We start from the raw sequence: 459,276 nt of genomic DNA on the forward strand, positions 1-459,276 counted from the left end.
TGTCTAGTCCTGAAATAGGTTTACACCTGTTTCAGTCTCAAACCGCCCGATGCACCGCATCGGGCGTTTTGTATTTCAGGGACAGGTGTGGCCGTTCCCCGTTGTAGATCAGCACCGACTCATCCACCATTTTCACTGCGTCCGCCAGATTTTTAGGGCGATACAGCAGGAACTCGGTCTTCAAAATGCCGTTTATCCTCTCCGCCAGAGCATTCTGGTAGCAGTCATAGCCGTCGGTCATTGAGCATCTGATGCCATGACTAGCGTGCAAACGTTGATAACGTTCAGAGCAGTATTGGGCTCCGCGGTCTGAGTGATGGATCAGTGGCAGCGTGCTTCGGCGTTCGCCAACTGCCTTTTCCATCGCCTTGATCACCGACTCGGTATGCAAGCTCTCATGCACATGATGGCCTACGATCTTGCGCGAGTAGGCGTCTGTCACCAGACTCACATAAACCACGCTTTCCTGTGTCGGCAGATAGGTTATGTCTGCAACCCAGACCTGCTCTGGCCTATTGGCCACAATCTGCTCCTGACCCGCTTTGAGCAGGTTAGGATGGCGGCGAAAGCGGTGATGGCTGTCTGTCGTTTTGTGGTAAGCCCGTTTGCGCACAACCAGTTCTCGAGCGTTGCGCAGGATGCTAAACAGGCGGTCTCTGCCGACCCGCACTGATGCGCCGACTTCGACGCTCATCAGGTAATGCAGCTTGCGCGTGCCTATCCGCGGCTGGCGGCGGCGCTTTTCAAGAACAAAGTCCATGACTTCTTGATCTTGACGAGCCCTCTCGTCGAAAGCCCGATTGCGTTGGTAATACGCTTGGCGCGAAATGCCCATGAACAGGCAAGCCCTGGTGACGCTCAGGCCTTGGATTTGCCCTTGCGAGAGGACTTGCCGGGTCGCTTTTTTACGATGGAAACACCGTAGTCATTCTTCAGAACATTCACGACGGCTTCGAAGAATTGCGCTTTCTGATTGCTTAGCGCCAGCTGTTCTTCGAGCTCTTTGATCCGCTGCTCGGGGGTCAGCGGGAGGGTTGGCTCGGTCATGGACCTGCTCCTCGGTTCTCGAATTGAGGCGCCTTGGCTCCAGTCCTGCCGGCCATGCTTGCGTAGCCAGACCAGTACCGTGGACCGGCCCTGAATGCCGTAGCGCCGTTGAGCCTCTTTATAACTCAACTCGCCCTTTTCGATCTGGTCTACGACCGATAATTTAAAGCCTAGCGTGTAGTCACGCTGGCTCCGCCTTTTGCCCGAATCCATTGACTCCTCCTGAAGATAGGTCAGAAGGCGTAAACCTTATTCAGGACGGGACAAGGCGAGAAAAAAGGCCCACTATTTTCATAGTGGGCCTTCAGGACCAGGACAGNAGCCTAGCGTGTAGTCACGCTGGCTCCGCCTTTTGCCCGAATCCATTGACTCCTCCTGAAGATAGGTCAGAAGGCGTAAACCTTATTCAGGACGGGACAAGGCGAAAAAAAAGGCCCACTATTTTCATAGTGGGCCTTTTGTTTTGTAGCGTTCAATCGTCCATATCTCGACCGCTTAACAAGCGACTGATCATGTCCATGGAAAACCCACGATAACTCAGAAAACGACCTTGCTTCGCACGCTCCCTGGCATCTATCGGAAGGTGACCGGCAAACTTGCGACGCCAAGTGTCTTCCAGCTGCGCCTGCCAACTGATACCGCATTCACGTAGCGCGAGGTCGATATCGGCACGTTGCAGGCCACGCTGGCTCAGCTCTTCGCGAATTCGCGCTGGGCCATAACCAGAGCGCGCGCGGTAAGACACAAAGCTTTCAAGGTAACGGGCTTCCGACAACAGCCCCTCTTCCGTCAACCGGTCAAGGGCTGTTTCGATCATCTCAGGCTCTGCGCCGCGCTGACGCAATTTACGCGTCAGCTCGACTCGACCATGCTCGCGGCGAGCGAGCAGGTCCATCGCAGTGCGCCGAACGGCGACGAGTGTATCCAGTACCACAGTCATCGTTTGCTTCAGATGTCAGTGTCGGCTTCTTCCATTTCGTCAACCGGCTCGCGGTTGGCGGCAGCTTTCACATCCGGCGCTGGGGTCAGCAGCTTGTCGCGAATCTGCTTCTCAAGCGTGGCGGCGATATCCGGGTTGTCTGCCAGGAACTTGGCCGAGTTGGCCTTGCCCTGACCGATCTTGCTTCCGTTGTAGGCATACCAGGCACCGGATTTCTCAACGAAACCGTGCAGCACGCCCAGGTCGATCATCTCGCCGTTCAGGTAGATACCCTTGCCGTAGAGGATCTGGAACTCCGCCTGACGGAACGGAGGAGCCACCTTGTTCTTCACAACCTTGACGCGGGTTTCGCTACCGACAACCTCATCACCTTCCTTCACCGCGCCAGTACGGCGGATATCCAGACGGACCGAAGCGTAGAACTTCAGCGCGTTACCACCGGTGGTAGTTTCCGGGCTGCCGAACATCACGCCGATCTTCATACGGATCTGGTTGATGAAGATCACCAGGCAGTTGGCGTTCTTGATGTTACCGGTGATTTTACGCAGCGCCTGGGACATCAGGCGGGCTTGCAGGCCCACGTGCATGTCGCCCATTTCGCCTTCGATTTCAGCCTTGGGTACCAATGCGGCCACGGAGTCGACCACGATCACGTCGATGGCGTTGGAGCGCACCAGCATGTCGGTGATTTCCAGGGCCTGTTCGCCGGTGTCCGGCTGGGAAACCAGCAGGTCGTCGACGTTGACGCCCAGCTTGCCGGCGTACTCAGGGTCCAGGGCGTGCTCGGCGTCGACGAATGCGCAGGTGGCGCCCATCTTTTGCGCCTGGGCGATCACCGACAGAGTCAGGGTGGTTTTACCGGAAGATTCAGGACCGTAGATCTCAACGATACGGCCTTTTGGCAGACCGCCAATGCCGAGCGCGATGTCCAGACCCAGAGAGCCAGTGGAAATAGCCGGGATCGCCTGACGGTCGTGATCGCCCATACGCATTACGGCACCCTTGCCGAATTGACGTTCGATCTGACCCAGGGCCGCAGCCAAGGCTTTCTTCTTGTTGTCGTCCATTAAAGTCCTCACGTAATCAATAAGGCCTGACGGCCAACACCTGTATAAGTAGACAGTATTGTTCCACAAAGATCCGGGATCGCCTACCCCTGTTTTTCTATTTCTGCTGCAGCTCGTCGCAACAAGCCCTCCAGCGCGGCCTTTACCGTTTGTCGGCGGACGTCATCGCGGTTGCCGGGAAAGTGCGCAAGCTCGGCCGTGACCTCGTCACCCACTGCAAAGGCCAGCCAGACAGTACCGACCGGCTTGTCCGGCGAACCGCCATCCGGGCCGGCAATACCGCTAACCGCCACGGCAAATCGCGCCAGGCTTTTTTCCTGCGCGCCACGGGCCATTGCCTCCACCACTTCCTGGCTGACGGCGCCTACTTTGGAGAAAAGTTTTTCCGGCACGTTCAACTGCCGCGTCTTCTGCCGGTTGGAATAGGTGACATAGCCCGCCTCGAACCAGGCCGAACTGCCCGGTATCCGCGTAATGGCCTCGGCAATCCCGCCGCCGGTGCAGGACTCGGCAGTGGTGACGTGAGCGTTGAGCACCTGCAAACGACGACCAAGGTCGGCAGCCAGTTGAGTGATTTCCTTCACGGTCTTCTCCAGGAATGAGCGAGGGGTTCGCCTACCCTACAGGAGCTTATCGACCATGCAAGATACGGAGTGCATCAAGAGACTAACGCGCGACGGCCTGCACATACGCCTGGCAAGCACGCAAGGCGATCAGGGCGCTGTCGCCGTCGTCGGTGATGCGGATAATTCGCTGAGCATGCGCCGGGTCAAGTCGGGCTCGCGGGACTGCATGAACCAGGCTGCCGGGGGCGGTGGTGGCTGGCACTGTACAGCCACTGGCGGAATCAGCGGCGTCGAGAAGGACTGACAACCGCACATCAGCAGTGGCCAGACGGTCACGCAGAGCAGCTTGGTTGCGTTGGGCATCGTTCAACTCCTGGGTGTGTTGGCGGTCGTTGGCGTTGAGTTGTTGCTCAAGGGCCTGGCGTTGGTTTTGTGCTGCCAGCCTTTGCTGGTTCAGCGCTTGAGCATGGGTGCTTGATTGCAGCTCAAGCTGCGCACCATATCGCCAAGCCTGGACCTGCCAAACAAACGCCATGAGCAGACACACGCCGATCAAACGCAACGCACTTAGGAGATGCATAACACCGCCTTGGCCCGCGCCCACAAGCGCAAACGCTCATCCAGGCCATTGAGACCGCCGTTGATACGCCGAGTGATAGCGGTGAATTGGTCCCTGTCGGCCAGTTCATTCAAACCGTTGCTCTGCCAAAACCAGGCTGCCGATTCGCAAGCCCATTGCGGTTGCTCCAGCAATTGCGGTTGCAGCAGCAGGCGATCATCGCCGAACAGCGCTCGGCTGCAGGCCAGGTAGTTGCGACGCCCCGTGATCTGGATAAGCCCCCTGCCCCGATACTTCTGGCCATCGCCATCCGCCTCGGGCGTGTTGCCCAGCCGGGCGGCCAGGGTACCGGTGTCGTATTTGCTCAGGTAGTGATCGCTACCCAGTTCTCGCACATAGAGCAACTGAGCAGATTCGTGGCCGATTTGGGCGAGGAATGCCGCAGTGCGTTCAGGTGTGGTGATTTGGTGATGGGACATCGCCGTGTTTAACGCCGAAATGAAAACTCCCGCTTTAAGGCGGGAGTTTGGTAGTACTTTAACCAGCTGTTGCTCAGATAGAACCATGCATCCCTCCTTCTTGAGCTCGAGCTTTCAGTGATACACGAACTCAAGCTCCCTCTTCTGCCCGCGCCTAAGACGCCAATCCACTGGCCATGATCGAACTGCGATACCCCGTCGCCGGGTCGCCAACGTGGGTCACTTGAGTAATCGACCAGCGCCCCTGCATGTACGAAGGCCAGGTCTCATCCAGCACCAGCAAGCCTTCGGCAGCGAGCAACGGGTTACCTGGGCAATCGATCTGCAGCTTCAAACCTTCACGGCCCACCCGCCGCAGTTCGCCTTCGGCCACGGCGCGGGCTTCGGCTTCGTTCTGGCAGCGCTGGCGCAAGGTCTTGAACGGGGCAATCCCGACCTGGACCACGCGCTGTTTGCCGGCGGCGGCGTCCCACCAGCTGACGCGGCTGCCCATGTATTTTGAGCGAGCTTTCTCGTCGAGCTTGGCGGTAATGAAGGCGTGCTCACCGGGCCGGTTGTCCCCGGTCACCGATAATTTCACTGGCGGCAGTAGCTGGCCGGAGAGTGACTTGGCCTGCCCCGCTTCGGCCAGTACATAGAGTTCATTGAACGGCTTGGTGACCGCGTTGTAGCGCTTGGCCAGGCGAGTGATGAAGGCCATGTCGCTTTCATTGGACTGGTCGATGTGCGCAATCGCAATGCCGTCCAGCGTCGGTGCCACTCGCGGTGAAAAACCATGGCGGCTGACCAGTTGCCGAAACAATGCCCCCAATGTCGTCGGCCCATGGCTGGCGGAGCGGCGCTGGCGATATCCGCTCTTATCCACCTCACTGAAGGGCGCTGCCGTGGCCACGATCATCAGGCGCATCGGAAACAGCACCGGGGTGCGTTGGGTGACGACAAACTCGCCTTTTTCCACCAAGCCGGTTTCCTGGTAACCGACGCGCAGGCCGATCTTGCCACTCAGGCTGGGCAACCCCTCCAGCCCTTCGATATTGAGGGTCAATTCCAGGCGGTCAGTCTGGATACCGCCAGCGTCGGTGTGGCTCCAATGCATCAGGCGTTGATTGAGCAGCGCCGCGTTGGCGCCGTAGAACTCTACGATCGGGGTAAATCCCTGTGCCATGCAGCCTCCTTAATCCCACGCCAGCACGGGACGCACGGCCGCCGGCCTGGCTTGCATCTCAGGCACGATCACCCATACGCCGGCCGGCAATAGCGGACCGTATTCAGCCAGTTCGGGATTCAAGCGCCAGAGGGTTTCTTCCGCCGCGTCGTCGCAACGCCCCAGCTCGCGATAGAGCAACAGGTTGACCGAATCACCGGCGATACTTCGCACTCTACGCATTGACGAATTCCTCCAGTTCCAGGGTCCAGCTCATCACCATGGCGGTGCCGTCATCGATCACGTTGCTTTGGGTTTCCACCACCGAATTGATCCGCCACAGGCCCCAATTACGGCCGATGCCATCGACCAACGGCAAAGGCGCCCGCGCATTTTGCAGCGCGCGCAGTTCGTCCAGGCGCTGCATACCGGTGGCGTACATGGCTGTACCGTTGAACGTGAGCTTTTCCAGCTTCTGGCCGTTCTGCCGCGACTGGGGCTTGCTGGCAATAATCGCCAGGTCACTCCAGCCGCCGTCGCTGTTGCGGATCAACGACGAATAGGCAAAGCCGCGGGACAAGCCAAAGATAAAGTCGCCGAGTATCATTTGTTGTCGCATCAATCACCTCCTGAAGGATCGGCCAGTGCCGCGTTGCGCCGGATACCCAGGGAGTCGGTGACCATAGGTATGCATTGAAACTGCAGGGCCTGGATCACCTGGTTGACGACCTGCTGGGCATCGGCAGGGTTGACACCGGTGATCTGGATACTCGGTGCAATCGTGACCTGGACGTTGTCGGTGCGGGCCCTGTTGAGCTCCTTGCTCAGTGCATTGGGTGCGGGCAGGCGATCATTTGAGCTGAACAGTTTGTCACCCAGCCAACTGCCTGCTTCGCTGCCCAGCAAGCCACCGATGGCGCCGCCGACTGCGGTGCCGATACCTGGGAAAACCAGGGTGCCGAGCGCGGCGCCGGCGGATGCTCCCGCCCAGGCGCCACCGGCGGTGCTGAGACCGGTACCGACAGCCTTGGCGTCGCCAGTGCGTACGCCCTGGATCACATCCGCGGCGGTGTCGACATACTTCAGCGGGCCAAGGCGACGGGCGCCGGCAGACTCCAGCTTACTCATCATACCCAACAGCCCGGAAGCCGGTATTTTTGGCGCGGGAGTCACCACAGGCACGGCTGAACGCTCATGGCTGAAGGCCTGTGCGTGAGGCTGGGTCGTTGCGCGGGCTTCGGAAGGCAGGGGCAGTCCCCTGCGTTCCAAGGCTTCAATCAGCCCCGGGGTTCTACTTGGGGTCGAATGACGCACATCAGTGTGAGTCGTTCGGTTATTGACCTGGGCACCACGCGGCTGCAAACCTTGCACGGGTGCTCCGGCATGGAAACCATTGGACTGCGCCGGGAATAAGGGTTTGATGAAGCGCTCAGACAGACTGCGCAGCGTCGACATCACCCCAGCATTTTTCACAGGTGCCCGCTTTGTAAACGCCGGCCTCGCCACAGACGCCTGTTTCTTCTGCGCTTGCTGTTTCTTCTGCGCGTTCCGCGCCTTCTGGTTTTTCTGCGACTTGGGCCTATTGCTTCCCTTTTTCCTGGCAGAAGAGCCTCTGCGACTGGAGCGGCGACTGCTCAGTGAGGCTTGGGTTGCAGTGGCGCAGCAGCATGGCTGATCCTTTTTAAAGCCGTCGCTCTTGAACAGTTTGCCAACCACTCCAGGCAGTTTGCCCAGCGTCACGTCGACCACATTGCTCGTCACCCGACTTTTGATCGTGTCTCCCAAACCCGAGAAAAAGCCGGTAACCACCGGTGAAAATACCGGCAGAATCACCGCCTCAGCGGTTTTCACAGTGGTGGCGGCTGCCGGCGATGTGCTGGCCCAGGCGTTGGCTCCATCCATCACTTCGGTCTTTTTCTGAAGCCACACGTCTTCCCAGAGTACCGGTGCCGGCTTGAGCGTCGTAGAGAGCCGCTCCTCACTCTTTGAGGACGCCTCGCGCAGCTGCGCTATGGTTTTTTCCTTGATGGCTGGCGCAGCAAACGATTGTTGAAAGGCCGCGACCGGATCGAGGCTCTTTACCTCGCGCAGCGTCATGGCTTCACGGATCAGCCGCAGTTCTTGCGATGTGCTCGACGTAACTTCGGTGGTTGTCGCCTGATCGCTGCGTTTTTCGGTTTTGGACGGTTCAACGCCCATCGCCTTAAGCTGCGGCAAGGAGGCTTGCAGCGCGTCCACACTATCGCGCAGTAACCCCAGGGACAGCGAAAGACCCTGAAGTTGCAAGCCGGCATTGGTCAGCTCCAGGCCCATCGAGGACAATGGCGCCGCCTCTGCATGACTTTCAAATGCCAACGGGCCCGGGTTAACACTATCGGCACCCTTCGCGCCGCCTGCGTTGCTGAATACACCCTGGCCGTCCTTGACCATGGCATATGCGAGCGAATACTTGTCCTGCATCCCGCTTACTCCTGTTTAACGCCAAGGCGAGTGATCGCAATGTCGTAGCGGCGCAATGCTTTTCCGGCGTCCCAGTCGAGGATCTCCGCCTCATTGACCGAGTAGATCAGCGGCACCACATCGAGGATTACGTCGATGTCGCGCTGCGAAAGAAGTCCGCCGGTTGATTTAAAAAATCGTCGATGCGCTCCTGCAGTTCCGTCCAGTCGGGCACGGTCAAACCGGCCAGGTCGGGAATCATCAGGCCAGTGCAATGGGCGGTGATGAACTCGGCGCGCTCTTTATTGGTGGCGAGCTTTTTCATCACTTTGGTGGCGCGTAGGGCGGGCATTTCCAGGGGTAGTTCGGTCAGGGTTCGGCCGGCTGCGTCCAAGGGCAATAGCAACTGGACGGGTTGGTCGTGGGGTGTCGCGTCCTGTGCGTCCATGAAGAACGACGCAGGGCGCGTCGACATTTCATGTACGTACTGGGCAATGCTCACGTAATCCGGGCGCTTGAGCTGGTCGAGCTCTTTTTCCGACAGGCCGGTGGCGAGTTTCGCCAGTTCGAAAAACTGATCGTCCTCGTCATCTCCGGCCCGGGCCAGCGCGTCTTTTTGCGCGGCGTAAAACAACGGTTTGAGCTGAACCTGCTGGATCGTCGCGCCGGTGTCGGCGGTGATCGGAGCCAGCAGGATATGCAACGGTGGCATCCAGGCCATGGGGCAATTCCTTGTTGAAAGGTATTGAAAAGTACCGAAAATCCAGATCTGAACGCGGTCCCTGTGGGAGCAGGCTTGCCTGCGATAGCGTCAACTCGGTGCTCCAGACACACCGAGTCGCCTGCATCGCGGGCAAGCCCGGCTCCCACATTGACCGTGCCTGCCTTAGATTGCAGTCATTTTTTAAGGCATCAGTACGGCGCGGCGCGCATCGCCAAGAATGTCGACGCCGTTGAGCACGAACTTCTGGGTGCGCACGTCGATGTCGATCACCGAAATGCCATTTTCCAGACGGTTGTAGGTACGGCAAGACAGTTCCAGTGTGGTGGTGGCCTTGTCGCCCATCTTCAGCTTCGCCTCCTCCAGGGATTTGAGCTTGCCGCCGACGGTGTGGTAGGTGAAGTAGGTCTTGCCGTCCTGGTCCTGGCCGGCTTCACGCACGTTCAGCAAAATGTCGTCGCCCGTGCGCACGCCCAGGGCCAGCATGATTTCCGGGCCGGCACCTTGCAGCACCAGTTTGGCATTGAGCACTTTGCCGCTCTTGGCCATTTCTTCGGCGATGAAACGCCCGCCGGACATGGCTTCCATGTCGAACTCGATCTTCGGCGGGGTGAACTCTTCCACGGTTGCGGACAACGGCAGGCCTTGAAGGGTGGCCGCAATGGCCTGTCTGACTCGGTTGGTAAACATTAGAGAACGTCCTCCAGGAACTGCTCGATGATTTCATCGCGTGCGTTGAGTTGATAAACCATGTGTTCGTTCGGCGCGTAGCGGCCATAGTCGATAACGATGAACCAGGTGCCGTTCTTGTACTTCTCGACGCTGTTCAGTTCCGGGTGCAGGTATACGCTGCCGCCGGGGATGGTTTCGTCGGCCACCAGGGTTTGCAGCCAATCGTTGATGCGCTTGACCTCCTGGTCCATGAAGGACTTGGTGAGGTTCTTGGCCATGGCTTTCTGGCCGGCCTTGACCAGCTTGCGGCTGATGGCATCTTCCAGGCCGACGTAGCTGATGAACTTGCCGGTGATGGAGCGGTTACCCAGCAGCGAGAAACCGCCGAGGATGGTGCGCGCGTAGTAGCTCACGCCGTGGCGGTTGAGCAAGTCGCCCTCGGTGGAGGTGTCGAGGATGTTGTACTCGACCACGCGGGAAACATCCTCGGAGAAGGTCACCTGGTTGCCCGGGCTTTCCCACTGCTTGACCTTGGCCAATGCGGCGATGGCCAACGAGGATGGCGACAGGAACACGTTTTTCTTCGCGGCCTTGGAGTACACCGACGGCATGTTGTGCACCAGCAGGCAACGGTCGAAGCCAAGGTCGGCACCGCCCAGCTCGCCGCTGTAGGCAACTTGGTCTGCAACGGAAGCGTCCTTGCCATCCAGCACCACACGCGCCTTGATGCGCTTGCCGAAGGAGGCGAATTCACCGGCGACGGCCTTGGTGCCGGTAAAGCCTGGGGCGCCAATGATGGTCAGGTCTTCCTGGACGCTGCTCAGGGCCGCCAGGCCCAGCTTGCGACCGGTGACCGGGTCGTTGCCGCCGATCACATTGTTGACGGTATCAGCCGGGGTGGCGCCTTCTTCGACGATGACCACATAGACCGGCACCTTGACCACTTTGAGGATCTGGTACACAGCCTGGAACAAGGTGCCCGACTCGGTGCCGGTAGGGTCCAGCAACGCCTGGGTGGTGAAGCTGTTGATACGGAACGGCGCGTTTTTCGGGATCGATGCGTGGGCATTCGGCGCAGTGCCGACCAGGCCGATCACGTTATCACCCAGGCCACCCATGGCCTCGGGGGATTCAGTGGCATTCACAGTGATGCCGTTGTGCTCGAAGTTCAGGACTTCTGCCATGGTTATTCAGCCTTCTTGGGGGTGGAATTGAGGACGCTGGTCAGTTCAAGGCGGCCAGCGGTGCGTAGGGCGGATGCTTCGACGTCGAGCAGTTCCAGTTCCTCGCCGGCGGTGGACCAATGGCCGTTGCCGATGGGGAATGGGATGAGGACGGTGTAGGTTTGACGGGTGGGCATGGGTGGAAATCTCCGGGTGGAAAATGCCAAAGCCCCTGCGGGGAGGGGCTTTAGGGAGGCGAAAAAAAACCGCTTTCGCGGTGGGGATCAGTTGCGATCAGGCAAGGGGTAGAGCGCCTTGATTTCGGCGACTTTGTCACGCCAGGCCTTTTCTTTTTCTGGAGTGTCGTCGTATTGCCATTCCAGAAACAAAGGATCAGCTTCAGTTACGTACAACGTACGACGCGCAGAGATAACACTTTCCAACTTGGCACTGTTTTCCGCCTGCATGACGAGTTCATCTGCGCGAACCTCGTCAAACCCCAATGCCATCAACGTTGGGCGGTCCGCAGGAACATTGATCAGCGTCTCACCCGAGGGCAGCAGTAGTTTTTTGATATATCCAACCATCTTCACACCCCTTTTGCTGTGTAGCGCAGGTCGTTATCCAACGTGTAAGCCAATCGGCTTTCCGGATAAGTTTCTCCAAGTTCGGTGGCGGTTATCGCAAACGGTTTCACCTTCCAGGAAATTTCATATTCAGGGGTCACTGCTTGACTCAATTCCACTTCAGCATCTGAGCGACTGTACTTCACAGGTTCCTCAAAGCTCTTGGTGACGATATACGTCAGCCCACCACGCAAATAGCAGCCAGATTCCTGCGGGGACGAGACCAATGTGCCTGGTGTCTGGTTTAGCCAAATGGGCTTCAAGCCAGTGACCGGACGGACGTACGACCACATCCCGAATTGAGCACGACGGACGGTTTCTCGGTAGGTTTGAGAGATGCGCTTGATAGTCAAAAAATTAGCATCCCCATTCCATGGGATCCCACAGCCCTCCATTTGCAGATTTAGACCGGCGACATGTGGCTCGAAATTGTTGTTGAATGGATTGAGGCCTGCGTCCAAGCCATAGTTTCTGGAAATTATGATTTCCGACATACCTCTCTCGTTACCTGGCATACGCCACCAGACCGGATAAAAAATATTGGTAGACAGTCCTGTAAGATCAATTGTTTGCGTATAAGAAGCACGACCATTAATATCCTTAGCCTGCACACTATTACGCCAAGCAGTAAACTGACTCGAAGCGGCCTCTACCCGCGCATCAATCTTCCCAATTTGATTGGTAACCGTCTCCGTAAGCTTATTACATGCATCCACAACTTTCGTGATAGTCGTTTCAAGTCCCATCATCAACTCCCTGTCAATTAATCTTTCCAGCACTTTTGTCAGTGCAATTACTTCGCTTCGATATGCATGACTCGAAACATCAGGTCAAGGTGGCGTGACATATTGCCAACCGAAGCCGCCGCCATAATCGCGATCTCTTCAGCCAACAATACGTTCAGGTTTTCACTCCCCACCACAATCGTCACGCTATCCGCCGGCAACGGCGAAACATCCAGCGTAAACTTCTGCAGCACCCGCGCCGCCGCCGCTTTATACGTCAGCAACTTCCCCGCTACGGAATACACCGCCAGCAAGGTCCCACTGGCGAGGTAAAAACCGAACTCGCCAATCTCATACTCACCGTCGCCATCAAACAGCGCGGCCATCCTGAGTTGGCGCTCGCCCAGGTCTTCGTAATCGACGATGGCCACCCGTTGGCGCTCGTCACGCAAGGCCACTTCTGTGCCGTCGGGGGTATAGCGGCCAGTGCCGGCGCCGATATGGGTGATTTCGCCTTTGAGGCCTTGGTTCTTTGCCTGCAGCACTTCATCCAAACCTTTGGAAGTGAAGCGCACCAGGCGCGTGATTTCATCTGTCATGGCTGCGCCCTGAGGTCGTAGTCGTTAATGGTGTAGTGCTGGGCAACCCCGGCACTGTTTAACCGGGCAATCAGCGCCAATTCCGGCAACGCACCGTTTAGATAGAACTCGCCGTCGCTTAAAGGGGCGTCGAGTACTTGCGTGAGCGCAAGCTGACCTTCGGTCTCATGCACGATGGTAATCGTCGCCTGGTCGCGCTCACTCTTGGCCGCATTGATACGCCGGATCAGCCGGTTGTGATCACCGCTGGACCAACTGCGCCCGATGATCGCCTGCACGTCGAAGGTGTAAGGCACACCCAAGGGGCGCTGCTGATACCAGGCGCTGATGTTGGGGGTAAAACCCAATGACTCCACCGCATGACTCAGCGCCTTGGGCGTACCGGCCTGGCGCTGGATCTGCCAGGACAACGCCACGGTCAGGCGCTTTTCCGCCTCGCTGGCCTCGGCATCCCATTCGCTGACGCCGCGGTCGGCGGCCAGGTAAGGGAGGAATTCGCTTGGGGTTTGAAGTGGATTCATCAGCGCTGGAAACGGCGGTGTGACTCGCTCAAGCAACGTGCCGAAGCCCAAGTCCAACGCCTTTTCCAGCGGTGAACTGTTGGCCGGCAACAAACTCGCTTTAGGCTCACTCATAGCGTGCGCACCTCCACCTCGACACCTGTGCAATACGGCGCCTGGAACGCGGTGCTGACAATCGGCGCCAACGGTTCAAGGATTTGCAGTTGCGCAGCGCCGGCACTGTGGATGGCGTAGTCGATCCAGCTGGGGTCAACCCGCCCCTCCAGGCGATGGCAGGACTCTGCGTAGTCTTGCAGCAGTTTCTGCGCCGCTACCTGGGTCAGCCCCGAGTCCGGGCCGGCGTTGATCTTGGCCACCACGCGAATCTTGTAAGGTTGAATCTGAGCGCCCTGGACGGTGACAAGATCGGTTTCCGGCCTTACATCCGGCCGTGCGAAATGTCGACGCACACCGTCAAGCAAGTCGGCAGATGGTGTGCCGTCGCCCTCCCTGGAAAGTACGGTAACCATGACTTCGCCCGGTGCGGTGCGTCGAGCGTTGCCGTCCTTGACCTGGGCCGCATAACCATCCGGATCGAAGGTGTAGGTGACAGTCACCACTCCCGGCGTCGCACTCTGCACTTTCACCGCCGGACGCTCGCCAAGGGTGAACACTTCGCGGCGATACTGCATCCGCGAGCCGGCCGCCGGAGCATGGGGCGCCAGGTAGTAACGCAGGCGAGCGTCGTCGTCGCTTTCCAGGGTGGGCGGTACCGGCGGGAAAGCAGCCGGGTCGCCAGGGTCGAGCACTTGGCGTTCCAGACCCATATCGGCCAGGCGCGCATCCAGGTTGCTGCCGGTGGCCCACCACGCGAGCATCTGCTTGATACGCGCGTTGTATTTGCGCTCGTGGGTTTGCAGGCGCACGCAAAACGCTTCCAGGGCCAGGGTCAGCAGTTCGCTTTCATTGTCGAGACTGACTTTGAGTTTGGCCGCGCTTTGCGGAGCTCGGCTGGCAACGTAGTCGATGACAAACGCCTTGAACTCGGCGAGCAACGGTTCGAACTCATCCACCTTGATGATGGCCGGTTCCGCCAGCTGGTTCTGGCCGGGGATCAACATGCTCATGTCACGACCTCGAAGGTTTGTTGGCGGTTTTTCCAGTTGCCGGCAAACCGCAGCAGCAGGCCGGCGCCTTGACGGGTGGCGACGATGACCTGGGGTTCAAAATCGTCGATGCCATTGTGGGTGTTGTAGAACGCCTGGGCGGCGTGGCTTTGGGCGAGGATCAGCAGGTCATCACCGAGGTTCTGGCCGAGCAGTTGTGGGATCAGCGAGCCGTAAAACGGACGCTTTTGCCGAGTGCCCACGGGGGTGGTCAGCGCTCGGGTGGCGCGCTGCACAAATTGCAGCCAGTCATCGACGGCTGCGCCGGTGTTCCTCTCGATTCCGAGCATGGGATGTCCTTATCGGGGGCTGATGAGTCGTCCTTGATGGTCCACCACCGGGCCGCTGAAGTGCGCGCCGCCGGCATCGAGCAACAGGCTGGTGCCACCGATTTGCAGAATGATGCCCTGGGCGTTGAGGGTCAGGCTGGTGGCGCCGACCTTGACGTCGACTTGTTCGCGGGAGCCGCTGAAGGTGGTGGGGCCATTGACCCAATTGAAGGTATGACTGGCATCGTCATAGTCGCTTTGGGTGCCATCTTGATGGCGACGCCGGGTCAGCGTCGCAACACTGGAGACCGGTGGAAAACGATCACTGTTGAGACCAAACAGGGCCACGGACTGCGCACCGCCTTCCCCGCCCCCGTAGTTGAGCAACAGACATTGTTCGCCCACTGTTGGAATGCGCGTTTCGGTTTGCGCACCGGCGCTGGGATTGAAAAAGCGGATCGATGGGGTGAGCAAGTCACCGTGGCTGACCTGGCAGGTATTGCTGGCAGCATCGACCTGCTGGCAAACGCCAATCCGGCAGAAGCTTTCGGCGCGTCGATACAGGTCTTCGAGTTGGGTCTCCATTTCCGCCAAGCGTTCGATGATCGGTCCCAATTGCATGCGTAACAGCGCGTCGAACATGGGCTACTCCGCCAGTGGCTTGTATTGGGCCGGGTCGTCGATGTTGGAGACGTCCCAAGTGCAGGCAAACAGCGGCTGGCCTGTAGGATCTTCAAGTAACGGCGGTCCCAGATAGACGGTTTGGGTGAAGGAAACCGTCCAGGTGTCGTAGTCCGCATCAAGGGTGCTGCGCACAGCTGGAGCGGCGACGATATTGGCGGGCAAATCGCACTGTGCCTGGGGCAGGTTCCAACGGTTATCCAGCACCAGGTCCATCAGTTGGCTGGCCAGGTCGCAGGCATCGAACGGCAATGCACCGGGGGCGACTATGGCCCTGAGTGAGATGCTCAGCACGTGGGCCTTGCGCCCTTCGCGAGAACGAATGCCCGGGCCATTGCCTTCGACGGTGACCTGCACACCGGTTTTTTCAGTGTCGCCCTGGAAGTCCTGATGACTGCCGACCTTGAGGTCCGGGAAGGCTGCATGCAGCGCAGCGCCCACGGCCTGGGGCAGTTGGGATGGCTTTTCGATAAGCGTCATTTTGAGTAGCGTCCTTGCAACAATTACTGCGGGTCCTGGCCGGAGCCTTGGTTGATCCCGATGCGCTTGGCCGCCCACCGTTCATAAAGGCCGATAGCCACATCGGCACCGGCCATAGCGGTGAGGCAACCAATGGCGCCGGCGGTCCAGATCGACATGCCGGCGGCGTAGCACAGCATCAGCGCCGAAACCCCGCAGACCATGCAGGCCCCGGAGCGCAGCGCCAGACGGCGGATCAACGACCAACCGCGGGCACCTTCCTTGTCGGCGCGCCACATTTCTCCAGACACTCCGCCGATCACGGCCAATACGATGACCAGCCAGATAGGCATTTCCGCTAACGCTTGCTGTTCATTTGTCATGTCACGCCTCCTGGCTGAGCAATTAATAATCCATATTTCATTTACACATGCTTCGATAGGTAGGCATTCCAAAAAGCCCGGTTGCCCGGGCTTTTCAGTAATGCTGTCCTCGGACTTTCGGCGCTACTGGCGCGGTACGGTCCTTTCCTCAATGTTTTTCCGACCACGATCCCTGTCTGCCGGATAACTGCTTCTGGTGCTTTACGCTGCACACCCGGGTCAGTTGCCAACCCTCTGAACCGTCAAGGCCGGTTCATCGCTGCCTGTTTTTGAAGCGTTGAAACTAAAGAGCGTCGGCATCCTTGCCGGTGTTGCCTGGCATCCCTGCCATCGCTTCGATGGCGTCCTTGCCGATGTTGCGTGCCTTCCTTGTCTTCCTTGGCAGCATCCTTGCCGCCTCCACCAGGCCTTGTTGGCTGGCTTGAGGTGAAGAATATGCATGTATGCATATACAGTCAATGCACAAATGCATTTATTTTTGCTATGGAAATGCACGGATGCATTTGAAGCCTTGCGGGCTTGGGGTTTGGCGGTTTTCTGCGGGCGAAAAAAAACCCGCTCATGGGCGGGTTTCGTCTTACGCGAGGAGGTTAGCGGGCGTACATGCCCCACCAGAAAACATGCCCGAGAATGCTGATCTGCTCATCCTGGATATCCTGGAAGCTGTAGTCCTCATCCGGATGCTCATCACGATTGAAGCTGCGCAGGCGGATTCCCGAAGGCAGGCGGTAGAGCTGTTTGACCCGCAGTTGGCCGTTGTGGTTGATGGCATACAGATCACCATCGACGATATCGCCAATGCCGCTCTTGCCGGCGTTCACGCCAACCGTGGCGCCATCACGCAGTACCGGCAACATACTGTTGCCGCGCACCGTCACGCACTTGGCCTGGTCGAACTGCACGCCGTTATGCCGCAGGCTACGCTTGCCGAACCGCAGGCTGGCCTTCTCGCTTTCCTCGATGACGAATCTTCCTGATCCAGCAGCCAATTCAACCTCGCGCAGAAAGGGGATCGACACCTCGTCATCATTGACGGGAGTGTCGTCGTCCCACAGGCTTATGTCCTTGAGTTCCGAATGCATCGGGTCGCGCCCGTCATCGCGCAACCCACCCACCGCAGCGCGCCCGCGCAGTTGGTCGGTGCTCACGCGAAAATACTCGGCGATGCGCGAGATGTGTTTATCCGACGGATCAACGATCTTGCCGCTGAGGATCCGGGACAGTGTGGATTGAGGCACGCCGGTGCGCCGGTGAAGCTCCGTGGGGGAGATTCGGTCGCGATCCAGCAGCTCTCTTAAGACGATAGAAACGTTGCGTTTTTGCATAACGCGGATAGTGACGTGAGTTTTCGGAGTTGGCAAATGCTAATTTGCATATTTATGCATTAAACAGCCAATTCTGTTTACCATGAAACAAAATACTGTATATGCAAACAGTTGATTACCCACTACTCTTGCGGGCGGCCTGATTGAGACGCCACGGATGTCAACGTCCCTTGCTTATCGACAATTCAGGGGCTATGTATAAAACTCCTTAATCACCTAGCCAGCAACGACGGAGGTGCTCATGGCTTATTCAGCGCTAGCTGTTGCTAACGCCTTCATTGAACGCGCGAAGGAAGGCAAGGTTTCGGGCCTGACCCCGATGAAGCTGCAGAAACTGCTGTTCTATACACAGTCCTGGCATTTGCGCGAACGGGACCAGCCCCTGATGGATGACCACTTCGCCCGCTGGCAATATGGCCCGGTCATCCCGTCGCTTTACCATGAGTTGAAATCCTACGGTAATCGCCCGGTGACCGCACTGCTCAGCAACCTGAAGCCCGACGCCGAAGACATTGTCTTCGTAACACCGAGGGTTCCTGAGAGCGATACCTACACCCATCGTTTGATTGACCGGATCATTAACAAATACGGCAAATGGTCCGGCACCCAACTGTCCAACCTTTCCCACGAGGACGGCACAGCCTGGGCCCTCAAGGGCGCCGACGGTTCGGCTATTGACTGGGAAGACATGGCAGCACTCATTCACCCAAAGAGCCGCATCCGTGAGTGAAGAACTCGACAACCTGGAACTCACCCTGCCCCCCGTGGCAGGGCCTGACCAGGACACCCAAGCCGGTGGCGAGCAAGCCATAGGCACCGACGATGAAAGAAGCCAGAACCTCAAAGACCAGAAGGCTGAAAGGCAACTGCGCAAGAAATATGCGGGGCGTGCGTTTTGGTTCGCTGCGTGCGGGGTGATCTTCTGGGGGGTCCTGCTGGTGTGGAATGGCTGGTCGACGTATTACTCGGGTAAAGCGCCGTTCTCGGACAATGTGTTGATTGCCATCACTACGGCGACTTCAATCAACTTGTTTGCGGCGTTTCTTGGGGTGATCAGAGGGTTGTTTCCGGCCAGTGGGCGTAAATCCAAATAGTCTGGTCGTACTCATGCCCTGACTTCTCTCTATCCGGCATTGAGATGTGAGCACGCAAAAGTCAGCTCATCATTTTCAAGGCACTGATCGGATTTTTAGTTTTTGCCCACCTTATCCAGCAGCGACCGGCTGCAAAAATCGCACCGAGGCGGAGTTTCATCTTGCGGCCAACACTCCAGATTTCCGCCACGTCCGTATTGCGCAAGACCCAGTCCCGCTTAATCGGGTCGGTGATATTGGCCACCCCGGCCAGCATCAATTGAAGCCGCACCCGCGGCGGCTTCTGTCGTCGGCCAGTCAGCGGCGCGGAGTCTGCAAAGCGTGGTAGCCGTAATCGGCGCGAGCTTTGCGTAAAGGAACGCCCGCCTCGATAGCCGCACGAATATGTTCTTCGGCCTGGTGGATTTCTTCGGCCACCTCCAGCACTTCGCTCAGTGAGCCGGCCGGAATCACCACCAGGCCGTCACCGTCGCCGCGCAACCAATCATCGGGTTGTACCCGCACGCCACCCAGCGTAACGGGCGCCTGGATCGCTTCGACACGCACGCGATCCTTGCCGGTGCGCATCCAGTTCCCCCGGGAAAAGATCGGGTAGTTAAGCTCCAACGCACGGTCGACATCGCGGCAGATACCGTCGATCACCGTCCCGGCCAACTGCTTACGGGCGGCGGTAGAGGTCAGCAAATCGCCCCACACGGTGGTGTCGAGCCGCGCCTGGTTGTCGATCACTACCACCTGGCCGGCCTCAAGGTCGTCGATGTAGTCACCCACCGAGCCGCCGTCCAGGCCAATAGGGCCGTAGCGCAGGGTCCAGGCTTTGCCTGTAAGGTTGAACGACCGGTCCAGAGGCATGATGTCGGTGCACTGGCAAACGATTTTCAGGCGGTCCATCGCATCGCTGAGGTCGGTGCAACTCAGGGCGTCGAGGCGGGTAACAATAGAGGTTTGCATAATGTGGCCTTCCTTGTGTCCTGTGGGTTAACGCGCGGTGGCGTCGGCACTGAATGCGTGGATCTTGTCGACGATCTGGCGTGACGCCGTCCGGATTGCCGTAGTGGTATTGCCAGCGATGTGCGGCGTCAATTGCGCATTGGCAATAGCGGTCAATGGCGAGTCGAAGCGGTCTTTTTCAAGGGCAAAGGTATCGATGGCGACGGCTTTGATATGCCTGGGAAACTGGCGCATGAAGGCGGCCAACTGGTGTTCGTCGACGATCCCGCCGCGCGCGGTATTGATGAGGATTGATCCCTGGCGCATCTGCTGGAACTCGGCAGTGCCGAACAAGCCTCGGGTCTGCGGGGTGAGCGGTACGTGGATCGAGACGATGTTCGCCTCGGCCAGTAACTGTTCAAGACCTGCCCGCCGTTCAAGCCCAAGGCTGTGCGCCACCGGTTCGGTAAAACGTTCGGACCCGGTGGCGATCACCTTGATGCCCAGCGCCGCAGCCTTGCGCGCCACCTGCCGGGCAATGCTGCCGGTGCCCACCAGCCCAAGCGTCAGTTCGGCATATTCGCAGGCAGGTGCCAAGGAGCCTTTTGCCCAATGGCCGTTGTGCGTTTCCGCGTTGTAGTCATCCAGGTCGCGCGACAGAAACAGCGCCTGGGCCACGACGTATTCGGCAACAGCGGCCGCGTTGGAGCCCGGTGTATTGAGGATCGCCACACCACACTGCTCGCACGCCAGCCGATCAATATGATTGACCCCTGTGCCAGCCTGGGCAATGGCGCGCAGTGGCGTGGCCAACGCCGGCGAGGTGGTAGCGCGGATCAGGCCAGCGCCCAACGGGATGTTCAGGCGCGTCTTGAACACGCTGTAGCCCCCGGCCTGACTCACGGCGGCAATAAAGCCAGGCTCGTCATGGCAGTTGATCTCGGCATAGTGAATGCGCGTGCCGTAGTGCTGGCGAATGCGCTCTTTGTCCGCGAAGTAATGCAGGTTGAGGGTGACGCCCAGGCCCAGCTCAAGAAAGCGATCGACTTCCTCAAACAGTAACGGCGGCCCGGGGGCATCCAGTATCAGGGTGGTAACTGCCATACAGTTGATCCTCTTGGAGGGTAGCGCCTGCCGATACCCAGGTTGCCCTGGGCATCGGGGTTAATCACCAGGTGAAATGGTGGGCGCTTGCGGGATCGACCAAGCCTGCATCGGTACTCACGGCCGCGAGGAACCCGCTGTAGAAATCATTCAGCGATGACGACTGGATGAACGCGGGATTGCTTTTGGCGTAGATCAGAAACAAGCGATAGATTCGCAAGTTCTTTTCCTTGAGGTAGACCTCGGCCCTGAGGCTGGGCCATAGGTTGAGCAAGCTGCCTTCCTTGATTTTCCATGGATCCGCCGGCTCGGTGCCGTTGGTGGCTTTGTACACGAAGCGCTTACCTTCAATCACTTCCAGGTGCAGGCTGGCCAGCAGCTGTTCGGCGGTGCCGACGGCTTCGGTCTTCAAGGCTTGCGCCAGCATCTGGATGTGGGCCTTTTCCGGGATGCTGCCGGTCAGGGTCAGCCAGGCGCATTTGAGGTCGGTTCGCGCAATGGCGTAGGCCATGCCTTTGACGTAGGTGTGAAAGCTCTCATCCTCGTTGAAGGCCTTGGACAAGTAAGTTGCCGGCTCTTGCGCAAACTGCCCGACGCCGATCAGTTCGCTGTGCAATCCACCGGCCAGCAAAGCGCGGGTCCAGGGAATCGCACGAATGGCATCGGGACGCGACTCGAACACCTTGATGTTGAAGATACGAGAAGGCGGCCGGGTGCCTTTGGCGGTGGCCCTGACCACATCGAATCGCGCCAGGTCCCGCAGCAGGGAAGGCAGCGCCGGATGCTCGAAGAACGTCGCCTGGTAGCGGCGCACCACGTCCCCCCAACGTTGAACCCTGCCGGCAATGACCTCCTCGGACGGCTGCGGCTTGGGCTCGGCGTGCATACGGTACAACTGGCTGAGAAAGTTGACGGACTGGTTGCGGGTCAGCAGGTGAGCGCGCATCTCCGCACAGCCGGCCAGCATGAAGCGGGTTTCCGGGCCCTCCAGCGCGCCGAACTCCTGCAAGGTTTCGGCGATCACCCCATTACACCGTGCGTGTTCCCCGCCCATGATGACGTGGACGACCACCTCGATGCCGTAGCGGGCCGCGATCAACTTGTGCTGATTGGCAATAGCCATGTTCAGCTTATGCATGGCCTTGCCGCCTTGCTTGCCCGTGTCGCTGGGGCCAAACGTGATGTATTGGCGGTTGACGCGCGTTGCCAGGTGCTGGCGGTACACCGGGTTTTCGTACACCTCATGCACCGTGGCCAGCGTGCGCTCGGCGCCTGCCAGGTCTTCAGGTTGCAAAGCGATGTCAATCCCGTCCCGTACCTGGGCCGCTTTCATCAGGAACAGCACCTCCAGCGCGCTGATGGCCGAGGTGTACTCGGCGATCCCGTGGATTTTCATCCGGTCGCGATAACGGTCGATCATTTCAAACCGTTCCACCGCATTGCGCGCATCGTGCATGCGGATATAGCTCGGATCCTGCTCCATCAGCGCAATGTAATCCTGGCCGGCATATTGCTCGGCTTTCCGGGTGTAAATCGGCGTGGTGCGTTGCAAATACTCCTGCCACAGGGCAGCGGGCGTCCGGGCAGCCCCGCCCTCCAGCGCGACCTCAAGGGCGGCCTGACGCGCACGCTCATCCAGCTCGTGATAGTGCCGGCCCTGGCCCAGGCCGATGGTTTCCAGCCACTGGCTGGAAAGAATCTCATCGACCACGCTGCTGAACATCTCGGCGTTTTCACGAAACTCGATATCCAGATAGTGAAAGCCAAACGCATGCACCCGCAGCAGCAGACGGTCGATGGCGGCGGGCTGGGTAAAACGGATGCTGCTCAGTGCGTCGATCAGTTCGGCGGGACGCTTGAAATGCTCGGGATGATCCTTGCCCACGCGAGCACGAATCTCTTCAAGGCGATGCCGTGCGCCGCCGTCCTTGATCAGACTGTCGATATCAGCGATGTAGCGATTGCGCAGCGCCGTTTCCAGCGCCACCACCAGGGTTTCGGTGTGCTGGTTGGTGTCATAGGGGCGGCCATCCTTGTCGCCGTATAACCAGGTGAACAAGGTCAGCCATTTTTCCTGCGGCGCCAGGCCCAGGGCGTGATGCACGTCGGGCAACGCGTCATACACACTGTCGGCGTAAAAAATCTGTGACTCGATATCGGAGCCATTACTGCCCGACCACACGGCGTTGTACAACTCCAGCAGGAGCTGCGCAGTGACTTGAGGCTTTTTCAGGCCACGATCCTCGACGTGCTGTGCCAGTTTCTGCAAGACCAGCACAACGGAATGCTTGAGCTGGTCGGTCTCTTTGCACAGCACTCCCAGGCTGATATTTACTCCCGCAGGCGCTGCAATCAACTGCGGATCGAGCGTGAGCAACTGACGAGGCAGACTGGCTTGCGAAGCAATCTGGGTCGCCACACTCCTGACCGACAATTCGAACAGCAGTTGCTTGATCAGTAACAACTTCCAGAACGCCTCGACGTCTTTGCTGGAGCGCGATTCGAAGAACGCCTTGCCCAGAGCTGCGGCCAATTTCGAATCACCCTTGTCCAGATACGACAGCGTATCGATTTCAGCATAGATCCTGAGACAGGCACGGGCATGCGGAGTGTGGGAAGCATCATCCGTGTTGGCCTTGAGTGCGTGCTCCAGGGCTCGCCATAGGACGTCATGCAGTAGCGCGGGGTTGGTATGACCGAGTGAGGGGCGAGTTGATGCATTTTCCAGTATGGAGTTGATCACATGATTCATGGGTTCAAGCCTCGATAATTGTCAAATCCCTTGTTTGCAGTGCGCCGAACAGACACACGCAAAATCATCAATGTCCCAGGCTTAACCCACTGCGTCGTAACGAACGGAAATCACCTGTTCGCCGACAGAAAGCCCCCTTGTCGGTACCGAAAAACGGCAAAAAAATGAAACAATTTGTTACATCCGTGAGCAATAAAACATGCTCCGAATTTTTCAACAAAAGACCTTTTTGGAATAGACACTCAGGAAAAAATGATAGGAAGCTAATAAAAATTACATCAATGATTCTGTTTTAGTGCGGATGTTTTTTCTAAAACCCTGATTATTCGAAATTAAATTCACCCGCTCAAAAACGCTCGCCCCAGGAAGAATCTCGCGAAGGCACGACCTACGAGCGCAACTTAAACAATTCTTCATAAACACGACTTTATTAAAAGCCAGAGCAGGTTCACGCGTTAACAGCGGTGTTTCCTTGCAAAACGCTTTGCACCACACCTCCAATCTCCTCCACGTCGCCAAGCTGCTCGCAGAAGATGCGGCGATGACCAAGGAGACGGACCGTTACGCCTGGGCTTCGCATTACTTGCAGGAAATGGTCAAGACGGTGGTTGATGATGTGGTGAAGGTGTTGGATTCGCCGGTTAATACTCAGTAAGCCGCGAAACAGAAAAGGCTGGTAACCGCTAACCTGTGGCGGCGCCGCTCCTTTAGTGGTGGATGTCGGGGCCGCACCGCTTTTGCTTTTTACCTATCCGTTTGCGACCTGCGAACCCCCGACCTCGCGTGTTAACCTTGCCGCCATCGCAAAAAATGCTGGGCCAAGCGCCCCCTTTGCCCCATCACTTTCAACGAATTTGCCTACTACCCAATGAGTAAAAACACTTCAGACCTGTCCTCCCACACCCCGATTGTGTAGGGGTATGTGGGGGACTTTGAGGGATAGGCCCGTGGTTGCGGGCTTTGACGCTCGTACACAGCAAGTTGCATAAACGCATGATGGGCATTGAATGGCATAGATTGGCGTACGGTTTGCCCCATTTTTGCCCCACATATGCCTAAACTCGCTTTGTTTCCTGCGGGACCCCCAACGACGCTCTAACTGTACATGCGACGTCTCTTAGATCAGCGAGCCTTCGAAGCTCTTAACGAGACCCTAATTCCCTTTACGCACGCCAATATCTTCAAGGCTGTCAGCTGAGTTTAGCTTTAAGTACTAACATCTGGGGACCTCCTGGGATCGTTTGAAGCAAGCCATCACTATCAGTCGCAATGCCCAACCAATACTTTGTAAATGCCCCCCCGAAATCCATGAGTAGGATGTATGGCTTTCGTAGAGTGTGCCTACACTGGAGGCAGATCGAATCGTCGCCTTACACCTAAACCGCCATGTGAGATTTTCGTACGTGTCCGACATTGCCTCCGTAATCGCAGAGTTCTCCCCTCTCGTATCCCCCTTATGGGAGAACATCAAAGGTTTTGCTAATTCTTCCTTCACGACTTCACTGGCGGGCGCTTTCGCAGGTGCGATAGCTGCGCAGCGCATCGCTGAAAAAGGCAAATTCAGAGATGAATTAGTAAAGGAATTTCAAGCTACGAACGCGGTGATATCGCTCGCAATAGGTATGGCCGCCCAAGCTATGGCACTAAAAAAACAGCACGTTAGAGCCCTGAAGAGCGATTACCTTAACGATCTGAAGAGTTTTGAGGCGCATAAAGAAAAAATCTATGAACGCAAAATTGCAGCAAATACTCCTTTCGAAGTAAAACCTAACTTTCTGTTTTTTCCGGAAATTTCTCCTCCAATCGCTAAACTCCAAGATATCGTCCTGAACCGCCTTTCTGCCGTGGGACGGACAATTGCAGTTGTGACCGCACTTGCTGATTCTGTGGGAAATCTGAATGGAGCTTTATCCAAGCGAAACGAGCTTCTGAACGCTTTCAAAAACAATGACTTTCCTGAAGGAGCCTCTTTCCACCATATGTACCTAGGCGTGTCGTATGGTGAAACCCACACAAACCAAGAGTACGGTAATTCGGTAGAAGCCATTTCTCTCTATACGGATGACATGATTTTTTTCAGCATTAAGTTATGTGAGGATTTGCGGGATCATGGTGAGACACTCAAAAAACGCTACAAATCGCGACTGAGGGGAAACCCACCAAGGATCTCAACTACAGACTTTGAAAAGCCGCGTCAGGATGGCTTGGTCCCGAAAGACGAAGATTACGTTGATTGGCTATCAGGCTTCGTCACCGTCCAAAAGGCAAGCTCGAAATGGTGGCAGCGTAAATAAAACCCTGTCCGCGGGAGGGCGACAGTTGGTTCTTCGCCTAGTTTTTTCTTGCAGTGGTGGCTTCCTAGACTGCCGACCAGCTCTTCGTCGGATTAGGTAAGCCATGACTGAGCCCTCAATATACTGTTTACATATACAGAGTCCTGTCAGAGCAACGATTATGCACATTTTCTATCCTCTGCCGATTCAGCACCTAGCCCGGATCGCAAGCATCCACAAGGGTTGACAAGGTGATTGGCTGTGCTCAATATATGTGCACAGCCGTTGAACGGTTGACCAAAGTGTCGGTTAAGTCCGATGCAATATACTGCGCATGCAGACCACAGCCACCTTTAAGGTGGCTGTTCTATTTCTGAGGGTTGTGAATGCATATCTGCTATATCGACGAGTCCGGCGATTCACAACCTGTCCAAAGCAACGTTGACGATAAGCAGCCTATGTTGATCGTTGCAGGGCTTTTTGTGGATGCGCAACGCATCAGCAGAATCACCGATGAGTTCATCAGCCTTAAACGCCGGTTCTATCCCAAGCTCTTCAAGGATGAGAAGCACGCCCTTAACGTGCTACTCAAGGAAATTAAAGGGTCGGACTTGAGGAGCGATGTAAGACGACACCCCGTGACCAATCCACGGATCGAGCATCACTTCAAATTTATCGATGGCGTTCTGAGCATATGCAAAGCTCACGGCATCAAGCTAGTAGCGCGAGTTTGGGTCAAGAAGTACGGTCAAGCTCTTGATGACCGTTCTGTATACACCATCACCGCTCAAAACATCGCGAAGCGGTTCCAGCATTTTCTAATTGACCAAGAATCCCGAGGCATGATCATCGCGGATTTTCGCGACCCTGCGCGCAACCGGTATGTGGCTCACTCAATCTTTACTCAAAAGCACAAACTGGGCAAAGGCGGAGATGCCTATCCATCTATTGAGGAAGCCGCAGTCTTCGGTATCAGCGACAACCACGCCTGCCTGCAAATTGCGGACCTGATCTGTTCAACCATCCTTTACCCTATCGCTGGCCGCATTGTTTGTGATGGTACTTTCAACAACGTTCACACCCATCCAAATTACGACTCGATCGTTCAGCGATATTCCAAACGCATCAAGGCTATGCAATATCACTGCGCAGAGAACGGCCAACGGAGGTGGGGAATTACCGTGGACGACCCGCATGGTCGACGGACCTCAATTTTCCCCCAACCACAACCTCTAGTACCTTCACAAGTGGCCGCGCCACTACAAGCCAGCTCCAATGATGGGGCTGTGTAGATCACGCGATTCACAAAATCCTAGATCAGGGATTTTCGAAAACTGAAACTAATCGCAGGCAACCGACCAAAGCTGATCAAGCCGCGTTGTATAGCTTTGGCTCATCATCTCTCGCCGCATACCCCATTCAGGGTTGACGGGCACACTGGCTGATCGCAGTGTCCCCCTACCCCACCGTTCGTTGATCTGATCCAGAACTGTCATCACCCTAGTTGACTCTGCCGGCTGTGATTTAGCGAACAGGTCATCGGTGTACTCGCCTGGCTGGCATAGGTCGATCAGCATCACCTCGGCCTTGCTATATTTGAAGCCTGATCGAAATATACGATCAAGCGCCCCTACCGCCGCCTGGGTGAGCAGGCGAACGTCGTCAGTGGGGTAAGGCATATCTACCACCACACCGTTGGCGTATTTCGCCTCTTCCGGATTGAACATGCCGGTACGGATGCTCACGCGCACCTTCTTACACAGCGAATTCTGGGCGCGGAGCTTCTCAGAGGCTCGCATCATGTACGTGGCCACCGCTTCTTTTATAGGAGGCAGCTCCGTCAACCGCTTGCCGAACATACGACTGCAGCAGATCTCCTGCTTTGGCGGATCGGGTTCGTCCAGCTCCAGACAAGGCGTACCGGCCAGCTCCCTTGCCGTCTTCTCGATCACTACGCTGAACTTTTTACGAAGCGTCCACGGGTCTGCCTTAGCCAGGTCCATGGCCGACATGATGCCCAGGGCACCGAGATGGAGTTTCATCTTTCGGCCGACGCCCCACACTTCTGCCACATCCGTATTGCGTAGCACCCAGTCACGCTTAACCGGATCGGTGATGTTCACCACGCCACCGGTTTGGGACTGCAGGCGCTTCGCGGTGTGATTTGCCAGCTTCGCCAGCGTCTTGGTGTGAGCGATACCTACTCCGACAGGGATGCCCGTACAGCGAAGCACCTGGGCCCGAATCTGCCGGCCTAAAGCATCCAGCCCGCTTATACCGGTAAGATCGGCGAATGCCTCATCAATGCTGTACACCTCAACTGCCGGCACCAACGCCTCGATCAGGCTCATCACCCGCTCGCTCATGTCGCCGTACAGCGCATAGTTGGAGGAAAACGGCACAATGCCGTGCTGCTTGAGCTTGTGCTTGATCTGGAAATACGGCTCGCCCATCTTGATGAAGGGCTTCGCGTCGTAGCTGCGTGCGATGACACATCCATCGTTATTGCTCAGCACCACGATGGGCACCTTCACCAGATCCGGCCGGAACACCCGCTCGCAGCTGGCATAGAAGCTGTTGCAGTCGATTAGCGCAAAGGTCGGTTCTTGCTTAGACATGGCTGCGCACTGTGCTGGTGATTACACCCCAGATTGACAGCTCATCCCCTTCAAGAACGTAACGCGCCGGAAATTTAGGGTTCTCTGATAGGAGGATCACCTCCCGGCCGCGCTTACATAGGCGCTTGCAGACGGGCTCATTGTTCAGCAGCGCCACCACCACATGCCCATGAGCAGGCTCAATGGCACGATCCACCACCGCGAGGTCACCTTCGAAGATACCAATCCCTTGCATGCTTTCCCCGGTGATTGCTACCAGGTACACATGCGGTGCGCGGATATTCAGAACCTCATCCAATGAGATGTGCTGCTCAATATGATCCGCTGCCGGCGATGGAAAACCGGCTGGGACCTGGAACGAACACATAGGCAGCTTCGCGCCTGCCTCAGCGATAGGACCTAGAATGGTGAAGCTCATGATGCGGCCTTTTACATATACTGTACGAATGTACAGTTAACTTTGTAGGATGCTTGCGGTCAATTTTTCTGTAGGGGATTTCGACAGGCGGAGAGGTGCGTATGTGCGGTCGATTCGTGCAGTACGAAGGGATGGCGATCTTCATTGAAGAACTGAGCCCCCAGATAGAGCTGTTCAGCGGTTACGACGCTCAGCCTATTGATTGCTACAACGTCGCACCGACAACACGGGTTCAGTTACTGCATGCTGCAGAGGATGGGCTGCATATCGATGCAGTCAAATGGGGATGGGCGCCGTCCTGGGCCAAGGGCAAGCGCCCCGATCCAATCAACGCCCGTGTGGAGACGGTCACCACCGGGAAGTTCTTCAAGCAACTTTGGCCGAATGGCCGAGCCCTGGTGCCGAGTGAGGGGTGGTACGAATGGGTCAAAGACCCTGACGATCCGAAGAGAAAGCAGCCCTACTTCATTCGCCTGAAGAGTCAGAAGCCCATGTTCTTTGGCGCGCTCGCCCAAGTTCATCCTGGCCTAGATCCCCACGACGGCGATGGGTTTGTAATCATCACCGCCGCCAGTGATCAGGGCATGGTGGACATCCACGACCGCAAGCCGTTGGTGCTGACACCTGAGCGCGCCAGGGAATGGATCGATCCCTACCTTACTCCAGCCCGGGCCGAGGAGATAGCAAAGGAATGTTGCCAGCCTGTGGAGGACTTTGAGTGGTATGCCGTTGGCAAAGCAGTGGGGAGTGTGAAAAACCAGGGGGCTGACTTACTGCTGCCTGTACCACCCAGGGATGTTTGACGCTATCAGAACAGTCCTCCCAATGCGGCTGGCTCCCAGTTCATGATCACCAATTCACCGCTAACCTCACTCTTTCCTTGCCGTTGGTTGGATGTGGTGTATCGAATGTCTACCATCTCGAAGTGAAGCCCCTCAAATACTCGCCGGATATCAGGGTGATCGTTGATGCTGACCATCACCTTGCCTTTGCAGCGCCGCATAAAATCGGCCATGCGCTCGTAATTCTCAAAAGGAAAGTCCACGCCGTAGCCGGCGGTCTGCCAGTAAGGTGGATCCATGTAGTGGAAGGTATGGGCACGGTCATACCGCTCGGCACATTCAAGCCAGCCCAGGTTTTCAACATAAGTGCCGGACAACCGCTGCCACGCTGCAGACAAGTTCTCCTCAATCCGCAGCAGGTTGATGGCTGGGCCGGTCGTTGCAGTTCCGAACGTCTGCCCCGTCACTTTGCCGGCGAAGGCATGGTGCTGCAGGTAAAAGAATCGGGCGGCGCGCTGGATGTCGGTGAGGGTTTCTGGGCGGGTCATCTTCTGCCACTCGAACACCTGCCGGGAACTGAGCGCCCACTTGAACTGGCGGACGAATTCTTCTAGGTGATTCTGCACTACGCGGTAGAGCGTCACCAGGTCGCCGTTGATGTCATTGAGGACCTCGACCGGCGCTGCCTGGGGACGCATGAAATAGAGCGCGGCGCCACCGGCAAAGACTTCAACGTAGCACTCGTGAGGTGGGAATAGCGGGATAAGACGGTCGGCCAGACGGCGTTTACCGCCCATCCAAGGGACGATGGGTGTGGACATGGGTGCAAGACCTTTACTGTATGGATGAACAGGTGCTAGGCTCGCCGTGCTTTGTGCACAAGGCAGGAGCCATGGCCGGGCTTGCAGGGTTGGTCTGCGGGTTTGGCGAGCCGGTATGAATGTTGACGCATCCATCCGGCTCGTTCCTTTTTACAAAATCATTTCATCGCGCACCCTCGGGGATCTCGCCAATGAACAAAAAACCTAGCAATTTCAAAAGGGATACGATTGCTTTAATAAGTAAATTTCCAAGCGAATTTATCTTAGCCTCTCTATTGGGAACTCTACCGACTGTATTCTTTAGCTCTACCGAAAAAGATGTTAATGAAATCGTACAAGGTATCCTTGCAATCGGCCCACTAATTCAGTACTCGGCATATCTTATTGCTCCTTACGCCCTAGTATTTATCATTAAGTATGGTATACGGTTCAGCTCTGACAAAAGCATAGACACCTTTAATTTTATCCATAAAAACATCGCAGAAGTAGGAGCAGGATTTCTTACTATCACCAGAACTGGCTTAGGTGCAACACTTGGAGTTTTAGTATTAGGGCTGACCACTGATATTATTACGATCAACAGCCAGCAAATCATGACATTAATCGTGATGATACTTTCACTCACCCTTACTAATTGCGCGCTCGCCCTTGGGAAAGATACGTTAATAGAGCAAACCACCAGACCATATATAAAAAACCCTATTAAGTTTAGCCCTAGCTTAAAGTAATCATTCATGGTGCCGGAGGGATATCGTCGTAACGTAAGCTTGGCAAGCTTTAAGCGCAATCAATCCTTGGTCGCCGGCATCGGTGATTCCGATAATTCGTTGAGCATGCGCTGGGTCAAGTTGGGCTCTTGTGGTGCCATGAACCACGCGGCCGGAGGCGGGGGTGGTTGGCATTGCACAGTTGCCGGTGGTTTCGGTGGCTGCGAGTACGGCTGACAGCCGCAGATCAGCAGTAGCCAGGCGATCACGCAGGCGAGCCTGCTTGGTTTGCTCATCGGTCAGTTCCTTGTGGTGGGTTTCGTCTTTGTTCTGCAGGCGTAGTTCCAGGGCCAGGCGTTTTTCCTGCTCGATGCGCTGCAGGTCAGCAGACGCTTTGGATATCTCGTTGAGGGTGTCCGCCTGCAGCCGGGCCTGGCGCTCCAACACACGGCCATAACGCCAGTCCTGCGCAGTCCAGGCCAACGCCGCGGATCCGGCGGCGACCATCAGCAACAAGCCGCCGACGACAGCGATTCGAAACTGCGCAGGAATCAGGTCGAAGAGACGCATAACACTGCCCTCGCCCTGCCCCAGAGCAGCAGCCGATCCTCCAGGCCGTTGAGGCCGCCATTGATCCGGCGGGTGATGGTGTTGAACTGCTCCTGATCCGCTAGGGCATTCAGCCCGTTCACCGACCAGAACCATGCCGCCGACTCTGCCGCCCATTGCGGCTGCTCGAGCAGTTCCGGTGTGCGCAACAATCGCTCATCGCCGAACAGCGCCAGGCTGCAGCGCAGGTAGTTGTCATGACCGGTGACCTGGATCAGCCCACGGCCCCGGTAGCGCTGACCATCCCCGTCAGCTTCCGGAGTATTACCGAGCTTGGCCGCCAGAGAGCCAGTGTCGTATTTACTGAGGTACTGATCGCTGCCCAGTTCGCGTACGTACTGCAGCTGACCCGACTCGTGTCCGACCTGGGCGAGGAATGCGGCCTGGCGTTTGGGTGTATCGATCTTCCTGTTGGTCATCGCTGCGTTTAAGGCAGATACAAAAACGCCCGCTTGGCGGCGGGCGTTGGGCATGATGCGTTGAAGTTGTTGCTCGGTGATGGGCATGACGCCTCCTGAGTTTATCGTTGCGGATCGGGCAAGTGCGTTAAGCGATCACGGCACCGTCAGCACGGTGAGCGGCTTTTTCTCTTTCTTCCCTTTGGCCTTGGCTTTGCCTTTCTTGCCGGCATTGCACTCGACCGTGGTGGACCAGCCGGCCTGGGTGAACACCTGTTCCACCGAGTCCACGAGAAAGGCCCCATCTAATCCGTCCTTGAAGCCTTGAGCGTTGATATGGCGCTCGGCAAACAAGTCGGTGCGCCCCACCATCTCCAGCCGAACTGCCGCAGAAGAACGGTTGAACGCATTCAGCCGTGCCTTGGCGGCCTGTTCCGCTGCAGATTTGTTGGGATGGATATGTCGGTCTGTATGTACCGGCGGCATGCCTTCCGGGGCGTCATCGTTGCCCAGCTCCAGGGTCACCAGCTCGCCGTTCTTTTTGTCCTGGTAGCGTGTCTTGACCGCCTTTTGCGTGGTGCGATCAGCGAAACGAAACTGCCAACGGCTGACATCGCTTTTCTTGATGGTGACCACGCCGAGGGTTTTGCCGCTCGCGCTCTGGCCCGCTTGACGCTGCATCACCAACAGCTTGCCGTCGGCGACCTTGGCGGTGCAGTCGTATTGCTTGGATAAGCGAGTGATGAAGTTGAAGTCGGATTCGCCGATCTGGTCGACCCGAGGCACCACCGTGGTAATGGAACAGACCGGTTGCCAGCCGTTGCGAGCGGCCACGTCGGCGACGATCTGCGCGAGAGTGACGTTTTCCCAGCTACCGGTGCGGGTGGTTTTGCCAGATCCGCGCATGTCGCTAGCTTTACCGCGAATCACGATGGTATCCGGCGGGCCGGATGCTTCGACCTCATCCACGATATATCGGCCCAGGCGCGTCAGGCTGTTGCCGGCGTAGCCCAGGTAGATCTCAATGCCGGCACCGCGCTTGGGCAGTGACACCGCACCATCGCGGTCGTCGATACGCAGCTCGAAGTCATCCGACTCCATGCCGGGTTTGTCGACGGTGCGCAGGGACAGCAGGCGGTCGTTGATCAGGGCCGTGATGTCGGTCCCGTCAGCGACGATTCTAAACGTTGGTTTCATCTCGCTACCCTAGAAACGACAAAGCCCCGCAGTGCGAGGCTTTGTCAGAAATAGATGCTCAGCAGATGCAAAGCACCTTTATCAATCCCACAACTGCACGGTTTCGTCCGTGACCGGCGGAAGGTCCGGGAAGACAATCAGCAACCCAGCCTTGAGCGGTTGCGGCTGGTCGGCCAGGCCTTGGTTGTGGGCCAGCACCGCCTCCACGGTGCCGTTGAGATGCCCGTAAAACTGGTTACAGAGTGTATCCAGCACATCGCCGTCAGACGTTCTGCAGGTCATCGCCATAACGAACGAACTCCAGAGTGAATACTTGTTTACGCGGAATCCCACCTTGCAGCAGCGCGCTCTGTTCTTCGTCGAGGTTCTTCAGGCACCAGGTGCCCAGCACTTCGCCGTAACCGGTGGTAAGGGTCAATGGCAGCAATTGGGCGCCAATGCTGCGCAAGGTGTCCAGTTGCTTGAGCCCTCCCTTGAAGCCAGGAAAGATCTGGCCTTTGAGGGTCATTTTCTCCTCGCCCATTCCGATTGCCTGTTGCGCCGGCCGACGGCTGAGACGTTCTTGCGACGCCCAGCGAAACTCCGTCTGCCGGCGCAACTCGTCGAAGGCCGCCGTATCCAGGTTGAAGTAGTAAGGCTGGGTGTTGGGCTTGAGCGGCTGGATGATCAGCAGGTGCGGGAACGGCTTCACGGCCTCAGCGAGTGGCGTCTGTGATAGCCCCAGCGCTTCGGTCGGGAAGATGTTTGCAAGCGATGGACTGACCTTGCCCGCCACCTGATTGATCGCGGCGCCGGCCTTGGCAGCTTGCTCCCTCAGAACACCCAAGCGTTCATCAATCTGCGACGCCGCCCGTGAAGCCCGGCTGTAGGTTTCGACCACGGCGCCGACCTTGGCCTGAGCCGCACCGACGCCACGCATGACCCGTTGCAGCTTTTCCCCGACACCGTCGGGGATGAATGGCACGTTTTCGAGTTCAGCGGCGGCACCAGTGATCTCGCTGATCGCGCCATTCACCGGCCCTAGCATCCCGTCCAGGCTACGCCGGCCCGCCTCCCCCGCGCTGACCAGGTATTTGAAGCCGGACTGCATCTGCTCCAGATATTCCATGGTCCCTCCTTATGTGTGGGCTTCGTCGTAAAGATTGCGCCGGGCTTCCTGCTGTGCGGCATCACTCAATGCTCGCTGCATCAGGGGTAAAAGCTGCTGAACAAACTGCTGCGGATCCTTGGCATCTCCCTCGACCGTGACCGGCATGCTCAGCGAATAGCTGAACTTCTGGTCCACCCGCGCAGGCTCTGGCTTAGACGCCGCAGGCGCCTGAATAACCAGACTGGCGGGTTTGGGAGCGACAGGCGCCGCCAGTGAGCGAGTGACATCGCCCAACGCCGGCCCCATTGGCATCATCATCGGTGCTGCTGGTCTCGGCGTTACTGCTGCAACCTGAGTCTGTCGCCGCACGGGAGATTCGACGACACCTTTTACCGGCACCGGTACCGCCTGAATCAATGGTTGTGCAACGGGTGTAACGGGAGCGACAGCAGTGCCGATATCCTGCACCGCAGGTGCTGCCTGGGTCGATACAACAGCAGGTTGCCGAGCGGCGAAGCTATTCGCCATAGTCGCAAGGCTGGGCACCGCTGGCCCAGGTCGCGGCGCCAACAACATAGGCGTAATCGGTGCGGAGGGCTCTTTGGCTTTGTCACTGCCAAACATCGACAATCCAGCCCAGCCCCCCAGTTGCTGTCCTCCCATGCTGCCAAGGTATGCCCCCACCATGCCACCGATGGCTGTACCAATGATGGGTACCACCGAACCAATGGCAGCACCCGCAGCTGCACCCGCCATAGTGCCGGCAAGTGTTCCGGCGGCCTCCCCATAGCCCTCCGCTTTTTCGTCCTGGGTTTCAGCGGTCAGGTAAGTGTTGAGCACCATGCCACCGGCATCTACCAAGGATGCGCCCGGCACTGCTTTGGCCGCTTTACCGAGCTTACCGACACCCCCAGCGACCGAGGTCAGCATTTTAGTTCCCGCCCCTGGCAAAACAGGAGGACGTGGCACCGGAACCGGCGGACGCGCTGCAGACGCAGCCGTACGCGACGGACCAACCGGACGCGGTGACCGTGGCGGTGCCAAAGGTCGGCGCCGCGAAGACCGAGGAGCAGACGGTTTTTTATTTCGACGTCGTGCCGACCGCGAATTGCCCATGCCGCCCATGGACGCCATATTCACGACGAATACGCGCTTCACTCCGCTATCGCCACTGTCGGCTGCATCCCTTCCAGCGCCTGCTCCTACTGCGTCCTGAATCATCGAAACGACATCCAAGCCCGTAGCGACAGGATCGAACCCACCCGCCTTCGAATCAGCGCCTGGATCCAGCTCACCCTTGCCTCTAAAAGCAGCAACGGCTTTCAGTCCCTTTTCCACAACCGATAGGGCGGCCCCGGCTTTCCCTTTCGTGGCTATCCCACCGCCACTCACCGCATCGCTGTTGGTGACAAAGACCTTCTGCACCTCTCCAGACTTACCCGGCAAGCCCCCCTTCGCAATGTTAAGGAGCCCTTTCGCAACCTTGAAGCCGTAAAACGCGGTGGCCGCAGCACCTACTGCTGCGACAACTGCAGTAGTTCCACTGATGACTTTTGGATACTTGTCAGTCAAGGCTGAAAGGCCGTTACCAACCTTGGTCAACCCATCAGCCACCAGATCCGTAAGCGGCCTCAACGCATCGCCCAGGCTCGTCATAGTCGCTTCCATGCTCGATGTTGCCGCGCTCCATTTGGCGTTGGACGTCTGGCGAGCCTTCGCCGCGTCGGCCTCGATCTTGGCCTTACCATCGGTTTCCTTGATGGTGGTCATGTTGTCCTTGATCGTGTTGCCGTACTTGATCTGGGCGAGCAAGCCGTCACTGGCGCTCTGGTCACTGACGATATTCGCCAAACCCGCTGCCTGGATCAGCGCGACCATCGCCTGCTCTTCCTCGGCGCTGCCATCCTTGGACGCCTTGATCTTGGCCTTGAGCGCCGCAACCTTCTTGGCCGTGGCCGGATCCTGTTTTTGGATCAACTGCTCGCTGAGCATGATGAAGGCTTCGACCGGGTTGGATGCCTTGCCGCTTTTGGTGGCTGCCAGGATCGAGCCCGCCAGGTCATAACCCTGCTTGGCGAACCGCTCTTGGCTGGTACTGCTGATCACCGCGTTGAGTAAGTTGTTCATGTTGGTAGCAGCGGCCGCCGCATCCTGGGTTTGCGAGAACTGCGACTGCAGGCTCGCACCGAGGAAACGCACTGCTTCCGGCCCTTCCATGCCCAGGCGCTTGATCGTACCGAGCAGTGCCGGCATGTACTTGGCCATGTCCTTTGGACCGAACGCGCCAATGTCACCCGCAGCGGCCACCTGGCCCAGCATGGCGCCCATGTCCTCCTTCTTGACGCCGGCTTCCTTGAAGGCACTGAACAAGGTGGCGATGGTTTCCGCTTCCATGCCCTGGCCGTCGACCAGATCAGCAATCAGCGGCGCGTAGTCCACCGACTCCTCCCAGTCGATACCTTTTTCGATCAAGCTACCGACAGCTCGGGCGAGAGCCTGCTGGCCCATGCCCTTCTTGGCGGCGACTTCAGTGATCTTGTCGGCCATCTGCTGCTCGGCATCCGTGCCGGCGGTATGTGCCCACAGTGCCATCTGCCGGATTTGCGTCTGGTAGTTGGCAGAAACCTTAGTGGGAATGGCAATCAGCGCCGTGGCAGCTGCTGCCTTGCCCAACATGCCACCCAATCCATCCTTGCCTTGCTTGACTTGTGAGTACCCCGTGGCTTTCAGGTCGGCCTTTCGAGCGACTTGCTCCATGCTCTGGTAGGCCTTGGCGAGATTGCGCACCTCGACACTCTGCTTTTTCAGGGTATTGAGGTTGGATTCCAGTTTGCGCAGCAACGTACTGGCACCAGCTGCACCACTGTCATTGGCCTTTTTCCATTCCTCCCGCAAGCGGATGGTGTCGCCAATCGTGCGCTGCAGCACCCGAGCCTTGGCACCTTGGGCTTCGAGCTGCTTGATTCGCCCCTGGACATCCTTGAACGCGGTCCCGACCGTAGAGCTGACGGCGCCGCCAATCACCAGGCCGAGCGCGAGTTTGTTTGCCATGTCGTGGCTCCCTGTAGCGAGTGATTACGGCAGGTGGCTCAATCCGAGAGCCACCAGACCATCTCGGCAAACGGCATGGCCTGGATCTCGGCGGCGGAAAATCCGGTTTCCGCCGCCAAGCGCTTGGCCGCCAGTTTCAGCAGCGCGGGGTTAAACCCCGTCGTCCTGCACCAGGCGAAAATAACCGGCCTGCAGTCGGTGGTAGTCCACCAGTTTCAGGCCCTCCAGATCCTGCTGGCCGGCTTCACAGAGGCCGGCAAACAGCATCAGTTCGCGCTGCTCTTCGTCGTCACCCGAGGCGCGATCAGCCGCTCGCACTTCGCGCACCGTGGGTGAGCGAATAGTCAGGGTATCGACCGTCACACCATTGACCTCAGAGGGACGGGACAAAGTGATGGTGGCGTTTTCGGCGGTCAGTTTCAGCCAGGTCGGCAGTTTTTTCAGTTCAGGGGTAGCCATTTGATAAATTCCTTAGAGGCCCAAGTCGCTGCGCATGGAGGCCAGTTGATCCACACCGTCGATCACGCGGATCGCGGCAACCATGTCGATTTCGTAAATAAGGCGACCGGCGATTTCCAGCTTGTAGTAGCTGACGGCAATCGAGTACTTGAACTCGGCCTTGTCGCCCGCCTTCCAGTCGCCTGGGTCCAGCTCCTTGAGCATGCCGCGCAAGGTCGCCACTACCGCGGTGGTCTGCCCCTTTTGCCCCTTGAACGAACCGCGATAAACGCCATTGAAGGCCGTTTGATCTGCCAGTCCGAAAAATTTCATGGCCTCGCGGCGCACGCCATTGGTGGTGAAACTGGCCTCCATCTTTTCCAGGCCCATGTCCATCTCAATGGGGCCTGCCATGCCGCCGCCGCGATACTCATCCGTTTTAACTACCAGCTTCGGCAAGCTCAGGCTAGGCACGTCGCCGGTGAAGTTGATGCCGTCGACGAACAGGTTGGTGTTGTAGAGCACTTGAGGAATCATTGAGCAGCCTCCTTAGGCAGCGGTTTCCAGGACTTCGGTGAGCCACTGATTGGTGACCTCGACCCGGAAAATCGGGTTCTCGGCAGGCGGCACGTCGGTGAAGCGAATGTTCCAGTACACCTTGCCCTGCTCCAGCTGGCTGACGGTGTTCAGCTCGGTGTCGGCGAACACCTCGAAGTTGATCACCGCGCCTTGGTTTTTCAGGTCTTGCATGAATGCCTGCAGGCCGTCGGTGACGTCCTTGATGTAGGTCTTGGTGATGCCACGGTCGACCGCCCACTTATGCCCGGCCAGGATCGCGTCCATGACGATATCGACCGTGCGCACACGGGTGACAAACGCCCACTTAGGGTCCGCCGACAGTGTGCGGTTGCCCCACAAGCGATACCCGCCGTCACGGATGATGGTGGTGATATTGGCGTTGTTGAGCAGGTTGGCCCGGCAGGTTTCGTCGCCATCGAGAAACTCGACCGGCCGCGAGGTGCCGGTGATGCCGACAAACTCTTTGTTCGACGGCGACGACCAGAAGCCGTACTCAGCATCCGTCCAGGCAAACAGGCCAGCAGCAAAGGCCGAGGCCGGTGCGTTGACGGTTTTGCTCTGCAACGTGTCCCACAGCTGCACGCCCGGATCGACCAGGAAGCAACGTTTGCTGCCGAACTCTTGGGCATAGGTCATAACGGCTTCGTCAGTGGTGTTCGGCCCGTCGAGAATCGCCAAGGCCCGCAACTTGCCGGCCAACGCATCCAGCGCAGTTGCGACCGCCTGAGTCGCGGTATGACCTGGCGCAATCAGCAGCCGCGGCTGTGCGTTAAACCGGCTCTTGCCGTCCAGCAGTGCCTGCATGCCGGTGCGCTGCCCGGACGCCAGAACACCGCCGATAATGGCGGAGGTCTGCTGAGCCGGGTCTTCAACTTTGGCGACGCCGCAGCCGATGACCACGGCTTTAGCACGCACGAAAATCGCCTTGCACGCGCGCGTGATCGCCGAGTCTTCGCCCCAAGCGGCAATCGCTTCGCGCTCACTGGTGATCAACGTCAGTTCGTTGGGTTTGGCAGATGCCGCTGGCACAACAGTAAAGGTGTCGCACAACCCAATAATGGACGACGACGGCAGCGTAATGGTACGTGCCCCGGTATCCACCAGGGTGACGGTAACGCCGTGAAAACGACCGGAAGAGGCCATAGTGCGAGTTCTCCAGAAATGACAAAGCCCCGCATAAGCGAGGCCTTGAAGGGTGAAGCGACGGATACGAAAACGCCCCGACTATGCAGGGCGTTAAAGAGTTTGCTGGTCGATCCAGCCCGGCTTTTTCGGCCGGTATTTCAGAGTCGGAAACTTCGTTGACTGGGGCCAGTCGCGCAAAGCCTGCATGTAAGCCAAAAGCTCGCTGAACTGATCTGCAGTCAGCGACGTTGAGCCACCTAATTCAACTTCGTCACGATGGCGCTCGCGCAACCACTTGACTGATTCCAGCTCAGCATCGCGCCAACGTCTCTCGGCGTCTGCCTTTTCCTCAGCGTTGAACTGCGGCAGTGTTTCTCCACCATCGTCCACCCAGCTAACATAATTCAACCAGTCTTTATTGCCGATGTCCTGGGGGATGAAAATACCATCTGGCAATCGCTGCACCCCCGCAGGACTCAGCTTGTATTGAACATTATCCATGAGATTCGCCCTTAAATTTCAGCATCTGCTGTCCATTCGACTTGCAAGGTGTAACCGGGAACTGAACCGCTCGGCGGTATGCAGGACAACGAAAAACCCGTGGCCCACAAACTTTGGATATTGGTGCCCGTGCAGGGTTTAACTGCAGACTGCGCCCAGATCTGCGAGCTTTCCTCCCCTGGGCAAAAGAGCGTCAGAGAAGGAACTACGCGTTTGATCTCCCGAAAGTCCATCCGCAAGCCTGACTGCGAGCTACCGCCCGCCCCCGATTGCGTGAAGGTTGCAATGCACGTCTGCGGCCCGTTGTTCGACTTAGTGGGATGGTCCATCAGAAACGATTTTTCGAAGTACCGCATGCAAGCGCGATGCTCTTCATGGAGCGTCCGATACTCGTAGGGAGTAGCTACGCTGCCGGCTTCTATTTGGACATTCGTGATGTCCGTGACGTGGGAACCCGTCCCCCAACTCGCGAAGATAAGCTCAAGAAAATCATTGGCAGTGCCCTTGCTCTTGTTTGCGACGGAGCCCAGATCAAGGGTGACAGCGTATTTTTTGTAAGCCGTGGTCAGCTCCACCGACGTCCCCACGTCCACGTTCGGATCCGTAGAACCTACGCCGAAGTTCTGCCGAAGTATCACGGCGCAGGTGTGCGGCACACTGGTTCTCATATGAAACGAAACAGTGACTTTGCCACCTGCCAGCGTTTCCACATTCTCTATACGCTGACTAAGGTTCCACCCCTGCCCTTCACCCTGGCGCGAAAGACGCAAAGAATACTTTGCTTCGTTGATGGTGGTGTCCCGCTCTAACGCCAGTTGACTCCAATTGCAAACAGCGTTTTTAGGGCTGTAAATCATCCAGCGATCAGGGCCGAATACGCTTTCAGGCCCGCCATTGGCTTTTCCAACTACGCCAGATTTGCCACGTTGCCAGATGTGAAAGGCGCCATTGATCAGCCGGTTTTTTCTGTAGACGTGTACAGGAAACTCCTGCTTGGGGCTTTCAATCTGAGCCCTTACCGATTCAGTGTTGGCACTACGTTTAGAGCGGTCATCAATGGCAGGCGTGGGTACGTTTTGCCCGGCGGTCCATTGAAAGACCAATGGCGTGGTGCCCAGAACAATCGGCCCGTCAGTGATCAGTTGCCACACAGTGTCAGCGTTGGCAGAACCGCGCTCGACCGTGACCAGCAACCCCGGCGTCACTTTATCGCTACTGTCGGCATCAACCGTGCGTACCCAACTTTCAGCGCCCACCAGGTACAGTCCGTTGTCCTTTGCCTGGACTTGATCCTTGACCAGTACGCGAGAGCCGGCAGGCACAGCCAATCCATCGATTTCTTGAACACCGGCCAATACCATTGGCGCAGTGGTTGCCACTAGCACCGACTGCTTGGCATCCAGCCGGTTTATCGCGCTGGCGACAGAATCATCGACATACTTGCGTGTCGCCAGGACCACTGCCGGGTCAATGTTCAGCACGATGTTATTTGAACTGCTGACCACAAAGTTCATGCGCAGTGTTTGCGTACGCCCGGATCCCTGTGAAAGCTTGGGCTTAAAACTCGGCGCACAGTTGGCAACTGCCACCAGGTCACCGTCTGAGTCAAACAGCCCCAGCTCTCGCACCCAGAAGCCGCCTTCATCAGCAGGAATAACCTGCTCGGCAACCAAGATGGCCGAGTTAGCAGGATCTGGTGCCAACGAGTTCAAGGGCGCTCGGCGTCGCTCGTTGATCAACACTTTCTGCAAGCGGTCTGGCAGTGGATCAGTGCCGTTGGCATCGCCAACCGCCATGTGGGTTATTTTCCAAGTCAGCAAACCGGCATCGGCCTTGACCTGTTTCGCCTCCCCGACCGCAGTCAGGATGGCGTAAAACTTTGAATTGGCATCAATCATGGTATACGTCCAAAAAGTCTATGGAATGTTCGCGGCCCGACACACCGATCACACAGTCAACCGAGATAACGCCAACTGAAGACGGGTAGATGTCCAGCGCATCAATGGAATGCTCGCGCCCACCGCCGCCGATAACGCCAGTGACTTCAATGTCCTGCAGCACGGGCGGGTAAACGTCTATCTCGTCGCCGTCATACGCACTGGCGAAGATGTTGATGACCCCACTGGTTTCCAGGCTGATCGCCAACCCCGTCATATGGCGGCTAACCGGCTTGGCGTCATCTATCAGCGAAGTCAGCTCCTGATACATCTCCTCGGTGATCCCGGTTTCGAGTACGCCCACCTTCAACGCGAAGGTGCCCGGCACGCCCTTAGGCGTCGTCTCCCACCACTCCTGCACTTCGATCAGATAACCGAGCGGCTCAACCACACGGCGTAACGCGCCGATGGTGCCCTTGTGGGCATGCACGTAGAACGCCGAACGGATGGCCGAGCGCTTGACCGCCTCCGACCACTTATTGTCCCAACGGTCCACTGACCAGGCCCACGCCAGTTGGTGAAGTAAGTGCGCCGGGCAGGTGTCCGGGTTGTACAAAGTGCGCAACGGCACATCGGTGACTTCGTCGGTGGCCGCTTCAATGGCCCGTTCCAACTGGGTACTGTTAATAGGCAGTAGGCTCTTCACGGCGCCCCTCCCTGCTTCACGGTAAAGCCCACGCAATAAGCGGCCTGATACTTGGTCGGCTTGATGTCCTGCCAATTGGGCAGATCCACCCGACCGACGCCGCTGATGTGCAGCTGCGCATCAATAGCCGAGCGTGGCACCTCTACACCAAGCCGGCGCCGAGGATTGACCCAGGCCGCCAAACGCTGCTCAGCCGCCGCAAGGATCGCCTCGTTCTCCGAGCCGGTACCGGCCATGTGCAGCACCGCATCGATGCGGTATTCAATGACCTCCGCGCTTCGCACGGTGAGGCGATCCCCGACAGGCCGGATGTCGTCATCACTGAGGTATTTCATCACCACGTCCAGCAGCGGCTGTTCGGCGACACCATTGCCCTGCAGGTGCAACACGGTGACCACCACCTCGGCAGGAGACGGGCTTTCAGCCGTGGCATCCGCTACCAGGGCCGACGCGTTGCGGGCATGCAGGATGTAGCTGTTTCGGGGGCCGGCGGTGGTCAGCCCTTCGTACACCAGCTGCACCCGTTCGCGTAGGGCGTCGTTGGACTCCATCACCCGAGGAGTCGGCGGAACCGTGTTGAGGTTTTCTTCTTGGATCACCAGGCGTTTAAGGCGAACATTGCCGGCCAGTTGATCAAGGTCGCCATCAATGGCGTAAGCCAACAGCAGTGCCTTAGCCCCATCGTTTACCCGCGCCCGGTTCTGAATGCGCCGGTAAACGCCCAACTCCAACAGCTTTACCACTGGATCGCTTTCCAGCTCGGCAGTCCAGTTGTCCCCCATGTACAAACGAAACGCTGCCAGATCCTCGGCGTAGGCCTGCTCAAAGTCGAGATCCTCCAGCACGGGCGGCGCCGGCAGCGCTGATAAATCCACAGTGCTCATGCGGCGACCCTCACTAGCGCGTTTTCGCCCTTGAACAGGCCCTTGAGTTCAAACTCGATTCGGCCATCTAAAACAGCCACTACGCGCACCTGGCTGATATTTATACGAGGCTCCCAACGTCCCAGCGCCCGAGCTACTTCCGCCTGGACTGCGCTTTTCCAACCTTCGGTAACCGGTAGGTCGACGAAGCGGCGCAGTTGGCTACCGTATTCAGGCCGTTGCCGACGGCTGCCCACTGGCGTTGTCAGGATGTCTTCAATGCACTGGCGCAGATGCTCGATGCCGGAGATGGGCTGCCCAGTGTGGCGATCCATTCCGATCATCTGGGTTACTCCGGTGCGGGTTCGAGGTCAGGGTGGCTTTGGAGGAACTGGTACTGATCAGGGGAAGTGGCGACCACCAGCCCCCTGGCAACCGTGAGGCTCTGGCCTTGCGGCGTAATCAAGGTTCGCGAGGTAAACACCTTGTCGCGAAAGGTCTGTGGCAGGCCAGGGAGTTTCGGTGGCGGCTCTATTTTCGCCGCCAATGGCTGTACCACGGACGACTGCTCATCCGGTTTGGGCTTGTTCATAAGGGCACTCCTGGAATAAAAATGCCCGCACGCGACGGGCCTAAATAAGCGATTAATCAGTGTTTGTGGTTCGCGCTGTTGCCAAGTGCATCAATGATCTTGCCGGCGCCGTTGATATCCCCCGACACGGTCAGCGGCCCGTTGATCGTCACATTGCCGGTGAGTTGGATGTCCCCGGAAACCACTGTGAGAGTGCTATCGGTGACGGTGGCTACGGTGCCGCCGACCTTGATGGTGACCGTCCCGGAAGGCAGCGTGATGCTGTAGCTGCTGGCGTGCCAGTCGTAGACAAGCGACCCGCCATCATCAAACCGCCAGACCTCAACGTGATCCCGGTTGTCCGGTGGCGGGCCTGCATCCCCGTACAGACCAGGAATGAATGTGCCCATTGCCGGGTTGCCACTGGGGCTGAACAACTTGCCCTGCTCGCCCAGGCTGGGCACCCGCCAGTGCCGGGCCTTGCCTGCGGCCACGCTATGCCACCGCACCCAAGCGCTGGTCCACTCCCCTGCCCTGACACGAACAACCGGTGGCGATGAAGTGGTATCCACAGCAGCCACCACGCAATCCATCAGCATGGCGGCGATCATGCGGTCGCTTTCCCCGCTGGCGTAGCTCATGCCAGCAACTCCGGCGCGACATACTGATCGCGGTTGCCTGGGCCAATTTCCGGGCTGACACCAATCAACAGCGTGCCAGGTGGCTCATCCGGCCAAGGCCACTCCTCGGTGCCGAGATAGATCGTTTGATTCCACTCCACCAGCCAGACGGTGTAGCCGTCCAGCTCTGGCCGAGTCCAGTCTTGCACCGCCTGGATAAACTCGGCGCATTCGATCTCCAGCCCCCAGTTCTGCGCCCGTAACAACACAATCAGTTGTGTCGCCAACTGCACGACCTGGCGGTGATGATCAGGCCGTATCGGGTCCACAATGATCCGCGCTTCGAACTTGCAGAGCATGGTGGTTTCACCGGTACCGATATCAGCACCTGGCTCGATCTCCGACATCTCCAAAAACACCGCCGGCAAAGGAATGTGATCCTCGATATTCGGCCAGGCGGCAACGGTTTGAACACCCGGCAGATGCGTCTGCAGGTGCTGCTCGATAGCTTGATAAAGCTGGTCGAGGCTCAACGTTTCGTCAGACACGCGGCGTTCCCTTTAAATACTTCTGCAGTTCAAAGTTGAGTTCCTGCGTGAGGATCTCCAGCAGGCGCTCGTCGGCACGCTTCACCCAGGCATCGAAGTGCGGCCGAACTTGCTCAAGCGACACCTTGGCTTTCGCCAGGGGGAAGCGGTTGTCGTTTTCTTCAACAAAGCCGGAGCGTCTGCCACCCTGAGCAGCATCCGGATAGTCGGTGGTGTTGAAGTGTTTGCTCGACGTGCGGATCCAGATATCGGCGTTGCTGCCGTAGACCTTCTTGAAGAAAGCCCCCTTGTAACGCCGACCGGCAACCGAAACACCGGCGCCGGTTTGCCGTGCCCGGCCAGTGCGACGGGCTTCAATGGCATTGATGCCGAACCACAACTTGCCGCGCATATCGCCGCCGGTCACCGGATACGCCCGAAGACGTTGCCGGACAGCGCCGATGGCGATCCGCTCCTGCTTGCCGACAGCCCGTGCAATGTGGGTGCGCAGCCAACGGATTGTCTTGTTGATTGCACGCCGCTGGGCCGCCGCCGCTGCCTTGGGCACCAGCTCGCCGAACTCTTTCAGAGCCTGAGCATGAACCGCCGACGGTTGGATGGTGATCATCCCACCGTCGCGCTTCTGCTGGGGATAGCTGCCGATGCTCATGGCCGCTTCCTCAAAATCAAGGCCACCAGGCCATTACCGTTAGGCTCGAGCTGCAGCAGGTCATAGTCGCCGCCGCCATCCAACGCCGGCAGATCAACACTGACACGTAAGCCCTTCACCAACCCGTCCGAATCCTTGATGCGGATCTCGAAGCGCGGCTCCCGCAGGCCGGTGTTGAGCTTGCCGAACTGGGGTTGTTTCCAGGGTGCCGAGAACATGCCCAGCACCGGCTCGGCGAGACCCTCGATCACCGCACTGTCGCCCAGGGTTTCAAAGACCACGTCGTCGATGTCGTCGATCAGATCGCGGAAGGCCACGGTTACATCTCCAACAGGATCTGCGCCCGAGGTCGTGTGCACAGGTGCAGCGGGTTGGACTGGGCTTCACCGGCCACGCCCTTGCCAAACTGCATGGGCTCGATCTTGCTGTAGTACGGGATGCCCTGGGTGTTGACCGTTTCCATGTAGTCGGCCGGCGCGAAGGACGAGATATACAGATCCGGCACACCCTCTGGGATCAGCAGGGCCTTGTCGTCGTGAACGAACGCAACACCGGCCACCTTGCCGCGATAACGCTCCCAGACGATCCCGCCGAACTCGAAGGCTTCACGGGCATCGCCACGCAGGGACGCGGCCTGCATGGTGTTGAGGTAGGTTTCCTTTACCGACTTATGCACGATGAGCTTGTTCCAGAAGTTCTTGCCACACATCGCGCGGGAGCCGCTACTGGTGACGCTGCCAAGGGCTTCCTCCTGCATGTCCAACGCTTCGCCGCATTTGACCCGCAGCTCGGTGTCTGGACTGTTCAAGCCCATCTGAAGCTTCTGACGATTCACGCCAAAGGATTTATAAATGTCCAACAGGACCGTCTTGCCATCGGCGTCCAGCACCTGGCCGTTCAACGCGCCCATGCGCTGGAATTCGTGGGTGGCATCCAGCTGTCGTCGGGCCTTCGCCAGCCGCTTGTTGACCACATCCTGCACGGCCTGCAATTCGCTGCGGGTACCGAAGGCGCGAATGCCCTGGATCTCGTCAGCCTTGATGGTGAAGCGCTCTGGCAGGTGCACCGTGTTGAATGGGATCAACGTGCGCTTGGTCCCGCCAACCACAAGGCCCGAGGTGCCGCGTTCGCCCGATGGCACCAGGGCTAGGGTGTCGCCGTCTTTCTCGATCTGCACGGTCAACGTGCTGATGCCCTCTTCGCGGAAAAGGCCAAGGCTGCTGATGCGGCCCGGCAAGTATTCCTGTTCATTGATTGCAGCGGTCAGCGAGGAGACGCTAAACGCATCGTCTTCAAAAATGGCGATATCGGCCATGGGGCACTCTCCAGAAACGAAAAATCCCGCACTCGGCGGGATGGATATATGAGGTGAACGCCTTAGCGGACGATCACGAAATGGGCGGCCAGGGCCTTTTCGGCGGCGGGGTCGAGTCCGGTCAAGTGCGCTTCGCTGACCTCGGCCAGCCGTACGATGGCGCGACCACGCCGGGGCACATCGGATTCACCCAGCGGCCCATAGAGGATCGCGATGGCGTTCTCGGTGCCGTCCTCGGCGTTTGGGTGGTACGGGGCAAACTCGCCAGTGAGGGTGACCAAGCCGAGGATCTGGCCTGGCTCCAGGGCTGCACCTGCCACGACGTTGATCGCTTCGCGGGAAATATTGCCGGCGCCTTCGGACAGCAGGAACTCACCTGCATGCATCGATTCAGTTTTCATGTTCTTGCTCCTTTCGAGTTGCCGTTCTGCGCTGCCTGACGGGAAGCCCAGATTGATTGGGTGTCGACCTGTTTGGCCTTGATAGTGGGTGCTGGGTCGTTTTCCAGCGGCAGGCTGTTGTCGATCTCAAAGCCGCCACCATTGCCCACCAGCTTGTCAAACAGGCGAGCCCTTACAGCGGCTTCGTCCAAGCCCGCAGAGATGAACTCACCGGTCAGTTCCGGCAGTCGTGCCGCGACACAAAGACCGTGAAGCGCTTTCGCCCTGGTCAGCGCGGCCTGGACCACCGCCTCGCTTTCCAACTTGGTAGTGGCGAGCAGCGGATCCACCAGGTTGCTAATGCCCGCCGCCGCACACCCCTGAGTGACCATCAGCGCCAGCATGGCCGCATCCAGCACGGGTGCCGGTTCCGGTGGATCGTCGGGCTCTGGCGGATCCACCTCGGGTTCTTCATCCATCTGCGCGAGTAGCTCGGCCGGCGCATGCTGGAACCGCTGCAGCACACTGCCCTGGCCGAGACAGGCTTTGACCTTGAGACCATCACCCACCTCATCCGCCAGGCCCAATGCCACCGCCTCATTGGCTGTGAGCCAAGTCTCAGCGTTGACCATACGCCGCAGCTCGGCCTCGTCGATATCCGGCGCCTTGGACTTGTAAGCCGCGATAATCGCCTCCAGGGTCTGGTCCAGCACATCAGCGACCCGACGGAAATCTTCGGCATCACCACCCGCATAGGTGTAGGGGTTGTGGATCATCAACATGGCGTTGGCCGCGATCACCACCCGGTGAGCGCCGCAGACTGCAACACTGGCCGCGCTGGCTGCCAGGGCGTCAATACGACCGGTACAGCGCTCGCCCAAGCGCGATAGAGCGTTGTGGATCGCCAGCCCGTCGAACAGGTCACCGCCGATACTGTTGAACGCTACGATTACAGGTGAAACGCCGTTATCCATGGCGCGCAGGTCCTGTACGAACTGATTGGCGGTAACGCCCCAGGTACCGATCTCGCCGTATACGAACACTTCGATAGTGTGTTGCTCGGCTTCGCCGCTAGCCCTGAGGGTGTACCAACTTTTATCCGCGACTTGTACCTGCTTGCCAGCCTTGTCATAGATGCGCGGTAGCGCTTTTTTACTCATGGTTGTTCCTTGTCATCGATCACTTCGATGGCTTCGAGAGTCGTGTAGTTGAGGCCGAGGTCTGTAGCCCTGGCGAGATCGGCGGCGTTTTCCGCGTCGACCGTTTCCGCGTCATAGCCGGTGCGCAACACCATCTCGCTGCGAGAGGCGAAACCCGCCTGCACTTCCATCCGCCGCGCCTGAACGTCCTGCACCGGCTGAATGTAGGCCCAGCCCTGCGGTACCCAACGCGTGCGCAGGTATTCGCGACGCCGTTGCGCGTAGTCCTCCAGCACAAGGGCGCCAGACAACACCGCCATGTCCATCCATGCTGCCCGCACCGGGCGACAGAGCTGATGCACATAAACGCCAAATTGCAGCTGCTCCAGGCGCCGCCGGAACTCGTTGAGTACAACCCGTAGCGCCCTATCATTAACCTCCCGCATGTCGCCGGTGAGGATCTCGTAGGGCGTGCCCGAACCTGCCGCCGCTGCCATAAGTTGCTGCCGCATAAAATCCGGGTAGTTGTTGCCGGCGTCCGGTGGCTTGGAGAACTCGACCTCCTCACCAGGTGCCAGCTCCTGCATGGTGCCGGGTTCCAGCGCGACCATCGGTGTGAAGCCGTCGCGGTCGGTGACCAGTAATTGCCCGGTGACAGGATCACGGGGTGTTTGCCCTGCATCGGGCGGCGGCCTGCTAATGAAACCTGCGAACAGGTTGGCAACCTCTTGGCGGAACAACACGGCATCATCGTAGTTGTCCAAACTGCGAAGACGCTTCAGCACCGGCGCCAAGCGCGGAACACCTCGCAACTGGCCAGGTTCCACCGGTTCAAAGATGTGCAACACCTGCGAAGCTGGCACTCGCACCAATTGGTTGTAACCGCTGTTCAACGATGAAGAATCGCGAGGGTGCGAGCGATACATCCAATAAGCCACGCGCTTGCCGGCCGGGTTGAACTCAATCCCGGCGCGGACGATGTTGCCGTTTTTGGTGGTCTCGAACTTATCGTGTGGGACGAATTCCGGAGCCAGGGTCTGCAACTGCAACGGTACCGCCAACCCTTCACCCAGGCTGCGAGGACGTAACCGAACAAAGCACTCGCCGGCGGTTTCAACGGTGCGAGCGACCAGCGCTTGCATGCCGTAGAAGTCAGTTAGCTCGTCAGCGTCCGCTTCGTCCACCCAGTCATCCCACAGCTGTTGCTTCACCTTCCGCAACGCTGCGTCATCGGTTGTCGGCCGGGGTGTAATGCCGGTGCCGATCAGATTGCTGACACGCTTGTCGATGACATTGAAGGCGTATGGATCATTGCGCACCGCCGCCCGCGAACGGGCGCGCAGGTTTCGCAGCGCCGGAGTGTTGATGCTGTTAATGCCGTTGTCGCTGGCTTCCCAGCTCGCCGAACGGCGGCCCTCTCCGGCGCCTTCGTAACTGGCCTTGATGTTCGACGGAAGCAAGAATCCACTACGCGAGAGCGTCGGAAATTGTCGGGCCATCAGATCCCTTTGCCTCCGTGGGTAAGCCGAACCACGCGAGAGCGGGGCCCAGCGGCCTGGATCAGCGACGTGCGAATCTCGTCGCGGGCCTTGAGCAGTTCGTCGATGGAGCGGTATTCCACCGTGCGGTCGCTGTAGCGCACGGTCTTTTCACCGCGTGCGATGGCGCGCTCGATGACTTCGAGGTGCTTCGGGGTAAACGACATATCAATTTCTCTTCAGATAGCCGCTGGTGGAACGACGGCGTTGCGGGGGTGCGGCAGGTCGCGATTGGGCGACAGGTGCAACCGGTGCGGGTGATGGAAGCGACTGACGCGCCGCAACTGGTGCCGGTGCCGGTGTTTCGTCAGCGTCGACGCGCTCGCCCTGCACGGGCTTGACGCCCACCACATCGTCGAACAAACCGGACTGAGCCAGCGCTTGGCGTACTCGCTCCCAGTCGTGCTCCTGGTAGCGGTTGATGCCCAGGTAATGCGCCATCGCCAGGCAGTACACCATCAGGTCGAGCGCTTCGTTGCGCTCGGCCTTGCCCTTGACCCACTCGATACGCTTGTAGCCTTTGACGTACCGGGCGACCTTGCGCTCGGCTACGCACTGGGCGAAGAACTCGTCCGGCAAGTCGTTGGCAAAGTGCAGCGAACCGGGGCCGTCCTCGAAGGCGTAGCGGTTGTAGATCCAGTCCTTCGCGGTGTCGGTACCGACAAACCACAGCTCGGCGCCGCCACGTTCGGTCTGGCCCTTCCAGGTCACATCGACCATAGACGGCCGCTGAGCAATCACCGGTTTGCCGGGCTTGCTCGCGCCCTTAATGGCGAAGATGTTGCGCCAGCGCCGCACACGGCAGAACTGGTACACCTCGTCGGTGTGGTGACCGCCGGAGTCGACGCCCGTCGCCAGGATCGCCAACGCGACACCGCACGGATGCCGATATCGAACCTTGAGCTTTTCGTCCAGCACCGCCCAGGTGCGTTCATCGGCAGGGTCGCCCCAGATCACCTGGTGGTCGACCACCCAGCGTTCCATGCCGACACCGAAGCCCATCACCATCAGTTCCAGACGGTTGGCTTGGACGTCGACAGCGCCGGTCAACATCAGCACGCCCACCGGCATGCTGCCGAGGGTGTAGGTCTCCAGCCGTGCCCTAGCAACCAGCACTTCGGCCTTAGTCTGCTCTTGCGCGCTGTCCCAGACCTTGGCGAGGCGGGTGTTGTAGAACACCTGCATCAGGCCCATGTCACCCTTGGCCTGGGCTTTCTTGGCGTCTTCGAACTCCTCGGCAAGTGAGGCCCAATCCTTCCAACCAATCGGCGAGTACAGCGCGTTGAGGTGGAAGCCCACCGTCTTGCCATCGCCGCCGCCATGGGCGCGCCACTCGCCACGGGCGAGCATGTCGGTCTTGTGGTGTTCCTCGATCAGCACATCACATTCAGGCGCGGCGCACTGGTAGTGAACCGTCTTATAATCCTTGCTGTAGAGCAGCCGCTCCCACTCCAGCACCTGCATATGCCCGCAGGTGGGGCATGGCACGTAGTAGTAACGCTGGTCGCTGGACTCGAACAGGTCCGAGATCCGCGAAGCGCCCTTGTACGTAGGCGAGCTGGAGAAGTAGATCTTGGCGTTGCGCCCGAAGTTTGTAGCCCGTGTTTCGGCCAGTACGACGGGGTCGCCTTCCTGGCCGACATCGTTTTCCCATCGGTCGACCTCATCACCGTAGATGTAGCGTGCCGACAGCTCCGACAAGTTGGCCGCAGAACCCGCCGTGGTGACGTACAGAGCGCCACCCTCAAACTCTTTGGTGTCCATGGTGTTGCGGGCATCCCGTGAGCGGCTGGCCGCTACACGCTTCGCCAGTTCCGGAGTGGCCTTGATCGTCTTGCTGATCCGCCCGGAAACACGCTTTGACAGGCTCAAACTAGGCAACAGCGCCAGGATATTGGACGGTGCCATGTGAATCAGGCCGCCCATCCAGTTCAAGGCGATCTGCGTTTTCATCAGCTGCGAAGCCACCATGGTGACCACTCGCCGACACGGATGCGCCGGTGACAGGCACCGCATCGGCTCTCGGGCATAGGGCGTCCGGTCGGTGCGGTACTGGCCCGGTTCAGGCGCGCCAGTATCTCGCGGGATGCGCATGTACTCGTCGGCCCACTCGTCGATCCAGAGGTCTGGGTCGGGTCGTAGCCCACGGAAATACGCCTCACGGTACGCACGGTCACCGTCAGGAAATTCCGTGGTCATAGGTCAGCTCGTCGTCATCGCTCGTTCAAGGTCGGACGAGGACATGCGTTCAGCCTCTTCCAGTGATTTACGGAGTGTTGCCGTCAGGTGTTTTTCGATGTCCCAGGGGTCGGTCATGGCTGCCAGCTTGTGGGACAGCTGGGGCAGCAGGCCGAACAACTGGTCACGCAGATGGCGCCCCGCGTTGTAGGCGCCAAGCTCTACGGCGTCCCTGGCGACCAGCGAGCCCTGAGCCTTGTGCAACTCGATCTCGGCCAGTTGCGCCAGGTTGTGTTCGCGCATGGCGCGAGCTTTCTGGAAGTCGTGGCCCTTCGCACCGCCGGAGATAGGCTGCTGCGGCGCAGCCGTGTTAGTCGGCTCGACCAAGGGGGACAGTTGACTGTAAACGTCACGCTGGATCCGGTCCTGCTGGTGTCGAGCCGCGACGGCAGCCTTGCTGGGGTCGGCGGTTTCGAGGATCAGCGCTTCAGTCGCCAGCACGTCCACCTTCTTGCCATCCGGCGAAAGCACCAGGCGGTTGTTGTCTTTCAGCCAAGTGATGTAGCTCGGCGTCCTGCCGATGCGAACCGCGAAAGCGCTTTTAGACAGGAACAGTGGATCCGTCATAAGCCCTCCTTTTCAACGGCTTTTCAATGGAAACCTTTCAATTTCAATGGATTGAATTTCAGTAAGCTGGCGGGCCTGCCGCTAACGCTTTCCCGCGGGTTTCATGCCCCGTGTCCCTCGAATGCTGCCAGGGTCCCCGGCGACTTTTCGGCGCACCATTTTGATGCAAGCCTCTACAGGCCACGTGTTTCGGGGCCTCCAGAGCATCAAGCCTGCCCGCTGCCCGAGGGCGGCACATCGCACACGCCCAACCGCTTGGCGGCCCAGCGTTCGTACAGGCCAATGGCGACATCGGCGCCGGCCATCGCGGTGAGGCAGCCAATGCTCCCCGCCGCCAGGACGGACATGCCCGATGCGTGCAACAACATCATGGTGGAGAGCCCGCAGACCACACAGGCCCCGGATCGAAGCAGCAAGCGGCGAACCAATGACCAGCCGCTTACCCCCGCTTTGTCGGCCCGCCATGCCTCTCCGGAAATACCGCCGATCAGGGATAGCAGGATCACCATCCAGATCGGCATCTCAATAAGCGCTTGCTGCTCGTTTGTCATCGCCCTACCCCATAAACGCAAAAACCCGGCGCAATGGCCGGGTCTAGTGTGGTGGTGTGTCCCGCTGCTCGCGGTCGCACCTATCGAAGATGACTACTTTTTACAGGTGGATTCTCATGGCAGCAACCCCGTTTTAATGCCACCCGGCGAATGTCTGGGCTACGGCTAGGCAATGTCGGTGAATATCTTTATTTCGGCTTCCAGCGCCTCCGGCGCTGTCCTACCTGCCCCACTATTCTAAATGGAGGTCGGACAGCTTGAGCCCGCTGAATTCGGGGCCTTGCCCTACTGCCCTACCTCTTTTAACTTTTTCTCGTGTAAAGAGAGAAAACTAAAAACACGCATGCGCGCCCAGGGCGCGTGATGCATCGCGCTACGCTCACATGTGCGGAGTGCAATAAGAGGTAGGGTAGTAGGACAGGCCACGGACTGCGCGGCCTGCGGCTCTCCTACCTTGCAGATTAAAGGTAGGACAAGGCCGGACAGTAGGACACATATTGGCAGAGTAATGCCCAGGCTCATGCGGCTTTGCCCATGAGGAAGCCATCAATGCTCACATGGGCATCGTGCAATCGACGGTAATACGTTGGCGCGCTGCACCCACAATGCAACATTTTCTGGGAGAGGAAGCTTTCCTGATTGCAGTAGTGCTCCCAAACCACCAACGCCAGCTCAGGCGCCAAGTGTTTATTAACGATCAGCTCAATATCGGCCGACTCATCCAACAAGATCCGACTACCGCGAGTACCACGTATCAGCTCGCCTTTGCACTCCATCAGCATGGCAATCATGTTGCCGCCACTCGGCCCGCCAGAGCCTTCCGGAACCGGCGAATGCAGATCCTGCGCCCAGAGCTTGAGCATTTCATCGATTCGCTTAATCAAAGCAAGGCTCCTCGTCCCGTTCGCTATCAACCTGCAGCGCTGATGCATTGCCCCAATCATCTGGCTTCTTGTAGGCATATGGCCGAATACCACTTTTCGGCAACGCCGGCAGTCGCACCTTTCGCCATCCGAGGCGATGCATGATTGCCCCCACGCGCATTTGCTCGGGCTTACCCCAATGGCCGTAATCGAGTTTCAGCGCGCCAGCTAAAATATCCTCTCCGCTCGCTGTCGCGCCGATCTGAGATTCTTCCAACCACTTGACGACCGGCCCTTCCCACTCATCCACGACAAAGCGCGATTCCTGCGCTTCGGCGAATAGTAGCGCCTCATCCCGATTGACCCACCAAATGTCACCGGACTGATAACAGAACATCGCTTCAGCCCAGAGCTGGTCGCGGACTTCGCGCAACTGGTCCAAATCGACCTTGGTACACGCGACAGGCCAGTAACGCCGGTTACCCGTGGCGTCTTTGAGATATTCGTCTTGGTTCGTCGTACCCACAAAAACACACTGGCGTGGCACGTCCATCGTTCTTCGGCCGTAGCTCTCGCGATAGGTGTCAGTCGACGCAGAGAAGAACTGCTTCGCTTTGGTCGACTCAGCTTTGTTGAAACTGTCCAGCTCCCCCAGCTCAATGATCCACTTACCACGGATCGCCTGGAAGCCATCCTTATCGCCCAGGGCGAAAGGTGTATCCATAAACCAGGCACCGCCAAGCACAGACATTGCTGTTGATTTACCGGCGCCCTGTGCCCCTTCGAGGATCATCACCGAGTCAGCCTTACAACCTGGCTGCATCACGCGCCCTACCGCTGAGACCATCCAGCGCTTACCAACCTTCGAACTGTAGTCAGTTGCTTCAACGCCCATGATGTCAGTCAACCAGGTAGCCAGCCGTGGAACACGGTCCCATTCCAGACCGTGGAGGTAATTGCGTACAGGATGGAAGGCATGATCATGAGCAACCACACTAACCGCTTCGATCACGCTGCTGGCCTTGACCCGAAGGTTGTACTGTTGTGCGAGCCACTTCATTACAAGCATGTCGTCGATATCTGCCCAGTCGCCGACACCACCACCGTATGGGGCAGCACGTAACTTAACGATTTTTGAGCTGAAGGCGCTGAAGCCGATCACTCCAGCCCAACGCTCATCGTTGCCGAGGATTAATTCGACGTTCTGCATGTGCGCTATCAGGGAGCCGTTTTCAGTTCGGGCCAATTGATCTTTCCAACCACCAGCTGCAGGAGGCTTAACCACCGCCAACACCTGGCGGCGGACAGCCTCCAATCCCTCGGCAACATGCAGGTCGTTGAAGTCGGTCCACTTGATCTCGCGCTCGCCGGAGAACACAGGGCCGACTACCTGACCACCAACGACCAGCGCGGCGTTGTTGGCTTTCTCTTCGCCTGGGTTCCAAGGGTCACCGTTGGGACGCTTAGTTTTCCAGTCGTCGTCCCGGCAGATGATCAGCGGACAGCCAGGAAAGCGCTCGCGCATCGCTTTGGAGACCGGAAGCAGGTTGCCCGCGTCGAAGGCGATGGCGACAGGGAGCGAAGTCGCCATGTGCAGACTTGCGCCCGTGGCGTAGCCCTCACACACCAGCACCGGCTCGCCGGGTTCAGGGTGCGGGCCGATTAAATGGAAAGCGCCCTCTTTAGACATACCGGGCGGCCAGTACTGCTTATCTCGGCCAGTGTCTTCTTGCTTGACGGGGAAGATCACCTGCAGGCCGACAGTTTGGTCGCGCACATTGCACATGGGGACTAGAAGTGCGCCGGTACGTGGCGCATAGCGAACCCTGAAGCCGACGATCTGCTTTCGATCCAGATAGGCGCTTTTACCCTTTTCGGGCATGCGCCTGAACAGGCTGGCAGCACGGTTGGCCGCTCGGCGTGATGCGTTGGCCGCGATCTCGGCTGCCTTGCGCTTGGCATCTTCTTGGCGAGCGCGCATGACTTCGCGCTCTTCAGGGCTCATCCGCCCGGCCTTGACCTTGATCTTTTGGGTGTCGCCGGAGCGCCAGTCACCGAAGCTGCCAAAGATCAGCATCTCGTTTTTCTCGGTCCGGTGTTCATGGACCACGTACCAGCCGTTTTTTTCCTTGCCCTTATCCTGGGTAGTTTTGCAGCGAGTGAGCTTGCCGAAAACCAACGGCTGATCAGGCTCAAGGCCATAATCCGCGAACTGATTGATTACCTCATCGAGCATAACGGGAGGCCCTTAGATCGTCTGCGGATTGGCAATCAACACAGTGGGTGCAACCGGGCTGTGCCAACCGACGAGCTTCTGGGATTGGCTCATCGCATTCATCACAGAACATCAACGAATGCAGGCTCGTGCCAGAAAGCTGGGCTGCGCGAGCAGCTAAAGCCTGATCAAGTCGTTCCTGCACCAGGTCATTTGCAAAATCAGCAATATCAGCCACGTTCCACCCCACGAGTAGTCTGGTTGACGTAACGGGCGCGGTTGTACATACCCAACAAACCCTGGATGCCGCGAAACACCAACTGGCGTATCTCAGCCAACTCACCGTCGTCGACTTTGCCGTCGCCAATATGCTTGGCCCAAGTTTCGGACAGGTCCGCTACCTGCCGGAAGAACTGCGCAATCCCGGTGGTAAGGGTTTCGGGCATGTCATTGGTGTACGACTCGGCCAGCTCCTGCCAGATCGTGTCGCCAACAAGGCCGTGCACAGCGTCGAGAATTCGACGGTCCTTGGTCAGTTCGAGAATCTCGCCGAACTCTTGGACGTTTACGGTGTGCGAAGGGTGGGTGGGAGACAGCTTGTGTTGCAAAGTAGTGGCATTACGGCCGGTAGTGGCTGCAATTGCAGCGGCGCCGCCTGGATAATCCCGTGCGGCGTGGTACAGCGCTAATTCGAGCGTCAGGACTTCCCGTTGTGCTCGATCAACGCAACTCAGAGCAATTCGGCTCATGGCATTAATCCTTATAAGTTGCCAGTGCCGCGCGGCGTGCAGTGGTGTTACATTTGCCGCGTGGCTTGAAAGGGCCCAAACGCCGGCAAGATCCTCAAGATCGAAACCGGCACCGTGCCGAGGTGAGTGATCCGTCTCTCACCTCTGGCGCAACAGCTGCCCAATCTGTGGTGGAAAAGGCAGCAACCCAAGACATCCGTGTCTTGGCAGCGCGATAAAGGGAGGTGGTTTGCATGTGGTGTGCCCTCCTACCTTCGTCGCGACCCGACAGCACTGTGGTGGTGTGTGCCGGGAGGAACTGGGCGGCCCTAAGGTCGCCTTTTTTCTTAGCGCTCTATGCCGCCTGTGCCGAAACACCTTGAACCGGCACTGGAAAAATATCTGGCAAATCAGGTCTCAATTCATGAGGCAAAAGTCCCCATGCCAAAGCTTTCGCAAGGGGACGAACCTGAGCAACAGGAACCCCTCTATGTCGCCAATTGAAAAAGCGCTGAGGGCTTACATCGCATTCTCTTGCGAGTTGCGAGGGGCTTTTACCGGCCCGCTCAGCGACCAGCACTATCAAATCGAACACCTGGTCAGGCGTAGTCATGACATCACCTTATGCAAACAAAACGAATGACATAACCAAACAATACGTTTGTTATCATTTTTGTGCAAGGGCTGTAACATTCTGTTTATGAACAAACAACCACAACGCCTAAAAGGCCAGCGCTTTCGTCAAGCCCTGGAAGACTCCGGACTCTCTGGCGCGGAACTCGCCCGGCTGCTTGATCTGGAAAACGATCAGAACGTCACCAACTGGAAGGCGAGAGGTGTCCCTGCCTATATGGCGGGCCAAGTCGCTATGACTTTGGTAGTTGAACGCGATTGGCTTGAGGGGAAAGATGTCCCTATGCGGACCTCGAATACTGCACGAGGGAAAGCACCACAAGCGGCTAATGACTCCCCCCTGTATGTCCTTGAACCCATGGCCCCTTGGGATTCAAACACCCCACTTGAAGAGGATGAGGTTGAGTTGAGGCTATACAAGGAAGTCGAACTCTCGTCGGGACCAGGAAAGGTTGCGCGCACTGAGGTTCAAGAGATTACTGGACCAAAACTGCGATTTTCTAGGGCAACCATGAGAAGTTGTGGCGTTGATCCTTCGAACGCAGTGTTTGCCACAAATAGCGGCAACAGCAATCACCCACTGATTCTTTCTGGTGCCACTGTCGGTATCGATAAGGGAATGACCAGAATAATTGATGGAGAAATATACGCGATAGATCACGATGGGCACTTCCGCATCAAATTTCTTCAGCGCACCCCTAATGGGGTAAAAATGAGGAGCTTCAATTCCGACGAGTACGCTGACGAAGACTACGATTTTGATCAAATAATGGCTCAACGCGTTGTGATTTTGGGGCGGATTTTCTGGTGGTCATCGATACGCCCATTGAAAGGCCCCTCTCTCATCTAAAACCAAACAAAATGTTTTGACCAGGAACCAAACATGCTGTTTACTTGCCTCACTCTTCCACCACAGAGCGAGGCAATACCATGCACACCACTGCCACCCTGCACGTCCACCCGGCCGCTGCTAACCCCTCCCGCATCTTCGAAATCCGCCGCTTGGCACAACACTGCGGCTGCGCTTTCATCGCTTCCAAACCCAAGCTGAAACAGCGCTCCGCGACTGTGCCATTCGATCCAAATGGCGGAGGGCACGCGGCATGAAGAAGTACAAACTCGACAACCGCACCCTGACACTGCTCAAGGCTCAGGTCTGTCTGACCGAAACCTTCAACCACCATCTGCGCGCCGAAACGCAACGCGACGTCATGGCCTTCCGACTGCAGGTCGAACGCCGAAAAGTAGACACGCATTTCACCGTTGAGCTGGGCAGCGAACGCCACACACTGACCTTGACCAACAGCAAGAAGATGCACCTCAAGCTTGCTGACTTCATTGAGGAGATCGTCAACGGGCCAACCACTTCCGTCGATCCTTCGTCTCCGCCGCACGCTGATCGCCGTTATGGCCTGTTCCAGACCGAACACAAGCAGCAGGTATTCGAGCTGATCCGCACCGGCGGCGCACTCAGTCTCGATATGGGTTTTGAGTTGCCGATCAACTTGGCAATCCACCGAAACAAGACCCGCGCAGGAATCACCACAATCATGAGCATCGGCGTGAAGAAGCCGCGCACCAAGTGTTTCACCGTATGCGGAAGTGACGTGGATATCTATTCCATGGTGGCAGAATCCATCACTCACCTGGCTACCGTGGCGACCCCTGCCGCGCATGCAGCTTAGGAGGCCGTGATGGAACGTGACCTCCAAAAAACCGCCAAGTACTTCGGCCTGACCCGTCCCAAGCTGATCGCGCTCATGCGTGACAAGGGCTTGCTCAACGACCGCAACCTGCCGGCTCTCCCCGTGCGTGACCGGGAGTACCTGCGGATCAAAGACAGCAACTGGTACCACGAGAAAGCGGGCATGCAGTACAGCCAGTCGACCAAGGTTCGGCAAGCCGGTATTCGCTGGCTGGCCGAACAGCTCGGCCTCGAACTACCAGCCATCCAGGCTGATAACCGTGACGTGGCCTAGGGAGTACGCCCGCCAGATCGTCGCCATGCGCACACGCGAGGAGCGCAACGCCGCGCTCCTCGAAGTGCCGGAGCATCTGCGGGAGCTGACTAAACGCCATTGCCTGAATGCCTGGAATCATCCTCAACGGAAGAAACCCAATGACTGCACACGCTGAACAACAGCCACTAAGACTGCTGCCCGCACCCGATCCGGTGACAGTCGAACTTCTGTACCGGACCTTTGGTGACGTTCTGATCCCGGTGGAAAAGTTGCGCGAACGGTACTTCCGGAACCTCAACGAAGGATCTTTTGCCGACGCAATTACCACAGGCCGAATTCAATTGCCCGTGACCACACTGGTCAACAGCCGCAAGGCACCGAAGTACGCCCACATCAAGCATGTGGCCTCGCTAATCGACATTCGCGCCTATAGGGCGGATGAAGATATGCCGCGACCAGAAACCGACTCAACCGAGCAAGGCTAGTAATCCCCAACGGCTGCCACCACCAGCCAACAACACCAGGAGCACACCACATGACTGCAATTCAAATATACGCACTGATCAGCATCGTTATCGCGCTTGGGATCCTCTACTGGGTCGGCTACAAGGGCGGCTTAACGGATGGTCGAGCCGAGGGCTATGAGGATGGCCACGCTCAGGGTTTTATGGAAGGGATAGACCAGGGCGAGTCAGCAAGCGCTACCGAACTTGAGCAAGTCACCGAGCGATGCCGGCGCCTGCAACTTATCTTGGATCTTAAACCACAAGATCGACTCACCCTGTTAGCCATCGCCGAAAAGCTGAAGCTTGCGGCTGACACCTTCAGAGCAGTGAGATCCGAGAGCCAGGCAACGCAAGCACTTGCCTTACGTGACAAGGCTCTGGGCATGGCTGCCCTGCTGGATCCATTCACTCTGGAGGATGCAGCATGAACTTCATCCTCACGTTCACCGGTAAGCACTTCAACCTGTACGAGCCAGACGCCGACATGATCGACCCACGGGACATATCGCACTCGTTGGCCCAATTGTGTCGATTCAATGGCCACACTCGCGAGTTTTACAGCGTGGCACAACACAGCTGCATCGTCGCCGAGCTGGTGCCGGAAGAGCACAAGTTAGCGGCCCTGCTCCACGATGCGACCGAGGCGTACCTGGGCGATATGACCCGGCCACTGAAACAGTGGATGCCCGACTACCGAGGATTTGAGGACGTCGTTTGGGGGCGCATCTGTGAGCGCTTCGACCTGGCCTTAGATCTACCCGCATGCATACACCAGGCTGACCTGATTGCGCTGGCCACCGAGCGCCGCGACCTCATGCCAACCGATCCGGCTATCTGGGATTGTTTGGTCGGCATCGAGCCCATGGTTGAAATCATCCGTCCATGGCCTGCCGCAGAGGCACGCAACACCTACCACCAGCGCCTGATGGACCAACTCGCTATTGAACACCGGAGGAAAGCGGCATGAAGAACCACCAGGACAACGCCAATGCCCAGCCCGCTTTGCTCCGCACTGCAGGTAGCGTCAACACCCTAGAAACAAACAGTCTCTGCTGCGTAGCAGCAGGCATTATTGCTCCTCCCAGCGCCACTGCCGAGGCACTTATACCCCACGAAAAGCTGCGCGGGGCAGCGCTCAGTGATGCAACGCTAACCGCTTCAGTACGCCCGCTCGCGCAGCCTGCCTTGGGGTATACGCACGCCTCGAACGCTGCCGAGCAGGGTTGCCCAACCTGCAGCGATTGGCCTATGGAGTTCTGCGATCAATGTATTGCCACCGGGAGGACTTGGTGATGCTTAAACGCACCCTCACCCACTTCCACCTCTGCTGTGGCCTGGGCAGCGGCGCCGCTGGCTTCAACGACTCCAAGCCAGTCCTCGGCACCGTGCAGGCAGAATGGCGCTGCCTAGGCGGGGTCGACGTCGACCCCGCCGGATTGCGCGACTTCCAAATGATGACAGGTGTTCCTGGCACGCTGATGGACCTGTTCACAAGAGATCAGTACACAGCGTTCCACGGCCAGCAGCCGCCAGCCGGTTGGATCGAAGCCACCGCCGAGGATCTGCGCCGCGCCGCCGGCAACGAAGACCCGGACGCGGTGTTCATCAGCAGCCCCTGCAAGGGCGCATCGGGCCTGCTTTCCGAGACAATGAGCCAGACTCCCAAATACCGGGCGCTCAACGAGCTGACGTTGCGGTGTGTGTGGCTGATGTGCGAAGCCTGGAAACACAAACCGGTGAAGTTGATCGTGTTCGAAAACGTGCCGCGCCTAGCAACCCGTGGCCGCTACCTGCTGGATCAGATCACCAAGCTGCTCCGCCATTACGGCTACGCGGTGGCGGAAACCACCCACGACTGTGGCGAAATTGGCGAGCTGGCACAGAGCCGCAAGCGTTTCTTGCTGGTGGCCAGGCACGTCGAGCAGGTCCCGGCGTTCTTATATGAACCTGAAAAGCGGAGCCTGCGCGCTGTCGGTGATGTGCTGAGCCGCATGCCGCTGGCCGGCGATATCGAGCAGGCGGGGCCGATGCACCGGGTGCCGGCATTGCAGTGGAAAACTTGGGTACGCCTGGCTCTTGTTGAGGCAGGCAAGGATTGGCGCAGCCTGAGTCGGTTTGCGATTGAGGACGGTCATCTTCGTGACTTCGTGATCGTGCCGGAATACCACAACGGCGTGCTCGGGGTTGTCGATTGGGATGATACAGCCGGCGTGGTTGCAGGTGCGAGCCGGCCCATGAACGGCAAGTTTTCGGTGGCAGATCCGCGCCCGACCAGCAAATTTGAATACACCCAGTACGGCGTGCTGCCCTACAACCGCCACTGTGGTGTGGTAACCGGTCAGCGCAGCCCAGGCCAAGGGACGTTTAGCGTTGCAGACCCGCGCATGAGCGGCGAGCGTCACAACAACGTATTCCGGGTCGTTCGCAACGACCAAGCCGCCGGAACTGTCACCGCAGGGCACGGCCCCAGCTCCGGCGGGCAGGCGGTTGCAGATCCTCGGCAACCGTCCAAGGGCTTCGGCAAGTACCTGGTCACCGACTACAGCAAGCCGGCCGGCACCGTCATCGCCGGCAGCACCACCGGGCAAGGCGCTTTCGCCGTGGCAGATCCTGCTTACAAAAATTGGCACCCGAACGCCAGCACCCAAAAGCTGCGGATCACGCCCTGGTGCGAGAGCGCCAAGACCGTAACCGGCTCACAACAGGTTGCCAGCGGAGCTCTATTGATCGCAGATCCGCGCCCAGGCATGTCGCGCTCCAAGGGCGATGCTTATCTGACCGGCGGGCACTATGGAGTGGTCGACTACAACACGCCGGCCGGCGCAGTGTCCGCCAGCGCCTGTCACGACAACGGCCGGTGGTCGGTTGCCGATCAGCGAATGCCAGCGCCCAATGACCGGCTGACCTGCATGATCACCAGCCTCGACGGCACCTGGCACCGCCCGTTCACCACCCTGGAGCTTGCCGCGCTTCAATCGCTTTTTGATCCAGATGAGTACTGGTCAACCGATCCTCAGACGGCCCATGAAATCGAGCGGATGCAGCGAGTTCGCAAGATTGAACAGGCAGGTGTATTCCGGCTGGACGGTATCAATGACGGCAGCCACCGGGAGCGGATTGGCAACGCAGTACCGCGCGCTGCAGCCCGAGCGATGGCCGATGTGTTCGGCATGACCCTGCTGCTTTCTGAGGCTGGGGAGACGTTCATGCTTAGCAACGTGTCGATTTGGGTCAAGCCCGTGGCAATTGCCCTGAGCATGGCACAGCAAGGAGAAAGACAATGAAACCATCATGCTCAGACAATCAAGATCTCTGGACAACTGATTCATTCGAAGACTCTGTGGCTGCGGCTCTGATCACATGTTTTGAAACAAGAATCAAAAAAAACAAAGGCGCCGGCCCCAACACACTCAACCTGGAGCGGATGAATTTAATTAGAGGAATCGGCCCTTACGTTCCGAGCAAAGATAGATTCATCATAGCGCCCAGCTCAACTAATGCTGGGGATTGGGAATTTGACATTATCAATGACCCTTTACCCACCGTCGGATGTGTAGGTTTTACAAAAACGGTACAAGTGCCCAGCGACGAGTACGGAGGTTTTTTTCAAACGGCATACGTTCGACAAGCCAACACCTTACCAAAGACTTGGCACAGACGTTCGGGCGGACAACTGTACGAAATAATAATTGCCGCATCTGAAAACCACTTTATTGAAGGTGAACGCTCGTTTTTTTGTGTAACTAAAGAAGGCAAAGTAGTTGCATGCGAACAACGCTTCGACGTAGCTGGCCGGTACAAAACCAGCGAATATCTAACGACGCCGGAAAAAGAACTGAAAGGGCGGGAAGCTATGGCTTCAATCGCCTTGCAATTCATAGCTGATAGTCGCTACTGCTGGACAATTGAAGCACGCGAGTCCAATTGCTTAGCTCGATTGGGATCTATGCCTGAGCAAATTAAGTCCCTGCTTTACGCAAGATCTATACCGCTTACAGCTACCGGCAGGAAGCGCCCTATTCTACATCTGGTCGCCGCGCATCAGCGCCGTTTAAAAAACGGCATTGACATAGATATAACTGGATTCCTAAGAGGCATTCAAACGGTTGAAATAGAGGGAACTTGTTTTACAGTCAAGCCTGCCAGAGTGCTACTGCCGGAGTTATCAACGAACAGCAAGACCAAATACGCAATGAGCGGTGAATGAAATGAATAACGAACTTTCAGCCTTGCTCTTAACCTCCATGAGCTCACTGCAATCCAGCAACTCAGTCGGCGCACTATTTAAAATGCTGGAGGATTTAGCATGAGCTTCCCTAGATGGGTAATGATCAACCGCGCCTCGGAGCTTACTGGCTACAGTGAAGACGCTATTCGCCACAAAGTAAAAAACGGCACTTGGGCCCAAGGCCGTATTTGGCGAAAGACCCCAGACGGCCGTATAGCAATCAATATGACGGAGTACGACAAGTGGGCCGAGAGCGCACCTCAGGAAGCGGCTTAGAAACCGAGCTGGCAAAGCACAAGGGGATTGAGATACACGGCGGCAACCTGCGAGTCGTGTTCATGTGGCGGCGTATACGCTGCCGCGAATCCCTCGGCCTTCCGATCACCAAAGCCAACATCAAACACGCCGCCCTGTTAAGGGCGGCGATTCTTCACGAGATAAAAACCGGCCATTTCGACTATGGCCGGCACTTTCCCAACTCGAAGCACGCGACCAACTACAGCAGTGCCAAAGACGAAAGGCTCGGCGCGCTGCTGGAGCGATACAAGCCGCTGAAGGCGGTGGACATCACGCCGATGACGGAGGAGAAGTACGGTTACGCCTTGGACATCTGCACTGCTCTGGTGGGCATTGATCGTCTTGCCGGCGTTTTGTTACCTGAAGACATCCAGCTGCTGCGGACCTTGCTGATCGCTGATCGAGCGCCATCGACCGTAAACCATTACCTGGCGACGTTCGCTGGTTTTTTGAGCTGGTGCGAGACCAATGGATATTGCCGCAAGGGATTATCAGAAGCGTGCAATCGGTTCGCAATGCAGGGCCAAGAGCCGGATCCGCTTACTCGTGACGAGTTCCAGCTGCTTGTTGATAAAGGATGCCTCCACCCCCAGGACGCTGCAGCGATTACCTTGGCCGTGTATACCGGGCTTCGACCAGGTGAGCTATGCGCGCTAGCTGTAGAGGACGTCGACCTGGACGCGGGGCAGATCAACATCACCCGCGCCATAACCGCCAACGGCACGTTCAAGGTTCCCAAAACAGGCAAACCGCGCTCAGTACTATTAATGCCGCCAGCGATCGAAGCCTGCAGGGTATTGATGTCGCTCGTTGCAGATCATCCTGCACGCTCCATTGAGGTGTTCCAAAATAGGCATGAAATCCGGAAAGATAGCGTCACCCCATTACTTTCCCCGTCCACTCAGGCGCGCAAGAAGATCATAAACCCTTGGTTTGTTCCCACTGCTTGGAATACCAAGTGGACGGCGATCCAGAAGCGTTCCGGCATCCGTCCGCGCCGACCATATCAGACTCGCCACACCTACGCATGCTGGTGCCTAACAGCTCGTGGCAACCTTGCATTTATTGCGAAGCAGATGGGACATAAAGATTTCACTATGCTTGTGGAGGTATATGCCAAATGGATGGACGACGAATCCCCTTCCGAGCTCCAAAGCATCTGGGCGGCATTACAATCGCAAAATAGCTCTAACCCTCTTTCACTACCCCGTCATCGACAGTTCTAACGGCGTCCGCCGTTGCTATGGATACAAGCTCGCGGCGGACCAACTCAAGATCGCTTTCCAATCGATTTAGCTTTTGGGACAAATGACGTATTGTTTCAACACACCGCCTAAAGCCATCGTCATCTCGATCAACGTTCATCGCAATAAAACTAGCATGAAGGCCAGTCAGCATATTTAACTCAGTTTTAATCTCTTGTAAGGCGTGCAAGATTTCCTCTTCACGATCCCTAAGCCTGCTGGCACCATCCTTAACCCAAACTTGCGAAACTCTATCGAAGCGCCACTTACCGGGAGATTTAGGCCAAGTAACATTGAGCGCCAAATCTAACAACATATTATCCCGATCATCGACTCGAATATCACGAATCTCTTTAACAGCCTCTTCAGAATCATTTTTATTGAGATATTCACTGGCTCTCTCTAAAAAACGATCGGGGGAGTACATATAAAACGACGAACCAACCACCGAAAGGAATTCTTCGATCAGCTTTGGCTGAGGCCCAAGAGTTTTCCCTTGAAATCCAGACCACCAATCCTCTTTTGAATCACCCGTCACAAAGACCACTGGCGTACGTTCAAGCTTAGCTTTGTCGAGAATTTGCAACCAAACTATGTAATCCCCATAAGGCCGACACCTCTCCTCAAAAATAACGGAATCAGACATTTTTTTAACGTCACAAAATCCTGGAGGAATTCTCTGCTCGTACCTGATTTGGCCTTCCTTCAAAATGTCCTCCAAGCTCTCACGATCAAAAGCCCGCCCGACTCTCCCTTCAAACAACTCTCCTAGTTGCTCTTTTATTTCATCTGAATTGATTCTTTTGTCATGCACACGTTTATTATCGGTTAGCTCTGTCACTAATCGCGCAAACACCGCCAAACTTTCATTGAGCGTTTCCTCACTTACGAACGGATGCTGATTATGGCTTTCTAAACTTTTCTTCAGAACCTCTACCTTCTTCACAGCATCATCATATATTTTCCCCTGCTCACCTATGACGGTTAGTCGATTATTCAAATACTCGAACGCTACTTGATGAGGAATCCAGAGCCGCTCACCTAATGCCTCAAATACCTCAAGTAGCTTTTCACGAGTAAGATCTGAATATCTATAAAGATCGAGAAGCACATTGGCATCTAGAACAAAAATGCAGTCGTCCCACATTTTGTCGATATCATTCATCTCACTTGGAAAAAAACCTGGGAATTCGCTTTTCATTTTGCTTTAGCCTTGGGTGATAGCTAGGTGATGGCGTCCACCTCAACATAGCCTCGACTGGCGATCTCTACCAGCCCCTATGTTAACCTCACTCAACTCAACAGAAATCTGGTCGATACCTGTTTGGATTTCGCCCCATTTCTGCCCCACCCTTTTATCAGAACCACTCTAAACCATTGATGAACAAAGCAATTTCAGACCTGTCCTCCCACACCCCAATGATGCAGCAGTACTGGCGCCTGAAAAACCAGCACCCTGATCAGTTGATGTTCTATCGCATGGGCGACTTCTACGAGATCTTCTATGAAGACGCGAAGAAGGCCGCCAAGCTGCTGGACATTACCCTGACCGCGCGCGGGCAGTCGGCGGGGCAGTCGATTCCGATGTGTGGGATTCCTTATCACTCGTTGGAAGGCTACCTGGTCAAGCTGGTGAAACTGGGCGAGTCGGTGGTGATCTGTGAGCAGATCGGTGACCCGGCCACCAGCAAAGGGCCGGTGGAACGCCAGGTGGTGCGCATCATCACCCCAGGTACGGTGAGTGATGAGGCGCTGCTGGATGAGCGTCGCGACAACCTGATCGCTGCGGTATTGGGGGATGAGCGTCTGTTCGGCCTGTCGGTGCTGGATATCACCAGTGGCAATTTCAGTGTGCTGGAGATCAAGGGCTGGGAGAACCTGCTGGCGGAGCTTGAGCGTATCAATCCGGTGGAGTTGTTGATCCCGGATGACTGGCCCAAGGATTTGCCCGCCGAGAAGCGTCGTGGGACCAAGCGTCGTGCGCCGTGGGATTTCGAGCGTGATTCGGCGCTGAAAAGCCTGTGCCAGCAGTTTTCGGTGCAGGACCTTAAAGGCTTCGGCTGCGAAACCCTGACCCTGGCCATCGGCGCCGCGGGTTGCTTGCTCAGCTATGCCAAGGAAACCCAGCGCACCGCCCTGCCGCATTTGCGCAGCCTGCGTCATGAACGCCTGGACGATACCGTGGTGCTCGACGGCGCAAGCCGTCGCAACCTGGAGCTGGACACTAACCTGGCCGGTGGGCGCGATAACACCCTGCAATCGGTGGTCGACCGTTGCCAGACCGCCATGGGCAGCCGCTTGTTGACCCGTTGGCTGAACCGTCCGCTGCGGGACTTGACCGTGCTGCAAGCGCGTCAGACGTCTATTACCTGCCTGCTGGACGGCTATCGCTTTGAAAAGCTGCAGCCGCAACTGAAAGAAATCGGCGATATCGAACGTATCCTGGCACGGATCGGTTTGCGCAATGCACGGCCCCGTGACCTGGCGCGCCTGCGTGATGCCTTGAGCGCCCTGCCGCAGTTGCAAGTGGCGATGACCGAGCTGGACACGCCGCACCTGCAACAGCTGGCGGTGACTGCCGGCACGTACCCGGACCTCGCGGCACTGCTGGAAAAAGCCATCATCGACAACCCGCCCGCGATCATCCGTGATGGCGGCGTGTTGAAAACCGGCTATGACAGCGAGCTTGATGAGCTGCAGTCCCTGAGCGAAAACGCCGGGCAGTTCCTGATTGACCTGGAAGCCCGCGAAAAAGCCCGCACCGGCTTGGCGAACCTTAAGGTCGGCTACAACCGGGTTCACGGCTACTTCATCGAGCTGCCGAGCAAGCAAGCCGAGTCGGCGCCTATCGACTATCAACGTCGCCAGACCCTCAAGGGCGCCGAGCGTTTTATCACCCCGGAGCTCAAGGAGTTCGAAGACAAGGCGCTGTCGGCCAAAAGCCGCGCCCTGGCCCGGGAAAAGATGCTGTACGAAGCCTTGCTCGAGGACCTGATCAGCCGCCTGGCGCCGTTGCAAGACACCGCCGCCGCCCTGGCGGAGCTGGATGTACTAAGCAACCTCGCAGAACGAGCGCTGAATCTTGATTTGAACTGCCCACGGTTTGTCAGCGAGCCCTGCATGCGCATTGTGCAAGGTCGCCACCCAGTGGTGGAACAAGTGTTGACCACGCCGTTCGTCGCCAACGATCTGTCGCTGGACGACGATACCCGCATGCTGGTGATCACCGGTCCGAACATGGGCGGTAAATCCACCTACATGCGCCAGACCGCGTTGATCGTGTTGTTGGCGCATATCGGCAGCTTTGTGCCGGCAGCCAGTTGCGAGCTGTCCCTGGTGGACCGCATCTTCACGCGGATCGGTTCCAGTGATGACCTGGCCGGTGGGCGTTCGACCTTCATGGTGGAAATGAGCGAAACCGCCAACATCCTGCACAACGCCACCGAGCGTAGCCTGGTGCTGATGGATGAAGTGGGACGTGGTACCAGCACCTTCGACGGCCTATCCCTGGCCTGGGCGGCGGCCGAACGCCTGGCGCATCTGCGTGCCTACACGCTGTTCGCCACCCACTACTTCGAACTGACGGTGTTGCCGGAAAGCGAACCGCTGGTGGCCAACGTGCACCTCAATGCCACTGAGCACAATGAGCGCATCGTGTTCCTGCACCATGTGCTGCCAGGGCCAGCCAGCCAGAGTTACGGCCTGGCCGTGGCGCAGCTGGCCGGTGTGCCGAACGACGTGATCACCCGCGCCCGCGAGCACCTCAGCCGCCTGGAAACCACCGCCCTGCCCCATGAAACAGTGGTCGCCAGCCCCGCCAAGGCCAGCAAGAAACCGGCCGCGCCGCACCAGAGCGATCTGTTCGCCAGCCTGCCCCATCCGGTACTGGATGAGTTGTCCAAGCTTGACCTGGATGACTTGACACCACGTAAAGCGCTCGAAATGTTATATGCACTGAAGACTCGGATATAACGCAGACGCTTGCAAGCTGGTAGACTCTCGCGCGGTTTGGGATGCTGTGGGCTTTTAGCCTGGCCTGCAGACTATCGCTCCCAAACCTCGCGAGCCCCGCCGGAAGGGGTTTCGCTGCCGCCGCCTGAGGAGAAAATTAGAAATGACCTTCGTCGTCACCGACAACTGCATCAAGTGCAAGTACACCGACTGCGTAGAAGTGTGTCCGGTGGACTGCTTCTACGAAGGCCCGAACTTCCTGGTTATCCACCCGGATGAGTGCATTGACTGCGCCCTGTGTGAGCCGGAATGCCCGGCCGTCGCGATTTTCTCCGAGGACGAAGTCCCGGCGGAGATGCAGGAGTTTATTCAGTTGAACGTCGAGCTGGCGGAGATCTGGCCGAATATCACTGAGAAGAAAGATCCGCTGCCCGATGCCGCGGAGTGGGATGGCAAGAAAGGTAAGATTGCAGACCTCGAACGCTGATAGCGTCGTCGCCCCCTAAAAGGCCCCTTGCGGGCCTTTTTGCGTTTATGAAGGACGCTTTTACTTTTCTGCAGGCGAAAAAAGGGGCGGTATGACCCGCCCACATTTTTTCCCTAGTCCCTGTATTCCTTTTCATCATCCTGATGAATCGCATCCTGCGACATTCCTTCAAACCATCGTTCCTTGATGGCTGTGTCAATCCGTGGACACAGGACTGATCTTAGAGGGTTCAATGAGAAGTTCAACGGGATCCAACGTGCGAACTGACACGCGCCCACACCAAAATTAAGATAAATAATTGTTATATTTCAAATGGATAGAAAAAACTCGCACGCATTTGAGACGTACACACCCAGCAAAAAAACCAAACGCTTACGAGAAAGTAAGCGAATGCTTACACGCCCAATTGGGTAATGCGCGAAGTCGCATGCTTGACCTGTAAGCGAGCCAAAAAAAGCCCCGACCACGTCGAGGCGTTTTGTCCCTCGACTGGATCAGTCGTCACTGACCGTAATGGTCGGCATCGCCGGGGCAGCCGCTTCCTGCAACACGATGCGCGCGCCCACATGACGGGCCAGTTCCTGATAGATCATCGCGACCTGCCCATCGGGTTCGGCCGCAACAGTGGGTTTACCGCCATCGGCCTGTTCGCGGATATCCATCGACAGCGGCAACGAGGCGAGCAGTTCGACGCCGTATTGTGTCGCGAGCTTCTCACCCCCGCCCTCACCAAACAGATGCTCGGCATGACCACAGTTGGAACAGATGTGCACCGCCATGTTCTCAACAACGCCCAGCACTGGAATATTGACCTTGCGGAACATCTCTACGCCTTTCCTGGCGTCCAGCAGTGCCAGGTCCTGGGGCGTGGTAACGATCACCGCACCCGCCACCGGGACTTTCTGCGCGAGGGTCAGCTGGATGTCGCCAGTGCCTGGCGGCATATCGATCACCAGGTAGTCGAGGTCGCCCCAGGCCGTCTGGGTGACCAGTTGCAGCAACGCACCGGAGACCATCGGCCCCCGCCAGACCATCGGTGTGTTGTCATCGGTAAGAAAGGCCATGGACATCACTTCCACGCCCAGCGACCCGATGGGCACGAACCATTTCTGGTCCTTGACCTTTGGCCGTGTGCCTTCGGCGATACCGAACATCACGCCCTGGCTCGGCCCGTAGATATCGGCGTCGAGAATACCCACCCGTGCACCTTCCCGGGCCAGGGCAAGGGCCAGGTTGGCCGCGGTGGTGGATTTACCCACGCCACCCTTGCCGGAGGCCACCGCCACCACGTTCTTGACGTTGGCCAGGCCCGGGATCTGTGCCTGAGCCTTGTGCGGCGCGATCACACACTGGATGTTGACCTTGGCCGAAGCCACGCCGTCCAGGCCCTCGATGCCCATTTGCAACATCTGCGCCCAACCGCTCTTGAACAGGCCGGCGGCATAGCCCAGCTCCAGTTGTACCGAAACCTGGTCACCCTGGACCTCGATGGCACGTACGCAACCGGCACTGACCGGGTCCTGGTTCAAATAAGGGTCGGTGTATTGGCGAAGAACGGCTTCCACCGCTGCGCGATTGACGGCGCTCATGGGCTACTCCCGAAAAAAGACTGACTGAAACAGGCGGCTATCCTAACCGTTCCGGCCGGCGAACGGCATGCTTTCTGAGGCGCCGAAAATTCTGAAACAGCCTCACGGGGTGAAATAAATTTCCCGGCGCTTTATAGTGGCCGACCTCCGTTTCATCAAGTAGCCGAGCCCCATGTCCGAGCCACGCAAGATCCTCGTCACCAGCGCCCTGCCCTATGCCAATGGTTCCATCCATCTTGGCCATATGCTTGAGTACATCCAGACCGATATGTGGGTGCGCTTCCAGAAGCATCGCGGCAATCAATGCATTTATGTCTGCGCGGACGACGCCCACGGTTCGGCCATCATGTTGCGCGCCGAAAAGGAAGGCATCACCCCGGAACAACTGATCGCCAACGTGCAGGCTGAACACAGCGCCGACTTTGCCGAGTTCCTGGTGGACTTCGACAACTTCCACTCGACCCACTCCGAAGAAAACCGCGAGCTGTCGAGCCAGATCTACAAGCGCCTGCGTGACGCCGGGCACATTGCCACGCGCTCGATCACCCAGTATTTCGACCCGGACAAGAAAATGTTCCTGGCCGACCGCTTCATCAAGGGCACCTGCCCGAAATGCGGCACCGAAGACCAGTACGGCGACAACTGCGAAAAGTGCGGTGCCACCTACGCGCCGACTGACCTGAAGAATCCGAAATCGGCCATTTCAGGTGCCACCCCGGTGCTCAAGGATTCCCAGCACTTCTTCTTCAAGCTCCCGGATTTCCAGCAGATGCTGCAAACCTGGACCCGCAGCGGCACCCTGCAGGACGCGGTGGCCAACAAGATCGCCGAGTGGCTGGATGCTGGCCTGCAACAGTGGGACATCTCCCGCGATGCGCCTTACTTCGGTTTCGAGATCCCGGACGAGCCGGGCAAATACTTCTATGTGTGGCTGGATGCGCCGATCGGCTACATGGCCAGCTTCAAGAATCTGTGCGACCGCACGCCGGAGTTGGACTTCGACGCGTTCTGGGCCAAGGACTCCACCGCCGAGCTGTACCACTTCATCGGCAAGGACATCGTCAACTTCCACGCGCTGTTCTGGCCAGCGATGCTTGAAGGCTCGGGCTACCGCAAGCCAACCGGCATCGCTGTGCACGGCTATCTGACGGTCAACGGCCAGAAGATGTCCAAGTCTCGCGGCACCTTCATCAAGGCACGCACCTACCTGGATCACCTGTCGCCGGAATACCTGCGCTATTACTACGCCTCCAAGCTGGGCCGTGGCGTCGACGACCTGGACCTGAACCTGGAAGATTTCGTACAGAAGGTCAACTCGGACCTGGTCGGCAAAGTCGTCAACATCGCCAGCCGTTGCGCCGGGTTTATCCACAAGGGCAACGCCGGTGTAATGGTGGCGGAAAACGCCGCGCCGGAACTGACTGAAGCCTTCCTGGCGGCCGCGCCAAGCATTGCCGACGCCTATGAAGCCCGCGACTTTGCCCGCGCCATGCGCGAGATCATGGGCCTGGCCGACCGTGCCAACGCCTGGATCGCCGACAAAGCACCCTGGTCGCTGAACAAGCAGGAAGGCAAAGAAGCTGAAGTCCAGGCGATCTGCGCCACCGGTATCAACCTGTTCCGCCAGTTGGTGATCTTCCTCAAGCCGGTCCTGCCACTGCTGGCCGCCGACGCCGAGGCGTTCCTCAATGTGGCTCCCTTGACCTGGGCCGACCACGCCATGTGGCTCAGCAACCATCAGTTGAACGCGTTCAAGCCGCTGATGACCCGTATCGACCCGGTGAAAGTCCAGGCCATGACCGACGCTTCGAAAGAAGACCTGATTGCCAGCCAGACCGATACCGGGCAATCCACACCTGCGGGCAATGGCGAACTGGCCAAGGACCCGATTTCCCCGGAAATCGATTTCGACGCCTTTGCCGCCGTTGACCTGCGCGTGGCGCTGATTATCAAGGCCGAAGCCGTGGAAGGTGCCGACAAGCTGCTGCGCCTGACGCTGGACATCGGTGACGAACAGCGCAACGTGTTCTCCGGGATCAAGAGCGCTTATCCGGACCCGTCCAAGCTCGATGGTCGCCTGACCATGATGATTGCCAACCTCAAGCCACGGAAAATGAAGTTTGGCATTTCCGAAGGCATGGTGATGGCAGCTGGCCCCGGAGGCGAGGAAATCTACTTGCTGAGCCCGGACAGCGGCGCCAAGCCGGGTCAACGTATCAAGTAAGTCCTGCAAAATGCCCCGTTTCAACGACGGGGCTTTTCAGCTTGCCCACCTCACAGGGCCGGGCGTCAACGCTATGATCAAAGCATGAACCTCATTCAACGTATCGACGCGCTGCTACCGCAGACTCAATGCGGCAAGTGCGGGCACCCGGGCTGCAAGCCTTACGCCGAGGGCATCGCTAAAGGCGAGGCAATCAACAAGTGCCCGCCGGGTGGGCAAGAAACCATCACTGGGCTTGCGTACTTGCTACGCGTACCGGTGCTGGACCTGGATACCAGCCGCGGCGAAGCCCCGGCGCAGATTGCCTATATCCGCGAAGCCGAATGCATCGGTTGCACCAAATGCATCCAGGCTTGCCCAGTGGATGCCATCGTCGGCGCCGCCAAATTGATGCATACGGTGATAATCGACGAGTGCACCGGTTGCGACCTGTGCGTCGCCCCCTGCCCTGTCGACTGCATTGAGCTGCGCCCACTGGTCAGTGTCGTCCCCATAGTGGGTGGCCTGGCGACCAACGATCTCGAGCGCCATGAACGTAGCCTCAAGCGTGATCGGGCACGCAGGCGTTATGAACAACGCAATGCGCGCCTGCAACGGGAAGAAGAACACAAGCTCGCTGAACGCCTGGCACGTTCCAAGCGCCCGGCGCCGACGGACGCAATACCTGTAGATAACCATCAGGTTGTTCAGGAAGCTGCGATCAAGAAAGCCAAGATCACCGTCGCGATGAGCCGCGCCCAGTTGTACAAATCCTTGAAAGCGTTTGGCCATCCACCGACTTTTGACCAGCAGTCGCAACTGATCGTCCTGCAACGGCAGTTCGAAGCTGCGGAGCAGGTGCTGGCCATGCTTGAGGTGGACAGCCCGCCAGCGACAGCAATTCCCAAGGACCCAGCACTCAAGCGGGCCAAGATCCAACTGGCCATGCGTCGCGCGGAATTGAAAAAGGCGCAGGAGCAGCGTGCTGACAACCAGCAACTGGCCACATTGAGTGCCGCGTTGACTGCCGCCGAGTACAACCTGCATGAAGCTGAAGCAGCCTCCGAGCAGCCGCGACCGGCTTTGCAGCGTGTGGAAAAACGCCCTATCGACAGCCAGCTGCGCCAGTTGAAAACCGCGTTGGCCTACGCTCGCGCTGATGTCAGCAAATTACAACGCCAACCGGCCCCACCTGTAGATGAATTGAACGCCGCCCAGCGAAGGCTGGACGAGGCAGAGCGTCAGCTGCAAGCCCATAGACCGAGCCCAGAATGAGTCAGGGGGGCCTTGCTACACGACATGGCCGCCACCACGTTGATACCTGCCAGGTTTAGACCTGGGCTTTTTTCAAATGACGTAGACCACCCGCAAGGAATCGCTCTGCCCATGAACGCCGCAAAACGCCTGGAAATTTTCCGCAGGTTTCACGAAGACAATCCGGAACCCAAAACCGAACTGGCCTACTCCTCGCCGTTCGAATTATTGATTGCGGTGATCCTGTCGGCTCAGTCCACCGACGTGGGCGTCAACAAGGCGACGGCCAAGTTGTACCCGGTAGCGAATACCCCCGCAGCGATTTATGCCCTCGGCGTGGAAGGCTTGTCCGAATACATCAAGACCATTGGCCTGTACAACAGCAAAGCCAAGAACGTGATCGAGACATGCCGCCTGCTAATGGAACTGCACGCAGGCGAGGTACCGCAAACGCGTGAAGCCCTTGAGGCCTTACCGGGCGTAGGGCGTAAGACCGCTAACGTCGTACTCAATACGGCATTCCGGCAACTGACCATGGCGGTGGACACGCACATTTTCCGCGTCAGCAATCGAACCGGTATTGCACGCGGGAAGAATGTGGTCGAGGTGGAGAAACAACTGATGAAGTTCGTGCCCAAGCCGTATCTGCTTGACTCCCACCACTGGCTGATCCTGCACGGGCGCTACGTTTGCCAGGCGCGTAAGCCACGCTGCGGCAGCTGTCGCATCGAGGACCTGTGTGAATACAAGGACAAAACGTCTGACGATTGAGCGACCATTAGGTTTCTTGATCAGTCGATTGAAAAAATCTTTTTTACCCACTCGCGGTTTATCGCTATAAGGAGCCCCAATGGCAGTCTTAGCCTGGAGTTAACCTTATGAGCACTGGCAAAGAACAACTGGAAGTGGACGACGACCTCGTTGAGTCGGACGACGATGGGGTAGAGGCACCTGTTGCAGAGGTGGCCAAGACCAATTTGAGCAAACGCCGCACTATCGACAATCTTCTGGAAGAGCGACGCTTGCAAAAACAGCTGGCCGATTACGACTTCGATTTCTGATCGATGCGCCAACGACCGGAAGCCTCCCTGACGGAGGCTTTTTTCTGCCGGTTACACGGGTGTACGAGCGTTGCAATGCCCGCCTAGACCAGGCCGTTGCGCTGGGCCAGTTCGATCAGGTCCACGAGGGAGCGGGCATTGAGCTTGAGTAGCAGGCGAGTCTTGTAGGTACTGACGGTTTTGTTGCTGAGAAACATGCCGTCGGCAATCTCCTTGTTGGTTTTACCACGAGCCAATTGTTGCAGCACCATCATCTCTCGTCCTGACAGGCGTTCGACCATATCGGCTTCACTGGCGTTGCCCATGGTTGAGCGCACCGAGTTCAGCGCCTGGTTCGGGAAGTAGCTGTAGCCGGAAAGCACCGCCTTGATGGCACTCAACAGTTCTGTCAGATCCTGCTGCTTGCACACATAGCCGGCCGCCCCTGCCTGCATGCAGCGCATGGAAAAATGGCCAGGAGCTTGTGACGTCAGCACCAGCACCTTGAACGATACAGCCTGCTTGGTCGAAGCCAGCCGACAAATAACTTCCAGGCCATCGAGCTTGGGAATTCCTATATCCAGTATGACAATGTCCGGCATATGTTCCCGTGCAAGTTGCAATGCATCGACACCGTTATCAGTCTCGGCAACGACCTCATAACCATGACGCTCCATTAGCATGCGCACAGCAAGACGAATGACGGGATGATCATCCACGATCAGCACTTTATTCATGAGAAAGTCCAATTTCGCTGTTCGAATTATTTAGAGCAAGCACAATAGCCTAGTCGATTGCTAGTTGGCATAGCATTCACCCCCGAGCAACAGCAGGCAGAGACCCACCCCACAAGAAGATAGGAATTAACCTACAAAAAATCGCCAACTTAGAGGTGTGTGGCTTTATGCTTCCTTTCAGACCTTTCTCGACACATACATATTTTGAGTGAAATATCCCTGGCATAAGCCGCAAAAGGTAAACGTGCCGCACATGTCTTTCAGGAAATGCCCCTTGTTTCTCGCGATGATGCACGCAAAGTGGCGAGCACATTCCATTTACGTTAGTTCCATTTAACATATTTACACACACTCAAAATTCCTACAGAAAATTCAACATGTCGCATACCTCCACCACTTACATGAGTGAATTTTCTGTCAGAAATAGTTCCTCAGCAGATGTAAAAAATCATTCATCCTAAAAAATAAAAGACAACAACCTAAATCACCCTTACAAGTTGCGCAAAGACTTACACAGGGTAAACGTAAATAAACATCAACACCTATTTAACGCTTGCCTACCAATACCGAGGCAAAAAAAATGGCCCCTTGAACAAGGGGCCATTTTCACAATGCGCCTGACAGTCAGAACAACGAGCGGCCCTTGTTGGCAGCAATACGCATGCGCAGTGCGTTCAACTTGATAAACCCGGCCGCATCCGCCTGATTGTAGGCCCCGCCGTCTTCTTCGAACGTGGCAATGTTGGAATCGAACAGCGACTCATCGGACTTGCGGCCTGTGACAATCACATTGCCCTTGTACAGCTTCAGGCGCACGACGCCATTCACGTGAGCCTGGGAAGCGTCGATCATCTGTTGCAGCATCAGGCGCTCAGGGCTCCACCAGTAGCCGGTGTAGATCAGGCTGGCGTACTTAGGCATCAGTTCGTCTTTGAGGTGGGCCACTTCACGGTCCAGGGTGATGGACTCGATGGCGCGGTGGGCGCGCAGCATGATGGTGCCGCCAGGGGTTTCGTAGCAGCCACGGGACTTCATGCCTACGTAGCGGTTCTCAACGATGTCCAGGCGCCCGATACCGTGCTGGCCGCCGATCCGGTTCAAGGTCGCCAGTACGGTGGCCGGGGTCATTTCAACTCCGTCCAGCGCAACGATATCGCCGTTACGGTAGGTCAGTTCCAGGTACTGCGGCTTGTCAGGAGCGTTCTCCGGGGAGACGGTCCATTTCCACATGTCCTCTTCGTGCTCGGTCCAGGTGTCTTCCAGCACACCGCCTTCATAAGAGATGTGCAGCAGGTTGGCATCCATCGAGTACGGCGACTTCTTCTTGCCATGGCGTTCGATCGGAATGCCGTGCTTTTCAGCGTAGTCCATCAGCTTTTCACGGGACAACAGGTCCCATTCGCGCCAAGGGGCAATCACTTTTACCCCTGGCTTGAGGGCGTAGGCACCCAGTTCGAAACGTACCTGGTCGTTGCCCTTGCCGGTGGCGCCATGGGAAATGGCGTCGGCGCCGGTTTCGTTGGCGATTTCGATCAGGCGCTTGGCGATCAGCGGACGTGCGATGGAGGTACCCAGCAGGTACTCGCCTTCGTAGACAGTGTTGGCGCGAAACATCGGGAAGACGAAATCGCGGACGAACTCTTCGCGCAGGTCGTCAATGTAGATCTCTTTCACGCCCATGGCTTGCGCCTTGGTACGTGCAGGTTCGACCTCTTCGCCCTGACCCAGGTCAGCGGTGAAGGTCACCACTTCACAGTTATAAGTATCCTGCAGCCACTTGAGGATCACCGAAGTGTCCAGGCCGCCGGAATACGCGAGAACGACCTTGTTTACGTCGGCCATGCCATCACTCCACGGGGTTGTACGGAAAGGCGTCGATTCTACCGATCAAAACCGTGAAATTACAGGGGCGCGACAGCAAATGAAGATAAAGCGACAGATTATGTCGAGCGGGCGACCGATGGTCGCCCCTTATGATGTGGCTGCAGGATTGCTCGGCGCAGTGGCCTGGGGTGCCGGTTTCTCGGGGGCCGCTACCCGCTCCAGCTGGATATTCACACGCCGGTTACGGGCGCGGTTGGCCGCATTGGTGTTGGGCGCCAAAGGATAGCTTTCCCCATGAAACCGCAGGGTAATATGCGATTCCGCGATGCCGTTGGCCTTGAAATAGTCCATCACCGCCAGGGCGCGCCGGCGCGAGACATCGCGATTGGTCAGTCGGTTGCCACTGTTATCCGAATGGCCGTTCAACTCGACGTGATTGACCGTGGGGTCGGCTTTCATGAATGCAAGAATCACCGACAGCTTCTTCTTGGCAGCCGCGTCCAGTTCGATGCCGCCACCGGGGAAGCCGACTTCAGTCTGTTTGACCTGGTCATAATTCATTGGCAGCAGCTTGGTGGTGCACAACTGATAGTCGCTGTAGGCCTTGTTGAACTTCACCGGCAGCAGGCGAATTTCCGAATAACCACCCTCACGTCCGTAATGCCGCACGGTCGGGCTACGCCCCTCGAGCAAGCCGGTGAACAGACGCCCGGCCTGGGCTTGGGAGCTGTTGAACAATACGTCACCACTGCCGACCCGTACGGCGCCGAGGTTGATATCGCCTCGGCCCGGCTGCCAGGGCGCAGCAGCAGCCAACAAAGTCGCCGAACCTGCGCCGAACGAGCCGTTATAGGCCTTCAAGCGAAACGTCGCCTGCTCACCGGCGCGGCGCACGAATTCGCCGGAGCCGAAATCGGTGATCGGCTGGATCAGGCGGCACTCGAACTGGTCACCTTCTACCTTCCACTCAATATTCTCCAGGCGGGTCTGGAACGTGAGGGCCATCGCAGGCAGGCTGGCGAACACACTGAGCAGGGCTAGATAATGCTGGCGCACGGGAAGGCTCCACTGGTTTCTACAACACTTCAAAGCGTCATACATCGTTAAGGCATACCCGGGAATATCGGTCGCATCCGGCAAAACTTGATAGCGAGTGCCTGCAAGAGTCTTTTCCGGTAGCATTCCCACCAGATTGACCCGCCTGGAATCCCCAATGTCCGACCGCCTGACCCTGCTGCGTCCCGACGACTGGCATATTCATCTTCGCGATGGTGCTGCGTTACCCCAAACCGTGGCTGATGTGGCGCGCACGTTTGGCCGTGCCATCATCATGCCTAACCTGGTACCTCCGGTGCGCAATGCCGCAGAAGCCGATGCCTATCGCCAGCGCATCCTCGCTGCACGACCGGCCGGCAGCTGCTTCGAACCGTTGATGGTGCTCTACCTGACCGACCGCACCCAGCCTGACGAAATTCGTGAAGCCAAGGCCCGCGGCTTCGTGCACGCCGCCAAGCTGTATCCGGCCGGCGCGACTACCAACTCCGATTCCGGCGTGACCAGCATCGACAAGATCCTGCCAGCCATCGAAGCCATGGCCGAGGTCGGCATGCCGCTGCTGATCCATGGGGAAGTCACCCGTGGCGACGTGGACGTGTTTGATCGCGAGAAGGTGTTCATCGACGAGCACATGCGTCGCGTGGTCGAGCTGTTCCCGACCCTGAAGGTGGTGTTCGAACACATCACCACGGCCGATGCCGTGCAGTTCGTCACCGAGGCTTCGGCCAATGTGGGCGCGACCATCACCGCCCATCATCTGCTCTACAACCGCAACCACATGCTGGTGGGCGGGATTCGGCCGCACTTCTACTGCCTGCCGATCCTCAAGCGCAACACCCACCAGGTGGCGTTGCTGGACGCCGCCACCAGCGGCAACCCGAAATTTTTCCTCGGCACCGACTCCGCGCCCCATTCCCAGCACGCCAAGGAAGCCGCGTGCGGTTGCGCCGGTTGCTACACGGCGTTCGCCGCTATAGAGCTGTATGCCGAAGCGTTTGAACAGCGCAATGCCCTGGACAAACTCGAGGGCTTCGCCAGCCTCAATGGCCCGCGTTTCTACGGCCTGCCGGCAAATACCGACCGCATCACCCTGGTTCGTGAAGACTGGACCGCCCCTGCCAGCCTGCCATTCGGCGAGCTGACTGTTATCCCGCTGCGCGCCGGTGAAACACTGCGCTGGCGCCTGCTGGAGGAAAGCAAGTGAGTGAAGACCATTACGACGACGAACAAGAGCACAGTGGTGGCGGTTCCCGTCACCCGATGGCCGAGCGGTTTCGCGGCTATCTGCCGGTTGTCATCGACGTAGAAACCGGTGGTTTCAATTGCGCCACCGACGCCTTGCTGGAAATCGCCGCTACCACTATCGGCATGGATGAACACGGTTTTGTGTTCCCGGAACATACCCACTTCTTCCGCGTCGAGCCATTCGAAGGCGCCAATATCGAAGCGGCAGCCCTGGAGTTCACCGGCATCAAGCTCGACCACCCGCTGCGCATGGCGGTGAGCGAAGAAGCGGCGCTGACCGATATCTTCCGCGGTGTGCGCAAGGCGCTGAAGGCCAATGGCTGCAAACGCGCAATCCTGGTGGGCCACAACAGCAGTTTCGACCTGGGCTTCCTGAATGCCGCCGTGGCGCGGCTGGACATGAAACGCAATCCGTTTCACCCGTTCTCCAGCTTCGACACCGCCACCCTTGCCGGTCTGGCGTATGGCCAGACCGTGTTGGCCAAAGCCTGTCAGGCGGCCGGTATCGACTTCGACGGCCGTGAGGCTCATTCGGCCCGCTACGATACCGAAAAGACTGCCGAGCTGTTCTGCGGCATCGTCAATCGCTGGAAGCAGATGGGCGGCTGGGAAGACTTCAGCGATTGAAGTTGAACCCCGCACATAAAAAAACCGGCCCTCTCAGGCCGGTTTTTTTTTACCGTGAAACGGGCGCTTACAGCTTGCCAGCGTTCTCGGTCAGGTAAGCAGCAACACCTTCTGGCGAAGCGTTCATGCCCTTGTCGCCTTTTTTCCAGTTGGCAGGGCAGACTTCACCGTGCTCTTCGTGGAATTGCAGGGCGTCGACCAGGCGAATCAGCTCTTCCATGTTACGACCCAGCGGCAGGTCGTTGATGATCTGCGAGCGAACGACGCCCTTGTCGTCGATCAGGAACGCGCCACGGAAGGCCACGCCGCCTTCGGATTCAACGTCGTAGGCCTTGGCGATGTCATGCTTCATGTCGGCAGCCATGGTGTATTTGACTTTGCCGATGCCGCCATCATTGATGGCAGTGTTGCGCCAGGCGTTGTGGGTGAAGTGGGAGTCGATGGAAACAGCCACTACTTCTACGTTGCGCGCCTTGAAGTCGTCCATGCGGTGGTCCAGGGCGATCAGCTCCGAAGGGCAGACGAAGGTGAAGTCCAGCGGGTAGAAGAAGACCAGGCCGTATTTGCCTTTGATGGCTTCGGACAGTTTGAAGCTATCAACGATTTCGCCATTGCCGAGGACGGCTGGGACGTCGAAATCCGGGGCTTGTTTACCGACGAGTACGCTCATTGGATATCTCCTGATATGGGATGACGATTGAAGCAAAAGGACCGGTCGAGTCTGCCTGTAGAATCCGACAGAAACATGACGCAATCACGCTTCATGAAGACCAACCATCATACACTGAAAAAACCGTTCGTCAGCGCATGGGCAATACGCGGCTGATCGTTGACGAAACTACTTTGACAATCATTCTCGTTAACATTAAGATCCATCGCACTTAAGCCTTAAACCCGCGACGGTTCTCCCTTATGTATGTCTGCCTCTGCACTGGCGTCACCGACGGACAAATCCGCGAAGCGATCTACGAAGGTTGCTGCAGCTACAAAGAAGTGCGTGAAACCACCGGCGTTGCCAGTCAGTGTGGTAAATGTGCGTGCCTCGCCAAGCAAGTGGTACGGGAAACCCTGACGCAGCTGCAAACAGCCCAGGCCGCGCTCCCCTACTCGACAGAATTTACACACGCCTGAAAAGGCTGTTTTAAAGAACCGGACCCAGTGTCCGGTTTTTTTATGCCTGTAATTCAATTAGTTAGCGCCAAGACGCGGAACACAAACATTCTTATTCCGATTAATTTTCATTTATTATTCAATAACTTAGGTTTGACACTAGGAATTTCACCGCTCAGACTCTGCCCTATACACAGCTATTACAGGGCAGGACCCCAGTCATGAAAGGCGACATCTCAGTCATCCAGCAACTCAACAAAATCCTTGCCAATGAACTGGTCGCGATCAATCAGTACTTTCTGCATGCGCGCATGTACGACGATTGGGGCCTGGAAAAGCTTGGCAAGCGCGAATATAAAGAATCGATCAAGGCTATGAAGGATGCCGACGCGCTGATCAAACGCATCCTGTTCCTGGAAGGCCTGCCGAACGTGCAGGACCTGGGCAAGCTGAACATCGGCGAGCATACCCAGGAAATGCTCAGCAGCGACCTGGGCTTTGAGCGCAAGAGCCATAGCGACCTCAAGGCCGCCATCGCCCATTGCGAAACCAAGGGCGACTTCGGCAGCCGTGAACTGCTGGAAGACATCCTGGAAGACCAGGAAGAGCATATCGACTGGCTTGAAACCCAGCTGGGCCTGATCGACAAGGTCAGCCTGGAGAACTACCTGCAATCGCAGATGGGTGAATAACTCCTAGCGTACAAAAAAGCCCCGCTCTCGTATTGAGAAGCGGGGCTTTTTATTGCCGGTCAATCAAGCTTCAGTCTTGGCTGCCGCTTTTTCCGCTGCGTCTTTGATCAGCGCTTGCAGCGAACCATCGGCTGCCATTTCAGTGATGATGTCGCTGCCGCCAACCAGTTCACCGGCTACCCACAGTTGCGGGAAAGTCGGCCAGTTGGCGTATTTAGGCAGGTTGGCGCGAATTTCCGGATTCTGCAGGATATCCACGTAGGCGAACTTCTCGCCACACGCCATGATGGCATGGGAGGCTTTTGCGGAAAAACCGCACTGAGGAGCGTTAGGCGCGCCCTTCATGTAGAGCAGAATGGTGTTGTTGGCAATCTGGTCTTTGATCGTTTCGATGATATCCATGGAACACCTCGGCTGGAACTTTGCGACTCACAGGTCGGCACGGTGGCGCATTGTAACGCAAAATCCCAGCGCGGTGCTCGGGCACCTCACGCCGCTGCCACTTGCACCGGCACGCCATTAAGCGCGGCGTTACCCGACAACTCGTCCAACTGCCGCTCGTCAGTCAAGTCATTGGCACTCGCCCCGGGCTGAGCACTGGCGATGCTCATTTGTACGCCCGGGCGGCCATGCCCCCAGCCATGAGGCAGGCTGACCACGCCCGGCATCATGTCCAGGCTGGCCAACACGTCCACTTCGATCATGCCGATGCGCGAACTTACCCGCACCCGTTGACCGTCATTGAGCTGTCGCCTGGCGAGGTCGTCAGGATGCATCAGCAATTGATGGCGTGGCTTGCCCTTCACCAGCCGATGGTAGTTATGCATCCAGGAATTGTTACTGCGCACATGACGACGGCCGATCAGCAGCAGCTCGTCGGCCACCGGCACCGGCTGCGCCTCGAAGCGCGCCAGGTCAGCGAGGATCACAGCCGGTGCCGCCTGGACCTTGCCATCGGCAGTCTTCAAACGCACTGCGAGATTGGCCTTGAGCGGCCCCAGGTCCACGCCATGGGGATGATCGGCCAACATCGCCACCGATAGCTTATGACTGGATGCATCACCGTAGGCGCCTGCGCGCAGCCCGAAATCGATCATCTGTGCCGGAGGCAGGGTTGGCTTGAGCGCTACGCCGGTCTGCGCCGCGAATGCCTTGGCCAAGCCGACAAAGATCTCCCAGTCATGCAGCGCACCCTCGGGCTTGGGCAGGATCGCTCGGTTGAAGCGGGTGACATTGCGTACCGCGAACATATTGAAGGTGGTGTCGTAGTGATCGTTTTCCAATGCAGAGGTGGACGGCAGGATCAGGTCGGCATAACGCGTGGTCTCGTTGATATAGAGGTCGACGCTGACCATGAACTCCAATCCATCCAGCGCCTGCTCCAACTGGCGACCGTTGGGCGTCGACAGCACCGGATTGCCGGCCACTGTCACCAGCGCGCGGATCTGTCCTTCGCCTTCGGTGAGCATTTCCTCGGCCAGAGCCGACACCGGCAACTCTCCGCCGTATTCCGGGCGCCCGGACACACGGCTCTGCCAGCGATTGAAATGGCCGCCACCAGTCGAGGCTACCAGGTCGACCGCCGGGCTGGTGCACAGCGCACCGCCCACGCGGTCGAGATTGCCAGTTACCAGGTTGATCAACTGCACCAACCAGTGACACAGGGTGCCGAACGCCTGGGTCGAGACTCCCATTCGGCCGTAGCAAACGGCTTTGTCAGCGCCAGCGAAGTCGCGGGCCAACTGCCGAATCTGCTCGGCAGGCACTGCACACTGGCGACTCATTGCCTCGGCGCTGAATCCCACAATTGCTCGGCGCACGTCCTCCAGCCCTTCAACTGGCAAATGGCTGTCGCGGGTCAGCCCCTCAGCGAACAAGGTGTTGAGCAGCCCGAACAACAGCGCCGCGTCGCCTCCGGGGCGTACGAACAAGTGCTGGTCGGCGATGGCGGCTGTCTCGCTGCGCCGAGGGTCGACCACCACTACTTTGCCGCCACGCGCCTGAATGGCCTTGAGGCGTTTTTCTACGTCCGGCACGGTCATTATGCTGCCGTTGGAGGCCAGCGGGTTGCCGCCGAGAATCAACATGAAGTCGGTATGGTCGATGTCCGGAATGGGCAGCAACAGGCCATGGCCGTACATAAGGTGACTGGTGAGGTGATGGGGTAGTTGATCGACCGAGGTCGCGGAAAAGCGATTGCGCGTTTTCAATAGCCCGAGAAAGTAGTTGCTGTGGGTCATCAACCCATAGTTGTGCACGCTGGGGTTGCCCTGATACACCGCCACCGCGTTCTGCCCGTGCCGGGCCTGGATGCTTGCCAGCCGTTCGGCCACCATGGCAAACGCTTCATCCCACGCGATCGGCTGCCATTCGCTGCCGACCCGTAGCATCGGCTGGTGCAGGCGGTCCGGGTCATTCTGGATATCCTGCAGGGCCACGGCCTTGGGGCAGATGTGCCCGCGACTGAAACTGTCCAGGGGGTCGCCCTTGATCGAGGTGATCGCCAGGCTGCCATCGTCAGCCTGGGTGGTTTCCAGGGTCAGGCCGCAGATGGCTTCGCACAGGTGGCAGGCACGGTGATGGAGAGTCTTGGTCATGGCCAGTCTCTTTTATAGGGGCTTTGGCTTAACTATGGGCGGCGAGCTGCCAGCGCGCCAGCAACCTTCGTGCTGTGAATCGGTGGGCATAGGCCAGGGCATGGCTAAGCATGAGTAAATGTTTCAGAAACCGTCCATCCAGCGGCTTAAACCGACGCTACCTGGCTTGGGCCCGCCTCGGCGCATTGCAAAAGGCCTCGGCGCCAGTGTACAAATGACCCGCTGCTGTCAGGAAATCGTCTTCAAACGCGCGTCAGCGCCCTGCTTGAACACCCCTAAAAACCGTAGCCCTATTGGTAAGACGCGACATTTAATGTCAATATCGCGCCTTCCCCTATTTCGTCGCCCCGTGCGGCTTCCGCCGCAGGTCTCGCCCGTTGTCACAATAAACAAGGCTTTGAGTATCTGCGGTCTGTTGCAAAAAGGTAGTTAATGATGAGCGCAAGGCACTTTCTCTCCCTGATGGATTGCACGCCCGAAGAGCTGGTCAGCGTGATCCGTCGAGGCATTGAGCTTAAAGACCTGCGTAACCGCGGCGTACTGTTTGAGCCTTTGAAAAACCGTGTACTCGGGATGATTTTCGAGAAATCCTCGACGCGTACCCGCCTGTCGTTCGAAGCCGGCATGATCCAGCTAGGTGGCCAGGCGATTTTCCTGTCACCGCGTGACACCCAACTGGGCCGTGGGGAACCGATCAGCGATTGCGCCAGGGTCATGTCACGCATGCTCGACGCGGTGATGATCCGTACCTTCGCCCACAGCACCCTGACCGAGTTTGCCGCCAACTCTCGCGTGCCAGTGATCAATGGCCTGTCCGATGACCTGCACCCCTGCCAGTTGCTGGCCGACATGCAAACCTTCCTTGAACACCGTGGCTCGATCCAAGGCAAGACCGTGGCCTGGATCGGCGACGGCAACAACATGTGCAACAGCTATATAGAGGCGGCGATCCAATTCGACTTCCACCTGCGTATCGCCTGCCCTGAAGGCTACGAGCCGAGCGCCGAGTTCATGGCCAAGGCCGATGGCCGTGTGCAATTGCTACGCGACCCCAAGGATGCCGTAGTCGGCGCTCACCTGGTCAGCACCGACGTCTGGACCTCAATGGGCCAGGAAGACGAAACGGCCAAACGCCTGGCCCTGTTCGCACCATTCCAGGTGACCCGCGCCCTGCTCGATACGGCCGCGCCGGACGTGCTGTTCATGCACTGCCTGCCTGCCCACCGCGGCGAAGAAATCAGCCTCGACCTGCTTGACGACCCGCGTTCGGTGGCCTGGGACCAGGCCGAGAACCGCCTGCATGCGCAAAAAGCCCTGCTGGAATTTCTCGTCGAACCGTCGTACCACCACGCATGAGCCAGCCACTTCTGCTGAACCTGCGCAACCTGGCATGCGGCTATCAAGATCAACGAGTGGTGCAGAACCTCAACCTGCACCTCAATGCCGGCGACATCGGTTGCCTGCTCGGTTCCTCGGGGTGCGGCAAGACCACCACCTTGCGCGCCATTGCTGGCTTTGAGCCGATACATGAAGGCGAAATCAGCCTGGCCGGCGAAGTCATCTCCAGCGCAGGGTTCACCCTGGCACCCGAGAAACGTCGTATCGGCATGGTGTTCCAGGACTACGCTCTGTTCCCGCACCTGAGCGTGGCCGATAACATCGGCTTCGGTATTCGCAAACATCTGCAAAAGGATCGTGTAGTCGCCGAGTTGCTGGAACTGGTCAACCTGAAGGATCTGGGCAAGCGTTTCCCACACGAGCTTTCCGGTGGCCAGCAGCAACGTGTCGCCCTCGCCCGCGCCTTGGCGCCGGAGCCACAACTGTTGCTGCTGGACGAACCGTTTTCCAATCTCGATGGCGAACTACGCCGCAAGCTCAGCCATGAAGTGCGCGATATCCTCAAGGCGCGGGGCACCAGTGCGATCCTCGTTACCCATGACCAGGAAGAAGCGTTCGCCGTCAGTGACCATGTCGGCGTGTTCAAGGAGGGCCGTCTTGAGCAGTGGGACACGCCCTACAACCTTTATCACGAACCGCAGACGCCCTATGTCGCCAGTTTTATCGGCCAGGGCTATTTCATCCGGGGTCAATTGAACTCGCCCGAGTCAGTGAGCACCGAGCTGGGTGACCTGCGTGGTAATCGCGCCTATACCTGGGCCATCGGCGGCGCGGTGGATGTTTTGCTGCGCCCGGATGATATCGTCTACGCGCCGGACAGCGCATTGAAAGCTCGGATCGTCGGCAAGACGTTCCAGGGAGCCTCGACCTTGTACCGGTTGCAACTGCCAACGGGTGCACAGCTGGAATCGATTTTCCCCAGCCATGTTGATCAACAGATGGGGACGGATGTAGGGATTCGAGTGGCTGCCGAGCATCTGGTGCTGTTCCAGGCGTAAGCAGCTTTCTGAGGAAACCGGGTTAAACATGTGGGAGGGGGCTTGCCGCCTCCCACATTTGAATCGTAACAGGGCTGAAAGTCAGGCCCGGCCAATCGGCGCGAACTTGGCCTGGGTATGTTCGGCCAGCACAGCTGCGGATAACTCCACCTCCAGCCCCCGCCGCCCCGCACTCACAAAAATCGTTGCAAAGGGTTGCGCCGTTTCGTCGATAAACGTACGCAAGCGCTTCTTTTGTCCCAGCGGGCTGATGCCGCCCAACAGGTAACCGGTGGAACGCTGAGCCGCTGCCGGATCGGCCATTTCGACTTTTTTCACGCCTGCCGCAAGAGCCAGCGCTTTCAAATCCAGACTTCCGACGACCGGCACCACCGCTACCAACAATTCGCCTTTCTCGCTGCTGGCCAACAGCGTCTTGAACACCTGCGCAGGGTCAAGACCCAATTTTTCCGCGGCCTCCAGGCCATACGAAGCCGCCTTCGGGTCGTGTTCATAGCTATGGATGCGATGTTCGGCGCGAACTTTTTTCAACAAATCCAATGCGGGCGTCATGGAGTCTCCGGGCAGGGAAAACAGGCACCCAATTCTAGGCCAAGCGCAGGCAAAACGCTCTAGTCCAAGCGCTGCTGGCGCACAGGCCAAACCTAACCCGCATGATCATTCATCAGACCAATAGTTAGAAAGTGACTGGCGGTTCACTTTCGACCTTTGACAGCGGTCATTCTTGTCTATATTTTTTCGTTTCCGAATACTGTAGGAATACTCCTCAGTACTCCAGCAGTAAGCCGCGACCCAGGATGGGGATCCTTGTCACGGTGAAAATCGCGCAACCGCCCGCTGAGGCAGTGCGCCAGACAAGAACAACAATCGAGGTTTGCCATGACAACTGCTCTTCAACAGCCTTCACTTTCGAGCCAATGCATGGCCGAATTCCTGGGGACCGCACTGCTGATCTTCTTCGGTACAGGATGTGTCGCCGCGCTCAAGGTCGCGGGTGCGAGCTTTGGCCTCTGGGAAATCAGTATTATCTGGGGGATCGGTGTGAGCATGGCGATCTACCTGAGCGCCGGTATTTCCGGGGCTCACCTCAACCCGGCGGTCAGTATCGCCCTGTGCATTTTTGCCGATTTTGAAAAGCGCAAACTGCCCTTCTATATTCTCGCCCAGGTCGCCGGCGCCTTCTGCTCTGCAGCCTTGGTATATACGCTCTACAGCAACCTGTTTTTCGATTACGAACAAACCCACCATATGGTCCGCGGCTCCCAGGCCAGCCTGGAACTGGCATCCGTGTTCTCCACCTACCCCCATGCACTGCTGGGCACGGCCCAGGCCTTCCTGGTGGAAATGGTCATTACCGCGATCCTGATGGGTGTGATCATGGCCCTCACCGATGACAACAACGGCCTGCCACGCGGCCCGCTGGCTCCGCTGCTGATCGGCTTGCTGATCGCCGTGATTGGCAGCGCCATGGGCCCGCTGACCGGCTTTGCGATGAATCCGGCACGGGATTTCGGGCCCAAGCTGATGACCTTTTTCGCCGGCTGGGGTGAAATGGCCTTTACTGGTGGCCGCGACATTCCTTACTTCCTGGTGCCGATTTTCGCCCCGATTGTCGGCGCATGCCTCGGCGCGGCAGCCTATCGCGGGCTGATTGCCCGTCACCTGCCGAGCGCCGCACCTGCTATAGCTGAAACACCTGACACGGCTGTCAACGGCAAGACCCGTATTTCCTGAAAGCGCCAGCCTGGCCCCCTGCCCTTCGCGGCCCAGGCTGATTTCTGACTTCCTTATTTCGTAAGGCACCTGACATGACCGACATTCAGAATAAGAACTACATCATTGCCCTCGACCAGGGCACTACCAGTTCCCGGGCGATCATCTTCGATCGTGACGCCAACGTGGTGTGCACCGCCCAGCGTGAATTCACCCAGCATTACCCGCAAGCCGGCTGGGTCGAACATGACCCGATGGAAATCTTTGCCACCCAGAGCGCGGTTATGGTCGAAGCGCTGGCGCAAGCCGGCCTGCACCATGACCAGGTCGCCGCCATTGGCATTACCAACCAGCGCGAGACCACCGTAGTCTGGGACAAGATCACCGGCCGCCCGATCTACAACGCGATTGTCTGGCAGTGCCGCCGCAGCACCGAAATCTGCCAGCAGCTCAAGCGCGACGGCCACGAGCAGTACATCAACGACACCACCGGGCTGGTCACCGACCCCTACTTTTCCGGCACCAAACTCAAGTGGATCCTCGATAACGCCGAAGGCAGCCGCGAGCGAGCACGCAATGGCGAACTGCTGTTCGGCACCATCGATAGCTGGCTGATCTGGAAGTTTACCGGCGGCAAGACCCACGTCACCGACTACACCAACGCCTCGCGCACCATGCTCTTCAACATCCACACCCTGGAGTGGGATGCGAAGATGCTGGAGATTCTGGATGTGCCGCGGGAAATGCTGCCGCAAGTGAAGTCTTCCTCCGAAATCTATGGTCGCACTAAGAGCGGCATCGCCATCGGCGGCATTGCCGGTGACCAACAAGCCGCGCTGTTCGGCCAAATGTGCGTGGAAGCCGGCCAGGCCAAGAACACCTACGGCACCGGCTGCTTCCTGCTGATGAACACCGGCGACAAGGCAGTGAAATCCAAGCACGGCATGCTCACCACCATCGCCTGCGGCCCACGCGGTGAAGTGGCCTACGCCCTTGAAGGCGCGGTCTTCAACGGCGGTTCCACCGTGCAATGGCTGCGTGACGAGCTGAAAATCATCAATGACGCCCACGACACCGAATACTTTGCCGGCAAAGTCAAGGACAGCAACGGCGTGTACCTGGTCCCGGCTTTCACCGGGCTGGGCGCGCCCTATTGGGACCCGTATGCCCGTGGTGCGCTGTTCGGCCTGACCCGCGGCGTACGCGTAGACCACATTATTCGTGCAGCCCTGGAGTCGATTGCCTTCCAGACCCGCGATGTACTCGACGCCATGCAACAAGACTCTGGCGAACGCCTCAAGGCCCTGCGTGTGGACGGCGGTGCGGTTGCCAACAACTTCCTGATGCAATTCCAGGCCGACATCCTCGGCACCCAGGTCGAGCGCCCGCAAATGCGCGAAACCACTGCCCTCGGCGCCGCCTACCTGGCCGGCCTGGCGTGTGGCTTCTGGGGCAGCCTGGACGAACTGCGTGGCAAGGCGGTGATCGAGCGCGAATTCGAACCCCAACTGGACGAAGCCGCCAAAGAAAAACTCTACGCCGGCTGGCAAAAAGCGGTGAGCCGCACCCGCGACTGGGAACCGCACGAAGGCGCTGAATAAGCCAAGCACCGGTTCCATATCGGGTTGTAACTGGCAGGGAGCCGATTCCTGCGTCATCATGGGCCACTTTTGTATGGCAGCCCAAAGGACGCCCCATGAATCTGCCTCCCCGCCAGCAACAAATCCTCGAACTGGTCCGCGAACGCGGGTATGTCAGTATCGAGGAAATGGCGCAGCTATTCGTCGTTACCCCGCAAACCATCCGCCGCGATATCAACCAGCTGGCGGACGCCAATCTGTTGCGCCGCTACCACGGCGGCGCGGCCTATGACTCCAGTGTCGAGAACACCGCATATGCCATGCGTGCAGACCAGATGCGCGACGAGAAACAGCGCATCGGTGAAGCCATCGCCGCGCAAATTCCCGACCACGCCTCGCTGTTCATCAATATCGGCACCACCACAGAATCCATCGCCCGCGCACTGCTCAATCACAACCATCTGAAAATCATCACCAACAACCTCAACGTCGCCACGATGCTCAGTGCCAAGGACGACTTCGATGTGTTGCTCACCGGCGGCAACGTACGCCGCGATGGCGGTGTGGTCGGCCAGGCCAGTGTGGATTTCATCAACCAGTTCAAGGTCGACTTTGCCCTGGTGGGCATCAGCGGTATCGACGAGGACGGCAGCCTGCTCGACTTCGATTACCAGGAAGTGCGGGTTTCCCAGGCAATCATTGCCAATGCACGCCAGGTGATCCTGGCAGCGGACTCCAGCAAGTTCGGGCGCAATGCCATGATTCGCCTGGGGCCGATCAGCCTGGTGGACTGCCTGGTGACTGATCAGCAGCCAGTGCCGGCGTTAGTGCAGTTGTTGAATGAGCATAAGGTTCGGCTGGAAGTCGTGTAGCGCCTGCACTGCCGCCATCGGGAGCAAGCCCCCTCCCACATTTTGAGCTGTGAACACATACCAATGTGGGAGGGGGCTTGCTCCCGATGGCGATCTATCCAGCACTCAACCTTTTGAGCCTTCCCCAGGCTCATGTTCATAAATCTTCCTTTTCCCACCCTTCGATGAGTTTTTTTAATCGAAGTTGGGTGGCTGTGTTCGCATTTATCAGCTACCATTTTCGCAAATGAACATTAATGTTCGAATTCCAAGACGAAAAGATCGCGAGGCTAGCCGATGAACCCTTCCACCTTGCCTGCTCCACCGCTTGCCGAAGTCTATGACGTTGCCGTAATCGGTGGCGGGATCAATGGCGTCGGCATTGCAGCAGACGCAGCCGGTCGCGGTTTGTCGGTATTCCTTTGCGAAAAGGATGACCTGGCCAGCCACACCTCATCGGCCAGCAGCAAGCTGATCCACGGCGGCTTGCGCTACCTGGAACATTACGAATTCCGCCTGGTGCGTGAAGCCCTGGCCGAACGTGAAGTGCTGCTGGCCAAGGCACCGCATATCGTCAAGCAGATGCGCTTCGTACTGCCCCACCGTCCGCACTTGCGTCCGGCCTGGATGATTCGTGCCGGCTTGTTCCTTTATGACCACTTGGGCAAGCGGGAGAAACTGGCGGGTTCCAAAAGCCTCAAATTCGGCGCCGACAGCCCGCTGAAAAGCGAAATCACCAAGGGCTTCGAATACTCCGACTGCTGGGTGGATGACGCCCGCCTGGTGGTACTCAACGCCATGGCTGCCCGTGAAAAAGGCGCACACATCCATACACAGACCCGTTGCATCAGCGCCCATCGCAGCAACGGCATGTGGGAAATGAACATGGAACGTGCCGATGGCAGCCTGTTCTCGATCCGCGCCCGCGCACTGGTGAATGCTGCCGGCCCGTGGGTCGCCAAGTTCATCAGGGACGACCTCAAGCTGGATTCGCCCTACGGCATCCGCCTGATCCAGGGCAGCCACCTGATCGTGCCAAGACTGTACGAAGGCGCCCACGCGCACATCCTGCAGAACGAAGACCAACGCATCGTCTTCACTATTCCGTACCTGAACCACCTGACCATCATTGGCACCACTGATCGCGAATACACCGGCGACCCGGCGAAAGTAGCGATTACCGAAGGTGAAACCGACTACATGCTTAAGGTGGTCAACGCGCACTTCAAGAAACAGCTGAGCCGTGACGATATCGTCCACACCTACTCCGGCGTGCGCCCACTGTGCAACGACGAGTCGGACAACCCGTCGGCCATCACCCGCGACTACACTCTGGCGCTGTCCGGCAGCAACGGCGAAGCGCCGATCCTGTCGGTGTTCGGCGGCAAGCTCACCACCTATCGCAAGCTGGCAGAATCGGCCATGGCCCAGCTGGCGCCGTACTTCACCCAGATGCGCCCAAGCTGGACCGCCACGGCCAGCCTGCCCGGCGGTGAAAACATGACCACGCCCGAAGCCCTGGCCGATGCGATCCGCGCCAAGTTCGACTGGATCCCGAGCGAAATCGCCCGCCGCTGGTCCACCACCTACGGCAGCCGCACCTGGCGCCTGCTGGAGGGCGTGCAATCGCTGGCCGACCTCGGTGACCACCTGGGTGGCGGCCTGTACACCCGTGAAGTTGATTACCTGTGCGCCGAAGAATGGGTGACGCAACCGCAGGACGTACTGTGGCGCCGTACCAAGCTTGGCCTGTTCACCACGCCGCAGGAGCAGGACAACGTGCAACGCTACCTGGCGAAGGTCGAACAAAGCCGTAGCAAGATCGAAGCGGCCTGATAGCCATCCCCAAACTGTAGGAGCGAGCTTGCTCGCGAGAAACCTGAGAGCGCCGCGTTTATTCAGAATAAACGCGGCGCTTTTGCGTTTTCGCGAGCAAGCTCGCTCCCGCAGATGACCTGGGCGGCATTCGGTTTTCCGAACGCAAGCTCCCGCCCTATTCGGTTTGCCGGACCCGGCGTCGAAAACCGCGTCGTAACATAAAGTTAATCCCGATATAAATCATATAGTTAACCTTTTATTTTCGGTATGGCACGACTCATGCTCTACACTCTTTGACGATTACCTGAGGCGCCTTAGGAGCCGTCTCGGGCATTCGCTGTACAAAAGAGCCGTTTAGCTGGCTTCATAAAAAAAACAAATGTCGAGGAAGTATTGATGCGCATCGTTCCCCATATCCTGGGCGCAGCTATTGCTGCTGCTCTGATCAGCACTCCAGTTTTCGCCGCCGAACTCACCGGCACACTGAAGAAAATCAACGACTCCGGCACCATCACTCTCGCTCACCGCGACAGCTCCATTCCGTTTTCCTACATCGCGGACGGTTCGGGCAAACCCGTGGGCTACTCCCACGACATTCAGTTGGCCGTCGTTGAACAGCTGAAAAAAGACCTGAACAAACCCGACCTCAAAGCCAAGTACAACCTGGTGACCTCGCAAACACGTATCCCGCTGATCCAGAACGGCACCGCGGACCTCGAGTGCGGCTCCACCACCAACAACGCCGAACGCGCCCAGCAAGTCGACTTCACCGTCAACATCTTCGAAATCGGCACTCGCCTGCTGGTCAAGAAAGACAAGGATGGCAAGCCGTCCTACGCTGACTTTGCCGACCTCAAAGGCAAGAACGTCGTGACCACCGCCGGCACCACGTCCGAGCGCATCATCAAGGCGATGAACGCCGACAAGCAGATGGGCATGAACGTCATCTCCGCCAAAGACCACGGCGAGTCCTTCCAGATGCTCGAAAGCGGCCGTGCCGTTGCGTTCATGATGGACGACGCGCTGCTCGCCGGTGAAGAAGCCAAGGCCAAGAAGCCGGACGACTGGGTCATCACCGGTACTCCGCAGTCCTTTGAAGCCTACGCATGTATGGTTCGCAAAGGCGACCCTGACTTCAAGAAGGCTGTGGATGGCGCCATCGTCGCCCTGTACAAATCCGGCGAGATCAACAAGATCTACAGCAAGTGGTTTGAAAGCCCGATTCCACCAAAAGGCCTGAACCTCAACTTCCCGATGAGTGACAAGGTTAAGGAGCTGATCGCTAACCCAAGCGACAAACCAGCGCCTGACGTAAAAATCTGATACCTGACTAAGCTTATTCCTGAGGGAGCCAACCTCCCTCAGGCATCTGTTACTACCTGCTGGCTTTAATTTGGAACACTCGACCTGGCGGTTTCCGAGCCGATCGTGTGTGCCTGGCATTCATTGCCAGGTGGGAAAGGATCTTCCCCAAGCGGGTGCTTGTACATTGATCGATCTCGAGGGGAGACCCTAATGAATTACAACTGGGACTGGGGCGTGTTCTTCAAGTCCACTGGCGTTGGCAGCGAGACGTATCTCGACTGGTACATCGCCGGCCTGGGCTGGACCATCGCCATCGCTGTCGTGGCATGGATCATCGCCTTGCTGCTGGGCTCCATTCTGGGGGTCATGCGCACCGTGCCAAACCGCATCGTATCGGGCATTGCGACCTGCTACGTCGAACTGTTTCGTAACGTGCCGCTGCTGGTTCAGCTGTTCATCTGGTACTTCCTGGTGCCCGACCTGCTGCCGCAGAACCTGCAGGACTGGTACAAGCAAGACCTCAACCCGACTACCTCGGCCTACCTGAGCGTTGTCGTGTGCCTGGGCCTGTTCACCGCCGCCCGTGTGTGTGAACAAGTGCGTACCGGCATCCAGGCGCTGCCCCGTGGCCAGGAGTCCGCTGCACGCGCCATGGGCTTCAAGCTGCCGCAGATCTACTGGAACGTGCTGCTGCCCCAGGCGTATCGCATCATCATTCCGCCGCTTACCTCGGAATTCCTCAACGTGTTCAAGAACTCCTCCGTGGCGTCTTTGATCGGCTTGATGGAACTGCTGGCGCAAACCAAGCAGACCGCCGAGTTCTCGGCCAACCTGTTCGAAGCCTTCACCTTGGCCACGCTGATCTATTTCACCCTGAACATGAGCCTGATGCTGCTGATGCGCGTGGTGGAGAAGAAAGTCGCGGTGCCCGGCCTGATCTCCGTGGGGGGTAAATAATGGACTTTGATTTCAGCGGCATCATCCCCGCCATCCCGGGCCTGTGGAACGGCATGGTCATGACCCTGCAGTTGATGGTCATGGGCGTGGTCGGCGGCATCATCCTGGGTACGATCCTTGCGTTGATGCGCCTGTCGTCCAGCAAACTGCTGTCGCGTGTGGCCGGCGCCTATGTGAACTACTTCCGCTCGATCCCGCTGCTGCTGGTGATTACCTGGTTCTACCTGGCGGTGCCGTTCGTGCTGCGCTGGATCACCGGCGAAGACACTCCCATCGGTGCGTTCACCTCCTGCGTCGTGGCGTTCATGATGTTCGAGGCCGCGTATTTCTGCGAAATCGTGCGAGCCGGCGTGCAGTCGATTCCCAAGGGCCAGATGGCCGCGGCACAAGCCATGGGCATGACCTACGGGCAGACCATGCGCCTGATCATCCTGCCCCAGGCGTTTCGCAAGATGACGCCACTGTTGCTGCAACAATCGATCATCCTGTTCCAGGACACTTCGCTGGTCTACACCGTGGGCCTGGTGGACTTCCTCAACTCCGCCCGCTCCAACGGCGACATCATCGGCCGCTCCAATGAGTTCCTGATCTTTGCCGGTGTCGTCTACTTCATCATCAGCTTTTCCGCCTCGCTGCTGGTCAAGCGTCTGCAAAAAAGGTTTGCCGTATGATCTCTATCAAGAACATCAACAAGTGGTATGGCGACTTCCAGGTGCTGACCGATTGCAGCACCGAGGTTAAAAAAGGCGAAGTGATCGTGGTGTGCGGGCCGTCCGGCTCGGGCAAATCCACCCTGATCAAGTGCGTCAACGCTTTGGAACCGTTCCAGAAAGGCGACGTAGTGGTCGATGGCACCTCCATCGCCGACCCGAAGACCAACCTGCCGAAACTGCGTTCGCGGGTGGGCATGGTGTTCCAGCACTTCGAGCTGTTCCCGCACCTGACCATTACCGAAAACCTGACCATCGCGCAGATCAAGGTGCTGGGCCGCAGCAAGGAAGAAGCCACCAAGAAAGGCCTGCAGCTGCTTGACCGCGTGGGCTTGTCGGCACACGCCCACAAGCATCCTGGCCAGCTCTCCGGGGGCCAGCAGCAACGTGTGGCAATTGCCCGCGCACTGGCCATGGACCCGATCGTCATGCTGTTCGATGAACCGACCTCGGCGCTGGACCCGGAAATGGTCAACGAAGTACTCGACGTGATGGTGCAACTGGCCCAGGAAGGCATGACCATGATGTGCGTGACCCACGAAATGGGCTTTGCGCGCAAAGTAGCCGACCGCGTGATCTTCATGGATGCCGGCAAGATCATCGAGGACTGCCCGAAGGAAGAGTTCTTCGGCGACATCAGCGCTCGCTCCGAACGTGCGCAGCACTTCCTTGAGAAAATCCTGCAGCACTAAGTACTACTTAGCTAAGTACACAGCTCCTACTGTAGAAACCGGGCCAATGTGGGAGGGGGGGCAAGCCCCCTCCCACACTGGACCACACAGGCTGGCAGCTCTGGTTGACCCAAGGCATCTGTGATGAAATGCGACCCCAATCAATATCGCGCCGCGCCGCCATCACTTGCCGTGAAGCCTCGTCTGATACGCCAACTGTTCCTGCCGCCGTTGATCATCGCCCTGATGGTCGGCTTGGGTTATATCGGCTTCTGGGTCAGTGAGTACTATGGCATCCGCACCCTCAGCGACAACGGCGAACGCCAGTTGGAGCTGCACGCCCGCACCGTCGAAAGCGAACTGAGCAAATACACCTACCTGCCCAGCCTGCTGGAGCTGGAGTCGAGCGTTTCGCGGTTGCTGGCCGACCCGAACCAGGAAACCCGCACCACGGTCAATGCTTACCTCGAGGGCCTGAACCGCCGCAGTCGCAGCCGGGCCATCTACGTGATGGACACCACCGGCCGCGTGCTGGCCACCAGTAACTGGCGCGATGCCGACAGTTACCAGGGTGAAGACCTGTCCTTCCGCGCCTATTTCCAGAATGCCGTACGCGGCCAGCCCGGCCGTTTCTATGGCATCGGCAGCACCAACGGCGAACCCGGCTATTACCTGGCCCATGGCCTGGAAGAGCATGGCAAGATCATCGGCGTCGCGGTGGTCAAGGTCCGCCTCGAAGCCCTGGAAGAACGCTGGCAACGCGCCCGCCTCGAAGCCTTCGTAAGCGACGAGAACGGCATCATCATCCTCTCCAGCGACCCGGCCCGCCGCCTCAAGGCCGTACGCCCACTGAGCGAAGACACCAAGGAACGCCTGGCCCACAGCCTGCAATATTACTGGGCGACGCTCAACGAACTGCAGCCCCTGGCCCGTGAGCGCCTGAACGAGGGCACCGAGAAACTGACCTTCCCGGCCAACAGCGAAGTGGTCAACGACGAGCACGCCGTCAGCTACCTGGCGCAAACCCGTCCGCTCAACGACACACCGTGGCAATTCACCTTGCTCACCCCGCTCAACGACCTGCGCCGTGCCGCGATCAACCAGGGCATCCTGGTAGCCGTTGCCTTTGGCCTGGTGGCCTTCTTGCTGATTGCCTGGAATGAACGGCGCAAGGTCATTGCCACCCGCCTCGCCGCCCGAGAAGCCCTGCAGGAGGCCAATAGCCAGCTGGAACGACGGATTGCCGAACGCACCGCCGACCTACGCGCCAGCAACGAACGGCTCAAGGGCCAGATCCGCGAACGGCGCCAAGCCGAAGAAACCCTGCGCCACGCCCAGGACGAACTAGTGCAGGCCGGTAAACTCGCGGCCATCGGCCAGATGTCCACCAGCATCGCCCACGAATTGAACCAACCGCTGGCGGCCCTGCGCACGCTGTCGGGAAACACGGTGCGTTTCCTCGAGCGCGGCGCCCTGGACACCGCCAGTACCAACCTCAAGGCCATCAACGAATTGATCGACCGCATGGGCCGCATCACCGCCAGCCTGCGCTCCTTTGCCCGACGCGGTGACGACCAGGGCGAAGCCAACCTCGGCAAAGCCGTGGACGCCGCGTTCCAGGTGCTGGGCGCACGCCTGGACGGCCTGCCGTTGACTTTGCACCGTGACTTCAGCAACGCCCAATTGCAGATCGACCAGACGCGCCTGGAGCAGATACTGGTCAACCTGATCGGCAATGCCCTTGATGCGATGCAAGCGCAACCGGCACCGCAGCTATGGCTGGAAGGCCAGGTCGTCGATGGCAAATATCGCCTGCGGGTGCGTGACAACGGCCATGGCATCGACCCCGAGACGCGCAAGCATTTGTTCGAACCGTTCTTCACCACCAAGCCTGGCGAGCAGGGCCTGGGCCTGGGCCTGACGCTATCGGCCAGCCTCGCGGCGGCCACCGGCGGCAATCTCGCCGTGGAGCACCCTGCCGGTGGTGGTACTGCCTTTGTCCTGAGCCTGCCGCTGGTGGGCACTCAACAAACCGAGTCGACATGAATACAGACACTACAACTGCGACCGACGACCTCACCGTGCTGATCGTCGAGGACGATCCCCATGTGTTGCTCGGCTGCCAGCAAGCCCTGGCGCTGGAAGACATTCCCAGCATCGGCGTGGGCAGTGCCGAAGAGGCGCTGCATCGCGTCGGCGAAAACTTCGCCGGCATCGTCATCAGTGATATCCGCCTGCCGGGCATCGACGGCCTGGAACTGCTGACCCGACTCAAGGCCCTGGATAAAAGCCTGCCGGTGGTACTGATCACCGGGCACGGCGACATCTCCATGGCGGTTGGTGCCATGCGCAACGGCGCCTACGACTTCATGGAAAAACCCTTCTCCCCCGAACGCTTGGTGGAAGTCGCCCGCCGCGCCCTGGAGCAGCGCGGGCTGGCGCGGGAAGTCTGGTCGTTGCGTCGCCAACTGGCCGAGCGCGACTCGTTGGAAGGCCGCATTATCGGTCGCTCGCCGGCGATGCAAAACCTGCGCGAACTGATCGCCAACGTCGCCGACACCTCGGCCAACGTGCTGATCGAAGGCGAGACCGGCACCGGCAAGGAGTTGGTCGCGCGCTGCCTGCATGATTTCAGCCGGCGCCATTCCCACCAGTTCGTCGCTTTGAACTGCGGGGGCTTGCCGGAGAACCTGTTCGAAAGCGAAATTTTCGGCCATGAAGCCAACGCCTTTACCGGCGCCGGCAAGCGCCGCATTGGCAAGATCGAGCACGCCCACCAAGGCACACTATTCCTCGATGAAGTGGAAAGCATGCCGATCAACCTGCAGATCAAACTGCTGCGGGTCTTGCAGGAGCGCACCCTGGAACGCCTGGGTTCGAACCAGAGCGTGGCGGTGGATTGCCGGGTTATCGCCGCCACCAAGTCCGACCTCGACGAACTGAGCCGCGCCAGCCAGTTCCGCAGCGACCTGTACTACCGCCTCAATGTGGTGACCCTGGAACTGCCGCCCCTGCGCGAGCGGCGCGAAGACATCCTGCAGCTGTTCGAACACTTCTTGCAGCAATCGTCACTGCGCTTCGACCGCAGCGTTCCGGACCTCGACAACCAGACCTTGTCCAGCCTGATGAGCCACGACTGGCCGGGCAACGTGCGGGAGCTACGCAACGTCGCCGAACGCTTCGCCCTCGGCCTGCCCGCCTTCAAGAAAAGCGGCGCCGGCAGCGGTAACCAGGGCCTGGCCTTTACCGAGGCAGTGGAAGCTTTTGAGCGCAACCTGCTCAGCGACGCGTTGCAACGCAGCGGCGGCAACCTGACCCAGGCCAGCCAGGAACTGGGCATGGCCAAGACCACGTTGTTCGACAAGGTCAAGAAATACGGGTTGAGCCACTGATGGATCTTGTTCTGAAGGCCGCCCTTGGCGCGGCGGTGGTGTTGATCCTGGCGGCGTTGGCCAAGACCAAAAATTATTACATCGCGGGGCTGGTGCCGCTGTTTCCGACCTTTGCGCTGATCGCCCATTACATCGTCGGCAAGGGCCGTTCGGTGGAGGACTTGAAGACCACCATCGTGTTCGGGATGTGGTCGATCATTCCTTACTTTGTGTATTTGGCGACCTTGTATGTGATGGTGGATCGGATGCGGCTGGAAGCGTCACTCGCTGTGGCGGCCGTAGCGTGGTTGATGGCCGCGACGGTGCTGGTCAGCGTGTGGGTACGCCTCCATACCTGACTCAACTCGGTCAAACATGTGGGAGGGGGCTTGCCGCCAATATCGGTGTGTCAGCGGACTATTTTGTCTACTTGAATTCCTAGCTTCTTCAGGCGATACCAGAAGCTGCGCTCGGAAATCCCGATGCGCTGTGCCGCCGCGGCCTGAACGCCATTGCTCTCCTGCAACGCCGCGAGGATGTAGGCCTTCTCCACCTCCGCCAACGCCGCATCCAGGTCCCGCGGCACGCCCGGCCCGTCGCTGAGGACCGCCGTCACCCCGCCCTCACTTGGCTTGGAAGCAAACAGATACCCCGGCAAATCAATATCCTCGATCACCGGCGACGCCGCCACGATGGTCGCGCGTTCCACGCAGTTCTGCAGCTCGCGGATATTGCCCGGCCAGTGATACGCCGCCATGGCCTGCAACGCCTCGGGGCTGAAACCGGTGATGCGTTTGCCGGCGGTGGCGCTCAAGGTCTGGGCGAAGTGCCGGGCCAGGGGCGCTATATCTTCCACGCGCTCGCGCAGGGCCGGCAGCGGAATCGGGAAGACGTTGAGGCGATAATACAGGTCTTCGCGAAACTCTTTGTTGGCCACCGCGTCCAGCAGGTTCTTGTTGGTGGCGGCGATCACTCGCACGTCGACCTTGCGCTCCCGAGGGTCGCCCACCGGCTCGATCACCCGCTCTTGCAAGGCACGCAAAATCTTGGCCTGCAACGCCAGGGGCATGTCCCCCACTTCATCGAGGAACAGCGTGCCCTTGTCGGCCTGCATGAAGCGCCCTACCCGGTCGGCCACGGCGCCGGTGAAAGCGCCTTTGCGATGCCCGAACATCTCGCTTTCCAGCAAGCCTTCGGGAATCGCCGCGCAGTTCACTGCCACAAAGGGTTTGTCGGCGCGGCTGCCGTGCTTGTGGATGGCGCGGGCGACCATTTCCTTGCCGGTGCCGCTTTCGCCGGTCAGCAGGATGGTCGTGCTGCTGTCACGTACCGAATCCACCGCCTGCAATACCTTGCGGAACGCCGGGCTGTCGCCGACCAGGCTGTCAAACTGTGCGTGCTCGTCCAGTTCGGCGCGCATGCGTGCGTTATCGCGCATGATGTCGCGAAATTGCAGGGCCTTGGCCACGGTGATGTCCAGCTCGTCGATATCGAACGGCTTGGCGATGTAGTCATAGGCGCCGTTGCGCATCGATTGCACAGCATTTTTCACCGTGCTGTAGGCGGTCATCACGATCACCGGCACTTGGGGGTAGCGCAGCTTGATCTCGGCCAGCAGCGCCGGGCCATCCATGCCCGGCATGCGCCAGTCGCTGATGACCAGGTCAATGTCCTCATCCCCCAGCACCTTGAGGGCATGCAGGCCATTGCCCGCGCTGAATACCTGGATGCCATTCTGGCTCAGGGCGGACGACAACAGGTCACACAGTTTGGGCTCGTCATCCACCACTAATACGTTATGCGTCATGCCTGTCCTCATCTTCGCCGTCGTCTTCACCGTTAGCCGGAATGTACAGGCTGAACGTGGCTCCGGCATCTTTCTCGCTGGCGCATTCGATGCTGCCGTCATGACTTTCCATGATCGAATAAACTTTGGCCAGGCCCAGCCCGGTGCCCGACGCCTTGGTGGTGACGAACGGCGTGAAGATGCGCTCGACCATATCCGCGGCAATGCCCTGGCCGGTATCGCCGATGCTGATCACCGTGTTATCGCCGACGCTGCGGATCCCGAGGGTCAGGCGCCCGCCTTCGGGCATCGCATCGATAGCATTAAGAATCAGGTTGAGGCAGGCCTGCTTGAGCTGCTTGGCGTCCGCATAGATCGTGGCGTCAGGCGCCTGGTCGTCTATCTGTGCATCGATGTTGTGGCTGCTCAGCTCCGGGCTGCAGAAACCGAGGATCTCTTCCACCAAGGCGCGGGCCGGCTGCAACACGCGGATCGGTGGGTTGGGCTTGGCAAAGTCGAGGAACTCGGTGATCAGGTCGTTGATGCGGCTGACCTCGCTGATCACATATTCCAGGTGGCGCTTGTCGGCGTCCGCGAGGTCGGCGCGCCGGTGCAACAGTTGGGTGGCGGTCTTGATGATGCCCAGCGGGTTGCGGATTTCGTGGGCCAGGCCCATGGCGACTTCACCCAGCGCATGCAGGCGATCACGCCGGCGCAACTGGGCTTCGAGGTGATGCAACTCGCCCAGGCGCTCGGTCATGTGATTGAAGGTGCTGCTCAGCTGCGCCAGCTCGTCACCACCGCTGACCACCACACGGTGGGCGTAACTGCCCGAGATCACGGCGTCCACGCCCTGGGACAGGTCCCGCAGCGGCTTGGTCAGGCGCCGCGACACCAGCAACCCGGCCGCCAGCGAAAGGGCCGAGCTAAGCAGGAAAATCAGCACGAACAGGTTGCTCTGGTTCACCAGCCCCACCAGGCTGGTATGACGTAGCAGTCCGCTGAAAATCACCCCTTGCAGCTCGCCAGCATCGTTGAAGATCGGCCAATACAACCCGCTGTACTGGTTGGTGAACTGCTCGCTGGGTTGTTTGGTACTGCGCAGTGCAGCCTCGACGTTTTTCGGGATGCGCGAGGGGTGATTCTCGAAGCGCTGGGTGGAAAATATTTCGGAAAAGCCTGCGGGGTTGGCCAGGTAAAGACGCAGGTCGAGGGAGTGCACATCGGCCACGCTGGTCAGGAAACTGCTATCCAGGTAGGTAGCCACCAGCAGCAGGTAATCAACGCCGTCACGGCTGGTTTCGAAGGTCGACACCACCAGGCCGGTACTCACCCCGGCGACTTGCACGGTCTGCAGCACCGCATTGCTGGTCAGGCTGATCTGCCTGACGATGTCATCGGCGGCCGTGCTGAACACCACCTTATGGTCACTGGTGCGAATCAGCGCCACCACGTCGATATCGGTGGCGTCGGCGATATCGGCGGTGAGCCGGTCATGCTTGGCGGCTTGTTTGGACGACGGCGGGCTGGTGTAACGCAAAAACAGCTTGGCCATGCGCGCGTTGTCATGAAGGATGTCGCCGATCTCGTCCTTGACGATCTTGGTCGACTCTTGCAGCCAGATGCGTACGTTGCTGTCGAAAATCTGCGATAGCGTGGTGGCGGCCAGCTCGGCCGCGATCATGGTCGGAATAACGCTGACCAGCCAGAACGCCAGCACCAGCTTGCGCTGGACGCTCCAACGCGAAATGGCAAAGGGGCGGGCTTTCTGGCGGGTCTTGGTGATCATCAGGTTTCGCTTATCGCAGCAGCCATGGCAGGGTCGGAACGATCCGGTCGAATAAACAGTTTTACAAGCTTGAGCAAGCCGTTGACCAGCCGGTTGCGGTGGCGAAAGAACAGGCTGTTGCCCTGGAACTCGCACCCCAGGCGCAGTTTACTGGCATACCCGGCCTGGCCGCACTCGTACAGCGGGATTTTGTGTTGAATACAATAGTCGACATTGGTCAGCCAACTGCGAAAGTACAGGTTGTATTCGCGGCTGAACTGGATGTCGTGACCAAAGAACTTGTCCACCAGCCGATGCTCGTCCAGCAGGATCAGGTTGAACGCCACCAGGTGTTCGCCCACCCAGTAAAGAACACAGACCGCCCGCTCGTTCAGTTGTTCGAGTACTTGGGTGAAGTAACCGGCGGGCAGGCGCTCGAACTGCAGGTCCGCGCGCGTCAGCGTCGCTTCATACAGGCGCATGACCTCGGGCAGCACATCATCGATATTGCGGCGCCACTCGACCCGCGGCCCCGGTGCGCGCAGTTTGCGGCGCAGGTCCTTGCGAGTGGATTTGCCCAGCGAACCCAAGTAAGCGTCTACTGAACCGTAGGGCAGCGGTAACACACCAGTAGGCAAGCTCGGCATATTTTGAAAACCTGCTGCCCTGCAGCTTTCAGCCCAATGCGGGTCGTTGGTCGGCGCGTCCTTGACCGCCACCAGCCCGATACCGAGTTGATCGGCGTCGGCACGCGCAGCCGTCAGCAACTGTTGCAGCAACAACGGGCGCCGTGCCTTGGACACATGGCTGGCGACCCCGGCATCACAGCGCTCAGCCACCGGCGAACCGATGGCGTACAACGCCAGTTGCAAAGCACCCGGCCACAGCCGGTCCAGGCGCTCGGTCAAGCGCTTGCCGGCCCCCGACACGGTGGTGTCGAGGCGATAATGGGTGATGAACGCGGCAGCCACAGCCACTAGCGTTTGATCGTCAAAGACCGCCAGGTAACGCCACTGAAAGTCATCGATCGCGGCGTTTTCCACGGCCAGGTAATAGTCCCAATCCTCCAGGGCACCGGGAAAACAGTCGTTCCAGGCATCGCGCTGAATGGCGCGGATGGTCGGGAAGGCTTGGGTGGTTAGCACAGTTTTTCCTTATCAACACCGCCCCACTGTGGGAGCGAGCTTGCTCGCGAAAATCGCACAGATACCGCGTTCAGCCTGGCAGTACGCGCTATCGTTGACGCCCTTCGCGAGCCAGTTCGCTCCTACAGGTAAGCGGATCAGGCCACACGATTGAGTTGCACCGCGTGCTGCCCGATAAACTCGGCACTCAACTCGATAACCCGTCGGTATTGCAGGTCGACGGTAATCATGTGATAGCAGTTATCCAGCAGGATCTTGGTCACCGGACCGCCGAGGTGGCGCTCCACGTAGTCGGCGTTCCAGCGGCTGGTGATGTCATCCTCGATGGAGTGCAACACCAGCGCCGGTACCTTGACCTGGGGCATGCGTTTCTTGACCACGGCGTTCATACGGTGCAACTCGCGCACCGTGATGCCTTCCATGGTCAGCAACCCCGCCTCGCTGCTTTCCCCTTCCTTCATCTGCCGCTCGACGATGGCCCGCAGGCGCTCGTTCTTGATGCCGTAGGGCGGCTTCTCTTCGAAGCGGCAAATGTGCACACCGAACGGAATCTTCATCAGCAACGGCGTGAGAAACGCCAGCTTGTTAATGCTCCAACCGTCGTACTTCAAGGTGGTGGAATACATCAGCAGCCCGGCGACTTGGCCTGGGTGTTCAGATGCGACATACATCGACATCACCGCCCCCATGGACAAGCCACCGACGAACACCTGCTCGTGGCGTTGCCTGACCTGTACGAAGGTCTTGCGCACCCCTTCGTACCAGTCCAGCCAACCGGTGGCTTGCAGGTCGCTGTTGTCGCCGCAGTGCCCGGCCAACGTCGGCACATACACTGTGCAGTTACCCGCCTTGGCCAGGCCCTTGGCGACCTGGCGCAACTCCGTCGGGGTGCCGGTCAGGCCGTGGATCAACAGGATCCCGACCGGACCTTCACCGAGTACGAAACCGGCATCGCCTTCACCGAGGTCAATACCGTGCGCACTCACCGCTGGGTCGCTCGCACCAGTAGTTGCTCGAGCAGCTTGAGGCCCAGGTCGATTTCCGGGTAGCTGATTTCCAGGGACGGGGCCAGGGTGATTACGTTTTTGTAGTAACCGCCTACATCGAGGATCAACCCGAGTTTCTGGCCGTCCACCACCATGTCGCCTTTCATGCCTTCTTCGACCATGTAGTCCAGGGTCGCCTTGTCCGGAGTGAAGCCGTCCGGCCCGCAGATTTCGCAACGCAGCGCCAGGCCCAGGCCATCGACGTCGCCGATGATCGGGAAGCGTTTCTGCAGGTCTTGCAAGCCTTCCAGGAAGTATTTGCCCTTGGCCATGACCATCGCGCCGTAGTCGACTTCGCTGGTCATCTTGAACATCTCCAGGCCCACCGCCGTACCCAACGGGTTCGAGGCGAAGGTGGAGTGGGTCGAACCTGGCGGGAAGATCTTCGGGTTGATCAACTCTTCACGGGCCCAGATGCCGCCCAGTGGGTTGAGGCCATTGGTCAGCGCCTTGCCGAACACGATCACGTCCGGTTGTACGTCGAAGTGTTCGATCGACCACAGCTTGCCGGTGCGATAGAAGCCCATCTGGATTTCGTCGGACACCATCAGGATGCCGTGCTGGTCCAGCACATGCTTGAGTTCGCGGTAGAAGTTCATCGGCGGGATCACGTAGCCACCGGTGCCCTGGATCGGCTCGACGTAGAACGCAGCGTATTCGCTCTGGCCGACTTTCGGGTCCCACACGCCGTTGTATTCGGTCTCGAACAGGCGGGCGAATTGCTGCACGCAGTGGCTGCCGTACTCTTCCTTGGTCATGCCTTTCGGGCCACGGAAGTGGTATGGAAACGGGATAAATTGCGCACGCTCGCCGAAGTGGCCGTAGCGACGACGGTAGCGGTAGCTGGAGGTGATCGACGAGGCGCCGAGGGTGCGCCCGTGGTAGCCGCCTTCGAAGGCGAACATCAGGCTCTTGCCGTTGGTGGCATTACGTACCACTTTCAGGGAATCTTCGATGGACTGCGAACCGCCGACGTTGAAGTGCACGCGACCGTCGAGGCCGAACTTGTTCTTGGCGTCGACCGCGATCATTTCCGACAGCTCGATCTTGCCTTTGTGCAGGTACTGGCTGGCGATTTGCGGCAGGGTGTCGATTTGCTTTTTCAGCGCGTTGTTCAGGCGCGGGTTGGCATAGCCGAAGTTGACCGCCGAGTACCACATTTGCAGGTCGAGGTAAGCCTGGTCTTCGGTGTCCCACACATAGGAGCCTTCGCAGCGGCTGAAAATGCGCGGCGGTTCGATGTAGTGAACGGTGTCGCCGTAGGAGCAGTACTTGGCTTCCTTATCCAGCAGAACCTGGTCTTCGGCGGTAGCGATACGGATATCAGACATGATGGAAGAGTTCCTGATTGTCAGCAGAGGTATTGAAGGTGGTGGCGTTGGCGGCGATGCCATGTGGCAGCTTGGCCAGCAATGCAGGCACTTCGGCAAAGGTTTCGAAGCGCGCGTGAGGGATCTGGTTGGCGACGCAGTATTCGGCGAGGCTGCCTTTGGCGAACACGAAGTCGGCGGTGGAGGCCACGCACATGTCCGACTTGCCGTCGCCGATCACCAGCACGCGTTTGTTGCGCGGGGTGGATTTGCACTTGCAGTTGCCGGACGCGGCGCGGCAGGCATCGCTGGCATAGGGGAAGTCGATGCGCCAGCTGTTGTGGTCGACCTGGCGCAGGCGGTTGGCGAGGATCGGTAGCAGGGTCACGTAGTGGCGCGACAGGATGCGGGCGATGCCTTGTTCGATGCCGTCGCTGACCACTTCGATGGTCGCGCCCAGGTCCATGACGTGGTCGACGAAATCCGGGAAGTCCGGGTCGATCTCGACGCTGTCGAAATACGCCAGCAGTTCACTTGGGGTCGCCTTGATCAGCGCCAGTTGGCGGCTCAGGCATTCGCGTGAACCGATGTGCCCATCCAGCCATTGCTGTTCGATGGTTTCCCACTCGGGGCCGGCGAAGCGTTGGAGGACGTTGTCGATGACATCCGTGGGGGTAATGGTCCCATCGAAGTCACACACGATATGCCAGTGGATCATCTGCCTTTACCTAAGAGAGCGCGCTGTCTGCGCTTGCACCTGGGATAGAGCAGGGACTGTGCCAACTGGGCAAAACCCAGTGAGGCCGGGGGGTTTGCAGGATTTGCAGAGGACAATGTGTCTTGGGAGCTACAATTTTTGTAGCTTGCTACAAACAAGATGAGTGCTTGCGCAGAAGCGAGGGTTTGCGCGTTCATGCGCGCCTGTCCACCTTAGGAAAACGCACCATGTCCAAGCTCACATCTGCTGTATTCACCGGTCTACTTGGGCTGTGCAGCGCTTCCAGTGCCGCGTGGGCGGACGGCATCAGCGGCGACGTGGGCGCGGGCCTGAGCTATCAGCCCCATGACCCCAGCGGCAGCCGCTACGAAACCCGGCCCGTGCCATACTTGGACCTGGACTGGGGAGACGTCAGCCTGAGCACCGATGACGGCCTGACCTGGAGCGCGCTGAACAGCCACGGCATCACCGCCGGCCCCTATATCAATTACCTGGCGGGGCGTACTTCCAACGGCGAGTTGCAGGGTTTGCGCAACGTGTCGGACATGGCCGAGGTCGGCGGTTTTATCCAGTACGCCCCGGCCAATTTCTGGCGCGTCTACGCGCAACTGGGCCAGGCCGTGGGCGGCGGGCATTCCCAGAGCGGCGCCCTGGGTAAAATTGGCGGTGAACTGGGCTACCCGCTGGGTGGCGGGATCATCGGCAGCAGCGGCTTGGTCGCGCATTTTGCCGATGCGCGCCAGGCCAACACCTACTTCGGCGTCGACAGCAACGAAGCCGCCGCCACCGGCTTTCGGCCCTACAACGCCAGCGGCGGTTTCCAGAACGTGACGCTGAGCCAAAGCTTCGCCTTCCCCCTGGCGCCCCACTGGTCCCTGCTGACCAGTGCCAGCTGGGTGCACCTGGTGGGCTCGGCGGCCAAGAGCAGCATCGTCAAGCAGGCTGGCGATGTGAATCAGGGCCAAGTGCAGACGGCGATCAGCTACACCTTCGATTAAAAGCCGACGCAGTTCTGCCTTAAGTCAGCAGATCCAAATGTGGGAGGGGGCTTGCCCCCGATGACAGGGTGTCAGTCAACTGATTAATTGACTGACTCACCGCCATCGGGGGCAAGCCCCCTCCCACATTTGGCCTGTGTTGCGCAGCAGAATTTTCAGTGCTCTTCGCCCTCAGCCAAAAGCGCGATACCACCGACAATCACCACCACGCCCACCCAATGCAACAGGCTGATGTGCTCCCCCAGCCCCAACCACGACCCGAGCAACACTGCCACGAACACCAGCGAACTCAAGGGAAATGCCAAGGACAAACTGCTGCGCCGCAGGATCAGCATCCACACGAAAAACGCGCCGAGATAACTGGCAATCGCCGCCAGGATCCCCGGGTTGCGCGCCACGTCAGCCAGCCATTGCCAGGTGAAGTCCATCTGCCCCAACTGATCACCGGCCACCTTGGTAAACAACTGCCCGGCGCTTTCGGTCGCGATCAGCAGCGCCCACAGCATCAGGGTGCCAAGACGCCCATGTAACCAACCGCTATCGCCTGTTTGCGTCGTCATGCCTGGCTCCCCGCAATCGCTACCAACATCACGCCCAAGGTAATCACCAGCGTGCCCACCCAACGCTTGGGGCTGACGGTTTCCTTGAGCACTACCCTGCCCGCCAGTACCACCAGGCAATACGCCAATGCCGCCAGCGGAAACAACAGACTCAACGGCGCACGGGACAAGGCCTCGAGCCAGACAAAAAACTCGATGACATAGGCCCCGACGCCAGCCCAGAGCAGCGGCGCATTGAATACCTGGCCCCAGAATGCGCGCAGTCGAAAGCCACCATCAAGCTGGGGCAAACGGTCTACGCCCAACTTGAAACACAACTGGCCGATCACATCGAGGACGATGGAAAAGGCCAGCAACAACACCACGGTCAGGGTCATGGGAACAGCTCCTCAAACAGGTCGATCAAGGCTTCATTGGTCGCGGCATTGCGCTGCAGATCCTGCGCACTCCAGCGCTCCGGTGACGGCTGGTCGGACTTGGCTTCCCAGCGCTTGAACGCGTTGCTGAACGCCGGCACAGCGAACTCACCGCACACATCGATACCAATGATGCGTTTATGCGCCGCCAACGCCCGCAGGGCCTGGAGCAAGTGGGTCAGGCGCATGCCGCCCTGGTCCCAGTTGGTGGCGGCGTCTTCGCTGGCCAGCACATCTTTGTCGATGGTGATCCAGATCGCTTCGGTGGGCAGGCTGGCGATCATCTGGTCGAGGAACGCTGCCCAGTCCAGGTCCGCCAGGTTGCGCCAGTGCAGGTGGTTTTCCTGTTGCTGGTGGCCGGCACCGTCGCCTACCCGGCCCCAGACTTTCGACGGCGGATGCTGCCAGGGAAACAACTGCAAGTGCCCGCGCTTGAGGGCGCCGAGATTGCCGCCGCGCAGTTGCGGGTTGTGCAGGTCATCACTGCACGGGCCGAGGGTAACGATGCGTTTGATCGCCGGCATCTTCAGCGCACGGTTGACCCACGAACCACAGTGGCGCTTGGGCGCAAAGCGCACCCAGTCGGGGTGGTTGTCGAAGTGGATCAGGCTGATGGGTTCTTTCAGGTCGGCCAAAAAGGCCGGCGTGAGATGGTGATAGTCACCGGAGCCAACAAACAGGATCTCCGGGCGCGCATCCCTGGGCCGTGGCCGTTGCGCCAGGCGCGCAACAAAGCGCTTCCAGGTTTTCTCGGTGGCCCACAAACGCAGTTTCGGGCCCAGGTCCAGCAGATCAAGGCGCGTGGCCCGGCCGCTGGCCAACCGCCGGGCAATGGGTGCCTGGCCGGTGAGGCTGTGGTCGAGGTCAAGAATGTTCAAGGTAATGTTTCACCCCTAATGGCAGCGCCCAACCGCAGGCCGGCTGGGCTTCAGGGGGGTGATGCAAGGGGCGGGCCAGGGCTATGAGCGGTGCCCCGGCTTTGGCTTTAGTTTTTGGCTTCTTCGATGATCTGGCGAATCGCACCAATAAAGGCTTCGGCTGGCTGCCCGCCGCTCACCGCATATTGGTCATTGAACACGATGGTCGGCACCGAAGTCACGCCACGAGAGGTCCACAGTTGCTCCTGTTCGCGAACTTCGGTGGCATATTCATCAGAGGCTAGAATCTGGGCGGCGCGCTTGAGGTCCAGGCCGACGCTTTCGGCGATGATCGCCAGGGTCGCGTGGTCTGAAGGGTCGCGACCATCGGTGAAATAAGCCTTGAACAGCGCTTCCTTGAGGTTGTACTGCAAGCCTTCCAACCCCGCCCAATGCAGCAGGCGATGGGCATCGAAGGTGTTGTAGATGCGGCTCTGGCCATCGGTACGGAAAGCAAAGCCCAACGCCGCGCCCATGTCGCGGATACGCTCGCGGTTGGCCTGGGATTGTTCAGGCGTGGAGCCGTACTTCTCAGTGATGTGCTCGACGATATTCTGACCGATGGCGGGCATGTCCGGGTTCAGTTCGAAGGGCTGGAAATGAATCTCGGCCTGCACCTCGGTGCCCAATTGGTCCAGGGCTTCGGTCAGGCCACGCAGGCCGATGATGCACCAGGGGCAGGACACGTCGCTAACGAAATCGATTTTCAGGGGAGTACTCATGCAGGCAACCTCGCTGGCATTAAATGTGCGCCATAAAGGTTGCACGATACACCAACTTCACAACAGCTTCGCAGGCTCGCCAAGGTCAATCTGCGCCCAGTGCGCGGCATCTTCACGATGGGCTTGCAGGTACGGCAATACAGCCGCCAGCAACGGCGCCTTGAATGCCTCCTGAAAACGGTGGGCCAGGCCTGGAATCAATTTCAACTGGCTGCCTTGAATATGTGCGGCCAGGTGTACGCCATGCATCACCGGCAACAACGGGTCGGCAGTGCCATGCACCACCAGGGTCGGCACTCTCAGTTGGTTGAGCAACGGCACACGGCTGGGCTCGGCGAGGATCGCCATGATCTGGCGCTTGACGCCCTCAGGGTTGAAGGCGCGGTCGTAGGACAGCGCCGCCTGGTGCAACAGCGCCTGGCGGTCATCCTGCACATCCGGGCTACCCAGGGCGGCGAGTAAATCCGCCTGTTGCTCCAGCGCCACCTCACGATTGGGCGCACTGCGCCGTGACAGTAATTGCACCAGCGCCGCGTTCGGCGCTGGCAGGCCCTCGGCACCGGAACTGGTCATGATCAGCGTGAGGCTTTCCACCCGCTGCGGGGCCATTGCTGCCAGATGCTGGGCGATCATGCCGCCCATGCTCGCGCCCAGTACGTGGAATTGCCGAACCTGCAACGCATCCATCAAGCCCAGGGCATCATCGGCCATGTCCGTCAGGGTGTAAGGTGCAGCCACCGGCAGGCCGAGCTTGTAGCGCAGCACTTCGAACGTCAGGTTGGCGCTGGCGGGGGCCTGGCGCCAAGTGGACAGGCCCACGTCACGATTGTCATAACGGATGACCCTAAAACCTTGTTCACACAAGGCCACCACCACTTCATCGGGCCAGTGGATCAACTGCCCGCCCAAGCCCATCACCAGCAGCAGGGCCGGGTCGGAGGCACGACCGATGCTCTGGTAGGCGATGCTCACCTGTTCCAGGTCGACCGTTTGGGTCGGAACATTGACATCACATCGAGACGCCGCAAAAGACGGCAGGCCGAACAAGAGAGCGGCCAGTAAAAGCAACACACGCATGAAAAACACCAAAACGCAGAACCCCAGTAGAGCGCGAGTCTGATGAAGTTTGTTCAAGCGCGCTGCCACAGTTGCATGACAGTTTAATGAAGATCGCTCAACGGTCGTGTCGATAGCTATATGCCGCCGGCCGCCGCACCATTGCCCTGCCCGGCGCCTGGGTGCTGACCGTGGATAACGAGGAACCGGTCAATCAACTTTTGTACCTGCCGACCCTCGCACCGGCCTGGCATACCTTCACCCGACGCACGGACATGGAACGCTGGTTGCTCGTCCGGCAACAAGCGTTGTTCTCCAACAGCGCAAGCGATCCGCTGGCAACCACGACCGCCAGGCCCCGGACACGCCGGCATGGTATGCGCACTCGCACTACACGCTGGCCGACTCGGCGCTCGACAGTTTCGTCGCGGGGCATTTGAAAATACCGCGCCAACGTTACCTGGGCCTGCATTGGCAAATGGCCGCCGAAGGACGCGGCGTAACCTTCGCCGACCTGAAAATCTGGCGTGGCAACATCGGTAAGCCGTTCGCCAATAAACATTTCAGCGCGGTCCAATAGCCCTCTATTACAGGGGCCAGGTAAACATGAGCAGAACTCAATGGGTTACCATTGATCACAAATTCTGCTCATGGAGGCCATCGTGCTGGAAATCCGCCACCTCAAGACCTTGCACGCCTTGCGCGAAGCCGACAGCCTGGTGGAGGCTGCCGAGCGCTTGCATCTCACCCAGTCGGCACTCTCCCACCAATTCAAGGAACTGGAAGAGCGCCTGGGCATGCCGCTATTCGTGCGCAAGACCAAGCCGCTGCGCTTTACCAGCGCCGGCTTGCGCCTGCTGCAACTGGCCGACGCCACCCTGCCGCTGCTACGTGGCGCCGAGCGCGATATTGCCCGCTTGGCCGGCGGTACCGCCGGGCGCCTGCACATGGCCATCGAATGCCACAGTTGTTTCCAATGGCTGATGCCGACCATCGACCAGTTCCGCGATGCCTGGCCGGAGGTCGAATTGGACCTGGCTTCAGGTTTCGCCTTCGCGCCACTGCCGGCCCTGGCCCGCGGCGACCTGGACCTGGTGGTGACCTCCGATCCGCTGGAACTGGCCGGTATCACCTACGTGCCGTTGTTCACCTATGAAGCCATGCTGGCCGTGGCCAACCAGCACCCGCTGGCAAACAAACCCTATATCGTGCCCGAAGACCTGCTCACCGAAACCCTGATCACCTACCCGGTGGAGCGTGACCGCCTGGATATCTTCACGCGCTTCCTGGAACCCGCCGACGTCGAGCCGGCCCAGGTGCGCACCTCGGAACTCACGGTGATGATGATGCAACTGGTGGCCAGCGGTCGCGGCGTGTGCGGCATGCCCCATTGGGCCTTGCATGAATACAGTTCACGCGGCTACGTGAAGGCCAAGCGCCTGGGCGAGAAAGGCTTGTTTGCAACGCTGTATGCCGGGATTCGGGCGGACATGCTGGACGCGCCGTATATGCGCGACTTCCTGCTGACGGCCAAGGACACGTCGTTTTCCACGTTGGATGGGGTCAGCGCGGTGCGTTAAGCAGGTGCTTGCCCCCACCACTCGGCACCTCGCCCAGGCTCGGTGTGCCCGTAATCCGCCAGCGTGGTTTAACGGGGCGCCTAAGATCAAAAGCAGATCAAGATCAAGAGCGGCTCGCTGCGCATCGTGGTTACCGTCGGATGCTACTCAGTTGTGTAGATACCCATGCTCATCGCAGGCAAGCCAGCTCCCACATTTACACAGTGGTGCATCAACTGGATCCTCGCCACCTGCAGCCCCGCCCCCGCATCGACCCAATTGCGCGCCTCAGGCCGGCGCGGTCAGTGAAGCGCGGTAAAACGGCAGGATATGGTCACGGGTCAACGGCGCCAACTGCAAGCCGCCGTCGCCGGCCGGGTCGATCCAGCGCACTTCTTCGATCTCCGCGGCGGGGGTCACTGCCACGTCGATCCGTAACTGGAACATCTGGGCTTCGACGACAAACCCTGGCTCGTTGGCGGCCGGTCCCGAGAATGTGCCGATGTACGTGGCTTTACTTGGGTCGATATGCAGGTCCAGTTCTTCGCGCAGCTCACGGGCCAGGGCTTGCACCGGCTGCTCGCCTGCATCGATCTTGCCGCCAGGTTGCATGAAGGCTTGGGTGCCGCGCTTACGCACCAGCAGGGTCTGGCCGTCGCTGCCGATCAGGATGGCAGCGGCAATGCGGATAGTCTTGGACATGGAGCACCCCCAGGTTCTGAAAGTCGCCAAGGATCCCATGGGCTTGCAGCCCACACAACCTAGCCGACATACATGCACCGCCGTCCCCACCATCGGCAACCCTAGACTCGCACACTCCTATTGCCCTCGGCGCGCCGCATCGATGGAGCGCCGTGCCCCTTTTTGACGAGTTTGCCCATGCCTATTTCATCGCCCCCAACCCCGGAACCCACTGCTGACGAACCTCAGGCCGACGACGCGACCGCACAGCCAGTAACGCTGCCCGTCATGCCGCCGGCTTCGCTGTCCACTGACGAGCAGTCGGCCCACCTCATCCGAGCCCTCGACACGCTCAATACCCAGACCCAGCAACTGCTACAGCAACAACCGAGTGCGGGCGGTGTGTACCAGCAACATTTGGCCGAGATGTTCCCCGAACTGCATCGGCCCATCGATGCTAACCAGATCTTTTACAGTCGCTACCGCGAAGATCAGAACGGACAAAAACAACTGCTGTCCTGCGAGCCCCTGGGCATGTTGCTCAAGAGGTTGCGTGAGCCTGGCGCAGAAGCCTACCTGAGCGCGCAAAGCGGCGCTTTCTACCGCGAACGCGACACGCTGGACGCCGACAAACGCCTGGCCTCCACAGCCGGAATTATCACCCTGCCCAGCCGGCTGGAAGTCGCCATTACCTTGAGCCTGAATACATTCTGGACCAGCGACCAGCCGCCCCAGGCCAACCCGCAAGCACAACTGGTCGACTTGCGCCGTAAGGTGCTGGCCCATCAACTGGCCTTGCGCGTGCTTGACGGCACATTGTCGGCCAGCGCACAGGCACTGGCGGAAACAGTACTCAAGTACCCCAGTGACGCGGCGCGGGAACTGGCGCTACCCGCCAGCAGCAGACCCGCGGCCTACCGCCTGGCGCTGGCCGATGGCAGTGAGTTCGCCGGGGCATTTATCCTCAGCCCCACCCAGGACACACCGCCCACTGGCAAGGTGCTGTTGTACAGCGCGAGCGAGGAATACGAGGAATTTGACAACCTGCAGCGCTTGAATGAAACCATCGCGGCGCGAATCCAGGCCGACGGGCCGGCCGCAAAGCTGCTGGTTGCCAGCCTGTCCGCAGCCGCACGCAGCAGCCTGACCGGCCTGCCGGTGCTGTCGACGCAACCGGTGCGAATCAGCGCCGACGTGATTGCCCACAGCGTCCACTCATTGCGCGTGCGCCAATATTATGCGGCCTGTCATGCCGTGCGCAGTGAAGTCGTGCCCCAGGCCGGTGAGCTCGACCTGGCGATTGACCTGGCCCCGCAACTGGATGTAGCTGTCGCTTTCGTTGCACGCAACCTACGCCTGATAGACGCCGAACCCGCCTGGTTGAAAACCGCCAGCGTGCAGGATCAAGCCCGCTACCGGCAATTGGACAAGGCACTGCTCGACAGCAACCTGGTGCTTTTGCCGCTGCTGGAAACCATCTCGAGCCTGCAAACGTTCGCCGAAGCGCAGACCGACAAGGTGCTGAAACAACAAAAACCCGTTTATGCCGACGTGGAGATCGACCCGTACAGAAGCCTGGTACATCTGCGTGTGTCCGCCGAACAGGGGTCGAGGTCGGCTGAGGTGCGCGGTTATCGTGATGAGGCCAGCGGCATTGTCTACGTCAGCGAAGACCCGAAGATCGACATCCCGCAGTTCCTGCAAGGTAAACAGGTGACATGGGGCACCTGGCGCACCTCGATCCTTGTCGACCTGCGCACACTGGCCAGCTATGCCCGACGCAATGTCGAGTCGTTTTCCGTAGGCGCCCTACTCACTCGGGTCAGCGCCAGCGCGAATATCTTCGACACCGCCGGCGTGCATCGAGGCAAGCTCGGCACTGAAGATCTGCGTGCGCTCGCCCAAGAGGCCGACATTGGCCAGGGCTACGCCAACTACCTGCGCAACGCGTTCGCATCAGATGGCGCGGGAAGCACCTTTGCCATTGCCTGGCAGGCAGCCTGTGCGGCACAACTGAACAAGGACGCTCTGGAGAGCCGACTCAACCCTGATGCTGACGCGCTGTTTACTTTCCGTACCCCCGGCAGCGGCCGCGACTGGATCAAGGCGGTTACCGAATACCCCGACTCAACGAACCGCCCCCGGGTCAGCGATCACGAGATAGAGGTCAACCTGCTGGTCATGGGCGGCGCGCAGGCCAGGGGCCAAGGTGGGCAGGTGATCAATCGCGTGCTGGTGATTCAGCGCAAGGGCACCAAGCCCGACGGCGTCAGCCTGCTGTATACGCCGGACGCCCCGGATGGCATACCCGTGCGTGAACTCACCAAGGGCCTGGCGCAGCTCGACACGCTCAAGGCCAGGGTCGAATGGCAGGCGTATTTCAGGCCGCGCATGGCGATCCAGGATGCCGAAGAAATCAAGCGCATCTTCAACGATACCCGCGGTGTGCACCGGTATGCCTTGACGCCCATCAGCGGGAATATCCACGCGTACCTGTATTCGGCGCAGCTGGGGTTTCAACTGGCCCACGCCGACTTCCGCTCACGCAGCAATGCCGAGGTCTCACGTGAGTCGGCGGTGAACGCCTTCATGTTGGGCGTGGAGGCTACCGATACCCTGCTTGGCCTGGTTCCCGGCAAAGCCACCCTGTCGCTGCTGCGCCGCGGTGTCCAACGCGGGCTGGGCCTGGCCAGGCAGCTAGGGCAGCGAGTACCGGGGCTGGCGAAGAAAATCGGCGCTGCCCAGAAAACCCGCGTAACGCTGGCCGCGACCTCCGTGCGCCCGCTGGAACCCGCCTGGGTGGATGTGACGCCTTATCGGTTACCCGAGCAGATCGGGCCGTTTTTCAATGTTGCGGGGTTTGCCCAGGCCAACCGCTACAAGCTGTCGCGCCAAACCGGCAGCGCGCCGTATTTTTTTGATAAGCACAATAACCAACGCATTGCGATGCGCGATCAGGCAGGCCGCTATTACTTGTACCCGTCCTATGTAGAGGACGGCGCACGCTATGTACGCGACCCGGCGGGGAACCACGTGGACTTTATGGTCGTGCCCGCAGATGCCAAGGGCTGGAAGCCGCGGTTCGAACGCAACGCCAGGGGCGGCGGCCCGGTTCTCGGGGCCTTGCGCCCTCTCACCCCTGAACAGCAAGTGGATGCGGACCTGATCCTGGCTATGCAGGTCTATGCCACAGAAGCAGAGATGCGGGTGTTAGAAGAGGTCATCAGACAAACCAGCGCCTCGCAAAAACTCAACTTCATCACTCGCGCACGCCAGCAGCTGGGCACGAATGTGGATGAGGCTGAGTTTCGCCTCTGGCTGTCCAGACCCTACAGCTTGAGCACAGCCAATCAACAAAAATTACGCACGTCCGTGCTGACCCTGCGCTTCGACCTGGCCGCGTACGAACACATCCACAAGTCGACCCGCAGCCTGAGGCCACCGCTGTCCGCCGCGGACAAGGATGAGCTGTTCAAGCAGGTCAAACGACTGATTGGCAAGAACGACAATTTCGCCAAGGAGATCCGCACCTCGATATCCATTATCGACCCCGACACCGAGGCGCAATTCGTCGGCTACGCCATCACGCAAAAACACCAGAATGCGATGGAGCGGTTTGCGCAGAAATATGAGCTCTACACCTGGCAACAGGCGGCGCTGAATGAGTTCGCCAACGAACCGGCACGTCGCGCGCAGATCTTCAAACTGGCCGCCGACATCAACATCCCCCTCGAACAGGCGGCGCATCAGTTTCTATTGCGGCCCGATGTGAAGAAAACCCTGGATGACTTCATGAAGGATACCTTCAAGGCAAAACTCGCCAGGCTTCAGGTCACCTCTTATTCAGAAGACTTCAAGAAGTCCGGCATTCCCTACATTGCCATGTCACGGGGCAAGCACGACGCTGACGCTGGCGTCACCATGGTCGACAGCCGCACCGTCACGCAATTCGAACGGGAACTGCCGAAATTTTCCACGCCCCTGGAGTTTGAAATACCGCGCGTTCAAACCCACAGGACCCAACGCCCGAGGCCGGCCACGCCGTCGGTCACGCAAGCCATCCCGGCCCGTGACCCGGACATCAATATCGTGAAGCTGGATGAGTTGGCACAGACCCAGAAAAGACTCCTGCCCGATAGCGCCATGACCAAGCTCGAGCAGATCACCCAGGATATCCAGGCCGGGCGCCTGAGCCGCAAGCGGATCAACAACTACACCTATGTTGATCTACCCCAGGTGCAGGCCGGCTCGGGGCGTGGACTGTGGCGTGTGGCGATAGAACAAAACGGCAAGGAAGGCGGCAAGGATGTCTACATCATCCGTGGCATCTTTGACTATCACGGCAGCAAGCACGTGGCCTGGGGCGTGTAGCCCCGCAGCCACTACGGCAACGGCGGCGCTTCCTCCGGCACCCGGATAAACACACTGTACTTGGCGCCCTCCATGGCTTCGAACGCGATCAGTTTGTCCACCAGCGGCAAGTTCAGCACCTTGCCGGCATTAAGCAGCAACATGCCATTGTCGGCATTGAGGTTGCGCGCCAGCACCATGCCTTCGGCCAGTTCGCGGGTGCCCATGACCTTGACGTTGGGGTCGCCCAGGGTCACGTCGCTGAGGAAAGTGGCGCAGGCCAGCACAAAGGCCTCGACCAGTTGCGGGTCGTAAAGGCGCCCGGCGTACTTGCGGATATACAGCAGCGCTTCGTCGCTGTTCAAATGCCGCTCGAGGATCAGGCCTTTTTGCAGCTCGATGAAGTCCACCGCCAGTTTCAGCAGGCGCGAACCGGCGGGGATCGCCTCGCCCTTGAGGTGATCGGGAAAGCCGCTGCCGTCCCAGCGCTCCTGGTGATGACGAATGATACGCGCGGCATCCTTCATCGGTTCCAGGGTCATCAGCAACGATTCGCTCTGCGTCGGGTACTCGCGGTACAGCCCGCGGTCGGTACTGTGCAGCCGGTCCGATGGCGCGATCATCATGCTGTCGGTCCAGCTCAATTTGCCGATATTGTATAACGCTGCGGCCATGGTCAGGTCGCGGGTACTGGCTTCGTCCATGGCCTGGCTGGCGCAGTACACGCGGATCAGCTCGATCAAGGCGCGGTTGGTCTGTTTGTCCTTGGGTAAGCGCAGGTTGGCCAGCAACGAGAACACTTCGGTGCCGGTCACGTAGCTGCGCTTGAGCTCGTCGTAGGCCAGGTCGAGCATGTCGGCGGTCTGCTGCAATTCAGCAGTACGCGCCACCACGCGTTTTTCCAGCGTAGCGTTGAGTACCTTGAGCTGCTCGTTCTGCCCGTGGGCCAGGCGTTGCAGGCGCTGATGCTCGAGGACCTGCTGCAACACCAGCGGCAGCTCCTCGTCATTCCAGGGTTTGCTGATGTAGCGGTGGATCTGCCCGTCGTTGATTGCCTTGATGATGGTGGTCAGGTCAGCGTAGCCGGTCAGCAGGATACGACCGGTGGTGGGATACAGACGATGCACCTCGGCCAACAGCGTTGCCCCGTCCATGCCGGGCATGCGTGCATCGCTCATTACCAGGTCAATGGGCCGACCGGCCATGATCTCGAGGGCCTGGGCGCCGCTGGTCGCCAACACCACGTCGTAGGGCTGGCTACGCAGCAGGCGGCGCAGGCTGTTGAGAATCGACTCTTCATCGTCCACAAGCAGCACAGCCGGCTTGGTAGCGAGTGGTTCATCCATGGTAACTCTGCCTTAATAAAACCAAGTTGGGCTACATTGAGCCGTTGTATCGTGCCGTGCTCCGTCGCTGACGGGCCTCATACAGCAATCGCTGTTGATTTGACGCCAACTGGCCGTCGATATCAAGGGAGCTCGACTATGCTGTCATAGTCAGTTCGCGCCCCGCTCGAGCGAGGACCAGGGAAGGAAGCGTTATGCTATCAAGCCGTTTACCATTACCGAGCGCATCATGAACGCCAAGGCTGTGCGGGCCAACCGCCGCATTCTGATCGTGGATGACACCGCCTCGATCCACCAGGACTTTCGCAAGATCCTGTGTGCCGATGAACAGGGTGAGCAAACCCTCGACAGCCTGGAGTCCACCCTCTTTGGCACGACTGCGCCGGTGCGCCACGGCTTCGAGCTTGACTCCGCCTACCAGGGCGAGGAAGCACTGGCGCTGGTCAACACAGCCCTGGCCGCCAATGCCCCCTACGCCATGGTGTTTATCGATATGCGCATGCCGCCTGGCTGGGATGGCCTGCAAACCATCGAGCAGCTGTGGACGGCCGATCCCAACCTGCAAATCGCCCTGTGCACCGCCTATTCGGACTACTCCTTCGAAGCCATCGAAGCGCGGCTGAAATACGACGACCAGTTGCTGATTCTGAAAAAGCCCTTCGACCCCCTGGAAATCCGCCAGATGGCCAGCGCCCTGACCTGGAAATGGCAACTGGCCCAGGATGTAGCCCTCAAGGTGATCGGCCTGGAACGCACCATTGAGGAACGTGTGCAAGAGCTGCTCAAGGTCTCGCATTTGTTGCAATACGACGCGCTCACGGCTTTGCCCAACAGCACCTTGCTGGGCGACCGGCTGACCCAGGCGATCGCCTTGGGCCGGCGGCACGACACGCAACTGGCGGTGATGTTCCTCGGGCTCGACCGCTTCAAGCGCATCAACAACGCCCTGGGTTACCCGGTGGGCGACGAGCTGCTGCAGCAGGTCAGCCAAAGCCTGGCGACGACGGTGCGGGCCTCGGACTCGGTGTTTCGTTATGGCTCCGATGAGTTCGTGATCCTGCTCAACGACATCCAGCATCCCCAGCAAACCCAGCATATTGCGCAGAAGGTGCTCAAGGCGGTCAGCGTGACTCGCCACGTGGCGGGGCATGACCTGAGCATCACCGCCAGCCTGGGGATCAGTATCTGCCCCAATGACAGCGCCCACGCGGTGGCGTTGATCAAGCATGCGGAAACTGCCATGCACACCAGCAAGGAGCGTGGCCCGAACGACTTCAGCTTCTATACCGAAGACATGAACCGGCGCGCCCAGCACCAGCAACACCTGGAAAGCGCGCTGCGCCAGGCCCTGGAGCGGGATGAACTCACTCTGCACTACCAACCCAAGCTGGCGCTGAAAACCGGGCGCATCGTCGGTGCCGAAGCGCTGGCCCGCTGGTTCCAGCCGCGTGCAGGCTGGATCAGCCCGGCGGACTTCATTCCGGTTGCCGAAGACAGTGGGCTGATCGTGCGCCTGACCCAATGGGTGTTGCGCCAGGCTTGCGAACAAGCCCAGGCATGGCGGGCCATGGGCCTGCCGCCCTTGCCGATCTCGGTGAATATCTCGGCCATCGACTTCCGCCAGCGCGACTTTGTTGACAACCTGGCCGTCATCCTCCAACACACCGGCCTGCCACCTACCCTGCTGGAACTGGAGATCACCGAAAGCGTACTGATGCAGAACGTCGATGCCACTGTAGAGAGGCTGCACCGGATCAAGGCCATGGGCGTGCGCCTGGCCCTGGATGATTTCGGCACTGGCTACTCCAGCCTCAGCTACCTGCGGCGCTTTCCCATCGACGTGCTGAAAATCGACCAATCCTTCGTGCGCGGCCTGAGTGTAAATAACCAGGACGCACAACTGATCAGCGCTATCATCGGCATGGGCAAGAGCCTGGAGCTGAACATCATCGCCGAAGGCGTGGAAACCGTTGAACAGTTGAAATTCCTGCAAGCCCAGCAGTGCGAGGAAGGCCAGGGTTTTCTCTTCAGCAAGGCCTTGCCGGCCGAGGATTTCGCCCAGTTGCTGCAAGCGGGTGGCGCAACACTGATGCCCGATCAATAACCCATTGCTTGCAAGGAGTGCTCGCTTGAGCGATGTCTCGATTTGCCGCCTCGGCCTGATATGGCTGCTGGGGTCGGGCCTGGCGGTGCCCTTGATGGCCGCACCGTTGGACGAAGCGCTCAAGCCCCTGCCGGCCATTGCGACACTTGACCCGGCAAAGGTCGAACTGGGCCACCAGCTGTTCAATGAACCACGGCTGTCGGTCAACAACACGCTGTCCTGCGCCAGCTGCCACCATCTGCAAACCAATGGTGCCGATGACAAAGCCTTCTCCCTGGGCTTTGACGGCAAGCCGGTGCCCCTCAATACGCCCACCGTGTTCAACGCCAGCCTGAACTTCAAGCAGTTCTGGGATGGCCGGGTCGATACCCTGCAAGCGCAGGTCGAACACGTGGTGATCAGCCCGCTGGAAATGGGCAGTGACTGGAAAACCGTGGTGCAGAACCTGTCCGCCCTGCCCGTCTACCAGAACGCGTTCAAGCAGGCATACCCCGACGGCGTCACCGCCGCCAATGTGCAAGACGCCCTGGCCACCTATGAGCGTACGCTGCTGACCCCCAACTCGCGGTTTGACCAGTACCTGCTGGGTAATACCGAGATCCTGACGATCCAGGAAAAGTACGGCTACCAGCGCTTCAAGGACTACGGCTGCATCGCCTGCCACCAGGGGGTGAATATCGGCGGCAACATGTTCCAGAAGTTCGGCGTGATGGGCGACTATTTCAAGGCCCGCGGCAACCCGCTGGAATCGGACCTTGGCCGCTACCTGGTGACCCAGGATGAAGAAGACCGGCATGTGTTCAAGGTACCCAGCCTGCGAAATGTGGCGGTCACCGCGCCGTACTTCCACGACGCCTCGGCCAAGACCCTGGAAGAAGCCGTCGACGTGATGTTCAAATACCAGCTGGGACGCACGCCGAGCCAGGAAGACAAGGACCTGATTATCCAGTTTCTCAAGACCTTGACCGGCGAATGGGCGGGCAAGCCACTATGAAATTGCGCTCGCCGCTGTCCCGCCGTCGCACCAGCCAACTGCTACTGGGCCTGATAACCCTGCTGCTGGCCTCGACGCTGGTGTTTTTGTACCTGAAGTCCTCCCGCGACCAGACGGCCAGCTACACACAATCCAGGGACCTGATCCGCCAGCTCCAGCAACTCAATGCCCAGTGGGACAGCGAAGTGCTCAAGGCCCGCATCGCGATCACCCACAACTACGATCCCCTGGTCACGCCGCTGGCGGAAATGACGCGGCTATGGGCTGACCTGCAGAACCGCGACACCTATCACAACCCGGTTGACCTGCCGCGTTGGCGCAGCAGCCAGGAAGCCTATCAGGCCGCCATTCAGGAAAAGGCGCGATTGGTGGACCAGTTCAAATCCCACAACGCGGTATTGCGCAACTCCCTGGCCTTTCTGCCGACGGCCGAAGACGATATCCAGGCCCAATTCAATGAAATTGACGATGAAGGCCGGCTGCGCCTGCAAGGCGTGGCCACCGACACCTACGACCTGCTGCTCAGCAGCCTGGAGTTTGCCCAGGTTACCAGCGACGAGCGCGCTGCCGATATCCTGGTAGGCCTGGGCAAGCTGGCGATCAACAAAGAGAGCCTGCCCAGCGACTTCCAGGCGCCGGTGGAGATCCTCAGCAATCACATCTCGCTGATCCTGCGCGAGCAGCCACTGGTCAACAGCCTGCTTGAGCAGATCGCAGCCGTCCCGGTGGGCGAGCGCCTGGATGAGCTGACCACCCATCTCAACCAGGACCAGCAGACCGCCGACCTCATCGATCACCAATACCATCGCTACCTGTTGATCTTCTCGACCTTGCTGGTGGTGTTGCTGCTCTACCTGGCGATGCGGCTGTTGCGCAGTTTCTCCGAGATCAACCGGGTCAATCGCGCCTTGCAGGCGGCCAACGAAACCCTGGAGCAACGGGTGGAACGCCGCACCCAACAGCTCAAGGATGCCCAGAGCGAGCTGATGGACAGCGCCCGCCAGGCCGGCATGGCCGAGATCGCCACCAACGTGCTGCACAATGTCGGCAACGTGCTCAACAGCGTGAATATCTCCGCCGACCTGGTCACGCGCACATTGCGCAATAGCAAGGCAAGGGGCCTGGGCAAGGCTATGCAATTGCTCAACGAGCACCCCGGCGACCTGGGTACCTTCCTTACCGAGGATGCCAAAGGCAAATTGCTGCCGGGCTACTTGAACCAACTGGTGGACGCGATTGCGCTTGAACAGCAAGGCATGGCCGATGAGCTGACGCAATTGAGCAAGAGCGTCGACCACATCAAGGACATCGTCTCGACCCAACAGTCCTACGCCGGGGCCTCATCACTGCTCGAACCCGTCGACATCGGCGCCCTGATGGACGACGCCCTGCGCATGAACGCCGGCGCCCTGAGCCGTCATCACGTCACCGTGGTCAAGGAGTACGCGCAGGTGCCGCAGATTCTCGGCGACAAGCACCGGCTGCTGCTGATCATGGTCAACCTGATCAGCAACGCCAAGTACGCCATGACCGGCCTCAGCGACCGGCCACGCCAGATGACCCTGACGGTGCTGCCGGGGGCTGATGACACCTTGAAGATCAGCGTGAAGGATGACGGCGAAGGGATACCGCCCGAAAACATGATCCGGATCTTCACCCACGGCTTTACCACGCGCAAGGAAGGCCATGGCTTCGGCCTGCACAGCTGCGCCCTGGCGGCAGTGGAAATGAATGGCCAGCTCAGCGCCCACAGCGACGGGCCGGGCCGTGGTGCTGTGTTTACCTTGACCATCCCTCTCACCCACGCCGGAACAACCCCATGAACCAACCGCCCAACCGGCGCGTCCTGCTGATTGATGACACGCCATCCATTCATGATGATTTTCGCAAGATCCTGATGCCTGCGATGGAATCCAACCAGGCGTTGGACGCGATGGAATCAGCCCTGTTTGGTGAAACCGCCAAACCCCAGGCCCAGGCGTTCGAGCTGCACTCGGCCTATGGCGGCGAAGAAGGCCTGGGCTTGCTGACCACGGCCATGGCCGAAAAACGCCCCTATGCCTTGGCCTTTGTCGACATGCGCATGCCTCAGGGCTGGGACGGTGCCCGCACGATCGAAGAATTGTGGAAAGTTGCCCCCGACCTGCAAGTGGTGGTGTGTACCGCGTACTCCGATTACTCCTGGGAAGACCTGCTGTTTCGCCTGCATGCCCACGAGCGCTTGCTGATCCTGAAAAAACCCTTCGACAACATTGAAGTCCAGCAAATGGCCAACACCCTGGCCAACAAATGGGACATGGCCCGCCGCGCCTCCCTGCAAACCGAGAAGCTGGAGCAACTGGTGGCACAGCGCACCCAGGCGCTGCAACTGGAAATCGACGAGCGCAAGCTGTTGGAAAGCCAACTGGTGCAATCGGAGAAACTCGCCTCACTGGGGCAACTCGCAGCCGGAGTCGCCCATGAGATCAACAACCCGGTAGGCTTCATTTCCTCCAACCTCAGTACCCTCGACAGTTACTTCAATCGACTGCAGCAGATGCTCGAGGCCTACCAGCACAGCGAAGCGTTCATTACGGCGCAGGACCAACGCGATCAACTCCAGGCACTGCGCACGACGCTGGAGTTGGACTTTCTCAGGGAGGACATTCCGATCCTGATACGCGAATCCAAGGAGGGCATTGGCCGCGTGGTACAGATCGTCAAGGACCTGAAGAATTTCTCACGAGTGGATAACGACCAGACCTGGCAGTTCGCCAACTTGCAGCACGGCATCGATTCAACATTGAATATTGTCGCCAGCGAACTCAAGTACAAGGCAGACGTGATCAAGCACTATGCGCCCTTGCCAGACATCGAATGCCTGGCCTCGCAGCTCAACCAGGTAGTGATGAACCTGGTGATCAACGCAGCCCAAGCCATGGGCCCAGAGCGCGGCACCATCACCATCAGCAATGGCGTGGAAGGCGAGAACATCTGGCTGGAAGTGGCCGACAACGGTTGTGGGATTGCCCCGCAGACCATGCAGAAGATCTTCGACCCGTTTTTTACCACCAAGCCGGTGGGTGAAGGTACGGGGCTGGGATTGTCACTGTCCTACGGCATCGTCAAGAAACACCACGGCGACATATCAGTCAGCAGCGAACCGGGCAAGGGCACCACATTTCGGGTGGTCCTGCCGATTCGGCAGACGGCGGCGTAGGGCACGCCGCCGGCTCATACTCATTGCTCGGCTTTTTTCGGGCTTGAGCCAAACGACGCGAAACGCTTGTTGAACCCGGCGATGCGGCCTTCGGCCTGGGTCTTGCGCTGCTGGCCGGTGTAGATCGGGTGCGATGCGCTGGACACGTCCAATGGAATGTAGGGATAGGTATTGCCATCGGTGTGCTTGTAGGTGCGATCACTGTCGGCGGTGGAGCCGATCAGGAAGAACACATCGGCGGCAGTGTCGTGAAACAGCACGGTGCGATAGTCGGGATGGATACCAGCTTTCATAAGGCCTCCGGGGAGTCTGGATGTATTTAGTGTTATACAGTAACACACAAAATCGCTTCCAAACGAGAACCAATTGCGATATTGGTAAAGCGCAAAGGTCTATGGGGGCTCCCAGAAGCTGTGACCCACGAAACGCCCGCTCGCCGGGTTTGCCCGGAAAACGCGGTGAATCAAGCCCACCTCATAGGAGCCCCAGCCGCTTTAACCCAACGGCCTTAACTGCGCACAGCATCCAATGCTGACTTGACCACCTCCGGCGTGGACTCGTTATTGCGCACCGTATCGGCATAGGCTTCGGCGATACCCTTGTAGTCGCCACTCGTAGCACTGGCAAGGGCCTTATCCAAACCATCAGCCCGGGTTTTGTCAAAACCGGCCTTGGCTCCCTCGATGGCCCCGCCTATCCCCGGTTCCGAATTGCTGATCCCATTGGCCATATTGCTGAGCCCGGGAAACATCCAAGTATATTCTCCGACCTTACCAGCGAACCACTGGAAATCGTTTTTGATCGTACCGTCCTCCCTGACATAGCTGTCGTTGGTGGGATCGAGGCGATGATCGTCTCGCAGGGCGGTATAACCCTGCTCAGTAAAGTCCTTCCACATGCCTGCCGGCGTACCACGCCTGGCATCGCCGCTGCTGGTAATGCCTTCAAGCACGCCATTGTCATGGGATTTGCCACGGTCTTTGCCCGTCGCCGATAACGACGTATCGATATAGTTGAGTACCCTCGCTGCGTTGAATGCTGCGTCGGCTCGTGCGTCCGGGTCCGGGTTATTAATGGTCCAATCACCCAGACGTTTATAAGCCAATGAACGATTGATATCTTTCTCATCACCAAGGTTCTTGAGGATCGGGTTGTCCTCAATGATTTGTTCAGCGGAGCGGGTATCACCCGGCGGGCGGCCCGTGGAGAAATCCGGCTTTAGCCGCACGTCCTGCTCGGGCTTCTCGATACCTTCCATCCGTTTGTGCGCTTGGGCGATATGCGCAGCAACCTTTTCCTCATGATCATCGGCTAAGTAATCTGAAGCGTTAAAGATACGTCCACTATCACCAACATCGCTCAATATAGTCATACAAAAATCACTTGTTCTAGTCGTTATAAACTCCGTCTCGAAAAATGCGTCCTTGGCCTACCAGCGCGATCTGGTCACACCCAGATGCCGAAGGTGCCTAAAGAGTGGTAACGCTGCAGTCATTGATTCCTCTATGACGTTGATAGATATTTTTTACTGTACAAAGATTCGCACGCACAAATACGCGACCGGAAGATCAATCCTTGTCCGTGCTTTATCGACAGGCGCAGAATGGGTAATCGACCTTCAGAGTTGAAACCAAGGAAAACCGTATGAGCCTGTCTTTGTTAAGCCGTTACGCCTTCTTTGCCGTGTGCGTCATTTTCACCCTCGCCAGCCTCCCCTTTATCCAACATGAATGGCTGTGTCCCTTCACACTGGTCACCGGCATCCTCAGCCTGATTGGTATTTTCGACCTGCTGCAAAGCCCCCACGCGGTGCGCCGCAACTATCCGATCCTGGGCAATATCCGTTACCTGGTGGAAGGTATCCGCCCGGAAATCCGCCAGTACCTGCTGGAGTCCGACAGCGACGCGTTGCCCTTCTCCCGGGCCCAGCGTTCACTGGTGTACTCGCGCGCCAAGAATGAAACGGCAGACAAACCCTTCGGCACCTTGATTGACGTGTACCAGTCGGGCTTCGAATTTATCGGCCACTCCATGCGCCCGGCACCGTTGAGTGACCCCAGTGCCTTTCGCGTGATGGTCGGCGGCCCACAGTGCACGCAGCCGTACTCGGCGTCGGTGTTCAATATCTCGGCGATGAGCTTTGGCTCGTTGAGTGCCAACGCGATCCGCGCCCTCAACCAGGGCGCCAAGCTCGGCAATTTTGCCCATGACACCGGCGAAGGCAGCATCAGCCCCTACCATCGTGAAAATGGCGGCGACCTGACCTGGGAACTGGGCAGCGGCTACTTCGGCTGCCGCACCAGCGACGGCCGTTTTGACCCGGAACGCTTCGCCGCGCAGGCGCAGAACCTGCAAGTGCGCATGATTGAAATCAAGATGAGCCAGGGCGCCAAGCCCGGCCATGGCGGGATTCTGCCCAAGCACAAGGTCACCCAGGAAATCGCCGAAACCCGCGGCATCATGATGGGCGAAGACTGCATCTCGCCGTCGCGGCACAGTGCGTTTTCCACGCCGATCGAGCTGATGCAGTTCATTGCCCAGTTGCGTGAACTGTCCGGCGGTAAGCCCGTAGGCTTCAAGTTTTGCCTGGGCCACCCCTGGGAATTCATGGGCATCGCCAAGGCCATGCTCGAAACCGGCATCCTCCCGGACTTTATCGTGGTCGATGGCAAGGAAGGCGGCACCGGCGCAGCTCCGGTGGAGTTCACCGACCATATCGGCGTGCCATTGCGTGAGGGCCTGCTGTTTGTGCACAACACCCTGGTGGGCCTGAACCTGCGCGACAAGATCAAGCTGGGTGCCAGCGGCAAGATCGTCAGCGCCTTCGATATCGCCAGCGTCCTGGCCATCGGCGCCGACTGGGCCAACTCGGCGCGCGGCTTTATGTTCGCCATCGGCTGCATTCAGTCGCAGTCGTGCCACACCAACAAATGCCCGACTGGCGTCGCTACTCAAGACCCACTGCGCCAACGCGCACTGGTGGTGCCGGACAAAGCCCAGCGCGTGTTCAACTTCCACCGCAACACCCTGCACGCCTTGGCGGAAATGCTCGCCGCTGCCGGCCTGGATCATCCCTCGCAGTTGTCGGCCAAACACTTGGTGCGACGCATGTCGGCGACAGAGATCAAGCTGTTCTCGCAGCTGCATGTGTTCTTGAAGCCAGGCGAATTGCTCACAGGTGAAGTGAACGGCGAGTTCTATTCGCGTATGTGGCAGATGGCGCGGGCGGATAGTTTTGAGCCCCATGAAGTAGCCGCTGCCTGAGGACGCCCGCCATGTTGAAAGTCATCGCCGAAGATTTCATCCGGCCTGAACACTTGGAGACCGTGCGGCCGTGGTACGCCGAACTGGTGGAGAAAACCCGTCAGGAACCGCTGTGCATCGCCTACGATCTGTTCGTTGACCAGAAAGACCTGGGACACTTTATTTTTATCGAACAGTGGCCCGATCAGGCGGCGCTGGATGCGCACTGCCAGACCGAGCATTTCACGCGGTTGGTGCCGCAGATCAACGCCTACCAGGCCGAGCCGTGCAGGTTCTTGTTGATGGACGCTTTCTGAAAGTAACCTTTGCCCGTTGAACCGGATCACCGACGGCATCGTTGAAAACAAGGAGATTCTCATGCCGTTATTCGACTTCGCCGCCATTGCAGAGCAATTACCCCAGAGCTGGAAATCCACCGGCCTGGGTCAGGTCGGCTCGGCGCGGATCAAGGTGTTACGCATGGATGAGCAGGCGTATGAAGAAGAAACCCATGGTTACAACGAAGGGCTGCTGGTAGTCAGCGGCCTGCTGCGCTTGAGCATCGCCGACAAGGAGATCCGAGTGGGTGCCGGCCAGATGTACCTTGTCGAAGCGGGTACTGCTCATGCAGTGCTGCCTGGTAGCGAAGGCACGCTGGTCATCATTGATGTCTAGAGACATCCAGTAATATCCATCCTTTGCATTTGCTTACAAATACCGCCAACCTGCGCCCGCCCGATGTGCGGCGTACGACAAGCCGCGCACTCACCTATCGTCATTCAACAACTTGTTCAAGAGCCCGCTGCCATGCTGAACGGACGCGACCCGCGCATCGATTTTTTTCGGGGCCTGGCGTTGATCTTCATTTTCTGGGATCACGTGCCCCACAACCCCTTCGGCCTGATCACCTTGCGTAACTTCGGCTTCAGCGACGCGGCGGAAGTCTTCGTATTTCTCGCCGGCTTCGCCTCAGTACTGGCCTACGGCAAAGTCCTGCAGCGCGAGGGCTACTGGATGGCCTGCTTGAAGATCCTGCGGCGCACCTGGGTGCTGTACGTGGTGCATATCTTCCTGCTGGCACTGTTGATGGGCATTGTGTTCTTCGCCAATAGCCATGTGGAAACCCGTGACCTCGTGGCGGAGATGGGCCTGACGCACTTCGTCACCCACCCGCAACAGGCGCTGACCGATGAGCTGCTGCTGCGCTTCAAGCCCAACCTGATGGACCCGTTGCCGCTGTATATCGTCTTGCTTGCCGGTTTGTCCGTGGTGCTGCCACTGATGGTGCGCGCTACCTGGGCGGTGGTGGGCGTTTCGCTGGTGGTGTACCTGCTGGCACCGTGGATGGGCTGGAACCTGCGGGCGATCGCCGATGGCGTGTGGTATTTCAACCCGGTCACCTGGCAATTGCTGTTTGTGCTGGGAGGCGCCGCGGCGATCCACAGCCAGCGCCCCCGAGAGCCAGAGAAGCGCCCCTTGAAGCGTCAGCCGTTGTTTGTCGCAGCGGCGCTGTACGTGCTGGTGGCTGGCGTAATCACGCTGTCGTGGCTCTGGCCTGAGGTTCATGACGCAGTGATGCCGACCGCGCTCAGCAACCTGCTGTACCCCATCAGCAAGACCGACCTGTCGCCGGTGCGCCTGGTGCATTTCCTTGCCCTGGCCTATGTCACCGCCAAGCTGCTGCCCGAACGGGGCTGGACGCAAAACCCGCTGGCCGAGCGCGTCTGCCAGATGGGCCGCTATTCACTCGAGGTGTTTTGCCTGGGTGTGGTGCTGGCGCCGCTGGCAGATATGCTCAATGCCCTGGCGGGTGACGCCATGGCCATGCAGTTGCTCACCGCCCTGGTCGGTGTGGTGCTGATGTCGGCTCTCGCAGCCTGGCTGGAGTTCAACAAACGCCTCAATCAGGCGCCGCGCGAAACGACGCTAAATAGGTAACCGCCGCCGGCAGCCACCAAGTGCTCAACGGACTGTCGGGTAACCTGCAGTCCCCGAATTCACTCGGCGCGATGTCATTGAGGATTGCGCATCAGCGGGAGTCGCTGGTTGGACTTATAGGCATGGCTTTTCGACGTCCCAAGAGTGTAATCAAGTAGGCGACGGAGTCGGCGTTGTTGAGCACTATAGTGATGCGTTTCAACGGATCATTGCGGAAAGCTTGCCGAGCATCGCTGAGGGTTTGCGTGCCCGTGGCGGCGAGCAGCCGGTTGAGAACAGGCGCCGTTGACGTGCCCTGGGCCGGGTCTGCTTTGAGACCGGTGGCGATGTCCACAACCTGGAACAATTCATGGGCCGGTGTGCTGAGCGACAGTCGCGAAAGCTGGCGGTTTTCGAGCACCCGTTTAGTGCTGATGCCGTCATGGGTCTGAGGGTCGATCAAGTCATGGAAGGGGTGGGTGGAATGCACGTAGGCCAAGTCCAACGTCTCACATTCATGATGAGAGATTTCGTGAATGAGCGTCGTCGCACGCGCATGAACGTTGACGTAAAAAGGTTTGATTAACAGACGATTGTATTTCAAGCCTGGGTTAAAAAAAGCCTCGGTCAAGTACAGCAATTGAAGAGGGTCAGGGACGATCGTGAACGCCATCACTTTATAGGTGCCCGTGAGCGCCGGCATTCGTGAGCGGCCGATGACAAATCGCGTTGAGTTCGGCGAGCTCAATGAGGGCTCCAGCAACGCGTTGCAGACCTTGTCGACCACCTCCTGGATTTTTTCAAGATGCTGGACCTCGAGAACCTGCAAGCCAAAAAACAGTTTGATCTGTTTGACCAGTTCAGGCTCGGCATGAGGCGTTTGCAGGAGCAGCCGCACGTTCTCCTGGGCGTTCTTTGCATAGAACGTCGCCATTGCCAGTGCCTCGGTGATCATCAATGATTCTTGCGCGTAAAGCGCGCGGATATCGCGCATGCCAATGGCCAATATATTCATATTGGGCCGTGCAAAGGGCTCCGAGTAGAAGCGATTGGTCAATCGTGCAACCGCTCTGCGGCCGGTCAGCAATGGGTCACTGCTACTGAGCATCCACTGTTGTTGCGTGTTGCTTTGCACCAAAGGGCCAATTTCTGCATCGCCGGTAATGTGCCAACCCAGGCCGAGCTTGATAACCCGGAAGACTTTGCCTGCCACGGCTGCGTAGTAGTGATTGGAAGCGGACCGGTAAAGGTTGAGGGCGGTGTCTTTAACCAGGCTGGCCAAGGTTGGCTCAAGGACTTCGAACCGTTGTAGCCGGGTGCGTTGCGCCGCGGTTATATCCAATGCGGGCCACGACACCACAGCCGTTGCAGAGTCAGGAGACGCCGGGGGGCTGCCGCTTTCTGGCACGGCGGGCCTGGAGCGGCGCAGGCTGGCCATCAGGGCAACGCCTGCGATGAAATGCCCAAGTGCCTCATGCCAGTTTTGGCTTTGCAGGTCATCGGCACTGTCTTTGAACAGCTTGAAGCTCTGCCAGACGATCAAGGGATAAGCCAGCTTGCCGGGAATGAACACGCTGGCAGCCTGTACGCCTGCCGAAAACACGGCCTTGACCATCTCCCAGGAGGCCTGCGCATTGGCTTTTTTCTGGCAGCCCAGCAGGCACGTCAGCAGCTCGGTATTATCGATGCACAACTGTTTGAACAGCGGTACGTTGATGGCGTCGTAAGCCAGTTTCACCCCTGTGCCTTTGAGGGCGTCTGTCAGCGTGGCCTGGTCGACTGCCGGGGTCACCTGCAACAGCCAACTCTTCAAGGCGCCTGGCGATGTCAGTCCAGCAACGAGCCCGGCCTCATCCGGATATTCCTTGAGGGCATGGCCAGGGCTATAAGGCGCATAGAGAACTAGAGGCGTCTTGTCAGCACCGGCACGGCTGATCAAGTACACCCCAGGCACCTTGAGGATGTTCTTCCCGGCATCGATCAGCACTTGCAGCGCACAGATGCTGGCATCGGCATCCACTACAGTCGCCCGGGCAGTCGCATCCGGCATATCCATGATCTGCTGGATAAGTCCGAAGGCCGTCGGTGACAGCTGGCCTTGCAATGTCAGGCTATGAGCGTATTGCATCAGTTGCCAAGGCAATTGCTTGGCGAACCGAGTAGAGCGTTGCACGAAGTCCGCACTGGCGGCGCCCAGGCGTAATTCGATGTAAGTCTTATAGGCCTCGTTGATCTTCAGCGCCTGGATACCATTGTTCAGTGTCTGCGAGTCCAGGGTGGCAGGCAGCATCGTTGTGCCGGTACCGGCAAAGAAAGGCACCTCATCCTTCCAATACGATTGATGACTCAGTGCATACGCCAGCAGCGGCTGATTGCGGGCAGGCTTGTCGCCCTGGGCCGGCAGGCCTACTTCGATTTCATCAGGACTGATGCTGATGCGCTCGTCCAGCGTCGTCAGCAAAGCACTGAGCTTTTTGCGCGTGAACTGAGCCAGCGAGTCGATCCCGTGCAGGTAATCCTGGTTGTCATTCACATTGTTTCGATACTGCTCCAGCAGTTCGGCATAGAGCTGTTGATCGACGGCACTGGACTGGCCCAACCACTGCAGACCATGTTGCACGATCATGGACTGGGCCATGTCCATGGCTCGCTGCACATTGGTGGGCGCCAGGCTTTGCGTGACTCGAACCTGCCATAGCTTGTGCAACTGCTGGGCAGACAGCTGCATCGACAGGATGTGTGCCAGCTCAAGGTCTTTTTGTTGGGCATGGGTTCGTTGAACGTGCTCAACAAGGTTGTCTTCGATCAGTTCAAGGCTACTGAGTGCATAGGTCGGGTAGGCCTGCCAGTCCGGTCGAGCCAGGTTCTCCAGGAAAACCTGGCGTTCGGCCGGATCTGCCAGGCGTTGATCCACGCAGGCTTTGAACTGACTTAATGAACGAAAACCTTCCAGCCCCAACGCAGGCGTCCATAGCAGAATGCGTCCTGAGTATTGCGGGTCCAGCCCACCGCGCTCGGTCAACACGAAGCAGTTCTTGAGGGCGTACGAGGTCACTTGCCCAATGATCGCCACCTTCAAGTAAAACGCATCAGGGCGGAACCCGTTGACACTCAGGCGCAGGTCCCTGGCATAAATACCCAGCACGCTCGACAGCACCTCGTAGTCGATCGGTAACACAGCGTTGTTCCAGAGCCTGAGCTGCATTTCCGCGATCAGGCCCATCTCCATGGCTTTTCTCAGCACCGGCTCCATGTTGGGGTACAGGCTGTGGGTCCGACGCAAATACTGGGTAAAACCACCCATGGCCGTTTCGATCAGATGATTGAAGGTCTTGACCTCCAAGCCGGAGATTTTGCTGGCGGCGTTGTCAGGTGCGGTTGAATAGAGCTGGGTGTCCGGCGAGTCGGTAAGTGGGCCTGCTTCACCACATAAGCGCGCCAGAAAATGCTCGACCATGCTGCTCGATGACAATATCTGAGGTTGTCCGGTGGCACTCGAGGGGCGGCTGTAATGGCGCACCGACAAGCACGCAGCCTGCAGGTGCGCGAGCTTGAGGCTGTGCAGTTTGGTATTCAGATAAGTAATGGCCGAGCGTTCCAGCGAGGGTCGCGACGATCGTTGCTGCTCGATTTCGGCAGCGACGTTTTCGAGCAAATGCACCGTGGTGCGCATCGCCAGGAGCGTTGGTGGAATCCTCGGTTGCAGCGCACTCGCCGTCCAGGCGGCCGCCAACTGCGTACTCCAGCGCCCCATGGGTTCGAGGGTCAATAGTGCTGGATCAACCATGCCGCGCACATCCAGCACATGGTCGACCAGCGCGTCGAGGTCCAGGGTGCCCTGGCTCAGGCGATACTGGTCCAGCGCATATCCAAGGTTGCGTCCTTGCTTTTGAATGATGCCTTCCAGGAGGCTTTGGAAAATACCCCCGGTGATGGGCGCGGGGGCGATGTCGCTGGTTTGCAGGTCGACTTCGCTGCAGCGTTCCGGTCTGGACAGATAGTTTCTCCAGGCAGTGGGATGCTGCTGGGGGTTCAGGTGACCGAGAAGGTAGGCTTTGAGTGAGTCCAACTCGGTAAACGGTTGTAAGCCCAGATGAGGGCTATAGAGCAGCCAGAGCGATGCCTCGCCGCTTTTGTCATGGCGGATAATCAAAGTGCTGGCCAACTCGGTCGAGGGCTGTCGCGGCCCCTCCAGAAGGGCTTTATCGACCGCCAGGGCGGGCGCGATGGTGATCGCGCCAGGGTCGGCCTTGAGCGGCAGCGCCTGCAGTTGCAGACGCTGCTCAGGCGAAATGATGCCTTGCTGTTGTTGGTCCAGCAGGGCGACGAGAAACCCATGGAACATCGCTTGGATAAACAACTGCTGTCGCGTCATTCCGGTCGAAGCCGGTTGCTGCCAAAACAACTTGGGCTGTTGCAGCATGTATGCGCTGAGCCCCTGGGCCAGCCCTTGGACTGAGGTTTCCCAGCGCAACTGATCATCGGCGCCCTGAGTCAATCGCTGGGGGTTGGAGTAATGCCGGGTTTCTCCCCTAGGCCAGCCATTGGCGACGAAATACATCAGCACGGTTTCATGCAGGAAGCGCATGGTGGTGTGTCGGGACGCTGGCGTATCGGTGTCACCGCAGGAGCTGGAAGTATCGACGAGTGTGCTCTGCACTTGAGTCTGGCGCTGGTCGATACCTGCGAAGGACTGGGCCATTTGTGCGGCGATGTATTCATCCAGCAGAGACATGAAACTGGGTAGATTGAGCAGTTCCTCGCGCATCAGGCGGGCATTTTCAAGCCGGTTGTTGGCGAGGGTCGCTTGCTGTGCTTCGAAGACAGCGCCAGCCACGGTTTGGGTGGAAATACTCAGGCTCGTCACCGACGCCAGCTGCGCTTGCTGGGCAATGGACAGGTAATCAAGCAACGGCTGGCGCTGCAGCGGATCCTTCAGCCAGGTTGCCAATTGGGTATTGAGAGCCCCACGGCTTTCCAGCTTTTCCAGGCCTCGAGCAGGTGTGTAGAGAAATACCCCTGTGCCTGGGGCGGGACTCATGACAAACGCGCCCGCCAGTTCAATCGGCTGTTCATCGGGTACGCTCAGGTGCAGAGTTTGCACATGCATCGGCGCTTTTTGTGCCTGGCGCAAGGCATCAGTGGCCAGATAGACAGTGTCGAGCCAGTCGAGGTCCTGGAGCGTGAAGTGGCGCGCGCTTTGGCGCTCGGTCAGTTGTGTACGGTCGGTTTGGGTTTCGCAAAAAAAATACGGAAGGTTATCGCTAGCCATCAAGTGCGCTCCATGCAGGCCTGGCTGCTGGATAAACAGCCATGAGTGATCCGGGAGGGTCACTCTGGCAGTTCAGGCTTGCGCCGATGCGCTATATATACAACGAAGCGTCATGCCTTGGAGTGCTCGGCGCAGGAGTCGCCTTCACCCCGAAAAAGCGCCAGTGACTTTAACAATGTGCCGGTGTCCCCTTGAGTGATGAACGCTTCACGAAAGGCTCTCCCGGTCTCCGGGTTGAACAGCCCGTCACGCTCGAACCGTTCAAATGCCTGCCTGGCCAGGACACCCGACCACCTGTAGGAGTAGGCGTTGGCACCGTAGTCGATAAGCTGTTCAAAGCTATTGAGTGGACGAGCGCCAGCCGGCCATTGCAAATGCCCGACTTGCGCGTTGCATTGGCTGAAAACCTCATGGGGCGTACGCCCGTCGCCAAAGGTACGGTGCAATTCGAAGTCGACGAGGCTTGTGAGCAAAACCCTGGCGGTTTCCTGGCTGGTCTGGGTGTGAATCAACCGGCTGATTTTGGTGGCCATGTCGTCAGGCAAAGGTTCGCCCGTCTGGAAATGGCTTGAGAGCCAGATCAGGAACGAGGGTGTAAAGCAGAACTGCTCCAAGACCTGACTGACGAACTCCGACGCGTCACGGCTCAGTTGATCAATACTGGAGAGCGTCCGATAAGGCGCCGAGGTCAACAGGTGCTGCAGACAGTGGCCGAACTCGTGTAGCAAGACCCGCAGCTGTAAATGATCCAGCAAGCAAGGATGGGTCGTGGTCGGGGCCGGTATCTGGGTACGCAGCATCGCCATGGGCAGTTTTGGTCGTCCTTCAGCTGTCATTCGGTGGCTTCGTAGACTGGACGTAAAGCCAAACCCCGCCCCTTCACTGCGGCGATAAGGGTCAATGAACAAATACCCGATCGGCTCTGAGTACTCTCTGAGCTCAAATACCCGCACATCCGGGTGCCAGGTATCGACCGTGGCCTGTTCGATCAAATCGACGCCGAACAGAGTCTTGGCGAACATGCACAGCCTTTGCAGTACCCACTCAAACGGGAAATAGTTACCCACGGTTTGCTGGGAGATGCCCGCCAGATCCTGACGGATTTTTTCCGCGAAATAATCGTGGTCCCAGGGCTCCAGCACATCGATACCCCGTTGCGCGGCATAGTTTTGCAGTTGCTGTGCCTCGTGGGTAAACGTTGTGCGTGCCAGGTCGATCTGTTGGTGAATAAATGCGCTGACCTGCTCCGTTGTGCTTGCCATCTGCTCTACCAGTGCCAGTTGGGCGAAATTGGCGTAACCCAGCAACTGCGCTTTCTGATGACGACTATAGAGCAACGTTGTCAGGACCTGTTCATTGTCATTGGCAATCGCATCCGGGCCGCTGTCCACTGCACGGCTGTAGTAAGCGAGCATGATTTCCTTACGCAAGCCTCGATGATCGGCGTATGTCATCACCTCGCGAAAGGACTGCTCCGACAGAGTCAATAACCAGCCTTGCAGACCGGCCGCCGTAGCCGCGGCCGCCATGCGCGCCTGAGCTGAATCAGGCAATCCGCTCAACAATGACACGTCCAGGATGTGCTTGCGCCATGCATCGTTTGCGTTTTTCACGCGGTCCAGGAATGCTTGGCTGAAGACCTCGATGTCTTGGTTCAACGCATTGAGCTGTAGCTGCTTGTCCGGTGACAGCTCAAGGCCGGCCACGCGGTACTTGCGCAGTTTTTTTTGCAGTGCGCCTTGGCGTTGCTCACTAAACAGCGCGGCGATCGGGCTGGCGGCAAGTTGTCGGTGAAGCCGATACAGGTCGCCATTGCCTGCCAGCTCGGCTTTGTACTGTGTTGCCATCGCTTGACTACGCGTTGATGCCTGCTGCCAGGCCAACCCTTGGGGGACGGAGTCAAGCAGCGTAAGGACATGCACAAAACCATCCAGGCGCGCTTCCAGTTCATCCACGGCCAACACCAGGTCATCCCAAGTGGGAAAGGCTGCCTGACTGGCAATAATCGAAGCGGTGGCACTGCGGCACTCGGTGATGATCTGCTGAATGGCGGGCACCAGGTGGTGCGCCTGGATCGTTGAAAACGGCGGCCGATCATAGGGCAGCAGCAGGGGATTACTGTCGGGCATGGGGTTACTCTTTAAAAAATGGCAGTCGAAGCAGCCAGCCTAAAGAGTGAATAACCGCAGGGAGGAATAGATAGGTAGGGGCACCGGCACGCAAATATGGCGCCCCTCTAGGCGCCACGTTTGCGTGCACAGGCACGCTCAGTGGCTCATGGCTGCTTGAGCGCCGCTCCCTCACCAGCGTTGGTCGGCTGCAACCTGAACACGTAGAACAGCACCGTCAGCAGCACCAGGAACACCGGGCCGACGTACAGCGCAATGCGGGTGTCCGGGAAGTACGCCATCAGGCCCACCACCAACACCAGGAATGCCAGGGCCAGGTAGGAACTGACCGGGTAAAGCCACATGCGGTATTTCAGGGCTTTCTGTTCGGCCGGGCTCAGGCCCTTGCGGAACTTGAGCTGGGCCAGCAGGATCATCACCCAGGTCCAGATCGCGCCGAAGGTGGCGATTGAGGTCACCCAGACAAAGACTTTTTCCGGCACCAGGTAGTTGAGCAGTACGCCCAGCAGCAGGGCGAAGATCGACAGCAGCAACGCCTTGCGCGGTACGCCGTTGCTGGAGGTGGTGCCGAAGGTCGCCGGCGCCTGGCCGTTCTGCGCCAGGCTGTAGAGCATGCGACCGGTGCTGAAGATGCCGCCGTTGCAGGAGGACAGCGCGGCGGTGATCACCACGAAGTTGATGATGCCGGCGGCGGTCTTGATACCCAGGCGCTCGAAGGTCATCACAAAGGGGCTGCCCTGGGTGCCGATTTCGTTCCACGGGTAGATCGACAGGATCACGAACAAGGCGCCCACATAGAACAGCAGGATGCGCCAGAACACCGAGCCGATGGCATTCGGGATGGTCTTCTGCGGGTTCTTCGCTTCACCGGCGGTGAGGCCGATCATCTCCACGCCCAGGTAGGCGAACATCACCATTTGCAGGGACATCAGCACGCCCTGCACGCCATTGGGCAGGAAACCGCCGTGGGCCCACAGGTTGGAGATCCCCAGTGCCACGCCGTCATTGCCGAAACCGAAGGCGATGATGCCGACGCCGCCGATCACCATGGCAATGATGGTGACGATCTTGATCAACGCGAACCAGAATTCGAACTCACCGAACGCCTTGACCGCGATCAGGTTGATGGTGCCCATGCTGATCAGTGCTGCCAGGGCCCAGATCCAGCGCGGCGTATCGGGGAACCAGACGCCCATGTACACGGCAACGGCAGTGATTTCAGCGACACAGGTCACCAGCCACAGGAACCAGTAGTTCCAACCGGTGAGAAAGCCCGCCAACGGGCCGAGGTAGTCCTGGGCATAACGGCTGAACGAACCGGCGACGGGGTTGTGCACCGCCATTTCGCCGAGGGCGCGCATGATCACCAGGATCGCCAGGCCGCCAATGATGTAGGAGAGCATGATCGCCGGGCCGGCCATTTCGATGGCCTTGGCCGAGCCGAGGAACAGGCCGACACCGATACAGGCGCCAAGGGCCATCAGGCGAATATGCCGTTCACCGAGTTCACGTTTGAGCGGGCCGCCTTGAGCGGTCTCGCCATGGGGCAGTGGGTTGCCGACTGGCATAAGGGTACAACCTCATCTTGTTATTGGATTAGCCACCGAGCCTCAGGTGTATCAGCGGATGGCCTGATACACCGGCTGGGACCGGGCCTGCCTCGTGGGCAAACCCGCCTGACCGTAAAAACCGGGCAGGTCAGCGGGGCGTGCAGTATAAAAAGCTACGGACAGGGCTTTTCACTCAATAAACAGCAAAATTTGGCGATAAGCCCCGTAAAAACCGCTTTCGACGGCTGCAGTTGCAAGCGTCTAAATCGGCCTTCACGGCGCAAAACGGCGGGAATTATTACATAACTTGTCTGCATCCGGGCCCCTGTGTCCGCGCCGTTGACGAGCGAGCTGCCACCAGGCGCCAGGGCTAATCCACGCTGAAAAACAAGCGCCTGGCCAGCAAGGCATGGCCCGGCAATCACAAATACTCAATACGCGCATCACCGGAAAAACAATTGGCGTATCACTGATCAGCATTTGAAATGCCAGGTACGAAAAATTCCTTGGGCGAGGTCGCCGAGCCAGTGCCCAGTCCGTCTAATGCGCCCGTCTGAACCGCCAATCTACGTCTACGCTTGAGACAGGTCCGATCAATCTGCATGGATCAATCGACTATGGGCGCTCTGTGGCAAACCGATCCGAGCAAGGCTGAAGTCAATAACGACAGCCCGTCCCCCGCGCCTTTGTCGAAAAGCAAACCGCCGCCCCGTCTCTGGCGGCGGCTGGGCTGGCTGATTGTGTTAATGGCCGTGCTCGCCGCTGGTTATGCCGCACTACGGGAAATGCGCAGCGCCCACTTGCAAGCCCGCTTATTCAGCCAGTGGGCAAGCGAACTGACCTACAGTGTCGGCCCCGGCGCCAGCGATGCCATGGTGTATCCCGGCGCCGGGCCCTTTGACCAGCGCCTGGGCTACAGCGCCCTGGGTGAGTTCCTGCCGCGCCTGCTCAAGCGCAACTACGTGGTCGCATCCCAGGCACGCTTCTCCGAGGCGCTGATGAATTACAGTCGCCATGGGTTATTCATTCCCTACGCCGAGAAACTCCAGGCCGGGTTGTCGATCACCGATTGCCGCGCCACGCCGCTGTATCAGTTCAGCTACCCGCCCCAGCTGTATGCACGCTTCACCGACGTGCCACCGCTGCTGGTGCACAGCCTGTTGTTCATCGAAAACCGCGAACTGCTGGACCCCGACCCGGCCCAGGCCAACCCGGCCGTGGACTGGCCGCGATTTGCCAAGGCGGCCTGGTCGCAAGTCGCCCGCCAGTTGCACTTGCCCGGGCAAACGGCCGGCGGCAGCACCTTGGCGACCCAACTGGAAAAGTACCGCCACTCACCCGACGGCCTGACCCTGTCAGGCAGTGAAAAAATCCGCCAGATGCTGTCCGCCAGCGTGCGCGCCTACCAGCATGGCCCCGACACCCTGGCCGCCCGGCAAAACGTGGTGCGCGACTACCTCAACAGCGTTCCGCTGTCGGCAGTGCCCGGTCATGGCGAGGTGCACGGCATGGCCGAAGGGCTGCGGGTGTGGTACGGCGCCGATTTTGCCCAGGTCAACCGGGCGCTGGCGGACACTGGCCGAGCCCCGACCAGCCTCGCCGCACGTGGCCTGGCCTTGCGCCAGGTACTGTCGTTGATGATTGCCCAGCGCCGTCCTTCCCATTACCTGATCAAGGGCCGCGACGAGTTGACCGAACTGACCGACAGCCACCTGCGCTTGTTAGCCCATCATCAGATCATTGATGCCGACCTGACCAAGGCGGCGCTGGCTGCCCAGGTCAGTTTCCGTGATTGGCAACAGCAACCGACGTTGCAACGGGTCGACAGCAATAAAGGCATCAGCGTGGCGCGCAGCCAATTGGCCGGCCTGCTCAACCGCCCGCTGTACGACCTTGATCGCCTCGACCTGGCCGCCACCAGTACCTTGCAAGGCTCCTTGCAGAACCAACTCACCGACTACCTCAAGCAGCTCGCCGAACCAACGTATGCCGCCAAGCTCGGCCTGCTCGGTGAACGCTTGCTCAGCCCCGCCAGCACCGCACAGGTGCGCTACAGTTTTACCCTGTTCGAGCGCACCGCCGACGGTGCGCGGGTGCGGGTGCAAACCGACAATACCGACCAACCTTTCGACATCAACGAAGGCAGCAAGCTCGAACTGGGCTCCACCGCCAAGCTGCGGGTGCTCACCACCTACCTGCAGATCATCGCCGAGCTGCACGAGAAGTACGCCGTACTGGCCCCGGCCGCCCTGAAGAAACTCGACATCGCCGAGCAGGATCGTATCAGCCGCTGGGCCGTCGACTACCTGATCCAGGCTGCGGATAAATCCCTGGCAAACATGCTCGATGCTGCCCTCGACCGCACCTACTCGGCCAGCCCCTACGAAGGTTTTTTCACCGGTGGCGGCCTGCATCACTTCCATAATTTTCGCAATGAAGACAACCACCGCAACCCGACCTTGCGTGACGCCCTGCGCGAGTCGATCAACCTGCCCTTCATTCGCCTGATGCGTGACCTGGTGCGCTTCACCACCTACTCTGGCGCCAACAACAGCGCGGCACTGCTCAAGGACGACAGCGACCCGCGTCGCCAGGAATACCTCGCCGGTTTCGCCGACCGTGAAGGTACGACCTACCTGCGCAAGTTCTGGAAGAAGTACCAGAAGAAAGACACCCAGGCACGTCTCGATACTTTTCTCGACGGCCTGCGCCCCACGCCCATGCGCCTGGCCGCCGTACACCGCTACCTGTTGCCCGACGCCAGCCAGGACAGTTTCAACCGGTTCGTGCGTGCGCACCTGACCGGCGCCAAGGCGAATGAAAAACTCAGCGACGAACGCCTGCAAAAACTCTATCGGGATTACGGCCCCGGGGCCTATGACCTGCCGGACCAAGGTTATATCGCCAAGGTCCACCCGTTGGACCTGTGGCTGGTAGGCCACTTGCTCAAGCATCCCGAAGCGACGTTCAGCGAGGTGGTCAAGGCCAGCCAGTTCGAACGCCAGGAGGTCTACAGCTGGTTGTTCAAGAGCCGCCATCAGAGCGCCCGTGACAGCCGGATCCGCACCATGCTCGAGGTCGAAGCCTTCCTGGAGATCCACCAGCGCTGGCAGGCCGTCGGTTACCCCTTCGACCACCTGGTGCCGTCCCTGGCCAGCGCCATTGGCAGCTCCGGCGACCGCCCGGCGGCCCTGGCCGAGTTGATGGGGATCATCCTCAACGACGGCGTGCGCCTGCCGGTACTGCGCATCGACAGCCTGCACTTCGGCGCCGGCACGCCCTATGATACCCGCCTGGTCAACGACCCCAACCGCAGCAAGCGCGTGATGCCGGTGGAAGTGGCCCGGGCCCTGCGCGGCGCGCTGTCCCAGGTGGTGGACGCTGGCACAGCCAAGCGCGTGGCCGGCAGTTTCAAGCTGGCCGACGGCACGCCCCTGGCCATGGGTGGCAAGACCGGCACCGGCGACAACCGCATCGAAGCCATCGGCGCCGGTGGGCGGATACTCAGCTCCAAGGCGATCAACCGCACCGCCACCTTTGTGTTTTTTATCGGTGACCGCCACTTCGGCACCCTCACCGCGTTCGTTCCCGGCAGCTCGGCCCAAGGCTTCACCTTTACCTCGGCCTTGCCGGTGCAAGTGCTCAAGGGCATGGCACCGATGCTGGTGCCGTATCTGGAAGCGACGGGAGAGGCGCTGTGCCACCGGTCATGAAGCGGGCTGCTGCGCATCGAAGATAATGTGCGTGCTCGTCTGCCGGACCGCGCCAGCGGATGTTCCTTTCACCCCCCCTCTTACACCTGCCGCTGCCCGACCATCAGTCGCCCGAGCTTGCCAAATCAAAAGATATATCTTAAGTTCTATCTTAACCGAGATGGAGAACTTAAAAATGAGAGAGCACCACCCTCACCATGGCCGCGACGGCTTCGATAAACGCCCAGGCCGCGGCCCTCGGGTGTTCGCGCCCGGCGACTTGAAACTGCTGTTGCCGGCGCTGATCGCCGAACAGCCCTGCCATGGCTACGACTTGATCCGCCAGATCGAAAACCTGTTCGACGGCGCTTACACCCCGAGCCCGGGCGTGATCTACCCCACCCTGACCTTCCTTGAAGAGAGCGAATTGATCAGCGGTGACGCCGAAGGCGGAAAAAAACGCTACACAATCACCGACGCCGGTCGTCTCTTCTTAAGCGAACAGGCGGTTGCCCTCCAAGGCATTCGCATGCGCATGGAAGTCAGCAAGCGCTCACTGCGCGGCCACGACCGCCCGCCGGAAATCCACGAGGCGGTGCACAACCTGCGTCATGCCTTGCATTCGCACCATGGGCGTTGGAGCCCGGAAGAAATCGTTCGTGTCGCGGCGCTGCTCAACGGCACCGCCCAAGCCATCGTCGACGGGAAAGACCAATGAATACTCAAGCCATCCATCGCGTTACCCACGAAATCAAACGCCGCCGCCTGCAAGTCCTACGGGTGGTCGACCTCACGCCGCGCATGCGCCGCATCACCCTGGGTGGTCCAGAGTTGGCCGGCTTTGTCAGCCTGGGCAGCGACGATCACATCAAGCTGCTGTTCCCACAGAACGCCGCCGAACAAGCCGCACTGGAAAGCCCCACATTCACCATCAAGGGCGACGGCCCGCAACCGGCCATGCGCGATTACACGCCACGGCGCTACGATTTGAGCATCGGTGAACTGGATATCGACTTCGTGCTGCACGGCGACGGCCCCGCCTCCACCTGGGCCGAGCAGGTGCAGGTCGGCCAGTACCTGTATATCGGCGGGCCACGGGGCTCGATGATCGTGCCGGATATCTTCGACAGCTACCTGTTGATTGGCGATGAAACCGCAATCCCGGCCATCGCGCGGCGCCTGGAAGAACTGCCGGCGGGTCGAAAGGTGCTGGCGGTGATAGAAATCGCCGATGCAGCGGAACAGCAAGTGCTGGAGAGCGCTGCGGATGTTGAGACTATTTGGGTGGTGCGCGGCCAGGAAGACCTGCTCGATGTAGTACGCAATCTGACGCTGCCTGGCGGCACGCTGTACAGTTTTGTCGCGACCGAAACCAAGCTGTCACGCCAGGTGCGGCGGGTGTTGCTGGATACGCACAAGGTCAACGAGGAGTTCTTGAAGGCTGTGGGCTACTGGCGGGCCGAAGGCAGCGAAGACGAATAAGGCTGACACGGTGGAAATGTGAGAGGGGGCTTGCCCTACTGTCAGTCAGTTAAGGCTCTTTGTAGGAGGGCGATGTACGCTTAACTGACTGAAGCCCCCTCACACATTGGATCAAGCTGTATCAGTTGGAGTGCGCCCGGCCCAGGCGCTTATCCAACCCCACCACTACCAGCGCCACCAGCACAAACCCCGCCAATAGCCCTCCGGCATTCACGAACACCTGTGGGTAACCCAGGGTCAGCACATCAATGAACGGGTACTGATACTGCCCGAGCAAATCCCCGCGCAACAGCACATAACCGAAGTACACCAATGGGTAGATCACCCAGGCACCAATGTGCCTGAAACGCAGCTGCCCCTTTGGCACGCACTGCCACCAATAGATCACAAACAGCAGCGGCATCACGTCATGCAGCAATTCATCCGCGATGAATTGAAAGCCTTCGGGGCTCCACAAATGCCGCAGCAGCAGGTTATACGCCAGGCTCACCACAATGATGCTCGCGGCGACTGCGCTACTGACCACTGGCGCCAGGAAAAACCGTTTTATCGCTGAGTCGCGCTTGGTCCCTGCATAGCTGAGCACCACCACCGCCAGGGTGTTGGTCAGCACCGTAAAGAAACTGAAAAAGCTGATCAGCCCACCCAACAGGCTGGCGTCGATGGCCCAGCGTGAATAGAAGATCAGGTATTGCTGGATCGCCAGCCCCACCCAACCGGCCAGCGCCGCTACCGCCACAAAGCGCTTCATGGCCTCAATCCAGCGGGCGTTTGGTGCGCATCAGTTTGACGTACAGGCTTTCGACTTTCTCCCGTGCCCAAGGGGTCTTGCGCAGGAAGGTCAGGCTCGACTTGATGCTCGGGTCGCTCTTGAAGCAGCGGATATCAATACGCTCGGCCAGGCCGCTCCACTCGTAATGTTCAACCAGGGTGGTGAGCACGTGTTGCAGGGTCACACCGTGGAGCGGGTCGTTGCTTGTCGCGGTCATGCCGGGCCTTTTGCAAATAGAGGAAACACAGCCGCGCACCTTAGCCGACGAGGCGTGCAGGTGGAAGCATGGCATTGAATATAGCCCGCCAGGAAAAGTTCCACTTTCCGATAAAAAAGAGATGTTATATTGTAACCATATCTAACAGAAGTTTTACCTAGGAATATCCGATGTCCCTGCCTTCTCTCTGGCGCCTGTCCCCTCTCGCCGCTGCCTTGTTGATCAGCTCCCAAGCCCATGCCCTGGAATTGCCACCCCAAGTGGTCACCGGCAACCCACTGGGCAGCGAACAACTGGCCTCGCCCACCACCGTACTGGAAGGTGATGAGCTGACCTTGCAACAAAAAGGCAGCCTCGGCGAAACCCTGAACAAGCAACCGGGGGTGTCATCTTCGTATTTCGGCCCGGGCGCCAGCCGCCCGATCATTCGCGGCCAGGATGGCGACCGCATTCGTATCCTGCGCAATGGTGTAGGCGCGCTGGATGCGTCGTCGCTGTCCTACGACCACGCGGTGCCGCTCGATCCGATCAACGTTGACCGCATTGAAATCGTGCGCGGCCCGGCTGCCCTGCTGTATGGCGGCAGCGCCATCGGCGGTGTGGTTAATACCTTCGACAACCGCATCCCCACAGAGGCTATTGAAGGCATCCACGGCGCCGGCGAGTTGCGCTACGGTGGCGCCGATACCACCCGTAGCAGCGCGGGCAAGCTGGAAGCCGGCAACGGCACCTTCGCCCTGCACCTGGATGCCAATGCACGGGAATTCAACGACCTGAAAATCCCAGGTTATGCCCGCAGCCGCCATGCCCCGACCACCGAAGACGGCCCAGGCAAGAATGGCCGCCTGGGCAACAGCGACGGGCGCCAGGACGGTGGTGCCGTCGGCGGTTCCTACACCTGGGACGATGGTTATGCCGGGCTGTCCTACAGCAACTACGACAGCAACTACGGCTCGCCGGCCGAGCAGGATGTGCGCATCCGCATGCAGCAGGATCACTACGCCTTTGCGTCCGAAATCCGTAACCTGCAAGGGCCGTTCACCTCGGTGAAACTCGACGCGGGCTACACCGACTATGAACATCGCGAAATCGAAGGCGGCGAGACCGGTACGATCTTCAAGAACAAAGGCTATGAAGCCCGTGTTGAAGCTCGCCACCAGCCGATCGGCCCATTCGACGGCGTGGTCGGCGCCCAAGTGACCCGCAACGAGTTCTCGGCCCTGGGCGAAGAAGCTTTCGTGCCGCAGACCGACACCAATGTCGGCGCACTGTTCATACTCGAAGAGATGCAAGCCACCGAGCGCCTGAAACTCAGCCTCGGCGCCCGCGTGGAACACACCAGCGTCGATCCCGATGCCAAGGGCAACGAGCGATTTGCCAATGCCAGCAAGCGCAATGACTTCACCGCCGGCAGCCTGTCGTCCGGCGCGGTGTATACCCTCACGCCAATCTGGTCCCTGGCTGCTACGTTGGGCTACACCGAGCGCGCACCGACCTTCTATGAGCTGTATGCCAACGGCGCCCATGTCGCCACTGGCACCTTTGAGCTGGGCGATGCCAACCTGAAGAAAGAAAAAGCCGTGTCCAGCGACCTCGCACTGCGCTTTGACAATGGCGCCCACAAGGGCAGCTTCGGCGTGTTCTACAGCCGCTTCTCCAACTACATCGGCCTGCTCGGCACGGGGCGCACTTTGAACGATGAGGGTGAAGAGGACGCAAGCGGTATCCCCGAATACGAATATTCCGGTGTGCGTGCGCGTTTTGCCGGCTTCGAAGCCCAGGATCACTGGAAGCTCGGCGAAGGCGCCTACGGCAAGTTTGCACTGGAACTGTCGGGCGACTACACTCGCGCCACCAACCTGGACACCGGCGAAGCCCTGCCACGCATCGCGCCGCTGCGCTTGAACAGCGGCTTGCTATGGGAACTGGACCGCTGGCAAGCGCGTATCGATGTGGAACACGCAGCAGGCCAAGGGCGCGTGCCGGATAACGAAAGCGGCACCGATGACTACACCACCCTGGGTGCCAGCGCGGGGTATCGCTTCAATGTCGGTGGGAGCCAGTGGCTGGCCTTTGTCAACGGCGAGAACCTGACCAACCAGACCGTGCGCTATGCCAGCTCGATCCTGCGCGACATCGCACCGGCACCGGGGCGCAGTGTGCAGTTCGGCATCCGCACCACCTTCTGACCAACACAGCAAATCCTCTGTGGGAGGGAGCTTGCCCCCTCCCACCTCAATTTTGCAGCGACAATGAGTCACTGTTACCAAAACTGAAATGATGCATCTTGCGATTCACCCTTTCTCAAAACGCCCCGCCGCATTATTCTTCGCAACAATCTGAAACGCTTCACCTCCCGGTCGATCCCCTTTGCCAATTTTTCCTATACGCAAAGACAGCGCTGTCTTACCTCGACCAGCGCTGGAGGGGATATCGCCCGCCTGTGGATAACCCGGTTATCCACAGAAAAATCAAAAATAACGATGAACCAAGCCCGAGCCGAATCGTCATCTACAGTGAGTGAAGCACGGGGTTACATAATTCCAACGTAACGGAGAAACACACTATGAGCACTGATGGGGCTTCAAGCCCAAGCCGCCTGCTGCCCAGGCTGCTGGGGATCTTGCTGCTGATCATGGGGCTGGCCTTGCTGGCCGGCGGTGTCAAGCTGAGCATGCTCGGCGGGTCGCTGTACTACCTGCTGGCCGGTATTGGCATCGCCCTGACCGGCATATTGCTGCTCGCCACCCGCCGCGCCGCGCTGGGCCTTTATGCACTGGTACTGTTCGCCAGCACCGTGTGGGCACTGTGGGAAGTCGGCCTGGACTGGTGGCAACTGGTGCCGCGCCTGGCCCTGCTGTTCGCCCTGGGCATCGTCATGTTGCTGCCGTGGTTTCGCCGTCCGTTGTTGCGTGGCCAAGCCGCGCCACTGGGCACTGGCGCGCTGAGCGTGGCCGTGGTGCTGGCGGGTGCTACCGCCCTGGCCAGCCAGTTCACCAACCCAGGTGAAATGGTCAAGACCGGCCAACTGGACCGCGACGCGGTGCCGGGCATGGCCAGCGCTGCACCGGCCCAGGCTGATGGCGACTGGAATTCCTATGGCCGTTCCGCCCACGGTGATCGTTATTCGCCACTGGCACAGATCACCCCGGAAAATGCGCATAAGCTGGTACCCGCGTGGACCTTCCGTACCGGCGACATCCCTGGCCCAGGCGATCCCGGTGAAACCACCGCGGAAAATACCCCGCTGAAAGTCAACGGCATGCTCTACGTGTGCACTCCGCACAGCCAAGTGATTGCCCTGGACCCGGACACCGGCAAGGAAATCTGGCGTTTCGACCCGAAGATCACCACCCAGGGTGCTGAAAGCTTCAAGGGTTGGGCGCACATGACTTGCCGTGGCGTGTCGTACCACGATGACGCTGCCTACGCTTCCGAGCAGAGCCCAACCGGCAGCGCCAGCCCGGCTGCCGCGCCGAATGCCTGCCCGAAACGTATCTTCGTCCCTACTGCTGACACTCGCCTGATCGCGCTGAACGCCGACACCGGCAAGATGTGCGAAGACTTCGGTGACAAAGGCCAGGTCGACCTGCGTGCCAACATCGGCAGCTTCGCCCCAGGCGGTTACTACTCCACCTCGCCACCGGCCGTGACCAAGAACCTGGTGGTGATCGGCGGTCACGTGACCGACAACGTTTCGATCGATGAGCCAAGCGGCGTAATCCGTGCGTTCGACGTGCACACCGGCAAACTGGTGTGGAACTGGGACAGCGGCAACCCGGACGACACCACCCCGTTGGCCGAGGGTAAGACCTACACCCGCAACTCGCCGAACATGTGGTCCATGTTCGCCGTGGATGAAAAACTCGGCATGCTTTACCTGCCGATGGGCAACCAGATGCCCGACCAGTACGGCGGCGACCGTACCGACGATTCGGAAAAATACGCCGCTGGCTTGACGGCCCTGGACATCGACACAGGCCACGTGAAGTGGACCTTCCAGTTCACCCACCACGACCTGTGGGACATGGACGTCGGCGGCCAGCCTTCGCTGATCGACATCAAGACCGAAGCCGGCGTCAAGCAGGCCGTGATGGCGTCGACCAAGCAAGGCAGCATCTACGTGCTGGACCGCGCTACCGGCCAGCCGGTGGTGCCAATCCACGAAGTTGCCGTACCCCAAGGCGCAGTGGCGGGCGACCGTACCTCCCCTACCCAGCCCAAGTCCGACCTGAACTTCATGCCGCCGCCGTTGAAAGAACGCGACATGTGGGGCGTTACGCCGTTCGACCAACTGATCTGCCGGATCGACTTCAAGTCGATGCGCTACGACGGCCCGTTCACCCCGCCATCGCTGCAAGGCTCGATCGTTTACCCAGGTAACTTCGGTGTGTTCGACTGGGGCGGCATCTCGGTCGATCCAGTACGCCAGATCGCCTTCGTGAACCCAAGCTACATGGCGTTCAAATCGAAGCTGATCCCGGCTGCAGACATCGCCAAGCAAGGCCCACGCGTCAGCGAAACCGAAGGCGTACAGCCAAACAAAGGCGCGCCGTACGGCGTGATCCTCGAAGCGCTGCTGTCGCCCATGGGCCTGCCGTGCCAGGCACCAGCGTGGGGCTACGTGGCAGCGGTCGACCTGACCAACCACCAGACCATCTGGATGCACAAGAACGGCACTGTGCGTGACAGCTCGCCGGTCCCTATCCCGCTGACCATGGGTGTGCCTAGCCTGGGCGGTACGTTCACCACTGCCGGTGGCGTCGCGTTCCTCAGCGGCACCCTCGACCAGTACCTGCGTGCCTATGACGTGAAAAACGGCAAGCAACTGTGGGAAGGCCGCCTGCCTGCAGGCGCGCAAACCACACCAATGACCTACACCGGCAAGGACGGCAAGCAATACGTGCTGGTCATGGCCGGCGGTCATGGTTCCCTGGGTACCAAACAGGGTGACTATGTGATGGCGTTCAAACTGCCGGATTAAGTGGACCCGGCGGTAAAACAAGGGCGGCTACCTGATGGGTAGCCGCTTTTTTTTTCGTCTGCCAAAAATTGACGATCGTTAATACGCGATTAATCAGCCGGCTAAAAAACCAGCGTTTCAAGAAAAATCCTATCGGTCCCCTGCGCCCTTAAAACTAATTTACTGCACACGCCCTGCGTACCCTATACGCCTACTGATAAAACTCTAAAGGGAGCTTCTGAACATGATGGACCATGCTGCGACAAAACCAACCACGTCCAAATCAGCAAAAATTATAGAACTTGAATATCTCGACACCTCAAGTTTGAAACAACTGATCAGTGGAGAAGTACTTGCTATCCGAATACCTGAGTTTGCGAACGCCAAAACCAGCGAGCGGTTAAATCAAATCATCGGTGAGGCCGACACGCTGGAACAATACAGCCATGAAACCTACGAGGATGGCCACGTCGTACAGCATTTCTACGGCGTGCATCGCTGGGGCACCCCGTTCAACTCCACCTACGGCAAGGCTGCCGGCAGCGATGCCCAAGCCAAATATTATGCTGACGCGGCCCATATGCGCGGTGTGATCGACAGCATTTGCGCACCTGAAAAGCCGCCCATCCAACACCTGATGGAGCAGCTCAAGGAGATCTGGCCGCAAGGCGCAGTCACCGCAGCTTTTCAAGGCCAACCGATGTTCTGCGGGATTATCCGTGCCATGTTTCCCGAGACGGCGCACCTCTCGGAAACGGTTCCCCATGTGGATTGCCTGCCTCTGTCGATCGCGGAACTGGAACACCAATTCAGCGCCAATATTTATCTGGAAACGCCGCCATCAGGCGGAGAGTTGATCATCTGGGATACCGAGGCCTTTGCCTATGACGAGGTCAAGCGTTTCGAAGGCGCACAACTGCCCGAGGACCGTTTGCAAAAGCCGTTACGTATCCAGCCGCGCAACAACGAACTGGTGATCATCAATACCCGCCGCCCCCACGCCATTTGCGGATTCGAGTCGGGAAAACGTATCAGCATGCAGTCGTTTATCGGCTATACCCCTGGCGAACCGTTTTATTTCTGGTGCTGATACTTTTAACCCGCTTGCAAATGGATATGTTTTTATGACCCCCGAAGAATTCCGTCGCCATGGCTACGCCATGATCGACCTGATCGCAGACTATCGAGAAAATATCGAGCAACGCGGCGTGCAGCCCACGACTGTTCCTGGCGAAATCAAAGCCGCCCTGCCGGCCAGCCCGCCTGAAAGCGCCGAACCCTTCGAACAGATCATGGGTGATGTGGAAAAACTGATCATGCCCGGGCTGCTGCACTGGCAGCATCCGAGTTTTTTCGGTTTCTTCCCCTCCAACGTGGAACTGTCCTCAGTACTGGGCGATTGCCTGAGCACCGGCTTGGGTGTGGTGGGATTGTCTTGGCAATCCAGCCCGGCGCTTACCGAAATTGAGGAAGTGACCACCGACTGGCTGCGCGACATGATCGGCCTGAGCCACGAATGGAGTGGCGTGATCCAGGATTCCGCGTCAACCTCCACCCTGGTGGCACTCATCAGCGCCAGGGAACGCAGCTCCCAGTACGCGCTGATGCATGACGGCCTGCAAGACAGCGGCGCGCCCCTGATCGTCTACACCTCGGCCCACGCCCATAGTTCAGTGAACAAGGCGGCCATTCTCGCTGGATTCGGCCAGAACAATATCCGCACGGTCGCCACCGACGAACGCAACGCCATGTCACCCCAGGCGTTAGCGCAAGCCATCGAGCAGGACCTGGCCGCCGGCAACCGCCCCTGCGTGGTGATTGCCACCACCGGGACCACGGCCGCCATGGCGATCGACCCCCTGGATGCGATTGGCGAACTGACCCAGCGCCATGGCTTGTGGCTGCATGTCGACTCGGCCATGGCCGGCGCCGCGATGATCCTGCCGGAATGCCGGGCGCTGTGGCGTGGTATCGAAAACGCCGACTCTCTGGTCCTCAACCCGCATAAGTGGCTGGGCGCGGCCTTCGATTGCTCGGTGTACTACGTTCGTGACCCTGAGCATTTGATTCGCATCATGACCACCAACCCGAGCTATCTGCAGTCCAGCGCCGACGGTCAGGTCAGAAACTACCGCGACTGGCGGATTTCCCTGGGTAGCCGCTTCCGCGCCCTGAAGCTGTGGTTCCTGATCCGCGAGCAAGGCGTCAGCGGCCTGCGAGCGCGGCTCCGACGAGACCTGGCCAATGCGCGCTGGCTGGCGGAGCAGATTGAGGGCAGTGCGCACTGGAAACTGGTGGCAGCGCCGGCCCTGCAAACCCTGTGCATTCGCCACGAACCGCCAGGCTTGAGCGGCGAAGCGCTGGATAAGCACACGCGCGACTGGGCAGAAAGGCTCAACCTGTCAGGCAAAGCCTACGTCACGCCGGCGATCCTCGATGAACGCTGGATGGTGCGCGTGTCCATCGGCGCACTGGGCACCGAACGCCAGCATGTCGAAGGGTTATGGGCGCTATTGCAGTCCCTGGTGATTGAAATGCCTTCTAGATAGGCACCCGCTCACGCCTCATCCACCTCTCGAACGCCATGGCATTCAAGGGCCGGCTGATCAGGTAGCCCTGGGCGGTGTCGCATTTCCAGCGCTTGAGCAGGGTGAGGCTGTGCTCGAACTCAACGCCTTCGGCCACCACCTTGAGCCCCAGGTTATGGCTCATCTCGATGGTGGAGCGCACGATCACACCATCGCCGCTGGTACTGTCGAGATTGCGCACAAAAGACTGGTCAATCTTCAACTCTTGCACTGGCAGGCGCTGCAATTGGGCGAGGGATGAGTAACCGGTTCCGAAATCATCCACAGACAGGCTGATGCCGCAACCACGCAACTGTTCCAGCACGCTGAGGGCCTGTTGCGGGTTGTGCATGATGGCGCTTTCGGTGATTTCGAAAATCAAGTGTTCGGCCGCCACCCCGTATTGCATCAACATTGCGGTGACGCGAACGGCCAGTTCATCATCGGCCAGGTCATCCACGGATATATTCACTGACAGCTGCATCGGCAAGCCACGCTGCGCCCACTCTGCCATTTGGCGAATGGCCTCCTCGATCACCCATAAGGTCAGGCCGCCCATGCTGCCGGTACGCTCGGCGAGGGGAATGAACTCAGCGGGCGAGACTTGTCCGAAGCTTGGATGTTGCCAACGCAACAGGGCTTCGGCCTGGCGCACGTGGCCATGGGTGAGGTCGAGCTTGGGCTGGTAGCACAGGAACAACTCGCGTTCGATCACCGCGCGGCGCAGGTCGCGGATCAGGGCGATCTGGCGTTGGTGAGCGAGGTCGCGGTCCGGCTGGTATATCTGCAAATGCCCCGGCAAGTTGGCCGCGTCATGCCGGGCGATGGCGGCGCGATTGATCAATTCGTCTACCTGCTGCCCGTCAGCGGGGTACGCCGCGATACCGATGCTCACTTCGTGGCGCACTTCGTCGTTGCCGATGTGCTTGGGTTCGGTCAGCAGTCCGTAGAGGCGGTCGGCACGGGCCACAGCGCGGTCGATTCCGGTGTTTTCCAGCAACAGCAGGAATTCACTGCCGGCCATACGTGCCGCAGTGTCGCTGGCCAGCAGGCTCATGGACAGGCAACGACTGGCTTCACGCAACATTTGCTCGACACCCTGGGGGCCGAAGCTCTCATTGATGACCCGATAGTTTTCAATCCCCAGGTACAGCAGCACCACCGGCCGCCGCGCACTGATCGCACTGCCCAGGCGCTCCATGGCCAGGGCGCGATTGGGCAGGCCAGTGAGCGGGTCATGCAAGGCGTTATGGGCCAGTTGCCGTTCGCGCATGGCGATACCGCTTTGCATGGCATTGAAGGCGCGGGCCAGCAGGCCGAACTCATCATGGCTACGCACCCGCACCGGCGTGCGGTAGTCACCGGCACCGATGCGTTCGGCGGCTTGCACCAACGCATCGAGGGGGCGCGACACTCGCCGTGCAAGCAACAACGCCGCCGCCAGGGAGACCAGCAACACCGCCAGGGCAATTGCGAGAAATTGCCGGTCCAGCGGTGCAAAGGATTGCAGGGCATGATCCAGCGGGCTTTGCAGCAAGACGCGCACCTCGTCGCGTTCACCGGCGTTGGCCAAAGGCAGTACTTGGCTGAGCACGCGCTGGCCATGAAACAGATACACCTGCGCCTGTCGATCAAGTTGCGCGGCACGCAGCAGGCTGGTGACCGTAGCGCGGTAGCCGTCGGGTTGGGTCGTAAAGAGCTGGCCGACACGATCGTCCTGCACACTGAGAAACGACACCTCAAGGTTGCTCATGGACCGTAGCTCATGGGCAAATTGCGCATCCATGGGGAAGCCCATGACCACGCGGGCGATGGGCTGCGGGTCGAGCATTTCCTTTTGTACCAGCAAGTAGGGTTGCCCATCCATCGCCACGATCAGCATTTGCTGACTGCTGCGTCGCGCCTGGCGCAACGCCTCTTGATAGGGAAACAGCTGGCCCCGAGCCGGCACGGGTAACGTACTGGCGATGACCTTGTCATCGAGGCCAAGTACGAAAACCGCACTGGAGCTGACACCGATTCCGTGCCGACGCAGCGCCGCTTGTATCGCTGAGGCCTCGCCGCTGGCCACGGCACGCTTGAAAGGACCGTCGACGGTGAGCCAGTCCAAGCCGTATTGCAGGCGGCGACCGCGCAGGTCCAACAAGCGTTCGAACACCTGGCGCCCGGTGTTCAATTGCACCTCGGCCTGGTTTTCCACAGCGCGGGTAGTGGCAGCCTTGACCGCGAAGTAAGTCGCGACCACGACCACCAGCAGCAACAGCGCCAACACCGCGGCAATGCGGGTTTGAAAAGTGTGGCGCCACTGCATTGCCATGCCCTCTGGCCGTGCTCGACGCTCTCTGGGCCCCCTTCCTGTGGTCATACGCGTCCCTGCCAACTGTTAACCTGGCGTCAAAAAAATATCCATTTAAATGGAATATTCGATTTCAGCAGATTAGCTGGGACTGGGCATAAGTAAACCCAATAAATACCGGGAGGTTAGCGTCATATTATTGACCAGACAGGTTATGCACCTCGCGCACGCATAAAGTCCCCCCAACGGCGCACCAGATAGTTGTGCTCATCCATCACCGAATTCCACACGGCGATATGCCCCATGCGCTGTTCATAGGAGCCCCCATCGCGCACATCGCCGATATCGATCAACGGCAAGCCATCGCTGCCCGGCAGCTCCTCCCGTGCCGGCTTGCCCGCGTACCAGTAATCCCATTCGGCGCTGCTCAGGTGATCACGGGTACGCGCCGGGTTGCCGATGTAGTAGCCCTGGCGCGCCATGACAGCCCCGGGCCAGCCGCAAAGCCACCAATTCAAGTACGCATAGGCCGCATCCAGCACCGGCCCCTGGGCATGGCGCGACAAAGACAAGCCACCGAACCAGGCGCGATAGCCTTCGCGGGGCACCGCCAGGCGGTACTTCACCCCGGCACGGTGCAGGCGCATCAAGGTCGGCGACCACAGGCTCTGAATATCGATGTTCGGGCTGAGCATCAGCTGCGCGGCTTCTTCATCGTCCGACCAGAACGCCGCGAAGTGCCCTTGCTTCTGCTTGCGCACCAGGATGTCGGCCAGCACATCGATTTCTTCGATGCTCATATTGCCGATGTCCTTGAATGTCGCCAGCCCGGCGCCCTGCACCGCCAACGCCGCATCCAGGGCACCGATGGCGGCGTCGCTCTGCAAGGCGGTGCGCGCACTCCAGGCCGGGTCCAGCAACCAGCCCCAGCTTTCGTTGCGGCTGCAAAAGCCTTCAGGCAAACGCTCGGGGCGGTAAGCGAAACTGTCGGCGTTGTGAGTCAGGGGCAGCATGCTGATGCGCTCGGTGACGGTGCTGCCGAGGCTGCCATCGTGCTGCACGAACAGACGTTCGCTGGGCACGCTGCCGCTGCCCAGGCGGTCGCCTGCAGACAAGCGCCCGCGCTTGGGCAGGTCATTGATCTCATGCCACAGGGCAATACGCCGGGTGTCAATGGGCTGGATCGCCCGTGCCGGCCAGACGAAGTCAACGTTGTGGAACCACTGGTCATACAGGTCATAGCTATCGGGCTGCATCACCGCGATGCGCTGGGCCTGCTCGACATCGTGTACCTGGTATACCAGGCGAATACCCAGGTCCTGTTCGGCGCGCACGCGCAGCGTTTCAAGCAGGGTCACGGATGTGCCAAGGACACGCAGGGTGATCATGCCGCGAACCGCCGGGAGAAGACTTCAAAGGAGCGGCGCAGCAGCGCCGGATCAAGGCCGCGCAGGATAAATACCAGCCGCGATTGGCGGTCTTTGCCCGGCCACGCAGGCAAATGGACCGGGGCATGCAGGCAGTGCTGCACGCCATGAATGACGATGGGAGCGTTACTGGCGTTCACGTTGAGCAGTCCTTTGACACGAAGGATTCGTTCGCCGTGGCATCTTAGCAGCATCGACAGCCACACCCCGAAACCGACCCAGTCCAGCGGTTGATCGAAGGTCAGGCAGCACACCTGCGCGGCGCCGTGGGTGGTTGTGGTGGTGGGTCGCAGTTGCCAGCGGCTGACTTCCACGGCCGGCTCGGCGCTGCGCAAGCCTTCGCCCAGAAGCAGTTGCTCGCCGTTGTGAATCTCCAAGGTGTTGAGGATCGGCGTGCCGGCATTGATTGCCCGCAGGTGCGCGCGCAGTGGCTCGCAGTTGCCTGCCAAGTCGGTCTTACTTAACAGCAAGCGATCCGCCGCCGCCACCTGGGCCAGCCATTCCGGGTGCAGGCGCTCTTGCAGCGCGGCTTGGCTGGCGTCGACCAGGGTGATGACCAGGCCGATATGAAAGCGCCCGCGCAATTGCACGTCATTGTTCAGAGTCGCCAGGATTGGCGCCGGGTCGGCCAGGCCGGTGGTTTCCAGAATCACCCGTTTGAACGCCGGAATTTCCCCGCGTTCGCGGCGTTGCAGCAAGCCGAGCAGCGCGTCTTTCAACTCGCCGCGGATCGAGCAGCACACGCAGCCGCTGGGTAGCAGGACGGTGTCGGGGGCGACCTCTTCTACCAGCAGATGGTCGATGCCGACGTCGCCGAATTCATTGATCAGCAAGGCCGTGTCACCGAGGCTTTCGCCGTGCAACAGGCGGGTGAGCAAGGTGGTCTTGCCGCTGCCGAGGAAGCCGGTGATGACATTCAGGGCGATGCTCATACAGCCGACTCCAGGTGATCCAAGAGGTGCGAATCAAGGGGATCCAAGGGTCGGCCCAGCATGTTTTCAGCTGCTTGCCAGAGTTGATCCAGACCGCTCGCCAGCGCCTGTTTACCGGTGGCGCCGAGCAGCAGATACGACGCACCCTGAAAGTCTTCGACCTTGAGCCGAAACGCCGCCAGCACCTGGTTGATCGCCGCGATCCGGCGCAGGCGCTCACGACGTCGCGGTAACTCGTCACCCAAGGGATCGCTCCAGTGCAAATCCTCACCTAACAGCCCGCAGAGTCCGCACATGGCTACACCTCGTTCATGGCATGACATCGCCGGAGTTCGGGCCCAGGGTCTGGCCGACAAACAGATTGCCGCCTGGCTCACTGGCCAGCAGTACCGCCACCGGCGCGACTTCGTCCGCCAGGCCGAAACGGCCCAGGGGCAACTCGGCGGCCTTGGCGCGTTTCCAGCTGTCGCTGATGCCGCCCACCAACGGCGTCTCGATAGGCCCAGGCGCGATGGCATTGACCAGCACATTGTCCTTGGCCACTTCCAGTGCCAGGGATTTGGTAAAGCCGATCACCCCAGCCTTGGCTGCGGCGTAATGGGTCAACTCGGCGCCGCCTTTGATGCCCAGCTGCGAGCCAACGTTAATGATCCGTCCCCAACGCTGCGCAAGCATATGCGGCAAGGCGCGCTGGCTGGCGATAAAGACGCTGGTGAGATCGACACGCAGCATGTCGTTCCACATCTCGATGCTTAACTCGACACAGCGCGCCTGGGTGAGCATGCCGGCGTTGTTGACCAGGATATCGATACCGCCAAAATGTTCGACGCAACGGTCGACACTGGCCTGTGCGCCTTCAAGGCTGCCGACATCGGCCAAGCATTCGAACACCTCGGCGCCGAGATTGCGGCAGGTGATGGCGGTTTCGGCCAGGCTCGCAGCGTCGCGGTCGGCCAGCAGCAGGCGGGCACCTTCGGCGGCGTAGGCCCGGGCGATGGCGGCACCGATGCCACTGCCGGCGCCAGTGATGACGGCGCGGCGATGGGTGAGTTGATTCATAAAAAACTCCTGGAAAAACACAGTTCCAATGTGGGAGTGGCGGTCGCACCGCCCCTTCTCATTTTTGGATTGAGTACATCAGTCAGGCCAGCGCACGGTCAGGCCGCCATCGATGACGATGCTTTGGCCGGTCAAATAGCTCGATGCATCACTGGTCAAGAACTGCACCAACGACGCCACTTCATCGGCCCGCCCTACCCGGCCCAACGGGATCGCCCGCGCCGCTTTGGCCAAACCCTCGGGGCCCAGCGAATTCTTCGCATCCAGCGACTGCGGCGTCTCGATCAACCCCGGGATCACCGCATTGCAACGAATACCCAATGCCGCCAACTCCACCGCCAACGACCGACATAGCCCCGGCACCCCAGCCTTGGCCGCCGCATAATGGCTATGCTCCTGCCAGCCATACACGCCGCCGGCAATCGATGAAATCGCCACCAGTGCGCCGCCTTTCTTCATATGCCGGGTCGCGGCGCGAAAGGTGCGCATCACCCCAGTCAGGTCGACATTGAGCATTTCATCCCACAGCGCGTCGGTCATTTCCAACAAGGGTGCACGGCGTAACAAACCGGCATTGGCCACCGCGTAGTCCAAGCGCCCGAAATGCGCCACGGCCTGCTCGGCCAAGGCGTCCACCGAGGCGCTGTTGCCCACGTCCAACGGCAGCATCAGGCACTCACCGCCAGCCTCTTGCACTAATGACACGGTGGTCTGCGGGTCATGGGGATCGGCCGGGTAATACCCGCCCATCACCGCCACGCCATTGCGCGCATAGGTCACGGCGAGGGCTTGGCCGATGCCGCTGGCGGCACCGGTGATCAAGGCAACTTTAGGCGTCATCACACTCTCCTTACTGAACGGTTTCCGGACGCACATGGCGTGCGGCAAACATCAAGGCGCCGGACAAGAAGCACGGTAGTGCGCCGAACCACAGCGCAGCGGTCTGCCAGTCACTGCCGGCGGCCAGCACTTGGGTCGCGCCAAAGCCGGCGACCACCGCGCCGATCGGTCCCATGGCGTGGATGATCGCGCCGCCGGTGGCGCGAATGCTGGTGGGGAAACTCTCGCTGATAAAGAACAGCGCTGCCGAGTAGGGCCCGATCAGGAAGAACAGGCCCAGGCTGTACAGCCCGACCACCATCGGCAAATTGCTCGGCCCAAACAACATGCCGGCGAACGCCAGGCCGCCGAGCATCCAGCCCAGGGCGATGACATTGCGGCGACCGATCTTGTCGCCCATCCAGCCGTGGCTGAGGTAGCCGCAGTAACCCACCAGGTTCGACAGCACCAGGATGATCAGCGAGTTCTCGAAGGAGATGTGGTGCACGCTGACGATCACCGAAGTACCCAACACACTGAACACCTGGATCGCCGCCCAGTTGAGCAACAGCGCGGCACCGATCACCAGGGTGGCGCGACGGGCCGGGCCACGGAACGCGGCCTTGAGACCCGCCTTGCTGTGTTCGTCGTAGTCCACGCCGTAGGTCAGCGCGACGTTCTGCGCTTCGCTCACCGCGCCGCTTTTGCGCAGTTGGCTGATGCGCTTATGGATCTGGAACTGCGGGCTCTCCTTGAGCTTGCGTGCCATGATCGCAATCACAATGGCCGGGATCGCGGCGAAGACGAAGCAGCCCTGCCAGCCGATGATTGGCAGCAACAACGCGGTCAACCCTGCGGCGATCAACGCACCCACTGGCCAGCCGCCCTGCACCAGGCTGTAGATGAAGCCGCGACGCTTGGTCAGCCGTGGGTCTTGCGAGGCGCCATACAACTCGCTCAGATAGGTGGCATTGACCGTTTCCTCGGCATACCCAAGGCCGCCCAACGAACGAATCAGAATCAGCGGTGACTTGCCCCATGCCCCGCCGATCGCGGTGAGCGCCGAGCACAACGCAGAGCCGGCCACGGTAAAGATGATGCCCGTGCGGCGGCCCAATTTATCGACGACGGGGCCAATGGCGAATGCCACCACCGCCGTGCCCACCGCCACCCAGGTCGCGATCTCGGCTTGTTCCACTTCACCCCAGCCAAAGTGCCGGCCGATTTCCGGCAGCAAGGTGCCGAACAGAATGAAGTCGTACACCGCAAATACCCAGGCGAAAAACGCGATCCAGGTGGCAAAGCGCACTTCCTGGGACGTCAATTGCCGGGGTTTCCAGCCAGTCAGGTCAAGCTTGTTGTAGATAGACATGGATCGCGCCTCGGGGGGGTGGTCAGAGGGTCAGGTACGCGGTTGGCGGCGGATAAAGTCATCGGCGATTTCGTCGAAGGTGACGAAGCGCACGCCGGCATGGCTCTGGATATGCTCGATCAGGCGCTCCAGCATCAGCAGCACTTGCGGGCGACCGGACACGTCGGGGTGGATGGTCATGGTGAACACCGCGTGTTCGTGCTCGCGGTAGACCCAGTCGAACTGGTCGCGCCACATTTCTTCCAGGTGGCGCGGGTTGACGAAGCCGTGGCTGTTGGGGGCTTTCTTGATGAACATCATCGGCGGCAGGTCGTCGAGGTACCAGTTGGCCGGGATCTCCACCAGATCGGTTTCCTCGCCGCGCACCAGGGGTTTCATCCAGGTGTCGGGGTGCTGGCTGTAGTCGATCTTGGTCCAGCTGTCGCCCTTGCGCACGTAGTAAGGGTGGAAATCGTTATGCATCAGGCTGTGGTCGTACTTGATGCCTTTTTTCAACAGCAGCTCGTTGGTGACCTTGCTGAATTCCCACCAGGGCGCGACGTAGCCGGTGGGGCGTTTGCCGGTGACCTGGGTGATCAGCTCGATGGACTTGTCGAGCACGATTTCTTCCTGCTCGGCGGTCATGGCGATGGGGTTTTCGTGGCTGTAGCCATGCACACCGATTTCGTGGCCGGCATCAGCCACCGCCTTCATCTGCTCGGGGAAGGTTTCCATCGAGTGCCCCGGGATAAACCAGGTGGTGCGCAGGCCGTAGCGCTCGAACAGCTTGAGCAAACGCGGCGCGCCGACTTCACCGGCAAACAGGCCGCGGGAAATGTCGTCGGGCGAGTCTTCGCCCCCATAGGAACCCAGCCAGCCGGCGACGGCGTCCACGTCGACGCCAAATGCACAGAGAATATCTTTAGCCATGGTGTGTCTCCTTAAACGTTAAGTACGGATTCGACGGCCAACGCAGCGCGCAACAGGCGTGCGTCTTCCCCCGTCGGGGCGCTGAGCAGCAGCCCGGTGGGCAAGCCCTGGGCATCGCGGCCGCTGGGCAAGCTGACGCCCGGCATGTCGAGCAAGCTGCCGGGCATGGTCAGGCGCAGGGTGGTGAGGTTAGTGGTGACGAACAGCTCATCGTCGGACTCCAGCGCTGCCAACGCTGGGGCGACATGGGCCACCGTCGGGGTGATCAGCAGGGCGCCGTCGAGGTCGTCGATCAACTGCTGTTGCAGGCGCCGGCGCCCTTCGATCAGGTGCATGAGCTGGCTGGCCGGCAGTGAGCGTGCGGCTTCGAGGCGACGCCGCACACGGGGGTCGAGTTGCTCGGCATCGGCGCTATCGAGCAAGGCTTCGTGCAAAGCGAAGGCTTCGAATGAACCGAGCCAGCCGTGCGCCTCGATCAGCGCAAGGGTGGCCTGGAAAGTGGCGGACGGACGCACCTCGACTAACGCACCGGCGGCCTTCAATTGATCGACGGCATGTAGCAGGTTAATGCGTACGACCGGCTCGATAGTGTCCAGGGTGCCTTGCTCCAGCACCCAGCGCTGGCCCTTGAGGCTGCTGGCGATGTGGCGTTGGCTACGGCCAGTACGGCCAGTGAGCACATCATCGATGGCCAGCGCATCGCGCACGCTGCGGGTCAGCGGGCCGAGGCTGTCGAGGGTGTGTGCCAGGGGGAAAACGCCTTCGCGGCTGTAGCGCCGGCAACTGCTGCGGTAGCCCACCACGCCGTTGAGCGCGGCAGGAATGCGGATCGAGCCGGCGGTATCGGTGCCCATGGCAATCGGCACAATACCGGCCGCCACGGCAACCGCCGACCCCGAGGACGAGCCTCCGGGAATGCGTGGTTGATCACTGCTATTGGGGTTGTGGGGCGTGCCGAAATGCGGGTTGAGACCCAGGCCGGAATACGCCAGCTCGCTGAGGTTGGTCTTGCCCAGGCTGACCATGCCAGCGCGGCACAACAGCCCAACACTGGGAGCGTCATGAGCAGCAGGCGCCGCGTTGCGGCGGTAAGCAGCACCGGCCGTGGTGACGGTGCCCGCCATGTCGAACAAATCTTTCCAGGCCAATGGCACGCCATCGAATACGCTCAAGGGTTGCCCGGCACGCCAACGGGCGGCCGAAGCCTCGGCTTCACGCCGGGCGCGCTCGACGGTCAGGGAGATGAAAACGCTGGGGGCCATGCTCGCGTGAACGAGGGCCTGTTCAAGCACCTGCACCGGGTCGCTGTGACCGCTGGCGAATGCTTCGGCCATTGAGGTGGCGTCTGACATCGGCATACCCTTATATAAACGTACATATTAATAAAATGTACGTTTTATAAAGGCAGCTTTCGTGCCAGTCTCGTTAGAGGATTCTTCCCTAGCTCGACGGTCTCCCTTCGAACCATCGAGCTAGATAGTTTTTCATGAAATGAAAATCTCGCGAAGGCATCCACCTAAATCGCGAATTAAATAATGTACCTTTCATTAAAAAGTACGTTTTGGTGCAAAAAAGTAACAGTCCCATGTTTACAGCCCCAAAAAAGTGCCGTCGACGTGGCGCAGAGTGACAGACGCATCTATGAGAGAATCCCTGGCCACCGTCCACAGCCACAGGAAAGCTATGAAAGCAGTGTCCGCCTCGGCGTCCCGTTACGCGATGATCCACCGAGTTTTGCGCGACGCGATCGTCAACGGCACCGCCCGCCACGGGCTGGTCCTGCTCGAGGCGCCGCTGGCCGACTTGTTCGGTACCAGCCGCGTACCGGTGCGTAAGGCGCTGGACCTGCTGCATGCCGAAGGGCTGATTTGCCGTTTCAACGGCCGCGGTTACCTGATCAACCCCGACGGCCTGGCCATGGAGCCCCTGCGCCTGCCCTTGAGCCACGGACACCTGGGCCTGAACCATGAAGACGAGTTGGTAGACACCCGGCCGCTGGGCGAGCGAATTGTCGAGGAGATCGGCGCGGCGTTGTCTACCTGCATCGCCTTCGGTCATTACCGCCTGGACGAGCAAGCCGCCGCCGACCACTACGGCGTCAGCCGCGCCGTGGTGCGCGAAGCACTGATGCGCCTGCGCGACCGTGGCCTGGTGGAGAAAGAACCTTACTCCCAATGGCTCGCAGGGCCGCTGACTGCCCGAGAAGTCACCGAAGACTACGAATTGCGCGCTTGTTTGGAGCCCGAAGCCCTGCGCCAGAGTGCACCGGACCTGGACCGCGTCATGCTCCAGGCTATGCTGCAGCGCGTGCTCGACGCCCAGGACAGCCCCCATTGCAGCCTGGAAGCCATCGAACAGATCGAGCAGGACTTGCACCAGCACTGCCTCGCCGGCCTGCAGAACCGCAAGATCGCCGCCCTGATCCGCCAGGGCCAAAGCCCGATGATTATCAGCCGAATTTTCCATCGTTTACTGGGGATCGGCGCCGATCCTGCCATGCTCGCCGAACATCGCTTGATTCTTGAATTGTTGCTGCATGGGGCGTTCGATGCCGCAGCGTTGAATCTGCGCGAGCATTTGCAGCGAGCCAGGCAGCGGATGTTGCAGCGATTGAAGGTGCTATCGGTGTTGCCGGAACAGCCGCTGCCTGCGTATCTGCACAAAATCAGCTGATTCAATACGGGTCAACTGTCAGGAAGGAGCTTGCCCCCTCCCATACTCTCCAGGTAGCCGCAGTAATTTCATGCAATATGTTGCTATCTCACCCCCACCATTGAAACCACTGCTGACCCGCCCCATCTAACCTCCATACTTCCTTATGCAGGTGCCCCATGAGCGACCAGCAAGACGTCCCTGATTACGACCTGAACGACTACGCCGACCCCGAAAACGCTGACACCACCTCGTCCAACACTGGCCTGGCCCTGCCTGGGCAAAACCTGCCGGACAAGGTCTATATCATCCCGATCCACAACCGGCCGTTTTTCCCGGCGCAAGTATTGCCGGTGATTGTCAATGAAGAGCCCTGGGCCGAGACCCTGGAGTTGGTGAGCAAATCCGACCACCATTCGCTCGCGCTGTTTTTCATGGACACGCCGCCCGAAGACCCACGGCATTTCGATACCTCCGCCCTGCCGCTGTACGGCACCCTGGTCAAGGTGCACCACGCCAGCCGCGAGAACGGCAAGCTGCAATTCGTGGCCCAGGGCCTGACCCGCGTGCGCATCAAGACTTGGCTCAAGCACCACCGCCCACCCTACCTGGTGGAAGTCGAATACCCGCACCAGCCCAGCGAGCCCACCGACGAGGTCAAGGCCTACGGCATGGCGCTGATCAACGCGATCAAGGAACTGCTGCCCCTCAACCCGCTGTACAGCGAAGAGTTGAAGAACTACCTCAACCGTTTCAGCCCCAACGACCCCTCACCGCTCACCGACTTCGCCGCCGCGCTGACCTCGGCCACCGGTAACGAGTTGCAGGAAGTGCTGGACTGCGTGCCCATGCTCAAGCGCATGGAGAAAGTCTTGCCGATGCTGCGCAAGGAAGTCGAAGTCGCGCGCCTGCAAAAAGAGCTGTCCGCCGAAGTGAACCGCAAGATCGGCGAGCACCAGCGCGAGTTCTTCCTCAAGGAACAACTCAAGGTCATCCAGCAAGAGCTGGGCCTGACCAAGGACGACCGCAGCGCCGACGTCGAGCAGTTCGAGCAGCGCCTGGAAGGCAAGGTGCTGCCGGCTCAGGCGAAAAAGCGCATAGATGAAGAACTGAACAAGCTGTCGATTCTCGAGACCGGTTCGCCGGAATACGCCGTGACGCGCAACTACCTGGACTGGGCCACCTCGGTGCCGTGGGGCGTGTACGGCGCAGACAAGCTCGACCTCAAGCATGCACGCAAGGTGCTGGACAAGCATCACGCGGGCCTGGACGACATCAAGAGCCGCATCCTCGAATTCCTCGCCGTCGGCGCCTATAAAGGCGAAGTCGCCGGCTCCATTGTGCTGCTGGTGGGCCCGCCGGGCGTGGGCAAGACCAGTGTGGGTAAATCCATCGCTGAATCCCTGGGCCGACCGTTCTACCGTTTCAGCGTCGGCGGCATGCGCGACGAAGCCGAGATCAAGGGCCACCGCCGCACCTACATCGGCGCCCTGCCCGGCAAGCTGGTGCAGGCATTGAAAGACGTGGAGGTCATGAACCCGGTAATCATGCTCGACGAGATCGACAAGATGGGCCAGAGCTTCCAGGGCGACCCCGCGTCGGCGTTGTTGGAAACCCTCGACCCTGAGCAGAACGTCGAATTCCTCGACCATTACCTGGACCTGCGCCTGGACCTGTCCAAAGTACTGTTCGTGTGCACCGCCAACACCCTCGATTCGATCCCAGGCCCGTTGCTCGACCGTATGGAAGTGATTCGCCTGTCGGGCTATATCACCGAAGAAAAAGTCGCCATCGCCAAGCGCCACCTATGGCCCAAACAGTTGGAAAAAGCCGGCGTGGCAAAAAACAGCCTGAGTATCAGCGACGGCGCCCTGCGTGCGTTGATCGACGGTTATGCACGGGAAGCCGGTGTGCGCCAGTTGGAAAAACAACTGGGCAAACTGGTGCGCAAAGCGGTGGTCAAGCTGCTGGATGAGCCCAATAGCGTGATCAAGATTGGCAACAAGGACCTGGAAAGCTCCCTGGGCATGCCGGTGTTCCGTAACGAGCAAGTACTGTCCGGCACCGGCGTCATCACCGGTCTGGCCTGGACCAGCATGGGCGGCGCTACGTTGCCGATCGAGGCGACGCGTATCCACACGCTCAATCGCGGCTTCAAGCTTACCGGGCAGCTGGGTGAAGTGATGAAGGAGTCCGCCGAAATCGCCTACAGCTACATCAGCTCGAACTTGAAGTCATTTGGCGGTGATCCGAAGTTCTTCGACGAAGCCTTCGTGCACTTGCACGTACCGGAAGGCGCCACGCCGAAAGACGGCCCGAGCGCGGGTGTGACCATGGCCAGTGCATTGCTGTCCCTGGCGCGCAACCAACCGCCGAAGAAAGGCGTAGCGATGACCGGTGAACTGACGCTGACCGGGCATGTATTGCCGATTGGTGGGGTGCGCGAGAAAGTCATTGCGGCGCGGCGTCAGAAGATCCACGAGTTGATCTTGCCGGAGCCGAACCGTGGCAGTTTTGAAGAATTGCCGGAGTATCTGAAGGAAGGCATGACGGTGCACTTTGCCAAGCGCTTTGCGGATGTGGCGAAGGTGCTGTTCTGATAGAGCTCTAGCGCCTGAACCGGCCTCATCGGGGGCAAGCCCCCTCACACATTTTGATTTGTGAACACATTCAAGTGTGGGAGGGGGCTTTGCCCCCGATGGCGTCAGTGGCCGCGACACATATCCTGCTTGTCACACCCTGTCTCATCTTCGGTTATGCTCGCCCTTCGTCGTGTATAAACGGAGCCCCCATGACCGCTGCCCGCCTGCTTCTCCCCTTGAGCCTTGCCCTGCTGGCCGCTTGCGCCAGTGCTCCCAAGCAAAACATCAGCGTGGAAAACCAGAGCAGTTGCCCAATCCTGCTTAAAACCGGACAAAACCTGATCCTCACCCTGCCAAGCAACCCCACCACCGGTTATCGCTGGGCCATCCAGGACTCTGCCGGCGGTGTCTTGCGCGCCTTGAGCCCCGAGGTTTATAGCAGCAGCGAATCCGGCGTAATTGGCGGTGGCGGGCAGTCCACCTGGCGCTTCCAGGCATTTGCCGCTGGCCAGGGCCGTTTGCGCCTGACCTCCCAGCAACCCTGGGAACCGGAAGCCGAGCCCGTCGAAACCTTTGACTGCGCCATTACGGTGAACTGATATGCCATGGCTGATCCTTGCCTTGATGGGCGCCGGCACCTTCATCTACGGCCTGGCGACCCATGCGACGCTGCTGTGCCTGCTGGTCAAGCCGCTGCCGGTACTGGCACTGCTGGGGTGGCTGCATGACGCACCGCCCACCGACTATCGGCGCTGGATCAGCCTGGGGCTGATTTTTTCCCTGGTGGGCGACGTTTTGCTCGCCTGGCCGGGGGACCTGTTTATCTTTGGCCTGGGCGCATTCCTGTGCGCGCACCTGGCCTATCTCAAGGCCTATTTCAGTGACTGCCGGCGCCTGGCACTGCTGCCGCTGGTGCTGGCCCTTGGAGTCGGGGCAATCCTGCTGAGCATCCTGATATCCCACGGCTTGGGCGAGTTGCTGATACCGGTGGTGGTTTACGCGCTGGTGATCAGCGCCATGCTTTGGCGTGCGCTGGCGCGGTTGGGCAGCGAGGTGCCGAAACGCTCAGCGCTGCTGGCGGCGGCGGGTGCAGTGTCGTTTGTGTTTTCCGATACGTTGATCGGTATCAACCGCTTTGTAGTGACATTCGAAGCAGCCCCCTATTTGTTGATCATCACCTATTGGCTCGGGCAATGGGGCATCACCGCCTCTGCTTTCCATCAGACAACCCGCGCATCCGAAGACCAACTTGGCTAAAATGCCGGCCTTTCCCCCTCGTCGCCGGAACAGTCGTGAGCAAAGAACCCGATCGCCTATTCGCCCAGCCCCTGCCCCAGGTGCCGGACTTCGCCTTTAACGAGGATGTGGTGCGGGTGTTCCCGGACATGATCAAGCGCTCGGTGCCGGGTTACCCGACCATCGTTGAGAACCTCGGCGTGCTGGCCGCACAATTTGCCCAGCCCAACAGCGTGCTGTATGACCTGGGTTCATCCCTGGGTGCTGTCACTCAGGCCCTGCGTCGTCATGTACGCACCGATGGCTGCCGGGTGATCGCTGTGGATAACTCGGCGGCGATGGTCGAGCGTTGCCGGGAATACCTCAACGGCCAGGACTCGATGTTCCAGGAACTGCTGCCGGTCGAGGTGATTGAGGGCGATATTCTCGCCCTGCAGTTCCAGCCCGCCTCGGTGGTGGCGCTGAACTTCACCCTGCAATTTATCGCCCCTGACGAACGCCTGGCGTTGCTCGGGCGTATCCGCCAGGCGCTGCTGCCAGGCGGGGCGTTGATCCTTTCGGAAAAGCTGCGCTTCAACGATGTTGAAGAACACGCGCTGCTCACCGATCTGCATATCGCCTTCAAGCGCGCCAACGGCTACAGCGAACTGGAAATCGCCCAGAAGCGCAGCGCCATCGAAAACGTCATGAAGCCCGACAGCCTCGAAGAACACCGCGAACGCCTGCTGGCGGCCGGGTTCTCGAAAGTCGTGCCGTGGTTCCAGTGTCTTAACTTTGCCTCGTTGATTGCCTTGCCATGATTGATTTGTCCCCCCTCGCCCGCCACCTGGTCGGCACTCCCTTGGCCGTGTGGGCCCAGGGCCTGCAAGCGCAGCTCGATAGCAAGATGGAAAAAGGTCATGGCGACCTGGAACGCTGGCAGAGCGCGTTGGATGCGCTGCCAAAGATCCAACCCAGTGAAGTCGACTTGCTCAACGGACTGGTGCTGGACACCGACTGCGACGACGCCACCCGTGCGCAAATGCACACTGCCCTGATGGGCCTGAGCCCCTGGCGCAAAGGCCCGTTCCACCTGTTCGGTGTGCATGTGGACACCGAATGGCGCTCGGACTGGAAGTGGTCGCGGGTAGCACCGCACCTGGACCTGAACGGCAAGCGTATCCTCGATGTGGGTTGCGGCAACGGGTACTACATGTGGCGCATGCTCGGCGCCGGGGCCGACAGCGTGATTGGCGTGGACCCGAACTGGTTGTTCTTCTGCCAGTTCCAGGCGGTGCAACGTTACCTGTCTGAGCCCAAAGCCTGGCACCTGCCTTTCCCGTTCGAAGATTTGCCGGCGAACCTGGAAGGCTTTGATACGGTGTTTTCCATGGGCGTGTTCTACCACCGCCGCTCGCCGATCGAGCACTTGCTGGCGCTGAAAGACACACTGGTCAAAGGCGGCGAACTGGTCCTGGAAACCCTGGTGGTGGAAGGCGATCAGCAGCAGGTGCTGGTGCCGGAAGATCGCTACGCACAGATGCGTAACGTGTGGTTCCTGCCCTCGGTGCCGGCCTTGATGCTGTGGCTGCGCCGTGCCGGATTCAGTGAGGTGAGGTGCGTAGATGTGAGCGTGACCACAGTTGAGGAACAGCGGGGGACAGAGTGGATGAAGTACCAGTCGCTCTGTGACTTCCTCGACCCCGAAGATCACAGCAAGACCATCGAAGGGCTGCCGGCGCCGATGCGGGCTGTGATCATCGCCAAGAAGTAATCACTGAATAGATGAAGATCCAAATGTGGGAGGGGGCTTGCTCCCGATAGCAGAGTGTCAGCCACCACATTTATGGCTGATACACCGCTATCGGGAGCAAGCCCCCTCCCACATTTTTTGTTCTCAGTGTTCTTTAGAGTGGTGGTTTAGCTCGGCGGGCCTTGAAGAACTCACTCAACACCGTGCCGCACTCCTCGGCCAGCACGCCGCCTTCAAACAGCACCTTATGGTTGAGAAAGCCCTGGGTAAAAAACTGCCCCTGACTCTGCACAATCCCGGCCTTGGGCTCCAGTGCGCCATACACCACCCTTGCGATGCGCGAATGCACGATCAACCCGGCGCACATGCTGCACGGCTCCAGGGTCACATACAGCGTGCTGCCCACCAGGCGATAGTTACTGATCGCCTGGGCGGCAGCGCGGATCGCGACCATTTCGGCATGGGCGCTGGGGTCGTTGCCGATGATCGGGCAATTGAAGCCGCGCCCGATGATTTCACCGTCCTGCACCAGCACCGCACCTACCGGCACCTCGCCCAACGCCGCGCCTTGGGCAGCAAGGGCCAAGGCTTCGCGCATGAAATCCTGATCGCGGCTGCGGTCGATAATTGCCGTGGGGCGAACCTGGCGCATCACACCACCTCGATGGCGGCCATCAGGCCGGTTTCCATATGGTCGATCACATGGCAATGGAACATCCACACCCCCGGGTTATCCGCCACCAACGCCACACGGGCGCGTTCGTTCTTGCCCAGCAGGTAGGTGTCGGTGAAATACGGAATCACCTTGTGGCGGTTCGAAGCGATCACCTTGAAGCTCATGCCGTGCAAGTGAATCGGGTGCTGGTACTGAGTCATGTTCTTCAATTCGAAGATGTAGCTCTTGCCCTTCTCAAGCTTGGCAATCGGGCGGTCGGCGCAGGTCTTGTCGGTGATGTCCCAGGCCTGGCCGTTGATCTGCCACAGGCTCGGCGGCTTGCCGTTGTCGACGTTGACCGACACCGAACCGACCCATTCGAAATTGAAGTTGAGTTTCTCGGCATTGGCCAGGTCCGGCTCGGCAATCGGGTTGGCAGGTAATGCCGGTGGCCACTGAGTGGGCGCGTCGGTATTGGCCACCGAACGAAAGGTGCCAAGACGCACGGGGCCGTTGCGGATCGACAGTTCTTCACCCGCCGGCGGTGCCTTGATCGCCAGGCAGATACGCATGCCCGGGCCCAGCCAGTATTCCTTGCCCAACGGGCGCGGCTCGATGGGGTTGCCATCCAGCGCGTAGATCTGTGCTTCGACGTCAGGGATGTTAAGACGATAAGTCAGTGTGTTGTCGAGGTTGAGCAGGCGCACCCGGGTAATCTGCCCGGCTGGGAGATCGACGACTGCCTGGGACACTCCGTTGATTGTCGACAAGCGCCCCGCCGTACCGCCACGCGCTGCTTCACGGGGAATGCTGAAGGCGACGAAGGCGCCCTCTTCGTCCACATGCCAGCTTTTCAGGCTGAGGGTGCGCTCGTAGATGAAACCGGTGGGCTCACGCTCTTCGATGATCAGCGGGCCGACCAGGCCACGGCCGAGTTCTTCGCTGCTGTTCACGTGGGGGTGGTACCAGTAGCTGCCGGCATCGGGCACACGGAATTGATAGTCGAAGTATTCGCCCGGCAGTACCGGCAACTGCGAGACGTAGGGCACGCCGTCCATTTCCAGCGGCAGGCGGATGCCATGCCAGTGAATGGTGGTGGCAACCGGCAGGTGGTTGATGAAGCGTACCCGCAGCCATTCGCCTTGGCGCACGCGCAGCTCGGTGCCAGGCGCCGAAGGGCCGAATGCCCAGGCCTCGGTCTTGTGCCCCGGCACCAGTTCCACGTCCAGAGGCGCGGCAATCAATTGGTAGTCGCTTCCTGCGTTGGCATCGGCAACCTTGCCCAGCCAGTAGCGGTAGGCGCCGCCGGCACCCACACCGACTACTGCCAGGCCGGCAAGGCCACCGAGGATCTGTCGACGGGAAAACGATGGGGACACAACAACCTCACGTATCTGCCGCAGGCGCAGGGCCTGCAAAGGGCAGATACGATACACCTGCGGCGGCTAAACAGTAAGGGTTCGCATTGCCGCACAGATGAATGAGGGCAGAAACCTGTAGGAGCGAGCTTGCTCGCGAAGGTCGTTAACGATGCTGGGGGAAGTCTGGCTGCCCGCGTTGCTATCAGGTTTTTCGCGAGCAAGCTCGCTCCTACAGGTGGAACTGCAGTTAGTGCTTGGCAGCAGCCAGGATCAGGGCTTTCATCTCGGCCACTGCGCCTTTGAAACCAACGAACAATGCATGGGCCACCAGCGCATGGCCGATGTTCAGCTCGTTGATGCCCTTGATCGCGGCCACCGCTTCGACGTTGTGGTAGTGCAGGCCGTGGCCGGCGTTGACGATCAAGCCTTCGTTGAGCCCGCAGTTCACGCCGTCGATGATGCGTTGCAGCTCATCAGCCACTTCGGTCGGGGTGGTGGCATCGGCGTAACGGCCAGTGTGCAGTTCGATGGCCGGGGCGCCGACACGGCGCGAGGCTTGGATCTGGCGTTCGTCGGCGTCGATAAACAAGGACACTTCGCTGCCGATCTTCGACAGCCGCTCCACCGCGGCCTTGATCCGCGCTTCTTGACCTGCGACATCAAGGCCGCCCTCGGTGGTCAGTTCTTGGCGGGTTTCCGGCACCAGGCAGATATGCGCCGGGCGGATGCGCTCGGCAAACGCCATCATTTCTTCGGTAACGCCCATTTCGAAGTTCATGCGCGTTTGCAGCACGTCCCTGAGCAGCAGCACATCGCGCTCCTGGATGTGGCGGCGATCTTCGCGCAAGTGCACGGTAATGCCGTCGGCACCCGCTTCTTCGGCGTCCAGCGCGGCCTTGACCGGGTCAGGGTAACGGGTGCCCCGGGCCTGGCGCAGGGTGGCGACGTGGTCGATGTTGACGCCAAGAAGAATGCGATTGCTGGTGGTCACGGAAGCACTCCTGAAAAGGGAAAGAATCGGTGCACAGCATACACGGGGATGTCAGGGCTTTCGAAACAACTCGCGACTGACCAGCGGCCGCCCGCCCAGATGCACGGCCAGGGCCTGGCGCATCAAACGCTTGGCGGCGGACAAGGCACCCGGCGCAGTCCAATCCGCGTCACTCATGGCCAGCAGTTCGGAGCCCTGGAACAGGCCCGGTTGCAGCAGGTACACACGCTCCAGGCCAGCGTCCACTTGCAGGCGGTACATGCCATCGGCGGCGATGGGCTCGCCGTGCAGGTCGTTACTCAGTTCGAAACCGTAGCCAAGGTCGTCGAGCAAGCGCCATTCGAAGGCGCGCAGCAACGGCTCCAGGGGCCGGCCTTCGGCCAGGGCCAGCAACGTGGCGGCGTAGTGATCGAAGACCGCCGGGTGCGGGTCTTCGGCGGGCAACAGGCGGATCAGCAGTTCATTGAGGTAAAGGCCACTGAAGAGTGCATCCCCATTTAGCCAGGCGCTGGTGCCGACGCTTTCCAGGCGGCCGACGTTCTTCAGCTCGCCCTTGCCGCGAAACTCCACATCCAGGGCCACGAACGGCCGCGCCAACGTACCCGCCTTGCCTCGCGCACTGCGCAATACCGCGCGCAAGCGGCCTTGAGGCGTGAGGAAGTCCACCAAAGCGCTGGTCTCACGATAGGCGCGGCTGTGCAGCACGTAGGCGAGTTGGCTGGGAGGCGGGGATTGGGACATGGATGCTCACTGTTGGAATGCATTTTTGAAAACGACACAAACCCAATGTGGGAGGGGGCTTGCCCCCGATTGCAGTGTGTCAGTCACTTAATGGTTAACTGACCCACCGCTATCGGGAGCAAGCCCCCTCCCACATTTTCAGCCCTGTGGTGCATTCGAGACCTTACAGGTCGCCATAGCCCAGGGAGCGCAGTGCACGCTCGTCATCGGACCAGCCGCCCTTAACCTTCACCCACAGGTTAAGCATGATCTTGGAGTCGAACAGCAATTCCATATCCTTGCGCGCTTCGGTGCCGATGCGCTTGATGCGCTCGCCCTTGTCGCCAATGATGATTTTCTTCTGGCCGTCACGTTCGACGAGGATCAGCGCATGGATATGCAGGGTCTTGCCCTGCTGCTTGAACTCTTCGATTTCCACGGTGATCTGGTACGGCAGCTCGGCGCCCATCTGGCGCATGATTTTCTCGCGCACCAGTTCAGCGGCGAGGAAGCGGCTGCTGCGGTCGGTGATCTGGTCTTCCGGGAAGAAGTGCTCGTTCTCCGGCAGGTAACCGGCGATCACGCGCTCCAGGGCTTCGAGGTTGTGGCCGTGCTGGGCCGAGATCGGCATGATCTGGGCGTTCGGCAGTTGTTCCTGCAGCCAGCTCAGGTGCGGCATCAGTTCGGCTTTGTCTTCGATGCGATCGGTCTTGTTCAACGCGACGATCAACGGGCCGGTGACGTACTGCACGCGCTCGAGGACCATCTGGTCTTCGTCGGTCCACTTGGTGCGGTCGACCACGAAGATCACCACGTCGACGTCTTTCAACGCCGCCGAAGCGGTCTTGTTCATGTAGCGGTTCAGGGCTTTCTCGCCGCCTTTGTGCATGCCCGGGGTATCGACGTAGACCGCTTGCACGTTGCCTTCGGTCTTGATGCCCAGCATGTTGTGGCGGGTGGTCTGGGGCTTTCGCGAGGTGATCGCGAGCTTCTGGCCGAGGATGTGGTTGAGCAGCGTGGACTTGCCCACGTTCGGGCGGCCGACGATGGCAACATAGCCACAGCGTGTTGCGGTTGAATCAGTCATGGCCATTCTCCACGCCCAGGGCAATCAGTGCTGCAGCGGCCGCTACCTGTTCGGCAATACGACGGCTCACACCCTGACCTCGGCTTTTTTCGTTCAATAAGGTGATTTCACATTCCACGAAGAACACGCGGCAATGAGGCTCACCCTGGATATCCACCACTTCGTAGCGTGGCAGTTCGCAACCGCGGGACTGCAGGTATTCCTGCAGGCGGGTCTTGGGATCTTTGTTGGTGTCGACCAGTGTCAGGCTTTCGATTTCCGATGCCAGCCAGGCAACCACGCGCTCCTTGGCCGTCTCCATTCCTGCATCGAGGTAGATCGCACCGATCAATGCTTCCAGGGCATCGGCCAGAATCGATTCGCGACGGAAACCGCCGCTTTTCAACTCACCGGACCCTAGCCGCAGGTACTCGCCCAAGCCGAAACCGCGGGCCAGCACGGCCAGGGTCTCGCCTTTCACAAGGCGAGCCCGCAGGCGCGAAAGCTGGCCTTCGCGCGCTTGCGGAAAACGCTCGAACAGCGCCTCACCGGCGGCGAAATTGAGGATGGCATCACCGAGGAATTCCAGGCGCTCGTTATTGCGCCCTGCAAAGCTGCGGTGTGTGAGGGCAAGGACCATCAATTCCTGGTCCTTGAAGGTATAGCCGAGCTGGCGCTCGAGACGGCTTAGAGAAACGGTCACGGTTTATCCATATCTAGTTGGTGGCACCGGCGGCCATCGACGATTGACGCAATGTTCAAATTCACATCCTGATTGGTGCTGCATGAGGCCGGACGGTTAATTGTCCAAGCCCCAGAAAAGCATTCGGCGCTGTGTTCACAGCGCCGCCTGTATTACTTGATCAGCCCGACCCGCGAGAAGTTCGGCAGGTGGCTGAGCTTGGGCTCCGGCCAACTCATCCAGACCGCGAAGGCTTTGCCGACGATATTCTCGTCGGGCACCATGCCCAGCAGGTCCTTGGGAATATTGGGGTCATCCCAGTAACGGCTGTCGTTGGAGTTGTCGCGGTTGTCGCCCATCATGAAATAGTGCCCGGCAGGCACTTTCCACTCGCCATCAGGCATCGCGCGGTAGCGGCTCATTTCCTTGCGGATTTCGTGCTCTACCGTACCGAGTTTTTCCTGGTACAGCTCGGCGCTGCCCAGGGTATTCGGCTCGGCGCCCAGCAGCTTCTCGGCCACTGACTCACCGTTGATCAACAGGCGCTTGTCGCTGGTGTAGCGCACCACGTCGCCCGGCAGGCCGACGACACGCTTGATGTAGTTGACGTTAGGGTCGCTTGGGTAGCGGAACACCATCACATCGCCGCGCTGCGGGTCACCGACCGGGATGACTTTCTTGTCGATCACCGGCAGGCGAATCCCGTAGGAAAACTTGTTCACCAGGATGAAGTCACCCACGTCCAGGGTCGGTTTCATCGACCCCGAAGGGATCTGGAATGGCTCTACAAGAAACGAGCGCAGCACCAGCACGATGAACAACACCGGGAAGAACGACTTGCCGTATTCAACCAGCAAGGGCTCTTTGTTGAGCTTCTCGACCACCACCGCATCGGGCTGGCTGACGCTGCCCTGATAGGAAGCGATGGCTGCCCGCCGACGCGGGGCGAAAAACACCAGATCGAGCAACGCCAGGAAACCACAGACGGCAACGGCGATGACCAGCAACAGCGGGAAATTTAGTGACATAGGACCTAACTATCCAACCTGAGCACCGCAAGGAAGGCTTCTTGTGGAATTTCCACGTTGCCCACTTGCTTCATGCGTTTTTTACCGGCCTTTTGCTTCTCAAGCAGCTTGCGCTTACGGCTTACGTCGCCGCCGTAGCATTTGGCCAGTACGTTCTTTCTGAGAGCCTTGACGGAGGTCCGCGCAATGATCTGCCCGCCAATGGCGGCCTGGATCGCGACGTCGAACATCTGGCGCGGAATCAGTTCTTTCATCTTCTCGGTCAACTGGCGACCTTTGTAGTGCGCGTTGTCCTTGTGCACGATCAGTGCCAGGGCATCGACCTTGTCGCCGTTGATCAACACATCCAGTTTCACCAGATTAGCCGATTGGTAACGGTCGAAATGGTAATCCAGCGAAGCATAGCCACGACTGGTGGATTTGAGACGGTCGAAGAAGTCCAGGACCACTTCGTTCATCGGCAAGTCGTAGGTCACTTGCACCTGGGTACCGAGGAACAGCATGTCGTGCTGCACGCCACGCTTTTCGATACACAAGGTAATCACATTGCCCAGGTGTTCCTGTGGCACAAGGATATTGGCGCGCACGATCGGTTCGCGCATGTCTTCGATGGAAGACAGGTCTGGAAGCTTGGACGGGTTGTCGACGTAAATCGTTTCACCGGTTTTCAGCGCCAGCTCAAAAATAACGGTCGGTGCCGTGGTAATCAGGTCCAGGTCGTATTCGCGCTCGAGGCGCTCCTGGATGATTTCCATGTGCAGCATGCCCAGGAACCCGCAGCGGAAGCCGAAGCCCAGGGCATCGGAGCTTTCCGGGGTGTACTGCAGCGACGAGTCGTTGAGCGTCAGCTTCTGCAAGGCTTCACGGAAGTCTTCGAAGTCGTCGGAGCTGACCGGGAACAGGCCGGCGTAGACCTGCGGCTGGATACGCTTGAAGCCCGGCAGCATGGCGACGTCGGGGGTAGAGCTCAAAGTCAGGGTGTCACCTACCGGCGCACCGTGGATGTCCTTGATACCCGCGATGATGAAGCCTACTTCACCGGCTTTCAGATCAGTGGTGGCGGTGTGCTTGGGGTTGAATACACCGACGCTGTCCACCAGGTGGATCTTGCCGGTGGACTTGACCAGGATCTTGTCGCCCTTCTTCACACGGCCATGGCGCACGCGTACCAGGGAGACAACCCCCAGGTAGTTGTCGAACCAGGAGTCGATGATCAACGCTTGCAGCGGATCTTCGTAGTTGCCGGTTGGCGCGGGAATGGTCTTGACCAGGCGCTCGAGCACTTCGTCGACGCCCAGGCCGGTCTTGGCGCTGCACTCGACGGCGTCGGTGGCGTCAATGCCGATGATTTTCTCGATTTCTTCCTTGACGCGATCAGGGTCGGCTTGAGGCAGGTCGATCTTGTTCAGTACCGGCATGACCTCCAGGCCCTGCTCGATGGCGGTGTAGCAGTTGGCCACGGACTGGGCTTCGACGCCCTGCCCCGCGTCCACCACCAGCAACGCGCCTTCGCAGGCGGCCAGGGAGCGGCTGACTTCATAGGTGAAGTCGACGTGGCCTGGGGTGTCAATGAAATTCAGCTGGTACTTGATACCGTCTTTGGCGGTGTAGTACAGCGTCACGCTGTGGGCCTTGATGGTGATCCCGCGCTCGCGCTCAAGATCCATGGAGTCCAGGACCTGGGCTTCCATTTCACGCTCGGCAAGGCCGCCGCACATCTGGATAAACCGATCGGCCAGCGTCGACTTGCCATGGTCAATGTGGGCGATGATGGAGAAATTGCGGATATGACTCAAATCACTCACGGATCAACACTCAAAAAGGCTGCAGGCAGATTGCCCGCTGAAAAATAGCCGGGAATTGTACCTGATGCTCGGGCCAGGCGTCATCTTTGGTGACCAGAACAAAAATGCCCCGCTCATGGGAGCGGGGCATTTTTTGTGCATAAGCGCGACGTCAACCGGCCCGGCGCAGCAGCCAGAACCCGGCCAGAGTACAGATGGCCGTCGGCACCAGCACCGCAAACAGCGGCGAGAAACCGAACACCAGGCTCGAGGGCCCGAGCAAATCCTGGGCGATGCGGAAGGTAAAGCCCACCAGCACGCCGGTAAATACCCGTTGGCCCAGGGTCACGGAACGCAATGGCCCGAAAATAAAGGAGATCGCCATCAGCACCAGCGCGGCGGTGACAACCGGCTGCAGCACCTTGACCCAGAACGCCAGCCAGTAGCGACCGTTGTTCAGGCCCTGGTCCTTGAGGTAATGGATATAGCTCCACAAACCGGAGATCGGCAGTGCTTCCGGAACCATGACCACCGTATTGAGCAATTCCGGCTTCAGGGCGATATCCCATTGCTCGGTCGGCACATTGATCACTTCGGTGCTGGACTTGGTGCCCTGGCCCACATTACGGAAGTAAGTGGTGGTGACATCGCTCAGTTGCCATTGCTCAGCACTGTATTGCGCGCGCTTGGCAAAGCTGGAGGACAGCATGTGCCGCTCTTTATCAAACGTGTAGCGGGTCACCCCGATCAGCAGGCCGCCTGGCTGCACGGCATTGATGTGGATGAACTCATCACCCTGGCGGTGCCACAGGCCGTGCTTGGCGCTTTGCGCATCGCCCGACCCCTGGGCCAGGGCGCGATTGGCCTGAGCAGTGGCTTCCGCCGGAGGCGCAACGTATTCGCCGATCAGTACGCTGCACGCCATCAGCAGCAGCATCGGCTTCATCACCGCCCAGACGATACGACCAATGGAGACGCCAGCGGCGCGCATGATGGTCAGTTCGCTGTTGCTGGCCAGGGTGCCCAGGCCAATCAGGCAACCGATCAGCGCGGCCATCGGCATCATGTCGTAGAGACGACGCGGCGCAGTCAGTGCCACGTAGCTCAGCACGTCCGTGACTGTGTAAGTGTCGGTAACGTTGCCCACTTCATCAATGAAGGCGAACAACAAGGCCAGGCCGAGGATGATGCCCAATACCGCCAGGATGGCGATCAGTACGCTGCTACCAATGTAACGATCAAGCTTAGCCACGAGCCAACTCCTTCAGGCCACGACGGCTCTTCATTTTCAAACGGATAGGTTCCCAGTAGAGCAGTCCCAGGCCGATCATCAGGAAAACCCCGTGTACCCACCACAGGCCCAGGGCTGGCGGCAACTTGCCCTTCTCCAGGGAACCACGGGCAGAAATCAGGATGGTCAGGTAGGCCATGTACAGCAGGATCGCCGGCAGCAACTTGAGGAAGCGCCCCTGGCGCGGGTTGACGCGCGACAGCGGCACGGCCATCAGAGTCACGATGAACACCAGCAGCGGCAGGGACAGGCGCCATTGCAACTCGGCGACGGAGCGCAATTCCGGGTTACCGAACAGCGATGAGGTGGGCAGTGCGTCGCGGTCGGTGACCTCGTCACTGATCTCGGCCTTCGGCAGCATGACGCCATAGGTGTCGTACTTGATCGCCCGATAATCCGCCAGGCCAGGGCTGCCGTCGTAGCGGTAGCCGTTTTCCAGGATCAGGTAGCGGTTGCCATCGGGACGGATTTCCTGGCGCCCGCTATCGGCCACCAGGATGGTAATGCCACGGTCTTTCTGGTTCTGGCCGAGGTTCTTCTGGGAAATGAACACGCCGCCGAGGTTGGAGCGGTCGTCGGTCATGGTTTCGGTGTAGGTCACCCGCGAACCGTCGCTGAGCGCCTGGAAGCGCCCGGGCTCGAGGGTATCGAACTCAGTCATCGCATCCTGCTTGTTCAGCAGCAGCTGGAACTGCATGGCCCCCTGGGGTGCCAGGCTCATGCTCAACCAGGCCACCACCAGGGCAACGCCGGCGGCCGGCACCATGGTCATGGCCAGCAGGCGCTGCTGGCTCATGCCGGTGGCCGACAACACAGTCATCTCACTTTCCAGGTACAGCCGGCCATAGGCCAGCAATATGCCGAGAAACAGCCCGAGCGGCAGGATCAGCTGCAGCATGCCGGGCATCCGGTAGCCCATGATCAGGAACAGTGAACCTGGATCCAGGGCGCCAGCGGCGGCCTGGGCCAGGAACTTGACGAAACGACCACTCATGATGATGACCAGCAATACCGCACTCACGGCACTCAGGGTCAACAGGACTTCGCGGGATAGATAACGGAAGACGATCAAACCAGACACTCCAGGGTTGTCAGGCTAAGGCGGCCAAACAAGCAAGCATACCGAGTCAGCCCGTTTGCGCGGGCCGGCTAAAAAGATGGGGCATTATCCTGTGATTGGTCGCGCCTGTCACGGAGCTTACTCATGCGCACGCACAAAGCACGCGCCAAGGGTTGTCAGGCTCCGTCGGCGAGGTTCAAACTGCGGCCTTTGTCGCGGGCGGCTTACAACGCCGCCAAGCTTTAAAGCCTGGGTACAAACGCCAGGCTCACCGACCTTATAAGGGACCCGAAAATGGAATTGGTTGTAAAAAGCGTTAGCCCCGAAACGTTGAAAACCGCCACCCTCGTGGTCGCTGTCGGCGAAGGCCGCAAACTCGGCGTCGCCGCCAAGCAACTGGACGAACTGAGCGGCGGCGCTATCAGCGCAGTGCTCAAGCGCGGCGACCTGGCCGGCAAAGTCGGCCAGAGCCTGCTGCTGCAGAGCTTGCCTAACCTTAAAGCCGAGCGTGTCTTGCTGGTGGGCGTGGGCAAGGATGCTGAACTGGGCGACCGTCCGTTCCGCAAAATTGTCAGCGGCATCCTCACCACCCTCAAGGGCCTCGGTGGCACGGATGCGGCACTGGCACTCGACGAAATCGTCATCAAGGGCCGTGACAGCTATGGCAAGACCCGCCTGCTGGCCGAAAGCCTGGTGGACGGCGGCTATACCTTCGACCAGTTCAAGAGCCAGAAGGCCGAACCGCGCGCCCTGAAAAAAATCACCCTGCTGACCATCAAGGCCGCCCAGGCTGAAGTCGAGCGCGCCGTGACCCACGCCCAGGCCATCGCCAAGGGCATGTCGTTCACCCGCGACCTGGGCAACCTGCCGCCGAACATCTGCCACCCGACCTTCCTGGGCGAACAGGCCAAGGCGCTGGGCAAGGAGTTCAAGAGCCTGAAAGTCGAAGTGCTCGACGAGAAGAAGATCAAGGAACTGGGCATGGGCTCGTTCTATGCCGTGGGCCAGGGCAGCGACCAGCCGCCACGCCTGATCGTGATGCAATATAACGGAGCCAAGAAGTCCGAGAAGCCCTACGCCCTGGTGGGAAAAGGCATTACTTTCGACACCGGCGGCATCAGCCTCAAGCCGGGCGCCGGCATGGACGAGATGAAGTACGACATGGGCGGCGCCGCCAGCGTGTTCGGCACCCTGCGTGCGGTGCTGGAACTCAAACTGCCGGTCAACCTGGTGTGCATCCTGGCGTGTGCCGAGAACATGCCGAGCGGCGGCGCTGCCCGCCCAGGCGATATCGTCACGACCATGAGCGGCCAGACCGTGGAAATCCTCAACACCGACGCCGAAGGCCGCCTGGTGCTGTGCGATGCACTGACCTATGCCGAGCGCTTCAAGCCACAAGCCGTGATCGACATCGCTACCCTGACCGGCGCCTGCATCGTTGCCCTGGGCTCCCACACCTCGGGCCTGCTGGGCAACAACGACGAACTGATCGAGCAACTGCTCAGCGCCGGCAAGGCCGCCGATGACCGTGCCTGGCAACTGCCGCTGTTCGATGAGTACCAGGAACAGCTGGACAGCCCGTTCGCCGACATCGCCAACATTGGCGGCCCGAAAGCCGGCACCATCACGGCGGCCTGCTTCCTGTCGCGCTTTGCCAAGAACTTCAACTGGGCGCACCTGGACATCGCCGGCACGGCCTGGACCAGCGGCGGCAAGGACAAGGGCGCCACTGGTCGTCCAGTACCGCTGCTGACCCAGTACCTGCTGGATCGCGCCAAAGCCTAAGCGCCACCGGCCCTTCTGTAGGAGCGAGCAAGCTCGTTCCTACAGAACTGGCGGGCCAGCACCAGGAACTGCAATGACCCAAGTCGACTTCTATATATTGCCCAGCGCCGATCCCCTCGCGCGCCTGGACTTTGCCTGCAAGCTCACCGAAAAAGCCTGGCGCATGGGCCACCGCATCTATCTGCATTGCAGCGATGCCGCCCAACGTGACGAACTGGATGCCCGCCTGTGGCGCTTCAAGGGCGAAAGCTTCGTGCCCCACGGCCCCGCCGAATCAGAACCTGAAAGCCTGGTTGTCCTGGGTTTAGGGGACAGTTGCGGCGATCACCAGGACCTGCTGGTCAACCTCGACCTGAAAGTACCGGCCTTTGCCAAGACGTTTGCCCGCGTGGCGGAAGTGGTGGTGGAAGACCCGGCTATTCGTCAGGCCGCGCGGGAGAGTTTCCGTTTCTACCGCGAACAGGGCTATTCTCTGCAGGATCACCGGCTACAACGACTTTGAGCACACGATGGACACTCCCAACCCGCTGAAAAAAGACGACCACCTGCTGGATGACCTGGAGTCTATCCGCCAGTTGCTGGGTGATGACAACCTTCAGCCGCCGCTGCTGACCGACACGGTCGATGGCGAGGTACAGATTCCGCTGCTGTTCGATATGGTCGGCGGCAAGCCTGCCGCACCGGAACCTGTGGTTGCCGAACCCGCTCCGGCCGCAGAAAAAGCCCCCGATGCCCTGCTGCTGCACCTGGACAACGAACTACGCGCTGCCGCGCAACTGATCATGCAGGATGTGATCGACGACTTTGCCCCGCATATTGAAGCTGAGATCAAGCGGCGGATGGATGCGCGCATGGAACGGTTGCTCAGCCAGTACCAGTCCTAAACCACACTGATATTTCCTGTGGGAGGGGCTTGCTCCCGATAGCGGTGTATCAGCCGATGATTCGGTGGCTGACACTCAGCAATCGGGAGCAAGCCCCCTCCCACATTAGTTTTGCATCAGCCTTAAGTCCGTCTTCAACTCGCCCTCCTCGTCCTGCCCCGTTATACTTGCCGGCTTTCCTGAATAAATGCCAACTAGGGTCCCGCCGCGCATGGATAAGACCTACCAGCCCCACGCTATCGAAACTTCCTGGTACAACACCTGGGAGTCCGAAAACTATTTCGCCCCACAAGGTGCCGGGGACTCCTACACCATCATGATTCCGCCACCGAACGTCACTGGCAGCCTGCACATGGGCCATGGCTTCAACAATGCGATCATGGATGCGTTGATCCGTTTCCGCCGCATGCAGGGCCGCAATACCCTGTGGCAACCGGGCACCGACCACGCCGGTATCGCCACCCAGATGCTGGTGGAACGTCAACTCGAAGCCACCGGCCAGAGCCGTCACGACCTGGGCCGCGAGAAATTCCTGGAAAAGATCTGGGAATGGAAAGACCAGTCCGGCGGCAATATCAGCCGTCAGATCCGTCGCCTGGGTTCGTCCGTAGACTGGAGCCGCGAGCGCTTCACCATGGACGACGGCCTGTCGGAAGCCGTTAAAGAAGCTTTCGTGCGCCTGCATGAAGACGGCCTGATCTACCGCGGCAAGCGCCTGGTCAACTGGGACACCAAGTTGCACACGGCCATTTCCGACCTCGAAGTGGAAAACCACGACGAAAAAGGCTTCCTGTGGAACCTCAAGTACCCGCTGGCCGACGGCGCCAAGACCGCTGAAGGCAACGACTACCTGATCGTCGCCACTACTCGTCCGGAAACCATGCTCGGCGACGCCGCCGTCGCGGTGAACCCGAACGACGAGCGCTACCAGGCGCTGATCGGCAAGTTCGTCGAACTGCCGCTGGTTGGCCGTCGCATCCCGATTATCGCCGACGACTACTGCGACCCTGAATTCGGCACCGGCTGCGTGAAAATCACTCCGGCCCACGATTTCAACGACTATGAAGTCGGCAAGCGTCACAACCTGCCGCTGCTGAACATCTTCGACAAGAATGCCGCCGTGTTGCCGGCCTGCCAGGTGTTCAACCTGGACGGTACGTTGAACGACAGCATCGACGGCAAAATCCCGGCCGAATACGCCGGTCTCGACCGCTTCGAAGCGCGCAAGCAGATCGTTGCCGCGTTCGACGCTGCCGGATTGCTGGTCAGCGTTGACGACCATGGCCTGAAAGTGCCGAAGGGCGACCGCTCCGGCACCGTGATCGAGCCGTGGCTGACCGACCAGTGGTACGTGTCCACCAAGCCGCTGGCTGAGCCTGCGATTGCCGCCGTGGAAGATGGCCGTATCCAGTTCGTGCCCAAGCAGTACGAAAACATGTACTTCTCGTGGATGCGCGACATCCAGGACTGGTGCATCAGCCGCCAGCTGTGGTGGGGCCACCGCATCCCGGCCTGGTACGACGAGTCGGGCAAGGTTTACGTTGGCCGCGACGAAGCCGAAGTGCGTGCCAAGCACAACCTGGGCGCGGATGTTGTGCTGCAACAGGACAACGACGTACTCGACACCTGGTTCAGCTCAGGCCTGTGGACTTTCTCCACCCTGGGCTGGCCGCAGCAGACCGAGTTCCTGAAGAAATTCCACTCAACCGACGTGCTGGTCACCGGTTTCGATATCATTTTCTTCTGGGTTGCCCGGATGATCATGCTCACCATGCATTTGGTGAAGAACGAAGACGGCACCCCGCAGGTACCGTTCAAGACCGTGTACGTGCACGGCCTGGTACGCGACGGCCAGGGCCAGAAGATGTCCAAGTCCAAGGGCAACGTCCTGGACCCATTGGACATCATTGACGGCATCGATCTGGAAACCCTGGTGCAGAAACGCACCTCGGGCCTGATGCAGCCGAAGCTGGCGAAAAAGATCGAGAAGCAGACCCGCGACGAATTCGCCGACGGCATCGCCAGCTACGGCACCGACGCCCTGCGCTTCACCTTCTGCTCGCTGGCCTCTACCGGTCGCGACATCAAGTTCGACATGGGCCGCGTCGAAGGCTATCGCAACTTCTGCAACAAGATCTGGAACGCTGCGCGCTACGTGCTGGATAAAGGCGAAGACTGCGGCCAGAACGGCGAAGCCTATGAGTTGAGCCTGGCAGATCGCTGGATCATCTCGCAGTTGCAGCGCACCGAAGCCGAAGTGACCCGCCAGCTCGACCAGTTCCGTTTCGACCTGGCCGCACAGGCCCTGTACGAGTTCATCTGGAACCAGTATTGCGACTGGTACCTGGAACTGTCCAAGCCGGTATTGTGGGACGAAAACGCCCCGGTCGAATGCCAGCGCGGCACCCGTCGCACCCTGGTGCGCGTATTGGAAGTGGCGTTGCGCCTGGCGCATCCGTTCATGCCGTTCATCACCGAAGAAATCTGGCAGCGCCTGGCGCCGCTGGCCGGTATCGAAGGCAAGACCATCATGCTGCAACCTTGGCCGGTGGCCAATGAAGCGCGCATCGATGCGGCCGCCGAAAGCGATATCGAGTGGCTCAAGACCCTGATGCTCGGCACGCGCAATATCCGCGCCGAAATGAACATCGGGCCGGGCAAGCCATTGGCCGTGTTCGTGAAGAACGCCAGTGCCGAAGATCAGCGCCGTCTCAGCGAGAACGACGCGCTGCTCAAGAAGCTGGCGAAGCTGGAGTCGATCACCGTATTGGCTGCCGATGCCGAAGCACCGCTGTCCGCCACCGCGCTGGTCGGCGACATGGAAGTGCTGGTGCCGATGGCCGGTCTGATCGACAAGGGCGCGGAACTGGCCCGTCTCGACAAGGAAATCGCCCGCCTGCAAGGCGAAGTGCAACGCGTGGGCGGCAAGCTGTCCAACGCGGCGTTCGTCGATAAGGCACCGGCAGAAGTGATCGACAAAGAACGCGCCAAGTTGGCCGAAGCTGAACAGGCTTTGGGCAAGCTGGCCGAGCAACATGCGCGGATCTCCAGCCTGTAAGGTTCAATTCGCGTGAAAAAAGAGACCTCCGGGTCTCTTTTTTTGCCTCTGTGGGAGGGGGCTTGCTCCCGATAGCGGTGGATCAGTCTCAATATTCTTGACTGTCACACCGCTATCGGGAGCAAGCCCCCTCCCACATTTGACCGAGTTGTCCTCGGGAATGTGTGACAATGGCCGCCACTTTGAGCCAACACCAGAATCAACATGACCGCCCCCACTACGCCTAAACCCCCGCGCAAGAAGCCTAAATCCGCTACCCCGGCCAAGCCCGTGGTTCCGCGCAAAGAGGCCACCCTGCACCCGCGCAACCGCCACACAGGCCGTTACGACTTTCCGGCGCTGATCAAGACGACGCCAGAGCTGGCGCAATTCGTGATCATCAATCCCTATGGCAAGGAAAGCATCGACTTTGCCAGCCCGGACGCGGTGCGGGTATTCAACCGGGCCTTGCTCAAGTCGTTCTATGGCATCGAGCATTGGGACATCCCGGCCGATTACCTGTGCCCGCCGGTGCCGGGGCGTGCCGACTATGTGCATTTTCTCGCCGACCTGCTGGCCAGCGTCAACGACGGCAAGATCCCGCGCGGCTCCATCGTCAAGGTGCTGGACATCGGCATGGGCGCCAACTGCGTCTACCCGCTGATTGGCTATATGGAGTATCGCTGGAACTTCCTGGGCTCGGAAGTCGACCCTATAGCCGTCGCCGCCGCTAAGGCCATCGTGCAGTCCAATGACCTGGGCAAGGTCATCCAGCTGCGCCAACAGCCCAACCCCAAGCAGATCCTGCTGGGCTTGCTGGAGCCGGGCGAGCGCTTTGACCTGACCATGTGCAACCCGCCGTTCCATGCGTCCATGGACGAAGCCACCAAGGGTAGCGAGCGCAAGTGGCGTGCCCTGGGCAAGGCCGATCCGAAACGCAAGTTGCCGGTCCTCAACTTCGGTGGCCAATCGGCCGAGTTGTGGTGTGAAGGCGGCGAAGCACGCTTTGTGACGCAGTTGATCGCCGAGAGTGCGCATTTTGCCCACAAGGTGTTGTGGTTCAGCACCCTGGTGTCAAAAGCGTCAAACCTGCCCGCGATCCAGACCGCGCTGAAAAAAGCCGGCGTGCTGGAAAGCCAGGTGGTGGAGATGTCTCAGGGGCAGAAGCAAAGCCGGTTTGTGGCGTGGACGTTCCAGACCAAGAATGAGCAGCAGATCTGGCGCCAGCGCTGGGTCCGCTAGCCCACCTGTAGGAGCGAGCTTGCTCGCGAAAAAACACCAAGGCGCCGCGTTCAACCAGAACGGACGCGTTATCGTTAACGTCTTTCGCGAGCAAGCTCGCTCCTACAGTTAGTTAGAAAAACCGCAGGCAACAAAAAACCGTGCCCGGATCACTCCGAAGCACGGTTTTTTTTACTGCTTCTTACTTGTTAACAGCGTCGGTCAGGCCTTTAGCCACAACCAGCTTGATAACTTTCTTGGCAGCGATTTCGATGGCAGCGCCAGTCGAAGGGTTACGGCCAGTACGGGCAGGACGCTCGGTCACTTTCAGCTTGCCAATGCCTGGCAGAGTGATTTCGCCGCCGTTTTCCAGCTGATCAGCAACGATCTGGCCCAGTTGGTCCAGAGCAGCACGCGCGGTGGTTTTTGGCGCGTCGATAGCTTCAGCGATATCAGCGATCAGTTGGTCTTTAGTCAAAGCCATTGTGGTGTTCCTTCCCTATCAAATTCATATGGATTGCAGAGTGCAGTGTCAGCCGTCGAGCCCGACCGTCATGGCCTGGCATCCCCGGCCATAACCACGGAGATCGGGGTTATAGATGCTTGAAACGGGGATTGGTTCGACCTGACAAATGCTGAATGCACGCTTAACGCCGAGACTTGGCGTAAGACCGGGCAAAACTAGCACAGAGACGGGGAAATATCCGCCTCAACATACCCATTTGGTCAGCTTTATCGCTCTAAACCGTGAAAAAAAGGCATATGGCCGGTCGGAGAAGGGCAAAATGCCCTTCGGGGCACGTCTTGACCAATGGGTGCGGTACACTGGGCGACTTTTCGGGGAGGCCAACCGCTCCCCCTTCAACCAGCCGAGAAGCCTATGCCGATCCGTCATTGCATCGTCCACCTGATCGACAAAAAACCCGACGGCACACCCGCAGTTCTCCACGCCCGCGACTCCGAGCTGTCCGAGTCGGCCGCCATCGAGAACATGCTTGCCGACCTCAACGAGAGCTACAACGCCAAACAAGGCAAGGCCTGGGGTTTCTTCCACGCCGAGTCCGGCGCGCACCCGTTCAGCGGCTGGTTGAAGGAATACTTTGACGGTGGCCAGGATTTCACCACTTTCAGCCGTACCGCCGTGGAGCATCTGCAGAAGCTGATGGAGGAATCCAACCTCTCCACCGGCGGCCACGTGCTATTTGCCCACTACCAGCAAGGCATGACCGACTACCTGGCGATCGCCCTGCTGCACCACAGCGAAGGCGTGGCGGTGACCGACGAGCTGGACGTGACCCCCTCGCGTCACCTGGACCTGGGCCAGTTGCACCTGGCAGCACGCATCAACGTCTCCGAGTGGCAGAACAACAAGCAGTCCAAGCAATACATCTCCTTTATCAAAGGCAAGAACGGCAAGAAGGTCTCGGAGTACTTCCGCGACTTTATCGGCTGCCAGGAAGGCGTCGACGGCCCGGGCGAAACCCGCACCCTGCTCAAGGCGTTCAGCGACTTCGTCGAAAGCGAAGACCTGCCTGACGAATCCGCCCGTGAAAAGACCAAGACCCTGGTGGACTACGCCAGCAGCCAGGCCAAGCTCGGCGAGCCCATGGGCCTGGAAGAACTTTCCGGCTTGATCGATGAAGATCGGCCAAAAGCCTTCTACGACCATATCCGCAACAAGGACTACGGCCTGTCGCCGGAAATCCCGGCGGACAAACGCACCCTCAACCAGTTCCGCCGTTTCACCGGGCGCGCCGAGGGCTTGTCCATCAGCTTTGAAGCACACCTGCTGGGCGACAAGATCGAGTACGACGAAGCTGCCGGCACCTTGATCATCAAGGGCCTGCCGACCCAACTGACCGACCAGCTCAAGCGCCGTAATTGATGCTGGGCGGGGTCTTCAAGAAAGTCCTGCTGGTATTGCTGGTGGTGGTGGTGATCCAGAACTGGGGCAAGGTCGAGCGGCTGTTCAACCCGTCCCAGGTGGTTTCGGAGCAGGTACGCAGCTCGGCGCGTGTGGTGCTTTATTCCACTGACTGGTGTGGATACTGCAAACAGATCCGGCGCTTTCTGGACCAGAAAGGCATTCCTTACCAGGCGCTGGATATCGAGAAGGACGCCCAGGCGCGCAAGGCCTATGAGGCGTTGGGTGGTGGCGGAATTCCATTTGTGGACGTCAATGGCACACTGATCCGCGACTACGACCCGGATGCGATCATGGCGGCCCTGAAATAACCCAGCTCCTGAAACACCGTGGATCAAATGTGGGAGGGGCGGTGCGACGATTCGACTTGCTCCCTCCCACATTTGGTTTCGTGGTGGTCTTAGAAGTTGGCCTCTAGAGACACCATCGCCGTGCGCTCCTCCCCTACGTTGTAATACGCCGTGCTCGGCGCCAGGCCGTTGACCGGTGTCGAGTTGAACGCCACGGTGCGGGCCGAGCTGAGGTATTCCTTGTCGAAGACGTTGAGCATCGACAAGCGCAGGGTCGCCGACTTGATGACCTTCTTGTCCACCGGCAAATAGATACCGGCATTGAGGTCAAACACCGTACGGCCTTCGATCTTCTCCTTGTTGGTCAAATCACCGTAGAAGCTGCCGACATACTTGCCCGCCACGTTGCCGTAGAACCGCGAGTCGTCATAGCCGAACACCAGGTTGAACATGTTTTCCGGTACGTTGGCCAGTTGCTTGCCAGAGGTGGGCAACAGCACATTCTTGCTGAGCAGGTCGTCCTTCTGCTCGGACTGGGTGTAGGTGTACGAGACGTAGTAGTTGAAGTTGTGGGGCAACAAACCACTCCATTCCAATTCCAGGCCTTTGTTAGCGACGCTGCCAACGTTGAGCACCATGTAGTCGCCACTGGCATCGGTGGTCGACACCTGGCGATCCTTGAAGCTGATGTAGAACAGGGTCGCGCTCAAGGCCATGTCGTCTTCGGTGTAGCGCCAGCCCAGTTCCTGGTTCCAGCTCAACTCGGACTTGAGGCTGACGGAGTCGCCTTTGTTGTACAGCACATAGTTGGGCGGCGTGCGCATGTTGCGGGTGACGTTGTAGAACGCCTGGTTACTCTCGTCGACCTGGTACTTGGCGCTGAAGCTGGGCAGGAATTGGTGGTAACGGGTGTTACGTTTTTCCGGCTTGTCGTACAGGCTGCCGAGGTTGTTGCCGTCACGTTCGACGTATTGGTAGGCCACGCCGCCGACAAAACTCAGGTCCGGCGTGGCTTGCCAGCTGTCCTGTACCCAGAGCTTTTGCGATGGGGTGACGGTGTAGTAGTGACGACCTTGTACCGTCGCACCGTTCTTGTCGACCACCTGGCCGCCGCTGTTGTAGTCGCCCCACACATCATCCGGCGCGCCCTCGCCGTTGATGCCGATAAACGGCTGGGTCTGGCGCTGGCGTGCGCGTTCATACCAGTAGCCGTAGTCCAGGCTGTGTTCTTCGTTGATGTCCCACTTCATTTTGGCCGTGACGCCGGGGCGCCAGGTCTCGGTCCACGAAGGGCGATAGTAGTTGGCCGATTGCAGGTTGCCGAGGTCGTAGTTGCCGGCTTTGTCGGATCTCGGCCCCAGGTTGGAGGCAGTCTGGCCGCTGAAGCTGCCACCGTTGGACCAGTAGTAGTACGGCGTGACCGTCAACGACAGGTTGTCTTGCAGTTGCCAGCGCTGGGTCAGCGTGGCGTTGACGCTTTCAAAGGGGTTGCGGTTGAGCTTGTAGGACGCAGACAACAAACCGGCCTTGTACACCGGGCTTTCAGCGTAGTCCTTGCGCCGTCCTTCATTGTCGAACTGCGACTTGCTCAGGCTGTTGTAGTTGTAGTTTTCCTGCTTGTTGTACTTGACCGTGGCCAACGTGGAATTGCCGTTGTCACCTTCGAACAGGCTGCTCCACTCGATTTTATCGCTGCGCAGGGTACCCTTGCCGCGCCACTTGTCACCTTCCAGGTGCGATGCCGAGACCCAGGTCTTGAGACCACCGAAATCGCCGGTATTCGCCCGAACGAAGGTCTTGCGCAGGTTATTGGTACCCAAGGTCTGCTTGGCAAAAACCCCCGCCTCCTTGGTTGGCCGCATCGTAATCATGCCGATGTTGCCGCCGCTGGAACCGATGTGCGGGCCGTCGGCCTCGGAGGAGCCCTGGGTGGCGAACACTTCGGCAAGGTTTTCCGGGTCGCCCAACTGGTTGGAATACACGCTGTAGTTGCCAGAATCGTTGATCGGCACGCCGTCCACCGACACCCCGACCTGGTCCGAACTCATGCCGCGCATAGTGAAGTTGGTGCCGCTGGTGCCGCTGGCGTCATCGCTGGAAACGTTGATGCCCGGCGTGTATTTGAGCTTGTCGATGGCGTTGGCGGTGGCCGACATTTCGTCCATGGCCTCCTTGGTCACCGTCGAGCGCGCCTTGGCACTTTCTTCGCGAATCATGTGGCCGTTGCCCAGGGTCTGCTTGCCGGCAACGTTCACCGAACCTACGTCCTGGGTGTCATCAGCCATAACCAGCGGTGCAAAGCCGCCCAGGCCCGATGCCAGAAGCAGGGCATAAAGAGAGTTGTAGTTCACGTGTAGATCCCTTACTGACATTGTTGTGTTGTATGGGGCAGAGGTGCTCTTCCTGACCACTTGCTCAGGAACCCAGGGATGATCCACGGCACGTGTAACCGTTTGGTGACAGGTTTTAGCGATTGCGATGAAGGTTCGGTGAACGGCGCTGCGTCTAGCGCAACACGATGATGCGACCCAGCAGCCTGTGTTGTTCAAAGCCCAGCACCGCTTGCAAGGCGTTCAATACCGCCAACGGGTCGTTGCTCGGGAAACTGCCGCTGACGCGTTTGGCGCCCATCTCTTCATTGAGCAGAAGCAATCGGCCAGGGTAATAACGACTCAAGTCCTGGACCACATCGGCCAGCGGCGCCTGGTAGTAGTTAAGCCAACCATCGCGCCAGGCCAGGCGGGATTCGCTGTCGACAGCGTGCATGGCATCGGCAACGCCATCGGCGTAGGCCACTTGCTGACCTGCTGTCAAAACCTGCTGCTGGCCCTGTTCCGATGGTGTGACGCCCACCCGGCCGGACAATACGGTAACCTCGGCTCCGGCCGGTTGCAGGCGCACCTCAAACTGGGTGCCCAGCACCTGCGCTTGACCACCGCCCGCCTCCACCACAAAGGACTGGCCGGTGTGTGCCACGCTGAAGAATCCCGCGCCACGCCGCAGCTGGATATGCCGTTGACCATGGCTGAAATCCACGGCAATGGCGCTGTCGGCGTCAAGGGTGACCACGGATTGATCGGTCATGGTGAAGGTCTTCACCTCCCCCGGCGCCGTCACGTAGTCAGCACCCAACTCATCGACCCAGCGCGACGGCTGCCAACCGGCGCCCATCGACACCATCGCCAGCAGGCAGGCGGCCATGGCCAGGGCGCCGGGCCAGCGCAGTACACGGGAGCGCCTGGAGGAATTCATCTTATTGAGGTAGGCCTGCAAGGCCAGCGCGTCCTCATCGGCCAGCTTGCGCGCCGGCTCTTCGCTCAGTTCCCACAGTACCTGAGCCTGGGCGTACGCCTCGGCATGCGCGCGATCAGCGCGCAGCCAGCGGCTGAACGTAGCCTGGTCGCCGCTGCTGGGCTGGTCATGCAGCAGGCTGAGCCAGTCAAGGGCGGCCTGTTCCTGGGCGGGTGTCGGCGTGATGTTCACGGTGCTTTCCCTGGCGTGCGTGGCTGCGTTGGTTCACGAAGGCTGGCCTTGCAGGCTTCGAGGGCGCGCATCATATGTTTTTCCACGGCACTTTGGGACAGCCCCATGGCCTTGGCAATTTCTGCATACTTGCGCCCGTGGATACGGTTAAGCAGGAAAATCTGGCGGGTACGCTCGGGCAAATTGCGCAGGGCGGTTTCCACGTGGCGCAGATCGTGGCCTGCCTCCAGTGCGGCCTGGGGTTCGCAGACTTGGTGATCTGATTGCTCGGGCAACCAGCCTTCGCTGCTGCGTACTCGTGCACCTTCGCTACGCAGGTGATCGATGGCGATATTGCTGGCGCAGCGCAGCAGGTAGGTGCTGAGTTCTTCAACCTGCACCAAGGGGCGACGCCAGAAGCGCAGGAACAAATCCTGCACCAGGTCGGCTGCCGTGGCGCGGCACCCGACACGGCGACTGACCAGCGCTTCCATCTGCGAACGCTGGGACAAAAACACCTGCAGGAAATGCGCGCGGCCACCGGCCGCATCGGGGTGCGGGCGGTCCTGGGGTTCCGGCGGTGGGCTGATCATCATGGCAGGCTCAGGACAGGGCTAGTGCCGCGACAGGGCTGGCCAGCAGGCTGAGGCCTGCCAGAATCAGCGCCAGCCTTGGCCGATATGGCAACAGCAGTACCAGCAACAAGGCGCTGAGCATCAACACTGCGCACCACTCGACCAGGCCCTGGCTCCAGCCTGCGGCCAGCACCGCCGGCCAGATCGCGGCAATCAGCAGCAACCAGCCACCCAGCCGCAGCCCCAAGCGCCGCTTCGACGTGAGTTTGCTGTGCAGCAGCTCGCCGTGATGACGGTCGGTGGACAGGCACAGCGCGGTAAACCCGGCGTAGCACATCAGCAGCGCGAGGAGCATCAGCCGGCCTCCTGCTTGAGCGTCAACCCACGCGCACGTTCGGCTTTGGGTTGCGACGCGGTACGGCGTTGCATCTTCCACGCCGCCCAGGCAAAGAACACACCGCTGGCCAGGCAGGTCAGGTCGAAGCCGGCCATGGCCCAGTCGCCGTTCATCAGCGAGACGCCCAAATGCTGCGTGGTGGTCATTGCGTTAAGCAGCGGGATCGCCACAAACAGCAGCGCGCCGATGCTCAGTTGTTCGACCCAGCCTCGACGACCGCGACGCAGCATCGCGTGCAACAAACTCAGGCCCCAGGCGACAAAGAAGGCTTGCACCTCCCAGTCAGAGCGCGCGGCGAAACTTACCGGCAACAGGCGGTTGGCCCAGAAAAACGCGGCGATGGCGATCATCAAGCCAGACATGCTGGCGATATTCAGCACCTCTACCAGGCGCAATTCAAACGGCATCACTGCGCTCTTGGCGTGCTTGAGCTGACGCTTGCCGAGCCAGATCACCAGCCCTGTGCCGATCATCGCCGTGCCCGCCAACCCGCAGATAAAGTACAGCCAGCGCAGTACCGGGCCGGCAAAATGGCCCATGTGCAGGCCGTAGAAACTGCCACCGACGACCGCCGGCAGGGACGGCTCGCCACTAACCCGCAACAACTCGCCGGTGGTGCCATTGAACGACACGGTATTGCCGAAATCATGCACCACGCTATCGGAGCCGGCGCGGAACACGTTGACCGACGCGTTCACATCCCCAGGGTTGTTGACTGCCACCCGTCCCACATGGCCGCCCGCCCACTGCTGCCGCGCCTGCTGGTACATCGGCAATAACGGCAGCAACTGGCCCGGTTGGCCGAGGGCCGGCGGGTTGTCGGTGTTGGGAAACAGCTCTTTGAAGAATGCCCGGCTGTCGTCGCCATAGGACGCCATGATCGGCGCCGGCATCACCATGCTCATGAAAATCACCAGGCTGCTGTAGGTGATCATCAGATGAAATGGCAGCACCAGCACGCCCACCGCGTTGTGCCCGTCCAGCCAGGAACGCTGGCCTTTGCGCGGGCGGAAGGTGAAGAAGTCCTTGAAGATTTTCTTGTGGGTGATGATGCCGGTGATCAGCGCGACAAACATCACCATGGCGGCGATGGTCGACAGCCAGCGGCCCCACGGGTAAGGCATTTGCAGTTGGAAGTGGAAACGATAGAAGAACTCGCCGCCCTTGCTGTCGCGGGCCTGCACCGGTTGGCCGCTGACCGGGTCGAGGATTTTCTGGATGAAGGTGCCGCGTTTGCCCGGCTCGGCCTTGTCTTGCCACATCACCGACAAGCCTGGGTCGCGGCTGGTCGGCAAGCTGATGAACCAGCTCGCCGCAGTCGGCGCCTGTTGTTGCAGGTAGCTTTGGGCCACGGCAAGGCTGCGCCCGTCATCCAGGGGATGGGCCTGCACTTCGGGCTGCATCCAGTGGGTGATTTCGTCTTTGAAATAGGCCAGGGTGCCGGTCAGGAAAATCGCGAACAGCAGCCAGCCGAAGATCAACCCGGCCCAGGTATGCAGCCAGGCCATGGCTTGGCGAAAACCCTCCTTCATGTGCGCACCATCCACAAACCTACGCCGGCCAGGGTGGCAAACAGCGCGCTTGGCAGCATCACCCCCGCCCAGGCACGCCACGCAGTGCGGCAGGCAAAGCACCAGAGCACCGCCAGCAGGTAGAACACAAACGAGCTCATCATGCCGGTGACCACCGCGTCGGCACGCGATGTGGGCATCCACAACGCCAGGCAGATGGCGGCCAGGGATGCCATCAGGTAGCCGCCGATAACAGCCGCCAGCACACGCGAGGTGACGGCGAGGCGGTAGGAAACGGGCAATGAGGTTTTGCTTTTCATGCGGCAGACGCCAAGCTGATCAGCGCGCAATATTAATGATAAATATTCTCATAAGCAAAAGAGAACGGATGAATCACCTGCCGTGACGGATTGCCGAACCTCGTCGTCGCCCCTACAATGCGAACAATTCTTGTTCTCTAAAGCATGGCGATGCTTACGGAGTGATCGCGTTGCAGCCGTCCAATACCGTCGAAGTTCTGTACAACGACCATTACCACTGGCTCACCGGCTGGTTGCGACGCAAGCTCGGCTGCCCGGAAAACGCCGCCGACCTGGCGCAGGACACCTTCATCCGCGTGCTCAGCGCAAGGGACACCCCGACCCTGATCGAACCCCGCGCCTTCCTCACCACCGTGGCCAAGCGCGTATTGTTCAACTTCTATCGCCGCCAGGACCTGGAGCGCGCCTACCTCGATGCCTTGGCGCAAATGCCCGAGCACGTCGCACCGTCGGAAGAAGACCGCGCAATCATCCTGCAAACCCTGCTGGAGCTGGACCAACTGCTCGATGGCTTGCCCAGGCTGGTCAAGCGGGCCTTCCTGCTCGCCCAGCTCGATGGCCTGACCTACGCGCAGATCAGCGCTGAACTGGGCATCTCCATCGCCACCGTCAAGCGCCACCTGACCAAAGCGGCCATGCGCTGTTACTTCGCGTTATGAACGTCTCCAGCCAAGTCGCCGAACAAGCCGTGCACTGGCTGCTGGAAATGCAGCAAGGCGCGCTCACTCCACGCCAGCAAGCAGCCTGGCAACAATGGCTGAATGCCCACAGCGAGCACCAGCGCGCCTGGGAACAGATCCAGCAGGTCAACCAACGCCTACGCGGCATGCCCTCGCCCCTGGCCCACGCGGCGTTGAATGCCCCCACCCTGCGCAGCCGGCGCCAGGCGCTGAAGTTGCTGCTGATCCTGGGCGCCGGTTCGGCAGCAGTTTGGAGCCTGCGCCAGCAACATATCCTGCCACCGCTGAGCGCCGACTATCGCAGTCCGGTGGGCCAGCGTCGCACCGTGCAACTGGCCGATGGCAGCCAGTTGAAACTCAACACGGGCAGCGCAGTGGATGTGCATATCGATGGGCAGCAACGGCTGATCCGCCTGCTCGAAGGCGAAATTCTGCTGACCGCCCATGCAGGCGATACGCCGTTGCGCGTGCTGACCGGCCAGGGCCTGCTCAGCAGCCAGGCGGCGCGCCTGAATGTGCGCCAGTTCAACGACCATACCCAACTCGCAGTGCTGGCTGGTCAGGTCGAGGTCACGCCCAATAATTACGGTGGCTTGCCACTGAACGTAGCGGCCGGGCACCAGATGAATTTCACCCGCAAAGGCTGGGACACCCCGCGCCCGACCGACGCCAACAGCGGCGCCTGGGCCGACGGTATGCTGGTGGCCGCGCATATGCGCCTGGAAGACTTTCTCAGCGAACTGGGGCGTTATCGCCGCGGCCAGCTGCATTGCGACCCGCAAGTGGCGAACCTGCTGCTGTCCGGCAGCTACCCGCTGGATGACAGCGAACGCATCCTCGACCTGCTGGAAGTCAGCCTGCCGGTGAAAGTGCGGCGCTTTACCCGCTATTGGGTGACCGTGCAGGCACGTGCCTGAATTTATTTTGCGTTTAAGTGAGCCGTTTTCCGCACCTGGCGTGACAGAGAAGGAAAGCCACCTTGATCCTTCCTTCTCAGGACCGCCTTCATGCCCCAGCAACCGACGCTTCTCGCCCGCACCTTGCGCCAACTCCTATTGGGCGCCAGCCTCAGCCTGACCGTCCTTCCCCCCGCGATGGCTGCCGACACCAAGACCTACCACATCGCGCCGACCACCCTGGAAGCGGCCCTGAATCAATTTGGTCGCGAAGCCGGGGTGCTGGTGTCTTTCGGTTCCGAAGTGACGGCCGGCATGCAAAGCCGCGGCCTGTCGGGCAATTACAGCGCCGCCGACGGCCTGCAGAAATTACTGGAAGGCACCGGCCTGCAAGCCCGGGCCGAAGGTGACAATGCCTACAGCCTGCAACCGACCGGCGTCACCGCCCCCCTTGAATTGCAAACCTCCAACGTGGTCGGCGACTGGCTCGGTGACGCAGCGCAAACCAACGTGTTCGAACACCCCGGCGCCCGTGACGTTATCCGCCGTGAAGAGTTTGAACGCCAAGGCGCAACCCAGGCACGCGATGTGCTCAACCGCATCCCCGGCGTCAATGCCCCGGAAAACAACGGCACCGGCAGCCACGACATGGCGTTGAACTTCGGCATTCGCGGGCTCAACCCGCGCCTGGCGTCGCGCTCCACGGTATTGATGGATGGCATCCCGGTGCCTTTTGCGCCCTACGGCCAGCCACAGTTGTCCTTTGCGCCGATCAGCATGGGCAACATGGACGCGGTGGATGTGGTACGCGGCGGCGGTGCGGTGCGCTACGGCCCGCAGAACGTCGGTGGCATCGTCAACTTCGTGACCCGCGCTATCCCGGATGCGCCCACGGTCAAGGGCGGGTTGCAGACCGAGACCAGCCCGTCTTCCAGCCACGATGGCTTCAAGACCACCGGCAACCTGCTGGCCGGCGGCACTGCCGACAATGGCCTGGGCGGCGCGCTGCTGTACTCCGGCACCCGCGGCGGCGACTGGCGCGAAAACAGCAATACGCGCATCGACGACCTGATCCTCAAGGGCAAATACCAACTGGACGACGCCAACAGCTTCAACGCCATGGCACAGTACTACGAAGGCCAGGCCGATATGCCCGGCGGCTTGAACGTCAAGGATTACAAAGCCGATCCATACCAGTCCACCCGCCCCTACGACAAGTTTTGGGGCCGCCGTACCATGTTCAACGTCGGCTATCGCTACGAGCAGGACCGTCGCGAATTCACGGTCAACAGCTTCTTCACCAAGACCCTGCGCAGCGGTTATCTGGACCAGGGCAGCTTCCTGTCGCTGTCGCCACGCGAATATTGGGTACGCGGCCTCGAGACCCGATTCGCCCAGGGTTTCGACCTCGGCCCCACGAGTCATGAAGTGGGCGTCGGCTACCGCTACATCAATGAAGCCGGCCACGAACTGCGCTACCGCACGCCAATCGCCGCCAATCAGCAAATCCCCACCACCGACAGCCGCAACGACCGCGACACGCGCGGTGGCACCGAAGCCAATGCGTTCTTCATCGACGACCGCATTGATATCGGCAAGTGGACCATCACCCCGGGCATCCGCTACGAGATGATCGAGTCCCAGCAGACCAACAACCTGAGCAACGTCAAATACAAGGGTGACTACAACACCGCGCTGCCGGCGCTGAACGTGCTCTACCACCTCACCGACGACTGGAACCTCTACGCCAACACCGAAGGCTCATTCGGCAGCGTGCAGTACAGCCAGATGCCCAACCGCGTGAACAGCGGCGAAGTCAAACCGGAAAAAGCCCGCACTTGGGAGCTCGGCACGCGCTATGACAACGGCACGCTGCGTGCTGAAATCGGCGCGTTCCTAATCAACTTTGACAACCAGTACGACAGCAACCAGACCAACGACACGGTGATCGCCCGTGGTGAGACGCGCCACCAGGGCATCGAGTCGAGCATCAACTACGCCCTCGACGGCCTGAGCCCGGCGCTGGCGGGTTTCGATGTGTATGCCACTTATGCCTATGTTGACGCGACCATCCGCGAAGACGGCCCGAACAAAGGCAACCGCGTGCCCTTCTCGTCCAAGCACAAAGGCACTCTCGGTGTGGGTTACACCGACGGCCCGTGGAAGCTGAATGTGGACAGCAGCTACCAGAGCAGCCAGTTTGCCGACAATGCCAACACCCAGGCCGAAAGCGCCGACGGTGCCAATGGGCGCATCCCCGGCTACATGCTGTTCAGCAGCCGTGCGGCCTATGACTTCGGCCCGCAACTGTCGGATTTGAATGTGGCGGTGGGGGTGAAGAATATCTTCAACAAGCAGTACTACACCCGCTCGTTTGACGATAACAACAAGGGCAAGTACGTGGGTGAGCCGCGTACGGTGTATGTGCAGACGTCCATTGCGTTCTGATCTGCCTCCAACCTGCAGACCGTAACAAATCCAAATGTGGGAGGGTGCTTGCCCCCTCCCACATTTGATATTCAGTGTGTCCAGGATTGAAGTACATCCGAGGGTCTAGCTACCCGCCAGGCAACTGGGCGTACCCGCCACCAACGCATCGATGGCACACCGCGTCTTGGCCGGCATATGCACCGCCGTCGGCCAGACTACATGGATAGGCGCCGGCTGCTCGCGATAGCTTGGCAACACTGCCTGCAATTGCCCGCGCAACGCATAGTGGGCGATCAACCAACTCGGTAACCAGGCCAGCCCTACGCCCGCGATGACCGCATCGGCTACCGCTTGGAGATCATCCAGCACCAACAGCGAGGCCAGGTGCGAGCGATGCGTGGTGTTGCTGCGATACGCGATGCCGCGATGAACGGTCAGGTCTTCCATACTTTCAATGCTCCCCCTGCGCTGCAGATACGCCGGTGACGCCGCCAGCCCCATGACCTGCTGTCCCAGGCGGCGTGCACTCAGGCGGTCGGTATCCGGCAACGTGCCGATCCGCACGGCCATATCGAAGCCCTCCTGTGCCAGATCAATCATGCGGTCGGAGAAGCAAATCTCGATTTCCAGTTCAGAGTAACGCTCCATCAAGCCCCACAACGCCGGAGCCGCATAGTGGTGCCCGAAAGCCAACGGCACGCTCGCCCGTAACCGCCCGCGTGGTTGTTGCCGACCACTTTCGAGCACCGATTCGGCGGCTTCCAGTTCGGCCAAGGCGCGCAGGCAATGCTCGTAGTACGCCTGCCCGTCCTCGGTCAATCGTTGGCGGCGCGTGGAGCGCTGCAGCAGACATGTGCCAAGCCGCGCCTCCAGGCGCGCCAAGCCTTTACCGACGGCCGAGCGCGTGAGGTTCAGGCGCTCGGCGGCTTCGGTGAGGTTACCGCTCTCGACAATTTGCAGAAACAGCTCGACGCCATCAAAACGCGGGGTGGCCATGAGTCAATTGTCGCCTGTGATTCCCTTATTAATGGAAAACTTATCACAAATAACGAATCTGGTTCCCGAGAGAATAGAACCCTCCCCTATTCAAAAGGAACCTGTCATGCCGCCCGCCGCTGCTGTATCGGCCCTCCACCCGCCAAGCACCACCAGAAATGGCTTGGCCCTCACCGCCGTCTGCCTGGTAGCCCTGATGTTCGGCCTGGAAATCTCCAGCGTGCCGGTCATCCTGCCGACCCTTGAACAGCAACTCGGCACCGGTTTCCAGGACGCCCAATGGATCATGAATGCCTATACCCTGGCTTGCACCAGTGTGCTGATGGCGGCGGGTACCTTGGCCGATCGCTTCGGCCGTCGGCGCGTACTGGTGCTGTGCCTGTGGCTGTTCGGCCTGGCCTCGCTGGCCTGTGGGCTGGCGGACAATGCGTCGACGCTGATCGTGGCGCGGTTCGTACAAGGCATTGGTGCTGGTGCGATGATGATTTGCCAGTTCGCCATCCTGTCCCATCAGTTCCGCGAGCCGGCGGCGCGAGCGCGAGCCTTCGCGATATGGGGAGTGATTGCCGGCGTGGGCCTGGGTTTCGGGCCGATGGTCGGGGCATTAATCCTGGCCGTGGCGGACTGGCGCTGGGTGTTCCTGGTCCACGTACCGCTGACCCTGTTCACTTTGGTGCTGCTGCATGCCAGCGTGCAGGAATCCCGTGACCCGGCCAGTCATCGCCTGGACATCGCCGGGATGCTGACCTTGACGCTGACGGTGTTCGCGCTGGTGTACTTCATCACCCAGGGCAGCGAGTATGGTTTTGACACCCCGGCGATGCTCGGCTGGGCCGGCCTGTCCTTAATAGGCATGCTGCTGTTCATCCTGATCGAACGGCGCAGCCCACACCCGATGTTCGATTTCTCGGTATTCCGTATCCAGCGCTTCAACGGTGCGTTGATGGGCTCGATCGGCATGAACTTCAGCTTCTGGCCGTTCATGATTTACCTGCCGTTGTACTTCCAGGCAGGCCTGGGCTACGACACGCTGACCACTGGCGCCGCCCTGCTCGCCTACACCTTGCCTACCTTGCTGGTGCCGCCGCTGACCGAACGCCTGGCCCTGCGTTTCGGCGCCGAACGCATCATTCCGCTGGGCCTGGGTACGATGGGCGCGGGGTTCCTGGCCATGGCCGCCGTCAATGTCGTCGCACAACCAAGCACCGCACTGGTGTTGCTCAGTTGCGTGATCGCCGGCATTGGCCTGGCGTTGACCAACTCGCCCACCACCAACACCACCACCGGGGCCGTCTCGGCTGACCGTGCGGGCATGGCGTCGGGCATCGACTTCAGCGCACGACTGATCACCCTGGCACTCAACATTGCGTTGATGGGCCTGGTGCTGTTGCTGGGGATCAGCCACCACCTGGCCAATGTGCTGCCTGACAACACGGCATTGGAGTGGGCAGCGCTCAGCCAGCATATTGCAGCAGGCAAGCTGAACGCGCCGGGGCTGTCCGCCGTTGATGCGCAGACGGCACTGCGCACCGGCGCCGGTTGGGCCATGCTCTTTGCGGGCTTGGGGGCTTGCGGATTAGCCGCGCTGAGCCGGTATTTCTTCAGGCTCCGTGGCTGAACGAAAACGGGCCTGCATATGCAGGCCCGTTTTCAGTGGGGGTTTAAAAAACGGTCAGCCGTTGATTGCAGCGTTTTCGTTTTCCAGGAATTCCTCTTCAAGCGCGTCTTCATTCACTTTGTTGATTGGCTGGGTTTTCGCAGCAGCGCGAGGCTTGCCTTGCAGTTTGCCAAACAGGTGTTCCAACGCATGGTCCAGCTTGGTGGCGGCGCCATCGATCGCTTGTTCCAGCGTATCGGCTTTATGGCACACGGAAACCGGTTGATGGCCCTTTGGCCGTGCTTCCAGGCGGCAACTTAAATCGTGGGGACCGGGCTTGTCGCCGTTCTCATCCCGCAGGTAGACCTCAACACGGGTCAGGTCTTCTTCATAACGTTCGAGCGTGCTCTCAATGGTAGTACGTACCCACTCCTCCAGTCGGATGCTGCTTTCAATATGGTTATCGCTATTGACTTGGATTTGCATAGTTCTTCCCTTATTTCAGCTAGCTCGCCAGAGGTCACAAACTGCAACACCGGGGTGGTGAAACCATGACCTCCTGATTACACAATTGAGCACCTGCTGAAACAATTCAACCCCTTTGCAAAGATAAATCCTACATTACAAATTAACCCTGACGACGGGCAAAAACGCTGGTAGGGTGGGGAGTTAGTTACATCTTCTTACGACCAACCAATCTCATAATTGCGCCTCTGCCAAAGGGTGCAAAACGCGAAAAACCCCTGCTTCCTCTACCAGCCAATCATGCACCGCACGCACGCCCGGATGGTTCAACGCACCTGGCGCGTACAGCAGCACGTAGCGTTTATGGTTGGGCACGGCCACGCCGAATGGCACGATCAGGGTGCCGCGCTCCAGTTCATCATTGAGCAAGGTGCGCCGCGCAATTGCCACGCCCATGCCGGCAATGGCGGCTTCGATGGTCAAGTGATTGCGATTGAAGGTATGCCCGCGCCGCACATCCGCACCGTGATAGCCGATGGCATTCAGGTAAAACTCCCACTCGGCATATTCATAACTCCCACGCCAGGCGGTGATGTCGTGTAGCAGTGGGAAGTGCGCGAGGTCAGCCGGGCCGTGCAACGGTGGCCGGCCACGCAACAAGCTGGGCGCGCATACCGGGAATATCTGCTCGTCCAGCAGGGCTGTGGATAACAAGCCGGGGTAGCTGCCGTCGTTCAGGTCAATAGCAAGGTCGAAATCACCTTCATGCAAGGCGATGCTGCTGTCCTCGGCGACCAGGCGCAATTGAATATCCGGAAAACGCTGCTGCAAACGCGGCAGGCGCGGGGTCAGCCACTTGCCGAGAAACGACGGGATCGAACGCAAGCGTAAGGTGCCGCTGATCATTCCCGCGTCCAGGTGCCGCAATTCCGCATCAATGCTGCCATAGGCCTCCCCCACCACGGCCGCCAGGCGCTGCCCCTCAGCGCTGAGCTCCACCCCGCGCGCACGCCGATGAAACAACCGAAACCCCAGGCGTTCCTCCAGCTGGCGAATCTGCTGGCTCACCGCACCTGGTGTGATGTGCAGTTCTTCGGCGCAGCGGGTGAACGACAGGTGCCGTGCAGCGCAGGAGAAAACATGCAACCAGACATAGGTCTGGCCATTGAGGGGGCGGGTCATAGGGTTTAGTCCTGCTAAAGGGTGTCTTAGAACAATTCGTTGGTCAGTGTCGATCTATAGGCTCAGTATCGCCCTAATTGCGCTCGTCCTACAAAACATGGCAGCGATTTCTACTCCATTGCTTGTAAGGGTTTAGCATGGCTATCAGTGTTTTCGATCTCTTCAAAGTGGGCATTGGCCCCTCCAGCTCCCACACCGTCGGCCCGATGCGCGCTGCGGCAACATTCGCCCAGGCGTTGGTCGACCAGCAGTTGCTCAGCCAGACCCGCCGCGTCGAGATACGCCTGTACGGCTCGCTGTCCGCCACGGGCATCGGCCACGCCACCGACCGCGCCTGTGTCATGGGCCTGATGGGCGAATGGCCGGATAAGGTCGACCCCACCTCGATCAATGCACGCATCCAGCAGCTGCGCGAGTCCGGCCAATTACTGCTTGCGGGTTCCCAGGAAATTGCCTTCAACTGGCAAACCGACCTCCTGCTATTGGATGAAAGCCTGCCTTACCACCCCAACGCCATGTCCTTGCACGCCTATGGCGACGACGGCTTATTGAGCGAGCAAACCTATTACTCGGTTGGCGGTGGCTTCATCATCGAAGCTGCAGAGGCCGCCTCGGGCATTGCCCCGACCAGCGATGTGCAATTGCCCTACGACTTTTCCAGCGCGGTGGAACTGCTGGCCCTGTGCAACAAGCACGGCCTGCGGGTTTCCGAACTGATGATGGCCAACGAACGCGCGTGGCGCAGCGACGAAGAGATCCGCAGCGGCCTCTTGCATATCTGGTCGGTGATGCGCGACTGCGTGGAACAGGGCCTGCGTGATGAAGGCATCCTGCCCGGTGGCCTGGATGTGCCACGTAGGGCGGCAAAATTGCACCGCAGCCTGTTGGAAATTGGCAAACCCAACGTCATCACCTCGACCCTGTCGGCGATGGAGTGGGTCAACCTGTTCGCCCTCGCCGTCAACGAAGAAAACGCCGCCGGCGGGCGCATGGTCACCGCGCCGACCAATGGTGCAGCGGGGATCATCCCGGCGGTGCTGCATTACTACATGAAGTTCAACCCTGATGCGTCCGATGACGACGTAGTAAATTTCTTCCTGGCCGCTGCCGCCGTCGGCATTCTCTGCAAGAAAAACGCCTCGATCTCCGGCGCCGAAGTCGGTTGCCAGGGTGAAGTCGGTTCGGCCTGCGCCATGGCCGCCGCCGGGCTGGCCGATATACTCGGCGCCACCCCGGAGCAACTGGAAAACGCCGCCGAAATCGGCCTGGAACACAACCTCGGCCTAACCTGCGACCCGGTTGGCGGCCTGGTGCAAGTGCCGTGCATCGAGCGCAACGCCATTGCCGCGGTCAAGGCGATCAACGCCACGCAAATGGCCCTGCGCGGCGACGGCAAGCACTTCATTTCCCTCGACCGGGTGATCCGCACCATGCGTGATACCGGCGCCGACATGCATGACAAATACAAAGAAACGTCACGGGGCGGCCTGGCGGTCAGCTGGGTGGAGTGCTGATTAGGGCACTCCTACCCGAGCATCCCGACTGCGCTGTCTGCGATCATTTTCTCAGCGTTGCCCTGAAACAGTTCACCGCCCCCAATAGCCACACAGAACAAATGTGGGAGGGGGCTTGCCCCCGATAGCTGTGTGTCAGCCAATAAATACTTGGCTGAAAGACCGCTATCGGGGGCAAGCCCCCTCCCACATTAAAACTTCAGCGCTTGTACGGCACGAGGCTTGCTGTAGAACTTACGAGGAAAACGGACTTTGGCCGATGGTCAGGCAATGCGAACTAATCCCGACACCGGCCGTCAATGACTGCATGTTCTTATCAGGCGGTAACGCACCATGGACAACCCTTTTCAGATCATCACCGATACCTTCAGCCCCCAATACCGCGTTAACCTGAGCATCCAGCGGCTGGACGGCAGCATCATGCTCACCCTGTCGGATGAAACCGGCGTGGTGGCCAAGCGCATGATCAGCGCCGAACAGCGCAACGACCCGCAAAGGCTGCGACGCCTGGTACAGAGCATCCAGTTCGGCATCGCCATCGAGCAGGGCCATAGCGCCGTGGAAATCCTCGAACTGATGACGGACGGCGACAACCACAAACTCCTGCAGCAACCGCCCGCCCGTACCCTGCCGTTCAGCGTCGGGCTTTAAAGCTCACCTTTCTCGGTTTCAAGGCTCGCCTCGCCCTTGCGACGCGGGCCTTCGACCTTCACCGAAGGGAAAGCCGACGACGCGTAGCGCACCACCAGGATGGCAAACGCCAACAGCAGGATGCCACCGCACAGGTAGATGATGCCGATATCCGGCGGGTTGTGGTGTGACACGTTGGAGATCAGCAGGCGCGTCAGCGCGGTGATCGCCACGTAGATCAGGAAGCGCACGGGCATGTGGTTGGTCTTGAAGTAAATCCCCACCATCGCGCCCAATTCCAGGTAGATGAACAGCAGCAAGATGTCATCGATCTTGATGTGCCCGTTCTCCAGCATCCCCAGAAATTCCATCACCGCTGCCCAGGCGGTTACCGCTCCGATGGCAAACAGCGCCAGGTAGTGGAACGACTCTACAAACAGATTGCCCAGGGACTCGGCCAGCCCATGGACTTGCTGGCGCAGCCTTTCGGCCCAGTTGATTTTCACGATGGTGTTTCCTTAGGTCGGCTCGACCGGATAATGCGGGTTGGACGTGACGGTTGTTCTGCATGCAGAAACAAGGCCATAGGCAGGATAGTGAGATGGTGGCCGAGTGACACGAGGCACTTAATTGTGCTCGGATCGTTCCCACGAGTGTGAGAACGATCGGGCCTTAGCATCAAGTTGGTGCGACTTGCTCCAGCGCGCGCTCGACCAGCAGACCGCCCATTTCAATCAACTGATGAATTGCCAGGACCAGGCTTTGCTGCGGACCTTCAAGGTCGAATGCCAGCTTATTGGCCATCTCACAGGCACTGCTCAGCGTTTCGCTGGCGTTTGCGAGTAAGGTCTCTGTGTCTGCCTCAGGTGTGACACTGAATAGCACCGACTCAGTAGGCGGGGGGTTGGGTGTGTGTTTTTTCATGGCCTAGTTCCTTAGTTAAGAAACCATCACCGGCTGCCGCCAAGCAGATTGGGTGACGGATTGCACAAGGTTGGCGGACCGGCAAGGAACACCCCGGCACCCCGAAGGGTCCATGCGCAACCCGCCATGGCAGAAGAATGCTAATGCAAAAATCCAACATTCTTACAGGGGGGGTCGTTGCGCTTCCTTGTTGGGCCGCCAAGCCCACTCGCTGCAAATGCAGCGCCCGAGGAAGGTAAGCCACCGGACAATTCCAGCGCAACCCCGGCAAGTTGTCAGAAATTTCCGGTGTAGCAAACCCCCATTTCCCAACTACATTAAAAACCTACTATCCAAACCCCAACGTTTGGCTTATCCTTTTCGCTGTATATAAATACAGTAGTCGCAAAAGACAACTATCGTGAAGGCATGTGAGGTGGTGAATGGCCGTCGAAGTGGTATACCGCAGCAGCCGAGATCTGGAGCGTTTGTTCATGGATAAAGCCGAAGCTGACCGTCATGACAAAATGCTGGAACTCGCTGAATTGCTGGCAGAAGTGTTGCAAAAAGCCGTGCCGTCGCTGAGCGAGCAGCAGGTGGAAGAAGCCGGGATCTACATGGCGAAGAACCGCGATGTATTTGCCAAGGCGTTCAAGAGCCAACCGGACGCGCTGTCCGAGTTGCTGAACCCGGCGGCAGAGTAAAGCCCGAATTGAACAGGCCCTGAATCATCGATTCAGGGCCTTTTTAATGCCTGGGCTATTTGTACAGCAGGCGTTCGGCCAGCTCGTCGGCCACCCGTGCCGGGGAGCGTTTTTCGGCTTGGGCGTGGGCGAAGATTTCGGTCAGGCGCGTGCCGATGTTCGACAGGTGCGCGGTGATGCCAGGCAAGTCCGTGCCGGCGTGTTTGAGGGCGACGTAGATCAGGCCACCGGAATTGATCACGTAGTCCGGGGCGTAGAGGATGCCACGGCCTTCCAACTGGTCGGCGATGTCCAGGTTGGTCAGTTGGGCGCTGGCCGAACCGGCCACCGCGGCGCAACGCAGCTGACCAACGCTGCTGCGGTTGAAGACAGCACCCACGCCGCAGGGCGCGAGGATGTCGCAGGGGGTGCTGAGCAAGGCGTCGTTGGCGATGGGGTGGGCGCCCAGTTGCTCCATGGCCAGCTGCACCTTGCCGTGATCAATGTCGCTGACCAGCAATTCGGCACCGGCGGCGTGCAGTTGCTCGGCCAGGGCATAACCGACGTTGCCCAGGCCCTGCACCGCGACGCGCAGGCCCTCGAGGTTGTCGCTGCCCAGGCGCGCCATGGCGGTGGTGCGGATGCCGGCGAAGACGCCCATGGCAGCATGGGGCGCAGGGTCGCCGGCGGCGGTGGTACTGGTGACGAAGCGGGTGTGCTGGGCGATACAGTCCATATCGGCGACTGAGGTGCCGCTGTCGATGGCGGTGATGTAGCGGCCATCGAGTTTTTCGATACAGCGGCCAAATGCTTCGAACAGGGCCGCACGACTTTCCACGTGCGCAGGACGCATGATTACCGCAGTAGCGCCGCCCACCGGCAGCCCAGCCAACGCGGCCTTATAGCTCATGCCTTGGGCCAGCCGCGCAGCATCGGCCACGGCACTTTCATCGTCAGGGTAAGCAAGGTAGCGACAACCGCCCAAGGCAGGCCCGCGGCGACTGTCGTGGATGGCAATGATCGCCTTCAACCCGGTCACCGGGTCGACGCTCAGGTGCAGCGATTCCAGGCGGGTGCTGTGCATGAGCGCAAACATCTTCGAGCTCCCGAATCACTTCTGGTAGTGGGCCAAGTATAGGCCGGCGGTAGAAAACTGCTGGATTGCACTGGAATAAGCCGCGCTGTTTCGTGGGATCTACGACATAAGAGCGCGGGATATTTCTTAAGACGCTGGACGAAAATTCCCTGCAAGGCTAAAACAGGGCATCCGCCGGAGAACGCAATGAATCCCCGCACCGCCTTTTTCGCCTGCCTGGACCGTTCACCCCCTGCGCTGTTCGAAGCGGCGCTGTGGATTGCTGCCGAACACGACGCCAGTGTGCAGCCACTGTTGATCCTGCAGGATCTCACCGCGCTACAACAACAGGTCAGCCTGGGCATGCCCATGTTGCCGGCGGACGAGCTGGGCCAACCGCTGCTGCGGCGCATGAATGACCTCGGGTTCGCCCAGGATGACCACACCCCGTTGCGTCCCGCTGCCGTATTGCTCGACAAGGTGCTGCAACGCAAACGCGGGCAGCCCTTGGCCATGGGCCTGATCGCGTTGGAAATGGCGCGGCGCCTGGATATCCCCATGGTCGGTGTGAACTTCCCGGGCCACTTCCTGCTGCGGGTGCCCGGTACCGATCACCTGCTCGACCCGTGCGGTGGACGGCGCCTGTACCCCAATGACTGTCGCGAGCTGCTGCACCGGCAATACGGGCCGAAACTCAAGTTGCAGGCCGACCACCTGCATACCGCCGAACCACGGGCGATTCTGCAACGCTTGTCGCGCAACCTGCGCCAACTGCACCTTTCCAACGACGAACCGCTGGCCGCTTTGGTAGACGCCGAGCGCGTGCTGGAACTGGGCAGTGCCAACGCCGCCGACTACCTGGCGCGGGCCAGCCTGTACCAGCGCTTGGACTGCCCGAGTGCTGAACGCTTTGACCTGGAACATGCGCTGATGCTCAGTGATGACCCCATCCAGCGTCTGCGCCTGACCGAGCGGCTGGGGCACCTGCCGCCCAATTCAGTGGTGCATTAGGACGCCTTGAGAATGTCGTTATGCGCCGGGTCTATGGGTTCGCTCACGCCCGGCGAGCGCACCTGGATAATCAACAGCGCCGCCATCACCGCCGGAATCGCGCAGAAAAAGAAAATCTGCTGCACCGGTATATGCATCGCCAGCAACAGGCTGCCAAACAACGGCCCCAGAATTGACCCGAACCGCCCCACACCCAATGCCCAGCCCGTGCCGGTGGCGCGCACCTGCGCCGGGTAGAAATTGCTCGCAAACGCATTGAGGGTCAGTTGCCCGCCAATGATGCAGAACCCGGCGGCAAACACGCAGGCCACCAGGTAGCGTGGGTTGTCGTGGTTCAAGCCCAGCAGGACGGTGCACAACGCCGCTGCCGCCAGTACGCCGCACAGCAGCCGCACTTTGCTTTTCAGGCGGTCGGCAAACCAGGCCATGAGGATCGCGCCCAAGGTGCCGGCGAACAGGAACATGGAGGTGACCAGGTTGGCTTCATTCAGCGCCAGGCCGCTTTCGAGCAGCAGTGAAGGCAACCAGCTGATCATGAAGTACAGCAGGATCAGGCTGACAAAAAAGGTCGCCCAGATCAGCAACGTCGGGCGCGCGTAACCATTTCGGAACAGTTCCACCACCGTGAACTTACTGCCCTGCTCCCGCAGGTTTTCGGCTTCGCTCGCGAGTGGCGGTTGCCAGTCGGGCAACATGCGCGCCGTGACCTTGCGCAATCGCAGGTACGGCGGCTTATCGCGTAATAGACGCGGCAGGGATTCCGGTAACAGCCACATCAGGAATGGAAACAGCAACAACGGCGTCACACCGCCGGCCAGGAATACCGCCTGCCAACCAAAGCCGTCGATAAAGCCGGCGGCTACAAACCCGCCCGCCGCGCCGCCGAACGAAAAGCCACACGCGGCCAAGGTCACCATCAAGGTGCGCAAGCGAGGCGGCGAATATTCCGACATCAATGCCATGGCGCTGGGCATAGCACCGCCCATGCCGATGCCGCAGATAAACCGCGCCGTCATCAGGGTGGTCAGGGAATTGGCAAATACCATCAGCACTGTGAGGCTGGCGTAGATCAGCACACAGGCCAGCAAAATACGTCGCACGCCAAACCGATCCGCCAGCGGCGTCACCAGCAGTGAGCCCAGGGTCAGGCCGAGCAGGTTGGCACTGAAGACCGGGCCGAACGCGGCTTTTTCCAGGCCCCAATCCTTGGCCAGCGCCGGCACCACATAACCCAGCACCTGGGCATCATAGCCATCGGTGACCAGTAGCAGTGCCAGCAACAGGAGAATCAACCATTGATAGCGCGACACCGGGCGGGCGTCGAGTGCCGCGCGAAAGCTGGCAATCTGATTGTGCATCGCAAGGGACCTTTATTTTTTTTATGTTGGCACGATCAAATGTGGGAGGGGGCTTGCTCCCGATAGCGGTGTGTCAGTTGACAAACTTATTGCTGATACACAGCAATCGGGAGCAAGCCCCCTCCCACATTTGGATTTAGGCAATTTCTGAAAGCTAAGGTGTGTCAGGTTGGTTGGCAGGATGAGCCTGCACAAACGCCGGATGCTGCGCCGCCAACGCCGCTACTCGGCCGATACGCGGGTACGCCCCCAGCGGCACCTTGAAGCGCTCGGCCGCGTACAGCTGGGGTATCAGAAACGCGTCCGCCATGCCCGGCTGCGCGCCGAAGCAAAACCCGTCATCGCCAATCAACTGCTCCACCGTGCCCAATCCCTGACTGACCCAATGGGCGATCCACTCGAGCAGTTGCGTTTCATCATGCCCCCACTTACGCAACAGGTTTTGAGTGCTGGAGTTATGCAACGGGTGGATATCGCAGGCGATGATCGACGCAACTGCGCGCTGGTGGGCACGGGACGCGGGATCTTTCGGAAGCAGCGGCACCTGTGGATAACATTCCTCCAGGTACTCAACGATCGCCTGTGACTGAATCAGCAACGCGCCTTCATCAGTGCGCAACGCCGGCACGCGCCCTTGCGGGTTGATCGCCAGGTACTCGGGCTGGTGATTGGCGCCGCCTGTCGGCACCAGCAGGTTGACCGGCAGCGCGGTGAAGTCCAGGCCCTTGAGCGCCAGGGCAATTCGTACCCGATACGACGCGGTGGAACGGTAGTAGGTATAGAGTTCCATTGCCCTGCCCTCTCAGCGCGCCGCGACCACGGTGCCGCGACATTCACCAAAGCCGATGCTGGCAAAACCTTCGCGGATGCAACGGCCACGCAGGATGATTTCGTCGCCGTCCTCAAGGAATTTACGCACCTCCCCGCTGGGCAATTCGATTGGCTTCTTACCGCCTTCGGTGATCTCCAACAGGCTGCCAAACTGCCCCGGTTGCGGACCGGACAAGGTGCCCGAGCCGAACAGATCACCGGCCTGCAACTGGCAGCCGTTGACGCTGTGGTGCGCGACCATTTGCGCCACGGTCCAGTACATGTGTTCGGTGTTACTCAAAGTCAGACGATGAGCGGGCAGGTTCTGCTCACGCATCAAAGCCGTGGTGAGCAGCACCTCCAGTTCGATATCAAAGGCACCCGCGTTCTGATCGCGCTTATCCAAGAGATACGACAAGGGTTGTGGATCACCCTCGGGCCGCGCCGGTTGTGCTTTACGGAATGGCTCCAGCGCTTCGGCCGTCACCACCCATGGCGAGATGCTGGTGATAAAGCTTTTGGACAGGAACGGCCCCAGCGGCTGGTATTCCCAGGCCTGGATATCCCGCGCCGACCAGTCGTTGAGCAAGCAGAAGCCGGCGATATGTTCGGCGGCATCGCCAATGGCAATCGCGTCGCCCATGGCATTGCCCTGGCCGATCCAGATGCCCAATTCCAATTCGTAGTCCAGGCGTGCACAGGGACCGAAGGTCGGCTCGGTCTGGCCGGCCGGCAGGGTCTGGCCCTTGGGGCGCCGCACATCCGTGCCTGACGGGCGAATGGTCGAGGCACGGCCGTGGTAGCCAATCGGCACGTACTTGTAGTTCGGCAACAATGGATTATCCGGGCGGAACAATTTGCCAACGTTCTGCGCGTGTTCGATGCCGACGTAGAAGTCGGTGTAGTCATTGATCCTGGCCGGCAAGTGCATCTGGCAATCGGCGGCACGGTGCAGCACCTGCGCCTCGCGGGTTTGCAGCTTACTGCCTTCGGCCAGCAGTTCCAGCAGGCGCTCGCGCAGGGCAACCCGAGGGCCACGGCCGAGTTCAAAAAACGCGTTCAGTTGGCCACCCGCCGTGGCCTCGACGGCGCGTCGGGCTTCACCGTCAAACTCATCCAACGCGGCATGCAGGTCGAGGATTGCGTCGCCAATCGCCACGCCACTGCGCGGTGCCGAGCCATTGATGCTGAATATGCCCAGGGGCAGGTTTTGCAGGGGGAAATCCGCGTGGCCGTTGGCGGAGGCCACCCAGCTGCGGGCAAGCGTTGATTGCGTCATGGGTTATCTCCGATTCGGGTTGAAGGTGGCGGGCAGTGCGGCCCAGCACTGGTCATAAGCGGGTTGCAGTTGCGGGCACTCGAGGGCGAACTGAGTCGGGCGCAGCACCTGGCTGGTCTCGAACATGAAGGCCATGGTGTTATCGATCTTGTGCGGCGCCAGGTCTGCATTGATGGCCTTGGTGCAGGTCTCGCCGTCCGGGCCGTGGGCGCTCATGCAACTGTGCAGCGACGCGCCGCCGGGCAGGAAGCCTTCGGCCTTGGCATCGTAGGCGCCCTGGATCAAGCCCATGTATTCGTTCATCAGGTTGCGGTGGAACCACGGCGGACGGAAGGTATTCTCGGCCACCATCCAGCGCGGCGGGAAAATCACAAAGTCGAGATTGGCCAGGCCGTGCACGCTGGTGGGCGAAGTCAATACGGTGAAGATCGACGGGTCCGGGTGATCGAAACTCACCGTGCCGATGGTGTTGAACCGGCGCAGATCGTATTTGTACGGCACGTTATTGCCGTGCCAGGCGACCACGTTGAGTGGCGAATGATCGAGCTCGCAGGCCCACAGTTCACCGAGGAATTTCTGTACCAGCGTTGTAGGTTGCTTGAGGTCTTCATAGTGGGCAACCGGTGTAAGGAAGTCGCGGGGGTTGGCCAGGCCGTTGCTGCCGATCGGGCCCAGGTCGGGCAGGCGCAGCGGGGCGCCGTGGTTTTCCGCGACGTAGCCGCGTGCTTGCGCGTCCAGCAGTTCGATACGGAACTTCAGCCCGCGGGGCAGTACGACAATTTCCAGCGGCTCGACGTCCAGCACGCCCAGTTCGGTAGTGACGCGCAGGCGACCCTGTTCGGGGACGATCAGCAGTTCGCCGTCAGCATTGAAGAACACGCGCTCCATGGAGCGATTGGCGCGGTAGTGATAGATGCTGATGCCCGAAGGTTTTTCCGACCCCGAGTTGGCCACCATGCCGACCAGGCCGTCGATAAAGTCCGTCGGCTCACTCGGAAGATCCAAGGGGTTCCAACGCAGGCGATTGGGCGTTACTGCGCCCAGCGGGCCACCGGCCAATTGGCGTTCCAGCTTGATGAACGCCGGGTGGTTGGCCGACGGCTGGATGCGGTACAGCCAGGTACGCCGCGCTTCGCTGCGGGCCATGGTGAAGGCGGTACCGGAAAACAGTTCGGTATAGAGCCCGTAAGGGGCTTTTTGTGGCGAGTTCTGACCGACCGGCAGCGCGCCAGGCAAGGCTTCGCTGGCGAATTCATTGCCAAAGCCAGATAGATATTCGAGGTGCATGGATCATCCTCTGTACACAAGTTGTTTTTATCGTAATCCAGTTACGCATAACGTAATTTGATCGCTATCGAGCGTCAAGCTATAAAGACGCCCATTCATCTCTCGGATTCTCGCCCTTCCATGGAAAAGCCCCGCGACACCGGTAAACAGAAAGTCCGCTCGGCGGAAGTCGGCACCGATATTCTCAAGGCCCTGGCCGAACTGTCTCCGGCCACTTCACTGTCACGTCTGGCTGACCATGTGCAGATGCCGGCGAGCAAGGTCCACCGCTATTTGCAGGCGCTGATCGCCTCGGGGTTTGCCGAACAGAACCCCGCCACCAACCATTACGGCCTGGGCCGCGAAGCACTGCGCGTGGGCCTGGCGGCGCTGGGCAGCATGGATGTGTTGAAAGTCGGCGCCATGCCCCTGGCGGAGCTGCGCGATGAATTGAATGAAACCTGCTTCCTGGCGGTGTGGGGCAACCAGGGCGCAACAGTGGTGCAGATCGAACCGGCGGTGCGTGCCGTCACTGTGGTCACACAGCTGGGCTCGGTGTTGCCGCTGCTCAGCTCGTCCACCGGGCTGGTGTTCAGCGCCTACCTGCCGTCGCGGGAAACCGTGGAATTGCGCGAACGCGAGATTCAAGCCGGCATCGCCCACTCGCTGGCGGACGATCAGGCCTACGCCACGGTGTGCGAGCAGATCCGCAGCCGTGGCCTGCATTTTGTGCATGGCTTGCTGATGCCCGGCGTGGATGCGTTGTCGGCGCCGGTGTTCAATGCCGTCGGGCAGGTGGCAGCGGTGATGACCGTAGTCGGCCCGACGTCGCTGTTCCACGCCGATGAAGATGGCCCGGCGGCGCAGCATCTGCTGGCGGCGACCCGGGCCGTGAGTTGGCGCATGGGCTATCAGCCCTGAATCAATCCTCGCTGCGTGACAAAGCCACAGCCAGGCGATCCTCCAGCGCCTTGACCTGCGCACCGGCCACCACATAATTGTTGGTCAGCATCGAGAACACGAGCTTGCGCCCGTGGCCGTCGGTAACGTAGCCGCTCAATGACGACACGCCGCCCATGGAGCCGGTCTTGGCATGCAGGTTGTTTTCGGCCGAGGTGCCACGCAGGCGATAACCCAGGCTGCCGCCCGTCATGCGGTCAGTGTTGCCGGCAACCGGCAGCGCGTTGTACCAGGCGTTGAACCATGGCTGTTTGCTCGCGGCCAGCAGCAGGTCGGTGAGGGTTTGCGCCGACACCAGGTTGCGCCGCGACAGGCCGGAACCGTCGACTTGATTGAGGCTGCTTGTGTCCACCCCCTGGCGCTTCAAGAACCCGGCCACCGCCGTCACGCCCGCCGCCGCCGTGCCGCTGTTGGCGGTCTGGCGGCCCATGGCCTTGAGCAAGGCTTCGGACATGTTGTTGTTCGAGAGCTTGAGCAGCGGCACGATCAGCTCCTGCAATGGCGCCGATTGGTGCTCGGCCAGCACTGTCACTGCTGCCGGACTTGCCGCGCCCATCACTCGACGCCCTAATACTTTAATCCCCTGCTGCGCCAGCGCCTGCTCAAACAGATTGGCCACCAGTTGCGTCGGCTCCCAGACACTGATCAGTTGCTGGCTCTGTCGCCCCGGAGCCACCGCACCGCTGAGTTGCAGCAGGTTGGTGCCATGGCGGCGGTTGATTCCATAGGTGTTGCCCGGCCCACTCACGGCGCGGTTGCTCAGTTGCAGGTAATCGGTGGGCGGGAAAATATCGACACCCACTGGCGAGCCGGCCCGCAACGGCGCCTTGGCGGTGACCAGCACGCTGCCGGCATCGAAATCCGCATTGGGTGACACAGTCAGCGCCGAAATCTGCGCGCCGTAGTAGGTGGTTTCATCATCATGGGACCAGTCGACACCCAGCCGCTCGGCATCGAACCAGGTGTCATCGAACACCAGGTCGCCCTGCACCTGGCGCACACCCTGGCTGGCCAACTGCGCGGCGAGGGCCTGGTAGTCGGCGAACTGGATGCTCGGGTCGCCGAGTCCACGCAGGTACAGGTTGCCAGTCAGACGGTCGCCCTGACGTATGCCATCACTGACTAACTGGGTAGAGAAACGGTACTGCGGCCCCAACACATCCATCGCCGCTGCCGTGGTCAGCAGCTTGAGGTTGGAAGCGGGCACCAACCGTGTGCGTGGGTTGTGCTGGTAGAGCGTGGTGCCCGTGCGGGCATCGCGCACCATCAGCGACACCGTGGCGCCGTGCAGCGCCGGGTCGCTTAACAGTTTGTCCAGGGTGGCAGGCGTGGACGTCTGCGATACGCTGGCGCAGCCACCCAGTAAAAAGCTCAAGCCGACCAGCAGGGTGCTGGTGTGAAACCATTTTCCAAAGTGCATCAGTGTGCCGTTCCCGCAAAATCAACAATAACGGCAACGCTAACACTGTAGGAGCGAGCTTGCTCGCGAAGAACGCACAGGCAACGCGTTAAACCAGGCAGCCCGCGTGAGCATTGACGTTTTTCGCGAGCAAGCTCGCTCCTACAAAGGGATGGCGTTAGAAGGTAAGTGTGCTGGACACCGACACCTGCCGCGCATCGCCTATGGACACAAACTGCGTATTCACCGACGAGGTGTAGTAAGTGCGGTCGAACAGGTTCTTCACGTTGAGCTGGAACTTGACCTTCTGCCCCTCAAGCCTGGTGTCATAGCTGGCGAACACATCGGCCACGGTGTAGCTCGGCAGTTCGAAGCTGTTGGCCGCGTCCCCGGCACGCTCGCCCACATAGCGAGCGCCCCCGCCGACCCGCAGTTGATCACCGCCGAAGATGCTGCCGAAGTCATACACCGCCGACAGCGAGCCGGTATTTTTCGCCACGTTCTGCAGGCGGTTGCCTTTGAGCGTCGGGTCTTCGGTGACCTCGGCATCGGTGTAGGCATAGCTGCCGATCAGGCTCCAGTTGTCGGTCAACTGGCCGCTGGCATCCAGCTCCAGACCACGGGAGCGCACCTTGCCTGCCACGCTGTAGACCGACGTCAAGCCTTCACCCACCTGCACCAGCACATTGCGCTTGTCGATCGTGAACAGCGCCGCGCTCGCAGTGATACGTCCCGGCATATCGAACTTGGTGCCCAGCTCCCAGGCCTTGGACTCTTCCGGTTGCAGGCTGCCGTCCAGCACGGTTTTATTCGCCAGTGGCGCGATGGTGGAGTTGGGCTTGAACGACTCGGTATAGCTGCCGTAGAACGACAGCTCATCGGTGTAGCGATACACCAGGCCGGCACGCGGCACCCACTTCTGCCCGTTGCCATCGGTGTTGGCAGTGAACGGTACGCCTTTGCCGGCGTATTGGTCGTACATCTGGTAGCGCGCGCCGCCAACCAGGATCCACTGATCGTTCAGGTGAATCGCGTCCTGTAAGAACAGCGAATCACTGCGCAGCAGATCGGTCTGGTTGCTGTCCGGGGCGCTGACCTTGGACCCCGCCACTTCGTTGCCGTACACCGGGTTGGTGTAGTCGAACGTGCCACGCGGCGCCTGGCGGATCAGATCGGCACGGTAGATCTTGCGGTACTCGTCGTCCAGGCCGAACACCAAGTCATGTTGCATACCGGCCACGTTGACCTTGCCCTCGAGGCTGGCGGTGGCAAAGCGGTCAGTGGTCAACGCGCCCTGGGTGCCGTCCATGCTGCGGGTCAGGGTGCCGTTGGTGTTGACCTTGACCACCCGCACCTGGCTGGCATCGTAGGTCTCGCGGTTCCAGCTGTAACCGAAGTGGGCCTTCCAGTCGTCGTTCAGATCATGATCGACCGTGAGGCGGTACAAATCCGAGCGGCCTTCCATGTTGTTGAATGGCTCATCCAGGCGACGGGTGGCGGGGATGTTCAACGGATGGTTGGTCTTGGGATCGATGGCGGTGCCACGGTCGAACGGCGCAAGAAATTCGCGGTGCTCATAGGCCGCTACCACTTGGGTGGTGTCGCCATACCAGGCCAGGGACGGCGCCACCAGCGTCTCACGATGGGTGCCGTAGTTGCGCCAGTAGTCTTCATCTTCATGATCGACAATCAGCCGATAACCCAGGCCGCTGTCACCGAGCGGGCCGGTGGTGTCCAGGTTGCCACCGCTACCGTTCTTGCCGCTGCCGAAGCTTGAGCCACGGGCGGTCAGCGAGGTGGACTGCATCAGCTCGGGCTTCTTGCTGACGATATTGACCACGCCACCCGGGTCCTGGATGCCATACAACAAAGACGACGGGCCCTTGAGCACTTCGACCCGTTCGGCGGTCGCGTTCATGGCCCGGCCCTGCACCACCGGCATGCCGTCCTTCATGATCGAGCCATTACGGTTGTCGCCAAAACCGCGCAACATCACCGCGTCCTGGGTGCTGCCGAGGGTGTTGGACTGGGTGATGCCGCTGATATTGCCCAGGGCGTCATCCAGGTTGCGCGGCTGTTGGTCGCGCAGCACCTGGGCCGGCACCACGTTGACGGTTTGCGGGGTTTCCAGCAGAAGGCCATGGGAGCGCATCACCGAGCTGGTGGGCGGCGGCTGGTAGCTGGTGCTGTCCTGGGTCGGGTTGGCTGCGCTGATGGTGGTGGCGCCGAGGCTCACCGCTGCGTCGGTAGGCACCGGCTCCAGGGCCAGGGTGCGGGCGTCGATCTGGCGGAAGGTAAAACCTGAATGGCTCAGCAGGCGTTGCAGGGCCTGGGTCGCACTCATCTGCCCGCTGACGGCCGGGGCATTGAGGCCATAGGGCGCGTCATCGGTATAGATCACGCTCAGGCCCGTGACCCGGCTGAAATCACTCAAGGCCTGGGGCAACGGTTTGGCGGCCAGGGCAAACGTGAACTGGGCGCTTTGCTGCTCCTGCGCCTGGGCGATGCCAAGCGGCAGCAATGCCAACCCCGACACCGCTAATACCGAGGCTCCCAGCCACTGTTTTACCCAACCGCCTGCCGCTGACTTCATGCTGTGAGAACCCGTGTAGAGAACGCTGTTAATGCGAATAGATCGCAGTTCATGCACTACACGGATGGGCCGTGGGTTTACCTCACCTGAATCAGAAAATATTTTCTCGGATGCCCTAGCCGCCCCTGTCAATCAACGAGCCGCTCGCCGCCAGGCATTCCTTGGCGCTCTTCTTAAGCTTCTTGATCAGCCGCTCCTGGCGCAACGCCTCCCCTTTGCTTGCACACTGCTCGGTATAAACCAGCGCAACAGCCGGGCTGGACAAGAAAAACCGCGCGCCCTTGCCGCTTTGATGGGAGGCAAAGCGGCGCACCGGATCATTGCTGATGCCGCAATACAGCGAGCCATTGGCGGCGCGCACCAGGTAGACAAACCAGGGTTTGGATTCAGAAGGATCAGTCACAAGTCGTTTCGGCAAACCGCAGGGAGGCCAATCTTATCAACGACCAGCCTGGAATGCCTTCAAGCCTTTGCGGGCCTGGGCACGTACAGCGTTTTTCAGCGCAGGCGACCAACCCAGCAACAGGCCCTTGAGGCCCAGGGCCTGGCGCGACCAACGCCACAGGTCGAAGTGGTCATGGTGTTCGCAGATCTTGCCATCGCGAAACACAAACCTGGCGCCGATATCGTTGACCACGGTATTGCCGGTGGCGCTGAACAGATAGGTCGCCACCCAGTGCGCGCTGCCAGTAGTTTCATCACTGCGCACCTGGTCGTACGTCAGGGAGAAGTCCTTGGCACGGGTGGTGAGCATGCGCCACATGTCACCGGCATCACGCCCATGCAGCTCACCGAAAGCCGGGTCGCTGAACACCACGTCGTCGCTGTAGCAGGCGGCCATGGCTTCAGCGTCCAGGCGCTGGAAAGCCTGGTAGAACTGGGTAATCAGGGCGTTATGGGCATCACTCATGGGCAGGCTTCGCACGTGGTTCAGGAAGGACTGAACGATAGTCCGCACCGCGTGGGAAAGCCATGGCTATTCACCGCGTCGATGAGCGATGCCCGGCGGTATCAGAGGTAGACCACTTCCAGGGTGGCGCTGCCGTCTATCTGGATCTCTTCGCTGATCGGCAGGTTTCTCTTATAGGTGAGTGTCGTGGACACCTCCAGCACGCCCTTGAAGGTGGTCATCGCCAATGGTGTCGGAGTGGCGTTGCCCGGGTCCTTGATGCTGCGCAGAAAGCCCGGCTGCCAGACCGTGTTGCCCGCAGCATCGAGCCACATGTTGCCATTGGCCGACTCAATCGGCATACCCGGTACGTCGTCGGCGCTCACTTGCGCCATCATCAGGCTGTACCAGCCGATTTTTTCATTGCCACTGGCCAGGCCCAGGCCAAACACTGAAGCCGAGCCCAACTGCTCGGCCGAGGTGCCGGGACGGTTATCAGTGCTCTTGACCGCCAGCAAGGTGGGCGCATCACAAGTGACCGACAACTCAAGCGAGGCGTCCGGCAGCTTCGTGTAGCCGGTAGGATGCAGGTCCTGGGCCGAGATCTTGCCATGGTCCACCACGCCGGCATTGGACAAGAGAGGCGTACAGGCTGCCGGTGTGATCTTGCCGACCACACTGAGGTCCACACTGGACGCAGCCATTACATTGGAAACACCCGCCAGCCAAAGGGCGGCGGTCATAAGTGCACGAGACGGTTGCATATCAATGCTCACTTTCGGCCGATTATCAACGGATCGAACAACGCACTCCGGCGTTTTGCCAACCTGAAGTTCGACTCAACTAATTAGACTAGGGATGTCAGCCCATCGCAGTAACGACAGAAAGACCATCACAACTTAGAGCAGGTCGACCTTGAGCTGAATACAACTAATACGAATCCAAAATCGCACACTAGTTAATCAACCACTGTCATAAAACTGCAACTTTCTAAGGCACCATGCCTGCGGCACGCGCATAAGCGAACAAGTCCACATCCGTGGATATACACAACCGGTGCATGGCCGTGCTTTTCTGCTTGCTGATGGTGGAAATACTGCGATTGACCCGCGCCGCAATCTGGCTGACGGTCATGCCGCTGGCCAGCATGCGCACCACCTCGCGCTCCTTGCCCGACAGCTGCGGCTGTTGCGATTGATCACCCGGCCCTGCCTCCACCAACTGCTCGCGCAGGGACTCGCTGGCGAAGTTCTGGCCGGCGCACACTGCCTTGATCGCCAGGGGCAGTTCCTTGGCCGAGGCGCTCTTGGCAACGATGGCGCGTGCGCCATGGGCAAATGAGGCGCGCAAGGTAGCGATGTTGGCGAACATGGTTACCAGAATCACCGGCAGCGCCGGGTACTGGCGACTCAACAGGCTCAACAGGCCGTAACCGTCGGCCTGCTGCCCCCCGGGCATGGCGAAGTCAGTGACGAGCACATCGCAAGGTACCTTGGCCAATAAGTTGAGCAACTCATCGGGACCGTTGGCCTCCGCGACCACCTTGCACCTGCCGCCCGCCTCAATCACCACTCTCTGCCCAATACGTACAATGGGATGATCGTCAGCAATAATTACACGAAGCATACATACCCACGAATGATGGCAAATTGAATGCACGCAAAATAACCTTGCTGGCGATTGGTAACAACCGGTAACAGCAAGTGAGGTTCAGCCGCACCCCATGTTTTGAAGGGGGTAGTTTTGAACTTACAGAACAAAAGGAAAATTCTTACACTCCAAAGTCACGACAAAACCGTTCAACTTCGACAAATCGTCACAATTCACGTAAGTAGTCGAGATAAGCCGCCAGATCGCGCTGGAACACTTCCAACTTCTGCTGGTTGAATGCCACGCCATGGGTACGTACCTCACTGATCAAGGCGCTGCCCCTGGACTCCAGCCCCGCGCCACCCAAGAAGGCCAGGCTGCCTACCAGGCGATGCAAGCGCTCAGCAGTCAATCTGGCATCCAAGGCGTTGCGTGCGTGAGTGAGTGCCTGGGTGTCCAGCAGCGCTTCGGTGAGCAGGCTACGCAGCATCTGATCCACGACCTGCGGGCTGCCAAACAGCTCGACCAGGCTGGCGCGGGTAGGCCACCCCGGCGCAGAAACGCCCGGCGACCGGCTCGGAAGCGCTACCCGCTCGCCGGGCAGCCAGCGCATCAGCATGTCACGCAACGGTTCAAGGGCCAGCGGTTTGAGCAACCAGGCATCCATGCCGGCGTCGCGGCAGCGTTGCGGGTCGTCGTGCACCAGGTTGCCGGTCAGCGCAATGATCGGCACTCGCTCACACCCCAGGTCTTGCTCGCGCTGGCGTATGGCACGCGCCAGGCTATACCCATCCATGACCGGCATCTGACAGTCGCTGATCACCAGGTCAAAACGCCGGCACGCAATGGCCGCCATGGCACTGCTGCCATTCTCGACCAAGTGGTGGCTCAGCCCGAGCTTATCCAGTTGCCAGCCCATCATCGCCCTGAAGACGCAGTGATCCTCCACTACCAATACACACTGTTGTCGCCAATGTGCCGGTGTCGCGGCATGGCGCATCAGTTTTTCTGCGAAGCGACATCGCTCGAAAGCACGCCCGCTTACCTCATCAGGTGCTCCTTGCAGTACTACTTGAGTTCGGGCAGCACTGACGTAACAGCCAGGAACAGACATTCAAGGCGCTGCATAGCGCAGCCCTCAAAGCCGTTCAAATAACTGTAATCGCACACTCAAAATATCCTTTCAGATGTATGACTGACGATACAACAACTACGAAAAAAAACTTTCTCGCTTAAATAGCTTTACCCCGCCTCCCTTTACTTGCCGCTGGGCCAATGTCGTAAAAGTTGTATATCCGTGTGTAACGGCGCTGACTAAATTGTTTGCACCCCGCCAGAGGGTAACGACCCGCCACATTTATCAAGGGCGGCTATAAACCAGACCTGACAGCACTTGCCTTGCTGCAGTGGGTCGCCATGGGTCTGTTTTCGCCTGTTGGTCACACACCGGAACAACACATTTATGAACAAGCATTTGGTTGCCCTTGGCAGCGTTCTGTTGATTACCTGCGCGCCCCCCGCCTTCGCGGCCAGTTCCCAGGACCTCACCGTTACCGGGGTAATTACCCCCAGCGCCTGCGAAACCCTGATTACCGGCGGCGGCGTGGTCGATTTCGGAAAAATGTCGGCCAAAGAGCTCAATGCCGACCAATACACTCCGCTGCCCCGGCAGACCGTGCAATTGAGCGTGAGCTGCGAAGGGCCGACGCTGTTCACCCTGAACACCATCGACAACCGGCCCGGCTCCAGCGCCAATCACCCGCACTGGCATGGCCTGGGCATGACCGCAGAAGGCGAGAAGATCGGCGGCGCCGGCTTCAACCTGTATAACCCGCTGGCCGACAACCTGCCCGCCCAGACCATCAACTCAAGCGATGGCGGCACGACGTGGCAACTGGGCACCCAGCTCAACCCCACCGTATTGACGGCAGTGGCGATCAACAACGTGCCGGTGCCGGTCGCGGTGCGCCAGTTCCAGGCCAACCTCAGGCTCAACACCCATATCGCGCCCAGCGACAGCCTGACGCTGCTTGACGAAGTGCCGGTGGACGGCCACGCCACCGTACAACTCATGTACCTGTAACCGCTGCATACAGACCCCATCGAAGGAACATGTCCCATGAAAACACTACTTGGCGCACTGACCAGCGCGACGCTGCTGCTCGCCACCACAACCAGTTTCGCTGCCTCGACCGTGGACCTGACGGTCAAGGGCCTGATCGTCCCCAGCGCGTGCACGCCGAGCCTGTCCAGTGGCGGCGTGATTGACCATGGCAAGATTTCCGCCAAGGACCTCAACCCCGACAACCCGACAATGATTGGTTTGCACACCCTGACGATGGCGGTGGTCTGCGAGGGGCAGACCCTTATTGCGCTGCAATCGGAAGACAATCGTAAAGGCTCGTCTATCAGTAACGGCGATTACGGTTTGGGCCTGATCAATGGCACCGAGAAACTCGGCCACTATCACATCAGAGTCATTAACCCCATCGCTGACGGCGTCGCAGTGCAGTCCATTGCCTCTATCAACGGCCAGGACAATTGGTTCCTTGAAAAATTCTGGGACCCCAACTTTTACATTTCGGTAGCCGACATGAGTGACCCGACTCAGCCGGTGCCGGTGCAAGAACTGCTGCTGGACCTGGAGGTGGATACCACCATCAACCGCACGGATCGCCTGGACCTGAGCAATGAAGTCCAGATTGATGGTTCAGCCACCCTGACCGTGATGTATCTCTAATCTGCTGTACGCCCATGCCGGCCTGCATGGGCTTTTTTTCGTATCGGCCACCCTCATTCGACCCAGTGACCTGCACCGATGAACATGCGCCCTCGCCTTTTTGCTGTCGTACTCGCACTGACACTGGCCGCCCCGGCGCTCGCGGCCTCCTTCGTCGACCTTACGGTGACCGGCAGGCTGACCCCTGACGCCTGTAATGTGGAACTGTCCGACAACGGCTCCGTCGATCACGGCCGCATTCCCGCCCACACCCTCAGCAGCGACGAATTCACCGTATTGCCGGCTCAACTGCTGGAACTGACGGTGCGCTGTAACCGGCCGATGCTGTTTGCCCTGGTGGGCATCGACAACCGTGCGGATTCATCCCTGGCACCGGATTACTTCTACGGCCTGGGCAGAAATGTCCACGCCCCCCAAGAACGCCTCGGCTCCGTGGCACTGTCGTTGCGTAACCCGGTAGGCGACGCCCAGACGATGCAGGTATTGGCTTCCTACGACAGCGGCGAAACCTGGGCGGCGGAGCCCAATGCCTATCCCAGGTCCTACATGGGGTTCGCCCTGCCCGGCGACCGTCTACCGGACTTCATCCGCCAGTTGAACGTCCAACTGCGGGTCGACACCTCGATCAACTTTTCGCAGTACCTGACCCTGGATCAGGAAGTGCCCCTCGACGGTTCCGTCGTCCTGGACTTGCGCTACCTCTGACCCACTCACTTGCCCAATGGAAACTTCGTCATGACGTCGACACGCCTCACACTTGCGACCCTGGCCTTACTGTTGAGCCTCAATGCCCAGGCTGACGGCATGGTGCCCGACACCTCCGTGGTAATCATCCACGAAGCCGATGGTGAGGCGGCTGTCTCGGTCACCAACACCGACAGCAACCTGGCCTTGCTGCACGTGACCTTGCAAGACATTCCCGAAGACTCCGAGCCGCTGCTGGTGGTGACGCCACCGTTGTCCAGGGTGGAAAGCGGCAAGTCGCAACTGGTGCGCTTCATCCTGCAAAACCAGGCGCCGTTGCGCACTCAGCGCCTCAAACGCGCGATTTTTGAAGGCATGCCCCAGGGCCGGGCCGCCACCGAAGCCGGGCACGCCCGGGTCGGCGTGACCGTACGCCAGAACCTGCCGGTGATCGTGCATCCCAAGGGCCTGGCGATTAATCGCACACCCTGGACCGACCTGACCTGGACCCTGCGCGACGGCACATTGCAGGTGCGTAACGATACGCCGTATGTGGTGCGCCTCGCCCAGGAACTGCGCCTGCTGCCCGGCGACGGCCAGGCGACCTTGCCACGCACTTATGTGCTGCCCGGCGAAACCCTCAATGTGCCGGCTACCGGCGGGCCAGCGACCCAGGTGCGGCTGCAGCCGGCCACCGTGTATGGCTTTGCCGTGGCCGCCTACGACGCGCCTATCACCCTTTGAAACCAACAGGCGCCAGGCAGGCGCCTGCATAACGAGTGACGGCGCATCGACCGTTGCCAGGACGCCGCCAACGTAGCCAGGGCCGGCACCGGGCGTCCACCAGATTGAGTGCCTTTCGTGAAAACAGTCCTGAGTTACCGTGACGGCGAAGCCGTGCCCGCTGCATCTGCCCGTCCACCGTTGGCGACCCTGGTATTGCTGTGCGCACTGGTGCCGGCCAAGGCGTGGCCCGACGCCGCGCCAAGGCCAGGCTTCGACGCACAGACCCTGAACCAGCGCGGCATTGATCCGCAACTGGCGAGCCTGCTGCTGGACGCGCCGCGTTTCGCCGCTGGCCGGCATAAGATCACCCTGCGGGTCAACGGCCAGCGTCGAGGGCGGCTAGAGGTGGCGTTCGATCAGCAGGGCAGGCTGTGCTTCGACCGCGGCCTGCTGGAGGCTGCCCATCTGCTGACGCCCAACGACAGCGGCCCGTGCCACGATTTTATCGGGCAGTACCCGCAAAGCCTGGTGGAGCCGGATCCGGCCACGCTCTCGGTGGCACTGGTGGTACCCACCGATGCCTTACGCCCGGTGCCCCAGGATGTTTCGGGGTATGAAACCGGTGGGTTCGCCGGTCTGCTCAACTACGACCTCAGTGGTTTCTACAACCGTTACGGCGATGATGCCAGCCGGTTCGGCTCGGCCAATACTGAAATCGGGTTCAATGCCGGCGACTGGATCGTACGCAGCCGCCAGGTGCAAACCTGGCAGGACGGCTTGTCACGCAGCACCCACCTGGAAGCCTATGCCCAGCGCACCTTCGCCAGCCACCAGGCGGTGCTGCAAGCCGGGCAGATCAACCTCTATAACCCGGTGTTGGCCGGCGCGCAGATCAACGGGGTGCAGGTACTCACCGAGCAAGCCCTGCAGGAGCAAGGCCAGGGCGCGGTGATCGAAGGCATCGCCAACAGTCCGGCGCAAGTCGAGGTACGCCAGAACGGGGCGTTGATCCATTCCACGGTGGTGCCCGCCGGGCCATTTGCCCTGAGCGATGTGCGGCGCCTCAACACCCGTTCGGATGTGGAGGTCACGATCAAGGAAAGCGTCGGCGGTGAACGGCGGTTCACCGTGCCGGCGGCGATGCTGGGCCTCGGTTTGCCGGCCCCGGGCTACTCCCTGGCGGCGGGCCGCGTGCGCAATATCGGCGATGCACAGGGCACCGACCCCTGGGTGGCCAGCGCCGGCTGGACCGGCCCCGTGCACGCGCAACTGAGCGTCAGCGGCGGCGTGACGGTGGCCGACGACTACCGTGCCAGCGGCGTCAGCCTGAACTGGCTGCCCTGGCTGGACAGCCAAGTGCAACTGACCAGCCAGCTCTCCGATAGCAGCGGCTGGGAACAGGTGTCTGGCGTGCAGACCGACCTGTCCTGGTCACAGCGCCTGAATGAGCGATGGTCATTCAGTGTCGCCAATTCCTGGCGCAGCCCCGGCTATCGCGAGCTGGAAGAAAGCACCTACCGTCAGGTCAGCAACGAGCAGAGTCGTTCGCGTTACCGCGACCAGCAAAGCGCCACCTTGGGCTGGTCCCACCCCTGGCTCGGCGCCTTCAGTGCCGGGTTTTCCCGCGCCGCTAGCTTCGACGGCCGCAGCAGCAGTCGAGGCCTGGCGTCGTGGGGCACCAGCGTCGGCGGGGTATCACTGTCTGCCAGCGCCGAATGGCAGATGGGCGGGCAGAATCAACAGGACAATGCCGTGTACCTGAATATCAGCCTGCCCCTGGGCGAGAATCGCCGGATGCGCGCCTGGGCACGTAATTCCGGTGGCGAACACCGCACCGGCGTGGGTATCAACGACCAGCTCGACGATCAATTGAGCTATCGCGTCAGCGCCGAGCACGACACCCGCGATAACCAAGTGGAAACCACCCTGGGCCTCTCGGCCCTGCCGCGCTACACCCAACTCGACTTGAGCTACAGCCGCTCCGACGCCGAGCGTTCCAGCTACCAGGGCGGCGCACGCGGCGGCGTGGTGCTGCATGGTGATGGCGTGACCTTCTCACCCTACCCGGTGCGCGACACCTTCGCCCTGCTCTCGGTCGGTGAGATGAGCGGGATCAAGGTCAGCACGCCCAGCGGGCCGGTCTGGACCGATTGGCAAGGCCAGGCGGTAGTGCCCCAGGTGAGCGCCTATGGACGCAGCCCGGTGGAGGTCCAGACCCGTTCGCTGCCGCGCAACGCCGATATCAACAACGGCCTGGCGGTGATCGCCGCAGGCCGCGGCGCGGTGGACCGGGTCGAGTTCGGCGTGGGCCTGACGCGCCGCGCATTGCTCACCGTCAGCACCGATGAGGGCGCGCCCTTGCCGAGGGGCGCCTCGGTCAGCACCGCAGAGGGTGAGTTCGTCACCCTGGTGCAGGACTCCAGCCAAGTGTTCCTGCCCAATGTGTTGGAGCAGCCGACGCTGTGGGTCACTTTGCCCGGAGGCAGCCGTTGTGTGTTGCGCTTCGAGTTGCCGAAGAAAGCCGACCCCTCAGTGTATTTCGAAACTGCCCCTGCCCGATGCCAAACGCCTTGAGGATCACCGTGATGTCCCGTATGACTTTCTTGCGCCCTATCAGCCTGTGGCTACTGCTCGGCCTGGCCGGCAACGTCTTGGCTGCGGATGAATGCCAGCTCACGCTCAGCGAATCGCTGCTGGATTTCGGCTTGATGAGCCGTATCGCCCAGAACGACAGTGCGCCACAACGCCTGCTCGGCGAACGGCGCCTGAGCCTGACCTTCAATTGCCCCCAGCCCCAAGACCTGAGCCTGTTCTACCGCGCCCTGGCCGCCGATGCGCAGCAACTGCAATTTACCGAGCACGGTCACTACCAGATTGAAGCCAGCAACGGTGTGGTCGATGGCAAAGCGGTGGAGTTAGGCTTGCTCGCCGCCCGGGGGCAGCCACCGCTGAGCAACGCCAGTGTGCAGGACTGGCACGCCGGCCATGGCATCGCACCGACCTTGCAGGGCAGCGTGGTCACAGGCAGCACCCTGTCCCTGCAACTGACGCTGCGCGCCTGGGCCGACAGTGCCGCCACCCGGGTGCGAGACGCCACCACCTGGGAAGTGTCCGGAACCTTTTACTCGCCGTTGCAGGGGCGCTACCGCGAACTGACCTTGCGCGCGCATTTTGCCCCGGCCGCCTGCCAACCGTCACTGTCCGATCATGGCGTGGTGGATTACGGCGTCCTGCCGGCGAAAAGCCTGAACGCCACCACCGAAACCCCGATGCCCCTGAGGACCCTGGGCTTTGCCGTCAGTTGCGATGCGCCGACCCCGTTCGCCCTGCGCATGCACGATAACCGCGAAGGCTCGGCCACCGGTGGTATCGATGAGACCGCCTACGGTCTGGACCTGGATGCCGGCCGCAACAAAATCGGCGTGTATTTCGTTACGGTCGACCCGGCGGAATTCACCGCCGATGCCTTCACATCGCTGTATCGAACCGATTCCACCAGCAACGGCGTGGCCTGGAGCAGCTCCAGCCAGCGCCAGATCCCCATGGCCGCCAACAGCATCATGGGTTTCACCGACAGGCTCGGCACCACCACAGGGCCGGTGGCTATCCAGAACCTGAGCGGCACCGTACGCATCAAGACCTACCTGGCCCCCACACAATCGCTGGACCTGCGTGAAGTGGTGCGTATCAACGGCTCTGGCACCATCGAAATCATCTACTTGTAAGGAGTTCGCCTGATGAACATCCACCGCACTGCACTGCCCGCCTTGTTGCTTGCGCTGAGCGCCGCGCCGGCCCAAGCCGCCTCCAGCATCGACCTGAGTGTCCTGGGCCGTATCATCCCCACGGCTTGCACGCCACTGTTGTCCGCAGGCGGAGTAATCGACTACGGCAAGATTTCCCACCAGGACCTGAACCTCGAGCAAGGCACGCGCCTGCCCGTCAAGACTCTGCAGATCAGCATCGACTGCAATGCGCCCAGCCGCTATGCCCTGCGCATGCGCGACAACCGCGACGGCTCGGCCACGGTCAACAGTGAGATTTACTACGGGCTGGGTTTCGACCACAGCGGCAACCGTCTCGGCCTGTACTCCATGAGCTTCGACCCACGACAAACCCAGGCGGACACCATCGCGTCGATCTACGGCACCGAGTCGACCACCGGCGGCGTGGCCTGGCGCACCGCCAACCTCAACCCCATCGACATCGGCGCCAACAGCTACCTGGGCTTTACCGACATCGAAGGCAGCGTCGCCGGGCCCTCGGCGATTGGCACGCTGACCGGCACCGTGAGTATCCACACCGTGATCAGCGCCCGGCGCAACCTCGACCTGAGCGTCGACACGCCCCTGGATGGCTCGGCCACGCTGGAAGTGGTTTACCTCTAGACCTTCTCGCTGGAGACCTGCACATAGCGCGCCCGCCCGGCACCCAGGCCCGCCACGATCGCGCCCAGGCCGATCACGGCGAAGATCCAGCCGGTAGCGCCCCAGCCCCCGGTCCAGTCATGCACCAGGCCGACTGCGAACGGGCCCATGGAGGCCAGGGTGTAGCCGAAGCCCTGGGCCATGCTCGACAGGTTGGCCGCGACATGGGAATCGCGCGAACGCAACACGATCAAGGTCAGCGCCAGGCTGAAAGTGCCGCCCTGCCCCAGGCCGAGCAGAATCGCCCAGCCCCATAGCCCATCCAAGGGCGCATAGAGACAACCGAACAGGCCGCCGAGGGTCAGCAGCATCACCACTACGATAGCCAAGCGCTGGTCTTTGCCGCGGGTGGCCAGCCAGGGCGCGGCGAGCGAACTGAACAACTGCACGATGATCGAGCCGGACAGCGCCAACCCGGCCTCAGTAGCACTCAGGCCGCGCCCGATCAGGATCGACGGCAGCCAGCCAAACACGATGTAGGCCAGGGAGGATTGCAGGCCCATGTACAAGGTGACCTGCCACGCCAGCGGGTCGCGCAGCAAACCTCTTACGCGATAGGCGACCTGATGGGCACCGTGTTTCGGCCCGACCTGGGGCAACCAGAACAACGCCGCCAGCAGCGCCGGTAAAATCCAGAACCCCAGGCCGATGTTCCAGCTGCCGCCGAAGTAATGACTCAACGGCACCGTAGCCCCCGCCGCCAGCGCGGCGCCCAGGCACAGGGCCATGGTGTAGACGCCAGTCATGGTGCCGGCGTGCCTGGCAAAGTCACGCTTGACGATGCCCGGCAACAACACGCCGATGATGCCGATACTCGCACCAGCGATCAGGCTGCCGGCGAACAGGCCCACCTCACCTAAGGAGCTGCGCAGAATGATGCCGGCGGCCAGTGTCAGCAGAATGCCCAGCACCACGCGCTCAGCACCAAAACGCCGCGCCAGCACCGGCGCCAGCGGCGCGAACAGGCCCAGGCACAGCACCGGCAAGGTGGTCAGCAACCCGGCCTTGGCCGCCGACAACCCCAGGCTCGCGGACACCTCGCTGAGCAGCGGCGCCATGCTCGACAGCGCCGGGCGCAGGTTCAGCGCCACCAGGATCAGGCCCAGCAGCAACAGCCACGGGCGGGTGACGAGCGGCGATGTGTGTTGCACCACCTCGTCATCGGCTTCGGCGTCGATCAACAGCTCTTCGACTTCAGTCTTGCGTTGGGTTTCAGGGTTCATTGATCAACTGCCGGCAGAGGGATTTGGCGCGTTCGGGGTCTTGGTGCTCTACCGCGTCGAGCAAGGCGCTGTGCAGGTCGAACACGGCCTGGCGACGCGGTGAGATGTTCAGGGTCTGGCGCAACTGCGCGCCGACGATGGCCGAAAAGTAGTGGTACAGCTCGCTCAATGCCGGGTTATGTGCGGCATCTACCAACCGACGATGGAACACCAGGTCGGCGTTGATGTAAGCCTCCAGGTCACCGTGATACAGCTCGGCGCTGACCTGGAGCGTCTGGCGCAACGCGCCGAGGTCTTCATCGGTGCGCCGCACTGCGGCGAGGCCGACAGCCTCCACTTCGAGGATCTGCCGCGTCTCCTGCGCCTGCTCCAGCGTGCAATGGGACAGCGCACGCATTGTGCCCAACGGATCGGTCATCGAGCGCAGATAGCTGCCGTCACCCTGGCGGATTTCGATCAAGCCAGAGAACGCCAACACACGCATGGCCTCGCGCACGGTATTGCGGCTGATGCCCAGCTCGGCAGACAGCTCCGGCTCGGTGGGCAGGCGTTCGCCGATGGCCCACACGCCTTGGGCAATGCGCAGACGTAACTGCTCCAGGGCCTGGTCGACCAGGGAGCGTTTGATCAGTGGGGCGATGTCTGTCATGGGGTTTGCGCTTTCGTCCAATCATAGGATGAATTTTCCTACAGGCTATTCGGAGTTGCCTACAAAGGCAACGCACTAGGGTTCTTAGGCAGCAAAAAGGAGCAGTATTTTCGATTGGTAAAATTACCCTCATAGGGTAATTATTGGACTCAGGTGTCTTATGGAAAAGTACACACCTCATTACGATTTGGCGGTGATCAAGGCGGATGTCAGGCGGCTTGGAAGGAAAGCATTTACCCAGTCAGCACAACGATGCGGCTGGGACCTGTGCTTTAGCCTTGGGGAAATGCAGGAGGTCATCTATGAGTTGCAAAACTGGATGTTGTACAAGTCGATGACCACTTATGGAGACCATCGAGTCTGGCAGGACGTGTACCACACTCATTCGAAAGGCAGGGAGATTTACATCAAGGTCACTTACTGCACAGACGGTAGGCCTCCGGTAATCTCCTTCAAGGAGAAACACCCATGAAAAAAACCGAGCTGTGCTACATCTGTGGCGCCCCTGATGCATTGAGCTATTTCGAGGGCCGCAGCGAAACCATAAGCGTCAAAGGCATGGAGCGTCGAGTCGACAATCTTGCAGGCTGGGAATGCAAGGTATGCGGCGACGGCTTTTGGGACCCCGATACCGATAGTGCAGATCGCTATGGCGAAGCGGGTGACGAGCTAGTCCTCGCCGCTCGAAAAATGATCGGCGCCGAGATGAAGCGCATCCGCCGAAAACTGCACCTTACGCAAAAGGAAGCCGTGGATTTGCTGTCCGGTGGCGGCCACAACGCATTCTCCCGGTACGAACGCGGCGAAGTTCCAGCCCCCAAACCCTTGGTGCTGCTGATGCGATTCTTGGATCGCCACCCGCACCTGCTTGCGGACGCGAAAGCCCTGGCGGAAGGCGCTGATATGCGCGGCGCCTTCACCTACACCGTGAACAACGACACTGAAGCACTCAAAGCGTCCTAACCCAAAAAATAAACCCGGCCAGGCCGGGTTTGTTTTTTCAAACACCGATCAATGCAAAATCTGGCTCAAGAACAACTTGGTTCGATCATTCTGCGGGTTGTCAAAGAAGTCATTCGGCGCCGCCTGTTCCACGATCTCGCCCTTGTCCATGAAGATCACACGGTTGGCCACGGTGCGGGCAAAGCCCATTTCGTGGGTCACGCACAACATGGTCATGCCGTCTTCGGCCAGGCCGATCATGGTGTCCAATACCTCCTTGACCATTTCCGGGTCCAGCGCCGAAGTCGGTTCGTCGAACAGCATGATTTTCGGCTTCATGCACAGCGCACGGGCAATCGCCACACGCTGTTGCTGGCCGCCGGAGAGTTGCCCCGGAAACTTGTGAGCCTGCTCCGGGATGCGCACGCGCTCCAGGTAATGCATGGCGATTTCCTCGGCCTTGCGCTTGGGCATCTTGCGCACCCACATCGGCGCCAGTGTGCAGTTCTGCAGGATGGTCAGATGCGGGAACAGGTTGAAGTGCTGGAATACCATGCCGACTTCACGGCGGATCGCTTCGATCTGCTTGAGGTCGTTGGTCAGCTCCACGCCATCAACCACGATACGGCCCTGCTGGTGCTCTTCCAGACGATTGAGGCAGCGGATGGTGGTGGACTTGCCCGAACCCGACGGGCCGCACAGCACGATGCGCTCGCCTTGCTTGACGTTGAGGTTGATGTCCTTCAACACATGGAACTGGCCGTACCACTTGTTGACACCCTGCATCTGGATAATGCCTTCAGGGCTCACAGGCTGCTTGATTGCTTCGCTCATAAAAACCACTCCTAACGCTTGTGGCCGGTGTCGAGCTTGCGTTCCAGGTGCATGGAATAGCGCGACATGCCAAAACAGAAAATCCAGAACACCAGGGCGGCGAACACGTAGCCTTCGGTTGCCATGCCCAGCCATTTGGGGTCGGCGGCGGCTTGCTTGACGCTGTTGAGCAGGTCGAACAGGCCGATGATGATCACAAGGCTGGTGTCCTTGAACAGTGCGATGAAGGTATTGACGATCCCCGGGATCACCATCTTCAAAGCCTGCGGCAGAATCACCAGGCCCATGCTGCGCCAGTAACCCAGGCCCATCGCCGCGGCGGCTTCGTACTGCCCCTTGGGAATCGCCTGCAAGCCACCACGCACCACTTCTGCCACATAGGCCGACTGGAACAGGATCACGCCGATCAGCGCTCGCAGCAGCTTGTCGAAGTTCATGCCTTCGGGCAGGAACAACGGCAACATCACCGAGGACATGAACAGCACGGTGATCAACGGCACGCCGCGCCAGAACTCGATGAAGGTCACGCAAACCACCCGGATCGCCGGCATGTTCGAGCGCCGCCCCAACGCCAACACAATGCCCAGCGGCAAGGCACCAGCGATGCCGACCGTGGCAATCACCAGGGTCAGCATCAGGCCGCCCCATTGGCTGGTCGCCACCGTGCTCAGGCCGAAGACGCCGCCGTGCAGCAGGAAGTAGGCGATGATCGGGTACAGCACCAGAAAGCCCAGACCGTAGATCGCCTTGCGTTGCAAACGCGAGATGAACAACGGCGCCACGCCGACAATGGCCAGCCACACCGTCAGGTCTACGCGCCAGCGCAGCTCGCCTGGGTAGTATCCGTACATGAATTGCCCGAAGCGTTGTTGGATGAACACCCAGCAAGCACCCTCTTTCGTGCAATCGGCGCGGGTAGTGCCGACCCAGTTGGCGTCGAGAATGGCCCACTGCAGGATCGGCGGCACCACCAGGTACACCAGGTAGATCGCCAGCAAGGTCAGCAGGGTGTTGAGCCAGCTTGAGAACAAGTTGGCGCGCATCCACGCCACCGGCCCGAAGACTTTGCTCGGCGGCGGCATGTCAGGTTTGAACGTATGCGTCGTCATGGGCGTTTCCTCACCGCTCGATCAGCGCAATGCGCTTGTTGTACCAGTTCATCAGCAGGGAAATGCTGATGCTGATCGCCAGGTACACGCTCATGGTGATGGCAATGACCTCGATGGCCTGGCCGGTCTGGTTGAGCACCGTGCCGGCAAACAGCGAAACCATTTCCGGGTAGCCGATACCGGCGGCCAGCGACGAGTTTTTCGCCAGGTTCAGGTATTGGCTGGTCAGCGGCGGGATGATCACGCGCAGCGCCTGCGGGATGATGACCTTGCGCAGCGTTGGCCCCGGGCGCAAGCCTAGTGAGCGCGCGGCTTCGGTCTGGCCGTGGCTCACGGACTTGATCCCCGAGCGCACAATCTCGGCGATAAACGCCGCTGTATACACCGTCAGCGCCAGGGTCAGCGCCAGCAGTTCAGGGATCAATACCCAGCCACCGACGAAGTTGAAGCCTGCAAGCCGGGGCATTTCCCAGTGCAGCGGCGCGCCGAAGATCAACGCACATAACGCCGGGATCACGATGAACAGCGCCAGGCCGGCCCAGAATTTATGGAAGGGTACGCCAGTGGCTTCAAAGCGCCTGTTGGCCCAGCGGGTCATCAGCACGATGGCGACAATGGCGATCACCAGGCTGGCGACAAATGGCCAGAACCCGTCGGCCGCCAGGGCTGCCGGCATGTTCAGACCACGACTGCTGACGAAGAAGGTGTCACCGAAGTTATGGCTGTTGCGCGGCCCCGGCATGGTCAGGAACACCGCGAAATACCAGAACAGGATTTGCAGTAACGGCGGGATATTGCGAAAGACTTCTACGTAGACCGTCGCCAGCTTGCTGATCATCCAGTTGGGCGACAGCCGCGCCACGCCGATGATAAAGCCGAGCAGGGTTGCCAGCACCACACCGATCACGGTCACCAGCAAGGTATTGAGCAAGCCGATCACAAACACCCGGGCATAGCTGTCCGATTCGGTGTAGTCGATCAAATGCTGCGCGATGCCGAAGCCGGCACTGCGTTCAAGAAAGTCGAAACCCGAGGTAATACCCCGGTGTTGCAGGTTGGTCTGGGTGTTATGGAACAGGTACCAGCCCAGCGAGACCACCGCCACGATGGTGATGATCTGGAATAGCCACGCGCGCACTTTGGGATCGCTGAAGCTGAGCTTCTGCTTGGGTGCGCCGATTTGATTTTGCATGAAGTGCCCCGCAAAGAATGGAACAGAACATCACCCGGCGGTTGGCCCACCGGGTGATAGAACCATCAGCGATCAGCGCACAGGGGGTGCGTATTGGATGCCGCCGTTGTTCCACAGCGCGTTCAGGCCACGGTCGATTTCCAGTGGCGTGCTCTTGCCCAGGTTGCGCTCGAACATTTCGCCGTAGTTGCCCACTTGCTTGACGATCTGTACGACCCAGTCCTTCTTCACTTTCAAGTCTTTGCCATATTCACCGTCGGCACCGAGCAAACGCGCGACGTCGGGGTTCTTGGTGGACTTGGCTTCAGCTTCAACGTTTTTCGAGGTCACACCGGCTTCTTCAGCGTTGAGCATGGCGTAGCCCACCCAGCGCACGATGGCCAGCCACTCGTCGTCACCGTTACGCACGACCGGGCCCAGAGGCTCCTTGGAAATGGTTTCCGGCAGCACCACGTAGTCTTTCGGCGCGGCCAGCTTGCTGCGCTGGGCAAACAGTTGCGACTTATCGGATGTCAACACGTCGCAACGCCCGGATTCCAGCGACTTGGCGCTTTCGTCGGAGGTGTCGAAGGTGATCGGGGTGTACTTGAGGTTATTGGCGCGGAAGTAGTCGGAAACGTTCAGCTCGGTGGTGGTACCGGCCTGGATGCAGATGGTTGCACCGTCCAGTTCCTTGGCGCTTTTCACGCCGAGCTTGTTGTTGACCAAAAAGCCGATGCCGTCGTAGTAGGTAATGAAGCCTGGGAATTTCAGGCCCATGCCCGCATCGCGAGAGCTGGTCATGGTGGTGTTGCGCGACAGGATGTCGACTTCGCCCGATTGCAGCGCGGTGAAACGCTCCTTGGCATTCAACTGGCTGAACTTGACTTTGGTGGCGTCACCGAAAACCGCAGCGGCTACGGCGCGGCAGTAGTCGGCATCAATGCCGAGGATCTTGCCACTGGCATCCGGCACCGAGAAGCCCGGCAGGCCATCACTCACGCCACATTGCACAAAGCCTTTCTTCTGCACGGCATCCAGGGTGGCGCCCGCCTGGGCAAACCCACTGACACCCAATACAGCCGCCGCAGTGACGATGGCCAGGGTGGATTTCAATACCTTCATTCAAACCTCCAGTTGCTCTTGTTGTGTCCAAGCTCCAACCCCAGCGCACCCTTATGAGGCGATATCGACCCGTGTTGGCTTTTTTTGGGGTCAAGCGGCATGAGGTTTTCGCAATCATTCCAGCGGCTATCCCCTGAACGGCGGTCACTGATAGTGTTACCGTCCCGGGAGAGTTCTGACATCGACCTACACATAGCAAGGCGCGTACCAGAGTGCTGGCCAAGCGCTTGCAACCCTGGGTTAATGGCAAAAGATTCACCCTTGCGACATTCTCTTAACAGATCAACCTGTCGCGCACCGTTCCGACGCCCCCAATCGGAGCGCGCGCACATATATGGAGCAGACATGACCGAACCCTTGATTCTTCAGCCCGCCAAGCCCGCAGATGCCTGCGTTATCTGGTTGCATGGCCTGGGTGCCGATCGCTACGACTTCCTGCCGGTAGCCGAGGCGCTGCAGGAAAGCTTGCTGACCACGCGCTTCGTTTTGCCCCAGGCGCCGACGCGCCCGGTGACCATCAACGGCGGCTACGAGATGCCGAGCTGGTACGACATCAAGGCCATGAGCCCGGCGCGTTCGATCAGCCTGGAAGAACTGGAAGTCTCGGCGAAAATGCTCACTGATTTGATCGAGGCTCAGAAGAGAACCGGGATAGACGCTTCGCGAATTTTCCTCGCGGGTTTTTCCCAGGGCGGTGCCGTGGTTTTCCACACCGCGTTCTTAAATTGGGAGGGGCCACTGGGTGGCGTCATAGCCCTCTCCACCTACGCGCCAACCTTTGATAATGAGCTGGAATTATCCGCCAGCCAGCAGCGCATTCCGACACTGTGCCTGCATGGTCAGTACGACGAGGTGGTGCAGAACGCCATGGGCCGTAGCGCCTATGAGCATTTGAAGGGCCGTGGTGTCACCGTGGCATGGCAGGAATACCCAATGGGCCACGAAGTGTTACCCGAAGAGATACGCGACATCGGCACCTGGCTGGCTGAACGCCTGCGCTGAAACCCGCGTTTATGTAGCCGTATGACAGACGCACTACGCCGCGCCCGATTCTTGCATTACACTGGCCGGCGTATATTCCTTAACCAATTAATGAGATGACCGTGCTCAAAGCACTCAAGAAGATGTTCGGCAAAAGCGCGGCTGAGCCGCTCGCGCCTGTTCCCAGTGCTCCTGCCCCCAAGCCCGGCAACCGCAATGACGGTCCACAGCCTGGCCGGACTACGCCCGCCGCCGCACCGAAACAACCCTCGGTGACGCCGCCTGAACAGGCCCAGCCTGCCGAGGTCGCTACGGCGCCTGCGGCCAAACCACGTCGCGAACGCGCGCCCAAGCCGCCGGTAACCCCGTGGAAACTCGAAGACTTCGTCGTCGAGCCCCAGGAAGGCAAGACCCGCTTCCACGACTTCAAGCTGGCCCCGGAACTCATGCATGCCATCCAGGACCTGGGCTTCCCGTACTGCACGCCGATCCAGGCGCAGGTGCTGGGTTTCACCCTCGCGGGTAAAGACGCCATCGGCCGTGCCCAGACCGGCACCGGCAAGACCGCCGCATTCCTGATCTCGATCATCACCCAGCTGCTGCAGACGCCACCGCCGAAAGAGCGCTACATGGGTGAACCGCGCGCGTTGATCATCGCCCCGACCCGGGAGCTGGTGGTGCAGATCGCCAAGGACGCCGCCGACCTGACCAAGTACACCGGCCTCAACGTGATGACCTTCGTCGGCGGCATGGACTTCGACAAACAGCTCAAGCACCTCGAAGCCCGCCACTGCGATATCCTGGTCGCCACCCCTGGCCGCCTGCTGGACTTCAACCAGCGCGGCGACGTGCACCTGGACATGGTCGAAGTGATGGTGCTGGACGAAGCCGACCGCATGCTCGACATGGGCTTTATCCCGCAAGTCCGCCAGATCATCCGCCAGACCCCGCCCAAAGCCGAGCGCCAGACCCTGCTGTTCTCCGCGACCTTCACCGAAGACGTGATGAACCTCGCCAAGCAGTGGACCACCGACCCGTCCATCGTCGAGATCGAGGCGCTGAACGTCGCCAGCGAAAACGTCGAGCAACACATCTACGCCGTCGCCGGTGCCGACAAGTACAAGCTGCTCTACAACCTGGTCAACGACAACGGTTGGGAGCGCGTGATGGTGTTCGCCAACCGCAAGGACGAAGTGCGCCGCATCGAAGAACGCCTGGTGCGCGATGGCGTCAATGCCGCGCAACTGTCGGGCGACGTGCCGCAGCACAAGCGCATCAAGACGTTGGAAGGCTTTCGCGAAGGCAAGATCCGCGTGCTGGTGGCCACCGACGTGGCCGGGCGCGGTATTCATATCGACGGCATCAGCCACGTGATCAACTTCACCCTGCCGGAAGTGCCGGACGACTACGTGCACCGTATCGGTCGTACCGGGCGTGCCGGGGCTGCGGGTGTGTCGATCAGCTTTGCCGGGGAAGATGATTCGTATCAGTTGCCGTCGATCGAGACACTGCTGGGGCGCAAGATCAGTTGTGAGACGCCGCCAACGCACTTGCTGCGAGCTGTAGAACGCAAACGCCCTTAACGGCTAAAACTCGATCAAAAATGTGGGAGGGGGCTTGCTCCCGATAGCAATGGGTCAATCAACAGAGATGTTGAATGTGCCACCGCTATCGGGAGCAAGCCCCCTCCCACATTTGCATCTGTGTTTGGCGTGCTATTTCCAGCGGTCTGCTGCCGCGTGGTCGCTGTCCCGCCCGTCTACCCAACGCGGCCCCTCGCTGGTGTTTTCCTTCTTCCAGAACGGCGCCCGCGTCTTCAAGTAATCCATCACAAACGCACAGGCATCAAACGCCGCCTGGCGATGCGCACTCGCCGCCGCGACAAACACAATCGGCTCCCCCGGCTCCAGCGCGCCTATTCGATGCAACACCTCCAGCTTGAGCAACGGCCAACGCTGTTCAGCCTCGACGGCAATCTTGGCCAAAGCCTTTTCGGTCATGCCGGAGTAGTGCTCAAGAAACATCCCCGACACCTCGCGCCCGTCATTGAAGTCGCGCACATAGCCGACAAAACTCACCACCGCGCCCACGCCAACATTAGCGTCGTGCATGGCGTTGACTTCAGCGCCGGGATCAAAGGCTTCGACCTGCACACGAATGGCCATGGTCAGCCTCCGGTCACGGGTGGGAAAAACGCGACTTCATCGCCGGCTTGCAGTGGCTCGTCGAGGCCACATAGCTCCTGGTTGCGGGCGCACATCAGGCTGGTCTCGTTGAGCACTTCGAAGCCCGGATCGACCGCCAATGCTTGGCGTACGGCGTCGACGGTGGGGAACTCACCTTCCATCTCCAGCGAATCCAGGCCAATCGCTTCGCTGTAGCGGGCAAAAAACAGCACGTTGATACTCATACCTGATCCGCCTTGAAGTGCCCGCTCTTACCGCCCAGCTTTTCCAGCAGGCGAATGCTTTCGATGGTCATGCCACGGTCCACGGCCTTGCACATGTCGTAGATGGTCAACGCCGCAACGCTGGCGGCAGTCAGGGCTTCCATTTCCACGCCGGTCTGGCCGGAGAGTTTGCAGCGCGCCAGGATATGCACGGCATCCACGCCATCGGCGCGTAGCTCGACCTTGACGCCGGTAAGCATCAGCGGGTGGCACAGGGGGATCAAGTCACTGGTTTTTTTTGCCGCCTGGATCCCGGCGATGCGGGCCACGGCGAATACGTCGCCCTTGGGGTGGGCGCCGTCGACAATCATTGTCAGGGTTTCGGGCAACATGCGCACCCGCGCTTCGGCCACCGCCTCACGGAAGGTCACGGCTTTATCGGTGACGTCGACCATATGGGCGCGACCTTGGGAATCGAGATGAGTCAGCACAGGGATACTCCTGATCGGGAGCAGCAATTGTAAACCTTGTAGAAGCAAGCTTGCTCGCGAAAAACCAGACGATATCGCGGGGTTCCTGCTACCCCGCGTTATCGTTGGCGTCCTTCGCGAGCAAGCTCGCTCCTACACGAAGATCAAGTGCAAGGTTAGAAACGGAAGGTAAACCCGGCATTGATCCCGTTGTTGTTACCGCGGTTGGACAGCAAGCCGCTGTAGTTCAACGACACCAGGGTGTCCTTGGTCAAGGCCATCTCCGCACTGGCCTTGATCACCGCGCCATCCCGGGCCACGGGCACGCTGTTGACGGCAAAGGCGGTGTCGCTGCCGGCAAACTTCAGCGAGGCTTCGCGGTCGGTGTCACCGAACTGATGCTCCCAACCCAACTCACCGCGCAAGGTCACCGCCGAGGTGGAGCCGATCGGCAACTGCGTATGTGCACGCAGGCCCAGGGTCGACAGCGTCGCGTCCTGGCTTTGCTTACTGGCGTGCAAAGCAGCGGCGCCGCCTTTCTCCTTGAACGAGTCGCTTTGATAGTTCAGGTACGTGAGGTTGGCGAAGGGTTCGAATTGGCTCCATTGGGTGTAGCCGATCTCGGCGAACACTTGGTCGGTGCGTGCGCTGTAGTCGGCCTTGGCGTAGTCCGACTGATTGGCGTAGGCCACCCGCCGCGAAGTGTCCAGGCGGTGCCAGGTGGTGGCGCCCCCCAGGCGCAGGGCAATGGCTTCGAAGCGCTTACCGCCATATACCGACAGGTGATAGTTGTCGCTGTCCGCCGAAGCCGACTGGCCATTGAGGTGGCTCTGGGTATAACCGGTCGCCGCCCCCACTCGCCAGCCATCACTCACCTCGGTGTCCAAACCCAGCAGCACGCCGCTGGTGGACGACGAGTAGCCACTAGCGTTGTTGTCACCGCTGACGTTATTACGCCCGCCCAGCAGTTGCACCCAGCCGCCGTTGTCGCTGGCCTGAATCTGCGCGCTGGAATCCAGCGCCTGGGCCTGCTGCAGACGCCCGTTGACCGCTTCGCGCAGGTAACGGCTGTCGGCCATTTGCGCCGCCGCCACATCCGAGTGCAGTTGCCCCGAGAGTTGCTTGAACGCGTCCCGTGCCTGGTCGGCGGAATCCGAAGCCAACAGGCTTTCGTAGACCGGGCTGCCGGCGCCCAGCGTCTCGGCCGCCGTCGCCACCGCCCGTTCGTTGCGGGTTTGTGCGACGCTGGCGAAGCTGGTCTGGTTGCGCGCTATCGCCAGGGTCAGCTGGTTGGGTTGGTAGTTGAGCTGCGTGCCAATGAACAGGTAGTTGGGCGCGAACGCCGCAAACTGGCCATTGATGCCCTGGCTGGCGCTGAGGATGCTGAACTGCTGGCCCAGCAAACTGCGCGCCTCGCTGGCGGACAGCAGGTTTGGGCTGTTCTCCAGGGACACGTTCACCAGGCCGCCATTGAGGGTCGCCACGCCGCTGCTCTGGATCTGGTCGCTGCGGCCATTGGGGCCGACTTCGACGGCATACACCGAGCCCGGATTGAAGGTCACGTCGCCAGTACGCAACGTGCCAATCGAATGCCCCGGTGCCACGCGCCCGCCAGCGTTCACGCTCAAGACGCCCACTGTACCGTTGCCGGCAAGGGTGCCGCCCAAGGTGGTCACCACGCCGTTGTCGGCATTACGCGTGCCCACGGCGCTGCCATCCACCGTCACGGCAGAGGTCAACACGCCATCCACCGACAATGTGCCACCGCGCACCCAGGTGCTGCCTGAATAGGTGTTCTGGCCCTCCAGCACCAGTTCGCCATCCCCCGCCTTGACCAGGCTGCCAACGTAGGTGGCGCCGGTAAGCAGGTCCTGACCACGGGTCAGCGTCGCCTGCTCGCGGGCATGGCCGATCTCGTATTCGAACTGATCATCGGCCGACGCATTGGCGGGCAGGCCATTGAGCCAGCCCTTCTGCTGCTTGGTAGCCGTCCAGGTCGCCTGCTCGGCAGCGTCTTCCACGCGCCGGGCGCGAATGGCCTCATCGGAAATCGGGTTAGCCCAGATATCGCGCGTGCCGGTAGGCAAGGCCACCGCCATTGAACTAAGGAACTGCCCCGGCCCTTGCATGGCTTTTTGCAGGTTGGGCAGGCCCCAGCCGCTGACCACACCCGGCACTTGCGGCGTACCCGGGGCGGCATCGTGCACCGGCTGCAGGTTGTCGTAGGTGCGGCCACCTGTGAGCTCACCGACAGGCGTGTCCGGGCCATCCGGCGCCTGCAGGCTGGAGGTGGTGAGCAACACGTCCCGCGCCTGGCTGGCGGTCATGTAAGGAAAGCGCTGGATCACCAGGGCCAAGGCCCCGGAAACGCTCGGCGCGGCGGCGGAGGTGCCGTTGGCGTTGGGGATGATTTCACCCTCCGGCCCTGCGGACGGGATGCCCGACACACCCATCACGCACCACCACTTCGAGGTGCCGCAACGGTTGTAGACTTGGGCGCTGGTCTCGTCATAACCGGTGATCGCGAGGAATTTGCCTTCGATGTCCGGCTTGAAAAACGGCAGGTTGGCGTTGGTATCCGGGTTGGCACCGTGGCTGTCGTTGCCCGCCGAGATGATCTGGATAAAGGTGTTTTGCCGTGCGGTGTCAGCCATGGCGTCCATCCAGGTCTTGTGACCGGCGTGGGCCTTGTCCCAGAACGGGCGATAGGCCGCGGTCATGTCCCGCAGATTTTGCGCGGCGCTGTCGCCGACATTGCCGAAGTGGTTCTCCACGTCATCGCGCGAGCTTTGCCCCCAACTCTGGTTGACGATCGAAACGCTCTTCGCCGCCAGGGCGTTGTAGCTGGCCATGAACGCGTTGTAGTCGAGGTCGTTGGAACCTTGGTACCGATCGTTGTCGCTGCCGCCGGTGTTGGCGACAAAAATATTCGCATCGAAGGCAATGCCGTGCATACCGGTGCCGTTGCGGCTGGCCCCGAGCACACCGGACATTTCCGTACCGTGACCATCGTTGAACGCCGGGTCGTATTCCCCGGGAATGCTGAAATGCTCACCCTGCTTGAACTCGCCGCTGGGCACTTCAAGACGGTAGCGCGGATGGGTGGCGTAGTACTCGCCGGTGGAGGTCACCGCCTGCACGCGGTCCTGGCCCTGGGCATTCTTGCCCTGGAATTCGAAGTGCCGGGTGAGAACGCCCGAGTCCAGCACGCCGACATTCACACCCTTGCCGGTGATGCCCAGGGCATAGGCATAGTACGCGTTGGTGCGGTCCAGGCCAGAGTTGACCTGGGCTTCCGGGGTCTTCCAGGTTTGCGCGTTGGCGCTCCAGTCACGGGTTGCGCCCGCCCAGGATTGCCCGGTGTTCAGTTGCGCGTTGAGGTTGCTGCTCACGCCCGGCTCTACGTAGGTATAGGGCTTGGCGGCCGGCAGGTTGGCGATGATGGCCTTGGAAAAATCGAGAATATTGGTGGTGTAGCGACCATTGTTGCTGAACAGCCGACTGCGGTAGTAATCCAGGCGCGAGGTGTAGTCCAGCGGTCGCCGGGTATCGCCGAGCATGGCGCCGATGGTGAGGTTTTCAGGCTGTAGTTCGTAGTTCTGCTTGAGGGCCGAGTCGAACTTGCCGGACTGGGCAGCGAAGTCCTTGGCCGCCAGGTCGACGATATCTGCGTAGGCAAACCGCAGGTTCTTGTACACGTCGGTGCCGGGGCCGAACGAGGCGACGGCTTTGCGAAATGCCGACTCCAGTACCTGGGAGGTGTAGGGATTGTCGTCGGCCCAGGCCATGGAACCCTGGCCCAGCCAGAGGGCCAGGCCGAGCGCGATGGGTGTCAGGGGTATCTGCTTGAAACGAGTGGCGTGCTTGTGTTGCGACACAGTGAAGCCATTACCTGCTACGTCCATTTTCCTTTCCCTTTGGATATGTGCGTCGTCAATGAGCGATGTATCGGGCTTTTTGTAATAGGCAGGGTCACGGTGAAAACCCTAGTAAGGTCTTCAAAATATTCGTCGAATCAAGGAGGTGGTGCTCCGACGGGTCATGCAGTGTGCTTATTGTTTTAACCGCAAGAAAAAATGTAACAAAATAATTACAAAAACCACAAGCACCCAGGGCGCGTTATCGCAGGCAAATGTCGCCCACAACAAAAACCCCGGATTTCGTGAAAAATCCGGGGTGGTTCGTGGCATTTAGCCACTTGTTAGTTAATGGACAGTTACAGGTGGGACTCGGCGTATTCAGCCAGGATCGAACGAGGCACCCCTTGCAGCGCAATATGCACGCCGTTGGGGAAGTCTTTGAAACGTTCCGTCAGGTAGGTCAGCCCGGAGCTGGTCGCGGACAGGTAAGGGGTGTCGATCTGTGCCAGGTTGCCCAGGCACACCACTTTGGAGCCGGCGCCGGCACGGGTGATGATGGTTTTCATCTGGTGCGGGGTAAGGTTCTGGCATTCATCGATCAGGATCAGGCTCTGCTGGAAGCTGCGCCCGCGGATGTAGTTGAGGGATTTGAACTGCAACGGCACTTTGCTGAGGATGTAGTCGACGCTGCCATGGGTGTTTTCGTCATCCATGTGCAAGGCTTCGAGGTTGTCGGTGATCGCCCCCAGCCACGGCTCCATTTTTTCCGCCTCGGTGCCGGGCAGGAAGCCGATTTCCTGGTCCAGGCCCTGCACGCTGCGGGTGGCGATGATGCGGCGGTAGCGCTTGGTCACCATGGTCTGCTCGATGGCGGCAGCCAGGGCGAGGATGGTTTTGCCCGAACCTGCGGCACCGGTCAGGTTGACCAGGTGGATGTCCGGGTCGAGCAGCGCGTACAGCGCCAGGCTCTGGTAGATATCACGCGGTTTCAGGCCCCAGGCTTCCTGGTGCAACAGGGGTTCCTGATGCAGGTCGAGGATCAGCAGCTTGTCGACCTGAATCTCTTTGATCCAGCCCACGAAGCCTTGTTCGTCGACGATGAACTCATTGATATGCACGGCCGGCAGGTTGTCGATCAGCTGCACCTGGTGCCAGGTACGGCCGTGATCCTGGCGGGTCTCGACCTTGCTGACACGGTCCCAGAACGAGCCGGTCATCATGTGATAACCACGGGAGAGCATCGACACGTCGTCGACCAGCTGGTCGGTGCTGTAGTCCTCGGCAGCGATCCCACACGCTCGTGCCTTGAGGCGCATATTGATGTCTTTGGTCACCAGTACTACGCGCAGGTCCTTGTCGCGCGCGTGCAGGTCGATCAACTGGTTGATGATCTTGTTGTCGTTGAGGTTTTCCGGCAGCAGGCTATTAGGCTCGCTGCGCTTGCTCATCAGGATCGACAGCAAGCCCTTGGGCCCGCTCTTGCCACGCTGGATCGGCACGCCGACCTCAACATCCTCGGGCGAAGCTTCACCCAACGTCTTGTCGATCAGGCGGATGGCCTGGCGGCATTCGGCGGCAACGCTGTGGTGGCCGCTTTTGAGTTTGTCGAGCTCCTCAAGCACGATCATCGGGATGGCGACGTGGTGTTCTTCGAAGTTAAGCAGTGCGTTTGGATCGTGGATCAATACGTTGGTATCAAGCACGTAAAGGATTGGCTGGTCGGAAGAAGGGGTACGTCCATGATCATCCATACTCGGTCACCTTTGTGGGAGCCAGTCGACGCAATACCTGGGCGGTGCTGCGCCTCGATTCGACCACCGACCACACCTGAGTGACGTCAAGTGCAGTGCCCACATGAGGAGTCTTGGAAGACGCCACCTGTGTTGCAGGGTTCGGCGGTCTGACTTCGTAATACCGCAAAACCCATGACAGGAAAAAGCACTTTGACGCTTTTTTGAAGTTTATTTTTCAGGATGACGAATAGCACTAGCCGAGTGCCAGCTGCCCCGTTAAAGTCGGAAGTCCGCCTGCATCGAAATGTCGCAGCAAATCACCCCTAAAAACCCTCATCCCCAACAGGGCCGGGCATTCTCAGCGAAACGCCTCGCGGCACTCCTGCCAACCCAAGCCACTCTGCGCCGTTGCCTGCAACACCATTGGTATTGCCACCCGCGCCTTGTCCTGGGTGTCATGAAAGGCAATCACACCTTTGCGCCACAGCAGCATCAGCGTCAGCACCCGTTGCGCCGACTCATCGGCCTTGAGCTTGCCCGGCTCGTCCTGGGAATCGATGTCCCACAACGCCACCTGCAAACCCTGTTGCTGGAAGAAACCCTGGCTGTCCGCGCGGCGCTGCCCATAGGGTGGGCGGAACAGCGGCAGATAGTTCTCCGGCATCAGGTTCTGCACCAGCGCGGCACTGCGGGTGATGGAGCTTTGCCAGTCAACCCAATGGCTGTGGGAACGGTACTCCCAACCCTGGATACCTACGCACTGCCCCTGGTACAGCGCCTGCACATCGGCAGCAGAGCTGCGCTCTACACGGGTTTGCAAGCTGCTGCCGAGGGCAAAGAACGTGGCGTTCATCTTCTGTTTGCGCAGGTAGTCGGTGAGCCAGTCGGTATTGCCGCCAACCGGTGCCGGGCCGCCATCGAAGGTCAGCAGGAACATGCGGTCATTGAGCTCGTCGCCATTGCGCTCATGATCACCAAAGCGCGCCACTTCACTGCTGATCTGCGGGAACAGCGCGGCCTTGCGCAGCAGTTCGTCGAGATAGCGCTCGTGGAAGTGCCGGCTGGGGGCGGCCCAGCCTATATAGAAAGAGTTGTCACTGACCTCGAACTTGCCGGCCTGCTCACGCAGGTCGTCCATGTTGTCCACCAGGAAGCAGAACGAGGCATCTTCTTCGCAGCTTTGCTGGGCGAAGCTGTAGTTCTCCAACAGCCGTTGCCACAACTGGCGACGCAGGTCGTCGATAGCCGCCAGGTTGATGATCTTCAAGCCCAGGCGCTGCTTGAGCGCGCTTTCGTCCAGGGCCTCACTGGCCAACAGGCTGTGGGCAAACATGAGGATCTCCGCACGCGAAGCCACATCGAACAGCGCCGGGCTGCTGAGTTTTTCCGGCCAGGTGCTGCGGTCGAGGCTGGCTACGTCAACCGGCGCGGCTTGGGCGGTGACGCATAGTAGACAAGCCGACAATAAAAGCGCTAATCGCACACGGGGTCTTCCTTTCCAGAGTTACCGGCCATCATAGCGGATCGCACCTATCACCATCATAGGTGGAGTCAAAACGCCCCACCCCCTAGAATCTCGCCCACGATTAAAGGAGCCAACTTCATGCTGATGGTGATTTCCCCCGCCAAAACCCTCGACTTCGAGTCCAAGCCGGTCACTGCGCGCTTCACCCAGCCGCAATACCTGGACCACTCCCAGGAACTGATCGAACAACTGCGCAAACTGAGCCCGGCGCAAATCAGCGAGTTGATGCACGTCTCCGACAAGATCGGTGGCCTCAACGCCGCCCGCTTCGGCAGCTGGACGCCCGCCTTCACCCCGGCCAATGCCAAGCAGGCGCTGCTGGCATTCAAGGGCGATGTGTACACCGGCCTGAACGCCGAGACCTTCAGCGATGCCGATTTCAGCTACGCCCAGGATCACCTGCGCATGCTCTCGGGCCTCTACGGCCTGCTGCGCCCCCTGGACCTGATGATGCCCTACCGCCTGGAGATGGGCACCAAGCTGGCCAACGCCCGTGGCAAGGACCTCTACGCCTTCTGGAGCACGCGCATCAGCGAATGGCTGAACGAAGCATTGGCCGCACAGGGCGATGACGTGCTGCTCAACCTGGCCTCCAACGAGTACTTCTCGGCGGTCAAGCGCCCGGCCCTGAATGCGCGGGTCATCAACACCGAGTTCAAGGACCTGAAGAACGGCCAGTACAAGATCATCAGCTTCTACGCGAAGAAGGCCCGGGGCATGATGAGCCGCTTTGTGATCGAAGAGCGCATCAACGACCCGGCTAAGCTCAAGCAGTTCGATGTACAGGGCTATCGCTTCAATGCGGAGCAGTCCAAGCCGGATAACCTGGTGTTCTTGCGCGATCACGCACCGGAATAAGGCTGCACAGACACTGCGAATCAAATGTGGGAGGGGGCTTGCTCCCGATAGCGGTAATTCAGTCAACACTTCAGTGACTGACGCACCGCTATCGAGAGCAAGCCCCCTCCCACATTTTGTTTGTATTCCAAACCATAAATCGTCATTTATTTGGCGCCAGAAAAACATCCAGATACAACCCTAACGATTTCTTCACTCGACACTCGTCAGTTTTTTTCGTAGTGGCACCACTTTTTTTAAACAGTAGTGGCACAAAACTATCCTCCCTCTCCAACTCCCTACAACTACTGGCCTAAATAGCAAGTGCTATCACTATAGTACCAGTGCCATCTTTTCTAATATTTCAAGAAATTTCCAGAAACAGGATGAGCGGCCAGGAACTTCACCCTGAAGCGCCGCTCATACCACCGGTAACGAAATTCTCTGTTTACGTAAGAGATGACTTACACAGCGACCAACGGAAGTAGTCAAGTTGTCATAAAACACTTTGACTCTATGGTCATAACATCAACTGTTTGAGTTGAGGGTAGCGATAAGCACTTATTGCCAACCCTGAAGGCCAAGGCAGCGCCGACCTAAATGAGCCAGTGGTGAAAACCCAAGGCATTGATATCAAAAGGCTTTAAGCCTGTATCAAGGCCCTGCGGCACTGGCGCCGGAGCCCTCCACCAAGGAAGCCCGGCTGCATTTCAGGGCAAGCCCCAATAAAAAGGCCAAGTTGCGCACAACTTGAGTGCAATAGTTAGTCACTCACTATTTAACATGCCTGCACGCGGCAAGACGGCGTCTATTCGCCTAACTTTCGCGGCATCAGTGACGCTTGCAAACATGAACTCCGGCCATCTATTGGCATGATTAAGAACGTCTTCAGTGACAAAGAGGTAAATGCGATGCGTATCAGCATATTTGGTTTGGGTTACGTTGGCGCGGTCTGTGCCGGTTGCCTGTCTGCCCGTGGCCACGAAGTGGTCGGCGTAGACATCTCCAAGGAAAAGATCGACCTGATCAACGCGGGTAAATCGCCAATCGTTGAACCGGGTCTGGGCGAACTGTTGAGCCAGGGTATCGAGACTGGCCGGCTGCGCGGTACCACCAACTTCGCCGAAGCCATTCGTGACACCGACCTGTCGATGATCTGCGTCGGTACGCCAAGCAAGAAAAACGGCGACCTGGAGCTCAACTACATCGAATCGGTATGCCGCGAGATCGGTTTTGTGCTGCGTGACAAGACCACCCGCCACACCATCGTGGTGCGCAGCACCGTATTGCCTGGCACCGTGGCCAACGTGGTGATCCCGATCCTCGAAGATTGCTCCGGCAAGAAAGCCGGCGTCGACTTCGGTGTCGCGGTCAACCCGGAATTCCTGCGTGAATCCACCGCCATCGCTGACTACGACCTGCCACCGATGACCGTCATCGGCGAGTTCGACAAAGCCTCCGGCGATGTCCTGCAGTCGCTGTACGAAGAACTCGACGCGCCGATCATCCGCAAGGACATCGCCGTTGCCGAGATGATCAAGTACACCTGCAACGTGTGGCACGCCACCAAGGTCACCTTCGCCAACGAGATCGGCAACATCGCCAAGGCCGTCGGCGTCGATGGTCGCGAAGTAATGGAAGTGGTGTGCCAGGACAAAACCCTCAACCTGTCCCAGTACTACATGCGTCCAGGCTTCGCCTTCGGCGGTTCGTGCCTGCCAAAAGACGTGCGTGCCCTGACCTACCGCGCCGGCTCTCTGGACGTGGAAGCGCCGTTGCTTAACTCGCTGATGCGCAGCAACGAGTCCCAGGTACAGAATGCCTTCGACATCGTTTCCAGCCACGACAAACGCAAAGTTGCGCTGCTGGGCCTGAGCTTCAAGGCCGGCACCGACGACCTGCGTGAAAGCCCACTGGTAGAACTGGCGGAAATGCTGATCGGCAAGGGCTACGACCTGAGCATCTACGACAGCAACGTCGAGTACGCCCGTGTGCACGGCGCAAACAAGGACTACATCGAAGGCAAGATCCCCCACGTGTCGTCCCTGCTCAACTCGAACTTCGACGACGTGATCAACAACTCCGACGTGATCATCCTGGGCAACCGTGATGAGAAGTTCCGTGCCCTGGCGCAGAACGCCCCGCATGGCAAGCAAGTGGTCGATCTGGTGGGCTTCATGTCCAAGGCCACCAGCGTGAGCGGCCGTACCGAAGGTATTTGCTGGTAACAGCAACGGCAAGTTTCAGGCTGCAAGTGTCTTTATCCCCAGCGCTTGCAGCCTGAAGCCTCCTCCCCATGCGGATGACGCTTATGTCCAAGTTAAAACATATATTTCTGCAAGCGGCCGGCTGGTTGTTCTTCCTCAGCCTGCTGATGGGTCTCGCCCTGCTGTTGCCGGCGAGCACCTTCGACTCGCAATCGAAGAATTTTATTTTCCTGATTGGTGCCGTGGGTATCTGGCGCTACTCCATGGGCGCGACGCATTTCTTTCGCGGCATGCTGTTCCTGTACGTGGTCTATCCGCACCTGCGCCGCAAAGTGCGCAAGCTGGGCAAGGCCGCCGACCCGTCCCATGTGTTCCTGATGGTCACCAGTTTCCGCATCGACGCGCTGACCACCGCCCAGGTCTACAGCTCGGTGATCCGTGAAGCCATCGAATGCGGCTTCCCTACTACCGTGGTCTGCTCGCTGGTGGAAATGTCCGATGAGCTGCTGGTTAAGAGCCTCTGGGAAAAGATGAACCCGCCGGCCCACGTCAAGCTCGACTTCGTGCGCATCGCCGGTACCGGCAAGCGTGACGGCCTGGCCTTTGGTTTCCGTGCTATCTCTCGCCACCTGCCGGATGACCGCGCCGTGGTAGCCGTAATCGATGGCGACACGGTGCTGGCCGAAGGTGTGGTGCGCAAGACCGTGCCGTGGTTCCAACTGTTCGGTAATGTCGGCGGCCTGACCACCAACGAATTCTGCGAAGTACGCGGCGGCTATATCATGAGCGAGTGGCACAAGCTGCGTTTCGCCCAGCGCCACATCAACATGTGCTCCATGGCCTTGTCCAAGCGCGTACTGACCATGACCGGGCGCATGTCGGTGTTCCGTGCCAGCGTGGTCACCGACCCGGGCTTTATCGCCGACGTGGAAAGCGACTCGCTGCAACACTGGCGCCTGGGGCGCTTCAAGTTCCTGACCGGTGATGACAAGTCCAGCTGGTTCAGTCTGATGCGCCTGGGCTACGACACCTTCTACGTGCCGGACGCCGCGATCAACACCGTGGAACATCCGCCGGAAAAAAGCTTCATCAAGGCCAGCCGCAAGCTGATGTTCCGCTGGTATGGCAACAACCTGCGCCAGAACTCCCGCGCCCTCGGCCTGGGTGTACGTCGCCTCGGCCTGTTCACCAGCGTAGTGCTGTTCGATCAGCGCGTGTCGATGTGGACCTCCCTACTAGGCCTGACCGTGGCGATGATTGCCACCTTCAAGTACGGCGGCGCGTTCATCCTGGTCTACCTGCTGTGGATCGGTCTTACCCGCCTGATCCTGACCCTGCTGCTGTCGTGCTCGGGCCACAAGATCGGCCCGGCCTACCCGATGATTCTCTATTACAACCAGATCATGGGCGCGTTGGTGAAGATCTACGTGTTCTTCCGCCTTGATCAACAGTCCTGGACCCGCCAGGACACCAAACTGACCCGCGATTTGGCCAGCTTTCAACGTTGGTTCAACACCTGGTCGTCTCGGACCATGACCTTCTCCGCCGGCAGCATCTTCGTTGCCGTGTTGCTGATGATGGTCTGACCCTGCCAAGCCTGAATTAACTAGGAACTAGAACATTATGAACAGCCAAGTAAACGCCAACGTTGTCCACGAATCCGAAGCCCAGCGCCAGCATGCACGGGTCAAAATCCCGGCCAAGCTGCGCTTCTTCAACAGCGACCGCACGCCGACCGAAGCGCGGGTCATCGACCTGTCCGCCGGCGGCCTGGCCTTCACCGCGACCCAGCCGCTCACCGTCGGCCAGGTGCACAAGGGCCGCCTGCAGTTCGTGATCGATAACCTCGGCCTGGCCATGGATGTGGAGCTGCAGATTCGCTCCTACGACCGCCAGACCGGCCGCACCGGCTGCCAGTTCCAGAACCTCGATGCCCAGGACATTTCCACCCTGCGCCACCTGATCACCTCGCACCTGTCCGGCGACATCGTGACCATGGGCGACGTGCTGGCGACCCTGCAACGCGACAACTTCACCAAGGCACGCAAAGTCAAGGACGGCGGCAGCGGCATGACCGCATTCGGTCGCCTGCGTGCCGTGACGTTCAGCCTGGCGATTTTCCTGGTGGGCCTGGCCGCGTTCGGTTTTGTCTTCAAATCGCTGTACGGTATGTACTTCGTCAGCCACGCCCAGGCGGGCCTCGTCAGCGTGCCAGGCATGAACGTGACCATGCCGCGTGACGGCACCGTGCAGAGCTTGCTCAAAGGCGATTCGGTTGCGGCCAAAGGCGCGCCACTGGCGACTTTCAGCACCAGCATGCTCGACGTCCTCAAGGGCCACCTGGACGAAGACCAACTGCAACCGGCCAAGGTTGAAGAGCTGTTCGGCAAGCAAATGACCGGCACCCTGACCTCGCCATGCGATTGCGTGGTGGCCCAGCAACTGGTCGCCGACGGCCAGTACGCCAGCAAGGGCGACGTGATCTTCCAACTGGTGCCACGCGGCAGCCAGGCCAATGTGGAAGCACGCTTTACCTACCGCCAGTTCGGTGATGTGCGCCCGGGTACGCCAGTGAACTTCCAGGTCGCCGACGAAGAACAGGTTCGCACCGGCACCATCGTCAGCAGCACCAGCCTGAACAGCGCCGACCTGTCCTCCGACATCCGCGTGCAGATCAAGCCGGATGCACCGCTGGACAGCACCTACGCCGGCCGCCCGGTGGAAGTCACCAGTGACCGCGGCCCGTCCCTGAACTGGCTGATCGATAAAGCCATGGCTCACGGTCTGTAAGCGAGGACATGCCTGTGAACCCTATTTCAAGAACAACACAATCTCTGTGGGAGCGGGCTTGCTCGCGATGGGATCAGCGCGGTTTGCCTGATGGGCCGAGTCGCCTGCATCGGGGGCAAGCCCCCTCCCACATGGGTTCGGTGGCGTTGCTGGCTGTTGCGGTGAGCCTGGCCGGTTGTGCCGGTTTGCCAGATCAGCGTTTAGCCAACGAAGCCCTCAAACGCGGCGATACCGTCACCGCGCAGCAGAATTACCAGCAACTGGCAGACCTGGGCTACAGCGAGGCCCAGGTGGGCCTGGCCGATATCCAAGTTGGCACCCGCGATCCGGCGCAAATCAAGCAGGCCGAAGCCACTTACCGTGCGGCGGCGGACACTTCGCCCCGCGCCCAGGCGCGCCTTGGCCGCCTGCTGGTGGCCAAGCCCGGTGCCACTGAAGCTGAGCACCATGAAGCCGAAAGCCTGCTGAAAAAAGCCTTCGCCAATGGCGAAGGCAACACCCTGATCCCGCTGGCGATGCTGTACCTGCAATACCCGCACAGCTTTCCCAACGTGAATGCCCAGCAGCAGATCAGCAAATGGCAAGCGGCCGGTTACCCGGAAGCCGGCCTGGCCCAGGTGTTGCTGTATCGCACCCAGGACACTTACGACCAGCATCTGGATGACGTCGAGCGCATCTGCAAGGCCGCGTTGAACACCACCGATATCTGCTACGTCGAGCTGGCCACGGTCTACCAGAAAAAAGCCGAGCCGGAAAAACAGGCCGAGTTGCTCAAGCAGATGGAAGCAGGCTACAGCCGTGGCAGCGTCACCGCCCAGCGCGTCGACAGCGTCGCCCGCGTACTCGGTGATGCCAGCCTCGGCACGCCGGACGAAAAAACCGCCCAGGCTTTGCTTGAAAAAATCGCCCCTGCCTACCCGGCCTCCTGGGTCAGCCTGGCGCAACTGCTCTACGACTTCCCCGAAATGGGCGACGTCGACCAGATGATGAAGTACCTCGACAACGGCCGCGCCGCCGACCAGCCGCGCGCCGAATTGCTGCTGGGCAAGCTCTACTACGAAGGCAAGTGGGTGCCGGCCGACGCCAAGGCCGCCGAAGCCCACTTCGAAAAAGCCGTGGGCCGTGAAGTGGCCGCCGATTACTACCTCGGCCAGATCTACCGCCGTGGCTACCTGGGCAAGGTCTACCCGCAAAAGGCCCTGGACCACCTGCTGACCGCTGCGCGCAACGGCCAGAACAGCGCCGACTTCGCCATCGCCCAACTGTTTTCCCAAGGCAAGGGCACCAAGCCCGACCCATTGAACGCCTATGTCTTCAGCCAACTGGCCAAGGCCCAGAACACGCCAGAGGCCAATGACCTGGCTACCCAGCTCGAGGCGCCATTGACCCCTGAGCAACGCGCCGAAGGCCAACGCCTGGTGCAACAGGAACTGGCCGCCCGCGGCACCCTGGCCCAAAGCACGCTGCAACTGCACGCCCTGCAAGAAGAAGACGGCGAGGAATCCCTATGAAGCTCAACCCATTCGTCAAGGCCGGCATCGGCCTGACCTTCGCCCTGCTGTGGTCGTGCCCGACCCTGGCCGCGCTGACCGAAGCCAAGAACTTCGGCCTGGAGGTCAAAGCCACTGCACAGTCCGAAGATGACCGCGACCTCGGCACCCAGAAAGGCGGCGACGTCAACGGCATCGGCCTCGACCTGCGCCCGTGGATCTACGGCGAAAGCGGCGCGTGGAGTGCCTACGCCATGGGCCAGGCCGTCGTGTCCAGCGACATCATCGAGACCGACACCTTGCAACAGTCGGCCGATGACACCACCGAACAGTCGAGCAACGACGACCGCAAGGCCAAGAAAAACTACCTGGCCCTGCGCGAGTTCTGGGTTGGCTACAGCGGCTTCACGCCCTACCCCGGCGAGATCCTCAAGTTCGGTCGCCAGCGCCTGCGCAATGACGACGGCCAATGGCGCGACACCAACATCGAAGCGCTGAACTGGACCTTCGACACCACCTTGCTCAAGGCCAATGTCGGCGCCGCCGAACGTTTCAGCGAGTACCGCACCGACCTCAAGGAACTCTCGCCCAAGGACAAGGACCGCCAGCACTTCTACGCCGACGCCGCCTACCAGTGGACGCCGGGCCAGTGGATCGGCCTTCGCGGTCACCACACCCATGACGACGGCAAGCTCGACTACGCCGAACCAGGCGTGGCCACGGACCCGTTGGACAAACGCGAGAACGGCGACCTGACCTGGCTCGGCATCGAAGCCAACAGCGACGCCTACAACTGGCGCAATACCAACACCGTCAACTACTGGGCCAGCATCACCGGCATGCGCGGCGACCGCGACACCGTAAATGCCTTGAATGCCGACGGCACTCGTCCGACCAATGCCAAGCGCAGCGATAACGTGAGTGGCTGGGCCACCGACCTCGGCGTGCGTCTGCGTCTGGACCCGCAATGGCAAGTGGGCGCGGCCTACTCCCGCGCCAGTGCCGAGTACGAGCAGAACGGCCTGCAAAGCAACCGTTCGAACTGGACCGGCACCCAATCCCGCGTGCACCGCTTCGGCGAAGCGTATCGCGGCGAGATGAACAACATGCAGTCCATGAGCCTGTTCGGTTCCTGGCAGCTGCGCGAGGACTACGACGCCAGCCTGGTGTACCACAAGTTCTGGCGCGTGGACGGCAACAAGCCGGTGGGCAGCAACGGTATCGATGCAGTGCAGAACAACACCGATGACGTCACCGGCGCGATCCTCTCCAGCACGTCCCTGCCTCTGGAAGACGGTAAGAAAGACCTCGGCCAGGAGATGGACCTGGTGGTCACCAAGTACTTCAAGAAAGGCTTGCTGCCCGCCGCGCTGAGCCAGTCGATCGACGAGCCGTCGGCCCTGGTGCGCTTGCGTGCCGGCGTGTTCAAGCCGGGCGACGCCTATGGCAGCCAGGTCGACTCCTACATGCACCGCGCGTTTGTCGACGTGGTCTGGAAATTCTGATGGGAGCCTGCGCCATGAATGCTCAAAGCCTACTCGTCGCGGCAATGCTGTTGGCCAGCGCCACAGCGTTCGCCGATACGACGGCCAAGGCGCCGATCATCGCCAAGGAACTGCAACAGGCCAAGACCTACACCATTTCCAGCCCGCCCACCGCGCCGCTGGAAATGGCCAAGCCTGCCCTGCCGGACCTGTCGGGCTACACCGCCGCAGCCATGGAAAAGAAGATCGTCAAGACCAAGCCGGGCAAGATCAGCGTGCGCCGCATGATGCAGGAAGACGCGCTCAAGGACTTTATCGGTGGCGATAACAAGATGGCCGAATGGGTAGTGCGCCAGCACGGCATTCCCCAGGCGATCTTTGTCGACGATGGCTACATGAACCTCAAGGACCTGCTGGGCAAGGTGCCCAAGCAGTACTTCAGCGAAACGTCGCCGGGTGTCTTTTTGGCCAAGCTGCCGATTGTGGTCGGGCGCAAGGGCATCCTCGATATCGACAAAAATACCCAGGAATTGCGTCTGTCCCAGCAAGCCGGCTCGTTTTTGATCAACGACGGCCAGCTGTTTGTGCGCGATACCAAGGTCACCGGTTGGGATGAAAAAGCCAATGGCCCGGCGCTGTTCAAGTCGGCCAAGGAATTCCGCCCGTTCCTGCTGGCCTGGGGCGGCACCGAGACCTATATCTCCAAGACCAAGATGGCCAGCTTCGGCTACGCCAACAGTAAGTCCTACGGGGTGAGTATTTCCCAGTACACGCCGAACATGGCCAAGGTGCTCAAGCGTCCTGAGCCGACCGGCTGGATCATCGACTCCGAGTTCTCGGACATGTGGTACGGCTTCTATTGCTACGAGACCACGGGCTTCGTGATCAAGGGCAATACCTACAAAGACAACATCGTCTACGGCATTGACCCCCATGACCGTTCCCACGGCCTGATCATCGCCGACAACACGGTGTACGGCACCAAGAAGAAGCACGGCATCATCATTTCCCGGGAAGTGAACGACAGCTTCATCTTCAACAACCGCAGCTACGACAACAAGCTCTCAGGCCTGGTGATCGACCGTAACAGCGTGAACAACCTGATCGCCGACAACGAGATCTACCGCAACCACACCGACGGCATCACCCTCTATGAGAGCGGCGACAACCTGCTGTGGGGCAACAAGGTCATCGCCAATCGTCGCCACGGCATTCGTGTGCGTAACAGCGTGAATATCAAGCTCTACGAAAACACCTCGATGGCCAACGGCCTGACGGGGCTCTACGGCCACATCAAGGACTTGACCGACACCGACCGCGACATTGCCCTCGACCCATTCGACGCCAAGGTCTCGCTGATCGTGGTGGGTGGTGAACTGGCGGGCAACGGCAGCGGGCCGCTGTCCATCGATTCGCCGCTGAGTGTCGAGCTGTACCGCGTGTCGATGCTGGCGCCGACCAAATCCAGTGGCATCAGCTTCAACGGCATTCTTGGCGAGCGCCAGGAAGAAATTCTCGACTTGCTGGTGCGCCAGCAGAAAGCCGTGCTGATCGACCCTGTCGAACGCCAGACCGAAATGCAGGACTGAGGATGACCCTTATGCACCCACACATGATAAAACTGCTGAGCCTCTCGGGTCTGACCCTCGGCCTGCTTGCGGCCAGCCAGGGCGTGCGCGCCGACGAAGTCAAGGCGCCGACCTTCACCGCCGAGCCATGCTGCAGCCTGTGCCCGGCCGCCCATGACGCGAAGAACTACACCACGCGCTACCAGCAGAACTTCACCACTCTGGTACAAGCCCAGGGCGACTGGCTGTTTCGTACCCAGGAAGACCTGCGCACCGAATTCGACACCACACCGGCAGGCTACAAACGCATGCAGCAGTTGCACGATGCGTTCAAGGCCAAGGGCGTGGAACTGGTGGTGGTCTACCAGCCGACCCGTGGCCTGGTGAACCGCAACAAGCTCAACCCAGAAGAGAAAGCCAAGTTCGACTTCGACAAGGCCCTGACCAACTACAAGACCATGCTTGGCCGTTTCGCCAAGATGGGCTACGTAGTGCCGGACCTTTCGCCACTGACCAACGAGCAATTGCCAGACGAATTGCCGGCCCACGATTTCTACTTCCGCGGTGACCAGCACTGGACCCCGTACGGAGCCCAGCGCACGGCGAAAATCGTCGCGGCCAAGGTCAAGCAAATGCCTGAGTACGCCGAAATTCCCAAGCGCGAATTCGAGACCAAGCGCTCGGGCCGCATGGGCAAGACCGGCACCCTGCACAACATGGCCGGGCAACTGTGCGGCACCAGCTATGCGATCCAGTACATGGACCAGTTCACCACCGAGCCCAAGGGCGAAGCCGGTGACGGCGACCTGTTCAGCGATTCGGGCAACCCGCAGATTACCCTGGTGGGCACCAGCCACAGCGGCAAGAACTACAATTTCGCCGGCTTCCTCCAGGAGGAAATCGGCGCCGACATCCTTAACGTCGCCTTCCCCGGCGGTGGCCTGGAAGGGTCGATGATCCAGTACCTGGGCAGCGACGAATTCCAGAAGACTCCGCCGAAGATCCTGATCTGGGAATTCTCGCCGCTGTACCGCCTCGACCAGGAAACCATCTATCGCCAGATGATGGCGCTGCTGGACAACGGGTGCGAAGGCAAGACCGCGCAGATGTCCGCCAGCACCACCCTCAAGCCCGGCAAGAACGAGCTGATGGTCAACAGTGCCAACAAGGACCTGCGCAACGCCAATCACCAGGTCGATATCCGCTTCGCCGATCCGTCGGTGAAAACCTTGCAAGCCACCCTCTGGTATATGAACGGTCGCCACGAGGACATCAAGATCGAGAAACCCGAAACATCCGATACAGACGGGCGTTTCGCCTTTGAACTGCGCACCGATGAAGACTGGGCCTCGCAGAACTTGCTGGCCGTGGAAGTGCAGGGCCCGGAACAGGGTGCTGCCGCGCAGAAGGTCGAAGCGAAAATTTGCACACGCAACGTATTCCCAGCCGGCGGTCAACAAACCGCTTCAACCGGGCAATGAGGTTACTTATGCAAAAGTTATTGATTCCATCGTTGCTGGGCCTGGCGATCTTCGCCGGGGCCGCCAACGCCGCCGCGCCACTGCGTCCGCCTCAGGGCTATTTCGCACCGATCGAAGCGTTCAAGACCGGCGACTTCAAGAATGACTGCGACGCCATGCCAGCGCCGTACACCGGTTCGCTGCAATTTCGCAGCAAGTACGAAGGTTCGGACAAGGCGCGCTCCACGCTGAATGTGCAGTCCGAAAAGGCCTTTCGCGACAGCACCGCCGACATCACCAAGCTGGAAAAAGACACCAGTAAGCGCGTGATGCAGTTCATGCGTGACGGCCGCCCCCAGCAGCTCGAATGCACGCTGAACTGGCTGGTGTCGTGGGCCAAGGCCGACGCGCTGATGTCCAAGGACTTCAACCACACCGGCAAATCCATGCGCAAATGGGCACTGGGCAGCATGGCTTCAGCCTATGTACGCCTGAAATTCTCCGAGTCGCAGCCGCTGGCCAAGCACCCGCAGGAATCCCAACAGATCGAAGCCTGGTTCAACAAGCTGGCCGACCAGGTGGTGAGCGACTGGGACAACCTGCCGCTGGAAAAAACCAACAACCACTCCTACTGGGCCGCCTGGTCGGTGATGGCAACCTCCATCGCCACCAACCGCCGCGACCTGTTTGATTGGGCGGTGAAGGAATACAAGGTCGGCGCCAACCAGGTCGATGACCAAGGCTTTTTGCCGAACGAGTTGAAGCGCCAACAGCGCGCCCTGTCGTATCACAACTACGCCCTGCCGCCGCTGTCGATGATCGCCAGTTTTGCCCTGGTCAACGGCGTGGACCTGCGCCAGGAAAACAACGGCGCGCTCAAGCGCCTGGGCGACAAGGTGCTGGCCGGGGTGAAAGACCCGGAGATCTTCGAGCAGAAGAACGGCAAAGAGCAGGACATGAAGGACCTCAAGGAAGACATGAAATTTGCCTGGCTTGAGCCCTTCTGCACGCTCTACACCTGCGCGCCGGATGTGATCGAGCGCAAGCATGAGATGCAGCCGTTCAAGACGTTCCGCCTGGGTGGCGACCTGACCAAGGTCTACGACCCGGCGCACGAAAAAGGCAAAAAAGGTTCCTGAGCAAACGCGGTAAAAAATGTGGGAGGGGGCTTGCTCCCGATGGCGGTGTAACAGTCGCCATCTGTGCTCAATGACACACCGCTATCGGGAGCAAGCCCCCTCCCACATTTGAAGCCGGTTTCGTCAGTAGAAATGCAATACAACCTCCCCCGAAATCGTGGGGGGGTTTGGGGGGGCTCTGGCCCTTGACTGTTGGTTAAACATGGAGAGATCGGGATGGTTTTCTCGTCCAATGTATTCCTGTTTCTGTTCTTGCCGATCTTTCTCGGCTTGTACTACTTGAGCGGGCAACGCTATCGCAATCTGCTGCTGCTGATTGCCAGCTACGTGTTCTACGCCTGGTGGCGAGTGGACTTCCTGGCGCTGTTCGCTGCCGTCACGCTATGGAACTACTGGATCGGCCTCAAGGTCGGTGCCGCCGGCGTGCGTACCAAGCCGGCGCAGCGCTGGTTGCTGCTCGGCGTGGCAGTCGACCTGTGCATCCTCGGCTACTTCAAGTACGCCAACTTCGGCGTCGACAGCATCAACGTGATGATGAAGTCGGCGGGCCTGGAGCCTTTCATCCTCACCCACGTGCTGTTGCCGATCGGGATCTCGTTCTACATCTTCGAGTCCATCAGCTACATCATCGACGTGTACCGTGGCGACACCCCGGCGACCCGCAACCTGATCGACTTCGCGGCGTTCGTGGCGATCTTCCCGCACTTGATTGCCGGCCCGGTGTTGCGTTTCCGTGACCTGGCCGACCAGTTCAACAACCGCACCCACACCCTCGACAAGTTCTCCGAGGGCTGCACGCGGTTCATGCAGGGTTTCATCAAGAAAGTCTTTATTGCCGACACCCTGGCGGTGGTGGCCGACCATTGCTTCGCCTTGCAAAACCCCACCACCGGCGACGCCTGGCTGGGTGCACTGGCCTACACCGCGCAGCTGTACTTCGACTTCTCCGGCTACAGCGACATGGCCATCGGCCTGGGCTTGATGATGGGTTTTCGCTTCATGGAAAACTTCAAACAGCCGTACATCAGCCAGTCGATCACCGAGTTCTGGCGGCGCTGGCACATCAGCCTCTCTACCTGGCTGCGTGATTACCTGTACATCACCCTGGGCGGCAACCGCAAAGGCACGCTGACCACCTACCGCAACCTGTTCCTGACCATGCTGCTCGGTGGCCTATGGCACGGTGCCAACATCACCTACATCGTGTGGGGCGCCTGGCACGGCATGTGGCTGGCAATTGAAAAAGCCATCGGCCTGAACACCGCGCCGCGCAGCTTCAATGTGCTGCGCTGGGCCTTCACCTTCCTGCTGGTGGTGATGGGCTGGGTGATCTTCCGTGCTGAAAACCTGCACGTCGCCGGGCGTATGTACGGTGCGATGTTCAGCTTTGGCGAGTGGTCGCTGTCGGAACTCAACCGTGCCAACCTCACCGGGCTGCAAGTGGCGACCCTGGTGGTGGCCTACGCAACCCTGGCGTTCTTCGGCCTGCGCGACTTCTACACCAATCGCCCGGCCCAGAAAACCAAGCCGGCCGATCCGAGCCTGATCAAGGCGGTGCCTGGCGACAACCCCGGCAGCATCCACGAGCCTGGTTTCAGCGTGGGCCGTGACGCTGCCGTGCAACCGGCCTACTGGACCGCTGACTGGCCACGCTACGCCATGCGCGCCGCGGTGCTGCTGCTGTTCGTAGCGTCGATCCTGAAACTGTCGGCGCAGAGTTTCTCGCCGTTCCTTTACTTCCAATTCTGAGGGAGCCGACCATGACCCGTTCATTACGCGTCCTCTATATCAGCCTGTTCATGGTGCTGTTGCTGGCCCTGGGCGCCTGGTCGCTGCGCAGTTTCCTGGGCTTCAGCACCAACGCCGATGCGACCGTGCTCAACGGTCGCTGGACCAAAGCCGTCGAGACCCATTACGACGACGAGTTCCCGATCAAGCGCATCGGCACCAACCTGTGGGCAGCGCTGGACTACAAGCTGTTCAATGAAGGCCGCCCTGGGGTAGTGCTGGGCCGCGATCACTGGCTGTACAGCGACGAGGAGTTCAACCCCGCCGTCAATGAAGACCAGAACCTGGAGGGCAACTACGCCCTTGTCGAAGGCGTGCGCCAGAAGCTCAAGGCCCAGGGCATTCAATTGGTAATGGCGATCGTGCCGGCCAAGGTGCGCCTGTACCCGGAACACCTGGGTGAGGTGAAACCGGCGAGCATTCACGCCAACCTGTACCAGGACTTCCACGCCCGGGTCGCCGCCGACAACATCCCGGCCCCCGACCTGCTCGGGCCGCTGCAACAGGCCAAGCTGGGCGGCAAGCAGGTATTCCTGCGCACCGACACCCACTGGACGCCGGATGGCGCGGAAATCGCCGCCAAGCAACTGGCGAAAACCATTGCCGACAAGACCCCGCTGAGCGGCGAGCCGCAGCGTTTTGTCACCGAGGCCGAAAAGATCGAGCCACACAAAGGCGACCTGCGCTTGTTCCTGCCCCTGGACCCGCTGTTCGAAAACCTGATGCCACCTAAAGAGCCGCTGGAAAAACGCGTCACGCACCTGGCCGAAACCAAAGGCGACGACGCGCTGTTCAGCGACAGCGAAACCCCAGTGGCACTGGTGGGCACCAGCTACAGCGCCAACCCCAACTGGAACTTCGTCGGCGCCCTCAAGCAAGCCCTGGGCAGTGACGTGGTCAGCTACGCCGAAGACGGCCACGGCCCGATCCTGCCGATGCTCAGCTACCTGAAAAGCGACGACTTCAAGAACAACCCGCCCCAGGTGCTGATCTGGGAATTTCCCGAACGCTATCTGCCCGTAAATAACGAAATCGGTGATGCCGACCCATCGTGGGTTGCGCAGCTTAAACAAGCCGGTTCGCGCCAACAGAACATGGCAAGCAACACACCTAAATCCGAGACGCCCGACCGGGCGCAAAACTGAAAGAGAGGTAACTCACATGACTTTCACTACTACTCCGCGTCGTCTCGCCAAGACCCTGGCCATCGCTGCCGGCTTGAGCTTCGTATCGATGTCAGCCTTCGCCGGTGGTGACGCCGCCCTGTACGGCCCAACCGCGCCAAAGGGTTCGAGCTTCGTGCGCATCTACAACGCCAGCAACCAGGAAGTCAGCGCCACCGTCGGCAGCACCAACCTCAGCGACGTGGCGCCATTGGCCAGCAGCGACTTCAGCTTCATGCCGGGCGGTGACTACAGCGCCAAGGTCGGCAGCCAGACCGTGCCGGTCAAACTCGCTGCCGATCACTACTACACCCTGGTCAATAACAGCAGCGGCCAACCGCAGTTGATCGAAGAGCCGCCGTTCAAGAACAAGCAGAAATCCCTGGTACGCGTGCAGAACCTCAGCGACAAGGCCCTGACCCTGAAAACTGCCGACGGCAAGACCGATGTGGTCAAGTCGGTGGCCGCCAAGGGCCGTGGCGAGCGCGAGATCAACCCGGTGAAGGTGAGCCTGGCGCTGTATGACGGCGACAAGAAGGTCGGCGATGTGAAGCCGGTTGCGTTGGAACGTGGTGAAGCAGCAGTGCTGTACGTCACCGGTTCCGGTTCGAGCCTGTCGCCAGTCTGGGTGAAACGCCCGGTGTCGACCCGCTGAATGAATTTTCCTGGTCGGCTGCGGCCGGCCAGGATACGAGACAAAAACAAGAGTGAAACGACAAACCTTCGTAGCTCTGACCCAAACTGATTCAAGGAGAAACACCCATGATCCCAGTAATCCTTTCCGGTGGTAGCGGCTCACGTCTTTGGCCGCTTTCGCGTAAACAGTTCCCCAAGCAGTTCCTGGCCCTGACCGGCGAGCACACGCTGTTCCAGCAAACCCTGGAGCGCCTGGTGTTCGAAGGCATGGACTCCCCTATCGTGGTCTGCAACAAAGACCACCGCTTCATCGTCAATGAGCAACTGAGCGCACGTAAGCTCGAATGCCAACGCATCCTGATGGAGCCCTTTGGCCGCAACACCGCACCGGCCGTGGCCCTGACCGCGATGATGCTGGTTAACGAAGGCCGCGACGAACTGATGCTGGTGCTGCCCGCCGACCACGTGATCGACGACCAGAAAGCCCTGCAACGTGCCCTGGCCCTGGCCACCGTGGCGGCCGAGCGTGGCGAGATGGTGCTGTTCGGCGTACCGGCGACCCGTCCGGAAACCGGTTACGGCTACATCAAGTCCACCAACGACTCGCTGCTGCCCGAAGGTGTGAGCCGCGTGCAGCAGTTCGTGGAAAAACCCGATGAAAAGCGCGCCATCGAGTTCGTCAAAAGCGGTGGTTACTTCTGGAACAGCGGCATGTTCCTGTTCCGTGCCAGCCGCTTCCTTGAAGAGCTGAAAAAGCACGATCCGGACATCTACGACACCTGCGTACTGACCCTGGAGCGCAGCGAGCAGACCCACGACACCGTGACCTTCGACGACGCCACCTTCGCCTGCTGCCCGGACAATTCCATCGACTACGCAGTGATGGAAAAAACCCAGCGTGCCTGCGTGGTGCCATTGAGCGCCGGCTGGAGCGACGTGGGTTGCTGGGCCTCGCTGTGGGCGGTCAATGACAAAGACGCCAACGGTAACGTCAGCAAAGGCGACGTGGTGATCCAGGACAGCCGCAACTGCATGGTGCATGGCAACGGCAAACTGGTGTCGGTGATCGGCCTGGACAACATCGTGGTGGTGGAAACCAAGGACGCGATGATGATTGCCCACAAGGACAAGGTCCAGGGCGTCAAGCAGATGGTCAACACCCTCAACGAGCAAGGCCGCAGCGAAACCCAGAACCACTGCGAAGTCTATCGTCCGTGGGGCTCCTACGACTCGGTGGACATGGGCGGGCGCTTCCAGGTCAAGCACATCTCGGTCAAGCCGGGCGCGTGCCTGTCCCTGCAGATGCACCACCACCGTGCCGAACACTGGATCGTAGTCAGCGGCACCGCCGAAGTCACCTGTGACGAGAACGTGTTCCTGCTCTGCGAGAACCAGTCCACCTACATCCCGATCGCCTCGGTGCACCGCCTGCGCAACCCGGGCAAGATCCCGTTGGAGATCATCGAAGTGCAGTCGGGCAGCTATTTGGGCGAAGACGATATCGAGCGCTTCGAAGATATCTACGGTCGCTCGACGCCAGTTGAACGTGGCGTGTCGGTGAAAACTATCGCGCAATAAAACAGTCGTACAAGAAGCCTTCACCCAGCCCATTGCGTCCCCTATCCGCAGTGGGTTGGGTGGGGGCTTTTTGCTTCCACGCTCTACGTGAAAGCAGCCGCCATGTACTTACAATTTAAGCGGTGTTTTCCCATGGGAAATGACACGATCAACTAACTCACCGTTTGGCCCGCCCCGGTACTTCAACGGAATTTCAAACGGTATATCCACATAAAAAATATGCGGGTTATTTGGGCTTTGGATGACATTCAAACCCGAGGTATTGACTTCATAGTAGTGCGACATTTTATCCAGCGCATTGCCATGTTTACGCTTTCCGAAGATGGTTTCGGAAATCTGCTTGGTCGGCATATCCCCTGGCGCCAAGTCCGTAAAGTAATGCCTGCCTCGCTTGCCGGGAAGAGGTTGACCGCTCAAGTCTGAACTTGAAGGCGAAAGACTTTGATCGGCCGTTATCGCGGCATGCGGCTTGGCCCCGGTGTAGTGATAAAAAACATTTTTACCTTTGACCGGCGGCTCCATCAGCGCTTTTTCGCCCGGGAAACTTTCAGGCACCCTGGGTCGCTTGGAGGCCGGTAGGCCATTTGTCGCGCTACTCGTGCCGGCGCCGGTTGTAGAACTGCCCTGGCTCGCCGGGCGTTTGGTACCCTGGGAAACCGTCGTAGGTTGTGGAGCCCCACCTGGCAATCGGCTCGATCGCCATCCACCATTACCGTCCGACTGCAGAAACGCCCGTACCCGATAGAGTTTTGGCGCGGTCGAGGGCATGCCGGGATCGATGATCGCGACTCGCCCATCGCGCGCATGGAAGGCCGAGTCAATCTGATACACCCTGCTGACCTGGGTATCGTCGGTAAAGCGCACGTACCAATTGTCGCCGACGTTGTAGGTGCCGTCGGGCCTCAACGGCCGGCCTTTGATGACATCGTCCGACACAGCAATGGCACTCAGGTTGAGGTTTTGGCTCGCGCCGGCCGCTGACGCAGGCACACTACCTGACGTATGTAACGGGATCACTGGAGCAGGTGCCCTGCTGGTCAATGGGCTCTTGGGGACCGGCCGCAACGGCGCGACACGAACGTTGGGGGTACCAGAGGCAGCCACACTGAACTCCGAATAAACCCCACGCAGTAGCCCCGGTTTCTTGATCAGCCGTGGCAGGATTCGGGCATTGGCGCGCAAGGTCGTCAAGGCTGCTTTACCTAAGCGCACCCCCATCGACACGCCTTTGCCGAGCACAGGCAACAAGTCTGCAAAGATCATCGCCACTTCAATACCGAATAGAGCCTTGTTGATTTTCGATTGAGTCGCAACCTCGGCGCTACTGACGGATTGATGGTCAGCATGGTCGATGAGCGATTTTACTTTTTGCTTGTACAGTTCCTCCTGGAAGTTGCCATCGATGGGCTTGAGTGTCATGCGAGCACTCGTCAACTTGAGCATGTCGATGAGCAGTCCGACGGTGCGCACTGGATTCTTCGTCGCATCGAACGCATACGACCTGATGGCCTCGCCAGCTTTGACCACATCATTTTTATCGATCGGTGATGTCCTGCTCGCGCTGTAAAGCCTCCACTCCTTTTTATCCATCAAGGCATTCAAAGCTTCTTCATCGGCCACTTCGCGAAAGGACACACCGTCGGGCGCATCCGGCGTGTACAGCACCAGCTGTTTGTCTGTCTGGTTGCCAATCACCATGACGCCCTGAACCGGCAACCCACGCTGGACAAGCGCATTGACGACAATGTTTTTTCCATCGACCTGAGGCCGGTCGGCCGGATCTGGATGATCAAGAACAGCCGCAACCCACTGCGCGCCCCGTTTGGAACTCGTGTCGAGGATCGCTGGCGACGTGTAGGCATCGGGGTTGAGTGATCCCAGAAAAGCTTCTTTATCCAGCGCGTCACTCAGGCTGGCTTTCCATGCTTTGCGCAGCTCACCCGCAGCACCCTCCTGGGTGTCCGTGGCCAACTGTTCTTTAAGCAATCGGGTATACCCTCCCCCCACATCAGTGGTGTTGACCAACGCTTTGAGCTGCTCGGTATCCAGAATTACGGGCTTGCCTTCAGCATCCAGGATCGGGTTGCCCTGGGTGTCGGTCAGCGGCAATGTGTACGTGACTTGAGTGAACCGGCCCCTCTCAATGGCTGGAAATTCGCTGGGGTTTTTCAGTGCCAGATCCGTCAGCGACATACTTGTGTTGTTGAAGCCGAGTGTATGGGTACTGCCTCGTCCGCCACTCTGCAGACTCGACCTGGTTTTCACCTGCACCATCAACTTGTCCGCATTCACCTGCGCGCTCGGGTACAGCTTTTTGATTGCTTCGTTTATCCGGTCTCGGGCAAAGACGTTCAAAGCAGGAAGTTTTTCCAGCATCGATGCCAGCGCACGTGTGCTAATTGCCTCGGAGTGCTCCAGAAAATCAAAGAGAGTTTCTTGCTCCGGGGTCAAATTTTTGAGCCACTCAGGCGCCAGCTTATCAGCCAGTTTTTCATCCCGCGCCAACATAGCATTGTCACCACTGAGCAGGTACGACCAATCAGCGGCACTATCGAAAGCCTTCCATGCTCCCGGGTCCGTCGCTGCGCGGGAAAAGTTCGCGTTGATTTCCTCCTCCTGGCGCTTGAGCATCCGGGAAATGCCCTCGCCCAGCACATCCCCTGCCAAGGGTTCGACGCTCCACATCAAATCATCGCCAGAGGGTGGCTCGGTCTTGTTTTGCAGCGCCAATGGCAGCGTTTGCCGCAATAGATCAGCATTGGGGCCCGCCGCATCAAGACGCTGCGCAAGTACCTGGCGTGCCTGGGCAGGTGTAGCGAACTCTTCGAACCCTTCACTTGGGGTGTACAGCACAACCGGCCCGTTTGCATCATTGAGAGGCAGGGTCCGGCCTTTCGCCCAGGTGGGAGGCGTCGCCTCGGACCCGTCAGTACTGGTGATGAGGAAGCTGCCCGCCATCAAGGCGCCGCGCTCAGTGCCATCATCCATGGTAAGCGGGTAGACACCCGGGCGTGCATCATTGGGAAAGGCCGCTTCCCGTTCGGCCAGCGTGGGGTACTGCAATGCGGCGTCGATCAATCGCTTGCTCGCCGCGCTCAGTGTTCCATCACTCACACGCAACGCGGCGAGGGTCGACAGTTGTTGCTTATGCAGAGCCAACAACTGATTCTGAGGAGACTCCAGAACGTTGGGGTCTCGCAAAGTCGGGCGAGGTGTTGTCCAGAATGCCTGAAGGGTCGGCGCAAATTGCGTGACAATGCGCCGGGCAATCGTATCCAGCGTGAGCTGCACATTGACGCTGACACTCTCGGAGCCGTCTGAAGCACGGGTAAATATGCCGAACTGTTCGGCGCTGTCTGCCTCGTCCTTCTGGTCAGGATCGGTCAACAGGCTCACCACCTTTCTGCTCAAGGCGTCCCGTAGTGGCTCTGAAGACAGCGTTTTCACCGTGCCATCGCTCTGCGTGATCCAGCGTTTGAACGTCAGGTCTTTTAGCCTCAGGGACGGCTGGTCCGGGACCATTTGGCCTAGTTGCTGGCGCAGGAAATCATTGAAACTCGGTTGCTCACCATGCAAACGCTGCATGTCGCGGGTTAAAAAGGCATGTTGGGTGACGAGTGCCTCCTGATCGGTGACCTTGAATTGCCGTACTAGCTGCGGATACTCCACCCTGACAGGTGGTATGCCGGGCGAACTGGGAACAGAAGTGCCAGCGGGTGCGTAGGTTAAAACCGGCGAAATAGGCACGCGATTGTGCGAGTCCGCGTCATTGGCAGTTTCAGCGTTGCTGACCAATTTGGCTGCAAATGCGTCTGTGGTGTTGACGCTTTGCACGGAAAGAAGACGGGGCGAATTCGGGGTAGGTCCCAACATAAAATGAGCCTCATAGGGAAGTGTGAATGTTGTCGCTACACTCCCTGTAGGGCGTCAGATGTGTGAGCGTTCAAGGCGCAGTGGTTCCGCTGGAAATGTAAGCTCAAGTACCCGATCGCGGTCACACCTACGCTTAAGTTAGGATGCTCGTTCCCTATTCGAGGTGGTCTCCATGTTCTTCGGCGTTCTCCTGATCATCACCTGGCTGGTTCTGCTGCTGCGCTATCCGGCCAAGGCGCTGCCGGTATCGCTGGCCGCTGCCGTCGGCCTGGGTTTCATCGCCGTCTGGGTCGTCTGGCTGGACAACCGCGAGGCCGCGCAATTGGCTCGCCTTGAACTACGCATTACTTACGCCCCGCAGGAATGCCCGGCCGACCGTCCTTTAAAACTGACCCTGAACAACGGCAACGACGTACCGCTGACCGAACTGCGCTGGCGCGTCGCGGCCTATGCGCCGGGGGACACCGTCAACCTGGCCGACAACGTCTACGCCGCGCCACGCTATCGTGGCCCCGGCGAATTGCAGGCCGGCGCCACCTGGGACGATTGCCTGCCCACCCCGCCACTGCGCCCCGGCTATCGCCCGCAAACCCTGGAATTTCGCGCCGAGCACCTGCAAGGCAGTTTCTCGGACTGACAAAGGATGAATCCATGCCCAACGTACTGATCACCGGTTGTTCCAGCGGCATCGGCCGCGCCCTCGCCGACGCGTTCAAAGCCGCAGGCTTCAACGTGTGGGCCAGCGCTCGCCAGCCCGATGACGTCGCCGCCCTCGCTGCCGCAGGCTTCAATGCCGTGCAGTTGGACGTCAACGACAGCGCCGCCTTGCAACGTCTGGCCGAGCAATTGGGCGAGCTGGATGTACTGGTCAACAACGCCGGCTACGGCGCCATGGGCCCGTTGCTCGACGGCGGCACCGAAGCGATGCAACGCCAGTTCCAAACCAATGTATTTTCCATCGTCGGCGTGACCCAGGCACTGTTCCCCGCCCTGCGTCGCAATAAAGGCTTGGTGGTGAATATCGGCAGTGTTTCCGGAGTACTGGTCACACCGTTCGCCGGCGCCTACTGCGCGTCCAAAGCGGCTGTACATGCCTTGAGCGATGCCCTGCGCATGGAATTGGCACCTTTTGACGTGCGGGTAATGGAAGTACAGCCCGGCGCCATTGATACCCGCTTCGCGAAAAACGCCGGGGCTCAGGCCGAACTGTTGATCAACGAAAAGTCACCCTGGTGGTCGTTGCGCGAAGGCATTCGGGCACGCAGCCAAGCCTCCCAGGATAAACCCACCCCGGCCAGTGAATTTGCCGCGGATGTGCTCAAGGCCGTGCAGCGAGCGCAGCCACCGCGTCTGTTGCGTTCAGGCAATGGCAGCCGGGCGTTGCCGCTGATGGCGGCGTTGTTGCCCAAGGGGTTGCTGGAGAAGGTGTTGAAGAAGCGTTTTGGGTTGGGTGGTGTGTTGTAAGCAAGCGTGAAGCCTACCTGCCAAAATCCGGGATGAGTGCCATAATCGCCGCCTGCCTCTTGAAACTGACTGGCCCCACAAGGGTAATGCGATGGAAATCAGAAAAATTCGACTGAATAACGTCGGTCGTTTTGCCGACTTGGAAGTCGCCTTTGCGCCTACCGAAAAGCATGCGTCGAAGGTGACGGTGTTTGTGGGGAACAATGGGGCGGGGAAGACGACGATTTTGAAGTCGATAGCCACGTCGTTAAGTTGGCTGGTTGGCCGCATTCGCACCGACAATGGCGGCGGCAGTCCCATCCAAGAGGATGTGGTCACTAATGGTGAGCGATTCGCGACAATCGAGGCTGAAGTCAGCGGTATAACTCACCCGTCAGCATCAGCCTCGGCGACCTATTCATGGACACTTGCTCGCACCTTGCGGGGCCATAAAGCAAAGGTAAATAGCTCTCTTACTAAATTAACTGAGCTGGCTGAACTCTATCGCGTTCATCTAGGGTTGATTGATGGCAGCGGCTCACTTCCCCTAGTGGCCTTCTACCCTGTCGAAAGATCTGTCCTTGACGTTCCACTAACAATCCGAAAATCCGAAAATCCATTCGATCAGTTTGATGGATACGAAAACGCTCTAAATGGTGGCGTAGATTTCGGACGGTTTTTTGAATGGTTCCGTGACAGAGAAGATACTGAGAACGAGCAGGGCATATCCTCAGCCGTAATGGAACAGCTGGAAAAAATCTCCAGTACGGATGAAAAACTGGTATCTGAGCTGAAAAATATGCACCTAGCATCACGTGATCCTCAGCTAAATGCCGTGCGGACCGCCGTCAGCAAGTTTATGCCTGACTTTAGCAACCTTAGAGTCCAGCGAAAACCTAGATTGCATATGGCTATCGACAAGCTAGGCAATACACTCAGTGTTTCTCAACTTTCTCAAGGGGAAAAATCACTGATGGCACTTGTCGGCGACATTGCTCGCCGCTTGGCACTCATGAATCCCTCATTGAAGAATCCGCTTGAAGGCACTGGTGTCATCCTAATCGACGAGGTCGACCTTCATCTGCACCCTCAATGGCAACGCCGCCTAATCCAGCAACTCACTGAAACCTTCCCCAACTGCCAATTCATCCTGACGACCCATTCCCCATTGGTGATCAGCGATACCAAGAACGTCCTGTGCTATGTCCTCGACGATGGCGAACTGGAGGAGCGCACCGGCCTATACGGCCTTGATGCCAATCAGGTACTGCTCAGCGTCATGGACACAGATATACGCAACAGTGAAGTTCAGTCTCGACTGGATCGCTTGCTGGAGTTGCTGCAAGAAAAAAAGCTGAAAGAAGCCAATGCACTGTTCGAAGAGCTGTCCACTGACCTGCCCCCTGGCCATATCGAACTGACCAAAGCCGCCCTTCTGATCCGCAAGCTGGAGTTGCGCAGTGCGTAAGATCATAAAAGGAAATGAACCAGCAGAATTGACGAAATGGATGCGCGACAATCCGAAAGGTCGCTACTGCGACCTAACCCACGAAGAAAGAAACAGTATTCGCCAAGCCTGTATCGAAGAGCAGCATGGTTTGTGCGCGTATTGCTGCCATGCAATTACCCAAGAGACTGCCCATAACGAACACGTTGCGGCCCGGGAGACCCACCCCCATCGGACGCTCGATTATTCAAATATCGTCGCCAGCTGCAACCGCAGCAAACAGTGTGGCAAAGCCCATGCACATCAGACATTGCCACTGACATCCTTGATGGACGAATGCGAAACCGAACTGAAGTTTTATCTATCAGGCCGTGTGGAGGGTTTGAGCCCCAGGGCGATCACGTCCATCCAAGTGCTGAACCTTGGCGACTGCCGTGAAAACAATCGCACGCTGTTCAGCGCCAGAAAATCCATTCTTGATACGCTGCTCTTCGACTACGGAATGGAAGGCAATGACCTTGAAGCCGAAGACGGCGAGCTTCTGAAGATGCTACTGGAAGACTTAAGACTGCCCGATGCGCACAATCGGCTGAAGCCTTTTGCCCCCATCCTCGTAAATGTCATCCGTCAACTAACCAACTGATACCAACCCTTCATAAAATCAATAAACGCCCGCACTTTCAGCGGCAAATGCCGCGTATCCGGATACATCGCATAGATCCCTTGCGGCGCAAAGCGATGGTCCGCCAGCAGGCGCACCAGCCTGCCTGCGTCCAGATCATCCTGCACCAGCCATTGCGGCAGAATCGCCACACCGTGGCCACGCACGGCAAACGCCTGGAGCACCGCCGCACTGTCGGCCACTAACGCGGCGGGACCGGCACGGTATTGGTGCCCATTGCCGGCGGGGTCGGTCACGCTCAATTCGGTCAGGCGACCATGGCCCAGCCTGGGCACCTGTTCCAACTCATCCAGGGTCTTAACGCCTGCAAACGCTGGCGCCGCGACGGCGAACGCGTCAAACGTCGACAACTGCACGGCGCGGTGATTGGAGTCCAGCAAGCGACCCAGGCGAATCGCTACGTCAAAACGCTCGGAAATCAGATCGGCATGGGTGGAGGATGTGGATAAGTGAATATTCAGGTCCGGGTGCAGGCGGCGAAAGGCTTCTACCGCCGGGGCGACCACGGCCAGGGCATATTCCACGGTGGTGGTGATACGCAAGGTGCCCTTGAGTTGAGCGTGTTCGGAGCGGGCTTCTTCCACCGCCAAACGGGCCTCTTCAAGCATGCGGGTGCAGCGCAGGTAGAAACGTTCGCCGGCATCGGTGAGCGCCAGCTGGCGGGTATTGCGGGTCAGCAGGGTGACGCCCAGTTCTGCCTCCAGGCGCTTGAGGTTGAAGCTGACCACGGCGCGCGTCTGGCCGAGCAGGTCCGCGGCGGCCGTGAGCGAGCCCGCCTCGACCACGGCCTTGAAGGTGTCGAATCGGTCCAGGCTGACCATGGGCCACGTCCTCCGTTGTCAAAATATTTTTGACAAACTAACAGCCAAACCGACGTATCTCAAACGCTACGCCCGCCCTACCCTGCACGCTTCATTCGCAGGATAGCGTTCATGAACTACTGCTCGAAAGTCGCCTGGATCTTTTTACTGGGCTTCGCCCTGGACCTGGTGAACATGTTTGTCGCCACCGTCGCCTACCCGGATATCGCCCGCGAGCTGCACGCTTCGGTCACGCAACTGGCGTGGATCAGCAATGCCTACATGCTCGGGTTGACGGTGATTATTCCCTTGAGTGTATGGCTGGCGGCAATCATGGGCGAGCGCACACTGATCGCTACCAGTCTGCTGCTGTTCGCAGGAGCCTCGGTGATGGTCGGCCAGGCCGGTTCCATCGATGCGTTGATCGGCTGGCGCGCTTTGCAGGGACTCGGCGGCGGCTTGTTGATTCCGGTGGGGCAAGCCATGGCCTACCGGCACTTTCCAGCGGCCGAGCGCAGCCAGTTGACGGCGCGGGTCATGTCGGTGGCATTGCTGGTGCCGGCGCTGTCCCCGGCGTTGGGCGGGGTGATTGTCGACAGCCTGTCCTGGCGCTGGATTTTCTACGCCAACCTGCCACTGGCCTTGATCACCCTGCTGCTGACACTCCTGTGGATAAAACCCGATGTGCCCACAAGCACGCGCCCGCCCCTGGACCTGGGCAGTATTTTCAAACAGGCCGCCAGCCCGATGCTGCGCGTGGCGATGCTGGTCTACCTGTGCATTCCCGGGGTATTTATCGGCACCAGCCTGATTGCCATCCTCTATGTACGCGGCCTGGGGTATGACGCTACCCAGACCGGCGCACTCATGTTGCCCTGGGCCCTGGCCTCGGCCATGGCGATCTACCTGAGCAAGCAACTCTTCAATCGTTGTGGTCCGAAACCCTTGCTGGTGGCGGGCATGACGCTGCAATGCGGCGGCATCCTGTTGCTCAACGAGCCGGCCCTGATCATTGCCGCCTATGTGTTGATGGGCCTGGGCGGCAGCCTGTGCAGCAGCACCGCACAGACCCTGGCCTTTCTGGATATCCCCGCCGAGCGCATGGGCCACGCCAGTGCCTTGTGGAATATCAACCGCCAAGTAAGTTTCTGCGTAGGTGCCGCCGTGCTCAGTGCCGTGCTGTCGACCTTGGATTCCTTCGCCATAACCTTCACGATGGCGGCAGCCTTGACCCTGTTGCCGCTTTTCGCAGTGCTGCGCCTGGATGCGTCCAGGGTACGCAGCCTGCTTCACCCTTCCAGCGAGCCCAAGCATGATTGACTACAGTGATTTTTTTGAAGAAGTGATCCAGACCCACGTCGAGATCGAGCAATGGTTTGCCGGTGTTGCGCCTGAGGGCACGCTGCAAAACCTGCTGGCGCGCTTCTCACCCGAGTTCAGCATGATCGCGCCCGCCACCGGCACGCGGGTCAACAGGGCCGGGGTCAATGCGTTGTTCACGCGCCTGGGCGGGATGCGCCCGGGGTTGAAAATCACCTTGAGTGAAATGACCGGAATTGACCGGCATGCGCGGGGGGCTACGGTGACTTATCGTGAGCATCAAGTGGATGACAGTGGTACGCAGACGGATCGACGGGCCACGGTGGTGTTCGAGAAGCAGGCCAGTGGTGCGCTGTTGTGGCGGCACTTGCATGAAACGTTTATCAAGGCTTAACGCGGGTCAAAATGTGGGAGGGGGCTGCCCCCGATGAGGGAGTGTCAGTAAGCACATCTGTGACTGACCCACCGCCATCGGGGGCAAGTCGAATCGTCGCACCGCCCCTCCCACATTTGAATCTCCCACAGTTTTTAGTTTTGTGTTGGGTTGACGATCACGGTGCAGGTGATGCCAGCCGCCAGCAGCACGCCCTCGGGCACTTCATCAATGTGAATGCGCACCGGCACGCGCTGGGCCAGCCTCACCCAGTTGAACGTGGGGTTCACATCGGCAATCAGCTCGCGGCTCTCAGGGTTGTCACGGTCGTAGATACCGCGGGAGATGCTTTCCACATGGCCCCTGAGGGTCTCGCCGCTCATCAATTGCATATCGGCTTTATCCCCGACTTTGACGTGGGGCAACTTAGTTTCTTCAAAGAAGCCGTAGACCCAGAAGGAATTCATATCCACCACAGCCATCTTCGCCTCGCCGATACGCGCATAGTCGCCGCGATGCACGTTGAGGTTGGTGACGTAGCCGTCCACCGCCGCCAGCACGCGGGTGCGTTTCAGGTTGAGTTCGGCGGCTTCCAGTTGCGCCAGGGCGTGCTGGTAATCGGCCAGGGCCGAGTCAGCGATATTACTGGCGTCGTCGCGGTTTTCCCTGGAGATCACCAGGGCGTCGAGGTCGGCGCGGCGGTGGGCGTTGAGCTTGCGCATCTCCCAGGTAGCCTTGCGTGAGGCCACCAGCGATTGAGCTTGCTTGACGGCAATGCGGTAGTGCTCGGGGTCGATCTGCATCAGCAGGTCGCCTTTTTTCACCAACTGGTTATCGCGTACCGGCACGTCCACCACCTCGCCGGTCACGTCAGCCGCGACGTTGATAATGTCGGCGCGCACGCGGCCGTCGCGGGTCCATGGCGTTTGCATGTAGTGCACCCACAACGTGCGGCCAATCCAGATCGCCAAGGCCAGAACCAGCAAGGTCGCGAGCAGGCTGAAAAACTTTTTCATCGGGGCATTCTCAACGGTAGACGCTCAGCGCCAGGGCGCCGAACAAGCAAGCGAACAGGCTCAGGCGCAGCAACGCCGGGTGCCAGAAAAACCGATACAGGTCGAACCCGGCCAGGAAGCGATCAATCGCCCAGGCCAACACCGCGGCGATCAGGAACATCAGGGTCATGGTCGGCATATAGATGCCATGAAATGCGATTTCACGGGGCATTCGAGGCTCCTTTTAGGGCCGCCAGTGGCGATTGCGGGTCGAGCAGCGAAGTGCGGATAAAGTGCAGGTAGCTCTTCACCCGGCGCAGGGCCGAGGTATCGAAGTGCGGGGCGAAAGGTTCATCGGTGGCCTGTACGCGGCTGATCGCATGGTCGACGGCGATCAAGCCGCGCTCCAGGTTGCTGGCGCTGGGTTGCAGGAACAAGCGCACCAGCGAACGGCCCATCACACGGATTGCCTGGCGCCACGGCTGGGACTCGGCATACGCCGGGTGCACCGGCAGGATCGCTTGCTCCTTGCGCAGCTCGATGATCGCGTGGCCGACCTCCAGCACGACGAACATCCAGCGCAGCAAGTCGCGCTGCACCTGCGGCTGGCCGACCGCGAGGCCGTAGGCCTGGTGCAGCAGGTCGCGGGTGCGGCTTTCAAAGCTCGAAGTCAGACCCTTGAGCTTGGCGCTGATCGCATATACCACCTGCTCACGCAGGTCCTGCTCCAGGCGGCGCCACAGCCAGCGGCTGTTGGGCGGCAGGATGATCGCCCCTGCCGCCGCGCATACCAGCATGCCGATGACCATGGCGATGTAGTCGTTGATAAAGGTGTAGGGGTTGTAGACCGTGAGGTTGTCCGGCACCGAGCCGGTGCTGAAGAAAATCAACAGCCCCACACCGACACCGGCGTACCTGGGGCGGGAAGAGAGAAAGGCCCCGAAGATGATCACCGGTGCGAGCATCACGCACAGCAACGGGAAACCGTCGATCCTGGGGAACACGAAGAACATTTCGACAAAGCCAACCAAGGCGCCGATCAAGGTGCCGCAGGCCATCTGGAACGCCATGCGCTTGGGGTTGGGTGTGGCGGCGGAGAGGCCCACCGTGGCCGCTGCGATCAAGGTCATGGTCGCGCCACTGGGCCAGGCGGTGGCGACCCAGTAACTGCCCAGTACGACAAGGATAAATGAGGCCCGTACCCCGGCGGCGGCGCAGGCCAACCAGTTGGTTTTTGGCGTGTAGGACTCGTGCCAGTCTTCCCGCGCATGGTGGTGGTCGGCCAGGGACGCGTGGGTTTGCGCGTAGTTGTGCAGGTCGTCGACGAAGCGGTACAACAACTCGTAGGCCGTATGGAAATCCAGTTGCTCGGCTTCGGTAGGGTTATCGTCCTGGAAGCTCGCCCGCAGGCTGCGCACCTTGGCAGGCAGGCCGTCCTTGTAGGCGCTCAGTTGATTGACCAGGCGTGCGGCATCCGGGCTGGTGAGGGCGCGACCGGAGAAGCTGTCGAGCACTTCGGCCAGGTCTTGCAGGCCGGGTTTGATCGCTGCGACCACATGATCAGCCTCATCGGCACGCAAGCGTTCAAGCAACTGGTGCAGGGCGTTGAAGCGCGTGGTGATGCTCATGAATTCGCTGTTGAGGCGACTGAGTCGCCCATTGCGCCGACGCATGTGCGGGTCTTCAAACACGGTGACGCTGCGCAAGCCTTCCAGGCCCACGGCTTCAGCGATAAAGCGTACGTTGCTGGCCTCGAAATGCTCGCGCTGGCTGCGCCCACGCAGGCCGTCGGTGACAAACAGCGCGAACACGCCAAAGCGCTGGTACAACGCGTTACGCATGGCCGCGCTGGAGGTCTGCGGCAGGATGGCCGCGCTGACCAGCGTCGAGCACAGAATCCCCAGGGAGATTTCCAGCACCCGCCACACGGCCGCCATAAAGGCGCCGTCCGGGTGGGCCAGGGCCGGCAGGCCGACCATCGCTGCGGTGTAGCCGGCGAGCACAAAGCCATAGGCGCGGAAGTTGCGGTTACGTGTGGCGCCGGCGGTACAAATGCCCACCCAGATCGCCAGCGCGCCGAGGAACAGTTCGGTGTTCTGCGCAAATAAGGCAATCAGTAGCACCATCACCGCCGACCCCGCCAACGTGCCGAGGAAGCGGTAGAAACTTTTGGCGAACACCTGGCCGCTTTGGGGCTGCATTACGATAAATACGGTGATCATCGCCGTGCGCGGTTGCGGCAACTCCAGGCGCATGGCCAGCCACAGCGTGAGAAACGCAGCGACCAGCACCTTGAAGATATACACCCAGGTCACGCCGTCGCTGCGTGCCCAGTCGAAAAAGCCACGGCGCCACTCAAGGGAATGCAGCCAGCGCAGCGGTGCAGGCAAGGGAGTCATCAAATCCTACTCAGTGATCAAACACGGCAAGCGCCGCCGGGGTCTTGCTCGGAAGGGTCTTGGCATCCTGGGGCACATCGTTGCCGGCACCGAGGCCGCCGCCCAGGGCGGTCACCAGTTCGGCGTGGGCGCTCAGGCGTGCCGCCTGCACCTGTTGCTCGACCTGTTGCTGACGGAACAGCAGGGTCTGGGCGTTGAGCACATTGAGGTAATCGGTGAGGCCACGCTGGTAGGCGATCATGGCGATGTCGTAGGTTTTCTGCGCCGAGGCCACCGACTGCGCGGCGAAGGCCGACTGCTTGTCCATGGACTCGCGGCGGATCAACTGGTCGCTGACGCCCTTGAGCGCGTTGACCAGGGTCTGGTTGTACTGGGCGACGGCGATGTCATAACCGGCACTGGCTTCACCCAGTTGGGCGCGCAGGCGGCCGCCATCAAAAATTGGCAAGGTGATCGCCGGGCCAACGTTGTAGTTGAATTTCTTCCCCGCCAGGAATTCCAGCATGCCGCCGCCGGTGGCCATGTAGCCGAGGCTGCCGACCAGGTCGACGTTGGGGTAGAAACCGGCGTGGGCCACATCAATGCCACGGGCCTGGGCCGCCACCTGCCAGCGGCTGGCGACCACGTCCGGGCGTTGACCGAGCAACTGCGCCGGCAGGCTCGAAGGCAGTTTCAAAGGTGCCGCGAGGGCCAGGCACGGGCGTTGCAACTGCGCGCCCTCGCCCGGGCCTTTGCCCGCCAGCGCCGCCAGCTGGTTACGGCTCAAGGCGATTTCTTCGTCAAGGGCATCCAGCTGGCGATGGGTTTCCGGCAGCGGGCTTTCGGCCTGGCTGACGTCGAAGTGCGTGCCGATCCCGGCGGCCAGGCGTTTGTGGGCCAGGTCGAGAATCTGCTGTTGCTGGGCCAGGGTGGCGGCGACGATATCGCGGTTGGCGTAGTGCAACGACAGCTGGATATAGGCGCGCACCACGTTGTTCTGCAGTTCGAGCTGGGCCTGGCGCGCTTCGGCGGCGCTCATATGGGCGAGGTCGACGGCGCGCTCGGTGTTGTTGCTTTCCCGCCCCCACAGGTCGAGTGCGTAGCTCAGGCCCAGGGATGAATTGTTGTCCCAGGTGTTGGCACCGCTCAGTTCGCCGGGGCCGTAGAACTGATCTTTCGGCCAATTGTGACGCTTGAGGGTGGTGTCGCTGTTGATCTGCAACGACTCTGCCGACTCTGCCACCCCGGCCAGCGCCCGCGCTTGCCGCACGCGGGCGGCCGCCATGGCGAGGCTGGGACTGTTCTGGGTGGCGAGTTCGACCCAGCGGTTGAGTTGCGGATCGCCGTAGGCTTGCCACCATTGGGTGGTGGGCCAGTGGGCGTCCTGGGCGGCGTCTTGAATGGCTTCGTCGGTGGCCAAAGTATTGGCGTTGAGGGCGTGGCCTTGGGGGGCGATTCCTCCGGTTCCGATGCAGCCGCTGATGGCTAACGATAAGGCCCAAACACTGAGAGTCTTCAGCTCTCTGCTGATGTGACGCGGCACGGCAAGCGAATTCCTGAGAGGGTGTTGCGCAAGAGGTGGCGCAATTCTAGGCGGCGGCAAGGAGGACGATAAGCTGGCATTCCTGTGAATCTTTGTTACCGTTCAGGCGATAATCCGTTGGTAGGGATCACTGGACGGCGTTACTTTCTGTCACAATTTGCTATCTCCCTTGAGAACACCCCATGGACACTTTGCAAAATATGCGCGCTTTCAGTTGCGTGGCCGAAGCCGGCAGCTTCACCGCCGCCGCCGTGCAACTGGACACCACCACGGCCAATGTCTCGCGCGCGGTCTCCAACCTTGAGGCCCACCTGCAAACCCGCTTGCTCAACCGCACCACCCGGCGTATCGCGCTGACCGAGGCCGGCAAACGCTATTTGCTGCGCTGCGAGCAGATCCTCGCCTATGTGGAAGAGGCCGAAGCCGAAGCCAGCGATGCCCACGCCCGCCCCGCCGGGCAGCTCAAAGTGCACACCATGACCGGAATCGGCCAGCACTTCGTCATCGACGCGATTGCCCGCTACCGCCGCACCCATCCCGACGTGACCTTCGACCTGACCCTGGCCAACCGCGTGCCGGACCTGCTCGACGAGGGCTACGACGTGTCCATCGTGCTGGCCAGCGAACTGCCGGACTCTGGGTTCGTGTCCCAGCGCCTGGGCATCACCTACAGCATCGCCTGCGCCTCACCGGAATACGTCAAGGCCAAGGGCTGCGCACAGCGGCCCCAGGACTTGCTCAACCATGCGTGCCTGCGCCTGGTCAGCCCGGTGATCCAGCTGGACAAATGGACCTTCAACGGCCCAGAAGGCCAGGAAAGCGTGGCGATCAACAGCTCGCCGTTCCTGGTCAATTCGGCCGACGCGATGAAAACCGCAATCACCAGCGGCATGGGCGTCGGCCTGTTGCCGGTGTATGCCGCCATCGAAGGGTTGCGCAACGGCACACTGGTGCGGGTGATGCCGACCTACCGCTCCCAGGAATTGAACCTGTACGCCATCTACCCCTCGCGCCAATACCTGGATGCAAAGATCAAGACCTGGGTGGAATACCTGCGCGGTTCGTTGCCGGAGATCCTGGCGGCGCACCAGGCTGAGCTGGTGGCGTATGAGTTGAGTGGTGGTTTGGGTGGCGTACGGATGGCGACCTGATTTCTGCCCGACAACACAGAACAACTGTGGGACGGGGCTTGCTCCGGATAGCAGGGTGTCAGTCACTAAATGTTTTGACTGAACCATAGCCATCGGGAGCAAGCCCCCTCCTACATTCAGAGCCTGCCCCCCCTTTAGAGCTAGAGTGTCCTGACAATCAACGACGGGAATGTTAGCGTGCTTGGCATTCTTCCGTAGTCGATGAGCCCGCCTGCAATGAAAAAGACTGTCCTGGCCTTCAGCCGCATCACCGCGCCCATGATCGAACGCCTGCAACAGGATTTCGAGGTGATAGTGCCCAATCCCAAACAGGGGGATATCAACGCACAGTTCAACGAAGCCCTGCCCCACGCCCACGGCTTGATAGGTGTGGGCCGCAAGCTCGGCCGCGAGCAGCTCGAAGGCGCGAGCAAGCTGGAGGTGGTGTCCAGTGTGTCGGTGGGTTACGACAACTACGACGTGCCGTACTTCAATGAGCGCGGGATCATGCTCACCAACACCCCCGATGTGCTCACCGAAAGCACCGCCGACCTGGCCTTTGCCCTGCTGATGAGCAGCGCACGCCGGGTGGCCGAGCTGGACGCCTGGACCAAGGCCGGCCACTGGAAAGCCAGCGTGGGCGCACCGTTGTTTGGCTGCGATGTGCACGGCAAGACCCTGGGCATCGTCGGCATGGGCAATATCGGCGCAGCCGTAGCCCGGCGTGGACGCCTGGGGTTCAACATGCCGATCCTGTACAGCGGCAACAGCCGCAAGACCGCGCTGGAACAAGAGCTCGGCGCGCAGTTCCGGAGCCTGGACCAGTTGCTGGCCGAGGCGGATTTTGTCTGCCTGGTGGTGCCATTGAGCGACAAGACCCAACACCTGATCAGCACTCGCGAATTGGGCCTGATGAAGTCCAGCGCGATCCTGATCAATATTTCCCGTGGGCCCGTGGTGGATGAATCGGCGCTGGTCGAAGCGTTGCAAACCCAACGTATTCGTGGTGCCGGCCTGGATGTGTATGAAAAGGAACCGCTGGCCGAATCGCCACTGTTCCAGTTGAGCAATGCCGTGACCCTGCCGCATATCGGCTCGGCCACCGACGAAACCCGCGAAGCCATGGCCAACCGCGCCGTGGCCAACCTGCGTAGCGCGCTGCTGGGCCAGCGCCCGCAGGATCTGGTGAATCCCCAGGCCTGGAAAGGCTGATACATAACCCAATGTGGGAGGGGACTTGCTCCCGATGGCGGTGGATCAGTTGTACATCTGCTGGCTGACACGCCGCTATCGGCAGCAAGCCCCCTCCCACATTAGCAGTGCCCGACACAAAATCCGGTTAAAGCCCAGGCCAGCCGAGTCGATAACCTTCCATAGATGATTGTCATCCCTGATCCACAGAAGGTTTTTATGTCCACCACTAAAGCCCGCGCAGACTCACTCTCGCTTCTGCTCTTTACCTTGCGCAGCGGCAAGCTGATGGCTATCAACCTGTTGAAAGTCAGTGAAATCATACCCTGCCCGCCGCTGACCAAGCTGCCGGAGTCCCATCCCCACGTCAAAGGCATCGCCACCTTGCGCGGTGCTTCACTTTCGGTGATCGACCTGAGCCGCGCCCTGGGCGAAATGCCCTTGCAAGACCCGGACGGCGGCTGCCTGATCGTCACCGATGTCAGCCGTTCCAAGCAGGGCCTGCATGTGCAGGCGGTGAGCAAGATCGTGCATTGCCTGACCACCGATATCCGCCCGCCCCCCTACGGTTCTGGCGGCAATCGGGCGTTTATCACCGGGGTGACCCAGGTGGAAGGTGGCCTGGTGCAGGTGCTGGATATCGAGAAAGTCATCCACGGCATCGCCCCGGCACCGATTGAAGCGGCGCCGACCGACCTGACCATGGAAGAAGCCGAAGTACTGGGCAATGCGCGCATCCTGGTGGTGGACGACAGCCAGGTGGCCCTGCAGCAATCGGTACACACCCTGCGCAACCTCGGTCTGACCTGCCACACCGCCCGCAGCGCCAAGGAGGCCATCGACGTGTTGCTGGAGCTGCAAGGCACCGGCGAGCAAATCAACGTGGTGGTGTCGGACATCGAAATGTCCGAGATGGACGGCTACGCCCTGACCCGTACCCTGCGCGAAACCCCAGACTTCCAGGACCTCTATGTGCTGTTGCACACTTCCCTGGACAGCGCGATGAACAGCGAAAAAGCCCGCCTGGCCGGTGCCGATGCGGTGCTGACCAAGTTCTCATCGCCGGAACTGACCAAGTGCCTGGTCGTGGCCGCCAAAGCCGTGGCGCAAAAGGGCCTGTAGGCGTTGGCCGATTATTTCCAGCTGCTGCGTCGCGACCTCACAGGCAGCCTGACCGCCCCGCAGTGGCCAGCGGATACGCAGCTGGATCATTACCGGGATGAACTGGCCCCGGCAATCCATGCCGTGCTGCGCATGACCCAGGACCAGGGCGGCGGCCGTGTCGCCCGGCTGGATGAATGGCGCCGGCAATTCGTCACCAATGCCGAGTTCGATCCGACACTGTGCCTGGTAGCCAGTAACGCCGGCGGCATCCTCGGGGTGGCGCAATGCTGGACCAGTGCCTTTATCAAGAACCTCTCCGTGCACCCTTGCGCCCAAGGCCAGGGACTGGGCCGAGCCTTGTTGCTGCAGACCTTCCAGATGTTCAAGCAGCGCGGCGAACCTTATGTGGACCTTAAGGTGCTGGAGAGCAACCTGCGTGCCCGGCAGCTGTATGAAAGTGCGGGTATGAAATTTGTCCTGCGGGACATAGTGACCAAGGACTGATAACCACTGGCGCATAACTTGCTTCCAGAGAGCCCGAGCGGTGGATAGAGGTAAAAACCCGTCACTCCTCAAGCGTCCCCTCTGAACTTGCCTGGTGACAGATCCGCCATGAACACTCATTTTTCCTGCGTAGGTTGCGGCAAATGCTGCAACGACCATCACGTGCCCCTGACCCTCGAAGAGGCCCGGCAATGGGCGGCGGACGGCGGTAATGTCATCGTTCTGGTCGAAGGCTTCCTGCGTAACGGCCTGGGCTTGCCCCTGCAACAACGCGAACACGCCGAGCGCCGTTCAGTGATCGTGCCCAGCGGCAATACCGAGGCGTTCGTGGCAATCACCTTTGCCGCCTACAACGCCGGCCCCTGCCGGAATCTTGACGAAGACAACCGCTGTCGCATCTACGAACGACGCCCTCTGGTGTGCCGGATCTATCCGATGGAGATCAACCCGCATATCCCGCTGAACCCGAGTGCCAAGGATTGCCCGCCGCAGTCCTGGGAACAGGGTCCGGCGCTGATCGTTGGTGGCGAACTGATGGACCTGGAACTGGTTGAACTGATCCGTCGTTCGCGCCAGGCCGACCGTGATGATGTGCAGGCCAAGGAGGCGGTGTGCGCGTTGCTCGGCATTCGGACAACTGCGCTCAAGGGCGATGGCTTTACCGCGTACCTGCCAGATATGCAGGCATTCACCCACGCCATTGAGCAGGCGACCGACCAGCCAGCCATGGCCACTGAATGGGTGTTCCATGTGTCCGGGATGGATATCGCCGAACAACTGCTGGACGCCGGTGCGCAGATTGCCACCGAGGTGCCGGCCAACTATGCGTTTATCTCACTGAGGGCGGCCTGACCGCTGATGGGGGTTTGGCGGGTGCGCCTCATGTCAATGGGGGCTCGCCCCCAGCCATCACGGACTGGATGGCAGCACATCGAGACGATAGGGCTCGACGATGCGCTGGTATTCACCGTTTTGCATCAGCTCTTCAAGCGCATGGTTGAGTTCATTGCGCAACGAGGTATCGAGCTTGCGCACTGCGATCGCCACGCTGTCGCCCAACAGGTCAGACGAAACAACCGGGCCGAGAAAATCGAAATCCAGGCCCTGAGCCGTGTCCAGCAGGGCCTCACGTATCTCTACCGCACCTTGCAGGGTCGCATCGATATCGCCCGCGAGGAGGCTGTTGATCAGTTGATCATTGAGCCAGAAACTCTTGATGATCACGCCTGCCGGCGCCCACTGCGACAGGGCAAAGGCTTCACGATTGCTTCTGATCAAGACCCCGACACGCTTGCCCTTGAGCGACCGCCGATCAGGGGTCAGGCCTGCGGTTTTACGGGCCACCAAGCGGGTGGTGATGGGGTAGAGCGCATTGGTAAAGCTCACCTGTTGTCGCCGATTCGACGTCGGCGCCATGCCCATGATCGCGTCGAACTTTCGGCCGTCCAGGGCCGGGAAATTTTCCATGACCACTTGGTCGACCCAGGTACAGCGCACGTTGAGTTGCTCGCACAGGGCGTTACCCAGTTCGATATTCAACCCCACCAGTTGCCCTTGGGAGTTGCGGTGTTGGAACGGCGGGAAGTGCGCGGCGACGGCGAAACGGATTTCGTGTCGTGGTTGATCGCTGGCGGCAGCAACAGTCGTCGACAGCAAGAGAGCAAACACAGCACAAATGTGTATCAGGGCCACAGGAACGTCCTTTTCCGGGAAAAACTGGCTCACCGCACCCGATGAGCATCATTGGGGCGGAGTAAAGTACTGTGCCAGCTTTCAAGAAATGGTCGCGGACCTACAATCAGAAATATCTACGCGCGCTGTAGGCAACAGCCGATACAGCGCAACAAGCTTTGATCCTAACGTTTACCCATGGAACGACGAGTGCCAGGTGGCGCCATACCTGGCGTCTTGGCATGGCCATTCTTGGCACCGCCTTTGTACCAAGGCTGGCCGGCATGCTTGACCGCGGCCAGCTCGCCCGGCTTGAAGGGGAACTTGAACGCCGGGATCTCGGCTTTTTCAACGCCATCGGCAGTGGCCAGGTCGACGAGTTCGGCCGCTTCGACAGGGGGTTGGGTGGGGGAAGACATAGGGGCTCCGGCGCAGCTATAGGCGTAAAAACGCGAGTATACGGGGCTGGAGCTGCCAGCGGTAAGCTTCAACCGCAAGTTCAACCCCCAGCTGTCACCGCTGTCAGTTTGCCGTCACTGTGCTGACCGCATGACAGCGCTATAAAGCACTCATTCTAACTTCAACTTGCAGCGTGCAGCTTGAAACCTGCAACTGCGCCGCTGGCGTCTTTCCATGCACATAAAACGAAACACGGCCTTGATAGTAGGCGTACTCCTGATACTGGGCGTTGCAGCCTGGGCGTTGACCCGCCCAGCCAAGACCCGGCTGGCAGCACCCAGCGCAATTCCGGTTCGGGTGGTGAGCGTGGTGCAGCAGGATGTTGCGCGGTACGTCAGCGGCATCGGCTCGGTGTTGTCGTTGCACAGTGTGGTGATTCGTCCGCAGATCGACGGCATCCTCACCAAACTGCTGGTCAAGGAAGGCCAACTGGTAAAAGCCGGTGACTTGCTGGCTAGCATCGACGACCGCTCTATCCGGGCCAGCCTCGACCAGGCCAAGGCGCAATTGGGCGAAAGCCAGGCGCAACTGCAAGTGGCACTGGTCAACCTCAAGCGCTACAAGGAGCTGAGCATTGACGACGGCGTGTCGAAGCAGACCTATGACCAGCAACAGGCACTGGTCAACCAGCTCAAGGCCACGGCGCAAGGCAACCAGGCTGCGATAGATGCGGCTCAGGTACAACTTTCCTACACCCAGATCCGATCCCCGGTCAGTGGCCGCGTAGGTATTCGCAGCGTGGATGAAGGTAACTTCCTGCGCATGAGCGACACCCAGGGACTGTTTTCAGTCACCCAGATCGACCCGATAGCCGTGACGTTCTCCCTGCCCCAGCAGATGCTGCCGACCTTGCAGGGCCTGATTGCCGCGCCGACCCGGGCAAGTGTCGATGCCTACCTGGGCGCCGACACCGACGGCCAGACCGGCGACCTGCTCGGCGAAGGCCACCTGAGCCTGATCGACAACCAGATCAGCTCCACCACCGGCACCCTGCGGGCCAAGGCCGAGTTCAATAACCCATCGCAAAAGCTGTGGCCGGGGCAACTGGTGACCATCAAGATCCAGACCGCCCTCGACAAGAACGCCCTGGTGGTGCCGCCGACCGTGGTGCAGCGTGGCCTGGACTCGCACTTCGTGTACCGGGTGAGCGATGACACCGTGGAGGTGGTGCCGGTGCAGGTCGCCTACCAGGACAGCGAGATCAACATTATCAAGGGCGTGCAGGCCGGGGATGTGCTGGTCAGCGACGGCCAGTCGCGGCTCAAGGCCGGTGCCCGGGTGGAGGTGCTCAAGGAGCCGCCGCAAGTAATCCAGACCGCTGACGCCAAGGTGCAACCATGAACGGCGGCCGTTCGCCCTCGGCCTGGTGTGTTGATCACCCGGTCGCCACCCTGCTGCTGACCTTCGCCCTCGTACTGCTGGGGATCATTGCCTTCCCGCGCCTGGCTGTAGCGCCCCTGCCGGAAGCGGAATTCCCAACGATCCAGGTCACCGCGCAGCTGCCCGGCGCCAGCCCGGACACCATGGCCTCATCGGTGGCCACGCCCCTGGAGGTGCAATTCAGTGCCATCCCCGGCATGACCCAGATGACTTCCAGCAGCGCCCTGGGGTCCAGCCAACTGACCCTGCAATTCACCCTGGAAAAAAGCATCGACACCGCCGCCCAGGAAGTCCAGGCCGCCATCAACACCGCATCGGGCAAGCTGCCCAGCGATATGCCGAGTTTGCCGACCTGGAGAAAGGTCAACCCGGCGGACAGCCCGGTGCTGATCCTCAGTGTCAGCTCAGATAGCATGCCCAGCACCGAACTGAGCGACTACGTGGAAACCCTGCTGGCGCGCCAGATCAGCCAGATCGACGGCGTCGGCCAGATCAACATCACCGGCCAGCAGCGTCCGGCGATTCGTGTGCAGGCATCCCCTGACAAGCTCGCGGCCATCGGCCTGACCCTCGCCGATATTCGCCTGACCATCCAGCAATCGAGCCTGAACCTGGCCAAGGGCGCGATCTATGGCGAGAACAGCGTGTCGACCCTGTCGACCAACGACCAACTGTTTCACCCGGAGGAATACGGTCAGCTGATCGTTTCCTACAAGGACGGCGCGCCGGTGCAACTGCGTGATATCGCCAAAGTCGTCAATGGTTCAGAAAACGCCTACGTGCAAGCCTGGTCCGGCGATACCCCGGGCGTGAACCTGGTGATTTCACGTCAGCCCGGCGCCAACATCGTCGAGACCGTCGACCGCATTCAAGCCGAACTGCCGCGCCTGCAAGGCATGTTGCCGGCCTCGGTGCAGGTGAGTGTATTGACCGACCGCACCAAAACCATCCGCGCCTCATTGCATGAAGTGGAAATGACCCTGCTGATCGCTATCCTGCTGGTGGTGGCGGTCATGGCGCTGTTCCTGCGCCAGCTGTCGGCGACGCTGATTGTGTCGGCTGTGCTTGGCGTATCGCTGGTTGCCAGTTTCGCCCTGATGTACCTGATGGGGTTCAGCCTGAATAACCTGACCCTGGTGGCCATCGTGATTGCCGTGGGCTTTGTGGTCGACGATGCGATTGTGGTGGTGGAGAACATTCACCGGCACCTGGAGGCGGGCCTGGGCAAGCGCGAAGCCGCGATCAAGGGCTCCGGCGAGATTGGCTTTACCGTGGTGTCCATCAGCTTCTCGCTGGTGGCGGCGTTTATTCCGCTGCTCTTCATGGGCGGCGTGGTCGGGCGGCTGTTCAAGGAGTTCGCGCTGACAGCCACCTCGACCATCCTGATTTCGGTGGTGGTTTCGCTGACCTTGGCACCGACATTGGCGGCCCTGTTCATGCGTGCACCCACCCATCACGCCCACGCCAAGCCCACCTTCAGCGAACGCCTGCTGGCCGGCTATGCACGCAACCTGCGCCGTGCGCTGGCGCATCAACGCAGCATGGCCGCGATCTTTGTGGTGACCCTGGCCCTGGCCGTGGTCGGCTACGTGTTTATCCCCAAGGGGTTCTTCCCGGTCCAGGACACCGGCTTTGTGCTCGGCACCAGCGAGGCGGCGGCCGATGTGTCGTATCCGGACATGGTCGCCAAGCACAAGGCACTGGCCGAGATCGTCAAGGCCGACCCGGCAGTGCAAGCCTTCTCCCACTCAGTGGGCGTCACCGGCAGCAACCAGACCATCGCCAACGGGCGCTTCTGGATTGCCTTGAAAGACCGCGGTGACCGTGACGTATCTGCCAGCCAATTCATCGATCGCCTGCGCCCACAACTGGCCAAGGTGCCGGGTATCGTGCTGTACCTGCGCGCTGGCCAGGACATCAACCTGAGCTCCGGCCCCAGCCGCGCCCAGTACCAGTATGTGCTCAAGAGCAATGACGGCCCGACGCTGAACACCTGGACCCAACGCCTCACCGAAAAACTGCGCGCCAACCCGGCGTTTCGCGACCTGTCCAATGATCTGCAACTGGGCGGCAGCATCACCCACATCAGTATCGACCGCCAGGCCGCTGCCCGCTTCGGCCTGACCGCCACCGATGTCGACCAGGCGCTGTACGACGCCTTTGGCCAGCGCCAGATCAACGAGTTCCAGACCGAGATCAACCAATACCAAGTGATACTCGAACTGGACAGCCAACAGCGCGGCAAAGCCGAAAGCCTCAATTACTTCTACCTGCGTTCGCCGCTGACCAACGAGATGGTGCCGTTGTCGGCGCTGGCCAGGGTCGACCCGCCCACTGTCGGGCCGCTGTCCATCAGTCATGACGGCATGTTCCCCGCCGCCAACCTGTCGTTCAACCTGGCGCCCGGCGTGGCCCTGGGCGATGCCGTGATCATGCTCGACCAGGCCAAGAACGACATCGGCATGCCGAGTACCCTGATCGGCAACTTCCAGGGCGCGGCCCAGGCGTTCCAGAGTTCGCTGGCCAGCCAGCCGTGGTTGATCCTTGCGGCGCTGGTGGCGGTCTACATTATCCTGGGTGTGCTGTACGAGAGTTTCGTGCACCCGCTGACGATCATTTCCACCCTCCCCTCGGCGGGCCTCGGTGCGCTGGTCATGCTGTGGTTGCTGGGCCAGGATTTTTCAATCATGGCCTTGATCGGCCTGGTATTGCTGATCGGCATTGTGAAGAAAAACGGCATCCTGATGATCGACTTTGCCCTGGAAGCCCAACGCGTACGCGGGTTGCCGCCGGAGGATGCGATTTACGAAGCCTGCGTCACACGGTTCCGGCCGATCATCATGACCACCCTCGCCGCCTTGCTTGGGGCAGTGCCGTTGATGCTGGGCTCGGGGCCGGGTGCGGAACTGCGCCAGCCGTTGGGCATCGCGGTAGTCGGTGGCTTGCTGGTGAGCCAGGCACTGACGCTGTTCACTACGCCGGTCATATACTTGTACCTTGAACGGTTTTTCCACAGGCCCAAACCAGCGCTGGCGCTGGCGACCACACACTGAGGCGGTCATGCGCGTCCTGATTATTGAAGATGAAGAGAAAACCGCGGACTACCTGCACCGCGGCCTTACGGAGCAAGGCTACACCGTCGACGTGGCGCGTGAAGGCGTCGAGGGTCTGCACCTGGCGCTGGAAAACGATTACGCGGTGATCGTGCTCGATGTGATGCTGCCCGGCCTGGATGGCTTTGGTGTGTTGCGTGCGTTGCGCGCCCGCAAGCAGACGCCGGTGATCATGCTCACCGCCCGCGAGCGCGTGGAAGACCGCATCCGCGGCCTGCGTGAAGGCGCCGACGATTACCTGGGCAAACCGTTTTCGTTCCTGGAACTGGTAGCGCGCCTGCAAGCCCTGACCCGCCGCAGCGGCGGCCACGAGCCAGTGCAGGTTACGGTAGCCGACTTGTGGATCGACCTGATCAGCCGCAAGGCCAGCCGCAACGGCCAACGCCTGGACCTGACCGCCAAGGAGTTCTCGCTGCTCAGCGTATTGGCGCGGCGCCAGGGCGAGATCCTGTCCAAGACCGCCATTGCCGAGATGGTCTGGGACATCAATTTCGACAGCGATGCCAACGTGGTAGAAGTGGCGATCAAGCGCCTGCGCGCCAAGCTCGACGGGCCGTTCGAACACAAGCTGCTGCACACCATCCGCGGCATGGGTTATGTGCTGGAGAACCGTAGTGTCGGCTAATTCCATTGCTCTGCGCCTGAGCGGCATGTTCACCCTGGTGGCGTTGCTGATCTTCGTGCTGATCGGCGGCGTGCTGTATCAGCAGGTGGATCGCGGCCTGGGGTTGTTGCCCGAGGCCGAGCTGGATGCGCGCTACAGCGTGCTGGAATCGTCGGTCAATCGCTTCGGTACGCCGGAGCATTGGGTCAAGATCAAGGCCAAGCTCAAGTTGCTGGGCGAAGAAGACAAGCGTATCCGTTTCTGGGTGGTCAGCAGTGACCCGAGCTATGAATACGGCGAGCCCGATGCGCAAATCCGCGCCTTTGCACAGGGTCCGACAGGCAAGCGCGACCTGCGCCTGCCCGGCCATGATTATCCGTTCAAGGTGCTGGTCAGCCAGTTTGCGGCCAAGGACCAACGTCCGGCGCTGCGCTTCATGATCGCCATCGACACCGAAAACTTTCGCGCCACCCAGCACCACCTGCTGGTAGCGTTGGTCAGCCTGGCGCTGGTCGGCGTGGTGCTGGCGGCGCTGCTGGGGTTCTGGGTCGCGCGTATCGGCCTTAAGCCCCTGGGTAAGCTCTCGGATGAGGCACAGAAACTTGCGCCACCCAAACTCTCCGGGCGCCTGCATCTGTCACCGCTGCCGCCGGAACTGAGCCAGTTCGTCAACTCGTTCAACGCCACCCTCGACCGCGTCGAACAAGCCTACTCACGCCTGGAATCCTTCAATGCCGATGTGGCCCATGAACTGCGCTCGCCGCTGACCAACCTGATCGGCCAGACCCAGGTCGCCCTCACCCGCGGGCGTTCCGCGGAGCAGTACTTCGAGGTGCTGCAATCGAACCTGGAAGAGTTGGAACGGCTGCGCTCGATCATCAATGACATGCTGTTCCTCGCCAGCGCCGACCAGGGCAGCAAGGCCACCAAGCTGATCGAAAGCTCCCTGGCTGATGAGGTAGCGACGACCCTCGATTACCTGGATTTCATCCTCGAAGACGCCCAGGTTGAAGTGCGCGTGCACGGTGATGCCCGGGTGCAGATCGAAAAGGCCCACCTGCGGCGTGCGCTGATCAACCTGCTGAGCAATGCGGTGCAGCACACCGCTGCGGGGCAGGTGATCGACGTGAACATCGAGGTGCGGGAGCAACAAGTGGTAATCGGCGTGACCAACCCTGGCGAGGCGATTGCCCGCGAGCACTTGCCACGGCTGTTCGAACGTTTCTATCGGGTAGATGCGTCGCGCAGCAACAGCGGAGCGAACCACGGGCTGGGGCTGGCCATCGTCAAGGCGATTGCGTTGATGCATGGGGGGGATGTGTTTGTGCGTAGTGAGCACGGCGGTAATACCTTTGGCATTACCCTGCCTGTCTAAACTTGGGAACACCTCCCCAGTTAGCTTTACGCAGATCCTTCGTCTAACTGTTACAGTTTGGGCAATAGTCATTATCTTGTTACACTCTGTATCGCACCGCTCGCCTGCGTTACTTTGACGCATCGATGAGCGCGACGGCAAAGACAGCTGACCCGCTTACCCGAATTTCCCTCGACTTTTTTCCAGGGCTCTACACTGGGAATCTGTCTTAAAGCCGCTGACTTCAGCGGCTTTTTTTTGCCGTAAAAAAAGGCCAGGCACACCCCCACGACACTGGCCGTTCTTGATTGACCAAAGGAGCTCCACCGGTGAAGAACTCGCTGACGTTCACCCCGTTATTCCTCGCAGTTGCAGCAACGATCACTCCCCTCGCCCAGGCGGCAGACACCACCCCCACCGACGGTTTCGTTGAAGGCTCCCACCTCACGATCAATACGCGCAACTACTACATGAACCGCGACCGTCGCGACATTCATACCGATGACAGCAAGGAATGGGGCCAGGGTTTTATCGGCACCTTCGAGTCCGGCTACACCCAAGGCGCCGTCGGCTTCGGCCTGGACCTCAATGCAATGCTCGGCCTCAAGCTCGACGGTGGTGGTGGCACCGATGGCTCCAGCATCCTTCCCTACGGCAGTGGCAACGGCAAGGCACCCGGATCGTTCTCTACCGCCGGCGGCACCTTGAAAATGCGTGCCTTCGATACCGAACTGAAAGCCGGCGACCTGTTCCTCAATAACCCGGTGATCGCCGGCGGCATGACCCGCATGCTGCCGCAGACCTTCCGTGGTGTGAGTGTGACCAACCACAGCTTCGACGGTTGGATGATCGAGGGCGGCCAGGCCAGCTTCACCAAGCTCTACAACCAGAGCGGCCACCGGCGCATCGGCACCAGTTATGGCGCCTTGCCCGCCAACGCCGACAGCCAGCACCTGGACTGGGCCGGCGTATCGTTCAGCGGTATCACGGGGCTGACCAGCAACCTGTACGCCTCCGAACTCAAGGACGTATGGCATCAGTACTACTACGACCTCGAATACACCTATGCTCTCAATGACCTGGTCAGCCTGACCCCAGGCCTGCACTACTACCACACCCAGGACACCGGCCAATCCCTGCTGGGGGATATCGACAACAACACCTACAGCCTGCATTTCACTGTCGGCGTGGGCAACCACAGCGTCACGGCCACCTACCAGCGGGTCAACGGCAACACGCCGTTCGACTACATCGCCCAGGGCGACAGCATTTACCTGGATAACTCCCAGCAGTACTCGGACTTCAACGGCCCCAACGAGCGCTCATGGAAGCTCAAGTACGCCTACGACTTCGCCGGCCTCGGTGTGCCTGGCCTGACGTCCGCTGTGTCCTACATCAGCGGCAAGACCGACCTGACCAAGGTCGACCCCAACAGCCGCGGCTATAGCAGCTGGTACAGCGCCGATGGCAAAGATGCCAAGCACTGGGAGCGGGATATCGATTTGAAATATGTAGTGCAAGGCGGCAAGGCCAAGGACCTGTCGGTGCGCCTGCAATGGGCGACCAATCGAGGCAGCAATGGCTATTCGGCAGTGGATCGAGACGTGGATGAGTACCGCGTGATTGTGGACTACCCCATCAACGTCTTCTGACAGCGTTCCTAATGTGGGGGCTTGCTCCCACATTTTGGTTCTGCGACCTATTCCAAAGTTACTACTAAGCTATGGGCATCCCCAAAGCAGAAGTGCGTCCGATGAGCCCAAGCCTTACCCGTCCTGACCGCCGCCCGGAGCGCTTGCTGATCCTGGGCATTACGCTGACAGTGTTGCTGATCGTGGGGATCGTCACCGCGCTGCTGATTCGGGAACAGGCCAATACCTTGCAGACGGCCAAGCGCACCGCCAATACCATCACGCAATTGATCGATGCCGACGTGCTGCGCAACGTGGAGCTCTACGACATGGCCCTCAAAGGCCTGATCGCCGCCACCGAGCGCACTGACCTGCAAGACGTTTCAGCGAGCATCCGCCATCTGGTGCTGTTCGATCGCTCGGCGGCGGCGCCGTACAAGGGCGATATCCTGCTGCTGAGCCCGAACGGCGAGGTGATTGCCGATTCGTCCCTGCTCACACCCAAGCTGGGTAACTTCTCTGATCGGGATTATTTTCAGGTGCACCGCGAAAATCCGGACGCGGGGTTATATATCAGCCGTCCATTCATGGCCCGCTGTGTGTGCGATGACCCATGGCGCATCGCGTTCAGCCGCCGCGTTTCGTCGCCGGACGGGCGCTTCCTGGGCGTCGCCGCCGCCTCCATGCGCCTGTCGTACTTCCACCAGTTGTTCAGCAGCCTGAACATCGGCAGCAACAGCACGATCAACCTGCTCAACCACCAAGGCATCCTGTTGGCCCAAGAACCTTTGCTGGAAGCAGGCATGCTCGACAAGGACCTGAGCCAGCGCCCCAATGTGGCACGCATGCTGCGCGAGCGCGATGGCAGCTTCCAGAGTATCTCCAGTGTCGATCACCAGGCGCGACTCTACAGTTTCTCCAGTGTGGGCAACCTGCCGCTGATCGTCGCGGTGGCTTTGTCCAGCAATGAGATATTTGCGCCATGGCGGCGTGCGGCGTGGCTGGTGAGCATCGCCACAGGCGTGCTGTGCGTAGGCCTGTTGTGGCTGACCTGGGCGCTGTGCATGGAGCTGCGCCGTCGTCATCGCGCTGAACAGGTGCTGTCAGAATTGGCAGCCACTGATGCCCTCACCGGCCTGGCCAACCGCCGTACCCTGGACGAGCGCCTGCGCCTGGAGTGGGACCGGGCACAGCGCTCGACGGAGCCCTTGACCGTGTTGATGATCGATGTGGACCACTTCAAGGCCTTCAACGACCGCCATGGTCACCAGGGTGGCGATGATGCGTTGCGCGCAGTGGCGCAGGTGATCGACAGCAATATCCGCCGTCCGGCCGACCTGGCAGCACGCTATGGCGGTGAAGAGTTTGCCGTGGTGCTGCCCCATACCGACGCCAAGGGCGCCTGGGTGATCGCCGAGCGCATCCGCATCAGCGTCGAGCGTTTGCCACGGGTGGCTGGGGATAAACAGCCGGTTACCGTGAGCATCGGCATGAGTACCTGGCAGAAACGTAGCGGTATGTCCCTTGAGAGTATGCTGCTCAAGGCCGACCAGGCGTTGTATGAGGCCAAGCACACGGGGCGCAATCGGATTGTGGATGCCGCGCCCCTATAAACGAGGCATAAAAAAAGGCCACCCGAAGGCAGCCTTTAAAACTAAAGAAAGAGAGTTGTTACTTACACCGCCGCAACGGGACGCATGTAAGAGATCGGTGCGGTGCTGGCATCTTCGAAGGTCACGACTTCCCAAGCGTCTGTCTGCTCAATCAACTTGCGCAGCAGCTGGTTGTTAAGGGCGTGGCCCGACTTGAAGCCTTTGAACTCGCCTATCAGGCTATTGCCCAGCAGGTAGAGGTCACCGATTGCATCGAGGATCTTGTGCTTCACGAATTCGTCTTCGTAGCGAAGGCCGTCTTCGTTCAGTACACCATCCGCGTCGACCACAATGGCGTTTTCAACGCTGCCGCCGAGTGCGAGGTTGTGCTTGCGCAGGTACTCGATGTCACTCATGAAACCAAAGGTACGGGCGCGGCTGACTTCTTTTACGAACGAAGTGCTGGAAAAATCCACGCTTGCACTTTGGGTGCGGTCACGGAATACCGGGTGATCGAAATCGATCTCAAAGCTCACTTTAAAGCCTTCGAACGGAACGAAGGTGGCGCGCTTGTCGCCGTCTTCTACTGTCACTTCCCGCAGAATGCGAATGAACTTCTTGGCTGCGTCCTGTTCTTCCAGGCCGGCAGATTGAATCAGGAATACGAAGGGTCCAGCGCTGCCATCCATGATCGGGACTTCGGACGCGGAGAGCTCGACGTAGGCGTTATCGATGCCCAAACCGGCCATGGCCGAGAGCAAGTGCTCCACCGTGTCCACTTTGACGTCACCGTTGACCAATGTGGTCGACATAGTGGTTTCGCCAACGTTTTCCGCGCGAGCAGGTATCTGCACCACAGGGTCCAGGTCGGCACGCACAAACACGATGCCGGTGTCGACAGGTGCAGGCTTGAGGGTCAGGTAGACCTTTTCCCCGGAGTGCAGACCTACACCTGTGGCACGAATAATATTCTTCAGGGTGCGTTGTTTAATCATGGCTTGGACCGCTTCAGCGCAAATTGCGAACTGGTATCAACAAAGGCTGGCGATAATAGCAGACCAGACCTTTGCTGAACACCAATCACCTTCATAGCCCTGATACATTCCATTAATCGGCCTGACGACGCAAGAATGCCGGGATGTCCAGGTAGTCCAGGTCATCTTGCGGATTCGGGCTACGGGACGCAGCAGCACCGGCCTGGGCCTGGTTGCGCATCACGGTCGGACGGTCCAAGTCACGGTAGTTCACCGATGGCAACTCCTGGCGAGCAGGTGCTGGAGCGGCGGCCGCCTGGCTGGCGTGGCTGGCCTGGCTGTTATGCAGGGTGTTGTCGATGACCTTCACAGGCTTCTCGATTTTCGCACCCAGGCCGGTGGCAACCACGGTCACGTGCAGTTCGTCGCGCATGTCCGGATCGATAACGGTACCGACCTTGACCATGGCGTGCTCGGAAGCGAAGGCTTCGATGATGCTACCCACGTCGGAGTACTCACCCAGGGAGAGGTCAGGGCCGGCAGTGATGTTCACCAGGATGCCGCGTGCGCCTTGCAGGTTCACGTCTTCGAGCAACGGGTTGCGGATGGCCGCTTCGGTGGCTTCGCGTGCACGGTTCGGACCGCTGGCGCAGCCAGTGCCCATCATCGCCATGCCCATTTCGCTCATCACGGTACGTACGTCGGCAAAGTCGACGTTGATCATGCCCGGGCGCTTGATGATGTCGGAGATCCCGCGAACGGCACCCGCCAGTACATCGTCAGCCTTGGCGAACGCGGACAGCAGGCTGGCGTCCTTGCCCAGGATGGTCAGCAGTTTCTCGTTGGGGATGGTGATCAACGAGTCGACGCTTTCAGACAGCAGACGGATACCTTCGTCGGCGATCTGCATGCGCTTGCGGCCTTCGAACGGGAACGGACGGGTCACGACGGCAACCGTCAGGATCCCCATTTCCTTGGCCACTTCGGCAATGATCGGTGCAGCACCGGTACCGGTACCGCCGCCCATGCCGGTGGTGATGAACACCATGTTGGTGCCCTGCAGCACTTCGGCAATACGCTCGCGGTCTTCCAGGGCGGCTTGACGGCCGACTTCCGGATTGGCGCCAGCGCCGAGGCCCTTGGTCACGGCTGTGCCCAATTGCAGGATGGTCCGCGCGCCGATGCTTTTCAGCGCCTGGGCATCAGTGTTGGCGCAGATGAATTCAACGCCTTCAATGTTGCTCTTGACCATGTGATTGACAGCGTTGCCGCCGCCACCGCCAACACCGATTACTTTGATAACCGGGCTTGCGGGGATGTTGTCTACGAGTTCGAACATGTTCCCTCTCCTTTCATTTTCTCTAGTTTTTTCGCCTACTGCTTACTGCGGGTGCTGCGGTGTCGCGGTAAATCTTTAGAAATTGCCTTTGACCCAAGCCTGCAACCGCTCGAACAACGGCGCTTTCACTTCGTCGTCGCTGCGGTAGCTGTCGCGGATACTCGGGCCCGACAGGGAAATGCCGTCGGTCTGCTTCTGCAGCCCGTACAACAGCAAGCCCACACCGGTGGAATAAATCGGGTTGCGCACGACGTCGCCCAGGCCTTTCACACCATGGGGCACGCCCAGGCGCACTGGCATGTGGAAGATTTCCTCGGCCAGTTCGACCGCGCCTTCCATCTTCGAGGTGCCACCAGTCAGCACGATGCCGGCCGGGATCAGGTCTTCGTAGCCGCTGCGGCGCAGTTCAGCCTGGATCAGGGTGAACAGTTCGTCGTAGCGTGGCTCGACCACTTCGGCCAGGGCCTGGCGCGACAGCTCACGGGGAGGACGGTCGCCGACACTTGGCACCTTGATGGTCTCGCCGGCACCGGCCAGCTTGGCCAGGGCGCAGGCATAACGAATCTTGATTTCTTCGGCGTATTGGGTCGGTGTACGCAGCGCCATGGCGATGTCGTTGGTGACCTGGTCGCCGGCAATCGGGATCACCGCGGTGTGACGGATCGCACCCTCGGTGAAAATCGCGATGTCGGTGGTGCCACCGCCGATGTCCACCAGGCACACGCCCAGTTCTTTTTCGTCGTCGGTCAGCACCGAGTACGCCGAAGCCAGCTGCTCGAGAATGATGTCGTCGATTTCCAGGCCGCAGCGGCGCACGCATTTTTCAATGTTCTGCGCGGCGTTGACGGCACAGGTCACCACGTGGACCTTGGCTTCCAGGCGCACGCCCGACATGCCCAGGGGCTCGCGCACGCCTTCCTGGTTATCGATCACGTAGTCCTGCGGCAGGGTGTGCAGCACGCGCTGGTCAGCCGGGATCGCCACGGCCTGAGCGGCGTCGAGGACGCGCTCAAGGTCGGCGGAGCTGACTTCGCGGTCGCGGATCGCCACGATGCCGTGGGAGTTCAGGCTGCGGATATGGTTGCCCGCCACGCCGACGAACGCCGAGTGGATCCGGCAACCGGCCATCAGCTGCGCTTCTTCAATGGCGCGCTGGATCGATTGCACGGTGGACTCGATGTTCACCACCACGCCCTTCTTCAGGCCCCGGGACGGATGCGTGCCAATACCGACGATTTCGATCGCGCCGTCTTCCCCGACCTCGCCCACCAGCGCCACCACCTTGGAGGTGCCGATATCGAGACCGACGATCATTTTGCCGCTTTGCACGTTTGCCATGGGTCCTGCCTCTTCTTAATTCTTCGCGACAGCGGGTTGTGCTGCCGTGGGCGCAGCCGGTGCACGCCAGCCGACGGCCAGGCCGTTGGCGTAACGCAGGTCGACGCTCGCAATGTTCGTAATCTGTTCTTTCAAAGTTTTTTCATAGATGGCAATAAAGCGGCGCATCTTTTCCACCAAGCGGTCGCGTCCCAGCAACAACTCGATGCCCGGGCCGGAACTGCCTGCCCCGGTCGTCAAAAACCAGCTGCCCCGCTCACGCAATTCCAGGCGTGCAATGGAGAAGCCCAGTGGCCGCAGCATCTGGCTCAGGGCCTGGTACTGCTGCATCACTTGCTGCTGCGCCCGCTGCGGCCCGAACAGCTGCGGCAGGTGCTCGTAGTTGGCCAGCTCACGCGGGGTGAACGCCTGGCCCTGGTTGTTCAACAGCGCTTCATCACCCCAACGGGCCACGGGCAGTTGTTCTTCCAGGCGGATCGTCACCTGGTCCGGCCACACACGGCGGACTTCGGCGTGGGCGATCCACGGCATCTGTTCCAGCTCCGAGCGCATGCCGGCCAGGTCGATGGTAAAGAAGCTCGCCGCCAGGTACGGGCCGATGCGCTGCTGTACCGCCTGCTGGCTGATGTAGCTCAAGTCGCCCTGCACGCTGATCTTGGTGATCGGCCGGTCGGCATACGGCAACAGACGCTGCGCGCCTTCGTAGGTACCAAAGCCCAATACCACCAGCAGCACCGGCCAGAACAGCGCCTTGATAAAACCAAAGTTGGCTTTCGGCAGGCGCGCCGACATCGGCTCTTTAGCCACCATTCGGCTGGCGCCCCGCGGCACCGGCTTGCGGCTCGGTGCTTGTGGGGGCTGATGACGAAGCGATGCGCCTTTCATGTGTTCAGCCTCTTGGCTCAATGCTGTCGGCCAGGATCGCCAGCACCAACTGCTGGAAGTCCAGACCGGCGGCACGGGCGGCCATGGGAACCAGGCTGTGGTCGGTCATGCCCGGTGCGGTGTTGACTTCAAGGAACCAGAAATTCCCTTGGTCATCCTGCATCACGTCTGCCCGTGCCCAACCGGCGATACCCAGCGCCTCACAGGCTTTTGCCGTGAGGTCCATCAATTGCTGTTCCTTGGTTGCATCGAGGCCGCACGGGATCCGGTACTGGGTATCGGAGGCCACGTACTTGGCGTCGTAGTCATAAAAGGTGTGGGGCGTGCCCAAAGCGATGGGCGGCAATACCTGGCCACGCAGGGTGGCGATGGTGTACTCGGGACCGGAAATCCACTGTTCCACCAACACTTGCGAATCGTAGGTACTTGCCGCTTTCCATGCGTCGATCAATTCGGCGGCCGAGTTCACTTTAGCCATGCCGATACTGGAGCCTTCATGGGCTGGTTTGACGATCAAAGGCAGGCCCAGTTCCTTGGCCGCAGAAATACAATCGTCTTCGCTGCACAGCACGGCGTGACGTGGTGTTGGAATACCCAGGCTGTGCCACACCTGCTTGGTGCGCAATTTGTCCATCGCCAGCGCGGAAGCAAGGATACCGCTACCGGTGTAGGGGATGCCGGCGCATTCGAGCAGGCCTTGCATGCTGCCGTCTTCACCGCCACGACCATGGAGGATGATGAAGGCGCGGTCGATCTTCTCGGCTTGCAGACGAGCGAGGAAGTCATCGCCGACGTCGATGCCAAAGGCGTTCACACCGGCGCTTTGCAGCGCCTGGAGCACGGCATTGCCGGACTTGAGCGACACTTCGCGCTCAGCGCTCTTGCCGCCGAACAGCACGGCGACGCGACCGAAATCGGCAGGCGCGACAGTGGAAAACAGGGAGCCGTAGTCAGTGATCATTTCGACGCCCCCTTTGCCACGGCTGCAAACAGCGGGCTCGCCAGCAACTTGGGCGCAAGGCCACCGATATCACCGGCACCCTGGCACAGCAGGATGTCACCGGCGCGCAACAGCGGCTTGACGATAGGGGCCAGGTCGACGCCACGCTCGATGTAGATCGGGTCCAGTTGGCCGCGCTGGCGGATGCTGTTGCACAGCTTGCGGCTGTCAGCGCCCGGGATCGGTTCTTCACCGGCCGGGTAAACCTCCATCAGCAGCAGCACGTTGGCATCGGCCAGTACATTGACGAAATCGTCGTACAGGTCGCGGGTACGGCTGTAGCGATGCGGCTGGTAAACCATCACCAGACGGCGCTCCGGCCAGCCGCCGCGCACGGCCTTGATCACAGCGGCAACTTCGGTCGGGTGGTGACCGTAGTCGTCCACCAGCATCACGTCACCGCCCTCAACCGGCAACTGACCGTAGACCTGGAAGCGACGACCGACACCAGCAAAGCGCGACAGCCCCTCGACGATGGCTTCATCGCTGACGCCCTCATCGGTGGCGATGCAGATGGTCGCCAGGGAGTTCAGCACGTTGTGGTTGCCCGGCATGTTCACCGAGACATCCAGCGGTTCGCGGTCGGGACGCAGCACGGTGAAGAAGGTTTGCATGCCTTCCTGGCGTACATTGATTGCGCGCACATCGGCGTCTTCGCTGAAGCCGTAGGTCACGGTCGGACGCTTGACCTGCGGCAGGATTTCACGCACCACCGGGTCGTCCAGGCACACCACCGCCAGACCGTAGAACGGCAGGTTGTGCAGGAAATCGACGAAGGTTTTCTTCAGTTTGTTGAAGTCACCGTCGTAGGTCGCCATGTGGTCTTCGTCGATGTTGGTGACGACGGCGACCAGCGGTTGCAGGTGCAGGAAGCTCGCATCGCTCTCATCGGCTTCGGCGATCAGATAGCGGCTGGTGCCGAGCTGGGCATTGGTGCCGGCTGCATTCAGGCGGCCACCGATGACGAAGGTCGGGTCCAGGCCACCGGCGGCGAACACCGAGGCGATCAGGCTGGTGGTCGTGGTCTTGCCATGGGTACCGGCAACGGCGATGCCATGGCGGTAGCGCATCAGCTCGGCGAGCATCTCGGCACGCGGCACCACTGGAATACGGCGCTCAAGGGCAGTGGCCACTTCCGGGTTGGAGGTGTTCACGGCGCTGGACACCACCAGTACATCGGCCTCGGCGGCGTTCTCGGCACGGTGACCGATAAAAATCTGCGCGCCAAAGGACTTCAGGCGATCAGTGACCGGCGACTCCTTCAAGTCCGAGCCGGACACCTGGTAGCCCAGGTTCAGCAACACTTCGGCAATTCCGCACATGCCCACGCCGCCGATACCGACGAAGTGGATACGCCGGATGCGGCGCATCTCGGGTTGCGGCATGGCTTTCTGATTCTCAACCATGGGCCACCTCCAGGCAGATATCCACCACAGTGCGGGTTGCGTCAGGTTTGGCCAGGCGGCTTGCGGTGCTCGCCATGCTGTTGAGTCGTTCCGGTTGCATCAAAACCTCGGTCAGGCGTGCGGCCAAATCGGCGGCGCCGGTCGTTCTTTGCGGCAGCAGGAAGGCAGCGCCCTCCCCGGCCAAATATTCGGCGTTGCGGGTCTGGTGATCGTCGATGGCGTGGGGCAAAGGCACCAGCAAGGACGGCAGACCGGCGGCGGCCAGTTCACTGACGGTCAGCGCGCCAGCGCGGCAGACCACCAGGTCGGCCCAGCCATAGGCTTGGGCCATGTCTTTGATGAAGGGCTGCACATTCGCCTCCACACCCGCCTCGCGATAACGCGTTGCGGTGACTTCATCGTGATGCTTGCCAGCCTGGTGGAAGATCTCCGGGCGCAATTGCACAGGCAGCTGCGCCACCGCTTCGGGCAGCAGTTTGTTCAGCGGTTCGGCGCCCAGGCTTCCGCCCAGGATCAACAGGTGCGCCTTGCGCCCGGCCAGCGCATCACGCGCAATGGCCATGAACAGCTCAGTACGCACCGGGTTGCCGGTGGTACGCAGCTTGTCTGAGGCGGCGAACGTTTTCGGGAAGGCTTCACACACCCGCGAGGCCAATGGCACCAGCAGGCGGTTGGCGGTACCGGCGACGGCGTTCTGTTCGTGCACGATCACTGGTACGCCGGCGAGCTTCGCCGCGACGCCGCCCGGGCCGGTCACGTAGCCACCAAAGCCAAGCACACACACAGGCTTCAATTCACGAATGATCCTGCGTGCCTGCATGACCGCCTTGAGCAACACAAACGGAGCCTTGAGCAGGGACAACTTGCCCTTGCCACGCAGGCCGGTGACGTTGATCAAATGCAGGGGCAAACCGGCATTAGGCACCAACTCGTTTTCAATGCCACGGGGCGTACCTAACCAGTGCACGGCATAGCCGCGGTTCTGGAATTCACGGGCGCAAGCAAGGGCCGGGAACACATGCCCCCCGGTGCCGCCGGCCATGATCAGCACGTTAGCGCCCATGGGTCGGCTCCTCGGCGAAGTCGCTTTCGCTGAACTCCATCTCTTCACTGCCCAGGTGGGTCCGACTCTCCCACTCGATACGCAGCAACAAGCCAAGACAGGCGCAGCAGATTACCAACGAACTGCCGCCGTAACTGAGGAACGGCAAGGTCAGGCCCTTGGTCGGCAGCAGGCCGACGTTCACGCCGATGTTGATCAGGAACTGGCCGATCCACAGGAACGACAAGCCGTATGCCACATAGGCGGCGAAATACTGTTTGGCCCGCTCGGCCCACAAGCCGATGTACATGCCGCGCACACACACAAACACGAACAGCGCCACGGTGCACAGCGAACCGACCACGCCAAGCTCTTCGGCCAATACCGAGAACACAAAGTCGGTGTGCGCTTCCGGCAGGTAGAACTGCTTCTGCACACTGTTGCCCAGGCCCACGCCCAGCCACTCGCCGCGACCAAAGGCGATCAGTGCCTGGGTCAGCTGATAGCCGGAACCGAACTGGTCGGACCAGGGGTCGGTAAAGGTGATCAAGCGCGCCATCCGGTAGGGTTGCGCCTGTACCAGAATCGTCACTGCTGCCACCGCCAGCACCACCATCAAGGTGAAGCGGAACAGGCCGACGCCGCCGAGGAACAGCATCGCCGCCGCCGCCCCCATCATCACCACGGTGGCGCCGAAGTCCGGTTCCATCAGCAACAGGCCGGCCATGGGCAGCAGCACGATGAACGGCTTGAAAAAGCCCATCCAGCTTTCGCGCACTTCTTTCTGGCGTCGCACCAGGTAGCCGGCGAGGTAGATCACCACGAACACCTTGGCGATTTCCGAAGGCTGCACGTTGAACGCGCCGAAGCCGATCCAGCGCATCGAGCCATTCACCTCGCGACCGATGCCGGGCAGGATCACCATGACCAGCAAGCCGAACGCGCCGATCAGCATCAGCCAACCCAGGCGCTGCCAAGTGGCGATGGGGATCATCATGGTGACGATGCACGCGCCGAGGCCGATCACCAGGTACACCAGGTGACGGATCATCATGTACAGGGTGTTGCCCGATTGCACGGCAGCCACTTCGGAGGATGCCGAAGTGATCATCACCAGGCCCAGGCCCAGCAGCGCCAGGCAACCGGCGAGCATCGGGAAATCAAGGTCGACACCGCGCCCGGTGATGATCGGCGACGGGTACGGCTTGATGATGTTGCGCAAGTTGATGTTCATGCCAAGGCCTCCACGGCGCGAGCGAACAGCTGGCCGCGCTCTTCGTAGTTCTTGAACATGTCGAAACTGGCACATGCGGGCGACAGCAACACCGCGTCACCCGGCTGGGCCAACGCCTGGCACTGGGCAATGGCGTCGTCCAGGGAGGTGGCGCGTACTTGCGGCACCCCATCGCCGAGGGCGGCGGCGATCAAATCCGAATCACGGCCCATGAGCACCACGGCACGGCAATGTGCAGCCACCGGGCCTTTAAGATCCTTGAAGTCGGCGCCCTTACCATCGCCACCTGCGATCAACACCAGCTTGCCGTCAATATCTGCCCCCAGGCCCTCGATGGCCGCCAGGGCGGCACCGACGTTGGTGGCTTTGGAATCGTTGTAATAGCTGACGCCATTCAGGTCGCGTACCCACTGGCAGCGATGCTCGAGCCCGGCAAACGTGCGCAGGCTGGCGAGCATGGCGTCGAACGGCAAGCCGACGGCATGCCCGAGCGCCAAGGCCGCCAGGGCATTGGACTGGTTATGGGCACCACGGATTTTCAGCTCGCGCACCGGCATGAGGTTCTGGAATTCGAAGGCCAGGTATTTCTCGCCGTTCTCTTCGCGAATGCCGAAGCCTTTGAAATCGGGTTTGCCCAGGCCGAAAGTCCAGCAAGGCATGCCCTCGCCCATCAGCGGACGGCTCAGGGCATCCTGGCGATTGACTACAAATTGCTTGGCACCACGGAAGATCCGGTGCTTGGCCAGGTGATAAGCCGGCAGGCCACTGTAGCGGTCCATGTGGTCTTCGCTGACGTTCAGCACGGTAGCCACTTCGGCGCCGAGGTCGTGGGTGGTTTCCAGCTGGAAGCTCGACAGTTCCATCACGTAAAGCTCGACGTCATCGCTGAGCAGGTCCAACGCCGGCACGCCGAGATTGCCGCCCACGGCCACGCGCTTGCCGGCCGCAGCCGCCATCTCGCCAACCAGGGTAGTCACGGTGCTTTTCGCGTTGGAACCGCTGATGGCCACGATCGGCGCCTTCGCGTTACGCGCAAACAGGTCGATATCGCCGGACAGCTTCACGCCACGCGCCGCAGCCGCTTGCAGGGCCGGTGTCGCCAGGGCCAGGCCTGGGCTCACGTAGAGTTCGTCGGCACGGCACAGAAACTCGACATCCAGCTCGCCACAACGCACTTCCACGTGCGGGTAGTCACGGCGCAGCGTGACCAGCTCCGGTGGATTTTCCCGCGTGTCGGCCACGGCAAACGACGTGCCCCGGTTCGCCAGGAAGCGAACCAGGGACATGCCGCTCTTGCCGAGACCGACAACGATGCGGAAGTGGTCTGAAGCGATCAGGGACACTCGTTTCTACCTCAGTTTCAGGGTGGCAAGGCCGACCAGTACCAGAATCACGGTGATGATCCAGAAGCGGACAATCACGCGTGGCTCGGGCCAGCCCTTGAGTTCAAAGTGGTGGTGGATCGGCGCCATGCGGAACACGCGACGCCCGGTCAACTTGAAGGAAGCCACCTGGATGACCACCGACAGGGTTTCCATCACGAACACGCCGCCCATGATGAACAGCACGATTTCCTGGCGGACGATCACCGCGATGGTGCCCAGGGCTGCGCCCAGCGCCAGTGCGCCGACATCGCCCATGAAGACTTGTGCGGGGTAGGTGTTGAACCACAGGAACCCCAGGCCAGCACCAATCAGCGCGCCGCAGAACACGATCAACTCACCCGCGCCCGGTACATAAGGAATCAGCAGGTATTCAGCGAATTTCACGTTGCCCGACAGGTAGCAGAAGATGCCGAGGGCGCCGCCCACCATCACCGTCGGCATGATCGCCAGGCCGTCGAGGCCGTCAGTCAGGTTGACCGCATTGCTGGAGCCGACGATCACGAAGTAGGTCAGCACCACGAAACCAATGCCCAGGGGAATGCTGGCGTCCTTGAGCATCGGGATGATCAGGGTGGTCTCAACTGCGCTTGGGGCCGTTGTGTAGAGGAAGATCGCCGCGGCCAGACCAAACACCGACTGCCAGAAATACTTCCAGCGGCTTGGCAGCCCCTTGGAGTTTTTCTCGATCACCTTGCGGTAGTCATCGACCCAGCCGATGGCGCCGAACAATAGGGTCACCAGCAGCACCACCCACACGTAGCGGTTGTGCAAGTCAGCCCAGAGCAAGGTGCTGATGCCGATGGACGACAGGATCAACGCACCGCCCATGGTCGGGGTGCCGGACTTGGACAGGTGCGACTGCGGGCCGTCATTGCGAACCGATTGACCAATTTGCAGGTTCTGCAGGGTGCGGATCATCCACGGCCCCAGGAACAGCGACAAACACAACGCGGTCAGCACACCCAGGATCCCGCGCAGGGTCAGGTACTGAAAGACCGCGAAGCCTTTGTGGAACTGTTGCAGATACTCAGCCAGCAGCAGCAGCATTAATGTTTCTCCGTACTTGAGCCACACAAGGCTGCGACGACGTTTTCCATCACCGCGCTGCGCGATCCCTTGATCAAAATGGTTGTGTTTTTATCGTGTTCACCAGCGGCCAGCGCTTGGATCAATTCAGCCTGCGTCGCGAAATGCCGCGCACCGGGGCCGAAGGCACTAACGGCGTGCGCCATGTTCGGGCCGACCGCGTAGAGCGCGTCGACCTTGGCGGCGGCGTAGGTGCCAACTTCGCGATGGGACTGCTCGGCCCAGTCGCCCAGCTCGGCGATATCGCCCAGCACCAGTACCTTGCGACCATCGAAGCTCTTGAGCAGGTCTATGGCGGCGCAGACCGAGGACTGGTTGGCGTTGTAGGTGTCATCGATGACGCGCATGCCGTTGCTGGCCAATTGCGCTACGGTGCGGCCCTTGACCGGCTGCACCGCGCCCAGGCCGGTGGCAATACCGAACAGCGACACGCCCATCGCGTGGGCGGCGGCGGCGGCGGCCAGGGCGTTGGCGACGTTATGGTTGCCCAGCAGGTTCAACTGCACGTGCTCGTCACCTTGCGGGGTGTGCAAGGTAAAGGACGGGCAACCACGAGCGTCAACATGGATGTCGGAAGCATGGAAATCGGCGGCCGCATTCAGCACCGCAAACGTCAGCACCTTGCGACCGGCGGCGCGTACACGCCAGGTCTCGAAAGCCTTGTCGTCCAGGTTCAGTACGGCAGTGCCCGCGGCGTCGAGGCCTTCAAGGATTTCGCCCTTGGCTTCAACAATTTTTTCCGGGCCGCCGAATTCGCCGACATGGGCGGTACCGGCGTTGTTGATAATTGCAACGTGGGGCTTGGTCAGCGCCACGGTGTAGGCGATTTCGCCGATACGCGAAGCGCCCAGCTCGATCACTGCCGCCGTGTGTTCCGGGGCCAGTTCAAGCAGGGTCAGCGGTGCGCCGAAGTCATTGTTCAGGTTGCCACGGGTGGCGAGTACCGGCCCGCGCGTGCGCAGGACACCGGCGAGCAATTCCTTGACCGTGGTCTTGCCGCTGGAGCCGGTAATGGCCGCTACCGGCTTATCGAAGGCGGCACGGTTGAGCGCACCCAATTGGCCCAAGGCCAAGCGGGTATCGGCAACCAGCAGTTGTGGCAAAGTGGAGTCTGCCACTTCGCGCTGCACCAGGGCGCCGACGGCACCCTTGGCGGCGACTTCGTTGAGATAGTCGTGGCCGTCAAAACGCGGGCCTGCCAGCGCGACAAACAATTGCCCCGGCTGGATATTGCGGCTGTCGATACTGACGCCAGTGAACGTGCAGTCGCTCGAAAGTACACGGGCCGACAGCGCGTGCGCCAGTTCGCTGAACTTCATCGCTTTAAGCATGGGCGGCCTCCCAGGCGGTCAGGGCGCGATCGGCCTCGACCAGATCGGAGAAGGCATGGCGTTCGCCGTTGATTTCCTGATAGTCCTCGTGGCCTTTGCCCGCAAGGACAACCACGTCGTCAACACCAGCGCTGGCAATCAACCGGGCAATGGCGGCGCCGCGGCCGGCAACAAAAGTGGCCTTGGCGACATCTTTGAAGCCGACACGGATGTCGTCGAAAATCTGGCTCGGGTCTTCGCTGCGCGGGTTATCGTCGGTGACGACTACGCCATCGGCCAGACGCTCGACGATCTCGGCCATCAATGGACGCTTGCCGCGGTCACGATCACCGCCGCACCCGAACAGGCAGAGCAATTTGCCCTTGGCGTGCGGGCGCAAGGCTTCGAGGACTTTTTCCAAGGCGTCCGGGGTGTGGGCGTAATCGACCACCACCAATGGCTGCGTGCCGCCACCCAGGCGCTGCATGCGGCCAGCCGGGCCTTCCAGCTTCGGCAGCACGCGCAGGATTTCATCCAGGGCGTAATCCAGGCCCAGCAACGCGCCGATGGCGGCGAGCAGGTTGCTCAGGTTGAAACGCCCGAGCAGGGTGCTGCGCAAATGGTGCTCGCCCTGGGGCGTGACCAAGGTGGCGCGCACGCCTTCGTCATTGAATTGGGCTTCACGGCAAAACAGATATGCGCCGGAGTCCTGCAGGCTATAGCTGATCAGGCGCGCTTCGCTGTCTTCGCCAGCCAGTTGACGGCCGAATGCGTCGTCGAGGTTGACCACCCGGCATTTCAAGTCATTCCAGGCAAACAGCTTGGCCTTGGCAGCGGCGTACGCCTCCATGGTGCCGTGGTAATCGAGGTGGTCGCGGGACAGGTTGGTCATCACCGCAACGTCAAAGGCCAGGGCGGTAACTCGACCCTGGTCCAGGCCGTGTGAAGAAACTTCCATGGCAACGGCCTTGGCACCGGCCTTTTTCAGGTCGGCCAGGGTCGCTTGCACGGCAATCGGATTCGGGGTGGTGTGCAGGCCGCTTTGCAGCGTGCCATAAAAGCCCGTGCCCAGGGTGCCGACAATGCCGCAGTGTTGGCCCAACAGGTCAAGGGCCTGGGCGACCAATTGGGTCACGCTGGTCTTGCCATTGGTGCCGGTCACACCCACCAGGTTGAGGTGGCGGCTCGGGTCACCGTAGAAACGCCCGGCAATATCGGAAAGCTGCGCAGCCAGGCCCTTGACCGGAATCAACGGCACATCGGTGATCGGCAGCACGGTGGCGCCTTCCACTTCATAGGCCACGGCGGCCGCACCGCGTTGCAGGGCGTCGGCGATATGCGCACGGCCGTCGAACTTGCCGCCGGGCACCGCCAGGAACAGGTCACCGGCGCGTACATTACGGCTGTCCAGGCTCAACTCGCGAATCAGCAGATCGCGGCCGGCATGGGCAAAAATCTTGTTCAGGCTCAGAGACATCAGCCGCGCCCTCCATTGGCTTTTACAGCGGCGGCCGGTGGGCCGGCGTTGGCTTGTTGGGTCGGCGGCAAGTTATCCGGCGTGATGTTCATCAGGCGCAGGGTGCCGGACATCACTTTGCTGAACACCGGCGCCGAGACCAGGCCACCGAAGTAGCCGGCTTTACTTGGCTCGTCGATCACGACGACGATGGCGTAGCGCGGATCGCTCATCGGACCGAAGCCGGCGAACAGCGAACGATAGGAGTTTTCGGCATAGCCCTTGGTACCCACCGAGGTCTTACGTGCAGTACCGGACTTGCCTGCCACGTGATACGCCGGGACCTGGGCACGGAATACGCCACGCGGTGCTTCGATCACTTGTTGCAGCATGCCCTGGATGGTCTTGGCGACGTTCTCCGGCATGACTTGGGTGGCTTGCGGCGGTTCGTCGACATGGATCAGGCTCAGCGGGACCATGCGGCCGTTATTGGCCAATACCGAGAACGCATGGGCCAATTGGATCGCGGTCACCGACAAGCCGTAGCCGTAGGAAAGCGTGGCCGTCTCAGCCTTTCTCCATTCGCGATAGTTCGGCAGGTTGCCGACGCGCTCACCCGGGAAGTTGAGACCGGTAGGTTGCCCCAGGCCGATTTTTTGCGCCAGGCGATAGATGGCCTCGCCGCCGATATCAAAGGCGACCTTGCTCATGCCGACGTTACTGGAGTTGATCAGGATACCGGTCAAATCCAGGATCGGGCCTTCGCTGCGGGACACGTCACGAATGGTGTACTTGCCTAATTGCAGCGTGCCTGGATACACCTCTACCTTGTCACTGGGTTTCCAGCGCCCGGTTTCCAGGGCGGCGCTCATGGAGATGGCTTTCATGGTCGAACCCGGTTCGAACACGTCGATCATTGCGCGGTTACGCATCATCGCCGGCTGCAGGTTGCGACGGTTGTTCGGGTTGTAGGTCGGCTGGTTGACCATGGCAAGGATCTCGCCGGTCTTCACATCCATGATCACCAGGCTGCCGGCCTTGGCGCCGTTCTCCATGATCGCGTTACGCAGTTCACGGTTGGCCAGGTATTGCAGACGCAGGTCAATCGACAACGCCAAGGGCTTGCCGGCCTTGGCGTTCTTGGTGACCTGGACATCCTTGATCAATCTGCCGCGCCGATCCTTGATGACCTGGCGCTTGCCGGGCACACCGGCCAGCCATTCGTCATAGGCCAGCTCTACGCCTTCGCGGCCATGGTCATCAATATCGGTAAAACCGACCATATGCGCCGTGGTTTCACCCGCGGGGTAGAAACGACGAAACTCCTCGATGCCATAGACACCTGGGACTTTAAGGTCGAGCACTTGCTGGCCTTGTTCGGGGGTGAGGCCACGAACCAGGTAGATGAATTCCTTATTGGCCTGGGCTTCCAGGCGTTCGGTCAGGGCTTTGCGGTCCTGGCCCAGGGCAGCGGCAAGTTCGGGCCACTTGTCCTTGGCGACCTGCAACTCCTTGGCATTGGCCCACAGGGTGGTCACCGGGGTACTGACGGCCAGGGGCTCGCCGTTACGGTCGGTGATCAGGCCGCGGTGCGCGGGAATCGGAATATGTCGCAGGCTTCGGGCATCACCCTGGCCGATCAGGAAGTCACGATCGACCACCTGCAGGTCGAAGATGCGCCAGACGATCGCGCCCACCATCAATGCCAGCAAGCCAAGCATCAGGCGGAAACGCCATGGGTAGAGTGCGCCTTCGAGTTTCATCATGGCGCCACCATGCGGACTTCGGCCGCGCCAGGGATGTGCATCTTCAACTGTTCGGTGGCCAGCACTTCGATACGACTGTGGGCCGTCCAGGTGCTTTGCTCGAGGATCAAGCGGCCCCACTCGGCCTGCGCCTTGTCACGCACGCTCAATTCCCCATACAGGGTGTTGAGCAACTGGCGGTTCCAATGGGCGCTGTAGGACACCGCAATCGCGGACACCAGCACGCCGACAAACAGCAGCAACATAAAGAAGCTGCCGCCCGGGAGGGGCTTGGCGAAAAGCTTGCTCACCGCAGCTTCTCCGCGACGCGCATGACGGCGCTACGGGAACGTGGGTTGGCCTTGAGCTCGGCTTCGGAAGCGAACTGCGCTTTGCCATGGATTTTGATTTTCGGCACAAAGGCTTCGAAACGTACCGGCAGGTTGCGCGGCAGGTTGTCGGACTCGCCCTTGACCAGACGGCGCATGAACAGTTTGACGATGCGGTCTTCCAGGGAGTGGAAGCTGATCACCACCAGACGACCGCCCACTTCCAAGGCGTCAAGCGCAGCTTCAAGGCCGGTTTCCAGGTCGCCCAATTCGTTGTTGACGTGAATGCGCAGGCCCTGGAACGCACGAGTCGCCGGGTTCTTGCCTTTTTCCCACGCAGGGTTGGCGACCTTCAGCACTTCGGCCAGGTCGGCGGTACGCTCGAACGGCTGGATTTCACGGCGCTCGACCACGGCGCGCGCCATGCGGCCGGCAAAGCGCTCTTCACCGTATTCCTTGAATACGCGGGCGATTTCTTCTACCGGAGCCGTGGCGATGAACTGCGCAGCGCTGACGCCTCGCGTAGGGTCCATGCGCATGTCGAGGGGGCCGTCGTTCATGAAGCTGAAGCCGCGCTCCGGGTCGTCGAGCTGGGGCGAAGACACGCCCAGGTCGAGCAAAACCCCGGCCACCTTGCCCGCCATGCCGCGCTCGGCGACTTCGGCACCCAACTCGGCAAAGCTGCGTTGCACAACGACAAAGCGGCCGTCTTCGGCCGCTAGCGCTTGCCCGGTGGCAATCGCTTGAGGGTCTTTGTCGAACCCGAGGAGCCTACCGTCGGGTCCGAGCTGGCTGAGTATCAACCGGCTGTGCCCGCCCCTGCCAAAGGTGCCGTCCAAATAGCAGCCATCCGCGCGTACGGCGAGAGCCTCAACGGCTTCGTCAAGCAGTACGGTGATGTGGTTAAAGCCGCTATCAATAGTCACAGGATCAAATCACGCAGTTCATCAGGCATGGCGCCCGGTTGTTGAATAGCAGCCAGGTCTGCTGCAGACACAGCATCCCAGGCATCTTCGTCCCACAATTGGAACTTGTTCAGTTGGCCCACCAGCATTGCGCGCTTGTCGAGCTTGGCGTACTCGCGCAGACGCGGTGGCACCAGGAAACGACCGCTGCCATCGAGTTCAAGGTCGACGGCATTACCGATCAGCAAACGCTGGAGGCGGCGGTTTTCTTCACGCAATGAAGGCAGCGCGCGCAACTTGGTTTCAATCAACTCCCACTCATCGAGGGGGTAAACACACAAACAAGGGTCAACGGCGTCAATCGTGATGATCAACTGGCCTGAACTTCGCGAAATGAGCTCGTCACGATACCGGCTCGGCATGGCGAGACGGCCTTTTGCATCGAGACTGATAGCGTTAGCTCCGCGAAACACAGATGCGTTTCTCCAAATTTTAGCGTTTTACGTTCAAAAAACCCACTTTGTGCCACTTTCCGCCACTTGCGCACACTATAGGAATGCGCCTACCACACCGTCAAGGCGCGTATTCAAGGAAAAGCCTTACAGAACGGAGATTTAGGAAGGTAAAAGGAGGAGAAACCAGAGTTTGACGATGTTTTTGACTCAACAACGGCAAATAGCTCAGAGAGCTACGACCTAAAGTTAAAGTAATTTATTAAGAGTAAGATTTTTTTGGTATTACGAAGATGCATCTGCCAATGATTTGGCAGGGAGGGATTCTTGCGTTACTACCGGGTTTGCGCACGAGATTCGAGCGCAAGGAAAAAAGGTGGAGAGTCGATCTGTAAGCCGGGTTCTGTCTTGAACAGTCATTCGTCTACGATGGCCATCACTGGACATCTTTAGCAACCTACCCGGTCCCAGCGCGGGCCACGCCTTGGGACCCTATTTGGTCTTGCTCCAAGTGGGGTTTACCTAGCCACGAACTGTTGCCAGTCGTGCGGTGCGCTCTTACCGCACCTTTTCACCCTTACCGGCACCGAAGTGCTTAGGCGGTTATTTTCTGTGGCACTTTCCGTAGGCTCACGCCTCCCAGGCATTACCTGGCACTTCGCCCTATGGAGCCCGGACTTTCCTCCCCCCCCTAATTTTCATAGAGGGCAGCGACTGTCCAATCGACTCTCCGCCGCGCAGGTTAACGGCACGGCGGCCTCAGGACAAGTATTAAAAGTACCGCGGTGCCATCACGTTCAGACGCAATACAGGTTCCCCCCCGGAACTATTCGGCTTTCTGCTTATCCAGCGCCACCTGGTACAACACATTTTTGCGCACCCCGGTAATTTCCGCCGCCAAGGCCGCGGCACGCTTGAGCGGCATTTCCTTGAGCAGCAAATCGAGGATGCGCATCGCCTCGCTCCCCACCGCATCTTCATTTTCCGGCGCAGCCCAACCCGCCACCAGCACCACGCACTCACCCCGCTGCTGATTGCTGTCGCCTTCGACAAATGCGCGAAGCTCTTCCAGCGGCAAGCCCTTGAGGGTTTCAAAGGTCTTGGTCAGCTCCCGGGCCAACAGCGCCAGGCGCTCACCTCCAAACACCAGCTCCATATCCTGCAGGCACTCCAGGATACGGTGCGGGGCTTCGTAGAAGATCAGGGTGCGCGGCTCTTCCTTCAACGCTTGCAGGCGTGCGCGACGCCCCACCGCCTTGGCCGGCAAGAAGCCCTCAAAGATAAAGCGGTCCGATGGCAGGCCAGCGGCAGATAATGCAGCGATCAGCGCGCAGGCTCCCGGAACAGGCACTACATTGATACCAGCGGCGCGAGCCTGGCGAACCAAGTGATAACCCGGATCGGAAATCAAGGGCGTACCCGCATCGGAGATCAACGCCACGTCATCGCCGGCCAGCAGGCGCGTGATGAAACGGCTGCCTTCTTCACGCTCGTTATGCTCGTGGCATGCCGCTAATGGCGTGCTGATTCCAAAATGCTGCATCAACCGCAGGGAGTGTCGCGTGTCTTCGGCCGCGATCAATTTAACCTCGCGCAACACTTTCAGCGCCCGCGCACTGATGTCGTCCAGGTTGCCAATGGGCGTCGCCACGACAAAAAGCGAGCCTGCAGTGGAATTCAATGGACCTGGAGCAGTCAAAACGCACACCTCGATGGTTGGCAAAAGCAACATTGTAGCGCGTAGACGCCTTGAAAATATGCCATCACGGTGGATGCCGATTCAGCCACCGTTAGTTAAACGCAACATTTGCACGACCTAAATCGACTGTTTCACGCCACTAACATCGCGCCTGGGCCAGTGCTTGGGTACACTTCCACGCTAATTTGATCGGTATCAGGAACACTTACATGATCGCTTGCCTGCGGCTGCTCTCCGCCCTCTGCCTCGCTGCCTTGCTGGCCGCTTGCGCCAGCTCGCCCTCGTCCAGCCTTGGCGACCTTCCACGGACCCCGGATGCCAGTATCGAGCAATTGCTCGAACAGGCAACGAACGCCAAGACGCCAGAAAAGGCCGCCATGTTGCGCCTGAGTGCGGCTGACCTGGCCTACCAGCAGAACAACCCTGCACGCTCGTCGCAGATTCTTGCGCAGGTGCCCCTGGATGTCCTGAAGCCGGCCGCTCAAGTGTTTGCCAGCACCCTGGCCGCCGAACTGGCAATGACGCGCAATCAGCCTAAGGCGGCATTGGCGGCGCTGAACCATCCCAGCCTGCAAAGCCTGAAGGAGCTGCCGACAGACCAGCAGATCCGCACCGGCACCGTGCATGCACGCGCCTATGAAGCCGATGGCCAGACCCTCGCCGCCGCTCGCGAGCGGGTAGCCATGGCACCGCTGCTCACCGGGGATGCCGCTGCAAGCAACCACGAAGCCATCTGGGTATTGATTGCTGCGTTGCCTGCCGAACAGCTGCAAGCCACCGGCAACCCGACACTGGACGGTTGGATTACCCTGGCCCAGGCGGTCAAGGGTGCCGGCACCCTGGAGCAACAACAAGCCGCCATCGATACCTGGCGCACACAGAACCCGGGCCACCCGGCCGCGGTTCAACTGCCTACGCCGCTGACCAAGCTCAAGGAACTGGCCAGCCAGCCATTGAACAAGATTGCCGTGCTGCTGCCGCAGGAAGGCCCGCTGGCTTCGGTTGGCAAGGCGCTGCGTGAAGGCTTCATGGCGGCTCACTACCAGGCCGAACAAGCCGGGCAGAAGGCGCCGATCATTGAGTTCTACGACAGCTCGCGCATGACCTCCCTCGACGACTTCTACGCCAAGGCCCAGGCCGCCGGCGTGCAATTGGTGGTTGGCCCGCTGGAAAAACCACTGGTCAAGCAGCTCAGTGCACGCCCGCAATTGCCGATCACTACCCTGGCACTGAACTACAGCGAGACCGATCAAGGCCCGGCACAACTGTTCCAGTTCGGCCTGGCCGCTGAAGACGAAGCCCGTGAAGTGTCGCGCCGTGCCCGCGCCGATGGCCTGCATCGCGCCGCCGCCATGGTGCCCCGTGGCGAATGGGGCGAGCGTGTCTACAAGGCCTTCCGCCAGGATTGGGAAGCCAATGGCGGCACCGTCATGGGTGTCGAATATGTCGATCAGCCCGTGGCACTGGCCCAACAGATCGCCGATCTGTTTCAGCTGCGCAAAAGTGAAGGCCGTGCCAAGAGCCTGCAAAGCACGGTCGGCACCGACGTTGCCGCCCAGCCTTCGCGTCGCCAGGACATCGAGTTCATCTTCCTGGCCGTCACCCCGCAACTGGCCCAGCAGATCAAGCCGACCCTGAACTTCCAGTACGCCGGTGATGTGCCGGTCTACGCGACATCCCACGTATTCAGTGCCAGCGGCGACCGCAACCAGTACCTGGACATGACCAACGTGATGTTCTGCGAAACCCCTTGGCTGCTTAATACCACCGACCCGCTGCGCAACCAGGTAGCCGCACAATGGCCACAGGCCAATGGCAGCCTCGGCCGCCTGTACGCCATGGGTGTCGATGCCTACCGCCTGGCGCCACGCCTGGGCCAGCTCAAGGCGCTGCCGGACACCCGTGTCGACGGCCTCTCGGGCAACCTGGGCATCAGCGCCAACCAGCGCGTTGATCGCCAGATGCCATGGGCGAAATTCGTCGGCGGCGACATCCAGCGCCTTCCAGATACCCCGCGCTGATGCCCGAGCGGTCCAGCGCACAAAGCGGCAAGGATGCCGAACTCCAGGCACTGAAATACCTGCAACAACAGGGTCTGCGCCTTTTGGCGCAGAACTGGTTGTGTAAACGCGGAGAGCTTGATCTGGTCATGCTTGACGGCGATACAGTAGTATTTGTCGAAGTCCGCTATAGAAAACACGCACAATGGGGTGGCGCGCTCGCCAGTATCGACGGGCGCAAGCGTCAGAAGCTGATACTCGCTGCGCAGTTCTTCCTGCAAAAAGAGCATCGCTGGGCTGACAGCCCCTGCCGTTTCGATGTGGTAGCCATGGAAAGCACACCGTCGGGTCCCGCTGATTTGAACTGGCTCAAGGATGCCTTCGACAGCTGACCCACCCGGCACCTTCAACCCACACTTTTGCTCTTTGCTTTGCGGGCTGCACATTACCTGTGCCAAACAGCCGCGCTACTTAAGGTCACACAGATGGACATGCAATCCCGAATTCGCCAGCTTTTCCAGGCCAGCATCGACACCAAGCAACAGGCGATGGACGTACTTGCACCGCACATCGAGCAAGCCAGTCAGGTCATGGTCAACGCCTTGCTCAACGAAGGCAAAATGCTTTCGTGCGGCAACGGTGGTTCGGCTGGCGATGCCCAGCATTTTTCGTCCGAGCTGCTCAATCGCTTTGAGCGTGAGCGCCCGAGCCTGCCGGCCATTGCCTTGACCACCGATTCGTCGACGATCACCTCGATCGCCAATGACTACAGCTACAACGAAATCTTTTCCAAGCAGATCCGCGCCCTCGGCCAGCCGGGCGATGTGTTGCTGGCGATTTCCACCAGCGGCAACTCGGCGAATATTATTCAGGCGATCCAGGCCGCACATGATCGTGAAATGATTGTCGTAGCCTTGACCGGACGCGACGGCGGCGGCATGGCTTCGCTGCTGCTGCCCGAGGACGTAGAGATTCGCGTCCCGGCCAATGTCACCGCACGCATCCAGGAAGTCCACCTGCTGGCGATCCACTGCCTGTGCGATCTGATCGACAGCCAACTGTTCGGGAGTGAAGAATGACCGTTAACCGCCTCAGCCTCATGGCCATTACGCTGTGCCTAGCCATCAGCGGCTGCAGCTCGGCAATCACCGCCACACGGGACACCCCCATCCAGGACGACAGGGGCACGCGCACATTCGGCAGCACCATCGATGATTCGCTGATCGAAACCAAGGTCAAGGTCAACGTCGCCAAGGCCGCCACCGACCTGGGCAACGGTGCATCGCGCATCGTAGTGACCAGCTTCAACGGTGTCGTCCTGCTGGCAGGGCAAACACCCCGCGCCGACCTCAAGGCCCAGGCCGAGCAAGCCGCCGCGGGGGTGCAGCGGGTCAAGAAGGTCCATAACGAGTTGCAGGTCATGGACCCGATCACCCTGCTGGCCATCAGCAACGATGCCTTGCTGACCACCAAGATCAAGGCGCAGATGCTTACCGACAGTGCGGTCCCGGGTTCGCGGATCAAGATCGTCACCGACAACGGCATCGTCTACATGATGGGCCTGCTGACCCAGGCCGAAGCCACCCGTGCCGCCAACCTGGTACAGGGTGTGTCCGGTGTGCAGAAGATCGTCAAGGTGTTCGAGTACATCGATTGATGTAGATCGGCAGCCACAAAAAAGGGCGCCGTGCATTGACTGCACGGCGCCCTTTTTTGTGAGCAGGGTTTATTGGTACTGCTGGTATGGATTGCCCTGGAACTGATTGTTCTGCTGTGGCACCTGCTGTTGCTGGCCCGGCTGGCCGTATTGCTGGCCTGGGATCGGGCCGAGGTTGACCTCTACGCGACGGTTCTGGGCACGGCCATTCACGTCGGAGTTGCTGGCAATCGGGTTATCCGGGCCGGCACCGCGGGCGCTCAGGTTGGCAGCGCTGACACCCTGGGAAGTCAGGTAGTTGGCCACGCTCTGGGCACGACGCTGGGACAGGTCCATGTTCAACTGGCGGCTGCCAGTGCTATCGGTGTAGCCGACGATCTGGATGGTGTTCTGATTGAACTGCTTGAGGGAGTTGGCCAGGTTGTTCAGCGGCTGGTAGAAGCTGCTGGAGATCGCGTCCGAGTTGGTGGCGAAGGTAATGTTGCCCGGCATGATCAGCTTGATCTGGTCGCCCTGGCGCTGCACTTCCACCCCGGTGTTGGCCATGCTTTCGCGCAGTTTTTTCTCTTGCTGGTCGGCGTAGTAGCCATAACCAGCGGCGCCGGCACCCGCGACGACTGCGCCAATCAGCGCGCCCTTGCCACGGTTGTTATGGTCGATGGCCGCACCAGCCAACGCGCCGGCCAGCGCACCCAGGCCGCCGTACTTGGCGGTCTTGCTCATACCGCTTTCGGAACCATTGCTGGCCTGTCCCTGGCTGCCGTCATATGGATTAGGTGAAGCGCAGCCAGACAACAGGGCTACGGCGGTAGCGACAACAAGCAGACGACGCGGAGTAAACATGAAGGGAAGCTCCTACTTTTGCATTCTGTGATGCAGAGGACATTGGCAATGGACCTGTGCCGAGTTTGGAACACGACCAGCGGTAAAAATTCCGTGGCCGCCGCCCATGCTGTAACAAAAGGTTAGCCAATGTCACCGCTACAGGAACCGTAGCAGACGCAGGCAGAAAACGACCTGGGTTTTGCTGCAGCGCTTGTCAGACTCATCGACGATCAAGCGCGCACGAAGGGATTTTCCCGCATCTCGTCGCCCAGGCAGGTGTCCGGCCCATGACCGGTGACCACCGTCGCGCCTTCGTCGAGCGTATACAGGCGCTGCTTGATCGAACGCACGATTGTAGCCTGGTCGCCGCCCCATAAATCGGTGCGTCCCACGCCGCGCCGGAACAAGGTGTCACCGGCAATCAGCAACTTGGCATCGGCAAACCAGAAACTCATCGAACCCGGTGTATGCCCTGGTGTGTGCAAGGCCACGCCACAACCGCAGGCCAGTTCCTCGTCATCCTCCAGCCAGCGGTCCGGCGACGGCACCGGGACATAGGGCACGCGAAACATCCGGCACTGCATTTCCAGGTTGTCCCAGAGGAATTGATCTTCTTTATGTAGGTGCAGCGTCGCGCCGGTCTTCTCCTTCAACTGCCCGGAGGCCAGGAAGTGATCCAGATGCGCATGGGTGTGGATAATGCTCACCACCTGGAGGCCCAGGGCAGCCAGCCGCGCCAGGATCAACTCAGGGTTGCCGCCCGGGTCGACCACAATGGCTTTTTTGCTGATCGGGTCACCGATGATGGTGCAGTTGCATTGTAACGGGCCGACGGGGAAAGTTTCGCGGATCAACGGGCCTTTCTGGTTAAGCATGGGACGTTCCTGCAAGCTCTATGGCATTCCTGACACAGTATGGTTGACCTTGCCCCAGATCTGGAAGGCATCGAATTTGCGTTGCATCAAATGCTAAGCTACTCAAGCGCCATCGAACCCAGCAACAGCCAGGACCGCAGCGTGTCGCGTTTGGAGCAAGACGTATGGCGAATCAACAGCAGGTCATCTGCGAACACTGCGACTGCGTGTACGAAAAAGTCACGCTCGCCAAACATCAAACCGCCCTGTGCGTACGCTGCGCGGGCGTATTGCAGCGCCATAACGGCCTGACGGTGCAACAACGCCTGGCCCTGACGGTAACCGCAGCGGTGTTGTGGACCTTCGCCAACTTTTACCCGGTGATGAGCATCAGCCTGCAGGGCTTGAAAAACAGCGCGACGCTCTGGGATTCGGTGGTGGCGTTGAGCCTGGGGCCGATCACGTTTATTGCGTTGGTGGCGGCAATTTCCATCATCATCGCGCCGGTGTTTCAACTGCTGTTGCTGATCTGGGTATTGAGCTTCGCCTTGGCCGGCCGACGCTCGCCGGCATTCAAGCTGTGCATGCGCTGGCTGGAAGCCCTCAGGCCCTGGAGCATGCTGGAAGTCTGCCTGCTGGGTGCGATGGTCGCGGTGTTCAAGCTGGCCGGTATGCTGGATGTAATCCCCGGCACCGGCCTGTTTGCCTTGGCCGCCCTCAGCCTGTTGCTGATCCGCATTGCCGGGCGCGATGTGCGCGACCTGTGGGACACCGTATGAATTCACCGCCCACTGCCCGCGAGCTCAACCTATGCCTGTGCCACACCTGCGGCCAGGCCTGCGACATGCTTCAAGAGCCCACCGAGTGCGACCGCTGCGGCGCGCCCTTGCACCGGCGCAAGGTTCAGTCCCTGACCCGAACCTGGGCCTACATGCTCACCGCCCTCGCCTTTTATGTACCGGCCAATTTACTGCCGGTGATGAACACCACCATGCTCGGCTCGGGGGCAGACAGCACCATCATGAGCGGCGTGCTGGAGTTCTGGCAGCATGGCGCCTGGGACATTGCCCTGATCATTTTCATCGCCAGCATCGCCGTTCCGGGCATCAAGTTCGTGTCATTGGCACTGTTGCTGGTCACCGTGCAGCGCAATAGCCTGTGGGCGCGCAAGGAGCGCTCCAAGCTGTTCCGGTTTATCGAGCTGATCGGCTATTGGTCGATGCTCGATGTGATCGTGGTCGCACTGGTGGCCGCGCTGGTGAAGTTCCAGGCCCTGGGCACGATCGAGCCGCGCCTGGGCATTCTGTTTTTTGGCTTGGTGGTGGTGTTTACCATGCTCGCGGCCATGAGTTTCGACCCACGGCTTATCTGGGAAAACCCACACTATGAGGAGCGTTCGGATGACGCCACACGACGTTGACACCCCAGCAGGCAAGCCTGCGATCAAGACGCGTCGCTTCAGCGTTTCACTGGTGTGGATCGTACCGATTGTCGCTGTGTTGGTGGGCATCTCGCTGGTGATTCACAGCGTCATGCAACAAGGCCCGACCATCACCCTCAACTTCAAGACCGGCAGTGGTCTGGTCGCCAACAAGACCGAAGTCAAATACCGCAACGTGGTGATTGGCCAAGTCACAGGCGTCGCATTGAGCGATGACCAGAAAAGCGTCAACGCCACCGTCGAGTTGTCCAAGCAGGCGGAAAGTTTCACCCGCGAAGATTCCAAGTACTGGGTGGTGCGCCCACGTATCGGCGCAGGCGGCGTATCCGGCATCGACACCCTGCTTTCCGGTGACTACATCGGCGCAGACATCGGCCAATCCGAGACCCGCGCCAAACAGTTCACAGGCCTGGAAAATCCGCCGCCCATCACCTACGGCGAGCCAGGCAAGCGCTTTACCCTGCATACCCAGGGCCTGGGGTCGCTGGATATCGGCTCCCCGGTCTATTACCGCAAAATCCCCGTGGGCCAGGTGGTGGCCTATGAGCTGGACAGCGAAGGCAAGGGCGTGAATATCGAAATTTTCGTGCATGCGCCCAATGACCTGTATGTCACCGAGAACACCCGCTTCTGGAATGCCAGCGGTATCGATTTGAGCGTCGGCGCCAATGGCTTTGCGTTGAAGACCGAATCCGTGTCGTCCATGTTGATGGGCGGGATCTCCTTCCAGGCCCCACCCTACAACCCCAACGACAAGCCAGCCGAGGAAAACCGCGGTTTTGAACTGTTCGAAGACCAGCAAAGCGCCCTCGCCCCGCCCAATGGCAAGGGGCAATACATGGTCCTGCGCTTTGACCAGGCTCTGCGCGGGTTGAAAGTCGGCGCGCCGGTGGAGTTCCTCGGCGTCGAGTTCGGTAAAGTGGTGTCGATCAACCTGGATTTCGATGCGAAGAAACGCAGCTTCCCGGTCAATGTCGGCATCGTGATCTATCCGCAACTGCTCGGCGAAGCCCATACCAAGCTGCTCAAGGCCATGAACAATAACCCTGACGATGAGGCGGCTGGCGTGCGCCTGATCGGCAGCTTCATCGAAAACGGCCTGCGCGCCCAGGCTCGCAGCGGTAACTTGCTGACCGGCCAGTTGTACATCGCCCTGGACTTCTACCCCAAAGCCGAGAAAGTCGCATTTGACCCCAACCAACGTCCGGTTGGCATTCCCACGATCCCCGGCAACCTCGAACAGTTGCAGGAGAAGCTCGAAGGCATCGTCAACAAGCTTAGCCAACTGCCTGTCGAGCGCATTGCCGGCAACCTCGACGCCAGCCTGGTCGAACTGCGCAAGGGGCTGGCGCAATTCAACGCCAAGACTCTGCCGGGTGTTCAGACGACGTTGGCCGACGTGAGCAAGACCCTCCAATCAGCCAGTTCTACTCTGGCCGAAGACTCGCCGCAGCGTGAACAACTGACCCAGACCCTGGATGAACTGGCGCGCATGTCGCGCTCCTTGCGCGAACTCTCGGATTACCTTGGCCGGCATCCGGAGTCGCTGATTCGCGGTCGTCCCGATAACGCCGCGCCGACCGACCTGCAAGGACCACCGCGCAAATGACCATTGGAGCCGCCATGACGCTGCCGTTGAAGATCACGCTGCTGACCTCCCTGCTGCTGCTCGCAGCGTGTCGCAGTGAACCCATTGCCTTCCACACCCTGACCCCGGCGCACTGGAGCAACAGCTCGCGAGCGGATGCCGCCGGCGTGCGCATTGACAGCATCAGTGTGCCGCCCCAGGTTGATCGCGCGCAGATAGTGGTGCGCCAGGGCGACAGTGGGTTGGCGATTCTTGAAACCCAGTGGTGGGCTGCCAGCCTCGCCGACGAGCTGAGGAGCGCTTTGGTGGATCAGTTGGCCAACAGTAATCCGCAGCAGGCTGTGGCCTTGCGCATTGAAGTACAGCGTTTTGACTCGGTCCCCGGGCAGTACGCGTTGCTCGACGTGCGCTGGCGCCTGCGGCAGGTCAACGGCGATCACCCGGCCCTGACTTGTCGCAGCACCTTGCAGTCACCTGCAGGGCCGAGCATCGACGAGCTGGTGTTGGCGCACCAGAACAACCTCAAGCGTTTCGCGGCGTTGATCAATCAGACGGTCGACACATCACTCAAAGGCTGCCCTGCTGCACAATAAACGGCGATGCACTCAGGCCAGCAAACCCATGGACTTGGCTCGCGCCACCGCCTGGGTTCGACGCTCCACGCCGAGCTTGCTGTTGATATGGCTGGCGTGGGTCTTCACCGTGTGCAGGGAGATAAACAGCTGGTTGCTGATTTCCTGGTTTGAACAGCCTTGGGCAATCAGTTGCAACACCGCCAGTTCCCGCGTGCTCAGGGTTTCTTGATGAGGCGAGGCCTCGACCACACGGGCTTGAGGCAGCAGCGCCAGCAAGCTCTGGTTCAGCAGGCCATGGGCTTCCTTGCCCAGCTGCTCGCGCATCCAGTCCGGGTAACCTTCCAGCAACCGCTGAAACGGCTGTAGCGCGCCGCCCGCACCAGCTTCAAGTGCGCGAGCCAATACCGTCCTGGCCTTGGCCTCCTGACCACACTCCAGCAGGAGCTGTGCTTGCTGGGTCAGGGCCATCAGGGCAATCATCTGGCGCCCACTGTCATGGGCCTGTTGCGCCAGTCTTTCGAGGCGTTGCAGGGCAATGTCGGGCTGATGGCGCGCGGCATCCAGGGCAGCTTGTTGCAGCTCGATATGCTGTGGCAGGTGCGGATGAAACTCCGGAGCGGCCGCGGCGTGCTCACCGTTGTAGGTCTGCCCGAGCCGGGTCAGCCAGGCATCGGCCAAGTCAGTGCGCCCCTGGGCCAGCCACAATTCGCATTTGATCAGGGTGATCATCGCCAGATAGTAGATCGGCGGCACGTCCCAGATATGCATCAAGCGCTCGGCTTCGGCCAGCTCGGCAAAGGCATTGGAAAAATCGCCGCGCCGGCCTTCGAAGTTGGCGATCACGCAATGCCCGATCAGCACGCTGATGTCCCGGCAAGCGCGGGCTTCGGCCAAGCCGGCGCGCAAGCGCACAAGGCCGGCTTCGGGTTGGTAACGCGCCAGCAGCAGGTAGCCTTCATAGAGCGACAACCGCGCGCGCACGGCGTACAGCCGTTGGGGCGCCAGGCCGTGCAGGCGCTCCAGGCCCTGGCGTACTTCGTCCAGGGAGCGCAGGATCTCGCCCCGCGCCTGCAGCACCCGGGCCCGGTCGTAATGAGCCAAAGCTTCAAACAGTGGGTTACCGACGCGCTGCGCCAGTTCCAGGGATTCGCGGTTCAGGCCCCGGGCGCGCCACAGGTCGGCATCGACTATGGCCAGGTTGGACAGGGTCGACAGGCACATCAGGCGCTGGCCGTAACGCTTTTGCGGCAGGCTTTCCAACGCCTCGTTGCAATAGCGCTGGGTCAGCTCGCGGTCCCCGCGCCCACGGGCAATGATCCCGCTCAGTGCCAGCCATTGGGCCAGCATGGATTTCTGCGCGGTGGCCGATGGCGCCGGCAGGAAGCGGCTGAGATAGCTGGACAGCTCCTGCGCCGCATCCAATTGGCACGCCAGCCCCAGTGCCCAGCTATACAGCACGATCAAGCGCGGTGTGCTGATCAGCAGGCTGTCGGGCAAGTCCATCTTCCAGCGCAGCAGCATGCCGACATTCTGCTCCGCCAACAGCTGCTCTTCGGACAGGTTCTGCACCAGGTTCGCCGCCACATCCAGATGACCGGCCCGCAGCGCCTGCTCCACCGCTTCGTCGATCAACCCCTGGGCGTTGAACCAACGGCAGGCGCGCAAGTGCAAGCTGGCCGGCGGCAAGGTCGCGCTCTTCTCGCGGCGAGTACGTAGGAGGTCCGAAAACAGATGGTGATAACGGTACCAATGGCCTTGTTCATCCAGAGGTACCAGAAATACCTGGTGAGCCTGCAGATAACGCAGGATTTCTGCGCTGTCATGGGCTTCGCGCACCGCATCGCACAACTCGCTGCAAAAGCGCTCCTGGGAGGCCGTGTCGTAGAGGAACCCTTGCACCTCCACGGGCAGGCAATCGATGACTTCTTCGAGTAAATAATCGCGAATCAGCCCTTCGCCACCGTGCAGGCTCTGGGGCAAGGCGCCGTCACTGCCAGCTTCGGAGGCCGCCAGCAGCCAGAAGCGCAGGCCGGCGACCCAACCCTCGCTACGGCGGATCAAGTTTTCCAACGCCTCGCCGCGCAACGCACTGCTGTGCCCATCCAGCACAGCCAGGGATTCGTCATGGGTCAGACGCAGGTCTTGCTCATGCAGTTCCAGCAGGTGCCGCGACAGGCGCAGGCGCGCCAGGTGCCAATCGGGGCGCTGCCGACTGGTAACCAGAACCAACAGCCCATCGGGCAAATGGTTGAGGAAAAACTGCAGGCAGCGATCCAGCACCGGGCCCTGGGCCAGGTGGTAGTCGTCCAGCACCAGCAACAAAGGCGAGCGCGTAGACAGGTGCATCGCCAGCTCATCGAGCAGCCCATCGAGCCATTCTTCAAAGGCAAAGGGTTGATGGCGCTGGCGCATTTTCAGCAACCCGAGGGATTGGCCGCCGAGCTGTGGAAAGTACTGCTGCAAGCCATCCAGCAGCCGTTCCAGGAAGCGCCCGGGGTCACTGTCCCTTGGGCTCAGGCCCAACCACAGGCTTTGCCAATGGGCTGGCAAGCCCTGGCAGAACTCCACCGCCAACGAACTCTTGCCGAACCCCGCAGGGGCACAGACCAGCAGCAGTCGCCCGTCCAGGCCGGCATTCAGCCGTTCGCACAGGCGCGGGCGCAGCACGTAGCCGTCAGGTAGCGGGGGTCTGTAGAAACGGCCTTCCAGGGTCGGAATCACCACGCTGGCAGGCCCGTGGATTCGGGACAGATCAGTCATCGCCGGGCTCTTGTAGAAGGCTGTTGTCGGCATTGCAGATGTCCGCAGACTAGCGGTAAAAGCGGCGGGATTGTAGATCTTTGCAACAAATGGCTGAAAAAGAACTGCGACAAAAAATATCTCGCCCAGACTCCTGGGAAGAAGTAGGAGCGAGCTTGCTCGCGAAGCACTCAAAAACAACGCGCCCATCCAGGATGGGCGCGTTATCGTTGACGACCTTCGCGAGCAAGCTCGCTCCTACAGGTTAGCGAACACCGTCCTGGCGCAGGGCCGCTGGGGTGAAGTCGCTGGTGGTGGCGGTGAAGCCGAAGTCATAGGCCTGTTTCTCTTCGTTCTTCATGCCCAAGGCCAGGTAACGGCCGGACTGCAGGTCGTAGAGGGTTTCCAGGGCGTACCACGGCACTTGCTTGTCGTAGTAGTTCTCGGCATGGGCTTCGGCGACGCGCCACAGTTGGCCGCGGCCGTCGTAGTGGTCGATCACCGCCGCTTGCCAGGTGTCTTCGTCGATGAAGAAGTCACGCTTGGCGTAGATGTGGCGCTGGCCTTCCTTCAAGGTGGCGACCACGTGCCAGACACGACGTAGCTCATAGCGCGTCAGGTCCTGGTTGATGTGGCCGGCCTTGATGATGTCGGCGTACTTGAGCTTGGGGTCGTCGATCTTGTAGCTGTTGGAGGCGATGTAGATTTCTTTCTTGCCTTCCAGCTTCCAGTCGTAGCGATCCGGCGCACCGTTGTACATGTCGAGGTTGTCGGACGTACGTAGGCCATCGGCGGCAGTACCCGGCCCGTCATAGGACACTTGTGGCGCACGGCGCACGCGGCGCTGGCCGGCGTTGTAGACCCACGCCGAACGCGGCTCCTTCACTTGGTCCAGGGTTTCGTGCACCAGCAGTACACCACCGGCCAGGCGGGCCGGTGCGGTGACTTGCTGCTTGAAGTAGAACAACACGTTGCCCGGGTTTTTCGGGTCGAAGTCCTTCATTTTGTCGCGGAACACGAACTGGTCGCGGAAGTACACCAGGCTGTAGGACCCGTTGGTTTGCGGAGTAGCCTGGGTGACCAGGCGCGTCACGCTGCCGCCGCGATAACGGGTGATGTGGTTCCAGATGACTTCGACGCCGCTTTTAGGAATCGGGAAGGGTACGGCGGTCTCGAAGTTTTCCAGGCCGTTGCCGCCGGACACCAGGTTGGTGGTGGTAGCGTTCTTCTTGATCGAGGCAAACACCTCAGCCGGCACGGTGGCACCGCGGTGGGTCGGGTAAACCGGCATCTTGAAGCTGTCCGGGTAACGCTTGAACATCGCGTACTGCCCGGGGGCCAGCTTGTCCTTGTACTGCTCGACGTTCTGCGCGGTGATGGTGAACTGCGGCTGTTCACTGGCGTATGGGTTGGCCAGGAACCCTTTGGCATCCACGGCGCCGGCATTGGTGGGCAGTGGTGACCATTTAGGAATGGTGCCAGCCGCGTTGCCCGCCATCTCGGCGCCCATCGGGGTCAGGGTCGTGCCGAGCTTGGCGGCTTCATCCGCCGAGACTGCCGCCATGACGTTGCTCGCCAGGATCGACAGCCCAAGCACACCCACGTGCAACAGACTTTTAGTTATTTTCATACTCTGGTCTTCCTGAAAATACATGCCACTTGAAAAGAGTGTGCTTAGAAGTTGGCGCCGAAACTCAAGGCGACGAAGTCGCGGTCATCCACAGTGCTGAACTTGCCACCAAAGAAGTTGGTGTAGGCCAGGCTCGCGGTGTAGGTGTTCTGGTATTCGGCATCCAGGCCCAGGCTGACCGCCTTGCGCCCTTCTTCAAAGTTGCCGCCGGGACCAGGCGAGTAGCCCTTGACATCATGGGACCAGGCCACGTTGGGCTTGAGGTTGACGCCAGCGAACACGTCCGGGTATTCCCAGATGGCACGGGCGCGGTAGCCCCAGGAGGTTGCGGTGGTGTAGCCGTCGTTGTTGCAGTTGGTGTTCAAGCCGGCAGCGTTGGGCAGGCCGGCGCCGTTGGCGGTGGAGTTGTTAAGCGCGGCGCAGAAGCCACCCGGCAAGGTGCCTGGGCCGAACACTGGATCGCGGCCATAACGCGCCTGGGATTTGCTTTCCAGGCCACCGACATGGGTCACGCCGATTTCACCGACCGTGGTCAGGCGGCTGGCGCCCATGACCTGATCGAAGAAGTGCGTAAAGGTGGTCTGGAACTGGGTCACTTCCTTGCGGTTGTAGCCATGCAGGTCCTGGCCTGGCGAGCCCTTGAGTACGGAGGCATTGCCAAAGCCCGGAATCGGCGTGACACCGGCGAACAGGATGTCGGTGGTGCTCAACTGCACCGGTGCGTTGGGGCGGTAGCTCAACTCACCGCTCCAGGCGGTGCCTGTAGGCAGCGTGGTAGAGAAGCTCAAGCCATAGAGGCGGATATCTTCAGGATACTCGACGAAGTAGTTCGAACTGCCGGCCACGATCAGCGGACGCAATGCCCCCAGCGGGCCCAAAGGACGAGTATAGGCCGCCGATGGCGCACCCTGTGCACTGAAGATCGGCGCACGGCTGTGGTAGTTCATGAAGTAGGCGCCGAACTCGGTGTCCAGCGGCTCGAAGTTGTAGTGCATGGCCACGCCGAACTGGCCGCTGTCCCGTGCGTCACGGTCCGGCCCACGGCGCACCAGCACGCCCTCGCTGTTGACGTCCACACCCAGGGCACCCAGGGTCGGCAAGGCTGCGGCCGGGATGGTCGAGCGCTTGTTCAGTACCCGCAGGTTATTGCTGCAACCATCGGAGATCACGTCCGGCTGCGAGAAGAAGGTGCCGCAGTTATCGGTAACGGTCTGGTCCCACTCCAGTTGGTAAAACGCCTCTGCCGACAGGTTGTCGGTAAGCGTCTGGGACACATAGAACATGTTGACCGGGATCAAGCCTTCCTTGATCTCGGCGCCGGGACGACGGAACGCCGACACATCGATCGGGTTGATAGAGTTGATGCCGCCGCCGATGAAGGTACTTTCACCCCAGCTCACCACCTGCTTGCCAAACCGCACCGAGCCCGGCGCATCGGCAATCGAGTAGTTGTGGTAGACGAACGCATCGAGGATCTGCCCGCCCGAAGACTTGGCGCCTTCCTTGCGGTTGTTGTCACTGATGTCCTTGAACTGACGGCTTTCGTCCTTGAGTTCGAAGTCGTACCAGTACTTGCCACGCACAAACACACCGGTGTCGCCGTACTTCAGTTCCAGGTCGTGGATGCCCTTGAATATCTTCGAGAACGTCTCGCCGCGCTTGAAGTTCAAGTGGCCGTCATCGGAAGTCTGGGACAAGCCCTTGCCACCGTTGTTGGCACCGATCAGGTCGCGGTTGGGCTTGGCCGTGGACCAGCTTGCCCCGACGGAAAGCGACGAATCAAAACTCCCTTCGATTTCACCAATGTTGAAACTGACGCCGAATGCGGGCCCGGCGAGCGTAGAAGCGAGACTGACGGCCAGGGGCAGTCTTGCCCGGCGCCAGAACTGGTTTACTGAGGTCATCGACGCTACTCCATGTGCATTTTATTGTTATGGCAGTGAGTTCTGCGGCTGGATGCATGTAACGGCCGGAATACAACGATTCCAATGCCGCACGACAACCGGGCCCCCATGGCCCGAAGCACAACATCCTTGAAAAACTCTGAAAGGGACTATAGCCAGCGGTAGGTATCGCTTGATCCCTCTAAAGTGTGATTTGCATCACCAAGCCGTCTGCCACAACCCTTTCGCCATGCCGGCGAAGGCCGGCGCGAGAAGGATGGCTGAAATTCGGTAAATCACAAGTAAAGCCGCAAGATAGAGCGTTGCCGCGCCTGAACGGGCGCGGCGAGGGGCACTAGAGTGTCGACAGGAACGTGCTGTTGTTGGCCTGCCATTCGATGATGTCGATGCGGATACGTTTTTTGTCGAGCTTTCCTACGCTGGTCTTGGGAATTTCAGTAACAACGGCAATCTGGCTCGGGATCGCCCACTTGCTCAAATGCCCCAGTTCAACGAAAGGCTTGAGGTGCTCCTTGAGCTCTCGTGCACCGATCACATGGCCCTCATGCACCACCAGCAAGGCGAATGGGCGTTCGCCCCATTGCGGGTCGGCAATGCCCACCACTGCGACTTCGCGAACCGCCGGGTGGCGGCTGACCAGGTCTTCGAGAGCCAGGGACGAGATCCATTCGCCACCGGTCTTGATCACATCCTTGATGCGGTCGCGGATATCGATCACGCCGAACGCATCCAGCGTGGCGACGTCGCCGGTGTGCATCCAGCCGCCGGCCCATAGCTCGGCACCCTTTTGCGGCTCGTTGTAATAGCCCTCGGTGAGCCAGGGCGCACGCAGTACCAGTTCGCCCTGGGTTTCACCATCGGCGGGCAGGAAGTTGCCGTTCGTATCCATGATCGCCGCCTCCACTAACGGCCCAGGCACGCCGGCCTTGATTCGATAGGTAGTGCGCTCGTCTTCGCTGCCGGCCATCAGTTCGGCATTGAGGTGGGCGCAGGACACCAGCGGCCCGGTCTCGGACATGCCGTACGCAGCGGTCAGTTGAATGCCTCGGGCCTTGGCCGCTTCGTACAACGAGCGGTTAAGCGCACTACCACCGATAACGATTTTCCAACCGCCAAAATCCACACCCTGGCCGGCCTTGGCGTTGAGCACCATTTGCAGGATGGTCGGCACGCAATGGGAGAAGGTGACCTCTTCCTTGCGCCATAGCTCCACCAGGTATTCAGGGTCGTAGCGCCCGGGATAGACCTGCTTCAAGCCGAGCATGGTCGCCACATAGGGTAGGCCCCACGCGTGTACGTGGAACATCGGCGTGATCGGCATGTACACGTCGTTGGTGCCCAACAGGCGCACGCTGTCGACACTGCCCATGATCGTCGCCACGCCGATGGTGTGCAGTACCAGTTGGCGATGGGTGAAGTACACACCCTTTGGGTTACCGGTAGTGCCGGTGGTGTAGAAGGTAGTGGCGACGGAATTTTCGTCGAAATCCTCGAAGTCGTAATTGGGGCTGGCAGCGGCCAGCAGGGTTTCGTACTCACCCACCAGATTGGGTAGCTCGCAGGTCTTGGTGTCACCATCGGTAATCAACAACGTCTTGTCGACCGTGGTCAACTGCCCGGCGATGGCCTGGTAGAGCCCCGCAAACTCACTGTTGACCAGTACGAAGCGATCTTCGGCGTGGTTCATGGTGTAGAGAATCTGTTCCGGCGACAGGCGCACGTTGATGGTGTGGATCACCGCGCCGATCATCGGGATGGCGAACATGCATTCCAGGTAGCGGTGGCTGTCCCAGTCCATCACGGCCACGGTGTCACCGGCCTTGACCCCCGCTTCGGTCAACACATTGGCCAGGCGCGCAACGCGTTCGATCAGCGTCGGGTAGGTGTAGCGCAGCTTGTCGCGGTAGATGATTTCGCGGGTCTTCTCGTAGCGCGTCCCGGACATCAGCAGGCGTTTGATCAACAGCGGGTATTGGTACGCACCTTCGGCGGGCGGGATAACTCGGGTCTGCAACATACGAATCCCTTTAATGACTGCACGGTCTTGGCTTGAAGACTTGCACTGTAGAGGGCTTATGTTTCAGCCAAATCAGCCAAAGGAATGATTTGCAGACCTGAGCAAATGCTGGCTTTGCGCCAGTATCTGCGGCTTATGGAAGACCAATGTGGGAGGGGGCTTGCTCCCGATAGCAGGGTGTCAGTCAGCTTATGTAGGGCTGACACACCGCTATCGGGAGCAAGCCCCCTCCCACATTTGAGCTGTGTCCCCTTGAGAAAATTGATTACTTCATGCTGGTAAACGCCAGCTTCACCCCAATCGCAATCAGCACCGCGCCCATGGTCCGATCAAACCAATGCCCCATCCGTGCAAACCCGGCGCGTACACGCTGCTGGCTGAACAGCATCGCCACCAGGCAGAACCACAACGCCGTCGCCACCGCCAGGTACACGCCATAACCGGCCTGTACCGCCAGGGGCGTGTGGGGGTTGATCACCACGGTGAACAGCGAGAGGAAGAACAACGTCGCCTTAGGGTTCAGGCCGTTGGTCACAAAGCCTGCGGTAAACGCGCCGCGCGGTGTGCGCTCGCCCGCTTCGCGGTGCAACTCACCCTCGGCAGCGGGCTTGGCCGGCTGGGCGCGCAGGGCCTTGAAGCCGATATACAGCAGGTACGCCGCCGCTGCCCATTTCAATGCGTTGAACAACACGATGGACTGGGACACGATCAAGCCAATGCCCAGCAACGAATAACCTACATGCACGAAAATCGCCGTGCCGACGCCCAGGGCCGTCCAGGTTCCGGCGCGGCGCCCATGGGTCACGCTCTCACGGACCACCACGGCGAAATCCGGGCCGGGGCTGGCCACCGCCAGCAAGTGAATCAAGGCTACGGTCAAAAACTCGGCGACGTACATGCTCACTCCATTAAGTAACTGATTATTTCATCTGATAGGCTCGGCAGATTACGCCTTCGAACCTCGTCGCAAAAGGTACAGTTGACCATGAACAAACGCCGCGCCGTCTTCCTCGACCACCCTTCCCTGGATCTGGGCGACCTCGACCTGAGCAGTTTGCGTGACTGCTTCAGCGAGTTGCAGCTGTTTGAGCAGACCACGCCGCAGAATGTGGTGGAGCGCTTGCAGGGCGCCCAAGTCGCGATCAGCAATAAAATACCGCTCACGGCGCAAACCCTGGCGGCGTGCCCGGAGCTCAAACTGATCCTGGTATCGGCCACCGGCACTAACAACGTCGATCTCGAAGCCGCACGCGCCCACGGCATCACCGTGAGCAACTGCCAGGGTTATGGCACGCCGTCTGTGGCGCAGCACACAATCATGCTGTTGCTCAACCTGGCGACGCGCTTGAAGGACTATCAACAGGATGTGGCCGCCGGCAAATGGCAGCAGGCCCAGCAGTTCTGCCTACTGGACCATCAGATTGTCGAACTTGAAGGCAAAACCCTTGGCCTGCTCGGCCATGGCGAGTTAGGCGGTGCCGTGGCGCGCCTGGCCGAAGCGTTCGGTATGCGCGTGCTGCTCGGCGCAATACCCGGGCGCCCTGCCCGCGCCGATCGCATGCCGCTGGATGAGCTGCTCGCCCAGATCGATGCACTGACCCTGCACTGCCCACTTAACGAACACACCCGTGACTTTATCGGCGCCCGTGAATTGGCCCTGCTCAAGCCCGGTGCGTTTGTCGTCAACACCGCACGCGGTGGCTTGATCAATGAACAGGCCCTGGCCGATGCGCTGCGCAGCGGGCATCTGGGCGGCGCGGCAACCGACGTGCTGAGTGTCGAACCGCCGGTCAATGGCAATCCGCTGCTGGCTGGAGACATTCCACGCTTGATCGTCACGCCTCACAACGCCTGGGGCAGTCGTGAAGCGCGGCAACGTATCGTCGGGCAACTGACAGAAAACGCCCGGGGCTTTTTCAGTGGCGCCCCGCTGCGCGTCGTCACTTGATAAACTGCGCCCCTTTTTCAAGGAGCAGACCATGGATCCGCGCAGTGAAGTACTGCTTCGCCAGGCCGAACTTTTTCAAGGCAACCTGCTGCTGGTAGGTTTGCCTGCCGACGATTTGCTCGGGCGCCTGCCCAACGCCCACGGCTGGTGCTGGCATGCCGGCGACCAGGCGGCACTGGACGCGCGCTTCCCCGAACGCAGCCAGTTCGGCGTGAATGTGCCCCAGCGTGCGTTTGATGCGGCGGTGATCTTCCTGCCCAAGTCCAAGGACCTCACCGACTACCTGCTCAACGCCGTGGCCGCACGCCTGCCGGGTGCCGAACTGTTTCTGGTGGGGGAGAAAAAAGGCGGTATCGAAAGCGCTGCCAAACAGCTGCTGCCCTTCGGCAAGCCGCGCAAGCTGGATAACGCGCGGCATTGCCAGCTGTGGCAGGTCACCGTGGCCAATGCTCCGCAAGCCGTGGAGCTGGAGAGCCTGGCGCAGGTCTTCGATGTACCGCTGGCCGAAGGTCCGTTGAAGGTAGTGAGCTTGCCGGGTGTGTTCAGCCATGGGCGCCTGGACCGTGGCACCGAGCTGTTGCTGGAGCATCTGGATAAACTGCCCAGCGGGCATTTGCTCGATTTCGGATGCGGCGCCGGTGTACTCGGCGCGGCGGTCAAGCGTCGCTACCCGCATAACACAGTGACGATGCTGGATGTGGACGCCTTCGCCGCCGCCAGCAGCCGCCTGACCCTGGCCGCAAACGGGCTGGAAGCCGAGGTGTTGACCGGTGACGGCATCGACGCGGCGCCCATGGGTTTGAACGCGATCTTGAGCAACCCGCCGTTCCATGTCGGCGTGCACACGGATTACTTCGCCACGGAAAACCTGCTGCGAAAAGCGGCCAAACATCTGGCAAAAGGCGGCGAACTTCGTTTGGTTGCCAACAGCTTCCTCAAGTATCAGCCGTTGATCGAAGAGCATCTGGGCATCTGCGCGATCAAGGCCGAGGGCAATGGTTTTCGCATCTACCGTGCCAAGCGTCCCTGACGGGCGTTTGAAAAAGAAGGCTTGCCGAATGGGTTTTGCCTAGGCAGAATCCGCAGCGTCCTAGGGGAGTAGTCTCCCACGAGCGCCATGCTCGTCCGGCATACGTCAACATACTTGGTCAGCAGGCCATGGCGTATGCGACCCAGGAGTCCGCACAGACGGACCGGGGTTTGACAAGACCTATGACACGCACACCTTACCCGGGGCGGGAAGGCTGTACGTGTCATAGCCGTGTCGACCCGCCCCTGGAAGCTACCTGATGCTGGATTCACTACTCGTTCCTACCGCAATCGTTGCCTTGGCCGAAATCGGCGACAAGACGCAACTGCTCGCGCTTATCCTTGCCGCACGCTTTCGCAAACCCTGGCCGATCATCGCCGGCATTGTCGCTGCGACCCTGGCCAACCATGCGGCGGCCGGTGCCGTGGGGGCCTGGTTCGGGAGTTTCTTCTCGGACGCGGTGCTGCACTGGATCCTTGCCGCGAGCTTCTGCGCCACGGCGCTGTGGACCCTGGTGCCAGACAAGCTCGATGATGACGAAGCCAGTACCACCCGCAAGTTCGGGCCGTTCCTGACCACATTGATAGCGTTCTTCCTCGCCGAAATCGGTGACAAGACCCAGATCGCCACGGTGATGCTGGCAGCGCAATATCCGGAGTTATGGCTGGTAATTATCGGCACCACCCTGGGCATGTTGATTGCCAACGTACCGGTGGTTCTGGCGGGGAATTTTGCAGCGGAGAAACTGCCGTTGACCTTGATTCGCCGATTGGCGGCTACGGCGTTCTTCGTACTGGCGATTGTGGCGGTGTACAAGGCCATGCAAAGCAGTGGCTGGATCTAAACCGAACACGAGGGATGGTTGGCCCTGATGCCTGTAGGAGCGAGCTTGCTCGCGAAAAACGTCAACGATAACGCGTGCTGCCTGAATAAACGCGGTGCCGGTGAGTTTTTCGCGAGCAAGCTCGCTCCTACACGGCGTCCATCAGGATTTCTTGGCCTGTTGGTACAGCGGCATCACCTTCGGAATCGCCGCTTGCAACGAAGCGATGCGGCTGTCGGAAGCCGGGTGAGTACTCATGAACTCCGGCGGGGCACCTTCGGAGGCCTTGGCCATCTTGTTCCACAAGGTGATCGCCGCGTTCGGGTTGTAGCCGGCGCGGGCCGAGAGCTCCAGGCCAATCAGGTCCGCTTCGTTCTCATTGCTGCGGCTGTTGGGCAAGGTCATGCCATAGTTGGCCACGGTATCAGCCAACGCCAGGCTGTCCTGGCCAAGACCGAATATCGCCCCGGCGCCCTGCTTGGCCATCTCGATGCCGTACGCCTTGGACATGGCTTCACGCCCGTGTTCGCGCAAGGCGTGGGCGATTTCATGGCCCATCACCGCCGCCAACTCGTCATCGGTGAGCTTGAGGTTGTCGATCAACGCGCTGTACACCAGGATCTTGCCGCCCGGTCCGCAGTTGGCGTTCATCTCGTCGCTCTTGATCAGGTTCACTTCCCAGTTCCATTGCGCCGCATCCGGACGGAAGGTGGGTGCCTGGGCAATCAGGCGCTTGGCAATGGCCTGCACGCGCTTGGCGTTGGCGCTGGTCTTGTCCAGAACCCCTTTGCCGCTGGCTTCACCCAGGGTCTGCTGGTAGGACTGGGCATACATCTGGTCGACTTCCTGGCTCGACAGCATGCTGAACATGTACTGCTTGCGCTCTACCCCAACGGCGCCGCCGCTGGTGGTATTAACCGACTGACAACCCGCCAGCAGCATTGCTGCAACCAAACCACTTACCACCAATGACTTCTTCATGAACACGCTCCCTGAACACATGGCGCGTATCGTAGGCGGTCGTTTGTATCCGCGCCAGATACATCAGACATTTAACTACTGAATTTCGGACACATCCCACAGTGCAGATGACCTGGTTGGCGCCGGTTCAAGCCGGGGTCAGGCACTCCGGCCCATTGAGCTTCGGATCATTGACCATATTGGCCAGCACGCGCTCGCGTAACGCGGCGGGCTCACCGGCCAGCAAGCCCTGCAACACATGCAGCGGCGTCTCGGGGTCGAGCCACGCCGCCTGCCCTGTCGCATCCAGAATCAATGGGCGTCGCTGGCTCTGCGCCGCCTGGGTGATCACCGCCGTACTCAGCCACACCTGTTCCTGCACCGGATATGCTTCCCAGATCGCGGCAAAAAATAGTGTGGAGCCCTCCCCCGGCGTCAGCCAATACGGACGCTTGCGCTGGGTGCCGCGCCACTCGTAGAAACCGTTGGCTGGCAGCAGGCAGCGGCGCTGGCGGAAGGCTTCGCGGAACATCGGTTGCTCGGCGAGCGTTTCGGCACGGGCGTGGGCCGGGGTGCGGGAAAGGTCGGTGAGCCAGGGCGGCGTCAGACCCCAACGCGCACGGGCCAGGGTGAGCTGGCCTTCGCTCAGGCGCTGGATCAGCACCGAATCATTGGGAGAGATGTTCCACTGGGCCTGCTGGTCGGCGGGGAAGCCGGGCAAGGCAGCAAAGGCAGGGTTCCAGCGAAACAGGGCATAACGTCCACACATGGGGCAACACGACTCTTGGGGTAAACCGACCGACAGCCTAACAGACCAATACGTCGGGGAAGCTGTCGGGTTCGTCGCCGGGCACAGGTTGCGCACCGATATAGGCGGTGATCAGCTCGCGGGCGTTGGCAGCCTGGTCATTGTCGACCTCCAGCCCAAGCAAGCCGAAGATCGGCAGTTCGCCGGTACCTCCGAGCAAATGGCGGCCCACCAGGTGCGCTTCGATACCTTCGCTGGCAAGCATCTGTTGCAGCAGCTCGCCTTCCATCAGGTTTTCCGGTTCGTAGATTCGCTGCATGGGCGCGTACCTGTCATTCATTTTCGCTGCGGGTTTCAAGCATCCACTCGTCACCATGGACTTGCAGGTCGAACGTGATCGGCCGGCAACACACTTGGCAGTCTTCTATATAAGTCTGGTCACCACCAGACAAATCCACCGTTGTCTCGACCGTTTCGCCACAATAAGGACAATCGTACAGCGCAGTTTCCAGCATCGCAGTCTCCAAGGTGACTTGTGCGTATAATCGCCGGTCTATTTACAGGGCTATTTCCGGCTGAGTCAGTTTACTCACGCCGCTCCTGCTAGTTCCTTTACTTACCCTAGCCGTTTCTAACAAGAGAGCATGATGGGCGAATTCGATACCATCCGACCTTACAACGACAGCGAAGTCCCGGCAGTGCTGGCGCGCCTGTTCAGTGACAAGGCCTTTCTGGACATCCTGACCCACTTCCGCTTCCCGCGCTTTGCCGGCGCCCTGGGCTGGCTGCTCAAGCCGATGATCGCGCGCAAATTGCGCCGCGAGTTTGCCGGCGTCACCACCGTGGCCACGCTGCAGGACAAAGTCGAGTATTACGTCGACCACACCATTGACCGGGCGACCGACGGCGTGACCTATACCGGCGTCGAACAGCTCAAATCCGGCACCGCCTATCTGTTTTTGGCCAACCACCGCGACATCGTGATGGACCCGGCCTTCGTCAACTACGCCGTGTACCACGCCGGCCTGCCGACGCCACGCATCGCCATCGGTGACAACCTGCTGCAAAAGCCGTTTGTCAGCGACCTGATGCGCTTGAACAAGAGCTTTATCGTGCACCGTTCGATTACCGGGCGAAAGGAGAAGATGGCGGCCTATAACCTGCTGTCGGCCTATATCAACCATTCGATCCGCAACGACTGCCAGTCGATCTGGATTGCCCAGGCCGAAGGCCGGGCCAAGGATGGCGATGACCGCACTGAATCGGCAATCCTCAAGATGTTCCATGTCAGCCGCAAGGACGAGCCGTTTGCCGAGGTCATCCAGTCGTTGAACCTGACGCCGGTGTCCATCAGCTACGAGTACGACCCCTGCGATGCCGCCAAGGCCCGCGAGCTGTATATCCGCGCCACCACCGGCACCTACAGCAAGGCGCCAGGCGAGGACGATGTGAGCATTGCCTTGGGTATCACCGGCTACAAGGGCCGGGTGCATGTGAATTTTGCGCCGCCGATCACCGAGCGCTTTGAAGATACCAAGCTGCTGGCAGTGGAAATGGATCGACAGATCCTAGGCGGTTACCGGCTGTTCCCGGTGCATTACCTGGCGTACGCGCAGTGGAGTGATGCCGACCCGCAGCTGCAAGTGCCCAAGGCGGCCGATGTGTTCCCGGCCGATGAGCTGGCCAAGGCCAAGGCGGAATGGGAACGACGCCTGAACGAATGCCCGGCCGAACACCGCCCGTACCTGGTGGTGCAATATGCGACGCCGGTGCGCAATCAGTATCGGGTCAAGGCCGGAATCCCCCTGTAACACTCATCCAATGTGGGAGGGGGCGTGCTCCCGATAGCGGTGCGCCAGTCAGCTTATCTGTATCTGACCCACTGCTATCGGGGGCAAGTCGAATCGTCGCACCGCCCCTCCCACATTTGTATTGCGGTGTGCTTACACGTGGGTGCTAAACCAGGACAGGGCCAGCGCCAGCCCCAGGCCGGCGAACCCAACCCGGTAAGCCTGGCGATGCGCCCGTTCGGTGCGGGTGTCCAAAAAGAGCATCGGCTGGTCAATCGCACGCTCTTCGCTGCGCATGGCCAGGTCGGCCATTGCGCGTTGCGCGTGCAGGCGGGTGATGAACAGCACCAGGGCGCCCGAGCAGGCAACCAGTAGGGCAACAGCATTGATGAACAGTGCAGGCAGCGCCATCGCAGACCTCGGCGGATCAGTGTTCGGGTATCAGTCCAGATACAAAGCTGAACGATAGTCGCCTCCTGCGCCTTTGATACTCCCTCCCCGTTGACGGCTAATGTATCCAGTAATTTACAGCGTCACCTGAACGTCACCTTAACAAGCCACCCTGTTGCCCTTCGACGCTTGAGGAGCTTGTCATGTTGCATGCGCAAAACCAGGACCGACTGTATCTGATCGCCCAAAGTGATGAGCAAGAGGCACTGATCGGTAGCCTCGCGTTCAACGTCCAGGACCGCCACTGGCTGGTGTATTGCGCCCTCGGCGGGCACCAGCATGCCGACCTGCCGGAGCTGGATCTGCTTACCGGCGTGAGTGTGCTGGACTTTTATGTCGATGCTGCGGCATGACCAAACCGCAGGCATAAAAAAACCGGGCTCAGCGATGAGCCCGGTTTTTTGCCGACAATTTATTGCGCGCTGAGCAATTGGCCGATGCTTGGATCCTTGAACAGGCGGGTCAAGGCATCACTGAGCACGTCGCTGACCAACTTGGTGTTGGTTTCCTGGTTGGGCGACATCCCGAAGCGCTGGTTGAGCGAGGCGGCGTAGCGGCCGCTATAGCGACGGGTACCGGCGCTGACGTCGGACTTGAAGGTCGCACCGATGGACGCTTCGGTCACATACAGGCCTTCCTTGGGCGACTGATATTTCAGCTCAGCCAGGGTCACGGTCAGTTGCGGCACGCCTGGGGAGTTGGTCGGGGTAAAGCCCAGCAAGCGCACGGCGGCTTCAGCCTGGGCCTGCAACTTGGGCAGCACGTCCTGGCCGGTCACCGAAATCAGCGCAGTCTCAGGGTACAGACCGCCACGCGAACCCAGGGTCGGCGACGGGCGACCGTCTACCACTCGCACCGACACCGGCTGGCCATGGCCTACCGCGGCCAATGGCGCAGTGACTTTAGGTTGCGGGCTGAGTTGTTGCGGGCTGTTGGCGCAGCCAACCAGGGTCAAACTGGTCACAGTGATCAAACCGAACAACAGGCGTTGCAACATACTCATTTCTCCAGGACTGGGTGCAGACAGGCCGCCAGTATAACGGTGCACGCGCGCTACTCACCAGCGATCCTGAACGGCGGCTGAAGGCAGGGTGCAAATTACAAATTCGCATAAATTCGTCACCCCAGTGTCATGCCACACTGGCAACCTTCAAGCATGTAACGCAATAGGTACACAGCCATGCGCCTTCTCAAGACCCTGTTCATGTCACACACCCGTCACCGCCACTTCGCCCTGCTCGATGCCCAAGGCCATTGCCAGGCATTCAAGCAGTGCAGCCTGCCGCCGGTCGGTGAAGGTTGGGTCGAAGTGACAGAGACTCACCTGGGCTGGATGCACCGCCCACTGCCGGCCAGCGCCCGGGTCAGCCCACCGGTTTTTCGCGCACGGCACCGGCAAGTGTTGGCCTCCTGACCGAGGCGCTAATAAAAGTCATAAAACACGCCCATTTCCTTGGCGTTCTTCGCTACAATCTCCCCCCGATTATAAGGACGTCTCCTGATCGGGCCTCGCAGCATCGTTAATGCCCAGGCATTAGCCCCCAAAATCGCCCACAGAGAGCCGCCCACACAGATCGAGTGAAGCTGGCGTGCTTGCTGTTTCCTTTGCAAACCACCCGTCTTTGTCGAATCTGCCAGAGCTGCCATACGCTCGGCCACTTGAGTTGTTTGCCCGTTTTGCCGCATGTCGGCAGAGGTACGCGGGACAGGTGCCAGGCTGGGCAGCCCTTTTTTGAGGTTCACGTCTTCAAAAGAGCGTGAAAAAACGGGTTTTCACAACTTCACAAGAGTGTGGCGAGCAAATGAATAGTTTGGCGTTTGTACAAGCACCATCAGCGTCTGGGGCAGCCCAATTACACAGGATCGAGCCTTCTTCAAAAACCGGAGCTTGAGCCTGTCCGCTACGGATTGGTTGCACGAATCGCACGCTTTGACCATAAGTCGAATTGCCACAGGCGCCCATGAATGCGTTCATAGGCAGATTAGCCCGGCAGGAAGCGTGTGCTGAAGTTGCAAAGAATTGCGAAACGGACATGGCGATCCTGGCCATGGGTAACCTGGGGCAACACGTGAACCGCCCCGTCACTCCTGGCAGCCATGCCGTCAATTTGGTGCTGCAGATTTTGGAGACGCGTTAAATGGCGCATAACGAAGCAGTCGACGTAGTACTGGTAGGGGCCGGCATCATGAGTGCCACCCTGGCCGTACTGCTCAAAGAGCTCGACCCCGGCCTCAAGCTGGAAGTCGTTGAGCTGATGGACTCGGGTGCCGCGGAGAGTTCCAACCCGTGGAACAACGCCGGTACCGGCCACGCCGGGCTGTGTGAGCTGAACTACACGCCGCAGGCCGCCGATGGCTCCATCGACATCAAGAAAGCCGTGCACATCAACACCCAGTTCGAGGTGTCGAAGCAGTTCTGGGCGTACCTGACCAAGAAGGGCACTTTTGGCTCCTCCAAGTCGTTCATCAGCCCGGTTCCGCACCTGAGTTTCGTGCAGGGCGACAAAGGTGTGTCCTTCCTCAAGAAGCGCTTTGAAACCCTCAGCCAGCACCACGCGTTTTCGGACATGCACTACACCGAAGACCGCAGTGAAATGGCCGAGTGGATGCCGCTGATGATGCCGGGCCGCCCGCTCGACGAAAAAATTGCCGCCACGCGCGTGATGAACGGCACTGATGTCAACTTTGGCGCACTGACCAATCAGTTGCTCAGCCACCTGACCAGTTCGCCGGACGCCCAGGTCAAATACTGCAAGCGCGTCACCGGCCTCAAGCGCAACGGTGCGGGCTGGACCGTGAGCATCAAGGACGTCAACAGCGGCAACAGCCGTGATGTCGACGCCAAGTTCGTATTCCTCGGCGCCGGCGGTGCGGCGCTGCCGTTGCTGCAAGCCTCGGGCATCGAGGAAAGCAAGGGCTTCGGCGGCTTCCCGGTCAGCGGCCAATGGCTGCGTTGCGACAACCCGGAAGTGGTCAAGCAGCACCAGGCCAAGGTGTATAGCCAGGCCGCGGTGGGCTCGCCGCCCATGTCGGTGCCACACTTGGACACCCGCGTGGTAGATGGCAAGAAATCCCTGCTGTTCGGGCCTTATGCGGGCTTCACCACCAAGTTCCTCAAGCACGGCTCGTTCCTTGACCTGCCAATGTCGATTCGTGCCGGTAACATTGGCCCGATGCTGGCTGTGGCCCGCGACAACATGGACCTGACCAAGTACCTGGTCAGCGAAGTGCGCCAATCCATGGAACAGCGCCTGGAATCCCTGCGCCGCTTCTACCCTGAGGCGAAAGCAGAGGACTGGCGCCTGGAAGTGGCCGGCCAGCGGGTGCAGATCATCAAAAAAGACCCGAAGAAAGGCGGCGTGCTGCAATTTGGCACCGAGCTGGTGGCGGCCAAGGATGGTTCGTTGGCGGCGCTGTTGGGCGCGTCTCCGGGCGCTTCGGTCACGGTGTCGATCATGCTCGAACTGATTGAGCGCTGCTTCCCGGAGAAAGCAGCCGGTGAATGGGCGACCAAGCTGCACGAGATCTTCCCGGCACGGGAAAAGATCCTGGAGACCGATGCAGAGCTGTATCGCAAGATCAACACGCAGAACAACATCAGCCTTGAGCTGGTGGAGCCTGTAGGAGCGAGCTCGCTCGCGAAAAACGTCAACGATAACGCAGCGCAGGTGGATTAACGCGGCGCTCTCAGGTTCTTCGCGAGCAAGCTCGCTCCTACCGTTAAAAGCGAAACGCCCCGAACTCTTATGAGGCCGGGGCGTTTTTTTGTGGCCTGGATAATCAACCGCGGGCGTTGTCGATCAGTTCGATGTATTCGGCGGCGTTGCGCTGGTCCTTGATCAGGTCAACGAAGGTCTGGCCGTGCTCGTCCTTGCCATCCAAGTCCCAGCCTGCTTCCTTGAAAAAGCCCAGAAACCGTTCGAAGTCGTCGATACGCAGGCCGCGATAGGCCTTGATCAGTTTGTGCAGGGACGGCGAAGTGGCATCAACCGGCTCGAAGTCCAGGAACAACTTGATCTGCTCGTCGCCGATCTCGTCACCAATCACCTGTTTCTTATCTTTACGCATTACCGACTCCAGCCTGCAGACATTTACACGGGGCTTGAAGTCTACCTGCGGGACGCAGGCTTCGGAAGCGGCGAGAAAGCACCGTTTCCCCCACATTTGGATCTCAGTGGATTAATCGAACTGGGCAAGCATCCAGCGGTGATACTCAGCCATACCCGCCTCGCCTTCACGGGGCGCCCAGCTCGCCAGTTCACCTTCACCAACCGGACGGTAAGGGCCAGCCTTGCATTCAAACATCACGCTATCCGGCTCCAGCACCACCAGGCCATGAAACACCCCTGGCGACAGGTCGACACCCTGGCACTCTCCTCCAGCCTGAAGTACACGCTTGCTCAACACCTCGCCCGCGTCACTGAAAATCAGGATGCCCAGGCGGCCTTTGAGCACCAGCAGGGTTTCAGCTTTATCAGCGGTCAGGTGGCGATGAGGCTGCACATAAGTGTTGGGCTGCAAGCCAACTGCCATGCGATGACAAGGCTCTTGCATCTCATGAAAGTTGACGTTCTGACGGCCACGGGGATTAGCGGCCGCTTTCTCGGCCAACTCAGCAAACAGGGTCTGATCAAGAAAGCGGGCCATCATTTACATTCCTTTAACGGCAAAAATGCCATTGGCGTTACGCCAGTAGCCCTTGTAGTCCATGCCATAACCGAAGATATAGCGGTCGATGCACGGCAACCCGACGAAGTCGGCTTTCAGCTCAGGGCGGGCCTTGCGGTCGTGGTCTTTGTCGATCAGCACAGCAGTGTGCACTTTACGTGCGCCGGCGTGTTTGCAGAAGTCGATGATCGCGCCCAGGGTGTGGCCTTCATCGAGAATGTCATCGATGATCAGCACATCGCGGTCGATAAACGAGACTTCCGGCTTGGCCTTCCAGAACAGATCGCCGCCGCTGGTTTCATTGCGATAGCGGGTAGCGTGCAGGTAGGAAGCTTCCAACGGGAATTGCAGATGGGTGAGCAATTTGCCGGCGAAGATCAGGCCACCGTTCATCACGCAGAAGACCACCGGATTGGTGTCGGCCATTTCGCGGGTGATGTGTTCGCCTACCTTGGCGATCGCTGCTTCGACTTGCGCTTCGGTGTACAGGCAGTCAGCCTCGTGCATGATTTGACGGATATGCTCGAGATCAGCAGACATGGCGCTCTCCAAGGGGGTGCTGTGGCAAGAAAAGCGGGCGAAGGTACGCTTCTCGTGCGCTCCAATCAAGCCTTTATGGACTAACGTACTTGATGTCTATAGGACAACACCCTCGGATAGATTAATCTAGGCCGGTTTTTTTGCCCGCCGCCGGAGCCTTTCCCATGCCCACTCGCGAGATCCGCCACCCGCTGATCCGACACAAACTCGGCCTTATGCGCCGTGCCGACATTAGCACGAAGAATTTCCGTGAGCTTGCTCAGGAAGTCGGAGCGCTGCTCACTTACGAAGCCACCAAGGATTTACCCCTGGAGACCTACGAGATCCCCGGTTGGGCCGGTCCCGTACAAGTGGAGAAAATCGCCGGTAAGAAAATTACCGTCGTGCCGATTCTGCGCGCCGGTATAGGCATGCTCGAAGGCGTCCTCAGCCTGATCCCGGGCGCCAAGGTCAGCGCCGTGGGCGTAGCCCGCAATGAAGAAACCTTGCAGGCCCACACTTACCTGGAAAAACTCGTCCCGGAAATCAACGAACGCCTGGCCATGATCATCGACCCGATGCTCGCCACCGGTAGCTCCATGGTCGCGACCATCGACCTGCTGAAAAAGGCCGGCTGCAAGGACATCCGCGCCATGGTGCTGGTAGCCGCGCCGGAAGGTATCGCCGCCGTCGAGAAAGCCCACCCGGATGTGCAGATCTATACCGCGTCCATCGATGAGCGCTTGAACGAGCACGGCTACATCATCCCGGGCCTGGGCGATGCCGGTGACAAGATCTTCGGCACCAAGCAGAAGGACGCGTGAGCATGCAGGATGAATTCAACGACCCGCTTTGGCGCCAGATCCTGTCTGGCGCACAGATGCTCTTCGTAGCATTTGGCGCGTTGGTGTTGATGCCGCTGATCACAGGTCTTGATCCAAACGTCGCACTGTTCACCGCAGGCCTGGGCACGTTGCTGTTCCAGGTGGTGACAGGGCGGCAGGTGCCGGTCTTCCTGGCATCGAGTTTCGCGTTTATCACCCCGATCATTCTCGCCAAGGGCCAGTTCGGCCTGGCGGCAACCATGGGCGGGGTGATGGCGGCCGGTTTCGTCTACACGTTCCTGGGCCTGGCCGTGAAGGTCAAGGGCACCGGGTTTATCGACCGGCTGTTGCCGCCAGTGGTGATCGGCCCGGTGATTATCTCCATCGGCCTGGCCATGGCGCCGATTGCCGCCAATATGGCCATGGGCAAGTCCGGCGACGGTGCCGAGTTGATCCATTACCAGACGGCGATGCTGATCTCGATGCCGGCGCTGCTCACCACCTTGATCGTCGCGGTGTTCGGCAAGGGCATTTTCCGCCTGGTGCCGATCATTTCCGGGGTGCTGGTGGGTTTTGCCATGTCGTTCTACTTTGGCGTGGTCGACACCGCAAAGATCGCTGCTGCGCCCTGGTTCGCCCTGCCCCATTTCACCGCGCCGGAGTTCAACTGGCAGGCGATCCTGTTTATCGTCCCAGTGGCCCTGGCCCCGGCGATCGAGCATATCGGCGGTGTGATTGCAGTAGGCAGCGTGACCGGCCGCGATTACCTGAAAAAGCCCGGCCTGCACCGCACGCTGCTGGGTGACGGCATTGCCACCACGGCAGCGGGGATGTTTGGCGGCCCGCCGAACACCACCTACGCCGAAGTGACCGGCGCGGTGATGCTGACCAAGAACTACAACCCGAAAATCATGACCTGGGCGGCGGTATTTGCCATCAGCCTGGCGTTTATCGGCAAGTTCGGCGCACTGCTGCAGAGCATCCCGGTACCGGTAATGGGTGGGATTCTGTGCCTGCTGTTCGGCTCGATTGCCGCAGTGGGGATGAACACGCTGATTCGCCACAGGATCGACCTGGGTGAAGCGCGCAACCTGGTGATTGTGTCAGTGACCCTGGTGTTCGGGATTGGCGGTGTGCTGGTCGGCACCGGCACCGGCCCGGATGATTTCGGCCTCAAGGGCATTGCCCTGTGTGCGGTGGTGGCGATTGGCTTGAACCTGCTGCTGCCGGGCAATGATGGCTGGAAGAACAAGAAGCCGGATGAACCGTTGATCTAACCATCGACACAAAACCAATGTGGGAGGGGGCTTGCTCCCGATGGCAGTGTCTCAGTCAATACAACTGTTGACTGACACTCCGCTATCGGGAGCAAGCCCCCTCCCACATTTGGTTTCTGCGTGACTTAGAGCTCGCCGAGCCCATCAATCAGCGCCTGGTTCTGCTCAGGCGTACCGATACTGATCCGCAGGAACTGGGCAATCCGCTCCTGCTTGAAGTGCCGCACGATAACCCCCTGCTCACGCAACTTGGCCGCCAGGCCGGCCGCGTCGTGTTGCGGGTGGCGAGCGAAGATGAAGTTGGCCGCTGATGGCAACACTTCAAAGCCTTTAGCCTGCAACTGCGCAACGAGCTTCTCGCGACTGTCGATCACCAACTGGCAGGTCTTCGCGAAATACTCACGGTCATCGAACGCCGCCGCCGCTCCGACAATCGCCAAGCGATCCAACGGGTAGGAGTTAAAGCTGTTCTTGACCCGCTCCAGCGCCTCGATCAGGTCTGGGTGGCCCACGGCCAGGCCCACACGTAAACCGGCCAGTGAGCGCGATTTGGACAGGGTCTGCGTCACCAGCACGTTCGGGTAACGGTCTACCAGGCTGATGGCGGTCTCGCCGCCGAAGTCGATATAGGCTTCATCGACCACGACGACCGAGTCCGGGCTGGCCTTGAGGAGCTGCTCCACCGCATCCAGCGCCAGTACGCAGCCGGTCGGCGCGTTCGGGTTGGGGATGATGATCCCGCCGTTGGGCCTCGCGTAGTCCGCCACGCGGATCTGGAACTGCTCATCCAACGGCACGGCGTTGAACTTGATGCCGTACAAGCCGCAGTACACCGGGTAGAAGCTGTAGCTGATATCCGGGAACAGCAGCGGCAGATCGTGCTGGAACAGACCATGGAAGATGTGCGCCAGGACTTCATCGGAACCGTTGCCGAGGAACACCTTGCTGGCGTCGATTCCGTAATACCTGGCCACGGCTTGTTTGAGCAGGTCGCTGTTGGGGTCCGGGTATAGACGCAGGTTGTCGTTCAACTCGGCCTGCATCGCCGCCAGCGCCTTGGGCGATGGCCCGTATGGGTTTTCGTTGGTGTTGAGCTTGACCAGTTTGGTCAGCTTCGGTTGCTCACCGGGTACGTAAGGCACGAGGTCCTTGACGAAAGGGCTCCAGAATTTGCTCATGTCTCAGTTCACCTTCTCGTCAAGGATGCGATATTCAGCGCTGCGTGCGTGGGCACTCAAGGATTCACCGCGGGCCAGCACCGAGGCGGTCTTGCCCAGTTCGGAAGCGCCTTGGGGTGAGCAGAAGATGATCGACGAGCGTTTCTGGAAGTCATACACCCCCAGTGGCGACGAGAAGCGCGCGGTGCCCGAGGTCGGCAGCACGTGGTTCGGCCCGGCACAGTAGTCGCCCAGGGCTTCGCTGGTGTGGCGCCCCATGAAGATCGCCCCGGCGTGACGGATCGACGGCAACCAAGCCTGTGGGTCCGCTACGGAAAGCTCAAGGTGCTCCGGCGCGATGCGGTTGGCCACCTCGATAGCCTGCTCCATGTCACGCACCAGGATCAGCGCACCGCGGCCATTGATCGACTTCTCGATGATCTCGGCACGCTCCATGGTCGGCAGCAGCTTATCAATGCTGGCGGCAACCTTGTCGAGGAACTCGGCGTCGGGGCTGACCAGGATCGCCTGGGCGTCTTCGTCGTGCTCGGCCTGGGAGAACAGGTCCATGGCGATCCAGTCCGGGTCGGTCTGGCCATCACACACCACGAGGATTTCCGAGGGGCCGGCGATCATGTCGATACCGACCTGGCCAAACACATGGCGCTTGGCGGTGGCGACATAGATATTGCCGGGGCCGACCACCTTGTCGACCTTAGGCACGCTTTCGGTGCCATAGGCCAGTGCCGCCACGGCTTGGGCGCCACCGATGGTGAATACACGGTCGACGCCTGCGATGCAGGCGGCAGCCAGTACCAACTCGTTGATTTCACCACGCGGAGTCGGCACCACCATGACCACTTCGGTCACGCCCGCCACTTTGGCCGGGATCGCATTCATCAGCACCGACGACGGATAAGAAGCCTTGCCACCCGGTACATACAGGCCAGCCCGGTCCAGCGGCGTGACCTTCTGGCCTAGCACGGTGCCATCGGCTTCGGTGTAGCTCCAGGAGTCCTGCTTCTGTTTTTCGTGGTAGCTGCGTACCCGAGTCGCTGCCACTTCCAAGGCTTCGCGCTGCGCGATGGTGATGCGTGTCAGCGCCAGCTCCAGGCGTTCGCGGGGTAGGATCAGGTCAGCCATGGATTTGACGTCCAGGCCGTCGAACTGACGGGTGAAGTCCACCAGCGCCGCGTCACCGCGCTCGCGCACGGCCTTGATAATGTCGAGCACCCGCTGGTTGACCGAATCGTCGGACACGCTTTCCCAGCTCAGCAGATGATCCAGATGATGGGCGAAATCCGGGTCGGCAGCGTTGAGTCGGGCAATTGCAGTGGACGTGGTCATAGCGAGGGCCTCATAGGATTGGCAAAAAACTCAGGCGCCCTAAACTACCGTTCGCTCCGCTTGGGCACCTGAGAATTCTGGCTATGAGGCGGATAGACGGGCGCAGCCTTTGGGCTACGCAGGTGAGTCAACCGCGGTGTCGAGACTCCACTGCCTTGCGCAGGGTGTCGATCAACGCCTGGATACGGGCGTGTTGCATCTTCATCGACGCTTTGTTGACGATCAGGCGGGAGCTGATGTCGGCAATGAAATCCTGCGGTTCCAAACCGTTGGCGCGCAGGGTGTTGCCGGTGTCGACCACGTCGATGATCTTGTCGGCCAGGCCGATCAGCGGTGCCAGCTCCATCGAGCCGTAGAGCTTGATGATATCGACCTGGCGGCCTTGTTCGGCGTAGTAGCGCTTGGCGACGTTGACGAACTTGGTTGCCACTCGCAGGCGGCCCTTGGGCTCGACATCGCCGACACGGCCGGCGGTCATCAGCTTGCACAGGGCGATACGCAGGTCCAATGGCTCGTAGAGGCCCTGGCCGCCGTATTCCATCAGTACGTCCTTACCGGCCACACCCAGGTCGGCGGCACCATGTTCAACGTAGGTCGGCACGTCGGTAGCCCGCACGATCAGCAGGCGCACATCGTCCTGGGTCGTGGGGATGATCAGCTTGCGGCTCTTGTCCGGATTCTCGGTCGGCACGATGCCCGCTTCAGCCAGAAGCGGCAACGTGTCGTCAAGGATGCGGCCCTTGGACAGTGCGATGGTCAACATGGGAACGTCAGTCCTTTATCAGGCTATTGCGGCCCGGTCGCAAATGGCGCCGGACACAGATCGAGGCCATGACAGCCTCGATTTGAAACAAACCAGTGTGTGTGTAGGAGCGAGCTTGCTCGCGAAGAACGTCAACGATAACGCGTTTACTCAGAGTCAACGCGGTGTACATGAGTTTTTCGCGAGCAAGCTCGCTCCTACAGTGCAGCGGGGGTTAGCCCGGTACGCGGCGGATTTTTGCGCCGAGCATCTGCAGTTTTTCCTCGATGCACTCGTAGCCACGGTCTATGTGGTAGATGCGGTCGATCAGGGTGTCGCCTTCGGCGCACAGTGCCGAGATCACCAGGCTGGCCGAGGCACGCAGGTCGGTCGCCATCACTGGCGCGCCCTTGAGCTTGTCGATGCCGGTGACGATGGCGGTATTGCCTTCGACCTGGATCTTGGCGCCCATGCGGTGCAGTTCATACACATGCATGAAGCGGTTTTCGAAGATGGTCTCGATCACAGCACCAGTGCCTTCGGCAATTGCGTTCAGGGAGATGAACTGCGCCTGCATGTCGGTCGGGAAGGCCGGGTATGGAGCGGTGCGCACGTTGACAGCCTTTGGCCGCTTGCCGTGCATGTTCAGCTCGATCCAGTCTTCACCGGTGGTGATTTCTGCGCCGGCTTCCTTGAGTTTTTCCAGGACGGCTTCAAGGATGGTCGGATCGGTATCCTTGACCTTTACACGACCACCGGTCACCGCAGCGGCGACCAGGTAGGTGCCGGTCTCGATACGGTCCGGCATGACCTTGTAGGTGGCAGTGTGCAGACGCTCTACACCATCAATGGTGATGGTGTCGGTGCCAGCACCGGAAACTTTCGCACCCATGGCGTTGAGGAAGTTGGCCAGGTCGACCACTTCCGGCTCACGTGCGGCGTTTTGCAGCACGCTGCGGCCTTTGGCCAGGGCAGCGGCCATCATGATGTTCTCGGTACCGGTTACGCTGACGGTATCAAAGAAGAAGTTCGCACCACGCAGGCCACCTTCCGGCGCCTTGGCCTTGATGTAGCCACCTTCGACGTCGATGATCGCGCCCATGGCTTCCAGGCCACGGATGTGCAGGTCGACCGGACGCGAACCAATGGCACAGCCGCCAGGCAGGGCCACTTCGGCTTCACCGAAACGGGCAACCATCGGGCCGAGTACCAGGATCGACGCACGCATGGTTTTCACCAGTTCGTACGGAGCGATCAGGGTCTTGATGGTTCGCGGGTCGATTTCGACTGACAGTTTCTCGTCGATCACAGGCTCAATGCCCATGCGCCCGAACAGCTCGATCATGGTGGTGATGTCGTGCAGGTGCGGCAGGTTGGCCACCGTCACCGGGCCATCGCACAGCAGGGTTGCTGCCAGGATCGGCAAGGCGGAGTTTTTCGCACCGGAAATGCGGATCTCGCCATCGAGGCGGGCACCGCCGGTAATAATCAATTTATCCATAAGAATCTCGACGCCTTGGGGGCTCAGGTGCGCTCGGCCCAGGCCGCGCGGCTGAAAAATTTCATAGTGACCGCGTGGATGCTGCCATCGGTGATCCACGGGTTCAAATGGGCATAGATCTGCTGTTGACGCTTGACCGGGCTTAACGCCGCCAGTTCATCGCTAATCACATTCAGCTGGAAATTGCAGCCTTCGCCTTCAACTTCAACAGTCGTTTCCGGCAGCTTTCCTTCAAGGAAGCTCTTAACTTCTAGGGCCTGCATGCTCAACCTCTATCGGCGCCCAGTGCGCACGGGTCGCACATCATACAAAAAAGCCCCGCGCCTGCGAACCCCGCATAGCAGGACTCTGACGGGGGGCTTTCCTGAAAGTGTGTCTTAAGGATGCGCCAGCAGCTCGGTCAGACCAGAAACCTGGGCAATCTCACGCATGTCTTCGGGCAATGCACGGATGCTGATCGGTTTTTTGGCCGCCTCGGCATCGCGCATGAAGCACAGCAACAACGACAGGCCGACACTGCTGGATTTGGTCACCGCCGAGCAATCGAGTACCACTTCGGGCGCCTTGCTGGCCTTGATCAGCGCCTGGCCCTGCTTGCGCAGGTCAGGCCCGGTACGGTAATCCAGCACGCCGCTGAGGAACAGCTCGCCGGCGTCGCCGATACGAACAGCCGACTCGGTCATTGTGCAGGCTTCCCGGCAGCTTTGTCGGTTTCTTCCTTGGCCTTGGCCACTTCACCGGCCCAACCGTTGATGGTCTTGTCCAGGTCATTGCCATTGCGCTGCATCGCATCGGCGAACTGGTCGCGGAACAGCTTGCCGATGTTGATGCCGTTGATGACTACGTTGCGCAGCTTCCACTCACCGTTGATTTTCGTCAGGGTGTAGGACACCGGATAGATCGCGCCATTGCTGCCCGAGACTTTCATGCCGACCTCGGCACGGTCGCCCGACTCCTCCTTGGCAGGGTCAACGACGATACCCTGGTTGTTGTATTCCAGCAGAGCGTTGCCGTAGAACTGGAACAGGCCACGCTTGAAATTTTCCTGGAACGTCTGCATCTGCGCCGGGGTTGCCTTGCGCGAATACTTGACCGTCATGATGCTTTTGGAAATGCCTTCGGCATCGACCACCGGGCCAACAATCGTGTTGAGTGCTTCGTAGAATCGGGAAGGGTCTTGTTTGTATTGCTCTTTGTTGGCCTTCAGGTCGGCCAGCATCCGGTTGGTCGTGTCCTGCACCAAATCGTGCGCAGAACCTGCCGCGTTGGCCATCAGCGGCAACGCTGCAAGCAGTACCAGCAGGCCACGTCGCAAGGTAGAGATCATGAACAGATTCCTCATTTGGCGTCTTTATTGACCGTATTGAGCAGGAATTTACCGATCAGGTCTTCAAGCACCAGCGACGACTGCGTGTCGTGGATGGTCGAACCATCCTTGAGCAGGGCTGTTTCCCCGCCCACGCTGACGCCGATGTACTTCTCGCCCAGCAGACCCGCAGTGAGGATAGATGCCGTGGAGTCAGTCGGCAGGTTATCTACCTTCTTGTCCAACTGCATGGTCACTCGCCCGGTGAAGCTGTCGCGGTCCAGATCGATTGCCGTGACCTTGCCGATGGTAACGCCGGCCATGGTCACTTTAGCTCTGACCGTCAAACCGGCGATATTGTCGAAGTACGCGTAAAGTTTATAAGTATCGGCGGTGGGGCTGGCCGAAAGGCCGCTGACTCGCAGGGCCAACAACAGTAAAGCCAGGATGCCAGCCAGCAAGAAAAGGCCGACACCGATTTCCACAGTGCGGTTTTGCATCAGAAATCTCCAAACATCAAGGCGGTCAAAATGAAGTCAAGGCCCAGTACCGCCAGCGAGGCGTACACAACGGTCTTGGTGGTGGCGCGACTGATCCCTTCTGAGGTGGGCTCGCAGTCATAGCCTTGGAATACGGCAATCCAGGTCACCACAAAGGCAAAGACAATGCTCTTTATGATGCCGTTGAGCACGTCACCGGTGAAGGTGACGCTGTTTTGCATGTTGGCCCAGTAGGAACCGTCATAGACGCCCAACCAGTCAACCGCCACCCACGAACCGCCCCAGATACCCACCACGCTGAAAATCATCGCCAGCAATGGCAGGGAAATGAAACCGGCCCACAGGCGCGGGGCAACAATGTACTTGAGCGGGTCCACGCCAATCATTTCCAGGCTGGACAGCTGCTCGGTGGACTTCATATTGCCGATTTCGGCAGTCAACGCCGAACCTGCACGCCCCGCGAACAACAAGGCGGTCACCACCGGACCAAGCTCACGCAGCAGGGTCAGGGCCACCATCTGGCCTACCGCCTGCTCCGAACCGTAGCTGGACAGGATATTGAAGCCTTGCAGCGCCAGCACCATGCCGATGAACACCCCGGAGACCACGATGATCACCAGGGACATCACGCCGACTGCATGCAACTGCTTGAGCAGCAGGCCAAAGCCGCCGCCGATGCCACCGCGGCCCAGCAGGGCGTGGAACAGGAAAATGGTCGAACGCCCCAGGACTTCGACGATGTCGATGCCCGAGCGACCGAAAAGGCGAACCTTCTCGATAAGAGATGTCTTGCGCATCAGCGCTTCCCCAGAAGATCTGAGCGGTAGTCCGCTGCCGGAAAGTGAAAAGGCACCGGGCCATCGGGATCGCCGGTCATGAATTGGCGAATGCGCGGGTTATCGGCGTTCATCAACTCTTCAGGCGTACCCTGCCCCAGCACCTGGCCATCGCCCACTACATACAGGTAGTCGGCGATGCTCGCGGTTTCGGCCAAATCGTGGGACACCACGATACTGGTGATCCCCAGTGCGTCGTTGAGCAGACGGATCAGGCGCACCAGCACGCCCATGGCGATCGGGTCCTGGCCAACGAACGGCTCGTCGTACATGAGGATCTGCGGGTCGAGAGCGATGGCTCGCGCCAGCGCGACACGGCGCTTCATGCCGCCGGACAATTCGTCCGGCATCAGGTCGATGGCACCGCGAAGGCCCACGGCCTGCAGTTTCAGCAACACGATGTCACGAATCATTTCATCGGACAGCTGGGTGTGCACCCGCAGCGGGAAGGCTACGTTTTCGAAAACATCGAGGTCGGTGAACAGCGCGCCGCTCTGGAACAGCACGCCCATATGCTTGCGAGCATCGAACAGATCGCTGCGCGACAGGGTCGGCAGATTCTGACCGTTGACCCACACTTCGCCCGCACTAGGCCGCAATTGCATGCCCATCAGGCGCAACAGGGTGGTCTTGCCGCAACCGGAAGGCCCCATGATGCCCGTGACCTTGCCGCGAGGAATGCGAATATCGACGTTATTGAAGATGCTGCGCGTCCCGCGCTTGAAGGAAAGACCCTTCAGCTCGACCGCGTAGGCGTTATCGGCACTCATCTAATCTCCTTGGGATGCAGCCTTTCACTCAGACACCATGTGTGCGACTTTGGTTTGCAAAGGATGCGCAATAGTTAGGCACATGGGTTGGGTGGACCGAACTGGCGGCGAACTATATCACTGCTGGTGCAGAGCCCCCAAGGCCGGAACAGCGCTCGTTCAGATTTGAGACAGGGGAAAAACGTTGCCTGCTATGTTAAGGACGGTGATTTTCATGTACCTCGCGCACAAACCCTGACGAACTTACGTGAGCGTATTGATCATTACGGCTATAATCGCCGACTTTTCGTCAGGCTATACGATTCAGACATGAGCCAATCCAACGAGCTTATCCAATCCGCACAACGCACCATCCGCCTCGAGCTTGAAGCCGTAGAGGGCTTGCTGGCCCATATCGACGCGGATTTCGTGCGCGCCTGCGAGCTGATCCTGACCAGCAAGGGCCGCGTTGTCGTGGTCGGCATGGGCAAGTCCGGTCACATTGGCAACAAAATCGCCGCGACGCTGGCGAGTACCGGGACCACCGCGTTTTTCGTGCACCCGGCCGAGGCCAGCCACGGCGATATGGGCATGATCACCAAGGATGACGTGATCCTGGCGCTGTCCAATTCCGGCACCACCAACGAAATCGTGACCCTGTTGCCCCTGATCAAGCGCCTGGGCATCCAGATGATCAGCCTCACCGGCAACCCGGAATCGACGCTGGCCAAGGCTGCCGATGTCAACCTGAACGTGCACGTGACCCACGAGGCCTGCCCGCTGAACCTGGCGCCCACCTCCTCCACCACTGCTGCGCTGGTCATGGGCGATGCATTGGCCGTGGCGCTCCTGGAGGCCCGCGGTTTTACCGCCGAAGACTTCGCATTTTCCCACCCAGGCGGCGCGCTCGGCCGTCGCCTGTTGCTTAAAGTGGAAAATGTCATGCATTCCGGCGCCGAACTGCCAAGCGTCCCACGCGGCACCCTGCTCAGGGATGCGCTGATGGAAATGACCCGCAAAGGCTTGGGCATGACGGCGATCGTCGAACCCGATGGTCGCCTGGCCGGGGTATTCACCGACGGCGACCTGCGTCGTACCCTGGACCGCACCATTGATATCCACACCGCGACCATCGATGCGGTAATGACGCCTCACGGCAAGACCGCCCGCGCTGAAATGCTCGCGGCTGAGGCGCTGAAAATCATGGAAGACCACCGGATCGGCGCGCTCATCGTCGTCGACAATGATGATCGCCCTATCGGGGCCCTTAACCTTGGCGACTTGCTGCGCGCAGGAGTGATGTAGATGAACGGCGACCTGTTGCAACGCGGTAAAAACATCAAGCTGGCGATTTTCGACGTTGACGGCGTGCTGACCGATGGCCGCCTGTACTTCCTCGAAGATGGCAGCGAATTCAAGACGTTCAACACCCTCGATGGCCAGGGCATCAAGATGCTGATGGCGGCCGGTGTGCAAACGGCGATTATCAGCGGTCGAAAGACACCGGTTGTGGAACGCCGCGCACAAAACCTGGGGATTGCTCACCTGTATCAGGGCCGTGAGGATAAACTGGTAGTGCTGGACGAGCTTCTTGGCCAACTCAACCTAAGCTATGAACAGGTCGCCTATTTGGGTGACGACTTGCCTGACCTGCCGGTGATTCGCCGGGTGGGCCTGGGCATGGCCGTCGCGAATGCCGCGGCGTTTGTGCGCGAACACGCCCACGGCATCACCACCGCCCGTGGCGGCGAAGGTGCTGCCCGGGAGTTCTGCGAGTTGATCCTGCGTGCCCAGGGCAGTCTTGAAGCGGCCCACGCCGCCTACCTATAGAGCGTTATATGCTGAGTAAAAAGATCCGCAACTTCCTGTTATTCGGGGTCATCGCCGCGCTGCTCTTGGCGGTGGGCTACTGGAATATCAGCCCGGGGCGCTTTCTCGACCAGCCGGTTGCGCAGGTTGACGAAGGTCTTATCGACTATTACGCCACCAATGCCTACAGCATCCAGTACCTGCCCGACGGGAAGGTGCAGTATGAAATGACGTCGGACAAGGTCGAGCACTTGAAGGCCTCCGAAGTCAGCCTGCTGACCAATCCGGACCTGAACCTGTATCGCGGCACCGAATTTCCGTGGCACGTCACCAGCAAGCGTGGCGAGGTCAACCCGGACGGCACCGAAGTTGAACTGATCGACTCGGTGCGCGTCGCACGTACAGACGCACAGAACCGCGACACCATCATTACCAGCAGTCGCATGACGGTATTCCCACAGAAGCAATATGCGCAGACCGAGCAAGACGTTAGAATCGACGGCGCTGGCGGTGTATCGACTGGCAAGGGAATGAAAGCGTATTTGAAAGAAAGCAGGATACACCTGCTATCGAACGTAAGAGGACAGTATGAGGCTCGTTAAAACCCTCCCTATTTTGCTCGGTCTGGGCGCAGCACTGGGAAGCGTGAGCGCCTGGGCTCTGCCGAACGATAGCCAGCAACCGATCCATATCTCGGCTGACGATGCGCAGCTGGATGACAAGCAAGGTGTCGCCACCTACACCGGCGGCGTGATCATCACCCAGGGCTCGATGAAGATCACCGGTAATACGGTGACACTGACGCGTACCCAGGCCGGCGATATCGATGTCGTGACCTCAGTGGGCAACCTCGCTTACTTCGAACAGAAGCAGAAGGCAGAAGATCCAGGCCCGATGAAGGGCTACGGCAAGACCATTCAATACCATGCCCAGCAAAATCGCATTGTACTGATCGACCAGGCCAAGGTGCTGAGCGCCGACGGTAACTCGACCGAAGGCGAGAAAATCGTCTACAACACCCAGACCCAGGTCGCCCAGGCCGGTCGCGCCAATGGCAACAAGGTCACCGCACCTCGTCCGCGTATCGACATGGTTATCCAGCCGAAGAAGAAGGCCGAGTAATGGCGACCCTGAAAGCCCAGCACCTGGCCAAGGCCTATAAAAGCCGCCAGGTGGTACGCGACGTCAGCCTGTCGATCGACAGCGGCCAGATCGTCGGCCTGCTCGGCCCCAACGGCGCCGGCAAGACCACCTGCTTCTATATGATCGTCGGCCTGGTCCAGGCGGACCAGGGTCGTGTGCTGATCGACGACCTGGATGTCAGCCACCAGCCGATGCATGGTCGTGCGCGGGCAGGTATCGGCTATCTTCCCCAGGAAGCGTCGATCTTCCGCAAACTGTCGGTGGCCGACAACATCATGGCGATCCTGGAGACCCGCAAGGAGCTCGACCGCGATGGCCGCCGCAAAGAGCTGGAAAGCCTGCTGCAGGAATTCCACATCAACCACATTCGCGACAACCTCGGCATGAGCCTGTCCGGTGGCGAGCGTCGTCGTGTGGAAATCGCCCGCGCCCTGGCGACCGCGCCCAAGTTCATCCTGCTGGATGAACCGTTTGCCGGTGTCGACCCGATCTCGGTGGGCGATATCAAGCAGATCATCCACCACCTCAAGGCCAAGGGCATTGGCGTGCTGATCACCGACCATAACGTGCGCGAGACACTCGATATCTGCGAAACGGCTTATATCGTCAACGACGGCCAACTGATTGCCGAAGGCGATGCCGAGACTATCCTGGCCAACGAGCTGGTCAAGGAAGTGTACCTGGGTCACGAGTTCCGCCTGTAGGCACGGTGGTATCGCGGCTTTACCTGGAGCGCGCAGGAGTCAATAGAAACCTTAGCTTTTTTATTGTTACCGCGCTCTAGGCAAAGCCCCCGAGATCAGGCATATAATTTGCTTATGTTTGGCGCTCACGCGCCCTGTCGTGGATGGCGCATTGCGCCGGCGAATAAGGTGTTAAGCCCCTGCCATGAAACCATCGCTAGTCCTGAGAATGGGCCAGCAGCTGACGATGACACCGCAGCTGCAACAGGCCATCCGCCTGCTCCAATTGTCGACCCTGGACCTGCAACAGGAAATCCAGGAGGCCCTGGAGTCCAATCCGATGCTCGAACGCCAGGAAGAAGGCGACGACTTCGACAATGCCGACCCTCTGGCCGATAACATCGAGCAAAAACCCAATCCCGACGTGCAGGAACCCTCCTACCAGGAAACCGCCCCGACGGTGGATAACCTCGAGGACGGCGAATGGAACGAACGCATTCCCAACGAGCTTCCCGTGGATACCGCGTGGGAAGACGTGTACCAGACCAGCGCCAGCAGCCTGCCGAGCAACGACGATGACGAGTGGGACTTCACCACCCGTACATCTGTCGGCGAGAGCCTGCAGAGCCATTTGTTGTGGCAACTGAACCTGGCACCGATGTCCGACACTGATCGCCTGATCGCGGTCACCCTGATCGACTGCATCAATAACCAGGGCTACCTGGACGAGACCCTCGACGAGATTCTTGAAGCCTTTGACCCGGAGCTGGACATAGAACTGGACGAAATCGAAGCCGTCCTGCATCGCATCCAGCAATTCGAGCCCGCCGGCATTGGCGCCCGCACCCTCAGCGAGTGCCTGCTGCTGCAATTGCGTCAGTTGCCGGCCAAGACGCCTTGGCTGGCCGAAGCCAAGCGCCTGGTGGCGGACTACATCGACCTGCTGGGCAGCCGCGACTACAGCCAGCTGATGCGCCGCATGAAGCTCAAGGAAGATGAATTGCGCCAGGTCATCGAGCTGGTGCAGAGCCTCAACCCGCGCCCGGGCTCGCAAATCGAGTCCAGCGAAGCCGAATACGTCGTCCCCGACGTGATTGTGCGCAAGGACAACGAGCGTTGGCTGGTGGAGCTGAACCAGGAGTCGGTGCCCCGCCTGCGGGTCAACCCGCAATATGCCGGTTTTGTGCGCCGCGCCGATACCAGCGCCGACAACACCTTCATGCGCAACCAGTTGCAGGAAGCCCGCTGGTTCATCAAGAGCCTGCAAAGCCGCAACGAGACCCTGATGAAGGTGGCGACCCAGATCGTCGAGCACCAGCGCGGCTTCCTGGAATACGGCGACGAAGCCATGAAGCCTTTGGTACTGCACGATATCGCCGAAGCGGTGGGCATGCATGAATCAACGATTTCCCGGGTGACCACGCAGAAATTCATGCATACCCCACGGGGTATTTATGAGCTGAAATACTTTTTTTCCAGCCACGTCAGCACCTCCGAAGGCGGTGAATGCTCGTCCACGGCGATCCGCGCGATCATCAAGAAACTGGTTGCCGCGGAAAATCAGAAAAAGCCGTTGAGTGACAGCAAGATCGCTGGTTTACTGGAGGCACAAGGCATTCAGGTCGCCCGTCGAACCGTCGCCAAGTACCGCGAGTCCCTCGGGATCGCGCCTTCCAGCGAGCGTAAGCGTTTGATGTGACGGGCGGGCCATAGCGTTCCAGTGGCAGGCGTCTTGCCTGCCGCTTTATGCACTGGCAACGAAGGAGAAGCTGTATGCAAGTCAACATCAGTGGACACCATGTAGAAGTCACCCCTCCACTGCGCGACTATGTCGAGCAGAAGCTGAGGAAGCTTGAAGGACATTTCGACAAGATCACCAACGTGCAGGTCATCATGAAGGTTGACAAGCTTCAGCAGAAGATCGAAGCGACCCTCCAGATACCTGGTGGTGAAGTGGTTGCCAATGCCGAGCATGAAGACATGTATGCATCGATTGACTTGCTCACCGACAAGCTCGACCGCCAACTCAAAAAGCATAAGGAAAAGAATCTGAGCCTGCTCCAAGGCACAGGTCGTTAACTCTCCCCCCATGATCCGACTTGAAACCATCCTGACCCCCGGCCGTTCCCTCGTGAACGCGCCGGGCGGCAGCAAGAAAAAAGCCCTCGAACAAATTGCCAACCTGATCCACCGCGAAGTGCCGGGTCTGGAGATGCAAGATGTCTTCGAGGCGTTGATTGCCCGTGAAAAGCTCGGTTCCACCGGTTTTGGCAACGGCATCGCCATCCCTCACTGCCGCCTCAAAGGCTGTGATACGCCCGTGAGCGCCCTGCTGCACTTGGAAGCTGCCATCGATTTTGACGCCATCGACGGCGCCCCGGTCGACCTGCTGTTCGTATTGCTGGTCCCGCAAGCCGCCACCGATGCGCACCTGGAACTGCTCCGGCAGATCGCCAGCATGCTCGACCGCAAGGAGGTACGCGAAAAACTGCGCAGTGCCAAGACCAACGAGGCCCTGTATCAGGTCGTCCTGGATGAACAAAACGGGCAGTAATCATGCGTTTGATCATCGTCAGCGGCCGTTCCGGCTCAGGTAAAAGCACCGCCCTCAACGTCCTTGAGGACAACGGTTTCTATTGCATCGACAATTTGCCCGCCGGCCTGCTGCCGGAGCTGGCGGAACGCGCACTGATCCATACTGAACTGGCGCAACCCCTGGTCGCTGTGTCTATCGATGCCCGCAACCTGCCCAGCCACCTCTCGCGGTTCCCGGAACTGCTGGAAGAAGTGCGCGCCAAGCATATTCATTGCGATGTGCTGTACCTGGATGCCGACGAAGAAACGTTGCTCAAACGCTTCTCAGAAACCCGTCGTCGCCACCCGCTCAGCAGCGCCAACCGCTCCCTGGCCGAAGCCATCCAGGACGAGACCAAGCTGCTCGGGCCGATCATTGATCTGGCTGATCTTAAGATCAACACCACCAACCTGAACCTGTATCAGCTGCGCGACGCGATCAAGCTGCGCCTGCTGAACCAGCCAGAGCCCGGGACTGCGTTCCTGGTCGAATCATTCGGTTTCAAACGTGGCATGCCGGTGGATGCCGACCTGGTGTTCGACGTACGCTGCCTGCCCAACCCCTATTGGAAGCCGGAACTGCGCGATCAATCCGGCTTGGACCAACCCGTGGTCGATTACCTGGCCGCGCAACCGGATGTAGAAGAGATGTTCCAGGACATCTCCAGCTACCTGCTCAAATGGTTACCGCGCTTTGCCGCGAGCAACCGCGCCTACGTCACCATTGCCATTGGCTGCACTGGCGGCCACCATCGCTCCGTCTATCTGACGGAACGGCTGGGCCAGGTGCTGCAACAAACCCTCAAGAACGTCCAGGTCCGCCACCGCGACCTTAGCTGAAAGGAACACCACTGCGATGCCGGCTCGGGAAATTGAAATCATCAACAAGTTGGGCCTGCACGCCCGGGCCTCGGCCAAATTCGTCGGCGTGGCCGGGCAGTACCCTTGTCAGATCCGCGCTGGTCGTACACCGGAATCCATGGTCGATGGCAAGAGCATCATGGCGATGATGATGCTGGCGGCCGGCAAGGGCACCAAGATTCACCTGAAGACCGAAGGCGAGCAAGAGGACGAAGCGATGGCGGCATTGGTTGAGTTGATCAATAACTACTTCGACGAAGGCGAATAACCTTTTAAGTAGCAGGGAGCCTCATCCCAACGCCGTATCCATCACCATCATCAGGCAAAAACCGATACACAGCCCGAGGCTGGCGAGCTTTTCGTGACCATTTCGCCGCGATTCGGGGATCACTTCGTGGGTCACCACCAACAGCATCGCACCGGCGGCCAGCGCCAGGCCCAAGGGCAATAGCACCTCGGCCAGGCTCACCAACCAGGCACAAAGTACCGCGAATACCGGCTCGACCAAGCCTGACGCCGCGCCGATCAGAAACGCTTTGACCCGCGACATCCCCGCCCCAGCCAGCACCAGCGCAATCACCAGGCCTTCCGGTACGTCCTGCAAAGCAATGCCCATGGCCAGGCTATCGGCATCCGGCATGCCACCACCCGCCGAGACACCCACAGCCATACCCTCTGGAATATTGTGAGCGATGATGGCAAACACAAATAGCCAGATGCGCGGCGGGATCACTGGTTTATCCGGTGTGCCCACCAGCATTTCCGGGCTGGCACCGGAGACCTTGCGATCGACCAGGTACAGACCGAACGCCCCCAGCATAATGCCGAAGCTGATCAACCCACCCGCCCCCCAGGGCGAGAGCCCCAGGCTTTCACCCGCGGCGATACCCGGCACCACAAGGGAGAAAGCGGTCGCCGCCAGCATCACACCGGCACCGAAACCCAAAAGGGTATCGCTCAGCGCTATCGGCATGCGCCGAATCACCAGCACTGGCACCGCCCCCAGCGCCGTTCCGAGCGCGCAAATCGCGCCTCCCTGCAAAGCGCGCAGGATGCGGGGCTCCAGGTTAAGCCAGGCCAGCCCGTGGGCCACCAGCAACGCGGTACCAGCCAATAGCAACAGCGAGCCAAACGCATAACGAAACATTCGCACGCTACTGATCGCCAGTGTTTCAGTGCCCATAGTCGGCCTTAGATCTTGTTATGGAGGAATTTCAGGCCAGGGCGGCCTGGTAGCGTGCGGCAACTTCCGGCCAGTTGATGACACTGTAGAAGGCATTGATATATTCCGGGCGACGGTTCTGGTACAGCAGGTAGTAAGCATGCTCCCACACGTCGAGGCCCAGGATCGGCGTATTGCCAGTCATCAGTGGGCTGTCCTGGTTACCGCTGCTTTCCACCACCAGTTTTTTTTGCGGGGTGACGCTGAGCCAGGCCCAACCGCTGCCGAAGCGGGTCAAGGCTGCCTTGGTGAAGGCTTCCTTGAAACGATCATAGCCGCCCAGTTGTTCGTCGATAGCATTACCCAGCGCACCTTCTGGCTTACCGCCGCCGTTGGGCGACATGACGGCCCAGAACAATGAATGGTTGGCATGCCCGCCACCTTGATTGATCACCGCGGCCCTCAGCGTTTCCGGCAGTTGCTGGACGCTGGACACCAGCTTTTCCACCGGCCAACCGGCAAACTCAGTACCCTCGACTGCAGCGTTGAGGTTGTTGATATAGGTCTGGTGGTGCTTGGTGTAGTGAATCTCCATTGTTTGCGCATCAATATGCGGCTCGAGGGCGTCGTAGGCGTAAGGCAAGGCCGGCAAGGTATAGGTCATATCAATGTGCTCCGTATTGAGACGTGGACGATTGCGGCGCAGCAGCGCCCAACAAGCGATGGGTACGCGGGTACTCGCCGTGATCGCTGATGAAGTTCAACAGTTCGACATAGGTCTTGCTGCTCTGGCGCAATGCTGCCTCGCGTAATTGCGGGTTCAGGCGTGGGTCCTGCATGGTCTGCAACAGGCGCTGGTGGATGGCACAGAGGTATTCCGCGCTTTCCTCTGGTTGGTTCAGGCGCAAGTGCAAGTCCGCCAGGTTGTGATGGGAAATGACGCAAGCCGCCACTGCTTCGTCGGCATCCGCCCAGCGTTCGAACAACACTTGGGCCAGGGCCAGGGCTTGCAGATAGGCCTCGCGGGCGTCAACCAGCTCGCCCGCCATAAAACAGCGATTGGCTCGTTCGATCGTGCGTTTCCAGTGCTCCATAGTGAGCCTCCAAAGCAGGGTCGTTGGTTACACGCCGCCGGCCGTGAGCTTCTCCGGGTCCAGCAGGACTTCCAGTTGGCTGCGTGGCAGGTCGGTGTGCTCGAGGGCGACATCGATCACCGGCCGGCCTTGCTGATAAGCCTTCTTGGCGATTTCAGCGGCTTTTTGGTAACCAATGATCGGGTTGAGTGCGGTGACCAGGATCGGGTTGCGCGACAGCGCCTCCTTGAGCTTGGCCTCGTTGACCTTGAAACTGGCAATGGCCTTGTCCGCCAGCAAACGGCTGGAATTGGCGATCAATTCAAGGCTGCTGAGCAGGTTCTGGGCGATGATCGGCAGCATCACGTTCAGCTCGAAGTTGCCCGATTGACCGGCCACGGTGATCACCGTGTCATTGCCGATGACTTGGGCGGCTACCATGGCTGTGGCTTCCGGGATCACCGGGTTGACCTTGCCCGGCATGATCGACGAGCCCGGCTGTAAGCCTTCCAGCTCGATTTCACCGAGGCCGGCGAGTGGGCCGGAGTTCATCCAGCGCAGGTCGTTGGCGATCTTCATCAGCGAGACGGCCGTGGCTTTCAACTGGCCAGAGACGGCAACGGCGGTGTCCTGGGAGCCAATCAGCGCAAACAGATTCGTGCCTGGAGTGAACTTCACCCCGGTCAAGCGGCTCAGTTGCTGGCTGAAACGCCCGGCAAACTCGGGGTGCGCGTTGATCCCGGTGCCCACGGCGGTACCGCCCTGGGCCAGCGCTTGCAAGGCCGCAAGCAGGTCCTGCAAGTGACCGATATTGGCCTTGAGCTGCTGCGCCCAGCCATTGAGCACCTGGCTCATGCGTACTGGCATGGCGTCCATGAGATGTGTACGGCCGGTCTTGATGAACGGGTGAACCTCCTCGGCCTTTTGCTCTATCACCCGCACCAGGTGCAGCAGGGCCGGCAGCGTTTGTTCATGCAGGACCAACGCTGCGCTGACGTGAATGGTGGTAGGGATGATGTCGTTGCTGCTTTGGCCGCAATTGACGTGGTCATTGGGGTTTACCGTCTCGCCAAGCAAACGGCTGGCAAGGGTGGCAATCACTTCATTGGCGTTCATGTTGGAGCTGGTGCCGGAACCGGTCTGGAAGATGTCCACCGGGAAGTGCTGCATGTAGTCGCCTTCCAGCAAGCCTTGGGCAGCATCGACAATGGCCTTGCCCTGCCCTTCGCTGATTTGCTTGAGGTCAACGTTGACCTTGGCCGCGGCGGTCTTGGCCAGGATCAGGGCGCGAATGAATTGCGCCGGCATGCGTTGATGACTGATGGGGAAATTGTTCACCGCACGCTGGGTCTGGGCGCCATACAAGGCTTCTGCGGGGACTTTCAACTCGCCCATGCTGTCGCGTTCGATACGGGTATTACTCATCGGAAGATCCTTGCACAAGGTCAGACACAGAAATGGAGGGCAGCAATTGGCAAGTCGCCAGTTGCCAGGCAAAGGACTGCCAGCGCTTGAGGCGGCAGGGGCAATGGGAGAGTCGTTCCAGGTCGCGCAGCGGGCGCCAGGCCTGGTCCAGGCACATGGAGCGCCAATGCCAGGGCAGCGCGATATCGCTGGCGGTGTCGATCAACAGGCGGAATGAGGTTTCGGCGATCGTCCACGGATGGGTCGCGGTGCAACACGCCAGGTATCGACCTTCATTGAGGTAATGCTCGATCAGCCGCGGTTCATCGGGATCGAGGCCGCAGCGTATCTGGCGGCTCATCCAACGCCAGCTTTCCAGGTAAGGATCCTCATGCAGGACAGAACTCATGATCCACACTCACTCGGTAATGATATTTATTATTAAATGATATTGAGAATCAAAACAAGAGCGACAGATTGATCCTCCCATGACCAAGCCATAAAAAAGGCGCGCCATCCAAAGGATGGCGCGCCTTTTATTGAGTGCTGGAGGGGGGTTAGCTGCCAGCGACAGTCATCCGCTCGATGAGCACTGAACCTGTGCGAATATTGCTGCGCAGTTCCAGGTCATTACCCACGGCAACGATCTGCTTGAACATATCGCGCATATTGCCGGCAATCGTCACTTCCTGGACGGCGAACTGAATCTCGCCATTTTCCACCCAGAACCCCGCCGCGCCGCGAGAGTAATCACCGGTGACCATATTCAGGCCGTGGCCCATCAATTCGGTGACCAGCAACCCACGCCCCATGCGCCGCAGCAACGCAGCCTGGTCTTCATCACCATGGGTAACGAACAGGTTATGCACGCCGCCGGAGTTGGCGGTGCTTGGCAGGCCAAGCTTGCGACCGGCATAAGTGCCCAATACATAGGAGACCAACTCGCCCTTTTCGACAAATGGCTTGGCATAGGTCGCCAGGCCATCGCCGTCGAATGACGAACTGCCCATGGCCCGCATCAGGTGCGGGCGCTCGTCGATGGTCAGCCACTCTGGAAACAGCTTCTGGCCGATTGCGCCTTCAAGAAACGAAGACTTGCGATACAGGTTGCCCCCGGAAATAGCGCCAAGGAAGCTACCGAACAAACCACCGGCCAGCTCTGCGGAAAACAGCACCGGCACTTCGCACGTCGGCACCGGGCGCGCACCGAGACGGCTGGCGGCACGTTGCGCAGCACGCTGGCCAATGCTGACGGGGTCCGCCAACAAATCGCCCTGGCGATTCACGTCGTACCAGTAATCGCGCTGCATCTGGCCGTTGGCTTCGGCGATCATCACGCAACTGAGGCTGTGACGCGTCGAAGCATATCCACCGATAAAGCCATGGCTGTTGCCGTAAACGCGGCAGCCCTGGTGGGTGCTCAGCGTAGTGCCGTCGGCATTCTTGATCCGGGCGTCGGTATCGAAGGCCGCCGCCTCGCAGACCAGCGCCTGCTCGATGGCTTGCTCGGGGGTGATGTCCCAGGCGTGGAACAGGTCAAAATCCTGTACGTCCCTGGCCATCAGCGCCTTATCGGCCAGCCCCGAGCTTTCATCTTCGGACGTGTGCCTGGCAATCGCCAGTGCTGCGGCAACGGTCTCGCGAATGGCCTCCGGGCCACTGGCTGAGGTGCTTGCCGAGCCTTTGCGCTGGCCTGCGTACAAGGTGATACCGAACCCCTGGTCGCGATTGAACTCGACGGTTTCCACTTCTCGCTGGCGCACCGACGTCGACAACCCCTGCTCCAGCGACACCGCTACTTCACAGGCACTGGCCCCCTGGCGCTTGGCCTCGGCAAGGATCTGCTCGACTTGTTCCTGCAGTGCCGGTAACGCTTGCGGACCGACGCTTTGGGCTGCACTCATGGTTTTCTCCACTCAAATTCTGCTTTCGGTTAAGGCCATCGAGCGACCGGGCCGGACAAGCGGCCCCCGACTGGTTATCATGGCGGCGTTTCTTTGCGGACTGCCACCATGGTTGATTCTTACGACGACTCCCTCGATGGGGAGAAAAGCAAAACCCAGGTCAAGCGCGAGCTGCATGCGCTGGTTGACCTGGGCGAGCGCCTCACAACGCTCAAAAAAGAGTTGATTGCCAAACTGCCACTGACCGACGAAATGCGCCGGGCCTTGGCGGATGCGCCCAAACACAGCGCGAATATCGCGCGTAAACGGCACATCATGTTTATTGGCAAACTGATGCGCGATCAGGACATTGACGCGATTCTGGCCTTGCTCGATCAAACTGATGCCTCCACTCGCCAGTACAACGAACGCTTCCATAACCTGGAACGTTGGCGTGACCGCCTGATCGCGGGCGATGACGCCGTGCTGGAGAAATTCGTGCTGGACTACCCGGACGCGGACCGCCAGCAACTGCGCTCCCTGATCCGTCAGGCCCAACACGAACTGGCGCATAACAAGGCGCCGGCCACCAGCCGTAAAATCTTCAAGTACATTCGTGAGCTGGACGAGACTCAACGCGGTCTGCGCTGATCCTCTTCCCCGGGTGGCGGCCTGCGCCACCCGAAGCTCCATCCTTTACGACCCCGTGCCACCCACGGTAATCGCGTCAATTTTCAGGGTTGGCTGGCCTACGCCTACCGGCACCGACTGCCCATCCTTGCCGCACGTGCCCACGCCGCTGTCCAGCGACAGGTCATTACCGACCATCGACACCTTGCTCATCGCTTCCGGCCCGTTACCGATCAGCGTCGCCCCTTTGACCGGCGCGGTAATCTTGCCGTCTTCGATTAAATATGCCTCGCTGGTGGAGAACACAAACTTGCCGCTGGTGATATCCACCTGGCCACCGCCGAGGTTGGCGCAGTAGATGCCACGTTTCACCGAGGCGATGATTTCCGCCGGATCGCTTTGGCCGCCAAGCATGTAGGTATTGGTCATGCGCGGCATAGGCAGGTGCGCGTAGGATTCGCGGCGGCCGTTACCGGTGCGTGCCACACCCATCAGCCGAGCGTTGAGCTTGTCTTGCATATAGCCCTTGAGCACGCCGTTTTCGATCAGGGTGGTGCACTCGGTCGGTGTCCCTTCGTCATCAACGCTCAACGAACCCCGGCGACCGGCCAGGGTGCCGTCATCGACAATGGTGCACAGCTTGGATGCAACCATTTCGCCCATGCGCCCACTGTAGGCGGAACTGCCCTTGCGATTAAAGTCGCCCTCCAGGCCGTGGCCCACGGCTTCGTGGAGCAACACACCGGACCAACCCGAGCCAAGCACCACCGGCAAGGTACCGGCGGGCGCCGGAATCGCTTCCAGGTTCACCAGGGCCTGGCGCAGCGCCTCACGGGCATAGCCCATGGCACGGTCGTCAGCGAGGAAGTAACGGTAGTCGGTGCGCCCGCCACCGCCATGGCCACCACGCTCGCGGCGACCGTTCTGCTCGACGATCACACTCACATTGAAACGCACCAGCGGCCGCACATCCGCCGCCAACCCGCCGTCGGTGGAGGCGACGAGGATGCGCTCCCACACGCCAGCCATGCTCACGGTCACTTGCTGGATACGCGAGTCCAGGGCGCGGGTGGCCGCGTCGACACGCTTGAGCAGCTCGACCTTTTCGGCACGGCTGATCACTTCCAAGGGGTTATCCGGCGCGTACAACTGCGTCACGTCCTGGGTGCTGAACGCCTGCACCGTACCGTTCTGGCCGGCACGGGAAATCGAACGTGCCGCACGCGCCGCCAGGCCCAGGGCTTCCAGGGTAATCGCATTACTGTAGGCAAAGCCGGTTTTTTCACCGGATTGCGCACGCACGCCGACGCCCTGGTCAAGATTGAAACTGCCTTCCTTGACGATGCCGTCTTCCAGCGACCAGGATTCGGAGATCTGCCCCTGGAAATACAGGTCGGCGGCATCGATGCCCGGCCCGGCCAGATCGCCCAGCACGGTTTGCAGACTTTCGATGGTCACGCCACCGGGTGCCAGGAGGTGTTCACTGACTGAGGACAACAACTCGCTCATAGGTTTGGCCTTAAATTCATCGTTCTGAAGCAGGCCGCTGCGCGCCCTGCGAGAAAAAGCGCCGATGGCTGACCACCGGCATGCGCGCCCTTATCGACGCCTGTTCACTGCTATCGCGTTCGGCCAGCAACACCGCTTCGCCTTGATCCTGTTGTGCCAGCACCCGCCCCCAAGGGTCGACAATCGCCGCGTGGCCATGGGTTTCCCGTGGGCCTGGGTGCACGCCACCTTGAGCGGCCGCCAGCAGGTAGCACTGGGTTTCGATGGCCCGCGCCCGAATCAGCACATCCCAATGGGCGGCCCCGGTCACCGCCGTAAAGGCCGAGGGCGCGGTAATCAATTCAGCCCCCGCAGCGCGTAACTCGCTATACAGCTCGGGGAAGCGCAAGTCGTAGCACACCGTCAGCCCCAAACGCCCCACTGGCGTATCCGCCACCACCACATTGCTTCCGAAAGCATAGTCGTCAGATTCGCGATAACGACCACGAGCATCCGCGACGTCCACATCAAACAGGTGCAGCTTGTCGTAACGAGCGACAATTTCACCCTGATCATTGATCAGCAGCGAGCAAGCGTTGGACTTGGCGTGGGGTTGGTCCTTGGGCGGCAACGGCAATGTACCGGCCACTATCCATAAGGTGAGGTCACGGGCGGCCTGTTTCAACCATGGCAGGATCGGGCCTTCACCCAGGGCCTCGGCGCGGCCGATATCGGCCACGTCACGGCGACCCATCGCAGCGAAGTTTTCCGGCAGTACCGCGAGTTTCGCGCCACCCGCCGCCGCTTGCTCCAGCAGGCGGCGCGCCTGGGTGAGATTAGCCAGCACGTCACTCTGGCTGACCATTTGGATTACTGCAAAAGACATGGGCCGACACTCCATACAGGGCATGGGGCCATGCTACTCCACAGGCTCTCAGTTTGGCTTTTCAAATGGCTTGTCGAAGGTGATTTTCGGATCCTTCCAGGGGCCCTGTACCTTGTATTGCACACTGGCAAAGCGCGAAACCCGATCACCGATCAGTTTGTCGATCAGGAACAACGCGCCGCCAATAGCTGGTGCACCGACAATCAGCGCCGCGATGGGCAGGTTGTTGGTCACCGGCAAGGTCACCAGCAACTTGGCGTCGACGCGATCAGCCACCAGGTCCAGGGTACCGTTGAGCTCCAGATTGGTAGAGGGCCCGGTCATGGTGATGGGCTCACGGGTCACGAACACGCCATTACTGGCGGCCAGCAAGCCCTTGACCCGGTCGTAACTCAAGCCCTTGCCAAGCAGGTCGGAAAAGTCCAGACGCAAACGCCGGCCAATGGAATTGAAGTTGAGCAGGCCAAACACCCGCAACGCCTGCGCGCCCCCCTCCACTTCGACGAACTGGCCTTTACGGAATGCCGCATCCAGGCTGCCGGAGAAGCGCTTGGGCCCAACCCAGGCCGGCGAACCCGGCCAACGGCCATCCACGTCCAGATGGAAATCTTCGCTGGTCACCGTCGGGGCAAAACCCCAGCCCTTGAGCACATCGGCAATGTTCTTGCCGTCCAGGCGACCCTTGTACCAACTGCTGCTGGCGCCCGGCGCCCCTTCCCAGCCGCCGGCACCCTTGAGCTGCATGCCCTTGAGGCCCAGGTCGAGGTTATTGAAGGCCATGCCCTTGGCGGTCGGACGGATCTTCAATGACCACGCCCCCACCAAGTCCGGCCCCTGGAAGAGCTGGTCGATGGCGATATCCAGTGCCGGAATGCTCTTGGGGTCGATATCGGCCAGCGGATCGGGCGCGTTTTCGTCCGCCTGTACCGTCGGGTCCACTGCTGGCAATTTTACATAGTTGAGGTTGACCGCAATCGGCGCACCGTTGGCGTCGGGCAGATTCACCGTGCCCTTGGCCTGCTGGCTATCAAATTGCAGCCCCCAGGCAGCGGTCTTGCGACCCAGCTGTAAGCTGACCTGGTCAAACTGGGTGCCGAACCCGGTCAACTTGCCCACTTTGAAATCGGCGCCACTGAGCAACTGCTTGGCATTGCCGCCCGGGTCATTCCCCGCGTAGCGATCCACGAGTTTTTTCCACGGGTCGATATCCAGTTCCGACAACACACCACGAATGCGCAGTCCCTTTGCACCGGGCAGCACGGCATCGCCATTGCCGAGGAACAATTCGCCGCGCCCGTCATTGAATTTGTCCGGCGGCGCAGCAAAGGTGAAGTTTGCCAGCTCGCCGTAATCAAACCAGTAACGGCGCTCAGCCCCCTGCAAGGTCATGCGGAAGGTACTGTCGCGCCCCTGGCTGGCCGGCATGCCGAATGGCGCCGGCAAGTCCACGGCGACACCCTTGAGATTGGAGTTGACCATCAACTGGCTGTCTGCGCCGTCCAGGATGACTTGTAACTGGTACGGGATATCCCCGGACACCGGCAGTGGCTGGCTGACGTTCAACCAATCCGTGAGGCGCTTGACCGTTACCTGGCCGTTGGCGGTCACGCGGGTGCTGATATCGCCCGGCTTGCCTTCGGCAAAAATCTGCGCAGTGATCGGCCGGTCGAAGGCCTGGGCCGAGATGTTCTGCCCGCTCAGGCCCTTGGCACTGTCAAAACGGAAATTGCCTTTGAGCTGGGTCAGGTCCAGGGTCGGCTCGGCCAATTGCAAGCGCGCCTTGTCGGTCTTGAAGTCAACCACGATCTTGGGCTCGGTGCCCTTGGCCAGGGGCACGTCCAGGTCCAGGCTGCCCTGCAGGCCGCCCTCGCCTTTCCAGCCAGCGAACGTGGACGCGGTGCCAATGGGCGCTTCCTGGAGAATTTTCAAGCCATCGCCCAAGCCGCCGGAGAACCCGCCAGTGAGCAGCAGGTGACTGTCCTGGCCGGCCGGCGCGTGGGGAATGTTGACGTAGACGTCCTTAACCTGGGTATCGAGCAACTGGCCCTTGCTTGCCAGGATGCGCACACCGCTTTCCTCGACGAAGACTTCACCGTTGACCTTGTCAACATGGGGCCAACCCGGCTGGAAGGCCAACTCGGCATCATGCACCTTGAAGAACAGACTGATGTTGCGCGACGCCGGCAGCGCGTCGTGGTTCAGGGAGCCTTGATACTGGAAGAACCCTTCATCCACGGCGCCCTTGAGGATTGCCGTACGCAGCCACTCATCCAGCGCCGGGCTCAACACGGCGGGCAGGTACTTGGGGGTGAAACGGCCATCGCCATCGACCATCCCGACCCGCAGGTCCATGTAGTCTTCCTGACTATGATCGAAGTGCAGGCGGATCAGGAAGTCTGCAGCAACCTTGCCCTCCTCCCCCAGCACCTTGATATACGGGGCAATCAGGGTGAAACCCTGTTTATCCAGTTTCCAGGTCAGGCGTGCGTTGGCCTGGATGTACTGCCAGGGCTTGGCGAAGATCGGGTCCAGGTGCAGGGAAAAGTCCTTGCTGTCCATGCGCAGCTCGCCATGGCCCAGGTCGCCACTGATGCTGCCAGACACATTGCGCGCAGCCGGCGCGCCGAAATACGCGTCGAAGCCTACACGCTCAAGGTTTGCGGCAAAACTGACTTTCTGGTCGGTGGTGTCCTGGGGTCTGAAGTCCACCAGCACATTGCGCAGCAGGCCCGTGGCCTTCAAGTGCTCGACGGTCTTGGCAACGCCTTCCGGCAACGGCGCCAAGGCATTGAGCAGTGGCGTGATGGGTGTCAGGTCGAGACGATCGGCCTGCAGGTTCCACACTTCCTGAGCCTTATCGGTCGCCAGGCTCTGCTGTAATTGCAGGCGCGACTCCCAGCGGGTCTCACCGATAGTCATCGCCAGCGAATCAAACAGCACCTTGAGGCCGCTGTCGCTGCGTTGCAGGTAGGCGGTCAGGGCCAGGTTTTCCAGATGCACAGGCTTGCGGTCGGCGTAGCTGCCATTCACTTGCGGGGAATTGAGGCGCACCGCAGCGCTTTGTACGGTGCCTTTGGCCCAACTGAGCCAAAACTCGCCACCGGCCTTGAACTGAGTGAGCTTCCATTGCCGGGTCAGTTTGGCGGGAATCCACTTGGCCCAGTCGCTTTGCGGCAAGCTCAGATAGGCATCGACCTCGGCGTCTTTCCATTGGCTGGCGCGGATGTGGCTACGCAGGCTGACAGCAAGCGGTTGGCCGTCGGGCAGGGTCAGGCGTGCATCCAGGCGCTGTTGGCTCATGCCGGTGTGCAGGCTCAGGCCCACGTACGTTACGGTCACTGGTGCCTGGTCGAAGGGTTGCAAGGTGACCTGGCTGTCCAGCACCGACACGCGCTTGACCATTTGCATGCGCGTCAGCAACTGCTGCGGGTCCAGCGGCTGGTCGTCCTGCACCGGCAAGCCTTGCAGCGTCCAGCGCCCATCCTTGTCTTCCTTGACGCTCAGTTGCAGGCCACTGACTTCCAGGTGGGCGATACGCACTTGACGGGCCATCAGGCTGGCCCACATATCCGGCACAACCTCCACCTGGTCAAGACGCAAGGCACTGCTGCCCTCGCCGACCATGACGTCGTGGGCCAGCAATACCGGAGCAAACCCGCTCCAACGGCCTTCAAGGCTGCCGATATGCAAAGGCGTCTCCACGGCGGCCTGGGCCTTGGCTTCGATTTCGGCGCGGTATTCAGCCACCAGAGGGCTCAACTCACGCCCCAGGCTCACGTATACCGCCGCCAATACCAGCAGCAACGCGCACAGGCCCAGGCCCCAGCGGGTCAAAGCGGCAAAAAAGCGTATCAGACGCTCCATGTCAGGCGACCCTCAAAAAACAGTTGGCGGACGGCAGATCAAGGTCTGCCGGTCTCGGATAAAACACGCAATTGGGGATCAGAGCAGCACCACGTCGTATTGTTCCTGGGAATACATGGTTTCAACCTGGAAGCGAATCGTGCGACCGATAAAACTTTCCAGCTCGGCAACGTTGCCGGACTCTTCGTCCAGCAGGCGATCGACCACTTTCTGGTTGGCAAGCACTCTATAACCTTCGGCCTGGTAGGCGCGCGCCTCGCGCAGGATTTCGCGGAAAATCTCGTAGCAAACGGTTTCCGGCGTCTTCAACTTACCGCGGCCCTGGCAACTGCTGCACGGCTCGCACAGCACCTGCTCCAGGCTTTCGCGGGTGCGCTTGCGGGTCATTTGCACCAGGCCCAGCTCGGTGATGCCGATGATGTTGGTCTTGGCGTGATCGCGCTCCAGCTGCTTCTCGAGGGTACGCAGCACCTGGCGCTGGTGCTCTTCATCTTCCATGTCGATGAAGTCGATGATGATGATGCCGCCGAGGTTGCGCAGGCGCAGCTGGCGAGCGATAGCGGTGGCGGCTTCAAGATTGGTCTTGAAGATGGTCTCTTCAAGGTTGCGATGGCCTACGAATGCACCAGTGTTGACGTCGATGGTGGTCATGGCCTCGGCCGGGTCCACCACCAGATAGCCGCCGGACTTGAGCGGCACTTTGCGCTCGAGGGCTTTCTGGATTTCGTCTTCGACGCCATACAGGTCGAAGATCGGCCGCTCGCCGGGGTAATGCTCCAGGCGGTCGGCAATTTCCGGCATCAGCTCGGCAACGAATTGTGTAGTGCGCTGGAAGGTTTCCCGCGAGTCGATGCGGATTTTCTCAATCTTCGGGCTGACCAGGTCACGCAGCGTGCGCAGCGCCAGGCCGAGATCTTCATAAATCACGCTGGGAGCGCCGATGGTCTTGATCTGTGCGTCGATCTGGTCCCACAGGCGCCGCAGGTAGCGGATATCCATAAGGATTTCATCAGCTCCGGCGCCCTCGGCGGCGGTACGCAGGATAAAACCACCCGCTTCTTTGATGCCCTCAGCGGCGACGCAATCGCTGACCACCTTTTTGAGTCGGTCGCGCTCGGCTTCGTCTTCGATCTTCAGGGAAATGCCCACATGGGCGGTGCGCGGCATGTACACCAGGTAGCGCGATGGAATCGACAGCTGAGTGGTCAAGCGTGCGCCCTTGGAACCGATGGGGTCTTTGGTGACTTGCACCACCAGGCTCTGCCCTTCATGCACCAGGGCACTGATGCTTTCCACTGCCGGGCCTTCACGCAGGGAAATTTCCGAAGCATGGATGAATGCTGCACGGTCCAGGCCGATATCGACGAATGCCGCCTGCATGCCCGGCAATACGCGCACCACCTTGCCTTTATAGATATTGCCGACGATCCCGCGCTTCTGGGTGCGTTCCACATGCACTTCTTGCAGAACACCGTTCTCTACCACCGCCACGCGCGATTCCATCGGCGTGATATTGATCAGAATCTCTTCACTCATGGCTGGGTCTCGTTCAGGCGTTTTCACAATAGTGACCGGTCGCTCAAGGCTTGGCGCTGGAATACGGCGTTCAGCGCACGGTAAGGTTTTGCCAACAGGGTATGCCGAATTGGGCGAGCAGTTGCGCGGTTTCGCACACCGGTAGGCCAACCACCGCAGAATAACTGCCATTGAGGCCGGCAACGAACACCGAACCCAGGCCCTGGATAGCATAGCCGCCGGCCTTGTCCTGGGGTTCGCCACTGTGCCAGTAGGTTGTAGCCTCTTCGACAGAAACCTGGCGAAAACGTACAAGACTGCTTACATATCGGGTTTCGCAGCGCTGGCCGTCGGTGAGGGCAATCGCAGTGAGCACTTCATGCTCGCGGCCGGAAAGGGCCATCAGCATTGCCAGCGCATCGGCCTGGTCCACGGGTTTGCCCAGGATCTGGCCGTCAATAATCACCGCCGTATCGGCGCCCAATACGCAGGCGCCCGAAGGTTGGCCAAGCGCAACAAAACCCGCCGTTGCCTTGCCGCGCGCAAGACGCTCGACATAGGTAACGGCGGGTTCGTGGGTAAGAGGTGTTTCATCAATAGCGGCGCTGACCACGGTGAAAGGCACACCGATCTGGTTCAACAGCTCACGTCGCCGCGGGGAGCCCGAGGCCAGATAAAGCGAATTCATTGCAGCCTCTCCCTGTGGGGTTTGATAACCAGGCAGAGCCTCGCAACCATTCAATTGATTTTATAGCGACGGCGCAGCCCACGCAGGCCAAAACTGATCCAGGGCCACAGCAATGCGCTGACCAGGGCCGGTAAGACCAACGCCAGGGTCGGCTGGCGATTGCCGGTCAAGGCACTGAGCCACAACTGGACCAACTGCGCCAGGCCGAAGATCACCAGGATCACCAGGCACTGCTGCCACATCGGGAACATGCGCAAGCGCTGCTGCAACGACAGCACCAGGAAGGTAATCAGGGTCAGGATCAACGCGTTCTGGCCCAGCAAGGTGCCATAGAGCACATCCTCCGCCAAGCCCAGGCACATCGCCGTGACCATGCCCACCTTGTGCGGCAGGTTCAGCGACCAGAACGCCAACAGCAAGGCCAGCCAGAGCGGGCGCAGGATTTCCATGAATTGCGGCAGTGGCGAAACGCTGAGTAACAGGCCAATGGCGAAGGTCAGCCAGACGATCCAGCCATTACGCGAATGAGTACTAGCCATTATTCCTCCCTCTGCCGTGTGGGGGCCGCAGTGGCGGTTGGCGTCGTGGCCGGCGGTTTAGACGCAGCCGACTTGGCTGGGCGAGCGTTATGCGAGGCCGGTTTGGCCGGCGTTGCAACAGGCGCCGCCGCTGCGGGTACGGTAGCAGGGGCTGGCGGGCCAACGAACGCCGGTTTCGGCACCGTGGCCGGCACGACCGGCACAGTGCCGTTCTGCTTGTCTTCCGCCTCCTGGGCCTGGGCGGCGTCGTTGGCGCGCTCTTCCGGGGTGCGGTTGTCGCTGAACACCAGCAGCAGGTAGCGGCTGCGATTGAGCGCGGCAGTCGGCACGGCCCGCACAATAGCGAACGGCTGGCCGGAATCGTGGATCACTTCCTTGACCGTCGCCACCGGGTAGCCGGCCGGGAAACGCTGGCCCAGACCGGAGCTGACCAGCAAATCGCCTTCCTTGATATCCGCGGTGTCGGCCACATGGCGCAATTCCAGGCGTTCCGGGTTACCGGTGCCGCTGGCAATCGCACGCAAACCGTTGCGATTGACCTGCACTGGAATGCTGTGGGTCGTGTCGGTCAGCAGCAATACCCGCGAGGTGTAGGGCATCAGCTCCACCACCTGGCCCATCAGGCCACGGGCATCGAGCACCGGCTGGCCGAGGACCACGCCGTCGCGTTCACCCTTGTTGATGATAATGCGATGGGTAAAGGGGTTGGGGTCCATGCCGATCAACTCGGCCACTTCGACCTTTTCGTTGACCAGTGCCGAAGAGTTGAGCAACTCGCGCAGCCGAACGTTCTGCTCGGTGAGGGCCGCCAGCTTTTGCATGCGCCCCTGCAGCAGCAGGTTTTCAGTCTTGAGTTTTTCGTTCTCGGCAACCAGCTCGGTGCGGCTGCCGAATTGGCTGGCCACGCCCTGGTAGAGACGTTGCGGCAGGTCGGTGATCCAGTAGGTCTGCATCAACACCAGCGACATCTGGCTACGCACAGGCTTGAGCAGTGCAAAGCGGGCATCGACCACCATCAGCGCGACCGAAAGCACGACCAGCACCAGTAAGCGCACGCCCAATGAGGGGCCTTTGGCGAAAAGCGGTTTAATAGGCCGCTCCTCCCAGGCAAATGTTCTCTTTATTCATACGGCATCAAACCGGCCTGGATGCAGATTGAAGAAGATAAACGCCAACAGGCAGCACTGCAAAGTGCTGCCTGCCGACCATGCATGAACCTTCCAGGCGTCTTATTCGCTGGAAAGCAGGTCCATGGTGTGTTTATCCATCATTTCCAGTGCACGACCACCGCCGCGGGCAACGCAGGTCAGCGGGTCTTCGGCGACGATCACCGGCAGGCCGGTTTCCTGGGCCAGCAACTTGTCCAGATCGCGCAGCAAGGCGCCACCACCGGTCAGCACCAGGCCACGCTCGGCGATATCCGAAGCCAGCTCCGGCGGCGATTGCTCCAGGGCGCTCTTCACGGCCTGAACGATGGTGGCCAGGGACTCCTGCAGAGCCTCAAGCACTTCGTTGGAGTTCAGGGTGAAGGCACGTGGAACGCCTTCGGCCAGGTTGCGACCGCGAACATCGACTTCGCGAACTTCGCCGCCCGGGTAAGCGGTGCCGATTTCCTGCTTGATGCGCTCGGCGGTTGATTCGCCGATCAGGCTGCCGTAGTTACGACGCACATAAGTGATGATCGCTTCGTCGAAGCGGTCGCCGCCGACGCGTACGGATTCGGCATACACCACACCATTCAGGGAAATCAGGGCGATTTCGGTCGTACCACCACCGATATCCACCACCATCGAGCCGCGGGCTTCTTCAACCGGCAGGCCGGCACCGATCGCGGCCGCCATCGGCTCTTCGATCAGGAACACTTCGCGGGCACCGGCACCAAGGGCCGACTCACGGATGGCACGACGCTCCACCTGGGTAGACTTGCACGGGACGCAGATCAGCACACGAGGGCTGGGCTGCAGGAAACTGTTTTCGTGAACCTTGTTAATGAAGTACTGCAGCATCTTCTCGCAGACGCTGAAATCGGCGATCACGCCATCCTTCATCGGACGAATGGCAGCAATATTGCCTGGTGTACGGCCGAGCATGCGCTTGGCCTCGGTGCCAACGGCAACGACACTTTTCTGATTACCATGGGTCCGAATGGCCACAACCGATGGCTCATTCAGGACGATACCGCGCTCGCGCACGTAAATAAGGGTGTTGGCAGTGCCCAGGTCAATGGAAAGATCGCTGGAAAACATGCCACGCAGTTTCTTGAACATGGGAAAGGGACCCTAGGCAACGCGTGGGTAAAAAAGTGCGGCAAACTCTAACAACGACAGGGATTTTGGGCAAGGCGCCAATGTGCTAAATTGGCCGACTTTCTGTGCACCAACCCCCACAATCGCGGCCTTATGACCGTAGAAATGCGGTAGTGTTCCGACAATCTAACACACGGACGCCCTCCGTTCTGTTTTCCACTGGAGAATCCCATGGCGCTTGAACGCTCCGACGTGGAAAAAATCGCACATCTGGCCTCGCTTGGCCTGAATGATGCCGATCTTCCACAGACCACCGCAGCCCTGAATAGCATCCTCGGGCTGGTCGACCAAATGCAGGCCGTGAATACCGACGGCATCGAGCCCCTGGCTCACCCACTGGAAGCCAGCCAGCGCCTGCGCGCAGACGTCGTGACCGAGCAAAATAATCGCGAGGCCTACCAGTCCATCGCGCCAGCGGTCGAAAACGGCCTGTACCTGGTTCCGAAAGTCATCGACTAAAGGGAAAGAGCCTTTCATGCATCACATGACTCTGGCCGAGATCGCCCGCGGTCTCGCCGACAAAACGTTTTCTTCCGAAGAACTGACCCAGACCCTGCTGGCGCGTATCGCCGAGCACGATCCCAAGGTCAACAGCTTCATCAGCCTCACCGAGGAGCTGGCATTGAGCCAGGCCAAGGCCGCCGACGCCCGTCGCGCCAACGGTGAAAATGGCGCGCTGCTGGGCGCACCGATCGCCCACAAGGACCTGTTCTGCACCCAGGGCATTCGCACCAGTTGCGGCTCGAAGATGCTCGACAATTTCAAGGCCCCCTACGACGCCACCGTGGTCGCCAAGCTGGCCGCTGCCGGGGCCGTGACCCTGGGCAAGACCAACATGGATGAATTCGCCATGGGTTCGGCCAACGAGTCGAGCTACTACGGCGCGGTGAAAAACCCGTGGAACCTGGAACACGTGCCGGGTGGCTCGTCCGGTGGTTCGGCCGCGGCCGTTGCCGCGCGCTTCCTCCCGGCTGCCACCGCTACCGACACCGGTGGCTCGATCCGCCAGCCGGCGGCCTTCACCAACCTCACCGGCCTGAAGCCGACCTACGGTCGCGTTTCCCGCTGGGGCATGATCGCCTACGCTTCCAGCCTGGATCAGGGCGGCCCGTTGGCACGCACTGCCGAAGACTGCGCGATATTGTTACAAGGCATGGCAGGCTTCGATAAACAGGACTCCACCAGTATCGATGAGCCGGTGCCGGACTACAGCGCGAGCCTGAACACCTCGATCAAGGGCCTGCGCATTGGCGTGCCAAAAGAGTATTTCAGCGCCGGCCTCGACCCGCGTATCGCCGACCTGGTGCAAAACAGCATCAAGGAGCTGGAAAAGCTCGGCGCCGTCATCAAGGAAATCAGCCTGCCGAACAACCAGCATGCGATTCCCGCTTACTACGTGATCGCGCCGGCAGAAGCTTCCTCCAACCTGTCGCGCTTCGACGGCGTGCGCTTCGGCTACCGCTGCGAAAACCCCAAGGACCTCACCGACCTGTACAAACGCTCCCGTGGCGAAGGCTTCGGCAGTGAAGTCCAGCGCCGGATCATGGTCGGTGCCTACGCCCTGTCGGCTGGCTACTACGACGCGTACTACCTCAAGGCGCAAAAGATCCGTCGCCTGATCAAGAACGACTTCATGGCCGCCTTTGAAGAAGTCGACGTGATCCTCGGCCCAACCACGCCAAACCCGGCCTGGAAGATCGGCGCCAAGACCGGCGACCCGATCGCCGAGTACCTGGAAGACCTCTACACCATCACCGCCAACCTCGCGGGCTTGCCGGGCTTGTCCATGCCCGCCGGTTTCGTCGATGGCCTGCCGGTCGGCGTGCAATTGCTCGCCCCGTATTTCCAGGAAGGCCGCCTGCTCAATGTGGCGCACCAGTACCAGTTGCACACCGACTGGCACACCCGCACCCCTACCGGCTTCTGAGGAGAACACTATGCAATGGGAAGTTGTGATCGGGCTGGAGATTCATACCCAGCTCGCCACCCAATCGAAGATTTTCTCCGGTAGCGCCACCACGTTCGGGTCCGAGCCCAACACCCAGGCCAGCCTGGTCGACCTGGGCATGCCCGGCGTTCTGCCGGTGCTGAACCAGGAAGCGGTGCGCATGGCCGTGATGTTCGGCTTGGCGATTGACGCCGAGATCGGCCAGCACAACGTGTTCGCGCGCAAGAACTACTTCTACCCGGACCTGCCCAAGGGCTACCAGATCAGCCAGATGGAGTTGCCGATTGTCGGCAAGGGCCACCTGGACATCGCACTGGAAGACGGCACCATCAAGCGTGTCGGCGTAACCCGTGCACACCTGGAAGAAGACGCCGGCAAAAGCCTGCACGAAGAATTCCCGGGCGCCACCGGTATCGACCTGAACCGCGCCGGCACGCCGTTGCTGGAGATCGTCTCCGAGCCGGACATGCGCAGCGCCAAGGAAGCCGTGGCTTACGTCAAGACCATCCATGCGCTGGTGCGCTACCTGGGCATCTGCGACGGCAACATGGCCGAAGGCTCGCTGCGCTGCGATTGCAACGTATCGATCCGGCCAAAGGGCCAGGTCGAGTTCGGCACCCGCTGCGAGATCAAGAACGTCAACTCGTTCCGTTTCATCGAGAAGGCGATCAACAGCGAAGTGCGTCGCCAGATCGAACTGATCGAGGACGGCGGCAAGGTGATCCAGCAAACCCGCCTGTACGATCCGAACAAAGACGAAACCCGCGCCATGCGCAGCAAAGAGGAAGCCAACGACTACCGTTACTTCCCCGATCCAGACCTGTTGCCGGTGGTGCTCGAGGATTCATTCCTCAATGACATCCGCGCCACCCTGCCGGAACTGCCACAGCAAAAACGCGAGCGCTTCCAGGCGCAGTTCGGATTGTCGATCTACGATTCCAGCGTGCTGGCTTCCAGCCGTGAGCAAGCCAACTACTTCGAGAAAGTCGTAGGCATTGCCGGCGACGCCAAGCTGGCGGCCAACTGGGTGATGGTTGAGCTGGGCAGCCTGTTGAACAAACAGGGCCTGGAAATCGACGAAGCGCCGGTCACTGCCGAACAACTGGGCGGCATGCTGCTGCGCATCAAGGACAACACCATCTCCGGCAAGATCGCCAAGACCGTGTTCGAAGCCATGGCCGCAGGTGAAGGCGGCGCCGACGAGATCATCGACAAGCGCGGCCTCAAGCAAGTCACCGACAGCGGCGCCATCTCGGCCGTGCTCGATGAAATGCTCGCGGCGAATGCCGAACAGGTCGAGCAATACCGCGCGGCAGACGAAGCCAAGCGCGGCAAGATGTTCGGCTTCTTTGTCGGCCAGGCAATGAAAGCCTCCAAGGGCAAGGCCAACCCGCAACAGGTCAACGAACTGCTGAAAAGCAAGCTCGAAGGCTGATAGCCGTGAAATGGTTGGAGCAGACTTCAAGGTCTGGCTCCAACCTGTGTGGGAGGGGGCTTGCTCCCGATGAGGGCGTTTCAGTCAACACATGTGTTGACTGCTTCACCGCTATCGGGAGCAAGCCCCCTCCCACATGAGCCCCCTCTCCACATTTTTTATTGGGGATTTCCTGACAATGAAGCGTCTACTCGGCCTCCTGGCCCTGTCCTCCCTGCTGGCCGGTTGCGCCAGCGGCCTCATCGACCCCAAAGGCTACGACGAAACCGGCACCGCCTCCTATTACGGCGCCAGGCACCATGGCAAGCGAACCGCCAGTGGTGAACCTTTCAACCAGAACGCCCTGACCGCCGCCCACAGGCGCCTGCCCTTCGGCACCCAGGTCAAGGTGACCAATCTCGACAACGACCGATCGGTGGTAGTGCGTATCAATGACCGCGGCCCGCATACCCGCGGGCGCCTGATCGACCTTTCCCGCAAGGCTGCCGAGCAACTGCGTATGCTGGGCAGCGGTACCGCACGGGTTCGCGTGCAAGCCCTGAACAACTGACGAGGCAGCCTTGAGCATTTTCGCGTTGAACGCCCTTTCGCCCTGGAGCCTGCTCGAACTGGTTGGCGGCCTGCTGCTGCTGATCGCCGGCGCTGAAGTGCTGGTGCGCGCCGCCGTGCGCCTGGCGGCCAGCCTCAAGGTGCGGCCGCTGATCATCGGCTTGAGCATCGTCGCCTTCGGCAGCAGCGCACCGCAGATGACCGTCAGCCTGCAGGCCACCCTGGCCGGCAATACCGACATTGCCGTAGGCAGCGTGATTGGCAGCAGTATCTTCAATATCCTCGTCACCCTGGGCCTGTCGGCGCTGATCATTCCCTTGCGCGTATCGCGGCAGCTGGTGCGCGTGGATATCCCGGTGATGATCTTCGCCGGCCTGCTAGTGTTTATCCTGGCTGCCAACGAAATGCTCACGCCATTGGATGGCGGCGTATTGCTGGTGGCGCTGCTGGCCTACCTGGGCGTGCTGCATTACCAGACGCGCCATTCGCGCCGCCCGCGAAGCCTGGACACCGTCACCCAGGCCCCCTGGCTGAGCAGTGTGTTGCTGATGCTCGGCGGGCTGCTGGTATTGGTATTGGCCGGGCATCTGCTGCTCGGCGCAGCGGTGGACGTGGCGGGCGACCTGGGCCTGTCGGAGCGGGTCATCGGCCTGACGCTGATTGGCGTGGGCACCTCACTGCCCTGCCTCGCCACGTCACTGATCGCCGCCTTGCGGGGCGAACGGGAAATTGCGGTGGGCAACGTGATCGGCAGCAACCTGTTCAACCTGCTCGGGGTGCTGGGCTTTACCGCGCTGGTGGCGCCGTCGCCGCTGTCGGTATCCCCCAATGCCCTGGATTTTGATTTGCCGGTCATGCTCGGCGCCATCATCCTGTGCTTGCCGGTGTTCTATACCGGTTATCGGGTAACGCGTATCGAAGGGCTGGTGCTGCTGGGGCTATATCTGGCGTACGGTCTGCATGTGATGGCCTTCACCACCGGCATGCCCCTGGCCAACAAGCTTGAAAAACTGATGCTGTATTACGTCCTGCCGGCGTTGGTGATTTTGCTGTTGCTTACCTCACTGCGCGCCTGGCATCGCCAACACAAGAGGGAATCGCAATGAACGATCAGAAAAGGCCAGGGGTTGAAGTGCGTCGCCAAGTCATGGGCGATGTGTTCGTCGACCGCGCCTTGGGCAATGCCACGGCGTTCACCCAGCCGCTGCAGGATTTCGTCAACGAGCATGCGTGGGGCAGCGTATGGAACCGCGAAGGCTTACCGCTCAAGACCCGCAGCCTGATCACCCTCGCCGCCCTGACCGCCCTCAAGTGCCCGCAGGAACTCAAGGGCCATGTGCGCGGTGCCTTGAACAATGGCTGTACGGTCGAAGAGATACGCGAAGCGCTGCTGCATTGCGCGGTGTATGCAGGGGTGCCGGCGGCGATTGACGCGTTTCGGGCCGCGCAGGAAGTGATCGACAGCTACCAGAAAGACGCCTAGATCCAGCCACCGGCCTGCAACACGAAGATCCCGATATTGGTGGTCACCGCCGCCATCAGCGTGGTGATCACGATAATCGCGGCCGCCAGCTCATGATTGCCTTGCGCCGCCCTGGCCATCACGAAGCTCGCGGCGGCGGTCGGCGCGCCGAAATACAGGAACAGAATGCCCAGCTCCGGCCCGCGAAACCCCAATAGCCAGGCGCCCAGGGTCGCGATTACCGGCAGCCAGACCATCTTCATCAAGCTTGCGCTCAGCGCCATGTTGCCGCTTTTGCGCAGTGCCGCCAGGGACAAGGTGCCGCCGATGCAGATCAACGCCAACGGAAGCGTGGTATCCGATAGGTACTGCAGGGATTTTTCCAACCAGCCGGGCAGGCCGATCTGGAAGTAAGCGAACGGCGCGGCGACGATCACGCTGATGATCAGCGGGTTGGCCACCACGCTCTTGAAGATGCTCCATGGGTCGGACTTGATCACCGGGCTGTACACCGCCAACACAATGGTCGACAGCGTGTTGTAGAACAGAATCACCAGCGCCGCGAGGATCGCGCCGAGGGAGATGCCGTAGTCGCCGTACATGCTGGCCGCCAGCGCCAGGCCGATCACGCCGTTGTTGCCGCGAAACGCGCCTTGGGTATAGATCCCACGGTCTTCACGCTTGCAACGAAAGATCGCCCAGCCCCAGGCCAGGGCGAAGCTCAGCAGCGTGGCGATTGAGAAGTAGATGAGCAATCCGGGCTTGAGCGCCGCGCGCAGGTCGGCATGCAGGATGCCCAGGAACAGCAGTGCCGGCATGGTGACGTTGAACACCAGCGACGAAGCGGTATGGATAAAGTTGTCGTTGATCCATTGGATGCGCTTGAGCAGCACACCGAGGAACAGCATGGCGAACACCGGCGCGGTGATGGTGAGGGTGGTGAGGAAAATTGCCAGCATGCCGGGGAGAACCTTGGTGGGCGTCGTTAGTTGGCTAATGATAAGCCATGCAGCCCGTGTCGTCTGGTCTACCGCAATCGGGGGCAAGCCCCCTCCCACCTCGACCGCGTTCACCCGATCGAATGTGGGAGGGGGCTTGCCCCCGATGCAGGCGCCTCGGTCTCAGGTAATAGGCGCCGGGTTGAACAGGATGATGTCGTTGTGCAGCTTATGATGCTCCGCCCACGTCTGTTTCCTGCCACTGGCCACATCCAAATAGAAGTAGAACAACTCCCAGCCCAACTCCTCGATGCTCGCGCGCCCGGTAGCAATGCGCCCGGCATCGATATCGATCAGGTCCGGCCAACGCTGGGCCAGCTCGGTACGGGTCGAGACCTTTACCACCGGCGCCATCGCCAACCCATAGGGCGTGCCGCGCCCGGTTGTGAACACATGCAGGTTCATCCCGGCCGCCAGTTGCAAGGTGCCGCACACGAAATCACTGGCCGGTGTAGCGCAGAAGATCAGCCCTTTGCCCTTGAAACGCTCACCCGGGCCGAGCACGCCATTGATCGCGCTGCTGCCGGATTTGACGATGGAGCCCAGGGACTTCTCGACGATATTCGATAGCCCACCCTTCTTGTTCCCCGGTGTGGTATTGGCACTGCGATCGGCTTCGCCCTTAGCCAGGTAACGATCGTACCAGTCCATTTCCCTGACCAATTCGCGGGCGACGTCCTCGTTTTGCGCGCGCGACGTCAGCAGGTAGATCGCATCACGCACCTCCGTCACTTCGGAAAACATTACCGTCGCCCCAGCCCGCAGCAGCAGGTCAGAGGCATACCCCAGCGCCGGGTTGGCGGTGATGCCGGAAAACGCATCACTGCCGCCGCACTGCATGCCCAGGATCAGCTCGGAGGCCGGCACGGTTTCCCGGCGCCGCTGGTCGAGTTTTTTCAAACGCACTTCGGCCAGTTCCATGATCTGTTCGATCATTTCGGTAAAACCGTGGCTGGAGTCCTGCAAGCGGTACAGCCATGGCTCGCTCAGGTCCACGGAGCTGTCGTTGTCGTGCATCACCTGCCCGGCCTGCAATTTCTCGCAGCCCAGGCTGATCACCAAGGCTTCGCCGCCCAGGTTCGGGTTACGTGCCAGGTTGCGCACGGTACGGATCGGGATATAGGCATCCGTCGCCGTGATCGCCACGCCGCAGCCGTAGCTGTGGGTCAGTGCCACCACGTCATCGACATGGGGATACTTGGGCAGCAGCTCGTCCTTGATGCGCTTGACCGCATGGTCCAGCACACCGGTAACGCACTGCACGGTAGTGGTAATGCCGAGGATATTGCGCGTACCCACCGTGCCATCGGCATTGCGATAGCCCTCGAAGGTAAACCCCTCCAGCGGTGCCTGGGTTTCAGGCACCTCGGTGGACAGCGGCAAGCTGTCCAGGGGCGGCGCGGTGGGCATGCGCAGTTGATCTTCCTGCACCCAACTGCCACGGGGGATTGGCGCCAAGGCATAACCGATGGTCTGGCCGTAGCGAATGATCCGACCGCCCTCGGGGATATCTTCCAGGGTCACCTTGTGGCTCTGGGGAATAAAATCCACGGTGACCAGGCCGTCGGGAAATTCAGTGCCCGCCGGCACGCCCTGGTCGTTTACCACGATCACTACGTTGTCGCGCTCGTGCAAACGGATCGAGCGCGGCGAGTCGGCATGTTCAATCAACTGCATCACACGAACCTCAGGAATGCGCTTGGGAAAGGTTGGTCAACTCCGGGCCTTTGGTGGGCGGCTCCTTGAGCACCACGCGCTTGATCGGGCCGACAATCACCAGATAGCTGAACACCGCCACCAGGGCGTTGGCGCCGACGAACACCAGCGCCCATTTGAACGAGCCAGTGGTGCTGATGATGTAGCCGATCACGATAGGCGTGGTAATGGAGGCCAGGTTACCGAAGGTGTTGAACAAGCCGCCACTGAGGCCGGCGATCTGTTTCGGCGAGGTGTCGGACACCACCGCCCAACCCAGTGCGCCAACGCCTTTACCGAAGAAGGCCAGCGCCATGAAGCCCACCACCATCCATTCGATATCCACGTAGTTGCACGCCACGATGCTGCTGGAAATCAGCAGGCCGCCAATGATCGGCGCCTTGCGGGCAAAGGTCAGGGAGTGGCCCTTGCGCAGCAGGTAATCGGAAATCACCCCGCCAAGCACCCCGCCGATAAAGCCGCAGATCGCCGGCAACGAGGCAATGAAACCGGCCTTGAGAATGGTCATGCCACGGTCCTGCACCAGGTACACCGGGAACCAGGTAAGGAAGAAGTAGGTGATGCCGTTGATGCAGTACTGGCCCAGGTACACGCCGAGCATCATGCGATTGGTCAGCAGTTGACGGATGTAATCCCACTTCGGCCCGTCGGTTTTCTTGCCCTTGCCTTTGTCCTGGTCCATGTCGACCATCGCACCATTGGCCGCGATGTGATTGAACTCGGCCTCGTTGATCATCGGGTGCTGGCGAGGGCTGTGGATAACTTTCAGCCAGATCAGCGAGAACACGATGCCAATCACGCCCATCACGATAAACACATGCTGCCAGCCAAAGCGGTAGACGATCCAGCCCATCAATGGCGCGAACAACACCGTGGCGAAGTACTGCGCCGAATTGAAGATCGCCGATGCAGTGCCGCGTTCAGCCGTGGGGAACCAGGCCGCCACAATCCGTGCGTTACCTGGGAAGGATGGCGCTTCGGCCAGGCCCACCATAAAGCGCAGCATGAACAGCGCGACCACAGCGGTGGAGATACCGAACTCACCGACATAGCCTTGCAGCACGGTAAACAAGGACCAGGTGAAGATGCTCAGGGCATAGACTTTTTTCGAACCGAAGCGGTCGAGCAGCCAGCCGCCGGGGATTTGCCCGGCAACGTAGGCCCATCCGAAAGCGGAAAAGATATAACCGAGGGTGACCGCGTCGATGCCGAGGTCTTTTTGCAGGCTGGAACCGGCGATGGCGATAGTGGCCCGGTCGGCGTAGTTGATCGTGGTCACCAGGAACAGCATGAGCAGGATCAAATAGCGGACATGGGTCGGCTTGGTCGCTTGCATGTAGAAGTACTCCCACTAATTATTTTTTTTGCGGGTAATAGTTATGTATTGCTGGGTACCGCCATCTGTAGGAGCGAGCTTGCTCGCGAAAACTCGCAGGCGCCGCGTACATCCTGAATGCGCGCGTAATCGTTGACGTTCTTCGCGAGCAAGCTCGCTCCTACAGTGAAACGGGTATTACGAACCGATGTAGCTGGTTTTCACCACGGTGTAGAACTCTTGCGCATAGCGACCTTGCTCACGCGAACCGTAGGATGAGCCCTTACGGCCGCCGAACGGAACGTGATAATCCACGCCCGCAGTCGGCAGGTTGACCATCACCATCCCGGCCTGGGAGTGGCGCTTGAAGTGGTTGGCGTATTTCAGCGAGGTGGTAGCGATCCCCGCCGACAAGCCGAACTCGGTGTCGTTGGCCATGGCCAGCGCCGCTTCGTAGTCCGCCACGCGTACCACGTTGGCCACCGGGCCGAAGATCTCCTCACGGCTGATACGCATGGCGGCTTCGCTGTCGGCAAACAGTGTCGGCGCCAGGTAATAGCCTTCGGTGTCGCAGGTCACCAGGCCACCGCCACTGACCAGCCGCGCACCTTCGCTTTGGCCGATGTCGATGTATTTCAGGTCCTGGTCCAACTGGGCCTGGGAAACCACCGGGCCGATGTCGGTGCCGCTTTGCAGCGCGTGGCCGACCTTGATCGACTGCATGCGCTCGGCCATGGCCGCCACAAACTGATCGTGAATACCCGCAGTGACAATCAAGCGGCTCGACGCGGTGCAACGCTGGCCGGTGGAGTAAAACGCGCTCTGTACCGACAACTCGACGGCCTGCTTGAGGTCGGCGTCATCGAGAATGATCTGTGGGTTCTTGCCGCCCATTTCCAACTGCACCTTGGCCTGGCGCGATACACAGCTGACGGCGATCTGACGGCCCACGCCGACGGAGCCGGTGAAACTGATGCCATCGACTTTCGGGCTGTTGACCAACACATCACCGACCACACGGCCGCTGCCCATCAACAGGTTGAACACACCGGCCGGGAAACCGGCACGGGAGATGATTTCCGCCAAGGCCCAGGCACAACCCGGCACGAGTTCGGCGGGCTTGATCACCACGCAGTTGCCGTAGGCCAGGGCCGGGGCGATCTTCCACGCAGGGATGGCAATCGGGAAATTCCACGGGGTGATCAGGCCGACCACACCAAGGGCTTCGCGAGTGACTTCAACGTTGACGCCCGGGCGCACCGACGGCACGTAATCACCCGACAGGCGCAGGCATTCGCCGGCGAAGAATTTGAAGATATTACCGGCGCGGGTCACTTCGCCGATGGCTTCCGGCAGGGTCTTGCCCTCTTCACGGGCCAGCAGGGTGCCGAGCTCTTCACGACGGGCGAGGATTTCGCTGCCGACTTTGTCCAGGGCATCGTGACGCGCCTGGATACCGGAAGTGGACCAGGCCGGGAACGCCGCGCGGGCGGCGTCGATAGCCGCGTTGACTTGGGCCACATCCGCCTTGGCATAGTCGCCAATGACATCGGACACATCCGACGGGTTGATATTGGCGCAGTAATCGGCACCGCTTACCCATTCGCCGTTGATGTAGTTCTCAAAACGCTGTGCTTGGGACACGAATCTTCTCCTGACGCAAAAGGCCGCTGATTGCTCAGCGGCCTTGTGGATAATTTACTGCGGGCCTTGCTTGTCGATCAGCGCGGCGAGGGCTTCGTACTCTTCCGGCAGCAGGTCGGTGAGCGGCGTGCGCACCGGGCCGGCGTCATAACCGACGATTTTCGCACCGGCCTTGACGATGCTCACCGCGTAACCGGCTTTACGGTTGCGGATGTCCAGGTACGGCAGGAAGAAGTCATCGATGATCTTGCCGACGGTGGCGTGATCTTCGCGGGCAATGGCGTGATAGAAGTCCATCGCAGTTTTCGGGATGAAGTTGAACACTGCCGAGGAGTACACCGGCACCCCCAGGGCCTTATAGGCCGCAGCGTAAACCTCGGCAGTCGGCAAGCCGCCCAGGTAGCTGAAACGGTCGCCGAGGCGGCGGCGGATCGACACCATCAACTCGATGTCACCCAAGCCATCCTTGTAGCCGATCAGGTTCGGGCAGCGCTCGGCCAGGCGCTCCAGCAGTGGCGCAGTCAGGCGGCAGACATTGCGGTTGTAGACCACTACGCCGATCTTGACCGACTTGCACACCGCTTCAACGTGGGCAGCCACCCCGTCCTGGCTGGCTTCGGTGAGGTAGTGCGGCAGCAGCAGCAAGCCTTTGGCGCCGAGGCGTTCGGCCTCTTGGGCGTACTCGATGGCCTGACGGGTCGCGCCGCCCACACCGGCCAGGATCGGCACGCTGGTGGCGCAGGTATCAACGGCGGTTTTTACCACTTGGGAATATTCGCTGGCGGCGAGGGAGAAAAACTCACCGGTGCCACCCGCTGCGAACAAGGCGGTGGCGCCATACGGGGCCAACCATTCCAGGCGCTTGATATAGCCCGCCTGGTGGAAATCACCCTGGGCAGTGAAATCAGTCACCGGAAAAGACAGCAGACCGTGGGAGAGGATGGACTTCAGTTCTTGTGGATTCATTATTCGAACACCCTGGGCGAAGACTTTCTAACGAAAGGTTGTTGTTGGTTTTGGTGATGTCGTACGTCATCGTACAACTATAAAAAGATTCGTCAACTCCAATTCATCGCTGTTCATCGCAAAGCCGACACGTTTAACGATGCTTCTTGACGTAGGAAATTTCTCCTTTATGCTCATAATTACTGTATGTACATACAGCAATCAAGGAAGATTCCTACGACATAGCAAGGAGCTAACATGTCAGGTCTAGAACTCGCTGCACCGCAAAAGCAAGCGCCTACCCTACGTTTCGAAGGGGGTGAGCACACCGCCATCGGTGATGAAACCCTTTTGCGTTTCGCCAAGGACGCGCCAGCAATTCCCGCCCACCAAGTCGAGCTGCACCTGCCCAACGGACTCGCGCTGACCTACGGCCAAGTCATTGCCCTGGGCGGCGATTTCTATGGCATTCCTGGCCAGGCCATCAGCGATGGCGCCTCCCCAGCCGAGCGTGCGCAACGTTTCACTGCCGCCTTTAACTCTCTGGCAGTGCTGCCGGCCTCCCGGGAAGAGGCCCACAAGATCCTGGCGGTGATGCAAAAGGAGATCGCCGCAGTCAAGCAGGCGATCAAGGACGGCAAGCAGCCCCACGAAGCCTATGACGCCTTGGGTGATACGTTGTCCGAGGAGTGGAACCGCATCACCGGCGGTGGCAGTGCTGTTTCAGCCCTCATCCCCCTGGGGCGCTACCTGAAGCTGGCGGCGGACAACGCCGACCACTTCGGCGAGTGGGCCCTGTCGGCGTACCTGGCCGGCCACACAGCGGCACTGCAACAGGCCGTAGCGGCCCATCAAACCGGCACCGATCAGGCCCTTGAGCTGGCTTATGCGATGAACAGCTTTGCTGATCATTTCTTGACTGACCTGTTTTCCGCCGGCCACCTGCGCGTACCGCGCAAGCAACTGGCAGCGGTAGTGACGCCGGGTGAACTGGGTTCGCTGATCAGCCGTTTCATGCACGATGAAGACAGCAAGTTCGGGCTCAAGGTGCGCAATGCCATGGGCGATCAATGGCACGCCTATGGGGATAAACGCTACTTCGATGACATCGACGCGGACAACCGCATGCAGGTCAAACGCGCAGTACAGGCTTCGGCTGATGAGATCTTCGAGACCTTCATCAGCGGTATCGCGCCCTCCCCGGCCAGCTTCAAGGCACCGTTGTATGTGCCCGACTTGAACGCGGCGCAAAACCCGGCGAATAACTTCTCGCCACTGTTCAAGATGGAGGGAGACAAGGTGCTGCGGCGCAAGGACGTCAATGACCTGAACGACAAGCACTGGACCAATGATTGGTGGGGGTGGAGTACGTATTTGTTGCTTAAGGACTACAAGCCCAATCAACCGGCCAGCTAAGTAGCCGCAATACTCCAGGCAATGGAGATCAACTGTGGGAGGGGGCTTGCCCCCGATAGCGGTGGGTCAACCGACATCAATGTTTGCTGGGCCGACGTCTTCGCGGGCAAGTCGAATCGTCGCACCGCCCCTCCCACATTTGTATCGCGGCGAATCAGCCTTCAACCGCGCTGCGCCTCGGCCTCTTCATGGGCATGGCGCAGCCGCTCACGGCTATTGGTCAAATGCAGACGCATAGCCGCACGTGCCGCATCCGAATCCTGGCGCGCAATCGCCTCATAAATCTCTTCGTGTTCGCGACTCAGGCGGCTCATGTAGTGCTGTTGGTCATCATGGGCCAGGCGCGCCGAATTCAGGCGTGTGCGTGGAATGATGCTGGTGCCCAGGTGGGTCATGATGTCGGTGAAGTAACGGTTGCCGGTAGACAACGCAATTTCCAGGTGGAAGGCAAAGTCCGAAGCTACCGCATCGCCGGCATGGGCCGCACTTTCGTTCAGGGCATCGAGGGCCGCACGCATTGCCGCCAGCTGTGCATCGCTGCGACGCAAGGCTGCAAGGCCCGCGGACTCTACTTCAAGGCTGATACGCAGCTCCAGGATCGCCAGCACATCACGCAACGTCACCACGGTGGCCGGGTCAATGCGGAAACCGCTGGGGCTTGGCGTGTCCAGCACAAAGGTGCCGATACCGTGGCGGGTCTCGACCTGCCCCGCCGCTTGCAGGCGCGAGATGGCTTCGCGCACCACAGTGCGGCTGACGCCATGGGCGTCCATGATTGCCGACTCGGTGGGCAGCTTGTCGCCGCGCTTGAGCTGGCCGTCGCGGATCTGCTCGGACAACACCGTGACCAATTCCTGGGCAAGGCTGCGGCGCTTGCGGGGAAGACGTGGAGCGGCGCTGGCGTTTTCCATGATGAACCATCTTTCTCGGCGAACTAAAGACCGCATCATAGCCCATGGTGGTTGTACGATCACCGTTCCGGCGCGACTTTCATCCATATCCTTCGCGCAAAAAAAATGCCCCGACAGCAGTCGAGGCATTTTTCACATGGGCCTGGAGGCGTAATCCGCCTACTTCACCACTTTCAAGCTCGGCCGACCGCTAGGGCGCGGCGGCTCGGTATCCGGTGGCGGCACATCATCACTGCCTTCACCTTCGATCGTTTCGCCATCCTCGAAAGGCGACTCCAGATCGAACACCATGCCTTGGCCATTTTCCCGGGCATAAATCCCGAGGATGGCACCGATTGGCACGAACAGCGTATGGGGTACACCGCCGAAACGTCCTTCGAAGCTCACCGCTTCGTTGTCCATGTGCAGGTGGCGCACGGCACTGGGCGATACGTTCAGCACGATTTGTCCGTCGCTGGCAAAACCCTGCGGTACCTGAACCGCAGGAAATTCGGAATTGACCAGCATGTGCGGGGTGCAATCGTTGTCCACAATCCACTCATAGAGCGCGCGGACCAGGTAAGGTCGACTGGAGTTCATCAACGGCTCCTTAAGCCTTAGCGCATATCGCGTTCGACACCAGACAGACTCGCCTGGAAAGCCTCACGCGCAAACTGGCGCTCCATGTAATCAAGCAACGGCTTGGCCGGCCGTGGCAGTTCAATGCCCAGGATCGGCAAACGCCAGAGTATGGGTAATAGGCAGCAATCCACCAAGCTTTGTTCCTCACTGAGGAAAAAAGGTTTATCGGCGAACAACGGCGAAACGCCGGTCAGGCTCTCGCGCAATTCCTTGCGCGCCTGCACCCGAGCGGCTTCTTTTGAACGCGAATCCAGAATCACATCCACCAGCCCGCACCAGTCGCGCTGGATCCGATGGATCAGCAGGCGGCTATTGGCACGCGCCACCGGGTATACCGGCAGCAAAGGCGGATGAGGGTAACGCTCATCCAAGTATTCCATCACCACGGTTGACTCCCACAACGCCAGGTCACGATCGACCAGGGTGGGCAAGCTGCCGTAAGGGTTCACTTCGATCAGTTTCGGCGGATGACGGCCCGCCTCCACACTGATGATCTCGGCGCTGACACCCTTCTCTGCGAGCACGATGCGTACTCGGTGGGAATAGTGGTCGGCGGGGTCGGAGTAACAGGCCAACCGATTGGTCACGCCCATGGCGGTCCTCCTCGCTTGTTGAAATTATCGAAAGCTCAAAAACGAGCGCGCCCAGAGAGCATCCCTGTAACGTCCGGTTCAACCGGTCGCTACGTGTTCAGAGATGCCGCTGGGCGCGCAAGATTAACAGCAATTGCTTACGGTTGGATCAATGCACATCCTTCCAGTATTCGCGCTTGAGCAGATAAGCGAATACGAAGAAGAAAGCCAGGTACAGCAAGACGTACGTACCGATGCGCTGGTGCTGCAGTTTGACCGGGTTGGCCGAGTAAGCCAGGAAGGTCACCAGGTTCTTGACCTTCTCGTCGAACTGCTCTTCATTCAGCGTACCGGTCTTGGGCACGATGGTCAGTTGATCGCACGCTTCATGGGTCAGAGGCGTACCGGTCAACGGATCATATTGCTTCTTGCCGTCTTCAACGACCTGAACCTGCTTGCATCCTACCACTTGACGACCCTGCAGGCCGACCAGAACGTTCGGCATGCCGACGTTCGGGAAGACTTTGTTGTTCACGCCATACGGGCGCGCAGGGTCTTCGTAGAAGGATTTCAGGTAGCCGTAGAGCCAGTCGGTGCCGCGCACGCGGGCCACCAGGGTCAGGTCGGGCGGTGCGGCGCCGAACCAGGCCTTGGCATCGGCCGGTTGCATGCCGGTGTTCATGTGGTCGCCGATCTTCGCGCCAGTGAACACCGCGTGGCTGAGCATCACTTCATGGGGGATGCCCAAGTCATCGGCGACACGCTCGTAACGTTGGAACTTGGCGCTGTGGCAACCCATGCAGTAGTTGGTGAATGTACGCAGCCCATCCTGCATGGCGGCTTTGTCAGACACATCGATATCGACTTTTTCCAGCTGCGCGCCATGTTCAGCGGCGAAGGACAGTAGCGGCAAGGCCGCAAGCACGAATGCAACGAATAACTTTTTCATCAGCCAGTCACCCTTTCCGGAACCGGTTTGGTCTTCTCGAGCCGGGTATAGAACGGCATCAGAATGAAGTAGGCGAAGTACAGGAAGGTGCAGACCTGCGACAGCAACGTACGCTCAGGGGTTGGCGCCAATACGCCGAGTACGCCCAGGATCACGAACGAAATGCAGAACACCCACAACCAGATCTTGCTCAGCCAGCCTTTGTAGCGCATCGACTTGACCGGACTGCGGTCCAGCCATGGCAGCACGAACAGCACCGCGATGGCTGCGCCCATGGCGATCACGCCCATCAGCTTGTCAGGGATGGCGCGCAGGATCGCGTAGAACGGCGTGAAGTACCATACCGGCGCAATGTGCTCGGGAGTCTTGAAGGCGTTGGCCTGCTCGAAGTTAGGCTTCTCGAGGAAATAACCGCCCATCTCCGGGAAAAAGAACACGATCGAGCAGAACACGAACAGGAACACCACCACGCCGACAATGTCTTTGACGGTGTAGTACGGGTGGAATGGAATACCATCCAGCGGAATGCCGTTCTCGTCCTTATGCTTCTTGATGTCCACGCCATCGGGGTTGTTGGAGCCCACTTCGTGCAGCGCCAGGATGTGCAGCACAACCAGGCCGAGGATCACGATCGGCAAGGCCACCACGTGCAGGGCGAAGAAGCGGTTCAGGGTAATGCCCGAGATCAGGTAGTCACCGCGGATCCACTGGGTCAGGTCGTTGCCGATCACCGGGATCGCACCGAACAGCGAAATGATCACCTGGGCGCCCCAGTACGACATCTGGCCCCACGGCAGCAGGTAACCCATGAAGGCTTCGGCCATCAGCGCCAGGTAGATCAGCATGCCGAACACCCACACCAGCTCGCGAGGCTTCTGGTACGACCCGTAGAGCAGGCCACGGAACATGTGCAGGTAGACGACGATAAAGAACGCTGACGCGCCGGTGGAGTGCAGCAGGCGCAGGATCGAGCCGTACTCGACGTCACGCATGATGTATTCAACGGAAGCGAACGCCTCCTCCGCCGACGGGGTGTAGCTCATCGTCAGCCACACGCCGGTGACGATCTGGTTGACCAGCACTAACAGGGCGAGGGAGCCGAAGAAGTAGAAGAAGTTGAAGTTCTTTGGCGCGTAATACTTGCTGAGATGGTCTTCCCACATTTTAGTGGCGGGGAAGCGCGCATCCACCCAATCCATGAACTTGCTCATCACGCGTTCTCCTTGTCGAGGCCAATGACTATGAGGTCGTCAGTTTCGTAGGTATGCGGAGGCACGGGCAGGTTCAAGGGCGCGGGCTGGGACTTGTAGACTCGGCCGGCGAGGTCGTAGTGGGAACCGTGGCACGGGCAGAAATAACCGCCGACCCAGTCCTTGCCCAGATCGACAGGGGCCACTTCCGGGCGGAAGGTAGGCGAGCAACCCAGGTGGGTACACAGACCGACCAGCAGCAGAATCTCTGGCTTGATCGAACGCACTTCGTTCTTGGCGTAGGCGGGCTGGTCGGAATTCTCGGATTGCGGGTCGGACAACTGGCCCTCGATCTTCTTCAGATTCCCCAGGATTTCCTCGGTACGACGAACGATGAATACCGGTTGGCCGCGCCACTCAGCAATCATCTGCTGGCCTGGCTCGATCTTGCTGACATTCACCTTCACCGGTGCACCTGCGGCTTTCGCCTTGGCACTGGGAAACCATGACCCCACGAACGGGACCGCAGCCCCCACCGCTCCTGCAGCACCCACCACGGATGTGGCTGCTACCAAGAAGCGACGCCGGCCTGCATTCACGCCGTCATTGCTCATTCAGTCCTCTCCCATCAGCTTTTTTGGCCTGTTAAATCAGGCGTCTACTAAGTGTTGAAACTTTACTTATAAAAATTTTGACGGATGGTAATGAAAAGCCCCACGTATGACAAGGGAATTGCCCGGGCCTCCGCCCCCAGGCCTTGTAGTATAGGGGGTCTACGGATGTGGCAAGTTGTCACGCACAAATTTATGTATAAATCGCAGGCAATAAAAAACGCCCAGCTCCGTGAGGAGGCTGGGCGTTTTTGTGGAACGTAAAGCGAATTAACGCTTCGAGTACTGCGGACGCTTACGCGCTTTACGCAGACCGACTTTCTTACGTTCAACTTCACGAGCATCGCGAGTCACGAAGCCAGCTTTGCGCAGAGCGCCACGCAGGGTTTCGTCGTACTGCATCAGAGCGCGAGTGATACCGTGGCGGATTGCGCCAGCTTGACCACTTACACCGCCACCGATAACGGTGACGTAGATGTCGAACTTTTCAACGGTCTCGGTCAATTCCAGCGGCTGACGAACTACCATGCGGGCAGTTTCGCGACCGAAGAAGTTGTCCAGGGAGCGGTTGTTGATCGAGATGTTACCAGTGCCCGGACGCAGGAAAACGCGTGCGGTTGCGGTTTTGCGACGGCCAGTGCCGTAATTTTGAGTCGCCGACATAATGAACTATTCCGTTAAAACTTCAGTTCTTGGGGCTGCTGAGCAGCATGAGGGTGTACAGCGCCCGCATAGACTTTCAGCTTGCGAAACATATCGCGACCCAGTGGGCCCTTCGGCAGCATGCCTTTGACCGCGATTTCGATCGGGGCTTCAGGCTTCTTGGAGATCAGGCCTTCAAAGTTGGAAGACTTGATACCGCCTGGGAAACCGGAGTGACGGTAGTACATTTTGTCTTGCGCTTTGTTGCCGGTAACACGTACCTGCTCAGCGTTGATGATCACGATGTAGTCACCGGTGTCAACGTGAGGGGTGTACTCAGGCTTGTGCTTGCCACGCAGACGGCTGGCGACTTCAGTGGCCAGACGACCCAGGGTCTGACCAGCGGCGTCGACGACAAACCAGTCGCGCTGAACTGTTTCCGGTTTTGCAGTAAAAGTTGTCATTCTTTAATAGCCTCAGGGGCCGCCCTGTAAATTAGACGGCGGATCTTACTGAATAGTGCTTACTTTGACAAGTCAAAGGCAGCCGGATACAGACGCTATCGGGGGCTCGGGTCGGCGCGTCCGTTCAACGGCAAGATTCTTCGGCAGACGGCGCATCACTTCCACTGCAGAAAGAGGTGGGCAATTATGCAGATTGCGAAAAAAAATTCAACCTGCTTTTATGATTGTTTTCCCCGAAGGAGTACCCGATGGATTACCGACAGCTGGGCCGCACCGATCTGAACGTCAGCGCGATTGCCTTGGGCACCATGACCTGGGGCGAGCAGAACAGCGAGGCAGAGGCCTTCGCGCAGATCGAACGGGCCAAGGCCGCAGGGATCAACTTCCTCGATACCGCGGAAATGTACCCGGTACCGCCCAAGGCCGATACCTACGCCACCACCGAGCGCTACATCGGCAATTACTTCAAAAGCCGTGGCGACCGCGCCGACTGGGTTCTCGCCAGCAAGATCGCAGGTCCCGGCAACACCATCGACTACATTCGCGATGGCTACCTGCGCCACAACCGCAAGCACATTGCCCAGGCCCTGGACGCCAGCCTCAAGCGCCTGCAGACCGACTGGATCGACCTCTACCAACTGCATTGGCCGGAGCGCAGCACCAACTTCTTCGGCCAGTTGAGCTACAAGCACAAGGACGAAGACGACCTCACTCCCCTGGAGGAAACCCTCGAAGCCCTGGATGAGCAGGTCAAGGCCGGCAAGATCCGCCACATCGGCCTGTCCAACGAAACCCCGTGGGGCACCATGAAGTTCCTCGCCCTGGCCGAAGCCCGCGGCTGGCCACGGGCGGTGTCGATCCAGAACCCCTATAACCTGCTCAACCGCAGCTTCGAGGTGGGCCTGGCGGAAATCGCCATTCGCGAACAGTGCGGCTTGCTGGCGTATTCCCCACTGGCGTTCGGCATGCTCAGCGGCAAATACGAAAATGGCGCACGGCCGGCTAAGGCACGCCTGACTGAGTACAGCCGGTTCAGCCGTTACTTCAACCCGCAGTCGGAGGCGGCGTGCAGCCGCTATGTGGCATTGGCGCGCGAACATGGCCTGGACCCGGCGCAGATGGCACTGGCGTTTGTGACGCAGCAGCCGTTTGTGACCAGCAATATTATTGGGGCCACGACGCTGGAGCAGTTGGATAGCAATATTGCCAGTGCTGATCTGAGACTGTCGAAAGAAGTATTGGAGGGGATTGAGGCGATTCAGAAGGATCATCCGAATCCGGCGCCTTGATTGACCTTTAGGCCGCTATCGGGAGCAAGCCCCCTCCCACATTTGGACTTATAAACCCAGTCAAATGTGGGAAGGGCGGTGCGACGATTCGACTTGCTCCCGATGAGGCCATCAGCAACACCGCAAGATCAAAGCGCCCGCGCAATAATCTCCTTCATGATCTCATTGGTTCCCGCATAAATGCGCTGCACCCGCGCGTCCGCCCAGGCCCGGGCAATCGGGTATTCCCACATGAAGCCGTAGCCGCCGTGCAGCTGCACGCACTCATCGAGCACCTTGCATTGCAGGTCCGTGGCCCAATACTTGGCCATCGCCGCGGTAGGTACATCCAGCTTGCCTTCCAGGTGCAGCGCCATGCACTTGTCGACAAACACGCGGCCGATCTGAATCTCGGTGGCCATCTCCGCCAGTTTGAAGCGGGTGTTCTGGAAGTCGGCAATCGCCTTGCCGAACGCTTTGCGCTCGCGGGTGTAGTCCAGGGTCCACTGCAATGCCGCTTCGGCTGAAGACAGTGCACCTATCGCCACGGTCAAACGCTCCTGGGGCAGCTCCTGCATCAGGTACGCAAAGCCCATGCCGGCCTGGCCCAGCAGGTTTTCCTTGGGCACCCGCACGTCCTGAAAAAACAGCTCCGAGGTGTCCTGGGCCTTCATGCCGACTTTCTCCAGGCGCTTGCCCTTGTCGAAGCCGGGCGTGCCGGCTTCCACCAAGAACAGGCTGGTGCCCTTGGCGCCGGCCTTGGGGTCGGTCTTGGCCACCACGACCACCAGGTCGGCCAGGTAGCCGTTGGTGATAAAGGTCTTGGAGCCATTGATCACATACTCATCACCGTCCAGCACTGCCGTGGTCTTGACCCCTTGCAGGTCGGAACCGGCGCCCGGCTCGGTCATGGCAATAGCCGTGACCATCTCCCCGGAAATCAGTTTGGGCAGGTACTTGTGCTTCAGCGCTTCATTGCCGTAGTGCAGGATGTAGGGCGCAACGATATCCGAATGCAGGGAAAAGCCGATGCCGGTCAAACCAAGACGGCTGATCTCTTCGATCACCACCGCGCTGTAGAGAAAGTCCGCGCCCAGGCCACCATATTCCTCCGGCAGGTGGGAGCACAGCATGCCCGCCTCCCCGGCCTTGCTCCACAGGCTACGGTCGATGTAGCCCTGCTTTTCCCATTGCCCGTGGAAAGGCGCGGCGTGTTTGTCGAGGAAGGTGCGCACGCTCTCGCGAAAGAGTTCGTGCTCCTGGCTGAACAAGGTTCTGGGGATCATGGGTCACCTGCGTGGATTGTCGGACAAGGGCGAGCCCACAGAGCCTATGCCGTGATGGCGTCACGGGACACTGGACACATGCGACAAAAAATAAGACGATCCAGCCGTCTGGTGACCACTTTCCCCTATAAGAATAAATGAAATTATGTCTAACCAAATCTCCACGCCCTTGCGGCGCGTCAGCATTTTGGCCATTGATCGGGTATTCGCTTCAACCCTGATGCAAGCCAAGGATTTCTTCCATCTCGCCAGCCTGCGTTACGGCAAACAGCAGGGCCTGGGCCTGACCCCAGGGTTCGATACGCGCCTGGTCAGCCCCGACGGGCAATCAGTGCGCAGCTTCAGTGATGTGATCATGCCAGTGGACGGCGGCCTGGAAGATGCCGACATCATCGTGCTGCCGGCCTTCTGGGACGACTTCGACGGCCTGTGCGCCCGCTACCCGCAAGTATTGCCGTGGCTGCGCGAACAACATGCCCGCGGCGCCGTGCTCTGCGGCGAAGCCACCGGGGTGTTCTGGCTGGCAGAAGCCGGGCTGCTCGATGGCAAGGAGGCGACCACCTACTGGCGGTTCTTCACTGCCTTCAGCGAGCGCTTCCCCAAGGTGCAGCTCAACCAGGACAAGCACCTCACCGATGCCGACAACCTGTATTGCGCCGGCGGCACCACTTCGGCCTGCGACCTCTACATCTATCTGATCGAACGCTTCTGCGGCGCCAGCATTGCCCAGGCCGTGGCCCGCGACATCCTCTATGAGGTGCAGCGCAGCTATTCACCGGGACGTATCGGCTTTGGGGGGCAGAAGCTGCACCAGGACGTGATCATCCTGCAGATCCAGCACTGGCTCGAAGAACACTTTGCCGACAAGTTCCGCTTCGAAGACGTCGCTCGGGAACACGGCATGAGCATTCGCAACTTCATGCGGCGCTTCCAGACCGCTACCGGAGACAAGCCGTTGCATTACCTGCAACGGCTGCGTATCGAGACGGCAAAAGGCCTGCTCTCGGGCAGCCGCAAGAGCATCAAGACCATCAGTTATGAGGTGGGTTACGACGATGCGAGTTTCTTTGCGCGCTTGTTCAGGCAGCACACGGAGTTGTCGCCGAACCAATACCGGCAACAATTCCAACAGGCCGCGTAGATACGGCCCCTTACGAGGCAAAGCGACCCTGCCATACCGCAATGGTGCAGGGTCAAACTGAAAACCCTCTGCCGCCTTAAGCAATGCTTGCCTGCGAGACCTCCAACTCCTACAGCTAGACAGGACAAAGACGAACCTACTGCGCGCTGGGCGTCTGGCATTTTAAGCGAGGAAAAAGTCGTCTATTTCTGCCGGACTGCGTTGCAGATCCTAAAGGGCTTTTTCTAAATCCATTTGGCTCAAACTAGGACGGAAACTCAATCATGTTATCCATAGGCAGCAGCTCTTTCAGCCCGGCTATGCAGGCGAGCGAGACAGGCGCATGTGAATCAAAGGAAAATCAGGCTGAAGAGGTAAACAGAAAGCGGAAACAGGAGGAAGATGAAACGGAGGATAAGTCGCCGGTGATTTTTAAAGGGACGGACGGCGCGACCTACAAGATGGAGGGCGGCCAAAAGTCCCTCATAGAAGCGGCGCCGGACGCTGAAGACCACATCACTTTTTAACCAGCACCCGAAATATAAAGGTCCGCAATCGCTGCGGGCCTTTATAGGGATCACATCAGCTTACGGCTTGTGTCCGCGCGACAGGAATTCGTGGGACTGCATTTCAAGCAGGCGGCTCAAGGTGCGCTGAAACTCGAAGTTCAAGCGACCACCGGTATACAGGTCCTTGAGCTCGACTTCCGCCGAGATGATCAACTTGACGTTACGGTCGTAGAACTCGTCGACCATGTTGATAAAACGGCGGGCGATGTCGTCCGTGGTGACGCCCATCTGCTCGACGCCGCTCAAGATCACCGCGTGGAAGATCTTGCCCAGCTCGATGTAGTCGTTCTGGCTACGCGGGCCGTCGCACAGCTGGCGGAACTCGAACCAGGCCACGTCATCGCAGGTACGCAGCGCGATGATTTCGCGGTTCTCGATCATCAGCTTGTCGTTTTCCACCGCCTGGGTGCATTCAGGGGTCAGGGCGCGAAAGCTCTTTTTCAGGCTTTCGTGGGCCGCTTCGTTCAGCGGGAAGTGGAATAGCTCGGCTTGCTCCAGGTGACGCAGACGATAGTCGACGCCGCTGTCGACATTGACGATATCGGTGTTCTGCTTGATCAGCGCGATGGCCGGCAGGAAGCGTGCACGCTGCAAGCCATCCTTATACAAACCGTCGGGCACGATGTTCGAGGTGGCGACCAGGGTCACGCCGTTCTTGAACAGCTCTTCCATCAGGGTGCCAAGGATCATGGCGTCGGTGATGTCGGAGACGAAGAATTCATCGAAGCAGATCACCCGCGCTTCCTGGGAGAAGCGCTTGGCGATGATGGTCAGCGGGTTTTTCTCGCCCGGCAGGGTCTTCATCTCTTCGTGCACGCGCTTCATGAAGCGGTGGAAGTGGGTCCGGACCTTTTCCTTGAATGGCAGTGCTTCGAAGAAGGTGTCCACCAGGTAAGTCTTGCCCCGGCCGACGCCACCCCAGAAGTACAGGCCCTTGACCGGCGTGTGGTCTTTCTTGCCAAACAGCTTGCTGAACATCCCCGGCTTGCTTTGCGAGGCCGCGACGAGGTCGTCGTACAGGCGCTGCAAATGACGCACGGCATTTTCCTGGGCCGCGTCATGGAAGAATTCAGGGCGTTTCAGATCAGCTTGATATCGTTCTAGGGGCGTCATAATTTCGTTAGCAAGGCAACAAAAACGGGCCGTCACTGTAACGACGGCCCTGGATAATGGCAATCAACCCTTGGTCGGGTTAATCCTCGGTTGGGGTCAACGCAGAGCGCAAGGCTTCGATGGCCGCGTCACGCGATGCTTGATCGGCGAACTCGGCACTGTCAGCCACGGCGGCGCCGTCCAGCCATACGCTGAAGCCCAGAGCCTGCGCACGCACGTCCAGCGCATCACCACTTTGCAATTGTTTGGTCACAGCGCCAGCTGCTTTGCCATCGGCAAAGTTGCGCGACAGCAACAGTTGCTCACCATCAGCGGCCAGCAGGCGGAAGCGGAAGCTGCCATCGTCTTCACGAAAACTCACAAAACGCGCAGCCTTCGCCGCTTTTTTCTTGGTTGCGACCGGCGCCGCAGCCTGGTTGACGAACGAACGCAGGCCCACCGCCTCACGCAACTCGGCGAGGAATGGCGCGGCCACGGCACGGGCTTTCTTGGCGCCGATCAGCAGCAGGTCTTCCATATCGGAGGGGCGCGACATCAGTTGGTGGTAACGCTCTCGCGCTTCACCGAGTTGGCCGTCGAGCAGTTGGAACAGACGATTCTTCGCCTCGCCCCAGCCCAGGCCTTGGAGCAACTCGCCACGAAATTCTTCTTCCTGCGCCTTGGTCGCAAACGCCTGGTACAGGGTGAACAGGTGCGAATTGTCCGGGTCCTTGGCTTCGCCCGGTGCACGCGAGTCGGTGACGATCCGCGAGATCGCGTCTTTCATGTCCTTGGCGCTGGTGAACAACGGGATGGTGTTGTCGTAGCTCTTGGACATCTTGCGGCCATCCAGGCCCGGCAAGGTGGCGACGCTTTCTTCGATCAGCGCCTCGGGCATGGTGAAGAATTCTTTACCGTTGCCGAACAAGTGGTTGAAACGCTGGCCGATGTCGCGGGCCATTTCCACGTGCTGGATCTGGTCGCGGCCGACCGGCACTTTGTGTGCGTTGAACATCAGGATGTCCGCCGCCATCAGCACCGGGTAGCTGTACAGGCCCATGCTGATGCCCGCATCCGGGTCCTCGCCGTTTTCCACGTTCTTGTCCACCGAGGCCTTGTAGGCATGGGCGCGGTTGAGCAGGCCCTTGGCGGCAACGCAGGTCAGCAGCCAGGTCAGCTCGGGGATTTCCGGGATGTCGGACTGGCGGTAGAAGGTCACCCGGTTCACATCCAGGCCACCGGCCAGCCAGGTCGCGGCGATTTCCATACGCGAGCGCTGGATGCGCTGTGGGTCATCGCATTTGATCAGGGCGTGGTAGTCGGCCAGGAAGTAGAAGGAATCGGCATTGGCATCTTCGCTGGCGAGGATCGCCGGACGAATCGCACCGGCGTAGTTGCCCAGGTGCGGCGTGCCGGTGGTGGTGATGCCGGTGAGGATACGGGTACGGGTCGTCATGGGTGATCGCTTGTCATCAATTCGAAAGGCGTGGCAGCACCAGATCCTTGAGATCGGTCAGCTTGCCGTGAAAAAAGTGTCCGCATTCTGCCACTTTCAGCAACTCATGGGGGCGTTTCAGGGCGGCGGACCAGGCGTAGACCACTTGCGGGTCGACCACTTCATCGCTTTCCGGCTGGATCAGGGTCAACGGGCAGCCTTGGGGCAGCACGTCCGACTCGCCCAGGCGCATCACCGCCGCAGCGACCATGAACAGGTGCGCGAGCTTCTCGCCCTTGGCTTCCAAACGCCCGCCGAGACTGGCCGCGACGTAGCCGCCGAAGGAAAAACCCAGCAAGGTGATCGGCAGGTCCGGGTGTTTTTCCCGCAGCCAGGTGGCGGCCGCTTCAGCATCGTCCACTTCACCGGCGGCCATATCGTGGGTGCCGGCACTGGCACCGACGCCACGGTAATTGAAACGCAAAGTAATCAAACCGGCATCGCGGGCAGTGCGTTGCAGGGTCGATACGACTTTATTGAGCATGGTCCCACCCTGCACCGGGTTAGGGTGGCAAACCAGCGCCAGGCCACGTGGTTCGGGGTGATCCAGATACAAGGCTTCCAATTGGCCCACCGGGCCGTCGATCAAAACGGGGGTTTCACGCATGAGCAAGGATGAACTCCGTGACCTCTCAAGGGGTCGACTCGTCTAGCTAAAAGTCTGTGCATGGCATCATTGCGAGCTTAATCGCGGTATACAGCGCAGGTCCGAGCCGTTAACGTAAAGCAAAGCCGTTTATAGAGGAAGGACTCGTGGAACACTCGCTCTTAGTTTGGTTGTTGCCGACTCTTGCCCTGGTTGCCGGTGTCGCCATTGGATTCCTGGTTGCTCGCTTGCTGCCGAATGCCGCGCCTAACCGCACGCAGCGTCAGCTGGATGACATCCAGGAACGTTTTGACAGTTATCAGAACGAGGTTGTTACCCACTTCAACAGCACCGCGACCCTGGTCAAGAAGCTCACCCAGAGCTACCAGGAAGTACAAGATCACCTCGCCGATGGCGCTAATCGCCTGGCCCTCGACGACATTACCCGCCAGCGCCTGCTGGCCGCGCTGCATTCCGATGCACCGCAAACCCCACGGGAACGCCTGACACCGCCGCGGGAAAACCAGGAGCCACCACGGGACTACGCGCCAAAGACGCCGAACGCCCCAGGCATGCTGGATGAGCATTACGGTTTGAAGAAGTAAGTCTTCCTCAAGCAATAAAAAAGCCCGGCTGATCATCAATCAGCCGGGTTTTTTGTGGACACTGTCCAGAGAACAATCGAGATTCAATGTGGGAGGGGGCTTGCCCCCGATAGCGGTGGATCAGCCAATGCATCTGTTACTGACAGGTCGCCATCGGGAGCAAGGCCCCTCCCACACTTACCGAGCATGAGCTTAAGTAAGTTGTTGCTCCTGCAACCGCCCACCCTCAATCCGCACATGCCGCCCATGGAAGCGCTTGAGGCTGCTGCGATGACCAATGCTGACAATGCTCAAGCCCGGCAACTCATCGATCAGCGCCTGGTACAGCGTCGCCTCATCCTCTTCATCCATCGCCGAGGTCGCTTCATCCATGTACAGCCACTGCGGCGCAAACAACAGTGCACGGGCAAAGGCCAGGCGCTGCTGCTCACCCGGTGAGAGCATGCGTTGCCAGTGGTTGGCTTCATCCAGCCGTGCGACCAGATGGGGTAGACGACAGGTTTCCAGGACCTGTGCATAACGTTCTGGCGAATAGACTCCGTCGTCCTGTGGATAACTCAACACGGCCTTGAGCGTACCGATCGGCAGGTAAGGCTTCTGCGGCAGGAACAGGTAGCGTGTCGCTGGCAGGCGAATGCTGCCATGACCGGCCGGCCACAGATGGCCCATCGCTCGCAGCAAGGTGCTCTTGCCGCTGCCGGAACGCCCACTGAGCATAACGCGCTGGCCAGGCTCCACCATCATGTCGGCGTCGCTGAGCAAATGACGCCCGTCAGCCAAGTCCATTCCAAGATCCTTTATCACCAGGCGCTCGCCTTCAGGGCGTACATCGATGGCCGGGACGCGTTGCTCGTTGTCGTTCATGGCCTGCTGGAAGCTCAGCAGACGGTCACTGGTGGCACGCCATGTGGCCAGTTCCGAATAAGCGTTGATAAACCAGCTGAAATTCTCTTGCACGTTGCCGAACGCCGAGTTGATTTGCATCAGCTCGCCCAACTCGATCTTGCCAGCGAAGTAGCGTGGTGCCGCCACGATAAACGGAAAGATGATTGCGATCTGGCTATAGCCGGCAGTGAAAAAGGTCAGGCGCTTGGACACCTTCATGATGTCCCAGAAGTTGTGCCAGACCTTGCCGAAACGTGTGCTCAGGCGTTGTCTTTCATTCGGTTCGCCGTTGTACAGGGCAATGCTCTCGGCATTCTCACGTACCCGCACCATGGAGAAACGCAAGTCCGCTTCGAAGCGCTGCTGCTGGTTGCTCAGGCCGATCAAGCGACGGCCGATCAGGTGCGTCAACCAACTGCCCACCGCGGCGTATAGCAGCGCACACCAGAACATGTACCCCGGGATGGTGATGCCGAACACTTCGATGCTGCCCGACACGCCCCACAGGATGATCGAGAACGACACCAGGCTGACCACATTACGCAGCAATCCGAGGCCAAGGCTCAAGGTGCCGGAGGTGAAGTTATTCAGGTCTTCGGAAATCCGCTGGTCCGGGTTATCGGTATAGCCGCCCTGTTCCAGTTGGTAGTAGTTCTTGTGCGCAAGCCAACGGGTGAAGTGCTTTTCGGTGAGCCAGGCGCGCCAACGGATGGTCAGCATCTGGGTCAGGTAGAGACGGTAGACCGCGCCGAGAATCGCCACCGCCGCAATACCGCCGAAATAACCGATCAGTTGCCAGAAGGCAGCGGTGTCCTTCTTCTCCAGAGCGTTGTAGAAGTCCTTGTACCAGTGGTTGATCCATACGGAGATCGCCACGCTGAACAGCGACAGGCCAATCACCGCAGCCAGCAACAGCCAGGCCCTGCCCTTCTCTTCGCTACGCCAATACGGTGTGATCATGGCCCAGGTTCGGCGGAAGAATTGCCCCCGCACCGCGTCGTTGACCGCGGAGTACTCAGCGTTCTGGTTCATTGTTCAGGCTCGGCAGGAAAAACATCACAGGCGTTTGAACCGATCATAGGTGATCGGTTCGCGCATCCGTGCAGCCTGAAGCAGGTTGTTCAGTGTTCGTTCAGCGTCGTACCGGGCGCTTCTGTAGCTTGCGCTGCAAGGTACGACGGTGCATGCCCAGGGCCCGGGCTGTGGCGGAAATATTGCCTTCGTGTTCGGTGAGCACGCGCTGGATGTGCTCCCACTGCAGGCGGTCCACCGACATCGGGTTTTCCGGTACCAGGGTGTCGAGGTCGGCGTGCTCGGAAAGCAGTGCAGCCAGCACGTCGTCGGCGTCCGCCGGCTTGCACAGGTAGTTGCAGGCGCCGCGCTTGATCGCCTCGACGGCGGTGGCGATGCTGGAGTAACCGGTGAGAATCACCACGCGCATTTCCGGGTCGAGTTCCAGCAGCCTCGGCAGCAGCACCAGGCCGGAGTCGCCGTCCATTTTCAGGTCGAGGGCGGCATAGTCCGGCAGGTCGGCCTGGGCGATGGTCAAGCCCTCTTCGGCGGAGCCTGCGGTGCTGACGCGAAAACCGCGCCGGCTCATGGCGCGTGCCATCACGCGGGTAAAGGTCGCATCGTCATCTACCAGCAACAGGTGCGGCAGTTCTTCGCCTTCGACTTGGATCTCGTCACTCATCGATATCTCCTCGTGCGACACGGGGCAGGCGCAGCTCGGTGAGCGTGCCGCCTTCCTCATGACTATAGAGCTTCACTGAGCCGCCCGCGCGGGTCACGCTGGCCTTGCTCAAAAACAGGCCCAGGCCGAAGCCTTTGCCCTTGGTGGTAAAGAATGGTTTGCCGATCTGCTCGGCAATGGCCAGCGGCACGCCCGCGCCGTGATCACGAATGCTGATGGTGATGTTTTCTGCGTCCCAGTCCAACTGCACGCCCAATCCTTCGGGGCAAGCGTCGGCGGCGTTATTCAAAAGATTAAGCAACGCCTGGGTCAGGTCCGGCGGTGGCGCCATGCGCGGCACGCTGCCTTGGCCCAGCAGATTGAAACGGTAACTGGCCTCGGGGCGCATCAGGTGCCAACGGTTCAAGGCTTCGTCGAGCCAGTGGGTCACGTCCTGCATTTCTACTGCCAGGCGGCGATTGGCCTCGGCGGCGCGCACCAGTTGCTGCAGCGTCAGCTTGCACTGCTTGACCTGTTCCTGCAGCACACTGAGGTCATCCTGCAGGGCCGGGTCGTGATGGTCCTGGGTCATCTCTTTGAGCAATACGCTCATGGTTGCCAGCGGCGTGCCCAGCTCATGGGCGGCGCCGGCCGCCTGGGTGGCGACGGCCAGCAACTGCTGATCACGCAAGCCCTCCTCACGGCGAATGGCGCGCAGTTCTTCCTGGCGGCGCAGCTCTTCGGCCATGCGTGCGGCGAAGAAGGTGATGACCGCGGCCGATAGGGCGAAACTTAACCACATCCCGTAGATCTGCAGGTTTTCCCGGGCAATCGGAAAGGTTTGCAACGGATAGAACTGCGCCAGCAGCAAGGTATAGAGCGTCAGGGCAATGCCCGAAAGCACCACCGAGTAGCGCCATGGCAAGGTCACTGCGGCAATGGTCAACGGCACAAGGTAATAAGAAACAAACGGATTGGTGGAGCCGCCGGAGAAATACAGCAACACACTGTGGATAAACAGGTCGCAGGCCAGTTGCAGTGCGTACTCCAGCTCGGTGACCGGCCAGGTGGTGCGCAGCCGGATAGCAGTGAAAGCACAGAGCACGGAGGAAAAGCCGAGGGTCACAGCCAATTGCAGCCACGGCAGCGGTAGCAGGTCGAACCAATAGGCAAGCCCGACGGAACCGGCCTGTGCGGCCAATACCAGGGTGCGAATGAACGTCAGGCGCCAGAGGTTCTGGCGAGTGGCGGAAGTCAGTTTTACGGCGGCGAGCATGAGCTCTCCCGATGAGCGCTGCAGGCGGATCGGCACGAGTATAAACGAAGCAGGCCGGCTGGCACGGCGTGTGTGGCTCTTTGACGCAGGGCGAAAAAAAATGACCGTTCGTCGGGCCTGCCATAACTTGTAGCTATTGTGTAAACCCGAAGAACCCGATGCCAGCGTCTACAGTCATACCGACACGACTATCTCAAGGAGCTTCCATGTCTCGTTTCACTCGCAGTGCCGCTGTCCTCACCCTGAGCGCCAGTGCCCTGGCCAGCTTCCAGGCCATGGCCGCCGATGAACTGCATTACAACCAGATTTCCCTGCGCGCCGAAGTCAGCCAGGAAGTGGCCCGCGACAAGATGATCGTCACCCTCTATACCGAGTCGCAAAATGCCGACCCGGCCAAGCTCGCTGCCGAAATCACCACCACCATGAACCAGGCCCTGGGCCAGGCCCGCGAGGTCAAAGGCGTGACCCTGCGCCAGGGCAGCCGCAACAGCTACCCGATCTACGACAACAAGAACCAGAAGATCACCGGCTGGCGTGAACGCGCCGAACTGCGCCTGGAAAGCGCGGACTTCCCGGCGTTGTCCAAGCTCACCGGCGAACTGCTGAACACGCTGAAAATGGAAAACATGGACTTCGCCATCGCCGACGCTACGCGCAAGGCCAGCGAAGATGCGCTGCTCAAGGATGCAGTTGCCGCGTTCAAGGCTCGTGCCCAGCTGGCGACTGACGCATTGGGTGGCAAGGGTTACAAGATCGTCAATCTGAACTTCAACACCAACGGCTATCCAATGCCTTATGCCCGTGGCGGGATGATGATGAAAGCGGCCATGGCCGATTCGGCGCCAACACCTGAAGTGGAAGCCGGTACCAGCCAGGTCAACATGAGTGCCGATGGCGTGATTGAAGTACAGCAATAAACATTAAAAAAAGACAATGGCGCAGCCTTAACAGCCTGCGCCATTTTTTTTGCACACTGTTTCAGCGTCACCGCAACTTAAGTCGTCTGGCAACGCCTTAACAGGCGTCGTACACCTGAAGCTTATATAAACAAAGTACCAGACTCACACTGTCTGATTAGGATGTGGAACTTTCCTGTGTAAGCAGCCACACACTTCACACTAAATCACTTCATCATCCCAACCAGGTAATCAAAAGTGGAAAACTTAAATCAGTTTACTATTATCCGTTATCCGGCACCTGGGTCTACTGAACGCACCCAGGCGCAGGAACAGAAACCGGATGTGTCGCTTAATAATAACGAAGCCTATACAGCCGACAACACTGTCTCTACGGCCCAGCGCCACTCCGATGACTACAAGGCAATCATTTATGGCTCAGACCCTGTCCAAGCGCCCGGAAACAGATATACGTTAAAGCAGCGCGAAGATCGCATTGATGCCTACGCCACGCGTGTAAATACGCAGATAAAAAATATCGAAAGTGGCAGTGACGGCGAGAGAAACATTAAGTTCCAGAACGTTCGCCTGTTCATGGAACCTTCCGGTTACTTCAGTGGGGGTCTATTAGCTGCTGGGTTCGATCCGCATGAAAAAATCACTGTGACGTTCGACACTTACGTCGGTATGGGGACCGGAGAAAATCTGTCCGATACCGAAACCCGTACCTACTCTGCATGGGAAATCGCAGCGGGTGTGCTTGATCACGACAAACCCGCACGGGGCGGGATTGTCAATTTCCATGGAATGGTCATTGATCCAAAAGACCGGAGCAAGATTAATGATCTGCAATCGTTAGGCAAACAACTTCAAAACCACTGGGAGCAGGATATAGCCACGCCAATGCGTGGCAGCGCCAGGGTCAACACCCTTATTGAGATTACGGATGACTTTCCTCTCATACCCCACCTCCCATTCCTACCTAGACCCAAAATATCAACAGTAATACCTGAACGCTCGGGCAAAGCAGACGCCTATGTCGCGCGGGGCGCTTTGCAGAGTCTTCATAGCGATAAGGAGGCCTTTGAAAAGTTAAGCTCTTTCGGTCAAGAAGCGATTAGCCGCACGCTGGATAAGAATGGGCAAGTGATTATTCCCAATATCTACGGTTACCCCCTGAGTGGGTACGCGTTCATTCCCTATACGCCCTATAATGGCAATTACAACAACCGGCCCAATCAGGGTGTCATGCTTGATTTGAGAAGTGGTGCTGTCAGCGAGATAAAGGGCGATGACGAGTTTGCGGCGTGGGCCAAAGACAATCGTAACCAACTGATAAGCCGTTTCAATGCCAGTGACCTACAAGGAGGAAGGGACGCGCATTGGCCACCGGCCGCGACCGTACTCGACAGTCTGATCCTGGATAATACATCCCACTACCCAGGGCGGGACACGTTGGTAAGCGACAAGTCCGTACCCGTTCGGGAATTGTTTAATTATACCCAATCGCGAGGCGGTGACTATGAACTGAAATTTGGCAATCTGAATAAGGGTATTGCCTCGCATTATCACGAGATGAACGCCAAGAACGCGCTATGGGACGATCAAACCAAGGTTTTTGGCGCCATGGAGCAAGGCTGGAAGGCCGCAAAAGAAGTATGGGGCGATACCTTTGGCTACGTACCCGTCCTTGGCAACGCGGGCAATATTGTTTTCGGCAAGCATGACGCCGCCCATGGCATGACGGCCAGCGATCGCGTTGGAGGCAGGGCCGGGGTAGTGATATCAGGCCTGCTGCTGGCGCATGAAATTATACCGGCTGGGGTAGAGGCAGGACTGGGTGAACCGGCCTTGAGTTTCAACACCGCCGACAGCCAACATTACGGCTGGAGATACAATGAGCAGGCCAACCGTTTTGATTTCGTGAAAAAAGTAAACGCCTCCAATGAAAGCGATATAACCCCCGTCTCCAACACCGCGTCAAACGAACCGAGTACGCCACACGCCAGTGAAACGGAAGGTGCCCATCCGACAATCGAACCACCAAATAGTAAACGTGATTTTCTAAATTCCATAGAGAACTTACCCACCGGCGAAGATCTTTTTTCCACGCTTGAAAAAAACGTAATCCTGAGTGGAGAACTCAATGAGCTAAACACCCTTAACGAAAAACTCTACACATTTACCGATTTCAACAAAAAAGGCACTCAAGAACGACTCAACATACTGGTACACGGCAGTGTCGACCCTGATACTGGCATCTCGAAAGTTTCATATAATGGAAAACTCAATACGCCACAAGAGTTACTTCAGACACTTCACAACGAAGGTATTCACCCCGAGACGTTTGCCAATGTAAGACTGCTCTCATGTGACTCTGCAAGTGGTGGAGATGCCTCCTTCGCAGCTGAATTTCAGAAGCTCATAGGGCGCCCGGTCAAAGGCTATAGTGGCACCCTCAGCGCTAACCTCACACCAGAAGATGTAAATGCAGCGGTTGTAAAAGTAGAAAGTGCTTATTTGGAAGCCCTGAAAAAAAATCAGGCCACCCCCCTGACTGCCGCCGATAGGGCATTGGCTAGATCCGAAGCTGAAAAATACGCCGCCAAAGAACTGGCGAAAAAAACAAACTTCAAACCGGCAAAGAAAAATCCCTATTGGAATCCGTTGAAGTGGTGGGCGTTTACTTATAAACCCGAGACCTTCCCAAAACCGTAACACCGAGAATATGCTAGCCATCGAAAGAGTAGTCGTCAAATCGCCCTCAGCGCCAGTGCAATTGCCAGCCTCCCGGCCATGGCCGCCGATGCACTGATATTACAAACAGGTATCGCTGCGCGCTGACGGCAGCCAGGAATTGGCTCGCGACAAGACGATCATGACCCTCTACACCGAGTTGCAAAATGCCGACCCGACCAAGCTCGCTGCCGCCCCCCACCACCATGAACCAGGCCCTGAGCCAGGCCCGCCAGGTCAATATGAGTGCAGATGGCGTGATCGAAGTTTTACAGTAACTTTTTTAGACAAGACAAAGGCGCAAACCCAAGGGCTTGCGCTTTTTTTTGCGTTCGCTGCCGCCACGTCATATCCAGCAGCATATCTCGCTGGAATTACGTTCAAGGTCTTCACGACTCAATACTGCCATAGCTACCAGGGAGGGCTGTGCTGGCATTTATTCATACAGTGAGAGCCAAACTTATGTCCCTATCAGTCAATGCAACATCGCCCGTATCGCTGGCGTCGGTACTCGGCGCCCCAAAGTCGATAACTGAAGCACAAACCTCACAAGCGCCTCAAACGTCCATTGGAAACCCGGCCCAGCCCGCCGAAACGGAACTGCTCAAGGCTTACCTTGAGGCTGTGCAACGCAAGGTATTGCACAACAATGCCGGGCTTATCACGGTCCCGCCCCAGAGCAACCTGGGTCAATGGCTTGGACTGTATCGAGCACATTTGGAACACCCTGTTGTCCAGGGTTGGCTGCGCGAACAGCAGATCGAACCGAACACTCTCCTCTCAATCAACCCGTCTACAGGTACGTTGTCCGCCGAGGTGAGGGGCGAAACGAAAACCTTCCGCCTCACGGACACATCGGGCTGGGGACAAATTTCGGGGCCTCTGTTGGCGGCCGCCAGGATCATCGCCCCAGGCAATAATGGTGATTTGCGCGTGAGGCTGGGTGAAAACTCCATACAAGTCAGCGCAAAAGTAGTAGCAAATTTTGAAGGGGTGGCACTTCCCCCAACGTTGTCCCAGGCCCGAGCACAAATAAGGCACCTGGAGCATAAAGACACCTTCGACCCTATTTCCGCCGATGATCACTTGCGTCCTGCCAGCAGCCGCTCGGCAAATGCGCTGCAAGTGCAAAGACAAAATGCGGCCACGTACTACAGCACCGCGCCGCAGGCATTGGCCTACAAGCGCTTGGCGGTCGACGTTGCCACCAACCTGCCCGACACACGGGCAGAAGCCAAGAAATGGGCGGACGAGTTGCTGCTCAAGCTCACGGGCAAACCGATCGATTCAGATACCGTTTATTTGAACCGCTTCAAGGGCGGCGAAAGCGCAGATACTGTGACCGGCTGGGAGCACAAGTTCCAAGAACCCTGGTCTTCGCTGCGCCTGCCCGATGCCTTGCTGAAGAATTTCTCCGAGCACGACTGGGTACCCGGAAACCTGGATCTCGACGCGGGTCTGTATACCCAACCCAGTGGGCAAAGCGAAAAAGGCGGCTACGGCAAGCATAATCAAATCGACCTTAAGCCGTCGCAAGTGATGCACGAAAGCTGGAAGACCGACTTCCAGGCCCAGATGACCCAGAAAATCGACACCTTCTGGAACACCCATACCGATAGCTACCAGACTGCAATTAAAGGCGAGTTCGTCTTCCAGGCCCGCGAACAATTGAAGACGGCCGAAGCCCGATCACCCGCCGAGCGAGCCTTACAAGCACCCGAGCATCGATTCAATCGAGGTGACTACCGCTTGGTGATGGAGGCTGCCGGCAACCTCCCGCTCGACGAGAACGCTGCGTTGAGCATGGAGCAGCTCAAGACACAAGCGCCGGTAAACGGCGACACTCAAGTGCATGCCCTTAGCATCCACGGTTTTAAGTCCAGCGACATTGTGCGGTTCAGCGATGACGATGGAGGTCGCCAGGTACTTTATATACCGGGAGCAAAGCCGGCATTCCTGCGCTTCGACTCCCTGGAAAAACTCAATCAGTGGGTGGTTGAGCAAAGTCAGGATCCGAAAAAAAGCCAGGCGCTGCTGGCACATTTTTCATTGATTGATCGCCAGGACCATAAGCCCGGCATCCTGCCGCAACTGGGAATCGGCCTTATCCCTGGCTTGAACTTTACGGGAATAGGCGACAAGCAAGATGGCCTGGACGGCCTGTTCAAAAAAATGGCTGCCGGTGATCTGAATACCCCGGTGCTCAATGACAGCCGCGCAAAAATCGAGGGAGACGTATTTTCCACATTGGCGACCGCCGCGAAACAACGCATGACCAACGATACCGACGTGGTCATCAAATCCAACAGCGAAGTGACTCGCGACACCTGGCTGAACGACATAACCGTGGCTGCGGGTCTGCTGGCCAAGCTTGCGCCCATCGCAGCTCCGGTTGCGGGCGCTGCGGCACTTGCAGGGTTGACCGAGCTGGGGTTGGGCGCAGAAAAAGCAGCGTCCGGTGACACCGAGGCAGAGCGCAGCGATGGGGTGTCCAAGGCATTCGATGGTTTGCTGAATACGCTGTTCTCAGCCGGGGCAAGCGCAGTCCCGGAGGATCCTTTTGCGCTACCGCCTGAGAAAGAACTGCCGAATGTAGAGCCCCGTGTTCAACCCGAAATCAATGCCACCGAGGAACCCACACCCGGGCCATCCAGTGGCATACGCGTTGTCAACGAGCCTGGGGCTGCCCTGCCAAAATCACAACCACTGCTCCCAATGGCACCCCATGCAGTACCTGACGGTGATGAATTGATAATGAATGCTCCCCGCGATGCACTGGGCGTCTATCGAATAACCGACAGTGAGGGAATACAGCGCCAATTTGTGCGGTTTACCGATGAGACAGGTACGAGCAAGGTATTCGAGATATCCGGTCGCTACAGGACCGGCGACAGGTTCGCCACCATCATTAATCCCGATAAACAATCAGCAGTGATGGTCATCACGCCAGGGCGTGACGGAGAGTGGGCTCGCGCACCTGGCGATGGCGGGGTGAAGTGGCCGTGGCAACGTCCGATTTCGCCGGCCCCGAGTAACGACTTGAAGTCACCCTCCCGCTTTTCGGACAACTTTATTGAGTTAGACGGATCAAAAATGGAGGGCGCCGACACACTCGACAAATACCTCAACTTTGAGGAGCAGACGCAGTATAGATTTGGCGTCAGCGTTTATGAGGAAAACGGTACGGTTAAAAGTCGCCCTGTGCTTTCATGGGAAGTAGACGATAGAAACTTCACGGTCTCCGCTTCGGAAGCGGCATCCCCTTCAAAGTTCGGCACCAGCAACTACGCTGGCCAATTCACCACAGATATCAACAGAAACCCTTACACAATAAGGCGACCGGGCTTGCAGGACGTTGAAATCAACATACCCCAGCAGATAGAAGAACTTCATATTCCGGGCAATAATGCAGAGCAGTCAGTCGTCGATGGTTTTATCCATGACGGAATCGAAACCTTTGAAAATGCGGTCCCCGACCCCGACATGCGGGCGGCGATTTCAGAGGTAGCGCATCAAGGATCGGCCGCTACGGCGTGGCGTGAATTGCAGCCCCCCCGAGTAAAAGACGACTACGTGAGCAGCGCTGGCGACCGACACTTTTTCATCGACTATTCGCCTTTGGAAAATGAGACCAAAGTCACGGTGACCTCGCAATGGAAACTCGTTTATGCAGGCGGAGATGAGCCCATTCCCGCTTCAGACTTGAGCATCACAGCCAGCAGGACGTTCACCCTTCGTGAGAGTAATGCAGTGGATGGAACGCCCGTTATAATCGACAAATCTGCGCCTACCCGCATAGAAGTCTCCCCTACCTAACTCGCTTGAACGGCGGTAACCTCGATGACCGCCGTTTTCGTTTGGGCAGCTTTTATATGCCTGCCATTTCAGGGGTCTCCATGGAAAGAATCGCCGTCAAGCCACTGTTCCTCGCCGCCAGCCTCCTGGCCTTTATACCAATGGCCCAGGCCGCCACAACCCTGGTCTACTGCTCCGAAGCCAGCCCCGCCGGCTTCGATCCCAGCCAGTACACCAGCGGCACTGACTTCGATGCATCCGCCGAAACCGTGTTCAACCGTCTGACCCAGTTCAAGCGTGGAGGCACCGAAGTCGAACCCGGCCTGGCAACCAGTTGGGACATATCCAAAGACGGCCTGACCTACACCTTCCACCTGCGCGAGGGCGTCAAGTTCCACACCACCGATTTCTTCACCCCGACCCGCGACTTCAACGCCGATGATGTGTTGTTCACCTTCAACCGCCTGCTCGATGCCGATAGTCCGTTTCGCAAGGCCTACCCGTCCGAGTCGCCGTACTTCACTGACATGGGATTGAACACCACAATCAAAAACCTCGAAAAACTCGACGAACACACCGTGCGTTTCAACCTCAACAATGTGGATGCCTCGTTCGTGCAGAACCTGGCCATGAGTTTTGCCTCGGTGCAATCGGCCGAATATGCCGCGCAGCTCCTGAAAGAAGGCAAGCCCGAGCAGATCAATCAGAAACCGGTCGGCACCGGGCCATTTGTGTTCAAGCGTTACCAGAAAGACTCGCAGATTCGCTATGGGGCCAATAAACAGTATTGGAAACCCGAGGACGTGAAGCTCGACAATCTGGTGTTCGCCATCACCCCGGACGCCGCCGCGCGCCTGCAGAAGCTCAAGGCCGGCGAATGCCAGGTCAGCGGTTACCCGCGCCCCGCCGATATCGAGGTGATGAAGCAAGACCCCAACCTGCGCGTGCTGCAGCAAGCCGGATTCAACCTGGGCTTCCTGGCCTACAACGTGACCCATCCGCCGTTGGACCAGCTCAAGGTGCGCCAGGCCCTGGACATGGCCATCGACAAGCCTGCGATCATCAAGGCCGTGTACCAGAGCGCCGGACAATTGGCGCAGAACGCATTGCCACCGGCGCAGTGGTCTTATGACCCGAAAATCCAAGACGCGCCCTACGATCCGTCCAAGGCGCGGTTGCTACTAAAAGAAGCAGGGGTTGCACCAGGTACCACCATCAATCTTTGGGCGATGACCGTGCAGCGCGCCTCCAACCCGAATGCGCGAATGTCCGCGCAAATGATCCAACAGGATTGGGCCAAGGTCGGCATCAAGGCCAACATCGTCAGCTATGAGTGGGGCGAGTACATAAAACGCGCCAAGAATGGTGAACACGATGCGATGATTTATGGCTGGACTGGCGACAATGGCGACCCGGATAACTGGCTAGGCGTGCTCTACAGTTGTGCCGCGGTCAAGGGCAGCAACTACGCCAAATGGTGTAACCCGGCCTACGACAAACTGGTGCAGCAGGCCAAGGTCAGCAACGACCGCGAGCAGCGCATCAAGTGGTATCAACAGGCACAACAAATCCTTAAGGAACAAGTACCTATAACGCCTATTGCGAACTCGACGGTTTTCCAGCCTTTGCGCAAGGAAGTACGCGACTTCAAGATCAGCCCCTTCGGGCTCACGCCGTTCTATGGTGTGGGTCTAGATAAGTAACAACAGCGCCCCAACCGAGTGCGCTAGACGCCTCGGCTGGGCTTTTTTGGTGCACCTGTTGCACCGAAAAAACCCTCCAAACAGGCATATTTGTGTCGAAACTTTCATAATTGCGACATTCCTGTACGTTCGTACCACTGTTTGCCGCTCCTGGCCGCTCTGCATCTTGCATTGGGTATGGCGCCTGCATAAGTATCCGCAGGCCGACTCACGAGGTCGCCCTCACCACCAAAAATGACAACAAATCATGAGGCCAACATGCTTAAACACGCAGTCCTTCCGTTATTAGTGAGCGCGGGCCTTATGGCCGCCGCCCCTGCAGCCCTTGCGGCAACTAACCTGGTGTTCTGCTCCGAAGGGAGCCCGGCCGGTTTCGACCCAGGCCAGTACACCACCGGAACAGACTTCGATGCCTCGGCCGAAACCATGTTCAACCGCCTGAGCCAGTTCGAACGTGGCGGCACCGCCGTAGTTCCTGGCCTGGCCACCAGTTGGGACGTGTCCCCGGATGGCCTGACGTATACCTTCCACCTTCGCGAAGGCGTCAAGTTCCATACCACCCCGTACTTCAAGCCGACTCGTGAATTTTCGGCAGACGACGTGCTGTTCACCTTCAACCGGATGATCAATAAAGACGATCCATTCCGTAAGGCCTACCCCACCGAGTTCCCGTACTTCACGGACATGGGGATGGACACCAACATCAAGAACATCGAGAAAGTCGATGACCACACCGTAAAGTTCACCCTTGGCACCGTGGACGCGGCTTTCATCCAGAACCTGGCCATGAGCTTCGCGTCGATCCAATCCGCCGAATATGCCGCGCAGTTGCTCAAGGAAGGCAAGCCCGCCGACATCAACCAGAAGCCGGTCGGCACTGGCCCGTTCGTGTTCAAGAGCTACCAGAAAGATTCGAACATTCGCTACACCGGCAACAAGGACTACTGGAAACCTGAAGATGTGAAGATCGACAACCTGATCTTCGCGATCACGACTGACCCATCGGTGCGTATCCAGAAGCTCAAGAAAAACGAATGCCAGATCACCCTGTTCCCGCGTCCGGCCGACCTCAAGGCCCTGGGCGAAGACAAGGACCTGAAACTGCCGCACCAGGCCGGTTTCAACCTGGGCTACGTTGCCTACAACGTCATGGACAAGGTCAAGGGCAGCGACCAGCCAAACCCGCTGGCTGACCTGCGCGTACGCCAGGCGCTGGACATGGCGGTGAACAAGCAGCAGATCATTGACTCCGTGTACCAGGGCGCCGGCCAACTGGCCGTCAACGCCATGCCGCCGACCCAATGGTCCTACGACACCAGCATCAAAGACGCCAAGTACGACCCTGAAAAAGCCAAGGCGCTGCTCAAGGAAGCTGGCGTCAAGGAAGGCACTGAAATCGTCCTGTGGGCCATGCCGGTCCAGCGTCCGTACAACCCGAACGCCAAGCTGATGGCCGAGATGCTGCAGAACGACTGGTCCAAGATCGGCCTGAAGGTCAAGATCACCAGCTACGAGTGGGGCGAGTACATCAAGCGCTCCAAAGGCGGCGAGAACCAGGCCATGATCATTGGCTGGAGCGGCGACAATGGTGACCCGGACAACTGGCTGAACGTACTGTTCGGCTGCGACTCGCTGTCTGGTAACAACTTCTCCAAGTGGTGCGACAAAAAATTCGACGGCATCGTAAAAGAGGCCAAAGCCACGTCGGATGTCGCCAAACGCACCGAGCTGTACAAGCAGGCGCAACATATCCTCAAAGATGCAGTCCCGATGACACCTATCGCGCACTCGACGGTGTATCAACCCATGCGTAATACCGTACAGGACTTCAAGATCAGCCCGTTTGGCTTGAACTCCTTCTACGGCGTTAGCGTCAGCGGCAAGTAAGGATCAATAGCGGCGACGTTTCATAACGTCGCCGTTATTCCATCTGCCCGGGCTATAGGAAACAGACCACGATTGAAAGCGTTGCCGTCCTACAGCAACGAACTGCGTCCCGTGTCTCCGTTACCTACAAGGCCAGTCAGAATTGACGCATTTACTGCAGTGTCCGCGCCCCATAACGTCGTAGGACAGCAGAGGCATCATTCTGGGAAAGGGCACTTGCTGTGTGTGGGATCAGTGATGTCTCCCTGGCCGTACGCCAGAGAGGTGGTTCGCTGTTGATAACTACAAACAAGGATCGGGATTGTCATGCGCCATACCACCGTTCTATCCGCGATGTTTGCCTCCAGCCTGCTGGCCGTGGCCACCATGGGCCAAGCCGCCGAGAAGAAGAGCCTGGTGTTCTGCTCCGAAGGCAGCCCGGCAGGCTTTGATACTGCGCAATACACCACCGCCACCGACAACGATGCCGCAGAGCCGTTGTACAACCGCCTGGTCGAGTTCGAAAAAGGCGCCACCGACGTGGTGCCAGGGCTGGCAACCAAGTGGGATATCTCCGAAGACGGGCTGACCTATACGTTTCATCTGCGTGAAGGGGTGAAGTTTCACAGCAACAAGGAATTCAAGCCGACGCGGGACTTCAACGCCGACGACGTGCTGTTTACCTTCAACCGCATGCTTGATCCCGACCACCCGTTCCGTAAGGCCTACCCCACGGAGTTTCCGTACTTCAACGGGATGAGCCTGAACAAGAATATTGCCAAGGTCGAAAAAACCGGCCCCTACACCGTGGTGATGACCTTGAACACGGTCGACGCCGCGTTCGTGCAGAACATTGCCATGAGCTTTGCCGCCATCCTCTCGGCCGAATACGCCGAACAGCTACTCAAACAAGGACGGCCCAGCGACATCAACCAGAAGCCGATCGGCACTGGCCCTTTCGTGTTCCAGCGCTACCAGAAAGACTCGCAGATCCGTTATGTAGGCAACAAACAGTACTGGGACCCGAGCCGGGTCAAGCTGGACCAATTGATCTTTGCCATCAATACCGATGCCTCGGTGCGGGTACAGAAGCTCAAGGCCGGCGAATGCCAGGTCACCCTGCACCCACGCCCCGCCGATGTCGAAGCGCTCAAGACTGACCCGAACCTGCAACTGCTGACCAAACCCGGCTTCAACCTCGGCTATATCTCCTACAACGTGCGCCACAAGCCCTTCGATCAGCTTGAAGTGCGCCAGGCGCTGGACATGGCGGTGAACAAGCAGAGCATCCTTAACGCCGTGTACCAGGGTGCCGGGCAACTGGCAGTCAATGGCATGCCGCCGACGCAGTGGTCTTATGACGACAGCATCAAGGACGCCGCCTACAACCCGGAAAAAGCCAAGGAATTGCTCAAGGCTGCCGGCGTCAAGGAAGGCACCGAGATCACCCTGTGGGCCATGCCGGTGCAGCGTCCCTACAACCCCAATGCCAAGCTGATGGCCGAGATGCTGCAGAACGACTGGGCCAAGATCGGCCTGAAGGTCAAGATCGTCAGCTACGAATGGGGCGAATACATCAAGCGCACCAAGAACGGTGAGCACGATGTCAGCCTGATCGGCTGGACCGGCGACAACGGTGACCCGGACAACTGGCTCGGCACCCTCTACAGCTGCGACGCCATCGGCGGGAACAACTACTCCATGTGGTGTGACCCGGCGTACGACAAGCTGATCAAGCAAGCCAAGGTCGTGACCGACCGCGAACAAAGGACTGTTCTGTACAAACAGGCGCAGCAACTGCTCAAGCAGCAGGTGCCGATCACGCCTATCGCCCACTCGACGGTCAACCAGCCGTTAAGCGCCAAAGTCGAAGGTTTCAAGGTGAGCCCCTTCGGCCGCAACGTGTTCTCGGGCGTCAGCATTACCCCATAAGAAAATAACCGGATTGCGGGGAGCCAAGTCGGCTCCTCGGCAAACGTGCAGGCTTTTGTCAGGAAAATTCCTACGCCAAACGTTTGCAAAGGCTTGAACGAGTTCCACACCCAATAGCCGGTTCACCTAAAAAGACCGGCATAAAAAAGAGAACCAAAGGAGCTTCACCCATGAAACTGAGCAGCAAAGCGCTTCTGGCCCTGGCCATCAGCAGCATCACGGCGACCGCCTATGCTGAACCCGCCAGCCAGGACTTCGTTCCTACCACATTGGCCGGCACCAGCGCCCAAGGCGAGGCCAAGGGCTTCATTGAAGATTTCAGCCTGGGCGGCACCACGCGTAACTGGTACTCCCATGAAAGCAAATACCGTGGGGGCACCTTCGCCTACCAGAAACACGGCCAGACGCTGACTGATCGCAACCGTACCAACTGGGTGCAGGGCACCATCCTCAACGCCAGCTCGGGTTTCACCCAGGGCACCGTTGGGGTCAAGACCGAAGTAGCGGTCTACAACGCCCTGGTACTGGACCGCAGCAAGCGTGACATCAAGGGTGGCTCCAACCGTACCCTGGCGGACTCCAACGGCGACGCCGTCGACCAGTGGAGCAAACTGGGCCTGGCCAACGTGCAGTTCCGCGTGTCCAACACCACCTTGACCGCCGGTCGCCAGAACTTCAGCAGCGGCATCGTCGACACCATCGGCAACCGTGCCCTGCCTTCAAGCTTCCAGGGTGTGAGCTTCAACAGCGAAGAGTTCAGCAACCTGTCGTTCCAGGGCGGCGTGTTTGACCGCGTTTCGCCACGTAGCGAGCAGAGCCTGTCGAAATTCCGTACCGAATACGGCAATGGCGCAGAAACCGACAAAGTGTCCACCCTGGGCGTGAACTACCAGCCGCTGAAAAGCCTGAAGACCAGCTTCTTCGCCGCCAACGTGAAGGACTTCTGGAACCAGTACTACTTCGGCGCTACCCACGAATTGGGCGACGCTCAGCAACTGGGCCTGACCACCGGCTTCAACTACTACAAGACTGTCGACGAAGGCAAAAAAGAGATGGGGGAAATCGACAACGATACCTTCTCCCTGTCCCTGGGCCTGACTCACCAGGCACACAGCCTGACCTTCGGTTACCAGCAAGTGAACGGTAACGAGTACTTCGACTACCTGCACGAAACCAACGGCATCTACCTGGCCAACTCCCTGACCTCGGACTTCAACGGCCCGAACGAGAAATCCTTCCAGATCGCCTATGCCATCAACATGGCTGAATACGGCGTACCAGGCCTGAAGTTCAATGCCTACTCGGCCCGCGGCTGGGGCATCGACGGTACCCACTACACCGGCAACAATGGCCGCGCCAAGTTCGCCTACGACGGCATCCAGTCCCAGGACGGCGAGAAGCACCAGGAATACGGTGTAGGCGCTTCCTACGCGGTGCAGAGTGGCCCGCTCAAGGCCACCGCGATTCGCGCCACCTACGTTGAACACCGTGGCAGCGAGTTCCAGTCCGATGGCAGCATCAAGGAATTCCGTCTGGTTACCACCATCCCATTCAACATCCTTTAATTAGCGCCAGGTAGACGGCGGGCTCAGGACGAGCCTCGCCGTCTACGCTTTTCTGGTTCCATCGATTGCAGAGGGCTCTGAATGAAAATGCTCCCACTACAAGCCGCCATGGCTGCCGCGCTGTTGAGCGTGGCGATCGGCGTTTCGGCCAAACCGCTGGTGGTCTGCACCGAAGCCAGCCCGGAAGGTTTCGACCCGGTGCTGTACACCACCGCCGTGACCGCTGATGCCGCTGCTGAAACCATGTTCAACCGTCTAGTGGATTTCAAGCCGGGTACGACCGAGGTGGTTCCCGCGCTGGCCAAGTCCTGGGAAATCAGTGATGACGGCCTGACCTACACGTTCCACCTGCGCGAAGACGTCAAGTTCCACACGACCGATTACTTCAAGCCCACGCGCAACTTGAATGCCGACGATGTGCTGTGGAGCTTCCAGCGCCAGTTGGACCCGAAACACCCGTGGCATAACAAGTCCACCACCGGTTTCCCTTATTTTGAAAGCATGGGTTTCAAGGAACTGCTCAAGAGTGTCGAGAAGGTTGACGACCACACCGTCGTCTTCACCCTGACGCGCCCTGAAGCACCGTTCCTGGCCGATGTCGCAATGCCGTTCACCGCCATCCACTCCGCCGAGTACGCCGACAAGCTGCTCGCCGCCGGCAAGACCGACGAACTCAACAGCAAGCCGATCGGCACCGGCCCGTTCATTTTCATCCGCTATCAGAAAGACGCTCAGGTGCGCTTCAAGGCCAACCCGGAATACTTCCGTGGCAAGCCGCCCGCCGACCCGTTGATCCTGGCCATTGCGGTCGATAACAACGTGCGCTTGCAAAAGCTCAAGGCCAATGAATGTCAAATCGCGCTTTATCCCAAGCCGGATGATCTGCCGAGCATCAAGAAAGATCCGAACCTGAAAGTCGATGAGCTGGCGGCCATGACTACCAGCTACACCGCCCTGAACACTACCCGCAAGTACATGAGCGACCCACGGGTACGTCACGCGATCAACATTGCGTTCGACAAGGCAGGCTACACCGATGCCTTGTACGGCAAAGGCAATGCAGTGGTCGGCACCGGTCCGTATCCACCGACCCTGCTGGGCTTCAACGACAAGCTCAAGAACCCACCTCGCGACCTCGACAAAGCCCGCGCCCTGCTCAAGGAAGCCGGCGTGCCGGAAGGCACCGAGTTCAGTCTGTTCACCCGTAACGGCGGCGGCCCGACCAACCCTAACCCGATGCTTGGCGCCCAGCGCATGCAGGCGGATTTGGCTCAGATTGGCCTGAAGGTCAACATCAAAGTTATGGAATGGGGCGAGATGCTCAAGCGTGCTAAAAACGGTGAGCACGATATGGTTTCCGCCGGCTGGGCCGGGGATAACGGCGACCCGGACAACTTCCTGACCCCCAACCTGAGTTGCGATGCAGCGAAAAACGGCGAAAACTACGCCCGTTGGTGTAACAAGGAGTTTCAGGACTTGATCGACAAGGCGCGCGCCATCGCTGAACCCCAGCAACGGGCCGCACTCTATGAACAAGCCCTGGATGTTTTCGAGAAGGACCAGCCGTGGATACCCATGGCTTATCCAAAAATGTTTACCGCCATGCGCAAGAACGTCGAGGGTTATACCCAAAGCCCGCTGACGAACAATAACTTCGCCACCACCCAGGTGAAGTAAATAAGAAAAACGCTCGGCGCCGTCGATATTGACGGTGCCGAACCTGCCTAACCGGCTGATTGAGGTATACACCAAGATGTTTAGTTTTATTGCCCGCCGACTGGGGTTATTGATCCCCACGTTCTTCGGCATCACGTTGCTGACCTTTGCGTTGATTCGCATGATTCCAGGCGACCCCGTAGAAGTCATGATGGGCGAGCGGCGGGTTGACCCCGAAATGCACGCTCAGGCAATGGAGCGCCTTGGCCTTAACAAGCCGCTGTATGCGCAATACCTGGATTACGTCGGCAAGCTCGCCCAGGGCGACCTTGGCGAATCGCTGCGCACCCGCACCAGCGTGTGGACCGAGTTCACCGCCCTTTTCCCTGCGACCCTGGAACTGTCCATGGCCGCCCTGTTGTTCGCCGGCATCCTAGGGCTGTTAGCCGGGGTGATCGCGGCCTTGAAACGAGGATCCCTGTTCGACCACGGGGTGATGGGCATCTCCCTGGCGGGCTATTCGATGCCGATCTTCTGGTGGGGCCTGATCCTGATCATGTTCTTCTCGGTAAGCCTGGGCTGGACCCCGGTTTCCGGGCGTATCGACCTGCTCTACGACATCGAGCCGCGCACCGGCTTCATGCTGATCGACACCCTGCTGGCCGACGAGCCGGACGCGTTCTGGGACGCCCTGCACCACCTGATCCTGCCGGCCATCGTGCTGGGCACCATCCCGCTGGCGGTGATCGCGCGGATGACCCGTTCGTCGATGCTCGAAGTTCTGCGTGAGGACTACATCCGTACCGCCAAGGCCAAGGGCCTCTCGCCGGCACGCGTGGTATTCGTGCACGGCCTGCGCAACGCGCTGATTCCGGTACTTACCGTGGTCGGCCTGCAAGTCGGCACGCTGCTGGCCGGTGCGGTACTGACCGAAACCATCTTCTCGTGGCCCGGCATCGGCAAATGGCTGATCGAAGCCATTGGCGCACGGGACTACCCGGTGGTGCAAAACGGCATTCTGCTGATCGCCTGCCTGGTGATCCTGGTGAACTTCGTGGTGGATATCCTCTACGGCTTCGCCAACCCACGCATCCGTCACCAGCGCTGAGATCATGACCATGACCACACCTACTCAAGTGTCAGCAGTCGATCAGAGCCTGCTGTACCCGTCCCCGTACAAAGAATTCTGGCAAGCCTTCTCCAAGAACAAAGGCGCGGTTGCCGGCCTACTGTTCATGCTGCTGATCGTGTTCTGCGCGATTTTTGCCCCGTGGGTTGCACCGCATAACCCCAGCGAGCAATACCGCGACTTCCTTCTGACCCCGCCAGCCTGGCTGGAAGGTGGGCAGATGCAGTTCCTGCTCGGCACCGACGAACTGGGCCGTGACCTGCTCTCGCGCCTGATCCAGGGTTCGCGCCTGTCGTTGCTGATCGGCTTGTCGTCAGTGGTGATGTCGCTGATCCCGGGCATCCTGCTGGGCCTGTTCGCCGGGTTCTTCCCGCGCTTGCTTGGCCCGACCATCATGCGCCTGATGGACATCATGCTGGCCCTGCCATCGCTGCTGTTGGCCGTGGCGATTGTCGCCATCCTCGGCCCTGGCCTGATCAACACCGTAATCGCCATTGCTATCGTGTCGTTGCCGTCCTACGTACGTCTGACCCGCGCGGCGGTAATGGGCGAACTGAACCGCGACTACGTGACCGCCGCCCGCCTTGCCGGCGCCGGCCTGCCACGCCTGATGTTCATCACCGTGCTGCCTAACTGCATGGCGCCGCTGATCGTCCAGGCCACCCTGAGCTTCTCGTCGGCGATCCTCGATGCCGCCGCCCTGGGCTTCCTCGGCCTTGGCGTACAACCGCCAACCCCGGAGTGGGGCACCATGCTGGCCTCGGCTCGGGACTACATCGAACGCGCCTGGTGGGTCGTGAGCCTGCCTGGTTTGACCATTTTGCTCAGCGTGCTGGCAATCAACTTGATGGGTGACGGCCTGCGCGACGCGCTGGACCCGAAACTCAAGAACGCCGCCTGAGGAGATTCCCATGTCACTGTTAGAAATCAAGAATCTCAACGTACGCTTCGGCGATAAGACCGCCGTGCCGGTGGTCGATGGCCTCGACATCTCCGTCGACAAAGGCGAAGTACTGGCGATTGTTGGCGAGTCGGGTTCGGGTAAATCCGTGACCATGATGGCGCTGATGGGCCTGATCGAGCACCCCGGTATTGTCACCGCCGACGCCCTGAACTTCGACGGCAAGGACATGCTCAAGCTGAGCAACCGCCAGCGCCGCCAGATCGTCGGCAAAGACCTGGCGATGGTGTTCCAAGACCCGATGACCGCGCTGAACCCCAGCTACACCGTGGGTTTCCAGATCGAAGAAGTGCTGCGCCTGCATTTGAAAATGTCCGGCAAGCAAGCGCGCAAGCGTGCCATCGAGCTGCTGGAAAAAGTCGAAATCCCGGGCGCCGCCAGCCGCATGGATGCCTACCCGCACCAGTTGTCCGGCGGTATGAGCCAGCGCGTGGCAATCGCCATGGCAATTGCCGGCGAGCCGAAACTGCTAATTGCCGATGAACCGACCACCGCATTGGACGTAACCATCCAGGCGCAGATCATGGAACTGCTGCTGGCCCTGCAGAAAGAACAGAACATGGGCCTGGTGCTGATCACCCACGACCTTGCTGTCGTGGCCGAAACCGCCCAGCGCGTGTGCGTGATGTATGCCGGCCAGGCCGTGGAAGTTGGCCAGGTGCCGCAGTTGTTCGATATTCCGGCGCATCCCTACAGCGAAGCATTGCTCAAGGCGATTCCTGAACACAGCCTGGGCGCCACGCGCCTAGCCACGCTGCCGGGCATCGTGCCGGGCCGCTATGACCGCCCGCAGGGTTGCCTGCTGTCGCCACGTTGCCCGTACGTGCAGGAAAACTGCCGCACCCAGCGCCCGAGCCTTGATCCGAAAACCAACAGCCTTGCGCGCTGCTTCTACCCCTTGAACCAGGAGGTGGCGTAATGGCCGTCGTTCTTACCGCCCGCGACCTCACCCGTCACTACGAAGTGTCCCGTGGCCTGTTCAAGGGCCACGCCACCGTGCGTGCCCTCAATGGTGTGTCCTTCGAGCTGGAAGCCGGCAAGACCCTCGCGGTTGTGGGCGAATCGGGTTGCGGCAAATCCACACTGGCCCGTGCCCTTACGTTGATTGAAGAGCCGTCCTCGGGCTCCTTGAAAATTGCCGGTCAGGAAGTGGCCGGTGCCGACAAGGCCCAGCGCAAGCAATTGCGCAAAGACGTGCAAATGGTGTTCCAAAGCCCCTATGCATCGTTGAACCCACGCCAGAAAGTCGGTGATCAACTGGCGGAGCCGTTGCTGATCAACACCAACCTGTCCGCCGCCGAGCGCCGCGAAAAAGTGCAGGCGATGATGAAGCAAGTGGGCCTGCGCCCCGAGCATTATCAGCGCTACCCGCACATGTTCTCCGGCGGCCAGCGCCAGCGTATCGCCCTGGCCCGGGCAATGATGCTGCAACCCAAAGTGCTGGTGGCGGATGAGCCGACCTCGGCGCTGGACGTGTCGATCCAGGCCCAGGTGCTCAACCTGTTCATGGACCTGCAGCAGGAGTTCAACACTGCCTACGTGTTCATCTCCCACAACCTGGCAGTGGTGCAGCACGTTGCTGACGATGTGATGGTGATGTACCTCGGCCGCCCGGTGGAAGTGGGCCCCAAGGAAGACATCTATGCACGCCCCCTGCACCCCTACACCCAGGCGCTGCTGTCGGCCACCCCGACCATCCACCCGGACCCGAACAAGCCGAAGATCAAAATCGTCGGCGAACTGCCCAACCCGCTGAACCCGCCACCTGGGTGCGCGTTCCACAAGCGCTGCCCGTATGCGACCGAGCGCTGCAGCAGCGAGGAGCCGCTGTTGCGACCATTGGATAACCGGCAGGTGGCTTGCCACTACGCGGAGCAATTCGTGGCCTGAAGCAACACAGCCTCCCACTGTAGGAGCGAGCTTGCTCGCGAAAGACGTCAACGATAACGCGCGCATTCTGATTTAACGCGGTGTGCATGCGGTCTTCGCGAGCAAGCTCGCTCCTACAGGGGCTGCGGCTTCAATGAGTTCCATCGCCCTTCCCGCCAGATTGCGCATCAGTCTGGCCGGAGGGCTTTTTTTTGCGCGTTTGTAGCAAAGAAAATACAGATGGCCCTGCGCCTTTCAATGCCTCCGGCCTTGAAAACATTGCGTCAGAGCCCTCTGGAAAGTGTATAGATTGTAAATGCAATTTACTTTTATTTGAGAATCAATACCATCACGACACAAAGAGGGCGCTGGATACTGGCTGCCAAGCCACGGTTGGCTACGCGAAAAATTCAGACGCCTCTCGTTCAATCGCCCCTCGTAAAGGACTTTGTGGACATGTCGTCTCAATTCAGGCTCAGCCATCTATCGCTGGCGTTTATCGCTACCCTTTCGTCCCCCGCGCTGTTGGCGGAGAGTGTGGAAAAACAGCGCGATAAAGTGCCGATCGAAGCGACAGACCTGCCTGTAGACGGCCAACCTCAAGCCTTGGTGCTGGAAGAAACGCGAGTACTAGGCACCGCTGCCGAAGAACTCAAGCAAGCCCCTGGCGTATCGATCATCACCGCCGAGGACATCAAGAAGCGCCCGCCCACCAACGACCTGTCGGAGATCATCCGCCGCGAGCCAGGCGTCAACCTGACTGGCAACAGCTCCAGCGGCAGCCGCGGTAATAACCGTCAGATCGACCTGCGCGGCATGGGCCCGGAAAACACCCTGATCCTGATCGATGGCAAACCCTCCACCTCACGCAACGCCGTGCGTTATGGCTGGAGCGGTGACCGTGATACCCGTGGCGAAACCAACTGGGTGCCGGCCGAAGAAGTCGAGCGCATTGAAATCCTGCGCGGCCCGGCCGCCGCTCGTTATGGCTCCGGGGCCATGGGCGGGGTGATCAACATCATCACCAAACGCCCGACCGACCAATTGCACGGTTCGCTGACCGCCTACACCGCCTTCCCCGAAAATGACGCCGAAGGCGCGAGCAAACGTACCAACTTCAATCTCAGCGGCCCGCTGACCGACAGTCTCGCATTCCGCGTCTATGGCGGCCTGAACAAGACCGACGCCGATGACGCCGACATCAACCGCGCAGCCCAAGCGACGCCTGATTCTTTGGTCGCTGGCCGCGAAGGCGTACGCAATAAAGACGTCAACGGCTTGCTGAGCTGGCAATTCACCCCAGAGCAAACCCTCGACCTGGAAGCCAGCTATAGCCGCCAGGGTAATATTTTTGCCGGCGACACCATGCTCAACGGCGGTGGCGCATTCGTTGAAAGCCTGGTGGGCAAGGAAACCAGTGTGATTCAACGCAGCAGCTTCTCTGCAACCCACCGTGGTGAATTTGACTGGGGCTCGACCCTGGCCTCGCTGACCCACGACCTGACCCGCAACGAGCGTCTCAACGAAGGCCTGGCCGGTGCCGGCGAGGGTGCGCCTTCGGCAAGCGCAGGTCGTTTCGAATCACGCTTGCGCAATACCCGGGCCACCGCCGAGGTCAACCTGCCACTGAGCCTGGGCACCGAACAGGTGCTGACCCTGGGCAGCGAATACCTCTACGAATCGATGAACGATCCCGGCTCGTTGCGCCCGCAAAGCTATGACCCGGGCACCGGCGGCGTCCCCGCCATTCCTGGGGTCAGCCGCAACAGCACCAAGACCACCGCATCGAGCTACGCATTGTTTGCCGAGGACAACATCGAACTGGGCAGCAAGACCATCATCACCCCGGGCCTGCGCTACGACGATCATGAAGAATACGGCGGCAACTGGAGCCCCAGCCTCAACGCCTCCCATCAGTTGACCGATGAACTGAGCCTCAAGGGCGGTATCGCCCGTGCCTACAAGACTCCCAACCTGTACCAGTCCAACCCGAACTACTTGCTGTACAGCCGTGGCAATGGCTGCAACGCCAGCGAAGCCAATATGGGCGGTTGCTACCTGGTGGGTAATCGGGACTTGAAACCGGAAATCAGCGTCAATAAAGAAATCGGCCTGGCCTACGACAAGGGCAACTGGCGCACCAGCGCGACGTACTTCCGTAATGACTACAAGAACAAGATCAATGCCAGCAACGAGGCGGCGTTCCGCCTGGGCAATGGTCGCCGCGTGCTGGAGTGGGAAAACAGCGGGCCCGCGTTGGTCCAGGGGGTTGAAGGCAACCTGTTCGTAAGCCTGCGCAGCGATCTGGACTGGAACACCAACCTGACCTACATGATCGACTCCAAGGACAAAGACACCGGCGAGCCGTTGAGCATCATCCCCAAGTACACCGTCAACACCACGCTGGACTGGCAAGCCACCGACAAGCTGTCCTTCCAGGTCAGCGGCACCTACTACGGCAAGCAGGAAGCGCCGACACTCAACTCACGCAGCGCTAACAGCTATGACCGCAGCGCCCAGCAGGATGTCGACCCGTATGGGCTGATGGGACTGAGCAGTGGTTATGAGTTCAGCAAAAACTTGAGCGTGCGTGTCGGTATCAACAACCTGCTGGACAAGCGCCTGTCACGCAAAGGCAATGCCGAGGACGCCGGTGCCCAGACCTATAACGAGCCGGGCCGGGCTTACTTCGCGTCGGTGACCACCTCGTTCTAAGTCACCGCCTGAGGTCTGAAAAGCGCCTTCCGCCAGCTATAGCCTGACGGGAGGCGCGCTCTTTTCAGCAAGACTACGTCTGGCTGTCGCCTTCGTCTGCGTCGTCGCTGTCAGGCTCGTCGGTAGTCGAGTCATCATCACCCTCGCTGCCGCCCTGGCCTTGATCGCCTGGTTCGGCTTCGGACTTGGCCAACTGCAAGTCCGATGCCTGGCCACTCGTCACCACCCCTACGCTCTGCACCGGGTTATGCGCCCAGGCCGTCGACATCCCCAACGACAACAGCACCAGCACCTTCATCAACAGCACTACGCGTTGAAAAATACTCATGGTTGATTCCGTCCAGTCAGTATATGGGACCCGCACGGCAGTCATTAACTGCCACCAGCGTTTACGCTAGTCGCGATGCCGGATTACCGCCAATCTCCAACCTTTTGGAGATCAAAATGCGGGAGGGGGTTTGCTCCCGATTGCGGAGTGTCAGAGCCCAATACACTGGCTGACACACCGCTATCGGGAGCAAGCCCCCTCCCACACTCTCTGAACCGCTCAGACCTTAGTGGTGTTCGCGGGTCGCGCGGAATTTCACATCCGGCCAGCGCTCTTCCATCAACGCCAGATTCACCCGGGTCGGGGCCAGGTAGGTCAGGTGACCACCGCCGTCGATCGCCAGGTTTTCCACGGCCTTGTTGGAGAACTCTTCCAACTTCTTCTTATCGCTGCAATCAATCCAGCGCGCCGAATACACGGTGATCGGCTCGTAGGAGCACTCCACTTTGTATTCCTCTTTCAAGCGGCTGGCGACCACATCGAACTGCAGCACACCGACGGCGCCGAGGATGATGTCGTTGCTGCGCTCGGGGAAGAACACCTGGGTGGCGCCTTCTTCGGCCAACTGCTGCAAGCCTTGGCGCAGTTGCTTGGACTTGAGCGGGTCGCGCAGGCGCACGCGGCGGAACAGTTCCGGGGCGAAGTGCGGGATACCGGTAAAGCCCAGCGCTTCGCCTTCGGTGAAGGTGTCACCGATCTGGATGGTGCCGTGGTTGTGCAGGCCGATGATGTCGCCGGCGTAGGCTTCTTCGAGCTGTTCACGCTCGGAGGAGAAGAACGTCAGGGCGTCGCCGATGCGCACGTCCTTGCCGGTGCGCACGTGGCGCATCTTCATGCCTTTTTCGTAGCGGCCGGAGCAGATACGCATGAAGGCGATACGGTCGCGGTGCTTGGGGTCCATGTTCGCCTGGATCTTGAACACGAAGCCGGTAAATTTCTCTTCGACCGGTTCCACGGTGCGCTCGTTTGCGACCCGGGCCAGAGGTTTCGGCGCCCAGTTCACAACAGCGTCAAGCACATGGTCGACGCCGAAGTTGCCCAAGGCAGTTCCGAAGAACACCGGGGTCAGCTGGCCGTCGAGGAACTCCTGCTGGTTGAACTCATGGCAGGCGCCCTGCACCAGCTCCAACTGGTCGACGAAACGGTCGTACTCGTCACCCAGGTGAGCGCGGGCTTCGTCCGAATCGAGCTTTTCGATGATCTTGGTTTCGGTGCGCTCATGACCGTGGCCGGCGGTGTAGACAATGATGTAGTCGTCGGCCAGGTGGTACACGCCCTTGAAGTCGCGGTAGCAACCAATCGGCCAAGTGATCGGCGCGGCCTTGATCTTCAGGACGGCTTCGATTTCATCCAGCAACTCGATCGGGTCGCGGATATCACGGTCGAGTTTGTTGATGAAGCTGACGATCGGCGTGTCACGCAGGCGGCAAACGTCCATCAGCGCAATGGTACGTGGCTCGACACCCTTACCGCCGTCGAGGACCATCAGCGCCGAGTCCACCGCGGTCAGAGTGCGGTAGGTATCTTCGGAGAAGTCTTCGTGGCCGGGGGTGTCGAGCAGGTTGACCATGTGGTCGCGATACGGGAATTGCATGACCGACGTGGTAATGGAAATACCCCGTTGTTTTTCCATCTCCATCCAGTCGGATGTGGCATGGCGGTCGGATTTGCGCGATTTCACCGTGCCGGCTACCGCGATCGCCTTGCCCATCAGCAACAGCTTTTCGGTGATGGTGGTTTTACCGGCATCGGGGTGGGAAATAATGGCGAAAGTGCGGCGTTTCGCGACTTCGGCGGCCTGGTGGGTCATGGGAAATCGCCTGGCAGGTGAGTCAAAAAAGGGCGGCGAGTATAGCGCAAACGAGGGGGTACGGACCACCGTTGAGCCCATTGGGGGTGGCTAAATGCGCCCAAGTGTGGAACCTTTTAAAAGGTCGAGACGTCCACTCCCCTGCTACCGCACTCGGAACAGGGGCTGAAATATCAGCAAGTTAGCCTGACGAGGCTGCGCTCATGGCTTGATCGCATACTGCATTGCCAGTATCGGCGAGCTGCTTTTCGCGAACCTATTCGCCGACAGCCAGGAATGGCATTGCCGCCGGAGAATGTGTTCGCCGACAAAAGAAAAAAAGGAGTCCGCCTGTGGCTATTCGCTATGGCAAAGGGCTGATAGGAGGCGCGGTTGTCGTCGCGCTCCTGGCCCTGCTGGTCCACTGGATCGGCATCAACACGATCGAACTGTACCGCGACGATTTGTTGTTTTACCTGCAAGCTCACCTGATTCTTGTCCTAGTCTCCATGCTGGCAGCCCTGATTGTGGGCATCCCCGCTGGTATCCTGCTCAGCCGACCCAACATGGTCGGGCGTGCAGAACGTTTCATGCAGATCTTCAACATCGGCAACACCGTCCCTCCCCTGGCCGTACTGGCCATCGCCCTCGGCGTCCTCGGCATCGGCAGCGGCCCGGCCATCTTCGCGCTGTTTCTCGCCTCCCTCCTGCCCATCGTGCGTAACACCTACGAAGGCTTGAAAAACGTCCAGGGTTCCCTCAAGGAAGCCGCCACCGGCATCGGCATGACGCCGCGTCAGGTGCTGTTTCGCGTGGAACTGCCCAACGCAGTGCCGATCATCATCGGCGGTGTACGTGTGGCCCTGGCGATCAACGTCGGCACCGCCCCACTGGCGTTCCTGATTGGCGCCAACAGCCTCGGCAGCCTGATCTTCCCCGGCATCGCCCTGAACAACCAGCCGCAACTGTTGCTCGGCGCCGCGTGCACCGCGCTGCTGGCATTGCTGCTTGACGGCCTGGTGACCATGGCCAGCCGCCTCTGGCTGGAACGCGGGTTGCGCCCGTCTTAACGCCAGGAAAGGAATCGACATGAAAAAACTAAGCTTGATATTAGGCTGCGTCCTGCTGTTTGCAGGTATTGCGCAAGCCGCTGAAAAACCGGTGATTCGCATTGGCGCCCGGGTGTTTACCGAGCAGACCCTGCTTGCCGAAATCACCTCCCAGTACCTGCGCACCAAGGGTTACGACGCCCGTGTGACGGGTGGCCTGGGCAGCAACCTGGCGCGCAGTGCCCAGGAAAGCGGACAACTGGACCTGATCTGGGAATACACCGGCGTGTCCCTGGTGGCCTACAACCACGTGGACGAGAAACTCGACAGCGAACAGTCCTACGCCCGGGTGAAAGAACTCGACGCGAAAAAAGGCTTGGTCTGGCTCTCGCCGTCGAAATTCAGCAACACCTACGCGCTGGCACTGCCGGAAAACGTGGCCAAGGAATTTCCGCAGATCAACAGCATCAGCGACCTGACCAAAGCCCTGGCCGAGGACACCAAGGAAAACCGCCTGGTGGCCCTGGACACCGAGTTCGCCAACCGTTCCGACGGCATGGGCGGCATGGTCAAGTTGTATGACATGAACCTCACGCGCAAAAACACTCGGCAAATGGACGCTGGCCTGGTCTACACCGCCCTGCGTAATGGCCAGGTGTTTGCCGGTCTGGTCTACACCACCGATGGCCGCCTGAACGCGTTCAAATTGAAGCTGCTGGCCGACGACAAGCATTACTTCCCGGACTACACCGCAGCTCCGGTGATCCGTCAGGAATATCTCGACCAGCATCCTCAATTGGCCGCAGAGCTTAAGCCCTTGGCCGAGCTGTTCGACGACGCAACCATGCGCGAGCTGAATGCGCGGGTCGACGTCGACCACGAAAGCCCGTCCGCTGTCGCCGCCGATTTCCTGCGCCAACATCCGATCAACTAAGAAGGAGAAGACATGGAATTCCTGAACGCCTTTTCCCATCTTGATTGGGCCCAAGTCCTGCACCTGACCTGGCAGCACATCACCCTGGTCGGTATCGCAGTGATCCTGGCGATCGTCGTCGGCGTGCCCCTGGGTGTACTGATGACTCGTTTCCCGACCCTGGCCGGTCCGTTGCAGGCTAGCGCTACGGTGCTGCTGACCGTGCCGTCCATCGCCCTGTTCGGGCTGCTGTTGCCGTTCTACTCCAAGTTCGGCCAGGGCCTGGGGCCGATGCCGGCGATCACCGCCGTGTTCCTGTACTCCCTGCTGCCAATCATGCGTAACACCTACCTGGCCCTCACCGGCGTTGAGCCAGGCATTCGCGAGGCCGCCAAAGGCATCGGCATGACCTTCGGCCAGCGCCTGCGCATGGTCGAGCTGCCCATCGCCGTGCCGGTGATCCTCGCCGGGGTGCGCACCGCCGTGGTGATGAACATCGGTGTGATGACCATCGCCGCCACCATCGGTGCCGGTGGCCTGGGTGTACTTATTCTGGCTTCCATCAGCCGCAGCGATATGTCGATGCTGATTGTCGGCGCCGTGCTGGTCAGTCTCTTGGCCATCTTCGCCGACCTGCTCCTGCAATGGTTGCAACGCTCGCTGACTCCAAAAGGATTGCTCAAATGATCGAACTTCAAAACCTGTCCAAGACTTTTCAAAGCAACGGCAAGACCATTACCGCCGTCAACGATGTAAGCCTGACCGTCAACGAAGGCGAGATTTGTGTATTCCTCGGCCCGTCGGGCTGCGGCAAGAGCACCACGCTGAAGATGATCAACCGCCTGATCAAGCCCTCCTCGGGCAAGATCCTGATCAACGGTGAAGACACCACTGACCTGGACGAAGTGACCCTGCGCCGCAACATCGGCTACGTGATCCAGCAGATCGGCCTGTTTCCCAACATGACCATCGAGGAAAACATCGTGGTCGTGCCCAAGCTGCTCGGTTGGGACAAGCAAAAATGCCACGACCGCGCCCGCGAACTGATGAGCATGATCAAGCTGGAACCCAAGCAGTACCTGCATCGCTACCCGCGTGAGCTATCCGGTGGCCAGCAACAGCGTATCGGCGTGATCCGTGCGCTGGCGGCCGATGCGCCGCTGTTGCTGATGGATGAGCCGTTCGGCGCGGTCGACCCGATCAACCGCGAGATGATCCAGAACGAGTTCTTCGAGATGCAGCGCGCGCTGAACAAGACCGTGATCATGGTCAGCCACGACATCGACGAAGCGATCAAGCTGGGTGACAAGATCGCCATCTTCCGCGCCGGCAAGTTGTTGCAGATCGACCACCCGGACACGCTGCTGGCGCACCCGGCCGACGAGTTTGTCAGCAACTTCGTGGGCCAGGACAGCACCCTCAAGCGCCTGCTGTTGGTGAAGGCCGAAGACGCGGCGGACAACGCCCCGTCGGTCAGCCCGGAAACCCCGGTGGCCGATGCCCTGGAGCTGATGGACGAGCACGACCGCCGCTACGTGGTGGTCACCTGTGCCGAGAACAAGGCGCTGGGTTATGTACGCCGTCGCGACTTGCACCGTCAAGCCGGTACCTGCGGCCAGTACCTGCGCGAGTTCAACGCCACCGCCGCGTACGACGAGCATTTGCGCATCCTGCTGTCGCGCATGTATGAGTTCAACCGCTCGTGGTTGCCGGTGATGGATGCGGAGCGGGTGTTCCTGGGTGAAGTGACCCAGGAGTCGATTGCCGAGTACCTGAGTTCCGGCAAGTCCCGTGGCGGCAAGACCAGTATTGTCTCGCCGGCCGAGACCGCCCTGGCCTGACCTGACACAACAGGGATAAAAAATGTGGGAGGGGGCTTGCTCCCGATAGCGGTGAATCAGTGACTGAGAAGTGACTGACACACCGCTATCGGGAGCAAGCCCCCTCCCACATTTGCCCCTCGGTGAGTCAAGGAAATGTCCTCAATTCCCACTCAGCGGGGAACATCAATCCGTCACACCGGTCGGTTACATAAGTAGCTGCACGCGGCCGTACGACGAACGCGTGCAAAAACGCGACATTTTTAGTTGATCCCACGCCCGTCAAGCCCTAAAGTTCGCGCCGAACGTCCATGCTGGAAACGATCCATCCGGCTCAAGTACTGACGACGAGACAGCAAGGCCAAGGGAAGCTTACCCCGTGGCCTTTTTTGCTTTCGGCGACATGCCTTGGGAAGTAGGCGAACCAAAGTGGGGATACGGAGGACGTTCAGTTGTACCCATTGATTAATACAGTTTGCCCCTAGGAGTCCCCAGCATGTCGATCAACGTCGAAGACTATTTCGCGCGCGCCACCTTTGACAAAATGAAGGCGTTCGCCGACAAGCAAGAAACCCCGTTCGTGGTGATCGACACCGCGATGATCAGCCAGGCCTACGATGACCTGCGTGCCGGTTTCGAATTCGCCAAGGTGTATTACGCGGTCAAGGCCAACCCGGCCGTGGAGATCATCGACCTGTTGAAAGACAAGGGTTCGAGCTTCGACATCGCCTCGATCTACGAGCTGGACAAGGTCATGGACCGCGGCGTCAGCGCCGACCGTATCAGCTACGGCAACACCATCAAGAAATCCAAGGACATCCGCTACTTCTATGAGAAGGGCGTGCGCCTGTTCTCCACCGACTCCGAAGCCGACCTGCGCAACATCGCCAAGGCCGCGCCGGGTTCGAAAGTGTATGTGCGCATCCTCACCGAAGGCTCGACCACGGCCGACTGGCCTTTGTCGCGCAAATTCGGCTGCCAGACCGACATGGCCATGGACCTGCTGATCCTCGCCCGCGACCTGGGCCTGGTGCCGTACGGCATCTCGTTCCACGTCGGCTCGCAACAGCGCGACATCAGCGTGTGGGACGCGGCGATCGCCAAGGTCAAAGTGATCTTCGAGCGTCTGAAGGAAGAAGACGGCATTGAACTGAAGCTGATCAACATGGGCGGCGGCTTCCCAGCCAACTACATCACCCGCACCAACAGCCTGGAGACCTACGCCGAAGAAATCATCCGTTTCCTCAAGGAAGATTTCGGCGACGACCTGCCGGAAATCATCCTGGAGCCAGGCCGCTCGCTGATCGCCAACGCCGGCATCCTGGTCAGTGAAGTGGTGCTGGTTGCACGTAAATCGCGTACCGCCGTCGAGCGTTGGGTGTACACGGATGTGGGCAAGTTCTCCGGCCTGATCGAAACCATGGACGAAGCCATCAAGTTTCCGATCTGGACCGAGAAGAAAGGCGAGATGGAAGAAGTGGTCATCGCCGGCCCCACCTGCGACAGCGCCGACATCATGTACGAGAACTACAAGTACGGCCTGCCGCTGAACCTGGCGATTGGTGATCGTTTGTACTGGTTGTCGACCGGTGCGTACACCACCAGCTATAGCGCGGTTGAGTTCAATGGGTTTCCGCCATTGAAGTCGTTCTACATTTAACCCTGGCCAAACCCACTGTAGGAGCGAGCTTGCTCGCGAAGAACGCCAACGATACTGCGTACATGCTGAATGCACGCATCGTCCTCGGGTTTTTCGCGAGCAAGCTCGCTCCTACAAGGTTTGCAGGTGTTGGGCACGCTGCTGGTACGCCGCGGACATTGCTCGTATCTGCGGGTCATTCGCCAACGCCAAAGCCTTCTGCGCCGTGCTCAGGAACTTGAGATTCCCGTCCACCAACGCCTTGCGCAACCATTCCAGCGCCGCCTCGACCTGGCCTCTATCCGCCAGCACCGCCGCGTAGCTGAACTGCCCACGAAAATCCCCGCCTTCAGCCGAACGTCGATACCACTCCACGGCCGCGTCCAGGTCCTGCGTACACACCTGGCCGTCCTCCAGATAACGCCCCACCAGGTTCATCGACTTGGCGTGGCCCTGCTCTGCCGCCTGGCGATAAAGCGTCAGCGCTTGGGCCTGGTTTTGCACAACGCCACGGCCGGTCGCCAGCAGGTTGGCATAGTTGTACTGGCCCCAATCCAGGCCGGCCTCTGCTGCCAGGCGGTATTGGCGCGCAGCCGCCGCTTCATCGACGGCGCAACCCCAACCATGCTCCAGACAGCGCCCGGCCATATTGCGCGCCATCAAATGCCCGCCCTGCGCCGCAATCTGGAACCAGCGCAGCGCTAGCGCTTCATCGCGTGCAATGCCACGCCCTTGCAGCAGGATTTGCCCCAGCAAGGCCTGGGCCTCGACCACGCCTGCCTTGGCGGCGATCAGGATCGCCTGGGCAGCGCGCACCGGGGAGTCGTCGAGCATGGACTGCAATTGCTCAACGGTGAGCACCTCTTCACGGCGCAACAAGAAGCCCATCTCAGACCTCGACCCAGCGGCGCAGCAGGTTGTGATAGGTGCCGGTGAGTTGAATCAGCGCCGGGTGGTCAGGGACGTCGCGGGTCAGTTGCTGGATCGCGCCGTCCATTTCGAACAGCAAGGTGCGCTGGCTGTCTTCGCGCACCAGGCTTTGTGTCCAGAAGAACGAAGCATAGCGGGCGCCACGGGTCACGGCGTTGACCTTGTGCAGGCTGGAGCCGGGGTACAGCACCATGTCGCCGGCGGGCAGCTTGACCCGCTGCAGGCCGAAGGTGTCCTGGATTTCCAGTTCGCCGCCGTCGTATTCGTCCGGGTCGCTGAAGAACAGCGTGGACGACAGATCGGTACGCACACGTTCAGGGCTGCCTTTGGGTTGGCGTACGGCGTTGTCGATATGAAAGTCGAAACTGCCGCCAGCGGTGTAGCAGTTGAGCAACGGCGGGAAGACTTTGTGCGGCAGCGCCGCCGACATGAACAATGGGTTGTTCCACAACCGCTCCAACATGGCCGCGCCGATTTCCTTGGCCAGGGGGTGGCCTTCGGGCAATTGCAGGTTGTGCTTGGCCTTGGCCGACTGATGCCCGGCAGTGATTTTGCCGTCAGCCCACTCGGTTTCTTCCAGGGCTTGGCGAATGCGCAGCACCTCCTCGCGAGAAAACAGGCCGGGAATGTGCAGCAACATGAGGCAATACCTGCAATCAGAGAGGTGCCAATAGTATTGATTCTTATCTACCCTGTAAAACTCGGGGACGAACGAGATTGCAAAAACCGTAAGAAAAAAGTGTAAAGAATGTAAATTCGATGCGAATAGCAATATCTCGCAATTGATACAAAGTCTTGTTGGCCCTATATTCCGCGGCCTCACATCCTTGGGGAAGGGACACGTCATGTCGCGCATTCTTATAAAAACACCAGCCAGTTCACCACGCATGCTGGCCTCGGCCATCGGTGTAGCCTTGAGTGCCAGCTCTGCCGCCCACCTGGCGCAGGCAGCGGAAAACACCGAGCAGAAAGGCGAGCGCAACCCTATCTCACTTGGCGCCACCAACATTACCGGCCAGGACCAGGACAACACCTCCTACCAGGTGGAAAAAGCCTCTTCTCAGAAATACACCGCGCCGCTGGTGGACACACCGCGTTCGGTCACCGTGGTGCCGCAACAAGTGCTCAAGGACACCGCCGCTACCTCGTTGCAGGATGCCTTGCGCACCGTACCGGGCATTACCTTTGGTGCCGGTGAAGGTGGCAACCCCCAGGGCGACCGCCCGTTCATTCGTGGTTTTGATGCCCAGGGCGACACTTACCTGGATGGCGTGCGCGACACCGGCGGCCAGAGCCGCGAGATCTTCGACATCGAGTCGATCGAAGTCAGCAAAGGACCGAACTCCTCGTTCGGCGGCCGTGGCTCGGCCGGTGGCAGCCTCAACCTGGTAAGCAAGACCCCACAAGCGCGGGACTTCACCAACGGCGGCTTCACCTACGGTTCCGACCAGACCCGCCGCTACGTGCTCGACGTCAACCGCCAGTTCCTCGATGACAGCGCCGCCTTCCGCCTGAACCTGATGAGCCACGAACAAAACGTTGCCGGCCGCGATGCGGTGAACTACGACCGTTGGGGCGTGGCCCCGTCGCTGACGTTTGGCCTGGGTACGCCGACCCGCGTCAACCTCAGCTACTACCATATGGAAAGCGATGACTTGCCGGATTCGGGGGTTCCGTATGGCTATGGCAGCACTGCCTCGAACGCCGTGCATGTACATGACAAACCTACCGATGGCGGCGACAGCAGCAACTTTTACGGCTTAAAAAGCCGTGACTTCCGCAAGACCCGCGCAGACATCAGCACGATCTCCATCGAGCACGACCTGAACGACAACATGACGCTGAAAAATACCCTGCGCCATGGCAGCACCGGCCAGGACTATGTGTTGACGCAGCCTGACGATAGCCAGCACAACGTCAACCAGTTCGGCACTGTGTGGCGTCGCGCCAACAGTCGCGTGTCCACCACTACGACGACCACTAACCAGACCGATCTGTTTGGTAATTTCCAATTGGCGGGGATGAAGCACTCTTACTCCACCGGTCTGGAATTCACGGGCGAAGAAACCCGCGTAAGTGGCTACACCGTCAGCCCCAACAGCAATCCGATATGCACCGTTGGCAAAGGAAGCGTGGGCGGCAATTGCACCTCGCTGAGCAATCCAAATCCGAACGATGCCTGGAACGGCAACGTTGCGCGCAACTACAACGGCACCAACACAAAAGCTACCAGTCGCGCTGCCTATGTATTCGACACCATCGAACTTGATCCTAAATTGCTGCTTAATGTAGGCCTGCGCTACGACACCTTCGACACTCAAGCCAACACCAATGCCGCTACAGGGCGTACCAAGCTCAAAGACGACAGCCAGTTTTTCAACTGGCAAGCCGGGCTTGTGTGGAAGCCCACGGAAAACGGCAGCATCTACACCTCTTATGCCACCTCAGCCTCACCAGTCGGCGGCTTGGTAGGTGAAGGTCAGGAACCCAATGGTTTCGTTACCGGCATCAACACCAGCGATCTGGAACCCGAAGAAACAGTCAACTACGAACTCGGCACTAAGTGGGATCTGTTTCATGATCGCCTGTCCCTAACTGCTGCCGTGTTCCGCACAGAGAAGAAAAACACACGGATTCTGGTGAGTTCCAACACCTTCGAAAACGGCGGTGAATCCCGAGTCGATGGCTTGGAGCTGTCTGCCAGCGGCAAAATCACTGACCAATGGCAAGTATTCGCTGGCTACAGCTACCTGAAAAGCGAGCTGGTAGATCCTGGCAGAATCGGCAACCGTCAAAACGTAGTCGCTGCCGGTTCCAACAAAGGCAACCAGATGCCCAACACGCCGAAGAACTCCTTCAGCCTGTGGACCACCTACGACATCTCGCCGAAGCTGACCGTCGGCGGCGGCGCGTTCTACGTCGATGAGGTTTACGGCGATGCCGGCAACACCGTGTACGTGCCGTCCTACACCCGCTATGACGCCATGGCCAGCTACAAGCTGACTAAGAACGTCGACCTGCAACTGAACGTGCAGAACCTCACCGACAAGACCTACTACGACAAGGCCTACTCGGCGCACTTCGCCAACCAGGCGGCCGGGCGCACCGCGCTGTTGACCACCAGCTTCCACTTCTAAAAGCGGTCAATGCTCCGACCCAAGGCCCCACGCATCGGATGCGTGGGGCTTTTGTGTGTAAAACAGAATTTTTCTCGTTAACCCACGGCATAATGCGCGCCGTGAAATAGATATCCAGATGAGCGAGGCGGCCCGACGTGTTGAAGAAAACCCTGTTCCAGTTGCACTGGTTTTTCGGCATCACTGCCGGGCTGGTGCTGGCCTTGATGGGGGTCACCGGGGCCGCGTACTCGTTCCAGGATGAAATCCTGCGAGCACTCAACCCTACGGTACTCAGCGTACAGAAGCGCGAAGCCGGCGTGCTGCCGCCTGCCGAACTGGTGCGCAAGCTGGAGGCCGCCGAAGGCAAGAGCGTTGCGATGCTGTGGGTGGAAAGCGACAGCGGCAACGCCGCCCGGGTATCCTTCACCCCGCCGCCGGGGGAGCGTCGTGGCCAGATGCGCTACTTCGACCCCTATACCGGCGACTACCTGGGCGACGCCGTCGGCCAGGATGTGTTTGGTTTTATTTTGCAACTGCACCGCTTCCTCGCCGTCGGCGAAACCGGGCGCAACATCACCGGCGCCTGCACTCTGATCCTGGTGTTTTTCTGCCTCTCCGGTTTATATCTGCGCTGGCCGCGCCAGGTAAAAAACTGGCGGGTATGGTTGACCCTGGACTGGCGCAAGAAGGGCCGCAGTTTCAACTGGGACCTGCATTCGGTATTCGGCACCTGGTGTCTGCTGTTTTATCTGTTGGCGGCACTGACCGGACTGTATTGGTCCTACGACTGGTACAACCAGGGCATGACCAAACTGCTCTCCGACGCGCCGCAAAACGAGCGCATGCGCAAACGCGGCCCGCCACCTGCCGGCCCTGCTCCGGTAGCCAACTATGACGCGATCTGGAGCAGCATCTACAGCAGTGCCGGCCCCGACCTGAGTGCCTACAACATCCGCATGCCAGCCGTCGCCGGGCAACCGGCCACCGTGTATTACCTGCTCAAAGACTCGCCCCATGACCGTGCGCTGAACCAGATCAACCTGGACCCGGCCACCGGCGAGGTCAAATCCCACGAGCGCTACGCCAGCAAGAGCCTCAAATCGCAATTACTGACCAGTGTCTATGCGCTGCACACCGGCAGCTATTTCGGCCTGATCGGACGCATCATCCTCACCGTCAGCTCGTTGCTAATGCCATTGTTCTTTATCACCGGCTGGCTGCTGTACCTCGACCGCCGCCGCAAGAAGCGCCAGGTGCGCGATGCCCGCCAGGGCCTGACGACCAATCACAGCGATGCGCCGGCCTGGCTGATCGGCTTTGCCAGCCAGAGCGGTTTTGCCGAACAACTTGCATGGCAAACGGCAGGCCAGTTGCAAGCCGCGGGCCTGCCGGTGAAGGTGCAGCCCCTGGGCAGCCTCAGCCAAGACGACCTGAGCCAGTCGGAACATGCGTTATTCGTGGTCAGCACTTTCGGCGACGGTGAAGCCCCCGACAACGCGCGGGGTTTTGAGCGCAGAGTGCTCGGTCAGGATTTACCGCTCAAAGGCTTGAACTACTCGGTATTGGCCCTGGGTGATCGTCAGTATGAACACTTCTGCGGCTTTGCCCGGCGCCTGCATTTCTGGCTGACCAACCAGGGTGGCAATGCACTGTTCGCCCCGGTGGAAGTCGACAGCGGCGACACTGAGGCCTTGCTGACCTGGCAACAGCAACTCGGCCAACTCACCGGTCACGCGCCAGCGGCGGCTTGGCAACCCGCCCAATATGAAACATGGACACTGAGCCTACGCACCCTGCTCAACCCTGGCAGCGTCGGCGCCGACGTCTATCTGCTGGGCCTCACACCGCCCACGGCGCAAAGCTGGCAGGCCGGTGACCTGGTGGAAATCCTGCCGCGAAACTGCCCCTGGGCCATTGATCACTTCCTCCACGGCCTGGGCCTGGCCGGCAGCGACGGCGTGTTGATCGACGGCTTGGCGCACACCCTCGACCAAGCCCTGGCCACCCGCCAATTGCCGGACAACCGCGCGCACCTGGTCGGCCTGCATGCCCAAGCCTTGGTGAACGCACTGGTCCCCCTGGGCATGCGCGAATACTCCATCGCCTCGATCGCCAGCGACGGTGTGCTCGAGCTGATCGTGCGCCAGGAACGCCATCCCGACGGGAGCCTGGGCCTTGGCTCTGGCTGGCTGACGGAACATGCGGCCATCGGTTCGGGCATCAGTCTGCGCCTGCGCCGCAACAGCGGCTTCCACCTGCCGGATGCGCCGGTGCCGCTGATCCTGCTGGGCAACGGCACCGGCCTGGCGGGCCTGCGCAGCTTGCTCAAGGCACGCATCGCCGATGGCCAGCAGCGCAACTGGCTGCTGTTTGGCGAACGCCAGATCGCCCATGACTACCTGTGCCAGGGCGAACTGCAAGGCTGGCTCGCCAGTGGCGACCTGGCCTTGCTCGACCTGGCGTTCTCCCGGGATCAGGAAGAGAAGATCTACGTACAGGATCGCCTGCGCGAATCGGCCGATGTGCTGCGCAAATGGCTGGCGGATGGCGCGGCGATTTATGTATGCGGCAGTCTGCAGGGGATGGCGACGGGGGTGGATCAGGCGTTGGTGGATATCCTGGGTAATGAGGCGGTGGAGCGCTTGATTGAACAGGGCCGCTATCGCCGGGATGTGTACTGAGATTTTGTTGGCCCTGATCGTTCCCACGCGGAGCGTGGGAACGATCGCCTAGACGGGTTGCAGCTTTTGTTCGAACACTGACAGCCCGTCCAGGTCGCGCAAAATCACGGTCAATTCTGCCGTCTGCCCATCAATCTGCACTTCACCAAAAAACTGAAAGCCAGCAAACGGCGAAGTGTTTTGCGCAGGCGGAGCTTTCTCGAACACTACCTGCGGGCCAAAGGTTTTATCCAGCGGATTAGGCCCGAAACTCCCGGCATTCAACGGCCCGGCCACAAACTCCCAGAACGGCTCGAAATCCTGGAACGCCGCCCGGTCCGGGTGATAGTGGTGCGCTGCGCAATAGTGCACATCGGCCGTCAGCCACACATGGTTGCGCACCTGTTGCGCTCTTAAAAAGCCCAGCAGCTCGGCGATTTCCAACTCACGCCCTTGCGCCTGACCAGGGTCGCCATTGGCAATAGCCTCCCAACGTGGCACGCCAGGGCTTACCTCACCGTCAGGCACGCCCAGGCCGATGGGCATATCGGCGGCAACGACCTTCCACTGCGCTTGCGACCCCTTGAGTTCTCGCTTGAGCCAATCCAACTGTTCGCGACCCAGGAACGGTTTCTCGCCGCCCAGGTTGTCGTCATTCGGCCCACGGTAGCTGCGCATATCCAGCACAAATACATCCAGCAGCGGCCCATAGCTGAGCTTGCGATAAATACGCCCGCCGCCGTCGGCACTCTGCCGCCGCATGGGTGAATATTCCAGCCAGGCCTGGCGCGCGCGACCGACAAGGGTATTGATGTCGCGGGTCTGGTAACGCTCGTCCAACTGCTTGCTGGAAGACCAGTTATTGATCACCTCGTGATCGTCCCACTGCCAGATCTGCGGCACTTGGGCATTGAAACGACGCACGTTTTCATCCATCAGGTTGTAACGGTAATTGCCGCGATATTCATCCAGGGTTTCGGCGACTTTGCTCTTGGCTTGGGTGGTGATGTTGCGCCAGATGCGCCCGCCTTCGGTGACCAGTTGCGCGGGCACCGGGCCGTCGGCGTAGATGGTGTCGCCGCTGTGGATAAAGAAGTCTGGCAGGCGCAGGCGCATGGCTTCGTAGATGCGCATGCCGCCGATGTCCGGGTTGATACCAAAGCCTTGGCCGACGGTGTCGCCGCTCCACACAAAGCGGATGTCGCGGCGCTGTTGCGGCACGCTGCGCAAGTGGCCGAACCAGGGTTCGCTGGCGACACCGGTCTGGGCATCTTCGAAATGCACACGATAGAAAATCGCCTGGTCCACCGGCAAACCGGTGAGTTCCACGCGGGCGGTGAAGTCGGTGCGGCTGTCGGCCAGGGGCGAGATGAACTTGCGTGGGTTACTGAACACACTGCGGGTGTCCCACTCCACCACCATCTTCGCCGGGCGGTCGCTGCGGCTCCAGATCATCGCACGGTCGCCGAGCAGGTCGCCGGACTGCACCCCGTCAGTGAGTTGCGGCCGGTCCTTCACCGAAGCGATCACCGCCGGGGCCAGGCCCGGCAACAACAGACCAGCGCCGACGGCTTGCATCACACGGCGGCGGCCGAGATCGAAGTCGCTCATGCAGGTGCCCTCTTGAGTATCAAAAGGGTCACTAAAGCATGCGGGGATGAAGCAGATATGACACCACCCTTACAGCCAAGGAAAATCCAAATGTGGGAGGGGGCAAGCCCCTCCCATATTTTGAATCCCATCAGCCCTTGGCAGCAGTGACCGTCAGTTCCACAGCTTCCGGTCGCTTAAGCAGCGCATACACCAACCCCGTCAACACGCTGCCCGCCACAATCGCCAGCAAATACATCAATGCATGGTTCATCGCATTCGGGATCACCAGAACAAACAAGCCGCCGTGGGGCGCGGCGAGTTTGCAGCCAAAGTACATCGACAGCGCACCGGTCAAGGCGCCACCGGCAATGCTGGCCGGGATCACCCGCAGCGGGTCTTTGGCCGCGAACGGGATCGCGCCCTCGGAGATAAAGCACAGGCCCAGGACCATCGCCGCCTTGCCGGCTTCGCGCTCGGTCTGGGCGAATTTGCGTCGGGCGAGCAAGGTCGCGATGCCCATGCCAATCGGCGGCACCATGCCGGCAGCCATGGTCGCGGCCATCGGCGCACCACTCGACGCCGCCAACAGGCCCACGGAAAACGCATACGCCGCCTTGTTGATCGGCCCACCCAAGTCCACGCACATCATGCCGCCGAGCAAAATACCCAGCAGCACCGCGTTGGTGGTGCCCATGGTGCTGAGAAAATCGGTCAGGCCGGACAGCAACCGGGCGACAGGCGGGCCGACCAGGTAGATCATCACCAGACCGGTGAACAAGCTCGCCAGCAACGGGATGATCAGGATCGGCTTGAGCGCCTCCAGGCTCTGGGGCAGTCGCACCGCACGGCTTATCAACTTGACGCAGTATCCCGCGACGAAACCCGCCAGGATGCCGCCGATAAAGCCCGCGCCCAGCGTACCCGCCAGCAAGCCGCCGATCATGCCCGGCGCCAGGCCAGGGCGGTCGGCAATCGAATAGGCAATGTAGCCTGCCAGCAGCGGCACCATCAGCAGGAATGCCTGGTCACCGACGCTTTTCAGCGCTGCCGCCAAGGTGCCGGGCTGTTCGAAGGCATGGATGCCGAACACGAATGACAAGGCGATCAGCAAGCCCCCCGCCACCACCATCGGCAACATGTACGACACGCCGGTGAGCAAGTGTTTGTAGACGCCGGTTTTCTCCGATTTGGCCGGCGCGCCGCTGGCTGCGCTTTCCACTGTGCCTTCGGCCAGGGCCTTGTTGAGGATGGCTTCGGATTGCTTGAGGGCAATACCGGTGCCACAGCGGTAGATTTTCTTGCCGGCAAAACGCTCGGTGGCGACTTCGATATCGGCCGCCAGCAACACCACGTCGGCATTGGCGATGGCCTCCGGGCTCAACGGCGTGCGGGCGCCCACCGAGCCCTGGGTCTCGACCTGCAAGTCATAACCCAGGCGTTTGGCGGCCTGCTGCAAGGCTTCGGCGGCCATGAAGGTGTGGGCCACGCCCGTCGGGCAGGCGGTAATCGCGACGATACGCGGCGCATCTTTCGCCGCCACCGGGGCGCCGCTGGTGACATATACCTGGGCTTCTTCGGCGCCGCGACGCAATACGGCCTCGACATCCGCCAGGGCCTGGGCCGGGGTGGTCTGGAACACGCGCTTGCCGACAAACCGCTGCATGTCCACCGGTGTGCTGCTGACCAACAACACCCATTCAGCGTCATCGAGGGTGGCCTGGGACAACTGGCGCTCCGGGCGCTGCACGTCGACGACTTCGACACTGGTGTGCAAGCCCATGCGCTGGGCGGCGGCGTCCAACAAGCGGGCGCACAGCACACTGGTGACCATGCCGTTGGGGCAGGCGGTAACAATGGCTAACTTCATCACAAACCCTCTTATTGTTCTGTCAGCGTGCGTACATCGACGCCGCTTTCTAGGTGCGCCAACTGCGCGTCATCGCTGATGCCAAAGCCGATCTGCGTTACGGCCATCGCGGCAATCGCCGTGGCGCGGCGCAATGTCTGTTCGGCTGCTTCGTCGCTGAGCAAGCCATGAAGCATGCCGGCCAGCAGCGAGTCGCCGGCGCCCACGGTGCTGGCCACCGTCACCTTGGGCGGCGTGGCGTGCAGCGCTGCACCCGGGCGGTACCAGGTCACACCCGCAGCACCGTCGGAGACCACCACATGTTCGACGCCCTGCTGATGCAGTTGGCCGATGGCATCGGTGGCATTATCCAAGGCTTCGGCCAGCTCTTCGGTATTGGGCTTGACCAGCCACGGGCCGGCCTGCAAACCGGTGCGCAACGCTTCTCCACTGGTGTCCAGGGCGACTTTCAAACCGAGGCCTTTCAACTGCTGCAGCAGCCCCTGAAACCACTGCGGGCTGACGCCACGCGGCAAGCTGCCGGCCACCACCACTGCGTCAAATTGCGCGCCGATCATTGCGACCTTATCGAGCAGTGCGTGTTGCGCCTCTTCACTCACCAGCGGCCCCGGCGCATTGATGTCGGTGACACGCCCGTCCTGTTCGGCAATCTTGATATTGCTGCGGGTTTCGCCGGGCACGCGAACGAACGCATCGCCAAACCCACGGCGGCTGATCAGCGCATCGAAAGCCTGGGGGTTCGCCTCACCGAGAAACCCGCCGACGCTGACGTCATGGCCCAGGTCCGCCAGCACTTGCGCCACGTTCACGCCCTTGCCCGCCGCATGGGTGAGCATCGCTTCACTGCGATTGACTGCACCCGGTTCCAGGCGCGCCAGGCGCACCGTGAGGTCCAACGCCGGGTTCAGCGTCAGGGTCAGAATCTTCGCCATTTACACGGCCTCCACAAGGGCACGCACTTCGGCAGGCGAACCAACCAACAGTGCTTGTTGCGCCAGGCCCCGGGCCTCGCTCAGACTGAATTCACGTACACGCGCCTTTACTTCAGGAATGCTGCGGGCCGACACGCTCAACTCATCCACCCCCAGGCCGACCAGCACCGGCACGGCCAATGGATCCGCCGCCAACTCGCCGCAGACGCCGACCCATTTGCCGTGGGCATGGGCGGCACGCACAGTGATGTCAATCAGTTGCAACACCGCCGGGTGCAGGCCGTCGGCCTGGGCCGACAGGGTCGGGTGACCACGGTCGATGGCCAGGGTGTACTGGGTCAGGTCATTGGTGCCGACGCTGAAGAAGTCCACTTCCTTGGCCAGTACCGGCGCCAGCAAGGCGGCTGACGGCACTTCGATCATGATGCCCAACTGCAAATCAGCCACCGGGATTTCCAGGCGCAGGCGCTCGGTCATGTCCCGGGCTGCGCGCCACTCATCCACGCTGCCGACCATGGGGAACATGATGCGCAACGGTCGGTTATCCGCCGAACGCAGCAGCGCACGCAGTTGCGCTTCCATGATCTTGGGGCGCTGCAAGGTCAGGCGAATGCCGCGTACGCCAAGAAAGGGGTTTTCTTCTTCGGCGATAGGCCAATACGGTAAAGGTTTATCGCCGCCCACATCGAGGGTGCGTACCACCAGCGGGCGCCCGTCGAGGCCGTCGAGCACGCGACGGTATTCGGCCTCCTGGGTGGCTTCGTCCGGTGCCTGGGGGTGGGCCATGAAAATCAGTTCGGTGCGCAGCAGGCCAATGCCTTCGGCGCCCTGCTCCACTGCACTGGCCACCCCGGCGCTTTCGCCGATATTGGCGAACACTTCCACGGCGTGACCGTCACGGGTCAGCGCCGGTTCATGGCGCTGGGCCGACGCCGCCTGCAAGCGTTGTTCGCGGGTATCGCGCTCGACCACGGCC

420 protein-coding genes, 1 other RNA gene, 2 pseudogenes and 1 riboswitch (1 of these 424 only partly in view) are annotated in these 459,276 nt (G+C 59.9%); of the genes and pseudogenes, 181 read left to right on the forward strand and 242 right to left on the reverse strand.

The window, feature by feature from the left end:
* Positions 1-3: 3 nt before the first annotated feature.
* The 24 genes and pseudogenes from ASD70_RS00005 to ASD70_RS00120 all read right to left on the reverse strand — a co-directional run bounded on the left by ASD70_RS00005 (position 4) and on the right by ASD70_RS00120 (position 17,539).
* Positions 4-1,260, reverse strand: a pseudogene (locus ASD70_RS00005) (IS3 family transposase).
* 259 nt (positions 1,261-1,519) lie between these two features.
* Complete coding sequence (gene recX, locus ASD70_RS00015; protein ID WP_043048890.1) at positions 1,520-1,987, reverse strand: recombination regulator RecX; 468 nt, start codon at positions 1,985-1,987, stop codon at positions 1,520-1,522.
* Positions 1,988-1,995: 8 nt separating this feature from the next.
* Entirely contained in the window at positions 1,996-3,054 is a 1,059-nt protein-coding gene (gene recA, locus ASD70_RS00020; RefSeq protein WP_005785454.1) for a recombinase RecA, read from the reverse strand.
* Positions 3,055-3,137: 83 nt separating this feature from the next.
* On the reverse strand, positions 3,138-3,638 hold the full coding sequence (locus tag ASD70_RS00025; protein WP_046071230.1) for a CinA family protein: 501 nt from the start codon (positions 3,636-3,638) through the stop codon (positions 3,138-3,140).
* Between the two features lie 82 nt (positions 3,639-3,720).
* Entirely contained in the window at positions 3,721-4,200 is a 480-nt protein-coding gene (locus tag ASD70_RS00030; protein ID WP_056845355.1) for a lysis system i-spanin subunit Rz, read from the reverse strand.
* Positions 4,188-4,745, reverse strand: coding sequence for a glycoside hydrolase family 19 protein (locus tag ASD70_RS00035; RefSeq protein ID WP_032877504.1), 558 nt, complete (start codon positions 4,743-4,745; stop codon positions 4,188-4,190). The genes ASD70_RS00030 and ASD70_RS00035 overlap by 13 nt, the downstream gene beginning before the upstream one ends.
* 67 nt (positions 4,746-4,812) lie before the next feature.
* Complete coding sequence (locus ASD70_RS00040; RefSeq protein WP_056845356.1) at positions 4,813-5,823, reverse strand: contractile injection system protein, VgrG/Pvc8 family; 1,011 nt, start codon at positions 5,821-5,823, stop codon at positions 4,813-4,815.
* 9 nt (positions 5,824-5,832) lie between these two features.
* Positions 5,833-6,045, reverse strand: coding sequence for a tail protein X (locus tag ASD70_RS00045; RefSeq protein ID WP_043048860.1), 213 nt, complete (start codon positions 6,043-6,045; stop codon positions 5,833-5,835).
* Positions 6,038-6,421 (reverse strand): phage tail protein, encoded by a 384-nt coding sequence (locus ASD70_RS00050; RefSeq protein WP_046071225.1) that lies wholly within the window; start codon positions 6,419-6,421, stop codon positions 6,038-6,040. The genes ASD70_RS00045 and ASD70_RS00050 overlap by 8 nt, the downstream gene beginning before the upstream one ends.
* Positions 6,421-8,262: a hypothetical protein gene (locus ASD70_RS00055; RefSeq protein WP_056845357.1), complete on the reverse strand. Its 1,842-nt coding sequence runs from the start codon at positions 8,260-8,262 to the stop codon at positions 6,421-6,423. Before ASD70_RS00055 ends, ASD70_RS00050 begins: the two co-directional genes overlap by 1 nt.
* A gap of 127 nt (positions 8,263-8,389) precedes the next feature.
* On the reverse strand, positions 8,390-8,962 hold the full coding sequence (locus tag ASD70_RS00060; RefSeq protein ID WP_056845358.1) for a phage tail assembly protein: 573 nt from the start codon (positions 8,960-8,962) through the stop codon (positions 8,390-8,392).
* 183 nt (positions 8,963-9,145) lie between these two features.
* Positions 9,146-9,652, reverse strand: coding sequence for a phage major tail tube protein (locus ASD70_RS00065; RefSeq protein WP_056845359.1), 507 nt, complete (start codon positions 9,650-9,652; stop codon positions 9,146-9,148).
* Positions 9,652-10,818: a phage tail protein gene (locus ASD70_RS00070; protein ID WP_056845360.1), complete on the reverse strand. Its 1,167-nt coding sequence runs from the start codon at positions 10,816-10,818 to the stop codon at positions 9,652-9,654. The genes ASD70_RS00065 and ASD70_RS00070 overlap by 1 nt, the downstream gene beginning before the upstream one ends.
* A gap of 2 nt (positions 10,819-10,820) precedes the next feature.
* Entirely contained in the window at positions 10,821-10,994 is a 174-nt protein-coding gene (locus ASD70_RS29095; RefSeq protein ID WP_003189022.1) for a hypothetical protein, read from the reverse strand.
* An 87-nt stretch (positions 10,995-11,081) separates the two neighbouring features.
* Complete coding sequence (locus tag ASD70_RS00075; protein WP_056845361.1) at positions 11,082-11,384, reverse strand: hypothetical protein; 303 nt, start codon at positions 11,382-11,384, stop codon at positions 11,082-11,084.
* 2 nt (positions 11,385-11,386) lie between these two features.
* Positions 11,387-12,169, reverse strand: coding sequence for a hypothetical protein (locus tag ASD70_RS00080; RefSeq protein WP_056845362.1), 783 nt, complete (start codon positions 12,167-12,169; stop codon positions 11,387-11,389).
* Positions 12,170-12,216: 47 nt separating this feature from the next.
* On the reverse strand, positions 12,217-12,747 hold the full coding sequence (locus ASD70_RS00085) for a phage tail protein (protein WP_056845363.1): 531 nt from the start codon (positions 12,745-12,747) through the stop codon (positions 12,217-12,219).
* On the reverse strand, positions 12,744-13,382 hold the full coding sequence (locus tag ASD70_RS00090; RefSeq protein ID WP_046071218.1) for a phage tail protein I: 639 nt from the start codon (positions 13,380-13,382) through the stop codon (positions 12,744-12,746). The genes ASD70_RS00085 and ASD70_RS00090 overlap by 4 nt, the downstream gene beginning before the upstream one ends.
* Positions 13,379-14,374 (reverse strand): baseplate J/gp47 family protein, encoded by a 996-nt coding sequence (locus ASD70_RS00095; protein ID WP_056845364.1) that lies wholly within the window; start codon positions 14,372-14,374, stop codon positions 13,379-13,381. The genes ASD70_RS00090 and ASD70_RS00095 overlap by 4 nt, the downstream gene beginning before the upstream one ends.
* Positions 14,371-14,703, reverse strand: a complete 333-nt coding sequence (locus tag ASD70_RS00100) for a hypothetical protein (protein ID WP_056845365.1) — start codon at positions 14,701-14,703, stop codon at positions 14,371-14,373. The genes ASD70_RS00095 and ASD70_RS00100 overlap by 4 nt, the downstream gene beginning before the upstream one ends.
* A 9-nt stretch (positions 14,704-14,712) precedes the next feature.
* Positions 14,713-15,324, reverse strand: coding sequence for a phage baseplate assembly protein V (locus ASD70_RS00105; RefSeq protein WP_056845366.1), 612 nt, complete (start codon positions 15,322-15,324; stop codon positions 14,713-14,715).
* Positions 15,325-15,327: 3 nt separating this feature from the next.
* Positions 15,328-15,843: a hypothetical protein gene (locus tag ASD70_RS00110; protein ID WP_046071215.1), complete on the reverse strand. Its 516-nt coding sequence runs from the start codon at positions 15,841-15,843 to the stop codon at positions 15,328-15,330.
* 23 nt (positions 15,844-15,866) lie between these two features.
* Complete coding sequence (locus tag ASD70_RS00115) at positions 15,867-16,205, reverse strand: phage holin family protein (protein ID WP_043048845.1); 339 nt, start codon at positions 16,203-16,205, stop codon at positions 15,867-15,869.
* Positions 16,206-16,795: 590 nt separating this feature from the next.
* Positions 16,796-17,539 carry a LexA family transcriptional regulator gene (locus ASD70_RS00120; protein WP_172833446.1) on the reverse strand — a complete coding sequence of 248 codons (744 nt, stop codon included), beginning with the start codon at positions 17,537-17,539 and terminating at the stop codon, positions 16,796-16,798.
* 232 nt (positions 17,540-17,771) lie between these two features.
* Between ASD70_RS00120 and ASD70_RS00125 the strand changes: the two genes are divergently transcribed.
* Positions 17,772-18,260 carry a Panacea domain-containing protein gene (locus ASD70_RS00125; RefSeq protein ID WP_056845367.1) on the forward strand — a complete coding sequence of 163 codons (489 nt, stop codon included), beginning with the start codon at positions 17,772-17,774 and terminating at the stop codon, positions 18,258-18,260.
* A complete protein-coding gene (locus tag ASD70_RS00130; protein WP_014717155.1) occupies positions 18,253-18,624 on the forward strand; it encodes a hypothetical protein in 372 nt (123 codons plus the stop codon). Before ASD70_RS00125 ends, ASD70_RS00130 begins: the two co-directional genes overlap by 8 nt.
* Before the next feature lie 61 nt (positions 18,625-18,685).
* Here ASD70_RS00130 and ASD70_RS29770 read toward each other — a convergent pair whose 3' ends face one another.
* The 4 genes from ASD70_RS29770 to ASD70_RS00150 all read right to left on the reverse strand — a co-directional run bounded on the left by ASD70_RS29770 (position 18,686) and on the right by ASD70_RS00150 (position 23,410).
* Positions 18,686-18,895 (reverse strand): ultraviolet light resistance protein B, encoded by a 210-nt coding sequence (locus ASD70_RS29770; RefSeq protein ID WP_325051648.1) that lies wholly within the window; start codon positions 18,893-18,895, stop codon positions 18,686-18,688.
* Between the two features lie 26 nt (positions 18,896-18,921).
* Positions 18,922-19,575: an RraA family protein gene (locus tag ASD70_RS00140; protein WP_046071212.1), complete on the reverse strand. Its 654-nt coding sequence runs from the start codon at positions 19,573-19,575 to the stop codon at positions 18,922-18,924.
* Positions 19,576-19,602: 27 nt separating this feature from the next.
* On the reverse strand, positions 19,603-20,658 hold the full coding sequence (locus tag ASD70_RS00145; protein ID WP_056845368.1) for an NAD(P)-dependent oxidoreductase: 1,056 nt from the start codon (positions 20,656-20,658) through the stop codon (positions 19,603-19,605).
* A 64-nt stretch (positions 20,659-20,722) separates the two neighbouring features.
* Positions 20,723-23,410, reverse strand: coding sequence for a phosphoenolpyruvate carboxylase (locus ASD70_RS00150; protein WP_056845369.1), 2,688 nt, complete (start codon positions 23,408-23,410; stop codon positions 20,723-20,725).
* A gap of 415 nt (positions 23,411-23,825) precedes the next feature.
* Here ASD70_RS00150 and ASD70_RS00155 point away from each other — a divergent pair, with 415 nt between their 5' ends.
* The 3 genes from ASD70_RS00155 to ASD70_RS00165 all read left to right on the forward strand — a co-directional run bounded on the left by ASD70_RS00155 (position 23,826) and on the right by ASD70_RS00165 (position 26,975).
* Positions 23,826-24,065 (forward strand): DUF3077 domain-containing protein, encoded by a 240-nt coding sequence (locus tag ASD70_RS00155; RefSeq protein WP_056845370.1) that lies wholly within the window; start codon positions 23,826-23,828, stop codon positions 24,063-24,065.
* 748 nt (positions 24,066-24,813) lie between these two features.
* Positions 24,814-25,704 (forward strand): hypothetical protein, encoded by an 891-nt coding sequence (locus tag ASD70_RS00160; protein ID WP_156382899.1) that lies wholly within the window; start codon positions 24,814-24,816, stop codon positions 25,702-25,704.
* Positions 25,705-26,069: 365 nt separating this feature from the next.
* On the forward strand, positions 26,070-26,975 hold the full coding sequence (locus ASD70_RS00165; protein ID WP_056845372.1) for a DUF3800 domain-containing protein: 906 nt from the start codon (positions 26,070-26,072) through the stop codon (positions 26,973-26,975).
* Between the two features lie 48 nt (positions 26,976-27,023).
* Here ASD70_RS00165 and umuC read toward each other — a convergent pair whose 3' ends face one another.
* Positions 27,024-28,301: a translesion error-prone DNA polymerase V subunit UmuC gene (gene umuC, locus ASD70_RS00170; protein WP_056845373.1), complete on the reverse strand. Its 1,278-nt coding sequence runs from the start codon at positions 28,299-28,301 to the stop codon at positions 27,024-27,026.
* The gene (locus ASD70_RS00175) at positions 28,294-28,719 is read right to left on the reverse strand and encodes a LexA family protein (protein WP_056845374.1); all 426 of its coding nucleotides are present in this window, start codon (positions 28,717-28,719) and stop codon (positions 28,294-28,296) included. Before ASD70_RS00175 ends, umuC begins: the two co-directional genes overlap by 8 nt.
* A 101-nt stretch (positions 28,720-28,820) precedes the next feature.
* On the opposite strand from ASD70_RS00175, the gene ASD70_RS00180 reads away from it, so the two are divergent.
* On the forward strand, positions 28,821-29,522 hold the full coding sequence (locus ASD70_RS00180) for an SOS response-associated peptidase family protein (protein ID WP_056845375.1): 702 nt from the start codon (positions 28,821-28,823) through the stop codon (positions 29,520-29,522).
* Positions 29,523-29,527: 5 nt separating this feature from the next.
* On the opposite strand, the gene ASD70_RS00185 is transcribed toward ASD70_RS00180, so the two are convergent.
* On the reverse strand, positions 29,528-30,322 hold the full coding sequence (locus ASD70_RS00185; RefSeq protein WP_056845376.1) for a DNA adenine methylase: 795 nt from the start codon (positions 30,320-30,322) through the stop codon (positions 29,528-29,530).
* A 191-nt stretch (positions 30,323-30,513) separates the two neighbouring features.
* On the opposite strand from ASD70_RS00185, the gene ASD70_RS00190 reads away from it, so the two are divergent.
* Complete coding sequence (locus ASD70_RS00190) at positions 30,514-31,050, forward strand: hypothetical protein (protein ID WP_056845377.1); 537 nt, start codon at positions 30,514-30,516, stop codon at positions 31,048-31,050.
* Here the strand turns inward: ASD70_RS00190 and ASD70_RS00195 are convergent, their stop codons facing one another.
* From ASD70_RS00195 to ASD70_RS28015, 32 genes are all read right to left on the reverse strand, one after another.
* Positions 31,051-31,599 carry a lysis system i-spanin subunit Rz gene (locus ASD70_RS00195; RefSeq protein ID WP_056845378.1) on the reverse strand — a complete coding sequence of 183 codons (549 nt, stop codon included), beginning with the start codon at positions 31,597-31,599 and terminating at the stop codon, positions 31,051-31,053.
* On the reverse strand, positions 31,581-32,144 hold the full coding sequence (locus ASD70_RS00200; RefSeq protein WP_056845379.1) for a glycoside hydrolase family 19 protein: 564 nt from the start codon (positions 32,142-32,144) through the stop codon (positions 31,581-31,583). The genes ASD70_RS00195 and ASD70_RS00200 overlap by 19 nt, the downstream gene beginning before the upstream one ends.
* A 48-nt stretch (positions 32,145-32,192) precedes the next feature.
* A complete protein-coding gene (locus ASD70_RS00205; protein ID WP_056845380.1) occupies positions 32,193-33,233 on the reverse strand; it encodes a phage late control D family protein in 1,041 nt (346 codons plus the stop codon).
* A gap of 81 nt (positions 33,234-33,314) precedes the next feature.
* Positions 33,315-33,521 (reverse strand): tail protein X, encoded by a 207-nt coding sequence (locus ASD70_RS00210; protein WP_056845381.1) that lies wholly within the window; start codon positions 33,519-33,521, stop codon positions 33,315-33,317.
* Positions 33,496-34,341, reverse strand: a complete 846-nt coding sequence (locus ASD70_RS00215; protein ID WP_056845382.1) for a phage tail protein — start codon at positions 34,339-34,341, stop codon at positions 33,496-33,498. Before ASD70_RS00215 ends, ASD70_RS00210 begins: the two co-directional genes overlap by 26 nt.
* 9 nt (positions 34,342-34,350) lie before the next feature.
* Complete coding sequence (locus ASD70_RS29210; RefSeq protein ID WP_056845383.1) at positions 34,351-37,374, reverse strand: phage tail tape measure protein; 3,024 nt, start codon at positions 37,372-37,374, stop codon at positions 34,351-34,353.
* A 150-nt stretch (positions 37,375-37,524) separates the two neighbouring features.
* The gene (locus tag ASD70_RS00225) at positions 37,525-37,833 is read right to left on the reverse strand and encodes a phage tail assembly protein (protein WP_056845384.1); all 309 of its coding nucleotides are present in this window, start codon (positions 37,831-37,833) and stop codon (positions 37,525-37,527) included.
* Between the two features lie 12 nt (positions 37,834-37,845).
* Positions 37,846-38,349, reverse strand: coding sequence for a phage major tail tube protein (locus tag ASD70_RS00230; protein ID WP_056845385.1), 504 nt, complete (start codon positions 38,347-38,349; stop codon positions 37,846-37,848).
* Positions 38,350-38,361: 12 nt separating this feature from the next.
* Positions 38,362-39,534 (reverse strand): phage tail sheath subtilisin-like domain-containing protein, encoded by a 1,173-nt coding sequence (locus tag ASD70_RS00235; protein WP_056845386.1) that lies wholly within the window; start codon positions 39,532-39,534, stop codon positions 38,362-38,364.
* A gap of 93 nt (positions 39,535-39,627) precedes the next feature.
* Positions 39,628-40,017: a phage tail assembly chaperone gene (locus ASD70_RS00240; RefSeq protein WP_082561395.1), complete on the reverse strand. Its 390-nt coding sequence runs from the start codon at positions 40,015-40,017 to the stop codon at positions 39,628-39,630.
* An 11-nt stretch (positions 40,018-40,028) separates the two neighbouring features.
* The gene (locus ASD70_RS00245) at positions 40,029-41,915 is read right to left on the reverse strand and encodes a phage tail protein (RefSeq protein WP_056845387.1); all 1,887 of its coding nucleotides are present in this window, start codon (positions 41,913-41,915) and stop codon (positions 40,029-40,031) included.
* Entirely contained in the window at positions 41,908-42,600 is a 693-nt protein-coding gene (locus ASD70_RS00250) for a phage tail protein I (protein ID WP_056845388.1), read from the reverse strand. The genes ASD70_RS00245 and ASD70_RS00250 overlap by 8 nt, the downstream gene beginning before the upstream one ends.
* Positions 42,597-43,484, reverse strand: coding sequence for a baseplate assembly protein (locus ASD70_RS00255; RefSeq protein WP_056845389.1), 888 nt, complete (start codon positions 43,482-43,484; stop codon positions 42,597-42,599). The genes ASD70_RS00250 and ASD70_RS00255 overlap by 4 nt, the downstream gene beginning before the upstream one ends.
* Entirely contained in the window at positions 43,481-43,807 is a 327-nt protein-coding gene (locus tag ASD70_RS00260) for a GPW/gp25 family protein (protein ID WP_056845390.1), read from the reverse strand. Before ASD70_RS00260 ends, ASD70_RS00255 begins: the two co-directional genes overlap by 4 nt.
* Positions 43,808-43,812: 5 nt before the next feature.
* Positions 43,813-44,055, reverse strand: coding sequence for a hypothetical protein (locus ASD70_RS00265; RefSeq protein WP_056845391.1), 243 nt, complete (start codon positions 44,053-44,055; stop codon positions 43,813-43,815).
* A gap of 56 nt (positions 44,056-44,111) precedes the next feature.
* Positions 44,112-44,675 (reverse strand): phage baseplate assembly protein V, encoded by a 564-nt coding sequence (locus ASD70_RS00270; protein WP_056845392.1) that lies wholly within the window; start codon positions 44,673-44,675, stop codon positions 44,112-44,114.
* Complete coding sequence (locus ASD70_RS00275; RefSeq protein WP_056845393.1) at positions 44,672-45,202, reverse strand: hypothetical protein; 531 nt, start codon at positions 45,200-45,202, stop codon at positions 44,672-44,674. The genes ASD70_RS00270 and ASD70_RS00275 overlap by 4 nt, the downstream gene beginning before the upstream one ends.
* Complete coding sequence (locus ASD70_RS00280) at positions 45,195-45,851, reverse strand: hypothetical protein (protein ID WP_056845394.1); 657 nt, start codon at positions 45,849-45,851, stop codon at positions 45,195-45,197. Before ASD70_RS00280 ends, ASD70_RS00275 begins: the two co-directional genes overlap by 8 nt.
* Positions 45,848-46,168, reverse strand: coding sequence for a head-tail joining protein (locus ASD70_RS00285; RefSeq protein ID WP_056845395.1), 321 nt, complete (start codon positions 46,166-46,168; stop codon positions 45,848-45,850). Before ASD70_RS00285 ends, ASD70_RS00280 begins: the two co-directional genes overlap by 4 nt.
* A 2-nt stretch (positions 46,169-46,170) precedes the next feature.
* Positions 46,171-47,166, reverse strand: coding sequence for a major capsid protein (locus tag ASD70_RS00290; protein ID WP_056845396.1), 996 nt, complete (start codon positions 47,164-47,166; stop codon positions 46,171-46,173).
* Between the two features lie 62 nt (positions 47,167-47,228).
* Positions 47,229-47,567 (reverse strand): head decoration protein, encoded by a 339-nt coding sequence (locus tag ASD70_RS00295; protein ID WP_056845397.1) that lies wholly within the window; start codon positions 47,565-47,567, stop codon positions 47,229-47,231.
* Positions 47,564-48,706 carry a head maturation protease, ClpP-related gene (locus ASD70_RS00300; protein ID WP_056845398.1) on the reverse strand — a complete coding sequence of 381 codons (1,143 nt, stop codon included), beginning with the start codon at positions 48,704-48,706 and terminating at the stop codon, positions 47,564-47,566. Before ASD70_RS00300 ends, ASD70_RS00295 begins: the two co-directional genes overlap by 4 nt.
* Positions 48,703-50,184, reverse strand: a complete 1,482-nt coding sequence (locus tag ASD70_RS00305; RefSeq protein WP_056845399.1) for a phage portal protein — start codon at positions 50,182-50,184, stop codon at positions 48,703-48,705. Before ASD70_RS00305 ends, ASD70_RS00300 begins: the two co-directional genes overlap by 4 nt.
* Positions 50,184-50,390: a phage head-tail joining protein gene (locus ASD70_RS00310; RefSeq protein WP_023658791.1), complete on the reverse strand. Its 207-nt coding sequence runs from the start codon at positions 50,388-50,390 to the stop codon at positions 50,184-50,186. Before ASD70_RS00310 ends, ASD70_RS00305 begins: the two co-directional genes overlap by 1 nt.
* Before the next feature lies 1 nt (position 50,391).
* Complete coding sequence (locus ASD70_RS00315; protein ID WP_056845400.1) at positions 50,392-52,422, reverse strand: phage terminase large subunit family protein; 2,031 nt, start codon at positions 52,420-52,422, stop codon at positions 50,392-50,394.
* A 3-nt stretch (positions 52,423-52,425) separates the two neighbouring features.
* Positions 52,426-53,028, reverse strand: a complete 603-nt coding sequence (locus ASD70_RS00320; protein WP_056845401.1) for a hypothetical protein — start codon at positions 53,026-53,028, stop codon at positions 52,426-52,428.
* Positions 53,029-53,234: 206 nt separating this feature from the next.
* Complete coding sequence (locus tag ASD70_RS00325) at positions 53,235-53,579, reverse strand: phage holin family protein (RefSeq protein WP_003172128.1); 345 nt, start codon at positions 53,577-53,579, stop codon at positions 53,235-53,237.
* A gap of 518 nt (positions 53,580-54,097) precedes the next feature.
* Positions 54,098-54,463 carry a PA0613 family protein gene (locus ASD70_RS00330; protein WP_056845402.1) on the reverse strand — a complete coding sequence of 122 codons (366 nt, stop codon included), beginning with the start codon at positions 54,461-54,463 and terminating at the stop codon, positions 54,098-54,100.
* Complete coding sequence (locus tag ASD70_RS00335; protein ID WP_056845403.1) at positions 54,456-56,678, reverse strand: VapE domain-containing protein; 2,223 nt, start codon at positions 56,676-56,678, stop codon at positions 54,456-54,458. Before ASD70_RS00335 ends, ASD70_RS00330 begins: the two co-directional genes overlap by 8 nt.
* The gene (locus ASD70_RS28010) at positions 56,668-56,895 is read right to left on the reverse strand and encodes a TraR/DksA C4-type zinc finger protein (RefSeq protein WP_082561396.1); all 228 of its coding nucleotides are present in this window, start codon (positions 56,893-56,895) and stop codon (positions 56,668-56,670) included. The genes ASD70_RS00335 and ASD70_RS28010 overlap by 11 nt, the downstream gene beginning before the upstream one ends.
* Entirely contained in the window at positions 56,888-57,406 is a 519-nt protein-coding gene (locus ASD70_RS00340; RefSeq protein WP_056845404.1) for a phage regulatory CII family protein, read from the reverse strand. The genes ASD70_RS28010 and ASD70_RS00340 overlap by 8 nt, the downstream gene beginning before the upstream one ends.
* 334 nt (positions 57,407-57,740) lie before the next feature.
* Positions 57,741-57,998, reverse strand: a complete 258-nt coding sequence (locus tag ASD70_RS28015; RefSeq protein WP_082363218.1) for a YdaS family helix-turn-helix protein — start codon at positions 57,996-57,998, stop codon at positions 57,741-57,743.
* A gap of 87 nt (positions 57,999-58,085) precedes the next feature.
* Here ASD70_RS28015 and ASD70_RS00345 point away from each other — a divergent pair, with 87 nt between their 5' ends.
* From ASD70_RS00345 to ASD70_RS00390, 9 genes are all read left to right on the forward strand, one after another.
* Positions 58,086-58,868 carry a S24 family peptidase gene (locus ASD70_RS00345; protein ID WP_056845586.1) on the forward strand — a complete coding sequence of 261 codons (783 nt, stop codon included), beginning with the start codon at positions 58,086-58,088 and terminating at the stop codon, positions 58,866-58,868.
* 253 nt (positions 58,869-59,121) lie between these two features.
* A complete protein-coding gene (locus ASD70_RS00350) occupies positions 59,122-59,703 on the forward strand; it encodes a hypothetical protein (protein WP_056845405.1) in 582 nt (193 codons plus the stop codon).
* A gap of 9 nt (positions 59,704-59,712) precedes the next feature.
* Positions 59,713-59,997 carry a phage antirepressor KilAC domain-containing protein gene (locus tag ASD70_RS00355; RefSeq protein WP_056845406.1) on the forward strand — a complete coding sequence of 95 codons (285 nt, stop codon included), beginning with the start codon at positions 59,713-59,715 and terminating at the stop codon, positions 59,995-59,997.
* A gap of 140 nt (positions 59,998-60,137) precedes the next feature.
* Complete coding sequence (locus ASD70_RS00360) at positions 60,138-60,464, forward strand: pyocin activator PrtN family protein (protein ID WP_056845407.1); 327 nt, start codon at positions 60,138-60,140, stop codon at positions 60,462-60,464.
* Between the two features lie 50 nt (positions 60,465-60,514).
* Positions 60,515-60,913, forward strand: coding sequence for a hypothetical protein (locus tag ASD70_RS00365; RefSeq protein WP_056845408.1), 399 nt, complete (start codon positions 60,515-60,517; stop codon positions 60,911-60,913).
* Complete coding sequence (locus tag ASD70_RS00370) at positions 60,910-61,452, forward strand: hypothetical protein (RefSeq protein WP_056845409.1); 543 nt, start codon at positions 60,910-60,912, stop codon at positions 61,450-61,452. The genes ASD70_RS00365 and ASD70_RS00370 overlap by 4 nt, the downstream gene beginning before the upstream one ends.
* 325 nt (positions 61,453-61,777) lie before the next feature.
* The gene (locus ASD70_RS00380) at positions 61,778-63,769 is read left to right on the forward strand and encodes a DNA cytosine methyltransferase (RefSeq protein WP_056845410.1); all 1,992 of its coding nucleotides are present in this window, start codon (positions 61,778-61,780) and stop codon (positions 63,767-63,769) included.
* Positions 63,766-64,692, forward strand: coding sequence for a hypothetical protein (locus ASD70_RS28815; RefSeq protein ID WP_156382900.1), 927 nt, complete (start codon positions 63,766-63,768; stop codon positions 64,690-64,692). Before ASD70_RS00380 ends, ASD70_RS28815 begins: the two co-directional genes overlap by 4 nt.
* A gap of 263 nt (positions 64,693-64,955) precedes the next feature.
* Complete coding sequence (locus ASD70_RS00390) at positions 64,956-66,236, forward strand: site-specific integrase (RefSeq protein ID WP_056845411.1); 1,281 nt, start codon at positions 64,956-64,958, stop codon at positions 66,234-66,236.
* Here ASD70_RS00390 and ASD70_RS00395 read toward each other — a convergent pair.
* Positions 66,199-67,455, reverse strand: coding sequence for a PIN-like domain-containing protein (locus ASD70_RS00395; protein WP_056845412.1), 1,257 nt, complete (start codon positions 67,453-67,455; stop codon positions 66,199-66,201). The genes ASD70_RS00390 and ASD70_RS00395 overlap by 38 nt on opposite strands.
* Before the next feature lie 191 nt (positions 67,456-67,646).
* On the opposite strand from ASD70_RS00395, the gene mutS reads away from it, so the two are divergent.
* Together mutS and fdxA are read left to right on the forward strand one after the other, a co-directional pair.
* Complete coding sequence (gene mutS / locus ASD70_RS00400; RefSeq protein ID WP_162252743.1) at positions 67,647-70,226, forward strand: DNA mismatch repair protein MutS; 2,580 nt, start codon at positions 67,647-67,649, stop codon at positions 70,224-70,226.
* Positions 70,227-70,368: 142 nt separating this feature from the next.
* Complete coding sequence (gene fdxA, locus ASD70_RS00405) at positions 70,369-70,692, forward strand: ferredoxin FdxA (RefSeq protein ID WP_046071163.1); 324 nt, start codon at positions 70,369-70,371, stop codon at positions 70,690-70,692.
* Between the two features lie 494 nt (positions 70,693-71,186).
* Here fdxA and apbC read toward each other — a convergent pair whose 3' ends face one another.
* A complete protein-coding gene (apbC, locus tag ASD70_RS00410; protein ID WP_056845414.1) occupies positions 71,187-72,281 on the reverse strand; it encodes an iron-sulfur cluster carrier protein ApbC in 1,095 nt (364 codons plus the stop codon).
* 172 nt (positions 72,282-72,453) lie between these two features.
* On the opposite strand from apbC, the gene metG reads away from it, so the two are divergent.
* The 4 genes from metG (at position 72,454) to ASD70_RS00430 (ending at position 76,799) form a co-directional block, all read left to right on the forward strand.
* On the forward strand, positions 72,454-74,505 hold the full coding sequence (metG, locus tag ASD70_RS00415; protein ID WP_046071161.1) for a methionine--tRNA ligase: 2,052 nt from the start codon (positions 72,454-72,456) through the stop codon (positions 74,503-74,505).
* 84 nt (positions 74,506-74,589) lie between these two features.
* A complete protein-coding gene (gene rsxB / locus ASD70_RS00420; protein ID WP_056845415.1) occupies positions 74,590-75,759 on the forward strand; it encodes an electron transport complex subunit RsxB in 1,170 nt (389 codons plus the stop codon).
* 111 nt (positions 75,760-75,870) lie between these two features.
* Complete coding sequence (nth, locus tag ASD70_RS00425; RefSeq protein ID WP_046071159.1) at positions 75,871-76,509, forward strand: endonuclease III; 639 nt, start codon at positions 75,871-75,873, stop codon at positions 76,507-76,509.
* Between the two features lie 107 nt (positions 76,510-76,616).
* A complete protein-coding gene (locus ASD70_RS00430) occupies positions 76,617-76,799 on the forward strand; it encodes a PA3496 family putative envelope integrity protein (RefSeq protein WP_046071158.1) in 183 nt (60 codons plus the stop codon).
* A gap of 83 nt (positions 76,800-76,882) precedes the next feature.
* On the opposite strand, the gene ASD70_RS00435 is transcribed toward ASD70_RS00430, so the two are convergent.
* The 3 genes from ASD70_RS00435 to ASD70_RS00445 form a co-directional block, all read right to left on the reverse strand.
* Positions 76,883-77,515 carry a response regulator transcription factor gene (locus tag ASD70_RS00435; protein ID WP_003188986.1) on the reverse strand — a complete coding sequence of 211 codons (633 nt, stop codon included), beginning with the start codon at positions 77,513-77,515 and terminating at the stop codon, positions 76,883-76,885.
* A 624-nt stretch (positions 77,516-78,139) separates the two neighbouring features.
* Positions 78,140-79,357, reverse strand: coding sequence for an argininosuccinate synthase (locus ASD70_RS00440; protein WP_056845416.1), 1,218 nt, complete (start codon positions 79,355-79,357; stop codon positions 78,140-78,142).
* Positions 79,358-79,486: 129 nt separating this feature from the next.
* Positions 79,487-80,395 (reverse strand): flagellar protein MotY, encoded by a 909-nt coding sequence (locus tag ASD70_RS00445; RefSeq protein WP_056845417.1) that lies wholly within the window; start codon positions 80,393-80,395, stop codon positions 79,487-79,489.
* Positions 80,396-80,552: 157 nt separating this feature from the next.
* On the opposite strand from ASD70_RS00445, the gene pyrC reads away from it, so the two are divergent.
* Positions 80,553-81,599: a dihydroorotase gene (gene pyrC / locus ASD70_RS00450; protein WP_056845418.1), complete on the forward strand. Its 1,047-nt coding sequence runs from the start codon at positions 80,553-80,555 to the stop codon at positions 81,597-81,599.
* The gene (rnt, locus tag ASD70_RS00455) at positions 81,596-82,267 is read left to right on the forward strand and encodes a ribonuclease T (RefSeq protein WP_046071155.1); all 672 of its coding nucleotides are present in this window, start codon (positions 81,596-81,598) and stop codon (positions 82,265-82,267) included. Before pyrC ends, rnt begins: the two co-directional genes overlap by 4 nt.
* Before the next feature lie 67 nt (positions 82,268-82,334).
* Here the strand turns inward: rnt and ASD70_RS00460 are convergent, their stop codons facing one another.
* On the reverse strand, positions 82,335-82,937 hold the full coding sequence (locus ASD70_RS00460) for a peroxiredoxin (RefSeq protein WP_003172097.1): 603 nt from the start codon (positions 82,935-82,937) through the stop codon (positions 82,335-82,337).
* A 242-nt stretch (positions 82,938-83,179) separates the two neighbouring features.
* Between ASD70_RS00460 and ASD70_RS00465 the strand changes: the two genes are divergently transcribed.
* Complete coding sequence (locus ASD70_RS00465; RefSeq protein WP_017526354.1) at positions 83,180-83,398, forward strand: bacterioferritin-associated ferredoxin; 219 nt, start codon at positions 83,180-83,182, stop codon at positions 83,396-83,398.
* Between the two features lie 200 nt (positions 83,399-83,598).
* The gene (bfr, locus tag ASD70_RS00470; RefSeq protein WP_043048827.1) at positions 83,599-84,069 is read left to right on the forward strand and encodes a bacterioferritin; all 471 of its coding nucleotides are present in this window, start codon (positions 83,599-83,601) and stop codon (positions 84,067-84,069) included.
* Between the two features lie 63 nt (positions 84,070-84,132).
* On the opposite strand, the gene grxD is transcribed toward bfr, so the two are convergent.
* Both grxD and ASD70_RS00480 read right to left on the reverse strand, forming a co-directional pair.
* Positions 84,133-84,471: a Grx4 family monothiol glutaredoxin gene (gene grxD, locus ASD70_RS00475; protein WP_056845419.1), complete on the reverse strand. Its 339-nt coding sequence runs from the start codon at positions 84,469-84,471 to the stop codon at positions 84,133-84,135.
* Positions 84,472-84,557: 86 nt separating this feature from the next.
* Positions 84,558-86,666 (reverse strand): molybdopterin oxidoreductase family protein, encoded by a 2,109-nt coding sequence (locus ASD70_RS00480; protein ID WP_056845420.1) that lies wholly within the window; start codon positions 86,664-86,666, stop codon positions 84,558-84,560.
* Between the two features lie 435 nt (positions 86,667-87,101).
* Between ASD70_RS00480 and argF the strand changes: the two genes are divergently transcribed.
* Together argF and ASD70_RS00495 are read left to right on the forward strand one after the other, a co-directional pair.
* Complete coding sequence (gene argF / locus ASD70_RS00490) at positions 87,102-88,022, forward strand: ornithine carbamoyltransferase (RefSeq protein WP_046071152.1); 921 nt, start codon at positions 87,102-87,104, stop codon at positions 88,020-88,022.
* Positions 88,019-89,062, forward strand: coding sequence for an ABC transporter ATP-binding protein (locus ASD70_RS00495; RefSeq protein WP_046071151.1), 1,044 nt, complete (start codon positions 88,019-88,021; stop codon positions 89,060-89,062). The genes argF and ASD70_RS00495 overlap by 4 nt, the downstream gene beginning before the upstream one ends.
* 81 nt (positions 89,063-89,143) lie before the next feature.
* On the opposite strand, the gene ybaK is transcribed toward ASD70_RS00495, so the two are convergent.
* The gene (ybaK, locus tag ASD70_RS00500; protein ID WP_046071150.1) at positions 89,144-89,614 is read right to left on the reverse strand and encodes a Cys-tRNA(Pro) deacylase; all 471 of its coding nucleotides are present in this window, start codon (positions 89,612-89,614) and stop codon (positions 89,144-89,146) included.
* A gap of 327 nt (positions 89,615-89,941) precedes the next feature.
* On the opposite strand from ybaK, the gene ASD70_RS00505 reads away from it, so the two are divergent.
* From ASD70_RS00505 to ASD70_RS00555, 11 genes are all read left to right on the forward strand, one after another.
* Positions 89,942-90,796 carry an MIP/aquaporin family protein gene (locus ASD70_RS00505; RefSeq protein WP_046071149.1) on the forward strand — a complete coding sequence of 285 codons (855 nt, stop codon included), beginning with the start codon at positions 89,942-89,944 and terminating at the stop codon, positions 90,794-90,796.
* Positions 90,797-90,870: 74 nt separating this feature from the next.
* Positions 90,871-92,376 (forward strand): glycerol kinase GlpK, encoded by a 1,506-nt coding sequence (glpK, locus tag ASD70_RS00510; RefSeq protein ID WP_056845421.1) that lies wholly within the window; start codon positions 90,871-90,873, stop codon positions 92,374-92,376.
* 95 nt (positions 92,377-92,471) lie between these two features.
* A complete protein-coding gene (locus ASD70_RS00515) occupies positions 92,472-93,227 on the forward strand; it encodes a DeoR/GlpR family transcriptional regulator (RefSeq protein ID WP_017526345.1) in 756 nt (251 codons plus the stop codon).
* A 276-nt stretch (positions 93,228-93,503) separates the two neighbouring features.
* A complete protein-coding gene (gene glpD / locus ASD70_RS00520) occupies positions 93,504-95,042 on the forward strand; it encodes a glycerol-3-phosphate dehydrogenase (RefSeq protein ID WP_046071147.1) in 1,539 nt (512 codons plus the stop codon).
* 378 nt (positions 95,043-95,420) lie between these two features.
* Positions 95,421-96,347 (forward strand): glutamate/aspartate ABC transporter substrate-binding protein, encoded by a 927-nt coding sequence (locus ASD70_RS00525; RefSeq protein ID WP_046071146.1) that lies wholly within the window; start codon positions 95,421-95,423, stop codon positions 96,345-96,347.
* A gap of 192 nt (positions 96,348-96,539) precedes the next feature.
* Positions 96,540-97,286, forward strand: coding sequence for an amino acid ABC transporter permease (locus ASD70_RS00530; protein WP_046071145.1), 747 nt, complete (start codon positions 96,540-96,542; stop codon positions 97,284-97,286).
* Positions 97,286-97,957, forward strand: a complete 672-nt coding sequence (locus tag ASD70_RS00535; RefSeq protein WP_046071144.1) for an amino acid ABC transporter permease — start codon at positions 97,286-97,288, stop codon at positions 97,955-97,957. The genes ASD70_RS00530 and ASD70_RS00535 overlap by 1 nt, the downstream gene beginning before the upstream one ends.
* The gene (locus ASD70_RS00540; RefSeq protein WP_046071143.1) at positions 97,954-98,688 is read left to right on the forward strand and encodes an amino acid ABC transporter ATP-binding protein; all 735 of its coding nucleotides are present in this window, start codon (positions 97,954-97,956) and stop codon (positions 98,686-98,688) included. The genes ASD70_RS00535 and ASD70_RS00540 overlap by 4 nt, the downstream gene beginning before the upstream one ends.
* 123 nt (positions 98,689-98,811) lie before the next feature.
* Positions 98,812-100,713, forward strand: a complete 1,902-nt coding sequence (locus ASD70_RS00545) for a sensor histidine kinase (protein ID WP_046071142.1) — start codon at positions 98,812-98,814, stop codon at positions 100,711-100,713.
* On the forward strand, positions 100,710-102,059 hold the full coding sequence (locus tag ASD70_RS00550) for a sigma-54-dependent transcriptional regulator (RefSeq protein WP_046071141.1): 1,350 nt from the start codon (positions 100,710-100,712) through the stop codon (positions 102,057-102,059). Before ASD70_RS00545 ends, ASD70_RS00550 begins: the two co-directional genes overlap by 4 nt.
* The gene (locus ASD70_RS00555; protein WP_056845422.1) at positions 102,059-102,397 is read left to right on the forward strand and encodes a GlpM family protein; all 339 of its coding nucleotides are present in this window, start codon (positions 102,059-102,061) and stop codon (positions 102,395-102,397) included. The genes ASD70_RS00550 and ASD70_RS00555 overlap by 1 nt, the downstream gene beginning before the upstream one ends.
* 50 nt (positions 102,398-102,447) lie before the next feature.
* Here ASD70_RS00555 and ASD70_RS00560 read toward each other — a convergent pair whose 3' ends face one another.
* The 6 genes from ASD70_RS00560 to ASD70_RS00585 all read right to left on the reverse strand — a co-directional run bounded on the left by ASD70_RS00560 (position 102,448) and on the right by ASD70_RS00585 (position 109,811).
* Positions 102,448-103,845, reverse strand: a complete 1,398-nt coding sequence (locus tag ASD70_RS00560) for a sigma-54-dependent transcriptional regulator (protein ID WP_056845423.1) — start codon at positions 103,843-103,845, stop codon at positions 102,448-102,450.
* The gene (locus ASD70_RS00565) at positions 103,835-105,613 is read right to left on the reverse strand and encodes a sensor histidine kinase (protein WP_046071138.1); all 1,779 of its coding nucleotides are present in this window, start codon (positions 105,611-105,613) and stop codon (positions 103,835-103,837) included. The genes ASD70_RS00560 and ASD70_RS00565 overlap by 11 nt, the downstream gene beginning before the upstream one ends.
* Entirely contained in the window at positions 105,613-106,737 is a 1,125-nt protein-coding gene (locus tag ASD70_RS00570) for a GNAT family N-acetyltransferase (protein ID WP_046071137.1), read from the reverse strand. Before ASD70_RS00570 ends, ASD70_RS00565 begins: the two co-directional genes overlap by 1 nt.
* 137 nt (positions 106,738-106,874) lie before the next feature.
* On the reverse strand, positions 106,875-107,723 hold the full coding sequence (locus ASD70_RS00575) for an alpha/beta hydrolase (RefSeq protein WP_046071136.1): 849 nt from the start codon (positions 107,721-107,723) through the stop codon (positions 106,875-106,877).
* Positions 107,720-109,114, reverse strand: coding sequence for an aspartate aminotransferase family protein (locus tag ASD70_RS00580; RefSeq protein WP_046071135.1), 1,395 nt, complete (start codon positions 109,112-109,114; stop codon positions 107,720-107,722). The genes ASD70_RS00575 and ASD70_RS00580 overlap by 4 nt, the downstream gene beginning before the upstream one ends.
* Entirely contained in the window at positions 109,107-109,811 is a 705-nt protein-coding gene (locus ASD70_RS00585; protein ID WP_056845424.1) for an MtnX-like HAD-IB family phosphatase, read from the reverse strand. The genes ASD70_RS00580 and ASD70_RS00585 overlap by 8 nt, the downstream gene beginning before the upstream one ends.
* 227 nt (positions 109,812-110,038) lie before the next feature.
* Here ASD70_RS00585 and ASD70_RS00590 point away from each other — a divergent pair, with 227 nt between their 5' ends.
* The gene (locus ASD70_RS00590; protein ID WP_046071133.1) at positions 110,039-110,809 is read left to right on the forward strand and encodes a MipA/OmpV family protein; all 771 of its coding nucleotides are present in this window, start codon (positions 110,039-110,041) and stop codon (positions 110,807-110,809) included.
* Between the two features lie 155 nt (positions 110,810-110,964).
* Here ASD70_RS00590 and ASD70_RS00595 read toward each other — a convergent pair whose 3' ends face one another.
* The 5 genes from ASD70_RS00595 to ASD70_RS00615 all read right to left on the reverse strand — a co-directional run bounded on the left by ASD70_RS00595 (position 110,965) and on the right by ASD70_RS00615 (position 114,501).
* Positions 110,965-111,369 (reverse strand): EamA family transporter, encoded by a 405-nt coding sequence (locus ASD70_RS00595; RefSeq protein WP_056845425.1) that lies wholly within the window; start codon positions 111,367-111,369, stop codon positions 110,965-110,967.
* Complete coding sequence (locus ASD70_RS00600; RefSeq protein ID WP_056845426.1) at positions 111,366-111,746, reverse strand: EamA family transporter; 381 nt, start codon at positions 111,744-111,746, stop codon at positions 111,366-111,368. The genes ASD70_RS00595 and ASD70_RS00600 overlap by 4 nt, the downstream gene beginning before the upstream one ends.
* Positions 111,743-112,663 (reverse strand): arginase, encoded by a 921-nt coding sequence (locus ASD70_RS00605; protein ID WP_046071131.1) that lies wholly within the window; start codon positions 112,661-112,663, stop codon positions 111,743-111,745. Before ASD70_RS00605 ends, ASD70_RS00600 begins: the two co-directional genes overlap by 4 nt.
* Before the next feature lie 107 nt (positions 112,664-112,770).
* Positions 112,771-113,424: a DsbA family oxidoreductase gene (locus tag ASD70_RS00610; RefSeq protein WP_046071130.1), complete on the reverse strand. Its 654-nt coding sequence runs from the start codon at positions 113,422-113,424 to the stop codon at positions 112,771-112,773.
* Between the two features lie 57 nt (positions 113,425-113,481).
* A complete protein-coding gene (locus ASD70_RS00615) occupies positions 113,482-114,501 on the reverse strand; it encodes an alpha/beta fold hydrolase (protein WP_046072660.1) in 1,020 nt (339 codons plus the stop codon).
* Between the two features lie 415 nt (positions 114,502-114,916).
* Between ASD70_RS00615 and ASD70_RS28820 the strand changes: the two genes are divergently transcribed.
* The gene (locus ASD70_RS28820) at positions 114,917-115,060 is read left to right on the forward strand and encodes a hypothetical protein (protein WP_156382901.1); all 144 of its coding nucleotides are present in this window, start codon (positions 114,917-114,919) and stop codon (positions 115,058-115,060) included.
* Positions 115,061-115,142: 82 nt separating this feature from the next.
* Positions 115,143-116,060: a transcriptional regulator MetR gene (gene metR, locus ASD70_RS00620; RefSeq protein ID WP_043051677.1), complete on the forward strand. Its 918-nt coding sequence runs from the start codon at positions 115,143-115,145 to the stop codon at positions 116,058-116,060.
* A 267-nt stretch (positions 116,061-116,327) separates the two neighbouring features.
* Here metR and ASD70_RS00625 read toward each other — a convergent pair whose 3' ends face one another.
* Positions 116,328-116,741: an NUDIX hydrolase gene (locus ASD70_RS00625; RefSeq protein ID WP_046071129.1), complete on the reverse strand. Its 414-nt coding sequence runs from the start codon at positions 116,739-116,741 to the stop codon at positions 116,328-116,330.
* 177 nt (positions 116,742-116,918) lie between these two features.
* Between ASD70_RS00625 and ASD70_RS00630 the strand changes: the two genes are divergently transcribed.
* Positions 116,919-121,091, forward strand: a complete 4,173-nt coding sequence (locus ASD70_RS00630) for a hypothetical protein (RefSeq protein WP_056845427.1) — start codon at positions 116,919-116,921, stop codon at positions 121,089-121,091.
* Positions 121,092-121,102: 11 nt separating this feature from the next.
* On the opposite strand, the gene ASD70_RS00635 is transcribed toward ASD70_RS00630, so the two are convergent.
* The gene (locus ASD70_RS00635) at positions 121,103-122,416 is read right to left on the reverse strand and encodes an HD domain-containing phosphohydrolase (protein ID WP_046071127.1); all 1,314 of its coding nucleotides are present in this window, start codon (positions 122,414-122,416) and stop codon (positions 121,103-121,105) included.
* 229 nt (positions 122,417-122,645) lie between these two features.
* Between ASD70_RS00635 and ASD70_RS00640 the strand changes: the two genes are divergently transcribed.
* From ASD70_RS00640 to ASD70_RS00655, 4 genes are read left to right on the forward strand one after another with little or no spacing between them, the layout of a single operon-like run.
* Complete coding sequence (locus tag ASD70_RS00640) at positions 122,646-124,520, forward strand: putative bifunctional diguanylate cyclase/phosphodiesterase (RefSeq protein ID WP_046071126.1); 1,875 nt, start codon at positions 122,646-122,648, stop codon at positions 124,518-124,520.
* 25 nt (positions 124,521-124,545) lie between these two features.
* The gene (locus ASD70_RS00645; RefSeq protein ID WP_046071125.1) at positions 124,546-125,514 is read left to right on the forward strand and encodes a cytochrome-c peroxidase; all 969 of its coding nucleotides are present in this window, start codon (positions 124,546-124,548) and stop codon (positions 125,512-125,514) included.
* Positions 125,511-127,337: a DAHL domain-containing protein gene (locus tag ASD70_RS00650; RefSeq protein ID WP_236708681.1), complete on the forward strand. Its 1,827-nt coding sequence runs from the start codon at positions 125,511-125,513 to the stop codon at positions 127,335-127,337. The genes ASD70_RS00645 and ASD70_RS00650 overlap by 4 nt, the downstream gene beginning before the upstream one ends.
* A complete protein-coding gene (locus ASD70_RS00655; protein ID WP_046071123.1) occupies positions 127,334-128,713 on the forward strand; it encodes an ATP-binding protein in 1,380 nt (459 codons plus the stop codon). The genes ASD70_RS00650 and ASD70_RS00655 overlap by 4 nt, the downstream gene beginning before the upstream one ends.
* Positions 128,714-128,733: 20 nt before the next feature.
* Here the strand turns inward: ASD70_RS00655 and ASD70_RS00660 are convergent, their stop codons facing one another.
* Both ASD70_RS00660 and ASD70_RS00665 read right to left on the reverse strand, forming a co-directional pair.
* Positions 128,734-129,006 (reverse strand): type B 50S ribosomal protein L31, encoded by a 273-nt coding sequence (locus ASD70_RS00660; protein ID WP_046071122.1) that lies wholly within the window; start codon positions 129,004-129,006, stop codon positions 128,734-128,736.
* 215 nt (positions 129,007-129,221) lie between these two features.
* Entirely contained in the window at positions 129,222-130,085 is an 864-nt protein-coding gene (locus ASD70_RS00665) for a hypothetical protein (protein WP_233518667.1), read from the reverse strand.
* 272 nt (positions 130,086-130,357) lie between these two features.
* On the opposite strand from ASD70_RS00665, the gene ASD70_RS00670 reads away from it, so the two are divergent.
* From ASD70_RS00670 to ASD70_RS00685, 4 genes are all read left to right on the forward strand, one after another.
* Positions 130,358-131,977, forward strand: a complete 1,620-nt coding sequence (locus ASD70_RS00670) for an FMN-binding glutamate synthase family protein (protein ID WP_056845429.1) — start codon at positions 130,358-130,360, stop codon at positions 131,975-131,977.
* Positions 131,978-131,988: 11 nt separating this feature from the next.
* A complete protein-coding gene (locus ASD70_RS00675; RefSeq protein WP_056845430.1) occupies positions 131,989-132,273 on the forward strand; it encodes a putative quinol monooxygenase in 285 nt (94 codons plus the stop codon).
* 61 nt (positions 132,274-132,334) lie between these two features.
* A complete protein-coding gene (locus ASD70_RS00680; protein WP_046071119.1) occupies positions 132,335-132,631 on the forward strand; it encodes a cupin domain-containing protein in 297 nt (98 codons plus the stop codon).
* Positions 132,632-132,763: 132 nt separating this feature from the next.
* Positions 132,764-133,894, forward strand: a complete 1,131-nt coding sequence (locus tag ASD70_RS00685) for an OpgC family protein (protein ID WP_056845431.1) — start codon at positions 132,764-132,766, stop codon at positions 133,892-133,894.
* Positions 133,895-133,985: 91 nt separating this feature from the next.
* Here the strand turns inward: ASD70_RS00685 and ASD70_RS00690 are convergent, their stop codons facing one another.
* From ASD70_RS00690 to ASD70_RS00700, 3 genes are all read right to left on the reverse strand, one after another.
* Positions 133,986-139,145 (reverse strand): dermonecrotic toxin domain-containing protein, encoded by a 5,160-nt coding sequence (locus ASD70_RS00690; RefSeq protein WP_056845432.1) that lies wholly within the window; start codon positions 139,143-139,145, stop codon positions 133,986-133,988.
* 110 nt (positions 139,146-139,255) lie between these two features.
* Complete coding sequence (locus ASD70_RS00695; RefSeq protein ID WP_162252741.1) at positions 139,256-141,202, reverse strand: M3 family metallopeptidase; 1,947 nt, start codon at positions 141,200-141,202, stop codon at positions 139,256-139,258.
* 218 nt (positions 141,203-141,420) lie between these two features.
* Positions 141,421-142,842 (reverse strand): amino acid permease, encoded by a 1,422-nt coding sequence (locus tag ASD70_RS00700; protein ID WP_046071115.1) that lies wholly within the window; start codon positions 142,840-142,842, stop codon positions 141,421-141,423.
* Between the two features lie 599 nt (positions 142,843-143,441).
* Here ASD70_RS00700 and ASD70_RS00705 point away from each other — a divergent pair.
* The 3 genes from ASD70_RS00705 to ASD70_RS00715 all read left to right on the forward strand — a co-directional run bounded on the left by ASD70_RS00705 (position 143,442) and on the right by ASD70_RS00715 (position 147,998).
* Positions 143,442-146,537, forward strand: coding sequence for a transglycosylase domain-containing protein (locus tag ASD70_RS00705; RefSeq protein WP_056845434.1), 3,096 nt, complete (start codon positions 143,442-143,444; stop codon positions 146,535-146,537).
* 175 nt (positions 146,538-146,712) lie between these two features.
* Positions 146,713-147,234 (forward strand): PadR family transcriptional regulator, encoded by a 522-nt coding sequence (locus ASD70_RS00710; RefSeq protein ID WP_046071113.1) that lies wholly within the window; start codon positions 146,713-146,715, stop codon positions 147,232-147,234.
* Positions 147,231-147,998 (forward strand): siderophore-interacting protein, encoded by a 768-nt coding sequence (locus tag ASD70_RS00715; protein ID WP_046071112.1) that lies wholly within the window; start codon positions 147,231-147,233, stop codon positions 147,996-147,998. Before ASD70_RS00710 ends, ASD70_RS00715 begins: the two co-directional genes overlap by 4 nt.
* A gap of 121 nt (positions 147,999-148,119) precedes the next feature.
* Here the strand turns inward: ASD70_RS00715 and ASD70_RS00720 are convergent, their stop codons facing one another.
* Together ASD70_RS00720 and ASD70_RS00725 are read right to left on the reverse strand one after the other, a co-directional pair.
* Positions 148,120-148,749, reverse strand: a complete 630-nt coding sequence (locus ASD70_RS00720) for a Pr6Pr family membrane protein (protein ID WP_046071111.1) — start codon at positions 148,747-148,749, stop codon at positions 148,120-148,122.
* A 4-nt stretch (positions 148,750-148,753) separates the two neighbouring features.
* Complete coding sequence (locus ASD70_RS00725) at positions 148,754-148,987, reverse strand: VF530 family DNA-binding protein (RefSeq protein WP_043048686.1); 234 nt, start codon at positions 148,985-148,987, stop codon at positions 148,754-148,756.
* Positions 148,988-149,157: 170 nt separating this feature from the next.
* On the opposite strand from ASD70_RS00725, the gene ASD70_RS00730 reads away from it, so the two are divergent.
* From ASD70_RS00730 to ASD70_RS00745, 4 genes are all read left to right on the forward strand, one after another.
* Entirely contained in the window at positions 149,158-151,176 is a 2,019-nt protein-coding gene (locus ASD70_RS00730) for a TonB-dependent receptor (protein WP_056845435.1), read from the forward strand.
* Between the two features lie 377 nt (positions 151,177-151,553).
* Positions 151,554-153,971 (forward strand): glucose/quinate/shikimate family membrane-bound PQQ-dependent dehydrogenase, encoded by a 2,418-nt coding sequence (locus ASD70_RS00735; protein ID WP_046071109.1) that lies wholly within the window; start codon positions 151,554-151,556, stop codon positions 153,969-153,971.
* A 223-nt stretch (positions 153,972-154,194) separates the two neighbouring features.
* Positions 154,195-155,040, forward strand: coding sequence for a 2OG-Fe(II) oxygenase (locus tag ASD70_RS00740; protein ID WP_056845436.1), 846 nt, complete (start codon positions 154,195-154,197; stop codon positions 155,038-155,040).
* A gap of 34 nt (positions 155,041-155,074) precedes the next feature.
* Entirely contained in the window at positions 155,075-156,499 is a 1,425-nt protein-coding gene (locus ASD70_RS00745) for a pyridoxal phosphate-dependent decarboxylase family protein (RefSeq protein ID WP_056845437.1), read from the forward strand.
* On the opposite strand, the gene ASD70_RS00750 is transcribed toward ASD70_RS00745, so the two are convergent.
* From ASD70_RS00750 to ASD70_RS00790, 9 genes are all read right to left on the reverse strand, one after another.
* On the reverse strand, positions 156,492-158,828 hold the full coding sequence (locus tag ASD70_RS00750) for a putative bifunctional diguanylate cyclase/phosphodiesterase (protein ID WP_056845438.1): 2,337 nt from the start codon (positions 158,826-158,828) through the stop codon (positions 156,492-156,494). The genes ASD70_RS00745 and ASD70_RS00750 overlap by 8 nt on opposite strands.
* A 197-nt stretch (positions 158,829-159,025) precedes the next feature.
* Complete coding sequence (locus ASD70_RS00755) at positions 159,026-160,201, reverse strand: ABC transporter substrate-binding protein (protein WP_046071105.1); 1,176 nt, start codon at positions 160,199-160,201, stop codon at positions 159,026-159,028.
* Positions 160,198-161,172: a CobW family GTP-binding protein gene (locus ASD70_RS00760; protein ID WP_056845439.1), complete on the reverse strand. Its 975-nt coding sequence runs from the start codon at positions 161,170-161,172 to the stop codon at positions 160,198-160,200. The genes ASD70_RS00755 and ASD70_RS00760 overlap by 4 nt, the downstream gene beginning before the upstream one ends.
* Positions 161,169-161,468, reverse strand: a complete 300-nt coding sequence (locus ASD70_RS00765; RefSeq protein WP_046071103.1) for a hypothetical protein — start codon at positions 161,466-161,468, stop codon at positions 161,169-161,171. The genes ASD70_RS00760 and ASD70_RS00765 overlap by 4 nt, the downstream gene beginning before the upstream one ends.
* A 13-nt stretch (positions 161,469-161,481) precedes the next feature.
* Entirely contained in the window at positions 161,482-162,231 is a 750-nt protein-coding gene (locus tag ASD70_RS00770) for an SDR family NAD(P)-dependent oxidoreductase (RefSeq protein ID WP_056845440.1), read from the reverse strand.
* Positions 162,232-162,309: 78 nt separating this feature from the next.
* A complete protein-coding gene (locus ASD70_RS00775; RefSeq protein ID WP_046071101.1) occupies positions 162,310-163,071 on the reverse strand; it encodes an SDR family NAD(P)-dependent oxidoreductase in 762 nt (253 codons plus the stop codon).
* Positions 163,072-163,081: 10 nt separating this feature from the next.
* The gene (locus ASD70_RS00780) at positions 163,082-164,422 is read right to left on the reverse strand and encodes an MFS transporter (protein ID WP_056845441.1); all 1,341 of its coding nucleotides are present in this window, start codon (positions 164,420-164,422) and stop codon (positions 163,082-163,084) included.
* Positions 164,423-164,452: 30 nt separating this feature from the next.
* Entirely contained in the window at positions 164,453-165,331 is an 879-nt protein-coding gene (locus ASD70_RS00785) for a polysaccharide deacetylase family protein (protein WP_010212857.1), read from the reverse strand.
* 11 nt (positions 165,332-165,342) lie between these two features.
* Positions 165,343-166,683 carry an amidase gene (locus tag ASD70_RS00790; protein ID WP_056845442.1) on the reverse strand — a complete coding sequence of 447 codons (1,341 nt, stop codon included), beginning with the start codon at positions 166,681-166,683 and terminating at the stop codon, positions 165,343-165,345.
* 331 nt (positions 166,684-167,014) lie between these two features.
* On the opposite strand from ASD70_RS00790, the gene ASD70_RS00795 reads away from it, so the two are divergent.
* From ASD70_RS00795 to cmoB, 6 genes are all read left to right on the forward strand, one after another.
* Positions 167,015-168,004, forward strand: a complete 990-nt coding sequence (locus ASD70_RS00795) for a GntR family transcriptional regulator (RefSeq protein WP_056845443.1) — start codon at positions 167,015-167,017, stop codon at positions 168,002-168,004.
* A gap of 158 nt (positions 168,005-168,162) precedes the next feature.
* Positions 168,163-170,583 carry an endopeptidase La gene (gene lon, locus ASD70_RS00800; protein ID WP_046071096.1) on the forward strand — a complete coding sequence of 807 codons (2,421 nt, stop codon included), beginning with the start codon at positions 168,163-168,165 and terminating at the stop codon, positions 170,581-170,583.
* Between the two features lie 191 nt (positions 170,584-170,774).
* Complete coding sequence (locus tag ASD70_RS00805) at positions 170,775-171,164, forward strand: protease inhibitor I42 family protein (protein WP_046071095.1); 390 nt, start codon at positions 170,775-170,777, stop codon at positions 171,162-171,164.
* 1 nt (position 171,165) lies between these two features.
* Entirely contained in the window at positions 171,166-171,822 is a 657-nt protein-coding gene (locus ASD70_RS00810; RefSeq protein ID WP_056845444.1) for a lysoplasmalogenase, read from the forward strand.
* 35 nt (positions 171,823-171,857) lie between these two features.
* Positions 171,858-172,601: a carboxy-S-adenosyl-L-methionine synthase CmoA gene (cmoA, locus tag ASD70_RS00815; RefSeq protein ID WP_046071093.1), complete on the forward strand. Its 744-nt coding sequence runs from the start codon at positions 171,858-171,860 to the stop codon at positions 172,599-172,601.
* Entirely contained in the window at positions 172,598-173,554 is a 957-nt protein-coding gene (gene cmoB / locus ASD70_RS00820) for a tRNA 5-methoxyuridine(34)/uridine 5-oxyacetic acid(34) synthase CmoB (protein ID WP_056845445.1), read from the forward strand. Before cmoA ends, cmoB begins: the two co-directional genes overlap by 4 nt.
* Before the next feature lie 133 nt (positions 173,555-173,687).
* Here cmoB and tadA read toward each other — a convergent pair whose 3' ends face one another.
* The 10 genes from tadA to lptF all read right to left on the reverse strand — a co-directional run bounded on the left by tadA (position 173,688) and on the right by lptF (position 184,183).
* Positions 173,688-174,185, reverse strand: a complete 498-nt coding sequence (gene tadA / locus ASD70_RS00825) for a tRNA adenosine(34) deaminase TadA (RefSeq protein WP_056845446.1) — start codon at positions 174,183-174,185, stop codon at positions 173,688-173,690.
* Positions 174,185-175,567 carry a multicopper oxidase family protein gene (locus tag ASD70_RS00830; RefSeq protein ID WP_056845587.1) on the reverse strand — a complete coding sequence of 461 codons (1,383 nt, stop codon included), beginning with the start codon at positions 175,565-175,567 and terminating at the stop codon, positions 174,185-174,187. Before ASD70_RS00830 ends, tadA begins: the two co-directional genes overlap by 1 nt.
* A 229-nt stretch (positions 175,568-175,796) precedes the next feature.
* The gene (gene pdxJ, locus ASD70_RS00835; RefSeq protein WP_056845447.1) at positions 175,797-176,540 is read right to left on the reverse strand and encodes a pyridoxine 5'-phosphate synthase; all 744 of its coding nucleotides are present in this window, start codon (positions 176,538-176,540) and stop codon (positions 175,797-175,799) included.
* A 51-nt stretch (positions 176,541-176,591) separates the two neighbouring features.
* Entirely contained in the window at positions 176,592-177,281 is a 690-nt protein-coding gene (gene recO, locus ASD70_RS00840) for a DNA repair protein RecO (RefSeq protein WP_046071089.1), read from the reverse strand.
* A 163-nt stretch (positions 177,282-177,444) separates the two neighbouring features.
* On the reverse strand, positions 177,445-178,347 hold the full coding sequence (gene era / locus ASD70_RS00845) for a GTPase Era (RefSeq protein WP_029297473.1): 903 nt from the start codon (positions 178,345-178,347) through the stop codon (positions 177,445-177,447).
* The gene (gene rnc, locus ASD70_RS00850) at positions 178,340-179,029 is read right to left on the reverse strand and encodes a ribonuclease III (protein WP_003188856.1); all 690 of its coding nucleotides are present in this window, start codon (positions 179,027-179,029) and stop codon (positions 178,340-178,342) included. The genes era and rnc overlap by 8 nt, the downstream gene beginning before the upstream one ends.
* 152 nt (positions 179,030-179,181) lie before the next feature.
* A complete protein-coding gene (gene lepB, locus ASD70_RS00855) occupies positions 179,182-180,036 on the reverse strand; it encodes a signal peptidase I (RefSeq protein ID WP_046071088.1) in 855 nt (284 codons plus the stop codon).
* Positions 180,037-180,041: 5 nt separating this feature from the next.
* Positions 180,042-181,841, reverse strand: a complete 1,800-nt coding sequence (gene lepA / locus ASD70_RS00860; RefSeq protein WP_043048666.1) for a translation elongation factor 4 — start codon at positions 181,839-181,841, stop codon at positions 180,042-180,044.
* Between the two features lie 151 nt (positions 181,842-181,992).
* Positions 181,993-183,072, reverse strand: coding sequence for an LPS export ABC transporter permease LptG (gene lptG / locus ASD70_RS00865; protein ID WP_046071087.1), 1,080 nt, complete (start codon positions 183,070-183,072; stop codon positions 181,993-181,995).
* Complete coding sequence (gene lptF, locus ASD70_RS00870) at positions 183,065-184,183, reverse strand: LPS export ABC transporter permease LptF (protein ID WP_046071086.1); 1,119 nt, start codon at positions 184,181-184,183, stop codon at positions 183,065-183,067. Before lptF ends, lptG begins: the two co-directional genes overlap by 8 nt.
* Positions 184,184-184,465: 282 nt before the next feature.
* Between lptF and ASD70_RS00875 the strand changes: the two genes are divergently transcribed.
* The 5 genes from ASD70_RS00875 (at position 184,466) to rlmF (ending at position 191,119) form a co-directional block, all read left to right on the forward strand.
* Entirely contained in the window at positions 184,466-185,956 is a 1,491-nt protein-coding gene (locus ASD70_RS00875; RefSeq protein ID WP_046071085.1) for a leucyl aminopeptidase, read from the forward strand.
* Positions 185,957-186,029: 73 nt separating this feature from the next.
* Entirely contained in the window at positions 186,030-186,458 is a 429-nt protein-coding gene (locus tag ASD70_RS00880) for a DNA polymerase III subunit chi (protein WP_056845448.1), read from the forward strand.
* Between the two features lie 7 nt (positions 186,459-186,465).
* The gene (locus ASD70_RS00885) at positions 186,466-186,840 is read left to right on the forward strand and encodes a hypothetical protein (protein WP_046071083.1); all 375 of its coding nucleotides are present in this window, start codon (positions 186,466-186,468) and stop codon (positions 186,838-186,840) included.
* 211 nt (positions 186,841-187,051) lie between these two features.
* Complete coding sequence (locus ASD70_RS00890; protein ID WP_056845449.1) at positions 187,052-189,898, forward strand: valine--tRNA ligase; 2,847 nt, start codon at positions 187,052-187,054, stop codon at positions 189,896-189,898.
* A 204-nt stretch (positions 189,899-190,102) separates the two neighbouring features.
* The gene (rlmF, locus tag ASD70_RS00895) at positions 190,103-191,119 is read left to right on the forward strand and encodes a 23S rRNA (adenine(1618)-N(6))-methyltransferase RlmF (protein ID WP_046071081.1); all 1,017 of its coding nucleotides are present in this window, start codon (positions 190,103-190,105) and stop codon (positions 191,117-191,119) included.
* Positions 191,120-191,300: 181 nt separating this feature from the next.
* Here rlmF and ASD70_RS00900 read toward each other — a convergent pair whose 3' ends face one another.
* Entirely contained in the window at positions 191,301-191,582 is a 282-nt protein-coding gene (locus ASD70_RS00900; RefSeq protein WP_005785131.1) for an HU family DNA-binding protein, read from the reverse strand.
* Positions 191,583-191,978: 396 nt separating this feature from the next.
* On the opposite strand from ASD70_RS00900, the gene yejK reads away from it, so the two are divergent.
* Both yejK and ASD70_RS00910 read left to right on the forward strand, forming a co-directional pair.
* Positions 191,979-192,983, forward strand: a complete 1,005-nt coding sequence (gene yejK / locus ASD70_RS00905) for a nucleoid-associated protein YejK (protein WP_003171997.1) — start codon at positions 191,979-191,981, stop codon at positions 192,981-192,983.
* On the forward strand, positions 192,983-193,333 hold the full coding sequence (locus ASD70_RS00910; RefSeq protein ID WP_056845450.1) for a glutaredoxin family protein: 351 nt from the start codon (positions 192,983-192,985) through the stop codon (positions 193,331-193,333). Before yejK ends, ASD70_RS00910 begins: the two co-directional genes overlap by 1 nt.
* Positions 193,334-193,422: 89 nt before the next feature.
* Here ASD70_RS00910 and ASD70_RS00915 read toward each other — a convergent pair whose 3' ends face one another.
* From ASD70_RS00915 to ASD70_RS00940, 6 genes are all read right to left on the reverse strand, one after another.
* The gene (locus ASD70_RS00915; RefSeq protein WP_156382902.1) at positions 193,423-195,663 is read right to left on the reverse strand and encodes a TonB-dependent receptor family protein; all 2,241 of its coding nucleotides are present in this window, start codon (positions 195,661-195,663) and stop codon (positions 193,423-193,425) included.
* 154 nt (positions 195,664-195,817) lie between these two features.
* Positions 195,818-196,795, reverse strand: coding sequence for a FecR family protein (locus ASD70_RS00920; RefSeq protein WP_056845452.1), 978 nt, complete (start codon positions 196,793-196,795; stop codon positions 195,818-195,820).
* Positions 196,792-197,370 (reverse strand): RNA polymerase sigma factor, encoded by a 579-nt coding sequence (locus ASD70_RS00925; RefSeq protein ID WP_046071077.1) that lies wholly within the window; start codon positions 197,368-197,370, stop codon positions 196,792-196,794. The genes ASD70_RS00920 and ASD70_RS00925 overlap by 4 nt, the downstream gene beginning before the upstream one ends.
* 7 nt (positions 197,371-197,377) lie before the next feature.
* The gene (locus ASD70_RS00930) at positions 197,378-197,704 is read right to left on the reverse strand and encodes a DUF3325 domain-containing protein (RefSeq protein ID WP_046071076.1); all 327 of its coding nucleotides are present in this window, start codon (positions 197,702-197,704) and stop codon (positions 197,378-197,380) included.
* Entirely contained in the window at positions 197,704-199,278 is a 1,575-nt protein-coding gene (locus tag ASD70_RS00935) for a PepSY domain-containing protein (RefSeq protein WP_056845453.1), read from the reverse strand. The genes ASD70_RS00930 and ASD70_RS00935 overlap by 1 nt, the downstream gene beginning before the upstream one ends.
* A complete protein-coding gene (locus ASD70_RS00940) occupies positions 199,275-199,577 on the reverse strand; it encodes a DUF3649 domain-containing protein (RefSeq protein WP_043048646.1) in 303 nt (100 codons plus the stop codon). The genes ASD70_RS00935 and ASD70_RS00940 overlap by 4 nt, the downstream gene beginning before the upstream one ends.
* Positions 199,578-199,747: 170 nt before the next feature.
* On the opposite strand from ASD70_RS00940, the gene ASD70_RS00945 reads away from it, so the two are divergent.
* The 3 genes from ASD70_RS00945 to fecA all read left to right on the forward strand — a co-directional run bounded on the left by ASD70_RS00945 (position 199,748) and on the right by fecA (position 203,601).
* On the forward strand, positions 199,748-200,236 hold the full coding sequence (locus ASD70_RS00945) for a sigma-70 family RNA polymerase sigma factor (RefSeq protein WP_056845588.1): 489 nt from the start codon (positions 199,748-199,750) through the stop codon (positions 200,234-200,236).
* Complete coding sequence (locus ASD70_RS00950; RefSeq protein ID WP_056845454.1) at positions 200,233-201,174, forward strand: FecR domain-containing protein; 942 nt, start codon at positions 200,233-200,235, stop codon at positions 201,172-201,174. The genes ASD70_RS00945 and ASD70_RS00950 overlap by 4 nt, the downstream gene beginning before the upstream one ends.
* 90 nt (positions 201,175-201,264) lie before the next feature.
* The gene (fecA, locus tag ASD70_RS00955) at positions 201,265-203,601 is read left to right on the forward strand and encodes a TonB-dependent Fe(3+) dicitrate receptor FecA (RefSeq protein WP_056845455.1); all 2,337 of its coding nucleotides are present in this window, start codon (positions 201,265-201,267) and stop codon (positions 203,599-203,601) included.
* Positions 203,602-203,706: 105 nt separating this feature from the next.
* Here the strand turns inward: fecA and ASD70_RS00960 are convergent, their stop codons facing one another.
* Positions 203,707-204,579, reverse strand: coding sequence for a LysR family transcriptional regulator (locus ASD70_RS00960; RefSeq protein ID WP_046071072.1), 873 nt, complete (start codon positions 204,577-204,579; stop codon positions 203,707-203,709).
* Positions 204,580-204,685: 106 nt separating this feature from the next.
* On the opposite strand from ASD70_RS00960, the gene ASD70_RS00965 reads away from it, so the two are divergent.
* Positions 204,686-206,197, forward strand: coding sequence for an MFS transporter (locus ASD70_RS00965; protein WP_056845456.1), 1,512 nt, complete (start codon positions 204,686-204,688; stop codon positions 206,195-206,197).
* Positions 206,198-206,251: 54 nt separating this feature from the next.
* Here the strand turns inward: ASD70_RS00965 and ASD70_RS00970 are convergent, their stop codons facing one another.
* The gene (locus ASD70_RS00970) at positions 206,252-206,662 is read right to left on the reverse strand and encodes an HPF/RaiA family ribosome-associated protein (protein WP_032877636.1); all 411 of its coding nucleotides are present in this window, start codon (positions 206,660-206,662) and stop codon (positions 206,252-206,254) included.
* 213 nt (positions 206,663-206,875) lie between these two features.
* A complete protein-coding gene (locus tag ASD70_RS00975) occupies positions 206,876-207,823 on the reverse strand; it encodes a LysR substrate-binding domain-containing protein (RefSeq protein ID WP_056845457.1) in 948 nt (315 codons plus the stop codon).
* Positions 207,824-207,960: 137 nt separating this feature from the next.
* Here ASD70_RS00975 and ASD70_RS00980 point away from each other — a divergent pair, with 137 nt between their 5' ends.
* Positions 207,961-209,337 carry an L-serine ammonia-lyase gene (locus tag ASD70_RS00980; protein WP_046071069.1) on the forward strand — a complete coding sequence of 459 codons (1,377 nt, stop codon included), beginning with the start codon at positions 207,961-207,963 and terminating at the stop codon, positions 209,335-209,337.
* Between the two features lie 333 nt (positions 209,338-209,670).
* Positions 209,671-209,988, forward strand: a complete 318-nt coding sequence (locus tag ASD70_RS00985; RefSeq protein ID WP_056845458.1) for a DUF3509 domain-containing protein — start codon at positions 209,671-209,673, stop codon at positions 209,986-209,988.
* Here ASD70_RS00985 and ASD70_RS00990 read toward each other — a convergent pair.
* A complete protein-coding gene (locus ASD70_RS00990; protein ID WP_056845459.1) occupies positions 209,985-210,473 on the reverse strand; it encodes a phosphate-starvation-inducible protein PsiE in 489 nt (162 codons plus the stop codon). The genes ASD70_RS00985 and ASD70_RS00990 overlap by 4 nt on opposite strands.
* Before the next feature lie 172 nt (positions 210,474-210,645).
* Positions 210,646-210,891, reverse strand: coding sequence for a DUF6124 family protein (locus tag ASD70_RS00995; RefSeq protein WP_056845460.1), 246 nt, complete (start codon positions 210,889-210,891; stop codon positions 210,646-210,648).
* A gap of 422 nt (positions 210,892-211,313) precedes the next feature.
* On the opposite strand from ASD70_RS00995, the gene ASD70_RS01000 reads away from it, so the two are divergent.
* Positions 211,314-211,574, forward strand: a complete 261-nt coding sequence (locus tag ASD70_RS01000) for a YebG family protein (protein WP_003188807.1) — start codon at positions 211,314-211,316, stop codon at positions 211,572-211,574.
* Positions 211,575-211,629: 55 nt separating this feature from the next.
* Here the strand turns inward: ASD70_RS01000 and ASD70_RS01005 are convergent, their stop codons facing one another.
* Positions 211,630-212,649: a Glu/Leu/Phe/Val dehydrogenase family protein gene (locus ASD70_RS01005; RefSeq protein ID WP_046071032.1), complete on the reverse strand. Its 1,020-nt coding sequence runs from the start codon at positions 212,647-212,649 to the stop codon at positions 211,630-211,632.
* Between the two features lie 186 nt (positions 212,650-212,835).
* Between ASD70_RS01005 and ASD70_RS01010 the strand changes: the two genes are divergently transcribed.
* Positions 212,836-213,639: a SirB1 family protein gene (locus tag ASD70_RS01010; protein ID WP_056845461.1), complete on the forward strand. Its 804-nt coding sequence runs from the start codon at positions 212,836-212,838 to the stop codon at positions 213,637-213,639.
* Here the strand turns inward: ASD70_RS01010 and ASD70_RS01015 are convergent.
* The 4 genes from ASD70_RS01015 to hmgA all read right to left on the reverse strand — a co-directional run bounded on the left by ASD70_RS01015 (position 213,636) and on the right by hmgA (position 218,373).
* Positions 213,636-214,997: an MFS transporter gene (locus tag ASD70_RS01015; protein ID WP_046071030.1), complete on the reverse strand. Its 1,362-nt coding sequence runs from the start codon at positions 214,995-214,997 to the stop codon at positions 213,636-213,638. The two genes, ASD70_RS01010 and ASD70_RS01015, sit on opposite strands and share 4 nt — an antisense overlap.
* 154 nt (positions 214,998-215,151) lie before the next feature.
* Positions 215,152-215,787 carry a maleylacetoacetate isomerase gene (gene maiA, locus ASD70_RS01020; protein ID WP_056845462.1) on the reverse strand — a complete coding sequence of 212 codons (636 nt, stop codon included), beginning with the start codon at positions 215,785-215,787 and terminating at the stop codon, positions 215,152-215,154.
* A gap of 12 nt (positions 215,788-215,799) precedes the next feature.
* Positions 215,800-217,086: a fumarylacetoacetase gene (gene fahA, locus ASD70_RS01025; RefSeq protein ID WP_056845463.1), complete on the reverse strand. Its 1,287-nt coding sequence runs from the start codon at positions 217,084-217,086 to the stop codon at positions 215,800-215,802.
* A 3-nt stretch (positions 217,087-217,089) separates the two neighbouring features.
* Entirely contained in the window at positions 217,090-218,373 is a 1,284-nt protein-coding gene (gene hmgA / locus ASD70_RS01030; protein ID WP_056845464.1) for a homogentisate 1,2-dioxygenase, read from the reverse strand.
* Positions 218,374-218,493: 120 nt separating this feature from the next.
* Here hmgA and ASD70_RS01035 point away from each other — a divergent pair, with 120 nt between their 5' ends.
* On the forward strand, positions 218,494-219,273 hold the full coding sequence (locus ASD70_RS01035) for an IclR family transcriptional regulator (RefSeq protein ID WP_056845465.1): 780 nt from the start codon (positions 218,494-218,496) through the stop codon (positions 219,271-219,273).
* Position 219,274: 1 nt separating this feature from the next.
* Here ASD70_RS01035 and dacB read toward each other — a convergent pair whose 3' ends face one another.
* The 7 genes from dacB to ASD70_RS01070 all read right to left on the reverse strand — a co-directional run bounded on the left by dacB (position 219,275) and on the right by ASD70_RS01070 (position 226,783).
* Positions 219,275-220,732: a D-alanyl-D-alanine carboxypeptidase/D-alanyl-D-alanine endopeptidase gene (dacB, locus tag ASD70_RS01040; RefSeq protein ID WP_056845466.1), complete on the reverse strand. Its 1,458-nt coding sequence runs from the start codon at positions 220,730-220,732 to the stop codon at positions 219,275-219,277.
* Positions 220,733-220,889: 157 nt separating this feature from the next.
* Complete coding sequence (locus ASD70_RS01045; RefSeq protein ID WP_056845467.1) at positions 220,890-223,304, reverse strand: TonB-dependent siderophore receptor; 2,415 nt, start codon at positions 223,302-223,304, stop codon at positions 220,890-220,892.
* A 115-nt stretch (positions 223,305-223,419) separates the two neighbouring features.
* Positions 223,420-223,707: a GIY-YIG nuclease family protein gene (locus tag ASD70_RS01050; protein ID WP_046071023.1), complete on the reverse strand. Its 288-nt coding sequence runs from the start codon at positions 223,705-223,707 to the stop codon at positions 223,420-223,422.
* Between the two features lie 36 nt (positions 223,708-223,743).
* On the reverse strand, positions 223,744-224,214 hold the full coding sequence (locus tag ASD70_RS01055; RefSeq protein ID WP_056845468.1) for a nuclear transport factor 2 family protein: 471 nt from the start codon (positions 224,212-224,214) through the stop codon (positions 223,744-223,746).
* Between the two features lie 101 nt (positions 224,215-224,315).
* Positions 224,316-224,936 carry a DUF1120 domain-containing protein gene (locus ASD70_RS01060; protein ID WP_233518665.1) on the reverse strand — a complete coding sequence of 207 codons (621 nt, stop codon included), beginning with the start codon at positions 224,934-224,936 and terminating at the stop codon, positions 224,316-224,318.
* A 247-nt stretch (positions 224,937-225,183) separates the two neighbouring features.
* On the reverse strand, positions 225,184-225,819 hold the full coding sequence (locus ASD70_RS01065) for a response regulator transcription factor (RefSeq protein WP_046071020.1): 636 nt from the start codon (positions 225,817-225,819) through the stop codon (positions 225,184-225,186).
* A 190-nt stretch (positions 225,820-226,009) separates the two neighbouring features.
* The gene (locus ASD70_RS01070) at positions 226,010-226,783 is read right to left on the reverse strand and encodes a response regulator (protein WP_056845469.1); all 774 of its coding nucleotides are present in this window, start codon (positions 226,781-226,783) and stop codon (positions 226,010-226,012) included.
* A gap of 462 nt (positions 226,784-227,245) precedes the next feature.
* Between ASD70_RS01070 and ASD70_RS01075 the strand changes: the two genes are divergently transcribed.
* The 7 genes from ASD70_RS01075 to ASD70_RS01105 all read left to right on the forward strand — a co-directional run bounded on the left by ASD70_RS01075 (position 227,246) and on the right by ASD70_RS01105 (position 234,321).
* Entirely contained in the window at positions 227,246-227,866 is a 621-nt protein-coding gene (locus tag ASD70_RS01075) for a DUF1120 domain-containing protein (RefSeq protein ID WP_056845470.1), read from the forward strand.
* A 36-nt stretch (positions 227,867-227,902) separates the two neighbouring features.
* On the forward strand, positions 227,903-228,523 hold the full coding sequence (locus ASD70_RS01080; protein WP_056845471.1) for a DUF1120 domain-containing protein: 621 nt from the start codon (positions 227,903-227,905) through the stop codon (positions 228,521-228,523).
* A 78-nt stretch (positions 228,524-228,601) separates the two neighbouring features.
* The gene (locus ASD70_RS01085; RefSeq protein ID WP_046071016.1) at positions 228,602-229,228 is read left to right on the forward strand and encodes a DUF1120 domain-containing protein; all 627 of its coding nucleotides are present in this window, start codon (positions 228,602-228,604) and stop codon (positions 229,226-229,228) included.
* 30 nt (positions 229,229-229,258) lie between these two features.
* The gene (locus ASD70_RS01090; RefSeq protein ID WP_046071015.1) at positions 229,259-229,951 is read left to right on the forward strand and encodes a fimbria/pilus chaperone family protein; all 693 of its coding nucleotides are present in this window, start codon (positions 229,259-229,261) and stop codon (positions 229,949-229,951) included.
* Positions 229,952-230,068: 117 nt separating this feature from the next.
* A complete protein-coding gene (locus tag ASD70_RS01095) occupies positions 230,069-232,507 on the forward strand; it encodes a fimbria/pilus outer membrane usher protein (RefSeq protein WP_177342305.1) in 2,439 nt (812 codons plus the stop codon).
* Positions 232,508-232,518: 11 nt separating this feature from the next.
* A complete protein-coding gene (locus ASD70_RS01100; protein ID WP_056845472.1) occupies positions 232,519-233,658 on the forward strand; it encodes a DUF1120 domain-containing protein in 1,140 nt (379 codons plus the stop codon).
* A 12-nt stretch (positions 233,659-233,670) separates the two neighbouring features.
* A complete protein-coding gene (locus ASD70_RS01105) occupies positions 233,671-234,321 on the forward strand; it encodes a DUF1120 domain-containing protein (protein WP_046071013.1) in 651 nt (216 codons plus the stop codon).
* Here ASD70_RS01105 and ASD70_RS01110 read toward each other — a convergent pair.
* Together ASD70_RS01110 and ASD70_RS01115 are read right to left on the reverse strand one after the other, a co-directional pair.
* On the reverse strand, positions 234,318-235,583 hold the full coding sequence (locus ASD70_RS01110; RefSeq protein WP_056845473.1) for a CynX/NimT family MFS transporter: 1,266 nt from the start codon (positions 235,581-235,583) through the stop codon (positions 234,318-234,320). The genes ASD70_RS01105 and ASD70_RS01110 overlap by 4 nt on opposite strands.
* The gene (locus ASD70_RS01115) at positions 235,573-236,232 is read right to left on the reverse strand and encodes a FadR/GntR family transcriptional regulator (RefSeq protein WP_046071011.1); all 660 of its coding nucleotides are present in this window, start codon (positions 236,230-236,232) and stop codon (positions 235,573-235,575) included. Before ASD70_RS01115 ends, ASD70_RS01110 begins: the two co-directional genes overlap by 11 nt.
* 160 nt (positions 236,233-236,392) lie before the next feature.
* Here ASD70_RS01115 and ASD70_RS01120 point away from each other — a divergent pair, with 160 nt between their 5' ends.
* A complete protein-coding gene (locus ASD70_RS01120; RefSeq protein ID WP_056845474.1) occupies positions 236,393-236,704 on the forward strand; it encodes a type II toxin-antitoxin system MqsR family toxin in 312 nt (103 codons plus the stop codon).
* Positions 236,701-237,195, forward strand: a complete 495-nt coding sequence (locus tag ASD70_RS01125; RefSeq protein WP_056845475.1) for a type II toxin-antitoxin system MqsA family antitoxin — start codon at positions 236,701-236,703, stop codon at positions 237,193-237,195. Before ASD70_RS01120 ends, ASD70_RS01125 begins: the two co-directional genes overlap by 4 nt.
* A gap of 48 nt (positions 237,196-237,243) precedes the next feature.
* Here ASD70_RS01125 and ASD70_RS01130 read toward each other — a convergent pair whose 3' ends face one another.
* From ASD70_RS01130 to ASD70_RS01145, 4 genes are all read right to left on the reverse strand, one after another.
* On the reverse strand, positions 237,244-238,008 hold the full coding sequence (locus ASD70_RS01130) for an amino acid ABC transporter ATP-binding protein (protein WP_003171943.1): 765 nt from the start codon (positions 238,006-238,008) through the stop codon (positions 237,244-237,246).
* An 11-nt stretch (positions 238,009-238,019) separates the two neighbouring features.
* A complete protein-coding gene (locus ASD70_RS01135) occupies positions 238,020-239,117 on the reverse strand; it encodes an amino acid ABC transporter permease (RefSeq protein WP_046071009.1) in 1,098 nt (365 codons plus the stop codon).
* 10 nt (positions 239,118-239,127) lie between these two features.
* On the reverse strand, positions 239,128-240,309 hold the full coding sequence (locus tag ASD70_RS01140; RefSeq protein ID WP_046071008.1) for an amino acid ABC transporter permease: 1,182 nt from the start codon (positions 240,307-240,309) through the stop codon (positions 239,128-239,130).
* Between the two features lie 72 nt (positions 240,310-240,381).
* Positions 240,382-241,413 carry an amino acid ABC transporter substrate-binding protein gene (locus tag ASD70_RS01145; protein ID WP_005785045.1) on the reverse strand — a complete coding sequence of 344 codons (1,032 nt, stop codon included), beginning with the start codon at positions 241,411-241,413 and terminating at the stop codon, positions 240,382-240,384.
* A gap of 345 nt (positions 241,414-241,758) precedes the next feature.
* On the opposite strand from ASD70_RS01145, the gene ASD70_RS01150 reads away from it, so the two are divergent.
* Together ASD70_RS01150 and rhlB are read left to right on the forward strand one after the other, a co-directional pair.
* Complete coding sequence (locus ASD70_RS01150; RefSeq protein ID WP_046071007.1) at positions 241,759-242,415, forward strand: alpha/beta hydrolase; 657 nt, start codon at positions 241,759-241,761, stop codon at positions 242,413-242,415.
* 95 nt (positions 242,416-242,510) lie between these two features.
* On the forward strand, positions 242,511-243,977 hold the full coding sequence (gene rhlB, locus ASD70_RS01155) for an ATP-dependent RNA helicase RhlB (RefSeq protein WP_046071006.1): 1,467 nt from the start codon (positions 242,511-242,513) through the stop codon (positions 243,975-243,977).
* 132 nt (positions 243,978-244,109) lie between these two features.
* Here rhlB and moaE read toward each other — a convergent pair whose 3' ends face one another.
* The 6 genes from moaE to ASD70_RS01185 form a co-directional block, all read right to left on the reverse strand.
* The gene (gene moaE / locus ASD70_RS01160; protein WP_046071005.1) at positions 244,110-244,559 is read right to left on the reverse strand and encodes a molybdopterin synthase catalytic subunit MoaE; all 450 of its coding nucleotides are present in this window, start codon (positions 244,557-244,559) and stop codon (positions 244,110-244,112) included.
* 2 nt (positions 244,560-244,561) lie between these two features.
* Entirely contained in the window at positions 244,562-244,804 is a 243-nt protein-coding gene (gene moaD / locus ASD70_RS01165) for a molybdopterin converting factor subunit 1 (protein WP_046071004.1), read from the reverse strand.
* Positions 244,801-245,274, reverse strand: a complete 474-nt coding sequence (moaC, locus tag ASD70_RS01170) for a cyclic pyranopterin monophosphate synthase MoaC (protein ID WP_046071003.1) — start codon at positions 245,272-245,274, stop codon at positions 244,801-244,803. The genes moaD and moaC overlap by 4 nt, the downstream gene beginning before the upstream one ends.
* Positions 245,275-245,429: 155 nt before the next feature.
* Positions 245,430-249,158 (reverse strand): autotransporter domain-containing protein, encoded by a 3,729-nt coding sequence (locus ASD70_RS01175; RefSeq protein ID WP_056845476.1) that lies wholly within the window; start codon positions 249,156-249,158, stop codon positions 245,430-245,432.
* Positions 249,159-249,469: 311 nt separating this feature from the next.
* A complete protein-coding gene (locus tag ASD70_RS01180) occupies positions 249,470-250,864 on the reverse strand; it encodes a PhoH family protein (RefSeq protein WP_032877681.1) in 1,395 nt (464 codons plus the stop codon).
* Positions 250,865-251,204: 340 nt separating this feature from the next.
* Positions 251,205-252,329 (reverse strand): polysaccharide deacetylase family protein, encoded by a 1,125-nt coding sequence (locus tag ASD70_RS01185; protein WP_056845477.1) that lies wholly within the window; start codon positions 252,327-252,329, stop codon positions 251,205-251,207.
* Between the two features lie 120 nt (positions 252,330-252,449).
* Here ASD70_RS01185 and yaaA point away from each other — a divergent pair, with 120 nt between their 5' ends.
* The 13 genes from yaaA (at position 252,450) to ASD70_RS01250 (ending at position 270,511) form a co-directional block, all read left to right on the forward strand.
* The gene (yaaA, locus tag ASD70_RS01190) at positions 252,450-253,229 is read left to right on the forward strand and encodes a peroxide stress protein YaaA (protein ID WP_056845478.1); all 780 of its coding nucleotides are present in this window, start codon (positions 252,450-252,452) and stop codon (positions 253,227-253,229) included.
* Positions 253,230-254,119: 890 nt separating this feature from the next.
* Positions 254,120-255,436: a nucleotide sugar dehydrogenase gene (locus ASD70_RS01195; RefSeq protein WP_043049799.1), complete on the forward strand. Its 1,317-nt coding sequence runs from the start codon at positions 254,120-254,122 to the stop codon at positions 255,434-255,436.
* Between the two features lie 83 nt (positions 255,437-255,519).
* On the forward strand, positions 255,520-257,001 hold the full coding sequence (gene alg8 / locus ASD70_RS01200; protein WP_162252742.1) for a mannuronan synthase: 1,482 nt from the start codon (positions 255,520-255,522) through the stop codon (positions 256,999-257,001).
* A gap of 37 nt (positions 257,002-257,038) precedes the next feature.
* On the forward strand, positions 257,039-258,205 hold the full coding sequence (locus ASD70_RS01205) for an alginate biosynthesis protein Alg44 (RefSeq protein WP_056845479.1): 1,167 nt from the start codon (positions 257,039-257,041) through the stop codon (positions 258,203-258,205).
* 131 nt (positions 258,206-258,336) lie between these two features.
* On the forward strand, positions 258,337-259,716 hold the full coding sequence (gene algK / locus ASD70_RS01210; RefSeq protein ID WP_056845480.1) for an alginate biosynthesis TPR repeat lipoprotein AlgK: 1,380 nt from the start codon (positions 258,337-258,339) through the stop codon (positions 259,714-259,716).
* Complete coding sequence (locus tag ASD70_RS01215) at positions 259,713-261,200, forward strand: alginate export family protein (RefSeq protein ID WP_046070997.1); 1,488 nt, start codon at positions 259,713-259,715, stop codon at positions 261,198-261,200. Before algK ends, ASD70_RS01215 begins: the two co-directional genes overlap by 4 nt.
* Entirely contained in the window at positions 261,200-262,768 is a 1,569-nt protein-coding gene (gene algG / locus ASD70_RS01220) for a mannuronan 5-epimerase AlgG (protein WP_056845481.1), read from the forward strand. The genes ASD70_RS01215 and algG overlap by 1 nt, the downstream gene beginning before the upstream one ends.
* Positions 262,769-262,779: 11 nt before the next feature.
* Entirely contained in the window at positions 262,780-264,228 is a 1,449-nt protein-coding gene (locus tag ASD70_RS01225) for an alginate O-acetyltransferase (protein WP_046072649.1), read from the forward strand.
* Between the two features lie 8 nt (positions 264,229-264,236).
* Positions 264,237-265,346 carry a mannuronate-specific alginate lyase gene (locus tag ASD70_RS01230; protein WP_081214400.1) on the forward strand — a complete coding sequence of 370 codons (1,110 nt, stop codon included), beginning with the start codon at positions 264,237-264,239 and terminating at the stop codon, positions 265,344-265,346.
* Between the two features lie 216 nt (positions 265,347-265,562).
* Positions 265,563-267,095 (forward strand): MBOAT family O-acyltransferase, encoded by a 1,533-nt coding sequence (locus ASD70_RS01235; RefSeq protein WP_056845483.1) that lies wholly within the window; start codon positions 265,563-265,565, stop codon positions 267,093-267,095.
* Between the two features lie 11 nt (positions 267,096-267,106).
* Positions 267,107-268,279, forward strand: coding sequence for an alginate O-acetyltransferase (locus ASD70_RS01240; RefSeq protein WP_056845484.1), 1,173 nt, complete (start codon positions 267,107-267,109; stop codon positions 268,277-268,279).
* A gap of 16 nt (positions 268,280-268,295) precedes the next feature.
* Positions 268,296-268,952 (forward strand): alginate O-acetyltransferase AlgF, encoded by a 657-nt coding sequence (locus tag ASD70_RS01245; protein ID WP_043049782.1) that lies wholly within the window; start codon positions 268,296-268,298, stop codon positions 268,950-268,952.
* Positions 268,953-269,059: 107 nt separating this feature from the next.
* Positions 269,060-270,511 carry a mannose-1-phosphate guanylyltransferase/mannose-6-phosphate isomerase gene (locus tag ASD70_RS01250; RefSeq protein ID WP_046070992.1) on the forward strand — a complete coding sequence of 484 codons (1,452 nt, stop codon included), beginning with the start codon at positions 269,060-269,062 and terminating at the stop codon, positions 270,509-270,511.
* 108 nt (positions 270,512-270,619) lie between these two features.
* On the opposite strand, the gene ASD70_RS01255 is transcribed toward ASD70_RS01250, so the two are convergent.
* Positions 270,620-274,384 (reverse strand): dermonecrotic toxin domain-containing protein, encoded by a 3,765-nt coding sequence (locus ASD70_RS01255; RefSeq protein WP_177342307.1) that lies wholly within the window; start codon positions 274,382-274,384, stop codon positions 270,620-270,622.
* Positions 274,385-274,556: 172 nt separating this feature from the next.
* Between ASD70_RS01255 and ASD70_RS01260 the strand changes: the two genes are divergently transcribed.
* The 4 genes from ASD70_RS01260 to ASD70_RS01275 all read left to right on the forward strand — a co-directional run bounded on the left by ASD70_RS01260 (position 274,557) and on the right by ASD70_RS01275 (position 277,917).
* Positions 274,557-275,021, forward strand: coding sequence for a hypothetical protein (locus ASD70_RS01260; RefSeq protein ID WP_046070991.1), 465 nt, complete (start codon positions 274,557-274,559; stop codon positions 275,019-275,021).
* 14 nt (positions 275,022-275,035) lie between these two features.
* Positions 275,036-275,848 carry an SDR family oxidoreductase gene (locus tag ASD70_RS01265; protein ID WP_046070990.1) on the forward strand — a complete coding sequence of 271 codons (813 nt, stop codon included), beginning with the start codon at positions 275,036-275,038 and terminating at the stop codon, positions 275,846-275,848.
* A gap of 91 nt (positions 275,849-275,939) precedes the next feature.
* On the forward strand, positions 275,940-277,295 hold the full coding sequence (locus ASD70_RS01270; protein ID WP_046070989.1) for an AAA family ATPase: 1,356 nt from the start codon (positions 275,940-275,942) through the stop codon (positions 277,293-277,295).
* A complete protein-coding gene (locus tag ASD70_RS01275; protein ID WP_046070988.1) occupies positions 277,288-277,917 on the forward strand; it encodes a retron system putative HNH endonuclease in 630 nt (209 codons plus the stop codon). The genes ASD70_RS01270 and ASD70_RS01275 overlap by 8 nt, the downstream gene beginning before the upstream one ends.
* Here the strand turns inward: ASD70_RS01275 and ASD70_RS01280 are convergent.
* Positions 277,902-278,777, reverse strand: coding sequence for a LysR family transcriptional regulator (locus ASD70_RS01280; protein WP_056845485.1), 876 nt, complete (start codon positions 278,775-278,777; stop codon positions 277,902-277,904). The genes ASD70_RS01275 and ASD70_RS01280 overlap by 16 nt on opposite strands.
* A gap of 111 nt (positions 278,778-278,888) precedes the next feature.
* Between ASD70_RS01280 and ASD70_RS01285 the strand changes: the two genes are divergently transcribed.
* A complete protein-coding gene (locus ASD70_RS01285; protein WP_046070986.1) occupies positions 278,889-280,076 on the forward strand; it encodes an MFS transporter in 1,188 nt (395 codons plus the stop codon).
* Positions 280,069-280,470, forward strand: coding sequence for a nuclear transport factor 2 family protein (locus ASD70_RS01290; protein WP_043049775.1), 402 nt, complete (start codon positions 280,069-280,071; stop codon positions 280,468-280,470). The genes ASD70_RS01285 and ASD70_RS01290 overlap by 8 nt, the downstream gene beginning before the upstream one ends.
* 134 nt (positions 280,471-280,604) lie before the next feature.
* Here ASD70_RS01290 and ASD70_RS01295 read toward each other — a convergent pair whose 3' ends face one another.
* The 4 genes from ASD70_RS01295 to ASD70_RS01310 are packed head-to-tail and all read right to left on the reverse strand — an operon-like array spanning position 280,605 to position 285,365.
* A complete protein-coding gene (locus ASD70_RS01295) occupies positions 280,605-281,465 on the reverse strand; it encodes an efflux RND transporter periplasmic adaptor subunit (RefSeq protein ID WP_056845486.1) in 861 nt (286 codons plus the stop codon).
* A 10-nt stretch (positions 281,466-281,475) separates the two neighbouring features.
* A complete protein-coding gene (locus ASD70_RS01300) occupies positions 281,476-281,676 on the reverse strand; it encodes a DUF1656 domain-containing protein (protein ID WP_046070983.1) in 201 nt (66 codons plus the stop codon).
* On the reverse strand, positions 281,666-283,843 hold the full coding sequence (locus tag ASD70_RS01305) for an FUSC family protein (RefSeq protein ID WP_046070982.1): 2,178 nt from the start codon (positions 283,841-283,843) through the stop codon (positions 281,666-281,668). Before ASD70_RS01305 ends, ASD70_RS01300 begins: the two co-directional genes overlap by 11 nt.
* 10 nt (positions 283,844-283,853) lie before the next feature.
* The gene (locus ASD70_RS01310; protein ID WP_056845487.1) at positions 283,854-285,365 is read right to left on the reverse strand and encodes an efflux transporter outer membrane subunit; all 1,512 of its coding nucleotides are present in this window, start codon (positions 285,363-285,365) and stop codon (positions 283,854-283,856) included.
* A 182-nt stretch (positions 285,366-285,547) separates the two neighbouring features.
* Between ASD70_RS01310 and ASD70_RS01315 the strand changes: the two genes are divergently transcribed.
* The 5 genes from ASD70_RS01315 to ASD70_RS01335 all read left to right on the forward strand — a co-directional run bounded on the left by ASD70_RS01315 (position 285,548) and on the right by ASD70_RS01335 (position 290,146).
* Complete coding sequence (locus ASD70_RS01315; protein ID WP_043049771.1) at positions 285,548-286,516, forward strand: LysR family transcriptional regulator; 969 nt, start codon at positions 285,548-285,550, stop codon at positions 286,514-286,516.
* 216 nt (positions 286,517-286,732) lie between these two features.
* Positions 286,733-287,707 carry a 2-hydroxyacid dehydrogenase gene (locus ASD70_RS01320; protein WP_056845488.1) on the forward strand — a complete coding sequence of 325 codons (975 nt, stop codon included), beginning with the start codon at positions 286,733-286,735 and terminating at the stop codon, positions 287,705-287,707.
* A 198-nt stretch (positions 287,708-287,905) separates the two neighbouring features.
* On the forward strand, positions 287,906-288,808 hold the full coding sequence (locus tag ASD70_RS01325; RefSeq protein ID WP_043049769.1) for a chemotaxis protein CheV: 903 nt from the start codon (positions 287,906-287,908) through the stop codon (positions 288,806-288,808).
* Positions 288,809-288,811: 3 nt separating this feature from the next.
* Positions 288,812-289,294, forward strand: coding sequence for a GNAT family N-acetyltransferase (locus ASD70_RS01330; RefSeq protein ID WP_046070979.1), 483 nt, complete (start codon positions 288,812-288,814; stop codon positions 289,292-289,294).
* A gap of 108 nt (positions 289,295-289,402) precedes the next feature.
* Positions 289,403-290,146 carry a YkgJ family cysteine cluster protein gene (locus tag ASD70_RS01335; RefSeq protein ID WP_056845489.1) on the forward strand — a complete coding sequence of 248 codons (744 nt, stop codon included), beginning with the start codon at positions 289,403-289,405 and terminating at the stop codon, positions 290,144-290,146.
* 57 nt (positions 290,147-290,203) lie between these two features.
* On the opposite strand, the gene ASD70_RS01340 is transcribed toward ASD70_RS01335, so the two are convergent.
* Positions 290,204-290,986: a transporter substrate-binding domain-containing protein gene (locus ASD70_RS01340; RefSeq protein ID WP_046070977.1), complete on the reverse strand. Its 783-nt coding sequence runs from the start codon at positions 290,984-290,986 to the stop codon at positions 290,204-290,206.
* A 164-nt stretch (positions 290,987-291,150) separates the two neighbouring features.
* Entirely contained in the window at positions 291,151-291,384 is a 234-nt protein-coding gene (locus ASD70_RS01345) for a hypothetical protein (RefSeq protein WP_046070976.1), read from the reverse strand.
* A 214-nt stretch (positions 291,385-291,598) separates the two neighbouring features.
* On the opposite strand from ASD70_RS01345, the gene ASD70_RS01350 reads away from it, so the two are divergent.
* The 6 genes from ASD70_RS01350 to ASD70_RS01375 all read left to right on the forward strand — a co-directional run bounded on the left by ASD70_RS01350 (position 291,599) and on the right by ASD70_RS01375 (position 301,119).
* Positions 291,599-292,765: an efflux RND transporter periplasmic adaptor subunit gene (locus ASD70_RS01350; protein ID WP_056845490.1), complete on the forward strand. Its 1,167-nt coding sequence runs from the start codon at positions 291,599-291,601 to the stop codon at positions 292,763-292,765.
* Positions 292,762-295,857: a multidrug efflux RND transporter permease subunit gene (locus ASD70_RS01355; RefSeq protein WP_046070974.1), complete on the forward strand. Its 3,096-nt coding sequence runs from the start codon at positions 292,762-292,764 to the stop codon at positions 295,855-295,857. The genes ASD70_RS01350 and ASD70_RS01355 overlap by 4 nt, the downstream gene beginning before the upstream one ends.
* A gap of 7 nt (positions 295,858-295,864) precedes the next feature.
* On the forward strand, positions 295,865-296,542 hold the full coding sequence (locus tag ASD70_RS01360) for a heavy metal response regulator transcription factor (RefSeq protein ID WP_046070973.1): 678 nt from the start codon (positions 295,865-295,867) through the stop codon (positions 296,540-296,542).
* On the forward strand, positions 296,532-297,896 hold the full coding sequence (locus ASD70_RS01365) for a heavy metal sensor histidine kinase (RefSeq protein ID WP_046070972.1): 1,365 nt from the start codon (positions 296,532-296,534) through the stop codon (positions 297,894-297,896). Before ASD70_RS01360 ends, ASD70_RS01365 begins: the two co-directional genes overlap by 11 nt.
* Positions 297,897-298,204: 308 nt before the next feature.
* The gene (locus tag ASD70_RS01370; protein WP_046070971.1) at positions 298,205-299,527 is read left to right on the forward strand and encodes an OprD family porin; all 1,323 of its coding nucleotides are present in this window, start codon (positions 298,205-298,207) and stop codon (positions 299,525-299,527) included.
* Between the two features lie 101 nt (positions 299,528-299,628).
* On the forward strand, positions 299,629-301,119 hold the full coding sequence (locus ASD70_RS01375; RefSeq protein ID WP_056845491.1) for a diguanylate cyclase: 1,491 nt from the start codon (positions 299,629-299,631) through the stop codon (positions 301,117-301,119).
* 62 nt (positions 301,120-301,181) lie between these two features.
* Here the strand turns inward: ASD70_RS01375 and lpxC are convergent, their stop codons facing one another.
* From lpxC to rsmI, 18 genes are all read right to left on the reverse strand, one after another.
* Positions 301,182-302,093, reverse strand: a complete 912-nt coding sequence (gene lpxC / locus ASD70_RS01380; RefSeq protein WP_003171886.1) for a UDP-3-O-acyl-N-acetylglucosamine deacetylase — start codon at positions 302,091-302,093, stop codon at positions 301,182-301,184.
* Between the two features lie 112 nt (positions 302,094-302,205).
* The gene (gene ftsZ / locus ASD70_RS01385; protein WP_046070969.1) at positions 302,206-303,411 is read right to left on the reverse strand and encodes a cell division protein FtsZ; all 1,206 of its coding nucleotides are present in this window, start codon (positions 303,409-303,411) and stop codon (positions 302,206-302,208) included.
* A 75-nt stretch (positions 303,412-303,486) separates the two neighbouring features.
* Positions 303,487-304,749 carry a cell division protein FtsA gene (gene ftsA, locus ASD70_RS01390; protein ID WP_043050551.1) on the reverse strand — a complete coding sequence of 421 codons (1,263 nt, stop codon included), beginning with the start codon at positions 304,747-304,749 and terminating at the stop codon, positions 303,487-303,489.
* A 15-nt stretch (positions 304,750-304,764) separates the two neighbouring features.
* Positions 304,765-305,634 carry a cell division protein FtsQ/DivIB gene (locus ASD70_RS01395; RefSeq protein ID WP_032803262.1) on the reverse strand — a complete coding sequence of 290 codons (870 nt, stop codon included), beginning with the start codon at positions 305,632-305,634 and terminating at the stop codon, positions 304,765-304,767.
* Positions 305,635-305,638: 4 nt separating this feature from the next.
* Positions 305,639-306,595 carry a D-alanine--D-alanine ligase gene (locus ASD70_RS01400; protein WP_056845492.1) on the reverse strand — a complete coding sequence of 319 codons (957 nt, stop codon included), beginning with the start codon at positions 306,593-306,595 and terminating at the stop codon, positions 305,639-305,641.
* Positions 306,592-308,040, reverse strand: coding sequence for a UDP-N-acetylmuramate--L-alanine ligase (gene murC, locus ASD70_RS01405; RefSeq protein ID WP_046070966.1), 1,449 nt, complete (start codon positions 308,038-308,040; stop codon positions 306,592-306,594). Before murC ends, ASD70_RS01400 begins: the two co-directional genes overlap by 4 nt.
* Positions 308,033-309,103, reverse strand: coding sequence for an undecaprenyldiphospho-muramoylpentapeptide beta-N-acetylglucosaminyltransferase (murG, locus tag ASD70_RS01410; RefSeq protein ID WP_056845493.1), 1,071 nt, complete (start codon positions 309,101-309,103; stop codon positions 308,033-308,035). The genes murC and murG overlap by 8 nt, the downstream gene beginning before the upstream one ends.
* On the reverse strand, positions 309,093-310,316 hold the full coding sequence (ftsW, locus tag ASD70_RS01415; protein WP_046070964.1) for a putative lipid II flippase FtsW: 1,224 nt from the start codon (positions 310,314-310,316) through the stop codon (positions 309,093-309,095). Before ftsW ends, murG begins: the two co-directional genes overlap by 11 nt.
* Positions 310,313-311,659, reverse strand: a complete 1,347-nt coding sequence (gene murD / locus ASD70_RS01420) for a UDP-N-acetylmuramoyl-L-alanine--D-glutamate ligase (RefSeq protein ID WP_056845494.1) — start codon at positions 311,657-311,659, stop codon at positions 310,313-310,315. Before murD ends, ftsW begins: the two co-directional genes overlap by 4 nt.
* 6 nt (positions 311,660-311,665) lie before the next feature.
* Positions 311,666-312,748, reverse strand: a complete 1,083-nt coding sequence (mraY, locus tag ASD70_RS01425; protein ID WP_004371987.1) for a phospho-N-acetylmuramoyl-pentapeptide-transferase — start codon at positions 312,746-312,748, stop codon at positions 311,666-311,668.
* Positions 312,748-314,118 (reverse strand): UDP-N-acetylmuramoyl-tripeptide--D-alanyl-D-alanine ligase, encoded by a 1,371-nt coding sequence (locus ASD70_RS01430; RefSeq protein ID WP_056845495.1) that lies wholly within the window; start codon positions 314,116-314,118, stop codon positions 312,748-312,750. Before ASD70_RS01430 ends, mraY begins: the two co-directional genes overlap by 1 nt.
* Positions 314,111-315,574, reverse strand: a complete 1,464-nt coding sequence (locus ASD70_RS01435; RefSeq protein WP_056845496.1) for a UDP-N-acetylmuramoyl-L-alanyl-D-glutamate--2,6-diaminopimelate ligase — start codon at positions 315,572-315,574, stop codon at positions 314,111-314,113. Before ASD70_RS01435 ends, ASD70_RS01430 begins: the two co-directional genes overlap by 8 nt.
* Positions 315,574-317,316, reverse strand: a complete 1,743-nt coding sequence (locus ASD70_RS01440; RefSeq protein ID WP_164484468.1) for a peptidoglycan D,D-transpeptidase FtsI family protein — start codon at positions 317,314-317,316, stop codon at positions 315,574-315,576. Before ASD70_RS01440 ends, ASD70_RS01435 begins: the two co-directional genes overlap by 1 nt.
* Positions 317,316-317,609, reverse strand: coding sequence for a cell division protein FtsL (gene ftsL / locus ASD70_RS01445; RefSeq protein WP_003188663.1), 294 nt, complete (start codon positions 317,607-317,609; stop codon positions 317,316-317,318). The genes ASD70_RS01440 and ftsL overlap by 1 nt, the downstream gene beginning before the upstream one ends.
* A complete protein-coding gene (rsmH, locus tag ASD70_RS01450; RefSeq protein ID WP_046070959.1) occupies positions 317,606-318,553 on the reverse strand; it encodes a 16S rRNA (cytosine(1402)-N(4))-methyltransferase RsmH in 948 nt (315 codons plus the stop codon). The genes ftsL and rsmH overlap by 4 nt, the downstream gene beginning before the upstream one ends.
* Positions 318,550-319,005 carry a division/cell wall cluster transcriptional repressor MraZ gene (gene mraZ / locus ASD70_RS01455; RefSeq protein ID WP_003171868.1) on the reverse strand — a complete coding sequence of 152 codons (456 nt, stop codon included), beginning with the start codon at positions 319,003-319,005 and terminating at the stop codon, positions 318,550-318,552. Before mraZ ends, rsmH begins: the two co-directional genes overlap by 4 nt.
* A gap of 355 nt (positions 319,006-319,360) precedes the next feature.
* Positions 319,361-319,714: RNase P RNA component class A (gene rnpB, locus ASD70_RS02790), an RNA gene on the reverse strand.
* A 96-nt stretch (positions 319,715-319,810) separates the two neighbouring features.
* Positions 319,811-320,716: a 16S rRNA (cytidine(1402)-2'-O)-methyltransferase gene (gene rsmI, locus ASD70_RS01460; RefSeq protein WP_152973752.1), complete on the reverse strand. Its 906-nt coding sequence runs from the start codon at positions 320,714-320,716 to the stop codon at positions 319,811-319,813.
* A gap of 176 nt (positions 320,717-320,892) precedes the next feature.
* Between rsmI and ASD70_RS01465 the strand changes: the two genes are divergently transcribed.
* The 4 genes from ASD70_RS01465 (at position 320,893) to ASD70_RS01480 (ending at position 324,340) form a co-directional block, all read left to right on the forward strand.
* Positions 320,893-322,704 (forward strand): penicillin-binding protein activator, encoded by a 1,812-nt coding sequence (locus tag ASD70_RS01465; RefSeq protein WP_046070958.1) that lies wholly within the window; start codon positions 320,893-320,895, stop codon positions 322,702-322,704.
* On the forward strand, positions 322,704-323,075 hold the full coding sequence (locus tag ASD70_RS01470; protein WP_046070957.1) for a YraN family protein: 372 nt from the start codon (positions 322,704-322,706) through the stop codon (positions 323,073-323,075). Before ASD70_RS01465 ends, ASD70_RS01470 begins: the two co-directional genes overlap by 1 nt.
* 93 nt (positions 323,076-323,168) lie before the next feature.
* Positions 323,169-323,762 (forward strand): phosphoheptose isomerase, encoded by a 594-nt coding sequence (locus ASD70_RS01475; RefSeq protein WP_007904374.1) that lies wholly within the window; start codon positions 323,169-323,171, stop codon positions 323,760-323,762.
* Complete coding sequence (locus ASD70_RS01480; RefSeq protein ID WP_043050538.1) at positions 323,759-324,340, forward strand: BON domain-containing protein; 582 nt, start codon at positions 323,759-323,761, stop codon at positions 324,338-324,340. The genes ASD70_RS01475 and ASD70_RS01480 overlap by 4 nt, the downstream gene beginning before the upstream one ends.
* Before the next feature lie 69 nt (positions 324,341-324,409).
* Here the strand turns inward: ASD70_RS01480 and ASD70_RS01485 are convergent, their stop codons facing one another.
* A complete protein-coding gene (locus ASD70_RS01485; protein WP_046070956.1) occupies positions 324,410-325,183 on the reverse strand; it encodes an OmpA family protein in 774 nt (257 codons plus the stop codon).
* Between the two features lie 212 nt (positions 325,184-325,395).
* Positions 325,396-326,040, reverse strand: coding sequence for an MBL fold metallo-hydrolase (locus tag ASD70_RS01490; RefSeq protein WP_046070955.1), 645 nt, complete (start codon positions 326,038-326,040; stop codon positions 325,396-325,398).
* 164 nt (positions 326,041-326,204) lie between these two features.
* On the opposite strand from ASD70_RS01490, the gene ASD70_RS01495 reads away from it, so the two are divergent.
* Genes ASD70_RS01495 through ASD70_RS01510 form a run of 4 tightly spaced genes read left to right on the forward strand, consistent with a single transcriptional unit; the run spans position 326,205 to position 329,641 of the window.
* On the forward strand, positions 326,205-326,798 hold the full coding sequence (locus tag ASD70_RS01495) for a paraquat-inducible protein A (RefSeq protein ID WP_043050535.1): 594 nt from the start codon (positions 326,205-326,207) through the stop codon (positions 326,796-326,798).
* The gene (locus ASD70_RS01500; RefSeq protein ID WP_046070954.1) at positions 326,795-327,439 is read left to right on the forward strand and encodes a paraquat-inducible protein A; all 645 of its coding nucleotides are present in this window, start codon (positions 326,795-326,797) and stop codon (positions 327,437-327,439) included. The genes ASD70_RS01495 and ASD70_RS01500 overlap by 4 nt, the downstream gene beginning before the upstream one ends.
* Positions 327,420-329,069, forward strand: coding sequence for a PqiB family protein (locus ASD70_RS01505; protein WP_056845497.1), 1,650 nt, complete (start codon positions 327,420-327,422; stop codon positions 329,067-329,069). The genes ASD70_RS01500 and ASD70_RS01505 overlap by 20 nt, the downstream gene beginning before the upstream one ends.
* A 14-nt stretch (positions 329,070-329,083) precedes the next feature.
* Positions 329,084-329,641 carry a PqiC family protein gene (locus ASD70_RS01510; protein WP_056845591.1) on the forward strand — a complete coding sequence of 186 codons (558 nt, stop codon included), beginning with the start codon at positions 329,084-329,086 and terminating at the stop codon, positions 329,639-329,641.
* A gap of 12 nt (positions 329,642-329,653) precedes the next feature.
* On the opposite strand, the gene ASD70_RS01515 is transcribed toward ASD70_RS01510, so the two are convergent.
* The 5 genes from ASD70_RS01515 to ASD70_RS01535 all read right to left on the reverse strand — a co-directional run bounded on the left by ASD70_RS01515 (position 329,654) and on the right by ASD70_RS01535 (position 338,811).
* Positions 329,654-332,383: a LuxR C-terminal-related transcriptional regulator gene (locus ASD70_RS01515; RefSeq protein ID WP_046070952.1), complete on the reverse strand. Its 2,730-nt coding sequence runs from the start codon at positions 332,381-332,383 to the stop codon at positions 329,654-329,656.
* A 244-nt stretch (positions 332,384-332,627) separates the two neighbouring features.
* On the reverse strand, positions 332,628-333,992 hold the full coding sequence (locus ASD70_RS01520) for a DUF1329 domain-containing protein (RefSeq protein WP_046070951.1): 1,365 nt from the start codon (positions 333,990-333,992) through the stop codon (positions 332,628-332,630).
* 44 nt (positions 333,993-334,036) lie between these two features.
* Positions 334,037-335,896 (reverse strand): DUF1302 domain-containing protein, encoded by a 1,860-nt coding sequence (locus tag ASD70_RS01525; RefSeq protein ID WP_043050530.1) that lies wholly within the window; start codon positions 335,894-335,896, stop codon positions 334,037-334,039.
* A gap of 334 nt (positions 335,897-336,230) precedes the next feature.
* Complete coding sequence (locus ASD70_RS01530; RefSeq protein ID WP_056845498.1) at positions 336,231-337,913, reverse strand: fatty acid--CoA ligase; 1,683 nt, start codon at positions 337,911-337,913, stop codon at positions 336,231-336,233.
* A 265-nt stretch (positions 337,914-338,178) separates the two neighbouring features.
* Positions 338,179-338,811, reverse strand: coding sequence for a LysE family translocator (locus tag ASD70_RS01535; RefSeq protein WP_005784901.1), 633 nt, complete (start codon positions 338,809-338,811; stop codon positions 338,179-338,181).
* An 87-nt stretch (positions 338,812-338,898) separates the two neighbouring features.
* Here ASD70_RS01535 and ASD70_RS01540 point away from each other — a divergent pair, with 87 nt between their 5' ends.
* The 3 genes from ASD70_RS01540 to ASD70_RS01550 all read left to right on the forward strand — a co-directional run bounded on the left by ASD70_RS01540 (position 338,899) and on the right by ASD70_RS01550 (position 341,735).
* Positions 338,899-339,861, forward strand: coding sequence for a 2-hydroxyacid dehydrogenase (locus ASD70_RS01540; RefSeq protein WP_056845499.1), 963 nt, complete (start codon positions 338,899-338,901; stop codon positions 339,859-339,861).
* 31 nt (positions 339,862-339,892) lie between these two features.
* Positions 339,893-340,891 carry a class I SAM-dependent methyltransferase gene (locus tag ASD70_RS01545; RefSeq protein ID WP_056845500.1) on the forward strand — a complete coding sequence of 333 codons (999 nt, stop codon included), beginning with the start codon at positions 339,893-339,895 and terminating at the stop codon, positions 340,889-340,891.
* Between the two features lie 50 nt (positions 340,892-340,941).
* A riboswitch (yybP-ykoY riboswitch) is annotated at positions 340,942-341,063 on the forward strand.
* An 87-nt stretch (positions 341,064-341,150) separates the two neighbouring features.
* Positions 341,151-341,735, forward strand: a complete 585-nt coding sequence (locus ASD70_RS01550; protein ID WP_005784895.1) for a TMEM165/GDT1 family protein — start codon at positions 341,151-341,153, stop codon at positions 341,733-341,735.
* Between the two features lie 141 nt (positions 341,736-341,876).
* Here the strand turns inward: ASD70_RS01550 and ASD70_RS01555 are convergent, their stop codons facing one another.
* The 4 genes from ASD70_RS01555 to ASD70_RS01570 all read right to left on the reverse strand — a co-directional run bounded on the left by ASD70_RS01555 (position 341,877) and on the right by ASD70_RS01570 (position 343,937).
* Positions 341,877-342,695, reverse strand: a complete 819-nt coding sequence (locus ASD70_RS01555; RefSeq protein ID WP_043050781.1) for a M48 family metallopeptidase — start codon at positions 342,693-342,695, stop codon at positions 341,877-341,879.
* Positions 342,696-342,822: 127 nt separating this feature from the next.
* A complete protein-coding gene (locus ASD70_RS01560; protein WP_046070947.1) occupies positions 342,823-343,443 on the reverse strand; it encodes an SOS response-associated peptidase in 621 nt (206 codons plus the stop codon).
* A gap of 37 nt (positions 343,444-343,480) precedes the next feature.
* Positions 343,481-343,741: a putative signal transducing protein gene (locus ASD70_RS01565; RefSeq protein WP_056845501.1), complete on the reverse strand. Its 261-nt coding sequence runs from the start codon at positions 343,739-343,741 to the stop codon at positions 343,481-343,483.
* A gap of 13 nt (positions 343,742-343,754) precedes the next feature.
* Positions 343,755-343,937 (reverse strand): CPXCG motif-containing cysteine-rich protein, encoded by a 183-nt coding sequence (locus ASD70_RS01570; RefSeq protein WP_046070945.1) that lies wholly within the window; start codon positions 343,935-343,937, stop codon positions 343,755-343,757.
* A gap of 132 nt (positions 343,938-344,069) precedes the next feature.
* Here ASD70_RS01570 and ASD70_RS01575 point away from each other — a divergent pair, with 132 nt between their 5' ends.
* The gene (locus ASD70_RS01575; RefSeq protein WP_014716949.1) at positions 344,070-345,233 is read left to right on the forward strand and encodes a 1-acyl-sn-glycerol-3-phosphate acyltransferase; all 1,164 of its coding nucleotides are present in this window, start codon (positions 344,070-344,072) and stop codon (positions 345,231-345,233) included.
* A 132-nt stretch (positions 345,234-345,365) separates the two neighbouring features.
* Here the strand turns inward: ASD70_RS01575 and ASD70_RS01580 are convergent, their stop codons facing one another.
* Complete coding sequence (locus ASD70_RS01580) at positions 345,366-345,623, reverse strand: hypothetical protein (RefSeq protein ID WP_046070944.1); 258 nt, start codon at positions 345,621-345,623, stop codon at positions 345,366-345,368.
* Positions 345,624-345,805: 182 nt separating this feature from the next.
* On the opposite strand from ASD70_RS01580, the gene ASD70_RS01585 reads away from it, so the two are divergent.
* Complete coding sequence (locus ASD70_RS01585) at positions 345,806-346,015, forward strand: hypothetical protein (protein ID WP_046070943.1); 210 nt, start codon at positions 345,806-345,808, stop codon at positions 346,013-346,015.
* Positions 346,016-346,074: 59 nt separating this feature from the next.
* Here the strand turns inward: ASD70_RS01585 and ASD70_RS01590 are convergent, their stop codons facing one another.
* Positions 346,075-346,659 (reverse strand): YajG family lipoprotein, encoded by a 585-nt coding sequence (locus ASD70_RS01590; protein ID WP_043050774.1) that lies wholly within the window; start codon positions 346,657-346,659, stop codon positions 346,075-346,077.
* Between the two features lie 183 nt (positions 346,660-346,842).
* On the opposite strand from ASD70_RS01590, the gene ASD70_RS01595 reads away from it, so the two are divergent.
* Positions 346,843-347,076: a hypothetical protein gene (locus tag ASD70_RS01595; protein WP_046070942.1), complete on the forward strand. Its 234-nt coding sequence runs from the start codon at positions 346,843-346,845 to the stop codon at positions 347,074-347,076.
* A gap of 8 nt (positions 347,077-347,084) precedes the next feature.
* Here the strand turns inward: ASD70_RS01595 and ASD70_RS28825 are convergent, their stop codons facing one another.
* On the reverse strand, positions 347,085-347,405 hold the full coding sequence (locus ASD70_RS28825; protein ID WP_156382903.1) for a hypothetical protein: 321 nt from the start codon (positions 347,403-347,405) through the stop codon (positions 347,085-347,087).
* A gap of 395 nt (positions 347,406-347,800) precedes the next feature.
* On the opposite strand from ASD70_RS28825, the gene mqo reads away from it, so the two are divergent.
* Positions 347,801-349,339 (forward strand): malate dehydrogenase (quinone), encoded by a 1,539-nt coding sequence (mqo, locus tag ASD70_RS01600; RefSeq protein WP_056845502.1) that lies wholly within the window; start codon positions 347,801-347,803, stop codon positions 349,337-349,339.
* A gap of 103 nt (positions 349,340-349,442) precedes the next feature.
* Here the strand turns inward: mqo and ASD70_RS01605 are convergent, their stop codons facing one another.
* The 3 genes from ASD70_RS01605 to ASD70_RS01615 form a co-directional block, all read right to left on the reverse strand.
* A complete protein-coding gene (locus tag ASD70_RS01605) occupies positions 349,443-349,730 on the reverse strand; it encodes a PA4642 family protein (protein WP_046070939.1) in 288 nt (95 codons plus the stop codon).
* A 111-nt stretch (positions 349,731-349,841) separates the two neighbouring features.
* Positions 349,842-350,309 (reverse strand): WbuC family cupin fold metalloprotein, encoded by a 468-nt coding sequence (locus ASD70_RS01610; RefSeq protein WP_046072646.1) that lies wholly within the window; start codon positions 350,307-350,309, stop codon positions 349,842-349,844.
* Positions 350,310-350,312: 3 nt separating this feature from the next.
* Entirely contained in the window at positions 350,313-350,870 is a 558-nt protein-coding gene (locus tag ASD70_RS01615; RefSeq protein WP_046070938.1) for a hypoxanthine-guanine phosphoribosyltransferase, read from the reverse strand.
* Positions 350,871-351,034: 164 nt separating this feature from the next.
* Here ASD70_RS01615 and upp point away from each other — a divergent pair, with 164 nt between their 5' ends.
* Positions 351,035-351,673, forward strand: a complete 639-nt coding sequence (upp, locus tag ASD70_RS01620; RefSeq protein WP_017138223.1) for a uracil phosphoribosyltransferase — start codon at positions 351,035-351,037, stop codon at positions 351,671-351,673.
* 2 nt (positions 351,674-351,675) lie between these two features.
* On the forward strand, positions 351,676-352,950 hold the full coding sequence (locus tag ASD70_RS01625; RefSeq protein ID WP_005784866.1) for a uracil-xanthine permease family protein: 1,275 nt from the start codon (positions 351,676-351,678) through the stop codon (positions 352,948-352,950).
* A gap of 125 nt (positions 352,951-353,075) precedes the next feature.
* On the opposite strand, the gene hisC is transcribed toward ASD70_RS01625, so the two are convergent.
* The 10 genes from hisC to ASD70_RS01675 form a co-directional block, all read right to left on the reverse strand.
* Positions 353,076-354,128 carry a histidinol-phosphate transaminase gene (hisC, locus tag ASD70_RS01630; RefSeq protein ID WP_046070936.1) on the reverse strand — a complete coding sequence of 351 codons (1,053 nt, stop codon included), beginning with the start codon at positions 354,126-354,128 and terminating at the stop codon, positions 353,076-353,078.
* A gap of 3 nt (positions 354,129-354,131) precedes the next feature.
* Entirely contained in the window at positions 354,132-355,454 is a 1,323-nt protein-coding gene (gene hisD, locus ASD70_RS01635; protein WP_056845503.1) for a histidinol dehydrogenase, read from the reverse strand.
* A gap of 127 nt (positions 355,455-355,581) precedes the next feature.
* Positions 355,582-356,217 (reverse strand): ATP phosphoribosyltransferase, encoded by a 636-nt coding sequence (gene hisG, locus ASD70_RS01640; protein ID WP_003188599.1) that lies wholly within the window; start codon positions 356,215-356,217, stop codon positions 355,582-355,584.
* Between the two features lie 214 nt (positions 356,218-356,431).
* Positions 356,432-357,697 carry a UDP-N-acetylglucosamine 1-carboxyvinyltransferase gene (murA, locus tag ASD70_RS01645; RefSeq protein WP_046070935.1) on the reverse strand — a complete coding sequence of 422 codons (1,266 nt, stop codon included), beginning with the start codon at positions 357,695-357,697 and terminating at the stop codon, positions 356,432-356,434.
* A gap of 23 nt (positions 357,698-357,720) precedes the next feature.
* A complete protein-coding gene (locus ASD70_RS01650) occupies positions 357,721-357,960 on the reverse strand; it encodes a BolA family protein (protein WP_003188597.1) in 240 nt (79 codons plus the stop codon).
* Positions 357,961-358,074: 114 nt separating this feature from the next.
* The gene (locus ASD70_RS01655) at positions 358,075-358,380 is read right to left on the reverse strand and encodes an STAS domain-containing protein (protein ID WP_056845504.1); all 306 of its coding nucleotides are present in this window, start codon (positions 358,378-358,380) and stop codon (positions 358,075-358,077) included.
* Entirely contained in the window at positions 358,377-359,024 is a 648-nt protein-coding gene (locus ASD70_RS01660; protein WP_046070933.1) for an MlaC/ttg2D family ABC transporter substrate-binding protein, read from the reverse strand. The genes ASD70_RS01655 and ASD70_RS01660 overlap by 4 nt, the downstream gene beginning before the upstream one ends.
* An 11-nt stretch (positions 359,025-359,035) precedes the next feature.
* Positions 359,036-359,503, reverse strand: a complete 468-nt coding sequence (gene mlaD, locus ASD70_RS01665) for an outer membrane lipid asymmetry maintenance protein MlaD (protein WP_003171814.1) — start codon at positions 359,501-359,503, stop codon at positions 359,036-359,038.
* The gene (gene mlaE / locus ASD70_RS01670) at positions 359,503-360,300 is read right to left on the reverse strand and encodes a lipid asymmetry maintenance ABC transporter permease subunit MlaE (protein ID WP_043050763.1); all 798 of its coding nucleotides are present in this window, start codon (positions 360,298-360,300) and stop codon (positions 359,503-359,505) included. The genes mlaD and mlaE overlap by 1 nt, the downstream gene beginning before the upstream one ends.
* The gene (locus ASD70_RS01675) at positions 360,300-361,109 is read right to left on the reverse strand and encodes an ATP-binding cassette domain-containing protein (protein WP_003216128.1); all 810 of its coding nucleotides are present in this window, start codon (positions 361,107-361,109) and stop codon (positions 360,300-360,302) included. Before ASD70_RS01675 ends, mlaE begins: the two co-directional genes overlap by 1 nt.
* Positions 361,110-361,418: 309 nt before the next feature.
* Here ASD70_RS01675 and ASD70_RS01680 point away from each other — a divergent pair, with 309 nt between their 5' ends.
* The 10 genes from ASD70_RS01680 (at position 361,419) to ASD70_RS01725 (ending at position 368,426) form a co-directional block, all read left to right on the forward strand.
* Positions 361,419-362,393 (forward strand): KpsF/GutQ family sugar-phosphate isomerase, encoded by a 975-nt coding sequence (locus tag ASD70_RS01680; protein WP_046070932.1) that lies wholly within the window; start codon positions 361,419-361,421, stop codon positions 362,391-362,393.
* On the forward strand, positions 362,394-362,918 hold the full coding sequence (locus tag ASD70_RS01685; protein ID WP_056845505.1) for a KdsC family phosphatase: 525 nt from the start codon (positions 362,394-362,396) through the stop codon (positions 362,916-362,918).
* 8 nt (positions 362,919-362,926) lie between these two features.
* The gene (gene lptC, locus ASD70_RS01690) at positions 362,927-363,499 is read left to right on the forward strand and encodes an LPS export ABC transporter periplasmic protein LptC (RefSeq protein ID WP_046070930.1); all 573 of its coding nucleotides are present in this window, start codon (positions 362,927-362,929) and stop codon (positions 363,497-363,499) included.
* On the forward strand, positions 363,486-364,019 hold the full coding sequence (gene lptA / locus ASD70_RS01695) for a lipopolysaccharide transport periplasmic protein LptA (protein WP_043050759.1): 534 nt from the start codon (positions 363,486-363,488) through the stop codon (positions 364,017-364,019). Before lptC ends, lptA begins: the two co-directional genes overlap by 14 nt.
* A complete protein-coding gene (gene lptB, locus ASD70_RS01700) occupies positions 364,019-364,744 on the forward strand; it encodes an LPS export ABC transporter ATP-binding protein (protein ID WP_005784841.1) in 726 nt (241 codons plus the stop codon). The genes lptA and lptB overlap by 1 nt, the downstream gene beginning before the upstream one ends.
* 184 nt (positions 364,745-364,928) lie before the next feature.
* The gene (locus ASD70_RS01705) at positions 364,929-366,422 is read left to right on the forward strand and encodes an RNA polymerase factor sigma-54 (RefSeq protein WP_046070929.1); all 1,494 of its coding nucleotides are present in this window, start codon (positions 364,929-364,931) and stop codon (positions 366,420-366,422) included.
* Between the two features lie 74 nt (positions 366,423-366,496).
* Entirely contained in the window at positions 366,497-366,802 is a 306-nt protein-coding gene (hpf, locus tag ASD70_RS01710) for a ribosome hibernation-promoting factor, HPF/YfiA family (protein ID WP_027604812.1), read from the forward strand.
* Between the two features lie 10 nt (positions 366,803-366,812).
* Positions 366,813-367,277, forward strand: a complete 465-nt coding sequence (ptsN, locus tag ASD70_RS01715) for a PTS IIA-like nitrogen regulatory protein PtsN (RefSeq protein WP_046070928.1) — start codon at positions 366,813-366,815, stop codon at positions 367,275-367,277.
* 2 nt (positions 367,278-367,279) lie between these two features.
* Positions 367,280-368,137 carry an RNase adapter RapZ gene (gene rapZ / locus ASD70_RS01720; RefSeq protein WP_046070927.1) on the forward strand — a complete coding sequence of 286 codons (858 nt, stop codon included), beginning with the start codon at positions 367,280-367,282 and terminating at the stop codon, positions 368,135-368,137.
* A gap of 16 nt (positions 368,138-368,153) precedes the next feature.
* A complete protein-coding gene (locus tag ASD70_RS01725; RefSeq protein WP_046070926.1) occupies positions 368,154-368,426 on the forward strand; it encodes an HPr family phosphocarrier protein in 273 nt (90 codons plus the stop codon).
* Positions 368,427-368,447: 21 nt separating this feature from the next.
* Here ASD70_RS01725 and ASD70_RS01730 read toward each other — a convergent pair whose 3' ends face one another.
* From ASD70_RS01730 to pmbA, 6 genes are all read right to left on the reverse strand, one after another.
* Positions 368,448-369,341: a ZIP family metal transporter gene (locus ASD70_RS01730; RefSeq protein WP_056845506.1), complete on the reverse strand. Its 894-nt coding sequence runs from the start codon at positions 369,339-369,341 to the stop codon at positions 368,448-368,450.
* 31 nt (positions 369,342-369,372) lie between these two features.
* Complete coding sequence (locus ASD70_RS01735; protein WP_056845507.1) at positions 369,373-369,984, reverse strand: superoxide dismutase; 612 nt, start codon at positions 369,982-369,984, stop codon at positions 369,373-369,375.
* A gap of 1 nt (position 369,985) precedes the next feature.
* Positions 369,986-370,414, reverse strand: coding sequence for a hypothetical protein (locus ASD70_RS01740; RefSeq protein ID WP_046070923.1), 429 nt, complete (start codon positions 370,412-370,414; stop codon positions 369,986-369,988).
* Positions 370,415-370,441: 27 nt separating this feature from the next.
* Positions 370,442-371,818, reverse strand: coding sequence for a class II fumarate hydratase (locus tag ASD70_RS01745; RefSeq protein WP_056845508.1), 1,377 nt, complete (start codon positions 371,816-371,818; stop codon positions 370,442-370,444).
* Positions 371,811-372,206 (reverse strand): hypothetical protein, encoded by a 396-nt coding sequence (locus ASD70_RS01750; protein ID WP_046070921.1) that lies wholly within the window; start codon positions 372,204-372,206, stop codon positions 371,811-371,813. Before ASD70_RS01750 ends, ASD70_RS01745 begins: the two co-directional genes overlap by 8 nt.
* A gap of 148 nt (positions 372,207-372,354) precedes the next feature.
* Positions 372,355-373,701 carry a metalloprotease PmbA gene (pmbA, locus tag ASD70_RS01755; protein ID WP_046070920.1) on the reverse strand — a complete coding sequence of 449 codons (1,347 nt, stop codon included), beginning with the start codon at positions 373,699-373,701 and terminating at the stop codon, positions 372,355-372,357.
* Positions 373,702-373,809: 108 nt separating this feature from the next.
* Between pmbA and yjgA the strand changes: the two genes are divergently transcribed.
* Positions 373,810-374,331 (forward strand): ribosome biogenesis factor YjgA, encoded by a 522-nt coding sequence (yjgA, locus tag ASD70_RS01760; RefSeq protein WP_046070919.1) that lies wholly within the window; start codon positions 373,810-373,812, stop codon positions 374,329-374,331.
* A gap of 45 nt (positions 374,332-374,376) precedes the next feature.
* Here yjgA and tldD read toward each other — a convergent pair whose 3' ends face one another.
* From tldD to mreB, 8 genes are all read right to left on the reverse strand, one after another.
* Positions 374,377-375,819: a metalloprotease TldD gene (gene tldD, locus ASD70_RS01765; protein ID WP_046070918.1), complete on the reverse strand. Its 1,443-nt coding sequence runs from the start codon at positions 375,817-375,819 to the stop codon at positions 374,377-374,379.
* A 16-nt stretch (positions 375,820-375,835) separates the two neighbouring features.
* Complete coding sequence (locus ASD70_RS01770) at positions 375,836-376,684, reverse strand: carbon-nitrogen hydrolase family protein (protein ID WP_046070917.1); 849 nt, start codon at positions 376,682-376,684, stop codon at positions 375,836-375,838.
* A 48-nt stretch (positions 376,685-376,732) separates the two neighbouring features.
* Positions 376,733-380,548: a YhdP family protein gene (locus tag ASD70_RS01775; RefSeq protein ID WP_056845509.1), complete on the reverse strand. Its 3,816-nt coding sequence runs from the start codon at positions 380,546-380,548 to the stop codon at positions 376,733-376,735.
* Between the two features lie 78 nt (positions 380,549-380,626).
* Positions 380,627-382,084 carry a ribonuclease G gene (rng, locus tag ASD70_RS01780; protein WP_046070915.1) on the reverse strand — a complete coding sequence of 486 codons (1,458 nt, stop codon included), beginning with the start codon at positions 382,082-382,084 and terminating at the stop codon, positions 380,627-380,629.
* Positions 382,085-382,154: 70 nt separating this feature from the next.
* Positions 382,155-382,751: a Maf family protein gene (locus tag ASD70_RS01785; RefSeq protein ID WP_046070914.1), complete on the reverse strand. Its 597-nt coding sequence runs from the start codon at positions 382,749-382,751 to the stop codon at positions 382,155-382,157.
* Positions 382,752-382,801: 50 nt separating this feature from the next.
* Positions 382,802-383,290, reverse strand: coding sequence for a rod shape-determining protein MreD (mreD, locus tag ASD70_RS01790; protein WP_043048570.1), 489 nt, complete (start codon positions 383,288-383,290; stop codon positions 382,802-382,804).
* Positions 383,290-384,381, reverse strand: a complete 1,092-nt coding sequence (gene mreC, locus ASD70_RS01795) for a rod shape-determining protein MreC (protein ID WP_082561397.1) — start codon at positions 384,379-384,381, stop codon at positions 383,290-383,292. The genes mreD and mreC overlap by 1 nt, the downstream gene beginning before the upstream one ends.
* A 138-nt stretch (positions 384,382-384,519) precedes the next feature.
* The gene (gene mreB / locus ASD70_RS01800; protein WP_002555108.1) at positions 384,520-385,557 is read right to left on the reverse strand and encodes a rod shape-determining protein MreB; all 1,038 of its coding nucleotides are present in this window, start codon (positions 385,555-385,557) and stop codon (positions 384,520-384,522) included.
* 210 nt (positions 385,558-385,767) lie between these two features.
* On the opposite strand from mreB, the gene gatC reads away from it, so the two are divergent.
* The 6 genes from gatC (at position 385,768) to ASD70_RS01830 (ending at position 391,011) form a co-directional block, all read left to right on the forward strand.
* Positions 385,768-386,055: an Asp-tRNA(Asn)/Glu-tRNA(Gln) amidotransferase subunit GatC gene (gene gatC / locus ASD70_RS01805; RefSeq protein WP_046070912.1), complete on the forward strand. Its 288-nt coding sequence runs from the start codon at positions 385,768-385,770 to the stop codon at positions 386,053-386,055.
* A gap of 16 nt (positions 386,056-386,071) precedes the next feature.
* The gene (gene gatA, locus ASD70_RS01810; protein ID WP_056845511.1) at positions 386,072-387,523 is read left to right on the forward strand and encodes an Asp-tRNA(Asn)/Glu-tRNA(Gln) amidotransferase subunit GatA; all 1,452 of its coding nucleotides are present in this window, start codon (positions 386,072-386,074) and stop codon (positions 387,521-387,523) included.
* Between the two features lie 10 nt (positions 387,524-387,533).
* Positions 387,534-388,979: an Asp-tRNA(Asn)/Glu-tRNA(Gln) amidotransferase subunit GatB gene (gene gatB / locus ASD70_RS01815; RefSeq protein WP_056845512.1), complete on the forward strand. Its 1,446-nt coding sequence runs from the start codon at positions 387,534-387,536 to the stop codon at positions 388,977-388,979.
* 178 nt (positions 388,980-389,157) lie between these two features.
* A complete protein-coding gene (locus ASD70_RS01820; protein WP_046070909.1) occupies positions 389,158-389,529 on the forward strand; it encodes a septal ring lytic transglycosylase RlpA family protein in 372 nt (123 codons plus the stop codon).
* Between the two features lie 25 nt (positions 389,530-389,554).
* Positions 389,555-390,634 (forward strand): calcium/sodium antiporter, encoded by a 1,080-nt coding sequence (locus ASD70_RS01825; RefSeq protein ID WP_046072645.1) that lies wholly within the window; start codon positions 389,555-389,557, stop codon positions 390,632-390,634.
* Positions 390,631-391,011, forward strand: a complete 381-nt coding sequence (locus tag ASD70_RS01830) for a carboxymuconolactone decarboxylase family protein (protein ID WP_046070908.1) — start codon at positions 390,631-390,633, stop codon at positions 391,009-391,011. Before ASD70_RS01825 ends, ASD70_RS01830 begins: the two co-directional genes overlap by 4 nt.
* Here ASD70_RS01830 and ASD70_RS01835 read toward each other — a convergent pair.
* The 5 genes from ASD70_RS01835 to kdgD form a co-directional block, all read right to left on the reverse strand.
* On the reverse strand, positions 391,008-391,949 hold the full coding sequence (locus ASD70_RS01835) for an AEC family transporter (RefSeq protein WP_056845513.1): 942 nt from the start codon (positions 391,947-391,949) through the stop codon (positions 391,008-391,010). The genes ASD70_RS01830 and ASD70_RS01835 overlap by 4 nt on opposite strands.
* 162 nt (positions 391,950-392,111) lie before the next feature.
* Positions 392,112-393,665 (reverse strand): galactarate dehydratase, encoded by a 1,554-nt coding sequence (gene garD, locus ASD70_RS01840; RefSeq protein ID WP_056845514.1) that lies wholly within the window; start codon positions 393,663-393,665, stop codon positions 392,112-392,114.
* 10 nt (positions 393,666-393,675) lie between these two features.
* Entirely contained in the window at positions 393,676-395,040 is a 1,365-nt protein-coding gene (locus tag ASD70_RS01845) for an MFS transporter (protein WP_056845515.1), read from the reverse strand.
* Between the two features lie 177 nt (positions 395,041-395,217).
* The gene (locus tag ASD70_RS01850; RefSeq protein WP_056845516.1) at positions 395,218-396,663 is read right to left on the reverse strand and encodes an aldehyde dehydrogenase family protein; all 1,446 of its coding nucleotides are present in this window, start codon (positions 396,661-396,663) and stop codon (positions 395,218-395,220) included.
* 54 nt (positions 396,664-396,717) lie between these two features.
* On the reverse strand, positions 396,718-397,629 hold the full coding sequence (gene kdgD, locus ASD70_RS01855) for a 5-dehydro-4-deoxyglucarate dehydratase (RefSeq protein WP_043048557.1): 912 nt from the start codon (positions 397,627-397,629) through the stop codon (positions 396,718-396,720).
* Positions 397,630-397,866: 237 nt separating this feature from the next.
* Here kdgD and ASD70_RS01860 point away from each other — a divergent pair, with 237 nt between their 5' ends.
* Entirely contained in the window at positions 397,867-399,024 is a 1,158-nt protein-coding gene (locus ASD70_RS01860) for a hypothetical protein (RefSeq protein WP_056845517.1), read from the forward strand.
* 161 nt (positions 399,025-399,185) lie between these two features.
* Here the strand turns inward: ASD70_RS01860 and ASD70_RS01865 are convergent, their stop codons facing one another.
* The 8 genes from ASD70_RS01865 to rplM form a co-directional block, all read right to left on the reverse strand.
* Positions 399,186-399,935: a FadR/GntR family transcriptional regulator gene (locus tag ASD70_RS01865; RefSeq protein ID WP_032877801.1), complete on the reverse strand. Its 750-nt coding sequence runs from the start codon at positions 399,933-399,935 to the stop codon at positions 399,186-399,188.
* A 159-nt stretch (positions 399,936-400,094) separates the two neighbouring features.
* On the reverse strand, positions 400,095-400,514 hold the full coding sequence (locus ASD70_RS01870; RefSeq protein ID WP_046070903.1) for a ClpXP protease specificity-enhancing factor: 420 nt from the start codon (positions 400,512-400,514) through the stop codon (positions 400,095-400,097).
* Between the two features lie 17 nt (positions 400,515-400,531).
* Positions 400,532-401,149, reverse strand: a complete 618-nt coding sequence (locus ASD70_RS01875; RefSeq protein WP_005784778.1) for a glutathione S-transferase N-terminal domain-containing protein — start codon at positions 401,147-401,149, stop codon at positions 400,532-400,534.
* Positions 401,150-401,297: 148 nt separating this feature from the next.
* Entirely contained in the window at positions 401,298-402,077 is a 780-nt protein-coding gene (locus ASD70_RS01880) for a cytochrome c1 (protein WP_032877802.1), read from the reverse strand.
* On the reverse strand, positions 402,077-403,288 hold the full coding sequence (locus ASD70_RS01885; protein ID WP_003188526.1) for a cytochrome b: 1,212 nt from the start codon (positions 403,286-403,288) through the stop codon (positions 402,077-402,079). Before ASD70_RS01885 ends, ASD70_RS01880 begins: the two co-directional genes overlap by 1 nt.
* Positions 403,288-403,881 carry a ubiquinol-cytochrome c reductase iron-sulfur subunit gene (gene petA / locus ASD70_RS01890; RefSeq protein ID WP_043048551.1) on the reverse strand — a complete coding sequence of 198 codons (594 nt, stop codon included), beginning with the start codon at positions 403,879-403,881 and terminating at the stop codon, positions 403,288-403,290. Before petA ends, ASD70_RS01885 begins: the two co-directional genes overlap by 1 nt.
* A gap of 267 nt (positions 403,882-404,148) precedes the next feature.
* Positions 404,149-404,541: a 30S ribosomal protein S9 gene (gene rpsI / locus ASD70_RS01895; protein ID WP_002555064.1), complete on the reverse strand. Its 393-nt coding sequence runs from the start codon at positions 404,539-404,541 to the stop codon at positions 404,149-404,151.
* Between the two features lie 14 nt (positions 404,542-404,555).
* Positions 404,556-404,984: a 50S ribosomal protein L13 gene (gene rplM, locus ASD70_RS01900; protein ID WP_003171742.1), complete on the reverse strand. Its 429-nt coding sequence runs from the start codon at positions 404,982-404,984 to the stop codon at positions 404,556-404,558.
* 248 nt (positions 404,985-405,232) lie between these two features.
* On the opposite strand from rplM, the gene ASD70_RS01905 reads away from it, so the two are divergent.
* On the forward strand, positions 405,233-406,273 hold the full coding sequence (locus ASD70_RS01905) for an NADP(H)-dependent aldo-keto reductase (RefSeq protein ID WP_056845518.1): 1,041 nt from the start codon (positions 405,233-405,235) through the stop codon (positions 406,271-406,273).
* A gap of 128 nt (positions 406,274-406,401) precedes the next feature.
* Here ASD70_RS01905 and ASD70_RS01910 read toward each other — a convergent pair whose 3' ends face one another.
* Positions 406,402-407,538 (reverse strand): acyl-CoA dehydrogenase family protein, encoded by a 1,137-nt coding sequence (locus ASD70_RS01910; RefSeq protein WP_046070900.1) that lies wholly within the window; start codon positions 407,536-407,538, stop codon positions 406,402-406,404.
* A gap of 220 nt (positions 407,539-407,758) precedes the next feature.
* Here ASD70_RS01910 and ASD70_RS01915 point away from each other — a divergent pair, with 220 nt between their 5' ends.
* Together ASD70_RS01915 and ASD70_RS01920 are read left to right on the forward strand one after the other, a co-directional pair.
* On the forward strand, positions 407,759-408,679 hold the full coding sequence (locus ASD70_RS01915) for a GlxA family transcriptional regulator (protein WP_172833447.1): 921 nt from the start codon (positions 407,759-407,761) through the stop codon (positions 408,677-408,679).
* 263 nt (positions 408,680-408,942) lie between these two features.
* Complete coding sequence (locus tag ASD70_RS01920) at positions 408,943-409,185, forward strand: hypothetical protein (protein ID WP_046070898.1); 243 nt, start codon at positions 408,943-408,945, stop codon at positions 409,183-409,185.
* 60 nt (positions 409,186-409,245) lie between these two features.
* Here the strand turns inward: ASD70_RS01920 and zapE are convergent, their stop codons facing one another.
* The 3 genes from zapE to ASD70_RS01935 form a co-directional block, all read right to left on the reverse strand.
* Positions 409,246-410,340 (reverse strand): cell division protein ZapE, encoded by a 1,095-nt coding sequence (gene zapE, locus ASD70_RS01925; RefSeq protein ID WP_046070897.1) that lies wholly within the window; start codon positions 410,338-410,340, stop codon positions 409,246-409,248.
* A 79-nt stretch (positions 410,341-410,419) separates the two neighbouring features.
* Positions 410,420-411,775, reverse strand: coding sequence for a tryptophan--tRNA ligase (locus ASD70_RS01930; protein WP_046070896.1), 1,356 nt, complete (start codon positions 411,773-411,775; stop codon positions 410,420-410,422).
* 16 nt (positions 411,776-411,791) lie between these two features.
* A complete protein-coding gene (locus ASD70_RS01935; RefSeq protein WP_046070895.1) occupies positions 411,792-412,421 on the reverse strand; it encodes an alpha/beta hydrolase in 630 nt (209 codons plus the stop codon).
* Positions 412,422-412,567: 146 nt separating this feature from the next.
* Here ASD70_RS01935 and ASD70_RS01940 point away from each other — a divergent pair, with 146 nt between their 5' ends.
* Positions 412,568-413,005, forward strand: a complete 438-nt coding sequence (locus ASD70_RS01940; RefSeq protein ID WP_003171734.1) for a YhcB family protein — start codon at positions 412,568-412,570, stop codon at positions 413,003-413,005.
* Between the two features lie 192 nt (positions 413,006-413,197).
* Here the strand turns inward: ASD70_RS01940 and ASD70_RS01945 are convergent, their stop codons facing one another.
* The 3 genes from ASD70_RS01945 to ASD70_RS01955 form a co-directional block, all read right to left on the reverse strand.
* The gene (locus ASD70_RS01945) at positions 413,198-414,922 is read right to left on the reverse strand and encodes an ABC transporter ATP-binding protein/permease (protein WP_056845519.1); all 1,725 of its coding nucleotides are present in this window, start codon (positions 414,920-414,922) and stop codon (positions 413,198-413,200) included.
* A 100-nt stretch (positions 414,923-415,022) separates the two neighbouring features.
* Positions 415,023-415,583 (reverse strand): response regulator transcription factor, encoded by a 561-nt coding sequence (locus ASD70_RS01950; RefSeq protein WP_043048539.1) that lies wholly within the window; start codon positions 415,581-415,583, stop codon positions 415,023-415,025.
* Positions 415,576-416,838 (reverse strand): ATP-binding protein, encoded by a 1,263-nt coding sequence (locus ASD70_RS01955; RefSeq protein WP_046070893.1) that lies wholly within the window; start codon positions 416,836-416,838, stop codon positions 415,576-415,578. Before ASD70_RS01955 ends, ASD70_RS01950 begins: the two co-directional genes overlap by 8 nt.
* 206 nt (positions 416,839-417,044) lie before the next feature.
* Here ASD70_RS01955 and ASD70_RS01960 point away from each other — a divergent pair, with 206 nt between their 5' ends.
* The 14 genes and pseudogenes from ASD70_RS01960 to ASD70_RS02020 all read left to right on the forward strand — a co-directional run bounded on the left by ASD70_RS01960 (position 417,045) and on the right by ASD70_RS02020 (position 439,661).
* The gene (locus ASD70_RS01960; RefSeq protein WP_046070892.1) at positions 417,045-417,755 is read left to right on the forward strand and encodes an SIMPL domain-containing protein; all 711 of its coding nucleotides are present in this window, start codon (positions 417,045-417,047) and stop codon (positions 417,753-417,755) included.
* Between the two features lie 573 nt (positions 417,756-418,328).
* Positions 418,329-420,452, forward strand: a complete 2,124-nt coding sequence (locus tag ASD70_RS01965) for a hypothetical protein (RefSeq protein WP_236708682.1) — start codon at positions 418,329-418,331, stop codon at positions 420,450-420,452.
* A 39-nt stretch (positions 420,453-420,491) separates the two neighbouring features.
* Positions 420,492-420,709, forward strand: a pseudogene (locus tag ASD70_RS28835) (SIMPL domain-containing protein); the annotation flags it as partial.
* Positions 420,710-420,932: 223 nt separating this feature from the next.
* On the forward strand, positions 420,933-424,286 hold the full coding sequence (locus ASD70_RS01970; RefSeq protein ID WP_056845520.1) for a dermonecrotic toxin domain-containing protein: 3,354 nt from the start codon (positions 420,933-420,935) through the stop codon (positions 424,284-424,286).
* 80 nt (positions 424,287-424,366) lie between these two features.
* A complete protein-coding gene (locus ASD70_RS01975) occupies positions 424,367-425,968 on the forward strand; it encodes an ABC transporter substrate-binding protein (protein WP_056845593.1) in 1,602 nt (533 codons plus the stop codon).
* 258 nt (positions 425,969-426,226) lie between these two features.
* Positions 426,227-427,855 carry an ABC transporter substrate-binding protein gene (locus tag ASD70_RS01980; protein WP_056845521.1) on the forward strand — a complete coding sequence of 543 codons (1,629 nt, stop codon included), beginning with the start codon at positions 426,227-426,229 and terminating at the stop codon, positions 427,853-427,855.
* A gap of 333 nt (positions 427,856-428,188) precedes the next feature.
* The gene (locus ASD70_RS01985) at positions 428,189-429,766 is read left to right on the forward strand and encodes an ABC transporter substrate-binding protein (RefSeq protein WP_411741030.1); all 1,578 of its coding nucleotides are present in this window, start codon (positions 428,189-428,191) and stop codon (positions 429,764-429,766) included.
* A gap of 170 nt (positions 429,767-429,936) precedes the next feature.
* Entirely contained in the window at positions 429,937-431,331 is a 1,395-nt protein-coding gene (locus ASD70_RS01990) for an OprD family outer membrane porin (protein ID WP_046070888.1), read from the forward strand.
* Positions 431,332-431,412: 81 nt separating this feature from the next.
* Entirely contained in the window at positions 431,413-433,008 is a 1,596-nt protein-coding gene (locus ASD70_RS01995; RefSeq protein ID WP_056845522.1) for an ABC transporter substrate-binding protein, read from the forward strand.
* A 76-nt stretch (positions 433,009-433,084) separates the two neighbouring features.
* Entirely contained in the window at positions 433,085-434,095 is a 1,011-nt protein-coding gene (locus ASD70_RS02000; RefSeq protein WP_003171721.1) for an ABC transporter permease subunit, read from the forward strand.
* Between the two features lie 10 nt (positions 434,096-434,105).
* Positions 434,106-435,017, forward strand: a complete 912-nt coding sequence (locus ASD70_RS02005) for an ABC transporter permease subunit (RefSeq protein ID WP_003188486.1) — start codon at positions 434,106-434,108, stop codon at positions 435,015-435,017.
* Positions 435,018-435,027: 10 nt separating this feature from the next.
* The gene (locus ASD70_RS02010) at positions 435,028-435,996 is read left to right on the forward strand and encodes an ABC transporter ATP-binding protein (protein ID WP_043048526.1); all 969 of its coding nucleotides are present in this window, start codon (positions 435,028-435,030) and stop codon (positions 435,994-435,996) included.
* Complete coding sequence (locus ASD70_RS02015; RefSeq protein ID WP_005784734.1) at positions 435,996-436,967, forward strand: peptide ABC transporter ATP-binding protein; 972 nt, start codon at positions 435,996-435,998, stop codon at positions 436,965-436,967. Before ASD70_RS02010 ends, ASD70_RS02015 begins: the two co-directional genes overlap by 1 nt.
* Before the next feature lie 435 nt (positions 436,968-437,402).
* Positions 437,403-439,661, forward strand: coding sequence for a TonB-dependent siderophore receptor (locus ASD70_RS02020; RefSeq protein WP_056845523.1), 2,259 nt, complete (start codon positions 437,403-437,405; stop codon positions 439,659-439,661).
* 73 nt (positions 439,662-439,734) lie between these two features.
* Here the strand turns inward: ASD70_RS02020 and ASD70_RS02025 are convergent, their stop codons facing one another.
* Positions 439,735-439,989, reverse strand: coding sequence for a hypothetical protein (locus ASD70_RS02025; RefSeq protein WP_032877817.1), 255 nt, complete (start codon positions 439,987-439,989; stop codon positions 439,735-439,737).
* 226 nt (positions 439,990-440,215) lie between these two features.
* Positions 440,216-441,799, reverse strand: coding sequence for a peptide chain release factor 3 (locus ASD70_RS02030; protein WP_056845524.1), 1,584 nt, complete (start codon positions 441,797-441,799; stop codon positions 440,216-440,218).
* Between the two features lie 332 nt (positions 441,800-442,131).
* Here ASD70_RS02030 and ASD70_RS02035 point away from each other — a divergent pair, with 332 nt between their 5' ends.
* The 5 genes from ASD70_RS02035 (at position 442,132) to ASD70_RS02055 (ending at position 447,220) form a co-directional block, all read left to right on the forward strand.
* A complete protein-coding gene (locus ASD70_RS02035; protein ID WP_004372306.1) occupies positions 442,132-442,848 on the forward strand; it encodes an ABC transporter permease in 717 nt (238 codons plus the stop codon).
* A gap of 19 nt (positions 442,849-442,867) precedes the next feature.
* A complete protein-coding gene (locus tag ASD70_RS02040; protein WP_046070881.1) occupies positions 442,868-443,761 on the forward strand; it encodes a glycine betaine ABC transporter substrate-binding protein in 894 nt (297 codons plus the stop codon).
* A 12-nt stretch (positions 443,762-443,773) separates the two neighbouring features.
* Entirely contained in the window at positions 443,774-444,427 is a 654-nt protein-coding gene (locus ASD70_RS02045) for an ABC transporter permease (RefSeq protein WP_027604864.1), read from the forward strand.
* Positions 444,424-445,581, forward strand: coding sequence for an osmoprotectant ABC transporter ATP-binding protein OsmV (locus ASD70_RS02050; RefSeq protein ID WP_046070880.1), 1,158 nt, complete (start codon positions 444,424-444,426; stop codon positions 445,579-445,581). Before ASD70_RS02045 ends, ASD70_RS02050 begins: the two co-directional genes overlap by 4 nt.
* 475 nt (positions 445,582-446,056) lie before the next feature.
* Positions 446,057-447,220: a type III PLP-dependent enzyme gene (locus tag ASD70_RS02055; RefSeq protein ID WP_056845525.1), complete on the forward strand. Its 1,164-nt coding sequence runs from the start codon at positions 446,057-446,059 to the stop codon at positions 447,218-447,220.
* A 111-nt stretch (positions 447,221-447,331) separates the two neighbouring features.
* Here the strand turns inward: ASD70_RS02055 and ASD70_RS02060 are convergent, their stop codons facing one another.
* A complete protein-coding gene (locus ASD70_RS02060) occupies positions 447,332-448,087 on the reverse strand; it encodes a tetratricopeptide repeat protein (RefSeq protein ID WP_056845526.1) in 756 nt (251 codons plus the stop codon).
* Between the two features lies 1 nt (position 448,088).
* Positions 448,089-448,769, reverse strand: coding sequence for a Fe2+-dependent dioxygenase (locus ASD70_RS02065; protein WP_046070878.1), 681 nt, complete (start codon positions 448,767-448,769; stop codon positions 448,089-448,091).
* Positions 448,770-448,974: 205 nt separating this feature from the next.
* Here ASD70_RS02065 and ASD70_RS02070 point away from each other — a divergent pair, with 205 nt between their 5' ends.
* Positions 448,975-451,266, forward strand: coding sequence for a TonB-dependent receptor (locus ASD70_RS02070; protein ID WP_056845527.1), 2,292 nt, complete (start codon positions 448,975-448,977; stop codon positions 451,264-451,266).
* Between the two features lie 137 nt (positions 451,267-451,403).
* Entirely contained in the window at positions 451,404-453,929 is a 2,526-nt protein-coding gene (locus ASD70_RS02075) for a PepSY domain-containing protein (RefSeq protein ID WP_056845528.1), read from the forward strand.
* A gap of 48 nt (positions 453,930-453,977) precedes the next feature.
* Here the strand turns inward: ASD70_RS02075 and ASD70_RS02080 are convergent, their stop codons facing one another.
* From ASD70_RS02080 to ptsP, 4 genes are all read right to left on the reverse strand, one after another.
* Positions 453,978-455,519, reverse strand: coding sequence for an alkaline phosphatase D family protein (locus ASD70_RS02080; RefSeq protein WP_056845529.1), 1,542 nt, complete (start codon positions 455,517-455,519; stop codon positions 453,978-453,980).
* Positions 455,520-455,649: 130 nt separating this feature from the next.
* A complete protein-coding gene (locus tag ASD70_RS02085; RefSeq protein ID WP_056845530.1) occupies positions 455,650-457,368 on the reverse strand; it encodes a PTS fructose-like transporter subunit IIB in 1,719 nt (572 codons plus the stop codon).
* A gap of 11 nt (positions 457,369-457,379) precedes the next feature.
* Entirely contained in the window at positions 457,380-458,300 is a 921-nt protein-coding gene (pfkB, locus tag ASD70_RS02090) for a 1-phosphofructokinase (RefSeq protein WP_046070874.1), read from the reverse strand.
* A protein-coding gene (gene ptsP / locus ASD70_RS02095) for a phosphoenolpyruvate--protein phosphotransferase (protein ID WP_046070873.1) crosses the window boundary here: on the reverse strand, positions 458,301-459,276 show its 3' portion. Its footprint extends 1,883 nt past the window's final position; the window shows 976 of its 2,859 coding nt (coding positions 1,884-2,859); the start codon falls outside the window, past its right edge — the gene reads right to left on this strand; the stop codon is at positions 458,301-458,303.

Source organism: Pseudomonas sp. Root569, assembly GCF_001427465.1.
Classification (GTDB): Bacteria; Pseudomonadota; Gammaproteobacteria; order Pseudomonadales; family Pseudomonadaceae; genus Aquipseudomonas; species Aquipseudomonas synxantha.

Excerpts from the sequence above, each read along its gene's own strand:
- recX (WP_043048890.1), bottom strand. The coding sequence starts at position 1,987 with ATGACTGTGGTACTGGATACACTCGTCGCCGTTCGGCGCACTGCGATG.
- recA (WP_005785454.1), bottom strand. The coding sequence starts at position 3,054 with ATGGACGACAACAAGAAGAAAGCCTTGGCTGCGGCCCTGGGTCAGATC.
- ASD70_RS00030 (WP_056845355.1), bottom strand. The coding sequence starts at position 4,200 with ATGCATCTCCTAAGTGCGTTGCGTTTGATCGGCGTGTGTCTGCTCATG.
- ASD70_RS00035 (WP_032877504.1), bottom strand. The coding sequence starts at position 4,745 with ATGGTTCTATCTGAGCAACAGCTGGTTAAAGTACTACCAAACTCCCGC.
- ASD70_RS00040 (WP_056845356.1), bottom strand. The coding sequence starts at position 5,823 with ATGGCACAGGGATTTACCCCGATCGTAGAGTTCTACGGCGCCAACGCG.
- ASD70_RS00045 (WP_043048860.1), bottom strand. The coding sequence starts at position 6,045 with ATGCGTAGAGTGCGAAGTATCGCCGGTGATTCGGTCAACCTGTTGCTC.
- ASD70_RS00050 (WP_046071225.1), bottom strand. The coding sequence starts at position 6,421 with ATGCGACAACAAATGATACTCGGCGACTTTATCTTTGGCTTGTCCCGC.
- ASD70_RS00055 (WP_056845357.1), bottom strand. The coding sequence starts at position 8,262 with ATGCAGGACAAGTATTCGCTCGCATATGCCATGGTCAAGGACGGCCAG.
- ASD70_RS00060 (WP_056845358.1), bottom strand. The coding sequence starts at position 8,962 with ATGGCCTGGATGCCACCGTTGCATATCCTGCTGGCTCCGATCACCGCC.
- ASD70_RS00065 (WP_056845359.1), bottom strand. The coding sequence starts at position 9,652 with ATGTTTACCAACCGAGTCAGACAGGCCATTGCGGCCACCCTTCAAGGC.
- ASD70_RS00070 (WP_056845360.1), bottom strand. The coding sequence starts at position 10,818 with ATGGCAGAAGTCCTGAACTTCGAGCACAACGGCATCACTGTGAATGCC.
- ASD70_RS29095 (WP_003189022.1), bottom strand. The coding sequence starts at position 10,994 with ATGCCCACCCGTCAAACCTACACCGTCCTCATCCCATTCCCCATCGGC.
- ASD70_RS00075 (WP_056845361.1), bottom strand. The coding sequence starts at position 11,384 with ATGGTTGGATATATCAAAAAACTACTGCTGCCCTCGGGTGAGACGCTG.
- ASD70_RS00080 (WP_056845362.1), bottom strand. The coding sequence starts at position 12,169 with ATGGGACTTGAAACGACTATCACGAAAGTTGTGGATGCATGTAATAAG.
- ASD70_RS00085 (WP_056845363.1), bottom strand. The coding sequence starts at position 12,747 with ATGACAGATGAAATCACGCGCCTGGTGCGCTTCACTTCCAAAGGTTTG.
- ASD70_RS00090 (WP_046071218.1), bottom strand. The coding sequence starts at position 13,382 with ATGAGTGAGCCTAAAGCGAGTTTGTTGCCGGCCAACAGTTCACCGCTG.
- ASD70_RS00095 (WP_056845364.1), bottom strand. The coding sequence starts at position 14,374 with ATGAGCATGTTGATCCCCGGCCAGAACCAGCTGGCGGAACCGGCCATC.
- ASD70_RS00100 (WP_056845365.1), bottom strand. The coding sequence starts at position 14,703 with ATGCTCGGAATCGAGAGGAACACCGGCGCAGCCGTCGATGACTGGCTG.
- ASD70_RS00105 (WP_056845366.1), bottom strand. The coding sequence starts at position 15,324 with ATGTTCGACGCGCTGTTACGCATGCAATTGGGACCGATCATCGAACGC.
- ASD70_RS00110 (WP_046071215.1), bottom strand. The coding sequence starts at position 15,843 with ATGACGCTTATCGAAAAGCCATCCCAACTGCCCCAGGCCGTGGGCGCT.
- ASD70_RS00115 (WP_043048845.1), bottom strand. The coding sequence starts at position 16,205 with ATGACAAATGAACAGCAAGCGTTAGCGGAAATGCCTATCTGGCTGGTC.
- ASD70_RS00125 (WP_056845367.1), top strand. The coding sequence starts at position 17,772 with ATGGCTTATTCAGCGCTAGCTGTTGCTAACGCCTTCATTGAACGCGCG.
- ASD70_RS00140 (WP_046071212.1), bottom strand. The coding sequence starts at position 19,575 with ATGCAAACCTCTATTGTTACCCGCCTCGACGCCCTGAGTTGCACCGAC.
- ASD70_RS00145 (WP_056845368.1), bottom strand. The coding sequence starts at position 20,658 with ATGGCAGTTACCACCCTGATACTGGATGCCCCCGGGCCGCCGTTACTG.
- ASD70_RS00150 (WP_056845369.1), bottom strand. The coding sequence starts at position 23,410 with ATGAATCATGTGATCAACTCCATACTGGAAAATGCATCAACTCGCCCC.
- ASD70_RS00165 (WP_056845372.1), top strand. The coding sequence starts at position 26,070 with ATGCATATCTGCTATATCGACGAGTCCGGCGATTCACAACCTGTCCAA.
- umuC (WP_056845373.1), bottom strand. The coding sequence starts at position 28,301 with ATGTCTAAGCAAGAACCGACCTTTGCGCTAATCGACTGCAACAGCTTC.
- ASD70_RS00175 (WP_056845374.1), bottom strand. The coding sequence starts at position 28,719 with ATGAGCTTCACCATTCTAGGTCCTATCGCTGAGGCAGGCGCGAAGCTG.
- ASD70_RS00180 (WP_056845375.1), top strand. The coding sequence starts at position 28,821 with ATGTGCGGTCGATTCGTGCAGTACGAAGGGATGGCGATCTTCATTGAA.
- ASD70_RS00185 (WP_056845376.1), bottom strand. The coding sequence starts at position 30,322 with ATGTCCACACCCATCGTCCCTTGGATGGGCGGTAAACGCCGTCTGGCC.
- ASD70_RS00190 (WP_056845377.1), top strand. The coding sequence starts at position 30,514 with ATGAACAAAAAACCTAGCAATTTCAAAAGGGATACGATTGCTTTAATA.
- ASD70_RS00195 (WP_056845378.1), bottom strand. The coding sequence starts at position 31,599 with ATGCGTCTCTTCGACCTGATTCCTGCGCAGTTTCGAATCGCTGTCGTC.
- ASD70_RS00200 (WP_056845379.1), bottom strand. The coding sequence starts at position 32,144 with ATGCCCATCACCGAGCAACAACTTCAACGCATCATGCCCAACGCCCGC.
- ASD70_RS00205 (WP_056845380.1), bottom strand. The coding sequence starts at position 33,233 with ATGAAACCAACGTTTAGAATCGTCGCTGACGGGACCGACATCACGGCC.
- ASD70_RS00210 (WP_056845381.1), bottom strand. The coding sequence starts at position 33,521 with ATGGCGATGACCTGCAGAACGTCTGACGGCGATGTGCTGGATACACTC.
- ASD70_RS00215 (WP_056845382.1), bottom strand. The coding sequence starts at position 34,341 with ATGGAATATCTGGAGCAGATGCAGTCCGGCTTCAAATACCTGGTCAGC.
- ASD70_RS29210 (WP_056845383.1), bottom strand. The coding sequence starts at position 37,374 with ATGGCAAACAAACTCGCGCTCGGCCTGGTGATTGGCGGCGCCGTCAGC.
- ASD70_RS00225 (WP_056845384.1), bottom strand. The coding sequence starts at position 37,833 with ATGGCTACCCCTGAACTGAAAAAACTGCCGACCTGGCTGAAACTGACC.
- ASD70_RS00230 (WP_056845385.1), bottom strand. The coding sequence starts at position 38,349 with ATGATTCCTCAAGTGCTCTACAACACCAACCTGTTCGTCGACGGCATC.
- ASD70_RS00235 (WP_056845386.1), bottom strand. The coding sequence starts at position 39,534 with ATGGCCTCTTCCGGTCGTTTTCACGGCGTTACCGTCACCCTGGTGGAT.
- ASD70_RS00240 (WP_082561395.1), bottom strand. The coding sequence starts at position 40,017 with ATGGATAATGTTCAATACAAGCTGAGTCCTGCGGGGGTGCAGCGATTG.
- ASD70_RS00245 (WP_056845387.1), bottom strand. The coding sequence starts at position 41,915 with ATGATTGATGCCAATTCAAAGTTTTACGCCATCCTGACTGCGGTCGGG.
- ASD70_RS00255 (WP_056845389.1), bottom strand. The coding sequence starts at position 43,484 with ATGAGCACTGTGGATTTATCAGCGCTGCCGGCGCCGCCCGTGCTGGAG.
- ASD70_RS00260 (WP_056845390.1), bottom strand. The coding sequence starts at position 43,807 with ATGATCGGAATGGATCGCCACACTGGGCAGCCCATCTCCGGCATCGAG.
- ASD70_RS00265 (WP_056845391.1), bottom strand. The coding sequence starts at position 44,055 with ATGAACAAGCCCAAACCGGATGAGCAGTCGTCCGTGGTACAGCCATTG.
- ASD70_RS00270 (WP_056845392.1), bottom strand. The coding sequence starts at position 44,675 with ATGAGCTACGCCAGCGGGGAAAGCGACCGCATGATCGCCGCCATGCTG.
- ASD70_RS00280 (WP_056845394.1), bottom strand. The coding sequence starts at position 45,851 with ATGAGCATCGGCAGCTATCCCCAGCAGAAGCGCGACGGTGGGATGATC.
- ASD70_RS00290 (WP_056845396.1), bottom strand. The coding sequence starts at position 47,166 with ATGGCCGATATCGCCATTTTTGAAGACGATGCGTTTAGCGTCTCCTCG.
- ASD70_RS00295 (WP_056845397.1), bottom strand. The coding sequence starts at position 47,567 with ATGAAAACTGAATCGATGCATGCAGGTGAGTTCCTGCTGTCCGAAGGC.
- ASD70_RS00300 (WP_056845398.1), bottom strand. The coding sequence starts at position 48,706 with ATGAGTAAAAAAGCGCTACCGCGCATCTATGACAAGGCTGGCAAGCAG.
- ASD70_RS00305 (WP_056845399.1), bottom strand. The coding sequence starts at position 50,184 with ATGGCCCGACAATTTCCGACGCTCTCGCGTAGTGGATTCTTGCTTCCG.
- ASD70_RS00310 (WP_023658791.1), bottom strand. The coding sequence starts at position 50,390 with ATGTCGTTTACCCCGAAGCACCTCGAAGTCATCGAGCGCGCCATCGCA.
- ASD70_RS00315 (WP_056845400.1), bottom strand. The coding sequence starts at position 52,422 with ATGACCACGGAATTTCCTGACGGTGACCGTGCGTACCGTGAGGCGTAT.
- ASD70_RS00320 (WP_056845401.1), bottom strand. The coding sequence starts at position 53,028 with ATGACGGATCCACTGTTCCTGTCTAAAAGCGCTTTCGCGGTTCGCATC.
- ASD70_RS00325 (WP_003172128.1), bottom strand. The coding sequence starts at position 53,579 with ATGACAAACGAGCAGCAAGCGCTTATTGAGATGCCGATCTGGATGGTG.
- ASD70_RS00335 (WP_056845403.1), bottom strand. The coding sequence starts at position 56,678 with ATGCTCGATGAGGTAATCAATCAGTTCGCGGATTATGGCCTTGAGCCT.
- ASD70_RS00340 (WP_056845404.1), bottom strand. The coding sequence starts at position 57,406 with ATGAGCCGAATTGCTCTGAGTTGCGTTGATCGAGCACAACGGGAAGTC.
- ASD70_RS28015 (WP_082363218.1), bottom strand. The coding sequence starts at position 57,998 with ATGACTACGCCTGACCAGGTGTTCGATTTGATAGTGCTGGTCGCTGAG.
- ASD70_RS00345 (WP_056845586.1), top strand. The coding sequence starts at position 58,086 with ATGAACAAACAACCACAACGCCTAAAAGGCCAGCGCTTTCGTCAAGCC.
- ASD70_RS00350 (WP_056845405.1), top strand. The coding sequence starts at position 59,122 with ATGAAGAAGTACAAACTCGACAACCGCACCCTGACACTGCTCAAGGCT.
- ASD70_RS00355 (WP_056845406.1), top strand. The coding sequence starts at position 59,713 with ATGGAACGTGACCTCCAAAAAACCGCCAAGTACTTCGGCCTGACCCGT.
- ASD70_RS00360 (WP_056845407.1), top strand. The coding sequence starts at position 60,138 with ATGACTGCACACGCTGAACAACAGCCACTAAGACTGCTGCCCGCACCC.
- ASD70_RS00365 (WP_056845408.1), top strand. The coding sequence starts at position 60,515 with ATGACTGCAATTCAAATATACGCACTGATCAGCATCGTTATCGCGCTT.
- ASD70_RS00370 (WP_056845409.1), top strand. The coding sequence starts at position 60,910 with ATGAACTTCATCCTCACGTTCACCGGTAAGCACTTCAACCTGTACGAG.
- ASD70_RS00380 (WP_056845410.1), top strand. The coding sequence starts at position 61,778 with ATGCTTAAACGCACCCTCACCCACTTCCACCTCTGCTGTGGCCTGGGC.
- ASD70_RS28815 (WP_156382900.1), top strand. The coding sequence starts at position 63,766 with ATGAAACCATCATGCTCAGACAATCAAGATCTCTGGACAACTGATTCA.
- ASD70_RS00395 (WP_056845412.1), bottom strand. The coding sequence starts at position 67,455 with ATGAAAAGCGAATTCCCAGGTTTTTTTCCAAGTGAGATGAATGATATC.
- fdxA (WP_046071163.1), top strand. The coding sequence starts at position 70,369 with ATGACCTTCGTCGTCACCGACAACTGCATCAAGTGCAAGTACACCGAC.
- apbC (WP_056845414.1), bottom strand. The coding sequence starts at position 72,281 with ATGAGCGCCGTCAATCGCGCAGCGGTGGAAGCCGTTCTTCGCCAATAC.
- metG (WP_046071161.1), top strand. The coding sequence starts at position 72,454 with ATGTCCGAGCCACGCAAGATCCTCGTCACCAGCGCCCTGCCCTATGCC.
- rsxB (WP_056845415.1), top strand. The coding sequence starts at position 74,590 with ATGAACCTCATTCAACGTATCGACGCGCTGCTACCGCAGACTCAATGC.
- nth (WP_046071159.1), top strand. The coding sequence starts at position 75,871 with ATGAACGCCGCAAAACGCCTGGAAATTTTCCGCAGGTTTCACGAAGAC.
- ASD70_RS00430 (WP_046071158.1), top strand. The coding sequence starts at position 76,617 with ATGAGCACTGGCAAAGAACAACTGGAAGTGGACGACGACCTCGTTGAG.
- ASD70_RS00435 (WP_003188986.1), bottom strand. The coding sequence starts at position 77,515 with ATGAATAAAGTGCTGATCGTGGATGATCATCCCGTCATTCGTCTTGCT.
- ASD70_RS00440 (WP_056845416.1), bottom strand. The coding sequence starts at position 79,357 with ATGGCCGACGTAAACAAGGTCGTTCTCGCGTATTCCGGCGGCCTGGAC.
- pyrC (WP_056845418.1), top strand. The coding sequence starts at position 80,553 with ATGTCCGACCGCCTGACCCTGCTGCGTCCCGACGACTGGCATATTCAT.
- ASD70_RS00460 (WP_003172097.1), bottom strand. The coding sequence starts at position 82,937 with ATGAGCGTACTCGTCGGTAAACAAGCCCCGGATTTCGACGTCCCAGCC.
- ASD70_RS00465 (WP_017526354.1), top strand. The coding sequence starts at position 83,180 with ATGTATGTCTGCCTCTGCACTGGCGTCACCGACGGACAAATCCGCGAA.
- bfr (WP_043048827.1), top strand. The coding sequence starts at position 83,599 with ATGAAAGGCGACATCTCAGTCATCCAGCAACTCAACAAAATCCTTGCC.
- grxD (WP_056845419.1), bottom strand. The coding sequence starts at position 84,471 with ATGGATATCATCGAAACGATCAAAGACCAGATTGCCAACAACACCATT.
- ASD70_RS00480 (WP_056845420.1), bottom strand. The coding sequence starts at position 86,666 with ATGACCAAGACTCTCCATCACCGTGCCTGCCACCTGTGCGAAGCCATC.
- argF (WP_046071152.1), top strand. The coding sequence starts at position 87,102 with ATGAGCGCAAGGCACTTTCTCTCCCTGATGGATTGCACGCCCGAAGAG.
- ASD70_RS00495 (WP_046071151.1), top strand. The coding sequence starts at position 88,019 with ATGAGCCAGCCACTTCTGCTGAACCTGCGCAACCTGGCATGCGGCTAT.
- ybaK (WP_046071150.1), bottom strand. The coding sequence starts at position 89,614 with ATGACGCCCGCATTGGATTTGTTGAAAAAAGTTCGCGCCGAACATCGC.
- ASD70_RS00505 (WP_046071149.1), top strand. The coding sequence starts at position 89,942 with ATGACAACTGCTCTTCAACAGCCTTCACTTTCGAGCCAATGCATGGCC.
- glpK (WP_056845421.1), top strand. The coding sequence starts at position 90,871 with ATGACCGACATTCAGAATAAGAACTACATCATTGCCCTCGACCAGGGC.
- ASD70_RS00515 (WP_017526345.1), top strand. The coding sequence starts at position 92,472 with ATGAATCTGCCTCCCCGCCAGCAACAAATCCTCGAACTGGTCCGCGAA.
- glpD (WP_046071147.1), top strand. The coding sequence starts at position 93,504 with ATGAACCCTTCCACCTTGCCTGCTCCACCGCTTGCCGAAGTCTATGAC.
- ASD70_RS00525 (WP_046071146.1), top strand. The coding sequence starts at position 95,421 with ATGCGCATCGTTCCCCATATCCTGGGCGCAGCTATTGCTGCTGCTCTG.
- ASD70_RS00530 (WP_046071145.1), top strand. The coding sequence starts at position 96,540 with ATGAATTACAACTGGGACTGGGGCGTGTTCTTCAAGTCCACTGGCGTT.
- ASD70_RS00535 (WP_046071144.1), top strand. The coding sequence starts at position 97,286 with ATGGACTTTGATTTCAGCGGCATCATCCCCGCCATCCCGGGCCTGTGG.
- ASD70_RS00540 (WP_046071143.1), top strand. The coding sequence starts at position 97,954 with ATGATCTCTATCAAGAACATCAACAAGTGGTATGGCGACTTCCAGGTG.
- ASD70_RS00545 (WP_046071142.1), top strand. The coding sequence starts at position 98,812 with ATGAAATGCGACCCCAATCAATATCGCGCCGCGCCGCCATCACTTGCC.
- ASD70_RS00550 (WP_046071141.1), top strand. The coding sequence starts at position 100,710 with ATGAATACAGACACTACAACTGCGACCGACGACCTCACCGTGCTGATC.
- ASD70_RS00555 (WP_056845422.1), top strand. The coding sequence starts at position 102,059 with ATGGATCTTGTTCTGAAGGCCGCCCTTGGCGCGGCGGTGGTGTTGATC.
- ASD70_RS00560 (WP_056845423.1), bottom strand. The coding sequence starts at position 103,845 with ATGACGCATAACGTATTAGTGGTGGATGACGAGCCCAAACTGTGTGAC.
- ASD70_RS00565 (WP_046071138.1), bottom strand. The coding sequence starts at position 105,613 with ATGATCACCAAGACCCGCCAGAAAGCCCGCCCCTTTGCCATTTCGCGT.
- ASD70_RS00580 (WP_046071135.1), bottom strand. The coding sequence starts at position 109,114 with ATGTCTGATATCCGTATCGCTACCGCCGAAGACCAGGTTCTGCTGGAT.
- ASD70_RS00585 (WP_056845424.1), bottom strand. The coding sequence starts at position 109,811 with ATGATCCACTGGCATATCGTGTGTGACTTCGATGGGACCATTACCCCC.
- ASD70_RS00590 (WP_046071133.1), top strand. The coding sequence starts at position 110,039 with ATGTCCAAGCTCACATCTGCTGTATTCACCGGTCTACTTGGGCTGTGC.
- ASD70_RS00595 (WP_056845425.1), bottom strand. The coding sequence starts at position 111,369 with ATGACGACGCAAACAGGCGATAGCGGTTGGTTACATGGGCGTCTTGGC.
- ASD70_RS00600 (WP_056845426.1), bottom strand. The coding sequence starts at position 111,746 with ATGACCCTGACCGTGGTGTTGTTGCTGGCCTTTTCCATCGTCCTCGAT.
- ASD70_RS00610 (WP_046071130.1), bottom strand. The coding sequence starts at position 113,424 with ATGAGTACTCCCCTGAAAATCGATTTCGTTAGCGACGTGTCCTGCCCC.
- ASD70_RS00615 (WP_046072660.1), bottom strand. The coding sequence starts at position 114,501 with ATGCGTGTGTTGCTTTTACTGGCCGCTCTCTTGTTCGGCCTGCCGTCT.
- ASD70_RS00625 (WP_046071129.1), bottom strand. The coding sequence starts at position 116,741 with ATGTCCAAGACTATCCGCATTGCCGCTGCCATCCTGATCGGCAGCGAC.
- ASD70_RS00630 (WP_056845427.1), top strand. The coding sequence starts at position 116,919 with ATGCCTATTTCATCGCCCCCAACCCCGGAACCCACTGCTGACGAACCT.
- ASD70_RS00635 (WP_046071127.1), bottom strand. The coding sequence starts at position 122,416 with ATGGATGAACCACTCGCTACCAAGCCGGCTGTGCTGCTTGTGGACGAT.
- ASD70_RS00640 (WP_046071126.1), top strand. The coding sequence starts at position 122,646 with ATGAACGCCAAGGCTGTGCGGGCCAACCGCCGCATTCTGATCGTGGAT.
- ASD70_RS00650 (WP_236708681.1), top strand. The coding sequence starts at position 125,511 with ATGAAATTGCGCTCGCCGCTGTCCCGCCGTCGCACCAGCCAACTGCTA.
- ASD70_RS00655 (WP_046071123.1), top strand. The coding sequence starts at position 127,334 with ATGAACCAACCGCCCAACCGGCGCGTCCTGCTGATTGATGACACGCCA.
- ASD70_RS00660 (WP_046071122.1), bottom strand. The coding sequence starts at position 129,006 with ATGAAAGCTGGTATCCATCCCGACTATCGCACCGTGCTGTTTCACGAC.
- ASD70_RS00665 (WP_233518667.1), bottom strand. The coding sequence starts at position 130,085 with ATGACTATATTGAGCGATGTTGGTGATAGTGGACGTATCTTTAACGCT.
- ASD70_RS00670 (WP_056845429.1), top strand. The coding sequence starts at position 130,358 with ATGAGCCTGTCTTTGTTAAGCCGTTACGCCTTCTTTGCCGTGTGCGTC.
- ASD70_RS00675 (WP_056845430.1), top strand. The coding sequence starts at position 131,989 with ATGTTGAAAGTCATCGCCGAAGATTTCATCCGGCCTGAACACTTGGAG.
- ASD70_RS00680 (WP_046071119.1), top strand. The coding sequence starts at position 132,335 with ATGCCGTTATTCGACTTCGCCGCCATTGCAGAGCAATTACCCCAGAGC.
- ASD70_RS00685 (WP_056845431.1), top strand. The coding sequence starts at position 132,764 with ATGCTGAACGGACGCGACCCGCGCATCGATTTTTTTCGGGGCCTGGCG.
- ASD70_RS00690 (WP_056845432.1), bottom strand. The coding sequence starts at position 139,145 with ATGGCTAGCGATAACCTTCCGTATTTTTTTTGCGAAACCCAAACCGAC.
- ASD70_RS00700 (WP_046071115.1), bottom strand. The coding sequence starts at position 142,842 with ATGCCAGTCGGCAACCCACTGCCCCATGGCGAGACCGCTCAAGGCGGC.
- ASD70_RS00705 (WP_056845434.1), top strand. The coding sequence starts at position 143,442 with ATGGGCGCTCTGTGGCAAACCGATCCGAGCAAGGCTGAAGTCAATAAC.
- ASD70_RS00710 (WP_046071113.1), top strand. The coding sequence starts at position 146,713 with ATGAGAGAGCACCACCCTCACCATGGCCGCGACGGCTTCGATAAACGC.
- ASD70_RS00715 (WP_046071112.1), top strand. The coding sequence starts at position 147,231 with ATGAATACTCAAGCCATCCATCGCGTTACCCACGAAATCAAACGCCGC.
- ASD70_RS00720 (WP_046071111.1), bottom strand. The coding sequence starts at position 148,749 with ATGAAGCGCTTTGTGGCGGTAGCGGCGCTGGCCGGTTGGGTGGGGCTG.
- ASD70_RS00725 (WP_043048686.1), bottom strand. The coding sequence starts at position 148,987 with ATGACCGCGACAAGCAACGACCCGCTCCACGGTGTGACCCTGCAACAC.
- ASD70_RS00730 (WP_056845435.1), top strand. The coding sequence starts at position 149,158 with ATGTCCCTGCCTTCTCTCTGGCGCCTGTCCCCTCTCGCCGCTGCCTTG.
- ASD70_RS00735 (WP_046071109.1), top strand. The coding sequence starts at position 151,554 with ATGAGCACTGATGGGGCTTCAAGCCCAAGCCGCCTGCTGCCCAGGCTG.
- ASD70_RS00740 (WP_056845436.1), top strand. The coding sequence starts at position 154,195 with ATGATGGACCATGCTGCGACAAAACCAACCACGTCCAAATCAGCAAAA.
- ASD70_RS00745 (WP_056845437.1), top strand. The coding sequence starts at position 155,075 with ATGACCCCCGAAGAATTCCGTCGCCATGGCTACGCCATGATCGACCTG.
- ASD70_RS00750 (WP_056845438.1), bottom strand. The coding sequence starts at position 158,828 with ATGCAGTGGCGCCACACTTTTCAAACCCGCATTGCCGCGGTGTTGGCG.
- ASD70_RS00755 (WP_046071105.1), bottom strand. The coding sequence starts at position 160,201 with ATGATCACCCTGCGTGTCCTTGGCACATCCGTGACCCTGCTTGAAACG.
- ASD70_RS00760 (WP_056845439.1), bottom strand. The coding sequence starts at position 161,172 with ATGAGCATCGCCCTGAATGTCATCACCGGCTTCCTCGGCAGCGGCAAG.
- ASD70_RS00765 (WP_046071103.1), bottom strand. The coding sequence starts at position 161,468 with ATGTGCGGACTCTGCGGGCTGTTAGGTGAGGATTTGCACTGGAGCGAT.
- ASD70_RS00770 (WP_056845440.1), bottom strand. The coding sequence starts at position 162,231 with ATGAATCAACTCACCCATCGCCGCGCCGTCATCACTGGCGCCGGCAGT.
- ASD70_RS00775 (WP_046071101.1), bottom strand. The coding sequence starts at position 163,071 with ATGACGCCTAAAGTTGCCTTGATCACCGGTGCCGCCAGCGGCATCGGC.
- ASD70_RS00780 (WP_056845441.1), bottom strand. The coding sequence starts at position 164,422 with ATGTCTATCTACAACAAGCTTGACCTGACTGGCTGGAAACCCCGGCAA.
- ASD70_RS00785 (WP_010212857.1), bottom strand. The coding sequence starts at position 165,331 with ATGGCTAAAGATATTCTCTGTGCATTTGGCGTCGACGTGGACGCCGTC.
- ASD70_RS00790 (WP_056845442.1), bottom strand. The coding sequence starts at position 166,683 with ATGTCAGACGCCACCTCAATGGCCGAAGCATTCGCCAGCGGTCACAGC.
- ASD70_RS00795 (WP_056845443.1), top strand. The coding sequence starts at position 167,015 with ATGAAAGCAGTGTCCGCCTCGGCGTCCCGTTACGCGATGATCCACCGA.
- lon (WP_046071096.1), top strand. The coding sequence starts at position 168,163 with ATGAGCGACCAGCAAGACGTCCCTGATTACGACCTGAACGACTACGCC.
- ASD70_RS00805 (WP_046071095.1), top strand. The coding sequence starts at position 170,775 with ATGACCGCTGCCCGCCTGCTTCTCCCCTTGAGCCTTGCCCTGCTGGCC.
- ASD70_RS00810 (WP_056845444.1), top strand. The coding sequence starts at position 171,166 with ATGCCATGGCTGATCCTTGCCTTGATGGGCGCCGGCACCTTCATCTAC.
- cmoB (WP_056845445.1), top strand. The coding sequence starts at position 172,598 with ATGATTGATTTGTCCCCCCTCGCCCGCCACCTGGTCGGCACTCCCTTG.
- tadA (WP_056845446.1), bottom strand. The coding sequence starts at position 174,185 with ATGCGCCAGGTTCGCCCCACGGCAATTATCGACCGCAGCCGCGATCAG.
- recO (WP_046071089.1), bottom strand. The coding sequence starts at position 177,281 with ATGTCCCAATCCCCGCCTCCCAGCCAACTCGCCTACGTGCTGCACAGC.
- era (WP_029297473.1), bottom strand. The coding sequence starts at position 178,347 with ATGACTGATTCAACCGCAACACGCTGTGGCTATGTTGCCATCGTCGGC.
- lepB (WP_046071088.1), bottom strand. The coding sequence starts at position 180,036 with ATGTCACTAAATTTCCCGCTGTTGCTGGTCATCGCCGTTGCCGTCTGT.
- ASD70_RS00875 (WP_046071085.1), top strand. The coding sequence starts at position 184,466 with ATGGAATTGGTTGTAAAAAGCGTTAGCCCCGAAACGTTGAAAACCGCC.
- ASD70_RS00880 (WP_056845448.1), top strand. The coding sequence starts at position 186,030 with ATGACCCAAGTCGACTTCTATATATTGCCCAGCGCCGATCCCCTCGCG.
- ASD70_RS00885 (WP_046071083.1), top strand. The coding sequence starts at position 186,466 with ATGGACACTCCCAACCCGCTGAAAAAAGACGACCACCTGCTGGATGAC.
- ASD70_RS00890 (WP_056845449.1), top strand. The coding sequence starts at position 187,052 with ATGGATAAGACCTACCAGCCCCACGCTATCGAAACTTCCTGGTACAAC.
- rlmF (WP_046071081.1), top strand. The coding sequence starts at position 190,103 with ATGACCGCCCCCACTACGCCTAAACCCCCGCGCAAGAAGCCTAAATCC.
- ASD70_RS00900 (WP_005785131.1), bottom strand. The coding sequence starts at position 191,582 with ATGGCTTTGACTAAAGACCAACTGATCGCTGATATCGCTGAAGCTATC.
- yejK (WP_003171997.1), top strand. The coding sequence starts at position 191,979 with ATGCCGATCCGTCATTGCATCGTCCACCTGATCGACAAAAAACCCGAC.
- ASD70_RS00910 (WP_056845450.1), top strand. The coding sequence starts at position 192,983 with ATGCTGGGCGGGGTCTTCAAGAAAGTCCTGCTGGTATTGCTGGTGGTG.
- ASD70_RS00925 (WP_046071077.1), bottom strand. The coding sequence starts at position 197,370 with ATGATGATCAGCCCACCGCCGGAACCCCAGGACCGCCCGCACCCCGAT.
- ASD70_RS00930 (WP_046071076.1), bottom strand. The coding sequence starts at position 197,704 with ATGCTCCTCGCGCTGCTGATGTGCTACGCCGGGTTTACCGCGCTGTGC.
- ASD70_RS00935 (WP_056845453.1), bottom strand. The coding sequence starts at position 199,278 with ATGAAGGAGGGTTTTCGCCAAGCCATGGCCTGGCTGCATACCTGGGCC.
- ASD70_RS00940 (WP_043048646.1), bottom strand. The coding sequence starts at position 199,577 with ATGAAAAGCAAAACCTCATTGCCCGTTTCCTACCGCCTCGCCGTCACC.
- ASD70_RS00950 (WP_056845454.1), top strand. The coding sequence starts at position 200,233 with ATGAACGTCTCCAGCCAAGTCGCCGAACAAGCCGTGCACTGGCTGCTG.
- fecA (WP_056845455.1), top strand. The coding sequence starts at position 201,265 with ATGCCCCAGCAACCGACGCTTCTCGCCCGCACCTTGCGCCAACTCCTA.
- ASD70_RS00960 (WP_046071072.1), bottom strand. The coding sequence starts at position 204,579 with ATGGCCACCCCGCGTTTTGATGGCGTCGAGCTGTTTCTGCAAATTGTC.
- ASD70_RS00965 (WP_056845456.1), top strand. The coding sequence starts at position 204,686 with ATGCCGCCCGCCGCTGCTGTATCGGCCCTCCACCCGCCAAGCACCACC.
- ASD70_RS00970 (WP_032877636.1), bottom strand. The coding sequence starts at position 206,662 with ATGCAAATCCAAGTCAATAGCGATAACCATATTGAAAGCAGCATCCGA.
- ASD70_RS00975 (WP_056845457.1), bottom strand. The coding sequence starts at position 207,823 with ATGACCCGCCCCCTCAATGGCCAGACCTATGTCTGGTTGCATGTTTTC.
- ASD70_RS00980 (WP_046071069.1), top strand. The coding sequence starts at position 207,961 with ATGGCTATCAGTGTTTTCGATCTCTTCAAAGTGGGCATTGGCCCCTCC.
- ASD70_RS00985 (WP_056845458.1), top strand. The coding sequence starts at position 209,671 with ATGGACAACCCTTTTCAGATCATCACCGATACCTTCAGCCCCCAATAC.
- ASD70_RS00995 (WP_056845460.1), bottom strand. The coding sequence starts at position 210,891 with ATGAAAAAACACACACCCAACCCCCCGCCTACTGAGTCGGTGCTATTC.
- ASD70_RS01000 (WP_003188807.1), top strand. The coding sequence starts at position 211,314 with ATGGCCGTCGAAGTGGTATACCGCAGCAGCCGAGATCTGGAGCGTTTG.
- ASD70_RS01005 (WP_046071032.1), bottom strand. The coding sequence starts at position 212,649 with ATGTTTGCGCTCATGCACAGCACCCGCCTGGAATCGCTGCACCTGAGC.
- ASD70_RS01010 (WP_056845461.1), top strand. The coding sequence starts at position 212,836 with ATGAATCCCCGCACCGCCTTTTTCGCCTGCCTGGACCGTTCACCCCCT.
- ASD70_RS01015 (WP_046071030.1), bottom strand. The coding sequence starts at position 214,997 with ATGCACAATCAGATTGCCAGCTTTCGCGCGGCACTCGACGCCCGCCCG.
- maiA (WP_056845462.1), bottom strand. The coding sequence starts at position 215,787 with ATGGAACTCTATACCTACTACCGTTCCACCGCGTCGTATCGGGTACGA.
- fahA (WP_056845463.1), bottom strand. The coding sequence starts at position 217,086 with ATGACGCAATCAACGCTTGCCCGCAGCTGGGTGGCCTCCGCCAACGGC.
- hmgA (WP_056845464.1), bottom strand. The coding sequence starts at position 218,373 with ATGCACCTCGAATATCTATCTGGCTTTGGCAATGAATTCGCCAGCGAA.
- ASD70_RS01035 (WP_056845465.1), top strand. The coding sequence starts at position 218,494 with ATGGAAAAGCCCCGCGACACCGGTAAACAGAAAGTCCGCTCGGCGGAA.
- dacB (WP_056845466.1), bottom strand. The coding sequence starts at position 220,732 with ATGCACTTTGGAAAATGGTTTCACACCAGCACCCTGCTGGTCGGCTTG.
- ASD70_RS01045 (WP_056845467.1), bottom strand. The coding sequence starts at position 223,304 with ATGAAGTCAGCGGCAGGCGGTTGGGTAAAACAGTGGCTGGGAGCCTCG.
- ASD70_RS01055 (WP_056845468.1), bottom strand. The coding sequence starts at position 224,214 with ATGAGTGATGCCCATAACGCCCTGATTACCCAGTTCTACCAGGCTTTC.
- ASD70_RS01060 (WP_233518665.1), bottom strand. The coding sequence starts at position 224,936 with ATGACCGCCGCCCTTTGGCTGGCGGGTGTTTCCAATGTAATGGCTGCG.
- ASD70_RS01065 (WP_046071020.1), bottom strand. The coding sequence starts at position 225,819 with ATGCTTCGTGTAATTATTGCTGACGATCATCCCATTGTACGTATTGGG.
- ASD70_RS01070 (WP_056845469.1), bottom strand. The coding sequence starts at position 226,783 with ATGCGCCATGCCGCGACACCGGCACATTGGCGACAACAGTGTGTATTG.
- ASD70_RS01075 (WP_056845470.1), top strand. The coding sequence starts at position 227,246 with ATGAACAAGCATTTGGTTGCCCTTGGCAGCGTTCTGTTGATTACCTGC.
- ASD70_RS01080 (WP_056845471.1), top strand. The coding sequence starts at position 227,903 with ATGAAAACACTACTTGGCGCACTGACCAGCGCGACGCTGCTGCTCGCC.
- ASD70_RS01085 (WP_046071016.1), top strand. The coding sequence starts at position 228,602 with ATGAACATGCGCCCTCGCCTTTTTGCTGTCGTACTCGCACTGACACTG.
- ASD70_RS01090 (WP_046071015.1), top strand. The coding sequence starts at position 229,259 with ATGACGTCGACACGCCTCACACTTGCGACCCTGGCCTTACTGTTGAGC.
- ASD70_RS01100 (WP_056845472.1), top strand. The coding sequence starts at position 232,519 with ATGTCCCGTATGACTTTCTTGCGCCCTATCAGCCTGTGGCTACTGCTC.
- ASD70_RS01105 (WP_046071013.1), top strand. The coding sequence starts at position 233,671 with ATGAACATCCACCGCACTGCACTGCCCGCCTTGTTGCTTGCGCTGAGC.
- ASD70_RS01110 (WP_056845473.1), bottom strand. The coding sequence starts at position 235,583 with ATGAACCCTGAAACCCAACGCAAGACTGAAGTCGAAGAGCTGTTGATC.
- ASD70_RS01115 (WP_046071011.1), bottom strand. The coding sequence starts at position 236,232 with ATGACAGACATCGCCCCACTGATCAAACGCTCCCTGGTCGACCAGGCC.
- ASD70_RS01120 (WP_056845474.1), top strand. The coding sequence starts at position 236,393 with ATGGAAAAGTACACACCTCATTACGATTTGGCGGTGATCAAGGCGGAT.
- ASD70_RS01125 (WP_056845475.1), top strand. The coding sequence starts at position 236,701 with ATGAAAAAAACCGAGCTGTGCTACATCTGTGGCGCCCCTGATGCATTG.
- ASD70_RS01130 (WP_003171943.1), bottom strand. The coding sequence starts at position 238,008 with ATGAGCGAAGCAATCAAGCAGCCTGTGAGCCCTGAAGGCATTATCCAG.
- ASD70_RS01135 (WP_046071009.1), bottom strand. The coding sequence starts at position 239,117 with ATGACGACGCATACGTTCAAACCTGACATGCCGCCGCCGAGCAAAGTC.
- ASD70_RS01140 (WP_046071008.1), bottom strand. The coding sequence starts at position 240,309 with ATGCAAAATCAAATCGGCGCACCCAAGCAGAAGCTCAGCTTCAGCGAT.
- ASD70_RS01145 (WP_005785045.1), bottom strand. The coding sequence starts at position 241,413 with ATGAAGGTATTGAAATCCACCCTGGCCATCGTCACTGCGGCGGCTGTA.
- ASD70_RS01150 (WP_046071007.1), top strand. The coding sequence starts at position 241,759 with ATGACCGAACCCTTGATTCTTCAGCCCGCCAAGCCCGCAGATGCCTGC.
- rhlB (WP_046071006.1), top strand. The coding sequence starts at position 242,511 with ATGACCGTGCTCAAAGCACTCAAGAAGATGTTCGGCAAAAGCGCGGCT.
- moaE (WP_046071005.1), bottom strand. The coding sequence starts at position 244,559 with ATGGCCATTCGTGTGCAGGTCGAAGCCTTTGATCCCGGCGCTGAAGTC.
- moaD (WP_046071004.1), bottom strand. The coding sequence starts at position 244,804 with ATGAGTATCAACGTGCTGTTTTTTGCCCGCTACAGCGAAGCGATTGGC.
- ASD70_RS01175 (WP_056845476.1), bottom strand. The coding sequence starts at position 249,158 with ATGGACGTAGCAGGTAATGGCTTCACTGTGTCGCAACACAAGCACGCC.
- ASD70_RS01180 (WP_032877681.1), bottom strand. The coding sequence starts at position 250,864 with ATGGATGATCATGGACGTACCCCTTCTTCCGACCAGCCAATCCTTTAC.
- yaaA (WP_056845478.1), top strand. The coding sequence starts at position 252,450 with ATGCTGATGGTGATTTCCCCCGCCAAAACCCTCGACTTCGAGTCCAAG.
- ASD70_RS01195 (WP_043049799.1), top strand. The coding sequence starts at position 254,120 with ATGCGTATCAGCATATTTGGTTTGGGTTACGTTGGCGCGGTCTGTGCC.
- alg8 (WP_162252742.1), top strand. The coding sequence starts at position 255,520 with ATGTCCAAGTTAAAACATATATTTCTGCAAGCGGCCGGCTGGTTGTTC.
- ASD70_RS01205 (WP_056845479.1), top strand. The coding sequence starts at position 257,039 with ATGAACAGCCAAGTAAACGCCAACGTTGTCCACGAATCCGAAGCCCAG.
- algK (WP_056845480.1), top strand. The coding sequence starts at position 258,337 with ATGGGTTCGGTGGCGTTGCTGGCTGTTGCGGTGAGCCTGGCCGGTTGT.
- ASD70_RS01215 (WP_046070997.1), top strand. The coding sequence starts at position 259,713 with ATGAAGCTCAACCCATTCGTCAAGGCCGGCATCGGCCTGACCTTCGCC.
- algG (WP_056845481.1), top strand. The coding sequence starts at position 261,200 with ATGGGAGCCTGCGCCATGAATGCTCAAAGCCTACTCGTCGCGGCAATG.
- ASD70_RS01225 (WP_046072649.1), top strand. The coding sequence starts at position 262,780 with ATGCACCCACACATGATAAAACTGCTGAGCCTCTCGGGTCTGACCCTC.
- ASD70_RS01230 (WP_081214400.1), top strand. The coding sequence starts at position 264,237 with ATGCAAAAGTTATTGATTCCATCGTTGCTGGGCCTGGCGATCTTCGCC.
- ASD70_RS01235 (WP_056845483.1), top strand. The coding sequence starts at position 265,563 with ATGGTTTTCTCGTCCAATGTATTCCTGTTTCTGTTCTTGCCGATCTTT.
- ASD70_RS01240 (WP_056845484.1), top strand. The coding sequence starts at position 267,107 with ATGACCCGTTCATTACGCGTCCTCTATATCAGCCTGTTCATGGTGCTG.
- ASD70_RS01245 (WP_043049782.1), top strand. The coding sequence starts at position 268,296 with ATGACTTTCACTACTACTCCGCGTCGTCTCGCCAAGACCCTGGCCATC.
- ASD70_RS01250 (WP_046070992.1), top strand. The coding sequence starts at position 269,060 with ATGATCCCAGTAATCCTTTCCGGTGGTAGCGGCTCACGTCTTTGGCCG.
- ASD70_RS01255 (WP_177342307.1), bottom strand. The coding sequence starts at position 274,384 with ATGTTGGGACCTACCCCGAATTCGCCCCGTCTTCTTTCCGTGCAAAGC.
- ASD70_RS01260 (WP_046070991.1), top strand. The coding sequence starts at position 274,557 with ATGTTCTTCGGCGTTCTCCTGATCATCACCTGGCTGGTTCTGCTGCTG.
- ASD70_RS01265 (WP_046070990.1), top strand. The coding sequence starts at position 275,036 with ATGCCCAACGTACTGATCACCGGTTGTTCCAGCGGCATCGGCCGCGCC.
- ASD70_RS01270 (WP_046070989.1), top strand. The coding sequence starts at position 275,940 with ATGGAAATCAGAAAAATTCGACTGAATAACGTCGGTCGTTTTGCCGAC.
- ASD70_RS01280 (WP_056845485.1), bottom strand. The coding sequence starts at position 278,777 with ATGGTCAGCCTGGACCGATTCGACACCTTCAAGGCCGTGGTCGAGGCG.
- ASD70_RS01285 (WP_046070986.1), top strand. The coding sequence starts at position 278,889 with ATGAACTACTGCTCGAAAGTCGCCTGGATCTTTTTACTGGGCTTCGCC.
- ASD70_RS01290 (WP_043049775.1), top strand. The coding sequence starts at position 280,069 with ATGATTGACTACAGTGATTTTTTTGAAGAAGTGATCCAGACCCACGTC.
- ASD70_RS01295 (WP_056845486.1), bottom strand. The coding sequence starts at position 281,465 with ATGAAAAAGTTTTTCAGCCTGCTCGCGACCTTGCTGGTTCTGGCCTTG.
- ASD70_RS01300 (WP_046070983.1), bottom strand. The coding sequence starts at position 281,676 with ATGCCCCGTGAAATCGCATTTCATGGCATCTATATGCCGACCATGACC.
- ASD70_RS01305 (WP_046070982.1), bottom strand. The coding sequence starts at position 283,843 with ATGACTCCCTTGCCTGCACCGCTGCGCTGGCTGCATTCCCTTGAGTGG.
- ASD70_RS01315 (WP_043049771.1), top strand. The coding sequence starts at position 285,548 with ATGGACACTTTGCAAAATATGCGCGCTTTCAGTTGCGTGGCCGAAGCC.
- ASD70_RS01320 (WP_056845488.1), top strand. The coding sequence starts at position 286,733 with ATGAAAAAGACTGTCCTGGCCTTCAGCCGCATCACCGCGCCCATGATC.
- ASD70_RS01325 (WP_043049769.1), top strand. The coding sequence starts at position 287,906 with ATGTCCACCACTAAAGCCCGCGCAGACTCACTCTCGCTTCTGCTCTTT.
- ASD70_RS01335 (WP_056845489.1), top strand. The coding sequence starts at position 289,403 with ATGAACACTCATTTTTCCTGCGTAGGTTGCGGCAAATGCTGCAACGAC.
- ASD70_RS01345 (WP_046070976.1), bottom strand. The coding sequence starts at position 291,384 with ATGTCTTCCCCCACCCAACCCCCTGTCGAAGCGGCCGAACTCGTCGAC.
- ASD70_RS01350 (WP_056845490.1), top strand. The coding sequence starts at position 291,599 with ATGCACATAAAACGAAACACGGCCTTGATAGTAGGCGTACTCCTGATA.
- ASD70_RS01355 (WP_046070974.1), top strand. The coding sequence starts at position 292,762 with ATGAACGGCGGCCGTTCGCCCTCGGCCTGGTGTGTTGATCACCCGGTC.
- ASD70_RS01360 (WP_046070973.1), top strand. The coding sequence starts at position 295,865 with ATGCGCGTCCTGATTATTGAAGATGAAGAGAAAACCGCGGACTACCTG.
- ASD70_RS01375 (WP_056845491.1), top strand. The coding sequence starts at position 299,629 with ATGAGCCCAAGCCTTACCCGTCCTGACCGCCGCCCGGAGCGCTTGCTG.
- lpxC (WP_003171886.1), bottom strand. The coding sequence starts at position 302,093 with ATGATTAAACAACGCACCCTGAAGAATATTATTCGTGCCACAGGTGTA.
- ftsZ (WP_046070969.1), bottom strand. The coding sequence starts at position 303,411 with ATGTTCGAACTCGTAGACAACATCCCCGCAAGCCCGGTTATCAAAGTA.
- ftsA (WP_043050551.1), bottom strand. The coding sequence starts at position 304,749 with ATGGCAAACGTGCAAAGCGGCAAAATGATCGTCGGTCTCGATATCGGC.
- ASD70_RS01395 (WP_032803262.1), bottom strand. The coding sequence starts at position 305,634 with ATGAAAGGCGCATCGCTTCGTCATCAGCCCCCACAAGCACCGAGCCGC.
- ASD70_RS01400 (WP_056845492.1), bottom strand. The coding sequence starts at position 306,595 with ATGATCACTGACTACGGCTCCCTGTTTTCCACTGTCGCGCCTGCCGAT.
- murC (WP_046070966.1), bottom strand. The coding sequence starts at position 308,040 with ATGGTTGAGAATCAGAAAGCCATGCCGCAACCCGAGATGCGCCGCATC.
- murG (WP_056845493.1), bottom strand. The coding sequence starts at position 309,103 with ATGGGCGCTAACGTGCTGATCATGGCCGGCGGCACCGGGGGGCATGTG.
- ftsW (WP_046070964.1), bottom strand. The coding sequence starts at position 310,316 with ATGAACATCAACTTGCGCAACATCATCAAGCCGTACCCGTCGCCGATC.
- mraY (WP_004371987.1), bottom strand. The coding sequence starts at position 312,748 with ATGCTGCTGCTGCTGGCTGAGTATCTGCAACAGTTCCACAAAGGCTTC.
- ASD70_RS01430 (WP_056845495.1), bottom strand. The coding sequence starts at position 314,118 with ATGCTTAAAGCGATGAAGTTCAGCGAACTGGCGCACGCGCTGTCGGCC.
- ASD70_RS01435 (WP_056845496.1), bottom strand. The coding sequence starts at position 315,574 with ATGTCTCTGAGCCTGAACAAGATTTTTGCCCATGCCGGCCGCGATCTG.
- ASD70_RS01440 (WP_164484468.1), bottom strand. The coding sequence starts at position 317,316 with ATGAAACTCGAAGGCGCACTCTACCCATGGCGTTTCCGCCTGATGCTT.
- rsmI (WP_152973752.1), bottom strand. The coding sequence starts at position 320,716 with ATGTTGCTTTTGCCAACCATCGAGGTGTGCGTTTTGACTGCTCCAGGT.
- ASD70_RS01465 (WP_046070958.1), top strand. The coding sequence starts at position 320,893 with ATGATCGCTTGCCTGCGGCTGCTCTCCGCCCTCTGCCTCGCTGCCTTG.
- ASD70_RS01470 (WP_046070957.1), top strand. The coding sequence starts at position 322,704 with ATGCCCGAGCGGTCCAGCGCACAAAGCGGCAAGGATGCCGAACTCCAG.
- ASD70_RS01475 (WP_007904374.1), top strand. The coding sequence starts at position 323,169 with ATGGACATGCAATCCCGAATTCGCCAGCTTTTCCAGGCCAGCATCGAC.
- ASD70_RS01480 (WP_043050538.1), top strand. The coding sequence starts at position 323,759 with ATGACCGTTAACCGCCTCAGCCTCATGGCCATTACGCTGTGCCTAGCC.
- ASD70_RS01485 (WP_046070956.1), bottom strand. The coding sequence starts at position 325,183 with ATGTTTACTCCGCGTCGTCTGCTTGTTGTCGCTACCGCCGTAGCCCTG.
- ASD70_RS01490 (WP_046070955.1), bottom strand. The coding sequence starts at position 326,040 with ATGCTTAACCAGAAAGGCCCGTTGATCCGCGAAACTTTCCCCGTCGGC.
- ASD70_RS01495 (WP_043050535.1), top strand. The coding sequence starts at position 326,205 with ATGGCGAATCAACAGCAGGTCATCTGCGAACACTGCGACTGCGTGTAC.
- ASD70_RS01500 (WP_046070954.1), top strand. The coding sequence starts at position 326,795 with ATGAATTCACCGCCCACTGCCCGCGAGCTCAACCTATGCCTGTGCCAC.
- ASD70_RS01505 (WP_056845497.1), top strand. The coding sequence starts at position 327,420 with ATGACGCCACACGACGTTGACACCCCAGCAGGCAAGCCTGCGATCAAG.
- ASD70_RS01510 (WP_056845591.1), top strand. The coding sequence starts at position 329,084 with ATGACGCTGCCGTTGAAGATCACGCTGCTGACCTCCCTGCTGCTGCTC.
- ASD70_RS01515 (WP_046070952.1), bottom strand. The coding sequence starts at position 332,383 with ATGACTGATCTGTCCCGAATCCACGGGCCTGCCAGCGTGGTGATTCCG.
- ASD70_RS01520 (WP_046070951.1), bottom strand. The coding sequence starts at position 333,992 with ATGAAAATAACTAAAAGTCTGTTGCACGTGGGTGTGCTTGGGCTGTCG.
- ASD70_RS01525 (WP_043050530.1), bottom strand. The coding sequence starts at position 335,896 with ATGACCTCAGTAAACCAGTTCTGGCGCCGGGCAAGACTGCCCCTGGCC.
- ASD70_RS01530 (WP_056845498.1), bottom strand. The coding sequence starts at position 337,913 with ATGTTGCAGACCCGAGTTATCCCGCCCGCCGAAGGTGCGTACCAATAC.
- ASD70_RS01535 (WP_005784901.1), bottom strand. The coding sequence starts at position 338,811 with ATGTACGTCGCCGAGTTTTTGACCGTAGCCTTGATTCACTTGCTGGCG.
- ASD70_RS01540 (WP_056845499.1), top strand. The coding sequence starts at position 338,899 with ATGAACAAACGCCGCGCCGTCTTCCTCGACCACCCTTCCCTGGATCTG.
- ASD70_RS01545 (WP_056845500.1), top strand. The coding sequence starts at position 339,893 with ATGGATCCGCGCAGTGAAGTACTGCTTCGCCAGGCCGAACTTTTTCAA.
- ASD70_RS01550 (WP_005784895.1), top strand. The coding sequence starts at position 341,151 with ATGCTGGATTCACTACTCGTTCCTACCGCAATCGTTGCCTTGGCCGAA.
- ASD70_RS01555 (WP_043050781.1), bottom strand. The coding sequence starts at position 342,695 with ATGAAGAAGTCATTGGTGGTAAGTGGTTTGGTTGCAGCAATGCTGCTG.
- ASD70_RS01560 (WP_046070947.1), bottom strand. The coding sequence starts at position 343,443 with ATGTGTGGACGTTATGCCCTGTTTCGCTGGAACCCTGCCTTTGCTGCC.
- ASD70_RS01565 (WP_056845501.1), bottom strand. The coding sequence starts at position 343,741 with ATGCAGCGAATCTACGAACCGGAAAACCTGATGGAAGGCGAGCTGCTG.
- ASD70_RS01570 (WP_046070945.1), bottom strand. The coding sequence starts at position 343,937 with ATGCTGGAAACTGCGCTGTACGATTGTCCTTATTGTGGCGAAACGGTC.
- ASD70_RS01575 (WP_014716949.1), top strand. The coding sequence starts at position 344,070 with ATGGGCGAATTCGATACCATCCGACCTTACAACGACAGCGAAGTCCCG.
- ASD70_RS01580 (WP_046070944.1), bottom strand. The coding sequence starts at position 345,623 with ATGGCGCTGCCTGCACTGTTCATCAATGCTGTTGCCCTACTGGTTGCC.
- ASD70_RS01585 (WP_046070943.1), top strand. The coding sequence starts at position 345,806 with ATGTTGCATGCGCAAAACCAGGACCGACTGTATCTGATCGCCCAAAGT.
- ASD70_RS01590 (WP_043050774.1), bottom strand. The coding sequence starts at position 346,659 with ATGTTGCAACGCCTGTTGTTCGGTTTGATCACTGTGACCAGTTTGACC.
- ASD70_RS01595 (WP_046070942.1), top strand. The coding sequence starts at position 346,843 with ATGCGCCTTCTCAAGACCCTGTTCATGTCACACACCCGTCACCGCCAC.
- mqo (WP_056845502.1), top strand. The coding sequence starts at position 347,801 with ATGGCGCATAACGAAGCAGTCGACGTAGTACTGGTAGGGGCCGGCATC.
- ASD70_RS01605 (WP_046070939.1), bottom strand. The coding sequence starts at position 349,730 with ATGCGTAAAGATAAGAAACAGGTGATTGGTGACGAGATCGGCGACGAG.
- ASD70_RS01610 (WP_046072646.1), bottom strand. The coding sequence starts at position 350,309 with ATGGCCCGCTTTCTTGATCAGACCCTGTTTGCTGAGTTGGCCGAGAAA.
- ASD70_RS01615 (WP_046070938.1), bottom strand. The coding sequence starts at position 350,870 with ATGTCTGCTGATCTCGAGCATATCCGTCAAATCATGCACGAGGCTGAC.
- upp (WP_017138223.1), top strand. The coding sequence starts at position 351,035 with ATGCCCACTCGCGAGATCCGCCACCCGCTGATCCGACACAAACTCGGC.
- ASD70_RS01625 (WP_005784866.1), top strand. The coding sequence starts at position 351,676 with ATGCAGGATGAATTCAACGACCCGCTTTGGCGCCAGATCCTGTCTGGC.
- hisC (WP_046070936.1), bottom strand. The coding sequence starts at position 354,128 with ATGAGCAAATTCTGGAGCCCTTTCGTCAAGGACCTCGTGCCTTACGTA.
- hisD (WP_056845503.1), bottom strand. The coding sequence starts at position 355,454 with ATGACCACGTCCACTGCAATTGCCCGACTCAACGCTGCCGACCCGGAT.
- hisG (WP_003188599.1), bottom strand. The coding sequence starts at position 356,217 with ATGTTGACCATCGCACTGTCCAAGGGCCGCATCCTTGACGACACGTTG.
- murA (WP_046070935.1), bottom strand. The coding sequence starts at position 357,697 with ATGGATAAATTGATTATTACCGGCGGTGCCCGCCTCGATGGCGAGATC.
- ASD70_RS01650 (WP_003188597.1), bottom strand. The coding sequence starts at position 357,960 with ATGCAGGCCCTAGAAGTTAAGAGCTTCCTTGAAGGAAAGCTGCCGGAA.
- ASD70_RS01655 (WP_056845504.1), bottom strand. The coding sequence starts at position 358,380 with ATGACCGAGTCGGCTGTTCGTATCGGCGACGCCGGCGAGCTGTTCCTC.
- ASD70_RS01660 (WP_046070933.1), bottom strand. The coding sequence starts at position 359,024 with ATGATCTCTACCTTGCGACGTGGCCTGCTGGTACTGCTTGCAGCGTTG.
- mlaD (WP_003171814.1), bottom strand. The coding sequence starts at position 359,503 with ATGCAAAACCGCACTGTGGAAATCGGTGTCGGCCTTTTCTTGCTGGCT.
- mlaE (WP_043050763.1), bottom strand. The coding sequence starts at position 360,300 with ATGCGCAAGACATCTCTTATCGAGAAGGTTCGCCTTTTCGGTCGCTCG.
- ASD70_RS01675 (WP_003216128.1), bottom strand. The coding sequence starts at position 361,109 with ATGAGTGCCGATAACGCCTACGCGGTCGAGCTGAAGGGTCTTTCCTTC.
- ASD70_RS01680 (WP_046070932.1), top strand. The coding sequence starts at position 361,419 with ATGAGCCAATCCAACGAGCTTATCCAATCCGCACAACGCACCATCCGC.
- ASD70_RS01685 (WP_056845505.1), top strand. The coding sequence starts at position 362,394 with ATGAACGGCGACCTGTTGCAACGCGGTAAAAACATCAAGCTGGCGATT.
- lptC (WP_046070930.1), top strand. The coding sequence starts at position 362,927 with ATGCTGAGTAAAAAGATCCGCAACTTCCTGTTATTCGGGGTCATCGCC.
- lptA (WP_043050759.1), top strand. The coding sequence starts at position 363,486 with ATGAGGCTCGTTAAAACCCTCCCTATTTTGCTCGGTCTGGGCGCAGCA.
- lptB (WP_005784841.1), top strand. The coding sequence starts at position 364,019 with ATGGCGACCCTGAAAGCCCAGCACCTGGCCAAGGCCTATAAAAGCCGC.
- ASD70_RS01705 (WP_046070929.1), top strand. The coding sequence starts at position 364,929 with ATGAAACCATCGCTAGTCCTGAGAATGGGCCAGCAGCTGACGATGACA.
- hpf (WP_027604812.1), top strand. The coding sequence starts at position 366,497 with ATGCAAGTCAACATCAGTGGACACCATGTAGAAGTCACCCCTCCACTG.
- ptsN (WP_046070928.1), top strand. The coding sequence starts at position 366,813 with ATGATCCGACTTGAAACCATCCTGACCCCCGGCCGTTCCCTCGTGAAC.
- rapZ (WP_046070927.1), top strand. The coding sequence starts at position 367,280 with ATGCGTTTGATCATCGTCAGCGGCCGTTCCGGCTCAGGTAAAAGCACC.
- ASD70_RS01725 (WP_046070926.1), top strand. The coding sequence starts at position 368,154 with ATGCCGGCTCGGGAAATTGAAATCATCAACAAGTTGGGCCTGCACGCC.
- ASD70_RS01730 (WP_056845506.1), bottom strand. The coding sequence starts at position 369,341 with ATGGGCACTGAAACACTGGCGATCAGTAGCGTGCGAATGTTTCGTTAT.
- ASD70_RS01735 (WP_056845507.1), bottom strand. The coding sequence starts at position 369,984 with ATGACCTATACCTTGCCGGCCTTGCCTTACGCCTACGACGCCCTCGAG.
- ASD70_RS01740 (WP_046070923.1), bottom strand. The coding sequence starts at position 370,414 with ATGGAGCACTGGAAACGCACGATCGAACGAGCCAATCGCTGTTTTATG.
- ASD70_RS01745 (WP_056845508.1), bottom strand. The coding sequence starts at position 371,818 with ATGAGTAATACCCGTATCGAACGCGACAGCATGGGCGAGTTGAAAGTC.
- ASD70_RS01750 (WP_046070921.1), bottom strand. The coding sequence starts at position 372,206 with ATGAGTTCTGTCCTGCATGAGGATCCTTACCTGGAAAGCTGGCGTTGG.
- pmbA (WP_046070920.1), bottom strand. The coding sequence starts at position 373,701 with ATGAGTGCAGCCCAAAGCGTCGGTCCGCAAGCGTTACCGGCACTGCAG.
- yjgA (WP_046070919.1), top strand. The coding sequence starts at position 373,810 with ATGGTTGATTCTTACGACGACTCCCTCGATGGGGAGAAAAGCAAAACC.
- tldD (WP_046070918.1), bottom strand. The coding sequence starts at position 375,819 with ATGAGCGAGTTGTTGTCCTCAGTCAGTGAACACCTCCTGGCACCCGGT.
- ASD70_RS01770 (WP_046070917.1), bottom strand. The coding sequence starts at position 376,684 with ATGTCTTTTGCAGTAATCCAAATGGTCAGCCAGAGTGACGTGCTGGCT.
- ASD70_RS01775 (WP_056845509.1), bottom strand. The coding sequence starts at position 380,548 with ATGGAGCGTCTGATACGCTTTTTTGCCGCTTTGACCCGCTGGGGCCTG.
- rng (WP_046070915.1), bottom strand. The coding sequence starts at position 382,084 with ATGAGTGAAGAGATTCTGATCAATATCACGCCGATGGAATCGCGCGTG.
- ASD70_RS01785 (WP_046070914.1), bottom strand. The coding sequence starts at position 382,751 with ATGAATTCGCTTTATCTGGCCTCGGGCTCCCCGCGGCGACGTGAGCTG.
- mreD (WP_043048570.1), bottom strand. The coding sequence starts at position 383,290 with ATGGCTAGTACTCATTCGCGTAATGGCTGGATCGTCTGGCTGACCTTC.
- mreB (WP_002555108.1), bottom strand. The coding sequence starts at position 385,557 with ATGTTCAAGAAACTGCGTGGCATGTTTTCCAGCGATCTTTCCATTGAC.
- gatC (WP_046070912.1), top strand. The coding sequence starts at position 385,768 with ATGGCGCTTGAACGCTCCGACGTGGAAAAAATCGCACATCTGGCCTCG.
- gatA (WP_056845511.1), top strand. The coding sequence starts at position 386,072 with ATGCATCACATGACTCTGGCCGAGATCGCCCGCGGTCTCGCCGACAAA.
- gatB (WP_056845512.1), top strand. The coding sequence starts at position 387,534 with ATGCAATGGGAAGTTGTGATCGGGCTGGAGATTCATACCCAGCTCGCC.
- ASD70_RS01820 (WP_046070909.1), top strand. The coding sequence starts at position 389,158 with ATGAAGCGTCTACTCGGCCTCCTGGCCCTGTCCTCCCTGCTGGCCGGT.
- ASD70_RS01830 (WP_046070908.1), top strand. The coding sequence starts at position 390,631 with ATGAACGATCAGAAAAGGCCAGGGGTTGAAGTGCGTCGCCAAGTCATG.
- ASD70_RS01835 (WP_056845513.1), bottom strand. The coding sequence starts at position 391,949 with ATGCTGGCAATTTTCCTCACCACCCTCACCATCACCGCGCCGGTGTTC.
- garD (WP_056845514.1), bottom strand. The coding sequence starts at position 393,665 with ATGCAGTTGATTGAACATGCCGACTCGCCGCGCTCGATCCGTTTGCAC.
- ASD70_RS01845 (WP_056845515.1), bottom strand. The coding sequence starts at position 395,040 with ATGCAAGCGACCAAGCCGACCCATGTCCGCTATTTGATCCTGCTCATG.
- kdgD (WP_043048557.1), bottom strand. The coding sequence starts at position 397,629 with ATGAATCCACAAGAACTGAAGTCCATCCTCTCCCACGGTCTGCTGTCT.
- ASD70_RS01860 (WP_056845517.1), top strand. The coding sequence starts at position 397,867 with ATGTCAGGTCTAGAACTCGCTGCACCGCAAAAGCAAGCGCCTACCCTA.
- ASD70_RS01865 (WP_032877801.1), bottom strand. The coding sequence starts at position 399,935 with ATGGAAAACGCCAGCGCCGCTCCACGTCTTCCCCGCAAGCGCCGCAGC.
- ASD70_RS01870 (WP_046070903.1), bottom strand. The coding sequence starts at position 400,514 with ATGAACTCCAGTCGACCTTACCTGGTCCGCGCGCTCTATGAGTGGATT.
- ASD70_RS01875 (WP_005784778.1), bottom strand. The coding sequence starts at position 401,149 with ATGGGCGTGACCAATCGGTTGGCCTGTTACTCCGACCCCGCCGACCAC.
- ASD70_RS01880 (WP_032877802.1), bottom strand. The coding sequence starts at position 402,077 with ATGAAAAAGTTATTCGTTGCATTCGTGCTTGCGGCCTTGCCGCTACTG.
- ASD70_RS01885 (WP_003188526.1), bottom strand. The coding sequence starts at position 403,288 with ATGAGCAAGTTCATGGATTGGGTGGATGCGCGCTTCCCCGCCACTAAA.
- petA (WP_043048551.1), bottom strand. The coding sequence starts at position 403,881 with ATGAGCAATGACGGCGTGAATGCAGGCCGGCGTCGCTTCTTGGTAGCA.
- rpsI (WP_002555064.1), bottom strand. The coding sequence starts at position 404,541 with ATGTCGGCGACTCAAAATTACGGCACTGGCCGTCGCAAAACCGCAACC.
- rplM (WP_003171742.1), bottom strand. The coding sequence starts at position 404,984 with ATGACAACTTTTACTGCAAAACCGGAAACAGTTCAGCGCGACTGGTTT.
- ASD70_RS01905 (WP_056845518.1), top strand. The coding sequence starts at position 405,233 with ATGGATTACCGACAGCTGGGCCGCACCGATCTGAACGTCAGCGCGATT.
- ASD70_RS01910 (WP_046070900.1), bottom strand. The coding sequence starts at position 407,538 with ATGATCCCCAGAACCTTGTTCAGCCAGGAGCACGAACTCTTTCGCGAG.
- ASD70_RS01915 (WP_172833447.1), top strand. The coding sequence starts at position 407,759 with ATGCAAGCCAAGGATTTCTTCCATCTCGCCAGCCTGCGTTACGGCAAA.
- ASD70_RS01920 (WP_046070898.1), top strand. The coding sequence starts at position 408,943 with ATGTTATCCATAGGCAGCAGCTCTTTCAGCCCGGCTATGCAGGCGAGC.
- zapE (WP_046070897.1), bottom strand. The coding sequence starts at position 410,340 with ATGACGCCCCTAGAACGATATCAAGCTGATCTGAAACGCCCTGAATTC.
- ASD70_RS01930 (WP_046070896.1), bottom strand. The coding sequence starts at position 411,775 with ATGACGACCCGTACCCGTATCCTCACCGGCATCACCACCACCGGCACG.
- ASD70_RS01935 (WP_046070895.1), bottom strand. The coding sequence starts at position 412,421 with ATGCGTGAAACCCCCGTTTTGATCGACGGCCCGGTGGGCCAATTGGAA.
- ASD70_RS01945 (WP_056845519.1), bottom strand. The coding sequence starts at position 414,922 with ATGAACCAGAACGCTGAGTACTCCGCGGTCAACGACGCGGTGCGGGGG.
- ASD70_RS01950 (WP_043048539.1), bottom strand. The coding sequence starts at position 415,583 with ATGAGTGACGAGATCCAAGTCGAAGGCGAAGAACTGCCGCACCTGTTG.
- ASD70_RS01955 (WP_046070893.1), bottom strand. The coding sequence starts at position 416,838 with ATGCTCGCCGCCGTAAAACTGACTTCCGCCACTCGCCAGAACCTCTGG.
- ASD70_RS01960 (WP_046070892.1), top strand. The coding sequence starts at position 417,045 with ATGTCTCGTTTCACTCGCAGTGCCGCTGTCCTCACCCTGAGCGCCAGT.
- ASD70_RS01965 (WP_236708682.1), top strand. The coding sequence starts at position 418,329 with ATGGAACCTTCCGGTTACTTCAGTGGGGGTCTATTAGCTGCTGGGTTC.
- ASD70_RS01970 (WP_056845520.1), top strand. The coding sequence starts at position 420,933 with ATGTCCCTATCAGTCAATGCAACATCGCCCGTATCGCTGGCGTCGGTA.
- ASD70_RS01975 (WP_056845593.1), top strand. The coding sequence starts at position 424,367 with ATGGAAAGAATCGCCGTCAAGCCACTGTTCCTCGCCGCCAGCCTCCTG.
- ASD70_RS01980 (WP_056845521.1), top strand. The coding sequence starts at position 426,227 with ATGCTTAAACACGCAGTCCTTCCGTTATTAGTGAGCGCGGGCCTTATG.
- ASD70_RS01985 (WP_411741030.1), top strand. The coding sequence starts at position 428,189 with ATGTTTGCCTCCAGCCTGCTGGCCGTGGCCACCATGGGCCAAGCCGCC.
- ASD70_RS01990 (WP_046070888.1), top strand. The coding sequence starts at position 429,937 with ATGAAACTGAGCAGCAAAGCGCTTCTGGCCCTGGCCATCAGCAGCATC.
- ASD70_RS01995 (WP_056845522.1), top strand. The coding sequence starts at position 431,413 with ATGAAAATGCTCCCACTACAAGCCGCCATGGCTGCCGCGCTGTTGAGC.
- ASD70_RS02000 (WP_003171721.1), top strand. The coding sequence starts at position 433,085 with ATGTTTAGTTTTATTGCCCGCCGACTGGGGTTATTGATCCCCACGTTC.
- ASD70_RS02005 (WP_003188486.1), top strand. The coding sequence starts at position 434,106 with ATGACCACACCTACTCAAGTGTCAGCAGTCGATCAGAGCCTGCTGTAC.
- ASD70_RS02010 (WP_043048526.1), top strand. The coding sequence starts at position 435,028 with ATGTCACTGTTAGAAATCAAGAATCTCAACGTACGCTTCGGCGATAAG.
- ASD70_RS02015 (WP_005784734.1), top strand. The coding sequence starts at position 435,996 with ATGGCCGTCGTTCTTACCGCCCGCGACCTCACCCGTCACTACGAAGTG.
- ASD70_RS02020 (WP_056845523.1), top strand. The coding sequence starts at position 437,403 with ATGTCGTCTCAATTCAGGCTCAGCCATCTATCGCTGGCGTTTATCGCT.
- ASD70_RS02025 (WP_032877817.1), bottom strand. The coding sequence starts at position 439,989 with ATGAGTATTTTTCAACGCGTAGTGCTGTTGATGAAGGTGCTGGTGCTG.
- ASD70_RS02030 (WP_056845524.1), bottom strand. The coding sequence starts at position 441,799 with ATGACCCACCAGGCCGCCGAAGTCGCGAAACGCCGCACTTTCGCCATT.
- ASD70_RS02040 (WP_046070881.1), top strand. The coding sequence starts at position 442,868 with ATGAAAAAACTAAGCTTGATATTAGGCTGCGTCCTGCTGTTTGCAGGT.
- ASD70_RS02045 (WP_027604864.1), top strand. The coding sequence starts at position 443,774 with ATGGAATTCCTGAACGCCTTTTCCCATCTTGATTGGGCCCAAGTCCTG.
- ASD70_RS02050 (WP_046070880.1), top strand. The coding sequence starts at position 444,424 with ATGATCGAACTTCAAAACCTGTCCAAGACTTTTCAAAGCAACGGCAAG.
- ASD70_RS02055 (WP_056845525.1), top strand. The coding sequence starts at position 446,057 with ATGTCGATCAACGTCGAAGACTATTTCGCGCGCGCCACCTTTGACAAA.
- ASD70_RS02060 (WP_056845526.1), bottom strand. The coding sequence starts at position 448,087 with ATGGGCTTCTTGTTGCGCCGTGAAGAGGTGCTCACCGTTGAGCAATTG.
- ASD70_RS02065 (WP_046070878.1), bottom strand. The coding sequence starts at position 448,769 with ATGTTGCTGCACATTCCCGGCCTGTTTTCTCGCGAGGAGGTGCTGCGC.
- ASD70_RS02070 (WP_056845527.1), top strand. The coding sequence starts at position 448,975 with ATGTCGCGCATTCTTATAAAAACACCAGCCAGTTCACCACGCATGCTG.
- ASD70_RS02080 (WP_056845529.1), bottom strand. The coding sequence starts at position 455,519 with ATGAGCGACTTCGATCTCGGCCGCCGCCGTGTGATGCAAGCCGTCGGC.
- ASD70_RS02085 (WP_056845530.1), bottom strand. The coding sequence starts at position 457,368 with ATGAAGTTAGCCATTGTTACCGCCTGCCCCAACGGCATGGTCACCAGT.
- pfkB (WP_046070874.1), bottom strand. The coding sequence starts at position 458,300 with ATGGCGAAGATTCTGACCCTGACGCTGAACCCGGCGTTGGACCTCACG.